This window comes from Stenotrophomonas sp. GD03680 (assembly GCF_029844625.1).
GTDB classification, from domain to species: domain Bacteria; phylum Pseudomonadota; class Gammaproteobacteria; order Xanthomonadales; family Xanthomonadaceae; genus Stenotrophomonas; species Stenotrophomonas maltophilia_P.
This window is the reverse complement of sequence record NZ_JAOCKC010000003.1, coordinates 57,672-401,858: the sequence shown is the minus strand read 5'-3', so window position 1 is coordinate 401,858 and position 344,187 is coordinate 57,672. Positions and strand designations below refer to the sequence as shown.

At 67.3% G+C, this 344,187-nt stretch carries 318 protein-coding genes, 1 tRNA gene, 2 pseudogenes and 2 riboswitches (1 of these 323 cut by a window edge); of the genes and pseudogenes, 175 read left to right on the top strand and 146 right to left on the bottom strand.

All coding sequences use genetic code 11. From position 1 onward, the window contains the following. Positions 1 to 96: 96 nt before the first annotated feature. The 3 genes from N5J29_RS06190 to N5J29_RS06180 form a co-directional block, all read right to left on the bottom strand. A complete protein-coding gene (locus N5J29_RS06190; protein ID WP_053516488.1) occupies positions 97 to 327 on the bottom strand; it encodes a hypothetical protein in 231 nt (76 codons plus the stop codon). 78 nt (positions 328 to 405) lie between these two features. Continuing rightward, positions 406 to 1,710, bottom strand: a complete 1,305-nt coding sequence (locus N5J29_RS06185; RefSeq protein ID WP_053516490.1) for an MFS transporter — start codon at positions 1,708 to 1,710, stop codon at positions 406 to 408. Beyond that, positions 1,707 to 2,507 (bottom strand): exodeoxyribonuclease III, encoded by an 801-nt coding sequence (locus N5J29_RS06180; RefSeq protein ID WP_053516492.1) that lies wholly within the window; start codon positions 2,505 to 2,507, stop codon positions 1,707 to 1,709. Before N5J29_RS06180 ends, N5J29_RS06185 begins: the two co-directional genes overlap by 4 nt. A gap of 163 nt (positions 2,508 to 2,670) precedes the next feature. On the opposite strand from N5J29_RS06180, the gene pyrE reads away from it, so the two are divergent. The 8 genes from pyrE to N5J29_RS06140 all read left to right on the top strand — a co-directional run bounded on the left by pyrE (position 2,671) and on the right by N5J29_RS06140 (position 12,098). Continuing rightward, the gene (gene pyrE, locus N5J29_RS06175) at positions 2,671 to 3,330 is read left to right on the top strand and encodes an orotate phosphoribosyltransferase (protein WP_065174233.1); all 660 of its coding nucleotides are present in this window, start codon (positions 2,671 to 2,673) and stop codon (positions 3,328 to 3,330) included. A 19-nt stretch (positions 3,331 to 3,349) separates the two neighbouring features. Continuing rightward, positions 3,350 to 4,012 (top strand): hypothetical protein, encoded by a 663-nt coding sequence (locus tag N5J29_RS06170; RefSeq protein WP_164151248.1) that lies wholly within the window; start codon positions 3,350 to 3,352, stop codon positions 4,010 to 4,012. A gap of 174 nt (positions 4,013 to 4,186) precedes the next feature. After that, on the top strand, positions 4,187 to 4,279 hold the full coding sequence (locus tag N5J29_RS06165; RefSeq protein WP_053516498.1) for a potassium-transporting ATPase subunit F: 93 nt from the start codon (positions 4,187 to 4,189) through the stop codon (positions 4,277 to 4,279). 12 nt (positions 4,280 to 4,291) lie between these two features. Next, positions 4,292 to 5,998 carry a potassium-transporting ATPase subunit KdpA gene (gene kdpA, locus N5J29_RS06160; RefSeq protein ID WP_065181998.1) on the top strand — a complete coding sequence of 569 codons (1,707 nt, stop codon included), beginning with the start codon at positions 4,292 to 4,294 and terminating at the stop codon, positions 5,996 to 5,998. A 10-nt stretch (positions 5,999 to 6,008) separates the two neighbouring features. Then, complete coding sequence (gene kdpB, locus N5J29_RS06155) at positions 6,009 to 8,066, top strand: potassium-transporting ATPase subunit KdpB (RefSeq protein ID WP_065181999.1); 2,058 nt, start codon at positions 6,009 to 6,011, stop codon at positions 8,064 to 8,066. After that, the gene (gene kdpC / locus N5J29_RS06150) at positions 8,063 to 8,713 is read left to right on the top strand and encodes a potassium-transporting ATPase subunit KdpC (protein ID WP_065182000.1); all 651 of its coding nucleotides are present in this window, start codon (positions 8,063 to 8,065) and stop codon (positions 8,711 to 8,713) included. The genes kdpB and kdpC overlap by 4 nt, the downstream gene beginning before the upstream one ends. Before the next feature lie 36 nt (positions 8,714 to 8,749). Continuing rightward, positions 8,750 to 11,404 (top strand): sensor histidine kinase KdpD, encoded by a 2,655-nt coding sequence (locus N5J29_RS06145; RefSeq protein ID WP_279924215.1) that lies wholly within the window; start codon positions 8,750 to 8,752, stop codon positions 11,402 to 11,404. Beyond that, positions 11,385 to 12,098, top strand: a complete 714-nt coding sequence (locus N5J29_RS06140) for a response regulator transcription factor (RefSeq protein ID WP_053516504.1) — start codon at positions 11,385 to 11,387, stop codon at positions 12,096 to 12,098. The genes N5J29_RS06145 and N5J29_RS06140 overlap by 20 nt, the downstream gene beginning before the upstream one ends. 38 nt (positions 12,099 to 12,136) lie before the next feature. Here N5J29_RS06140 and N5J29_RS06135 read toward each other — a convergent pair whose 3' ends face one another. Genes N5J29_RS06135 through coaBC form a run of 3 tightly spaced genes read right to left on the bottom strand, consistent with a single transcriptional unit; the run spans position 12,137 to position 16,224 of the window. Beyond that, entirely contained in the window at positions 12,137 to 14,479 is a 2,343-nt protein-coding gene (locus N5J29_RS06135; RefSeq protein WP_164151246.1) for a phosphomannomutase/phosphoglucomutase, read from the bottom strand. Between the two features lie 12 nt (positions 14,480 to 14,491). Next, the gene (dut, locus tag N5J29_RS06130) at positions 14,492 to 14,965 is read right to left on the bottom strand and encodes a dUTP diphosphatase (protein ID WP_128987882.1); all 474 of its coding nucleotides are present in this window, start codon (positions 14,963 to 14,965) and stop codon (positions 14,492 to 14,494) included. Then, positions 14,962 to 16,224: a bifunctional phosphopantothenoylcysteine decarboxylase/phosphopantothenate--cysteine ligase CoaBC gene (coaBC, locus tag N5J29_RS06125; protein WP_065182002.1), complete on the bottom strand. Its 1,263-nt coding sequence runs from the start codon at positions 16,222 to 16,224 to the stop codon at positions 14,962 to 14,964. Before coaBC ends, dut begins: the two co-directional genes overlap by 4 nt. 227 nt (positions 16,225 to 16,451) lie before the next feature. Here coaBC and N5J29_RS06120 point away from each other — a divergent pair, with 227 nt between their 5' ends. From N5J29_RS06120 to N5J29_RS06105, 4 genes are all read left to right on the top strand, one after another. Then, positions 16,452 to 17,078 (top strand): response regulator transcription factor, encoded by a 627-nt coding sequence (locus N5J29_RS06120; protein WP_053516509.1) that lies wholly within the window; start codon positions 16,452 to 16,454, stop codon positions 17,076 to 17,078. A 70-nt stretch (positions 17,079 to 17,148) separates the two neighbouring features. After that, entirely contained in the window at positions 17,149 to 17,853 is a 705-nt protein-coding gene (radC, locus tag N5J29_RS06115; protein ID WP_065174506.1) for a DNA repair protein RadC, read from the top strand. 114 nt (positions 17,854 to 17,967) lie between these two features. Next, complete coding sequence (argS, locus tag N5J29_RS06110; protein ID WP_053516518.1) at positions 17,968 to 19,656, top strand: arginine--tRNA ligase; 1,689 nt, start codon at positions 17,968 to 17,970, stop codon at positions 19,654 to 19,656. A gap of 21 nt (positions 19,657 to 19,677) precedes the next feature. Beyond that, a complete protein-coding gene (locus tag N5J29_RS06105; protein WP_111186478.1) occupies positions 19,678 to 20,556 on the top strand; it encodes an SPOR domain-containing protein in 879 nt (292 codons plus the stop codon). A 99-nt stretch (positions 20,557 to 20,655) separates the two neighbouring features. Here the strand turns inward: N5J29_RS06105 and N5J29_RS06100 are convergent, their stop codons facing one another. Beyond that, entirely contained in the window at positions 20,656 to 21,408 is a 753-nt protein-coding gene (locus N5J29_RS06100) for an SDR family NAD(P)-dependent oxidoreductase (protein ID WP_164151244.1), read from the bottom strand. An 88-nt stretch (positions 21,409 to 21,496) separates the two neighbouring features. Further along, a complete protein-coding gene (locus tag N5J29_RS06095; RefSeq protein WP_053516522.1) occupies positions 21,497 to 21,988 on the bottom strand; it encodes a hypothetical protein in 492 nt (163 codons plus the stop codon). A gap of 85 nt (positions 21,989 to 22,073) precedes the next feature. Here N5J29_RS06095 and N5J29_RS06090 point away from each other — a divergent pair, with 85 nt between their 5' ends. Continuing rightward, positions 22,074 to 22,541, top strand: coding sequence for a DUF1456 family protein (locus tag N5J29_RS06090; protein WP_053516523.1), 468 nt, complete (start codon positions 22,074 to 22,076; stop codon positions 22,539 to 22,541). A gap of 54 nt (positions 22,542 to 22,595) precedes the next feature. Here N5J29_RS06090 and N5J29_RS06085 read toward each other — a convergent pair whose 3' ends face one another. Beyond that, complete coding sequence (locus N5J29_RS06085) at positions 22,596 to 23,288, bottom strand: TorF family putative porin (RefSeq protein ID WP_164151242.1); 693 nt, start codon at positions 23,286 to 23,288, stop codon at positions 22,596 to 22,598. Between the two features lie 164 nt (positions 23,289 to 23,452). Between N5J29_RS06085 and N5J29_RS06080 the strand changes: the two genes are divergently transcribed. Then, on the top strand, positions 23,453 to 23,842 hold the full coding sequence (locus N5J29_RS06080; protein WP_065174221.1) for a DUF6165 family protein: 390 nt from the start codon (positions 23,453 to 23,455) through the stop codon (positions 23,840 to 23,842). A 9-nt stretch (positions 23,843 to 23,851) separates the two neighbouring features. On the opposite strand, the gene N5J29_RS06075 is transcribed toward N5J29_RS06080, so the two are convergent. Together N5J29_RS06075 and N5J29_RS06070 are read right to left on the bottom strand one after the other, a co-directional pair. After that, positions 23,852 to 24,523 (bottom strand): response regulator transcription factor, encoded by a 672-nt coding sequence (locus N5J29_RS06075; protein WP_053516559.1) that lies wholly within the window; start codon positions 24,521 to 24,523, stop codon positions 23,852 to 23,854. 186 nt (positions 24,524 to 24,709) lie between these two features. After that, a complete protein-coding gene (locus N5J29_RS06070; protein ID WP_053516527.1) occupies positions 24,710 to 25,282 on the bottom strand; it encodes an Ax21 family protein in 573 nt (190 codons plus the stop codon). A gap of 274 nt (positions 25,283 to 25,556) precedes the next feature. Between N5J29_RS06070 and N5J29_RS06065 the strand changes: the two genes are divergently transcribed. Then, positions 25,557 to 25,916, top strand: a complete 360-nt coding sequence (locus N5J29_RS06065; RefSeq protein WP_053516528.1) for a DUF1428 domain-containing protein — start codon at positions 25,557 to 25,559, stop codon at positions 25,914 to 25,916. 14 nt (positions 25,917 to 25,930) lie between these two features. Here the strand turns inward: N5J29_RS06065 and N5J29_RS06060 are convergent, their stop codons facing one another. Then, positions 25,931 to 26,614, bottom strand: a complete 684-nt coding sequence (locus N5J29_RS06060) for a hypothetical protein (RefSeq protein WP_111186481.1) — start codon at positions 26,612 to 26,614, stop codon at positions 25,931 to 25,933. Between the two features lie 136 nt (positions 26,615 to 26,750). Continuing rightward, complete coding sequence (locus tag N5J29_RS06055) at positions 26,751 to 27,578, bottom strand: histone (RefSeq protein WP_164151240.1); 828 nt, start codon at positions 27,576 to 27,578, stop codon at positions 26,751 to 26,753. Between the two features lie 491 nt (positions 27,579 to 28,069). On the opposite strand from N5J29_RS06055, the gene N5J29_RS06050 reads away from it, so the two are divergent. The 9 genes from N5J29_RS06050 (at position 28,070) to N5J29_RS06010 (ending at position 35,963) form a co-directional block, all read left to right on the top strand. Then, positions 28,070 to 29,503 carry a Do family serine endopeptidase gene (locus N5J29_RS06050; protein WP_164151238.1) on the top strand — a complete coding sequence of 478 codons (1,434 nt, stop codon included), beginning with the start codon at positions 28,070 to 28,072 and terminating at the stop codon, positions 29,501 to 29,503. Positions 29,504 to 29,606: 103 nt separating this feature from the next. Next, positions 29,607 to 29,972 carry a hypothetical protein gene (locus N5J29_RS06045; protein ID WP_053516533.1) on the top strand — a complete coding sequence of 122 codons (366 nt, stop codon included), beginning with the start codon at positions 29,607 to 29,609 and terminating at the stop codon, positions 29,970 to 29,972. Positions 29,973 to 29,981: 9 nt separating this feature from the next. Continuing rightward, complete coding sequence (locus tag N5J29_RS06040; RefSeq protein ID WP_053516534.1) at positions 29,982 to 30,452, top strand: phage holin family protein; 471 nt, start codon at positions 29,982 to 29,984, stop codon at positions 30,450 to 30,452. Next, positions 30,449 to 30,886 (top strand): hypothetical protein, encoded by a 438-nt coding sequence (locus N5J29_RS06035; protein WP_053516536.1) that lies wholly within the window; start codon positions 30,449 to 30,451, stop codon positions 30,884 to 30,886. Before N5J29_RS06040 ends, N5J29_RS06035 begins: the two co-directional genes overlap by 4 nt. Positions 30,887 to 30,953: 67 nt before the next feature. After that, positions 30,954 to 32,063, top strand: a complete 1,110-nt coding sequence (locus N5J29_RS06030; protein WP_164151237.1) for an AI-2E family transporter — start codon at positions 30,954 to 30,956, stop codon at positions 32,061 to 32,063. A 31-nt stretch (positions 32,064 to 32,094) separates the two neighbouring features. Continuing rightward, positions 32,095 to 32,814, top strand: coding sequence for an HAD-IA family hydrolase (locus tag N5J29_RS06025; RefSeq protein ID WP_065174216.1), 720 nt, complete (start codon positions 32,095 to 32,097; stop codon positions 32,812 to 32,814). Between the two features lie 3 nt (positions 32,815 to 32,817). Beyond that, positions 32,818 to 34,185: a leucyl aminopeptidase family protein gene (locus tag N5J29_RS06020; protein ID WP_164151235.1), complete on the top strand. Its 1,368-nt coding sequence runs from the start codon at positions 32,818 to 32,820 to the stop codon at positions 34,183 to 34,185. 141 nt (positions 34,186 to 34,326) lie between these two features. Then, complete coding sequence (locus tag N5J29_RS06015) at positions 34,327 to 35,430, top strand: catalase family peroxidase (protein ID WP_164151233.1); 1,104 nt, start codon at positions 34,327 to 34,329, stop codon at positions 35,428 to 35,430. Beyond that, complete coding sequence (locus N5J29_RS06010; protein WP_164151230.1) at positions 35,427 to 35,963, top strand: cytochrome b; 537 nt, start codon at positions 35,427 to 35,429, stop codon at positions 35,961 to 35,963. The genes N5J29_RS06015 and N5J29_RS06010 overlap by 4 nt, the downstream gene beginning before the upstream one ends. Before the next feature lie 90 nt (positions 35,964 to 36,053). Here the strand turns inward: N5J29_RS06010 and N5J29_RS06005 are convergent, their stop codons facing one another. The 3 genes from N5J29_RS06005 to N5J29_RS05995 are packed head-to-tail and all read right to left on the bottom strand — an operon-like array spanning position 36,054 to position 38,055. Next, positions 36,054 to 36,656 (bottom strand): response regulator transcription factor, encoded by a 603-nt coding sequence (locus tag N5J29_RS06005; protein ID WP_053516542.1) that lies wholly within the window; start codon positions 36,654 to 36,656, stop codon positions 36,054 to 36,056. Then, entirely contained in the window at positions 36,653 to 37,876 is a 1,224-nt protein-coding gene (locus N5J29_RS06000; protein WP_164151229.1) for a sensor histidine kinase, read from the bottom strand. Before N5J29_RS06000 ends, N5J29_RS06005 begins: the two co-directional genes overlap by 4 nt. Continuing rightward, positions 37,873 to 38,055 carry a hypothetical protein gene (locus N5J29_RS05995; protein ID WP_164151227.1) on the bottom strand — a complete coding sequence of 61 codons (183 nt, stop codon included), beginning with the start codon at positions 38,053 to 38,055 and terminating at the stop codon, positions 37,873 to 37,875. Before N5J29_RS05995 ends, N5J29_RS06000 begins: the two co-directional genes overlap by 4 nt. Before the next feature lie 201 nt (positions 38,056 to 38,256). Here N5J29_RS05995 and N5J29_RS05990 point away from each other — a divergent pair, with 201 nt between their 5' ends. From N5J29_RS05990 to N5J29_RS05975, 4 genes are all read left to right on the top strand, one after another. Continuing rightward, positions 38,257 to 39,504 (top strand): efflux RND transporter periplasmic adaptor subunit, encoded by a 1,248-nt coding sequence (locus N5J29_RS05990; protein WP_164151225.1) that lies wholly within the window; start codon positions 38,257 to 38,259, stop codon positions 39,502 to 39,504. A 118-nt stretch (positions 39,505 to 39,622) separates the two neighbouring features. Beyond that, positions 39,623 to 40,312, top strand: a complete 690-nt coding sequence (locus tag N5J29_RS05985) for an ABC transporter ATP-binding protein (protein ID WP_053516547.1) — start codon at positions 39,623 to 39,625, stop codon at positions 40,310 to 40,312. A gap of 14 nt (positions 40,313 to 40,326) precedes the next feature. Then, complete coding sequence (locus N5J29_RS05980) at positions 40,327 to 41,484, top strand: ABC transporter permease (RefSeq protein ID WP_053516548.1); 1,158 nt, start codon at positions 40,327 to 40,329, stop codon at positions 41,482 to 41,484. Positions 41,485 to 41,497: 13 nt separating this feature from the next. After that, positions 41,498 to 42,820: an ABC transporter permease gene (locus tag N5J29_RS05975; RefSeq protein WP_111186489.1), complete on the top strand. Its 1,323-nt coding sequence runs from the start codon at positions 41,498 to 41,500 to the stop codon at positions 42,818 to 42,820. A 72-nt stretch (positions 42,821 to 42,892) separates the two neighbouring features. Here N5J29_RS05975 and rarD read toward each other — a convergent pair whose 3' ends face one another. Both rarD and yedA read right to left on the bottom strand, forming a co-directional pair. Next, positions 42,893 to 43,792: an EamA family transporter RarD gene (rarD, locus tag N5J29_RS05970; protein WP_164151223.1), complete on the bottom strand. Its 900-nt coding sequence runs from the start codon at positions 43,790 to 43,792 to the stop codon at positions 42,893 to 42,895. Beyond that, positions 43,789 to 44,694, bottom strand: a complete 906-nt coding sequence (gene yedA, locus N5J29_RS05965; RefSeq protein ID WP_164151221.1) for a drug/metabolite exporter YedA — start codon at positions 44,692 to 44,694, stop codon at positions 43,789 to 43,791. Before yedA ends, rarD begins: the two co-directional genes overlap by 4 nt. 616 nt (positions 44,695 to 45,310) lie before the next feature. Here yedA and N5J29_RS05960 point away from each other — a divergent pair. The 6 genes from N5J29_RS05960 to N5J29_RS05935 all read left to right on the top strand — a co-directional run bounded on the left by N5J29_RS05960 (position 45,311) and on the right by N5J29_RS05935 (position 50,933). After that, positions 45,311 to 46,255, top strand: a complete 945-nt coding sequence (locus tag N5J29_RS05960) for a HEAT repeat domain-containing protein (RefSeq protein ID WP_239519769.1) — start codon at positions 45,311 to 45,313, stop codon at positions 46,253 to 46,255. Positions 46,256 to 46,263: 8 nt separating this feature from the next. After that, positions 46,264 to 47,190, top strand: coding sequence for a transposase (locus N5J29_RS05955; protein WP_164151219.1), 927 nt, complete (start codon positions 46,264 to 46,266; stop codon positions 47,188 to 47,190). Next, positions 47,177 to 47,893 carry an ABC transporter ATP-binding protein gene (locus N5J29_RS05950; protein WP_164151217.1) on the top strand — a complete coding sequence of 239 codons (717 nt, stop codon included), beginning with the start codon at positions 47,177 to 47,179 and terminating at the stop codon, positions 47,891 to 47,893. The genes N5J29_RS05955 and N5J29_RS05950 overlap by 14 nt, the downstream gene beginning before the upstream one ends. Positions 47,894 to 47,946: 53 nt before the next feature. Further along, positions 47,947 to 49,026, top strand: coding sequence for an ABC transporter permease (locus N5J29_RS05945; RefSeq protein ID WP_239519768.1), 1,080 nt, complete (start codon positions 47,947 to 47,949; stop codon positions 49,024 to 49,026). A 208-nt stretch (positions 49,027 to 49,234) separates the two neighbouring features. Further along, positions 49,235 to 50,569, top strand: coding sequence for an MFS transporter (locus tag N5J29_RS05940; protein WP_065182020.1), 1,335 nt, complete (start codon positions 49,235 to 49,237; stop codon positions 50,567 to 50,569). 13 nt (positions 50,570 to 50,582) lie between these two features. Further along, the gene (locus tag N5J29_RS05935) at positions 50,583 to 50,933 is read left to right on the top strand and encodes a hypothetical protein (protein ID WP_231108646.1); all 351 of its coding nucleotides are present in this window, start codon (positions 50,583 to 50,585) and stop codon (positions 50,931 to 50,933) included. Positions 50,934 to 50,936: 3 nt separating this feature from the next. Here N5J29_RS05935 and N5J29_RS05930 read toward each other — a convergent pair whose 3' ends face one another. The 4 genes from N5J29_RS05930 to N5J29_RS05915 form a co-directional block, all read right to left on the bottom strand. Next, the gene (locus N5J29_RS05930) at positions 50,937 to 52,589 is read right to left on the bottom strand and encodes a M28 family metallopeptidase (protein WP_111186493.1); all 1,653 of its coding nucleotides are present in this window, start codon (positions 52,587 to 52,589) and stop codon (positions 50,937 to 50,939) included. 81 nt (positions 52,590 to 52,670) lie between these two features. Further along, entirely contained in the window at positions 52,671 to 53,603 is a 933-nt protein-coding gene (locus N5J29_RS05925) for an MBL fold metallo-hydrolase (protein ID WP_053520143.1), read from the bottom strand. A gap of 102 nt (positions 53,604 to 53,705) precedes the next feature. Beyond that, entirely contained in the window at positions 53,706 to 53,996 is a 291-nt protein-coding gene (locus N5J29_RS05920) for a hypothetical protein (protein WP_053520144.1), read from the bottom strand. A gap of 128 nt (positions 53,997 to 54,124) precedes the next feature. Beyond that, a complete protein-coding gene (locus tag N5J29_RS05915; RefSeq protein ID WP_164151213.1) occupies positions 54,125 to 55,420 on the bottom strand; it encodes a tryptophan--tRNA ligase in 1,296 nt (431 codons plus the stop codon). A gap of 108 nt (positions 55,421 to 55,528) precedes the next feature. Between N5J29_RS05915 and N5J29_RS05910 the strand changes: the two genes are divergently transcribed. Next, the gene (locus N5J29_RS05910) at positions 55,529 to 56,326 is read left to right on the top strand and encodes a hypothetical protein (RefSeq protein WP_164151211.1); all 798 of its coding nucleotides are present in this window, start codon (positions 55,529 to 55,531) and stop codon (positions 56,324 to 56,326) included. A 72-nt stretch (positions 56,327 to 56,398) separates the two neighbouring features. On the opposite strand, the gene N5J29_RS05905 is transcribed toward N5J29_RS05910, so the two are convergent. The 3 genes from N5J29_RS05905 to rocF form a co-directional block, all read right to left on the bottom strand. Then, positions 56,399 to 56,620: a CsbD family protein gene (locus N5J29_RS05905; RefSeq protein ID WP_019661831.1), complete on the bottom strand. Its 222-nt coding sequence runs from the start codon at positions 56,618 to 56,620 to the stop codon at positions 56,399 to 56,401. A 214-nt stretch (positions 56,621 to 56,834) separates the two neighbouring features. Continuing rightward, a complete protein-coding gene (locus N5J29_RS05900) occupies positions 56,835 to 56,972 on the bottom strand; it encodes an entericidin A/B family lipoprotein (protein ID WP_053520147.1) in 138 nt (45 codons plus the stop codon). Positions 56,973 to 57,130: 158 nt separating this feature from the next. Continuing rightward, complete coding sequence (gene rocF, locus N5J29_RS05895; RefSeq protein ID WP_053520148.1) at positions 57,131 to 58,051, bottom strand: arginase; 921 nt, start codon at positions 58,049 to 58,051, stop codon at positions 57,131 to 57,133. A gap of 788 nt (positions 58,052 to 58,839) precedes the next feature. Here rocF and N5J29_RS05890 point away from each other — a divergent pair. Both N5J29_RS05890 and N5J29_RS05885 read left to right on the top strand, forming a co-directional pair. Continuing rightward, positions 58,840 to 59,244, top strand: coding sequence for a hypothetical protein (locus N5J29_RS05890; protein WP_111186496.1), 405 nt, complete (start codon positions 58,840 to 58,842; stop codon positions 59,242 to 59,244). 122 nt (positions 59,245 to 59,366) lie between these two features. Next, entirely contained in the window at positions 59,367 to 59,759 is a 393-nt protein-coding gene (locus N5J29_RS05885; protein ID WP_053520150.1) for a RidA family protein, read from the top strand. Between the two features lie 42 nt (positions 59,760 to 59,801). Here N5J29_RS05885 and N5J29_RS05880 read toward each other — a convergent pair. Both N5J29_RS05880 and N5J29_RS05875 read right to left on the bottom strand, forming a co-directional pair. Then, positions 59,802 to 60,009: pseudogene (locus N5J29_RS05880) on the bottom strand (hypothetical protein). Positions 60,010 to 60,312: 303 nt separating this feature from the next. Beyond that, on the bottom strand, positions 60,313 to 60,657 hold the full coding sequence (locus N5J29_RS05875; RefSeq protein WP_279924203.1) for a hypothetical protein: 345 nt from the start codon (positions 60,655 to 60,657) through the stop codon (positions 60,313 to 60,315). 1,068 nt (positions 60,658 to 61,725) lie between these two features. Between N5J29_RS05875 and N5J29_RS05870 the strand changes: the two genes are divergently transcribed. After that, positions 61,726 to 62,397 carry a hypothetical protein gene (locus tag N5J29_RS05870; protein WP_279924202.1) on the top strand — a complete coding sequence of 224 codons (672 nt, stop codon included), beginning with the start codon at positions 61,726 to 61,728 and terminating at the stop codon, positions 62,395 to 62,397. A 27-nt stretch (positions 62,398 to 62,424) separates the two neighbouring features. On the opposite strand, the pseudogene N5J29_RS05865 reads toward N5J29_RS05870, so the two are convergent. Together N5J29_RS05865 and N5J29_RS05860 are read right to left on the bottom strand one after the other, a co-directional pair. Continuing rightward, positions 62,425 to 63,418: pseudogene (locus tag N5J29_RS05865) on the bottom strand (phage portal protein). Beyond that, a complete protein-coding gene (locus N5J29_RS05860) occupies positions 63,415 to 65,184 on the bottom strand; it encodes a terminase family protein (protein ID WP_279924201.1) in 1,770 nt (589 codons plus the stop codon). The pseudogene N5J29_RS05865 and the gene N5J29_RS05860 overlap by 4 nt, the downstream one beginning before the upstream one ends. A 157-nt stretch (positions 65,185 to 65,341) precedes the next feature. Here N5J29_RS05860 and N5J29_RS05855 point away from each other — a divergent pair, with 157 nt between their 5' ends. The 26 genes from N5J29_RS05855 to N5J29_RS05730 all read left to right on the top strand — a co-directional run bounded on the left by N5J29_RS05855 (position 65,342) and on the right by N5J29_RS05730 (position 84,733). Next, a complete protein-coding gene (locus tag N5J29_RS05855; protein ID WP_279924199.1) occupies positions 65,342 to 66,223 on the top strand; it encodes a GPO family capsid scaffolding protein in 882 nt (293 codons plus the stop codon). Between the two features lie 54 nt (positions 66,224 to 66,277). Beyond that, complete coding sequence (locus N5J29_RS05850) at positions 66,278 to 67,294, top strand: phage major capsid protein, P2 family (RefSeq protein ID WP_279924197.1); 1,017 nt, start codon at positions 66,278 to 66,280, stop codon at positions 67,292 to 67,294. 4 nt (positions 67,295 to 67,298) lie between these two features. Beyond that, a complete protein-coding gene (gene gpM, locus N5J29_RS05845) occupies positions 67,299 to 68,123 on the top strand; it encodes a phage terminase small subunit (protein ID WP_279924195.1) in 825 nt (274 codons plus the stop codon). A gap of 100 nt (positions 68,124 to 68,223) precedes the next feature. Then, positions 68,224 to 68,688, top strand: a complete 465-nt coding sequence (locus tag N5J29_RS05840; RefSeq protein WP_279924193.1) for a head completion/stabilization protein — start codon at positions 68,224 to 68,226, stop codon at positions 68,686 to 68,688. After that, positions 68,688 to 68,897: a tail protein X gene (locus N5J29_RS05835; RefSeq protein ID WP_046272348.1), complete on the top strand. Its 210-nt coding sequence runs from the start codon at positions 68,688 to 68,690 to the stop codon at positions 68,895 to 68,897. Before N5J29_RS05840 ends, N5J29_RS05835 begins: the two co-directional genes overlap by 1 nt. A gap of 2 nt (positions 68,898 to 68,899) precedes the next feature. Continuing rightward, entirely contained in the window at positions 68,900 to 69,253 is a 354-nt protein-coding gene (locus N5J29_RS05830; RefSeq protein WP_046272347.1) for a putative holin, read from the top strand. Beyond that, entirely contained in the window at positions 69,246 to 69,524 is a 279-nt protein-coding gene (locus tag N5J29_RS05825) for a phage holin family protein (RefSeq protein WP_164151183.1), read from the top strand. Before N5J29_RS05830 ends, N5J29_RS05825 begins: the two co-directional genes overlap by 8 nt. Before the next feature lie 29 nt (positions 69,525 to 69,553). After that, positions 69,554 to 70,192 (top strand): glycoside hydrolase family 19 protein, encoded by a 639-nt coding sequence (locus N5J29_RS05820; RefSeq protein ID WP_279924220.1) that lies wholly within the window; start codon positions 69,554 to 69,556, stop codon positions 70,190 to 70,192. Next, complete coding sequence (locus N5J29_RS05815; RefSeq protein WP_279924189.1) at positions 70,192 to 70,770, top strand: hypothetical protein; 579 nt, start codon at positions 70,192 to 70,194, stop codon at positions 70,768 to 70,770. The genes N5J29_RS05820 and N5J29_RS05815 overlap by 1 nt, the downstream gene beginning before the upstream one ends. Next, a complete protein-coding gene (locus tag N5J29_RS05810) occupies positions 70,767 to 71,180 on the top strand; it encodes a phage tail protein (protein WP_279924187.1) in 414 nt (137 codons plus the stop codon). Before N5J29_RS05815 ends, N5J29_RS05810 begins: the two co-directional genes overlap by 4 nt. After that, complete coding sequence (locus N5J29_RS05805; protein ID WP_197622716.1) at positions 71,168 to 71,620, top strand: phage virion morphogenesis protein; 453 nt, start codon at positions 71,168 to 71,170, stop codon at positions 71,618 to 71,620. Before N5J29_RS05810 ends, N5J29_RS05805 begins: the two co-directional genes overlap by 13 nt. A gap of 60 nt (positions 71,621 to 71,680) precedes the next feature. After that, the gene (locus tag N5J29_RS05800) at positions 71,681 to 72,574 is read left to right on the top strand and encodes a baseplate J/gp47 family protein (protein WP_279924184.1); all 894 of its coding nucleotides are present in this window, start codon (positions 71,681 to 71,683) and stop codon (positions 72,572 to 72,574) included. Then, positions 72,567 to 73,238 carry a phage tail protein I gene (locus tag N5J29_RS05795; RefSeq protein ID WP_279924182.1) on the top strand — a complete coding sequence of 224 codons (672 nt, stop codon included), beginning with the start codon at positions 72,567 to 72,569 and terminating at the stop codon, positions 73,236 to 73,238. The genes N5J29_RS05800 and N5J29_RS05795 overlap by 8 nt, the downstream gene beginning before the upstream one ends. Beyond that, a complete protein-coding gene (locus N5J29_RS05790; protein WP_279924180.1) occupies positions 73,216 to 74,736 on the top strand; it encodes a hypothetical protein in 1,521 nt (506 codons plus the stop codon). Before N5J29_RS05795 ends, N5J29_RS05790 begins: the two co-directional genes overlap by 23 nt. A gap of 5 nt (positions 74,737 to 74,741) precedes the next feature. Beyond that, a complete protein-coding gene (locus N5J29_RS05785) occupies positions 74,742 to 75,470 on the top strand; it encodes a hypothetical protein (RefSeq protein WP_279924178.1) in 729 nt (242 codons plus the stop codon). Between the two features lie 9 nt (positions 75,471 to 75,479). Next, positions 75,480 to 76,940, top strand: a complete 1,461-nt coding sequence (locus N5J29_RS05780; RefSeq protein ID WP_279924176.1) for a phage tail protein — start codon at positions 75,480 to 75,482, stop codon at positions 76,938 to 76,940. A gap of 2 nt (positions 76,941 to 76,942) precedes the next feature. Continuing rightward, entirely contained in the window at positions 76,943 to 77,161 is a 219-nt protein-coding gene (locus N5J29_RS05775) for a hypothetical protein (RefSeq protein WP_279924175.1), read from the top strand. Between the two features lie 60 nt (positions 77,162 to 77,221). Further along, the gene (locus N5J29_RS05770; RefSeq protein ID WP_279924173.1) at positions 77,222 to 77,800 is read left to right on the top strand and encodes a phage baseplate assembly protein V; all 579 of its coding nucleotides are present in this window, start codon (positions 77,222 to 77,224) and stop codon (positions 77,798 to 77,800) included. Then, positions 77,797 to 78,150 carry a GPW/gp25 family protein gene (locus N5J29_RS05765; protein ID WP_279924171.1) on the top strand — a complete coding sequence of 118 codons (354 nt, stop codon included), beginning with the start codon at positions 77,797 to 77,799 and terminating at the stop codon, positions 78,148 to 78,150. The genes N5J29_RS05770 and N5J29_RS05765 overlap by 4 nt, the downstream gene beginning before the upstream one ends. 13 nt (positions 78,151 to 78,163) lie before the next feature. Then, a complete protein-coding gene (locus tag N5J29_RS05760; protein WP_279924169.1) occupies positions 78,164 to 79,327 on the top strand; it encodes a phage tail sheath protein in 1,164 nt (387 codons plus the stop codon). Positions 79,328 to 79,387: 60 nt separating this feature from the next. Beyond that, complete coding sequence (locus N5J29_RS05755; protein ID WP_279924167.1) at positions 79,388 to 79,897, top strand: phage major tail tube protein; 510 nt, start codon at positions 79,388 to 79,390, stop codon at positions 79,895 to 79,897. A 69-nt stretch (positions 79,898 to 79,966) separates the two neighbouring features. After that, positions 79,967 to 80,299 (top strand): phage tail assembly protein, encoded by a 333-nt coding sequence (locus N5J29_RS05750; RefSeq protein WP_279924165.1) that lies wholly within the window; start codon positions 79,967 to 79,969, stop codon positions 80,297 to 80,299. 8 nt (positions 80,300 to 80,307) lie between these two features. Then, on the top strand, positions 80,308 to 80,424 hold the full coding sequence (locus N5J29_RS05745; RefSeq protein ID WP_046272332.1) for a GpE family phage tail protein: 117 nt from the start codon (positions 80,308 to 80,310) through the stop codon (positions 80,422 to 80,424). Positions 80,425 to 80,453: 29 nt separating this feature from the next. Continuing rightward, a complete protein-coding gene (locus N5J29_RS05740) occupies positions 80,454 to 83,315 on the top strand; it encodes a phage tail tape measure protein (protein WP_279924163.1) in 2,862 nt (953 codons plus the stop codon). Positions 83,316 to 83,321: 6 nt separating this feature from the next. Then, on the top strand, positions 83,322 to 83,723 hold the full coding sequence (locus N5J29_RS05735) for a phage tail protein (RefSeq protein ID WP_279924161.1): 402 nt from the start codon (positions 83,322 to 83,324) through the stop codon (positions 83,721 to 83,723). Next, a complete protein-coding gene (locus tag N5J29_RS05730; RefSeq protein WP_279924159.1) occupies positions 83,720 to 84,733 on the top strand; it encodes a phage late control D family protein in 1,014 nt (337 codons plus the stop codon). Before N5J29_RS05735 ends, N5J29_RS05730 begins: the two co-directional genes overlap by 4 nt. Here the strand turns inward: N5J29_RS05730 and N5J29_RS05725 are convergent. From N5J29_RS05725 to N5J29_RS05710, 4 genes are all read right to left on the bottom strand, one after another. Then, a complete protein-coding gene (locus N5J29_RS05725; RefSeq protein ID WP_279924157.1) occupies positions 84,713 to 85,924 on the bottom strand; it encodes a hypothetical protein in 1,212 nt (403 codons plus the stop codon). The genes N5J29_RS05730 and N5J29_RS05725 overlap by 21 nt on opposite strands. Next, a complete protein-coding gene (locus tag N5J29_RS05720; RefSeq protein ID WP_279924155.1) occupies positions 85,905 to 86,945 on the bottom strand; it encodes a nucleoid-associated protein in 1,041 nt (346 codons plus the stop codon). Before N5J29_RS05720 ends, N5J29_RS05725 begins: the two co-directional genes overlap by 20 nt. A 119-nt stretch (positions 86,946 to 87,064) precedes the next feature. Next, on the bottom strand, positions 87,065 to 87,439 hold the full coding sequence (locus N5J29_RS05715; protein ID WP_279924153.1) for a hypothetical protein: 375 nt from the start codon (positions 87,437 to 87,439) through the stop codon (positions 87,065 to 87,067). Between the two features lie 137 nt (positions 87,440 to 87,576). After that, positions 87,577 to 88,014 (bottom strand): helix-turn-helix domain-containing protein, encoded by a 438-nt coding sequence (locus tag N5J29_RS05710; protein WP_279924151.1) that lies wholly within the window; start codon positions 88,012 to 88,014, stop codon positions 87,577 to 87,579. A gap of 95 nt (positions 88,015 to 88,109) precedes the next feature. On the opposite strand from N5J29_RS05710, the gene N5J29_RS05705 reads away from it, so the two are divergent. From N5J29_RS05705 to N5J29_RS05655, 11 genes are all read left to right on the top strand, one after another. After that, positions 88,110 to 88,418, top strand: coding sequence for a DNA-binding protein (locus N5J29_RS05705; protein WP_279924149.1), 309 nt, complete (start codon positions 88,110 to 88,112; stop codon positions 88,416 to 88,418). Continuing rightward, positions 88,418 to 88,789 (top strand): ogr/Delta-like zinc finger family protein, encoded by a 372-nt coding sequence (locus tag N5J29_RS05700; protein WP_279924147.1) that lies wholly within the window; start codon positions 88,418 to 88,420, stop codon positions 88,787 to 88,789. The genes N5J29_RS05705 and N5J29_RS05700 overlap by 1 nt, the downstream gene beginning before the upstream one ends. Before the next feature lie 393 nt (positions 88,790 to 89,182). Next, positions 89,183 to 89,422 (top strand): hypothetical protein, encoded by a 240-nt coding sequence (locus tag N5J29_RS05695; RefSeq protein ID WP_279924145.1) that lies wholly within the window; start codon positions 89,183 to 89,185, stop codon positions 89,420 to 89,422. Next, positions 89,422 to 89,724 (top strand): hypothetical protein, encoded by a 303-nt coding sequence (locus N5J29_RS05690; RefSeq protein WP_279924143.1) that lies wholly within the window; start codon positions 89,422 to 89,424, stop codon positions 89,722 to 89,724. Before N5J29_RS05695 ends, N5J29_RS05690 begins: the two co-directional genes overlap by 1 nt. Next, positions 89,724 to 90,005: a hypothetical protein gene (locus N5J29_RS05685; protein ID WP_197616332.1), complete on the top strand. Its 282-nt coding sequence runs from the start codon at positions 89,724 to 89,726 to the stop codon at positions 90,003 to 90,005. Before N5J29_RS05690 ends, N5J29_RS05685 begins: the two co-directional genes overlap by 1 nt. A 201-nt stretch (positions 90,006 to 90,206) precedes the next feature. Next, on the top strand, positions 90,207 to 92,900 hold the full coding sequence (locus N5J29_RS05680; protein ID WP_279924139.1) for a toprim domain-containing protein: 2,694 nt from the start codon (positions 90,207 to 90,209) through the stop codon (positions 92,898 to 92,900). Between the two features lie 76 nt (positions 92,901 to 92,976). Then, positions 92,977 to 93,402, top strand: a complete 426-nt coding sequence (locus N5J29_RS05675) for a hypothetical protein (RefSeq protein WP_279924138.1) — start codon at positions 92,977 to 92,979, stop codon at positions 93,400 to 93,402. Continuing rightward, entirely contained in the window at positions 93,395 to 93,709 is a 315-nt protein-coding gene (locus N5J29_RS05670; RefSeq protein ID WP_279924137.1) for a hypothetical protein, read from the top strand. Before N5J29_RS05675 ends, N5J29_RS05670 begins: the two co-directional genes overlap by 8 nt. A gap of 366 nt (positions 93,710 to 94,075) precedes the next feature. Continuing rightward, the gene (locus N5J29_RS05665; protein WP_279924136.1) at positions 94,076 to 95,881 is read left to right on the top strand and encodes a DNA cytosine methyltransferase; all 1,806 of its coding nucleotides are present in this window, start codon (positions 94,076 to 94,078) and stop codon (positions 95,879 to 95,881) included. Positions 95,882 to 96,152: 271 nt separating this feature from the next. Next, positions 96,153 to 96,377, top strand: coding sequence for a hypothetical protein (locus N5J29_RS05660; RefSeq protein WP_279924135.1), 225 nt, complete (start codon positions 96,153 to 96,155; stop codon positions 96,375 to 96,377). Continuing rightward, positions 96,377 to 97,555, top strand: coding sequence for an integrase (locus N5J29_RS05655; RefSeq protein WP_279924133.1), 1,179 nt, complete (start codon positions 96,377 to 96,379; stop codon positions 97,553 to 97,555). The genes N5J29_RS05660 and N5J29_RS05655 overlap by 1 nt, the downstream gene beginning before the upstream one ends. Positions 97,556 to 97,656: 101 nt before the next feature. Here N5J29_RS05655 and N5J29_RS05650 read toward each other — a convergent pair. The 4 genes from N5J29_RS05650 to birA form a co-directional block, all read right to left on the bottom strand. Next, positions 97,657 to 97,732, bottom strand: a tRNA-Thr gene (locus N5J29_RS05650). 40 nt (positions 97,733 to 97,772) lie between these two features. After that, on the bottom strand, positions 97,773 to 98,606 hold the full coding sequence (locus N5J29_RS05645) for an SPOR domain-containing protein (protein ID WP_164151210.1): 834 nt from the start codon (positions 98,604 to 98,606) through the stop codon (positions 97,773 to 97,775). Positions 98,607 to 98,615: 9 nt separating this feature from the next. Next, positions 98,616 to 99,347 carry a type III pantothenate kinase gene (locus N5J29_RS05640; RefSeq protein WP_074902219.1) on the bottom strand — a complete coding sequence of 244 codons (732 nt, stop codon included), beginning with the start codon at positions 99,345 to 99,347 and terminating at the stop codon, positions 98,616 to 98,618. Then, positions 99,344 to 100,312, bottom strand: a complete 969-nt coding sequence (gene birA / locus N5J29_RS05635) for a bifunctional biotin--[acetyl-CoA-carboxylase] ligase/biotin operon repressor BirA (protein WP_053520153.1) — start codon at positions 100,310 to 100,312, stop codon at positions 99,344 to 99,346. The genes N5J29_RS05640 and birA overlap by 4 nt, the downstream gene beginning before the upstream one ends. Positions 100,313 to 100,454: 142 nt before the next feature. Here birA and N5J29_RS05630 point away from each other — a divergent pair, with 142 nt between their 5' ends. Both N5J29_RS05630 and N5J29_RS05625 read left to right on the top strand, forming a co-directional pair. Then, positions 100,455 to 100,733, top strand: a complete 279-nt coding sequence (locus N5J29_RS05630) for a hypothetical protein (protein ID WP_053520154.1) — start codon at positions 100,455 to 100,457, stop codon at positions 100,731 to 100,733. Beyond that, complete coding sequence (locus tag N5J29_RS05625) at positions 100,700 to 101,488, top strand: M90 family metallopeptidase (RefSeq protein WP_180876901.1); 789 nt, start codon at positions 100,700 to 100,702, stop codon at positions 101,486 to 101,488. Before N5J29_RS05630 ends, N5J29_RS05625 begins: the two co-directional genes overlap by 34 nt. Positions 101,489 to 101,565: 77 nt before the next feature. Here N5J29_RS05625 and N5J29_RS05620 read toward each other — a convergent pair whose 3' ends face one another. The 5 genes from N5J29_RS05620 to N5J29_RS05600 all read right to left on the bottom strand — a co-directional run bounded on the left by N5J29_RS05620 (position 101,566) and on the right by N5J29_RS05600 (position 106,975). Next, a complete protein-coding gene (locus N5J29_RS05620; RefSeq protein WP_065174201.1) occupies positions 101,566 to 102,990 on the bottom strand; it encodes a sensor histidine kinase in 1,425 nt (474 codons plus the stop codon). Between the two features lie 25 nt (positions 102,991 to 103,015). Then, on the bottom strand, positions 103,016 to 103,699 hold the full coding sequence (locus N5J29_RS05615) for a response regulator transcription factor (protein WP_053520384.1): 684 nt from the start codon (positions 103,697 to 103,699) through the stop codon (positions 103,016 to 103,018). Between the two features lie 73 nt (positions 103,700 to 103,772). Beyond that, entirely contained in the window at positions 103,773 to 104,147 is a 375-nt protein-coding gene (locus N5J29_RS05610; protein WP_053520383.1) for a hypothetical protein, read from the bottom strand. 212 nt (positions 104,148 to 104,359) lie between these two features. Continuing rightward, positions 104,360 to 105,391: a tRNA dihydrouridine(20/20a) synthase DusA gene (gene dusA, locus N5J29_RS05605; RefSeq protein WP_065182031.1), complete on the bottom strand. Its 1,032-nt coding sequence runs from the start codon at positions 105,389 to 105,391 to the stop codon at positions 104,360 to 104,362. 129 nt (positions 105,392 to 105,520) lie between these two features. Continuing rightward, complete coding sequence (locus tag N5J29_RS05600; RefSeq protein WP_053520134.1) at positions 105,521 to 106,975, bottom strand: SulP family inorganic anion transporter; 1,455 nt, start codon at positions 106,973 to 106,975, stop codon at positions 105,521 to 105,523. 208 nt (positions 106,976 to 107,183) lie between these two features. Here N5J29_RS05600 and N5J29_RS05595 point away from each other — a divergent pair, with 208 nt between their 5' ends. Next, a complete protein-coding gene (locus N5J29_RS05595) occupies positions 107,184 to 108,164 on the top strand; it encodes a cation transporter (protein ID WP_053520135.1) in 981 nt (326 codons plus the stop codon). A 110-nt stretch (positions 108,165 to 108,274) separates the two neighbouring features. Beyond that, the gene (locus N5J29_RS05590) at positions 108,275 to 108,700 is read left to right on the top strand and encodes an organic hydroperoxide resistance protein (RefSeq protein WP_065182033.1); all 426 of its coding nucleotides are present in this window, start codon (positions 108,275 to 108,277) and stop codon (positions 108,698 to 108,700) included. 148 nt (positions 108,701 to 108,848) lie between these two features. Here N5J29_RS05590 and mmsB read toward each other — a convergent pair whose 3' ends face one another. Genes mmsB through N5J29_RS05565 form a run of 5 tightly spaced genes read right to left on the bottom strand, consistent with a single transcriptional unit; the run spans position 108,849 to position 114,382 of the window. Continuing rightward, positions 108,849 to 109,739 (bottom strand): 3-hydroxyisobutyrate dehydrogenase, encoded by an 891-nt coding sequence (gene mmsB, locus N5J29_RS05585; protein WP_065174196.1) that lies wholly within the window; start codon positions 109,737 to 109,739, stop codon positions 108,849 to 108,851. Continuing rightward, positions 109,736 to 110,905: an enoyl-CoA hydratase/isomerase family protein gene (locus N5J29_RS05580; RefSeq protein ID WP_065174195.1), complete on the bottom strand. Its 1,170-nt coding sequence runs from the start codon at positions 110,903 to 110,905 to the stop codon at positions 109,736 to 109,738. The genes mmsB and N5J29_RS05580 overlap by 4 nt, the downstream gene beginning before the upstream one ends. After that, positions 110,902 to 111,699: an enoyl-CoA hydratase gene (locus N5J29_RS05575; RefSeq protein ID WP_053520138.1), complete on the bottom strand. Its 798-nt coding sequence runs from the start codon at positions 111,697 to 111,699 to the stop codon at positions 110,902 to 110,904. The genes N5J29_RS05580 and N5J29_RS05575 overlap by 4 nt, the downstream gene beginning before the upstream one ends. Continuing rightward, complete coding sequence (locus N5J29_RS05570) at positions 111,696 to 112,862, bottom strand: acyl-CoA dehydrogenase family protein (RefSeq protein ID WP_065174194.1); 1,167 nt, start codon at positions 112,860 to 112,862, stop codon at positions 111,696 to 111,698. Before N5J29_RS05570 ends, N5J29_RS05575 begins: the two co-directional genes overlap by 4 nt. A 14-nt stretch (positions 112,863 to 112,876) precedes the next feature. Continuing rightward, positions 112,877 to 114,382, bottom strand: a complete 1,506-nt coding sequence (locus N5J29_RS05565; protein ID WP_053520140.1) for a CoA-acylating methylmalonate-semialdehyde dehydrogenase — start codon at positions 114,380 to 114,382, stop codon at positions 112,877 to 112,879. A 112-nt stretch (positions 114,383 to 114,494) separates the two neighbouring features. On the opposite strand from N5J29_RS05565, the gene N5J29_RS05560 reads away from it, so the two are divergent. Beyond that, positions 114,495 to 115,862 (top strand): short-chain fatty acyl-CoA regulator family protein, encoded by a 1,368-nt coding sequence (locus N5J29_RS05560; protein ID WP_053520141.1) that lies wholly within the window; start codon positions 114,495 to 114,497, stop codon positions 115,860 to 115,862. Positions 115,863 to 116,082: 220 nt separating this feature from the next. Here N5J29_RS05560 and N5J29_RS05555 read toward each other — a convergent pair whose 3' ends face one another. Next, entirely contained in the window at positions 116,083 to 117,930 is a 1,848-nt protein-coding gene (locus N5J29_RS05555) for a patatin-like phospholipase family protein (protein WP_065182160.1), read from the bottom strand. A 142-nt stretch (positions 117,931 to 118,072) separates the two neighbouring features. Further along, positions 118,073 to 118,302: riboswitch (cobalamin riboswitch) on the top strand. Positions 118,303 to 118,520: 218 nt separating this feature from the next. Between N5J29_RS05555 and metE the strand changes: the two genes are divergently transcribed. From metE to pncA, 3 genes are all read left to right on the top strand, one after another. Continuing rightward, the gene (gene metE / locus N5J29_RS05550; RefSeq protein WP_164151124.1) at positions 118,521 to 120,818 is read left to right on the top strand and encodes a 5-methyltetrahydropteroyltriglutamate--homocysteine S-methyltransferase; all 2,298 of its coding nucleotides are present in this window, start codon (positions 118,521 to 118,523) and stop codon (positions 120,816 to 120,818) included. A 63-nt stretch (positions 120,819 to 120,881) separates the two neighbouring features. After that, positions 120,882 to 121,553, top strand: coding sequence for an epoxyqueuosine reductase QueH (locus tag N5J29_RS05545; RefSeq protein WP_065174192.1), 672 nt, complete (start codon positions 120,882 to 120,884; stop codon positions 121,551 to 121,553). Between the two features lie 55 nt (positions 121,554 to 121,608). Then, positions 121,609 to 122,235 (top strand): bifunctional nicotinamidase/pyrazinamidase, encoded by a 627-nt coding sequence (pncA, locus tag N5J29_RS05540; protein ID WP_065174191.1) that lies wholly within the window; start codon positions 121,609 to 121,611, stop codon positions 122,233 to 122,235. A 22-nt stretch (positions 122,236 to 122,257) separates the two neighbouring features. Here pncA and purU read toward each other — a convergent pair whose 3' ends face one another. After that, a complete protein-coding gene (gene purU / locus N5J29_RS05535) occupies positions 122,258 to 123,109 on the bottom strand; it encodes a formyltetrahydrofolate deformylase (protein ID WP_053518573.1) in 852 nt (283 codons plus the stop codon). Positions 123,110 to 123,222: 113 nt separating this feature from the next. Here purU and N5J29_RS05530 point away from each other — a divergent pair, with 113 nt between their 5' ends. Then, positions 123,223 to 124,134: a LysR family transcriptional regulator gene (locus N5J29_RS05530; protein ID WP_111186534.1), complete on the top strand. Its 912-nt coding sequence runs from the start codon at positions 123,223 to 123,225 to the stop codon at positions 124,132 to 124,134. Between the two features lie 3 nt (positions 124,135 to 124,137). Here N5J29_RS05530 and N5J29_RS05525 read toward each other — a convergent pair whose 3' ends face one another. The 3 genes from N5J29_RS05525 to N5J29_RS05515 form a co-directional block, all read right to left on the bottom strand. Then, complete coding sequence (locus N5J29_RS05525; RefSeq protein ID WP_080375304.1) at positions 124,138 to 125,238, bottom strand: NADH:flavin oxidoreductase/NADH oxidase; 1,101 nt, start codon at positions 125,236 to 125,238, stop codon at positions 124,138 to 124,140. A 122-nt stretch (positions 125,239 to 125,360) separates the two neighbouring features. Next, on the bottom strand, positions 125,361 to 126,167 hold the full coding sequence (locus N5J29_RS05520; RefSeq protein ID WP_164151123.1) for an NAD-dependent protein deacetylase: 807 nt from the start codon (positions 126,165 to 126,167) through the stop codon (positions 125,361 to 125,363). A gap of 43 nt (positions 126,168 to 126,210) precedes the next feature. After that, the gene (locus N5J29_RS05515; protein ID WP_053518579.1) at positions 126,211 to 126,612 is read right to left on the bottom strand and encodes an acyl-CoA thioesterase; all 402 of its coding nucleotides are present in this window, start codon (positions 126,610 to 126,612) and stop codon (positions 126,211 to 126,213) included. A gap of 91 nt (positions 126,613 to 126,703) precedes the next feature. On the opposite strand from N5J29_RS05515, the gene N5J29_RS05510 reads away from it, so the two are divergent. Further along, on the top strand, positions 126,704 to 127,339 hold the full coding sequence (locus tag N5J29_RS05510; protein WP_164151121.1) for a LysE family translocator: 636 nt from the start codon (positions 126,704 to 126,706) through the stop codon (positions 127,337 to 127,339). Positions 127,340 to 127,483: 144 nt separating this feature from the next. Here N5J29_RS05510 and N5J29_RS05505 read toward each other — a convergent pair whose 3' ends face one another. Then, positions 127,484 to 128,503: a ribonucleotide-diphosphate reductase subunit beta gene (locus N5J29_RS05505; protein ID WP_019661865.1), complete on the bottom strand. Its 1,020-nt coding sequence runs from the start codon at positions 128,501 to 128,503 to the stop codon at positions 127,484 to 127,486. 106 nt (positions 128,504 to 128,609) lie between these two features. Beyond that, positions 128,610 to 131,012 carry a ribonucleoside-diphosphate reductase subunit alpha gene (locus tag N5J29_RS05500; protein WP_053518585.1) on the bottom strand — a complete coding sequence of 801 codons (2,403 nt, stop codon included), beginning with the start codon at positions 131,010 to 131,012 and terminating at the stop codon, positions 128,610 to 128,612. Positions 131,013 to 131,583: 571 nt separating this feature from the next. Between N5J29_RS05500 and N5J29_RS05495 the strand changes: the two genes are divergently transcribed. Continuing rightward, positions 131,584 to 132,393, top strand: a complete 810-nt coding sequence (locus N5J29_RS05495) for a DUF2884 family protein (RefSeq protein ID WP_164151119.1) — start codon at positions 131,584 to 131,586, stop codon at positions 132,391 to 132,393. A 67-nt stretch (positions 132,394 to 132,460) separates the two neighbouring features. On the opposite strand, the gene zapE is transcribed toward N5J29_RS05495, so the two are convergent. Both zapE and N5J29_RS05485 read right to left on the bottom strand, forming a co-directional pair. Beyond that, positions 132,461 to 133,561 carry a cell division protein ZapE gene (gene zapE / locus N5J29_RS05490; RefSeq protein WP_053518589.1) on the bottom strand — a complete coding sequence of 367 codons (1,101 nt, stop codon included), beginning with the start codon at positions 133,559 to 133,561 and terminating at the stop codon, positions 132,461 to 132,463. After that, on the bottom strand, positions 133,558 to 134,229 hold the full coding sequence (locus tag N5J29_RS05485) for a CocE/NonD family hydrolase (RefSeq protein WP_065174186.1): 672 nt from the start codon (positions 134,227 to 134,229) through the stop codon (positions 133,558 to 133,560). The genes zapE and N5J29_RS05485 overlap by 4 nt, the downstream gene beginning before the upstream one ends. 43 nt (positions 134,230 to 134,272) lie before the next feature. On the opposite strand from N5J29_RS05485, the gene N5J29_RS05480 reads away from it, so the two are divergent. Next, a complete protein-coding gene (locus N5J29_RS05480) occupies positions 134,273 to 135,130 on the top strand; it encodes a hypothetical protein (RefSeq protein ID WP_065174185.1) in 858 nt (285 codons plus the stop codon). Positions 135,131 to 135,190: 60 nt separating this feature from the next. Here N5J29_RS05480 and N5J29_RS05475 read toward each other — a convergent pair whose 3' ends face one another. From N5J29_RS05475 to N5J29_RS05465, 3 genes are all read right to left on the bottom strand, one after another. After that, the gene (locus tag N5J29_RS05475; RefSeq protein ID WP_164151117.1) at positions 135,191 to 136,636 is read right to left on the bottom strand and encodes an ExeM/NucH family extracellular endonuclease; all 1,446 of its coding nucleotides are present in this window, start codon (positions 136,634 to 136,636) and stop codon (positions 135,191 to 135,193) included. Between the two features lie 199 nt (positions 136,637 to 136,835). Further along, positions 136,836 to 137,354, bottom strand: coding sequence for a c-type cytochrome (locus N5J29_RS05470; protein WP_053518595.1), 519 nt, complete (start codon positions 137,352 to 137,354; stop codon positions 136,836 to 136,838). 199 nt (positions 137,355 to 137,553) lie between these two features. Then, positions 137,554 to 138,171, bottom strand: coding sequence for a TetR/AcrR family transcriptional regulator (locus N5J29_RS05465; RefSeq protein WP_053518597.1), 618 nt, complete (start codon positions 138,169 to 138,171; stop codon positions 137,554 to 137,556). Between the two features lie 155 nt (positions 138,172 to 138,326). On the opposite strand from N5J29_RS05465, the gene N5J29_RS05460 reads away from it, so the two are divergent. The 3 genes from N5J29_RS05460 to N5J29_RS05450 are packed head-to-tail and all read left to right on the top strand — an operon-like array spanning position 138,327 to position 143,119. Next, positions 138,327 to 139,490, top strand: coding sequence for an isovaleryl-CoA dehydrogenase (locus N5J29_RS05460; protein WP_053518598.1), 1,164 nt, complete (start codon positions 138,327 to 138,329; stop codon positions 139,488 to 139,490). Positions 139,491 to 139,499: 9 nt separating this feature from the next. Continuing rightward, positions 139,500 to 141,110: a carboxyl transferase domain-containing protein gene (locus N5J29_RS05455; protein ID WP_164151115.1), complete on the top strand. Its 1,611-nt coding sequence runs from the start codon at positions 139,500 to 139,502 to the stop codon at positions 141,108 to 141,110. 26 nt (positions 141,111 to 141,136) lie between these two features. Continuing rightward, on the top strand, positions 141,137 to 143,119 hold the full coding sequence (locus N5J29_RS05450) for an acetyl/propionyl/methylcrotonyl-CoA carboxylase subunit alpha (RefSeq protein WP_164151250.1): 1,983 nt from the start codon (positions 141,137 to 141,139) through the stop codon (positions 143,117 to 143,119). Between the two features lie 6 nt (positions 143,120 to 143,125). On the opposite strand, the gene N5J29_RS05445 is transcribed toward N5J29_RS05450, so the two are convergent. Continuing rightward, positions 143,126 to 144,295 (bottom strand): putative peptide maturation dehydrogenase, encoded by a 1,170-nt coding sequence (locus tag N5J29_RS05445; RefSeq protein WP_053518602.1) that lies wholly within the window; start codon positions 144,293 to 144,295, stop codon positions 143,126 to 143,128. A gap of 118 nt (positions 144,296 to 144,413) precedes the next feature. Between N5J29_RS05445 and N5J29_RS05440 the strand changes: the two genes are divergently transcribed. After that, positions 144,414 to 144,698 carry an NHLP-related RiPP peptide gene (locus N5J29_RS05440; protein ID WP_053518604.1) on the top strand — a complete coding sequence of 95 codons (285 nt, stop codon included), beginning with the start codon at positions 144,414 to 144,416 and terminating at the stop codon, positions 144,696 to 144,698. Between the two features lie 7 nt (positions 144,699 to 144,705). Here the strand turns inward: N5J29_RS05440 and N5J29_RS05435 are convergent, their stop codons facing one another. From N5J29_RS05435 to aceB, 4 genes are all read right to left on the bottom strand, one after another. Further along, positions 144,706 to 147,222 carry a putative peptide modification system cyclase gene (locus N5J29_RS05435; protein ID WP_164151113.1) on the bottom strand — a complete coding sequence of 839 codons (2,517 nt, stop codon included), beginning with the start codon at positions 147,220 to 147,222 and terminating at the stop codon, positions 144,706 to 144,708. Positions 147,223 to 147,238: 16 nt separating this feature from the next. Then, positions 147,239 to 148,279 (bottom strand): GGDEF domain-containing protein, encoded by a 1,041-nt coding sequence (locus N5J29_RS05430; RefSeq protein WP_053518607.1) that lies wholly within the window; start codon positions 148,277 to 148,279, stop codon positions 147,239 to 147,241. 357 nt (positions 148,280 to 148,636) lie between these two features. Beyond that, complete coding sequence (aceA, locus tag N5J29_RS05425; RefSeq protein ID WP_053518608.1) at positions 148,637 to 149,929, bottom strand: isocitrate lyase; 1,293 nt, start codon at positions 149,927 to 149,929, stop codon at positions 148,637 to 148,639. A 64-nt stretch (positions 149,930 to 149,993) separates the two neighbouring features. Continuing rightward, positions 149,994 to 151,616, bottom strand: a complete 1,623-nt coding sequence (gene aceB, locus N5J29_RS05420; RefSeq protein WP_053518609.1) for a malate synthase A — start codon at positions 151,614 to 151,616, stop codon at positions 149,994 to 149,996. Positions 151,617 to 151,725: 109 nt separating this feature from the next. Here aceB and N5J29_RS05415 point away from each other — a divergent pair, with 109 nt between their 5' ends. Both N5J29_RS05415 and N5J29_RS05410 read left to right on the top strand, forming a co-directional pair. Next, on the top strand, positions 151,726 to 152,694 hold the full coding sequence (locus N5J29_RS05415) for a LysR family transcriptional regulator (protein ID WP_164151111.1): 969 nt from the start codon (positions 151,726 to 151,728) through the stop codon (positions 152,692 to 152,694). 308 nt (positions 152,695 to 153,002) lie between these two features. Next, the gene (locus tag N5J29_RS05410) at positions 153,003 to 153,911 is read left to right on the top strand and encodes a LysR family transcriptional regulator (protein ID WP_065174180.1); all 909 of its coding nucleotides are present in this window, start codon (positions 153,003 to 153,005) and stop codon (positions 153,909 to 153,911) included. Positions 153,912 to 153,952: 41 nt separating this feature from the next. On the opposite strand, the gene N5J29_RS05405 is transcribed toward N5J29_RS05410, so the two are convergent. Next, positions 153,953 to 155,209 (bottom strand): MFS transporter, encoded by a 1,257-nt coding sequence (locus tag N5J29_RS05405; protein ID WP_065182046.1) that lies wholly within the window; start codon positions 155,207 to 155,209, stop codon positions 153,953 to 153,955. Positions 155,210 to 155,330: 121 nt separating this feature from the next. After that, complete coding sequence (lepB, locus tag N5J29_RS05400; RefSeq protein WP_065174178.1) at positions 155,331 to 155,957, bottom strand: signal peptidase I; 627 nt, start codon at positions 155,955 to 155,957, stop codon at positions 155,331 to 155,333. Between the two features lie 249 nt (positions 155,958 to 156,206). On the opposite strand from lepB, the gene N5J29_RS05395 reads away from it, so the two are divergent. Further along, positions 156,207 to 156,608, top strand: a complete 402-nt coding sequence (locus tag N5J29_RS05395) for a hypothetical protein (protein WP_065174177.1) — start codon at positions 156,207 to 156,209, stop codon at positions 156,606 to 156,608. A 3-nt stretch (positions 156,609 to 156,611) separates the two neighbouring features. Then, complete coding sequence (locus tag N5J29_RS05390) at positions 156,612 to 157,058, top strand: hypothetical protein (protein WP_053518439.1); 447 nt, start codon at positions 156,612 to 156,614, stop codon at positions 157,056 to 157,058. 147 nt (positions 157,059 to 157,205) lie between these two features. On the opposite strand, the gene dcp is transcribed toward N5J29_RS05390, so the two are convergent. From dcp to arfB, 3 genes are all read right to left on the bottom strand, one after another. After that, positions 157,206 to 159,362, bottom strand: coding sequence for a peptidyl-dipeptidase Dcp (gene dcp, locus N5J29_RS05385; protein WP_065174176.1), 2,157 nt, complete (start codon positions 159,360 to 159,362; stop codon positions 157,206 to 157,208). A 111-nt stretch (positions 159,363 to 159,473) separates the two neighbouring features. Then, the gene (locus N5J29_RS05380; RefSeq protein WP_227255266.1) at positions 159,474 to 160,034 is read right to left on the bottom strand and encodes a lysophospholipid acyltransferase family protein; all 561 of its coding nucleotides are present in this window, start codon (positions 160,032 to 160,034) and stop codon (positions 159,474 to 159,476) included. A gap of 46 nt (positions 160,035 to 160,080) precedes the next feature. Further along, positions 160,081 to 160,512 carry an alternative ribosome rescue aminoacyl-tRNA hydrolase ArfB gene (gene arfB, locus N5J29_RS05375; RefSeq protein WP_005420755.1) on the bottom strand — a complete coding sequence of 144 codons (432 nt, stop codon included), beginning with the start codon at positions 160,510 to 160,512 and terminating at the stop codon, positions 160,081 to 160,083. Between the two features lie 134 nt (positions 160,513 to 160,646). Between arfB and N5J29_RS05370 the strand changes: the two genes are divergently transcribed. Beyond that, the gene (locus N5J29_RS05370; RefSeq protein ID WP_065174175.1) at positions 160,647 to 161,174 is read left to right on the top strand and encodes a DUF2059 domain-containing protein; all 528 of its coding nucleotides are present in this window, start codon (positions 160,647 to 160,649) and stop codon (positions 161,172 to 161,174) included. A 33-nt stretch (positions 161,175 to 161,207) separates the two neighbouring features. Here N5J29_RS05370 and N5J29_RS05365 read toward each other — a convergent pair whose 3' ends face one another. The 4 genes from N5J29_RS05365 to N5J29_RS05350 form a co-directional block, all read right to left on the bottom strand. Then, the gene (locus N5J29_RS05365) at positions 161,208 to 161,945 is read right to left on the bottom strand and encodes a pseudouridine synthase (RefSeq protein ID WP_053518434.1); all 738 of its coding nucleotides are present in this window, start codon (positions 161,943 to 161,945) and stop codon (positions 161,208 to 161,210) included. A gap of 87 nt (positions 161,946 to 162,032) precedes the next feature. Then, positions 162,033 to 162,611 carry a class I SAM-dependent methyltransferase gene (locus tag N5J29_RS05360; RefSeq protein WP_053518433.1) on the bottom strand — a complete coding sequence of 193 codons (579 nt, stop codon included), beginning with the start codon at positions 162,609 to 162,611 and terminating at the stop codon, positions 162,033 to 162,035. A 5-nt stretch (positions 162,612 to 162,616) separates the two neighbouring features. After that, complete coding sequence (ubiB, locus tag N5J29_RS05355; RefSeq protein WP_065174173.1) at positions 162,617 to 164,272, bottom strand: ubiquinone biosynthesis regulatory protein kinase UbiB; 1,656 nt, start codon at positions 164,270 to 164,272, stop codon at positions 162,617 to 162,619. Then, entirely contained in the window at positions 164,269 to 164,904 is a 636-nt protein-coding gene (locus N5J29_RS05350; protein WP_053518430.1) for an SCP2 sterol-binding domain-containing protein, read from the bottom strand. Before N5J29_RS05350 ends, ubiB begins: the two co-directional genes overlap by 4 nt. Positions 164,905 to 165,041: 137 nt before the next feature. Between N5J29_RS05350 and ddlA the strand changes: the two genes are divergently transcribed. After that, positions 165,042 to 166,127: a D-alanine--D-alanine ligase gene (gene ddlA / locus N5J29_RS05345; protein ID WP_164151108.1), complete on the top strand. Its 1,086-nt coding sequence runs from the start codon at positions 165,042 to 165,044 to the stop codon at positions 166,125 to 166,127. A gap of 83 nt (positions 166,128 to 166,210) precedes the next feature. Here ddlA and N5J29_RS05340 read toward each other — a convergent pair whose 3' ends face one another. The 3 genes from N5J29_RS05340 to oleC form a co-directional block, all read right to left on the bottom strand. After that, positions 166,211 to 166,366, bottom strand: coding sequence for a DUF1328 domain-containing protein (locus N5J29_RS05340; RefSeq protein ID WP_004153593.1), 156 nt, complete (start codon positions 166,364 to 166,366; stop codon positions 166,211 to 166,213). 121 nt (positions 166,367 to 166,487) lie between these two features. Continuing rightward, positions 166,488 to 167,477, bottom strand: coding sequence for a 2-alkyl-3-oxoalkanoate reductase (gene oleD, locus N5J29_RS05335; RefSeq protein WP_111186525.1), 990 nt, complete (start codon positions 167,475 to 167,477; stop codon positions 166,488 to 166,490). Beyond that, positions 167,474 to 169,132 carry an olefin beta-lactone synthetase gene (gene oleC, locus N5J29_RS05330; RefSeq protein ID WP_164151107.1) on the bottom strand — a complete coding sequence of 553 codons (1,659 nt, stop codon included), beginning with the start codon at positions 169,130 to 169,132 and terminating at the stop codon, positions 167,474 to 167,476. Before oleC ends, oleD begins: the two co-directional genes overlap by 4 nt. Before the next feature lie 104 nt (positions 169,133 to 169,236). Between oleC and N5J29_RS05325 the strand changes: the two genes are divergently transcribed. Further along, positions 169,237 to 169,668, top strand: coding sequence for a YkgJ family cysteine cluster protein (locus N5J29_RS05325; RefSeq protein WP_053518425.1), 432 nt, complete (start codon positions 169,237 to 169,239; stop codon positions 169,666 to 169,668). Positions 169,669 to 169,759: 91 nt separating this feature from the next. Here N5J29_RS05325 and N5J29_RS05320 read toward each other — a convergent pair whose 3' ends face one another. The 4 genes from N5J29_RS05320 to N5J29_RS05305 all read right to left on the bottom strand — a co-directional run bounded on the left by N5J29_RS05320 (position 169,760) and on the right by N5J29_RS05305 (position 175,096). Continuing rightward, positions 169,760 to 170,650, bottom strand: a complete 891-nt coding sequence (locus tag N5J29_RS05320) for an alpha/beta fold hydrolase (RefSeq protein WP_053518424.1) — start codon at positions 170,648 to 170,650, stop codon at positions 169,760 to 169,762. A gap of 61 nt (positions 170,651 to 170,711) precedes the next feature. Further along, positions 170,712 to 171,728: a 3-oxoacyl-ACP synthase III gene (locus tag N5J29_RS05315; protein WP_008264841.1), complete on the bottom strand. Its 1,017-nt coding sequence runs from the start codon at positions 171,726 to 171,728 to the stop codon at positions 170,712 to 170,714. 103 nt (positions 171,729 to 171,831) lie between these two features. Next, the gene (locus tag N5J29_RS05310; RefSeq protein WP_053518422.1) at positions 171,832 to 172,149 is read right to left on the bottom strand and encodes a DUF4156 domain-containing protein; all 318 of its coding nucleotides are present in this window, start codon (positions 172,147 to 172,149) and stop codon (positions 171,832 to 171,834) included. Between the two features lie 97 nt (positions 172,150 to 172,246). Beyond that, positions 172,247 to 175,096 carry a pitrilysin family protein gene (locus tag N5J29_RS05305; protein WP_053518421.1) on the bottom strand — a complete coding sequence of 950 codons (2,850 nt, stop codon included), beginning with the start codon at positions 175,094 to 175,096 and terminating at the stop codon, positions 172,247 to 172,249. Positions 175,097 to 175,511: 415 nt separating this feature from the next. Here N5J29_RS05305 and N5J29_RS05300 point away from each other — a divergent pair, with 415 nt between their 5' ends. Together N5J29_RS05300 and N5J29_RS05295 are read left to right on the top strand one after the other, a co-directional pair. After that, positions 175,512 to 175,988, top strand: coding sequence for a hypothetical protein (locus N5J29_RS05300; protein WP_065182052.1), 477 nt, complete (start codon positions 175,512 to 175,514; stop codon positions 175,986 to 175,988). A 69-nt stretch (positions 175,989 to 176,057) separates the two neighbouring features. Then, positions 176,058 to 176,537, top strand: coding sequence for a tRNA (cytidine(34)-2'-O)-methyltransferase (locus tag N5J29_RS05295; RefSeq protein WP_061479351.1), 480 nt, complete (start codon positions 176,058 to 176,060; stop codon positions 176,535 to 176,537). A gap of 141 nt (positions 176,538 to 176,678) precedes the next feature. Here N5J29_RS05295 and N5J29_RS05290 read toward each other — a convergent pair whose 3' ends face one another. Further along, entirely contained in the window at positions 176,679 to 177,842 is a 1,164-nt protein-coding gene (locus tag N5J29_RS05290) for an acyl-CoA dehydrogenase family protein (RefSeq protein ID WP_053518446.1), read from the bottom strand. Between the two features lie 256 nt (positions 177,843 to 178,098). Here N5J29_RS05290 and N5J29_RS05285 point away from each other — a divergent pair, with 256 nt between their 5' ends. Further along, positions 178,099 to 179,775: an electron transfer flavoprotein-ubiquinone oxidoreductase gene (locus tag N5J29_RS05285; RefSeq protein ID WP_164151105.1), complete on the top strand. Its 1,677-nt coding sequence runs from the start codon at positions 178,099 to 178,101 to the stop codon at positions 179,773 to 179,775. Between the two features lie 65 nt (positions 179,776 to 179,840). After that, the gene (locus tag N5J29_RS05280; protein ID WP_053518416.1) at positions 179,841 to 180,242 is read left to right on the top strand and encodes a c-type cytochrome; all 402 of its coding nucleotides are present in this window, start codon (positions 179,841 to 179,843) and stop codon (positions 180,240 to 180,242) included. On the opposite strand, the gene N5J29_RS05275 is transcribed toward N5J29_RS05280, so the two are convergent. After that, complete coding sequence (locus N5J29_RS05275) at positions 180,236 to 183,838, bottom strand: transporter substrate-binding domain-containing protein (RefSeq protein WP_164151103.1); 3,603 nt, start codon at positions 183,836 to 183,838, stop codon at positions 180,236 to 180,238. The two genes, N5J29_RS05280 and N5J29_RS05275, sit on opposite strands and share 7 nt — an antisense overlap. A gap of 75 nt (positions 183,839 to 183,913) precedes the next feature. Here N5J29_RS05275 and N5J29_RS05270 point away from each other — a divergent pair, with 75 nt between their 5' ends. From N5J29_RS05270 to pnuC, 5 genes are all read left to right on the top strand, one after another. Further along, positions 183,914 to 184,552, top strand: a complete 639-nt coding sequence (locus tag N5J29_RS05270) for a response regulator transcription factor (RefSeq protein ID WP_053518414.1) — start codon at positions 183,914 to 183,916, stop codon at positions 184,550 to 184,552. A 188-nt stretch (positions 184,553 to 184,740) separates the two neighbouring features. Next, positions 184,741 to 185,001, top strand: a complete 261-nt coding sequence (locus tag N5J29_RS05265; RefSeq protein WP_239519761.1) for a glycine zipper 2TM domain-containing protein — start codon at positions 184,741 to 184,743, stop codon at positions 184,999 to 185,001. A gap of 257 nt (positions 185,002 to 185,258) precedes the next feature. Further along, entirely contained in the window at positions 185,259 to 186,383 is a 1,125-nt protein-coding gene (locus N5J29_RS05260) for a phosphotransferase (RefSeq protein ID WP_164151101.1), read from the top strand. Positions 186,384 to 186,426: 43 nt separating this feature from the next. Further along, a riboswitch (TPP riboswitch) is annotated at positions 186,427 to 186,521 on the top strand. Between the two features lie 70 nt (positions 186,522 to 186,591). After that, the gene (locus N5J29_RS05255) at positions 186,592 to 188,781 is read left to right on the top strand and encodes a TonB-dependent siderophore receptor (protein ID WP_164151099.1); all 2,190 of its coding nucleotides are present in this window, start codon (positions 186,592 to 186,594) and stop codon (positions 188,779 to 188,781) included. Between the two features lie 8 nt (positions 188,782 to 188,789). Continuing rightward, positions 188,790 to 189,362, top strand: coding sequence for a nicotinamide riboside transporter PnuC (gene pnuC, locus N5J29_RS05250; protein WP_164151097.1), 573 nt, complete (start codon positions 188,790 to 188,792; stop codon positions 189,360 to 189,362). Positions 189,363 to 189,378: 16 nt separating this feature from the next. Here pnuC and N5J29_RS05245 read toward each other — a convergent pair whose 3' ends face one another. From N5J29_RS05245 to N5J29_RS05220, 6 genes are all read right to left on the bottom strand, one after another. Next, positions 189,379 to 189,798, bottom strand: coding sequence for a hypothetical protein (locus N5J29_RS05245; RefSeq protein WP_164151095.1), 420 nt, complete (start codon positions 189,796 to 189,798; stop codon positions 189,379 to 189,381). A gap of 73 nt (positions 189,799 to 189,871) precedes the next feature. After that, on the bottom strand, positions 189,872 to 190,846 hold the full coding sequence (locus N5J29_RS05240; protein ID WP_074902309.1) for a Dyp-type peroxidase: 975 nt from the start codon (positions 190,844 to 190,846) through the stop codon (positions 189,872 to 189,874). Between the two features lie 220 nt (positions 190,847 to 191,066). Further along, positions 191,067 to 191,642 (bottom strand): Ax21 family protein, encoded by a 576-nt coding sequence (locus N5J29_RS05235; RefSeq protein ID WP_065174160.1) that lies wholly within the window; start codon positions 191,640 to 191,642, stop codon positions 191,067 to 191,069. A 463-nt stretch (positions 191,643 to 192,105) separates the two neighbouring features. After that, positions 192,106 to 192,558 (bottom strand): hypothetical protein, encoded by a 453-nt coding sequence (locus tag N5J29_RS05230; protein ID WP_164151093.1) that lies wholly within the window; start codon positions 192,556 to 192,558, stop codon positions 192,106 to 192,108. Between the two features lie 251 nt (positions 192,559 to 192,809). Further along, complete coding sequence (locus N5J29_RS05225; protein ID WP_197622626.1) at positions 192,810 to 196,049, bottom strand: DEAD/DEAH box helicase; 3,240 nt, start codon at positions 196,047 to 196,049, stop codon at positions 192,810 to 192,812. Between the two features lie 61 nt (positions 196,050 to 196,110). After that, entirely contained in the window at positions 196,111 to 196,890 is a 780-nt protein-coding gene (locus N5J29_RS05220; protein ID WP_164152964.1) for a hypothetical protein, read from the bottom strand. A gap of 230 nt (positions 196,891 to 197,120) precedes the next feature. Between N5J29_RS05220 and N5J29_RS05215 the strand changes: the two genes are divergently transcribed. Next, a complete protein-coding gene (locus N5J29_RS05215; RefSeq protein WP_164152963.1) occupies positions 197,121 to 197,645 on the top strand; it encodes a DUF6622 family protein in 525 nt (174 codons plus the stop codon). Positions 197,646 to 197,679: 34 nt separating this feature from the next. Here N5J29_RS05215 and arsH read toward each other — a convergent pair whose 3' ends face one another. After that, entirely contained in the window at positions 197,680 to 198,420 is a 741-nt protein-coding gene (gene arsH, locus N5J29_RS05210) for an arsenical resistance protein ArsH (RefSeq protein ID WP_164152962.1), read from the bottom strand. Between the two features lie 17 nt (positions 198,421 to 198,437). On the opposite strand from arsH, the gene N5J29_RS05205 reads away from it, so the two are divergent. From N5J29_RS05205 to N5J29_RS05185, 5 genes are all read left to right on the top strand, one after another. After that, the gene (locus N5J29_RS05205) at positions 198,438 to 198,767 is read left to right on the top strand and encodes a metalloregulator ArsR/SmtB family transcription factor (RefSeq protein ID WP_053518034.1); all 330 of its coding nucleotides are present in this window, start codon (positions 198,438 to 198,440) and stop codon (positions 198,765 to 198,767) included. Positions 198,768 to 198,805: 38 nt separating this feature from the next. After that, positions 198,806 to 199,309: an arsenate reductase ArsC gene (locus N5J29_RS05200; protein WP_164152961.1), complete on the top strand. Its 504-nt coding sequence runs from the start codon at positions 198,806 to 198,808 to the stop codon at positions 199,307 to 199,309. Positions 199,310 to 199,323: 14 nt separating this feature from the next. Continuing rightward, positions 199,324 to 200,370 (top strand): ACR3 family arsenite efflux transporter, encoded by a 1,047-nt coding sequence (gene arsB / locus N5J29_RS05195; protein WP_164152966.1) that lies wholly within the window; start codon positions 199,324 to 199,326, stop codon positions 200,368 to 200,370. Positions 200,371 to 200,833: 463 nt separating this feature from the next. Beyond that, positions 200,834 to 201,205, top strand: a complete 372-nt coding sequence (locus N5J29_RS05190) for a hypothetical protein (RefSeq protein ID WP_065174145.1) — start codon at positions 200,834 to 200,836, stop codon at positions 201,203 to 201,205. Between the two features lie 96 nt (positions 201,206 to 201,301). After that, positions 201,302 to 201,781: a nuclear transport factor 2 family protein gene (locus N5J29_RS05185; protein WP_164152960.1), complete on the top strand. Its 480-nt coding sequence runs from the start codon at positions 201,302 to 201,304 to the stop codon at positions 201,779 to 201,781. Between the two features lie 151 nt (positions 201,782 to 201,932). On the opposite strand, the gene N5J29_RS05180 is transcribed toward N5J29_RS05185, so the two are convergent. From N5J29_RS05180 to N5J29_RS05160, 5 genes are all read right to left on the bottom strand, one after another. After that, positions 201,933 to 202,958 carry an NAD(P)H-dependent glycerol-3-phosphate dehydrogenase gene (locus N5J29_RS05180; RefSeq protein WP_164152959.1) on the bottom strand — a complete coding sequence of 342 codons (1,026 nt, stop codon included), beginning with the start codon at positions 202,956 to 202,958 and terminating at the stop codon, positions 201,933 to 201,935. A gap of 19 nt (positions 202,959 to 202,977) precedes the next feature. Continuing rightward, positions 202,978 to 203,496, bottom strand: coding sequence for a protein-export chaperone SecB (gene secB, locus N5J29_RS05175; protein ID WP_004153553.1), 519 nt, complete (start codon positions 203,494 to 203,496; stop codon positions 202,978 to 202,980). Between the two features lie 100 nt (positions 203,497 to 203,596). After that, a complete protein-coding gene (locus N5J29_RS05170) occupies positions 203,597 to 204,034 on the bottom strand; it encodes a rhodanese-like domain-containing protein (protein WP_053518043.1) in 438 nt (145 codons plus the stop codon). Between the two features lie 56 nt (positions 204,035 to 204,090). Continuing rightward, positions 204,091 to 204,516, bottom strand: a complete 426-nt coding sequence (locus tag N5J29_RS05165; protein WP_053518045.1) for a hypothetical protein — start codon at positions 204,514 to 204,516, stop codon at positions 204,091 to 204,093. Positions 204,517 to 204,548: 32 nt separating this feature from the next. Continuing rightward, entirely contained in the window at positions 204,549 to 205,016 is a 468-nt protein-coding gene (locus N5J29_RS05160; RefSeq protein WP_053518047.1) for a YiiD C-terminal domain-containing protein, read from the bottom strand. Positions 205,017 to 205,051: 35 nt separating this feature from the next. Here N5J29_RS05160 and N5J29_RS05155 point away from each other — a divergent pair, with 35 nt between their 5' ends. The 3 genes from N5J29_RS05155 to N5J29_RS05145 all read left to right on the top strand — a co-directional run bounded on the left by N5J29_RS05155 (position 205,052) and on the right by N5J29_RS05145 (position 208,259). Beyond that, positions 205,052 to 205,858, top strand: a complete 807-nt coding sequence (locus N5J29_RS05155; protein WP_065182066.1) for a uroporphyrinogen-III synthase — start codon at positions 205,052 to 205,054, stop codon at positions 205,856 to 205,858. Between the two features lie 104 nt (positions 205,859 to 205,962). Beyond that, entirely contained in the window at positions 205,963 to 206,952 is a 990-nt protein-coding gene (locus N5J29_RS05150; RefSeq protein WP_164152958.1) for a uroporphyrinogen-III C-methyltransferase, read from the top strand. Then, complete coding sequence (locus N5J29_RS05145; protein WP_053518053.1) at positions 206,949 to 208,259, top strand: heme biosynthesis HemY N-terminal domain-containing protein; 1,311 nt, start codon at positions 206,949 to 206,951, stop codon at positions 208,257 to 208,259. The genes N5J29_RS05150 and N5J29_RS05145 overlap by 4 nt, the downstream gene beginning before the upstream one ends. Before the next feature lie 97 nt (positions 208,260 to 208,356). Here N5J29_RS05145 and N5J29_RS05140 read toward each other — a convergent pair whose 3' ends face one another. Further along, complete coding sequence (locus N5J29_RS05140; protein ID WP_111186508.1) at positions 208,357 to 209,652, bottom strand: acetyl-CoA C-acetyltransferase; 1,296 nt, start codon at positions 209,650 to 209,652, stop codon at positions 208,357 to 208,359. A 93-nt stretch (positions 209,653 to 209,745) separates the two neighbouring features. On the opposite strand from N5J29_RS05140, the gene N5J29_RS05135 reads away from it, so the two are divergent. Continuing rightward, complete coding sequence (locus tag N5J29_RS05135) at positions 209,746 to 210,633, top strand: hypothetical protein (RefSeq protein WP_053518057.1); 888 nt, start codon at positions 209,746 to 209,748, stop codon at positions 210,631 to 210,633. Positions 210,634 to 210,784: 151 nt separating this feature from the next. On the opposite strand, the gene N5J29_RS05130 is transcribed toward N5J29_RS05135, so the two are convergent. From N5J29_RS05130 to glnA, 12 genes are all read right to left on the bottom strand, one after another. Then, the gene (locus N5J29_RS05130; RefSeq protein ID WP_065174141.1) at positions 210,785 to 211,405 is read right to left on the bottom strand and encodes a superoxide dismutase family protein; all 621 of its coding nucleotides are present in this window, start codon (positions 211,403 to 211,405) and stop codon (positions 210,785 to 210,787) included. Between the two features lie 32 nt (positions 211,406 to 211,437). Next, entirely contained in the window at positions 211,438 to 212,004 is a 567-nt protein-coding gene (locus N5J29_RS05125) for a superoxide dismutase family protein (RefSeq protein ID WP_053518061.1), read from the bottom strand. 93 nt (positions 212,005 to 212,097) lie between these two features. Beyond that, positions 212,098 to 213,546, bottom strand: a complete 1,449-nt coding sequence (gene ntrC / locus N5J29_RS05120) for a nitrogen regulation protein NR(I) (protein WP_065174140.1) — start codon at positions 213,544 to 213,546, stop codon at positions 212,098 to 212,100. Beyond that, positions 213,539 to 214,600 carry an ATP-binding protein gene (locus tag N5J29_RS05115; protein ID WP_053518064.1) on the bottom strand — a complete coding sequence of 354 codons (1,062 nt, stop codon included), beginning with the start codon at positions 214,598 to 214,600 and terminating at the stop codon, positions 213,539 to 213,541. The genes ntrC and N5J29_RS05115 overlap by 8 nt, the downstream gene beginning before the upstream one ends. 65 nt (positions 214,601 to 214,665) lie before the next feature. Next, the gene (locus N5J29_RS05110) at positions 214,666 to 216,711 is read right to left on the bottom strand and encodes a TonB-dependent receptor (protein ID WP_065182071.1); all 2,046 of its coding nucleotides are present in this window, start codon (positions 216,709 to 216,711) and stop codon (positions 214,666 to 214,668) included. An 82-nt stretch (positions 216,712 to 216,793) separates the two neighbouring features. Continuing rightward, complete coding sequence (locus tag N5J29_RS05105) at positions 216,794 to 217,075, bottom strand: hypothetical protein (protein WP_164152957.1); 282 nt, start codon at positions 217,073 to 217,075, stop codon at positions 216,794 to 216,796. Between the two features lie 144 nt (positions 217,076 to 217,219). Then, positions 217,220 to 218,173, bottom strand: coding sequence for an alpha/beta hydrolase (locus N5J29_RS05100; RefSeq protein ID WP_065182072.1), 954 nt, complete (start codon positions 218,171 to 218,173; stop codon positions 217,220 to 217,222). A gap of 175 nt (positions 218,174 to 218,348) precedes the next feature. Next, on the bottom strand, positions 218,349 to 219,509 hold the full coding sequence (locus tag N5J29_RS05095) for an MltA domain-containing protein (RefSeq protein ID WP_164152956.1): 1,161 nt from the start codon (positions 219,507 to 219,509) through the stop codon (positions 218,349 to 218,351). A gap of 144 nt (positions 219,510 to 219,653) precedes the next feature. Continuing rightward, entirely contained in the window at positions 219,654 to 220,400 is a 747-nt protein-coding gene (locus N5J29_RS05090; protein ID WP_065182073.1) for an N-acetylmuramoyl-L-alanine amidase, read from the bottom strand. Positions 220,401 to 220,537: 137 nt separating this feature from the next. After that, positions 220,538 to 221,965, bottom strand: a complete 1,428-nt coding sequence (gene amt, locus N5J29_RS05085) for an ammonium transporter (RefSeq protein ID WP_053520267.1) — start codon at positions 221,963 to 221,965, stop codon at positions 220,538 to 220,540. A gap of 22 nt (positions 221,966 to 221,987) precedes the next feature. Beyond that, on the bottom strand, positions 221,988 to 222,326 hold the full coding sequence (locus tag N5J29_RS05080; protein WP_004134334.1) for a P-II family nitrogen regulator: 339 nt from the start codon (positions 222,324 to 222,326) through the stop codon (positions 221,988 to 221,990). Between the two features lie 319 nt (positions 222,327 to 222,645). Next, positions 222,646 to 224,055: a type I glutamate--ammonia ligase gene (glnA, locus tag N5J29_RS05075; RefSeq protein ID WP_053520266.1), complete on the bottom strand. Its 1,410-nt coding sequence runs from the start codon at positions 224,053 to 224,055 to the stop codon at positions 222,646 to 222,648. 219 nt (positions 224,056 to 224,274) lie between these two features. On the opposite strand from glnA, the gene N5J29_RS05070 reads away from it, so the two are divergent. Both N5J29_RS05070 and N5J29_RS05065 read left to right on the top strand, forming a co-directional pair. Next, on the top strand, positions 224,275 to 225,069 hold the full coding sequence (locus tag N5J29_RS05070; RefSeq protein ID WP_053520271.1) for an undecaprenyl-diphosphate phosphatase: 795 nt from the start codon (positions 224,275 to 224,277) through the stop codon (positions 225,067 to 225,069). A gap of 73 nt (positions 225,070 to 225,142) precedes the next feature. Then, positions 225,143 to 225,970 (top strand): META and DUF4377 domain-containing protein, encoded by an 828-nt coding sequence (locus N5J29_RS05065; RefSeq protein WP_053520265.1) that lies wholly within the window; start codon positions 225,143 to 225,145, stop codon positions 225,968 to 225,970. Between the two features lie 83 nt (positions 225,971 to 226,053). On the opposite strand, the gene N5J29_RS05060 is transcribed toward N5J29_RS05065, so the two are convergent. The 9 genes from N5J29_RS05060 to N5J29_RS05020 all read right to left on the bottom strand — a co-directional run bounded on the left by N5J29_RS05060 (position 226,054) and on the right by N5J29_RS05020 (position 235,049). Next, positions 226,054 to 226,665, bottom strand: a complete 612-nt coding sequence (locus tag N5J29_RS05060) for a YbhB/YbcL family Raf kinase inhibitor-like protein (RefSeq protein WP_065182075.1) — start codon at positions 226,663 to 226,665, stop codon at positions 226,054 to 226,056. Between the two features lie 10 nt (positions 226,666 to 226,675). Further along, entirely contained in the window at positions 226,676 to 228,745 is a 2,070-nt protein-coding gene (locus N5J29_RS05055; protein WP_164152955.1) for a tetratricopeptide repeat protein, read from the bottom strand. Between the two features lie 56 nt (positions 228,746 to 228,801). After that, the gene (locus tag N5J29_RS05050) at positions 228,802 to 229,836 is read right to left on the bottom strand and encodes an alpha/beta fold hydrolase (RefSeq protein ID WP_080375346.1); all 1,035 of its coding nucleotides are present in this window, start codon (positions 229,834 to 229,836) and stop codon (positions 228,802 to 228,804) included. Positions 229,837 to 229,843: 7 nt separating this feature from the next. Then, complete coding sequence (locus N5J29_RS05045) at positions 229,844 to 230,635, bottom strand: lysophospholipid acyltransferase family protein (RefSeq protein WP_053519975.1); 792 nt, start codon at positions 230,633 to 230,635, stop codon at positions 229,844 to 229,846. Positions 230,636 to 230,755: 120 nt separating this feature from the next. Further along, positions 230,756 to 231,190 (bottom strand): hotdog fold thioesterase, encoded by a 435-nt coding sequence (locus tag N5J29_RS05040; RefSeq protein WP_053519976.1) that lies wholly within the window; start codon positions 231,188 to 231,190, stop codon positions 230,756 to 230,758. 10 nt (positions 231,191 to 231,200) lie between these two features. Continuing rightward, on the bottom strand, positions 231,201 to 233,273 hold the full coding sequence (locus N5J29_RS05035) for a phospholipase D family protein (protein WP_065174132.1): 2,073 nt from the start codon (positions 233,271 to 233,273) through the stop codon (positions 231,201 to 231,203). Beyond that, positions 233,270 to 233,887, bottom strand: a complete 618-nt coding sequence (locus tag N5J29_RS05030) for a YceI family protein (protein ID WP_164152954.1) — start codon at positions 233,885 to 233,887, stop codon at positions 233,270 to 233,272. The genes N5J29_RS05035 and N5J29_RS05030 overlap by 4 nt, the downstream gene beginning before the upstream one ends. Before the next feature lie 4 nt (positions 233,888 to 233,891). Then, positions 233,892 to 234,368: a histidine phosphatase family protein gene (locus N5J29_RS05025; RefSeq protein WP_053519979.1), complete on the bottom strand. Its 477-nt coding sequence runs from the start codon at positions 234,366 to 234,368 to the stop codon at positions 233,892 to 233,894. A gap of 51 nt (positions 234,369 to 234,419) precedes the next feature. Further along, the gene (locus N5J29_RS05020) at positions 234,420 to 235,049 is read right to left on the bottom strand and encodes a ParA family protein (RefSeq protein ID WP_053519980.1); all 630 of its coding nucleotides are present in this window, start codon (positions 235,047 to 235,049) and stop codon (positions 234,420 to 234,422) included. Positions 235,050 to 235,172: 123 nt separating this feature from the next. Here N5J29_RS05020 and N5J29_RS05015 point away from each other — a divergent pair, with 123 nt between their 5' ends. Beyond that, entirely contained in the window at positions 235,173 to 236,657 is a 1,485-nt protein-coding gene (locus tag N5J29_RS05015; protein WP_065182079.1) for an AAA family ATPase, read from the top strand. A 72-nt stretch (positions 236,658 to 236,729) separates the two neighbouring features. Here N5J29_RS05015 and N5J29_RS05010 read toward each other — a convergent pair whose 3' ends face one another. After that, positions 236,730 to 237,368, bottom strand: a complete 639-nt coding sequence (locus N5J29_RS05010; RefSeq protein WP_065182080.1) for a tetratricopeptide repeat protein — start codon at positions 237,366 to 237,368, stop codon at positions 236,730 to 236,732. A 172-nt stretch (positions 237,369 to 237,540) separates the two neighbouring features. On the opposite strand from N5J29_RS05010, the gene N5J29_RS05005 reads away from it, so the two are divergent. Further along, positions 237,541 to 241,227, top strand: a complete 3,687-nt coding sequence (locus N5J29_RS05005; RefSeq protein WP_164152953.1) for an indolepyruvate ferredoxin oxidoreductase family protein — start codon at positions 237,541 to 237,543, stop codon at positions 241,225 to 241,227. Positions 241,228 to 241,266: 39 nt separating this feature from the next. Here N5J29_RS05005 and N5J29_RS05000 read toward each other — a convergent pair whose 3' ends face one another. After that, positions 241,267 to 241,881, bottom strand: coding sequence for a DUF938 domain-containing protein (locus tag N5J29_RS05000; RefSeq protein WP_164152952.1), 615 nt, complete (start codon positions 241,879 to 241,881; stop codon positions 241,267 to 241,269). Positions 241,882 to 242,534: 653 nt separating this feature from the next. Between N5J29_RS05000 and N5J29_RS04995 the strand changes: the two genes are divergently transcribed. From N5J29_RS04995 to N5J29_RS04955, 9 genes are read left to right on the top strand one after another with little or no spacing between them, the layout of a single operon-like run. Continuing rightward, positions 242,535 to 244,166 carry a TldD/PmbA family protein gene (locus N5J29_RS04995; RefSeq protein ID WP_065182083.1) on the top strand — a complete coding sequence of 544 codons (1,632 nt, stop codon included), beginning with the start codon at positions 242,535 to 242,537 and terminating at the stop codon, positions 244,164 to 244,166. 28 nt (positions 244,167 to 244,194) lie between these two features. Then, positions 244,195 to 245,829, top strand: a complete 1,635-nt coding sequence (locus N5J29_RS04990) for a TldD/PmbA family protein (RefSeq protein ID WP_074902370.1) — start codon at positions 244,195 to 244,197, stop codon at positions 245,827 to 245,829. Between the two features lie 21 nt (positions 245,830 to 245,850). Continuing rightward, positions 245,851 to 247,185 (top strand): TldD/PmbA family protein, encoded by a 1,335-nt coding sequence (locus N5J29_RS04985; RefSeq protein ID WP_053515946.1) that lies wholly within the window; start codon positions 245,851 to 245,853, stop codon positions 247,183 to 247,185. Continuing rightward, complete coding sequence (locus N5J29_RS04980; RefSeq protein ID WP_065174125.1) at positions 247,185 to 247,892, top strand: DUF4159 domain-containing protein; 708 nt, start codon at positions 247,185 to 247,187, stop codon at positions 247,890 to 247,892. Before N5J29_RS04985 ends, N5J29_RS04980 begins: the two co-directional genes overlap by 1 nt. A 12-nt stretch (positions 247,893 to 247,904) precedes the next feature. Next, complete coding sequence (locus N5J29_RS04975; RefSeq protein ID WP_053515950.1) at positions 247,905 to 248,888, top strand: MoxR family ATPase; 984 nt, start codon at positions 247,905 to 247,907, stop codon at positions 248,886 to 248,888. A 7-nt stretch (positions 248,889 to 248,895) separates the two neighbouring features. Then, on the top strand, positions 248,896 to 249,789 hold the full coding sequence (locus N5J29_RS04970) for a DUF58 domain-containing protein (RefSeq protein WP_164151542.1): 894 nt from the start codon (positions 248,896 to 248,898) through the stop codon (positions 249,787 to 249,789). Then, positions 249,786 to 250,913, top strand: coding sequence for a BatA domain-containing protein (locus N5J29_RS04965; protein ID WP_164151540.1), 1,128 nt, complete (start codon positions 249,786 to 249,788; stop codon positions 250,911 to 250,913). The genes N5J29_RS04970 and N5J29_RS04965 overlap by 4 nt, the downstream gene beginning before the upstream one ends. Then, positions 250,910 to 253,063: a DUF4175 domain-containing protein gene (locus N5J29_RS04960; RefSeq protein ID WP_164151538.1), complete on the top strand. Its 2,154-nt coding sequence runs from the start codon at positions 250,910 to 250,912 to the stop codon at positions 253,061 to 253,063. Before N5J29_RS04965 ends, N5J29_RS04960 begins: the two co-directional genes overlap by 4 nt. Further along, complete coding sequence (locus N5J29_RS04955) at positions 253,060 to 254,889, top strand: hypothetical protein (RefSeq protein WP_164151535.1); 1,830 nt, start codon at positions 253,060 to 253,062, stop codon at positions 254,887 to 254,889. Before N5J29_RS04960 ends, N5J29_RS04955 begins: the two co-directional genes overlap by 4 nt. Positions 254,890 to 254,907: 18 nt before the next feature. On the opposite strand, the gene N5J29_RS04950 is transcribed toward N5J29_RS04955, so the two are convergent. Further along, positions 254,908 to 255,387, bottom strand: coding sequence for a hypothetical protein (locus N5J29_RS04950; protein ID WP_164151550.1), 480 nt, complete (start codon positions 255,385 to 255,387; stop codon positions 254,908 to 254,910). A 343-nt stretch (positions 255,388 to 255,730) separates the two neighbouring features. Between N5J29_RS04950 and N5J29_RS04945 the strand changes: the two genes are divergently transcribed. The 4 genes from N5J29_RS04945 to N5J29_RS04930 all read left to right on the top strand — a co-directional run bounded on the left by N5J29_RS04945 (position 255,731) and on the right by N5J29_RS04930 (position 261,872). Further along, on the top strand, positions 255,731 to 258,220 hold the full coding sequence (locus N5J29_RS04945) for a DEAD/DEAH box helicase (protein ID WP_065182089.1): 2,490 nt from the start codon (positions 255,731 to 255,733) through the stop codon (positions 258,218 to 258,220). Further along, positions 258,217 to 259,257: a ribonuclease H-like domain-containing protein gene (locus N5J29_RS04940; protein ID WP_164151534.1), complete on the top strand. Its 1,041-nt coding sequence runs from the start codon at positions 258,217 to 258,219 to the stop codon at positions 259,255 to 259,257. Before N5J29_RS04945 ends, N5J29_RS04940 begins: the two co-directional genes overlap by 4 nt. A gap of 132 nt (positions 259,258 to 259,389) precedes the next feature. Beyond that, positions 259,390 to 261,519 (top strand): DUF4132 domain-containing protein, encoded by a 2,130-nt coding sequence (locus N5J29_RS04935; RefSeq protein WP_164151532.1) that lies wholly within the window; start codon positions 259,390 to 259,392, stop codon positions 261,517 to 261,519. A 17-nt stretch (positions 261,520 to 261,536) separates the two neighbouring features. Then, positions 261,537 to 261,872 (top strand): I78 family peptidase inhibitor, encoded by a 336-nt coding sequence (locus N5J29_RS04930; protein WP_164151530.1) that lies wholly within the window; start codon positions 261,537 to 261,539, stop codon positions 261,870 to 261,872. Between the two features lie 86 nt (positions 261,873 to 261,958). On the opposite strand, the gene N5J29_RS04925 is transcribed toward N5J29_RS04930, so the two are convergent. The 3 genes from N5J29_RS04925 to N5J29_RS04915 all read right to left on the bottom strand — a co-directional run bounded on the left by N5J29_RS04925 (position 261,959) and on the right by N5J29_RS04915 (position 264,949). Then, a complete protein-coding gene (locus N5J29_RS04925; protein ID WP_164151528.1) occupies positions 261,959 to 263,932 on the bottom strand; it encodes a M56 family metallopeptidase in 1,974 nt (657 codons plus the stop codon). A gap of 3 nt (positions 263,933 to 263,935) precedes the next feature. After that, entirely contained in the window at positions 263,936 to 264,322 is a 387-nt protein-coding gene (locus N5J29_RS04920) for a BlaI/MecI/CopY family transcriptional regulator (protein ID WP_053515971.1), read from the bottom strand. A 225-nt stretch (positions 264,323 to 264,547) separates the two neighbouring features. Continuing rightward, positions 264,548 to 264,949 carry a hypothetical protein gene (locus N5J29_RS04915; RefSeq protein ID WP_053515972.1) on the bottom strand — a complete coding sequence of 134 codons (402 nt, stop codon included), beginning with the start codon at positions 264,947 to 264,949 and terminating at the stop codon, positions 264,548 to 264,550. A 171-nt stretch (positions 264,950 to 265,120) separates the two neighbouring features. Between N5J29_RS04915 and N5J29_RS04910 the strand changes: the two genes are divergently transcribed. Both N5J29_RS04910 and N5J29_RS04905 read left to right on the top strand, forming a co-directional pair. Beyond that, entirely contained in the window at positions 265,121 to 265,555 is a 435-nt protein-coding gene (locus N5J29_RS04910) for a Rap1a/Tai family immunity protein (RefSeq protein ID WP_164151526.1), read from the top strand. Further along, complete coding sequence (locus tag N5J29_RS04905; RefSeq protein WP_164151525.1) at positions 265,555 to 266,007, top strand: hypothetical protein; 453 nt, start codon at positions 265,555 to 265,557, stop codon at positions 266,005 to 266,007. Before N5J29_RS04910 ends, N5J29_RS04905 begins: the two co-directional genes overlap by 1 nt. Positions 266,008 to 266,016: 9 nt before the next feature. Here the strand turns inward: N5J29_RS04905 and N5J29_RS04900 are convergent, their stop codons facing one another. Then, positions 266,017 to 266,643 (bottom strand): hypothetical protein, encoded by a 627-nt coding sequence (locus tag N5J29_RS04900; protein ID WP_164151523.1) that lies wholly within the window; start codon positions 266,641 to 266,643, stop codon positions 266,017 to 266,019. 256 nt (positions 266,644 to 266,899) lie between these two features. Here N5J29_RS04900 and N5J29_RS04895 point away from each other — a divergent pair, with 256 nt between their 5' ends. Continuing rightward, positions 266,900 to 267,997 carry a serine hydrolase domain-containing protein gene (locus tag N5J29_RS04895; protein ID WP_164151548.1) on the top strand — a complete coding sequence of 366 codons (1,098 nt, stop codon included), beginning with the start codon at positions 266,900 to 266,902 and terminating at the stop codon, positions 267,995 to 267,997. On the opposite strand, the gene N5J29_RS04890 is transcribed toward N5J29_RS04895, so the two are convergent. Both N5J29_RS04890 and N5J29_RS19265 read right to left on the bottom strand, forming a co-directional pair. Next, complete coding sequence (locus tag N5J29_RS04890; protein ID WP_164151521.1) at positions 267,954 to 269,069, bottom strand: SDR family oxidoreductase; 1,116 nt, start codon at positions 269,067 to 269,069, stop codon at positions 267,954 to 267,956. The genes N5J29_RS04895 and N5J29_RS04890 overlap by 44 nt on opposite strands. 34 nt (positions 269,070 to 269,103) lie before the next feature. Continuing rightward, positions 269,104 to 269,337, bottom strand: coding sequence for a hypothetical protein (locus N5J29_RS19265; protein ID WP_065174491.1), 234 nt, complete (start codon positions 269,335 to 269,337; stop codon positions 269,104 to 269,106). Between the two features lie 151 nt (positions 269,338 to 269,488). Here N5J29_RS19265 and N5J29_RS04880 point away from each other — a divergent pair, with 151 nt between their 5' ends. Further along, positions 269,489 to 269,797: a hypothetical protein gene (locus tag N5J29_RS04880; RefSeq protein ID WP_128987665.1), complete on the top strand. Its 309-nt coding sequence runs from the start codon at positions 269,489 to 269,491 to the stop codon at positions 269,795 to 269,797. Here N5J29_RS04880 and N5J29_RS04875 read toward each other — a convergent pair. Further along, positions 269,775 to 270,830, bottom strand: coding sequence for a DNA topoisomerase IB (locus N5J29_RS04875; protein WP_164151519.1), 1,056 nt, complete (start codon positions 270,828 to 270,830; stop codon positions 269,775 to 269,777). The two genes, N5J29_RS04880 and N5J29_RS04875, sit on opposite strands and share 23 nt — an antisense overlap. Before the next feature lie 111 nt (positions 270,831 to 270,941). On the opposite strand from N5J29_RS04875, the gene N5J29_RS04870 reads away from it, so the two are divergent. The 3 genes from N5J29_RS04870 (at position 270,942) to N5J29_RS04860 (ending at position 277,501) form a co-directional block, all read left to right on the top strand. Continuing rightward, the gene (locus N5J29_RS04870; protein ID WP_053515984.1) at positions 270,942 to 271,331 is read left to right on the top strand and encodes an I78 family peptidase inhibitor; all 390 of its coding nucleotides are present in this window, start codon (positions 270,942 to 270,944) and stop codon (positions 271,329 to 271,331) included. Between the two features lie 174 nt (positions 271,332 to 271,505). Continuing rightward, the gene (gltB, locus tag N5J29_RS04865; protein WP_164151517.1) at positions 271,506 to 275,960 is read left to right on the top strand and encodes a glutamate synthase large subunit; all 4,455 of its coding nucleotides are present in this window, start codon (positions 271,506 to 271,508) and stop codon (positions 275,958 to 275,960) included. A 95-nt stretch (positions 275,961 to 276,055) separates the two neighbouring features. Then, positions 276,056 to 277,501, top strand: a complete 1,446-nt coding sequence (locus tag N5J29_RS04860) for an FAD-dependent oxidoreductase (protein WP_164151515.1) — start codon at positions 276,056 to 276,058, stop codon at positions 277,499 to 277,501. Here N5J29_RS04860 and N5J29_RS04855 read toward each other — a convergent pair. Further along, positions 277,487 to 279,847 carry an ATP-binding protein gene (locus N5J29_RS04855; RefSeq protein ID WP_239519779.1) on the bottom strand — a complete coding sequence of 787 codons (2,361 nt, stop codon included), beginning with the start codon at positions 279,845 to 279,847 and terminating at the stop codon, positions 277,487 to 277,489. The two genes, N5J29_RS04860 and N5J29_RS04855, sit on opposite strands and share 15 nt — an antisense overlap. 260 nt (positions 279,848 to 280,107) lie before the next feature. Between N5J29_RS04855 and N5J29_RS04850 the strand changes: the two genes are divergently transcribed. Continuing rightward, positions 280,108 to 280,983 carry a methylglyoxal synthase gene (locus N5J29_RS04850; RefSeq protein WP_164151512.1) on the top strand — a complete coding sequence of 292 codons (876 nt, stop codon included), beginning with the start codon at positions 280,108 to 280,110 and terminating at the stop codon, positions 280,981 to 280,983. Positions 280,984 to 281,074: 91 nt separating this feature from the next. Here N5J29_RS04850 and adhP read toward each other — a convergent pair whose 3' ends face one another. The 3 genes from adhP to N5J29_RS04835 form a co-directional block, all read right to left on the bottom strand. After that, positions 281,075 to 282,103, bottom strand: a complete 1,029-nt coding sequence (adhP, locus tag N5J29_RS04845) for an alcohol dehydrogenase AdhP (protein ID WP_053515992.1) — start codon at positions 282,101 to 282,103, stop codon at positions 281,075 to 281,077. Positions 282,104 to 282,197: 94 nt separating this feature from the next. Continuing rightward, positions 282,198 to 282,836: a bifunctional 4-hydroxy-2-oxoglutarate aldolase/2-dehydro-3-deoxy-phosphogluconate aldolase gene (eda, locus tag N5J29_RS04840; RefSeq protein WP_164151510.1), complete on the bottom strand. Its 639-nt coding sequence runs from the start codon at positions 282,834 to 282,836 to the stop codon at positions 282,198 to 282,200. Then, a complete protein-coding gene (locus N5J29_RS04835; RefSeq protein WP_239519778.1) occupies positions 282,823 to 283,848 on the bottom strand; it encodes a sugar kinase in 1,026 nt (341 codons plus the stop codon). The genes eda and N5J29_RS04835 overlap by 14 nt, the downstream gene beginning before the upstream one ends. A gap of 279 nt (positions 283,849 to 284,127) precedes the next feature. Between N5J29_RS04835 and N5J29_RS04830 the strand changes: the two genes are divergently transcribed. Both N5J29_RS04830 and N5J29_RS04825 read left to right on the top strand, forming a co-directional pair. Beyond that, positions 284,128 to 286,893, top strand: a complete 2,766-nt coding sequence (locus N5J29_RS04830; RefSeq protein WP_065182101.1) for a TonB-dependent receptor — start codon at positions 284,128 to 284,130, stop codon at positions 286,891 to 286,893. Positions 286,894 to 287,030: 137 nt separating this feature from the next. Beyond that, positions 287,031 to 290,831, top strand: a complete 3,801-nt coding sequence (locus N5J29_RS04825) for a LamG-like jellyroll fold domain-containing protein (RefSeq protein WP_164151506.1) — start codon at positions 287,031 to 287,033, stop codon at positions 290,829 to 290,831. Positions 290,832 to 290,850: 19 nt separating this feature from the next. Here N5J29_RS04825 and N5J29_RS04820 read toward each other — a convergent pair whose 3' ends face one another. From N5J29_RS04820 to N5J29_RS04810, 3 genes are read right to left on the bottom strand one after another with little or no spacing between them, the layout of a single operon-like run. Beyond that, a complete protein-coding gene (locus N5J29_RS04820; RefSeq protein ID WP_164151504.1) occupies positions 290,851 to 291,438 on the bottom strand; it encodes a cysteine dioxygenase family protein in 588 nt (195 codons plus the stop codon). A gap of 51 nt (positions 291,439 to 291,489) precedes the next feature. Further along, positions 291,490 to 293,127, bottom strand: coding sequence for a carboxylesterase family protein (locus tag N5J29_RS04815; protein WP_164151502.1), 1,638 nt, complete (start codon positions 293,125 to 293,127; stop codon positions 291,490 to 291,492). Beyond that, entirely contained in the window at positions 293,124 to 294,089 is a 966-nt protein-coding gene (locus tag N5J29_RS04810; RefSeq protein ID WP_164151546.1) for an alpha/beta hydrolase, read from the bottom strand. The genes N5J29_RS04815 and N5J29_RS04810 overlap by 4 nt, the downstream gene beginning before the upstream one ends. A gap of 173 nt (positions 294,090 to 294,262) precedes the next feature. Here N5J29_RS04810 and N5J29_RS04805 point away from each other — a divergent pair, with 173 nt between their 5' ends. The 9 genes from N5J29_RS04805 to N5J29_RS04765 all read left to right on the top strand — a co-directional run bounded on the left by N5J29_RS04805 (position 294,263) and on the right by N5J29_RS04765 (position 303,737). Further along, positions 294,263 to 295,087 (top strand): 2-keto-4-pentenoate hydratase, encoded by an 825-nt coding sequence (locus N5J29_RS04805; protein ID WP_164151500.1) that lies wholly within the window; start codon positions 294,263 to 294,265, stop codon positions 295,085 to 295,087. Between the two features lie 40 nt (positions 295,088 to 295,127). Next, positions 295,128 to 296,132, top strand: a complete 1,005-nt coding sequence (locus N5J29_RS04800; RefSeq protein ID WP_065182105.1) for a TRAP transporter substrate-binding protein — start codon at positions 295,128 to 295,130, stop codon at positions 296,130 to 296,132. A 10-nt stretch (positions 296,133 to 296,142) separates the two neighbouring features. Continuing rightward, entirely contained in the window at positions 296,143 to 296,682 is a 540-nt protein-coding gene (locus N5J29_RS04795; RefSeq protein ID WP_164151498.1) for a TRAP transporter small permease, read from the top strand. A gap of 3 nt (positions 296,683 to 296,685) precedes the next feature. Continuing rightward, positions 296,686 to 297,969, top strand: coding sequence for a TRAP transporter large permease (locus tag N5J29_RS04790; RefSeq protein WP_065174099.1), 1,284 nt, complete (start codon positions 296,686 to 296,688; stop codon positions 297,967 to 297,969). Between the two features lie 16 nt (positions 297,970 to 297,985). After that, the gene (locus tag N5J29_RS04785; protein WP_053516015.1) at positions 297,986 to 299,575 is read left to right on the top strand and encodes a family 43 glycosylhydrolase; all 1,590 of its coding nucleotides are present in this window, start codon (positions 297,986 to 297,988) and stop codon (positions 299,573 to 299,575) included. Positions 299,576 to 299,615: 40 nt separating this feature from the next. Then, on the top strand, positions 299,616 to 300,674 hold the full coding sequence (locus tag N5J29_RS04780; RefSeq protein ID WP_053516017.1) for a LacI family DNA-binding transcriptional regulator: 1,059 nt from the start codon (positions 299,616 to 299,618) through the stop codon (positions 300,672 to 300,674). A gap of 184 nt (positions 300,675 to 300,858) precedes the next feature. Beyond that, the gene (gene kduI, locus N5J29_RS04775) at positions 300,859 to 301,707 is read left to right on the top strand and encodes a 5-dehydro-4-deoxy-D-glucuronate isomerase (protein WP_053516019.1); all 849 of its coding nucleotides are present in this window, start codon (positions 300,859 to 300,861) and stop codon (positions 301,705 to 301,707) included. Positions 301,708 to 301,787: 80 nt separating this feature from the next. Further along, on the top strand, positions 301,788 to 302,543 hold the full coding sequence (gene kduD, locus N5J29_RS04770) for a 2-dehydro-3-deoxy-D-gluconate 5-dehydrogenase KduD (protein ID WP_053516021.1): 756 nt from the start codon (positions 301,788 to 301,790) through the stop codon (positions 302,541 to 302,543). 93 nt (positions 302,544 to 302,636) lie between these two features. Further along, a complete protein-coding gene (locus N5J29_RS04765; RefSeq protein ID WP_164151496.1) occupies positions 302,637 to 303,737 on the top strand; it encodes a GDSL-type esterase/lipase family protein in 1,101 nt (366 codons plus the stop codon). A gap of 47 nt (positions 303,738 to 303,784) precedes the next feature. On the opposite strand, the gene phhA is transcribed toward N5J29_RS04765, so the two are convergent. Beyond that, complete coding sequence (phhA, locus tag N5J29_RS04760; RefSeq protein ID WP_053516024.1) at positions 303,785 to 304,678, bottom strand: phenylalanine 4-monooxygenase; 894 nt, start codon at positions 304,676 to 304,678, stop codon at positions 303,785 to 303,787. Positions 304,679 to 304,803: 125 nt separating this feature from the next. Here phhA and N5J29_RS04755 point away from each other — a divergent pair, with 125 nt between their 5' ends. Next, on the top strand, positions 304,804 to 305,289 hold the full coding sequence (locus tag N5J29_RS04755; protein WP_053516027.1) for an Lrp/AsnC family transcriptional regulator: 486 nt from the start codon (positions 304,804 to 304,806) through the stop codon (positions 305,287 to 305,289). Between the two features lie 24 nt (positions 305,290 to 305,313). On the opposite strand, the gene N5J29_RS04750 is transcribed toward N5J29_RS04755, so the two are convergent. Together N5J29_RS04750 and N5J29_RS04745 are read right to left on the bottom strand one after the other, a co-directional pair. Further along, on the bottom strand, positions 305,314 to 306,306 hold the full coding sequence (locus tag N5J29_RS04750; RefSeq protein WP_164151494.1) for a patatin-like phospholipase family protein: 993 nt from the start codon (positions 306,304 to 306,306) through the stop codon (positions 305,314 to 305,316). A 182-nt stretch (positions 306,307 to 306,488) separates the two neighbouring features. Then, entirely contained in the window at positions 306,489 to 307,511 is a 1,023-nt protein-coding gene (locus N5J29_RS04745; RefSeq protein WP_053516031.1) for a TIGR00266 family protein, read from the bottom strand. Between the two features lie 160 nt (positions 307,512 to 307,671). On the opposite strand from N5J29_RS04745, the gene N5J29_RS04740 reads away from it, so the two are divergent. Then, positions 307,672 to 309,939 carry a TonB-dependent receptor gene (locus N5J29_RS04740; RefSeq protein WP_164151492.1) on the top strand — a complete coding sequence of 756 codons (2,268 nt, stop codon included), beginning with the start codon at positions 307,672 to 307,674 and terminating at the stop codon, positions 309,937 to 309,939. A gap of 106 nt (positions 309,940 to 310,045) precedes the next feature. Here N5J29_RS04740 and N5J29_RS04735 read toward each other — a convergent pair whose 3' ends face one another. Then, complete coding sequence (locus N5J29_RS04735) at positions 310,046 to 310,885, bottom strand: phosphatase PAP2 family protein (RefSeq protein WP_065182115.1); 840 nt, start codon at positions 310,883 to 310,885, stop codon at positions 310,046 to 310,048. A 259-nt stretch (positions 310,886 to 311,144) separates the two neighbouring features. Here N5J29_RS04735 and N5J29_RS04730 point away from each other — a divergent pair, with 259 nt between their 5' ends. Both N5J29_RS04730 and N5J29_RS04725 read left to right on the top strand, forming a co-directional pair. Further along, the gene (locus tag N5J29_RS04730) at positions 311,145 to 312,023 is read left to right on the top strand and encodes a hypothetical protein (protein WP_053516037.1); all 879 of its coding nucleotides are present in this window, start codon (positions 311,145 to 311,147) and stop codon (positions 312,021 to 312,023) included. Positions 312,024 to 312,034: 11 nt separating this feature from the next. Continuing rightward, on the top strand, positions 312,035 to 313,240 hold the full coding sequence (locus N5J29_RS04725) for a DUF4785 domain-containing protein (RefSeq protein WP_164151490.1): 1,206 nt from the start codon (positions 312,035 to 312,037) through the stop codon (positions 313,238 to 313,240). An 88-nt stretch (positions 313,241 to 313,328) separates the two neighbouring features. Here N5J29_RS04725 and N5J29_RS04720 read toward each other — a convergent pair whose 3' ends face one another. Further along, positions 313,329 to 314,171 (bottom strand): ATP-binding cassette domain-containing protein, encoded by an 843-nt coding sequence (locus N5J29_RS04720; protein WP_315973559.1) that lies wholly within the window; start codon positions 314,169 to 314,171, stop codon positions 313,329 to 313,331. Positions 314,172 to 314,301: 130 nt separating this feature from the next. On the opposite strand from N5J29_RS04720, the gene N5J29_RS04715 reads away from it, so the two are divergent. From N5J29_RS04715 to N5J29_RS04700, 4 genes are all read left to right on the top strand, one after another. Then, positions 314,302 to 315,504 (top strand): fatty acid desaturase, encoded by a 1,203-nt coding sequence (locus N5J29_RS04715; RefSeq protein WP_053516042.1) that lies wholly within the window; start codon positions 314,302 to 314,304, stop codon positions 315,502 to 315,504. After that, entirely contained in the window at positions 315,501 to 315,830 is a 330-nt protein-coding gene (locus tag N5J29_RS04710) for an EF-hand domain-containing protein (protein WP_065182118.1), read from the top strand. The genes N5J29_RS04715 and N5J29_RS04710 overlap by 4 nt, the downstream gene beginning before the upstream one ends. Positions 315,831 to 315,849: 19 nt before the next feature. Further along, entirely contained in the window at positions 315,850 to 316,662 is an 813-nt protein-coding gene (mutM, locus tag N5J29_RS04705) for a bifunctional DNA-formamidopyrimidine glycosylase/DNA-(apurinic or apyrimidinic site) lyase (RefSeq protein WP_065174093.1), read from the top strand. Positions 316,663 to 316,767: 105 nt separating this feature from the next. Then, entirely contained in the window at positions 316,768 to 318,372 is a 1,605-nt protein-coding gene (locus tag N5J29_RS04700) for a glucan biosynthesis protein D (RefSeq protein ID WP_164151485.1), read from the top strand. A gap of 221 nt (positions 318,373 to 318,593) precedes the next feature. Here N5J29_RS04700 and N5J29_RS04695 read toward each other — a convergent pair whose 3' ends face one another. Next, a complete protein-coding gene (locus N5J29_RS04695) occupies positions 318,594 to 319,214 on the bottom strand; it encodes a thymidine kinase (RefSeq protein ID WP_053516051.1) in 621 nt (206 codons plus the stop codon). Positions 319,215 to 319,253: 39 nt separating this feature from the next. Further along, complete coding sequence (locus N5J29_RS04690) at positions 319,254 to 320,012, bottom strand: sel1 repeat family protein (protein WP_239519777.1); 759 nt, start codon at positions 320,010 to 320,012, stop codon at positions 319,254 to 319,256. Positions 320,013 to 320,130: 118 nt separating this feature from the next. On the opposite strand from N5J29_RS04690, the gene N5J29_RS04685 reads away from it, so the two are divergent. Further along, complete coding sequence (locus N5J29_RS04685; protein WP_053516100.1) at positions 320,131 to 322,107, top strand: UvrD-helicase domain-containing protein; 1,977 nt, start codon at positions 320,131 to 320,133, stop codon at positions 322,105 to 322,107. 86 nt (positions 322,108 to 322,193) lie between these two features. Beyond that, positions 322,194 to 322,721 carry a GNAT family N-acetyltransferase gene (locus N5J29_RS04680; protein ID WP_053516055.1) on the top strand — a complete coding sequence of 176 codons (528 nt, stop codon included), beginning with the start codon at positions 322,194 to 322,196 and terminating at the stop codon, positions 322,719 to 322,721. Positions 322,722 to 322,769: 48 nt separating this feature from the next. On the opposite strand, the gene N5J29_RS04675 is transcribed toward N5J29_RS04680, so the two are convergent. Continuing rightward, positions 322,770 to 323,420 carry a YceH family protein gene (locus N5J29_RS04675; protein ID WP_053516057.1) on the bottom strand — a complete coding sequence of 217 codons (651 nt, stop codon included), beginning with the start codon at positions 323,418 to 323,420 and terminating at the stop codon, positions 322,770 to 322,772. Positions 323,421 to 323,510: 90 nt separating this feature from the next. Here N5J29_RS04675 and N5J29_RS04670 point away from each other — a divergent pair, with 90 nt between their 5' ends. From N5J29_RS04670 to plsB, 5 genes are all read left to right on the top strand, one after another. Next, the gene (locus tag N5J29_RS04670; RefSeq protein ID WP_204313625.1) at positions 323,511 to 324,437 is read left to right on the top strand and encodes a 5'-nucleotidase, lipoprotein e(P4) family; all 927 of its coding nucleotides are present in this window, start codon (positions 323,511 to 323,513) and stop codon (positions 324,435 to 324,437) included. Next, complete coding sequence (gene pyrF, locus N5J29_RS04665) at positions 324,434 to 325,159, top strand: orotidine-5'-phosphate decarboxylase (protein ID WP_053516059.1); 726 nt, start codon at positions 324,434 to 324,436, stop codon at positions 325,157 to 325,159. Before N5J29_RS04670 ends, pyrF begins: the two co-directional genes overlap by 4 nt. A 219-nt stretch (positions 325,160 to 325,378) precedes the next feature. Further along, a complete protein-coding gene (locus N5J29_RS04660) occupies positions 325,379 to 326,200 on the top strand; it encodes a serine protease (protein WP_065182122.1) in 822 nt (273 codons plus the stop codon). 314 nt (positions 326,201 to 326,514) lie between these two features. Next, complete coding sequence (locus tag N5J29_RS04655; protein ID WP_164151484.1) at positions 326,515 to 327,468, top strand: hypothetical protein; 954 nt, start codon at positions 326,515 to 326,517, stop codon at positions 327,466 to 327,468. Next, positions 327,468 to 330,104, top strand: coding sequence for a glycerol-3-phosphate 1-O-acyltransferase PlsB (gene plsB / locus N5J29_RS04650; RefSeq protein WP_065174083.1), 2,637 nt, complete (start codon positions 327,468 to 327,470; stop codon positions 330,102 to 330,104). Before N5J29_RS04655 ends, plsB begins: the two co-directional genes overlap by 1 nt. 122 nt (positions 330,105 to 330,226) lie before the next feature. On the opposite strand, the gene N5J29_RS04645 is transcribed toward plsB, so the two are convergent. After that, a complete protein-coding gene (locus N5J29_RS04645) occupies positions 330,227 to 330,430 on the bottom strand; it encodes a DUF465 domain-containing protein (protein WP_053516066.1) in 204 nt (67 codons plus the stop codon). A 91-nt stretch (positions 330,431 to 330,521) separates the two neighbouring features. Here N5J29_RS04645 and ttcA point away from each other — a divergent pair, with 91 nt between their 5' ends. The 5 genes from ttcA (at position 330,522) to N5J29_RS04620 (ending at position 336,576) form a co-directional block, all read left to right on the top strand. Beyond that, a complete protein-coding gene (ttcA, locus tag N5J29_RS04640; protein ID WP_181452149.1) occupies positions 330,522 to 331,442 on the top strand; it encodes a tRNA 2-thiocytidine(32) synthetase TtcA in 921 nt (306 codons plus the stop codon). 36 nt (positions 331,443 to 331,478) lie between these two features. After that, on the top strand, positions 331,479 to 332,384 hold the full coding sequence (locus tag N5J29_RS04635; RefSeq protein ID WP_164151482.1) for a recombination-associated protein RdgC: 906 nt from the start codon (positions 331,479 to 331,481) through the stop codon (positions 332,382 to 332,384). A gap of 59 nt (positions 332,385 to 332,443) precedes the next feature. Next, a complete protein-coding gene (locus N5J29_RS04630; protein WP_164151480.1) occupies positions 332,444 to 333,223 on the top strand; it encodes a SprT family zinc-dependent metalloprotease in 780 nt (259 codons plus the stop codon). Positions 333,224 to 333,259: 36 nt separating this feature from the next. Continuing rightward, entirely contained in the window at positions 333,260 to 333,655 is a 396-nt protein-coding gene (locus tag N5J29_RS04625) for a hypothetical protein (RefSeq protein WP_065182124.1), read from the top strand. A 119-nt stretch (positions 333,656 to 333,774) separates the two neighbouring features. Continuing rightward, positions 333,775 to 336,576: a TonB-dependent receptor gene (locus N5J29_RS04620; protein ID WP_065174080.1), complete on the top strand. Its 2,802-nt coding sequence runs from the start codon at positions 333,775 to 333,777 to the stop codon at positions 336,574 to 336,576. A 36-nt stretch (positions 336,577 to 336,612) separates the two neighbouring features. Here N5J29_RS04620 and ligD read toward each other — a convergent pair whose 3' ends face one another. From ligD to N5J29_RS04605, 3 genes are all read right to left on the bottom strand, one after another. Continuing rightward, positions 336,613 to 339,066 (bottom strand): DNA ligase D, encoded by a 2,454-nt coding sequence (gene ligD, locus N5J29_RS04615; RefSeq protein WP_164151477.1) that lies wholly within the window; start codon positions 339,064 to 339,066, stop codon positions 336,613 to 336,615. Between the two features lie 3 nt (positions 339,067 to 339,069). Next, complete coding sequence (locus N5J29_RS04610) at positions 339,070 to 339,990, bottom strand: Ku protein (protein ID WP_053516081.1); 921 nt, start codon at positions 339,988 to 339,990, stop codon at positions 339,070 to 339,072. A gap of 104 nt (positions 339,991 to 340,094) precedes the next feature. After that, the gene (locus N5J29_RS04605) at positions 340,095 to 340,493 is read right to left on the bottom strand and encodes a hypothetical protein (RefSeq protein ID WP_053516083.1); all 399 of its coding nucleotides are present in this window, start codon (positions 340,491 to 340,493) and stop codon (positions 340,095 to 340,097) included. 145 nt (positions 340,494 to 340,638) lie between these two features. Between N5J29_RS04605 and N5J29_RS04600 the strand changes: the two genes are divergently transcribed. Then, the gene (locus tag N5J29_RS04600) at positions 340,639 to 340,983 is read left to right on the top strand and encodes a hypothetical protein (protein WP_164151476.1); all 345 of its coding nucleotides are present in this window, start codon (positions 340,639 to 340,641) and stop codon (positions 340,981 to 340,983) included. A 25-nt stretch (positions 340,984 to 341,008) separates the two neighbouring features. On the opposite strand, the gene N5J29_RS04595 is transcribed toward N5J29_RS04600, so the two are convergent. Further along, positions 341,009 to 343,123 carry a TonB-dependent receptor gene (locus N5J29_RS04595; RefSeq protein ID WP_164151474.1) on the bottom strand — a complete coding sequence of 705 codons (2,115 nt, stop codon included), beginning with the start codon at positions 343,121 to 343,123 and terminating at the stop codon, positions 341,009 to 341,011. 171 nt (positions 343,124 to 343,294) lie between these two features. Here N5J29_RS04595 and N5J29_RS04590 point away from each other — a divergent pair, with 171 nt between their 5' ends. Beyond that, positions 343,295 to 344,187: the 5' portion of an amino acid aminotransferase gene (locus tag N5J29_RS04590; protein ID WP_053516086.1), read on the top strand. The gene runs 310 nt beyond the window's last position; 893 of the gene's 1,203 nt are visible here — the first part of the coding sequence; the start codon lies at positions 343,295 to 343,297; its stop codon lies off the right edge, out of view.

Below are 344,187 nucleotides of genomic sequence, written 5' to 3'. Positions count from 1 at the left end.
CCGGGCCATGCCCGGCGGAGGATGCCGAAGGGGGTAGCGCCGGGCCATGCCCGGCAGGGGGTAGCGCCGGGCCATGCCCGGCGGTGAGGTATCAGATCAATCGAAGCCCTGCCCGGCCGGCAGCGCCTGCAGCGCGATGATGGCCGCAGCGAGCGCATCGACCTCGGTATCGCCAAAACCGGAGCGGACCTCCAGCTCGCTGCTGAACAACCCTTGTTCCAGCAACGCCGCACAGGTCTGTTCGTGGCTCCAGCCACGGGCAACCGCGACCCGCCGGATGCGTTCCAGCAGCAGCGGGTCCAGGTCCCGCAGCACAACATCAGCCATGCTCACTTCCCCGTTCGCAGGGCACCGCCCCCTCGGCGCGTCGGGGGCGATGATCCCGCAGACCGGGCGGGCAGGCAATCAGGCGGCCGGCGGTGGCCCGCGGTCGACGATGCGCGGCCACAGCCAGACCAGCAGCAGCAGGGTCGGCACCACGGTGACCGAGCTGAGGATGAAGAACGTGCTGTAGGAGGTGGCCTCGACGATGTAGCCCGACACACCGCCGACGAACTTGCCGGGCAGGTTGGCCAGCGAGACCAGCAGCGCATACTGGGTCGCGGTGAAGTTGCGGTCCGTCAACGACGACATGAAGGCGACCAGCACGGTGCCTGCAAAGCCCTGGAACAGGTTGTCGGCACTGAGGGCGGCATAGAACGCCCACAGCTTGCCCGGGTTGTGCGCCATCAGCAGAAAGGCCAGATTGGACAGCGCCACGCCCAGTGCCGCCACCAGCAGCATGCGCCGGAAGCCAAACGCGGCCACCGCGATGCCTCCCAGGAAGGCACCGCCGATGCCCATCCACACCCCGAACAGTTTGGAGACCGTGGCGATGTCGGCCTTGTCGAAGCCGGAATCGAGGTAGAACGGCCCCGCCATCACCCCGATCACCTGGTCAGGGAACTTGAACAGGCCGACAAAGGCCAGCAGCACCAGCGCCAATGCCACGCCGTTGCGGCTGAAGAAACTTGTGATCGGCTGGACGAAGGCTTCGGCGACATCGATGCGGCGCTGCACGGCGGTGGCGGGACGCTCCGGTTCGGCGCACAGCAGCGTGGTGATGATCGGCAGCAGCATCAGGGCGGCCATCGCCAGATACGCGATGACCCAGCCTTCAAACTGGGCCAGATACAGCGCGCCGGCACCGGCCAGGATCAGGCCGATCCGGTAACCCAACGTGTAGGTGGCCGCCAGCGCGGCCTGAGCGGTCTGCGGCGCGATCTCGATACGGTAGGCATCCACGGCCGAATCCTGGGTGGCGCCGGCAAAGGACGCCACCAGCACCCACATCACCAGGGGCCAGACGCCCTGTTCGGGGCGCACGAAGGCCAGCGCGATCAGTCCGACCAGCACCATGACCTGCGATACCAGCAGCCAGGAGCGACGACGGCCGAGCCGGCCCAGCAACGGGAAGGCATACCGATCCAGCAGCGGTGCCCACAGGAACTTGAGCAGGTAGAAGAAACTGGCCAGGCTGATCAGGCCGATGCTGCCCAGGTCCAGCCCCACATCGCGCAGGCGCGTGGACAAGGTCTGCGACGCGATCAGCAGGAACGGCAGGCCACTGCCGAAACCCAGCATGGCCATGGTCAGCGCCGACGGTGTACCGAAGGCGCGCTTGATTCCTGCCCAGCCCTTGTAGCTGACCGGCCTGGCCGCCTCGCTCACAGGTCGTAGTCCACGGTGAACGGGGCGTGGTCGGAGAAGCGCTCTTCGCGGTAGATCGAGCAGCCACGCAGTTTGTCGCGCAGGCCCGGCGTGATGAACTGGTAGTCGATGCGCCATCCCACGTTGTTGGCGCGGGCCGCCCCGCGGTTGCTCCACCAGGTGTAGTCCTCCCCGGTGGGATTGAGCAGGCGATACGCATCGGCCCAGCCACGACCGGCCGCCACGTCGGTGGCCTGGCCATGATCAGCGCACAGCGCGTTGAGCCAGTCGCGCTCTTCGGGCAGACAGCCGGAATTCTTCTGGTTGGACTTCCAGTTCCTGATGTCCAGCGCCGACCGCACGATGTTCCAGTCGCCACACAGCACGTAGTCGCGACCGCTGCGCGCCCACTCCTCCAGGATCGGCCGCAGCCACTCCATCACTTCGAACTTGAATCCCTGGCGCAGGTCGCCGGAGCTGCCGGACGGAATGTAGAAGGACACCACGCTGAGGTTGCCGAAGCGCGCCTCGATATAGCGCCCCTCATCGTCGAACGGCGCCCAGCCCAGCGAGGTGATGACCTGGTCCGGTTCCCGCCTGCTGTAGATCGCCACGCCGCTGTAGCCCTTCTTGGTGATGGCATCGCGGTAGAAGCAATGGTGTCCGTCGGGCCGGAACATCGGGTCGGTCAACTGGTCTTCCTGGGCCTTGGTCTCCTGGAGGCACAGGACGTCGGCGTCCTGGGCGCGGAACCAGTCGAGGAAGCCTTTGGTCGCGGCGGAACGGATGCCATTGGCGTTGAAACTGATGATGCGCATGCGGGGGACCTACGACGGGAAACCGGGCAAGCATACCGGTTGGCTGCTGGGCTGCGCAGTCCGGCGGACGCGGCCGGACGGCCCCCCCGGAAGAGCGCCGACGAGCGCGGAAGGCCCGGCTGCATTAGGATTTGTGCTCCAAATGAAGATGAATCGAGTTTTGATGAGCGACCACCGTCACCGTTTCCTGCAGCTGGCCCTGACCGCCGACGCCCTGCGCTTCGGCCAGTTCACCCTCAAGTCCGGCCGGCTGAGCCCCTATTTCTTCAACGCCGGTCGCTTCGACTCCGGCTCGCTGCTGTCCCAGCTCGGCGCCTGTTATGCCGATGCCATCGACGCCAGCGGGGTCAAGTACGACGTGGTGTTCGGCCCGGCCTACAAGGGCATTCCGCTGGCCACGGCAATGGCCTGCGAGCTGGCCCAGCGTGGCCGCGACCTGCCGCTGTCGTTCAACCGCAAGGAAGCCAAGGACCATGGCGAAGGCGGCCAGCTGATCGGCGCCGACATGAATGGCAAGCGCGTGCTGATCGTCGATGACGTGATCACTGCGGGTACTGCGATCCGCGAAGCGCTGGCCATCATCCGCGCGGCAGGCGGCACTCCGGCCGGCATTGTGGTCGCTCTGGATCGCCAGGAGATCGCTTCGGAAGCCGATCGCCGCTCCGCGGCGCAGGCAGTGGCCGAGGAAGCCGGCATCCCGGTGATCGCAGTGGCTTCGCTGGGCGACCTGCTTGATTTCGCCTCGGGAAACCCGGAACTTGTCGGCTACCGGCAGCCGCTGGAAGCCTATCGGGCCCAGTACGGCGTCCGCTCCACACGCTGACCGCCAGGGGGAAGGTCGCATGTCCCGAATTCCTGCTGTTTTCTTCGCCGGCCTGCTGCTGGCCCTGCCGTTCACCGTGGCGGGGCAGTCTCGGGGCGGCGACAAGGTCGAGAAGAAGCTGTACTGCTGGAACGAGGGCCAGGAGCGGATCTGCACCGATGCGCTTCCTGCCGATGCGGTCAACCACGCGCGCGACGAGTTCAATGCCCGCAGTGGGCTGCGCAATGCGCAGGTGCAGCGCGCGCTGACCGACGAAGAACGTGCCGCCGCCAGTACCGCGGCGGCACAGCAGCAGCTGGACCGGATGGCCGAGCAGACCCGCCAGCGCACCGAGCAGGCGATGCTGACCACCTACGGCAGCGAAGACGACCTGCGGCGGGTGTTCGCCGAGCGCCAGGAAGTGCTCGACAACAACCTCAAGACCGCCCAGTACAACGTGGCCAGCCTGCGTGAATCGCTGGTCGCGCTGCTGTCGGCGGCCGGCGACCGCGAGCTGGCGGGCGCCAAGGTGGGCGACCCGCAGGCCGAAGCGATCCGCCAGCGCCACGTACAGCTGCAGTCGCAGCAGCGCCTGCAGTCCGGCTTCCTGCAGCAGCAGCAGGCGTTGAAGGCGGAGATCGAAAGCACCCTGCAGCGCTATCGCGAGCTGAAGGGCCTGGCGCCGGCTGCCCCGGCTGGCTGAAAACGCTCCTGCCGCCGGGCATGGCCCGGCGCTACCCGTGGCCAGGTTACGGCCTGACGCGCGGAATTTATGCAGTCTTTACGCGCCGGCCCGGTCCGCCGGGTAGTGCGTTTACGGGGCGCAGGCCGACCATGACGGCCTGAGGTGGAGGGGTTCCACCAGGACGCAATTCCCATGTCCCCCTGGCTGTCGTTGGTGTGTGGCGTGCTGGTGCTGATCGCCGCCGCCTATCTTCTGTATGTCGTGCTGCGGCCCGAGTCGTTCTGAGCGGAGCCGGCCATGATTGAAATTCTTGTCATTCTTGCTGCCAGCGTCGCGCTGGCATGGCCGCTGGGACTGTACCTGGCGCGCGTGATGCGGGGCACGCCGATGAAGGTCGACGTGCTGTTCCGTTGGATCGAAACGCCGCTGTACAAGGTCTTCGGCGTCGATCCCGCACGCTCGATGTCCTGGCGTGGCTACGTGCTGGCATTCCTGCTCAGCAATGGGGTGGTGGCGGTGCTGACCCTGGCGGTGTTCATGACCCAGGCGTGGTTGCCGCTGAATCCGGACCAGATCCCGAACATGCGCTGGGACACCGCGCTGCACACGATGATCTCGTTCCTGACCAACACCAACCAGCAGCACTATTCGGGCCAGGCGCAGCTGTCCTACCTCTCGCAGATGACCGGGATCACCGGTCTGCAGGTGGTGACCCCGATGATGGGCCTGGCGCTGGCGGTGGCCACACTGCGCGCGCTGTTCGCGCCGGCGCCGCAGTCGGCCACAGGCAGCGCCGGCGATGACCGCCAGGTTGCAGTGGGCAACTACTACACCGACGTGGTGCGCCTGTGCGTGCGCGTCCTGTTGCCGCTGTGCCTGCTGTGGACACTGCTGCTGACCAGCCAGGGCGTGCCGTCGACGCTGGCGGCGGGGCCGCAGGCTACGCCGATCGATGCCTCCGCCGGCATGACGACGCAGAAGCTGCCGCTGGGTCCGGTCGCGGCGATGGTCGCCGCCAAGCAGCTGGGCGCCAACGGCGGCGGCTGGTATGGCCCGAACAGCAGCTTCCCGCTGGAGAATCCGACGCCGGTTTCGAACCTTCTCGAAGTGATCGGCATCCTGCTGGTACCGATGGCGGTGATCTTCATGATCGGGGCATTCACCGGGCGACGTCGCTTCGGCGCGCTGGTGTTCGTCTGCATGCTGGGAATGTCGCTGCTGTCCACCGGCGCCATGGTGTGGAGCGAAGGCCACAGTGCCAGTGCGGCCACGCCCCTGCTGATGGAGGGCAAGGAAGTACGTTTCGGCGCCGACGGCACCGCGTTGTGGGCGGCGGTGACGACGCAGGTGTCCAATGGCTCGGTGAACGGCATGCACGATTCGCTGGCCCCGCTGAGCGGTGGCATTGCCCTGGTCAACATGCTGGTCAGTGCGATCTGGGGTGGCATCGGCTGCGGCCTGCAGCAGTTCATCGTCTACCTGTTGCTGGGCGTGTTCCTGGCGGGGTTGATGACGGGCCGGACGCCGGAACTGTTCGGTCGCAAGCTGGAGACCCCGCAGGTGCGCCTGCTGGCCCTGCTGGTGCTGCTGCAGCCCATCACCCTGCTGGTGTTCACCGCGGTCACTCTGGCCGTGCCCGGCCTGGCCGGCACCTCCAATCCCGGCTTCCACGGCATCAGCCAGGTGTTCTACGAATACGTATCGGCCTACGCCAACAACGGTTCGGGCTTCGAGGGACTGGGTGATGCCACGCCGTGGTGGAACCTGAGCTGTTCGCTGGTGCTGCTGCTGGGTCGCTTTCCGCTGCTGGTGATTCCGCTGGTGGTTGCTGCCCAGCTCGCCGCCAAGCGGCAGGCACCGGAATCAGCGGGCAGCCTGCAGATCGAAACCCCGACGTTCGCCCTGACCCTGGTGTCGGTGATCGTCATCCTGACCGTGCTGCAGTTCATGCCGGCGCTGGTGCTTGGCCCGATCGCCGACCACCTGAGCCTGGGACTGCATTGAGGACACCCCCATGAGTAGCCACACAACCTCAACCCGTAACCCGCTTGCGTCACGCCCTGCCCTGCTCGATGCGGCCGGCCTGCGCCGCGCACTGGTCGACGCCGTACGCAAGCTTTCACCGATGCATCTGGTGCGCAGCCCGGTGATGGCGGTGGTGATGGCCGGCACGATCGTCGCCGCGATCATCACCCTGACCGGCAACGCTCCACTGGGCTTCGGCCTGGCGGTGACCGCGATCCTGCTGGTCACCGTATTGTTCGGCAACTTCGCCGAGGCCGTCGCCGAAGCACGCGGCCGGGGCCAGGCCGCATCGTTGCGCCGTGCCCGCCAGGACCTGGTGGCGCGCCGACTGGCCGCCCCGCAGCCAGGGGCCGCAGAAACGCAGGTGCCGGCCGCCGAACTGCGCCCGGGCGACCACGTCATCGTCAGTGCCGGCGAGCTGGTGCCAGCCGATGGCGAGATCGTGCAGGGCCTGGCCACCATCAACGAAGCGGCGGTAACCGGCGAATCGGCACCGGTGCTGCGCGAAGCGGGTACCGATCGCTCCGGCGTGATCGGCGGTACCAAGGTGCTGTCCGACCAGATCGTCGTGCGTGTGACCGCCGAGCCGGGCCACAGCTTCCTGGACCGGATGATCGCGCTGGTGGAAGGCGCCAACCGGCAGAAGACACCGAACGAGGTTGCCCTGACCCTGCTGCTGGCGGCGATGACGCTGACCTTCCTGGTGGTGGTGGCGACATTGCCGGCCATCGGCGCCCATGTCGGCGTCCAGGTCGATCCACTGCTGCTGATCGCACTGCTGGTCTGCCTGATCCCGACCACCATCGGCGGACTGCTGCCGGCCATCGGCATCGCCGGCATGAACCGCGCCCTGGCGGCCAACGTGCTGGCCAAGTCGGGCAAGGCGGTGGAAGTGGCCGGCGACGTCGATGTGCTGCTGCTGGACAAGACCGGCACCATCACCTACGGCGACCGCCAGGCCAGCCACTTCCATGCGTTGGCGGGAATCGACGCCAGCCAGCTGCGCGACGCCGCCCTGTTGTCCTCGCTGGCCGACCCGACCCCGGAAGGCAAGTCGATCGTGCGCCTGGCACGCGAGCAGGGGTGCACCACCGCCGAGCCGGAGCAGGCCGTCTACCTGGCCTTCAGTGCGCAGACCCGCATGTCCGGCGTTGACCTTGCCCATGGCCGGCAGATCCGCAAGGGTGCGCTGGATGCGATCCGCAACCATGTGCACGCGCAGGGAGGCGTGGTGCCGGCCGAGCTGGGCGGGCGCGTCGAACAGGTCGCCCGCAACGGCGCCACGCCGCTGGTGGTGGCGGAAGGTCGCCATGTGCTGGGCGTGATCGAACTGTCGGACGTGGTCAAGCACGGCATGCGCGAGAAGTTCGCACAGCTGCGGGCGATGGGCATCCGGACGGTAATGATCACCGGTGACAACCCGCTGACCGCGGCCGCCATCGCTGCCGAAGCCGGCGTCGACGACTACATCGCCGAAGCCCGGCCCGAGGACAAGCTGGCACGCATCCGCCAGGAACAGGCCGGGGGCCGTCTGGTGGCGATGGTCGGCGATGGCACCAACGATGCGCCGGCGCTGGCCCAGGCCGACATCGGGCTGGCCATGAACTCCGGCACGCAGGCCGCCAAGGAAGCCGGCAACATGGTCGACCTGGATTCGGATCCGGCCAAGCTGCTGGCGGTGGTGGAAGTAGGCAAGCAGCAGCTGATCACCCGCGGCGCGCTGACCACCTTCTCGCTGGCCAACGATGTCTCCAAGTACTTCGCGATCCTGCCGGCGCTGTTCGCCGCGGCGGTACCCGCGATGGCAGCGCTGAACGTGATGCAGCTGTCCAGTCCGCGCAACGCGGTGCTGGCCGCGCTGATCTTCAACGCCCTGGTGATTCCCGCTCTGATTCCGCTGGCTCTGCGCGGCGTGCGCTTCCGCCCGGCCACGGCCACCGCGCTCCTGCGCCGGAACATGCTGGTGTACGGCCTGGGTGGCGTGCTGCTGCCGTTCGCGGCGATCAAGGCGATCGACCTCCTTCTTGTCCTGGTATCCGGCTCATGAACCGCTCTGCTTCCACTTCTTCTTCCCTTCCGCGCGAAGCCAAGGCCGCATCCCGCATGGCCCGCCTGCAGGACGACGCCAGCTGGCGCCCGGCGATCGGCCTGGGTGTGGCGACCCTGCTGCTGGCCGGTGCGGTCTACGCCGGCATCGCCACCGGTTTTGCCGGCCTGGCGTACCCGATGCAGGCCGAAGGCAGCCTGCTGCGCGATGGCAGCGGCCAAGTGCGTGCGTCGGCGTGGCTGGCGCAGCCGTTCACTGGCGATGGCTACTTCCAGGCGCGGCCATCGGCCGCCAACTATGACCCGATGGCGGCGGCCGGCTCCAACCTGGCACGCAGCAACCCTGCGTTGACCGAGCGCGTCGCCGCAAGCACGGCTGCGGTCGCAGCGCGCGAAGGCGTCGCACCGGACCAGGTGCCGGCGGACCTCGTCACCCAATCCGGCGGCGGGCTCGATCCGCAGCTGACGCCGGCGGCGGCGCAGTTGCAGGTGGCCCGCGTGGCGCGTGCCCGGGGCCTGCCGGTGGAACGTGTGCAGGCGCTGCTGCAGGCCCACACCGAGGGACGCCAATGGGGTCTGTTCGGCCAGCCGCGGGTGAACGTGGTGACGCTGAACTTCGCGCTGGACCACGCAGCCGCCAGGCCGTGATGCGATCGTGCACCCGCTGCGCGCACAATGGCCGCCATGACTGACCTGCGAACCCGCCAGGCCGACGCCCTGGTGGAAGGCCTGCAACGCGAAGCCGGTGGCAAGCTGACGGTATTCCTCGGCGCGGCGCCGGGCGTGGGCAAGACCTACACGATGCTCAACCGCGCGCAGGAACAGCTGCGCCGGGGGGTCGACCTGGTGGTGGGTCTGGTGGAGACGCACGGCCGTGCCGATACCCAGGCGCTGCTGGAAGGACTGCCACGGCTGCGGCTGAAGGACGTGGCCTACCACGGCCACGCCCTGCAGGAAATGGACCTGGATGCCGTGCTGGCGCGGCGCCCGGCGCTGGTGCTGGTCGACGAACTGGCACATCGCAATGCACCGGGCAGCCGCCACGAGCGACGCTGGCAGGATGTCATGGAGCTTCTGGATGCGGGCATCGATGTCTGGACCACGGTCAACATCCAGCACCTGGAAAGCCTCAATGACGTGGTGATGCGCATCACCGGGGTGCGGGTCAGCGAAACCGTGCCGGACGGTGTGCTCGACCGCCTGCACGACATCGTGCTGGTGGACCTGCCGCCACGCGAACTGATCGCCCGCCTGCAGCAGGGCAAGGTGTACGTGCCGGAGCAGGCGGCACAGGCACTGCAGGCGTTCTTCTCGCCGGCCAACCTGACCGCACTGCGCGAGCTGACCATGCAGGAAGCCGCTGATCGTGTCGACAGCAGCCTGCGCGAGACCCGTGCCGCACGCGGCGAGGGCAACCTGCCGCTGCGCCGCGGCGTACTGGTGGCGATCGATGGTGGCGGGCAGAGCGAGTATCTGGTGCGGGTCGCGCGCCGCATTGCCGAACGGCGCGATGCGCCGTGGACGGTGGTGACGGTGCAGGGACGACGCCAGGACGAAGCAACCCGACGCGAGATCGACGCGGCGTTCGCGCTGGCACGTCGCCTGGGCGGCGATGCCGAACTGCTGCATGGCTCCAGCATCGCCGATGCCCTGCTCGACCACGCCGCGCACAACGGTGTCTCGACCCTGGTGCTGGGCCGCACCCGCGAGCGGCCGCTGGCACGGATGTTCAACCGCACCCTGACCCAGCAGCTGATCCAGCGCGGTGCGCACTACGAAATCACCATCATCAGCACGCCGCAGGCACGTGCGCGTTCGCGCCGCGAAGGCCTGTTGCCGCCGGCGCGCGGCATCAACCACGAACCACTGCAGGCCCTGCTCGCCACCGCGCTGGCCTGCCTGGTCGCGTGGCTGGTTGAACGCTGGGTGGGCATGGCCGACCTGTCGATGGTGTTCATCGTGGCGGTCGTGCTGGTCGCAGCCCGCACCCGCGCCAGCGTGGCGGTCATGGCCGCGATCCTGTGCTTCCTCGCCTACAACTTCCTGTTCATCGCACCACGCTTCACCTTCGCCATCGGCGCACGCCAAGGCGTGATCACCGTGTTCCTGTTCCTGGCAGCGGCACTGGTGGCCGGGCGCCTGGCATCACGGCTGCGCATGCAGGTGATCGCCCTGCGGGCCGCCAACCGGCATGCGCGCGCGCGGCAGCAGCTGGGGCGACAGCTGGCCAGCGCTGCCGGCGATGGCGAGGTGGCACTGGCCGGCCGCCATGCGCTGGAGCAGGCGATGGACGTGCCGGCATGGCTGCGGATCGGCGTGGACACCACCGCCGGCGGCCGCACCCTGCCCGGCGACACCGACCTGGCTGCCGCCGACTGGGCACTGCGCCACGGCCAGCCCAGCGGGCGTTTCACCGATACGCTGGCCGGCGCGCAATGGTGGTTCCTGCCCCTGCTTGATGGCGAGGACCGTGCAATCGGCGTGGCCGGCCTGTATCTGCCAGGTGCACGCCTGCTGCCCGAGCAGCGCCAGCTGGCCGAAGCGATGGTGGACGACATTGCCCAGGCGGCATTGCGCACGCGGCTGGTGGCCGAGCTGGAGCGGGCGCACGTCAGCAACGAGACCGAGCGCCTGCGCTCTGCTCTGTTGTCTTCGGTATCGCACGATCTGCGCTCGCCGCTGGCGGCGATGATCGGATCGGCCGACAGCCTGGCCAGCTATGGCACGGCGATGGACGTGGCTGACCGCCGCGCGCTGCTGGACACCATCCTGGTCGAAGGCGAACGGCTGGACCGCTACATCCAGAACCTGCTGGACATGACCCGGCTGGGCCACGAAGGCCTGAAGATCAACCGCGACTGGATCGGGGTGGACGAGTTGATCGGGTCGGCCGCGCGACGGCTGCAGCGCTACCAGCCCAACGTGAGGCTGGAACTGGATATCCCGCCGACCCTGGCGCCGATCTGGGTGCATCCGGCGCTGGTCGAGCAGGCGGTATTCAATGTCATGGAGAATGCGGCCAAGTTCTCCCCCGCCGATGCCGCGGTACAGGTGCAGGCGCGCGAACTGGACGGCCAACTGCGCATCGACGTGATCGATGCCGGTCCCGGCATCCCCGACGAAGAGCGGGCACGCATCTTCGACATGTTCTACAGCGTCGAGCGTGGCGACCGTGGCCGCCATGGTACCGGTCTGGGCCTGACCATCTGCCAGGGAATGATCGGCGCGCATGGCGGCAGCGTGCAGGCGCTGCCGGGACGTGACGGTCGCGGTACCCTGATCCGCATCACCCTGCCCCTGCTCAAGCCAGCCTCCCACGATGAGCCCGACCCCGATTGATGCGAGCGTACCGGCCCCGCGCGTGCTGGTGATCGATGACGAGACCCAGATCCGCCGTTTCCTGGATATCAGCCTGCGGGCGCAGGGCTATCAGGTCAGGCAGGCCGCGACCGGCCAGGAAGGCCTGCAGCTGGCTGCCAGCGAGGATATGGACCTGGTGATCCTGGATATCGGCCTGCCGGACATGGAGGGCCACCAGGTGCTGGAGCAGCTGCGGCAATGGAGCCAGGTCCCGGTCATCATGCTGACCGTACGTGCCGGAGAAGCGGAAAAGGTGCGGGCGCTGGACAACGGTGCCAACGACTATGTGACCAAGCCCTTCGGCACGCAGGAACTGATGGCGCGGGTGCGCGCGCTGTTGCGGACACGCAGCGTGCCGACCGATGGCACGCCTCCGGTATTCGACGACGGCCATCTGCATGTGGACCTGGTGCGCCGGGAAGTGGCGATCGCGGGCGAACCGGTGGCGCTGACCCGCAAGGAGTACGCGCTGCTGTCGCTGCTGCTGCGCAATGCCGGCCGGGTGGTCACCCAGCCGCAGATCCTGCAGGAGATCTGGGGACCCACCCACCAGCACGACACGCACTACCTGCGCATCCTGGTGGGCAAGCTGCGGCACAAGCTGGGCGATTCGGCGCTGGATTCACGCTACCTGTTCACCGAACCTGGCGTCGGATTGCGGTTCAAGGGGTGAGGGTGTGCCGACCAACGGTCGGCACCCACCCGGATCGATCAGAACCCCAGCGGGGTGTCGCCGACGATCGGCTGCAGCTGGCTGCGGAACAGTGCCTGGATGCGCTCCAGCGCCGCCTCGTCGTCGCCCTCGAAGCGCAGCACCAGTACCGGGGTGGTGTTGGAGGCGCGCACCAGTCCCCAGCCGTCGGGGAAATCCACACGCAGGCCGTCGATGGTCGACAGGCGGCCACCTACATACGGGTTGTCCGGCGACTGCGCTGCCGCCACCAGCATCGCCACCAGGGCGTGCGGCGTACCCTCGGACACCGGCACCTTCAGCTCCGGTGTGGCCACCATCTCCGGCAGTCCGGACAGCACCTCATCCGGGGTTTCCTCGCGCTGGGCCAGGATCTCCAGCAGGCGCGCGGCGGCGTACAGCCCGTCATCGAAGCCGAACCAGCGTTCCTTGAAGAAGAAGTGGCCGCTCATCTCGCCCGCCAGCTCGGCATCGGTCTCGCGCATCTTCGCCTTCATCAGCGAGTGCCCGGTCTTCCACATCAGCGGGCTGCCGCCGTTGCGCAGCACGTGGTCGGACAGCTTGCCCGTGCACTTCACGTCGTAGATCACCATCGCCCCGGGATTGCGCATCAGCACATCGGCGGCGAACAGCATCAGCAGGCGGTCGGCGTAGATGATCCTGCCCTCGCCGGTGACCACGCCCAGGCGGTCGCCATCACCGTCGAAGGCCACGCCGAGATCAGCGCCAAAGCGTTTGACCGTCTGTACGAGGTCCTGCAGGTTGTCCGGCTCGCTGGGATCGGGATGATGATTGGGGAAGGTGCCATCAACATCGCAGTAAAGCGGAATCACCTCGGCACCGATCGCTTCCAGCAGCTGCGGGGCCAGCGCACCGGCAACCCCGTTGCCGGCGTCGGCCACCACCTTCAGCGGGCGGTCGAGCTGCACGTCGTCGGCGATCCGCTGGATGTAATCGGCGCCGACATCGCGCTGCTGGTAGTCACCCGGTTCGGCCGCCTGCACAAGGCGACCCTCGACGATGCGCTGGTACAGGCCGGTGATGGCATCGCCGGACAGCGTTTCGCCGCCGATGACGACCTTGAAGCCGTTGTACTCGGGAGGATTGTGGCTGCCGGTCACCGCCACGCAGGTGCCGGTACGCAGGTGGAATGCGGCGTAATAGACGACCGGCGTGGGCGCCAGGCCGATGTCGATGACCGCGCAGCCGGCACGGCGCAGGCCTTCGGCCAGGCCGGCTGCCAGCTCGGGGCCGGACAGGCGCCCGTCACGGCCGATCACCACCTCGCGCAGGCCCTGTTCCAGCGCAGCGGTACCGATGGCCTGGCCGATCAGCGCGGCGGTCTTTGCCGTCAGTTCGCTGCCCACCACACCGCGGATGTCGTAGGCCCGGAAGATGCCCGCTGCCAGCGCTTCCGCCGGGACCGGCGGCGGAGGGGCCACTGTGGTGTCGGCGGCAGCTTCGGCGGCCTGCGGTGGCGCCATCTGCAGGCTCTCGCGCAGCGTCGGGCCCTCATCCATCTCGACGGCGGACGTGCGCCGCGGCAGCGGCAGGTGCTTCGGCAGGCGGTCGCGACCGACCAGCAGCAGCACGGCGATGAAGGCCAGCAGCAGCGCGACGATGCCGCTGGCCAGCGCGCCCAGACCGAGCGGGCCGGGTTCGACGTTGGGCACGGCCGCTGCCAGCCGCAGCGGGGTGCCGGCAATCGGCCTGGCCTGCGCCTCGGCGATCTGCGCCAGGCCGGAATCGCCCTGGGTGACCAGATCGTGCGTGCCCTGGCGCAGGCCGAGGAAACCACTGGCAGGTGCGCGGATCTGATCCAGCGGCGCGGTCAGGCGCAGCAGCGGCTGACGGACGTAGACCACCGCCGCCCCCAAGCTGCCCAGTTGCACCGGCGCAGCCAGGCCGAGGCGGTTGCCTCCCCCATCGCGGACCACCCGCAGGCTCGGCCGGTCCTCGCCCAATGCCTGCTCCAGCAGGGCCAGGCGCGCATAGCCGAAGGTGGCCGGATCGGCGTAGGCAGCGGCCAGGTCGGCGCCCAGCACCTCCACCCGCTCCACGCCGGACCAGCTCTCGCGCAGGGCCAGCGCAGCGGCGGACGCATCGCCGGCCTGCAGCGCCTGCTGCAGGCGCTCGTTCTTCAACTGCTGCTGCAGCTGCTGCAACTGGCCACTGGCGGCCTGTTGCAGGCCCTGCACGGCCTGGTCACGCGCCTCTTCCAGCGCCTTGCCACCTGCCTCCTGGCGCCACTGCTGCACGGCGCTCCAGCCGAACCAGCCGGCCAGCAACACGAGCAGCACTGCCAGCAGCGGTGCGCTGCGCCCCAACGACCGTCCCTGCTGCCTTTCCCCGATGCCGCTCATCAATGTCCCCCGTCAACGCACCCCGGTATGGCCGAATCCACCCGTTCCCCGCACGCTGTCGGTGAAAGTATCCACCACCTGCAGGCTGACGCGGGCAATCGGAACCACCACCAGCTGCGCGATGCGGTCACCCGGCTCGATCGTGAAGGCCTCGCGGCCCCGGTTCCAGACGCTGATCAGCAGCGGACCCTGGTAGTCGGCGTCGATGAGGCCGGTGCCGTTGCCGAGGACGATGCCGTGGCGATGGCCCAGGCCCGAACGCGGCAGGATGACCGCGCACAGGTGCGGATCGGCAATGTGGATGGCCAGGCCACTGGGAACCAGCGCGGTATCGCCCGGCTGCAGGGTCAGCGCGGTGTCCAGCGCTGCGCGCAGGTCCATGCCGGCACTGGCCTCGGTGGCATACGCCGGCAGCGGCCAGTTGTCGCCGAAGCGCGGATCGAGCAGTTTGACCTGCAGCGGTTGCGATGAAATCACCTGGGTCATGCCTGAAGCCTCCGCGCGATCAGCGCCAGCAGTTGTTCGGCCAGCTCGCGCTTGGAGGTCGCCGGGAATACCTGTTCGCCGTCCTGCCAGAAGGCCGTGGCGGCGTTGTTGTCACTTTCGAAGCCACCGCCACTGATGCCGACCTGGTTGGCGATCACCAGATCCAGGCGTTTGTCGACCAGCTTGCCACGCGCGTACTTCTCCACGTCGTGGGTTTCGGCGGCGAAACCGACCACCAGCTTCAGCGACTGCGTCTGCGCGGCCACCTCGGCCAGGATGTCCGGGGTACGCACCAGTTCGATCACCAGTGACTGGCTGTCGGCGGTCTTCTTCAGCTTCTGCGGCGCCACCTGCCGTGGGGTGTAGTCGGACACGGCGGCGGCACCGATATAGATGTCGGCCGGCAGCGATGAGAGTACGGCGTCGCGCATCTGTGCGGCCGAGCGCACATCGACGCGCTGCACGCCGACCGGCGTCGGCAGCTGCACGGGACCACTGACCAGCACCACCTGCGCCCCCATCGTCGCCGCGGCCGCGGCCAGTGCGAAGCCCATCTTGCCGCTGCTGCGGTTGCCGACGTAGCGCACCGGGTCGATGTCCTCGTAGGTGGGTCCGGCGCTGATCAGCACACGCAGTCCCTGCAGCGCGCGGGTTGCCGCGGGCGCGGCAGGCGCCACGGCATTGCCGTTGGCCGCCAGCGCGGCAACGATGTCACCCGGCTCGGCCAGCCGCCCCGGGCCGGACTCACCCTCGGCCAACGGCCCGTCGACCGGTCCGATCACCTGCGCGCCCCGCTGGCGCAGCAGTGCGACGTTGGCCTGCGTGGCCGGATGCAGCCACATGCGATGGTTCATCGCCGGACACACGGTCAGCGGCGCGGTACTGGCCAGGCACAACGTGCTGACCAGGTCGTCGGCGTGACCATGGGCCAGGCGCGCCAGCAGGTCGGCGGTGCCCGGTGCGATCACGATGCGGTCGGCCCAGCGCGCCAGCTCGATGTGGCCCATGGCCTGTTCGGCGGCGCTGTCCCACAACGTAGTGCGGGTCGGCTGCCCGGACAGGGCCTGGAAACTGAGCGGGGTCACGAACTGCTGGGCGCCGGCAGTCATCGCCACCTGCACCAGCGCCCCGGCATCGCGCAGCCGCCGCACCAGTTCCAGGGCCTTGTAAGCCGCAATCCCGCCGCCGACACACAACAGCAGTTTCTGGCCTTCCAGCGCGCCGGCCGGCGCGGGGGATGCGTTGGGGGAGTCAGCCACCTGGAATTCCTGTGCAAACGAGGGCGCTAGCTTACCCGATGGTCGGTAATGTCCCGATGCACAGCGCACATAGCTGGCAGCTATCAGCAGATGGAACTTCCACTACCGCAGTTCCCGGGTTCACCCGCCGATGATTCGGAACTTTCCTATACCCGTGCCCTGGTCGGCTTTGCAGAATCGGTACTGGCCACCTCCGGTGCGCCGCTCCGCTTCCCCGAGGATCCCGCGTGCAACCGCGCATCATCATCGCCGACGACCATCCGGTTGTACTGCATGGCATCCGTATCGTGCTGGAGGCTCACCAGATGCAGGTGGCCGGCAGCGCGGCCGACGGTGCCCAGCTGCTCGACCTGCTGCAGCGTGAAACCTGCCATGCCGTCCTCACCGACCTGTCCATGCCCGGCGTCGGCCCCGACGGCCCTGCGCTGCTGGGCGCACTGCGCGAGCGTCATCCGGGCCTGCCGGTGGTGGTGCTGACCGGAGCGCGCCACCCGGGACTGCTGGACAGGCTGCTGCGCGAAGGCATCGATGGCCTGGTCGACAAATGCGCCGGCTTCGCCGAGCTGCCGATGGCGCTCGCGGCAGCCATGTCCGGCCAGGTCTTCGTCTCACAGCAGCTGCGTCATCACCTGCAGTCGCGCGACCTGCTGTTCCAGCGCACACCGGTCTCGCTCTCCGCGCGCGAGCAGGAAGTCCTGCAGCTGCTCGCCGAGGGCCTGAACATCAACGCCATCGCGGCCCGCTGCGGCCGCAGCCCGAAGACGATCAGCCGGCAGAAGGCCGAGGCCAAGCGCAAGCTGGGACTGCAGAGCAACCAGGAACTGTTCGACTACCTGAAGACCGTGCGCGATTGAGGCATCGGCTGACGGTCATCGGCGGCAAGCGCCGATGGGAGCGCCGGGCGCCGCTGGCGATGATGCAGGCATGCCCATCCATGACTGGCCTGAACAGGAACGTCCCCGCGAGAAGCTGCTGGCGCGGGGCCCCACCATGCTGTCCGACGCGGAGTTGCTGGCGCTGTTCCTCGGCTCCGGGGTCGGCGGCCGCGATGCCGTGCAGACCGCACGCGACCTGCTGCACGCGCACGGTCCGCTACGGGTACTGCTGGACCGGCCTGCCGGCGAGCTGGCACGGCTGCCCGGGCTGGGGCCGGCCCGCAGCTGCACCCTGGCCGCCGGCCTGGAACTGGCCCACCGGTACCTGGCCGCCGAACTGCAGCACGGCGAAGCAGTTGGCGACAATCCCGGGGCGGTGGGGCGCTACCTGCAGCACCGTCTGCGCGGGCAGGCCCGCGAACTGTTCCTGGTGCTGTTCCTGGACAACCGCCATCGGCTGATCGCGTGCGAGGAACTGTTTGCCGGAACCCTCACCGCAGCGGCGGTCTATCCGCGGGAGGTCGTGCGGCGCGCCCTGCAGCTCAATGCCGCCGCCGTGATCATCAGCCACAACCACCCGTCCGGCGACCCGGAGCCATCGCCGGCCGACGCGCGCATCACCGAGGAGCTGCAGCAGGCCCTGGCCCTGGTCGACATCCGCCTGCTCGACCATTTCGTAGTGGGCGAAGGCCGTCCTGTTTCGTTTGCTGAACGTGGCCTGCTGGGCCAGCGCCAGGCCCGCCTGTTCGGCTGAGCCCGGCCCCCCGGCCGACCCCGGGGGGACCGCACAGGCAGGCAACGGTCAGCGTGGCCGCCGGCATCTGCGCTAAAATGGGCGATTCCGCCGCTCATTCTCACAGCAGGCCTCGTGAAAAATCTCCTCCGCGCCCTGATCAGCCAAGGCATCGAAGCCTTGCGCGCCAATGGCACCCTGCCCGCCGACTCCCTGCCGCCGGACTTCGTGGTCGAGCGCCCGAAGACCCGTGACCATGGCGACTTCGCCACCAACGCCGCGATGCTGCTGGCCAAGGCCGCGCGCAGCAACCCGCGCGCACTGGCGCAGGCACTGGTCGAGGCGCTGCCGCGCAGCGAGGACGTCAGCAAGGTCGAGATCGCCGGACCCGGCTTCATCAACTTCCACCTGGCTCCGGCCGCGTACCAGCGCGAAGCCGCCTCGGTCATCAAGGAAGGCCACGACTACGGGCGCAACCTGTCCGGCAACGGCCGCACGGTGGGCGTGGAGTATGTGTCGGCCAACCCGACCGGTCCGCTGCACGTCGGCCATGGCCGCGCTGCGGCGATCGGCGACTGCGTGGCCCGCGTGCTCGACGCCAACGGCTGGAACGCCAAGCGTGAGTTCTATTACAACGACGCCGGCGTGCAGATCGAGAACCTGGCGCTGTCGGTGCAGGCCCGCGTCCAGGGCATCGCCCCCGACCAGGAGGGCTGGCCGGAAGGCGGCTACCGCGGCGAGTACATCGCCGATGTCGCGCGAGCCTACATGGCCGGCGCCAGCGTCGACCTGGAAGGCACCCTCGTGGTCGGCGCCAAGGATCCGCACGACATGCAGGCGATCCGCCGCTTCGCGGTGGCCTACCTGCGCAACGAGCAGAACCTGGACCTGGCCGCGTTCGGCGTCGATTTCGACATCTACTTCCTGGAAAGCTCGCTGTACGCCGATGGCAAGGTCGCGGAAACCGTGGCCAAGCTGCAGGCGTCCGGCCACACCTACGAGGAAGGCGGCGCACTGTGGCTGCGCAGCACCGACTTCGGTGACGACAAGGACCGCGTGATGCGCAAGTCCGACGGCACCTTCACCTACTTCGTGCCGGACGTGGCCTACCACCTGTCCAAATGGCAGCGCGGCTACGAGCGCGCGATCACCGAGCTGGGCGCCGACCACCATGGGTCGCTGGCGCGCGTGCGTGCAGGCCTGCAGGCGCTGGAAGTGGGCATCCCGCAGGGCTGGCCCGAGTATGTGCTGCATCAGATGGTCACCGTCATGCGCGGCGGCGAGGAAGTGAAGCTGTCCAAGCGTGCCGGCAGCTACTTCACCCTGCGCGACCTGATCGAAGAAGCTGGACGCGATGCGACCCGCTGGTTCCTGATCGCGCGCAAGCCCGATTCGCAGCTGACCTTCGACATCGATCTGGCCCGCCAGCAGAGCAACGACAACCCGGTGTTCTACGTGCAGTACGCGCATGCCCGCGTGTGCAGCCTGCTCCGCCAGGCGCAGGAGAAGGGACTGGCCTATGACCAGGGCAGTGGCCTGGGTCAGCTCGTGCGCCTGGCCGATGACGCCTCGCTGCTGCTGATGAACGAGATCTCGCGCTATCCGGAAGTGGTCGAAGCCGCCGGCGTGGCGCTGGAGCCGCATCTGGTGGCGCAGTACCTGCGTGAATTGGCGCATGCCTTCCACACGTGGTATCACGGGACACCGGTGCTGGTGGACGACGCCGACGATCGCAACGCCAAGCTGACGCTGGCCTGCGCGGCGCGTCAGGTGCTGGCCAATGGCCTCGACCTCCTGGGCGTGAGCGCCCCGGAAAAAATGTAAGCATCAGGAGACGCAGTACACATGGCAGCACGACGCGGCAAAAACCAGGCACGACGCAACAGCAGCAGCCAGGGCACCCCGGGATGGGTGTGGCTGGTCGCCGGTGTGGCCATCGCCGCCGTGGTGTTCCTGGCGGCGCCGAATCTGTTCAAGGGCGAGGGCGATGGCTTCCTGCGCGCCGGTCCGCAGCCGAACCCGAACGCGCAGCCGGCGCCGGTCGCTGATGCCGACGGCGATGTCGGCACGCAGCCAGCCGCACAACCGGCCACGCCGAAACCTGCCGAAGCCGAGAAGCCGGCGGCGACCCAGTACGACTTCTACACCCTGCTGCCCGGCAAGGAAGTGGAGATGTCCGATGCCGAACTGGCCGCCAGCACCCGCGCCGAGGAACAGCGCCGGGCCAAGGCCGAAGCGCAGCGCGCGCAGGCGGCGCTGGAAGGCAAACCGGTCCCCGCAACGCCGGCACCGACCGCAACGGCCAGTGTCGCCAGCACGGCACCGGTGACCGCGACCAGCCGTCCGCTGCCTGCCCCGCTGAGCGAACGCCCGGCAACGGCTGCACCGGCCACGACCAGCCCGGCGGCGACCAGCACGGCATCGACCGCGCAGGCCGCCCGCGTGGACGCGGCGCCGACCGCCGCTGCGGCACCGGCCGTGGCCGGCGACAACGCGCGCTACATCCTGCAGGCAGGTGCGTTCGGCGCCTCCGGCGACGCCGAGGCCACCAAGGCCAAGCTGGCGATGATGGGCCTGGCGGCACGGGTGGAGTCGGCGCAGATCAATGGGAAGACCGTGTACCGCGTGCGCATGGGGCCCTACGGCAGCGCCGGTGAGCTGTCCGAAGCCAAGCAGAAGCTGGATGGCACCGGCCTGCAGGCGATGGCGATCAAGGCACAGTGATCGTTCGGGTCTGAACGGAAGAAGCCGGGCATTGCCCGGCTTTCTTTTTTTGGGCCCCGCAGGGCCGACCCACGCCGGGCGGCCCTGAAGGCACGCAGGTCAGCCCTCGCGCGCGACCTGGAAGCCGGCGAACGACTGGCTGACCGGCATCAGTTCCAGGCGGTTGATGTTCAGATGCGGCGGCAGGCTGGCAACCCAGAAGATCTGCTCGGCGATGTCCTCGGCGGTCATCGGGTTGGCGCCGGAATACAGCTTGTCCGACGCGGCCTGGTCACCGTGGGTACGCACCACCGTGAACTCGGTCTCGGCCATGCCCGGCTCGATGGTGGTCACACGCACGCCCGTACCGTGCAGGTCCGAACGCAGGCCCAGCGAGAACTGGCTGACGAACGCCTTGGTACCGCCATACGCGTTGCCGCCCGGGTACGGGTAGACACCGGCAACCGACGAGATGTTGATGATCGCACCCCTGCGTTCGACCAGCTGCGGCAGCAGGCGGTGGGTCAACGTCACCAGGGCGGTGATGTTGGTATCGATCATCGTCGTCCAGTCCTGCAGGCTGGCGCTCTGCGCCGGAGCGGTGCCCTGCGCGAGACCGGCGTTGTTGACCAGCAGGTCGATCTCACCGAATGCGGGGGGCAGCGCCAGCAGCGCCGCTTCCATTGCGATCGGATCGCGGACATCAAACGCCGCTGCGTGCACCACGTCCTTGCCATAGTGCTCGACCAGCGGTTGCAGGCGGTCGCTGCGACGGCCGGTGGCGATCACCTTCCAGCCTGCCTGGGCGAAGCGATGGACGGCGGCGGCGCCAAATCCGGACGTGGCGCCGGTAATCAGGACGGTGCGGGACATCAGGCAACTCCGTGGAGGAACGAGACCCCCATTCTGGCACCGTCGGCAGGACCCTGCCTTGCCTGATCGGTCTTCGCGCCGGGCACACTCAGCGCAGGCGGAACACGCGGGCCTTCGGCAGATCCTCGTCGACCTGCAGGAACCAGCGGCCGGCGATGCCCGGGATCACTTCGATCTGCGGCGCCTGGAGGGCCCTGCGCAGCTTCATCTGTCCCTTCATCACCTGCCATTGCTGTCCGTTGTCGAGGGTGAACACCGTGCCGGGGGCCCAACCGGCCACCTCCCCCACCACGCGTGCGCTGACCGGGCCTTCTTCCAGCCCCAGGTGCATGGCGGCCGGCGCCGGAACATTCGCAGGCAGCGGCGCGCCGGCGGGGGCGGCCGTGACCGCGGAAATGGCAGGCGACGCGGCCTCTGCCTGGCGCAGCACGCGGTTCAACGCCTGCAGCTGGGCCGGGCTCAGCCCCACTTCGGCCAGCTGGGCCGCAGTGAGCCGCTGTTCGACCGGAACAAAGCGGTCCTGGGCATGGGCGGCAACACTGCTGGCCGCCAGCAGGAGGAGAACGAGGTACCGGCGCATCGGAGGAGGTCTCTACGGAACAGCGCTCACGATGCTTCAATCCGGTGACAATCCGGTGACAACGGCCGGACCGCTACAATGGGCCATGATCAACAATGATGTACTGCGCAGCGTGCGCTACTCCCTGGACCTGGGCGACCATCACGTGGTGGCCCTGTGCCAGTTGGCCGACCCGACCTTCGCGGTGGATCTCGAGCAGGCCAGGGCCTGGCTGCGGCGCGAGGATGAAGCCGGCTTCGTGCCGATGGACGACAGTGCGCTGGCGCACTTCCTGGATGGCCTGATCGTACACCTGCGCGGCCGCGACGAGAGCCAGCCGCAGCGCGCCGTGGAAACCCGCGTCGACAACAACCTGGTGCTGAAGAAGCTGCGCGTGGCGTTCCAGCTGCGCGACGTCGATCTGATGGACATCTTCGCCAGCGCCGGCTTCAAGGTATCCAAGTCCGAGATCGGGGCGCTGTTCCGCCAACCCGGGCATGCCAACTACCGACGTTGCCTGGATCAGATGCTGCGCAACTTCCTCAAGGGCCTGAGCCAGCGCCTGCGCGGTTGAGCCGCGCGGTACCGGCCCATGGGTGGCCGATACCGTCGTGGCGGCGCCGGCCCGCTAGAAGCTGCCCTGCAGCGCCAGTTCCCAGCGCCCGCCCGCGTTGCCCGGGAACAGGCGTCTGGCCGCGGTATCGGTGTCATGCACGGTGGCCCGCACTTCCCACGCCGGAGCCAACGTGGCGATGGCGCTGAGCTGCCCGTGCAGGTAATCCGGCCCCTGCGCGGCCGTCAGCCAGTAGTGGCCCACGGCCGCTTCAAGCCGGATGCGCTCTTGCAGCGGCAGGCGCACGCCCAACTGTGCGTAGGTACCGCGATGGCCACCGCCCAGGGCATCGCTGGAATGCGCGACCTGCAGCCAGGTCCGCTGCTTCCAGCCCACCGTGGCAGCGAACTCTGTCCAGTCCAGCGCGCGGGCTGTCCCCGGATACACGTAGCGGGTCAGGTTGGCGTCCAGCGTCCAGTCCGCGGCCGGTGTGCCGGACCAGCCCGCTACCAGATCGAACTCGCTGCGTGCGCCGTTGTCCGGCTTGAACGATACGTTCGAGCCCCACGCGCTGGCATACCACCCGGACGCGAGCGCGAACTTCGCTCCGGCCTGCACCGCCGGGTCGCCGTCACTCTGCGAACTGCCGCGCCAGACGTAGTCACTGGTCAACGTGGCGTTGCCGCTCACCTGTGCCTGTGCGGTGCCGACGCCCAGCAGCCCCGCCAACGCCGCGGCCACCGCCGCGATCATCCCCTTGCTGTTCACTGCACATCATTCCTCATCCAATGGCGGCTCAACCGCCGGGACGGCAGTGTCGATGGCAGGGCCGTAACGGTTCGATGGCGCTACCGTGGCCGGGGCGCAAAATCAGCGTAAAACCACTTGGCAGTGGCGCGGTATGATGGCCGCCTGTTTCCAGGAAACCACCCATGGACGCCATCCTGACGCCGGTATCGATCGGCGAGCTGATCGACAAGATCACCATTCTCGAGATCAAGGCCGAACGCATCGGCGATGCCACCAAGCTGGCCAATGTGCGGACGGAGCTGGACGGCCTGCTGCCGTTGCTGCAGCAGCAGCTGCAGGCACAGCCGGCACTTGCCGCGCTGAAGCAGCAGCTCAAGGCCATCAACGAGCGCATGTGGGACATCCAGGACCAGCTGCGCGATAAGGAAGCGGCACAGGTGTTCGATGATGCCTTCGTCCAGCTGGCGCGCGGCGTGTACGGTACCAATGGCGAGCGCGTGCAGGTCAAGAACGAGATCAACCGCGTTGCAGGTTCGGCACTGGTCGAAGAAAAGCAGTACCAGGGCGAATAAGCCCGGGTTTCAGCCGCATTCGAGCAGGTGGCGGATGCGGAACAGCTCGCCGTCGCTGCGGATGCCGAGCTTCTGGTAGGCGGCTTTTTTCTGCGAGCTGACCGTGCTTGCGGAACGGCCGAAGCGCTGCGCGACTTCGCCGGTGCTGCAGCCTTCCAGCACCAGGCGCAGCACCTCGCGCTCGCGGCGGCTGAGCGGCATCAATGAGGGCATGCGGCGCGCCCGCGAGCGGCTCAACTGCGGGCGCAGTTCCGGCGGCACGAACCGCCCACCCCGGGCCACCACCTCCACAGCCCGCAGCAGCACGCGCGGTGCGGTCGCCTTGGACAGGAAGCCGCGCGCGCCGGCCTGCATGGCCGTCACCACCGTGCTGGCGTTGCAATGGGCTGAAAGCACCAGCACCGGCAACGACGGCCACTGCTGCGACAGCGTGCGCAGCAGTTGCAGGCCAACCCCCTGGTCACCCAGCGGAAGTGCATCGATCACCAGCAGATCGACACAACCGGGCTGCTGATGCAGCAGCGACAGCAGGTCGGCTTCATTGGCGAAGCTGCCACGGACCTGCAGACCGCTGTGCTCACACAACAACACTTCCAGGCCCAGCCGCAGCACCGGATGCGGATCCAGCAGCGCCAGGCGGCGCAGCTTCCCGGTATGCGGGGTGGCGGGGGCGGGCGGCATCAGTCGGATCCGGCGGAAGTGGATGCCCACCGTAGGTCGCGCCCTGCAACGGCGGAATCCAATTCGTTGCAATGCAGCATCGACTGCGCAGCCGCAGTCAGATTTCATTTCGGTTGGGTGGAACGCAACAGGCCCGGCAGATGCCGGGCCTGTCGATGCACGCAGGGCGCAGAGCGCCTGCAGCGATTACCAGCTGAAGCGCGGGCCGACGGTGTATTCCTTGTCACCGTCGCGGTTCATCTTGAGCTCGCCGTTCAGGCCCCAGTTCTGGTTCAGCTTCACCTGACCACCCAGGCGGCCGTACCACTCGCCTTCCGGATTGATGCCGCGCTTCTTCGAGAAGTCTTCGTAACCAACCATGCCGTAGACTTCGGCGTGGGCACCGAACGCGGTGCGGATGCCGGCTTCAGCGCTGTAGCCGTTGAAATCCAGGCCATGCTCCAGGTCACGCTTCTGGTACGCCACGCGTGCCACGAAGTCGGTCGACGGTGCGATTTCCTGGTTGTAGCCGACACCGACCTTCCACTGGTCCAGCTTGAGATTGGTGTGGTCGATTTCCTGGCGGCTGTAGTCACCGAAGGCGTGGAAGTTCGGCAGGAAGCCGTAGGAACCCTTCACGCCCCAGCCGTCGGCCTTGAACGCGTCGATGTCGGTCTTGGCGTAGTTGGCTTCAGCATAGTTGTAGGACAGGTTCTCGGCAGCCGAGGCGGAGAACGGCAGGGCAGCAGCCAGCGCCAGGGCAATCAGCGAATTCTTCATGGGGGTACACCTTTACTTTCTTATGGTGAGCAGCAGCGCGGAAGCGCCGTCGCATCGGGAATGTAAATTCTCCGTTATTCGCCACAACGCACCCTGAAAACAGCAACCTTCGCATTGCTGAATTTTCTGGCTTGATTCAGGCGGTCTCTGGCATACGCGCGGCGCGCGGGTACGTCCTGAATGCTTCGATCGCGGCCGTGTCGATCTGCGGCGCCCTGGTTCGTCGAACAGAAGAAGGCCGCACATGCAGTGCGGTCCATCACGGAGGCAGGCAATGAGTTACATCGATGGTTTCGTTCTGGCGGTTCCCACCGCCAACAAGGAAAAGTTCCTCGCCCATGCGCGAAGCGGCGACGTGGTCTTCATCGAGTACGGGGCGCTGCGCGTGGTCGAGTGCTGGGGCGATGACGTGCCGCATGGCAAGACGACGGACTTCTTCGGCGCAGTGAAAGCGACACCGGAAGAGACGGTGGTGTTTTCCTGGATCGAGTGGCCTGACAAGGCCACCCGTGATGCGGGCATGCAGAAGATGATGGAAGACCCGCGCCTGGACCCCGCGAAGAACCCGATGCCGTTCGACGGTGCGCGGATGATCTATGGCGGTTTCACACCCATCTACGAACTGACCCGCTGACGCCTTCGCGGCGCTCAGCGCGTACCTGCGTCGTCTTCTCCGGCAGTGCCGGCGCCCAGCGCGGCGCCGGCCCCCAGGCCGAGCCCGCCCATGCCGGCGCCCATGCCCATTCCGCCGCCGCCCGCACGGCCGCCCTTGCCTTCGCCTTCAGGGCGGCCTTTGCCGCCCCCGCTGCCGCCCGCGGGCCGGGTCGGGCCCTGCCGTGGAATCTGCAGATCGGCCGGGATCGGCGCCAGATCCAGGGCTTCGCGGACAAAATCGCGCAGCGACACCACCAGCTCATGCGTGTGCACCGGTCGTCCCTGCGCCAGCTCATCGGCGGCGCGCGCGGCCAACCGCACCTGCTCATCGGTACCCAGCAGCAGGATGTCCGACAAGGCCGCTTCGACGGCGTCGCGGATGCGCCGCGCGCGATCCGAACCGGGTTCGACGATGCCCTGCTCATGGGCGCGCTGGCGCAGGTCGCGCAGATGACTGGGGTCGACCCCCAGCTCACCGGTGAACGAACCGCCCAGGGTCTTGTAGGCGGCCATCAGCGTGCGCAGCCGTTCGTTGATCTGCCGGTTCTCGCGCTCGCGGCGCTGCTGCAGGGTCTGCATCACCAGCAGGCGGATACCCACACCCAGCAGCGTGATCAGGACCAGGCCGGCCAACGTGGAAAGCACACCCTGCCAGGAACTGAAATCGATGCCACGCATGATGGGAACTCCAGCGGAGGGACTTCATCTTGCCCCAGGACGACCCCGCAGGCTTCATGCCGGGCCGTTGTCCCCCCCATGAACGCAGAAGGCCCCACCGCCCGGCAGGGCGGAGGGGCCTTCGCCGCTCGCGCGATTACTTGCGCTTGGCGGCCTTGCGCACGGCCTTCTTCGCCGGGGCCTTCTTGGCAGCGGCCTTCTTCAGCGGTGCAGCCTTGCGGGCGACAGCCTTCTTGGTGGTCGCTGCTTTCTTGGCAACCGTCTTGCGGGTGGCAGCGGCCTTCTTGCCGACAACCTTCTTGGCGGCAGCCGTCTTCTTGGTGGCGACCTTGCGGGTAGCGGCAACCTTCTTGCCGACAACCTTCTTCGCGGCCACGGTCTTCTTGCCAGCCACCTTCTTGGCGGCGACCGTCTTCTTGGCCACGGCCTTCTTGGCGGTGGCCACCTTCTTGCCGACAACCTTCTTCGCGGCGGCGGCCTTCTTGGCAACCGTCTTCTTGGTGACGGCTGCCTTCTTGGTCGCAGCCTTCTTCACCGTGGCGACCTTCTTGCCGGCAGCCTTGGTGGCGGCCTTCGTGGTCTTCTTGGCAGCAGCAGCCTTCTTGGCGACAGTCTTGCCGGCAGCGGCCTTCTTCTTGGCCACTTCCTTCTTCAGGGCAGCGGCTTCGGCCTTGGCATTCTTCTTGGCGGCTTCCAGCTTCTGCTTGGCCTTGGCGACCGTCTTGCCGACCGACTTGGCGGCCTTCTCGGCCTTCTTGGCAACGGTCTTCTCGACCTTGGCCACGGCCTTCTTGGCCTTGGCGACGCGGGTGTTGGCGGCCTTGCGGGCGCGCTTGACGGTCTTCTTGACCGACTTCACTGCGTCTTCAGCGGCGTGGGCGATGGTCTCGCCGACGTTGGTGGCGGTTTCTTTCGCGTTCTCGACGGCGTCGGTCACGACCGACACACCATTACCGTTGCTCATGTTGCCCTCCTGGGGGCGTGGATTGTCAAAACGGGGCGATGCTATACCGACAATGACGATCGTGGAACGGGTGGTACGCCTGCAATCGCGTCTGCTGCGACGATAGTAGTGTAGGGGGAGGCTGGTGCTGCTACCGTCGATCCGCAGCAAACCCCTTTTTTTCAGCGCTGCGCCATGGGATTGAGGTGCACGTCGCGGCGACGGGCTGCCTGCACGCCCCTTGCCGGAACGTGCACGCGCGACGTGCCATCGCGCACCTTGGATCGGCGGAACTGCGCAAGTATCAGAGGGTGTCCTGACCACGCCGGCGGACACACCCTATCGGTGTAGCGCCGATGGCCGACCGCACCGCAGGCGGGTCAGCCGTCGTCGGGCGCCGCATCGACGAGGGTCTCTTTCATCGCGCATTTATCCACGCCGCGGCAGATTCATTCAGCTTGTTTTACCGTATGGGCCAACGGCCCCCATCCCACGCCTGCGAACCGACTCCCATGCGACCGCTACCTACCCTTCTCACGCTCGCAATCGCCGCCGCCTTCGGTGGATTCGTCGCCACCGGCATCAACGCCCACCTGGACAACCGCGCCGACGCCGCGCCCTTGCCGGCTGCCCTTCCGGCCACCGCCGCATTGCCGGCTTCGGTCGCCGGCCAGCCGGTGCCTTCGCTGGCACCGATGCTGGAAAAGACCATGCCCGCCGTGGTCAGCGTCAACACCAAGCAGGTGGTACGGGTACGCAACCCCTTCTTCAACGACCCGTTCTTCCGCCGCCTATTCCCGGACATCCCGCAGGAACGGATCAACGAATCGCTGGGTTCGGGCGTCATCATCGACGCGAAGGAAGGCCTGGTACTGACCAACCACCACGTCATCGAGAACGCCGATGACGTGCAGGTGACGCTCGCTGACGGGCGCACGGTCAAGGCGGAATTCCTCGGTTCGGACCGCGACACCGACATCGCCCTGATCCGCATCCCGGCGCAGAACCTCACCGAGATCAAGCTCGGCAACAGCGACCAGCTGCGGGTCGGCGACTTCGTGGTGGCGATCGGCAATCCGTTCGGCTTCAGCCAGACGGTGACCTCGGGCATCGTCTCGGCGGTCGGCCGCAGTGGCATCCGTGGGCTGGGCTACCAGAACTTCATCCAGACCGACGCCTCGATCAACCCGGGCAACTCCGGAGGTGCGCTGGTCGATCTGCAGGGCCAGCTGGTCGGCATCAACACCGCCAGCTTCAACCCGCAGGGCAGCATGGCCGGCAACATCGGCCTGGGCCTGGCCATTCCCACCAACCTGGCGCGCAGCGTGGTCGACCAGCTGGTCAAGCATGGCGTGGTGGTGCGCGGCACCCTGGGCGTGGAAAGCCAGAACCTGAGCGCGCAGATCGCCCAGGGCCTGGGCCTGGGCGAAACCCGCGGCGCGCTGATCACCCGGGTACTGGCCGGTTCGGCCGGTGCGGCGGCCGGGCTGAAGCCGGGCGACGTCGTGGTTGCCGCCAACGGTCAGCGCGTGGACAGCGCCGAAGCCCTGCACAACGTGGAGGGCCTGGCAGCGGTAGGCAGCATACTGGCGCTGGACGTGCGCCGCGAAGGCAAGCCGCTGCAGATCCGGGCGACGCTGAAGGAGCAGGCGCGCGCCGCCAGCGGCGACAGCCTGGACCCGCGCCTGGGCGGCGCGACCTTCGTCGACCTGCCCGAATCGCTGCGCCAGTCCGGCGTACGCGGGGTGCTGGTCAGCGAGGTCAAGCGCGGCAGCCGCGCAGCCAGCAACGGGCTCCAGCAGGGCGACATCATCACCGATGCCACGGTGGGTGAATTCGCCGACCTGGCCAGCTGGCGCGCCAATTTCCAGCAGCGGCCACCGACCCTGGTGCTGCGCATCCTGCGCAACAACGGCCAGCAGCAGGGCCAGTTGGTGATGCGCTGATCGCTCCGCCGTAACACCCCCTATACCCGGCCAGTGCTATTGCTGTACGTCCCTGTCGGCTGAAGCCGATCGTCCGTTCCCCCATCGCAACAGGAGTGATTCGATGAGCCCCACCAATACCGAGAACCTGAAGGAACACCTGGGTGAAGCCGGTTCCCACCTCAAGCAGGCCGCCAGTGCTGCCGGCGGTGCGATCAAGGGCGCGACCGGCGCTGCAACCGACGAACTGCGCATCGGCAAGGCCAACGTCAAGGCCGAGCTGTCCGACACGGCGCTGTCCGGCCTGGCTGCGGCTGAATTCGGCGGCGCTGCCGCCAAGGAACAGGTCGATGCACTGATGGACAAGGGCAAGGATCTGATCGACAGCGCCGCTGAACTGATCCGTGAACGTCCCTTGGCATCGTTCGGTGTTGCCTTCGCCACTGGCTGGATCATCGCCAAGCTGGCTCGCGGCAGCAGCGACAAGTAAGTCCACGGCGTGAGCGAAGACAACACGCAACGCCCCGATCCGGCGGCCACCCCGCCGCTGGACGAGAGCATCCGCCAGGTCGGCGCGGCCGGTCGCGCCGCCGCCGATTCGGCCAAGCACACGCTGCGCTCGCTGCGTCGCCTGGCCTCGTCGGATTTCGCGCTCGCCCGCAGTGCGTTCGGCCGGGCCCTGGCCTGGGCGGGCGTGGCGATCGTGTTCGGGGCCTCGGCCTGGCTGCTGATGGCCGCCACGCTCATCGCCCTGCTGCAGAGCTGGGGCCTGAGTTGGCTGCAGGCGCTTCTGATCACCTCGCTGATCAGCCTCGCAGTAACCGGCTATGCGATCTGGCGGGTGTCCTACTTCTTCCACCACACCGGCATGCATGCTACCCGGCGCCAGCTGTCGCGCCTTGGCCTGTTCGACGAGCCCAGCGAAGACGATCCGGATGCCGGCGTACAGATTCCGGAGGGCAAGCCATGAAGTTCGGCGCATTGCAGCGGCGGGTGAAGCGTTGCGAACAGGTGGTGGCCGTGCGCATGGGTGAAACCCAGGACAACTGGACCGTGCTCAGCGAGGTCTGGCGCCGGGGCTGGTCTCCCCTGCGCATCGTGGTGGTCGGCCTGGCCGGTGGCTTCGTGGCCGGCAAGCTGGAAGTGCCGGGCAAAGTGAACGGTGCGCGCTGGCTGCAGATGATCGGCTCGGTCTCCAGCCTGGTGGCCAGCGGCCAGGCAGCGCTGGCTGCCGCCGTGGCAGCCTACGCCGCCGACACCGCAGACGATGCGGCCGACACTGCCGAAGCCGCCGCCGACCCGGTCGCTCCCGCTGCCGCGGCACCCGCTTCCGCGCCACCTGCCGAGCCTGAGGCGCGCGAACCGCGGCCTGCCGAAGCGGCCACCGAACTGTCCGAACGTTGACGAACAGCATCCGCCGCGTTGACCGCGGCGGACGGATAATAGGCTCCCCTTCCCGGTCGGTACGTCGATGAGCGAGTCCCTCCTGTCCCCGTCACCGGCCGAACCCGCACCGTCTGCTGCCGCCCTTCCGCCGCCCACCCGCCCGCGCGGGCCGATGTCGCTGGTGGTGCTGGCAACGCTGGCGGTGGCCTATACGCTGTGGGGCGCACAGGACATCATCCTGCCGGTACTGCTGGCGATGTTCTTCGCGCTGGTCGGCAACCCGATCCTGCGCCTGCTGCAGAAGCTGTGGATTCCGCGGGCGCTGGGAGCGCTGCTGGTTCTCGGTGCCGGCCTGGGCGTGACCAGCTCGCTGGCCGTGCAGCTGATCGGCCCGGCGATGGAATGGGCGCAGGAAGCGCCACAACAGCTGCGCAAGGTCGCCCGGCAGGTACAGGATCTGACCAAGCCGGTGCAGCAGGCCAATCTGGCGGCCGAGAATTTCGCCCGCGTTGCCGGCGGCGACAGCAATCGCAAGGTGCAGGTGATCCGCACCCAGCTGGACGATCCCTATCGCATGCTGACCCGCGCGCCCCGGCTGGCCGCCTCGGTACTGGCCGTGGTCCTGCTGACGCTGTTCTTCATGATCTATGGGCAAAGCCTGCAGCGCGCGGCGATCGCATTGTTCCCGAACCGCCAGCAACAGCGCTTCACCAGCGACATCCTGCGCTCGATCGAGCGCGAGGTGTCGCGCTATGTGCTGACCATCAGCGTGATCAACACGCTGGTCGGCCTGGTTTTCGCGGGCGTGCTGATGCTGCTGGGGATCGGCCTGCAGGAAGCGCTGCTGTGGGGGACGGTGGCGGCACTGCTGAACTTCGCGCCCTATGTGGGCCCGTTGATCGGAGTAGCGCTGATGCTGCTGATGGGCTTCGTCGAATTCCGCGACCCGCTGCAGGCACTGCTGCCCGCCGCGGCGTATCTGGGCCTGCATACCCTGGAGGGCCAACTGGTGACCCCGATCGTGCTGGGCCGGCGCATGAAGCTCTCCCCGCTGGTCCTGATCCTGGCACTGATGGTGTTCGGCTGGGCCTGGGGCATGATCGGGCTGCTGCTGGCGGTGCCGCTGCTGGTCTGCATCAAGCTGGTGCTGGCCCGGCTGGACGGCATGCAGGGCTGGGCGCGCCTGCTGGAATGAAAGCGCGCGCGGGCAGGCGTAGAATGACCGGGTGAATTTCCCCGTCCTTGCCATCACCCTCGACCTCGACGACACGCTGTGGCCGTTCGCACCGATCGGCGCCCGCATCGACCAAGTGCTGCACGACTGGATGCGTGAACACAGCCCGGCCACCGCCGCGATGTATCCGCTGGCGGCGATGCGCGAACTGCGCGAGCGCTCGTTCCGCGACAACCCGCATCTGCATCATGACCTGAGCGCGCTGCGCCGGCTGACGCTGCGTGAGGCGCTGCAGAACAGCGGCGCCAGCCTGGACCTGCTGGAGCCGGCCTACGAAGCGTTCTATGCCGCGCGCAACCAGGTGGAGTGCTATCCCGATGCCCTCGATGCCCTGGCGCGTATCGCCGCGCGGGTACCGGTGGCCGCACTGAGCAATGGCAATGCGGACCTGCAGCGGATCGGGCTGGCCCATCATTTCGCCTTCCAGCTGGGTGCGCGCGAACATGGCGCGGCGAAGCCGGAGGCGAGCATTTTCCATGCCGCGTGTGCCCGGCTGGGCGTGGCCCCGGCGCAGGTGCTGCATGTCGGTGACCACATCGAGATGGACGTGGCCGGCGCCATCGCCGCCGGCCTGCGCGGCTGCTGGATCAACCGCGACGCCGCCACCTGGACCCATCCGCAGCTGCAGCCAGACCTGCAGTTCGACACCCTCACCGGCCTGGCCGACTGGTTGGACGCCAACCTCGGCGCCACCGCACCCCGGAGCAATTGACGCATGAGCGAGATCACGGGCTTCACCGCCGACACTTCTGCCGCACTGCCGCTGTACGTGCTGGATCGCGAGCAGTTCGCCCGCTGGAACGCCGGACAGCCGGCCGCCATGCAGGCCTGGCTGGCCTCGCAGGGCTTCACCGCCGGCTCGCACAGCATCGCCCTGCTGCCCGGCAGCGAGGGTCTGGCCGGTGCGGTGATGGGCGTGGGCGATCGCGGCGATGCCTACAGCTATGCGCACGCGCCGCACGCCCTGCCCGAAGGCAGCGTGTGGCAGCTCGCCAGTGAGCTGCCGGCCAGCGAGCAGGCACTGCTGCAGCTGGGCTGGGGCCTGGGCAGCTATCGCTTCGACCGCTACCGCAAGCGCAACCGGCACCCGGCGCAGCTGGTTGCCGCACCGACCGGGGAAGTGGCGGATCTGATCGCCGCCAGCCTGCGCGTGCGCGACTGGGTCAACACGCCCACCGAAGACATGGGCCCGCAGCAGCTGGAAGAGGCCGCACGCACGCTGGCAGCGGCGCACGGCGCCGAGGTCGAAGCGATCACCGGTGATGCGCTGCTGGCGCAGAATTTCCCGGCCATCCATGCCGTCGGCCGCGCGTCGCATCGCGCGCCGCGCCTGGTCGTGCTGCGCTGGGGCAAGCCGACGGATCCGGCGCTGGTGCTGGTCGGCAAGGGCGTGTGCTTCGATACCGGTGGGCTGGACATCAAGCCGGCCGATGGCATGCGCAACATGAAGAAGGACATGGGTGGCGCCGCGCACGCGCTGGCCCTGGCAGGACTGGTGATGGCCCAGCAGCTGCCGGTGCGCCTGACCCTGCTGGTGCCGGCGGTGGAGAACGCGATCGGCCCGGATGCGTTCCGTCCGGGCGAAGTCATCGCCACCCGCAAGGGCCTGAGCGTGGAGATCGACAACACCGACGCCGAAGGCCGTGTGATCCTGTGCGACGCGTTGACCTTCGCCGCTGAGCAGAAGCCGGACCTGGTTCTGGACTTCGCGACCCTGACCGGCGCTGCGCGCATCGCGCTGGGCCCGGACCTGCCGGCACTTTTCAGCAACGATGACACCGTCGCCCAGCAGTGGCTGCAGGCCGGAGATGAAACGCGCGACCCGGTCTGGCGCATGCCGCTGTGGCGTCCCTACCTGCGTTACCTGAGCAGCGGCATCGCCGACCTGGCCAATGCCGGTTCGCGCATGGCGGGCTCGGTTACCGCCGCGCTGTACCTGGAGCGCTTCCTTGAGGATGGCCAGCGCTGGGCGCACCTGGATGTGTACGCCTGGAACGATGGCGAACGGCCGGGCCGCCCGGCCGGCGGCGAAGCACTGGCCCTGCGCTCGGCCTGGGCGATGCTGAAGGCACGCTACGCCTGAGCGCAGCCGATGCGCGGGTGGAGCCGGACAGGGGTCCGCTCCACCGAGTTGTGACGAAAAATTGAATTCCGGCCACGGTCGGGTTCTGCGAGGATGTGTCGGTCGACCACCCACACATTCCGTGAAGGCAGGACTCCGACCATGTCGCTCTTCCGCTACACCCGCGCCGGCCAGGGGCCGCGCACACCGCGCAGGCATTCGCCGCTGCCCTGGATCGCGCTGATCGCCCTGATTCTTGGCGGGATCACGCTGGGCTTTGCCTGGCTGGCCGGCTGGGTCGGCCACCGCCTCACCGCGCAACGCTTCACCGACACCATCGAGGCCACCGGCCCGGCCCATCCCGGGTTCCGCCGTGCGCACAGCAAGGGCGTGTGCGTGAGTGGCTGGTTCGCACCCAGTGCACAGGCGCCGACGCTGTCCAGCGCGCGCGTGTTCTCGCAGGCCCGGGTACCGGTGCTGGGCCGCCTGTCGATCGGTGGTGGCGATCCCCATGGGGCCGATGGCAGCGCCCGGGTGCGCAGCATCGCCCTGCAGCTGGTCAGCGACGATGGCCAGGAATGGCGGATGGCGATGAACAGTTTCCCGTTCTTCGCGGTGCCGACGGCTGAGGCCTTCTTCGAACAGACGCAGGCGCAGATCCCGGATCCGGCGACCGGCAAGCCCGACCCGCAGAAGATGGCGGCGGTGCTGGCCAAGTACCCCAGCGCGCGGGCGTTCCAGCAATGGGCACGGACCGCGCCGTGGACCGACAGCTGGGCCAATACCCGCTTCAACAGCGTCAACAGCTTCTGGTTCACCAATGCGCAGGGCCAGCGACGCGCCGTGCGCTGGCAATGGCAGCCCCGCACGCCGGTCGCCGAGCTTGATGCCGACGCCCGCAAGCGCGCCGATGTCGATTTCCTCAGCCAGGACCTGCAGCGCCGGCTGGCGGCCGGCCCGGTGCAATGGGACCTGGTGGTCAGCATCGCCGAACCGGGGGACGCCATTGATGATCCGTCGGTGCCCTGGCCGGACGCGCGGGAAACGGTGGTGGCAGGCGTGCTGAGCCTGGAACGCATGCAGTCGCAGGAACAGGGCGCCTGCGGCGAGCTGAACTTCGACCCGCTGATCCTGCCCAGCGGCATCCGCGGCAGTGATGATCCGATCCTGGCCGCGCGGTCGGCGGTCTATTCGCAGTCGTTCAACCGGCGCGAGCGCGAGCGCGCGGCCGGAGCGGCAGCGCAACCGAAGGAGGCTGCACGATGAGTACCGGCAATGGCCACTTCAACCTGTTGGCGCGGGTACTGCACTGGTCGATGGCGGTGATGATCATCGCCATGCTGTTCATCGGCGTGACCATGGTCGCCTCGCTGCACCTGCGGCCGATGCTGCTCGACCTGCACCGCCCGCTGGGCATCGCGATCGGCGTGCTGGTGCTGCTGCGCCTGTACAACCGCCTGCGCCATCGGCCGCCGCCGCTGCCGGCCGATCTTCCGGTGTGGCAGGTGATGGCGGCAAAGGCATCGCACTGGATGCTGTACGCGCTGATGCTGGCAATGCCGCTGGTGGGCTGGGCAATGCTGTCCGCGGGAGGCTACCCCATCGTGCTGGGGGGCGGACTGCACCTGCCACCGATCGTGCCGCACACACCGGCACTGTATGCAGCGCTTCGCAGCGCGCACAGCCTGCTGGCCTACGTGCTGTTCGCCACGGTGCTGATGCATGTCGGTGCCACCCTCTTCCACCTGTGGGTCCGCCGCGATGGCGTGTTCCAGGCGATGGCGCGCGGGAAGGACTGACGCGACTGCGGCCTGTCGATCGCTCGTGGGCCAGGGAACCCCTCGGGAGCCGCCGGGCATGGCTCGGCTCAAAAGGGTCGAGCCACTCCGCTACAGCCAGCCCTTCTGCCGTGCCAGCCGGTACGCCTCGATCCGGTTGGCCACGCCCAGCTTGCCGATGCACTCGGACAGGTAGTTGCGCACCGTGCCGTGCGACAGTCCCAGCTGCTCGGCGATCTCGCTGGCAGTCCGTCCTTCGCCCGCCAGGCGCAGCACGCGCCGCTCGCGGTCGGTCAGCGGGTCCGCCTGTGACCAGGCATCGAGTGCCAGTTGTGGGTCGATCGCACGCACGCCCTGCTTCACCTTGCGCAGTGCATCGGCCAGGTTCTCCGCTGGCGCGTCCTTGAGCAGATAGCCGAGCACGCCTGCGTCCAGCGCGCGGCGCAGGAAACCGGCGCGCGCGAAGGTGGTCACGATCACCACCTTGATGGGCAGTTCGTGGCGTGCGATGCGCTGGGCCAGTTCCAGCCCTGACAGACCGGGCATCTCGATATCGGTCACCAGGATGTCCGGCTTCAGCTGCTGCAGCATGCGCCAGGCGGCCTCGCCATCGGCGGCGCTGCCCAGCACCTCGATGTCCGCCTCCAGGCTGAGCAATGCGGACAGTGCGCCGCGCACCATGGCCTGGTCTTCCGCCAGCAGGATGCGGATCATGCCGCGCCGTCCTGCGCCACCGGCGCGGGTGCAGCGGGCGGCAACGGGACAGTGGCCGCCGACAGCGGCACGCGCACGCTCAGCACCGTGCCCTCGCCGCGCGGAGACTGCACGGTGACATACCCGCCCAGCGCCGCAGTGCGCTCACGCATGCCGCTCAGTCCATTGCCCTCGGCCTGCATGCCACCCCGGCCATCATCGCGGATCTGCATCACCAGTACTTTTCCTTCCTTCATGAAGTCCACCCGCGCCTGTGTCGCCTGCGCATGGCGGGCAATATTCGTCGCGGCCTCCCGCAGGACCAGCGCCAGGCCACGCTCCACCTCCACCGGCATCGGCGGCGGCGGCGCGTACTGCAGATGCACCTGCTGGCACTCCAGCAGCAGCCGCGCCGAGGCCAGCTCCCCGGCCAGGTCGCTGGCCCGGATGCCGGTGACCGCACTGCGCACCTGCGCCAGCGCTTCGCGGGCGATGGCCTCGGCCTCGCCAATCTCCTGCCGCGCGCGCGCGTCGCCGCGATCGTGCAGTTTGCGTGCCAGCTCCAGTTTCAGGGTGATCAGCGACAGCGTGTGGCCCAGCAGATCGTGCAGGTCGCGACCGATCCGCTCACGCTCGGCGGTCGCCGCCAGGCGACGTACTTCCTCCTGCGACAGCTGCAGGGCCGCCTCCTTCTCCTGGTTGAGCGCCTCGACATTGACGACCAGGCCGACGATGTACGACACCGCCGGAATCCACACCAAGCTCTGCCAGGGATACTCGAACGCGAGCGCGACCACGCAGAACACGATGTTCAGACCGGTCAACTGCAGCAGGTACCGCCACCAGCCACCGCGCCCGCTGACCCGCATCAGTACGCAGCCGAACACGAAGTAGGTCAGCCCGGACGGATACCAGGGCAGCAGGACCAGGGCCATTGCAATCAGACCCAGCGCATAACGGCTTGCGTGGTGGCGGGGCGATACCAGCACCTTGGCGTACAGCAGCAGGAACAGCGGGTAGCTGGCCAAGGTCAGCAGCAGCCAGCGCAGGGTGAACCCATGGCCGAGCAGCGGGGTCAGGAAGATCCACACCGACCACAGCAGATGGATCGCCTCGCTCCAGGGCGACTTGCCGCGCCGCAGCGTGTCGGCAACCGCCGAGTCCGGCGCAGGGCGCAGCAGGGAGGCCAGCCAGCTCGATGACACAGGGGGGTCCAGGCGGGAACGATCGCTGCCGATCATGCCAGTTCAGCCGATCCTGCGCAGGCGCGGGCGCGCCAGCACGGCCCTGCCGGCAGCGTGAGCCGCCCACCAGGCCTGCGCAGGCGCAACAGCCCGCTGATCGCGGTACTCTTGCCGGCGCCGTTACGACGCACCTGCATCTGCTGCAGGCCGGCCAGCGACGGGGCGATCGGAGCCATGGGCGGTACCGGTAGCGGGGACGTTGCCATCCTGCGCCCCCTTGGTCACGTTTCGCAGTTGCCACCGTCAAGGTCATCGGATGACAGCTGTCACTGCCGCCATCCCCGTGCCTGCCGTCATGCTGTGCCGCACGCTCCACTGCCGGAACCGCCGCTGTCGCCCTTCCGGTCACACCCGCCCGAAAGCCTGTGATGGAACGAATGAACGCTTCTGCCGAGCTGTTGAAGGAACTCCGTATCGAACGCAAGTCACCGCCGCCTGCCTCTGGGGGGGGCGGCGGCGGTCGCCGCTGGCTGTGGATCGCCGTGATCGCGGTGGTGCTGCTCCTGGCCGCAGGCGCCTTCGCGCTGTTCGGCCGCACTCCGGCCGTGCAGGTGGAAACCGCACCGGCGGTCGCCATCCAGCAGGGCAGCGCCAGCAGCTCGGTCCTCGATGCCAGTGGTTATGTCGTCGCCCGGCGCATGGCTACGGTGTCGGCCAAGATCACCGGCAAGGTGCGCGAGGTGATGATCGAGGAAGGCATGCGCGTGGAGGCGGGACAGATCATGGCCACCCTCGACCCGATCGATGCCGACGCACAGCGCAGTCTGTATGCCTCGCAGCTGCAGGCCGCACGCAGCCAGGTGGCCGGACTGGAGGCACAGCAGAGGCAGGCGGCGGCAGAGGCCAGCCGGCTGCAGGCGCTGGTCGGGCAGCAGCTGGTCTCGCGTTCGCAGTACGACCAGGCCGTGGCCCAGCGCGACAGCCTGCGCGCGCAGCTGGAAACCGCACAGCGCAACGTGAAGGTGGCCAACGACCAGCTGGCGATCGCCGACCTTGGGGTGGACAACAACATCGTGCGTGCGCCGTTCTCCGGCGTGGTCACGGCCAAGGCGGCACAGCCGGGCGAGATCGTCTCGCCGCTGTCGGCCGGTGGCGGCTTCACCCGCACAGGCATCGGCACCATCGTCGACATGGATTCGCTGGAGATCGAGGTCGAGGTCGGCGAAGCCTTCATTGGCCGCGTGCAACCGAAGATGCCGGTGGAAGCCATCCTCAATGCCTATCCGGAATGGAAGATTCCGGCCGAGGTGATCGCCATCATCCCCACCGCCGACCGGGGCAAGGCGACGGTGAAGGTGCGTGTGGCCCTGAAGCTGAAGGACCCGCGCATCGTGCCGGAGATGGGCGTGCGGGTCAGTTTCCTGGAACAGGCGGCACCGCAGGCTGAAGCCAAGCCGCAGGGCGTGCGTGTGCCGGCAGGCGCGGTGGTCGAGCGCGAGGGTGCATCGGTGGCCTTCGTGCTCGGCGACGAGAACCGCGTGCAGCAGCGCGCGGTCCAGGCTGGCCAGGCCATGGGCAAGGATCGCCAGCTGCTCAAGGGTGTGAATGCCGGCGAGCTGGTGGTGGTCAACCCGCCGGACACCCTGCGCGATGGCACCCGGGTGCAGCAGAAACAAGCGCAGTAGCGGCAGGGCGCCTTCCGGGGCGCGGCCAGCGGCACCGTTCGACGACAACACCGTTCCACGCATGCCCGGCCGGCGGCCGGGGTGCGCCCCTGTTTCCCGCCTACGTGGAGAACCACCCATGTCGACCCTGGTTTCACTGCGCAACATCACCAAGACCTACCAGCGCGGCCCCGAGAAGGTACAGGTGCTGCACGGCATCGACCTGGACATCGCCCGCGGCGACTTCGTCGCGTTGATGGGACCGTCCGGTTCAGGCAAGACCACCCTGCTCAATCTGATCGGTGGCCTGGACAATCCCAGCGGCGGCGAGATCAGCATCGAAGGCGAGCGCATCGACCAGATGAGCGGTGGCCAGCTGTCGACCTGGCGCAGCCACCACGTTGGCTTCGTGTTCCAGTTCTACAACCTGATGCCGATGCTGACCGCGCAGAAGAACGTGGAACTGCCGCTGCTGCTGACCCATCTCAATGCCGCGCAGCGCCGCCGCAACGCCGAGATCGCGCTGACCCTGGTCGGCCTGGCCGACCGCCGCAACCATCGTCCCAACGAGCTGTCCGGCGGCCAGCAGCAGCGCGTGGCGATCGCCCGTGCGATCGTCTCCGACCCGACCTTCCTGATCTGCGACGAACCCACCGGCGATCTCGACCGCCAGTCCGCCGAGGAGATCCTGGGCCTGCTGCAGCAGCTCAACCGCGAACACGGCAAGACCATCATCATGGTCACCCATGACCCGAAGGCCGCCGAGTACGCCACGCACACGGTGCACCTGGACAAGGGCGAGCTGGCCGACGCGCCGCTGGCCCACTGACGGAGGCCACAGCGATGAAATACTTCTCTCTGGTCTGGGCGCAGCTGTTCCGCAGCCGCACCCGGACCCTGCTGACCCTGCTGTCGGTGGTGGCCGCGTTCCTGCTGTTCGGCATGCTCGACTCGGTGCGCGTGGCATTCACCTCCGGTGGCAGCGTGGAAGGGGCCAACCGCCTGGTGGTGGCCTCGCGCCTGTCGATCACCCAGTCGCTGCCGATCCGCCTGGAAACGCAGATCCGCCAGGTGGCGGGCGTGCGCGACGTGGCCTATGGCATGTGGTTCGGCGGCATCTACCAGGATCCGAAGAACTTCTTCCCGAACTTCTCGGTATCGCCCAACTACTTCGACGTCTACCGCGAGCTGCAGATCGACCCGGCGCAGCTGGAAGACTGGAAGAACACCCGCACCGGTGCGATCGTCGGCGAGACCCTGGCCAAGCAGTTCGGCTGGAAAGTCGGCGACACCATCCCGCTGCAGGCGACGATCTTCCCGCGCGGCGGCAGCAACGACTGGCCGCTGGAACTGAAGGGCATCTTCCGTTCCAAGGATCCGGCGCAGGCCTCCAACGAAGAGCGCCAGCTGATGATGAACTGGAAATACTTCGATGAGTCCAACGACTACATCAAGAACCAGGTCAGCTGGTACACGGTGACGCTCGACAACCCCGACCATTCTTCGCGGGTGGCACAGGCCATCGATGCGATTTCCGCCAACTCCGACCACGAAACCAAGACCCAGACCGAATCGGCGTTCCAGCAGGCCTTCGTCAAGCAGTTTGCCGACATCGGCATGATCGTCACCTCGATCATGGGCGCGGTGTTCTTCACCCTGCTGCTGCTGACCGGCAACACCATGGCGCAGGCCGTACGCGAGCGCGTGCCGGAGCTGGCCACGCTGAAGACACTGGGCTTCAAGGACAGCACGGTGCTGATACTGGTGATGATCGAATCGGTGCTGCTGATCGGTCTCGGTGGCCTGATCGGCATGGGCCTGGCGGCACTGATCCTCCCCGCCATCGGACCGAAGAGCATGGGCCTGCTGCCGCCGCACATCCCCACCCCGACCTGGCTGATGGGCTTGGGCCTGATCGTGGTGATTGGCGCGGTCGTCGGCCTGCTGCCGGCGCTGCGCGCCAAGCGCCTGAAGATCGTCGACGCACTGGCCGGCCGCTGAGGAGGACACCGACATGTTCAAGAACAAGCTCAAGAAGTGGTTCGGCAACACGGTGACCGTGCTGGCGCTGGCAATCGGCCTGGCGGTATGGATCGGCCTGCCGTGGGTGGGCGTGCTTGCCGTGGCGGTGCTGGTCGGGCTGTGGCTGGCGCTGACCCGCAGCGGGCGGCTGGCCCTGGCCGCCACCCGCATCGGCATCGCCAGCCTGCCGCAGCGCTGGGGGGCATCCTCGGTGATCGTGGTCGGCATCGCCGGCGTGGTCGGGGTGTTGGTGGCGATGCTGGCGATGGGCGAAGGCTTCCAGGCCACGCTCAGCAACACCGGCGATGACACCACCGCCATCGTGCTGCGCGGTGGTTCGCAGGCGGAAACCAATTCGGTCATCACCCGCGAGCAGGTACCGACCCTGTCCACCCTGCCCGGCATCAGCCGCGATGCGCAGGGACGGCCGCTGCTGTCGCCTGAACTCTCGCAGGTGGTCAACCTGGTCTCCAGGTCCGACGGTACCGACGTCAACGCGCAGTTCCGTGGCGTCGGGCCGCAGGCGTGGGCGGTGCATGACAAGGTCAAGATCATCGAAGGCCGCAAGTTCGCCACCGGCCTGCGCGAGATCGTGGTCGGCCAGGGCGCCAAGGGCCAGTTCCGCGACATGGAGGTCGGCAGGACGCTCACCCTGGGCAACCAGACCTGGACGGTGGTCGGTGTGTTCGCCACCGGTGATGCGCATGACTCCGAACTGTGGACCGACGCCGATACCCTGGCCACCACGTACCAGCGCAGTGCCTGGCAGTCGATCAGCGTGCGTACCGAGGGCAAGCCGGGCTTCGATCAGTTCAAGGCCGCCGTCGCCGCCGATCCGCGCCTGAAGCTGGACGTGGAAACCACCCGTGCGTACTACAGCAAGCAGGGCGGCGGCCTGACCAAGCTGATCGACATCCTCGGCAAGGTGATCGGTACGATCATGGCGGTGGGCGCGGTGTTCGGCGCGCTCAACACCATGTATGCCGCCGTGGCCACGCGTGCGCGCGAAATCGCCACCATGCGCGCGATTGGTTTCCGCGGACTGCCGGTGGTGACCGCGGTGATGCTGGAAACAATGCTGCTGGCCCTGCTCGGCGGCCTGCTGGGCTGCACGGTGGCGTGGCTGCTGTTCAACGGCTACAGCGTGTCCACCATCGGCAGCAACTTCAGCGCGGTGGTGTTCAAGTTCCACGTATCGCCGGAACTGCTGTGGACGGGGCTGAAGTGGGCGCTGGGCATCGGCCTGGTCGGTGGCCTGTTCCCGGCGCTGCGCGCCGCCCGCCTGCCGATCACCACGGCACTGCGCGAAACCTGATGCGTGCGCCGCCAGCGGAGGCGGCGCGGACGCGGGACGGGGCCGGTGCTCCGTCCCGCGTTGCTTTCCGGCTCAGCGCTTTGCCGCCCGCATCGTGCGCAGGTTGTCACCGATGAACAGCAGCAGCCCGGCCCAGATCGCTGCGAAACCGACGGCCTTGGCCATGTCGAACGATTCGTGGAAGAAGAACACGCCGAGCAGCAGCTGCAGGCTCGGTGCGATGTACTGCAGGATGCCCACCAGCGACAGCGCGATGCGCTTCACACCGTAGGCGAAACCGATCAGCGGCACGGCGGTGACCACGCCGCCGAAGATCAGCAGCAGATCGTTGCGCAGGCCCCAGCCGCTGAAGAATCCGCCACCGTGGCCATTCTCGGCCCAGACCGCGAACGCCAGCGCAGGCAGGAACAGATACAGGCTTTCCACGCCCAGCCCGGCTACGGGATCGACCGAGACCAGCTTGCGCAGCAGGCCGTACAGGCCGAACGAACAGGCCAGGCCCAGCGCGATCCACGGCGGCGTGCCAGCGTCGAGAGTCAGCCAGGCCACGCCCACCGCCGCCATGCCCACCGCCCCCCACTGCAGCCGGCGCAGGCGTTCCTTCAGCACCAGCACCCCCAGCAGCACGTTCACCAGCGGGTTGATGAAGTAGCCCAGGCTGGTCTCGATCACGTGGCCGGCATTGACGGCCCAGATGTACAGGCCCCAATTGAACGCGATGGTCAGGCTCGACACCGCCAGGATCGGCAGCGCGCGCGGCTGCGCGGCGATCTTCCGCCACCAGCCCAGTTTCGCACTGAGCAGCAGCCAGGCCACCACCAGCACCGTGCTCCAGATGATGCGATGGGCGATGATCTGGAACGACGGCACTTCATTGAGCAGGTGCCAGTACACCGGCACCAGTCCCCACAGCACGAAGGTGGATGCGGTGACCAGCAGGCCCCGGCGTTGTTCTGTCTCGTCGATGCTCATCGCTTGCGCGTCCTTGCCATTGTCAGTACCACCACGCCCAGCAGGATCACCACCATCGCCAGCACGTCGCGCCAGCCGAAGCGTTCGCTGTTGAGGGCTGCGCCCAGCAGCACCGCGATCACCGGGTTGACGTAGGCGTAACTGCCGGCCAGCGCCTGGCGTACGTTCTGCAGCAGCCACACGTAGGCCGTGAACGCGACGATCGAACCGAACACGCACAGATAGGCCATGGCCAGCAGGCCACCGGTATCGGGCAGTGTGGTGGGCCGCTCACCCACCGCCAGCCCGATCAGCACCAGCAGCACGCCGCCGCAGATCATCTGCCCGGCGGCCGTCATGAACGGGCCAGGCAGGTCCAGGCCGCGCGCCCACACCGAGCCGAAGGCCCAGCCGATCGGCGCGATCAGCAGCAGCACCAGCCCGGTGGGCGTCGCCGTCAGGCTGCTGCCCGCATTCAGCCAGACAACGCCGAGGAAGCCGATGGCGATGCCCAGCCATTCGCCACGGCTGGCGTGCTGGCCGCGCAGCGCCGAGAACAGCGCCATCCACAGGGGCACCGACGCCACCGCCGTGGCCGCCAGGCCCGACGACACATCGCGTTCGGCCAGCACCACCATGCCATTGCCCAGCACCAGCATGGTCACCCCCATGAGCACCAGGTTGCGCCACTGCCGCAACGTCGGCTTCGGCATTTTCCAGAACAGGCGCAGCGCCAGGTACATCAGGCCTCCGGCGATGATGAAGCGGCTGCCGGAGACCATCGTCAGCGGCAGCGCACCGCCGTGCAGGGCCTTGGCGATGCCGAGATAGGTCGAGCCCCAGACCACGTAGACCAGCAGCAGCGCCAACACGACAAGGCCGCCCCGGGGGGCAGCCGCAGACGGAACAGGGGGAGCCGACATGACGCACCAAGGGACCGGGGGAAGGCGGATTCTAGGACGTTCCCCTGACGGAAATCACCCCGGATTTCGACAAGCTGATTTTCACCTACAGAGCGGGCGGGTATCCCCTCACCGTGTCGTTGGCGGAATCTGAGCAACAGCCGCTTTATGGCAGCCCTGATTCGACGTTCTCTGACGTCTGCGGACAGAGCTGATCAATGTGAGACGCACGTCGGTAAATGTCACGCCTCGGTGGCGCACAAACTGCCCTGCCCGCAACGTTGCGGGCAGACCGAATCCAATTCTGGAGAAGCTGATGTTGAAACCACCGCCCTTGACGCAACCCGTCGCCTTGGCTGGAGCACCCCACCTCTGTTCCCCGTTAGAGCCCATCACGATCGCGGTTGCGGTTGTGATTGCTGTTCTTCCTGTGTGAGACCTAGCTGATGAAACTCAAATCTCTGCCGAATCAGACCAGAACCGTCGGGATGTATGGTTCTTGCGCCCTCATCGAAACGACAGGCCCTGCATGCGCCGGGGTTGGCATTGTCGTTGGAATTCTCGTCAACCGAGGCATTCACCCGAGGTGAATAACCACGTGGGCCAGAGACCACTGGCCCACAACAAGGAAGTATGAATGGAACGCGCCGACCTGATGCTGGAACTTGCCGACAGTCCCACAGAACTGCACCGACTGATCTCTCTGCATGCCAGCCGTACTCCTCTCAACACCGTGCTGGAAGAGTCCGGCATCCTGGACCGTGTACGAACTTATTCGTCTCGACTCCAAGACCGCGGTGATGCAGCCGTGAATGAGCGGAACATGCTTTCCATCTGTGAGCAGTTCAGTCCGGACATATTGCAGACCTACCTTCTGGACGAATGTAGACTCCACGCAGAATGTGCTCTCTACGTGAGCCCTGGAAAATTCTTCACCAAGACCCCGCTGCATGGGATGGTTCTCTACAAGGACGATGCAGTCCAGGTTCATTACATGCAGATCCTCCATTCAGAGCCAAGGCCGGCAACTGGGCTGGAAACAGGCATCACAGTAAACGGTGCGGATTCACTTATCCTGTTTGTCAAAGCCAAAGAATGCCAGTATCGGGTATTCGATGTTGAAACCGAAAGCGGCACATCTCCCACTCTGAGCGAGCCCATCTTCCGATCGGCAAGTTCCAGCGAACATATTTTTCTCAAGGGTGGAAGACGAGGCATGCACTTGCTACCGCAGCCGCACGCGCTGACGATGATCGTGTGCCTTTCGAACCTTCCGAGAACCGACGCAACGCAACACTTTTCGCTGAAATCGGGCTCGCTTGTCGGCCTCAGCGCTGCCAATGTCGAAGACTCCCGCCTCCAGGTCCTGACCACAGCCCTTGCCAGCATTCCTGGAACAGGGAATGTCGAAGCGCTGATCAACATCTCACACCATTCCGCCAGCTTTGTTCGCTGGTCTGCTCTCCGTGCGCTTTCCTCCGTGGATGCGGACGCTGCCCTTAAACGCCTGACAGAAATGAAAGAGCAGGACGAAGACGCTGAGATCCGCTGTCTCGCCGCGGAATGCCTTGCCGAAGGATGAATCCAAACATGCCGATTCGCGTAAATGACACGAATTCAACCGCCATCAATCTCAGCGATCTGGTCGAGCATCTGCAACAGGAGCCCTTCGATCCGCGCGACCATGCGTCTATGCTCGACGTCGCGCCGATGCTCAAGCGTCTGAGCAACAATCGCACCTTCCTGTCCGACTTGATCTGCGAAGAACTAAAGGACAATCGCAACATCCAGGCCGGAAATGACTATACGCCACAGGTCTTCATGCTGCATCCGCCACAGCGGGCAGGCCAGAATTACTTCATTCGCGCCTGCTTCTGGCCTGGGTCGCAGGACGACATTCTTGCAGCCAGCGGCGACGGGGCGTTCTTCTATGGCGTGCCACATGACCACAATTTCAATTTTCTGACTGTTGGCTATCAGGGCCCAGGTTACGGAAGTGATTACTTCGAGTACGACTACTCAAGTGTCACAGGCATCCCGGGAGAGAAGGTCGATCTTGTCCACACTGAATCCAGCAGCCTCGCCGAAGGAGAGATTCTCCTGTACCGGGCGTTTACCGATGTCCACAGACAGATTCCTCCGGAGCGCTTCTCCATAAGCATCAACATCATGGAGCACTCGCTACGCAGCGTAACAATGAATCAGTATGAATTCTCACCTGAAGCGACAGCGATCTCCAGCGTCATCAACAGGTCCAGTGCCTCGACCATGTTCATGATTGCTGCTGGATCTTCAGATGGACAGGCTCCAGAAATTCTCATGGACATTTTCAAAAGTCATCCGATGGAGCGGGTGCGAATGGCGGCTCTGGAGGCTCTTATTGCCCACAGTCAATCGGCGCAAGACGCCTTGAATCTGACTGGCCTCGTAAGAGGGTGCTCGAGCAGCTTCATGCGGGGAAGAGCACGACAGATTGCTTCAAGAATTGAAGAAGGAGCCTTCCATGTTGACCGCTAACCGGATATGCATGAGCTACGGCCAAAGGACAATACTGAGCAACGTGGACTTGCAGGTTTCCCCTGGCGATGTTGTCGGCATCATCGGTGTGAACGGCGCGGGAAAGACGACACTGTTCCGGATACTCTGCAACTTGATACCTCCCGACTCCGGAGAGGTCCTGTTCACTGCGAACTCGGCATCCCGTCCACTCTCACACTCCGACATCGGTTATCTCCCGGAGTCCAGAAGCCTCTTCAACGAAGTAACCGTGGGCAGAACCATCAGATTCTGGGCTCGACTCAGGGGGTTGGACAGTGCCGGTGCAACACATGCGTGCCGGCTGTGGTTGGACAGAGTCGGCCTGCTTGATCGGGCCCTGCATCGGGTCTCCAGCCTTTCCAAGGGAAATCTGCAGAAGCTTCAGTTGGCGGCCTGCATGCTGCACGAGCCGCGAATTCTGATTCTGGATGAGCCTTTCTCAGGCCTGGATCCTGCCAACCAGATTGCCGTTGCGAATCTGATAGTGCAGGCTGCGTCAGAGGGCACGGGCGTCGTGCTGTCCGCGCATCACCTCGATCTCCTCGAACGCATCGCGACACGTGTGTTCATTCTGGAGAATCAGCATTTGAAAGCGGTGCCGAGCGGCCCGTCAAATGGTCAGCTTCATCGCCAGTTCTTCGCAGCCGCAGCTTTGCCTCAACACGCGAAGGCGGGCAAATGAGTATGCGGCGCTTCGCAGCGGTCACTCTGTTTGAGTTCCGGAGACACCTTGACGTGCGCGGCGAGCTCGTAGGGCTTCTTCTCCTCGTGGTGATTGCCCTATTGAAACTGGTCAGTGATTCAATAGTCACGAGAGAAGCATCATCCACGGTAACGGTACTTGCAGAGGGTACCTCGTTGGCTGGCATGCGCGAGGGGCGCTTCGTATTTGCTGATCAGATGCCGGAGGGTATCGCCCATCGTTACCCGGTTCTGAACAAGGATGAGAGCGGATATACGTTGCACGTCGCGCGGCCTCCCAGCTGGCTCGACGAGCTCAGCATCACGCTTGGCGTGCTTCAGCACCGGCATGAACTGGCGTCACTCGGGGTCACGGCGATTGAGCTGCAGGCCATCGATAGCAGGCAGCCTATTCGGGTAGTGGGTTTCGACGGCCACCCTCTTCGACAGCAGGGGCCCTTGGCTGCGCTTTCGATTGCGCTCGTGGTGCTGACAACACTCTCCATTCTGGGATGCCTGGGCATGCTCTTCAACGGACTCCTCGGCGAGCGCTTCGGCCATGCTACAGAGATGATTCTAAGTGCAGTCCCTGCATGCTTCTGGCTTGACTGCAAGGTGACGTCCTCAATTCTTCATGGCCTGAAAACCATTGCTGTATATGGCACTTACTCACTCGTCGGCTGGATTCTGTTTCAGGGATCGCTTGGGGATCAGATCCTGCCGACAGCCGGTTTTGCTGCGTTCCTGGCTAGCCTGTTCGCGTTCTGCCTGCTGGGCCTGACGCTATGGAACTGGTTCTTCGCGGCCTGTGCTGCAGTCATCCGAAGTCCTCATTCAGCTTTTCGGAACAGTCTGGCGGCCTTTCCCCTGACGATGATCATCATCGGCCTTGGCGGAATGCGCGCCCCGGAAGGCGGCTTCATGCAGCTGCTATCGCACATCCCTTTCACGTCAATGGCAGCCATGCCGGTGCGCATGCTCTACGTCGACGTACCCACGTGGGAGCTCCTGCTGTCTCTGGGTTGGCTGGCGGTCAGCGCGCTGACTCTACGCTTCTGCGCTGAAAGATCATTTCAGAAGGCGATTGTTGCGCCTGCTGAAACAATTTCTTCTCCGGCTGCCCCGGTTCGGTAAGAATGGGACCTGCGGTCAAGGGCGTGGTCATAGGACGTTTGGGTTATGGTCGATCGGCCCTACCTCTTGGCATCCTATTGGGTCCCGTCTGCTCCGCTATCCGGCGTTGACGTGGGAGGCATTTCCCAGGAGTCTGGTCGGCACGCCTCGCGCCCTGACACCGGTCTTTCCGCGCACGGACGCCATCGCATCGAGGATCCCCGCCCAGATGAGCACCACGCCCCACCCTGCTGTTCCCGCGACCGACGGCGCCGCATTGCGCCGCTCGATCTCCAATACCCTCAAAGGCTCCGCCGGCAACCTGGTGGAGTGGTATGACGTCTACGTGTACTCGGTGTTCGCCGTGTACTTCGAGTCGCAGTTCTTCTCGCCGGAAGACAAGAACTCCACGATGTACGTCTGGGCGATCTTCGCCGCGACCTTCCTGATGCGCCCGATCGGTGCCTGGTTCTTCGGCCGCTTCGCCGACCGCCATGGCCGTCGCCTGGCCCTGACCGTATCGGTCACGCTGATGGCGTTCTGCTCCTTCATCATCGCCATCACCCCCACTGCCGCCAGCATCGGCATCTGGGCGGCGATCATCCTGCTGTTCGCGCGCCTGCTGCAGGGCTTCGCCACCGGTGGCGAGTACGGCGCGAGCGCCACCTACATGTCCGAGGCCGCCATTCCGGGCCGTCGTGGCTTCCTGTCCTCCTTCCACTACGTCACCCTGGTCGGCGGCCATGTGCTGGCCCAGCTGACCCTGTTCCTGATGCTGAACTTCTGGGGCAAGCCGGAGATCTCCGAGTTCGGCTGGCGCATCGCCTTCGGCATCGGTGGCATCGCCGCGGTCGTGGTGTTCTGGCTGCGCCGTGGCATGGATGAGTCGCTGGAAGAATCCTCGATCGAGGCCGCGCGCGAAGGCAAGGCCAAGAAATCCGGTTCGATGTACGAACTGTTCGTGCACCAGTGGCGCCCGCTGCTGCTGTGCTTCCTGATCACCGCCGGCGGCACCATTGCCTTCTACACCTACTCGGTGAACGGCCCGAAGATGATCCAGAGCGCCTTCGCAGGCGACGACCCGATGACCGGCACCCTGATCAACCTGGGCGTGCTGGCCTTCCTGATGGTGCTGCAGCCGGTCGGCGGCTGGCTGTCGGACATCATCGGGCGCAAGAGCCTGCTGGTGTTCTTCGGCGTGGGCGGCGTGCTGTACAGCTGGTACCTGATCACGCAGCTGCCGCACCAGCACGATGCCACCCTCGCCTTCCTCACCCTGGCGCTGGGCTTCGTCATCCTCACCGGCTACACCTCGATCAACGCCGTGGTGAAGGCCGAGCTGTTCCCGACACACGTTCGGGCACTGGGCGTGGGCCTGGGCTACGCGCTGGCCAACTCGCTGTTCGGCGGTACGGCCCCGCTGCTGTACCAGGGCGCGCTGAAGACCGGCCACGTGGACTGGTTCGCCATCTATGTCACTGCCACCATCGCGGTATCGTTGGTGGTCTATGTGTTCTTCCTCACCAACAAGGGCCCGAACTGGCTCGACGGCACCCGCAAGTAAGGATGCCGTGCTGATGGCAGCCACCGGTGCAATGCCGGTGGCTGCCGCAACTCCCGCTACGCCCCTGATGTGGGCCGCCCTGCTGCTGGCGGTGGCAACCACGCTGGGCTGGCTGCTGCGACGCCCGGGCGCGCAGGCGCGCTGGCCACGCACCGGCTTCGGCATCGCCCTTCTGGTCTTCGCCAGCGCGCTGGCAGTGCAGCTGGCAGTGGACCTGGGCAGCGGTCACAGCTCGCTGCGGATGAACCTGCTCGGCCGCTTCAGCGGCCTGCGCACGGTCAGCCTCGGCACCATGATCACCTGCTACCTGGCGGCATTGGCCGCCAGTGCATGGGGTGCCTGGACGCTGCTGCGCAGGCGCTAGCCGTCAGCGGCGTGCCGCCTCGCTCTTGTCGCGGGCAGCGCGGAACTCGGAGTCCTTCTCCCAGGTCGGCCAGCGCCGGCTGTTGGCCAGCTCCGCGCCCAGGTCGTAGACCAGCAGCGTATCGGCGGCATGACCGCTGGGATCCCAGCCCGGCGTCCACGCGTCGCAGGCCTGGTGATAGCAGTCGGCGAAGTACTTCTCGCGCAGCGCGCGCCCGGCGTCCACGCCTCCGTCCAGCTTGTCCAGGCCCGGGCCGATGGTGATCGCCGGTACACCCAGCCGGGCGAAGGCGAAATGGTCGGCGCGGTAGAAGAAACCGGCCTCCAGGTTGGGGTCCGGGCTGTAGCTGCGGCCGCGTGCCTTGGCCACCCGCTCCAGGTCGCCTTCCAGCGATACCCGGCCCTTGCCCCACGAAGCGATGTCACGGGTCGGCCCGTCCGGGCTGAACATCTCGATGTTCAGTACGGCAGCGGTCTTGTCCAGCGGCGCCAGCGGATGCGCAGCGTAGTAGCTGGCCCCCAGCAATCCCTTTTCTTCAGCCGTCAGCGCCACGAAGTAGAGCGTGCGCTGCGGCTGCGGGCCGGCCGCGAACACCCGGCCCAGTTCCAGCACGGTGGCCACGCCGGTGGCGTTGTCGATGGCGCCACGGCGCACGCGGTCGCCCTTCGCATCGGGCTGGCCGATGCCGAAAGCGTCCCAGTGCGCCGAGAAGATCACCGCTTCATCGCCGTGCTCGCCGCCCGGCAGCTTGGCCACGACGTTGCGGGTCACCACCTGTTCGCGCTTGAGGGCGAAATCGACGCTCAGCCGCGCGTTGTCCAGGGCCACCGGACGGAAGTCGGCACGCATCGCCTTGCGCTTCTCCGCCTCGAAATCGAGGCCGGCGTCGGCGAAGATCGCCTCGGCCAGTTCGCGCTGCATCCAGCCGCGCAGCGGTGTGTGCTGGGCCATCGCCTCGGCCTGGCTGCGCTCGATATCGAACAACGGCGAGGTACCCGAGCTCTTCACCGTCGCCCAGCCATAGGCCGCAGGTGCGGTCTCGTGCACGATCAGCACACCTTCGGCGCCGCGGCGCGCAGCCTCCTCGAACTTGTAGGTCCAGCGGCCGTAGTAGGTCACTGCCTTGCCATCGAACGCGCCGGGAGCGTCGGCCTCGAAATCGGCATCATTGATCAGCACCACGGCAATCTTGCCGTGCAGATCAATGTCCTTGTAGTCGTTCCAATGGCGTTCCGGTGCGTCGATGCCATAGCCCACGAACACCAGCGGTGCATCCTTGATCTGCACCCGGGCGCGCGGCTGCAGGCTCTGCAGGGTCACATCCACGCCATTGACCAGGGCGCGGCGGCCCTGCTTCAACGCCAGGCTGGCCGTGGCCGCCCCCTCCAGCTGCGCACGCACCAGCGGCACCGGCTGCACCCAGCTGCCGTCCACGCCGCCGGGTTGCAGGCCATAGCTGCGGAACTGCTCGATCAGGTACTGCACGGTGCGCTCTTCGCCTTCGCTGGCCGGAGCGCGGCCCTCGAATTCGTCCGACGCCAGTACACGCACGTGGCGCGACAGCGCCTGCGGGTCGATACCGCCGCCGGGAAGGTCATTGGCCGCCTGGGCCAGGCCACCCACGAACAGGCAGGACGACAGCAGCAACACGCGCATCGGGTTCACGGCAATACCACGGCAGGATGGGAAGTCACCAGAGTGTAACGTGACAGCAGTGCCGGCCGCAGTCCCGCTCCGTCAGCGGCGCTCGCGATCCAGCCAGCAGGCCAGGCCCTGCGCGTTGAGCTCGATGTCCATGGCCAGCACAGCCACCACCGCCGCGTCATCCAGCACACAGCCATGCTGCTGCGCGCGCTCCAGGTACAGGGCCTGCAGCGCCGCCAGCAGGCAGCGATGGCGGTCGGGCCGCTCGTCGCACTGGCGGCCGATCGCCGCCATCGCATCGATCTGCTCGAACAGGTCGCCGGCCAGCCGCTGCACCTGCTCCACGCGGCCATAGTGGGTGAGGTACATCGACTGCGGATCGTAGTCGAGCATGCGCTGGATCGACGCCTTCATCGCTTCGGGATCGAACTGCACGGGCGAAGAGGTCGGAAAAATGAAGGCGCCCTGCGCGCTGTCCAGTTCGCGGTAGGAGATACCGAAGGTATCGCCGGTGAACCAGCTGCGGCTGCGCGCATCCCATACGCAGTAGTGATGCAGTGCGTGGCCGGGCGTATGCAGCAGGAGCAGTTCGCGTCCGGCAAGATCGAGGCGATGGCCATCCTCGGCCACCACGACGCGGTGTTCGGGAATCGCCTCGATGCGGCCATAGCTGCGTGCGATCTCCTCCGCGCCGTAGACCGCGGTGGCGCCTGCGATCAGCCGGGTCGGATCGATCATGTGCGGCGCACCGCGCGGATGCAGCACGGCCCGGGCATTGGGCAGCTGCTGCATCAACAGGCCCGCACCGCCGGCATGGTCCAGATGCACATGGGTGAGCAGAAGCCAGTCCACCGCGTCGGGCTGCAGGCCGGCATCGGACAGCGCCCGCAGCATCGCCGGCACGGACAGGCCGGTGCCACAGTCCACGAAGGCGCCCCGCCCGTTCTCGACGATCAGGTAGGCCGCATCGAAGTCGGGACGTTGGAAGCCGGTATCGATGGTGTGGATGCTGGGGTCGGCGATCATCGGCACGCACCTGGCGGAATCGGAATCAGGCGTCCATGGTAGGCGCGCAGGCAGGACCGGTTCGATGCGGCTTTGGTCGGAGGCACGCGCTCTGCCCCGGGACTACAACCATCGCGGTCGCAGCAGCAGTGCCAGCACCAGCACCGCCAGGAAAGCGCCGTAGGCATAGAGCACCGCCAGCACCTGCGGCCAGATCGGCCCCGCGTCGGTCTGCACCAGGCCCAGGTGGTGGCCCCACAGCATCGCCACGATGCTCAGAACAAAGGCCAGCAACAGCACCAGGCCATCGAACAGGCGCCGCCGCGTTGTGCGCGGCTGGCGCGGGAACAGCCAGTACAGGCTGCCCAGCACGACGAACCAGGGCAGGAAAAGCAGCAGCGACAACCACGCCATCGCAGACTCCTTCCATAGCGCCGGGCCCGATGCCCGGCTCCACATCCATCGGTAGCGCCGGGCCATGCCCGGCGGGGTGCATCAGGTAGCGCCGCCGGGCATGGGCCCGGCGTTACAGCACCCTCCGCTCAGGCATCTTCGCGCAGCACCGCCAGTGCCGCCAGGACCGCGTCAACCTCCGCCTCCAGCTTGAACAGCTCGCTCTGCAGCGCATCACCCTGCTCGGCCTGCTTGATCACGGCGATCAGCTGGCCGGCATCGCGCGGCGAATCAAAACCAATGCTCTGCATCAGCAGCGTGCCGTCGCCGGCGGTCAGCTTGAAGTAGAAGCGACCATCCTTCTCGCGGTACTGCTTGAACTGCGGCGGCGCCACGCGGGCAGCGCCGGCATCCTCGCTGGCGATGTCGCCGGCGGTGGACAGGTCGCGCAACCCCACGGCGTGCCGCAGCTCATCCAGCAGCGGCATCGCGAAGGTCTCGCGCAGCTGCTGGCCACGACGCTTCAGCAGCGCCTCGATCTTTTCCGGCTCGGCCATCAGCGCGTTGTAACGCTCGCGCAGCGGTGACAGCTCACCGTCGATGCGCTCGAACAACTGCTGCTTGGCATCGCCCCAGCTGATGCCCTCGGCGAATGCCCGGGCGAAAGCAGCGGTCTGCTCCGGCGTGGCGAAGGCCTGGTACATCTGGAACAGCGCCGAACCCTCGGTGTCCTTGGGCTCACCCGGTGCGCGCGAGTCGGTCAGGATCGAGAACACCAGCTTCTTCAGCTCCTCGCGCGGCGCGAACAGCGGAATGGTGTTGTGGTAGCTCTTGCTCATCTTGCGGCCGTCGAGGCCGGCCAGCGTGGCCACCTGCTCATCGATCACCACCTCCGGCAGCGGGAAGTATTCCTTGCCGTAGACGTGATTGAAGCGCTGGGCGAAGTCGCGGGCCATCTCGATGTGCTGGATCTGGTCACGACCGACCGGCACCTGGTTGGCCTTGAAGATCAGGATGTCGGCAGCCATCAGCACCGGGTACATGAACAGCCCGGCGCTGACGCCGGCATCCTCGTCCAGGCCTTCCTCGCGGTTCTTGTCCACCGCTGCCTTGTAGGCATGGGCACGATTGAGGATGCCCTTGCTGGCGATCGCGGTCAGGAACCACATCAGTTCTGTGGTTTCGCGGATGTCGCTCTGGCGGTAGAACCAGACGTGTTCCGGATCCAGGCCGCAGGCCAGCCAGCTGGCTGCGATCTCCAGGGTCGCGCGCTGGGTGCGCTGCGGATCCTGCGCCTTGATCAGGCTGTGCAGGTCGGCCAGGAAGAAGAAGCTCTCGATCCCCGGGGTGCGGCTGGCCGCGATGGCCGGACGGATGGCGCCAACGTAGTTGCCCAGATGGGGGGTGCCGGAGGGGGTGATGCCGGTAAGGACTCGGGTCGTCATGACTGCGTGGGGAAACCTTCGATGAACAGAACCAGTTTACCGTGCCCACGGCCAACCCCGTCAGGGCCTGCGGGTCGTTCATTCACCCGAGCCCACCGGAGTTCCCACATGAAACGCCTGCTGCCCCTGCTGCTGATCCTGCCCCTGGCCGGCTTCCGCCCGGTTCCGCCGCCACCGCCGATGCCGCAGGACGGCCCTGTGCGGATGACCCTGATCGACCGCGACCGCGGCACCGAACTGCGCAGCCATGCAGCCGATGGACAGCGCTGGGTGGCGGGCGAGCGCGGCCATCGCTATGCGGTACGCCTGTACAACGACAGCCCGCGGCGGGTGCTGGTGGTGCTCTCGGTGGATGGCATCAATGCCATCTCCGGCGAAGATGCCGACCCGTCGCAGACCGGCTATGTGCTCAACCCCGGCCAGCGCGCCGACATCACCGGCTGGCGCAAGAGCCAGGATGAAGTGGCGCAGTTCGTCTTCAGCAGCCCCAGTGGCAGCTATGCCAGCCGTACCGGCCGTGCGGACAACATCGGCGTGATCGGCGCGGCGGTGTTCGAGGAGGCCCGTCGCTGGCCGCTCCGACCGGAGCCGCTGCTGCGCCGTGGCGCCCCGGCGCCGGCCGCTGCGGAATCCGCTGCGGACGCCAGCGCCAGCCGCATGGACGGCTACTCAGCGCGGTCGCAGGCACCGTCGCTGGGCACCGGTCACGGCGCGCGCGAACGCTCCTCGGTGCGTGATACCGCATTCGAACGGGCCAGCCGCACGCCGGCGCAGGTCGTGCAGCTGCGTTACGACAGCGCACGCGCGCTGCGCGCACGCGGCATCGTGCTCGACCCGCCTTCGCACCTGCCGCGCGAGCCGCAGGCGTTTCCGAACCGCTACGTGCCGGATCCGCCGACACGTTGAGTCCCTGACAGCACGACGCCCGCACCAGAGGGTGCGGGCGTCGACGTGGGGGAGCCGCTTACCGCCGGCTGCTTACTTGTAGTCCGGGTAGTCCTTGCGCACGCTGTCTTCGAAGTCACGGACTTCCTTCTCGGCGCGATCCTTGGCCCAGCCATACCGTTCCTGCAGGCGGCCGGCCAGATATTCGGCATTGCCCTCGGCCACATCGAAATCGTCGTTGGTCAGATCGCCCCACTTGGCCTGGGCCTTGCCCTTCAGCTGCGACCACTTGCCGGAAATGATGTCTTTGTTCATTGCTGGGAATCCTTGGTTGCAACGGCGTTCTTACCGTGACTGCAGCTTCCCGCATCCGCTGTTGAAAGGCGGTCAACCGCTCATGAAACACATGCTCACGTGCTTGAATGGTTCACTCCATCGCCACACGCGATGGCGACTACGCGGCCATACACACGCACGAAAAAAAGGCCGGGAAGATCCCGGCCTTTTTCTGTTCCACACCGCGTCGGGCTTAGTTGCCCTTGGCGGCATCCTCGACCTTTTCACCGGCCTTCTGCACGTCCTTGCCGGCACCGGCAACGGTGTTGCAGCCGGCCAGCATGGCCACCGAGAACATCGACAACAGCATCAGGGCAACTACGCGCTTCATGGGCTTCTCCTTGGGTTCGCCGCTTCACCGCTACAACGCGGATGGGGTTCTGTCGCTCGGCAGGCAGGGCCGAAGCCACCGCCGCCGCGTGAGGTGCAATCTGGCGGCTGCGGCGTGCAGCGGGCGTGAACGGATCGGCGATCCGTTCAGGGATGCCCTCAATCGCGCATCAGCGTGGATTTGCCGAACAGGCTCTCCACCAGGTCCACGGCCAGTTCGGCGGTGGCGTTCTGCTTGTCCAGCAGCGGATTGAGCTCGACGATATCCAGCGACCCCATGCGCCCGCTGTCGGCGATCATTTCCATCACCAGCTGCGCTTCGCGGTAGTTCACCCCGCCCGGCACCGTGGTGCCGACGCCGGGTGCAATGCTCGGGTCGAGGAAGTCGACATCGAAGCTGACATGCAGATGGGTGCTGTCATCGATCCCGGCCAGCGCGGCCTCCACGGTGCGCTTCATACCGTTCTCGTCGATGTAGCGCATGTCGTAGACGTCGACCTTGTGGGTCTTGATCAGGCGCTTCTCTTCCGGGTCCACCGAGCGGATGCCGATCTGGTGCACCTGGGCGGGCGTGATTGCCGGCGCACTGCCGCCCAGACGGGTCAGTGCCTCCGGCCCCAGCCCGCACAGGCAGGCCACCGGCATGCCGTGGATGTTGCCCGACGGCGTGACATCACTGGTATTGAAGTCCGAGTGTGCATCCAGCCACAGCACGCGCAGGGTCTTGCCCTGCTCGCGGCACCAGCGGGCCACTGCGGTGATCGAGCCGATGCCCAGGCAATGGTCGCCCCCGAGCATGATCGGCATGCGCCCGGCCTGCAGCTCGGCATAGCTGGCCTCCATCAGTGCATGGTTCCAGGCCACCACCTCGTCCAGATGGCGGTAGCCTTCGACCGGCGCGGTCCACGGGTTGCGCGGGCCGTCCAGATTGCCCAGATCACGCACATCCACACCGCGCGCCGCCAGCGCCTCCGGCAGGCCCGCCACGCGCAGCGCTTCCGGCCCCAGCCGCGCGCCCCGATGGCCGGCACCGACATCGGTGGGGACGCCGATCAACGAGACGGAAATGGGATGGGCCATGGGTGCCTCCTGCAACGGAAAAAGAAGCACAGTCTAGCCAGAGCTGTGTGACACGACTCGCGGCGGTGCAGCAGGGCAGACGCGGTCGGCGGTTGCGGAACACCGCACGGCAACACAGTGTCGGAATCGGCACGGCCGGGCGCGTATGGGTGATGTAGCCAGCCCGCACGTGAGCGACGGGCCATGACGACGCATGCGCGGATTGCAGGGCCACCCGGGTTGGGCGGATGGCAGCACTGTGACATCTACCGCAGTGCCGATCCTTCAGCACCATCAGGATCGGCGCTGCACTTGCCGGCCATTGCCGTTAGCATCGTGCTGGCTCGGTCTGCCGCACCGGTTAAGCCAGCTTTACTTCGCGTATGTCGCGTCCATTGCCGCGCGTGGGATCACTGGAATTCCGTCCTTGCAAAGGCCTCGCGCAGGATGTCGCTTTTGCCTTTACATCGCGCGAAACAGGTCAAAAGCGATAATTCATTTTTTCTTTCGAATCGCACGAAGTCATTGGAAAGAATGACTGGCGGGCGGTGTTTGCGCGTGCGCATGATGAATCGCCACCGACAACGGGTGGCCGGGACTTCCAAGCCCGTGTGATTGAAGCTGTATACGCTTTGTCAGTCGGCGCCACCTGTCTCGGGGTGGCGCCGGCTGGCAATCCGTCTGCCGATCTACGGCGGGCGGTGCGTGGGGGCCTTGTGCCCGCCGGCTCATCGATCTCCGGTCTTGGAAGCCACGCATCGTCCGCCACCCTCTGCGGGTGGCGCCTCTGTTCCGCATGAGGATGTCCCATGACCGCACCCCGCTACCCCTATCTGCTTGCCACCCTGGGCGATGCCGCCGAGCACCTGCCCCGCGAACTGGCAGAGCCGTTGGAAGCTGCGCTTTCCGCTGCCGTTGATCTGCCCGAGCCGATCACGCTGGTGGGCTGCCTGCAGCGCATCCGCAGCGGCGATGCCGCCGATGGCCAACCGTGGAAGGGCCCCGTGCCCAGCCCAGGCCAGGGCGTGACCCGTGCGCGTACCGACCGCGCCGCCGCCGGCCTGGTCACGCTGCTGGAGGTATTCCACGCCGCCGAGCGCGTGCGTGTGGATGGCGCCGAGAAGGACGACATCGGCGACGGCGCGCGCGAAGGCCTGCTGCTGGCCTGCCGGGGGCTGGCGGAGTATGTGGAGCTGCAGTTGCACGCGGCATGAGCCGCGCCGCCACGCCCGCCGATTGTTTTGATTTGGCAAATAGTGATGGCGCTTTATAGGCGTTTATCCGGCCAATGCCGAGGACTACCTTGAGGCTCATCGATCCCCTTCTGGAGAATCCCATGAGCAAGCGCAATGCCGTTTTCCCGGCCGGCCGGCAGGACCTGTACACCTCGCAGACCTATTCGGCCGCGATCCAGTCGGGTGACCTGCTGTTCGTGTCCGGCCAGGTGGGCAGCCGCAGCGACGGGACACCCGAGCCCGACTTCGAGGCGCAGGTCCGCCTGGCCTTCGCGAACCTGGAGGCAACCCTGAAGGCCGGTGGTTGCGGGCTTGACGACATCGTCGACGTGACCACCTTCCATACGGACCCGCAGAACCAGTTCGGAACCGTCATGACCGTAAAGAGCGAGGTCTTCCCCGAGAAGCCCTATCCCAACTGGACGGCGGTGGGCGTCAACTGGCTTGCCGGATTCGACTTCGAGATCAAGGTGATCGCCCGCATTCCGGGCTGAGCAAGCCGCGCCCGGGAGATCGTGTGCGCGAGCGCGTGCCGCTCAGGCAGCGGTCGCGAAATCAGGACTCCGCTCGCCGGACAGCGCCCGATAGGGCACGTGCGATATCGCCCAGTGTCTTGGCAGTGAAGGCCGAATCGCCATTGCTTTCAACGATGCAGGCATCGAGATAGGCGGCCATTTCTTCAGGCGTACGAAGATGCGTGGCCACGTCAAATGCTTCGAGTTCACTCTTCCTTTTGACAGCCATGCGTATGCGACTCCGGCGCCTGGCAAACGCGCTGCAATTCGCCACAGGAGAAAGAACGCTGCGGAAGCGAGCGACTGCGGGATGGTGCCGCTTATCCGAATCGAACGGATGACCTACTGTTTACAAGATAGTTGGACTAAGCCCTAGAATCAGAGACTTAGACCATCTAATTTTCCCGGTACTGTGTCGTGGAACGCCTGCCGTTGCTGGGGTCTGAGGCTAATTTTCCCGGTGCCGGATCCAGCTGCAGGCGTGGCCACCGCGATCGATCGACAGCGAGCTGCAGCTGCTGCCGGCGTCGCCCTATCCCATCCACCCGAAAGGCGGTTCGATGTTTGCCTTGGCCAGCCTGTTCGCCTGCACCGCCTCGCGGTACCGGCGGATCTGGTCGACGTCGTCGCGCAGCCGGGCCACGTGCCTGGCCACCCACATCTCAGCGCCGGCACGCCCCTGCTCGTAGCTGCTGCAGCGCCTGGACGGTCCACCTGGCCCATTCCGGTGCCGGTCGAGGGTGGCCACCCAGCAGCCGTCGTCTACGCGCTGGAACATGGCCACCACCCATACCCCCTCGCACACGATGACGGTCGGCAGCTCGCCAGGGCGGCTGGCCGACCGCGTGGTCCATTGGAAGTCAGGCGGCAAGGTCATGCGCGGCAGGATACGCCCGGCGGTCGCACGGGCTGCGACGGATCCGAGGACGCCCAGGTGCCGGCGGAGCGTACGCGGCGAGAGCGTGGACATAGCGGCGAGAGGGTGAGCTGCCCCGTTCCCCGCGCTTTTATGCAATTTAGGTTGTGGCCATCGGAAACAGGTAATTTTTGCAATCGACCATGGCAGATCGAAAAATACCATTGATAAACAACAAGTTATAGAACATTTTCAATAGCAATAGTTGAGTGATGTTTAGGTAACGGGATTGCTCTTTTGGGCTGCAATTTCAGTCTTGAAAAATATCCTTAAGAATCAATGACATTGCATTTCAGCCCTCTAAAAATTGCTTCGGATTGCCTCAGTTTGCAATCGACCATTCCCCAATAGATTCATGCACTTAGAACGCTAAAACCGGGGCGGCACACAGGAATTACTTCTTTCCGGACACCCCCCATTCCCTGAGCCGCCGCCAAGCCCACCAGGGCGCTCCTGAAATGCCCATCCGCGCGCAGGGATCCGCAGGGATCGGCACGTCCTGCCGAACGCCAGCGCCCCCTGCTGCGGCGTGGGCTGGGCGGGGGCGCAGGGGTGCGGAAAAAAAGGGGGGAAAAGACCGCAGGCGTGGCGGGGCGACGACTGCGCGCGCCGGGGGGTGAGGCCTCGCTCGCCGCCCTGGCGCCGCCTCTCGCCCTGCATCTGGCCCGTCGACCGCCCCAGCGGCCCGGCAGTGCCCCCGCAGCCCCGCCGGGCGACCGTGGTGGCCATCGGTTCGCGTCGACCGCACGCGCGCGCACAGGCCGGCATGCACGTGCCGCTTGCACTTCGGCAGGTTGACCGCGACCGTATCGTTGCGGCCATTCGCCCGACCGAAAGGCCGGGCTTCTTGTGTGCGTCGGGCACGAAAAAGGCCGCCCAAGCGGGCGGCCTCCGTGCGTAGTGTTGGCATGGCCTGCGCGGACACAGTGAGGTCCACGGCTACCTAGCGTTATGCTCTGGGGATAGGTTCCTGCGCCATCCAGGCCTCAGAAGCCGTGGGCGCGCGCGTCTTGAACATGGAGAGACAGAATGTCGGAGTGGCTGGACGGGTGCGTAGTGCTTGCGAGCGTGGTCGTGCGCACCACCGTTGAGGGTGGCGCGAAACCGAATGTGACCTGGTTGCAAACCTATGGACAACTCATTGGCGTCGCTATAGGTGCTGTGCTCACTGGAGCCGTAGCACTTCTTCTGGCGATCATGAACAACCGCAGCAGCGACCGCAGGCTGAAGTTTCAGCAGGATCACGATCTGCAGCGCGACCGGCAGCGCATGACGCGGGAGAGGCTTGAGGAGCTGTACGTCCTGGCCGGACACTGGACATTAAGTCTAGAGCTGTATGGTTTTCTAGGGTTGCGCCTTGCACGAGGGCAGCTCACCTACGCTGACTATCTCTTACTTCAACGTGAGCAGGCTAATAACCCGCAGGTCCAGATGTCCCGCATGGACCTGCTGCTAGATGTGTATGGTTCGCAGGAGGTCAGCGAAGCTGTGGCAAAGGTCAGGGATCTACGAGGTGAATTCAACAAGCTACTCACTCGCGTTGAGAACCTTAGCAAGATATCAGGTGATTCCCTGACCCCCTACTTGACCACCAACCCGGTAAATGAGGTTCTCTACACGAAAATAGACGACAGCGTTACCGCCATCGTCCAAGCCGGGCGCAGCCTCCTGGAGACTATTGCCACTCAGATAAAGAGCTAACTGGCAAAGAACTGCCCGCTCACCGAATCACCCCAAGGCCTTGGGGTCGAAGGGATCGAACGCGATGACCTCCTGCCCGAGCCAGTCGTTCACCCGCAGCATGCGGGTCTGCATGGCCGCCAGTTCCGTCTTGCCCCACACCGTGTAGGCATCGCGGATGGACCCAAAGCCACCAGCGTTCTGCGGCACCACCCCCAGCAGCTGCGGCGGGATCCGCAGCGATGCCAGAACGTCATCGCGGGTGACGCTCTTGATGCCGGTGAATTCATCCTTGGCGGCCACCTCGCTGACCGGGATCAGCTGCAGGCCTGCCGTTGGGCGAGTGCAGGAACAGGTTGCGGAAGTTGCCCACGCCACGGGTGCTTTTCAGCGACTCGCGCAGCGCGTCCACGTCGGCGTCATCGATCTGATCGTCGGTCAGGTAGAGGATGAAGCCGGCATGCGAGCCGTTGTTGTAGTACTTCCGGCGAAACAGGGTGGCCGACTCGTTCAGCAGGGCCGACTGCAGCGACGGCATCCACTCCGGCAGGCCGTAGATCTCCTGGTTGACGTCGGCCTCCCTCAGCTGGAACACGCTGCCCGGCTCAAACTCATGCTCATCCTTCCAGCCGCGGACCTGGTAGAAGGTGCCCGGCTCGACGCCGCGCCTCATGTACTTGGCCAGTGCCGGCACCAGCGCCATCGCGTTGCCGATCACCGAGTTTCGGCGCTCCAGGTAGCCCATGCCGAAATGCACCCAATCCATTGCGAACTGCTCAAACGCCTCGCGGCTGAGGATCCTGTTCGGCTTGAAGGAGCGGACCAGCATGTTGGTCTTGAAGCGCAGGCCGGATCCCAGGTAAACGTTGGCGCGGGTTGCCCGCGCCAGGCCGTCCAGCGACACCGGCGGCTCGTAGTAGCGCCCGTTCTGCCAGCAGTGGACGTAGTCGAGGATGCCGCCCGATTCCAGCACCGGTACCGGATCCCCGAAGGTGAAGCTGACCGTGCGGGCGGGAGCCGCAGGTGCGGCGACGTCGTTCATGCGTTGATCTCCAATCGGCTGCGCCGCGCCGATGCGTGCGGGCGCTCAAGCGGTTCGTTGTGCAGGGCATGGAATAGCGCCCACGCCAGATCGGCGTGGCCCGTCTCTTCGCTTCGCCCCGCCGTATAGGTGACCTGCCGCTGACTCTTGGTCAGGGTCTTCTTGATGGCCATGATCGACCGTGTCAGATCGAGCATGCCGGCGTCGTATTCCAGACGCCCATTGCTGATCACGTCGTAAGCCTTCAACACCAGCCTGGCCTTTACCTCGGGCGAGTAGCTGAAAGTGACCAGGTTGGGGAAGAAGGTCTTCACGATCTGTGCCACACCGGTGCCCATGCCGGTGGTGTCGATGCCGATGTAGGTAACCCAGTAGCGCTGGGTGATCTTGCGGATGATCTCGGCCTGCGCGGCGAAGTCGTTGCCCTTGAACTGGAAGCGTTCCAGCACGCGGAATTTGCCGCCTTGCTCGCTGGGTGGCGCCACCACGACCAGGCCAGCACTGTCACCCGTCTCGGCAGGGTCGTAGCCAACCCACACAGGGCGGTCGCCATAGGGACGCTGAGCGAAGGGCCGGTAGTCGCCTGCCCAATCCACATAGCTGTCGACGCCGCATGTCTGCAGCAGGCTCAGGGGAAACACGCTGGCGCTGTCGTCCACGAACCCGCACATCAGCAGGTTCTCGAAGGCATCCGCGCTGTACTCCTCGCGCAGCTCATCAATGTCGAACAGATCGCAGCCCCGGCGTTCGGCATCCAGGATGGTGACGATCTGCCGCCAGAGCTTGTCCTGCCCAAGGTGACCACCCGCCAGTGCATCGTGCGAGGTATCGATCTTGATGCGCTGATCAGCCGGCTTGCCCCGGTTGCGGCGCTCGCCGGTCCAGAAGCTGTATGCCTGGTGGGCCATGGTGGATGGCGTGCTGAAGTAGGTCTTGCGCCACTTCTTATGCATGGCCATGCCGCTGGCCACCTTGTTCAGCTCATCGAACCCGTGCGTCCAGAAGAACTCATCGAAGTAGAAGTTGCCGTGGTAGCCCTGCGCGGTGCGGGCGTTGGTGCCTAGGAAGAACAGCTCTGCGCCGTTGGCCAGGACGATGCTGTCGCCGCCCTTGAGATCCTTGTCCAGCGTCTCGCGCACGAAGGCCTGCATGTAACCACGGAACAGGAACGCCTGCGCCTTGGATGCGCTCAGGAAGATCTGGTTTCGGCCGGTCTTGATCGCATCGATCAGCGCCTCGCGGGCGAAATAGAAGGTAGCTCCGATCTGGCGCGACTTGAGGATCGCGCGGGTGCGCAGATTGCTGGCCTTGTACCAGTCCAGCTGGTAGTCAAAGCACCCATCGACAAACGCGGTCGTGAGCTGCTCGACCTCAGCCTCACTGAACCCGTTTCGGCGCTCCTTCTTCTTCGGGCCTGCATTGCGGTTTGCCACGGCCGGATTCAGATCGGTCTCTGTGCCGCCGCCCTGGTAGCGCTGGATCCGCGCCTGTCGCTCCAGCTGGCGGTGCAGGAGGTCGATCTCCTTGAAGTCGCCGCCGGTCTTGCCCTCTTTCAGGATCAGCTGCACCAGGCGCTGTTCAAGCGCGCCACCGATGCGCTCGACGTTGTCGGCGCGGTCCCACTCGTCACGCGCCTTCCAGCTGTGTATGGTTTTCTCTTTCTCGCCAATCGCCTCTGCGATCTCGGTGACACGCCAGCCCATCCAGTACAGGAATTTGGCCTGTCTGCGGCTGTCGGTTTGGAGTTGGGCGGCGACGTCGTTCACCGCACTAGGGTCGCGTCCAGCGACCGATTCATACAGAAATCAATGACGTAGCGCCGTGTCTTACAACTCGGTTGCGTTGCTGCTGTTTGTCGCTCTGCCGACCATGGACCTGTTGAAGCGCGATCCGCGCACACGGCCAAAATCAGCAGAGGACACCATGTCGGATCCCAAGAAGAAGTACCGCAGCAAGTTCTTCCGCGTCGCCGTGGAAGGCGACACCACCGATGGCCGTGTGATCGAGCGTGGCTGGATCCAGCAGATGGCCGGCAGCTACAACCCGTCGCTGTATGGTGCCCGCATCAACCTGGAGCACATTCGCGGCATCCTGCCGGATAGCCCGTTCAAGGCCTACGGCGATGTGGTGGCGGTGAAGGCCGAAGAGGTCGAAATCGACGGCAAGAAGAAGCTCGCGCTGTTCGCCCAGCTGGAACCGACCGATGCCCTGGTGAGCATGGTCAACAACGACAAGCAGAAGATCTACACCAGCATCGAAGTGTCGCCCAACTTCGCCAAGACCGGCGGTGCCTACTTGGTCGGCCTGGCCGTCACCGACAGCCCGGCCAGCCTGGGCACCGAAAAGCTGTCCTTCGCGGCCAAGCACCCCGAGGCCAAGCTGTTCGATGATCGCAAGCTCAATGCGGAGAACGTGTTCACCGCGTCGTGCGAATCCAGCATCGAGCTGGAAGAAGTCAGCGCTGACGGCGGCGACGCTACCGGCAAGCTGCTCTCGGGACTCGCTGGCCTCATTGATCGCTTCACCGGCAAGACCACGCCGCCGCCGGTACCGGTGACGCCGCCGGCCCCGGAGGGCGCAGCTGATGCGCAGGCGTTCGCTGGCCTGGCCGAGGTGCTGACCGGTATCCACGATGGCATCAAGGCCAACGGTGAGCAGTTCGCCGCGCTGCGCAAGGACCTGGACGAAAGCCGCGCCGAGTTCAGCGCGCTGGAAAAGAAGCTGTCGAGCACCGCTTCGACCACGCAGGCCTTCCGCCCCGTCGTCAACGGCCCGTCCGACAAGTCTGTGGTCACTGACTGCTGACCCGTCGCCGCGCCACCGCACACCGACCACATCCCCGCCTTTCGGAGACCACCCATGCGTAATGAAACTCGCCTGCTGTACACGGCGTTCCTGAGCCAGATCGCTTCCCTCAATGGCGTCGCCGACGCCGGCCAGGTGTTCAACGTCGATCCCACCATCCAGCAGAAGCTGGAAACCCGGATGCAGGAGTCCAGCGAATTCCTCGGCCGGATCAACATCATCGGCGTCAACGAACTCAAGGGTCAGAAGGTTGGCATCGGTGTTTCCAGCACCATCGCCGGCCGCACTGACACCACCGGCAACGGCGAGCGCTCCCCGCGCGACGTCTCCGGCCTGGACAGCCAGACCTACGAGTGCAAGCAGACCGACTTCGACACCGCGATCCGCTACGCGCTGCTGGACGCTTGGGCGAAGTTCCCCGACTTCCAGGCCCGACTGCGCGATGCCATCGTCAAGCGCCAGGCACTGGACCGCCTGATGATCGGCTTCCATGGCACCAGCGCGGCGGCAACCACCGACCGTACCGCCCATCCGAATCTGGAAGACGTCAACATCGGCTGGCTGCAGCAGTACCGCAACAACGCCCCGGCGCGCGTCATGCGTGAAGTGGAAGCTGGCTCGGGCAAGGTGGTGGTGGGCGTCGATGGTGACTACAAGAACCTGGACGCCCTGGTCTACGACGCGGTGAGCAACCTGATCGACCCGTGGCACCGCAAGGATCCGGGCCTGGTCGCGGTGGTTGGCCGTGGCCTGCTGCACGACAAGTACTTCCCGCTGGTCAACGCCGACCAGCCGGCCACCGAGAAGTTGGCCACCGACGTCATCCTGTCCCAGCGCCGTCTGGGCGGCCTGCAGGTGGCAGAGGTTCCGTACATCCCGGACGGCACCCTGCTGATCACCTCGCTGTCCAACCTGTCGATCTACTGGCAGGAAGGTGGCCGCCGCCGCCACGTCGTGGAGAACCCGAAGAAGAACCGGATCGAGAACTACGAGTCGTCCAACGACGCCTACGTGGTCGAGGACTACGGCTTCGGCTGTGTCGTCGAGAACATCGAGATCAAGGAAGCCTGATCCGATGGCCGCCAGTCCCGCCAAGAAGCACCTCAGCCGCGTTCGCGCGGCTGAGGAATCGGCCCGGCGCCAGGGTTCTGCGCCGGTGGACAACGCGTCCGAGTACGAGCTGCACATGATGAAGCTGCAGGACCATCGCCTGCGCCTCAAGCAGATCCAGTCGGGCGAGGCCAAGGGCAAGTTCAAGGCCGAGATCCTGGACGACTACGCGCCCTACCTGCAGGGCGTGCTGCAGGCCGATGCCGGCGGCGACGATGAGGTGGTTGCCACCCTGATGCTCTGGCACATTGATGCCGGTGACTTCGCCGGGGCGCTGCCGCTGGCCGACTACGCCCTGCGCCACAACCTGGCCATGCCCGACCGCTTCGCCCGCACCACCGGCTGCCTGATCGCCGAGGAAGTGGCCGATGCTGCCCTGCGCGCCCAGGTGGCTGGTGCTGACTTCGATGTGGTGGTGCTGGATACCACCACCGCGCTGACCGCCGAGCAGGATATGCCTGACCAGGTCCGCGCGAAGCTCTACCTGGCCGCCGGCCGCAGTGTGATTCGCGCCGACGACGTCGAAGACAACCCGCCGCCCTTCGGCCAGCTGGTCAAGTGCGTGGCCAACCTCAACCGCGCCCTGGAGCTGGATACGGCGTGCGGTGGGAAGAAAGACCTGGAGCGCGCAACTCGCCTCCTGAAGAAACACGCTCCGCCCACGGCCGACGCCCCGCAGCAGAACGCAGCGGATGGCAACGGCGACACCGGCACCGGCCCCACGCCGGACGCCGGAACCGGCAACGCTGGCGACACGCCGGCGGCTGACGGTGCCACCGGGCAGAGCTAACCGAGCGTCCCCGCAACCCCCGCCGGCTCGGGGCCGATCCACAACGACCTCTCTCCCGTTGTGGTGACGCCCCGACCACCGGCGACTATTCCGAGGCCTTATGTCTGCATTCATCGCCCCCGGCAAGAACGCCCCCAGCGACGACATCACGTCGGGCAGCTGGTGGCCGTCCATCTCGCCGTCGCAGGTGCGAGAGGACATGAGGATTGCTGGCGCAGTCACCGAGCCGCGCCTGCGCAACAGCCTGATCAACGCTGTGACCACGGTGAACACGGCGCTCGCGTCCTGGGCGCAGCGCCATATCGCCGATGGCCACGAATCGCTGGCCGACGTGCCTGCCGATGTCATCTCCGGCGTCTCACGCCTGGTGCTGCTGTACCGCCGCGCGGTGGCCACCTATGCCGCCGCCGAGCTGACCGAGCGCTACCGTTCCTATGACGCCACCGACAGCGCCAACCAACGCGCTGACGACCTGACCCCTTCCATCGGCGAGATCCGCCGCGATCACCGCTGGGCCATGCGCGATCTGCAGGGCCTGCCGCGCACCACGGTGGACCTCATCTGATGCTGGTCATCGCAGCCCAAGGCGACACCCTGGACGCCATCTGCTACCGCTACCTGGGCACCACTGCCGCGTGCGTGGAACAAGCGCTGGCACTCAATCCCGGTCTAGCCGCTCTCGGCCCGATCCTGCCCCAAGGCACCTCCGTAGTGCTGCCCGATACCACCACCCCAGCCGCCGCCACGCGCCCGCTGGTCCAGCTCTGGGACTGACGATGACCGAACCAACCTCCACCGGCACCCTCTTCGCGCTGGCCACCAGCGTCGGGCTGGCTTCGCTGCTGCCGGGCGTCAATCCCGACGCCCTGATCGGCGCCTTCGCCGGTGCCACCCTGTTCGTGGTGTCGGCCAAGGATCTGCTGCTCTGGAAGCGGCTGTTCTACCTCGCTGTGAGCGTCGTGCCCGGCTACATGGGCGCCACCGACGTCATGCGCCGCTTCGGCCTGGAGTCGGCCGGGCTGGCGGCCTTCCTGCTGGCGGCCTGCGTGGTGACGATCACCCTGCGGCTGATCGAGGGCAGCGGGAGCATCGACTTCAAGTCCTTCCGCCGCGGAGACCGAAATGGCTGAGATCACCACCTTCCTCGCCCTGCTGGCCAGCCTGGCCATCTGCGGTCGCCTGATCACCTACCGCGCTCACGCAGGCGCTACGCACCGACCAGGCGTCTCAGTGGTGGCGTGGGTGCTGATCGCCTCCACCGGTGGCCAGGCGCTGCAGATCCTGCTGTACGGCCCCCGCGCACACGTCAGCCCCTGGCAGCTGGGCCTGCTGCTGGTGGTGCTGCTGCTGACCTTCCAGTCCAAGGGCAACGTCGCCCGCATTCTGAGGACCGACCCGTGACCCTGACCGACGACCTCCTTGCCCGCGCCATGCAGATGCCGCCGGCGCGCGTGCAGCGCTGGACCCAGCCGCTCAACGCGGCCATGGCCGAATTCGGCATCACCACCCGCCGCCAGATCGCCTACTTCCTCGCCCAGCTCGGCCATGAAAGCGTCAGCCTCACCCGCGTGGAAGAAGGCCTCAGCTACAGCACGGCCGAGCGCGTGGTGGCGGTGTTTCGGCGCTTCGACCTCAACGGCAACCGCAAGATCGAGCCGGAGGAGCTGGCCTTCGCCAAGGGCTTCCTGAACAACCCGCAGAAGCTGGCCAACTTCGTGTACGCCGGGCGCGGCGGCAACGGCAACGAAGCCAGCGGCGACGGCTGGCGCTACCGGGGTCGCGGTCCGATCCAGAACACCCTCAAGGACGGCTACGCCCGCATGGGTGTGCTGCTGGGCCTGCCGCTGGTGCAGAGCCCCGACCTGCTGCTGGATCCGGTCAACGGTGCGCGCGCAGCTGCGGCCTACTGGAAAGACAACGGCCTCAACCGCTGGGCCGATGCCGGCGACGTGCTGGCCCTGAGCCGCGCCATCAACCTGGGCAACCCGCGCTCCAAGGCCAAGCCGGAAGGTCTGGAAGACCGCATCGCCCGCACCAACCGCGCCGTCGCGCTGCTGGGGGCCGCGTGATGGGCCTGAGCATCGATCCGATCCGCCCCTACCTGACCACCGCCCGCTGGGCTGCGGTGATCATCCTGGTGATCGCCTGGGCATGGTTCTGGCACGGCCAGGGCGCTGCCAAGTGGGAAGGCAAGTACAACACCGAGCAGGCGGCCCACCAGGCCGCGCTGAAAGCCCACGCCGCCGTGCTGGCTGGGTTGGCCAAGGCCACGGCCGAAACGGCCGCCAAGGCCCGCGCTGCGGCGCTGGCGCTGGCTCACGACCGTACCGACAACGATGACCGATACGACAAGAAGGTGGACGATGCGAAACATGCCCGTGATGACCTTGCTGCTGCTCTGCGTCGTGGCGACGTGCAGCTGCAGCCGTGGTGGCAGTGTGGTGCTGCGACCGGATCCGACCCCGGTGCGGCTGCAGCCCTTGCCGAAGGCGAAGATGCAGCCGCCGACCTTCGGGCAGCGGACACGGCAGCGACTGTTGAGGACGCCGACCACGCCGACGCCTGGATCAGCTGGCTCCAGGACGAACTGACCAGCACCCGCCGGCAGGCCGTGGCCGCCGGCTGCGCGGTGGAGCCCGAGCCATGAAGAAGCCGGCCTCCCTGCGCGCTGCGATTGAGGCCGCCGTCCCCGAGCTGGCCACCGACAAGGATCGTCTGCTCGCCTTCATCGACAACGGCAGCATCGTCTGCACGTCCGTGGAATCGCGCTCGTTTGAGTGGCGCTACACGATGAACCTGATCATCACCGACTATGCCGGCGACCCGAACCGGCTGTGGCTGGCCCTGCTGGATTGGGTAAGGGTGAACCAGTCCCCGCTGATGGCCGGCCCCAGCCTGCAGGAGCAGATCCGCTTCGAGGTGGACATGCTGGCTGACGACAAGGTGGACCTGGACATCAAGTTGCCGCTCACCGAAAACGTGGTCGTCGCCCCGGATGACCAGGGCACCGACGCCCCTGCCGCCGTCGATGAGCCGCTGCCGTCGTGGATGACCTGACCTCGCTGGAAAGCTGGATAGGGCCGCTGCTGCAGCGACTTGAACCGGCAGGCCGCGCCCGACTCGCCCGCCGCATCGCGCAGGATCTGCAGCGCGCCCAAAGCGAGCGCATCGGGCAGCAGCGCGCTCCGGACGGCAGCCAGTACGCCCGCCGCAAGAACCAGAAGCGGCAGAAGGGCGGGCGGATCCGCCGGCGCAAGATGTTTGCCCGGCTCCGACAGTCCAAGCACCTCAAGGCACGCGGAAACGCCAGCGAAGCCTCGGTGTTCTTCATCCGCCGCGCCGCCGCCATTGCCCGCGTGCATCAGGAAGGTCTGGTCGACCAGGTGCGACGCGGCGGGCCGCGCGTGCGCTACGAGCGTCGCGAGCTGCTGGGCTTCGCCGATGGCGACAAGCAGCGGGTGGTCGACACCCTGCTCAATCACCTGGCCGGGTTGTAGCGCACACCGGTACAGCGCCAGCTTCTGTCGCGCGCGCGTGGGGCTGGCGACCATGACGGCATGACAACTTTCTCCGCCGTCGACCTGTCCCGCCTGCCCGCACCGAGCGCGGTCGAAGTCATCGACTACGAGGTTCTGCTCGGGCAGTGGTTGGACATGTATCGCGCACAGGATCCCAGCTACAGCGCGGTGGTGGAGTCCGACCCGGTCTACAAGCTCGCCCAGGTCGGTGCCTACCGCGAGATGCTGCTGCGTCAGCGCGTGAACGAAGGCATCAAATCCGTCCTGCTGGCCTATGCAGAGGATTCCATGCTCGACCACCTCGGTGCCTACTACGGCGTCGAGCGCCGCGTGGTTACTGAGGCCAACCCCGCCCTGGGCACGCCGGCAGTGATGGAGCTGGATGGCGAATTCCGCCGCCGGATCCAGATGGCGCCCGAGGGCTTCTCTGTCGCTGGCCCCGCTGGCGCCTACATCTTCCACGCCCTTGCCGCTGACCCTCGCGTGCTGGACGCCTCGGCCGACAGCCCCCAGCCCGGCCACGTTTCTGTCTACGTGCTATCACGCGAGGGCGATGGCACCGCGCCCGATGATCTGCTGGCCAAGGTGGCCACGGCAGTCAACCACGTCGACGTGCGCCCGCTCACTGACTTTGTGTCCGTGATGAGCGCGGCAATCATCGAATACGAGATCGAGGCAGTGCTCGACATCTCCCCCGGCCCGGATCCGGCCGTGGTGCTGAAAGCCGCTCAGGACGAAGCGGCCGCCTACGCCGAGAAGAACTCGCGCATGGCATCCATGGTCAGCCGCTCGGCACTGGACCGTGCGCTGCATCAGGAGGGTGTGGTCGACGTCACCCTGATCAGCCCCGCCCAGAACATCGCGGTCGGCGTAGGCGAGGCCAGCCGCTGCACCGGCATCCGCATCACCCACCGAACGGTGGGCAATGTCTAGCCTGCTGCCGCCGAACGCCGCCCCGCAGGAGGTGGCGGTCGCCAAGACCATGGCCCGTGTGTCGGACGTTCCGGCACCCTTCGATAGCGCGCTCGATCCCATGCGCGCGCCCGAGGCAATGCTGCCCTGGCTCGCTTGGTCGTTCAGCGTGGACACCTGGGGGCCGGACTGGCCGGTCTACGTGCGTCGCCGCACTGTGCAGCAGGCCATCAAGATCCATCGCCGCAAGGGCACCGTAGGCGCGTTGCTCGATGCGATCGATGCCATCGGTGTGCCCGTGCAGATTGAGGAATGGCACCAACGGGTACCGCAAGGCACTCCGTACACCTTCCGGGTGTTGGTCGATTCGGTGGCGACGCCTTTCACGCAGACCGACATGGCGCGACTGCTGGTCGCCATCGACGCCAACAAGAACCTGCGCTCGCACATGACTGAACTGGTGCCGGGCGGCAGTAGCTACAGCCTGGCCCACAGCGCCGCCGTTTCAATGCAGGGCATCGAGCGCGAGATTGCACCGAAGTATCAAGACATCTCGCTCCTGCTGGTCGCCTTGGACGAAGGCGAAGCCGAAGTAGAGCTCGCCGCAGATCGGCTGAATCTGCACCTCCACACCACTCTTCCCCAGCAGCAACGGACCGCCAATGAGCCTGCAGAACAAGGTTGACCGATTCATCAACGACAGCGACATCGCCCACGAAATCATCCACGGCAAGCGCAGCGCCGTGGTGGACACTGAGGGCGGCCCGGTTCCCACGCTCGCCAACGCCATCGGCTCGGTGTCCAACCTCGGTGAGCGCTTGGTCGCCCTTGAAGATGGCCAGTCTGCCGGGCGGATCGTAAAAGCCACCTGGTCCGAACTGGCTGCCGTGCCCACCACCGATGGCGGCGGACGCGGTGCAAGCGTTCTGGCTGACAGCGGCACCCACGTCGATCCCGTCTCCGGCGCCCAGGTACCCAACGCCGGTGAGTACACCGAGCACGCCGGCGGCTGGCAGTGGGCGCGTGCTGACGGCTTGGCGGCGAAGGCGGACAAGGAAGCTGTCGCAGCGGTTGCCGGCGTCAAATCGGCAGCTCCTGCGGCGGGCAACTATTTGGAGGTGGATCTGGACGCGATGGGCAACGTCGCCCGCGCCGTCCACGCCGATGGCACCTACGAGTACCTGCGCACCAAGGTGGGTACGCTGACCATGGGGCGGGACGCCAACGGTATGGCTCTTGTGGATGGCCATGCCCGCTGGCACGGGGTGTACGAGGAATGGTCACAGCCGCTTGCCGGTCGCTTCGCCGACGCACTGGAAGTGCACATCGATGCGCAGTTCCACGTGGGGTACGTGCGATTCAGCGATGGAACCGAGTGGCGCGTGGGTACGGTCGACCCATCGCCCAGCGTGGGCAGTGCATCTCTGCAGGAGGCAATCTCGCTGCCTGATGCCACCTACCCCAACCGCAACGGCGGCTTCACCTGCACCGGTCTGGATTTGATCACTACGGGCAAGTTCCGCGGCTGCTGGGTTGTCGGCAACGACGGTAGGCAGCGCGAGGGGTCCAACGACTTCTACTGTTCGGTGCTGATTCTGAGTCCCGACATGCGGCGGGTGGTGCGCGAGTTCATGTGCAACACGCCGACGTTTCCTGGGATCAAGTCCATCCAAGGTGTCGCGTGGGATCCCACGGACGACACGATCTGGTTTGTCGACAAGACCAACAAGACGCTCCGCCACATCGACACCGCAGGGGCCAAGCTGGCCGATGAGATCGTGGTCAGCCACACGGCCAACGGACTGGCCTATGACGCGGCAACCGATGCGCTGTGGTCGCCCGACGAAGGCACCACCACTCTCTACATCCTGTCCTGCGCCACCGGTCAGGTCGTGCGCACCCTGGACGGCGTGGCGACCGATGCTGACCACGTGCACCTGGTGCCCTCGCGCGGCGAAGTCTGGATCACACGCGGCAGCAATGGTGCCGATGGCCAGCTGGTGATCTACGACCAGGCCATGACGCGCAAGCACGCCATCACGCTCCCCGGCTCTCAAGCAATCGAGGGCGGCCACTACGACACCGCCACCGGCATCTTCACCAACGTCAACGACGGCGCGTTCCATGAGAGCGCCAATCCGCCGCTGGCCCTGGCCAACAAGCACCACATCAAGGGCATCTGACCGCTATGACCATCATCAAACGATTCGCCGCACCGGCCGCTTTCCCCGACACCCTGATCCTGGACATCGAGCCGCAGGTGGCCTATCCGGCAGGCAACCTGCTGGGCGCTTATCGCTTCAAGCGGAGCGCCAAGGCCAGCGCCGCACCGAAGGCTGGCAGCTGGGGTGCCTTCGATGTGTCTGGCGCTGGTGATGAACCCAAGTGGGATGCCGCCTCAGTGGTCTGCACGGGTCAGATCCTGGCCGTCACCGGGCAGGGCTTGCCCAACACGGGCAACCTCACCTTCGCTGCGGTGGTTCGCCAGGCGTACCCGGATGGCTCGCCCACCACGGGCACGCAGTTCTTCATCGGCCGCACTGGCGCAGCCGCACAGACGATTGGCCTCATCCGTGGATCCGGCGGCACCCTGGCGTTCACCTGCGGCGGGGTGAACGTCGGTATCCCGGCCGATGGCGGTGACCGCTTCGAGCTGTTCCTCGGCACCTACAATCGCGCGACCGGCGCAACGTCCATCTACCGACCGCGCACCAAGACCAGCGCTGCCAGTACCGTGACCGCCGAACTGCCCAGCGGCGGCACCGTCCGCCTGTCCGGGCCTGCGTCGAGCAGCTACGCCGGCCACACACAGCAGGTTTGGAACTGCTGCTACAACCGCCTGCTGACCACGGCGGAGATGGATGACCTGTACGCCAGCCTCCAGGCGTCCCTGGCCGTCGGCGGCGTCGAGATCTGAGGACAGACCATGGCTCAGTACAGCACCCGCCACACCGACTACGGCCTGCGCCGGCTCAATGCTGCGCGGCTTGGCGGTGCAGAAATGCGCTTGGCCGAGATCGCCTTCGGTGACGGCAACGGCAATCCCATCGATCCGGACGCCTTCGACGGGTCGGCCATCGGCCTGGTCCGTGAGCGCTACCGGACCAGCATCAACCGGATCTACCAGGATCCCGAGAATCCCCTGGTGTACTACGCCGAGGGCATCGTTCCGCCGACCGCTGGTGGCTTCGTGCTGCGTGAGATGGCCGTGTTCGACGCTGACGGCGGCATGGTGGCCATGGCCAACATGCCCGACGTCTACCAGCCACTGGCCAGCGACGGGGCCATCGGCGACGGCCTGTACCGCATGGCATTTGCGGTGGGCAATGCCGGCAACGTGCAGATCAAGCTGGACCCCAACACCGTGATGGCCTCGCGGCAGTGGGTCATCAGCTCGGTGAACTCGGCAACGGTGCTGCCGGGCGGCACGACTGGCCAGATCGCACGTAAGCGAAGTAATGCCGATGGCGACATCGAATGGGGCGACGCGGGCGAAGTGAACGTTCTGGTCAACACCATCGAAGAGCGCCAGACGCTCGCCGCAGGCCAGACACGCATCGTGCTGGCCATCACTACCACGCTGGGGTTGGCGATCTACATCAATGGCCAGCGCATCTCGCGTGGTGGCGCGGCTGATGAATGGCTGCCCGACCCCGATGACGGAACCCAGCTGACGCTGGGCCAAGCCTATGCGGCGGGGACCCGTGTGATCGCGGCTCAGAACGAGCCGGCAGGCAACGCCGGTGCCCCGCTGCAGCGGGGGGAGAATCTGGCCGACGTGGCCGACAAGGCCCAAGGTCGAAAGAACCTCGGCGTCGTCAGCGCCGAGGAAACCCGGCAGATGGCGCCTGCCGGCATGATCGGAACGTTCGCCGGCAGCCACGCGCCCACGGGCTGGCTCAAGGCCAACGGTGCCCAGGTGGCCAAGGATGCCTACCCTGCCCTCTACGCGGCGGTGGGCGACCTCTACACGCCCCCCGGCCAGTCACCGTCCGCCGGCAGCTTCTTCCTGCCCGATCTTCGCGGCCTGTTCCCCCGCTTCTGGGATGACGGCCGGGGTAACGACGCAGGACGCTCGCTCGGCAGCAACCAGGGCGACCAGCTGGCTGCGCACGCCCACAGCGGCCGCACTGCAGATGCCGGCGACCACGCACACGACTCGGCGTTCGGTGAGGGCAACAAGCACATCGCAGCTGCACCCTACGGCATGAGCGAACACCGCCCAGGCGGCCGCAACGCTGGTTCCAGCGGCGGCATCGACTACGACAACTACGCCTGGCAAACCTCCACCGATGGCAGGCACGCGCACGACTTCACCACGGGCGTTTCCGGCGGCAATGAAACCCGCCCGAAGAACGTCGCCCTGCTGGCCTGCATCAAGTACTGACCATGGCCACCAAGACGGTCTACCTTGTCGATACGGCCGGCCTGCTGGCCGGCACCGCCCAGGCCGATGAGTCGCCCCTGCAACCAGGCACCTGGCTGCTGCCGGCCGGCGCAGTGGAGACCCCGCCGCCGGCAGAGTTCCCCGCAGGCCGCTGGCCTCGCTGGATCGGCAGCGGTTGGGTGCTGGCCACCGCACCACCCTCGCGCATCAAGGGGCTGTAGCGACGACCGCTACACCCCGCACGCAGTGCGGCCTCCCGCGCGCACGAGCAGCATGGGCATATGGACCTTGCCCGCCTGATCTCCAACCTCATTCGCACCGGCACCGTCGTGTCGGTCGACATCGACGCTGGGCTGTGCCGCGTCGCATCCGGCGATCTGACAACCAACTGGATCCAGTGGCTGACCCTGCGCGCAGGCACCACGGTCACCTGGTCGGCACCCACGCCGGGCGAGCAGGTGATCCTGCTCTCGCCTGAAGGCGACACGGCCAATGCCATCGCGCTGTGCGGCCTGTACTCGGAGCAGGTGCCTGCCCCTGCCGCCAGCGGTGCCGTCAGCCTGCTGCGCTTTGCCGATGGCGCGCAGCTGCGCTACGACGCAGACACGCACGCACTGGAAGCCCTGCTGCCGTCTGGCGGCACCTTCACTGTCACCGCCGACGGCGGCAGCACCATCAACGGCCCCCTGACCGTAAACGGCGAGACCACCCTCAACGGCAACACGGCCGTGGTGGGCAATGCCTCTGTAAGCGGGACCGCCACCGCTGACGTCGACGTGGTCGGCGCCGGCATCAGCCTCAAGGGACACGTGCACCTCGGCGTACAGCGTGGCAACGGCCTGACGGATCCGCCGCAGTGAGGGGCATGTCCGCCACCACCGGCCGTGCCATCGAAGGTGCCGAGCACCTGGCGCAGTCCATCAACGACGTGCTGACCACACCGCTCAACACCCGCGTGATGCGCCGCGACTATGGCTCGCTGATGCCCGAGCTGGTCGACCAGCCGTTTACCGGCCAGACCCGGACCCTGCTTTTTGGTGCGGTGGCCACGGCGCTGATGCGCTGGGAGCCGCGGATCCGCATCAGCAAGCTCTCGATCTCGCAGGGGAATGCCCCCGGCGCGTTTGTCCTGGACGTGGAGGGCACCCGGACCGACGTCACCCAGGGCAGTGGCTACACCCGCCTGACCATCCCCCTCCGCTTCCGCTAACTGGAGATATCCCATGGACTACCATCACGGCGTCCGCGTCGTCGAAGTGAATACCGGCGTCCGCGCCATCCGCACCGTGGCCACCGCCGTGATCGGCCTGGTGGCCACGGGCGATGCCGCCGACGTGGCGCTGTTCCCTCTGAACAAGCCGGTGCTGATCACCGATATCGATGGCGCCATCACCAAGGCCGGCGCCACTGGCACGCTCAAGGCCTCGCTGGAGGCCATCGCCGATCAGACCAAGCCGGTGCTGGTGGTCGTGCGCGTCAAGGAAGAAGACAACGACGGCGAGCAGTCCATCGCCGCCATCGGCGCCAAGACCAACGGCGAGTACTCTGGCCTGCAGGCGCTGCTGGCCGCCGAGGCGCAGGTGGGCGTGAAGCCACGCATCATCGGCGCACCGGGCCTGGATACACAGGTGGTTGCCGCAGCGCTGGCGGTCGTCGCCCAGCGCCTGCGCGCGATGGCCTACATCAGCGCCGGTACCGCCAAGACCGTCACCGAGGCCACTGCCTACCGCGAGGAATTCGGTGCGCGCGAGCTGATGATCATCTGGCCGGATTTCACCGCCCTGGACAGCACCACCGGCCAGATCGGCATGGCCTACGCCGTCGCCCGCGCCCTGGGCCTGCGTGCCCTGATCGACAAGGAACAGGGCTGGCACAAGAACATTTCCAATGTCGCGGTCAACGGCGTCACCGGCATCTCGCGCGACGTCTTCTTCGATCTGCAGGATCCGGCCAGCGATGCCGGCGTTCTCAATGCCGGCGACGTCACCACCCTGATCCAGATGAACGGCTACCGCTTCTGGGGATCGCGTACCTGCAGCGACGATGTGCTGTTCGCTTTCGAGACCGCCACGCGCACCGCGCAGATCCTCAAGGACACCATCGCCGATGCGATGGCGATCTATGTCGACAAGCCGATGCACGCCTCGCTGATCAAGGACATCATCGAGAGCATCAATGCCAAGTTCCGGGAGCTGAAAGGCAGCGGCTACATCATCGATGCCAAGGCCTGGTACGACCCGGACGCCAACACGCAGACCACGCTGAATTCCGGCGCGCTCACCATCGACTACGACTTCACCCCGGTCCCGCCGCTGGAAAACCTGATGCTGCGCCAGCGCATCACTGACAAGTACCTGGCCAGCTTCGCCTCGGCCATCGCCAACTGATCCCCCCTGCCTGCGGCGGTCAGTTCCTGGCCGCCTTGGCTCCGCATCGGAGAAAACCCCATGGGCCTGCCCCGCAAACTGAAAGGCTTCAACACGTTCACCGCCGGCGAAAGCTTCCTCGGCGAAGCCAAGACCATCACGCTGCCCGAGCTGAAACGCATCATGGAGGCCTACCGTGGCGGCGGCATGAGCGGCCCGGTGAAGATCGACCTCGGCCAGGATGAGATCCAGATCAAGGTGGTCTACGGCGGCCTGATGCGCCCGATCCTGCGCCAGTACGCCGAGACCAGCCACGACGGCGTGCAGATCCGCTTTGCCGGCGGCTACCAGCGCGACGACAACGGCCAGGTCGACGCAGTCGAGGTGGTCATCCGCGGCCGCCACGAAGGCATCGAGTTCGGCGATTCCGAGGCCGGCTCGGACACCGAGTTCACCGTCACCACGGCCTGCAGCTACTACAAGCTGACCTGGAACGGCGAGGTGCTGATCGAGATTGACCTGGTGAACATGGTCGAGAACATCGGCGGCATCGATCGCCTGCTGGCACTGCGCAACGCCATCGGCGCGTAACCCAATCCCACCCCGCGACGGGCGCCACGCGCCCGCTCGCTTTTCCCTGCATCCCCGAAGGAGAGATCCATGACCGGCACCACCATCCCCAACGTCCAGAAGGCCGCGCGTAAGGCCACCATCACCCTGGAAGAGCCGCTGCAGCGCGGCGACTCGCAGATCACCTCCGTGGAGGTCCGCCGCCCCGGTGCCGGTGAGCTGCGCGGCCTTAAGCTGGTGGAGGTGCTGAACATGGATGTCACCGCGCTGGCCACTCTGCTGCCGCGCATCACCAACCCGACGTTGACCAGCGGCGACGTCGCCGCGCTGGATGCGGCCGATCTGCTGCAGTTCGGCATGGAGACGGCCGCTTTTTTCATGACGCGGGAACAGGCGACTGCCCAGGGCTACCCGACCGCGTAGAAGACGCCATGGCCGACGTGGCCACCATCTTCCACTGGCCACCAACGGAAATGGACCGCTGGTCGGTGGAGGAACTGATGGAGTGGCGCGAACGCGCCCGGAAACGCAGCGGCGCCCCCGATTGAGGGCGCCGTTCTCACATACGGAGTCCTAGATGAGCGAGAACATGCGGCTGCGCGTCCTGCTGGACGCGATTGACAGGGCCACCGGGCCGATGCGTCGCGTCCTGGGCGGCAGCCGGACCCTTACCGAATCGCTGCGCTCGCAGCGCGAGGCACTGCGCGGCCTCAATGCGCAGCAGCGCGACGTGTCCGCCTTCCGTGAGCTGGCGGAGAAGTCCAAGGCATCGGCGGCGGCGTTGAAGGACCAGCGCGCCAAGGTCCGGCAGCTGGCGGCGGAAATGCGCGGCGCAGAGCAGCCCAGCGAAGAGTTGGCGCAGAAGTTCGCCGCCGCCACGCGCGCCGCCGGGCGGATGAAATACGAGGTCAGCCGCAACGCCGAGCGGCTGCAGGCGCTGCGCACCCGGCTTGCTGCTGTCGGCATCAGCACCAGCGAGCTGGGCAACCATGAGCGTCGCCTGCGCACCGACATCGTCCGGGCCAACGAAGCCATCGAGCAGCAGCAGAGACGGCTTACGGCGCTCAATGCGCAACAGAAGCGGTCACAGGCGCTGCAGAGCGGTGGCCTGAAGGCCACGGCGCTGGGCGCGGGCATGACCATCGGTGGCCGCAAGGCGCTGGACGCGGCCATCCTGCCTGTGGGTGAGGCAGTCGGGTTTGAATCGGCCATGGCCGACGTGCGCAAGGTGGTCGACTTCGACGCCCCGCGCCAGTTCGCTCAGATGGGTCTGGACATCGAGGATCTGTCCCGCCGCCTGCCGATGGTGCCCAACGAGATCGCCAAGATCGTCGCCGCTGCCGGTCAGGCCTCGATCCCGCGCAAGGAGCTGCTGCAGTTCGCAGAAGACGCCACCAAGCTGGGTGTCGCCTTCGACACCACCGCCGAGGATGCTGGCCAGACCATGGCAACCTGGCGCACCGCCTTCCGCATGGGCCAGGCCGAGGTGGTCACCCTGGCCGACAAGATCAACTACCTGGGCAACACCGGCCCGGCCAGCGTCCAGAAGATCAGCGACGTGGTGAACCGCATTGGCGCGCTGGGAGAAGTGGCTGGCCTGCAGAGCGGCCCGCTGGCCGCCCTGGGCGCGACGGTGGCGGGCATGGGCATCGAGTCCGAAGTGTCGGCCACCGGCATCAAGAACATGCTGCTCACCCTCTCCTCGGGCGAGGCGGCCACCAAGCGCCAGCTCGCCGCGTTCGACAAGCTGGGCCTCAGCTCCACCAAGATGGCCCAAGCCATGCAGAAGGATGCCGGCGGCGCGATCCTCGATGTGCTGGAGCGGTTGAAGAAGCTGCCGGCGACGTCGCAGGCGGCCACCATGACCACGCTGTTCGGGCGCGAGTCCATCGGCGCGATCGCGCCGCTGCTGACCAACCTGGACCTGCTCAAGACCAACTTCGACAAGGTCACCGACACCCAGCAGTACGCCGGATCCATGGAGAAGGAATACGCCGCGCGCGTGGCCACCTCCGAGAACGCCATGCAGCTGGCGAAGAACACCATGCTGGTGATGGCCGGCACGCTCGGCCGTACCCTGCTGCCCGACATCAAGGCCGCCTCCGAGGCGGTGGGCCGCGTGGTGGGCGGCTTCATCGCCTGGACGCGCGAGAACCCGCAGCTGGCGCGCGCGCTCACCGTGAGCGCGGTGGCAGGTGCTGCGCTGGTTACGGCGCTGGGCGCGCTGCTGACCGTGGGCGGTCTGGCATCGATGGCGCTGGGCCAGATCAGCGGCGCGGTGGCCCTGCTGTCCGGTGGCGGCGGTGTCGGTGCCCTGATCGCACGCTTCGGCACGCTGGCCACCCAGGTGCTGCCCACCCTGCTCAACGTCGGACGCGCCCTGATGGTGGTGCTGGGTGGTATCAGCTTGCCGGTGCTGGCCATCGCCGCGGCTGTTGCGGTGGTGGCTGCGGTGGTGTGGAAGTACTGGGGGCCGATCAAGGCCTTCATGATCGGCGTCTGGCAGGGCCTGCAGGACGCCTTCGCGCCTGTGCTGGCCGAGCTACGCACCGCGCTGGCTCCGCTGGCACCGCTGTGGGATCAGCTTTCCTCGGCCATCGGCAAGGTGTGGGATTGGGTCAAACAGCTGTTCGCCCCGTTTGAGGCCACCACCGAGCAGCTGGAGGGGGCCACCAGCGCCGGTCGCACGTTCGGCCAGTTCCTGGGCGTGGCCCTCACCGTGCAGCTGCGCATGGCCGTCAAGGCCATCGGCTGGCTGGTCACCGCTTCCACCACCATGCAGGAGGTCGTCATGCGCGTGGTCGGTGGGCTGGGCCAGTACCTGGGTGGCGCCTGGTCGATAATCGTGGGTCTGTTCACCGGCAACGGTCAGCGCATCACCCAAGGCCTGCAGAGCATGTGGACCGGCATCAACACCCTGCTGGCCAGCTGGCCGTCGAAGATGATGCAGGCCGGCATGGACATGGTGATGGGCCTGGTCAACGGCATCCGGTCGAAGATCTCCGCCGCGACCTCGGCCGTGTCCGGGGTGGGCCGGGGGGTGATCGATCAGTTCAAGGGCATGCTCGGGATCCACAGCCCCTCCCGCGTGTTCGCCGAGCTGGGCGGCTTCACCATGCAGGGCTTGGCCAACGGCCTGCAGGCCGGCCAGAACGGCCCGCTCGCTGCCCTGCAGGGCATCACTCGCCGCATCCAACAGGTGGGCGCTGGCGCGGCGCTGGCGGCGCTTGCCGGGCCGGTGGGGGCGGTGGACAGCCGCCCGCCCGTGTCGGCCAGCCAGGGCGCGTCTGCGGCCCCCATCGGAAAGATCGAGATCCACGTCCATACGCAGACCGGCCAGGACGCAGCGGACATAGCCCGGGCCGTCCGCGCCGAGTTTGAAGCCCTGCAGCGACAGCAACAGGCCCGCGCGCGCTCTGCGCTGGGCGATAGGGAGTAACCGCCGATGATGATGTGCCTTGGAACCTTCGTTTTCTCCCTGCGTGACGGCGCCTACGAGCAGCTGGTACGCAACCTGTCCTGGCGTCACGCCCGCACCGAGCGCGTGGGCGCTCGGGCGGCGTCGCAGTTCGTAGGCGTGGGTGAGGACACCGTCGAACTGAGCGGCCTGATCGCACCGCCGCTGACCGGCGAGTTTTCCTCGCTGGTCACCCTGCAGGAGATGGCCGACACGGGCCAGCCTTGGGCGCTGGTGGGGGGCGACGGCACTGTGCTGGGGGCATACACCATCGCCATCCTCAAGCAGACGCACAGCGTCTTCTTCCCAGATGGCACACCGCGCAAGGTCGAGTTCCAGCTCAACTTGGAGCGGGTGCCCGATGAGGCCATGGCCGAGGATCAAGCATGAGCAGCCGCACCGGCTACCCGGTTCCCGCCTGGCGCGTCACCCTCGACGGCAAGGATCTGACCGACCGCATTGCCCCCCGCCTGATCGAGCTGACCCTCAAGGAATGCCGCAGCGGCGAGGCGGACCAGCTGGATCTGCGGATCCACGACCATGACGGCCGCATGGCGCTGCCTCGCAAGGGCGTCACGCTAACCGTGGCGCTGGGCTGGCGCGATGCCGGCCTGATCGACAAAGGATCCTTCGTGGTCGATGAGGTCGAGCACAGCGGCCCGCCCGACGTCATCACGATCCGCGCCCGCAGCGCCGAGCTGACCAAGACGATGCGCACGCGGCGGGATCGCAGCTGGCACGACACCACGGTCGGTGCGGTGATCGGTGCCATTGCCGGCGAGCACAGCCTGCGCGCGCGCGTGGCGCCCGATCTGGCCGGCCTGGCACTGGACCACCTGGACCAATCCAACGAGAGCGACGTGGCGCTGCTGACGCGGCTGGGCAAGCGCTTCGACGCGGTGGCCACGATCAAGGCCGGCAACCTGGTGTTTTCCCCCATCGACAGCGGCACCACGCCCGACGGCATCGAGTTGCCCCGTGCCTCGATCACCCGCGCCGATGGCGACAGCCACCGTTTCAGCGAGGCCGAGCGCGACACCTACAGCGGTGTGCGCGCGTACTGGAACGACAAGAAGGGCGCCCGCCGCAAGGCAGTGCTGGTGGGCACGTCGACCAACGCCAAGAACCTGCGCGAGACCTACGACAGCGAGAAGACCGCGCGGGAGCATGCCGACGCCGAATGGAAGCGCGTGCAGCGCGGCGCGGCCAAGATGGATTACTCGCTCGCCCTGGGGCGAGCGGATCTGTACCCGGAGCAGCGGATCGACGTGTCCGGGTTCAAGACCGAGATCGACGGGCGCACCTGGTTGATCGCCGAGACGACCCACAGCATCACCGGCAGCAGCGGCTTCACCACCACGCTAGTGCTGGAAACATCGTCACAGACCACCAGGGAATAGGAGGGCTTGAGTTTCTCTGCTAAAGGCACGAACTGCTGCGGAAACTGCGCCAGACGTTAGGCCGTCAACGGCCATGTACGCCACGCTTAGGAAGACCGTTATAACGGCAACGCGAACGAAGATCAGAACATCAAGCTGGTGTTCGACGCGAACATGCAGCTCGCGAAATGCCTGACGGTGCGGTGCGGAGACCGTCTCTGGCTGAGAAGCGAGGTCGGCCTCCCGCAGAGCTATCTCACGCCCGATGGCTTTCACGGAATTCTTCTGATTCGCTATCAACATCCACATTAGTGCGACAAATATGGAAATTCCTATCAGCACAGAAATACTCTTAAAGGGAGCGTCGTAACTGATAGACGCCCCCGCAACCAGAAGCGCCGCCGGCAGAGCCAATAGCTGATTCTGGATATCTGAGAACGACTTATTCAATCTCAAGGAGTCATCCAAATTTTGCTTTGAGATCTCTTTGGCGACGCTGGCAGCCGTAAACTTAGACAACAACAGTGAGTACGATGCGCGAACATTCCGCGCATAGTTTGAGAACCCAAGAACAAGCTGCTTGATTGTCAGCTCACCCGAGCCGGCTGCCAGATCAGCAAGCGCGTCTCTGGCTATGGCGTACTTCTCAGCACGATGAAAATCACTATCGATGTACTCAGCCGTAAATGCATCCAACTCTGGAAGAGCGCGAAGATCGTCGATACCGTAATCGAGCGTTACTTTAAAGCGAGCGTCGGGCCGAACGATGAAATGAAGGCAGAGCCCACCGTGAGTTGGGTAGTCCGCCAAACCTTCAAGCATGTTGCAGAGTTTGACTACGTGAAAGTACGCGACTACCGATTCAGGTGCCTCTTCCCTTAACCCGTGATATGTGTACTCAATATCGTCCAAGGTGAAGTGGGGTGGAACGCCGGTTAAATTGGCCTTCTGCGAAACCAGCATTCGATCGAGGCCGCTGTAGACAGCACCTCGTTCCGAGACGAAGTCAATTCGCCTTGAGGACTCATCTGACTCCAAGAGAAAGTTGCCATCAACAGCATTCAGGCAGCGCAGAGCCTCAGCAAAATCGTACCGGGCGGGAAGCCGACCGAAAGAGACCAACTTGTCTAGCGGGTGCTGCCGCACATCCTCCAGCTCCTTACGGAGCCAGAGCACTGCGTCATGCGAATTTTCAAGCTCCCGGGGTTGCATTTGCCTTTACTTCTGCCTTGAGCGAGTCGCTAGGATTGTGAATTAGCAGTGCATTCTGATTTTCATCGAAGGTGACGCGCTTCTCAGCAACGTCCTCAATATCGAATGATACCGAGATAGTGCCCATCTTCCCCTGAACCCGTTTCAATGACTTGTACACCGATTGGTCCGGCTTGAAACCATGGCTGAATTGGAACTTGTGCGCTTCCTTTCCAGTTGTTACAAAGTCGACGAACTTCTCAGGCTCAATGTCATCTACAGCAACTGCGATTGCGGCAAGAACCACCTCTTCCTTACTTTTGGCAAAGCATTCGTGCAACTTGCCTCTGACTTCCTTCCAGCGCTCCTGCCGATCTTCGTCAGACAAGCCCTCGATCTGGAGGACATAAGTCTGCGCCGCTTCAATGACTTGCTTTGTGTGATGGCGGCCACTTGTGTAGTCGTCGCACGCTAGAGCCTTGCGGAAGTACGCAGTCACTTCATCGGCGCCGCGACCTTTAATGAACGTTAGATACGGTACCGTCCCTGCGTCCCACCGGCTGAGATTCACCTTGGCCGCTTCGTGAAGCTTGTCGGTATCGATGACCAGGGTGGGGGTAAGGTCAAGGTTGTCATCGTCGATGCCAGCCCCCTCTCTGAGCTTGAGCATGGTGACAAGCAAGAACTTCTCGCCACCTACTTCATAGCTCACGATGAAAGCATGACCACCGGTCGAGAGTGGCGCTCCCTCCATCTCACCCATGATGATGGTTACTGCTTTCTTCGAGAATTCTTCGAAATCCAACTCACCTGAGCGATGTTCCTTCACTCTCACCGGGAATCGATGAAGATCTTCATTCTCACCGAAGGTGCCCGTGCTGTTCCCCTTCCTACTAAACAGGTGCAACGTTTGGGCGCAGACGCTTGTCAGCGTATCGTCGGCTGGCAAGAGACCCTCGCGCCAGTGGACTGACACACTACCCTCTCCCGACGTGTGTTGCTGCTTTTTCAGATGATGAATTACTGCCGCTTTGATTTCCATTCTTCCCCCTGTAGTCCTTAACCCGCCTATAGGCAGGCGGAGCTTATCGCATGTGAGGGATTGTGTGGGAAGCTACGACCGTCAGAATTCCGCCGAACGCTTCCGTTGCGTGAGTCGAGTTAACGCCGTGACCTGTGGCGGATGTCCAGACACTTCTTCCGACCGCGTTGCTGATTAAACCCGCCAACGTTTCTGCAGCCTGCCGCGATCAGGCTCATTCCTGCCCGCACTGCGACTGGGGTCAGATACTTGGCAGCAGTCCCGCCAGCGAGGAACAGCAGCGCATGCAGCGCGTGCGTGCTGGGCGTAGACCCTCCTGTCGGCAGCGCCAGCCATGCCTGCCAGATGGCGATGGTCAGCAGCGCCGTCGCCAGCGGCGCACTGCCTGCGCGTCGCCGGTCGTCGTCTTTGGCCTGCTGCCGATCCGCCGCGATGGGGCACGTCATCTCGACGTGCCCCGTGAACACCTGCCCGATGGTTGCACCCTCGAACACCGTGGTACTGCCGCACCGGCAACCTGCCGGCATTCCTTCATCCGTACTGCCACACCGCATAGTCCTTCACACTCCAATTGCGCAGTCATGCGCCCCCTGTTGGAGGGAAGTAAACCGGGTCCAGCTCGGAATAAAAGTTAGCGGGCAGGCTTCTTTGTTCTGCCGCTGCCCTTCACAACCAGCTTCTGATCTCGCAGATCCACATCGCCGCTGAACTGCTGGCCGATGGTGGCGTCGTTGAACTGCGTGCGCGGGGCTGCACCCAAGGTGCTGGCGTGGGACACACCGCCGGTCAATGCCGTCATCGCGGCGGCGCGGGCGGGAGCCGGGGCAGCGCGCCAGGCGTCGAGCAGTTCGGCATCAGCGGGGGCGAGGCGTTCGTGCTTGCCGACCAATACATATGCAACATCTATGCCCAAATCGTGGGCCAGTGCCAGGTAGGCAGCGCTCGCGCCAACCTCGTCCTTTTCGTAGTGGATCTGCGTGCGCTTGGTAACGCCACAAGCCATGCCCATGGCCTCTTGGCTCAGGCGCAGTCGATTCCTTTCTTCCTTCAGCCGGTCGCCCACACTCACGCTCAAATCTCCTTGACAGGTGAATGATCTTTCACCAACATTGGTGAAAGATGTTTCACTAATACAGCATTCAGCTTTTACACAGGGGAAACGGAATGGCGGCACAACGGACTGGTGTACAGAAGCTGCGCACGCCGGAGGAAGCCCGACAGTTCCTTCGCGACAACGGCATCACCGTCGTGGAGTTTGCGAGGCAGAACGGCCTGGACCGCCATGCGGTCAACGATGCGCTTCGCGGCGTCGGCAAAGGCAACTTCGGCAAGTCTCACCAGGCGGCCATTGCACTCGGCATCAAGCGCGATCCGGATTCTTGCACAAAACCCGCCAATTCCCGACAGAAACCCACACCGGGTGCCAAGTCGGGCAAAGCCGGTACCGCCAAGTCGGGGAGCAAGAAACGGTAATGAGCGCTTCGACCAGCAGCCGCGCAACGTTCTCCTGTGAAGCCTGCGATACGCCGTTGCTCAAACGCACCAGCCGTCTGCAGCACCGCCATCTGCGTTCGGATGTGTGGGTGTGTCAGAACCCGCTGTGCGGCGCGACCTACGCCGGCAATTCCGAACTGACCAGCATCGCCAGCCCGAGCGGCATGCCCGACGCGCCGGCATCTGAGTTGCCGCCGACGCCTAGCTACACCAGGGCGCTGCTGCAGATGCAGTGGAAGCTGGAACATGGATCCAGGCAGCTGGACATGCTCGATGCAATCGAGTTTGTCGAGGCCTCTCGGATCGATGCCGGCGGCGAAGCGCGACCGCACCAGGCGGCTTCGCCCTAACGCCCTACCACACCCTTTCCCACCTGCTGGTCTGTCGGCTATGCCGACGGCGATGGACTGCTGCGCATGAACGTTCTGGCATCGAAAACAATTTCCCACACTTTCCCTCATTTCCCCTTGACTTCCATGGGGAGGGAGAGCAGAGTTCGCCGCAAGGAGCTTAGAAACTCCGAGGATACAGCGGCACCCGCGCCCGACAGCATCGCGGTTTTTTTGCGCCTGCATTTCGTGCGCTCCGACGACTTTCTGCGTCGGGAGGCGACAGCTATACAACACCCGCAAGGGGAAGGCTGTCGGCCGGTCTGTATCCCGGTTTCTAACCTCCCGACATCCTCGTTGGGGCGCGTAGAAACGTCTCTTCGAGGCCAATCCTCGGATACAGGAGACGTCTCCATGTCGGATGACACCCCTTCCACGCCCGGCCCCAGCTCCGCGCGTCAGATCTCGCTCGTTTTCGGCTTCATCGCCGACACCCTTGAATGGCCCCATGCCGACTACCAGGCGCTGATTGTGCGTCTGGAAGCCACCGGCAAGCCTGCGCTGTTCATCACCCTCGATGACGTCCTGTCGGCCTACACGGCCCAGCAGAAGGCGCGCAGCGGCAATGCCGCCGGCCAGAAGGGGACGCACTGATGGCCGCTACGCCCCCGCCCCTGCCGGTCGCGCTTCGACCTGTGATCGAACTGGCAACGCCGGTTCCGGGCATCGCCCTGCGCTGCTCCTTCGACCAGAAGCACATGCTGTACGTCGCGCTGGTACACCTCGCCAGCAATGCAGCGCTGACCGTATCAGCGCACACCAGCAGCACCATCCGCGTTGCGGCGACTCACAGCCTGCAGTGCGGCTCGATGGTGTACCTGCTGGCTGCCGGCGAAGCCGAGCGATTCCTCACCTGGCTCCGCAACGGCGGCAGCACCCCGAACGGAGTGAACTGATGGACAAGGACAATCGCGGCCCTCTGCCGCCTCCCGCCCGCAACCCGGCCCCGCCGCTGCCACCGGGCCTGACTGCCAAGGGCGAGTACAGCCAGGTCGTCACCGGCGACGACTACGACCGCCTCTGGCGAATCGCCTATGCGGTGGAGCTGCTGGCGGCACTGCCGGCGGAGGCGGCCAAGGTGCTGGGCATCACGGCGGACCACACCCATGCCGTCGCCGAGTACATCTCCGAAGACCTGCGCGGGATCCTCTCCCGCTCCAAGCCGGCGGACGAATAGAACACACGGCCCAGGGCGGCGCACCACCGCTGCCTTGGGCCGGCAGGAGAGAACCATGCACCACCTGGCACCGCCGCCCCGCTTCTTCTAGACCGACCGCACCACACATCCCCAGCGGCGCACCACCGCCGCCGGGGATGCCAGGAGAGAACCATGCACTACCACCACGCCGCTGCTGCGGCTCGACAGGGCTGATTCGGCATGCAGGAAGAGATCCGCCAGCAGGTTCTGTCGCGCATCGAGCGCGACTACGGCCTCAAGCACCGCAATGGCACGCCCTACATGCGCGGGGGCAAGTGCCCCCACTGCAGCAAGAAGGAGCTGTACACCAGCTACGAAAAGCCATGGGTACTACGCTGCGGCCGACAGGCCAAGTGCGGGCAGGAAGTGCGTGTGCGTGACCTGTACGACGATCTGTTCGACGACTATTCCAAGGCCAATCCGCAGACCGCCGCAGCGCCGAATGCCGCCGCTGATGCCTACCTGGCCACCGGCCGAGGCTTCAACGTCAAGGCGCTGAAAGGCCTGTACACGCAGGAGGATTACTACGACCGTGCCAAGCGAGAAGGCACCGCCACCGTTCGATTCCCCCTGGTCAAAGGCGGCTGGTGGGAGCGGCTGATCGACCGGCCGCACCGGTTCGGGAAGATGAAGGCACGCTTCGCCCCCGGCGAGAGCTACGCCGGTGTGTGGTGGGGTGCCGCCGCGATGGACCAGCTGCGTACCGCGCGCCAGGTGTGGATTGTGGAGGGGATCTTTGACGCCATCGCGCTGCTGCAGCGCGGTGTCTGCGCCGTCGCGGCTATGTCCAGCAATGCCTACCCCGAGCTGTCGCTCAAGGAACTGCGCGACGCTCGGCCCAACGACCTGCCCACCCTGGTGTGGGGCTTGGACAACGAGCCGAGCGCCCGCGCGTACACCATCAAGCACGTCCGCCGCGCGGAGAAGCTCGGCTTCACATGCAAGGCGGCGCAGATCGAACAGCCGGGCGACAGGAAGACCGACTGGAATGACCTGCACCTGCGCGCCCAGGCGGCGGAGGACGGCGATGCGGTCTGGCAGGCGGACGTGGATCTGGCCCTGCACAACGGCGCGTTGCTGCTGGCCAAGACGGCAATGGAAAAGGGCTTGATCATCTACGGGCGCGAGCAGCGCACGCAGTTCCACATGGACCACCGCAACCGGCTCTACTGGTTTGAGTTCGACCCGGTGCGGTTTGACAAGGCGTGCCGCGAGCAGGCCACCCGCAAGGAAGACGCCGAGGAAGACCTGGACGAAGAGACGTTGGAGAAGATCCGCCGCGGCTGCTGCAACGTGCGGGAGATCGCCAACTGCTTCCCCAAGGCTCTGTACTACCAGCGCAACGAAGTCACCGACGACGCCTGGTACTACTTCCGCGTGGAGTTCCCTCACGACGGTGCAGCAGCCACCGGCACATTCACGTCGTCGCAGGCACTCAACGCGCCGTCGTTCCGCGACCGCCTTGGCCATATTGCGCGTGGTGCCATCTTCGACGGCACCGCCGGCCAGCTGCTGCAGATCATGAAGATCCAGTTGGACAACATCAAAGAGGTCCACACGGTCGATTTCGTGGGCTACACCCCCGATCACCAGGCGTACATCTTTGGCGACCTGGCTGTGCGCCACGGCGAGATTGCCCAGGCCAACGCCGAGGACTACTTCGACTTCAAGAAGCTGCGCATCAAGACCACCCAGCGCTCCATCCGCATGGACATTCAGCGCGACCACGAAAGCTACCGCAAGGAATGGCTGCAGTGGATGTGGACCTGCTTTGGCACCAACGGCATGGTCGCCCTGGTGTTCTGGTTTGGCTCGCTGTTCGCCAATCAGATCCGCAGCACGCACAAGTCCTTCCCGTTCTTGGAGGCTACCGGTGAGGCCGGTGCCGGCAAGACCACGCTGCTGACCTTCCTGTGGAAGCTGCTTGCGCGCAGCGATTACGAGGGCTTTGACCCGGCCAAGTCATCCAAGGCCGGCCGCGCCCGCGCCATGGGCCAGACCTCGGGTATGCCGGTGGTACTGCTGGAAGGTGACCGCGACACGCCGGATGGCGCGCACTCCAAGTCGTTTGAGTGGGATGAATTGAAGGACTACTACGGCGGCGGCACCCTCGCCACCCGTGGTGTGCGCAACGGCGGCAACGAGACCTACGAGCCGCCCTTCAGGGGAACGATTGTCATCAGCCAGAACGCGGCCGTGAGTGCCAGCGAGGCGATCATGACCCGTATCGTCAAGCTGCACTTCCGTAAGCCACACGCCACCACAGAGAGCCGCCAGGCGGCAGACAACCTCAACGCCCTGCAGGTCGAGGATCTGAGCTACTTCCTGATCAAAGCCTTGCGCGCCGAGGCACAGGTGTTGGAAAAGTTCGGCGAGCGCGTGCGCTTCTACGAGGCGAAGCTGCGCGAGAACAAGGATCTGCGCATGGAGCGCCTGATCAAGAACCACTCCCAGATGCTGGCGCTGCTCGATGGCCTGCGCCTGGTGGTGGACATCCCCAAGGAGATGGTCGAGGAAACGCGGCAGAAGCTGGTGAGAATGGCCTTGGAGCGCCAGTCGGCGATCAGCGCGGACCATCCCCTGGTCAATGAGTTCTGGGAAACCTACGAGTACCTGGAAAGCACCGGTAACGGCGAACGGCCGGTCCTCAACCACTCGCGGGATCCGCAGCGCATTGCCATCAACCTCAACGAGTTCGTGGCCAAGGCGGCGTACCACAGCCAGCCGGTCCCGGATCTCAAAAAGCTGCGCGACTTCCTGCGTGATTCGCGGCGCTACAAGCTGTTGGACGCCAATCTCACGGTCAACAGCTGCATCAAGACCAACACGGCCGGAGCAGGCGTAGCCGTTCGCTGTTGGGTGTTCCAGAAGTAAGCAAGAAAGCGGCCCGGCGGGCAGAGCACCACCTCTTACCCCAAGGCCATCCACCAACGAAGTTCAGGAGAGAACCATGCACGACATGATCGGCAACACCGACCACACCAGGGCAAATACGCAGGTTTCCGGCACCGGACCAGGGGCGAAGGCTATCACGGGTGACGGACTGTGTGGATTTGCCCCCGCCCCCGCCAAGGGCTGCAGCGCAACCCTGACGATGCACATCACCCACAACCAGGTAATCGTCACCGCCCAGCTGGATATGGGTGGCCACAAGACCGCACAGCGCGTGCTCGAGCGCCGCCGGGGCAGCAAGGCCGGTTGGGTGCTGACCGGGGGATCCGAGGTGTTCGCTGTCGATGGGGACTGGATCTCCACCGAGCTGGCCGCCCTGGCCGACCGCCTGCCCTTCCCGTTTGCCGTGGCCAACATGCTGCCGAGCGCCAAGGCCAGCCACAGCGCCGTGGCCGCTGCCGCTCAGGAGGTGGCCCATGGGTAAGCCCAACGCCCATCGTGGCCCGCAGCGGGGCGCCCAGGCCGTCTCGCGCGTCGTTTACGGCCCGCATCGTAGCGGAAAGACCACCCACGGAAAGGCCATCGCCGATCACCTGGGCCTGGAACATGTTCGGGATCTGGATGACGTCCAGTTCAGTGGTGACCGGCTGCAGCGTCGCGGCCACCTGTACCTGGCCGTCGACCAGGGCTACGCGCAGCGAGCCGCCGATTTGATCGGGAGCGAGCTGCTGCCCATCGGCAGAGCGCTGGCCATGATCGGTGCCGGCAGAAAGGGGGTGGCCCGTGCTTGAGCTGATCCTTCTCTGTCTCGCCCCGGCCGCCGGCGGCGCTGCCCTGCACAAGCTGTGGATCACCCGCCCGGCTCGCCAACGCCGCAGCGGCACGGCCGTGGGCCAGATCCCGCAGCAGATCCGCCGCCGCGTTCAGATGGCTGTCCGCCGGGGTGGAACGCGTGGATAAGCACACCTACCACGACAGGAATCGCAGCTGCCCAGACTGCAATTACATGGGCGACCTCAGCTTCGTAGAAGTACCACCGAGCATCCGCACATACAGCGCCAACGGTGAGACCTACTCCGACCACTTCGGCGCCACGCGGGACTACGAGTGCCGCAACTGCGGGGCCGCCTTCACGCTTACCGATTGGGAGGATGCCCGTGGCTGAGGTATTTGAGATTCGCCACGCTGGCCTGTTCGCTGGCTTGGGCGCGGGTGCGCGTGGCTTCAATCAGGCACGCCCGGACATCGGGGCCGCGCGAGCCACGTTCCGCTGCATTGGTGGTATCGATGTCGACCCTGCTGCGGTAGCAGACTTCGGGCACCTGGCTGGCGTGCCCGGCACGGTTCTGGATCTGTTCTCGTTGCAGCAGTACCGCGCTTTCTGGGGCTGCAACCCGCCTCCGGGCTGGCGCGAGGCGGGCACGGCCGACGTGCACCGCGCATTCGGCCATGAGCAGCCTCACGTTGTGTTCCTGTCTGCCCCTTGCAAGGGTTTCTCCGGCCTTATGTCGGAGAGCAAGAGCAAGACCGCCAAGTACCAGGCGCTGAACGAGCTGACCCTGCGCGGGATCTGGCTCACACTGGAGGCCTACAAGGACGATCCGGTCGAGGTGCTGCTGTTTGAGAACGTGCCGCGCATCGCTACGCGTGGCCGACACTTGCTGGACCAGATCACGGCGCTGCTCCGCGCCTACGGGTATGTGGTGAGCGAAACCACGCACGACTGCGGTGAGCTGGGCGGCCTGGCACAGAGCCGGAAGCGCTTCCTGCTTGTTGCACGCCATGCCGAGAAGGTTCCGCCGTTCTTGTACGAGCCTGCCAAGCGCCCGCTGCAGGCCGTGGGGACGATCCTCAGCCGTATGCCCCTCGCCGGCGACGTGGAAAGCGCCGGCCCTATGCACCGCGTACCGTCTCTGCAGTGGAAGACCTGGGTACGCCTGGCGTTCGTCGAGGCGGGCAGCGACTGGCGCAGCTTGAACCGCCTCGCGGTGGAGGAAGGTGTGCTGCGCGACTACCTGATCGTGCCTGAGAGCCGCGATGGCTTCCTTGGCATCCGCAGCTGGGAAGATCCCAGCGGCACCGTGGCAGGGAAGAGTGGGCCTACCAACGGCGCTTTCAGCGTTGCAGATCCGCGTGCTGCCGCAAACGCCGCTCAGTACCAGCAGTACGGCGTCATGCAGATGAACGACACCGCCGGCGCGGTCATCGGTGTGAAGTCTCCTGGACAGGGCACGTTCTCCGTCGCAGATCCGAGGCACGATTGGTCTGACAGTGCCCATTCCAGCAAGTACCGCATCGTTCCCTTCGATCGGTCTGCAGGAACGGTGACAGGATCGGATCGCGTTGGTAGCGGTGCGGCTTGCGTTGCAGACCCACGCTCGCATGGTGGCTTCCGAGGCGCTGGCAAGTATCCGATTGCCTCCTTTGACTCCCCGTCGCGGACGGTCATTGCTCGTAGCGACACTGGTCACGGTGCCTACGCCGTCGCAGATCCTCGCCCGGCGAATCAGCGCCAGCAGGGAGACGCGTACCTGACCAATGGGCACTACGGCGTCGTGGCCTGGAACGCCAACAGCGGGGCTGTCAGCGCCGCCGCTGGCCATGACAACGGAAAGTGGTCAGTGGCCGACCCGCGCCTGCCTGACGCTCGCAAGAACCTGGTGTGCGTCATCCGCAGCACGGACAACACCTGGCACCGGCCGTTCACCACCTTGGAGCTGGCCGCGCTGCAGTCGCTGGTCGACCCGGAAGAGAAGTTGGAACTCGACGGCCTGAGCGACCAGGCATGGCGCGAGCGGATCGGCAACGCGGTGCCGCCGGCAGCTGCTCGCGCCATCGCGGAAGAGATCGGCCGCACTCTGCTGCTGGCATGGACCGGGCAGACCTTTGCCCTGTCGAGTACGCCGATCTGGGTGCGTGACGTTGCCATCGCCATGGCCCTGCCCGGGGAGGTGCGCCAGTGACCCAGCAGCAGAAAGATCCACCGCGTGCACTGCCGGCATGCCCCAACGGCCACCCTGCCAGGTACATCGTGGACTGCCGGCGGATTGAGGCGCGGGGTGGCCACTTCATCGAATGCCGTTGTAGCCGAACGACGAAGCATCCGTCGTTCGACCTGGCATGGGCCAACTGGCACAAGCAGCACAGCCTGCATCCCGCTGCCGTCGTTACGGATGAGGAGCGGCCGAACAACGTGGTGCAGATGCCGCTGTTCGCTGGATCGAGGGGATAGCTGTGGCGCAGATCCTGCACTTCACCGATCTACAACGGATCTGCGCCCCTGACGGCCCGCCCCCCTCCCCGGCAACGGTGGAGCGGTGGGCGGGGAATCAAGGGATTCTGTATAAGTACGACCGTCGCGGCCGCATCTGGACTACTACAGACGCGGTCAACGTCGCCCTGGGCTTGCCGGCAGCATCGGCACAGCCCCCTGAAATGGCACTGCTGGACTTGGTCTGATGACACGCGGTAGGAAAAGGAAATTCAACCCGGAGATCCCTGGTCACATCGACCAGGGATCGTTGCCGCGCGGCCTGTATTGGGAGGATGGCCGTTGGTATGTGCTGGATCCCCATCCCGAGGGTGTCGGTCGCATCAAGACCACGGTGGCCAACGGGAAGGTCAGACTGTCGGACCTCCACGCCATCATGGAAGGCCGCGGCGGTGGCAGCGTGCGCGGCTCGCTCGATCACCTGACGGAGATCTTCAAGAAGGCAAGCGAGTACCTGGACCTGTCTGCCAAGTCACAGCAGGGCTACGACTACTGCGCTGCGAAAGCCTGTGGTTATGTGCTTCGCGACGGCCGCAAACTTGGCCAGCAGCGCATCGAGCATCTGTCGGTGCCGGTGCTGCAGCGCGTTGTCGAAACGATGGCCACAGGTCGACCGGCCATCGGCAAGGTGCCGGCGATCATCCCGACGCCGGCAGCTGCCAATCGCGTGGCCAGCTACCTGCGGCGGCTGTTCGCCTGGGGCATCCGTCACGGTCACTGTGCCGCCAACCCCGCTGACGGAATTCGCAAGGTTCGGGAGAAGCGTGATGCACGCATGCCGGACCATGATTCGTTTGAGGCGGTGCTGCGCTACGCCCGAGCGCGTGCGGCACTCAAGGCCCACACCGCCGGCAGCTGCCCGCCCTATCTGCCTGCCGTCATGGTGCTGGCGTATGCCGTGCGACTGCGCGGCATCGAGGTGGACACGCTCACCGACGCCAACCTGCTACGCGAAGGCATCCGCAGCAATCGCCGCAAGGGTTCCCGCGATAACGTCACGAAGTGGACGAAGGAGTTGCGCGACGCCGTCAGGTGGCTGCAGGCGTACAGGCAAGAGCGGATGGCCGCCCATGGCCGGCCCACGCCGATCAACCCGGAACAGCGGCGCCTGATCGTCACAGAGTCGGGAACACCCCTGAGCAAGTCGGCTCTGGACAGCGCCTGGCAGCGGTTGATTCGGCGCGCCATGGCCGACGGCATCATCGACCAGGAGAGCCGCTTCGCACTTCACGGTCTGAAACATCGAGGCATCACCGACAGCGAGGACAAGGCATCCGGTGGCCACGTGACCGAGGCCATGCGGCAGCTGTACGACCACTCTGTGCCGGTGGTCAAAGCAGCCGTGAAACCAAAGAAAGACCGTTAATTTTCCCGGTAATTTTCCCGGTAGAAGCAAAAAGGCCAGCGCAGTGCGCTGGCCTTCTTCATTGAAACCCCTTGATTCAAGGCGTTTCGGCGATTCTTCTGTGGTGCCGCTTATCCGAATCGAACGGATGACCTACTGTTTACAAGACAGTTGCTCTACCAACTGAGCTAAAGCGGCATGGGTGACGCACCGGCGGCAGCGCCGCAGTCGGGGGATTCTAGCGCAGTCGCGCGCATTCCAGCGACTGTTGCCGGGCGGCGCCGCTGCGCTGCTGTACCTGCGCAGGCTGTGCGGTGCCGGCCAGCTGCCCGTCCAGCCACCACTGGCCGGCATCACCGCTGGCTACCAGGCGCGGCTGGAAGCCGGCGGCCTGCACCGCAGCGATACGCCGCTCGGCGCCTTCGCGGTTGCGGTACTGGCCCAGCGCCACGGCGTTGGCGTCCTCACCCTGGCTGATGATGTAGTAGTCGCCCAGGCCCGCAGCGACGATGCGCTTGACCGTGGCCTGCGCCTCTTCGCGGCTGGCGGCGGCCGGCAGCAGCACGCGGTAGCGGGCACTGCCGCTGGCGGCCGGCTGCTCGCGCAGGCGCGCCTGGCTGAGCAGTGCGCCGGCCCGGCCCTGCGCTGCGCTGGCGGCGGCACGATCGGCGAACGGACCCAACGCGATGCAGCGCGGCGGCTCGCTGGCGGCAGGCGCCTGCGCGACCGGCGGTGCGACCGGCGCCGGCGCTGGCGTCGGGCTGGAGGTTGCTTCCGCAGCCGGCGCCTTGGCCGGCTCGGCTTGCGGCGTGGCCGGCGCGACAGGGGCAGGAGTGGACGCCACGGCGGTCGCCGCTGCGGGGTCGCGCTCCACCAGTGCTGGCGCCGGTGCCTCCGACGATGCCTGCGCGGCCACCGCCGCATCGGTGCCGCCGGGCACCCAGCGCAGTTCCGCCACGCCGGCGGGCCGCGGTGGCGGCGCAGGCTTCTGCGGCGCATCGCGCAGCAGCCACCAGCAGGCAACGCCAAGATTGAGGATGGCCAGAACGACGATCAGGGCACGGGTGAGCATGCGCGGATACTAGCCTGCGGGCTGGTGCACCGCCCAGCGGGCGAGGCCATCCAGCACCAGCGAGGGGTGATAGTCGGCGCCGTCCAGCAGTGGCATCAGCGCGGGCGCGCCGCCACCGTGCACCAGCAGCGACGGCATCACACCCAGCAGTGCCTGCGCCTGCTGCGCGCTGCGCTCGACCAGCGCCACCGCGGCACCATCGCAACCGGAGGCGAGTGCATCGGCGGTGTCATTGGCAAACTCGCTGTAATCGCCGCCACTGGCGGGCAGCTGCACGGCGCGCGCGTGCAGTGCTTCGCGCATGGTGGTGGGTGATGCGGCGATGCGGCCGCCGTGATGCTGGCCACGGGCATCGAGCAGGTCGATGGTCAGCGCCGTGCCCACGCCCACCACCAGCACCGGGCGCTGCGCCTTGGCGGCGGCCAGCAGGGCAAGGAAGCGATCCACGCCGAACTTCTCCGGGCGCGCGTAGGCGATGCGCACGCCTGCGCATTCGGCGCTGGTGCGCACCACATGCACCTGGTCGAAGCGCCGCTGCAGCTGGTCCAGCATGGCGCTGGTCAGCGAAGGTGCGGCCACGCTGGCGACGAACGCCGTCGCGCCGCTGGGCAGGCTGTGCGGCGGCTGCCCGGCCATGCCTTCGGCGCCATGCGCCCAGGCCTGTACGTCGCCCGCGCGATCCCCCTGCAACGGCGCGAACTTGAAGCGCGAATTGCCAAGATCGAACAACCAGTCGCTCATGCCGCCCTCACCGTGACTTCGCCGGCATGCAGGCGGCGCTCGCAGCCGTCGATGCTCACGCGCAGCGCGCCGTCATCGGCCAGGCCCAGTGCGGTGCCGTGCTGCCACTGCCCCTCCAGCTCGACGCGTACCTCGCGGCCGGCCAGCATGTCGAAGGCGGCGTAGCGCGGCAGGAACGGGGCCAGCCCTTCGCGGTCGAATTCCTCCAGCGCCGGCAGCAGCCGTGCAAGCACGGCGGCGACAACGATGTTGCGGTCGACCGGCGCGCCGGCCAGTGTGTCCAGATCCACCCAGGGCTGGGTGATCTGCTCGGCGAACGAGGGCGGCATGTGCGTGTTGATGCCGATGCCGATCACCGCGCGAGCCGGACCGGCGTATTCGCCGCCGCCCTCGGCGAGCAGGCCGACCAGCTTGCGACGGCCATCGACGATCAGATCATTCGGCCACTTCAGCTGCGCCTGGGTGAAACCCAGATCGTGCAGCGCTTCGGCCACGGCGATGCCGGCAACCAGGCTCAGCCCCGCCAGCCGGCCAAGGCCCCCGGAGAACAGGCGCAGTACCGACAGATAGACATGGGCCGCCAGCGGCGAGGCCCAGGTGCGGCCGCGCCGCCCCCGTCCGCCGGTCTGGCGTTCGGCCAGCAGGACGCTGACCCCGCGCTGGGGCGCGCTGCACCGCAGCAATTCGGCATTGGTGGAATCCACCGTCCAGGCCACCTGCAGGTCATGCAGCAGGGACAGGGCATCGGCCGGCAGGGCGGCACGGATGGTCGCCGGGTCCAGCAGCTCGACCGGGCGGGTCAGGCCGTAACCCTCGCCGGCACGGCCCTCGATATCGACACCTGCGGCCCTAAGCCCTTGAATGCGCTTCCAAATTGCCGCCCGGGTCTGGCCCAGCTCACGGGCCAGGGCGTCGCCGGACAGGCGACCGGCAGCGAGTTTGGCCAGCAATTGGCGATCGTCCACGGCAGCTTCCACGAAGTCAGGACGGAATTATGCGGGAAAGCCGCCAGCGACGCCCGCCACGGGGCCGGCGGCGGGCTTCCAATCCGGTGCCGGGTTCGGGCTAGAATCGGGAACTCACCTTCCCTTAACGTGGATGTCGTCAATGCGCCGTTATGCCCATTGCCTGATCCTGCTGACGATGCCCTTCGCGGCGTCGGCCACAGCAGCACTGGATGACAGCCGCGGCGCCTGTGTGTCCTCCAACGGCGATGCCGCCTCGCAGCGCGCACCGACGGCATCGACCACCACGGCCAAGCCTGCTCCGGCACGCCCGGCGGCCAGCAGCGCCACCAGCACCGGCGGTGGCGGCAGCGATGAGGACATGCTGCAGCGGCTGCGTGCGCCGAAGTGGCACAGCTACCTGCCTGGAATGTTCCGCTGATCAAGTCGTTGCTGCAGTGGCTGCGGCCCGCACCGCGGCCGATCGAAGACGCATACTGGGATGAGGCCTGCCGCCGTGCGGCATGGCTGCAGGGGCTTTCCGACGAACGACGCGCCCGGCTGCGCACGCTGGCGGCGCGCTTCCTGCATGAGAAGACCATCACCCCGATCGGCAACCTGCAGCTGCAGGCCGCCGACGGCGTGCTGCTGGCGGCCCTGTGCTGCCTGCCACTGCTCGAGTTCGGCGAGGTGGGGCTGCAGGGCTGGTCGCAGCTGATCGTGTACCCCGACGCATTCCGCGTGCATCGCAGCCACATGGATGCGGCGGGCGTGCTGCACGAATGGGACGACGAGCTGATCGGCGAATCGTGGGACAGCGGGCCGTTGATCCTGTCCTGGGCCGACGTGCAGGCCGATCTGGCCGCACCGCACGAGGGCTACTGCGTGGCCGTGCACGAGATGGTGCACAAGCTCGATGCGCTTGACGGCGCGATGGACGGCACACCGCCGCTGCCGCGTGCGTGGCAGCGTGAGTGGGCTGCTGTCTTCCAGCAGTCCTACGATGCGTTCTGCGCGCAGGTGGATGCCGGCCAGGAGACGCTGATCGACCCGTATGCCGCCGAAGCACCGGAGGAGTTCTTCGCGGTCGCCAGCGAGTACCACTTCTCCGCCCCGGACGTGCTGGCCGAAGCGCTGCCCGATGTTGCCGCACATCTGCGGCGCTTCTATGGTGAACCGCCGGCGCGGGGTGGCTGAGCCATGTCATCGGTTCGCCGGGCGTGGCCCGGCGCTGCCTGCATTCGCGTTGACCGGTGGATCGAAGCAGGCCCGCCCTACGGGCCCGGCGGCAGACGCACTTCGAAGCGGGCGCCTTCCAGTTCGCTGGAACGGCCGACCGCCAGTTCGCCGCGGTAATCCTTGATCAGGTCCTGCACGATCGACAGGCCGATGCCGTGGCCCTGCACGCGTTCGTCGCCACGTACGCCACGCTGCAGCACCTTGCCGATATCGTCCGGCGCGATGCCCGGGCCGTCGTCGTCCACGGCCAGCAGCAGGCCGGCGCGGCGTGCATTCGGTGCCGGCAGGGGCTGCGCGGTCAGCAGGACACGGCGCTTGGCCCACTTGAAGGCGTTTTCCAGCAGATTGCCCAGCAGTTCCTGCAGGTCACCCGGCTCGCCATGGAAGCGCGCGGCCGGATCGATGTCGAACTCGCACAGCACGCCCTTGGCCGCATAGACCTTTTCCAGGCCCCGCACGATCTCTTCGGCGTTGGACTCGATCGGCAACGGTGCGGAGAACAGCTTGTGGCCCGACGACGCAGCGCGCGCCAGCTGATAGGACACCAGGTTGTTCATGCGTTGCAGCTGCACGTCCAGCTCTTCGCGCAGCGCGCCATCACCGGCACCGCTGTCCATCTGCGTGCGCAGCACCGCGATCGGCGTTTTCAGGCTGTGCGCAAGATCCGCCAGGGTGTTGCGCTGGCGTTCGAGGTTCTCGCGCTCACTCTCGATGAAGGCATTGATGCTGTCGGTCAGCGGTTCCAGCTCGCGCGGGTGGCGCTCGCTCATGCGCTCGGTCTCGCCGCGCTGCACCTTGGTCAGCTCGGTGATCACGCGACGCAGCGGACGCAGGCTCCACTGCAGGATGACCGTCTGCAGCAGCAGCAGGATCAGGCCGATGCCACCCAGGTAGAACCAGACACGGCTGCGGAACACCCGCAGCTGCGCACCGAGCGCGCGCGAGTCTTCCATCACGTAGATGGTGTACGGGAACTCGGTGGCGGGATCGGCATCGGCGTCCCACACCAGGCCCAGGCCGTAGCGGTACACCGAGCCCTGGCTGCCGTCGATCTGGATCATCGGCAGCGGGCCTTCGAACACCTCCTGGCGTGGCGCAAGCAGTCCGCCGCCGACGGTGGGCAGCATTGGGCCTTCGGCCGACATCGAATTGCCCTTGCCGTCCGGCATCACCACCTGCAGGTAGAGACCGCTGCCGGGCACGTCGAAGCGCGGGTCCGGTGGCTGCTCGCGGATGTACAGCGAACGATCGCGGGTGAAGTCGATGCCGGCCGCATAGGCGGTGGCGTAGTTCTTCAGGCGCTCACGCAGGTTGGCCTTCGCCGTATCGGCGAAGGCGGCGTCGAGCGCGTAACCAGCCAGGGCCAGGAACGCGACCAGGCCCACGGACGCGGCGAACAGCTGGCGCGCCTGCAGAGAGCGCGGCCGCCAGCGTCGGAAGAACCACAGACGGCCGGACATCGTGCAATCGCCAGGGTGAGCCGGCTCAGCCCTCGTTGCGCGGGATCGCGAAACGGTAGCCGCGGCCGCGCACGGTCTCGATCGGCTTCAGCTCGCCGTCCGGGTCCAGCTTCTTGCGCAGGCGGCCGATGAACACTTCCAGCACGTTCGAGTCGCGGTCGAAGTCCTGCTGGTAGATGTGCTCGGTGAGGTCGGCCTTGGAGACCAGTTCACCGGCATGCATCATCAGGTACTCCAGCACCTTGTACTCGTAGCTGGTCAGGTCGACATTGCTGCCGGAGACGCTGACCGTCTGCGCGGCGAGATCCAGTGCGACCGGGCCGCATTCCAGCGTCGGCTTGCTCCAGCCGGCGGCGCGGCGCAGCAGCGCGTTGACGCGGGCCAGCAGCTCTTCGACGTGGAACGGCTTGACCAGGTAATCGTCGGCGCCCTGCTTCAGGCCCTCGACCTTGTCCTGCCAGCTCGACCGCGCGGTCAGGATCAGCACCGGGAACTTCTTGCCCTCGTCACGCAGCGCCTTGATCAGCTCCATGCCCGACATCTTGGGCAGGCCGAGGTCGATGATGCCGACGTCGAACGGGACTTCGCGCCCCATGTAGAGGCCTTCCTCGCCGTCCTGCGCAGCATCGACGGCAAAGCCTTCGCGCTTGAGCCGGGCTGCCAGGGTCTCACGCAGCGGGGCTTCGTCTTCGACCAGAAGGATACGCATGAACTCTCCCTAGTGTCCTGGGTGTGGCCCGGAGGCCAGTGGGGTACGGGTTGATAGCGACAACTATCCCTGTTCAGGGGTTATCGCCGCGTAGTGAAGACATATCCGACCGCGGCGTGCGCGGCTGTGAACGCGACGGGGCGGGGTCGTCCATGTAGCGGACCCGGCCCCGGTCGTCCATGTACTTGACCCGATTGATGTCACGACCATCGAACGGCACCCGTTCGGCGCCCAGGATGTGGCCACCGGTGGTGCGCTGCACGCGGCGCACGGCATCGGACAGCGAGCGCTCGTCGCCACGGCCACCCCGCTCGCTCCGCTCCATCATCTCCGCCCGGCCGTGTTCCGCACGCGGGGGCTGCTGTGCCATTGCCGACGACAGCGGCGCAGCCGCCAGCACCACGCAGGTGGCCAGGGCAATGCGGCAATGGAGGGGAGCGGAAGACATCGATGCGATCCTAGCCGAGCACGGCGATTCGTTCAAAAGTCGTAAATCCGGGAACCGGGTGCGGGACCCGGTCTTTACAATTCCTTTGCAAATTCTTGGTTTGGGGCAGTGAATCCGATCTGAACTTTTCCGGGCGAACCGCAGGCTTGTTCATCTAAGTGAACATTCGGGACGAATCGGCCGGCGTTGTCAAGTCAGGAATGTGACGGACGTCACGCAGCGGCACGGTCAGCGTCGCGCTCGGTGACGGCAAGGGCCTGTTCGACCAATGTCCAGTCGGCGCCTGGACGGTGCGCACCCTCGCTCAATACCTGGCGGAACGCGCGCCCACCGGGCTGCCCATGGAACAGGCCGAGCAGGTGACGGGTGATGTGCTTCAGGGCCATGCCCTCGCCCAGACGGGCCTCGACATACGGGCGCAGCGCGCGCAGCAGGTCCGCGCGCGACCGCAGCGGCGTACCGGTGTGCAGCGCTTCCAGCTGATGCAGCAGATAGGGATCGTGGTACGCGGCCCGGCCCAGCATCACGCCATCGACATGGCCGGCCTGGGCCTGCACGGCTTCCATGCTGGCCAGGCCACCGTTGAGCACCACCGGCAGCGCAGGCCGCTCCTGCTTCAGGCGGTAGGCCCAGTCGTACTTCAGCGGCGGAACCTCACGGTTCTCCTTGGGCGACAGGCCCTTCAGCCAGGCATTGCGCGCGTGCACCACCACCATTGCTGCACCGGCAGCGACCTGGCGATCGACGAAGCTGGCGAACGCCTCGTACTCGTTGTCCTCATCCACGCCCAGACGGCACTTCACGGTCACCGGGATGTCGACCGCATCGACCATCGCGGCCACGCATTCGGCCACCAGCACCGGCTCGCGCATCAGGCAGGCACCGAAGCGGCCGGCCTGCACGCGATCGGACGGGCAGCCGCAGTTGAGGTTGACCTCGTCGTAGCCCCAGTCCGCGGCGATGCGCGCGGCCTGCGCCAGCAGGGCCGGATCGCTGCCACCCAGCTGCAGGGCCAGCGGCTGTTCGCTGCGGTCGAAGCCGAGCAGGCGCTCGCGGTCACCATGGATGACCGCGTTGGCGTGCACCATCTCCGTGTACAGCCGCGCCCCGGGAGCCAGCACGCGGTGGAACACGCGGCAATGGCGGTCCGTCCAGTCCATCATCGGGGCGACGGACAGGCGCAGGGAATCGGCGTAACGGGCGGTGGCGGACGTCATCGGAGCGTTGATCGTGGAGACTGGCATTGCCAGTGAGATCAATAGTTTACACCGGGTGGCTGAATGCGCCCGGTCAGCCGCGCGGCGAGCGCCGGTTGGGCCCGGTTCCGGCTGGCGGCCGGGCATGGCCCGGCGCCACCAGCATGCCCTACGCGATCAGTGCCCGCCGCGTGCGCCACCCACCTGCTCGATCAGCGTCTGGCTGGCTGCATTGAGCCCCACCACCGTTACCTCTGCTCCGTGCGCGGCCAACTTTTCCTGCGCGCGCTCCAGCGCGGCCACGGCGGTCAGATCCCACAGGTGGGCATCGCGCAGATCAATCTGCACCTTCGGCGCCACATGCTGATAGTCGAACGCTGCGCCCAACTGCCCCGCCGAGGCAAAGAACACCTGCCCGCGCACGCGGTAGACCTGCGTCTCATGGGCATCGTCGCGCTGCACCTCCAGCAAGCGGCCTACTTTGCGCGCGAAGAACAACGCCGACAGCAGCACGCCGCTGAGCACGCCCTTGGCCAGGTCGTGGGTGGCCACGGTGACCACCACGGTCAGCAACATCACGGCCGAGGAACTGCGCGGGTGCGTGCGCAGGTCGCGCAGCGAGCGCCAGCTGAAGGTGCCGATGCTGACCATGATCATCACCGCCACCAGGGCGGCCATCGGGATCTGCCGCACCAGGTCGCTGCCGTACACCACCAGTACCAGCAGCAGCACGCCAGCCACCAGGCACGACAGGCGGCCACGGCCACCGGAGGTCACGTTGATGACCGACTGGCCGATCATCGCGCAGCCGGCCATGCCGCCGAGAAAGCCGGTTACCGTATTCGCCACGCCCTGGCCGATGCATTCGCGATTGCGCTCGCTGGGTGTCTCGGTGATGTCCTCGACGATCTGCAGGGTCATCATCGATTCGAGCAGGCCGACCACGGCCAGCGTGGCCGACACCGGCAGCAGGATGCGCAGCGTCTCCCAGCTGAGCGGGACATCGGGCAGCAGGAAATGCGGCAGGCTGTCGGGCAGCTGGCCCATGTCGCCAACACTGCGCACGTCGATACCGAAGCCGATCACCACCGCGGTGAGCATCACGATGGCCACCAGCGGCGAGGGCACGGCGCGGGTGAGGCGCGGCAGCAGATAGATGATGACCAGCGCCGCCGCGCACAGCACGTAGACCGTAGGACCGCGGCCGATCAGTTCCGGCATCTGCGCCAGGAAGATCAGGATCGCCAGCGCATTGACGAAGCCGGTGATGACCGAGCGCGAGACGAAGCGCATCAGCGAGCCCAGTTTGAACACGCCTGCCAGCACCTGCAGCAAGCCGGCCAGGATGCTGGCGGCGAACAGGTACTGCAGGCCGTGATCCTTCACCAGGTCGACCATCACCAGCGCCATCGCGCCAGTGGCAGCAGAGATCATGCCAGGGCGGCCACCCGCGATGGCGGTGATGACGGCGATGGAGAAGGCGGCGTACAGGCCGACCTTGGGGTCGACGCCGGCAATGAGCGAGAACGCGATGGCCTCGGGAATCAGGGCCAGGGCGACGACGATGCCGGACAACAGGTCGCCACGGACGTTGCCGAGCCATTGCTGGCGCAGGGGATAGGACGTTTGCATGGGAAAGCTCCGCGCGCAGGCGGGCGTGGCCGCATGGCGCTGCAGTGGAAAGACACGGGTTCCTGAGCCGGGCGGGCCGGCTGCCGATGTGCGGCAAGGGTCAGGGTGGCGTGATCACTGCAGGCGGGTGTCGGTACGTGGGAGGGGAGCAGTCTACGGGAAGCGGCTGCATGAAGGTAGCGCGGTCGGCCGCCAGACGCAGCGGAGCATGGCTCCGCTCTACAATCGGGTCATGGCTACCGATCGCCCCCACTTCTTCGACCCCACCACCGAACAGGGGGTGCTGCGCCTGTCGATTGCCGGTGCGTTGCTGCTGGCGCTGACTGCTGTGGTGTTCGGCCTGCTGGCCAATTCCTCGCTCATCATCTTCGATGGCATCTACGGGCTGATCGATGTGGTGATGACCTGGCTGTCGCTGCTGGTCGCGCGCCTGATCGCGCTGTCGACCAACACCGATGCGCTGCAGTCGCGCCTCAACCAGCGCTTCACCATGGGCTTCTGGCACCTGGAACCGATCGTGCTGGGCGTGAGCGGCACGCTGATGATCGGTGCGGCGCTGTATGCACTGGTCAATGCCGTGGACGCGCTGATGTCCGGCGGCCGCCACATCGCGCTGGGGCCGGCGATGATCTTCGCCGCGCTGTCCCTGCTGGCCGAGGCAGCGCTGGGCGTGTTCGTGCTGCGCGCCAACCGCCGCATCGGTTCGGAGTTCATCGCGCTGGACGCGAAGAACTGGATGATCGCGGCCAGCATGTCGGCCTGTTATCTGGTCGCCTTCCTGGGCGGCGCGCTGGTGCGTGGCACCGCGTGGGACTGGATCGGGCCGTACATCGACCCGGCCATCCTCGCCTTCGTCTGCGTACTGGTGATGATCGCGCCGCTGGGCACGGTGCGGCGGGCATTGGCCGGCATCCTGCTGGTGACTCCGCCGGAGCTGCAGGCCCACGTGGACGCAGTGGCGCGCACGATCGTCGCCAGGCATGGCTTCGTCGAACACCGAAGCTATGTGGCGCAGGTGGGACGTGGCGAGCAGATCGAGCTGTTCTTCGTGGTCCCGGCCGATGATCCGCCGCGGCCCCTGCGGGAGTGGGACCAACTGCGTGACGAGATCGGCGATGCACTGGGCGAAGCCTCGCCGGACCGGTGGCTGACGATCATGTTCACCACCGATCGGGAATGGACGATCTAGACAGGCAGGACGATCGGTCAAATTTCTCAGACGGTCTGTCACCCATCGTCCTTGGAAAGCGGGCAAAGTAGGCTTCAACGCACTACCACCCACTGACCAGGAGCATCCCGATGTCCATCGAAAAGGTTCTGTACACCGCCCAGGCGACCTCCACCGGCGGCCGCGAAGGCCGTTCCGTCTCCTCCGACAACGTGCTCGACATCCAGCTGTCGACCCCGCGCGAGCTGGGCGGCGCGGGCGGCCCGGGCACCAACCCGGAGCAGCTGTTCGCCGCCGGCTACTCGGCCTGCTTCCTGGGCGCGCTGAAGTTCGTGGCCGGCCAGGCCAAGGTCGCGCTGCCGGCTGACACCACCGTGACCGGCAAGGTGGGCATCGGCCAGATCCCGACCGGCTTCGGCATCGAGGCCGAGCTGACCATCAACGTGCCGGGCGTGCCGCGCGAGCAGGTTGAAGCGCTTGTGCAGAAGGCGCACGTCGTGTGCCCGTACTCGAATGCCACCCGCGGCAACATCGACGTGACGCTGATCGTCGCCTGATGGAGGCGGGGTCGGATCCCTTTGCAACGGCAAAGGGCTCTGACCCCGGGGCTCCAAGCGCAAAAAAATGGGCGGATGCCGGTCGAAACCAGGCATCCGCCCATCCCACCCCGGGTGGGCCCCGGCACGCGGCCAGGGACGCATTCGCTTACTTCTCGCTGGTGATGAGCTGTACGACGCTGGAGAAATCCAGCTTGCCGCGCCCGGCCTGATGATTCATCGAATACAGGTTGCGGGCCACTTCACCCAGCGGGATCGAGGCGCCGACACTCATCGCCGCTTCCACTGCCAGGCCCATGTCCTTGAGCATCAGGTCGCTGCCGAAGCCGCCGCTGTAGCCACGCGAGGCCGGCGCATTCTCCAGCACGCCCGGCCACGGATTGCACACTTCGGTGGCCCAGCTGCGGCCGGTGCTCACCGCCATCATCTGCGACAGCACCTTCGGGTCCAGACCGTGCGCCACGCCCAGTGCGATGGCCTCGCCGGTGACGGCCATGATCACGCCCAGCGCCATGTTGTTGCACAGCTTGGCCACCTGGCCGGCACCACTGGCGCCAACGTGGAAGATGTTCCTGCCCATCGCCTGCAGCACCGGGCGCGCACGCTCCAGTGCATCCTCCTCACCACCGACGATGAAGGTGAGGGTGCCGGCCTGGGCACCGGCCGTGCCGCCGGAAACCGGCGCATCGATCATCTGCAGGCCGCGTGCGGCCGCCGCTTCGGACACCTTGCGGGCGCTGGCCGGAGCGATCGTGCTGCAGTCGATGACCAGCGCCCCGGCCGGAATCGCGGCGAGAATGCCGTCATCGCCGAGGTACAGGCCTTCGACGTGGCGACTGGCCGGCAGCATCGAGATCACCACCTCGGCGTCGGCCAGGGTGTCACGTGCTGAGGACGCGGCACCGGCACCGGCGTCGACGGCGGCCTGCACGGCGGCCGGCACCAGATCGAACACGCGCACGGTGTGGCCGTTCTTGACCAGATTGGCGGCCATCGGGCCACCCATGTTGCCCAACCCAATGAATGCAATGCGGCTCATGCCAGGCTCCTTTCAGCGGCAGGGGTACCCAGGTCGGCCAGCGGATGCGCGGCATCGGCCCAGGGCGAAGCGAAGAACGTATCGGCCCACAGGGCGCTGGCTTCGGCCAGCGTGGCCGGGTTCCACGACGGCGTGCGGTCCTTGTCGATCAGCAGCGCACGGATGCCTTCGGCGAAATCGCCGTGGGCGGCGCAGTGCAGGGCGACGATGTACTCCAGGCGGTAGACCGCAGCCAGGTCCTGGCCCGCACTGCGGCGCTGCAGCTCGAACGCCAGCCGCGCCGAACCGGGCGCGCCGGCCGCGAGGGTCTTCTGGGCGGCCTGCAGCCAGGCATCCTCGGTCTGCAGGTGGGCGATGCCTTCGACGATGGCATCGAGGTCATCGCCGTCGCACAGTGCGTCGACCTTCGCCGCGTTGGCCAGCAGCGGACCGGTCGCGGCATCGCTGGCATACGATTGCAGCAGGTGGCCCAGGCGCTCGTGGTTGCTCGCGGCGTCGCGCGACCAGGCCACCTGCAGCAGTGCATCGAACACATCGCTGCGGCGCGCTTCGGCCACGTGCACGTCGGCCAGGCCGGCATAGATCGCATCGCCCGGGTTGAGCAGTGCACCGGTCAAGGCCAGGAACAGGCCACCCTTGCCCGGCACGCGCGGCAGCAGCCAGCTGCCACCCACGTCCGGGAACAGACCGACGGTGATCTCCGGGAACGCGAGCTTGGAGCGCTCGCTGACCACGCGGTGGCTGGCACCGGACATCAGGCCGATGCCCCCTCCCATGACGATGCCATGGCCCCAGCACAGGATCGGCTTGGCATAGGTGTGGATGAGGTAATCCACGCGGTACTCGACGTCGAAGAACTCGGCCGCGTAGTCGTTGTCGCGGATATCGCTGCGGCCGGCCTCGCGGAATGCACGCATGCTCTGGTACAGGCTGTGCAGGTCACCGCCGGCGCAGAACGCCTTTTCACCGGCGCCCTGCAGCACCACCATCGCAATGCCGTCGTCGTCGGCCCAGGCATTGAGCTGCTTCAGCAGCAGGTGCGCCATCGGCAGCGAGAAGCCATTGAGCGTGCGCGGCGCGTTCAGCGTGGCGATGCCGATGCGCGCGCCATTGCCGGCCACGCGCTCTTCGAACAGGACCGGCGCTTCGTCGGCGACCGTGGTCATGCGTTCTTCCACTGCGCGGCGCGCTTTTCCAGGAAGGCGTTCACGCCCTCGACCTGGTCGGCGGTATCGAACAGATCGACGAAGGCCTCGCGTTCGGCCACCAGCGCCGAGGCGTGGGTGCCGGTGCGGGTGGACTGCACCAGCGTCTTGCAGGCCGCGATGCTGGTCGGGCTCTGCTTGCCGGCCTTCTTCGCCCATTCCAGCGCCAGCGCCTTGGACTCGCCCTTGCCGACCTTCTCCTCGGCCAGGCCGATGCGCAGCGCGGTCTCGGCATTGATGCGCTCGCCCAGCAGGATCATGCGCTTGGCCCAGCCCTCGCCCACCAGCCGTGGCAGGTTCTGGGTACCACCGGCGCACGGCAGCAGGCCGACGGTGGCCTCCGGCAGCGCGACCTGGGCGTGGTCTTCGATGATGCGCAGGTCGCAGGCCAGCGCGCATTCCAGCCCGCCGCCCATCGCATAGCCGTTGATTGCGGCGATCGACACGCCGCGGAAGCCGGACAGCGCCTCGAAGGCTTCGCCGAAGCGGCGTGCGGCCTCGCGCGCGGCGGCCTTGTCGCCGGAGGCGAACTGGTTCAGATCTGCGCCGGCGGAGAAGAACTTCTCGCCGTCACCGGTGATCACCAGCGCGTAGATGTCGCGGTCCGCATTGAGCGCAGCCACCAGGTCGCGCAGCGCGGACAGGCTGTGCACGGTCCAGGTATGCGCCGGCGGGTTGTGCAGGGTGACCACGGCGGTGTGGCCATCGGCCTCGACCTTCAGGCCCACGTGCTCCTGGGTACGCCAATCCTTCATCGCAGTTCCTCTTCGGTGTTGAGCAGGTGACGGGCAACGATCACCCGCATGATCTCGTTGGTCCCTTCCAGGATCTGGTGCACGCGGCAGTCACGCAGCAGGCGTTCGATCGGGTATTCGCGGATGTAGCCGTAGCCGCCGTGGATCTGCAGCGCTTCGTTGCAGACAGTGAAACCGGCATCGGTGGCGAAGCGCTTGGCCATTGCGCACCACACGTTGGCGTCGCTGGCGCCGGCATCGAGCTTGCGCGCGGCGGTATGCACCATCTGCCGGGCGGCCACCAGCTGGGTGACCATGTCGGCCAGCTTGAACTGCAGTGCCTGGAACTCGGCCAGCGCCTTGCCGAACTGGCGACGCTCGCCCATGTAGCGGCGTGCGGCGTCCAGCGCGCCCTGCGCGGCACCCAGCGAACAGGCGGCGATGTTGATGCGGCCGCCATCGAGTCCCTTCATCGCCAGCTTGAAGCCACCGCCTTCCTCTCCCAGAAGGTGGCTGACCGGCACGCGGACGTTCTCGAAGGTGATGCCACGGGTGGGCTGGCTGTTCCAGCCCATCTTCTCTTCCTTGCGGCCGAAGCTGATGCCCGGCAGGTCCGACGGCACCGCGATGGCGCTGACGCCGCCGGCACCGGCACCGCCGGTGCGCGCCATCACCACCAGCAGTTCGGTGGCGCCGGCGCCGGAGATGAAGGCCTTGGCGCCGTTCAGCACGAAGTGGTCGCCATCGCGCACGGCGGTGGTTTTCAGCGAGGCGGCATCGGAACCGGCGCCCGGTTCGGTCAGGCAGTACGAGGCCAGCTTGATGCCCGCCGCCAGATCGTTGCCCCACGCGTCGCGCAGTGCCGGCTGACCCCATTTGGACACCATCCACGAGGCCATGTTGTGGATGCTGATGTAGGCCGCCGTCGAGGGGTCGACACTGGCGAGCTCCTCGATGACGACGGCGGCGTCCAGCCGGCTCAGGCCGCTGCCGCCCACTTCCGGGTCCATGTACAGACCGCAGAAGCCCAGTTCACCGGCCTTGGCGATCGCCTCGCGCGGAAAGATGCCCTCCGCATCCCATCGCGCGGCGTGCGGCGCCAGTTCGGCCAGTGCGAAGTCGCGGGCGGCCTCGCGGTAGGCCTGCTGCGCTTCTTCCAGTTCCGTCGTCATCGAGTGGCTCATGGCTGCTCCTGCCGTTACTTCAGGCTGATCGTGGTGTTGACGCCGTGGCTCAGCGTCTCGTCATCGAACCAGCGCGCGGTGACGGTCTTGGTCTGGGTGTAGAACAGCACCACCTGCTTGCCGTACGGGCCCAGGTCACCCAGCTTGGAGGCGCGCGAACCGGTGAAGGAGAACAGCGGCACCGGCACCGGGATCGGCACGTTGATGCCGACCTGGCCGACGTCGATGTCTTCCTGGAACCTGCGCGCGGCGGCGCCGGACTGGGTGAACAGTGCGGTGCCGTTGCCGTTCGGGTTGCTGTTGACCATCGCGATGGCGTCTTCCAGCGTTTCCGCTTCCAGGATCACCAGCACCGGCCCGAAGATTTCTTCCTGGTAGATACGCATGTCGGTGGTGACACCGGCAAAGATGGTCGGGCCGACGAAGTTGCCCTTCTCGAAGCCATCGACCTGCGGATTGCGGCCATCGAGCACCAGCTGCGCGCCCTGCTCCACGCCCGAGGCGATCAGGCCTTCCACGCGCTCGCGCGCGCTGCAGGAAATCACCGGGCCGACATCGGTACCGGACACGGTGCCACCGCTGACCTTCAGGGTCTTGGCCTTGGCCACCAGATCCTGCACCCAGCCGCGCGCTTCACCCACCAGCACCAGCGTAGAGGCCGCCATGCAGCGCTGGCCGGCGGCACCGAAGGCGGCACCGACCATCGCATTGAGGGTCTGCTCCTTGTTGGCATCCGGCAGCACCACGGCGTGGTTCTTGGCGCCCATCATGCACTGCACGCGCTTGCCGGCCAGCGACGCACGGTTGTACACGTGGGTACCCACGCGGGTGGAACCCACGAAGGAGACCGCCTTGATGTCCGGGTGGTCGCAGATCGCGTTGACTACCTCCTCGCCACCGTGGACGACATTCAGCACGCCCTTCGGAATGCCGGCCTCCAGCGCCAGTTCAACCAGGCGCATGGTGACCATCGGGTCCTGCTCGGACGGCTTGAGGATGAAGGTGTTGCCGGTGGCGATGGCCATCGGGAACATCCACAGCGGAATCATCGCCGGGAAGTTGAACGGGGTGATGCCGGCGCACACGCCCAGCGGCTGCATGATCGTGTAGGTATCCACGCCATTGGCCACGTTGTTGGCCAGCTCGCCCAGCTGCAGGTTGCCGATGGCGGCGGCGTGCTCGACCACTTCCAGGCCGCGGAACACATCGCCTTCGGCATCCGGCAGGGTCTTGCCCTGTTCGGCGGTGAGGATGTGCGCCAGCTCGCTCATGTTCTCGCGGATCAGCTGCTGGTACTTCAGGAAGATGCGCGCACGGGTGCCGATCGGGGTCTTGCGCCAGGTCTTGAACGCTTCCTTGGCGGCGGCCACGGCAGCGTCCACTTCAGCGGTGGTGGCGAACGGGACCTGGGCCAGCACGTCCTGGGTGGCCGGGTTGATCACGTCCTGCCAGTGGGAGGTCGCCGATTCGACGAACTGGCCATCGATCAGCATGCGGATACGGGGCGCTGCAACAGTCATGACGACATCCAGGGGTGCGAAAGATGCTTGGCATTATTCACAGCCGCCGCCTCGATTTCCGGCCTGAATCCGCTTAATCTGGCCAACACCCCCCACGATTCCTGTTAATTCTGTGAATCTGCCATCCTCACAGCGCCAGCTGGGCCTGCGCCTGCTGCGCCTGCGCGAGCAGCGCGGCTACAGCCAGATCGACCTGGCCCGCGCCCTGGGCCTGTCTGCCAGCTACCTGAACCAGATCGAGCGCAACAAGCGCCCGTTGACGCCCGCCGTGCAGAAGAAGCTGGGGGAGGTGTTGGGCGACGTTTCCGCCCTGTTCGACGAGGATGAACCCGCGGCATTGCAGGAATCATTGGCCGAAACCCTGCGGGACCTGGGGCTGGCCGACGTCAGTGCCACCGAGCTGCGGGCACTGGCCGGCAACCTGCCGCAGGTGAGCCGGGCGCTGCTGGACCTGCATCGCCGCCACCTGGCGTTGCGGGAACATGCCGCCGCACTGGAGTTCCAGCTGGGCGAACCCGGTGCCGGCAGCACCCTGCCGGCGGGCGACCAGGTGCGCGAGTTCTTCAACCGCATGCACAACCACATCCCGGAGCTGGATGAGCTGGCCGAGCGGTTGTTCGCCGAATGGGGACTCTCGCCGGGGCACGTCGCCCCGCGCCTGCGCCAGTTGCTGGCCGATCGCCACGGCGTGCTGGTGGAAGTGACTGCCTTGCAGGCCGGGCGCGAGAAGCGCCACTACGATGCCGGTGCCCGCCGGCTGTGGCTGCCGGACTACCTGGAGCCGGGCCAGCAGGCCTTCCAGATGGCCGCCGAACTTGCACTGCACGGCTACCTGCCGCAGATCGATGCGGTGATTGCCCGCGCCGGATTCAGCGACGAGGCGCGCATCGCGCAGGCGCGCATCGGCCTGTCGAACTATTTCGCCGGGGCCCTGGTAATGCCCTACCTGCGCTTCCTGCGTGCGGCCGAAGCCAGCAGCTACGACATCGAGCTGCTGGCGCACCAGTTCGGTGTCGGCTTCGAAGCAGTCTGCCACCGGCTGAGCACGCTGGCCCGCCGCAGCGCGCCCGGCCTGCCGTTCTTCTTCATCCGTGTGGACCGCGCCGGCAACGTCTCCAAGCGTCACTCGGCCACCGACTTCCACTTCTCGCAGGTGGGTGGCTCATGCCCGCTGTGGATCGTCTACGAGGCGTTCAACCAGCCCGGCCGCATCCTGACCCAGACCGCGCGCATGCCCGATGGGCGGCGCCACTTCTGGCTGGCCCGGCAGGTCAGCAGCGGCCCGGTTGGTCACGGCCAACCACGCAAGACCTTCGCAGTAGCGCTGGGCTGCGACCTGCAGCATGCCGAGCGGCTGGTGTATTCGCTGGGGCTGGATGTGCAGAGCCCGGGCAATTCGGTGTCGATCGGCCCGGGTTGCCGGGTGTGCCCGCGCGAGGACTGCATGCAGCGCGCGTTCGCGCAGCTGCCGGGGCGATAGGGCTGGTTCGGCAGGGCTGCGCCCTGCACCTGCACAGGCCGAAGCAACGGCAACGGCAAACGCTGGCATTCCGTGGCGCTCACGCTGTCAGAACGACGCATTGCCCTGGTGGGTGTCGACCTTGGTCGACACGAACCCTGGCGATGAGCCACCGCAGGGATCAGATCGTGCCGACCAAGGTCGGCACCCGCCGGAACAGTTCAATCGGCTGCGGCAGCGGTCAGTAGATCGGCGTCACCTTCATCTGCGGCAGCGGCCGTGGTGCGCCGTCGGTGAGGTCCGGGCCGAGATCCTCCCAGCTGCGGCCCTGCTCCACCATCAGCCCCCACAACTGCTGTGACGCCAGCCGCTTGTCCTCCGAGCCCAGCTTGTACGACGGTGGCGACGGCACGCCGGCAGCCACCATCGTGTACGCCGCCCGATAGGCCAGCACCTGCTGCGCGGGATCGTCAGTACGCGCCACTTCCAGCGTGTAACGCTGGTAGGCCGAGGCCAGGTTGCGCCAGCGGATCCAGTAGTGATTCTCGAAGGAGAACGCGCAGAAGCGCGCACCGGCCAGGCTGCCCTTGTCGGCGATGCGGGTCAGCACCTCCTGCGGCATGTCCAGGTTCATGCCGCCCTCATCACCCTGCAGGGTCACGTGCACGATGCGGTCGCGATAGCCCGGAGCACGCGCCTGCAGCAGGTCGCGCCAGTTCTGCATGGTTGCCACCACCGCGAACAGGAAACGGCCGAGCTCGCCGGCGGCCACCGGTGCGGCGATGGACTGGTAGGTGCGTTGCCAGCCATGACGGTTTTCGCTGGGCAGGAACACCGATCGCTCCAGCGCCTGCCGTGCATTGCCGCCGGAACCGACCTCCTCCGCATGCTGTGGATAGACCAGGTTGATGGCGAAGGTCGGCCAGCGCGGAAGCGCCGCGTCGAACAGATGGATCGGGAAGTTGCTGCTGATGCCCCCATCGGAGAACCAGCAGATCCGGAAGGCGGTGATCACCGGGCCGCAGGCCTGGCCGGCACTGGTCAGCCCCTCCATGCTGTCGGCCACGTTGTGTTCCGGATCGGAGGCGGTCGCTCCAGGCTCGCAGCGGCGCTCGCGGCGCGAGGGCTCATGCAGCGGCACTGCGCTGATCAGCAACGGGAAACTCAGGCTCATCCGCGTTGCCACCAGTACCGGCAGCTGCGGCCCCTGCGGCAGGCGGTAATAGAGTCGTCCATCCACGCCCAGCGGCGGACCCGCATGGTTGACCAGCCACTGCACCACGCTGGCCGGGAACAGCTGGTCGAACTCTTCGCGCAGGAACCAGAACTGCGCGCCGCCCAGCGGCAGCGTGCGGGGTTCGTTGTGCGATACGCAGGTGGTGATCATCTGCAGGGTGATGGCATGCGGGCTGTCCGGCTCGTCGGCATAGCGCGGCGCATCGTGCAGGTCGGCAAAGGTAAGCGGCACATCGGCCGGCTTGCCTGACAGCTGCTGCAGGCAGCCGTGCAGCCATTCCGTCAACGCCGGCCGGCGCGCGTCGCTGCCGAGGCCGCTGCACAGGCCCAGCAGATTGCGTCGTGCCACCCGCGCGACCCGCAGCGCGGCCCCGGCCACGCCAGCGCCGTAGGCGCACAGCAGGGACGGCAGCAACGTTGCCGCCACTCCACTCCAGCCGCCACCCCACGCGCCCAGCGCGAGCAGCAATGCCAGCGACACCAGCACTTCCAGCGGCGCGATCTGGAACACGGCGATGGCCAGGCACAGCAGCTTGCGGGGCCAGCCTGCATTGCCGGTCAGCACCACCAGCAGCCGATAGGCTGCACGCGCGCCGCGCGCCGGCTGGAACAGACCGTAGATGAACCCGCGCCGCGACAGCTGCGCCGACACCGCCGACAATCCACCGTACCCGGCATCGCCGGGCAGCGGCTCGCCCGCCTGCTGGCGGCGATCACCATAGGCCGCCGCCGCAGCCACCGCGGCGGCGATGGCGCCTGCCGAGGTGCCACCGATGCTCTTGAAGCGATACTCGCGCGCCAGCGCCAGTACCGCATTGGGGTACACGATGCCGCTGGTGATGCCACCTTTCATGACCAGATCGCAGTACTTCGCCGCCACACGTCACCTCCCGTCCGTCGGTTGCCAGTATCGCAAGCCGGCCTCTCACTGCCTGAGAAAGGCGCCACATCCCGGTGGTGTGATGCCAGGCCTTGACCATTGCTGCCAACCGGCCTACCTTGTGCACGCCGAAGGTATTCATCTCTTCATACGAATGAAGGGATGAATTTAAACGGGAATCCGGTGAAGGCGCTTCGCGCGCCCATTCCGGAGCTGCCCCGCAGCGGTGAATGGAAACGAATCCTGCCAACAGCACTGGGCTCGCGCCTGGGAAGCGGCAGGTAGTAGGTGGGCTGCGGCCCGCGTCCAACAGCCCGAATACCGGCCCCGGCCGGGGGACACGACCGTCCCCTGACTCGACCTGGAATCTCCGCGGGGAGGTTGCCGGGGCCGTCGTCGTCCTGCGCCTGCAGGGTGCGCGGCCACGTGCGTCCTTTTCACGGCATCCGGTTCGCCCGCGGGGGCGAAGGTCGCTGGCAAGACGCCCGTGGGCCGGCAACGGCACGCGTCGTCCTGCGGTTCCTTCGTTCCTCAATGCCGACATGCAATGAGGACACGCTGCAATGACCACTGTTACCAACCTGGGCTTTCCCCGCATCGGCGCCAAGCGCGAACTGAAGCGGGCGCTCGAACGCCACTGGGCCGGCGAGGACGACGCCGCCACCCTGCAGGCCACCGCCGCGGCGCTGCGTGCCCGGCACTGGCAGCTGCAGATCGAGGCCGGCGTCGATGTACCGCCGAGCAACGACTTCAGCCTGTACGACCAGGTGCTCGACACCGCATGGCTGTTCGATGCCATTCCCGAACGCTACCGCGAACTGGCCGCGCACGATCCACTGGCCGCCTACTTCGCCACGGCCCGTGGCCTGCAGCGCGATGGCATCGACCTGCGCGCGCTGGAGATGACCAAGTGGTTCGACACCAACTATCACTATCTGGTGCCGGAACTGCACGCGGGCCAGGCCTTCGCCCTGCGCGGTGACAAGCCGCTGGCCGAGTTCAACGAGGCCAGGGCGCTGGGCATCCACACCCGTCCGGTGCTGCTGGGGCCGGTGAGCTTCCTGCTGCTGTCCAAGACCACCGACGGCAGCGCCGCACTGGACCTGCTGGATGCCCTGCTGCCGGCCTATGTGCAGCTGCTCGGCCAGCTGGCCGACGCCGGTGCCGACTGGGTGCAGCTGGATGAGCCGCTGCTGGTGCAGGATCTCGACGCCGATGCGCAGGCAGCCTATGAGCGCGCCTATGCCCGGTTGGCCACGGCACGGCGTCCGAAACTGCTGGTCGCGACCTATTTCGGTGCGCTCGAGGACAACCTGGCGTTGGCCACCGGCCTGCCGGTGGACGGACTGCACGTGGACCTGGTGCGCGCGCCGGAGCAGCTGGACGCCGTGTTGAAGGCGCTGCCGGCCGAGCGCGTGCTGTCGGCCGGCCTGGTCAACGGCCGCAACATCTGGCGCACCCATCTGGACAACGCACTGATCCTGGCCCGGTTTGCCCAGGTGGACCGCGGCGCCGACCGGCTCTGGCTGGCACCGTCCTGTTCCCTGCTGCACACGCCCGTGGATCTTGCGCTGGAAAAGAAGCTGGATGACGAACTGAAGGGCTGGCTGGCGTTCTCCCGGCAGAAGCTGCAGGAACTGCGCCTGCTGGCCGACGCGCTCGATGGCAGGGCGGATGCGGAAGCGGGCCTGGCTGCCAACCGCGCTGCGCTGGAGGGGCGTCGTCGCTCGCCACGCGTGCACAACCCGGCCGTGGCCGCACGCCTGGCCGCGCTGACCGTGGCCGATGCGCAGCGGCACACCGCCTACCCGCAGCGCCGCATCGCACAGCATGCGGCGCTGCAGCTGCCGCTGCTGCCCACCACCACGATCGGTTCCTTCCCGCAGACGCTGGAGGTGCGCGAGGCACGCGCCCGGCACAAGTCCGGCAAGCTGGGCCTGGCCGAGTACGAGGCCTTCCTGGAACAGCAGACCGCGCATGCGGTACGCGTGCAGGAAGCGCTGGGCCTGGACGTGCTGGTCCACGGCGAGTTCGAGCGCAACGACATGGTCGAGTACTTCGGCGAGCAGCTGGAAGGCTTCGCCTTTACCGGCAACGGCTGGGTGCAGAGCTATGGCTCGCGCTGCGTCAAGCCACCGGTGATCTTCGGCGACGTCAGCCGCCCGCAGCCGATGACGGTGCGCTGGTCCAGTTACGCGCAATCGCTCACCGACAAGCCGATGAAGGGGATGCTGACCGGTCCGGTGACGGTACTGCAGTGGTCGTTCGTGCGCGACGACCAGGAACGCGATGTGACCTGCCGGCAGATCGCGCTGGCCCTGCGGGACGAAGTGCAGGACCTGGAAGCAGCCGGCATCGGCGTGATCCAGGTGGACGAGCCGGCCATCCGCGAGGGGTTGCCGTTGCGCCGCGCCCACTGGCGCGCCTACCTGGACTGGGCGGTGGAATCGTTCCGCATCAGTACCAGCGGCGTGCGCGATGCCACCCAGATCCACACCCACATGTGCTATTCGGAGTTCAACGACATCATCCACTCGGTGGCGGCAATGGACGCGGACGTGATCTCGATCGAGACCTCGCGCTCGCGCATGGAACTGCTGGATGCCTTCGTGAAGTTCAACTATCCCAACGAGATCGGCCCGGGCGTGTATGACATCCACTCCCCCCGCGTGCCGGACAAGGCGGAGATGGTGGACCTGCTGCGCAAGGCGCTGGCCGTGCTGAAGCCGGAGCAGCTGTGGGTCAACCCGGACTGCGGGCTGAAGACCCGTGGCTGGCCAGAAACCCGCGCTGCACTGCAGGCACTGGTTGCCGCCGCAGTGGAACTGCGTGCCGAGCACACCGACGCCCGCGTCGCCTGACCTGTCTCTCCACCCCGATGCACGGGCCGCCGCCGTTGCCGGCGGTCCGTGCGGTACCTGATGATGACCGAGCTCCAACGCCCCACCCTGTCCCTGCCCGCCGACGGCAAGCGCCTGCTGCTGCATTCGTGCTGTGCGCCCTGCTCCGGCGAAGTGATGGAGGCGATCACCGCCTCCGGGATCGACTACGCGATCTTCTTCTACAACCCCAACATCCATCCGGTGAAGGAATACGAGCTTCGCAAGCAGGAGAACATCCGCTTCGCCGAGCAGCATGGCATCCCCTTCATCGACTGCGACTACGACACCGACAACTGGTTCAGCCGCGCGCGCGGCATGGAGAACGAACCCGAGCGCGGCATCCGCTGCACGATGTGCTTTGACATGCGCTTCGAGCGCACGGCGCTGTACGCGCATGAGCACGGCTACGACACCATCAGCTCGTCGCTGGGCATCTCGCGCTGGAAGAACATGGCGCAGATCAATGACTGCGGCATCCGCGCCGCGGCGCGCTACGAGGGCCTGCAGTACTGGGATTACAACTGGCGCAAGGGCGGTGGTGCCAGCCGCATGATCGAGATCAGCAAGCGCGAGCGGTTCTACCAGCAGGAGTACTGTGGCTGCGTGTACTCGCTGCGCGATGCCAACCGGCACCGACGGGAGACCGGCCGCGAGCGGATCCGGATCGGGCTGCTGTATTACGGCCAGGACAACGAAACGCCGCAGGGCGATTGACGTGTGGCGAGGGGGCGGCCACGCTGGTCGCCTCTTCCGCCGCGCTGGAACGTCCATGCCCACCCTGCCCGCCACTGTCGCCCTGCTGGTGATCGATCTGCAGCCGGACTTCATGCCCGGTGGCGCGCTGGCCTGTGACCGCGGCGATGCGCTGGTCGCGCCGATCGCGCAGCTGCTGGCGCAGCGCCGCTACCGCACCGTGGTGGCCACCCAGGACTGGCATCCCGCGGACCATGCGTCGTTCGCCAGCCAGCACCCCGGCCATCGTCCGTTCGAAACGATCCTGCTGCATGCGCAACCGCAGACCCTGTGGCCGGACCACTGCGTGCAGGGCAGCGCCGGTGCCGCCCTGCATCCGCAGGTGGACTGGAACATGGCCGACCTGATCCTGCGCAAGGGCACCCGCCAGCAGGTGGATTCCTACAGCGCCTTCCGCGAGAACCACGGCCCCGATGGCGGGCGCCCCGCCACCGGCCTGGCCGGCTGGCTGCATGAGCGCGGCATCGACGAGGTGCACGTCTGTGGCCTGGCCCGCGACTACTGCGTGCTGTGGAGCGCGCAGGACGCAGCCACGTCCGGCTTCAGGGTGAAATTCCTCTGGGACCTGACCCGGCCGGTGACCGAGGCCAACGACGGGATGGTGCGCGAAGCACTGGGCACTGCGGGGATCGGGATCCTCTGACGCACGTCCGGCCGGGCAGGTATCAGCGGAACACCACCGTGCGGTGCCCGTTGAGCAGGATGCGGTGCTCCACATGGCGGCGCACGGCACGCGCCAGCACCTGCGATTCGGTATCGCTGCCCAGGCGTACCAGGTCGCGCGGCGTCATCGCATGATCGACCCGGGCCACGTCCTGTTCGATGATCGGACCTTCGTCCAGATCCTCGGTGACATAGTGCGCGGTGGCGCCGATGATCTTGACCCCGCGCGCGTGCGCCTGGTGATAGGGCTGCGCGCCCTTGAAGCTGGGCAGGAAGCTGTGATGGATGTTGATCGCCCGGCCGGCCAGCGCGCGGCACAGGGTGGGTGAAAGAATCTGCATGTAGCGCGCCAGCACCACCAGGTCGATACGCTCGTGTTCGACCAGATCGATGATCTGCTGCTCCTGCACCGCACGCGTATCCGCGTTCACCGGCAGATGGTGGAACGGCACGCCGTAGGACGCAGCCAGCGGTGCGAAATCGGCATGGTTGGACACCACTGCCGCGATATCCACTTTCAGCTGCCCGCTGTGCGCGCGGAACAGCAGGTCATTCAGGCAGTGGCCCTGCTTGCTGACCAGCACCAGCAGGCGCGCACGACGCCGACCGTCCTGCAGCTGCCAGTCCATGCCGAACTCGCGGGCCAGTGCCGCCATGGACGCATGTACCGTGTCCAGGGGCAGGCTGGCGTCGCGGTCGAAATGCACGCGCAGGAAGAACCGGCCGCTTTCCTCGTCGCCGAACTGCTGGGCGTCGAGGATGTTGCAGCCATGATCGAACAACAGGCCCGACACGCGGTAGACGATGCCGGTACGGTCGGGGCAGGACAGGGTGAGGATGGAATCGGGTCGCATCCTGCAAGTGTAGGGCAGCACCCCGCCCGCGTGATCCATTGTCACCGATGCAACGAACCGCTTCGGACAGTTCCAAGTGATCGTGGCCGTCTTTCGTGGCACGCTGGCGGGTCATGAACCTGTTGCAGCTGATCCGCAGCTTCACCCGCACCGCAGACACCGGCAGCATTGCCGCTGCGGCCCGCAGCCTTGGCATCAGCGCCACCGCCGTCGGCCAGAACATCCATCGCCTGGAGGCACACCTGGGCGTGCGCCTGCTGAACCGCAGCACGCGCCAGCTGGCGCTGAGCGAGGCCGGTGCGCTGTACCTGGCGCAGGTGCGCCACATCGAAACCGATCTGGCGCGGGCGCAGGCCCTGGTCACCAGCGGTGACATCGAGCCGGCCGGGCCATTGCGCATCGCCAGCAGCCGCGCGTTCGGCCGCCACGTGCTGGCGCCCCTGCTGCCTTCACTGCAGCAACGCTATCCGCAGCTGCAGCTGGAACTGCGGCTGTCCGACCGGGCCGTGCAGCATGGTCCGGAGGCGGTCGATGCCAGCATCCGCATCGATGCGCAGCTGGAGGACGGCGTCGTGGCGCGGCCGCTGGCACGCATTCCCTTCGTCTTCTGCGCCTCGCCTGCCTACCTGCAGGCGCATGGCTGGCCACAGGAGCCGTCCGATCTGCGCGGCCATCGGGGTGTGCTGCATCGTTTCCCCACCGATGGGCGGCCTCTGCGCTGGGGCCTGCGCAAGGGCGACCAGCGCGCGGATGCGCCGCTGCCGCCCGGCATGGTGTGCGATGACATCGACGCGCTGGCCGAACTGGCCGCGGCCGGTGCCGGCATCACCCGGCTGGCGGCCTTCGTGGCCGATCCCTTTCTGCGCGATGGCCGGTTGCAGGCGGTGTTCGGCGCGGACAGCGCATGGCGCCCGGAACCGATGGAGGTCTATTTCTGCGTCAGCGACCGCCGCGACTTCACCGCCAGGATCCGTGCGCTGTTCGATCACCTGCAGGCCGGCCTGCCGCCGGCCTGGCGGGCATGACCTTCAGCGCGGGGTGAACACGCCGCGTGCCTCACGCGGCTCGCAGCGCAGGTACTGCGCGGCCGGCACCACACTGTCGCCCAGCGCGGCTGCCGCGTGCCAGGGCCAGCGCGGGTCGTAGAGGATGCCGCGGGCCAGGGCGATGGCATCGGCGTGGCGATGACGCAGGATCGATTCGGCCTGCTCCGGTTCGGTGATCATCCCCACCGCGATGACCGGCATGCGCACCTTGGCCTTGATCGCGGCCGCGAACGGCACCTGGTAGCCCGGCCCGACGCTGATCTTCTGGCGCTCATCCAGGCCGCCGCTGGAGACGTGCAGGAAATCGCAGCCACGCGCGTCCAGCACCTGGGACAGCGCTTCGCTCTGCAGCAGATCCCAGCCACCGTCGACCCAGTCGCTGGCGGAGATGCGCACGCCGACGGCCACCTTGTCGGACACTGCCGCGCGCACGGCATCGAATACCTCTACCAGCAGGCGCAGGCGATTGGGCAGCGAACCCCCGTAGCCATCGGTGCGCCGGTTGCTCAGCGGTGACAGGAACTGGTGCAGCAGATAGCCGTGCGCGGCATGCACTTCGATCAGTTCGAAGCCCAGGCGTTCGGCGCGCACCGCGCTGGCGGCGAAGGCAGCAACGATTCCCGCGATGCCCGCCTCATCCAGTTCCTGCGGCGCGGGATCGGCAGCATGGAACGGCAGCGCTGACGGCGCCACCGTGGTCCAGCCACGTGCATCATCGGCCGGCAGCTGGCCACCGCCGTCCCAGGGACGCTGTACCGAGGCCTTGCGGCCGGCATGGCCCAGCTGGATGCCCAGCGGCATCGGCGACCAGCGCCGCACGCTGGCCAGCACGTGTGCCAGCGCAGCTTCGGTACCGTCATCCCACAGGCCGAGGTCGGCCCAGCTGATGCGTCCACGCGGCTCAACCGCCGTCGCTTCCAGGATCAGCAGGCCGGCACCGGATTGCGCCAGGTTGCCCAGATGCATGGCATGCCAATCGCTGGCGCGCCCGTCTTCGGCGGAATACTGGCACATCGGCGCGATGACGATGCGGTTGGACAGGGTCAGGCGGCCGAAGGTGATCGGCGAGAACAGCTGGCTCACGAGGGGTGCAGGGACGGGCAGAGGGGGGTGCGTATTGCACCGCTGCAAGGGCGGCGAATCAACCATGTGGATGGATCGCTGTTTCGCGGTGGCGCTGCATGCTCGCCGGGCATCGCCTGGCGCTACCCGATGACGAACCCGGCCAGCGCTTCAGCGCAATCGCGCTCGTCCTTGAACTGCAGCAGGTCGTCGGCACGGGTGCGGCCACGGTTCACGGCAGCCACCGGCAATCCGGCCTTTGCTGCGGCCTGCACGAAACGGAAGCCGGAATAGACCATCAGCGAGGACCCCACCACCAGCACGGCATCGGCCTGCTGCAGGTGCTCATGCACTGCCGCCACGCGTTCACGCGGCACGTTCTCGCCGAAGAACACCACGTCCGGCTTCAGCAGGCCGCCACAGGACGGACAGTCGGGCACCACGAAGGAGGAAAAATCGGTCTCCAGATCAGCGTCGCCGTCGGGGGCGATGCCGGCCTCGAGCGTGTCCCAGCCGGGATTGGCGTCCAGCAGGCGCTGCTGGAACGCCTGGCGACCGCTGCGGCGCTCGCAGCCCATGCAGCGCACCAGGTCCAGCCGCCCATGCAGGTCGATCACGTTCTGGCTGCCGGCGCGCTGGTGCAGGCCATCCACGTTCTGGGTCAGCAGCAACTGTACCTTGCCTTGCTTCTCCAGCGCGGCCAGCGCCTGGTGGGTGCCGTTGGGCTGGACCAGGCCGAAGCGCGGCCAGCCCAGCAGGCTGCGTGCCCAGTAGCGCTGGCGGGTGGCGGCCTCGCCCATGAATGCCTGGTAGGTGACCGGCGGCGTGCGTTTCCATTGGCCATCGGTATCCCGGTAATCGGGGATTCCCGAGGCCGTGCTGCAGCCAGCGCCGGTAAGCACGAACAGGCGCTGGGCGCGGTCGATGAAGTCGGTCAGCGGCGGGGTCATGCCACCCAGATGGGGGCAGCACGGCGCCCCCACAAGCGCCGGCTCAGGGCGCCGGCAGCGGCGGTACCGCGATCGGCTGGCCCGCCTCGTCCAGCGCGATCATCACGAAGTGGCCGCGCGTGCAGAGCCTGCGCTCGCCGCTGTGCAGGTCTTCGGCAATCAGTTCCACCTCGACCTTCATCGAGCTGCGGCCGACCTCGACGATGCGGCCAATCGTTTCCACCATCTGGCCGATGCGGATCGGCAGCTTGAAGTCGACCTGGTCGCTGCGCGCGGTGACCACGGTGCGGCGCGAGTAGCGGGCGGCGGCGAGGAAGGCGGCCTTGTCCATCCACGCCAGCGCCTGGCCACCAAACAGCGTGCCCATGTGGTTGGTATGGTTGGGAAAGACGATTTCGGCCATGCGCACTTCGATCGGTGGCACGGTTTCAGGGATCGGGGTCATGGGTAGGGCTTCGGTGTGGGGTGCGGCAATGTTAAGCCAGGCCCCGTACAGGCAGCGCTACACTGCGCCACGCCCACTGCCAGGACTGCCCATGCCCGCGACCTCCGATCTGCTGGCGTTCGCCCTCATCTCGCTGGGCATGGTGCTCACGCCCGGGCCGAACATGATCTACCTGGTCTCGCGCTCGATCTGCCAGGGCCGCCGCGCCGGCCTGGTCTCGCTGGGTGGGGTGGTGCTGGGTTTCGTGTTCTACATGCTGTGCGCGGCGCTGGGCATCACCGCCCTGCTGATGACGGTGCCGTTCGCCTACGACGCGCTGCGCATCGGGGGGGCGTTGTACCTGCTGTACCTGGCCTGGCAGGCGCTCAAACCCGGTGGCCGCTCGCCGTTCGCGGTGCGCGACCTGCCGCCGGACAGCCCACGCAGATTGTTTGCGATGGGCTTTCTGACCAATCTGCTGAACCCGAAGATCGCGGTGATGTACCTGTCCCTGCTGCCGCAGTTCCTGCATCCGGACGGACACGGCAGCGTTCTGATGCAGTCGCTGGTCCTGGGTGCTACCCAGATCGTGGTGAGCCTGAGCGTGAACGCGGTGATCGTGGTGCTGGCCGGCAGCATCGCTGCATTTCTCGCCGCGCGCCCCACTTGGCAGGCGGCACAGCGCTGGTTGATGGGCACGGTCCTGGCCGGGCTGGCGGTGCGCATGGCGGTGGAAGGGCGGCGGTAGCGCCGGGCCATGCCCGGCGGGTACCGTCCGGGGCTGCGCGCAGCGTCGACCGCGCTGCGCGCTCGCCGGGCATGGCCCGGCGCTACCCACAAAAAACCCCGGCGTTGACCGGGGTTTTCGCTGCGACAGGCCCGACCGGACGGGTCAGAAGTTCATGTCGAAGGCAACTTCGCCCTGCACGCCGACCTGGTAGGCCGAAACGCGGCGTTCGAAGAAGTTGGTCAGCTCCTGCACGTCCTGCAGTTCCATGAACGGCAGCGGGTTGCGCACGTTGTACTTCTTTTCCATGCCCAGCTTGGCGAAGTGCTGGTCGGCGCAGTGCTGCAGGTACTGGCGCATGTCGCGCGTGGAGATGCCCGCCACGCCGCCGGACAGCACGTCCTCGGCGAACTGCACCTCGCACTCGATCGCTTCGGCCAGCATGTCGTACACCTGCTGCTTCATCTCCTCATCGAACAGGTCCGGCTCTTCCTCGCGGACCACGCGCACCGACTCGAACGCGAACTCCATGTGGGCGCTTTCGTCGCGGAACACCCAGTTGGTGCCCGAGGCCAGGCCCGGCAGCAGGCCGCGCGAACGGAAGTAGTACACGTAGGCGAACGCAGCAAAGAAGAACAGGCCTTCGATGCAGGCGGCGAAGCAGATCTGGTTGAGCAGGAACTGGCGGCGCTGTTCGCGGGTCTCGATGCGGGTCAGGTCCTGGATCGAGTCGATCCACTTGAAGCAGAAATCGGCCTTCTTCTTGATCGAGTCGATGTTCTCCACCGCCGAGAACGCCTTGGCGCGCTCTTCCGGGTCCGGCAGGTAGTTGTCGAGCAGGGTCAGGTAGAACTGCACGTGCAGCGCTTCTTCATACAGCTGGCGCGACAGGTACATGCGCGCTTCCGGCGCATTGAGGTGCTGGTACAGGTTCAGCACCAGGTTGTTGGACACGATCGAATCGCCGGTGGCGAAGAACGCGACAAGGCGATGGATCAGGTGGCGCTCACCCGGCGACATCTTGCTGTGCAGGTCGGTGATGTCGATCTGGAAATTGATCTCTTCCACCGTCCAGGTGTTCTTGATCGCATTCCGGTACATGTCATAGAACTGCGGGTAGCGCATCGGGCGCAACGTCAGTTCAAAACCGGGATCGAGCAGCATCTGCTTGGGCTTGTCGGCCATGGGTGTTTCCTTGTCTTCTCGGGTCAAAACGCCGGGCATGGCCCGGCGCTACCTTGTCATTGCGCAGCCGGGCCGAGCCCGGCTCCATCTACGGCACAGCGCGCGATTACTGGCAGGCCTCGCAGGCTTCCGGGTTCTCCAGCGAGCAGGCGATGGCTTCGTCCGGGCTGAACACCTTGGCCGGGGCCGCGTTGCTGACCGTGGTCTTGGCGATCTTGGTGGCCGGACGCGAGCGCAGGTAGTAGGTGGTCTTGATGCCCTGCTTCCACGCGTACATGTACATGGACGACATCGCGCCGATGTTCGGGCTTTCCATGAACAGGTTGAGCGAGGCCGACTGGTCGATGAAGGCGCCACGCTCGGCGGCCATGTCGATCAGCGAACGCATCGGCAGTTCCCACGCGGTGCGGTAGACCTCGCGCAGGGTTTCCGGAATCTGCGTCAGGCCGGCGATGGAACCTTCGGCCAGCTTGATGGCATCGCGCATGTCGGCGGTCCACAGGCCCAGCTTCTTCAGCTCGTTCACCAGGTAGCGGTTGACCTGCAGGAAGTCACCGGACAGGGTTTCGCGCTTGAACAGGTTGGACACCTGCGGCTCGACGCACTCGTAGCAGCCGGCGATGGAGGCGATGGTCGCGGTCGGGGCGATCGCGATCATCAGCGAGTTGCGCAGGCCGTGCTCCTTGATGCGGGCACGCAGGGCATCCCAGCGCGCGGTGTCTTCCGGCACCACGTTCCAGGCGTCGAACTGCAGTTCGCCACTGGCGGCACGGGTGTCGTTGAACGACGGGTGCTTGCCGCGTTCCTGGGCCAGCTCGGTCGAGGTTTCCAGCGCGTGGAAGTAGATCGTCTCGGCGATCTTCTTCGACAGGGCACGGGCTTCGGCGCTGTCGAACGGCAGGCGCTTGCGGAAGAACACGTCCTGCAGGCCCATGCAGCCCAGGCCGACCGGGCGCCAGCGCAGGTTGGCGCGGCGGGCGGTTTCGATCGGGTAGAAGTTCAGGTCGATGACACGGTCGAGCTGGCGCACGGCCAGGCGCACGGTCTCGGCCAGCTTCTCGAAGTCGAACTCGTTGTGCTCGTCGAAGTGGTTGCCCAGGTTGATCGAACCCAGGTTGCACACCGCGGTTTCATCGTTGGAGGTGACCTCCAGGATTTCCGTGCACAGGTTGGACAGGTGGATCACGTTGCCCGGACGCAGGGTCTGGTTGCTGGCGCGGTTGCACTTGTCCTTGAAGGTCATCCAGCCGTTGCCGGTCTCGGCCAGCGTACGCATCATGCGGGCGTACAGCTTGCGGGCGGAGATGGTGCGGTTGGCCTTGCCCTGGGCTTCGGCCTGCAGGTAGGCCTGCTCGAAGGCTTCGCCGAACAGATCGGTGAACTCCGGCACGACGCGCGGATCGAACAGCGACCATTCCTGGTCGGCCTCGACGCGCTTCATGAACAGGTCCGGCACCCAGTTGGCCAGGTTCAGGTTGTGGGTACGGCGGGCTTCATCACCGGTGTTGTCACGCAGCTCGAGGAAATCCTCGATGTCGGCGTGCCAGGTTTCCAGGTACACGCAGGCCGCGCCCTTGCGCTTGCCGCCCTGGTTCACCGCCGCCACGGACGAGTCCATGGTCTTCAGCCACGGCACGATGCCGTTGGAATGGCCGTTGGTGGACTTGATGAGCGAACCACGCGAACGCACGCGGGTGTAGCTGACGCCGATGCCGCCGGAGAACTTCGACAGCTGGGCGATGTCGCCGTACTTGGAGTAGATCGACTCCAGCGAGTCCTGCGGCGAATCGAGCAGGAAGCACGAGGACAGCTGCTCGTGGGTGGTGCCGGAATTGAACAGGGTCGGGCTGGACGGCAGGTAGTCCAGGTTGCCCATGCGCTTGTACAGCGCCAGGGTCTCGGACACGTCCTCGCTCAGCGCGCTGGCGATGCGCAGGAAGAACTGCTGCGGGGTCTCGATCACCTTGCGGGTGTGCGGATGGCGCAGCAGGTAGCGGTCGTACAGGGTACGCAGGCCGAAGTAATCGAAGTTCAGGTCCAGCGAGATGTCGATCGCATCGTTGAGCTTGCGCGCGTTGGTCTGCACGAAGTTCAGCAGGCGGTCGTTGATCAGGCCGACTTCATGGCCACGGCTGACCGACTGCGAGAAGGCATAGATTTCCTGGCCCGACACTTCCTTGGCGATGTAGTTGGCCAGCAGGCGCGCGGCCAGACGGCCGTACTCGGGTTCTTCACCGATCAGCAGGGCGGCGGTGCGGATGGACAGCTCGTCCAGCTCGCGGGTGGTGGCGCCGTTGTACAGGCCGGAAATGGTGCGGGTGGCCACGCGCATCGGATCGACGGCGTGCAGGCCTTCGGAGGAACGCTGCACCGCACGCACGATCTTGTTCAGGTCCACCAGTTCGGTCGTGCCATTGCGCTTGGTCACACTCATCGCGTTGGCCGTCGGCGGCGACGTCAACAGGAACTCGCTTTCCTTTTCGATGGTGGCGCTGGTTTCGGTGGTCACGGCGTGTGTCCTCTTGGCGTGATGGGGTGGTTGCAGGTGCATCGGTGGCGCGGCCCAGGACATGACGGTCCAGGATGGCAGCTGGGCGTCGCAGGAGGTGAGACCTGCGCCTGCCGCTGCCGTGACGGTCGCCGACGGGTATCGCTGTGGACGGGGGTGCCGCGTGGCTCCCGCCTCTGCGCCTTCCCCGTTGTCCTTGCGACGTGGGGTCGCTGCGACCGATGGCCACAAGATAGTGGGGGTGGTGGGGTCCGTCAACGCCAAATGTAGTGAAATTCGGCAATCCCTTGCGCCGCAAGGATCGTGCCATCGGCGCCCGGATCAGACGCTTTGGACCTGCCGGAACGGGCCGCGCAGTCAAGACCGGAACGCGTCATTCCGGCAGTACAACGGCGTGCGGAAACAGAACAATGACAGCTTCACATGACAGTAACGGAATGACCAAGGCACAACCCTGTGGATAGAAGGTGGGCAGCCGGTGGGAATCCGGTGGACGGCGTGACTTCCGGCCGATGACGGACAGGCCGGAGAGGCGGACCCTGGGCTCTGGCGACTGGAAAAGGAATGTCCAATGGACCTGCGACTGCCTGCCCTGGCAATGCTGTCGGCGCTGTGCATCATGCCGGCGCAGGCGGCCGACGCGCCGAAGCTGCACGCGGACCAGTGTGGCATCCGCACGGACTATGACGTGCTGGTGGACAGCGGCGGCATCTGGCTGCGACACGGCCCGCAGGCGCCGCACGAGGTGGTGTTCCACGATGGTGTGCTGAGCCTGGATGACACGATCGTGCCGGTCAGCGACGCCGATGCCGCCCGCCTGCGCCAGCTGGAGGCCGGCGCGCGCCGGTTGATGCCCGCCGCCACGGCATTGGCGCGCGATGTCAGCCAGCTGAGCTTCGACGCGCTCGATGGCGTCTACGAGAGCCTGACCGGCACCGCCAACAGCCGCAAGGTCAGGCGCCTGCGGCGGCAGGCGGATGACTGGATCGAGGGGACGCTCGGAAAGGGCTACTGGGAACAGGCGACCTTCGGTCCCGGATTCGAGGCGAAGGTGCAGGACATGGCCGAGACGCTGTCCGGCTCGATCGCCCGCAGCGTGCTCTGGCAGGTCTTCACCGGCCGCAGCGACGCCATGGAGGAACGCGCCGAGCGCCTGGATGCCGAGCTGGACCGGCGCCTGGAAGCCGGTGCCCAGCGCGTGGAGGCCAGCGCCATGGCGTTGTGCCCGCTGGTGCGTGCGCTGGCCGATACCCACGATGCGCTGGAAGTGCGTTACCAGGGCCAGCCGCTGCGGCTGCTGGAGCGCAGCGACGACGGCCTGCAGCTGTCGACCGGGCCGGAGGAGCGGCCGCAGGGCAACGCACTGGCGCCCAGCCGGTAACCTCGAGCTGCCGCTGCAGCGCCTGCGCGCGGCTGCCTTTCCGGCAGATCGTGCAGCTCCCGGGCCCTCACGCCCGGTGCGGGGTACCCAGGTATTCAGCGCTCTGCATCTCGATCAGGCGCGAGGCGGTGCGCTCGAACGCGCCCTGCAGGCGCTGGCCGGTGTACAGCTCGACCGGCGAGGTGCTGGCGGTGCAGACCAGGTTGACGTGGCGGTCGTACAGTTCGTCGATCAGGTTGACGAAGCGGCGCGCGGCGTCCTCGTTCAGGCGATCGAAGGCGGGAATGCCGCCCAGCAGCACCGTATTGAACTCGTGTGCGATCTCGATGTAGTCCGATGGGCCGCGCGGGCCTTCGCACAGGGCGGCGAAGTCGAACCAGGCGATGCTCTTGCCCCGGCCGCGGACCGGAATCTTGCGGCCTTCGATCTCGATGTTGCCGGCCTTGGCGGGCTGACCACCACTCAGTTCGTTCCAGCGCGTGGCGAGCCAGTCGTCGCTATCGGCGGCCAGCGGCGCGCGGTACACCGGCGAGCGGGTCAGCGCGCGCATCCGGTAATCCTCCGTGCCTTCGGCGTACAGCTCGACGCAGAAGCGCTGCAGCAGGCTGATGGCGGGCAGGAAGCTCTCGCGCTGCAGGCCATTGAGATACAGGTTCTCCACCGCCGTATTGGAGGTGGTGACCAGGGTCACGCCCTCGGCGAACAGGCGTTCGAGCAGGCGCGCCAGCAGCATGGCGTCGCCGATGTCGGTGACGAAGAATTCGTCCAGCACCAGCACGCGCAGGTTGCTGCGCCATTCCTGGGCGATCTTCGCCAACGGGTCGCTCTGGCCCTGGTGCTCGCGCAGGCGCTCGTGGACGCTGCGCATGAAACGATGGAAGTGGGTGCGGTACTTCTGCTTGATTGGCAGCCCGTCGTAGAACAGATCCACCAGGAAGGTCTTGCCGCGGCCGACACCCCCCCAGAAATACAGCCCCTTGACCGGCTCGGGCTTCTTCCAGAACGAGGACAACCGGTCCAGCCAGCCGTCGTCGGCGTTGTCCAGCAGGCCCACGTGGATGCGGTCCAGCTCGGCCAGCGCCGCGTGCTGGGCGGGGTCGTCCTGCCAGTCACCCCGGGCAACCCCGGCCGCATACCGCTGCGACGGGGTCAACTCGACTGCACTCATGCCGCTGCGCCCAGCCAGTGCTTGACGCCGTGGGTCAACGCACCGCGCAGGTCGATCAGCTTGCGATGGAAGAAGTGGCTGGTGTCGGGCATCCGCACCAGCTCATGCGGAGCCTGCAGCGCGTCCAGCCACTGATAGACCGCCTGCGGGTCGACGATCTCGTCCTGCTCGCCCTGGATCACCAGCCAGCGGGCCGGTGGCTGCACGCCGTCGAAATCCCAGCGGCCGGCCGGCGGCGCGATCGAGATCAGCGCCTCTGGCTGCAGCGTGGCGGCGGCCTTCAGCGAAACGAACGCACCAAAGCTGAAGCCGGCCAGCCACAGGCGGTCGTCGGGGCGCTGGCTGCGCACCCAGGCGGTCACGGCCTTCAGGTCATCCTGCTCGCCCACGCCGCCATCGAAGGTGCCCGCCGAACCACCGACGCTGCGGAAGTTGAAGCGCACCGTGGCGATGCCCAGCTCGCGCAGGGTGCTGGCGGTCATGGTGACCACCTTGTTGTGCAGGGTGCCGCCCTCGGTGGACAGCGGATGGCAGACGATGGCCACGATCGGCTGCACCGGCACATCGGCCTTGGGCAGGTCGACGACCACTTCCAGCGGGCCGGCCGGGCCGTCCAGTTCGAGGCAGGCGGTTTCGCCGGGGGCGACGGGGAACGAAGGCTTGTGCATGGCACCATGATACCGTCCCCCGCCCCTGCCCTGTGCCCGCCCCATGCTCTACCTGTCTTTGGCCGTGATCTGCAGCGTGCTGGTTTCGGTGTTGTTGAAGGTGGCCGGACGCCGCCAACTGGATGTTGCGCAGATGGTCACCTGGAACTACCTGGTGGCCGCGACCCTGACCGCCGTGGTGCTGCAGCCGCCGCTGGACGCACTGCGCACACCACACGCGCCGTGGGCTGCGCTGCTGGCGCTGGCGGTGGTGCTGCCCTCGATCTTCCTGGTGCTGGGCCGCGCGGTGGCGGTGGCCGGCATCGTCCGCAGCGACGTGGCGCAGCGGCTGTCGCTGCTGCTGTCACTGGCGGCGGCGTTCCTGTTCTTCGGCCAGACCGCCACGCCGTGGAAGCTGGCCGGGCTCGGCCTGGGCCTGCTGGCGATGGTGGCCATCAGCCTGCGCCCGCGCGGCCCGGCGGTGGCGTCCTCGCCGGGTGGCTGGGGCTGGCTGCTGGGCGTGTGGGGCGGCTTCGCGGTGGTGGACGTGCTGCTCAAGCAGGTGGCGCTGTCCGGCACGCCGTCGATGGCGGCGGTGCTGGCCAGCTTCAGCGTGGCCTTCGTGCTGATGCTGGCATTGCAGCTGTGGCGGCACTTCAGCGGTCGCAGCCGGTTGGCCTGGCACAACCTCGGCGCGGGTGCGCTGCTGGGCCTGCTCAACGGCGGCAACATCCTGTTCTATGTGCACGCGCACCAGGCGATGCCGGACAGCCCGGCCACGGTGTTCGCCGGCATGAACATCGGCGTGGTGGTACTGGGCGCGCTGGTGGGCGTGTTTGCCTTTGGCGAACCGACCACGAAGTGGAACCGGGCCGGCCTGGCGCTGGCAGTGCTGGCGATCGGATTGATCGCCTGGGGGTGAGTACGGCCCGGGGGTCGGATCCCATTCCGTTGGAATGGGATCCGACCCCGGCGTTGGGCATTACTTGTCGAAGCCCAGCAGCAGCGGGTCGTGGTCGGAGCTGCGCCATGGGCCGGGCACATTGCGCCCCTGGTAGCCGCTGGCGTCCTGCTCGTCGGCATTGCTGTGCCATTCGGCGGCGCCCGCCAGGCGGCGGGCCATGGACGGACTCAGCAGGGCGTGGTCGAGGCGGCCGCTGTAGCCGTTGTAGACGTAGCTGTAGGGATGTTCGACCTTGGCCACCTTGAAGGCGTCCTGCCAGCCCAGCGTGTGCAGCGTGCGGATCGGATCCTCCATCGCATAGGCGTTGAAATCGCCCAGCATCACCACATCCTTCACCTTCAGGCGCGCGGCTTCGGCCTGTACCCACTGGTTGAGCTGGCGGGCCGATTCGACGCGCGTCGCATTCCAGCAGCCCTGGCCATCGTTGCGGTCGGCGTCGGCACCGCTGGCGTCGCGGCACCCCTTGGACTTGAAGTGGTTGGCGACCACCATGAACGGCGCGCCCTTGCCCTGGAAAGCCTGTGCCAGCGGTGCGCGGCTGTGCTCGGCAAACGGGCCGTCAAGCTTGGTCAACGGCGGGCCCAATGTTTTGAACGCACCGCGCTTGTAGATGATGCCGACGCGGATGGGATTGGTGCCGGGGCCTTCGCCCGGATCGACCGCCACCCATGCGTCGTCCGGCCCGGCGTGCGGTCGGTCATTGAGCGCGGCCAGCAGTTCGGCAATGGCCGACTGCGGTCCGTAGCCATCGTTCTCCAGCTCCATCAGGGCGGCGATGTGGGTATCGAGCGCATTGATGGTGGCGACCAGCTTGGCCACCTGGGCCTTGTGCTCCTCCAGCGTGCGGGCACCGCGTAGCGTCGGGAAGCCGCCACCCTGGCCGTCGCCATTGAAGTAGTTTTCCAGGTTGAACGCCGCGATACGCAGGCTGCCAGGCACGTCCGGCACCGCCGGCCGCTGCAGTGCGGGCAGGCTCAGCGTGCCTTCGACCCGCAGCTGGGGGCGGCCCTGCGCGTCCACGCGGACAGTGCCTTCCACATTGCGCAGCAGCATGCCGGTGCGCAGCACCGGGTTGCCCGGCAGGTAGGCCACGCTGCCCGGATCACGCACGTCGCTGCCATCGTCCAGGACCAGGCGGCGGCGCAGGTTGTCAGCCATCACCTGTTCGATGCCGGCGGTGCCTGGCGCGGCCACTTCGGTCGGCTGCCACAGGCGACCGCCGAAGGCGACCGTCAGCTGGCCGGAGCGTTCCAGAGCGTCGGTGCCGGCCAGGGTCAGCGGCGCAGCGATGCGCACACGCTGGCCGTCCAGCGCGCGCCAGTCGGCCGGCGCGGTGGCCAGTACAACGGTGGAGTTGCGCGGGGTGGACGTCGCCGGGGCCGGCATGGCCTGCGGCTGGGCCTGGGCAAAGGCAGGTGCCGGCAGCAGCAGGGACAGGGCGAGAACAAGGGAACGGCGGCGCATCGACGGGCGACTCCACGGAAGGGAGGCACAGACTAACCCCGAAATACGAACGCCCGACTGCAGCCCGGCGATCGGCCCGGGTGGGCAAAGCCCCGGGGGCCGTCGACGACGGGATGGCAGCGCCGGGCCCATGTCCGGCAGCCGCCCGCGCAGGTGGCGCAGAGGCTGCCGAGGGCAGGCCCGGCGCTGCGGAAAGGTCCTACTTCAGGTTGCCCAGCATCCAGTCCACGGTGGCGTGGATCTGTTCCTCGGTCAGCGCCGGGTTGCCGCCCTTGGGAGGCATGATGCCGCCGTCCGGGCCGGTGTAGCCCTCGATGGCGTGCTTGTAGAGCGTGTCCTTGCCCTGCGTGATGCGCTGGTCCCAGTGCGCGCGGTCCAGGGTCGGCGCCTGGCCCACCCCGGTGGTGTGGCAGGCGGTGCACAGGTTGTCGAAGATGACCTTGCCATCGGTGGTGCCGCCGTAGGCCACCTGCGAGGCGGCCTTGGCCAGCGCGGCCGCCTTGGCGGCTGCCTGCGCGGCCGCACCGGTACTGCCGGCGTACACCGCTCCGGTCGGCGCGATGCGCTGTTCGGTGCGTTTGGCCGCAGTGGGCGACACCTCGGGCGGAATCCGGGTGTGCAGGAAGGCGGCAAGGAAGATCAGACCCAGAGTGATGGCCATCAACAGCGCGATCACCATGGAGAAGCGTTTCAGGAACTCCAGATCGTAATTCCGCACTCTTCGTTACCCCTGGCTGGTAGTCGTTGGACCACGGCTGAGCGACTGCGTGATGGGCCGAGTATAGAACGCACCCTGCGCGCGACAACAGGCGTCAATGCTGGTGCGGCGCAACATGCCGGGGGCTGGGGTCAGATCCCTTTTGCGCCGCAAAAGGGATCTGACCCCAGCAACACAAGCCACCGGGCATGGCCCGGCGCTACCGATTTACCGGTGCGCCGATGGCACGCAGGCAGAAGCTGCAGATGGCGTCGACCAGCGCATCCTCGTCGCGATGCGCTTCACGGCTGGGCGCAGTCGGGCCAACCATCGCTTCGGTGAAGGCGCCGACCAGGCACGCGGCCGCCACATGCGCATCCTGCGCAGGCAGTTCGCCGGCGGCCACGCCTTCCTCCACCAGGCGCAGGAACACATCACCGAAGGCACGGCGGCCGCGCATGCGCTCGGCTTCCACGTCCGGATCGACCGGTTCGACGATGAAGGCGTGGGCCAGCCCCGGACCCGCCAGGGCGCGGCGCACGAAGGCGGCGATGGCCAGCCGCAGGCGCTCGCTGGCCGCCTCCGGGCCGCTGGCGATGCGTTCCATGATCGCCACTTCATGGGCCACCGCCGCGTTGAGCACCTCCACGAACAGGTCGGCCTTGGAGGGGAAATGACGGTATATCAGGCCGGTGGAGACCCCCGCCTGGGTTGCCACGGCGGTCACCGGGGCGTTTCGCCAGCCGCCGGTGGCGACCCGTTCACGGGTTGCCAGCAGGATCCGCTCGCGGGCCCCGGCCAGGCGTTCTTCCATCAGTGCAGAGCGTTTGTAGGCCATGTTTTGATTCTGGTTTCAATTTTTGAATTTGTGTTCACTTCTTTCCCGAACCCCGTTACGCTGGGGCCTCGCCCGTGCCGGCGCGGTCCTGGAAACCATCGCCGGCAAGCCCTGGGTGCGTCCATCCCCCACTTTGCCGCCGTGGAGCCGCTGTAATGCACGTGCCATCCCTGAACTTCGATCTCGGTGAAGAGATCGACCTGCTGCGCCAGAGCGTGGCCCATTTTGCCGCCGCCGAGATCGCGCCGCTGGCGGCCGAGGCCGATGCGACCAACCAGTTCCCGCAGGCACTGTGGCCGAAACTGGGCGAACAGGGCCTGCTCGGCCTTACCGTCGAGGAAGAATACGGCGGTACCGGCATGGGCTACCTGGCCCACGTGGTGGCGATGGAAGAGGTCTCGCGCGCCTCCGGCGGCATCGGCCTGTCCTATGGCGCGCACTCCAACCTGTGCGTGAACCAGCTGCGCAAGAACGGCAGCGAGGCGCAGAAGCAGCGCTTCCTGCCCGACCTGTGCAGCGGCGCCAAGGTGGGCGCACTGGCGATGAGCGAACCCGGCGCCGGTTCGGACGTGGTATCGATGAAGCTGCGCGCCGACAAGCGTGGCGATCGCTATGTCCTCAACGGCAACAAGATGTGGATCACCAACGGCCCGGACGCCGATGTGCTGGTGGTCTATGCCAAAACCGACATGGACGCCGGCGCCAGGGGCATCACCGCCTTCCTGGTTGAAAAGGGCATGCCGGGTTTCTCCACCGCGCAGAAGCTGGACAAGCTGGGCATGCGCTCCTCGCCGACCTGCGAGCTGGTGTTCCAGGACTGCGAGATTCCCGAAGAGAACGTGCTCGGCAGCGTCGGCGGTGGCGTGCGCGTGCTGATGTCCGGCCTGGACTACGAGCGCGTGGTGCTGTCCGGCGGCCCGCTGGGGCTGATGGCTGCGGCCATGGACGTGGTGATGCCGTACGTGCACGAACGCCACCAGTTCGGCGAAGCGATCGGCAGCTTCCAGCTGATCCAGGCCAAGATCGCCGACATGTACGTGGGCCTGGGCGCCTGCCGCGCCTACGTGTACGCCGTGGCACGCGCCTGCGACCAGGGCCGTACCACCCGCCAGGACGCGGCCGGTGCGATCCTGTACGCCGCCGAGAAGGCCACCTGGCTGACCGGGCAGGCGATCCAGATCCTCGGTGGCAACGGCTACATCAACGAGTACCCGACCGGCCGCCTGTGGCGCGACGCCAAGCTGTACGAGATCGGTGCGGGCACGTCGGAGATCCGCCGCATGCTGATCGGCCGTGAATTGTTCCAGCGCACCCTGTAAGGCCACCCCATGACCGTCCTGAACAGCCAGCTGCAACCGGGCAGCGACACGTTTGAAAGCAACCGCGCGGCGATGCAGGCCGTGGTCGACGATCTGCACGCCACCCTCGCCCGCACTGCCCTGGGCGGCAGCGAGGCGGCACGCGCCAAGCACACCGCGCGCGGCAAGCTGCTGGTACGCGACCGCATCGACGCCCTGCTCGATGCCGGCAGTGCATTCCTCGAAATCGCGCCGCTGGCTGCTCATGGCATGTACGACGACGCTGTGCCGGCAGCCGGCGTGGTCGCCGGCATCGGCCGGGTCAGCGGCGTGGAGTGCGTGATCGTGGCCAACGATGCCACGGTCAAGGGCGGCACCTATTACCCGATGACGGTGAAGAAGCACCTGCGTGCACAGGAGATCGCCGAGCAGAACCACCTGCCGTGCATCTATCTGGTCGACTCCGGTGGCGCCTTCCTGCCGCTGCAGGACGAGGTGTTCCCCGATCGCGACCACTTCGGCCGCATCTTCTACAACCAGGCCAACCTGTCCGCGCAGGGCATCCCGCAGATCGCCTGCGTCATGGGCAGCTGCACCGCCGGTGGGGCCTACGTGCCGGCGATGAGCGATGAAACGGTGATCGTGCGCGAGCAGGGCACCATCTTCCTCGGCGGCCCGCCGCTGGTGAAGGCGGCCACCGGTGAAGTGGTAACGGCCGAGGAACTGGGCGGCGCGGACGTGCACACGCGCATTTCCGGCGTGGCCGACCACATGGCCGACAACGACCTGCAGGCGCTGGCACGGGTCCGCGCGATCATCGCCCAGCTGAACTGGCGCAAGCCGGAACCGGCGATGGCGATGCAGCCGCCGGAGGAACCGTTGCTGCCGGCGCACGAACTGTACGGCGTGATCCCGGCCGACACGCGCAAGCCCTACGACGTGCGCGAGGTGATCGCACGCCTGGTCGATGGCTCGCGCTTCGATGAATTCAAGCCGCGCTATGGCGCCACCCTGGTCACCGGCTTCGCCCATCTGAACGGCTACCCGATCGGCATCATCGCCAACAACGGCATCCTGTTCTCCGAGTCCGCCCTGAAGGGCGCGCACTTCATCGAGCTGTGCACCCAGCGCGGCATCCCGCTGCTGTTCCTGCAGAACATCACCGGCTTCATGGTCGGGCGCAAGTACGAACAGGGCGGTATCGCCAAGGACGGTGCCAAGCTGGTGATGGCGGTCGCCTGCGCGAAGGTGCCCAAGTTCACCGTGGTGATCGGCGGCTCGTTCGGCGCCGGCAACTACGGCATGTGTGGGCGGGCCTATTCGCCGAATTTCCTGTGGATGTGGCCCAACGCACGCATCGGCGTGATGGGTGGCGAACAGGCCGCCAGCGTGCTGGCCACGGTGCGTCGCGATGGCATCGAAGCCAAGGGCGGGCAATGGCCCGCCGAGGAAGAGGACGCGTTCAAGGCGCCGATCCGCGAGCAGTTCGAGCAGCAGGGCCACCCGTACTACGCCAGCGCGCGCCTGTGGGACGACGGTGTGATCGATCCGGCCGATACCCGCCGGGTGTTGGCCCTGGCGCTGTCGGCCAGCCTCAACGCCGCCCCGCAGCAGACGCGCTTCGGCGTGTTCCGCATGTAACCCGCGCCATGACCGAGCCTGTCGCCATGTTCACCAAAGTCCTGATCGCCAACCGTGGCGAAATCGCCTGCCGCGTCATCACCACCTGCCGCCGCCTCGGCGTCGCCACCGTGGCGGTGTATTCCGATGCGGACCGCAATGCCCGCCACGTGCGCCTGGCCGACGAGGCCATCCACATCGGGCCGGCCGCCGCACGCGAGAGCTATCTGCGCGGCGAGGCCCTGCTCGACGCCGCACGCCGGAGCGGCGCGCAGGCGATCCATCCCGGATACGGCTTCCTGTCCGAGAACGCCGACTTCGCCGATGCCTGCGCCGCCGCCGGCATCACCTTCATCGGGCCGCCGGCCAGCGCGATCCGCGCGATGGGTGACAAGAGCGCGGCCAAGGCCTTGATGGCCAAAGCCGGCGTGCCGCTGACGCCGGGTTATCACGGTGACCAGCAGGCGCCGGACTTCCTGCGCGCGCAGGCCGATACGATCGGCTATCCGGTGCTGATCAAGGCCAGCGCCGGCGGTGGCGGCAAGGGCATGCGCAAGGTCGAACGCAGCGAGGACTTCATCGATGCGCTGGCCAGCTGCCAGCGCGAGGCCGCCTCGGCGTTCGGCAACGACCACGTGCTGGTCGAGAAGTATGTCGAGCGCCCGCGCCATATCGAGATCCAGGTGTTCGGCGACAGCCACGGTGATGCGGTCTACCTGTTCGAGCGTGACTGCTCGGTGCAACGCCGGCACCAGAAAGTGCTGGAAGAGGCCCCGGCACCGGGCATGAGTGCCGAGCGCCGCGCGGCGATGGGCCAGGCGGCGGTCGACGCTGCACGCGCCGTGGGCTACGTCGGCGCGGGCACGGTGGAGTTCATCGCCGGCCCGGACGGTGATTTCTACTTCATGGAAATGAACACCCGCCTGCAGGTCGAGCACCCGGTCACCGAGTTCATCACCGGTACCGACCTGGTGGAATGGCAGCTGCGCGTGGCCTGCGGCCAGCCACTGCCGCTGCGCCAGGACCAGCTGGCCATCCAAGGCCACGCGATCGAAGCACGGCTGTACGCCGAAGATGCCGACCGCGGCTTCCTGCCGTCCACCGGTACCCTGCGCCGCCTGCGCCTGCCGGCTGCTTCGGCCAACGTGCGCGTGGATACCGGCGTGGAGGAAGGCGACGCCATCACGCCGTATTACGACCCGATGATCGCCAAGCTGATCGTCTGGGATGTGGACCGCGACAGCGCATTGCACCGCATGAGCCAGGCGCTGGCTGACTGCCAGGTGGTGGGCGTGACCACCAATGCCGGTTTCCTGCGCCGGCTGGTCCACACCGATTCATTCGCGCACGCCCGGCTGGATACCGCACTGATCGAACGCGAGCAGGCCGCCCTGAGTGCCGTCGGTGACAGCGACGATGCACTGTGGCAGCTGGCCGCGGTCGCCGCGGTTGCCAGCACGGCCGACGCCGGCAGCGACCCGCGCGATCCCCATTCGCCCTGGCGCGCACAGGATGGCTGGCGCCTGGGTGCGCCAGCGCCCCGCGTGCTGCCGCTGCAGCAGGGAGAGCGCCGGCACGTGCTGAAGGTGTGGGCACAGGCCGATGGCTGGCGTGTGCAATGTGATGATGCGGCCCCGCAGTCGGTGCTCGGTCGCCTCGACAGCCAGCACCTGACGGTGCAACTGGACGGCCGTCGCTGGTCACTGCAGCTGCTGCGCGAGGGTGACCAGCTGTATCTGTTCGGCGCCGATGGCCAGCACCGCTTCACCCTGCACGACCCGGTCGGCGAGTCGGAGCATGCGGTGGCCGATGCAGGCAGCCTGCTGGCGCCGATGCCCGGCAGGATCGTGGCCACGCTGGTCGAGGCCGGTGCCCAGGTCAAGCGCGGCACGCCGCTGGTGGTACTCGAGGCGATGAAGATGGAGCACACCCTGCATGCACCGGCCGACGGCACAGTGAAGGGTTACCGGGCGAAGGCCGGCGACCAGGTCGGGGACGGCGCGGTGCTGGTCGACTTCGAAGCGGCCTGAGCCACGCTACGGCGTGATCCTGGCGGGCCAGACACGGCCCGCCGGGTCCATCTCCGAGGTCTGCATCGTTGCCGCGCGCCAGCCGAAGCCGCATACCGCCAGCGCGCCTTCCGCCATCGGCTGCAGGGCAAGCGCGCGCGCGGCCTCGGCCTCGTTGATGGCCGCCGTGACGAACGCGCCCAGGCCCTGTGCGGTGGCCGCGCTGTAGAACGCCTGCGAGATGTGCCCGGCGTCGAGCATGACCGCACGGTAGGCCTTGGCGTGGTTGCGGTACTTCCAGAAGGTGCGCTCGAAGCGGCACACCAGTACCAGCAGCACGTGGGCATCGGCGAACCAGTGCTGGCCCGCCAGCAGGCGCAGGCGGAACCCTGCGGGATCGTCGGGCTGCACCGGCAGCGGGGCCAGTTCATGCGCGACTGCGTGGTAATGGTAGAGCCCCGGCGCCAGGCCCTGCACGTCGCGGACCATCAGATAGGCTTCCAGCGGATGCAGGCTGCCGGCCGAGGGCACGTTCTTCTTCAGGAACCGCACGTCCGGATCGGTTTCCACCTGTGCCTGCGCCATCAGCACCTGCTGCAGCAGCCGTGCCAGCAACGGCAGCGGCAGCGCGCGGGTCGCATCGAAATTCCGGCAGGTGGCACGCGCCTGCAGCAGTTCCTGCATCGGATCATCATCGCAGCGGGGCAGCGCAAGCGCGCCGGGCTGGCGTGGCGGCGCCTCCGGCGGCGGATTGCCGAAGCTGCGGACCAGGTCGCGCGCGGTCACCAGCTGCTGACGCTGCATGTCCGCGCTGCTGTCCACGCCATCCCAGCAGGATTGCTGGTAGTGCAGCGCCGACAGCGGCCACCAGTGGCTGTCGCGCACGCGCTGCTCGGCCGCACAGGCCTCGGCATGGGCCGGATCGTCGCTCACCAGCAGTCCCTGCTGCAGCAGCGCCAGTACGCGGCGGCGGCAGGCCGCATCCTCCGGCATCGGCTGCCAATGCTCGGCGCTGCAGGCCAACAGCCAGGCGCAGCTGTCGGCATCGATCTCGCATGCCGAAGGCAGGTGGGCGGTACGCACCTGCAGCCGCTGCTCGAAGGTCACCCCGGTGCCGCCGGCCATCAGGTCGGCCAATGCAAAGGCCGGGCGTTCGACCGGCTCGACGAACAGTGTCCGGCAACGGCGGAATCTCATCGGCGTGCAATCGAAAGGCCTGCGGGGGCGCCGATCATAGCGCGATGCACGTGCCTGCCATCAACTTCGCACGATCGCCGCCGATACTTCCATTTTCCCAGCCCGTCGGTTGCACGCCATGTCTTCTTCACCGCTTCCCACCCACGTCGTCCAGCAGCTGCTGGAACGCCTGTCCAGCGACGATGACTTCCGCAAGGCTTTCGCCGCTGATCCGGGCCAGGCACTGCTCGATCTGGGCGCCGATGAAGACTGCGTGCGCGCCTGCCATACGCCGCTGGCCACGCTGGGCAGCAAGGCCGAGTTCGCCAAGGCCGCTCCGCGCCTGCGGGAGCTGCTGGACGCGCGTGCCTCGTTCACCGTGCCGTTCCTGTTCGAGGATGGCCTGCCCGGCCTGGATCGATAGACCGGCCTCAGGGCGCGGCCACCGTGCCCTTGTCAGGCATCACTGCGGCGGCGCGGCCTGCCGCCAGCCGCTGCACGTCCATCGCGTTCAGTGGCAACAGAGCGTAGTCACCGGTGTCTTCAGCAAATGCCAGGCCGGCGTGGCGCTGCAGCCACGCCGCCTGCCGTGCGACCGCGGCCTGGTCGCCGCGCGCGGTCACCAGATCCAGCTGCAGCACCCGCCACTGGAACAGGTTCGCCGACGGCTGCTGCGCCAGCAGGTCCTGCGCCTGGTCCAGGTCACCCTGGTCGAAGGCCATGCGGGCACGCAGCAGGTTCCAGAGCTCGCGCAGACGCGGATCCGCGTCGCGCTCGGGCAGGGCCTGCAGCGGGTCCCTGCGCTGCATCACCACCGAGGCGTGGCCTGCGCGCGCGGCATGATAGGCCGCCGCCAGGGCGATGAATGCATTGCGGCGCGCTGGCGCAGGATGGCGACGGTCGACCGCGGCCAGCGCCCGGTCCAGCACACGCAGGTATTCCTGCGCCGTCACGTGGTCGCCTTCCTGTTCGCGCCAGGCCAGTGCCTGCAGCGCGTAGATGTCGCACAGCCCACCGACCGTCGTGCACTGGGCAGCCACCTGCCGCATGTCGGTGGCTGCCTCGTGCGCGCGCTCCTGCATGGCCAGCACCGCCGCGCGCAGCATGCGCGTCCCCGGCCCCGATACGGGCATCGCCGCAAAGCCGGCATTGGCGGCCTCGAAATCACCAGCCAGCGCGGCGATCACCGGCTCCATGCCATCGCCATTCCAGCCCGGATGAAGGCGTGCGCCACGCAGCGCCGCTTCGGCTGCGGCGACTTCGCCACGGGCCAGCTGCACCCGCGCCACGAACACCAGCACCAGCGCACGCCGAGAATGCTGGCGGGCCAGCAGCGGCTGTGTTGCGGCCAGGGCGCCGTCATAGTCGCCCTGGGTGTACAGGATCTTGGCGTAGTTCATCCAACCGGCCGGGTCGTCCGGGTACAGCTCGGTCAGCAGGCGCCACTTGTCGGCGATGCGCATGGGCGGTGCACCTGCGAAATCCGCTGCCCACGCGTCCAGGTACAGCTGGTCGCGTGCGGTCAGGTGGGCACGCTGGCTGACCGCCTTTCGGTACAGCACGGCGGCCTGCTCCAGGTTGCCCTTGGCGTGCTGGATGGTCATCTGCCCCACATAGGCAAAGGCGAATGCGGGATCGAGCCGGGTGGCCTGCTCGTAGAACATCAGTGCGTCGTCGTAGCGGGCGGCCGCCGTGGCATCGACGCCCTTGGCGTAGGCATGCAGGGCATCGAGATTGGCCGTCGCCACGGTGGGCAGTGGTCGCTGATCGCGACCGACATCACGCAACGCTTCGCCCAGGTCGGCGCGCAGCGCTGCCACCACGTGGTCGGTGGAGGTCAGGATCGATTCCAGGCCTCGACCATCGGCGTAGCGCGTATAGACGGTCTGGCCGCTGTGCGGATCGACCACTTCGACACTGACCCGCACCTTGCCGTTGAGCTCGAGCACGCTCGGTACCAGCACCGCGCGTGCGCCGTCGCGCAGGGCCACCTCGATGGCCAGGCCTCGGTCGAGCCGTGCCTGTGGCGAGCGCTGCATCAGCTGCAGGGTGTCGCGCACCTTCAACTCGCTGAGGATGTTGACGAAGCGTGACTGACCCAGGCTGATGTACAGCGCCTGCTCCAGGCTGCTGTCCAGCTGCGGATAGGCGGTGGTGTTCTGCACCGCGGCCAGGATCACCCAGTCCCGTTCGGCGAAGGCGATGGCCGGCGCCGGGCGCAGCAGCATCCACAGCAGCACGCCCAGCGTCACCGCCAGCGCGGCCTCGGTGACCACAGCCGCGGGACGCCGCCACAAGGGTAGATCGCGCCATGCCTTCTCGCCCGAACGCGGTCGACGCAGCGGCGCACTGCCACGCAGGCCGATCTCGAACACATCCTGGCGCTCGGTGATGCCCTTGAAGCGCCAGCGCCCATGGTGCTTCCAGCGCAGCGCCTCGCTGGCCCAGGGCAGCGTGGAGGTAGCGCGCCGTGCCATCTGCTCGGCGGTGGCCGACAGCAACACCTGGCCCGGCCAGGCCAGCTGCATCAGCCGCGCCGCCATCGGCTTGGCCAGGCCCTCCACCTCCACCGGCTTGGCGCCATGGGCCATTGCTTCGGCACTGTTGTTCCACAACAGCACGTCACCGACATGCAGGCCCGCACGCGCGCGCAGCACGATGCCGCGCTCACGCCCCAGCGCCTCCACCGCAGTCTGGTAGGCCAGGGCAAAACCGACGCCATCGATGGTGCGCTCGAACAGTACGAACAGGCCGTCGGAACGGTCGATCAGCTGCCCGTTCCAGCGCTGCTGCAGACCCAGCACCAGACGGTCATGCTGCTGGAACAGCTCGGCCGCCGCCACATCACCGATCCGCTCAACCAGCTGCAGCGAATCGCACAGGTCGGTGAACAGCAGCGCGCGCAGCTGCTGGTTGTGTGGCGCCGACGTTCCTTTGTCGCCCTTCATCACCGGTGTCTCCGCTCTAGTGCCCGTCCGGCGCGTCCACCCAGCGCAGGCAGTTGCCGCCATCGCGCTTGGCCTGGTACAGCGCTCGGTCCGCACGCGCATACCACTCGCTCCAGTCCGCATCCGGCGCCAGCAGGCTGGCGCCGATGCTCACCAGGCTCACATGGGGCGTGCCATGGCTGCGTTCGAGTAGACCATGCACCGCGCTGAGGATGAACTCGGCGGCATGCTGCACGATTTCGTGGGTGCCGCGCCGCAGGATGAGGCAGAACTCATCGCCGCCCAGGCGGCAGGCCAGGTCGTGTTCGCCGGCCATCGAGCGCAGGATGTTGCCCATGCTCTGCAGCACCCGGTCGCCGGCCTGGTGACCGTGCCGGTCGTTGATCTGCTTGAAGCGATCACAATCGATCAGCAGCAGGCCCTGCGGTGCGCCCTGCCCATCGGCCCGGCACTCCTGCAGGTACAGGGTCAGCCCGCGGCGGTTGTGCAGCCCGGTCAGTTCGTCGGTACGCACCAGCTCACGGGTGTGCGTGAGCTGGTGGGTGGTGATGTACAGATTGTCGAGCGCCGTTTCCAGATCGTGGTTGCGGCGCCGCAGCTGGCTGATCAGGGCCTGCTCGTTGGTCAGCACGCGCATGATCGTACGGCGCAGGAAGTAGGCCACCAGCCCTGGATCGGCATCGACCAGACGCTGGAAATCGGCCGGCCCCAGTTCCAGCACCTGGCAATCGACCAGCGCACGTGCACCGGCACTGCGCAGGTGATCGCCGACCAGCAGGCCCAGCTCGCCGAAGAACTCCTGGTGGCCGAGGACCTTGATCACCAGATCCTCGCCGAAATCCAGTTCGATCCGGCCTTCCAGGATCACATACATGCGCTCGCCACGATGGCCGCGCTGGAACAGCCACTGCCCGGCTTCGAGCCGGCGCGGCCGGCCGAATCTGGCGAACAATGCGACCTCGGCATCGGACAGCAGCGCATGCACGATCTCGGCCATCGCCACATGGGCGATACCGGTCGTTGCATCAGTGTTCTCGGCCGCACCCCTGCCGGTCATTCCCTGCACCCGCCGCCAGCGTCCCCTGGTGAGCCGCGGAGCATAGCACCGCTTTAAAGTGTGCGCTCTATCTCATTTTTACGAATCGACAGCCGGTAGGTGCGTGGAGACCGGGGGCTGCACCTTGGGAGCACGACTGTCCGTAAAAATTCCTGCCGGATCAAGCTGATGCCCGTCTTCACAGGGTTTGGGCCAAGTTGCGTGGCGAGGCGTGCGCCCGATTGACGCGGATGCCATGCGGGACCGGGCCGAGGGGATACAACAACGCCGGCAGGTCCCCCGACCGGCCGGCGTTGTCTGGCCCTTCCCTGGCCACCCTGAGCGGTGTCGGCAGCCGATCGCACGGCCACCGTTGGATCAGGCCGCGCGTTCGCTGTGGAACTGCTCTTCTTCGGTCGAACCGGTCAGCGCGGTGGTGGAGGACTGTCCCTGCTGGATCGCCTGGGTGACCGCGTCGAAGTAACCGGTGCCGACCTCGCGCTGGTGCTTGACCGCGGTGAAGCCGCGTTCGGCCGCTTCGAACTCCGCCTCCTGCAGCTCGACGAAGGCGCTCATCTGCCGGCGCGCGTAACCGTGGGCCAGGTTGAACATGCCGTAGTTCAGCGCGTGGAAACCGGCCAGGGTGATGAACTGGAACTTGTAGCCATAGCTGCCCAGCTCCTTCTGGAACTTGGCGATGGTGGCGTCGTCCAGGTTCTTCTTCCAGTTGAAGCTCGGCGAGCAGTTGTAGGCCAGCAGCTTGCCGGGGAACTTCGCATGGATGGCTTCGGCGAACCTGCGCGCGAACTCCAGGTCCGGCTTGCCGGTCTCGCACCACACCAGATCGGCATACGGTGCATAGGCCAGGCCGCGGCTGATGGCCTGTTCCAGGCCGTTGCGGGTCTTGTAGAAGCCTTCGACGGTGCGCTCGCCGGTGGTGAACGGCTTATCGTTGCCGTCGATGTCACTGGTCAACAGGTCGGCCGCTTCAGCGTCGGTGCGCGCCACCAGCAGGGTCGGCACACCCAGCACATCCGCCGCCAGCCGCGCGGCGTTGAGTTTCTCGATGGCCTCGCGGGTCGGCACCAGCACCTTGCCGCCCATGTGGCCGCACTTCTTCACCGATGCCAGCTGGTCCTCGAAATGCACGCCCGCGGCGCCGGCTTCGATCATCGCCTTCATCAGTTCAAAGGCATTGAGCACGCCACCGAAGCCGGCCTCGGCATCAGCCACGATCGGCTGCAGGAAATCGATGTCGTCCTTGCCTTCAGCGTGATGCAGCTGGTCGGCGCGCAGCAGCGTGTTGTTGATGCGCTTGACCACCGCCGGCACCGAATCGGCCGGATACAGCGACTGGTCCGGATACATCTGCCCGGCCAGGTTGGCATCGGCCGCCACCTGCCAGCCGGACAGGTAGATGGCCTTCAGGCCGGCCTTGACCTGCTGCATGGCCTGGTTGCCGGTCAGTGCGCCCAGCGCGTTGACGAACTCGCGCTCGTGCAGCGACTTCCACAGCTTCTCCGCGCCCAGCCGGGCCAGCGAATGCTCGATATGGACAGTGCCGCGCAGGCGCACCACGTCGGCGGCGCTGTAGTTGCGCTGGATGCCTTCCCAGCGCGGGTTGGTATCCCAGTCGTGCTGGATCTGTTCGGCAGTGGGCAGGGTGCTCATGTCTATCTCCAGTTCAGTGGTGCGTGCAGCGGGAAGGGAAGCGGCGTGGAAACGGGCGCGGGGATCAGTCGATGCGCGCGTAGGCCGGCAGGGTCAGGAAGTCGGTCAGTTCATCGTTGCGGCTCAGTTCGCCAAGCAGGGCGATGGCTTCGCCGATGCGCGCGCCGCCGGGCAGCGCCGTGGTATCACCCAGGCGTGCGGGCAACTGCGCCAGGGTGGTGTCGAGCAGTGCCAAGTCGATGGCAGTGCCGTCGTCCAGCTGCTGGCCCGGGGTATGCAGCCACTGCCACAACTGGCTGCGGCTGATCTCGGCGGTTGCCGCGTCTTCCATCAGGTGATGGATGGGCACGCAACCGTTGCCGTCCAGCCACGCGGCCAGGTAGCGCACGCAGACTTCGACATTGCCCTCGAAGCCGGCGCGGGTGATGGTGCCCGGCGGACGCGCGATCAGTTCGTCGCGGCCCACGCGCACGTCCTGACGCAGGACGTGGTGCTGGTTGGGCGCAGGCATGTGCTCGTCGAAGATCGCCATCGCCACCGGAATCAACGCCGGATGCGCGACCCAGGTGCCGTCATGGCCTGCACTCACCTCGCGCAGCTTGTCGGCACGCACACGCGCCATCGCCTGCTCGTTGGCAGCGGCGTCGTTGTTGATCGGAATCTGCGCCGCCATGCCGCCCATCGCATGTGCCCCCCGGCGGTGGCACGTCTGGATCAGCAGTTCCGAATACGCCTTCAGGAACGGCTGGGTCATGGTCACCTGGCCGCGCTCGGGCAGCACGCGGTCGGCGTGGCGGCGGAAGGTCTTCAGGTAAGAGAAGATGTAGTCCCAGCGCCCGCAGTTCAGGCCGACGATGCGGTCGCGCAGCGCGTGCAGGATCTCGTCCATCTCGAACACCGCCGGCAGCGTTTCGATCAGCACGGTCACCTTGATCTGCCCGTGCGGCAGGCCCAGCATGCCTTCGATGTGCGACAGCGCGGTCTCCCACAGGGCCGCCTCTTCCATGCTCTGCAGCTTGGGCAGGTAGAAGTACGGGCCACGATCCTTGCGCTGCAGCGTGCGGGCGTTGTGGAAGGCGAACACCGCCGCGTCGAACAGCCCACCGGCCAGGAACTGGCCATCGATGCGGACGTGCTTCTCGTCCAGATGCCAGCCACGCGGGCGCACGATCAGCACGGCCTGCTCGTCGTACGGGCGCAGGGTGTAGTGCTTGCCATTGGCCGCGGTGTACTCCAGGTCACCACGCACCGCAGCGGCCAGCGACTGCTGCCCGGCCAGCAGGTTGCGCCAGGTCGGCGAGGTCGAATCCTCGAAGTCGGCCATGAACACCTTGGCGCCGGAGTTCAGCGCGTTGATGACCATCTTCGGATCGGTCGGGCCGGTGATCTCGACGCGGCGGTCCTGCAGCGCGGCCGGCAGCGGTGCGACGGTCCAGTCGCCGCTGCGGATCGCGGCGGTGTCCTCACGGAAGTCCGGCAGGCCGCCGCGGTCGAAGAACGCCTGGCGCTCACGGCGAGCCTGCAGCCGCGCCTGCCGACCCGGCTCCACCGCCCGGTGCAGCGACACCAGCAGGGCCAGCAGCGGCGCCGGCAGCAGGGTGTCCTGGCCGGCCACCCGGGTCGCCAGGGCGATGCCGGGCGTGGCCTTGGCGGCGGGGGAGGGAACAGCGGAAGCGACGGCGGACATGGGACGACTCCAGCAGTGGGGAACGTCTCCACCGTGCCGCTGGCGCTCAGTATTTGGCAAAACAGTTTTTGCAATGCTTTACATAAATTGTGCTAATACTCGTTACGCCATGACCACGCGCAGCTCGCCAAGTCCTCGTTTTTCCTACAAATCCGACCGCCTGAAGCCCTTGCGTGCGTTCTGCCAGACCGTGCGTCTGGGTTCAGTCTCACGGGCGGCTGAGGCGCTTTTCGTCAGCCAGCCGGCCATCAGCCTGCAATTGCAGGCGCTGGAGCGGGAGCTGGGCGTACCGCTGTTCGAGCGCAGCGGCCGCCGCCTGGTGCCCAGCCGCGAGGGCCAGCTGCTGTACGAAATGGCACAACCGCTGGTGGAGAGCCTGGACGGGCTGGAGGCGCGCTTCCGCGACAAGGTGCGCGGGCTGGATGCGGGCGAGCTGAACATCGCGGCCAACAGTTCGACCATCCTGTACCTGCTGCCGAAGATCGTCGAGCGCTTCCGCATGCATCACCCGGACGTGCGCCTGACCCTGCACAACGCGATCAGCGCGGACGGCACCGACCTGCTGCGCGAGGACGCCGCTGACCTTGCCATCGGCTCGATGACCGACGTGCCCGCCGACCTCAGCTACGCCCCGGCCTATCGTTTCGAGCAGGTGCTGATCGCGCCGCATGACCATCCGCTGGCCCGGGGCGCGGAGCTGGAGCTGGCCGACATCGCCCGCTATCCGCTGGTGCTGCCGCCGAAGCGGCAGATCACCTACCGTCTGGTCGACCAGGTGTTCCAGCGCCATCGCATCGCGTACACCGTCGCCCTCGAGGTGGGCGGCTGGGAAGTAATCAAGCAGTACGTGGCGATGGGCATGGGTATTTCCATCGTGCCGGCGCTGTGCCTGAACGAGGCCGACCACGAGCGGCTGGCGGCGCGGTCGATGAAGCGCTGGTTCCCGGAGCGCAGCTATGGCGTGATCGTGCGCCGCGGCAAGGCGCTGTCGGCGCAGGCACGAGCGTTCATCGAGCTGATCCAGCCGGAACTGTTCAGCCCGCGCGATTACGACCAGAGCGGGCACTCCGAGCGGTGAGGGGGTTCTGGTTTGCAGGGCTGCCGCCCTGCACCTGCCGAAGCCTCAAGCCGAAGCAACGGCAACAGCTGGCTATGTGTGGGACGGCGGGATGGGTCCGGTTGCGGGGGGCGCCGTAAACCCGTCCATGGGGGCTTGGTCGCGGCATCCATGCCGCTCACACCCCCGCAACCGGACCCACCCCGCCTTCGACAGTTTCCCTCTGCTGTTTAGTGCCAGCTGCTGTTGGCGGGTGCCGACCGTTGGTCGGCACGGGGTCGGATCCAACCTCTGATTCATTTCCGGCCGGCGATGAATAGACTGGGCGCATGTCCATCGAACTGCGCCACCTGCGCTATTTCCTTGCCGTTGCCGAGACCCTGCACTTCGGCCAGGCGGCCGAGCGGCTGGGCATGTCGCAGCCGCCGCTCAGCCAGCAGATCCGCCAGCTGGAGGACCTGATCGGGGCGCGCCTGTTCGTGCGCAGCCATCGCCGCGTGCAGCTGACGCCTGCCGGCGAACTGCTGCAGGAGCGCGCGCGGGCCATCGTGCAGCAGGTGGAGACGGCAATGGACGAGGTGCAGCGCACACAGCGCGGCGAACAGGGTGAGCTGCATATCGGGCTGACCCGGGCCACACCGCTGTCGCCGCAGATTCCGCGCTCGATCCTGCGCTACCGCCAGCAGTATCCGCAGGTGCGGCTGCAGCTGAGCGAGATGAACACGCTGCAGCAGATCGACGCCCTGCTCGACGGTTCACTGGACGTGGGCATCATCCGCAAGCGCGCGCTGCCGCCGGAACTGGTTGCGCACAGCCTGTTCGTCGATCCGCTGGCGTTGATCGTGCATGCCGACCACCCTGCCCTGCGCCGGCTCCCGGAACAGGGAACGCTGTCGCTGCGTGCGTTCGCGCAGGAACCGTTCGTGGCCTTTCGACGCAGTGCCGGCGCCGGCATCCATGACCACATGATCGCGCTGTGCGCGGCTGCCGGATTCACTCCACGCATCGTGCAGGAAGCCGGTGAGGCGTCCACGCTGATCAGCCTGGCGGCGGCTGGCCTGGGTGCGGCGATCCTGCCGTCCTCGTGCGACCACATCCGGGTGGAAGGCGCGCGCTTTGTCGCGCTGGCCGATGCCGGCGCGCACTCGGAGGTGCAGCTGGCATGGCGCCGTGAGGGAGTGACGCCGCTGATCCGCAACTTCGCCGGCCTGCTGCGCGGCGCATTCGCCGAAGAGTGAAGCGCCGCGCTGCGCGCTCGCCGGGCATGGCCCGGCGAGCATCAGGCCGTCACCGGCTGCGGGGCGCGCTGCTGCAACGCCCAGACGATGCCACCGCCAAGCAGGGTCAGCACTGCCGCGAACGCGCACACCCCCAGCCAGTCCCACGCGGCGTAGGCAAGCCCGCCCACACCGCCCAGCACGCTCGACCCCAGGTAGTAGGCGAACAGATACAGTGCCGAGGCTTCCGCGCGCATCATGCCCGCCCGGCTGCCGACCCAGCTGCTGGCGACCGAATGACCGCCGAAGAAGCCGAAGGTCACCAGCGCGATGCCCAGCGCCATCGTGGTCAGCCACGGCATCGCCAGCAGCGCGATGCCGGCACCGATAAGCACGAAGGAGATCGACAGGACGCGCCCACGGCCGTACCGCGTGGCCTGTTGGCCCATCCATGCCGAGCTGAACGTACCGACCAGGTAGACGCTGAAGATCAGCCCGACCACGGTCTGGCTGAGGTGGTACGGCGGCGCCAGCAGGTGATAGCCGAGGTAGTTGTAGAGGGTGACGAATACGCCCATCAACACGAAGGAGGTGGCGAACAGCCACGGCAGGCCAGGATCGGCGAACAACGTGCGCCAGCGCGACGGCAGCTGGCGCAGGCCGCCGCGACGGGCCTGGAAATGCCGCGATGGTGGCAGCTGCAGCCACAGCAGCACGGTGCTGGCCACGGCGATGATCGAGACCACGCCGATGCCCCAGCGCCACCCCCAATGGTCGGCGATGATGCCGGCGAGCAGGCGCCCGCTCATGCCACCGATCGCGTTGCCGCCGATGTACAGGCCCATCGCCAGGCCCAGTGCGCGGCTGTCCATTTCTTCGACCAGATAGGTCATCGCCACCGCCGGCACGCCACTCAGGGCCAGGCCCAGCAGGGTGCGCAGCACCAGCAGCGTGGTCCAGTCATCGACCAGGGCGGTACTCAGCGAGAGGATGGCCGAGGCCAGCAGGGCGACGATCATCAACGGCCTGCGGCCCACGGCGTCGGACAGCAGCCCGGCCAGCAGCATCGCCACGGCCAGCGTGCCGGTGGTCAGTGACAGCGACATCGCGCTGCCGGCGGCGGAGACGCCGAAGTGGCGGCTGAACTCGGGCAGCAACGGCTGCACCGTGTACAGCAGGCCAAAGGTGGAGAAGCCGGCCAGGAACAGCGCGACCGCCGTGCGGCGGAACGCTGGCGTGCCCTGCTGGATGCGCGTTTCGGGGCTGGAATCGGCAGGAGGGAAGCGACGTTCGGGGGCCGCGGCGGTTTCGCCAGTCATGGGATCGATGGGCCGTAGGGGCGGCCGGGGTGGAGGGAACGGGCCCCAGAGTAGGCCCGTCCATCCAGTCGATCCATAACCTGAAAAGTCAGGATTGATATCCCTGACGTATCGATTCAACTCACAGGTGCTGCCACTGGAAGCCATCGCCGCGGCGGTAGTAGACGGCCACCGCGCGCCCGTAGACTTTGTCGGCGTCGACAAAGCCGAAGAAGCGGCCATCGAAACTGTTGCCGCGATGATCCCCCAGCACCAGCAGCTTGCCGGCCGGTACCACCAGGTCCGCAATGTCGGGACCACCGCCCATGTCCAGGTCCAGGCGGGCACGGCGGCTGCCGAAGGCCTCCACGTCCTGCAGGTCGGCCATCTGCAGCGGGTGGCCGTTGATGCTCAGGTGGCCCTCGTGCAGTTGCACGTGGTCGCCGGCCACGGCGGCGACCCGCTTGATCAGGCGGGTGCCGTCGGCAGGCGAATCGAATACCGCCACCTCGCCGCGCTGCGGCTGGCCGGTGGACAGCAGGGACGTGTTGGTGAACGGCAGGCGCAGGCCATAGGCACGCATGTCCACCACCACCCGGTCACCGGGCTGCAGGGTCGGCTGCATCGAGCCACTGGGCACCACGTAATGATTGGCGAGGGTGTCGCGGGCGGCGGCGAGCAGGCCCAGCATGAGCAGCAGCGGCAGCGCCTCCTTCTTCAGCCAGGCGAGAGCGCGTTGCGGGAACGGCGGTCGGGCAACAGCATCCATGTCAGGTTCCGATGGGGTGGCAGGGTCTTCAGACCCCATCCGGGTGCAAGAGGTTCCCGGTCGCGCCGGGCCATGCCCGGCCGAGTGTTGGAACGGCCGCGCCATGTGCTCTCCGGGCATGGCCCGGCGCTGCCGATGCAGGGTTACGCAGGTTTTACGCCCGGGCCCGGCGCCCGGCATCGCACCTTTACGGGCACTGCGCGCATCGTCTGCCCACCGCGCCGAACGGCGCTTTCCGCAAGGTGTTGTATGACCCTCCTGGTGATCCGCCACGCCTCTTCATCGGCACCGCGTCCGCAGCTGCCGGCGCAGTTGTCCGGCCACCGCGTGCTGTGCAGCGACTGCGCCAGCCTGTCCGAAGTGCGCCAGTGCCTGTGCCAGCCGCAGGCGCGCTCGGCCGACTGGGTACTGCTGGACGTGGGCGTGGCCGACGAGGCGCAATGGCAGGCCGAGGGCAGCGCGCTGCAGGCCGCCCTGGAGCGGCTGCCGGCGCAGTACATCGAACTGCAGAGCGCCCGCGAACCCGGCCTGGACGCGCGCCTGCGCCTGCAGCATGGGCCGGCCGCGGTGGTGGTCGACCAGCGCAGCCAGCAGGCCGGTTATCCGCTGTCGCTGGCCATCGTCGGCCGCCGCCTGGCGCAGGAGGGGTGAGCCATGTCGATCTTCATCATCCGCGGCCCGGAAGCGGCCGGCACATTGATCCGTACCGCACTGCCGCTGCCGGCACCGGTACTGAAGTCGCTGGTACACCGTGCGATCGATGCCGGCACCAGCGTGGCCATCCGTGCCTGCGGTTCGGAACAGGAACTGCTGGATGCCCTGCGCGTGGCCGATCACAGCCGCGGCGAAGTGACATTGCTCGATCCCGGCGCGTGTGCCGGCAGCCTGCGTCTGCAGCGCCTGCTGCCCTATCTGCACAACGCCTACGTGGAGGTGCATGACGACGGCGCGGTGGCTGAGCCCTGTCTGCCGGCCGGCATCGGCCAGCGCCTGGGCATCGCCGCCGGCTATGGCGCGCAGAGCTACGTGCTGGCGCTGGATATCGCGCTGGATCACCTGGGCCTTGCCGAACAGGCGAACCGGGTGCACGTGGGGACGTAACGCTGTTTGTAGAGCCGAGCCCATGCTCGGCTGATGTTTCCAGGAAACATCAGCCGAGCATGGGCTCGGCTCTACAGAAGAACGTCGAGCATGGCTCGACGCTACAGAAAGAAAAACGGCGGGGTCGCCCCCGCCGTTTTCGCTTTCTTACTTCAGCCCGCGGAACTTCAGCAGCGGTTCCACCGACGGGTCCTTGCCGCGGAAATCGCGGTACAGGGTCGACAGCTCCACGCTGTTGCCGCGCGAGAGGATCTTGTCGCGGAATTGCTGGCCATTGGCCGCGGTCAGGCCGCCGTTCTCGGTGAACCACTGGAAGGCGTCATGGTCGAGCACCTCCGCCCAGAAGTAGGCGTAGTAGCCGGCCGAGTAGCCACCGCCCCAGATGTGGTCGAAGTAGGTAGTGCGGTAGCGCGGCGGAACCTGCGGCAGATCGACCTTGAACTTCTTCAGCGCGCTGGCTTCGAAGGCTCCGACATCCTGCAGCGGCGCGTCGGCCTTCTGCGTGTGCCAGGCCAGGTCCAGCAGCGCAGCCGACAGGTACTCGGTGGTGGCGTAGCCCTGGTTGAAGCTGCGCGCCTTGAGGATCTTGTCGACCAGTTCCTGCGGCATCGGCTCGCCGGTCTTGTAGTTCTTGGCGTAGTTGGCGAACACCTTCGGATCCAGCGCCCAGTGCTCGTTGAACTGCGACGGGAACTCGACGAAATCGCGCGAGGTGGCCGTGCCGGCGATCGAGGGGTACTTCACGTTCGAGAACATGCCGTGCAGGGCGTGGCCGAACTCGTGGAACAGGGTGGTGACGTCGTCGAAGCTCAACAGCGCCGGCTGGCCTTCGGCCGGCTTGGTGAAGTTGCAGACGTTGTAGACCACCGGCTTGGCGCCGGTCAGGCCATCCTGCTCGACGAACACGTCCATCCACGCGCCGCCGGACTTGCTGTCACGCTTGAAGTAGTCGGTGTAGAACAGGGCCAGCGAGGTGCCGTCCTTGTCGAACACTTCATACACCTTCATGTCCGGGTGGTAGGTCGGAATGTCGGTACGTGGCTTGAAGGTGATGCCGTACAGCTGGGTGGCGGCGTAGAAGACGCCGTTCTGCAGCACGTTGTCCAGCTCGAAGTAGGGCTTGATCTGCGACTCATCCAGATCGTACTTGGCCTTGCGTACCTGCTCGGCGTAGAAGTCCCAGTCCGAGGCCGCAACCTGGAAACCGCCCTTCTGCGCGTCGATCACCTTCTGGATCTCGCCGGCTTCGGCACGTGCCTTGGCGGTGGCAGCCGGCACGGTGTCGGTCAGCAGCTTCAGCGCGGCGGCCGGGGTCTTGGCCATCTGGTCGCCCAGCTGGTAGTCGGCGAAGGTGTCGAAACCCAGCAGCTTGGCCTTCTGCGCACGCAGCTGGGCCAGGCGCTGCACGGTCTGGCGGGTATCGTTGGCATCACCGCGCTCGGCGCGGGTTTCCGAGGCCTTGAGCACGGCGGCGCGCTGGTCGCGGTCGCTCAGCGAACCAAGCACCGGCTGCTGGGTGGTGTTCTGCAGCGGCAGCAGGAACTTGCCGTCAAGCTTGCGCGCCTTCGCATCGGCAGCTGCGGTGTTGATCGCGTTCTCATCCAGGCCGGCCAGCTTGGCCTTGTCGTCCACGATGACGGCAGCGGCTGCGGTGGCGGCGACCAGGCGGGTATGGAACTGGGTGGAAAGCGTGGTCTCTTCCACGTTGAGCTTGCGCAGGCTGGCCTTGTCGGCGTCGGACAGCTGCGCACCGGCACGCACCAGGCCGTCGTAGTAATGCTCGACCAGGCGCTTCTGCACCGGGTCCAGGCCCAGCGTGTCACGCTGGTCGTACAGCGACTTCACGCGTGCGAACAGCTTCGGGTCGAGGCTGATCTCGTCCTGGTGCGCGGCCAGTTTCGGCGCGACTTCTTCCTGGATCTTCTGGCGCGCATCGTTGGTATCGGCCTGCACCAGGCCGAAGAAGATGCGCGACACGCGGGTCAGGGTCTCACCGCTGCGCTCCATCGCCACGATGGTGTTGTCGAAGGTGGCCGGCTCGCTGTTGTCGGCGATCTTGCGCACGTCGGCCAGGTGCTGGCGCATGCCTTCCTCGAACGCCGGCAGGTAGTCGCTGTCCTTGATCTTGTCGAACGGCGGCGCCTGGAACGGCAGCGTGCTGGCGCTCAGCAGCGGGTTGGTGGAGGCATCGGCCGGCTGCTGGGCCGGGGTATTCTGGGCTGCGGACACGGGGGTGGACTCCTTGCCGGAACAGGCCGCCAGCGCCAGGCTGATGGCGGCGGCCAGGACTACGGTACGCGACATGTAAAACGCTCCTTGGGCAGACGGGATGGGATGCCGGCCGTCCACCCTACTCCTGTCGTGCTCGCCCGGCATGTGCCGGACGTGGCCTCTGGACCTTCACTGGCGGCCGGCTCAGACCGTGCCGCGGGTCTTGCCGATCCAGGGCCGGTAGAACTCGCGGATGGCGGCCATGTCGGCCACGTCATCGCCGGTGGGATGGAACAGCGGACCGACGCCGATGACCTTCTCCGGATAATGGAAATAGGCGGTCAGGATCGGCACGTCGGCCATCCGCGCGATCTTCAGGAATCCGGCCTTCCATTCCTTGACCGCCTTGCGGGTGCCTTCCGGGGTGATCGCGAACCACATCCTGTCGTTGTTGCGGATCAGGTCCACGGCCTGGCCGACGGTTCCCTGCGGCGAGCTGCGGTCCAGCGGGATCACGCCCAGCCGGTGCAGCAGCGGGCCCAGCGGCCACCAGAACAGCGACGCCTTGCCCAGCACCTTGACCTTCATGCCCAGTGCGATCTTGGCCGCCATGCCCCAGAACCCGTCCCAGTTGGACGAGTGCGGGGCGATGATGAAGACCAGCTTCGGGATGTCCGGCAGGGTGCCGACCACCTTCCAGCCGCCCATGCGCAGGGTGCAGCGCGCCAGCCAGCGCAGGAACGGGTTGGATCTGACCTGCGGCATGTTCGGCGGGATGGCCGGCAGCAACGGAGTCGGGTTGTTCAAGCAATCACTCCCAGTCACGTGAGGAGCGCCCGCGCTTGATCTGCGCGCGCCCGCGTTTGGCGTCCAGACGACGCAGTTTCGACCCGAGGGTCGGCTTGGTGGCCTTGCGCGGTTTGGGCACGCTCAACCCGGCCTGGATGAAGGCCGCCAGCCGCTCGCGCGCATCCTCGCGATTGCGATCCTGGGTCCGGAAGCGTTGCGCGTCGATGACCAGCACGCCTTCGCCGGTCATCCGCCGGTCACGCCGCGCCAGCAGGCGCGCGCGCAACGGTTCGGGCAACGAGGGCGAGTTGGCCACGTCGAAACGCAGTTCCACCGCGGTGGACACCTTGTTGACGTTCTGGCCACCGGCACCACTGGCACGCACGAAACGCTCGACGATCTCGCCGTCGGGGATTTCAAGCTGCGCGCTGATGGTGACCGGTCCACTGCCCATCCGCGCATTGTAACGGCAGCCACGTGGCGGAGTGCGGCATCGCGCGCCGTATGCCGCCGATCAGGCACCGAACACGCCGCCTTCGCCTTGCCAGCGGGTATGCTGGCCGTCCCATGTACCGCAGGAAGCTTCGCATGATCCGCTCCGCATCCACCCTGCCCGCCCTGCTACGCCGTGCTGCCCTTCTGCTGGCGCTTGCCGTGGCCAGCGCCCCGGTCCTGGCCGCCGCGCCGACCGACGGCGACATCAACCGCCTGCTGTCGGCCTCCCGCGCGCAGAGCATGATCGACACCATGCTGCCGCAGATCGAGGCGATGCAGCAGCAGCAGTTCCAGCAGGTCGCGTCGCAGCGCCAGCTCAATGCCCAGCAGCAGGAGCAGCTCAAGCGCATCCAGGCACGGACCAGCCAGACCCTGCGCCAGGCCCTGTCATGGCAGCAGCTGCGGCCGATGTACGTGGATCTCTACAAGAAGACCTTCAGCAAGGAAGACGTGCTGGCGATGGCCGAGTTCTACGAGAGCCCGGCGGGCCAGAGTCTGCTCGACAAGACCCCGGCGCTGATGCAGAACGTGATGGTGGCCATCCAGTCGCGCATGCAGCCGCTGTTCGCCGACCTGCAGAAGGATCTGGAAGCGATCGTCAACGAGCCCGAAAAGAAGTGAGGCGGTAGCGCCGGGCCATGCCCGGCGCTGCCTTCACTCCACCCGCCAACCGAACAGGTCCAGTGCCTTCTGGAATTCCCGGTCCAGCGGCGCCCGCACATCCACCGTGCCGCCCTCGGGATGGGGAAAACGCAGGCGCTCGGCGTGCAGCAGCATGCGGTGCACCCCCTGCATGCGGAAGATGCGGTTGTGGCGGCCGTCGCCGTGGCTGGTATCGCCGATCATGTGGTGCGAAAGATGCTTGAGATGCCGGCGGATCTGCCGGAACCGTCCGGTCTGCGGCTGGCAGCGCAGCAGCGCATAGCGCGAACGGGCGAACTCGCCGACCGGCACCGGCAGCTCGCCGGTAGCCAGGCACTGGAAGTCGGTGATGGCAGGCTTCTTGACCGGTTTTCCGGGGCCGCCGTCGAGGTCGTGGTCGACCCGCCAAGACGCCTCGGCCGGCCAGCCGCGGCAGATGGTCAGGTAGTCCTTGGCCACCTCGCCGCCCATCAGGGCCTTGCCCAGCGCACTGGCGGTGTCACGGTCGAAAGCCAGCAGCAGGCAGCCACTGGTGGCACGATCCAGCCGATGCACCAGAAAGATCGGGCGCCCGAGCTGCTCACGCAGGCGATCGGCCAGGAAATCATCTTCGCCACGGGCCAGCTTGCTGTCATGGACCATCAGCCCGGCCGGCTTGTCGACCACCGCCAGGCGTTCATCCAGGTGCAGGAGCCGAAGGGGGGCGGTGTCGGTCTCGACCGCGGCGAGGGTATCGGGTTCGGTGCTCACCGCGCGATTATACGGGCGGCCTGTATGGGGTCAGATCCCTTTTCCTGCGGAAAAGGGATCTGACCCCGGGTTTGTGCCGCGAGGCAGTCAAACGTTGCGCAGTGCCAGCAGTTCACCGTTGCCCACCGGCACCAGGCTGACGCTGACATCAGGATCGGCCACCAGTGCTGCACGCAGCGGCTCCATCTGTTCGGCGTGGGAGATCGCGTTGTCCACCACCAGCAGGCCACCGGGCCGCAGCACGCGGCGCAGGTGCGGCCACCAGCCAGCGTACTGCTCGCGATCCGAATCGAGGAACAGCAGGTCGATGCTGGCATCGGCCGCCTGCGCCAGCCACGCCCCGGCGTCAGCGTGCACCAAGGTGATATGCGCCTGCAGGCCGCTGCGGGCGAAGGTCGCGCCGGCCAGGGCCACCTTGTCGGCAGCGTACTCCAGCGTGGTCACATGGCCGTCGATGGCAGCGGCAGCCTCGGCCAGCCACAGGGTGGAATAGCCGTTGGAGGTGCCGATCTCCAGCACGCGCCGCGCCTGTCCGAAACGTACCAGCAGCGACAGCAGCGCACCGGTATCCGGCGTGATGTTGAGCATGCGCCGGGCCCGCTCGCTTTCGCGCGCATCGTTGTCGGCGCCAAAGCGCGCCAGTTCGTCCTTGAGCGCCTGCAGCACGCCGGCTACTTCCACCACGCCCGGGCCAATGCGGCCACACCCACCGCGCCCGACAGCCAGCTCCACATCGGCAGGTCGCCCCAGTACCAGCCGGGCGGCTGCAGCACGTACATCAAGGCGGCAATGGCAAGCAGGCCGACGCCGGTGATGGCACCGACCGCATGCTTCTGCAGGCGCTGCACGCTGGCATCGAGCGATACCAGATCGCGCGAGCGCATCGCCAGCTCGTGACGTCCCTCCACCTGCTGGGTCAGCCAGGCATGCACCAGGCGTGGCATGTCCGGTGCGTGGGTCATGATTTCCGGCAGGCGCTTGCCGAGCTCGCGCATCACCCTGCGCGGGCTGTAGCGCTCGCGCAGGATCTTCGCCAGTACCGGCTTGGCCACCGCCCAGATATCGATCTGCGGGTCGAGCTGGCGACCGACGCCTTCGATGTTCAACAGGGTCTTCTGCAGCAGGATCAGCTGCGGCTGCAGCGTCAGCTGGTAGCGCTGCGCCACGCGGAACAGCTTCATCAGCACTTCCGCCAGCGAGATCTGCGACAGCGGGCGGGTGAAGTACGGCTCGCACACCGACCGCACCGCCGCTTCCAGGTCGTCGATGCGCACGTGGTCCGGCATCCAGCGCGCCTGCACGTGCAGCTCGGCGATGCGGCGGTAGTCGCGGTTGAAGATGGCCATGAAGTTCTCGGCCAGGTAGTACTGATCTTCCTGCGACAGCTGGCCCATGATGCCGAAGTCCAGCGCGATGAAGCGCGGATCGCTGCGGCGTGCCGGATCGGGGTCGACCCAGATGTTGCCGGCATGCGCATCGGCGTGGAAGAAGTTGTCGCGGAACACCTGGGTGTAGAACACCCGCACGCCCTTGGCGGCCAGCGCCTTGCGATCGATCCCGGCGGCGTCCAGTGCCACGATGTCATCGGAGGGAATGCCCCACACGCGCTCCAGGGTCAGCGCGCGCTCGGCCGTGTGGCTCCAGATCACTTCCGGCACGTACAGGTCGTCGGAGTTCTCCCAGAAGCGGCGCAGCACGCTGGCGTTGGCGCCTTCGCGCTGCAGGTCCAGCTCGGCGGCCAGGGTGTTCTCCACTTCCGCCACGACTTCGCGCGGGCGGATCTTGTCGGCACGCGGGTGGGTGCGCTCAACCAGCGCGGCCAGTGAATTGAGCAGGGCGATATCGGCGTCGATCTGCTTCTCGATGCCCGGGCGCAGCACCTTGACCACCACCTGGCGGCCATCGGCCAGCGTGGCCGCATGGACCTGCGCGATCGAGGCCGACGCCAGCGGTTCGGTATCGAAGCTGGCAAAGGCTTCGCTGACCGGCAGGCCCAGCGCGTCCTCGACGATGCGGCGCGCGGTGTCGCCGTCGAACGGCTTGACCCGGTCCTGCAGCAGGGTCAGTTCGTTGGCCACGTCCGGCGGCACCAGGTCGCGACGGGTCGACAGGATCTGCCCGAACTTGACGAAGATCGGACCCAGGTCCTGCAGCGCCAGGCGCAGGCGTGCGCCACGCGATTGCGCGGCGATGTCGGCAGAGGCCCGCGGAACGAAGGGTTTGGCCAGGCGCAGCCAGCGTTCGGCCGGCGTGTCCTGCAGCAGGTCATCCAGGCGGTAGCGCAGGATCACCCGGCCGATGCGGCTGGCCCGCAGCACCGCCTTCATGCCGCACCCCGCAGGCGCTGCACGCGTGCACCCAGGCGCTCGACATCATCGCGCAGCACATCCACATCGTCGTGGAACGCGTCCAGCTCGGCGCGCGGCACCACGTCGCGCGATTCCTCGGTAATGAATTCGGCTGCACTGTGCGCCAGATCGATCACGCCCTGGCGGGCGTGCTGCAGCGCGCCGCGCAGTGTGTTGGCCACCTGTACGCCCAGCACCTCGCCGAACACGCTGACGAACGGCTGCTGCCAGTCCGGGTCGAAGCCCTTGGCCAGCTGCTGCAGGCGGCGCGCCAGCTCGGCATCGCCGGCCACGCGCACGCGTCCCTTGCCGGTGCTGTCGGCGCGCCGGGCATTGGCCAGCAGCGGCAGCTGGGCCAGCACCCCCGACAGGCTGCTGCGTACGGCCAGATCGGCTTCCTGCGCATCCACCGGCCCCACCCGCAGCTGGTCACCGTCAACGCTGATGCGCATGGCCAGCGCAGGAGCCTCCAGGGTCAGATCGATATGGCGGCCATCCAGACCGGCCAACGCGTGGCGGGTATCCGGATCCAGCGCCAGGGCGCGGTTCAGGGCGATCTGCAGGGCACGGCCGGCGACCGGCTTGAGGGACTTGAGCAGGGAAAGAGCCATGGCCCCATTCTACCTTCGTGAGTGCCGGGCTTGGGCCGGGCAGCGCGGATGGGTGCGGGTTCATCTCCGCCTCACCTGCCGGGCGAAGGAAGGTCCATGCTGTGGGGCCACGCAACGTCCAGGACATCGCATTGCCCATGAGCAGGACCCGGGTCGGCATCATTTTCGGTGGTACGTCCTCCGAGCACGAAGTCTCGCTGCAGTCGGCGAAGAACATCCTCGACGCACTCGACCACGAGCGCTTCGAGCCGGTGCTGATCGGCATCGACAAGCAGGGCCGATGGCATCTGAGCCAGGCCGGGAGCTTCCTGCTCAACGCCGATGATCCGGCGCGCATCGCGCTGCACCGGTCCGGCGTCGCGCTGTCGGTGCACCCGGGCGCCGGACAGGCGCAGCTGCAGCCCGCCGATCCGGCTGCCGTGCTCGGCCAGATCGACGTTGTCCTGCCGATCGTGCATGGTCCGCTGGGTGAGGATGGCGCGCTGCAGGGCCTGCTGCGCATGGCCAACCTGCCCTTCGTCGGTTCACCGGTGCTGGGCTCGGCCGTGGCCATGGACAAGGACGTGACCAAGCGCCTGCTGCGCGATGCCGGCCTGCAGGTGGCGCCCTGGCAGTGCATCCGTCGCCACCAGGCTGCGAACATCGATGTCGACGGCGTCATCGCCCAGCTCGGTCTGCCGCTGTTCGTGAAGCCGGCCAACCAGGGTTCGTCGGTGGGGGTGAGCAAGGTCAAGGACGCTGCCGGCTTCGCGGCCGCGCTGGAACGGGCGCTGCGCTACGACCACAAGGTTCTGGTGGAAGCGGCCGTGGCCGGCCGCGAGATCGAATGTGCGGTGCTCGGCAACGAGCAGCCGCAGGCCAGCGTGTGTGGCGAAGTGGTGGTGCACGACGAGTTCTATGCCTACGACACCAAGTACCTCAACGAGAATGGCGCCGACGTTGTGGTCCCGGCCGACATCGATGATGCCACCCAGCAGCGGATCAGGCAGATCGCCCTGCAGGCGTATCAGACGCTGGAGTGCGCCGGCATGGCCAGAGTGGATGTGTTCCTGACCGGCGATGGCCGCGTCGTCATCAACGAGGTCAACACGCTGCCGGGCTTCACCCGCATCAGCATGTACCCGAAGCTGTGGGGCGCCAGTGGCGTGGATTACACCACGCTGATCACGCGCCTGATCGAACTGGCGCTGGAACGGCACGAAGCCGATCAGAGGCTGCTGTAGGCCAGGCAGTACCCGGTACTACAGCAAACAACCGCTTCCGCCGGAGCAGTACCGGCCATCGACCGGCACTGCTCCGGGGCTCACTAGCCGCGCTTGCGGAACATCGAGATCACCGCCAGGACCAGGAACACCACGAACAGGATCCAGGCAATGTTGCTGGCCGCGCCGGCGATGCCGGAGAAACCGAGCACGGCGGCGATGATGGCGATGACGAAGAAAATGACGGCGTAATGCAGCATGGCGCTCCTCGCAGATATTCGGCCGTGGGTGGCGTGGGGTCCATCCTCCCGGTCCGGCGGTGTGCAACCGGTGATGGCCGGTTCTGCGCGCGATGAAGTCTTCAGCGCCGTGAGGCTGCCGTCATGACGACGCGGCCTGCAGCCGACGCAGCCCTTCCTCGATGCTGACCTGCGGCACATAGCCGAAATCACGGCGCGCCGGCTCCATGCTGTACCAGTGCGGCGTGCACAGCTGCTCGGCGAGGAAACGCGTCAACGGCGGCTCGCCGCGCAACCGCAGCAGCGGCCACAGGCGCTCGCAGATCGCACCGATCCGGTAGGCGGTCCTGAAGCTGATTGCCTTCTCCACAGGGGGGGCGCCCACGGCCTGCAGCAACTTGTTGACCAGCTCGCGCATCGGCAGTGGCTCGCCATTGGAGATGAAGTAGGCCTTGCCGGCGCAGGCCGCCGCCGGGCCCAGCGCCTCGAATGCCAGGAAGTGCGCCAGCGCGGCGTTGTCGATGTAGGTGGTGTCGACCTTGTTGCTGCCATCACCGACCAGGCGCAGCCGGCCCTGCCGTGCGCGCTCGGCCAGGCGCGGCACCAGCTGCTGGTCACCCGGCCCCCAGATCAGGCGCGGGCGCAGCGCCACCGTGGCCAGCGTCGCGTCGTTGGCGGCCAGCACCCGTTGTTCGGCGATCGCCTTGGTCGCCGCGTACGGCGCCTGGAAATCCTCGCCGTAGGGCACCTCGTCCGCGCCCAGTCCTTCCACCGGGTGGGTGGCACGATGGGTCACGCTCGGTGTGGAGGTATAGACCAGCCTGCCGATGCCATGCGCACGGCAGGCAGCGATGACATTGTCAGTGCCGACCACATTGGCCTGGTGGTAGCTGTCGTAACTGCCCCAGGCGCCGGCCTTGGCACCGTTGTGGAACACCGCATCGACACCGGCCACCGCATGCAGCACGGCCTGCGGGTCCGCCAGGTCGCCACGGATCTGGCCCACTCCCAGCGCCTGCAGCGCCGGGTAGTGGCTGCGGTTGAATGCCAGCACCTGGTGGCCGCGCTCGACCAGCCCGCGGCACAGCGCCTGGCCAAGGAAACCACCACCACCGGTGACCAGGATCTTCATGCGCGCTTCTCCAGTTCGGCGCTGGCCCAGACGGCGAGCTTCTCGCGGCCGATCTTGGCGTTGTGACGGATATCGACGGGAAACGCCGGATGCACCAGGAAGTGCTGCAGCCCGGCCTCGGGCAGGCGTGCGCCGGCAAGGGCGCGCAGCGCTTCATGCAGCGCCGGGCTGTCGGACTGTCCACGCTGCAGTTCCACGCACAGGACCGGCACCTGCGCGCCCGCGGGACCCACGCCGACCAGCGCGGTGCGTGCCACGCCCTGCACCGTGTTGAACACCGGCTCGACCTGTTCGGTGTAGAGCGGGCCGTGCGGGGTTTCCACGCGCTGGGTCTTGCGTCCGCAGAACCACAAACGGCCCTGCGCGTCGAAATAGCCGACATCGCCCATGCGATGCACGATGCGGGTACTGCCATCGGCCAGCGTTTCGGCAATCTTCGCCGCAGCGGTGGCCTGCGGACGATTGAAATAGCTGTCGGTGGCGGTGGGGCCGGCCACGGTGATCTCGCCCACCTCGCCGGTGGCCAGCACGCGTACCTGCGACCAGTCGGCCAGCGGTGCATCGTCGATGGCGATGATGCGCACTTCGTTCGGGGCCACCACGTTGCCCACGCAGGTACCCGCACCGCCCTCGGTGGCCGCACGGGTGCGCTCCAGTTCATGGCCTTCCACCACCGCCACCGGCAGGCATTCGGTGGCACCGTACGGCGTCCAGAACTGCGCGCCGGCCGGCAGCAGGCCACGGATGGTGGCGACCACATCCGGCGGAACCGGGGCACCGGCCGAGGTCACCCGGGTCACCGACGGCAGCGGCCGGCCATGGCGGGCCAGGACCCGCATCAGCGCAGGCGAGCCGAACAGCTGGGTCACGCCGAAGCGTTGGATCGCATCATGCAGGCGTGCCGGATCGGCCTGCGCGGGCCGCGTGGGGTCCATGTCCGGGATCACCGAGGTCAACCCCAATGCGGGATCGAACAGGGCGAAGGGCGGGAAGGTCGGCAGGTCCACCCCGCCGGCCTCCATGCCGAAGGCGCTGCCCAGCAGCTCGATCTGGCCGACGAAATGGCGATGGCGGTAGACCACGCCCTTGGGCACGCCCGTGGAGCCGCTGGTGAACAGGATCGCGGCCATGTCCTCGCCATCGGTGGCCGCCAGCATCGGCCCGGCCTGCGCGCCCGCGCGCTCCAGCGCGGCCAGGGTGGTCCCGCCCCAGGCCAGCCGCCGTCCCACCGTGACCAGGCGGGTCGCCGACGGCGCCCAGCGCAGCCCCAGCCGTGCCACGTGGGCCAGCGGGATGCCGATGAAGGCCTCCGGCTGGGCTTCGTCCAGGCACTGCTTCAGCGCGCGCCGGTCGATGCCGGGATCGACCAGCACCGGCACCGCACCCAGCTTGAACAGGGCGAACATCAGCAGGAAGAACTCCGGCGAGGGCCGCACCATCACCACCGTGCGCACGCCGCGCCCAATCCCGTAGCCGGCCAGGCCGGCGGCCATGGCGTCGCTGCGGGCATCCAGCTGCCGATAGTCCAGGGTCACATCGTAGGCCGCCATGCCGTTGCCGGCGCCGCGGCGGCCGGGGCAGCGGATGGCGATCTGGTCGGGGCGTTCACGGGCCAGTTCAGGCAACCGCGCAGCAATGTTGCAGGGTCGGTTCATCCGTTCATTGTCGCCGCTTACGGAATTTCTTGCGCGGCGGCTCACTTCGTGGAAAATCCGCAGCCTCGTTCCCGATTCCGACTGCCGCCCGAGGCGGCTTGCCCATGCAACACCCCTGCATGACCTGCGGCGCCTGCTGCACCCAGTACCGCGTGGCCTTCCACTGGATGGAATCGGACGAGGTCACCCCGGGCGGCGTGCCCCACCAGCTGACCGAAGTGCTCGACCCGCATCGCCTGTGCATGCGCGGCACCCACTCCAAACCGGTGCGCTGCGTGGCACTGGATGCGCAGATCGGCGTGTATTCGCGCTGCACGATCCACCCCAACCGGCCCAGCGTGTGCCGCGAAGTGGATGCCTCATGGGAGTACGGCAAGGCCAGCCCGCAGTGCGACAAGGCCCGCATCGCCTACGGCCTGGACCCGCTGACGCTGGCCGACTGGCGCTGGCGCGACGAGGCGGACAACGACGACGATCATCCGGACGACAACGGCAGCAGCCCGTCGTCTCCGCCGCAGGCGCCGATCGCGGCGTGACGGTCGGGGTCGGGCCCGTTTCCGGCACGGAAGGGCTCTGACCCCTGTACGACAGCGCCGGGCATGGCCCGGCGCTACCGAGGGGATCCGATCAGATCGGGTTCGCGTCCAGGAAGGCGCGGATCTCCGGCACCAGCACCTCGTGCTTGTCTTCCAGCACGTAGTGGCCCGCGTCCTTGAAGGCATGCACCTGGGCCTGCGGCAGCGCCGCCTGGAAGCCCTGCAGGAAATGGTGGTCGAACACGAAGTCGCGCAGGCCCCAGCCTATGAAGGCCGGGCGATCGGCAAACGACGGCAGCGCCTTGCCTGCACGCTCCAGCAGCGACCACGCCTTGTCGGCCGGGCCCAGCGGAATGTCCTGCATGAAGCGGATGGTGCTGATGCGGTTGGCATAGCTGTTGTACGGCGATACATACGCGCGACGCACGTCGGCGGGCATCTTCCGCTCAACGCCCAGCCACGATGCGCCGGCGGAGAAGGCATTGAAGGTGCGGATGATCCACTCGCCGATCTTCCAGTGCCGTCCGAGCGCGATCTGCCACGGCATCTTCTTCGCTGCCGGCATCGGGAACGCGGCGGTGTTGAGCACCACCAGCCGCTTGACCTGCGCGTGGTGCGACAGCGCCCAGCCAAAGCCGATCATGCCGCCCCAGTCGTGCACGGCCAGGGTCACCGGGCCGGTGATGCCCAGGTGCCTGAGCAGCGCATCCAGGTCATCCACGCGCGATTGCAGCGTGTACGCATAGCCACGGTCATCGGGCTTGTCCGACAGGCCCATGCCGATGTGGTCGGGCACGATGCAACGGTACTTGTCCGACAGGCCGGCCACCAGCGTGCGCCAGTAATAGCTCCACGACGGATTGCCGTGCACCATCACCACCACCTCACCGTCGCGCGGGCCCTCGTCGAGATAGTTCATCGACAGGCCGGGGCGGACCTCGAAGCGCTGGGGATGGGCGGGGTAACCGGGAAGCTTGGACATCGGGTCGCACCTGTAAAAAGGGCCGGTAGTACCGGCCCCAGGATTCAACGCAGGGGTCTGTTTACCAGACCACTTCGGCCATCGAGCAGTTCAGGCCCGAGCCGATGCCCAGAAGCGCGATGCGATCACCCTTCTTCAGCTTGCCCAGCTGCTTGAGCTTGCTCAGCACGATCGGTACCGACGCCGGGCCGATGTTGCCGTGCTCGCCGAAGATGGTCATGACCTTCTTCGGGTCGATGCCGAAGTTCTTGATGAACGCTGCGGTGTGCGGCTGGCTGACCTGGTGGATGACGAACTGGTCCAGTTCTTCCACCGCCCAGCCCAGCGCGATCTTGGCCGCAGTGAACGTCTTCTGCGCCAGCTTGATGCCTTCGATCAGCAGCAGGCGGGTGTCGGTCACCATGCGGTCCAGGTTGCCCAGGCACAGCTGGTTCCATTCGGTCGCCGAACGGGTGACGCCGCCCTTGTAGCGCGGGGCATCCGGCACCAGTTCCGAGCGCGCCATCACCATGGCGGCAGCGCCCGAACCGGTGGTCAGCGCCGCCAGTTCGTTGCGGAAATCGTCGGCGGTGACGTCCGGCGCGGTCATGCGCTCCAGCGTCTTCTCGTACACCAGGTTGGCGGTTTCGCCATCCACCACCAGCGCATAGTCGATGTCACCGCGCTCGATCATGCGCGCCGCGATGTCCATGCCGTTGATGAAGGCCAGGCAGGCATTTGCGACATCGAACGTCATGCATTCGTCGCTGACACCCAGATTGCCCGAGACGATGGAGGCCGTGGACGGCTCCAGGTAGTCGCGGCTGACCGAGGTATTGACCAGCAGGCCGACCTGGGTGGCTTCGATGCCGGCATCTTCCAGTGCCTTGCGACCGGCCATGGTGGCCGCGTCCGAGGCCAGCACGCCGTTGTCCCACAGGCGGCGGGCGTGGATGCCGGCGATATCGCCGAGCACGTCGGTGCGGATGCCCAGCCGGTCCAGCGTCGGCTGCAGGCGTTCGTTGATTTCCTTCGTCGTCAGCGTATGAGGCGCATCGACGTGTGCCAGGCCGGCGATCGAGACATTCTTGAAGAGCATCGAGGTTAGCGCCAAGGCTCAGGCAAAAGGGGGCGCTATTCTATAACCCCCCGGGCCTTCACCGCATCTTTACGAATTCAGGCTTGCCCGTATGGTGAAGGATTCAGCGCGGCGGGCACTGGAAGGCGGCAAAGCGCTGGCTGCCATCGGCCGGCGGTGCGGCGGCCTGTACGGCATTGGCGCCGGCGCTGGGGGCCTCGTTGCGGGCCAGCGTTTCCAGTTCTTCCTGCACGCGCAGCGGGTTGCGGTTGTAGAAGCCGACCTTGCTCTTCACGGTGACCACCACCTCGCCCTTGGTGATGCAGCCGGTCGGCGCCGGCCCGGCCGGCAGCACGCGGACGGTCTTCCCGGCCGGTTCGATCGGCACCCAGGTACAGGCGGTGACGGTGAGCAGCAGGGAGGAAAGCAGCAGAACGCGCATGGGCAGATCCTGGAAGGGTATGAGGGGGATTCTGCCTGAACCGCCTGAATCGAGGGTAGCCGGGAGGCCTGCCCGCCGTGGCGGGCAGGCCTGTCCCTTACTTCTTGACCGGCTTGCCTTCGGCATCCAGCACGGTCACCTCGCCCAGGTTCAGCGCGCGCACGGCCGCCTCGGTCTGCTTGAGGTCGCCCACCACTACCCAGGTCAGCGCCTGCGGCTTGATCTCGGCCGCAGCCTGCTGCACCTGGGCCGGCGTCATCGCCTCGATCTCGGCCTTGCGACGCAGCACATAGTCATCCGGCCGCTTGAACTGCACGATGCTGCTGATGGTCGCGGCGACCGCACTGGCGGTCTCATAGGCGCCCGGCAGGCTCAGCGTCTGGATGTTGCGGATGCGGTTGACCTCGGCAGCGGTGGCCGGCTTGCTGCCCGTGCTGAACTCGACGATTTCCTTCTGCATCTCGGCCAGCGCCGGGCCGGTCTTGTCGATCTGCACGGGGGCACTGGCCGCCCACGGCCGCTGTCCGACCGAGTTCGGCGCACTGCTGCGCGCACCATAGGACCAGTGCTTGTCCTCGCGCAGGTTCATGTTCAGCCGCGAGGTGAAGTCACCGCCGATCACACCGTTGGCGATATCGAAGCGGGTCGAGCTGGCGTCACTGGACGGCGGCACCACCTGGCCGGCGAACAGGTTTGCCTGCACCGCACCCGGCTGATCGATCAGGAACACGCGCGGGCCCTTCGGCAGCGCCACATCGGTGGCCGCCTTCACCTGCGGCGCATCGCCCGTGGCCTTCCAGTCGCCCAGCTGCTTGTCCAGCAGGGGCACGATCTCGGCCAGCGTGGTATCGCCAACCACGATCAGGGTGCCGTCCTGCGGGCGCAGCCAGTCGCGGTGGAAGTCGACCAGATCCTCGCGGGTGAGGCTGCTGATGGCCGCTTCATCGCCGCTGCCAGTGAACGGAATGGCGTACGGATGGCCTTTGCCGTACAGCAGCGGCGGCAGCACGCGCATGGCCACCGCGTTCGGGTTGACCTTCTCCTGCTGGATGCCGGCGATCCAGGTGGCCTTGACCCGGTCGATCTCGGCCTGTTCGAAGCGCGGCTCGCGCAGCAGATCGCGGTACAGGGCCAGCGATGGCACCAGGTTCTCCTTCAGTGCCGACAGGTCCACGGTCACCGAATCCAGGCCGGCACCGGCGTCCAGGCTGGCACCCAGCGCATCGGCGGCATCGGCGAAGGCCAGCGAGCCGAGCTTGCCGGCGCCTTCGGTCATCAGGTTCATGGTGAAGTTGGCGGTGCCCGGCTTGCGGCCCTGGTCGGCGGTGAATCCACCCGGGAACTGGTAGCTGAACTGCACCACCGGAATCTCGTGGCGCTCGGCCAGCACCACCTGGGTGCCGTTCTTCAGCGTGGCGCGCTGCAGGGCGGGGAACTTCAGCTGCGGGAATTCACGGGTCTGCGGCACGCCGGCCTTGCGGTCCACCTGCTCCGGCAGGGTGCTGTACTTCGGGTCCACGGCCGGCACGTTGAACGGCTTCGGCGCCTGTGAGGGATCTTCCTTCAGCGCCACGCGCTCGCCCGGTTCGACCACCAGCGTGTGGCTGCCGACGTCCAGCCACTGTGCGCCCAGGCGCTTCAGGTCGGCCGCGGTCGCCTTGTCGATGTTGGCCAGCGACGTGCGGAAGCAGCCCGGGTCGCCGGTGTAGACCGCGCATTCGGCCAGTGCGTCGGCCTTGCCACCGAAACCACCGATGCGCTCGATGCCGCGGATGAACGCTGCGCGCGAGCCGGTCTTGGCACGCGCCAGCTCGTCGGCCGTGGGGCCCTCCTTGATCAACCGGTCCAGTTCTTCGTCGATGATCTTCTCGACCTTGGCCGGATCCTGGCCCTGCTTCACCGTGGCCATGACGATGAAGTTGGAACCCAGCTGCGAGGCGTAGGCGCCGGCGCTGATGTTGTCCACCAGCTTGTCCTGGTGCTGCAGTCGCTGGCTCAGGCGCGAGGACTTGGCGCCGCCGAGCACATAGGCCAGCAGCTGCAGCTGGTCGACGTCGGTGGTGCCGACCTGCGGCACGTTCCAGGCGCGGTAGATGCGCGACTGCGGCACCTTGTCGGTCATCGTCTCGCGGGTGTCGGCCGGGCGCTTGGCCACGTCGACCTTCGGCTGCGCCATGCTCGGACCGGCCGGGATGCTGCCGAAGTAACGGGCCACCTTCTCCTTGGCGGTGGCCACGTCGATATCGCCCGCCAGCACCAGCACCGCGTTGTTCGGGCCATACCAGGTGCGGAACCAGGTCTTGACGTCATCCAGCGAGGCCGCGTTGAGGTCGTTCATCGAGCCGATCACGCTGTGGTGATACGGGTGGCCGGCCGGGTACATCGCACGGTTGAGCTTCTCCCAGGCCTGGCCGTAGGGCTGGTTCTCGCCCTGGCGCTTCTCGTTCTGCACCACGCCACGCTGCTCGTCCAGCGCCGCCTGGTCGATCGCACCGAGCAGATGGCCCATGCGGTCCGACTCCATCCACAACGCCATGTCCAGCGCGGTGGTCGGCACGTTCTCGAAGTAATTGGTGCGATCGGTATTGGTGGTGCCGTTCTGGCCGGTGGCACCCACCTGCTTGAACGGTTCGAAATACTCGCCGTCGTGGTTTTCGCTGCTCTGGAACATCAGGTGTTCGAACAGGTGGGCGAAACCGGTGCGGCCCGCAGGCTCGTCCTTGCTGCCGACGTGATACCAGACGTTGACCGCCACGATCGGCGCCTTGCGATCGGTATGCACGATCACGCGCAGCCCGTTGGGCAGGGTGAACTGCTCGAACGGAATATCGACCTTGGCCGGCGTGACCGTCTTGGCCGCCAGTGCAGGAGTGGGCGCGAGCGTGCCCAGGGCAGTGCTGAGGGCAACAGCGAGCAGTGCAGCACGCGGGCGCAGGGCGAGAGACATTTCCGGATCCTTGGTCACGTTGGTGAAGCCCGATCCTAGCGCGCCCATCCGGGGCCCGGAATCCGCCAGCAGTCACTGGGGGTGTTTGCCCCCGTAGCCGTTCAGGGCCTTGTCGGCGGCCCCCGACAGCAGTCACGTCTCCCCCGCCCCTGCGTCCGGACAGTGTCCGCGCCCCCTCGGATGGACAGGTGTCCGCCCCGCGGACACTTTCAGGCGGAATAAAAACCCTTTCAAATCAATGATTAAAAGTTGGCACGGGGTTTGCTTGGTACTTCCTGCGCCAAGAAGGGCTTCAGACAAAAGCTGACTGAAGACTGAACAAATGCAAGAAATCGAAAATTTCCCTTGCATCCCCCGAATTGGTGTTCTACCTTACTACCACACCACCGCTCAACAACACTAAACAGGCCCCGTCATGAACGCCAAGACCATTGCCATCGCCATCGCCCTGATCGCCGGCACCGCGGTTGTTTCGTCGGTGCAGGCCTCCGAATCCATCAAGACCCTGGCCACCGTGCAGGTTCGCCCGGCCGCCGACCAGCTGGCCCAGCAGGCCTGGGAACAGGCCAGCGGCATTCCGACCCTGGCCACCGTGGAAGTGCGCCCCAGCGCCGACCAGCTGGCCGAACGCGACGGCTTCACCGCCGCCCCCGTCGCCGCCGCCCTGCCGATCACCACCCTGGCCGCGGTGGAAGTGCGCCCGAGCCTGGAACAGCGCGTCGCCCTGGCCGCCGAACTGGAAGCACAGCGCTACGCCGCCACCCTGGCCGCCGCCGCCACCAGCGTCGCCAACCAGGTGATCGTCAACCTGCCGACCCTGCAGGTGCGTCCGAGCGCGGCCGACCTGCAGGCCCTGGCCACCGAAACCGCCCAGGTCCTGCTGCGCCCGTAAGCGGTGCCGCCCTGCCCCGCGCAGGGCGCGCGCCGTAAAGCAGGCCGCCGTCGCAGGTACACTGCGCCGATGAATGCCGCACCCCAGTTCCACGTGATCCTGTTCCAACCGGAAATCCCGCCCAACACGGGCAATGTGATCCGGCTCTGCGCCAACACCGGCGCGCAGCTGCACCTGGTCGAGCCACTCGGCTTCGCACTGGAAGACAAGCAGCTCAAGCGCGCCGGCCTGGACTACCACGAGTACTCGCGCCTGCAGGTGCATCCGGATCTGGACACCGCGCTGGCGCGGATCGCACCGAATCGGTTGTTCGCACTCAGTACCCGCGCCAGCGTGCGCTACGACAGCGTGGCCTTTGAAGAGGGCGACGCCTTCCTGTTCGGCCCGGAAAGCCGCGGCCTGCCGCAGGACGTGCTCGATGCACTGCCGGATGGCCGCCGCCTGCGCCTGCCGATGCGGCCGGACAACCGCAGCCTCAATCTTTCCAACACCGTTGCCGTGGTGATGTATGAAGCCTGGCGGCAGCACGGGTTTGCCGGCGGCGCGTGAGAGGAAGCAGCCGAGCATGGGCTCGGCTCTACACGTACGTGTGACCTGCTTATGGTGGGTGCGGACCTTGGTCCGCACCGATGCCCGGATGCGCGCCGAAGAAATGTGCCGACCAAGGTTGGCACCCACCGGAACCCGCTGTCAGAACGCGTTGATGCCGGTCAGTTCGCGGCCGATCACCAGCTGGTGCACGGTCTCGGTGCCTTCATAGGTGATCACCGATTCCAGGTTCAGCGCGTGCCGGATCGCCACGTGTTCGGTGGTGATGCCAGCCCCACCGAGCAGATCGCGACACTCGCGGGCGATGTCGATGGCCATGCGGCAGTTGTTCCACTTGGCCAGGCTGACCTGCTGCGGCTGCAGCTGGCCGGCTTCCTTCAGCCGGCCCAGTTGCAGGGCCAGCAGCTGGGCGGTGGTGATGCGGCGGGCCATTTCCGCCAGCTTGATCTGCGCGCTCTGGGTGGCGGCCAGCGGGCGGCCGAACAGCACGCGCTCCTTGGCGTAGCCCAGCGCTTCATCCAGGCAGGCGATGGCCGCGCCGATCGGGCCCCAGCTGATCCCGTAACGCGCCTGGGTCAGGCACCCGAGCGGCCCCTTCAGGCCCTTCACGTTCGGCAGGCGGTGGCTGTCGGGCACGCGCACATCGTCGAAGAACAGCGCGCCGGTCAACGAGGCGCGCAGGCTCATCTTGTGCTTGATTTCCTGCGTGGTGAAACCGGCCATGCCCTTCTCCAGCACGAAGCCCTGGATGCCGTCCTCGGTCTGTGCCCAGACGATGGCCAGGTCGGCCACCGGGCCGCTGGTGATCCACATCTTGCTGCCGCTGATGCGCCAGTCGCTGCCGTCGCGTACCGCTCGGGTCTTCATGCTGGCCGGGTCGGAACCCCCATGCGCCTCGGTCAGGCCGAAGCAGCCGATCAGCTCGCCGCGCGCCATCGCCGGCAGCCACTGCTGGCGCTGTTCCTCGCTGCCATAGGCGTAGATCGGGTACATGCACAGCGAGCTTTGCACCGAGACGAAGCTGCGCAGGCCCGAATCGCCGCGCTCCAGCTCCTGGCAGATCAGGCCATAGCTGACCGCGCCGAGGCCACCGCCACCGTATTCGGCCGGCAGTGTCGCGCCCAGCAGGCCCAGCGATGCGATCTCCGGTACCAGTTCGGCCGGGAAGCGCGCCTGGTCGAAGGCATCGCCGATGATCGGCAGCACGCGCTCGTTGGTGAAACGCGCCACGCTGTCCTGTACTGCGCGCTCTTCCTCGCTGAGCAGGGAACGGACATCGAACAGGTCGTACGGATCCAGGGCCATGGCACTCACACGCAGTCGGGACCGGGCCATTGTCGGTCATCCGGGAAGCGCGTGCCGACCAAGGTCGGCTCCCATCCGGCTGCAGGCGTACGCTGCACTGCAGCAATCACGACGTGAACATCGGCGATCTAGCTCGATCACGCGCGTCCCGGTACCCTGACACATTCAAACAACCGTTTCGCCGTGGCTGCACGCGCGATTTCCAGGCAACCGCCGGTGGCCCTGCTACCGGCACTACCCACGAGTCATGCAATCGATGAGCGCTGAAGCCAACGCCCTGCCCCCGCGTGAAGTAATGGAGTTCGACGTGGTGATCGTCGGTGCCGGCCCAGCCGGGCTGGCCACCGCGATCCGCCTGCGCCAGCGTGCGATCGAAGCCGGCCGCGAACTGTCGGTGTGCGTGCTGGAGAAGGGCTCCGAGCCCGGTGCACATGTTCTGTCCGGTGCGGTGATGGACCCGCGCGCCCTGACCGAACTGTTCCCGGACTGGGCCGAACGCGGCGCACCGCTGAAGCAGAAGGTCACCCGCGACGAGTTCCTGTTCCTCAGCGAGACCGGGTCGCGCAGCACGCCCAATGCGCTGCTGCCGGAGTGCTTCCACAACGAAGGCAACTACATCATCAGCCTGGGCGAAGTGACCCGCTGGCTGGCGCAGCAGGCCGAGGCGCTGGAGGTTGCGATCTTCCCCGGCTTCGCCGCCGCCGAGGTGCTGTACGGCGACAACGGCGAAGTGATCGGCGTGGCCACCGGCGACATGGGCATCGAGAAGGACGGCAGCATCGGCCCGGCCTTCGAGCGCGGCATGGCACTGCACGCCAAGTACACGGTCTTCGCCGAAGGCGCGCGCGGCCACCTCGGCCGCCAGCTGATCGCCCGCTACAAGCTGGACGAAGGCAAGGACCCGCAGGCCTACGGCATCGGCATCAAGGAACTGTGGCAGATCGACCCGGCCAGGCATGAGCCGGGGCTGGTGGTGCATGCGGCCGGCTGGCCGCTGGACAGCGACACCTACGGCGGCGCGTTCCTGTACCACGCCGACGGCGGCAAGGTCGCCATCGGCTACGTGGTCGGCCTGGACTACAAGAACCCCTGGCTGAGCCCGTTCGAGGAATTCCAGCGCTTCAAGACCCATCCGGATATCCGCAAGCATCTGGAAGGCGGTACCCGCATCGGCTACGGCGCGCGTGCGATCACCGCCGGCGGCCTGCTGTCGCTGCCGAAGACGGTGTTCCCCGGTGGCGCGCTGGTCGGTTGCGAGGCCGGTTATCTCAACGCCAGCCGCATCAAGGGCAGCCACGCCGCGATCAAGACCGGCATGCTGTGCGCCGACGCCGCGTTCGACGCGCTGGCCGCCAACCGCCAGCACGATGAACTGAGCGCCTATCCGCAGGCCTTCGAAGCCAGCTGGCTGTTCACCGAACTGCAGCAGGCCAAGAACTTCAAGCAGTGGTTCAAGAAGGGCCAGACCGTGGCCACGCTGATGACCGGCGTGGAGCAGTGGCTGCTGCCCAAACTGGGCGTGCGCAATCCGCCGTGGACGCTGCACCGTACGCAGCCGGACCACGCCTGCCTGGAGCCGGCGGCCCAGCACACCCGCATCAGCTACCCGAAGCCGGACGGGGTGCTGACCTTCGATCGTCTCAGTTCGGTGTTCCTGAGCAGCACCAACCACGACGAGAACCAGCCCAGCCACCTGACCCTGAAGGACCCGAGCATTCCGGTGAAGGTGAACCTGGCCGAGTACGCCGGCCCGGAAGCGCGCTACTGCCCGGCCGGCGTGTACGAGTTCGTTGGCGAAGCCGACAACGCACGCCTGCAGATCAACGCGCAGAACTGCGTGCACTGCAAGACCTGCGACATCAAGGATCCCACCCAGAACATCGTCTGGGTGACCCCGCAGGGCGGCGGCGGCCCGAACTACTCGGGCATGTGACCGCAGCGGGCTGCGACCGCGTGTCGCAGCCCGGCCCGCGGCGGCCACGGCTATCCTCTCCGCCCATGCGTGCCTTCCGTCTGCTCCCTGCCCTCGTCCTGCTGCTGGCGTGCAGCGGCTGCCAGCGCACGGCCACGCCACCGGCCACACCTGAGCAGGCGCGACAACAGGCGATGCAGCGCGCATTCGAACTGTGTGCGGGCTGCCACACGGTGCAGGCCGGTGGCATCCACCGGTTCGGCCCCAACCTGCACGGTGTGATCGGACGCCGCGCTGGCAGCCTGCCCGACTATGGCTATTCGCAGGGCATGCGCCGGGCCGACATCGTCTGGACCGCGCAGACCTTGGATGCCTTCCTGCAGTCACCAACGCAGCAGGTGCCCGGCACGCGCATGTACAACGCGTTTCCCAGCGCCGAACGACGTGCGCTGGTGATCGCTTACCTGCAGCAGCAGTCCGCTCAGTGAGACAGCCCCTGCAGCTGCTGCTGCAGGCGTGACAGGAACGCCTGGACCTCGGCGAACAACGGCGCGCTGTCCACTTCTCCGGCGTCTTCCAGGCGTTCGACCAGGGCATTGGCCTGCGTTGCCAGCGCGTGCGCGCCCACCGCCCCGAGCCCGCCGGCCTGGCGATGCAGGTGCAGGGCGGCGGCCTCGCGGTCGCCGGCCTGCACCGCACGCTGCACGGCCGCGATATCCACCTCGCTGGCCTGCAGCAGGGTGGCGGCCAGCTGCACGGCGACCGCATGCGAACCGAAGCGCCGCTGCAGGCCCGCCAGGTCCAGCGATGCGTCGCCCTCCACCGCTGCGGACGACTCGGCGGTCGCCTCCGGTGCCACGGACGCCTGCGGCAGCCATCGCATCAACGCCGCGCGCAGCGTAGCCAGCGACAACGGCTTGGCCAGCACCTCATCCATGCCGGCCTCGCGGCAACGTCGCGCGTCGTCGTCCAGCACGCTGGCCGTCAATGCCAGTACCGGCATGCGCGCCTGGCCCTGGCGGCCTTCGCGCTCGCGCAGCAGGCGGGTGAACGCAAAGCCATCGAGAACCGGCATGCGGCAATCGGTGATCACCAGGTCGAAGCGTTCCGACGCCAACCGGTCCAGCGCCTGCTGGCCATCACTCACCAGCACGTGCGGAAGGCCCAGCTGCTGCAGCCGCCAGGCCATCATCGCCTGGTTGGTCGGATGATCCTCGATCACCAGCACGCGGCTCTGGCGCAGCGCGGTCGGCAGCAGCGCCGCCTGCTCGTGCTCGCTCGCCAGCACGGCGACGTCCTCGATGCCGGCTTCCACCAGCGACAGACGGACCTCCGCGCGGGTGCCCTCGCCGAGCGTGCTCTGCAGCGTCAACGTGCCGTCCATCATCTGCACCAGCCGCTGGCAGATGCTCAGGCCCAGGCCGGTTCCGCCATGGTCGCGCTGGATGTACGCACCGGCCTGGGTGAACGGCGCGAACAGGTGCTGCAGCTGTTCCGGCGCAATGCCCATGCCGGTATCGATGACGCTCAGGCACAACGGCTGGCTGCCATCGGCGGTGGTCGGCCCGAGCACCTCCAGCCGCAGCCACACATCGCCCTGCGCGGTGAACTTGATGGCATTGCTGAGCAGGTTGAAGACGATCTGCCGCAGGCGCACGCCATCCACTTCATGCGCCGCAGCCAGCTGCGGATCGATCTGCACGTGCAGGGCCAGGCCACGCGCGCTGGCCTGCGCCGACATCAGCCGGCACACGCCTTCCAGCAGGGTCCGCAGTGACAATGGCACCGGTTCCAGGCGCAGCGCACCGGCTTCGATGCGCGAGTAGTCGAGGATGTCATCGAGGATCTGCCGCAGCATCTGCGCAGAATCCTCGATCACGGCAAGGATGCGCTGCTGTTCTGCATCCAGCGGCGAGTGCGCCAGCACTTCCAGCATGCCCAGTACACCGCTCATCGGCGTGCGGATCTCATGACTCATCGTGGCCAGGAAGCGTGATTTGGCCTCGGCCGCCTGTTCCGCCTCGATCTTGGCCGCCGCCAGCGCATCGGCCTGTGCGCGTGCCTGGGTCACGTCCACCCAGTAGCCGCTCCAGGTGACGGCACCGGCCTCGGTGACGTAAGGGTGAGCCTGGCTGCGTACCCAGCGCGCGGGCGTGCCGTCATCACCCGGCAGCAGGCGGAACTCGAAGGCCAGCGGCGCGAACTGGCGGGCCGCCTGGTCGATGGCCTGCAGCACGGCCTGGCGGTCGGTGTCCTCGATCCGCGCCAGCAGCGCCTGCGCATCCTGCTCGGCACGCTGCCGCGGAATGCCGAACAGTGCCTGCAGGTCGCCGGCGATGAAGGGGAAGGCCAGGCTGCCGTCCGCGTCGCGACGTGCCTGGTAGACCACCGCAGGCAGATTGTCGGTGACCTCGGCCAGGCGCTGCTCCAGATGGCGGCGACCGGCCACCTCCCGGCGCAGCCGCCAGTGACCGACGCCATGCACCACCGCCCCGGTCAGCAGCACCAGCAGCAGCGGAAGGCCCCAATGCAGCACGGTGTCCCAGTCCACGCCACTGCGATACTCCACGGCCAGCCAGTCGCCCCGCAGCGCCTCATGCTCCCGCGGTGACATCTGCAGCAGCAGGCGGTCGAAGGTGGTCGCCAGGGCGGCATGGCGACGGTCGACAGCCAGCGCCAGCTGGTCGCCGAATCCGGCCGGCGCAAGGATCTGCAGACGGCCCGGGAAGCGGTTGCGCAACAGGTGATCGACCAGGACCAGGTTGCCCACGTAGGCATCGGCCTCGCCATTGGCCAATCGCTGCAACGCCTGCTCGCCACTGCGCGCGGGAATGATCTTTGCCCGTGGCGCCTGCTGCAGCACGTAGCCGCGCAGGCGTTCCGGGTCGGACAGCAGCACGCGCTTGCCCTGCAGATCGGCCAGCCCCAGGATCGCCGGGCTGTCGCGCGTGCCGACGATCACGCTCGGCACGCTGATGAAGGGCTGGCTGAACACCCAGTCCGGCCCCAGGTAGCGCGAATCGGTGGGAATGCCCATCACCGCCTGCACCTCACCCTGCAGCGCCTTCTCGCGCACCTCGAACCAGTCGTGGCTGGTTTCCACCTCCAGGTTAGCGCCGACCTGGATCAGCCGCCGCAGGTACTCGCTGGTCAGGCCGCTGGGCTGGCCGTCGTCGTCGGTGAACGAAAGCGGCGCGGCATTGGGCGCGAAGGTGATCTTCAACGGCTGCTGCAGCACGCGCTTTTCGGCCTGGCTCAGGGCCAGCTGCGCCGACGCGGACCATTCCGGAGGCCGCAGCCAGCGCTGGGCCAGCGCGTCCCGCTGCGCCTGGCTGGTGGCAGCCAGCGCAAGATCCAATGCCTCGGCCAGCGGTTGCTTGCTGTTGGGGACGCCGAAGTGCGCCCGCTCCGGCGGCAGATCGCTGGGCCGCAGCAGCACCACTCCCTTCAGCTGATGGGCCGCGATCAGCTCGGTGGCGACATAGGCATTACCGATATAGACGTCGGCCTTGTCGTCTCTGACCATCTGCAACGCCGCCAAAGTGCCATTTGCGACAAGTTGTCGAGCGCGTGGAAATCGTGCACGCACCTGCGGTGCGGTCAGGAAATCCTGCTCGATCACGACGCGCAGTCCGTCAAGATCCGGCATCTCCGAAGCACGCAGGTCTCCAGGTCGTCCGACCACCGCCAGCGGCGCTTCGACATAGGCCGAGGTGTAGACCATGCAACGGGTTCGGTCGGCACTCAGGCCGATGTTCATGACCACATCGATCTCGCCCCGGCATGCCGCGTCCAGCACGGATGTCCAGTCCGGATAGCGGCGTGCCTCGACTTTCACGCCCAAACGACGAGCCAAAAGCGACAAGTAGTCCGGTCCCAGGCCGACCTGCTGGCCTTCGTGGATCGACTCGAAAGGGGGCCAACCGCTGTCATACTGCCCGACGACGATGCGAGGGTGCGCGGTCAGGTATTCGCGTTGCAGGGGACTCAACGGCAATGGGCCGGGCGCGAGTTGCGCCCAAGCGACGGCAGGACCCAACATGGCCAGCAGCAGGACCCGCCCGCGAACAGCCCAGCTACGCATCGGCGTTGATCTCCTAGAATCCTGCCAGGAGCCGCGATGGTCGCGGCCCGGCGTGCCCGGTGGTCATACTAGAGCATGAGCTTGCGCATCATCATCGCAGACGACCACCCCGTGGTCCGTATCGGAACCCGCGCCGTCATCGAGTCCAGCGGCGTTGGCCAGGTCGTCGGTGAAGCCGACAGTGCCCAGGCGCTGATGGCGCTGCTGACCAGCCAGCCATGCGACCTGCTGGTCACCGACTATTCGATGCCCGGCAGTCCCCAGGCCGATGGCTTCGCCATGATCGGCATGATCCGGCGCCGCCATCCCGACCTCAAGGTGCTGATGCTCAGCGTTTCCAGCAACCTGGCGATCCTGCGCATGGTGCTCGACAGCGGCGTGCTCGGCCTGGTCGACAAGAGTTCGTCGATGGACGAGCTGCCGCAGGCGATCCAGGCGGTGAACCGCGGCCAGCTCTATATCAGCCGCAGCCTGCGCGAGCGGGTCGAGGCCGCCGGCAGCTGGCGCATGCGCGAAGGCGACGGCAAACCGCTGTCGCCGCGCGAACTGGAGGTGCTGAGGTTGCTCGGCACCGGCATGACGGTGAAGGAGATCTCGGTGCAGCTGCACAAGAGCGTCAGCACCATCAGCCGGCAGAAGGGCGATGCGATGCTGAAGCTGGGCCTGAAAGGCGATGCGGAGCTGTTCGACTATCTGCGTGACGGCAAAATCTGAATCCTGTCCATCCGGCCATTGAACTTTCAGGCAGGCTTCATGCCGCCTGACGCTAGATGAATACGCACGCCGCCCAGTGGCCCACGCAATGTTCCGGCAATCTCCGGGCGCCAGCGTGGTCACTACGGCAGCCAGGGCGCCCGCGCCCTCCCTGCCCACCGTGGCATGCCCCTACAGGAGAACCGAACATGCTCAGTACTTCCGCTCTCAGCTTCCGTGGCGTGGCGATGGCCCTGGCCCTGCTGGCCGGTGTCGCCGTGGTCAGCGACGCCAGCGCCATGTCGAGGAAGGACAAGCGCACCGTCGTCGGTGCGGTGGTGGGCGGCGTCGCCGGCCACCTGATCTCCAATGGCGATCCGGCCGCCACCGTCGGCGGTGCCGTGGCCGGCGGCGCGATCGGCAACCTGACCACCCCGGACCACCCCGGACCGCCACGACCGTCGTTATGACCGCCGCTACGACCGCGGCTACCAGCGCGGCTACGACCGGGGCTATGGCTATCGGGACCGCGGTCATGACCGCCGCTGGCGCGACAGCGACCGCCGCTACTACCACGACCGCGGTCGCCACCGCGGCTGGTAACCCTCGCCGGCACTGCCCGGCATCACCGGCAAACGGGCGGGTCGATGACCCGCCCGTTTGCGTCCGGGCCGTCCATGGCGTTGAATGCGCAGCCCTGGATGACTCCTTTGCCCCCGGCCCCCGCATGACCTCCACCGCCCACCGCGTGCAGGGCCTCAACAACGATGAGGTCGCTGCCGACTGGCCCGCGATCGATGCAGCCGAGGTTGCCTGGCTGGCCCGCCGTTATCCGGTGCTGGACGCGGACAGCGCCCTGCGTTGGCACAGCCCCCGGCCGTTGTCGGCCGCCGCGCTGGTCGAGGGTACCCGCGGCCGGGTGTTCATCAAGCGCCACCACCGCAGCGTGCGCAGTGCCGCCTGCCTGCAGGAGGAACACCGCTTCATCGCCCATCTGGACGCTGCCGGCGTGCCGGTGGTGAAGGTTCTGCCCACCGCCGGAGGCGACAGCGCCATCGAGCATGGGCCTTGGACCTATGAACTGCATTCACCGGGGGTGGGTGACGATCTGTACCGCGACGCCGCCTCCTGGACGCTGCTGACGGACATCGCACGGGCGCGTTCTGCCGGACGCATGCTGGCCCGGCTGCATCAGGCCGCCGCCAGCTACCACGCCCCGCAGCGCAGCACGCATGTCCTGGTGGCACGCGACGAGCTGATCCGCGCCGCCGACCCCATCGGCGCGCTGGAAGCGGGTCTTCCCGACCGCCCGGGACTGGCGCGCTACCTGGCACGGATTCCGTGGCAGGCGCAGCTGCGCCGCGACGTCCTGCCCTGGCATGCCGGCCTGGCCGCGCGCCTGCCCGCCGAGCCGCCGCTGTGGGCGCACAACGACTGGCATGTCTCAAACCTGCTGTGGCGCGGCGACGACGTCAGCACCGTGCTGGATTTCGGCCTCGCCTCACCCACCAGCGCGCTGTTCGACCTGGCCACCGCGATCGAGCGCAATGCCGTGGCCTGGCTGGAGCTGGAGCGGGGCCATGAGGCGGTGCGCATCGACATCGCGCTGGCGCTGCTCGACGGCTACCGCGAAGTGCTGCCGTTGTCGGCCACCCGCCTGCACCTGCTGGCGGACCTGCTGCCGATGGTCCACTTCGACTTCGCACTGTCCGAAGTGGAGTACTTCGAAGGCATCACCGGCTCGACGGCGAACGCCGATGTCGCCTGGTATCCCTTCATGCTGGGCCATGCCGCGTGGTTCGCCAGCGCACCCGGCCAGGCCCTGCTGCAGGCGCTGCATGCCGCCGCCTGAAGGGCATCGGCTCGCAAATCCCTGCCATCTGTAGTGAAATAGCGGCCTGAAGCGGGGGTGCCTGGATCTGCAGGCTGAGAGAGTCCCTTGGAACCTGATCCGGTTTGCACCGGCGTAGGGAGCTTTGAGCCGCAACCACACCCCCGTTCCGGGCCGGTGCACCTGCGCGCCGTCGCTTCGTCTCCCCTGTTGTCCGAAGACGAATCGAATGAACCGCTGCCTGCGTCCCACCCTGCTCGCTCTCGCCCTCTGTGCCGCGCTGCCACTGCATGCCAGCGAGGCTGGAGCCTCCCCCGACCTGGCAGCCGACAGCGGCGAACGTTCGCCCACCGAGCTGGCAGCGGTCCGCGTGCAGGCCGGCAGGCCGGCGGCCGACAGCGCGCGGGTCAGTGCATTCGGCGCCGGCTCCTGGAAGGACACCCCGGCCTCGGTGAACGTGCTCGAACGCGACTACCTCGACCGTCGACAGGTGCGCTCGTTGTCCGAACTGGCCAGCAACGACGCCTCGCTCGGTGATGCCTACGCGCCGGTGGGCTACTACCAGAACGTCGCCATCCGCGGCTTCGCGCTCGATGCCGCCACCGGCTACCGCTTCAACGGCCTGGCCATCGCCGGCGAACAGCGGCTGGCGCTGGAGAACGTGCAGGCGGTGGAGATCCTGAAGGGTGAAGCCGGCCTCGCCGCGGGGGTGATGGCACCCGGCGGCATCATCAACTACATCGGCAAGCGCCCGGCCGAAGTGCGCACGGCTACCCTTGGCACCGATTCGGAAGGCTCGCGCTATGCCGCCGTCGATGTCGGCCACTGGATCACGCCGCGTTTCGGCATCCGCCTCAATGCCGCCTGGGAGGGCAGCGAGTCCTACGTCGAGCACGCCGACGGCCGCCGCAACTTCTATTCGCTTGCAGCGGACTGGCTGATCGGTGAGCGCGGCAAGCTGGAAGTGGACGCCAACTACCAGACCAGTTCGCAGCGCTCGGTGTCCGGTTACCAGCTGCTGGGCGCACGGGAGCTGCCTCGTGGCGTCGACCGCGAGCACCTGCTGGGCTATCAGCCGTGGCAGCGCCCGGTGGAGATCGCCAGCACCAACATCACCGCCGTACACACCTACGACTTCAACGAGCGCTGGCAGTCGCGGCTGTCGGTGGGCCACAGCCGCTCGGTGATCGACGACAATGTCGCCTTCGCCTATGGCTGCTACTACGCCGACGCATGCGCTGACGGCAGCGTGCCCGGCAACTACTTCGCCCCCAACGGCGACTACGACATCTACGACTACCGCAGTCCGGACGATACGCGCCGCAACCAGCAGGCACGTGCCGAGCTGCGTGGCCGCTTCGACACTGGCAGCGTCGGCCACCAGCTGACGGTCGGCGCCGACACGTTCCGCCGCACGGTGGACAGGCGACCGAGCGTCAACGAGTACGTAGGCAGCAGCAACATCCACGACACGCAGGTGCCGGTGTACGAGCCCTCGCCGCTGATGCCCGGCCCGTCCGCACGGCGCCTGGACAGCCGCCAGACCGCCGTGTTCGCGCTGGACCGCATACAGTTCGGCGATGACTGGCAGTGGCTGGCTGGTGGCCGCTTCGTCCGCCTGGACGAGCGCGCGTACGACAAGCGCGGCACGCCGCAGCGGCACAGCCGGCTGTCGCGCTTCCTGCCGCAGACCGCGCTGGTATGGAAGGCCACCGACCAGCTCAATGCGTACGCCAGTTATGTGCGCGGCATTGCGCTGGGCCAGGAGGCACCGTTCTGGACCTCCAACGCCGATGCCTTCCTGCCGGCGGTGCAGTCACGGCAGCTGGAAGCCGGCGTCAAGTACGTGCCAGCTGCCTCGCTCACCCTGGGCGCCGCGCTGTTCCGCATCTCGCAGCCCTACCAGTACGCCATGCCGGATGACAGCGATGCCGGTTACACCTTCGTCGAGCGCGGCACGCAGACCCATACCGGCCTGGAGCTGACCGCCAACGGCCAGCTGACCGATGCGCTGCAGATCGTCGCCAGCGCCAGCGTGCTGCAGGCGCGTGCACGCGATACCGGCACGCCGGGCCAGGAAGGCCATCAGCTGGTGAACGTGCCGAAGGTGCGTGCCAGTGTGCATCTGGCCTACGCACTGCCGTTCGTGCAGGGCCTGGATGTCACCGGTGGCTGGCGCTATGCCGCCGCCAATGTGGCCCGTGCCGACGGCGGCGTACGCGCGCCGGACTATTCGGTGTTCGATGCCGGCCTGCGCTTCCGCCACCGCGTGCATGAGCGCGCCGTGACCTGGAACCTGTCGGTGGACAACGTGTTCAACCGCTTCTACTGGCGCGACACCGGCAGCAGCGGCGGTGACTACTACCTGTTCCCCGGCGCACCGCGACAGGCACGCCTGTCGGTGACGTTCGCGCTGTGAGCGGCGCCGTGCTCGAGTGGACCGCCGCGCTGTGCAGCGTGCTGGGCGTATGGCTGATGGCGCGCCGGCGGCTGGCAGCGTGGCCGGTCGGCCTGCTGTCGGTGGCGCTGTACGGCCTGGTGTTCGCCGAGGCCAGGCTGTACTCCGACACGCTGCTGCAGGTCGCCTTCGCCGGCTTCCTGGTCTATGGCTGGATCAACTGGCGCCAGCACGCCGCCGATGAGGGCAGCATCCGCATTGTGCCGCTGGCACGCAGAAAACTGCTGCGTGACCTGATCATCGGCCTGTGCGGTGGCGTGGCGCTGGGCACGGTCATGCACACCTTCACCGATGCCGCGCTGCCATGGCTGGACGCGATGCTGACCGCCCTGAGCCTGGTCGGCCAGTGGTGGCAGGCGCGCCGCCATGTGGCGTGCTGGTGGGTGTGGATCGGGGTGGACGTGGTCTATGTGGGCGCGTACCTGTTCAAGTCGCTGCACGTCACGGCCGCGCTGTATGTGTTCTTCCTGGGGCTGGCGGTATTCGGCCTGCGCGCCTGGAGTGCGGCGGCGCGGGAGCGCGAGCTGCTGCCGGCGCGGTAGTGCCGCGCGGTACACCTCACTTCGGCTGCAGCACCAGCCCCAACCGCAACGGCTGGCGCATGTCGGCCGGTGGCGCCGACGACAGCGGCGCCGACTGCAGCGTCGCGCCCAGATCCGCGTCCGCCTGCGCATCGCCGAGACTGTCGAATTCCAGTTTCGCGATGCGGCCATCGGCTGCGATCCAGAGGCTGACCGGCAGCGGCGTGGGCACCTGTGGGTGCGCCTGCAGCCAGGCCAGCACGCGCTGCACCTTCGGGTCCTGCTCCTGCTGCAGGCGCTGCTGCAGCTCACTGCCTGCCGTGGCGGCGTAGGCCATCCAGTGCGGTGGAGCCTCATCGGCCGAGACGGCCCCGGCGCCGCCCAGCGCCAGAAGGCCGATCAGCGATGCCAGCGGTCGCCACCAGCGGCGACGGTCGGCGCGAAGTACGGATTCCATGGCAGCACCCTCATGCAGTCGTCCAGCGCTCCATCGTCGGCGGCGCGGATGACAGGCAGATGGCGGGCAGGCATTACCCGCCCAGGTCGGCCAGCACCTTGCGCGAAGGCGCGAAGAAGGTCACGCCGGTCATCGCGGTAGAGAAGTCCAGGATGCGGTCATGCAGCGGCGCAGGGTTGCCGATGAACATGCGCTCGAGCATCTTCTCAATCACCCACAGGCGGCGCGTGTAGCCGATGAAGTACGTACCGTACTCACCGCGCCCCGGATTGGCGAAGGGCATGTTGTCGCGCAGGATGTCGTGCTCGCCGTCGGCGTCCTCGATGGTGCACAGCGTCTTGTGCGACTTCTGCGCGTCGGCCGGCGCATCGTCCAGCTCGGTGTTGTCGTGCTTGGTGCGGCCGATGATCGCCTCCTGCACCTCGGTCTTCTGCGCGCGCCATGCGTCGAGGTTGTGCAGGTACTTCTGCACCACCACGTAGCTACCGCCGGCATGGGCCGGATCCTCGTCACCGACGATCGTGGCTTCCGGCAGCGACAAGCCTTCCGGATTGGCCGTGCCGTCCACGAAATCGAGCAGGTCGCGGCCGTCGAAATAGCGGAAGCCGGCCACCTCATCGACCGTCTCCACCGCATCGCCGAACGCCATCAGCAGGTTGCGCTCGAACGCCACGATCAGGTCCATCGTGCGTGCCCGGATGTGGTACAGCAGATCGCCCGGGGTGGACACCGCGGTGTGGGTGGCGCCCTTGATCTCGCGGAACGGATGCAGTTCGCGCGGCGGCGTGCTGCCAACCAGCGGCTGCCACACACGGTGGCCGATCGCCACATTGCAGGTGAAGGTCCGTTCGATCTCGCGGATGGCCGTGTTCTTGATCAGGTCATCGGTGCTGGCCAGCACGTCGCGTACCTTCGCGATCGAGTCCGCATCATCCTTCACCTTCAGCACCAGGAAGGCGGCCGAGTGGGTCAGCGGCGCAGTGATCTGCTGCGGCTCGTTGTCGAGCGTGTGATTGAGGGCGGTGATCGGTGCGGGCTGGGAATTCACGGCAGTTCCTGCGGGCTTGAGGCGGGCGCATCGCGCATGGTGCAGCGATGTGCGGGCGATCATAGCGGAACGGCTTCCGCTGCGACGGAGCGGTTCTCAGTCGCGCGCCTGCCGCTTGGGGCGCAGAAAAGTGAAGCCCGGCGCTAGGCCGGGCTTCGATGGCGTGCGGGAGAGAGAGAGAGTCACACGCCAGTTACACGCACTAACGACAGAGCGTTTCTTACCAGGTGAAGCGCGGGCCGACGAACCACTCGCGGTCGCCTGCCTTGGCCAGCTTCACTTCGCCACTCAGGCCCCAGTTCTGGTTGAACTTGGCGGTGGCACCGACACGGCCGTAGAACTCGCCGTCCGGGTTGTAGCCGTGCTTCTTGCTGAAATCTTCGTAGCCGGCCAGCGCGTAGCCTTCCAGGTACGGGTTGAACGCGGTGCGCACGCCCACTTCAGTGGAGTAGCCATTGAAGTCCAGGCCGCGCTTCTCGTCGTACTTCTGATAGGCCACGCGGGCCACCAGGTCGGTGTTCGGTGCGATGCCGTAGTTGTAGCCGACACCCAGGCGCCACTGGTCGACGTCATTCTTGAAGCGGTCGGTTTCCTGCGCGCTGTAGTCGCCGAAGATGTGGAAGTTCGGGTGGACGGCCACCGAGCCCTTCACGCCCCAGCCATCGGCGTCGCCGCCCTTGGCATCGGTGTTCACGTAGCCGCCTTCAACGTAGTTGTACGACAGGCCATCGGCAGCCGATGCAGCGAACGGCAGGGCAGCCAGCAGACCCAGGGCAAGCAGCGAATTCTTGTTCATCGGGACACACCTTTAATTATTTTGGTTTCGTCGACCGCCTCCCGGGAGGGGGAGAGAGGAGAGGCGGTCGACAGGTGTGAATTATCCGTTTGTTGGCGAAATCAGCCCTGAATATTGAACTGACCGGTACATGAATGAAGTTGCTGTTCAGGGAACTCTGGAGCTGGTCGACAGTAGCCATGCCCCCATAGTTCGTGCCGATTGCACAAACTATGGGAGCAATCACCTACACAGACTATAGGGACAAATGCGATCTTGGATCAGAGTCCTCTGCTCGCTGGTCCCAAGCTCGCCCAACTTGGCGGGGCCTGACGGCGAGGCTTGACGGTCACGCGCCGAGCGTACGCCATCGGTGATCGGATGGCCGAGTCACCAAAGCTACCTGAAAAGTGACGCCCTCAGCCGGGTGGACGCCGGACGAGTAGTATCGATCGGCCCAAAAGGGGGCTAGTCGGTGGCTGCGCTAGTAGCGCCCGTCGAGCAAGCGGCCACCGTCGTTTTCGTATTCCTCAGATTCATTGCCGGTGGCATCAGCCGCTTGTGAGGCGGCTTCTTGCGCTTGCAGATCGGCGTACTTCTGGCGATCTTCGACGAAGGCTTCGCATCCTTCGATGAAGGACTGAGAGGTGCCGCCACACTCCAGCGCATCAGAGACGTCGTTTGCCTGAGCCCACGCAAAGCCGGCTTCATGACCTGAGCAATCCAGCGTGCAAGTGTAGTTTCCGCTGTCTTCTATGGCGTAAGGATCAACATTGCTGAGATCAGCCCCAGCGCCGTCCCTGTCGGCTCCGTATTCTTCGTACGTCGCTTGCCTTGCATCTTCTGCTGCGGCAGCGGCAGCTTCTGCGTTAGCTTCGTAGTCGTTGTAGTCGCCACGGCGCCCGCAGGCGGCGAGAAGCACAGAGGCGGCAAGCATTACTTGAAGTCGCTTCACACTGGCCCCCGTTTAGCTGCCAATGAACGAAACCAGAAAGAGGAGCGTGGATCGAGAGTACGCCGTACTGAGCTACGCTTAAGGCCGCGCCGTCAGATCGACGTCCAAGGCAGTGAGAACAGGCTAACTGTCAAAGCACCGCCCTGCAGTCAGGGCGAGCTGTTGGGTTAGATCGGCAAGAGGGACGTCGCCACAATAGAGAGACGCGAGCAGCCCTGCTTCACTACTCATGGCTACCTCAGCACTTCGTACACTTGGTGGGCCGACCGCACTCGAGCCAATGTCTCAGCCCACTTTTCCGGGTGTATTGGGGCAAGTACCATCGGCCTGACTTCGGTCCAGAGCTCATGAATCCCGCGACGGACCATAGAGAGATTTTTTACATAAGAGAGCGCAAGAAGTTCAACTTCTGCGTAACCCTCCTTGACACAAGCAGACAGCTTTGAAGCACTAGCCGGAGACTCGCCGTCGTCGGCAGCTGTCCTCCGCTTCGCTCTAATTAACTGCTCCGGAAGACCAAAGATGAATGCCAGATCGGGAACTACCCTCAAGACAAATATTCGCGAGCACTTGCACTTGCCAGCACTACTAGCTCCGATGGCCTGTGAAACCTCCATCTCTATAAGTGACTTGCCCTCCATCCACATGAGCAACAACTCTTGAAGCCGGGGTATAGCCCACTGACCTCTCTCTTGGTCCGAGCTAAGTCGCGCAAAGTCTTTTTCAAAGAGCCCCTCAAGATTCCCCTTCCTCACTAGCTGCGGAACCAATGAGGGGTCTTCTGCAAGCCAGCCAAAGACCCATTCGACCCACTCTTTCACATTCGCGAACTCATCTGGGCAGCTCCTCTGCATATGGCTTTCCAAGCCCCTGATGACAACGGGCTCAACTCCCGTTGAAGCCGCCAACTTGTCTATCCAGTCTGGATTTTGCTCAGCACCGAATTCGTCCCTGAACCTAGCTACCGCCTGGGAGCTCAAGTCCACCCAATCTTGGATCCCCCGGGCCCTTGATGAGAAGGCCCCCATCGTTCTTCCAAGGTACTCGCGAACAGCGGATCTAGAGGACTCGCGATCAAAGGAAATTGGGAGTCTTCGAAGCATGTATCGGGCAGTTTCATCCAACTCGACTGTAGATTCATGCATCCGGTCAAGCACTCGAACAAGCGGATCCTCAACTGCCAAACATTGGTCGCTCTGAGAGAAGACCTGCCTTAGCTGATTCCAATAACGGCTGATAGTGTTGGACTGACCGTCGAAACGCATAACCCTACCGGGGACAACTAGGACGAAGCCGAATGAATTTTCCCCCGCCCGCCCGGCCCTTCCTGCTGCGTTCAGTAGCTCATGGGCCTCCAGGGTCCCCATTCGCTCAGAGTCCGCGTCGAATCTCTGATCACTGGAGATGATGACGACTTGGCTTGGCAGGTTCATCCCCTGTGCCAGGGTTGACGTCGCTACGACAACATCAACGCCATCTGGCCGCCTGTAGAGTGATTCGTGAAGGGCCCTCTCCTGCGGAAGTAGGAGGCCATGATGCGTAAGGGCCAGACTTCTCAGATCGAAGCCTTCGCCAACGTCAGCATACAGAGCACTACGATCGCCCAGCTCGGTGAGTGCCGCGTCAAAGCTCTGCCGCTCAGATTGATTCAATACAATTGCTCGTGCTGGGAGAGCATCTGAAACCTTCTTTGCGATGCTGGCTGCCCATGGGATGGTTTGGGTAAAGACCAGGGTCTTCAGAGTGTCGCTTGCAGAGCGTGTAGCCGCACCGATGGCAACTTCTGCCGCAACTTCAGTAGAGTTAGGGGTAAGGTACCAGTCCGACGTGCGTGTACCAGCTGCACCCAACTTGACATTTCTGTCTAACAGCGGAACGAGGAGGTAATCACTTATATTATTGGTCATCCACGTCTGCTGGAGCCCCATAAAGCCGTAGGGCTTGACCTGCAGTTGGCGCTTTACCGAGGCAGGAGGTGCCGCCGTTGTTCTGGCCTCTGCTGCTGCGGCTAGTATAGCTTGGCTCGATGCGACCTCCGTAGCTTGGTAAAGCACGACACCACGTACCTGCCGAGTGGGCTTCCAGTTCAAATCCAGTGCAAGGCATGACCTGCTAGTTAGGCTCTCAACCCATGCCGCCACTTCTGAAGCATTGCTGACCATTGCGGACATCAACAGAAGATCTGCAGTAGGGGCCGCAAGCGTGAAGTTCAGTAGACATACCATCGCATCGATGGATCTCCTGTCACGGCCGACTCCCGAAGAGTGGATAAGGTGGAACTCGTCGAACACCAGAAGACCAACTTCAGCGAACGCAGCGGACTCGTATCCGAGTAATGCCAAGCAGCGCTCAGGAGTCATCACGGAAATTTCGGGAAGCCCTTCGTCGGCGATGTCTTCAACAGAATCCGAACTCCGTTCCCTCTGAATTTGTCCAGATGGGAAGACCGACCCCAAAGAACGGGCGACCTGATCTACCAGCGCAAGCGTCGGCGCGAGGAATACTACCTTTCGGCTCGCCAGCAGCGCACTTGCGATCTTTAGCTCAGATAGCGTGGATTTGCCTGCGCCAGTTGGAAAGCTGACTACGGATGAAACTCCATTGTCGAGATAGCCTCTACGAACTGCCTGCAGGTGGTTCTTCCAAAGATAGGGCCTACTTCCTGCAATCAAACCCATCTTTTCTCGCCACCGGTCCCCCGGAACTCCTGACGGCGGATTGATCGATACGAGCGAGGATGCTCGGAGCTCTTTTCCGGCCCCCAACAGCAAAGTTGCTAGATGAAATGGCCCTGGGTAAGTGCTTTGTGAGGCTACGGATCCATTGGAGAAATTAGACAAATCTGTAGTTCGAATGGATAGCTCGGCCACACGTGCAAAAACTTCATCGCTGCTCCTGGCAAGATCAGGTCTTCCCATTAGCTCGTTCGAAAGAAGTCTGACCCCGTCCAATATCATGACGTAGAGAGCGGTGGCGCCCAGGCCAATTCTAGGTGAAGGGCTCTCCATCCACCCTCTTGTGGAGTTGCTCATGCTGGCCACTGTCGCAAGGTCACCTCTGATGAGGCGTCGAAGCGCGTCGATGAGCACCGAACTTACACTGTCGGAGCCCTCTGGTGGAACCATCGTCTTGGTCATCTCCACTGCGTCCGCATGAGCCTGCGCAATGAGAAAAAGCAGCGAAGAGGAGATGCCCGCCGGTATAGCATCTAGCCTAAGCTCCGAACTGGTAGACGCTTCCGCAGAGAGCGCCTCGGCTTGAAAAACCACATGATGCGCGGTCCCGGCCACAAACGCAGCGGATCTCCTAGTGTCAGACTCTGGAGCCAAGGAGACCAAGGACTCTTGTACGAACGCAAGCCTTCGCATCTCGTCAATTAGGCTTTCGATGCCGTGGTCAGCCTCTTCACCACTACGGAGCCTAATTCGCGCGGCAACGATCTTTGTGTACGCCGCGGTTAGCTCCTTCGCCAAGTCTCGAGACTCTAGCCCTTGAAGGCTGGGGGCGGAGGCTATTAGATCCAACGTCTCTCGATCAAACACTCTTAACCCCTGAATCAAGACTGGCGATGACTTTTCCGGCTAGCTCTTCCATCCAACCCCGCAGGTCGGCGACATGAAAGATGTCTCCTCTGCGTCGGCTCATGTCGCCTTTGACAGCTTCGTCATAGTCCATGAAGAGTGAGCTCAATCCCCGCGGAGATGCATGATAGTCTCCAACCGTAATCGATGCCTTGAACACTCTGGCTTCTCTCCAAATGATGTTCTTTACTGCATCGGTGGCGTTTGGATAGCCAGAACTCTTGAGTAGGGAAACCACTTCCGCAGCAACCATGTTCTGACGGGATCCAGACTCCAGCTCGCGAAACTCTGGCCACACCTCATCTCGAATCACTTCTCGAGGATGCTCTGTCGCCTTGTCTTCGAAGATTACGACATGGCTAATTCCGTTCTCATCTGCCTCAACTTGCAGGCCGTCCAGCCCTTTGTGGGCGAGAATCATATGTGGTGTTCGGATAGCTGAGTTTGCATTGAGTCGATGAGCACATATCCAGGACATGACTTGGAAGAACCAGCCATCGCGGTGGTAGGGGCTTTCTGCGCTTGCAGTGACGAGTTTAACGGCCTCCGACCTGGCGATATCGTCTGCTTCCACTTGTGGAATTCCGGCAGCCTTCAGTATTTCTGCCAAATGATCAGCTTGACCTAAGGCGACTATGGCGATCTGAACTGCCAAGAGGTCTGCATCCGGAACCGACCACGCATTGCCCTCGCAGAGCGAAGGCACCGTATATGGTGTCGTCTCAATCGCCATCTCCAGCCGCCCCTATTCAGCTTCGCGTTTGAACGTTCTTCACCAGACGTATACCACACGCTCACAGTGATACCGGCCCCCGTGGCGATCTCGCGATTGCGCGCCTCACCCTACCCGTCATGTCCCTTCAGGCGGCTGACACCTGTCACTGGTTCGGAAAGGCTCCGGCGCGAATAGTAGGCGTCACCGCCCCGCACCACTGCGCCGGCACTCACCCAAGGGGACCTGTCATGAGCCTGTTCCAGCAACTCCTTTCGCATACTCCGATCTGGGTCTGGGTGCTGATGGTGTTTCTCATCACCCGGGGCATCGCGGCCATGAAGCCCGGCGAAACCTCGTTGCCTACGCTGGCGATCGTGCCGGCGGTGTTCGCGGCATGGGGGGTGTGGTCCATCAGCCACCGCTACGGCGCATCGTGGTCGGCCTGGGGCGAGTGGCTGGTCGGCGTCGGCGCAGGAACGGGCCTGGGTTGGCTGTTGCTGCGCCGGGCGCGTGTAGCCATGAACAGTGCGACGGGACGGCTGTGGCGCAGCGCGGATTACAGCCTGCTGCCGCTGCTGCTGATCACATTCCTGGTGAAGTATGGCTTCGAAACGGCGCTCGCAGTGTCGCCCGCGCTGAGCGCCAACGCAGCTTTCAGCGCTGCTTACCTGCTGCTGTCCGGTGGTTTCACCGGCATCTTCATCGGCCGCTACTGCCGGTATCTGTCGGCGGCTCGCCTTGAGGGGAGCACTCGGATGGGGGCTGCGGGCTGAGGCTGGCGTACCCGGGAGGCGGCGCACGGCGCCGTCACCCGGTGCCGGCTGCGGTCGTCGCCCCTGCGGCCTGCGCCAGCACTGCCGCTGCAGCGTCGCCCTTGCGCTCGCTGTAGCGATCCACCAGGTAGTCCGCCCGGCCCCGCGTCAACAGGGTGAACTTCACCAGTTCCTCCATGACATCCACCACCCGGTCGTAGTATGGCGAGGGCTTCATTCGTCCGTCCTCATCGAACTCCTGCCAGGCCTTGGCCACCGAAGACTGATTGGGGATGGTCAGCATGCGCATCCAGCGCCCCAACACCCTCAGGGTGTTGACGGTGTTGAACGATTGGGAGCCGCCACTCACCTGCATCACGGCCAACGTTCTGCCCTGCGTGGGCCGCACGCTGCCGTCCTCCAGCGGCAGCCAGTCGATCTGGTTCTTGAACACGCCGGTGACGGTACCGTGCCGTTCCGGGCTGACCCACACCTGCCCCTCAGACCACTGCGACCACGCGCGCAGCCGCTGCACTTCGGGATGGCTCCTGTCCACGCTGTCCACCATCGGAAGCGCATGCGGATCGAACACCCGGGTTTCGCAACCCAGATACTGCAGGAGCCGCTCGGCTTCCAGGGCCAGCTTGCGGCTGAACGACTGCGGCCTCAGCGAACCGTAGAGCAGCAGGATGCGGGGCGGTCCCAGATTCCCCGCGGCGAGCAGGCTGGGGTCGGGCTGGGGCAGCGAGGCTTCCCTCAGATTCGGCAGCTGGGTACTTGCGATCGTCTTATTCATTCGACTATTCTAGAAATATGGAAACGTCAAATGCAATCGTCGCGCTCACCGCGTTGGGCCACGCCACCCGCCTGGCGGCCTTCCGCCTGCTGGTGGAAGCCGGTCCAGCGGGGCGCGTGGCCGGTGACATCGCGGCGGCCCTGCAGGTGCCACCGGCCACACTCAGCTTCCACCTGAAGGAGCTGGTACAGGCCGGCCTGGTGGAGAACGAGAGCCAGGGCCGCAATGTCTGTTACCGCGCCAACTTCGCCGCCATGACCGGCTTGATCGAGTACCTCACGCACAACTGCTGCGCGGGTTCGCCGAGCGAGGAGTGCGGGCCCACTGCGCCCGCATGCAAGTGCTGAAGTCCGATCCAACCTCCTGCCATCACAACGACTGCACCATGACACACAACGTCCTGTTCCTCTGTACCGGCAACAGCGCCCGCAGCGTCCTTGCCGAGGCCACGCTGCGAGCCTGGGGCGCTGAACGTTTCAATGCATTCAGCGCAGGCAGCCACCCCACCGGCCAGGTCAACCCATTCGCACTCGCACAGCTGCAGGCCGAAGGAATCACCATCGATGGGCTGCGCAGCAAATCGTGGGATGAGTTCGTGGATGCTGCGCCCATGGACCTGGTGATCACCGTGTGCGATTCGGCTGCGGCAGACGCCTGCCCGGTGGTGTTTGGCGACTTCATTCGCAGCCACTGGGGCCAGCCGGATCCGGCCGCAGTTGCAGGCAGCGATGCCGAGAAAGCAGCCGCGTTTGCACGCGCGCATGCCATTGTGAAATCGCGGCTGCGTGCGTTGATCGATCTGCCCGGATCGTTGTGGTCCGACCGCGAGGCAATGCAGAACGCTCTGGATCAGATCGGCCGGTTGCAGCCGACCGACAGCACACCGTGACGGCGCCCGCGCGCATGCGCCTGTTCGAGCGCTACCTCACCCTGTGGGTCGCGCTGTGCATCGCGGCCGGTACCCTGCTGGGACACCTCCTGCCCGGCGCCTTTGCGGCACTGGCGTCCGCCGAAGTGGCCAAGGTCAACCTGCCGGTCGCGGCACTGATCTGGCTGATGATCATCCCGATGCTGCTGAAGGTCGACTACGGCGCAATGCGCCAGTTGCAGCAGCACTGGAAAGGCATCGGCGTAACGTTGTTCATCAACTGGGCGGTCAAGCCCTTTTCGATGGCACTGCTGGGCTGGGTATTCCTGCGTCACCTCTTCGCGGAATGGCTGCCGGCCGGCCAGATCGACAGCTATATCGCCGGCCTGATCCTGCTGGCAGCCGCGCCCTGCACCGCGATGGTGTTCGTGTGGAGCAACCTGTGCCGCGGCGATGCGAACTTCACGTTGAGCCAGGTCGCGCTGAACGACGCGATCATGGTGGTGGCCTATGCGCCGGTGGTCGCATTGCTGCTCGGCATGTCCGCGATCACTTTTCCGTGGGACACCCTGCTGCTGTCAGTGGGTTTGTACATCCTGGCACCTGTCGGTGTTGCCAGCCTGCTGCGGCGCTGGATGCTTTCGCGCAGCGGCGAGGCCGGTCTGCAGCTGGCGCTGACCCGACTCGGCCCGGTTTCGCTGTCGGCCCTTCTACTGACACTGGTGCTGCTGTTCGGCTTTCAAGGTCAGCAGATCGTCGAGCAGCCGCTGGTCATCGCGCTGATCGCCGTGCCCATCCTGATCCAGGTCTATTTCACTTCGGGCCTGGCCTATCTGCTCAACCGTCGTCTGGGCGTCGCCCATTGCGTGGCCGGCCCGTCGGCGCTGATCGGCGCGAGCAACTTCTTCGAGCTGGCGGTCGCAACCGCCGTCGGGCTCTTCGGTGTGCATTCGGGCGCCGCACTGGCCACCGTTGTCGGTGTGCTGATCGAGGTGCCGGTGATGTTGTCGGTCGTTCGTATCGTGAACCGTACTGAAGGCTGGTACGAGAGGCATGGTGCGGGTGACCGCGGGCGGTCGTAGAGGGCCGATGCCTGCTTCTGGCCCGCGCTGTCGCAATCGTCCAAGTTTCGCGGCGCCCTGATGCACTCAACCACGACTCGTGTCGCAAATTCCCCGAACGCGTGAGGCCCTTGCGCCATCAACGTCTGCGACTGCTTAACCGCGTGCGAGGATGCTGAAAGCGTCGAGCATCGTGGGTTGAATACAACTCGGCTCATTGGCGTTGCGCAGTGACACAGGTACAGATGCGGTGCCACCCCAAAAGGTGGCCGGGTTCGAAATCCCGGATTGATGCTGAGTGTTTGCGCTTGCCAGCCGACGTCACCTTGCGTGGCGTCGGCTGGCAATCCGTCTGCCGGTCATGGCGGGCGGTGCGTGGGGACCTTCGGGTCCACCGGTTTGGCATCTACCGGATTTCGAACCATGTACCGCCCGCCACCTTTATCCGTGGCGGCTACCGTCTGTCCTGCACGGAGCCTCATCAATGACCACACCCGAGTTTCCCCCTCCGCATTCCGACAGCGCGCCGGCCAACGACGCCGATGCGACCCCCCAACAGTCCCCGTCCGACCCCAACACCTTCATCGCCACGCTGAAACGGATCGGCAGCGGCGCAGCCGCCGATGGCCTGCCCTGGCCGGAACGCCATCCGCTGCCTGGCCGTCAGCTGGCGCTGGCCGATGCCGACTGCGCGCACGCCGGCCTGCGGGTGGCGCTGGAGATGCTGCTGGCCGCCGAGCGTGTCCGGCAGAACGGGCCGGAGGAGCAGTACGTGGGCGATCGCGTGATGGAAGGACTGGTGATGGCCTGCCTGTCACTGTCAGTGCAGGCCGGCACCTTGCTGCGTCCGGGCTGACAGGGAGGTTTCGCGCACCCTCGGCCGCGTGATCCGGGGCCGGCCCGTGTGGTTATTCTTGCGGCCAGGCTTCCGCCACCGCCCGGGACTCTTCGCATGCGCCGACCCTTCCATGCCGCGATCCTTCTTGCCACCGTGCTGCTGGCCGGTCCTGCCCTCGCGCAGCACGCCAGCAGCGCACCGCCGCCCGCTGAACGCCTGCCCGACGTGGCACTGCCTGCGGCACTGGATCGCGTGCTGCGCGACTACGAGCGGGCGTGGAGCGCGGGCGATGACAAGGCACTGGCGGCGCTGTTCGCCGAAGACGGATTCATCCTGCAAAGCCACCAGCCGCCGGTGCGCGGGCGCGACGCGATCGCGGCCGCCTACGCCGGACAGGGTGGAAGCCCGCTGCGCCTGCGTGCGCTGGCGTACGCGGTGGACAGGAGCACGGCCTACATCATTGGTGCCTACACGTTTGGAGGCAACGTCGGCGATACCGGAAAGTTCACGCTGACGCTGAAGCGCGCGGGCGATGGACCCTGGCTGATCTTCTCGGACATGGACAACGGCAACGCGCCGCCACGGGCGCGGTGATCGGGCGTTGCAGTGGATCCACGCCATGCGTGGATATGCTGCACGCGTGATGCCAAGCAAGCTTGGCACCCACCAAAGCCTGTGTCCGGTCCGGCACCCGCATGGGTACTCCCTTGATGAAAAAACCCCGGCGCATGGCCGGGGTTTTCGGTTACTTGAACAGCGTGTCCGGATATTCCGGTTTCTGTTCGCGCGCCAGCAATGCGCGCAGGCCCTCTGCCGGGGTCTGCTCGCCGTGCAGTACGGCGCGTACGCCATCGGAGATGGGCAGGTCGATGCCGTGTCGGCGTGCCTGACGCATCACCTCATCGGCCGTCTGCACCGATTCGACCACCTGCCCGATCTCGCGCACGGCATCCTGCAGCGTCTGCCCGCGGCCCAGGGCCAGGCCCAGGCGGCGGTTGCGCGACAGGTCGCCGGTGCAGGTCAGCACCAGATCGCCCAGGCCCGCCAGACCCATCAGGGTTTCCGGCTTGGCACCGATTGCCGCGGCCAGCCGCAGCATCTCGTTGAGGCCGCGGGTGATCAGGCCGGCACGGGCGTTGAGGCCCAACTGCATGCCATCGGCAACGCCGGTGGCCACGGCCAGCACGTTCTTCATCGCGCCCCCCAGCTCGGCACCGACCATGTCGTCGCCGGTGTAGGCACGGAACGCCGGGCCATGCATCGCTTCGGCCACGGTCTGCGCGAACGCCGGCACGTCGCCGTGCACGGTGATCGCGGTGGGCAGGCCCTGGGTGACTTCCTTGGCGAACGACGGCCCGGTGACGACAGCCAGCGGCACGTCGTCGCCGAGGATCTCGCGCGCGACTTCATGCAGGAAACGGCCGGAGCCGGGCTCGAAACCCTTGGTCGCCCAGGCCACGCCGGCACCGGCCGGACGCAGCGGCGCCAGCGCGCGCACGGTCTCGTTGAACGCGTGCGACGGGGTCACCACCAGGATCCAGGCGGCACCGTGCACCGCCGACGCCAGGTCGGTGGTGGCATGCAGGCTGTCCGGCAGCGGGATGCCCGGCAGGTAGCGCGGATTCTCGTGGCGCTGGTCGATGGCCTCGACCACGGCGGCATCACGCCCCCACAGCACGGTCGGATGACCGTGCCGGGCGAGCAGGCTGGCCAGCGCGGTTCCCCAGGAACCGGCGCCCAGCACGGCGATCTTGTCAGCGGTAGTGCTCATCCGTGACGTCGCGACGGATTCAGGCGTTGCCGGCCGGCTCGGAGTCAGCCAGCGACGGTGCGTCGCCCTGCTCCTGGCGCTGGCGCAGGGTTTCTGCGTACAGGCCTTCGAAGTTGATCGGCTGCAGGAAGAACGGCGGGAAGCCGCCGGCCTGGATCAGATCGCTGACCAGCTGGCGCACGTACGGGAACAGGATGTTCGGGCACTGGGTGCCGAGCAGCACGTCGATCGACTGCGGGTCCAGGCCGACCAGGCCGAACACGCCGGCCTGCTTCACTTCGGCCACGTAGGCGGTGCGCTCACCGGCCTGGCAGGTCAGGGTGACGGCCAGCACGACCTCGAACGCGTTCTCACCCAGGCGCTGCACCTGCTGGTTCAGATTCAGCTGCAGCTCCGGCTGCACCTGGTCATTGAAGATGGTCGGTGCGTTCGGCGACTCGAAGGAGACGTCCTTGACGTAGATCTTCTCGACGGTGAAAGCGGGGCCGGTAGCGGCATCGACCGGCGCAGCGGCGCCGTTGGTGATCTCTTCGGACATTTCCAGTAACTCCAGGTGAATGCAATGAAAACTAGGGTCGAATTACTGCGATGGGGGCGGCATCAGGCCCATACAAGGCCGGATCCGCCACCTGCGGCAATCAGTTGCGGCCCTTGACCAGCGGCAGTTCGGCCTGCTGCCAGGCGGGAATGCCGCCCTCGAGCACGAAGACCTTTTCGAAACCGGCCTTCTTCAGCGCCTTGGCGGCGGTTTCCGATGCGTTGCCGTTGCGGCACACCAGAACCACCGGCGCCTGCTTGGCGCTGGCCACGAGCTTGTGCTCCGGGCCGAACGCGCTGGCCTGCGCATTGCGGCTGCCGGCGATGTGGCCCTTTTCGAAGTCACCGCTGGCGGACAGGTCCACCACCACCGTGCCGCCCGCATTCATCAGCTGGGTCAGTTCGGCGGGCTTGATGCCCTTGAAGCCCCGGAACAGGCGGCGGATTTCGGTGACGATGAGGGCCACGGTCAGGCCGACGAGGGCCGCGGACAGCATCGGGTTTCGGCCTGCAAAGGCCAGCAACTCTTCGTAATTCACTCAGGTCACGGGTCGATAAGCGGGCGCCGATTGTCGCACAAGCCGGACGCGGCCCGTCACTGCCCCTGCCACAGATCCGGCAGGCCACCGGCCTGCCACCAGCGCTTGGCCTCGGCATCCCAGCGCCACCGCTCGGTCACCACCACGGTGCGCTCGGCCTGGGTGTTCTGGTTGATGACGCCGATTTCCACCCGGCGCTCGACCTGGCCATCAGGCAGCGAGGCGCTGCTGCGCTCTCGGTAGGAGGACACCCGCAGCTGTGCATAACGGTTGAGCTCGAACTCGGTGGGCGGCTTTTCCTTGCGCAGCACCGGATCCAGGTAGCCGATGGCGTCGTCCATGCTGCCCCAGCGGATCGTCGCCCCGTAGGCGATCTGGGTCTCTTCCAGCATCTTGCGCTGCTTGCGGCTCAGCTCGTCGGCACCGGCCATGGCGCTGACCAGCAGCAGGGAACACAACAGGATCTGGATGAGGCGGCGCATCAGGGGTTTCCGCAGGGCGTCAGCCTGCCATCCTACCCTTTGGCGAAGGCAACGAAGCGACCGCTGAACTCGGCAGCGGCCCGGCCGTCGGCGGCCGGCTGGGTAGCGATGATGCTGATGCGGGCCTTGCGACGCTGGCGGAAGGTGGCCAGGAAGGTGTCCCAGGCACCGCTTTCGGCCGCCTCGGCCTGCGCGTGCAGGTCTTCGTAGACCGGTGCCAGGTAGCGCAGGTTGCTGTCGGCCACGTAGACCTCGGCGTCGTGGCCGGCCAGGCGCAGGCGCAGGCTGACCAGCGCCCAGCCGGACAGGGTCAGCACCGAGGCCAGGCTGCCGCCGAAGGCGTTGCCCTTGTCGTTGACGTTCGCCGTCAGCGGCGCGGTGATGCGCAGCACGCCATCGGCATAGCCGTCCAGGCGGATCTGCATGGCACGGACCGCAGGCATGCAGTCCAGCACCTCCTGCAGGGAGGCCAACGAGGAGCTCAGGGCATCAACGGACATCGGAGCAGCAACCACGACAACGGCGGGCCCGCATAATGCAGGCAATGGATGACCATACGATACCCACTGGCAGCGCGTGCCGCGGCGCGGGCTGGACGCTGATCTCGCTGCGTCCGCAGGGCCAGCATGCGGCGCTGCGCCGCGCCGTTGCTGGGCTCGGCGGGCAGCTGGTGGCGTTGTCGCCGTGGCGGCTGCAACGCTTGCAGGGCCCTGCCGTGGTGCGCCAGCTGCAACGCGCGCTGAACTGCGATCGGGTGGTGTTCACCAGCCCCGCAGCCGTCACGGCGGCTGCCGCGCTGCTGCCGCTGCGCCCGGCGCAGCACAGCCCGTGGCTGACGGTCGGCGAGGGCACCGCACGCGCGTTGCAGGCGCACGGCATCAGCGAGGTCCACGCGCCGCAGCGGATGGACAGCGAGGGGTTGCTGGCCCTGCCGGTACTGGCGGCGGTACAGGGCCTGCGGATCGGGCTGGTCACCGCGCCCGGTGGCCGGGGCCTGATTGCCGCCCGGCTGCAGGCGGCGGGTGCCAGCATCGAACGTGCCGATGTCTATCGGCGCCAACCACTGCGCCTGTCGCCTCGCGCCCTGTCACGGCTGGGAGAGTGTTCTGCGCCCTGGCTGATGGCGGTCAGCAGCGGTGAAGCCCTGCAACGTGTGTGGGAGCAGCTGTCGCCGCAGTGGCAGCAGCGGCTGCAGGCCCATGCCACCGCGCTGGTCGCCAGCGAACGGCTGGGCGTGCAGGCGCAGGCGCTGGGCCTGCGGGTGGTACGCAGCGCGGGGCCGACCACCCCGCAGTTGATCGCCGCTGCACACACCACGCTCACCGGGCCGGCAGCGACCTGAACAGGGACGTGGGTCACGCTTGCCGCTGTCGTCGGCAACAGGGATGCTGTGCCTGACGCTGCCTGCCGGAACCCTTCCGGCGACGCCGCCGACAAGGAAGCCTGATGAACGACACCGCCCCCGTTTCCCCACCCCGCCGCTCCCTGCGCTGGCTGCTGCTGCCGCTGGCGGTGGTGGCCGTGCTCGGGGCAGGAGGCTATGCCGGTTGGCGTTTCTGGCAGCAGCAACAGCATGAGCAGGAAGCACAGTCGCGGACGATGGCGGTGCAGTTGCAGGGCCTGGAGGCCACGCTGGATGCGCTGCGTCGCGACCAGCGCGCAACCAGCCAACGCCTGCAGGACGCGGCCGCAACCAACCGCGTGCTGCGCGACGAGATGCTGGGCCTGTCGCAGCGCAGCGCGCTGCTGGAGGAAAACCTCGCCAAGCTCGCCGACAGCGCCAACCAGGGCCGGCAGGCCGTGCAGCGCGACGAGGCCGAACTGCTGCTGACCCAGGCCGCACAGCGCTTGAACTACGCCGACGATGTCGAAGGTGCCCGCCGTCTTTATGCACAGGCCGCGACCGCGCTGGCCGCGCTGCCCGACAGCGAGGGCCTGAACCTGCGCCAGGCGCTGGTACAGGAGCGCGATGCCCTCGATGCGTTGGGTGCCGGACCCCGCGTTCAGGCGCTGCAGCGACTGGATGCGTTGGCCGGCGCCCTGCAGGGGCTGCCGACCCAAGTGGCCAGTACGCCGGCCGGCGACCAGACGCGAGCGTGGTGGCAGGCCGCTCTGGCGCCCTTCGTCGATATCAGCCCGAGCCGCCAGAACGGTCCGCTGACCGCCGCCGAACGGCGCAACGCCGACGATGCGCTGCAACTGGAACTGACCCTGGCCCGGGCGGCGATCGAGCGCGGCGACCGTGCCGGCCGTGACGCCGCGCTGTCGCGCGTGGAGCAGTGGGCACAGCGGCGCTGGCCGGATTCACCGGCCCTGCGCGCGCAGCGTGCTGAACTGCAGGCCTTGCGCGAGCTTCCCTTGCAGACCAGCAACACCGTCCTAGGCAGCACCCTGCAACAGCTGCGCACCCAGACCGACCGGAGGCTACCCGAATGAAACCCCTGCAATCCCTGGTCGTGCTGTTGCTGGCCGTGGCCATTGGTGTGGTCGCCGCGCAATGGCTCGGCACCGACGATCTCAACCGCTACGGCGAAGTGATTCTGCGCTATGGCGGCTACGACTATCACAGCAACCTGCCGAAGGTGGCGCTGCTGACGGTGATTGCAGTGCTGGTGCTGTGGCTGCTGTGGAGCCTGATCGCCGCACCGTTCCGTGCGTGGGGCCGCTACCGCCGCAAGCAGGGCCGGGTGCGCCTGATCGATGGCCTGCAGGCTTACGAGCACGGCCAGTGGCAGCGCGCGGAAAAGCTGCTCGACGGCGCCGCCAAGGATCCGGAAGTGAGCGCGGTGGCGCTGGCCAATGCCGTGCGCAGTGCACAGGCACGTGCTGACGCCAGCGCAGGTGAGGCGCTGCTGCAGCGGCTGGGTGAATCCGATGCCACCCTGCAGGCGCTGCTGCGCGCCGAGCAGCTGCTGGCGCGCGACCTGCCGGTGGACGCGATCAACGTGCTGGATGTGGCCGCGATCCAGCCGCTTCCGCCGCGTGGCCTGTGGCTGCGCACCGAGGCACTGGCCCGCGCCGGTCGTGCGCACGAAGCGTATGGACAGCTGGGCGCCCTGCGTCAGAGCAAGGTGCTGCCGGCCGAATCCAACAGCGAACTGGAAGCGCGCCTGGCCGCGCAGGCGCTGCTGGAAGCGGCCGACGTCAATGCGTTGGCCGCGCAGTGGGAAGCCACGCCGAAAGCGCTGCGGCCGACCCCCGACGTGGTGGGCGCCTATGCCAGCCGCGCGGTGGCGCTGAACTGGGACGAGCCGGCGCTGCTGGCGCTGGAGCACGCCCTGGACCAGCGTTGGGACGACGAACTGGTGGCCCTGTATGGCCGCCTGCCGGCCGAACGCCTCGCCACCCGCCAGGCCAACCTGCAGCGCTGGCGCAACGTGCATGACGATTCGGCGGCGCTGCGCCTGGCACAGGGCCGCGTCGCCCTGGCCCAGCAGCAATGGGACGCTGCCGATACGTTCCTGCACGAAGCGATCGCCAGCGGCGCCGGTGCCCCGGCCTGGGAAGCGCTGGGTGAGCTGTTCGCCCAGCGGGGTGAACATGCCCTGGCTGCACAGTGCCTGGCCAACGCGCTGCGCCTGCAGCGCGGCGAGGACAGTGTGGCGCTGGTGCGCACGGCAGGGGCCGGTGCCGATGAAGTGCCGCCGCGCGCCACCGTGGAAGATCTGCCGACGGTGCCGCAACCGCCGGTGTACAACGCCAACGAAGAGCGCGACGAGTTCGGCAACCCCCGTCTTCCCTGATCGGCGCAGTGCCGGCGAAGGGTCGGCACCCCACCGGGTCCGCAACGAAAAAGCCGCCCATCCGGGCGGCTTTTCCATGTGCAGCCTTCTGCAGCGATCAGCGCTCGACGATCGCCACCACGCCCATGCCGCCTGCCGTGCAGATCGACACCAGCGCGCGGCCGCCGCCGCGTTCGGCCAGCTGCTTTGCGGCCGTGGCGATCACACGCGCACCGGTAGCGGCAAACGGGTGACCGGTAGCCAGCGACGAGCCCAGCAGATTGATCTTGTCCGGATCGATGCGGCCCAGCGGTGCCTCCAGGCCCAGCCGGTTGCGGCAGTAATCCTCGCTCTCCCACGCGCGCAGGGTGCACAGCACCTGTGCGGCAAACGCTTCGTGGATTTCGTAGATGTCGAAGTCCTGCAGGGTCAGGCCATTGCGCTTGAGCATCTCGGGCACGGCCACGGTCGGTGCCATCAGCAGGCCTTCGCCGTGCACGAAATCGACGGCCGAGACATGCGCATCGCGCAGGTAGGCCTGCGGCTCGTGCCCGTGGGCGCGGGCCCATTCCTCGCTGGCCAGCAGCACCGCCGCGGCACCATCGGTGAGCGGCGTGGAGTTGGCGGCGGTCAGGGTGCCGCGGCCGGACACCTTGTCGAACGCAGGCTTCAGCGTGGCCAGCTTTTCCAGCGAGGTATCCGGGCGCAGGATGTTGTCGCGCTCCACGCCGCGGAACGGCGCGATCAGGTCGTTGAAAAAGCCGCGCTCATAGGCGGCGGCCAGCTTCTTGTGCGAGGACACCGCCCACTCGTCCTGCGAGTCACGCGAGATGTTCCATTCCTTGGCCATGTCCTCGCAATGATCGCCCATGCTCTTGCCGGTGCGCGGTTCGGCCACACCCGGGAACTCGGGCTTGAGTTCGGAGAACTTGAAGCCGGAGGTCAGCGCGCGGATCTTGTCGCCGGTGCTCTTGGCGCGGTTGGCGGCCAGCAGGCGTGCACGCAGCTTCTTGCCGTACACGATCGGCACGTCGGAAGTGGTGTCCGACCCGCCGCCGATGCCCGATTCGATCTGGCCCAGGGCAATCTTGTTGGCGACGGTGATGATGCTGTCCAGCGACGTGCCGCAGGCGCGCTGCAGGGTGATGCCCGGGGTGAGCGGCGACAGCCCAGAGGACAGCGTGGCTTCGCGGCCCAGGTTCCAGTCGCTGGAGTGCTTGATTACCGCACCCATCGCCACTTCACCCAGCTGCTGGCCGTGCAGGCCGAAGCGTTCGACCAGCGCACCCAGCGTGCGTACCGACATGCCGAGGTTGCCGACATCCGAATACGCGGTGTTCTGGCGGCAGAACGGAATGCGGACGCCACCGAGAATGGCGACGGGACGAGCGTTGGGCATGGAGATACCTGGCATGGATGAGGGTGTCTGCAACATGGCCTGCACGACAGAGCAGGCATAATGGGGCCAAGTGTAGCTGCCGCCCTGTGATGGGCCAACCGTGGAACCATGAGCAAACCCGACCCCGCGATGAATGCCCTTGGCGTGCTGGCCCTGGAACTGGCCGGCGGCGAGATCCCCCGCCAGGCGGTACTCAGCGCAGACCAGGCCGGTGAACTGGCCGAGCGCGTAGGCCGCGACCTGTCCAAGCTGGTACCGGCCGTGGCCGAGCTGGACCTGGTCCTGGCCGCCGCCCATTTCGACCCGGCCGAAGTGCTGCGCCCGGGCTGGCCGATCCATCGCCGTCTGGAAGAACTGCAGATGCGCGCGCCGGGCCGCAACCAGGGCCCGCGGCTGCTGGCCTTCGGTACCGATGCCAATGGCGATGTGCCGCTGCCGTTCCAGGCCGATTCGACGCTGGTGGGTGGCGGCCTGCGTGTGCTGCCGTTCCTGCTGACCGGCAGTGATGTGGCGACCACCCGTGCGGTGGCCGATGCGTTGGAAGAGGTGCTGCTGGCCAATGGCATGGCCCATGCCGATACCGCGCTGATGGCGCAGAACAGTTTCGGTGCCCGCATCGAGCATGCGCGCTATTTCACCGTGAACGACCTGGCCGCGATGATGTCGATGCAGTACGACAACCAGGGCCTGGCCGCGCTGTGGCCGTTGATCGAGACCGCGATCATGGCGCCGGGGGAGGATGAATGGCTTGAGGCCGCACCGGAGCCGTTGCTGCGCTACAGCCATGGCGAGGCGCGCATGGCGTTGTTCGATCCGGCCGGCTGGTGCGCCCACTACAGTCATGACAGTGGCGACTGCGATCGCCTGCAGGGCATCTATGAGCAGTTCCTGATGCGCCAGCGGCAGATGGCGGCAGTGCTGGAAGCACACGGTGTGCCGGTGCTGTTCGTGCATTGCGAGGCGGGACAGGACGCGCGCGAGTTGCTGGCGCGCTGAAAAGGAAACGGCGGCCGCGTGTTGTAGAGCCGAGCCCATGCTCGGCTCAGGCCGCCGGAAAAGCAGCCGAGCCTGGGCTCGGCTCTACAGAAAGGGATGCAAAGAAAAACGCCGGCCTGCGCCGGCGTTTTCCAATCCAGCGGGGCCGGCCTTACGGGGCCTTCTGGATCACTGCGCAGGCCAGGCGCGCACCGGCGTTGCCGGTCGGCTGGCTGGTGTAGTCATCCGGATCGGCGTGGACGATCAGGCCACGGCCGATGATGTCGAAATCATCGCCCTTGCCGATGTTCACGTTGCTCGACACCGGGCCATCAATGGTGGCCACGCCCTTGTCGTCGGCCTTGATGTTGGGCATGTCGCCACCGTGGTGCGGATCACTGGCCACGCTGCCATGGTCCTGCTTGCCCGGGTTGAAATGACCGCCGGCGCTGGTGCCGTCCGGCGCACTGCAGTCGCCCTTCTCGTGGATGTGGAAACCGTGTTCGCTGCCGGGCTTCAGGCCACTGATCTGGCCCGTGACGTGCACTTTGCCGTCAACCCGCTTGAAGGTGACGCTGCCCTTGGTCTCGTTGCCCTGGGTGGGTGCCAGCTCGGCCGTGGCCGAGGCATCGGCGGTGGACGCCGGTTCTGCAGCGGGCGCCGGTTCGGTGGTTGCGCTCTCGGCCGGCGCGGCCGGCGGCGTCTCGGTCTGCGGGGTGTCGGCCGGCTTGCCGCAGGCCGCCAGGCCCAGGGCGGCGATGGCCGCGAACAGCGAAGTATGGATCAGACGCATGGATGCTCTCCTTGGAAGATGGCCGGCGGCGATCAGCGCGTCACGCGGATCACGCCGCAGGCGATGCGAACGCCGGCATTGCCGGCAGGCTGGCTGCGATAGTCATCGGCATTGGCATGCACGACCAATGCGCGTCCTGCGATATCGGTGGCGGCGCCTCCGCCCAGAGTAACGCCCTTGAGGTGGATGTCGACGTTGGCGCGGCCCTGGGCATCGGCACGCAGGTTGTCGATGTCGCCCAGGTGATGCGTGCCGGCACCGGCGCGACCGTGCGCGACGCCGCCGGGATTGAAGTGATTGCCCGCACTGCTGGCATCCACAGCGCTGCAATCACCACGCTCGTGGATATGGAAGCCTGCCTGCTGCATCGGCTGCAGGCCACCGACCAGGCCGGTGATATGTACGCCTGCCGGTTCGACCTTCAGCACCAGCCGGCCACTGACGATGCTGGCCGACGCCGGGGCCAGATTCGCCTCGGCCTGCTGTGCGGTACTGGTCACGACCGGCGGCGGTGGCGTGGGCTGCGGCTTCGGCGTACTGCCACACGCGGACAGCAGCGCGGCGGCGGACAGCGGAAGAAGGGCAGGTAACAGGCGCATCGAAGACTCCTTGCAGGTGACACTACGGACGGCATCGTCCATGAGGGATCAACGGTTCGGCAAGCGGATGCGAGGATCGCGTGCAGGGACCGTTCAATGGGGGCCGCGGCGGCGGCCTGCGCCCAGCTTGCGGGTCAGCGTGTTGCGGCCCAGGCCCAGCCGCGCCGCTGCTTCCGCGCGGCGACCGTGGGTGATCTGCAGGGCAGCGTCCAGCAGGGCGTGATCGACGCGTTCGCGCACCTGCGCATGCAGCCCTTCCACGCCCTCCGCCAGTTGCCGCCGCGCCCACTCCGACAGCAGCGCCTCCCACTGCCCCGGGTCGGTGCCGCCGGTGCTGCTGCGCCGGGTGCGTGCCCGGTTGAGCGCGGTATCCACGTCGGCCACGCCGATGGTGTCGGCGGCGGCCAGTGCGGCCATCCGCCAGCACACGTTCTCCAGTTCGCGCACATTGCCCGGCCAGTCGTGCTCGCGCAGCGCCTGCAAGGCAGCGGCGGTCAAGCGCTTGGTCGGCGTATCCAGCCGGCGTGCGGCCGCCGCCAGGAAGGTGGTGGCCAGCTGCGCGATGTCCTCGCGGCGCTCACGCAGCGGCGGCAGCTGCAGGCGCACCACGTCCAGGCGATGCAGCAGGTCGGCGCGGAACAGCCCCTGCGCCACCCGTCCTTCCAGGTCCTGGTGGGTCGCTGCGATCACGCGCACATCGACACGGATCAGTTCGCGACCGCCGACACGGAAGAACTCGCCCTGCGCCAGCACGCGCAGCAGGCGCGTCTGCAGCGGCAGGGGCATGTCGCCGATTTCATCGAGGAACAGGGTGCCACCGTCGGCCTGCTCGAAGCGGCCGATGTGCCGGCGCTGTGCGCCGGTGAATGCACCGGCTTCATGGCCGAACAGTTCACTCTCCAGCAGCTCGGCGGGAATGGCGGCGGTGTTCAATGCCACGAACGGGCCCTGCGCACGCGGCGATTCGCGGTGCAGCGCGTTGGCCACCAGCTCCTTGCCGGTGCCGGTTTCACCGGTGATGAGCACCGCCAGCGGCGCCTGCGCGAGCCGGCCGATGGCGCGGAACAGCGCGCGCATCGGCGGCGTATCGCCAACCAGCTGCGGCGACGGGTCGGCGGAGGCCTCCGTGGCCGGTACCGGCGCGGCCAGTGCCGGCGCGACCGCCGGCAGCACGCGCTGGGCCAGCGCCACGGCATCATCCAGATCGAACGGCTTGGACAGGAATTCGTGCGCGCCGCCGCGGAAGGCGCCCGCCGTGCTGGCGACATCGGTGTAGGCCGACATCACCACCACCGGCAGCTGTGGCAAGGCAGCCTTGAGCTTGTCGAGCAACACCAGGCCGTCATCGCCGGGCATGCGCACATCGGTGAACAACAGTGCCGGCGGAGAGCCCTCGGCCAGCGCCTGCAGGGCGGCGGCGGCGCTGTCGAAATCATCGACCCGGTAGCCCGCCTCGCGCAGCGCGGTGCACAGCACGAAGCGCACGGCGCGGTCATCGTCGACCACCCATATCCGCTGGGGTGAAGGGGACGCGTCAGACATCGCGCGGGGCCTCCTCGGCCGGAACGGTGCCGCTGCCGATCGGCAGCAGCAGGGTGAATACGGTATGGCCGGGCCGCGAGCGGTAGGTCAGCGTGCCGCGATGCTCGCGCGCGACCTGCTGGGCCAGCGCCAGGCCCAGGCCGGTGCCTTCGGCGCGACCACTGACCAGGGGCAGGAACAGGTGTTCGGCCAGCTCCTCGGGTACGCCGCGACCGTCATCGGCGATCTCCAGCCGCAGCGCCAGCGTATGCAGCCGCTCGGCAACCCGCGCACCATGCTCCACGCGCGTGCGCAGGGTGATGGTGCCCGCGCCGGCCTGGATCGCATTGCGCACCAGGTTCCACACTGCCTGGGTAAGGCGGTCGGCGTCGCCATCCAGCTCGGGAATGCTGGGGTCGTAGTCGCGTTGCAGGCGCACCGCCCAGCCCGCTTCGTTCTCGGCCAGGCGCAGCACGCGCTCCAGTGCTGCATGGATGTTCAAGGCGGCATGCGGTGCGGCCGGCGCCGGCGACAGCAGCTGGTCAAGCAACCCGTTGAGGCGTTCGATCTCCGAACCGATCAGTTCGATCAGTTCGCGCTCGCTGGCATCGCGCTGTGCGGCACGGCGCGCCAGCAGCTGCGCCGCGCCTTTCAGGCCAGCCAGCGGGTTGCGCAGTTCGTGGGCCAGGCCCTTCAGCGCCGCGCTGAGTGCGCTCGGCAAGGCCTGGGTGGGGTCAAGCCCGGGGAACTCATCGACCGGATGCGCCTCCAGCAGCCAGCCGCCATCATCCCGGCGGCTCATCCAGCCTTCGGCGAAGCGGGGTGCCTCTCCCGGTACCGCCAGTGCCAGCCGGTGCAGGCGCAGGCTGTCACGCTCGTCGCGGGCCAGGAAGTGGGCCAGCGCCTCTCCCTGCACCTCCAGCGCCGCCAGGGGCTGGCCCAGCAGGCGACGGCCGCTGACGCCCAGCCAGCGGCCGAAGGCCGGATTGCAGCCGGTGATGCGGCCGTCGGCAGCGGCCCAGGCCAAGGGGGTACCCAGGGCATCGAGGGACGGTGGCGGCGCGGGGTCGGACATTGCACCAATGTAGTGCAAAAGCGTGGCAGATGCGTTCCTTCCGCAGCCCGAAGCGCCCCGCCGGGCTACAGCTTCATGCTGAGGCCGACGAAGACGGTGCGGCCGGGGGCAGGCGAGAACATCGGCCGGGCACTGTCCCAGAAGAAGCTGTCGTACCACGCGTAGGCGTACTCGCGTCCGGTGACGTTCTTCAGCTGCAGGTCCACGCTCCAGCGCGGATTGATCCGGTACGCGGCAGTAAGGTCGAGCACGGCGAAGCCGCCGAACCTGCCGGCCACGTTGCGCTCTTCCAGGTAGTAGTCGCCCTGCGCGCGCGCCTGCAGGCCCAGCCGCAGTGCCTGGCTGGCCTGGTAGTCCACGCCCAGGTTGCTGATGTGGCGCGGGGTGGCGGCCACTTCGCGGCCCTGCAGGGACACGCCGGGGGCGCGGTTGTCGCGGGTGATCTTCGCTTCCTGGTACGCATGCGAGGCCCACACCGTCCAGTCGTCGCCCACCTGCAGGCTCAACTGCGCGTCCACGCCACGGCGCCGGGTCTTGCCCAGGGTGACGGTGGTGCCGGTGGCCGGCATGTTGGACACCTCGTTCTCCGCATCCTGCTGCCATATCGCGAGGCGGGCCTGGGCGCCGTCAAAGGGCTGGAACTTCAGGCCCAGCTCCATGCCGGTGTTGGTGGAAGGACGCATCGGCGTCTGCCCGGGCGTGAGATAGGCCGGCGCGGTGGCGCCGGTCAGCACCTGGAACGTGCGGCCCCAGTTCGCGTAGACGTGGGTGGTGTCGCCCAGGCTGTGGATGACGCTCAGCTTGGGCTGGCCGATGGTGCCGTAGTCCTGCAGCCGCCCGCGGGTGCCATCCATCAACCGCGTGCGACCATTGAAGCGGTCCACGCGATAGGCCGGCACGATCTTCCAGGCGGCGGCTGGCTGATAGATGGCCTGCAGATAAGCGCCCACGTTGTCGAAGCTGTGGCGGTCGTCGTTCTGCACGCGGGCCGGCGGGCGGGTGAAATCGGTGGGTTCGGCGTAGGCATACCGCTCGCGGATGTAACCGTTGTCCTGCTGCTCGTAGTTCAACCCGCCCTCCACCGTCAGCGTGGCTGCGGGCTGCCAGGTAAGCGTGGTGAGCAGACCGGCCTGGCGCTCGTCCCACAGCCGCCGCTGGCGCGGCAGGTTGCCGGTGGGCAGGTCGCTGAAGGTCACGCGCCGATCGTCCTGGTAACGGTTGTAGTACAGCCGGGTGCCGAGAACGAGCGCGTCGGACAGCTTCAGGTCCAGATGCGCGGCGAACTGGCGCATGTCGCGGTCGTCGCCGTCATGGGCGTTGCGCAGGTCGCTGCCACGGCGGTGCGTGCGCAGTTCCTCGGCCGTCATGAAGCCGGGCTCGTCCGCCTCGTGGTGATAGGCGCGCGCGGTCAGGCCCACGCGCAGGCCATCGTCCAGTGAACCGTAGAACCACTTGCCACCCAGCGAATACTTCCTGGAGGTGTCGTGCTCGCGATAACCGTCGCTGGCCTGGGTGCCGATGAAGTAGTTCTGCGCGAAGCCGTTGGATTCGCGGCCCACCGCCAGCTGCGCATCGCGCGTGTTGTAGCTGCCATAGGCCAGCCGTGCATCGGTGTAACTGCCGCCCTGGCGGGTGCCGAAGTTCACGTTGCCGCCGATGTTGTGCAGCCCATAACGCGGATCGTTGGTCCCGCGCACCACCTCGATGTAGCTGATTTCCAGCGGGAACAGCATGTCGATGAAGCGCTGGTTGCCGCTGTTGACGTTGCTCGGGATGCCATCGATCAGGGTCTTGATGGCATTGAGGTAACCCTCGCCATTGAAGGCGCGGAAGCTGACCTTGCCCGACTCGGCACCCTGGCGTGTTTCGGTCAGCTGGATGCCGGGCATCTGCCCCAGCAGTTCCCAGCTGTGGGACACGGTGCGGTCTTCAATCTGGTCTGCGCCCAGAACGTCGACGGAGGTGAGTACCTGGTGCGCGCTGAGGGCGCCTTCCCGGTGCTGGTGGACATCGACCTTGCCCAGGGTGAGCGCCGCGTCGGCTGACTGCGCCAATGCGTCAGGGGCAAGGGGAGCCGCCGCCAGGGCGGCCAGCAGCGTGGGGGTCTTCATGGGGAAGGAGATGGAGTTCCAAAAATGAAACTTTATAACATTTCAGTTCTGGCAGCCATCGGGGACGCCGGTTTGCCGGGCGTCAGGCAGACGGATAGCCGGTCGCTTCCCTGGCCTCCTTCCACGCGATTTCAAATTCGCGCGCGCTGATCTCGTCGTCGGAATCGAAATCCAGGAACGAGACGGGCTGGTCAGCCAGCATGAAACGGTCATCGCTCTGGCCGTTTTCATCGGCCCATACCAGCTTGGAGCCGTAGATCTCCACCTGGCGGACGATCCTGTCGCCCCGTGCTTCCATCAGCACGTTGCCCTTGCCGAGGCCCGATTCGGCCCAGTGCTTGTAGTACTTCTTTGCGTTCTTCATTGCCGGAGTCCTGGCTGTGGAGGCAGCCGGAGAGTTCAGAGGGCGGCATTATCGCCCAGCGGGCACCGCAGGGGCCTGGCGATGACCTGCCATGCGCCCGTCGATCACGGCAGAAGGCCCCGGCTCACCGCCGGGGCCCTGCACTCACTTCTGCTGCAGGAAGGCCAGCAGGTCCTGGTTGACCTTGTCCTTGTGGGTTTCGGTCAGGCCATGCGGCGCACCCGGGTAGACGATCAGGCGGGCGCCCTTGATCAGCTTGGCCGACATGCGGCCGGCAACGTCGATCGGCACGATCTGATCGTCATCACCGTGGATCACCAGCGTCGGCACGTCGAACTTCTTCAGGTCCTGGCGGAAATCGGTTGCCGAGAATGCGGCGATCGAATCGTAGGTGTTCTTGTGCCCGCCCAGCATGCCCTGCGCCCACCAGGCGTCGATCATGGCCTGCGAAACCTTCGCGCCGGGGCGGTTGAAGCCATAGAACGGGCCGGAGGGAATGTCGCGGTACAGCTGCGAGCGGTTTTCCAGCTGCGCCTTGCGCAGGCCATCGAACACTTCGATCGGTACGCCGCCGGGGTTGTCGGCGGTCTTGAGCATGAGCGGCGGCACCGAGCTGATCAGCACGGCCTTCTTCACCCGGCCGGTACCATGGCGGCCGATGTAGCGCGCCACTTCGCCCCCCCCGGTGGAGAAGCCCACCAGCGTCACGTCATGCAGATCCAGCGTGTTGATCACCGTGGCCAGGTCATCGGCATAGTGGTCCATGTCGTTGCCTTCCCACGGCTGGCTGGAGCGTCCATGACCGCGGCGGTCATGCGCGATCACGCGGTAGCCATGGTCGGCCAGGAAGATCATCTGCGATTCCCAGCTGTCCGAGTCCAGCGGCCAGCCGTGGCTGAAGGTGACCACCGGGCCATCCTTCGGACCCCAGTCCTTGTAGTAGAGCTGCACGCCATCGGCGGTGGTGAGGGTGCTGGCGGTACGGGCGACGGCGGTGACGGCGGTGGAGGGCGCCGCTTGCGCAGCCTGGGCGGACAGGCCGGCCTGCAGGGACAGAGCCAGGGCAGTGGCGGCCAGGGTGCGGGTGACGGTGTTCATGGTGGAATCTCCTGCGAAGTGAGTGGGTTTCGACAGGTCCACTTTGCGCCCCTTTCCAGGACTGTTTGCTACGCAAAGTCCTTAAAATTTGACCGTTCGTCCGCCAATCCCCATGGCCCGCGACCGCTACCGCGCGGGCATCGCCGCGGCCCGGTCAGCGGTCAGCGGTCAGCGGTCAGCGGGCCGGCAATGCCGCACCCTTCGGCCACAGCATCCACAGGCTGCCCTGCTGCTTCATGTCGCCGGCCAGCTTCCCAGCGGCATCACCGGTGCCCCAGTACAGGTCGGCGCGGACTTCGCCGGCAATGGCGCCACCGGTATCCTGCGCGGCCACCGGGCGTACCAGCGGCGTACCGTCCGGACGGGTGGTCGACAGCCACAGCAGGCTGCCCAGCGGTACCACGGTGCGATCCACGGCAACGCTGTAGCCGGCAGTCAGCGGTACGTTCAACGAACCGCGCGGGCCTTCCGGGCTGTCGGCGCTGCGCACGAAGAACACGTAGCTGGGATTGCTGCGCAGCAGCTCCGGAACACGCGCGGGATTGGCCTTCGCCCACGTGCGGATGGCGTCCATGGTGACGTCTTCCTTGCGCAGCTCGCCCTGCTCCACCAGCCAGCGGCCGATCGCGCGATAGGGATGGCCGTTCTGCTCGGCGTAGGCCAGCCGCACCTGCGTGCCATCGGCCAGGCGAACCCGGCCCGAGCCCTGGATCTGCAGCAGCTGCAGGTCCATCGGATCGGTCAGCCAGGCCAGTACCGGCGCCTTGGCACCCTTGCCGGCGATGGTGCCTGCGTCGTCATAGGGCTTGAGTACCTTGCCGTCCAGGCGGCCGCGCAGGCGCTTGCCCTTCAGTTCGGGGTAGACGCTGTCCAGCTGCACCACGATCAGATCATCGGGGGTGCCATAGACCGGCACTGTTGCCGTGTCCGTGCGGCTGAGGCTGCCGGGGTAGATCGGCTCGTAGTAGCCGGTGATCAGGCCTTCGGCCTGCTGGCCACCCGCACGCAGCGCATAGACGTCCAGATCACGCTGCAGGAACTGGCGGATGGCGGCCGGGTCCTTGTCTGAAACCGCAGCGGCTGTGGCGCAGGGTCTGGCCCAGACCGCATCGTTCTTCAGGCGGGTGCAGCTGCTGCGCCAGGCGACGAAGCCGGCCTGCAGGTCGCTGTCCGAGACTGGTGGCAGCGCACTCCATTCAACCCTGGCGTAGGTGGCCGCAGCGGGCGTGGCAGCGGCAGGCGTGCCTGGGCGGGTGCCGGTGGTGGAACACGCGGCGAGCAGGGCTGCACCGAGCAGGAGGAGCAGCGCGCGCGGCAACGACTTAACAGTGATCATGGTCGCAATGTAGTGGGGCGGGTGCTGGCCCGGCAACCTCATGCAGGTGAAGCGCGGGCCCATGGCCGGCGGAAAGCGGATCCCGCGCTGTGCGCTCGCCGGGCACGGCCCGGCGCTACCGGCATTCCGACCCGGCGCTGCCGGTCACGGCGTCTGCAGCAGCAGCGAGTACAGGATGCGCGCGTCTTCCGCATCCAGCGTCTTCGGCAGATCATCGCTGCCACGGAATCGACGGTGGAACGCGGCCACCGCCGCGTCCCGATCCTCCAGCGGGTAACCGAAGCGGGCCAGCGCATTCCAGGCATCGAAGCCTTCCGGTGCGGGACCATCGCTGGCGCGCGGCCACACGCCGAAGCCGGCCTCTGCCAGCTGCTGCCACGGGAAGAAACGGCTGGGATCCTGCTTGCGCGTCGGCGCCAGGTCGGCGTGGCCGATGACCTGTCGCGGCGGAATGTCCAGGCGCGCGGTGAGGTCGCGCAGCAGCACGATCAACGATTCGATCTGCGCCGCGCTGAAGGGTGTGCGGCCGTTGTTGTCCAGCTCGATGCCGATGGACGCCGAGTTGAGGTCGGTGATGGTGCCCCATCGGCCCGTGCCGGCATGCCAGGCACGACGTTGATCGCTCACCAGCTGGTAGCGATGGCCATCGGCGCCGATCAGGTAATGCGCGCTGACCCGGCCGCCACTGTTGGCGGTGCGCAGCGTGCGCAGGCTCTGCTGCACCGAATCCTGTTCGGTGTGGTGGATGACGATGATGACCGGACCCCGCGCGTTGTGGTTCGGCGAGGGCACCCAGGTCGCGAGCGGATTGCGCGGCTCCGGCGGAGCGGACGCACAGGCGGCCAGCAGCAGGCAGGCCGAGAGCAGCAGGGACGTGCGGATCGGGTGCATGCCCCTGATTGTGCGCGATCGGGATGGATCGTGCATGGAGGCGCACGCGGCGCGTGGCCGGTGCCCTGACGGACGCAGCCGGGCATGGCCCGGCTGCACAGCGTGCGGGCGGCCCTTCCGGACCGCCCGCCCCTGCATCAGGCCTCGTACGCGGATTCGCCGTGCGAGGTGACGTCCAGGCCGGTACGTTCGGCCTCTTCGGTCACGCGCAGGCCGACCACCACCTTCACCAGCAGCAGGATGACCGCGGTCACCACGGCGGACCAGACCACCGTCAGGCCGACGCTGACCACCTGCACCCACACCTGGTGGCCGATATCCAGATCGGCCTTGGTGCCGCCCAGCGACTGCGCACTGAACACACCGGTGAGGATCGCGCCGACGATGCCGCCGACGCCGTGCACGCCGAACACGTCGGCCGTGTCATCCACCTTCAGCAGGCGCTTGAGACCGGTGACGCCCCACACGCAGACGGTGCCGGCGACAAAACCAATGACGATGGCACCCAGCGGCCCGACCGTGCCGCACGCGGGCGTGATGCCGACCAGGCCGGCCACCGCGCCGGAGGCCGCACCCAGCGCCGACGGCTTGCCCTTGCCGATGGCTTCCACCAGCGTCCAGCCCAGCACTGCGGCGGCGGTGGCCAGCACGGTGTTGAGGAAGGCCAGCGATGCCACGGTATCGGCCGCGGCGGCGGAGCCGGCGTTGAAGCCGAACCAGCCCACCCACAGCAGCATCGCGCCGATGTAGGTGAACGGTACGTTGTGCGGCTTCAGCGCGGTCTGGCCGTAGCCAAGGCGCTTGCCGACGAACCACGCGGCGACCAGGCCGGCAACGCCGGCGTTGATGTGCACCACGGTACCGCCAGCGAAGTCGATCGCGCCCAGCTCACCCAGGTAGCCACCGCCCCAGACGATATGCGCCATCGGGATGTAGCTGAAGGTGAACCACAATGCCGAGAACAGCAGCACCGCACGGAACTTGATGCGCTCGGCGAAGGCACCGACGATCAGCGCGGTGGTGATGCCGGCGAAAGTCGACTGGAAGGCGACGAACAGATAATCCGGCAGGCCCGCGATCGGCGTGTTGCCGACCGAGTCGGGCGTGAAGCCCTTCAGGAACGCGAACTCGGTGAATGAACCGAAGAACGGATTGCCGGCGCTGAACACCGCGCTGTAGCCGTAGGACACCCACAGCAGCAGCACCAGCGAGAACACCACCAGGATCTGGCTCAGCACGGACAGCACGTTCTTCGAACGCACCAGGCCGCCGTAGAACAGGGCCAGGCCCGGCACCACCATCAACAGCACCAGCAGGGTGGAGGTCAGCATCCAGGCGACGTCGCCGTGATCGAAGGCCGGGGCCGCAGCCTCGGCAGCCGCGGGAGCGGCGGCGGCCGGTGCCTGCAGCGGCTCGACCGCTACCGGTTCACTGCTCAACGGTGTCACCTGGGCCTGGGCGTGGGCGTTGCCCGGCCAGACGCCCGCGGCCAGCGCGCTGAGCAGCATCAGCAGGCACACGAGATGGAACCGGGCTTGCCACCCGGTAAGAAGGCGCATCTTCATTGGGGGAGTCTCCGGAAGGGGGTTACAGCGCGTCTGCACCGATTTCGCCGGTGCGGATGCGGATGACCTGTTCGACGGCGGTGACGAAGATCTTGCCGTCACCGATCTTGCCGGTACCTGCCGACGATTGGATCGCCTCGATCACCGCATCGGCGCGCTCGTCGGTGACCACCGTTTCGATCTTGATCTTGGGCAGGAAATCGACGACGTACTCTGCGCCGCGGTACAGCTCGGTATGGCCCTTCTGGCGGCCGAAGCCTTTCACTTCGGTCACGGTGATGCCCGACACGCCAGCATCGGAGAGGGCCTCGCGGACCTCGTCGAGCTTGAACGGTCGGATGATGGCGGAGATCAGTTTCATGCGCATGTCCCGATGGTGGATGGGGCCAGCGCGCCAACGCGCGATGGCATCAGGCAACCACGGGCCATCACATCGATGGCCGTGGCTGTTGCACCGGACACGAACGGGGCCGGGACGGTCGTGCCTCTCTCCTTGCACGACCGACGCGGGAGGGAGGGCGGCCCATGTCGCGTATCCGGTCTCTCTTGCCCCTGGATCAACGGACCCACGGTCCGCTCTACCACGGTGGGCCGGAGCCCACCCTGCGGCTCCCCAGCCGCAAAGATCGGAGGCGATGGCGGCGGGTGGGAGGGGGAAGCCCGCCGCCATCGCCGCCCGGTCAACTGGCGTAGTACAGCTGGTATTCCAGCGGGTGGGTCGCCGCGCGGAACTTGGTCACTTCCTGCATCTTCAGCGCGATGTAGCCGTCGATGAAGTCATCGCTCATCACGCCGCCGGCCTTCAGGAACTCACGGTCCTTGTCCAGCGCTTCCAGCGCCTGGTCCAGCGAGGAGCAGACCTGCGGAATCAGCTTCTCTTCTTCCGGCGGCAGGTCGTACAGGTCCTTGTCACTCGGTGCGCCCGGGTCGATCTGGTTCTTGATGCCGTCCAGGCCGGCCATCATCAGCGCGGTGAAGGTCAGGTAGCCGGACTGGATCGGATCGGGGAAGCGCATTTCGATGCGGCGTGCCTTCGGGTTGGAGACCCACGGAATGCGGCACGACGCCGAACGGTTGCGCGCCGAATAGGCCAGCATCACCGGTGCTTCGAAGCCCGGCACCAGGCGCTTGTAGCTGTTGGTGCCCGAGTTGGCGAAGGCATTGATGGCGCGGGCATGCTTGAAGATGCCGCCGATGTACCACAGCGCCAGCTGGCTCAGGCCGCCGTAACCGTCGCCGGAGAACAGGTTGGCGCCGCCCTTGGACAGCGACTGGTGCACGTGCATGCCGCTGCCGTTGTCGCCGACGATCGGCTTGGGCATGAAGGTGACGGTCTTGCCGTTGCGGTGCGCGACGTTCTTGATGACGTACTTCATGCGCAGCAGCTCATCGGCCTTCTGCACCAGGGTGCTGAACTTGGTGCCGATCTCGCACTGGCCGGCGGTGGCCACCTCGTGGTGCTGCACTTCCACTTCGATGCCGACCTGTTCCAGCGTCTTGCACATTTCCGCACGCAGGTCGTGCAGGGTGTCGGTCGGCGGCACCGGGAAGTAGCCGCCCTTCACGCCCGGGCGGTAGCCGCTGTTGGCGCCGTCGTACTTCGCGCCGCTGTTCCAGGCGGCTTCTTCCGAGTCGACCTTGAAGAAGGTGTTGCCCATTTCATTGGCGAAACGGACCGAGTCGAAGATGAAGAATTCCGGCTCCGGGCCGAAGAACGCCGATTCGGCGATACCCGAGGACTTCAGGTAGGCCTCGGCACGCTTGGCGATGCCGCGCGGGCAGCGGCCGTAGGCCTGCATGGTGGCCGGATCGAGGATGTCGCAGCTGATCACCAGAGTGGGATCGGCGTAGAACGGATCGACATAGGCGCTGGACGGATCCGGCAGCAGGACCATGTCCGATTCGTTGATGCCCTTCCAGCCGGCGATCGAGCTGCCATCGAACATCTTGCCTTCTTCGAACAGCGACGCTTCGACGATGCTGACCGGGAAGGTGACATGCTGTTCGACACCGCGCATGTCGACAAAGCGCAGATCGACGAACTCGATCTGGTTGTCCTTGATCAGCTTCTCAACGTTTTCCACGGACATCGGTACGACCTCGGATGGGAATGAATGCCTGCTGAGGTACAGCAATGACCGTGCCAACTTTTTGCGCCCTGCAAGTCCTTGATTTCACACAGCGTGCACTGAGTCAGTGCGGCACAGCCTGCACCAAAGGGGTGCGCAGGCACGCGGATGCACCCCTTTGGTGCGGCATGGATGGTCTATCCTCTCGACCTTCTTCCGCCGCACGCGCCCGCACTGTCCATGTCCGACCTGCTCTCCGCCCTGCTGCTGGGCATCCTCGAAGGCTTGACCGAATTCCTGCCGATCTCCAGTACCGGCCACCTGCTGATCGCCCAGCATTGGCTGGGCGCACGTTCGGATTTCTTCAACATCATCATCCAGGCCGGCGCGATCCTGGCCGTGGTGCTGGTGTTCCGCCAGCGCCTGTGGAGTCTGGCCACCGGCCTGGGACAGCGCGAGAACCGCGACTACGTGTTCAAGCTGGGCGCGGCATTCCTGGTCACCGCCGTGGTCGGGCTGCCGGTGCGCCTGCTCGGCTGGGAACTTCCGGAAACGGTCAGCCCGATCGCCTGGGCGCTGATCATCGGCGGCATCTGGATGCTGCTGGTGGAGCTGTATACCGCGCGCCTGCCCGACCGCGACCAGGTTACCTGGACGGTGGCGATCGGTGTCGGTCTGGCACAGGTGGTGGCCGGCGTGTTCCCCGGCACCTCGCGCTCGGCGTCGGCCATCTTCCTGGCCATGCTGCTGGGCCTGAGCCGTCGCGCAGCCGCCGCCGAGTTCGTGTTCCTGGTCGGCATTCCCACCATGTTCGCCGCCAGCGCCTATGCGTTCCTCGAGCTGGCCAAGAAGGGACAACTGGCCAGCGAGAACTGGGCCGATGTCGGCGTGGCGTTCGTTGCCGCCGTCATCACCGGCTTCATCGTAGTGAAGTGGCTGCTGGGCTACATCAAATCGCACCGCTTCACCGCGTTCGCCCTGTACCGCATCGCGCTGGGTGCCGCACTGCTGCTGTGGTTGCCGTCCGGCACCTGAACAGCGGCGGGGAACGGCAACCCCGTTGCCGGCCCCGCCCCGTTTCCCCCTCGGTTCCCCAAGGAGAATCACCATGAACCGCAAGCTCACCCTGCTCCTCCCGCTGGCCCTGCTGGCCGCCTGCAGCCAGACCCCGGCCCCGGCCGGAACCGGCGGCGACGACGTGGCCCCGGCGGCGACCAAGGCGGCAGACCAGCAGACGCTGGCGCACCTGGACGCGCAGCGCCTGCAGAGCCAGCACTGGCGGCTGCAGAAGGCCACGGCCGCCGACGGCAAGCGCATCGACGCGCTGTTCGCCCGTGAAGACAAGCCGGTCACCCTGGACTTCGTCGATGGCCGCCTGTCGGTCAGCAATACCTGCAACCGCATGAGTGGCGGTTACACCCTGGCCGACGGAAAGCTGAGTGTCAGCGCGATGGCCTCGACGATGATGGCCTGCGCGGACAAGTCGCTGATGGCGCTGGACGAGGCCGTATCCAGCCGCCTGCAGGGCGAACTGAAGGCGGAGCAGGATGCCGCCGGCACGCTGACCCTGACCAGCGCACAGGGCGACACGCTGGTCTTCGCTCCGGAACCCACCGCTGAAACCCGCTATGGCGGCGCCGGCGAAACCGTGTTCCTGGAAGTGGCCGCCCGGACCGAGAAGTGCTCGCACCCGCTGATCCCGGACTACCAGTGCCTGCAGGTCCGCGAGGTGAAGTATGACGACAAGGGCCTCAAGCAGGGCGAGCCGGGCAAGTTCGAGAACTTCTACGGCAACATCGAGGGCTACACCCACGAAGACGGCGTGCGCAACGTCGTGCGGGTGAAGCGCTACGAGGTGAAGAACCCGCCGGCCGATGCGCCGTCGCAGGCGTATGTGCTGGACATGGTGGTCGAGTCGGCCGTCGAGAAGAAGTAAGCATGCAGAAGGGCGGCCGCAGGGCCGCCCTTCTTCATTGCCGCCGGGCGTACTGCCCGGCGCTGCAGAAACACGCTGCGCGGTCAGGCCAGCGCCGGATTCAACGTGTAGGTGCCGTGCAGCGCCGCCTCGGCCAGCACATGGCCATGCATGGCGCGATGGACATCCGCGGCGGTGAAGCGCTCCGGCAACGCCAGCGCGGCCACGTCCAGCGCGAACACACGGAAGAAGTAGCGGTGCAGCCGCTCGTCGTTGAACGGCGGGTACGGGCCGTCGTAGCCCAGGTAATCACCGGCCATGTCCGGATTGCCGGCGAACCAGCCGGTGAAGTCGTTCAGGCCCTGCCGGCTGCCGGCCGGACCGGCCGGTGCGGCCTTGCCCTTGACCACGAAGCCATCGCTGCAGCTGCCCGCGGCGATCTCGTGCACGCTGGCAGGGATGTCGGCCATCACCCAGTGCACGAAGTCGCAGCGCGGCTGGTCGCGTGGCACCGTCATATCACTGCGGCCGACGGTGTCCGGCACGGTCGGCACATCCGGGTCCACGCAGATCAGCACGAACGAGCGGGTGCCCTCGGGCACATCGCTCCAGGCCAGGTGGGGATTGCGGTCCGGCGCGAAACCGGCGGTGTCGCCGGCGGCGAATTCGCGGTCGATCGGTGCGCCGTTGGTCAGGCTGTGGCTGCTCAGTTTCATCGGACGGTCCTCACTCTTCCGGGTAGCCCAGGCGCACCGCGATCGGTGTCAGCTGGGCGAAAGCGGCGCTCATCACGTCGCGGTAGTGGCGCCAGTGGCCCGGCGGGAAGCGCGGCACGCCAAGCTGGGCTGCCACGGGCATGGGGCGCTCGAACAGGCGTCCCAGCAGCTCGGCCATCGCCTGCGCATCATTGCCGATGTGATCGATCCGCAGCAGCACATGCGGGTACAGATCTTCCTCGTTCAGGGTCGCGACCTGGGCCAGCGCACGCGCCAGCCATTCGCCGGCCTCGGCCAGCGAGGTCATCGCCAGCGGCGCGGCAGCGCCATAGGCCACCCAGTCCAGCAGCATGTCGCGCGGATCACGCAGGACGATCAGCAGGCGGCCCTGCGGCAGCTGCGGGCGCAGGGCCCACAGCAGCGCGTTGTCCCACCACAGCAGCCAGTCGATGATCGTGTCGCCCTGCACGCCGCGCGCCGGCAGCTGCTCCCGCCAGCGCTGCACCAGCCGCTCCGGCGTCAGCACGCCGGACGCCAGGTCCTGCAGCGTGTGGTAGTTCTGGAACGCGTCATCCGGCGGGTTGCTGGTGTAGCGATCACTGCGCAGCACCGGGCTGGCAGCGGCCAGGCCGGTCGCCACGCGCTCCACACCCGAACCCGGTGCGCCCCACAGGAAAATCGGCGCCGACGTGTTGGATTCGTCGACACTGCCCTTGTCCGGCCAGCTCGGCGGTGCCTTCGCCTGCGGCGGCAGCGGCAGGCGCTGCGGCGCCTGGTCGGCCTGCAGCGCCAGCCAGGTTGCCAGGGCAGCATCCGGTTGCCCGGCGCGATCCTGGATCTCGCCCAGCCAGGTGCGCAGGTCAGCGCGATGGCCCTCCGCGGCCTGTTCGATCAGCGCCTGCACGCGGGCGACGGCAGCAGCGGGGTCGCGCTGCAGCAGGCCCTCGACAAGGCGGGACTCGGCGCTGACACGGCCCGGCTCGAGGCTGACGATGCGTTCTGCGATGCCTTCAGCCTGTGCGTGCTCACCCGCCATGTCGTGCAGCCGCAGACGCGCCTCCAGGGCGGGCACATGGCCAGGCATCGCTTCGATCCAGCGCTCGACCACGGCAACCGCCGCATCGCTGCCCACCTCTTCCACCGACAGGCGTGCCAGCCACAGGTCATGCAGCTGCGGGTTGTTTTCCAGCGCCGCATCCAGGCGTGCGCGCGCTTCTTCCTCGCGGCCCAGCCGCTGCCACGACATCAGCAGCAGCTGCAGCATCTGCCGGTCTGCCGGCTGCGATTCCAGCAGCGGCAGCAGGTGCTCCAGCGCCTGCAAGGGCTGCCCGCTGCGCAGCGCCAGCTCACCGGCCAATCGCCGCAGCGATGCGTGGTCCATGCTTGGCTGCTGCAGCGCCACCTGCATGGCCTCGGCGGCGGCCTCGAGATTGCCCTGCCGCAACGCCAGCTGCACGACCAGCCCGTGCAGGGACGACAGCGACGGGTTGAGCTCCAGCACGCGGCGGAAGGCCTGCTCGGCGAATGCCAGCATGTCCTTGCCCAGATAGGCAAAGCCCAGTGCATACAGCACGCGCGGATCATTCGGCTGGGCCTGGTTGGCCTGCGACAGCAGCACCAGCGCGCGATCAGGATCGTCACGGCGCAGGGCGATCATGCCGTCGATGTGCAGCAGATCGGGGTGATCCGGTTCGACGCGCGCGGCCAGGGTCGACAGGCGCTGGGCTTCGTCGAAGTCATTGCGGCCGATCGCCAGGTGCGCCTGCATCAGGTAGGCGGAAAAGGCGTTCGGATTGAGATCGGTGGTACGCAGCAGCGCCTCGTCGGCGCCCTGGTATTCGCGCAGCGCCAACAGCAGGCCGGCATGCTGCAGATGCAGCTGGGCATCGTCGGGGGCCAGCCGCAGCGCCTGCTGCAGGGCGTCCATTGCGTCGCTGGGCTTGCCCTGCTGCTGCAGCGCAAGCGCCAGCCAGCGGTGGGCCGCGGCCAGGCCGGGTTCGTCACGGGTCCACGCCTGGGCCAGCTGCACGGCCTGGCCGGCCTCGTTCTGGCGCAACGCTTGGATGATCTGGTCTTGCATGGCGGTCCGGTTCAAGGGCAAACCCGCATTGTAGCGGCCTGCGCGCCGGTCCCGGTTCAGGCCTGCAGAACCCGCCGCAGGCGCTGTGCCACCCAGCGCTCGGAGAAGCCGTCACCACGCCAGTTTTCCAGGAAACCGCAGTGACCGCCCCAGCACGCCGTTTCCAGATGCGCCTGGCGTGGCAGCTGCCAGTCGCGGAATGTGGAATACGGGATCACCGGATCATCCTGTGCCATCAGGATGTCGGCCGGCACCTGCAGCCCGGACAGGCGATCACCGGCAATCGAGTAGCCGTCGAAATACGCCTGCAGCGAACCGAAGGTGGTATGGCGCTCGACCAGCCATGCGGTCAGCGCGCGGATGTCCAGCTTCAGCACGCGATCGTCGCAGTCACTCAACTCGGGGAACAGGTCGCGCTTGCGGCGCAGCGAGACGGTCCACTTGCGGCGGAAATACCAGTCGTACATCGCCGGGCCGTTCTCGATGCTCTCCATGGTCAACGCCGGGTCCAGCACCGGGCACACCGAGGCCACCCGCAGCAGCGGCACGCCGGCTGCCGGCGCACGCAGGGCCAGGCGCAGCACGAAGTTGCCTCCCAGCGAGTAGCCAGCGGCGACCAGCGGCAGGTGCGGCCAGCGCTGGGCGACGTCGCCCGCGGCATGCACCACTTCGTCGATCAGGTTGGAATGGAAGATGCCGGGGTTGAGGTGATGGGTGTTGCCATGGTCACGGAAGTTCAGCCGCACCACGTCGAAGCCCTGCTCGAGCATGCGCGCGGCGGCCATGCGCATGTAGCTGGACTCGGCGCTGCCTTCCCAGCCATGCAGCAGCAGTGCGATGCCACGCGGCTCGCGCCCCTCGACGTGGCTGTGCCAGCCCTGCAGGCGCACGCCCTCGCCACCATCGAGGATCATTTCCTCGCTGACTGCGCCGGTGGCGGCCAGCAGCAGCAGGCCGCGCTGCAGGCGCATGCGGCTGGAACTGAGCATCGACTGCAGGTGGGGATTGCGCAGCCAGCGCGGCGGCTGGTAATCGGCCGCAGTCAGCATCGACGCGGATGCGTCGACAGGCGGTGGCGGGACCAGGGCCACCACGGCCTCACTCCCCGCTCATGGCCGCCACGATGCGCGCGCGCGAGGTCTCCGCGATGCGCCGACGGCCTTCCAGGTCCTGGGCACCGATCGGTGCCAGGAAGTGCACTTCCGCACGTCGCGCCGGCTCACCGAGCAGGCGCAGGAAATTGGCGAAGAAACTCTCGCCCGGGCCGAAGGCCACGATCGTCTGCGCGTCGCCCTTCGTTCCGTACACCAGCGCCACCGGCTGCACCGGCACACCGGTCTCGACTGCCGCCTGGAAGATCCGGGCGTGGAACGGGCCCACTTCGTGGCCCCCGCGGGTGCGCCCCTCCGGGAACACGCCCACGGCCTTGCCTTCACGCAGGCGATCGGCCATCACCTGCATCACCCCACCGAGCGACTCGGTGTTGCCACGCTGGTGGAAGATGGTCTGGCCGCGCGCGGCCAGCCAGCCGACCACCGGCCAGCCGGCGATCTCGCGCTTGGCGACGAAGCCCATCATGCGCTGGCTGTGCAGGATGCTGATGTCGACCCAGCTGACGTGGTTGGCGACGAACAGCACCGCGCCGGGCAGCGGCTGGCCGAAGCGCACCAGGCGGAAACCGAAGATCCACATCAGGCCGCCCTGCCACGCGTTCACCACTTTGGCACCGAGACGGTCCTGGCCCACGCGCAGGTTCGCCCACGGCGCGAGCATGCCCAGCAGGGTGAGCGGCAGGAACACGAGGATGTGGACCAACAGCAGCGGTACGCGGTACAGGTAACGGCACACACGCGCCACGCCGCCGCGGGGGGCCGGAGTGGGGGAAGTCATCCGCGCACGATACCGGAGGGCTGCCATCGCTGCCAGCTGGTTCAGGCCATAAATCCGCTTGATCGGGGCAATCGGCGGGGAACGCTGGGTTCCGCCGCTGTCGCGGGCCTGGCCAGGGGCTCAGCCGTGGCCGGCAGCCACCACGGCCAGGGTCAGCCGCGAGATGCACACCAGCCGGCCCTGCTCGTCCTCGATGCGGATCTCCCACAGCTGCGTGCTGCGACCCACGTGCAGCGCGCGTGCGGTACCGGTGACGGTGCCCGAACGCACCGCGCGCACATGGTTGGCGTTGATCTCCAGGCCCACGCAGATCTGCTTGCCGGCCTCCACGCACAGATTCCCCGCGCTGCTGCCCAGGGTCTCGGCCAGCACCACCGATGCGCCGCCATGCAGAATTCCGTAGGGCTGGCGGGTGCGCTCGTCCACCGGCATGGTGGCCTGCAGCCAGTCTTCACCGGCAGCGCTGAAGACGATGCCCAGCGACGCGATGGCCGTGTTGCGGCTGAGCGCGTTGAGCTGCTCGAGGGATACGGCTTCGCGGAACACCTGGGTCATGCGGGCACCTTCAGAGGATGGGGACGAGGCCGGCGCCGAACGCGGTCAGCATGCGCACCAGCAGCCACTTCGGTCCGACGTTGACTTCGGGGAAGTCGCCCACGGCAACGTAGCACTGGTGGAAGTCCGGGCTCTGCCGGGGCAGCGGCTGCGGGCAGTCCGGACCCGGCTTGAACTCGTAGTCGGTGGCGTAGCGCCACGGCCAGAAATCGAGGATCGGCAGGGCCTCGGAGGCCTTGCCGACGCTGTAGTTGAGCCCGGACAGCACCGGCGGCTTGGCGCGTGGCGCGACCGTCCAGGAGTTCTGCGGGTGGATGTCGCGCAGGATGCTCTGCGCCAGCTGCTCGGCGAACACCGGATCGTCGATGATCACCGCACCTTCGGTGTTGTAGTTCTCGCTGCGCGGATCGAAGTTGTGGGTGCCGACCACGCCGATGCGGCGGTCGACCACCAGCGACTTCGCGTGCAACCCCATGCGCGCACCCTTGCGGGTCACAGGCAGCGGCTTGTTGACCGCCTTGCTGCCCAGGAACGAAGGCCGCGTCTCGGTGCGCAGCAGACGCGTTTCCACTTCACTGCCGGCGGCGCGGCGGCGCGCCCGCGCATTCTCGTAGGCGCTGCCGGTGCGGGGGCGGAAAACCGCCGGCGCTTCGTCGGCGCCACTCGTGGTGGCGGTGGCGTCGGTGGCGGTGGACGTGCCGCCGCTGCGGGCATTGCTGCCGGCAGCGCTGCCGCCGATCAACGGATTGCGTCCGCCACTGTCCTGGCCCGGCGGCGCCTCGATCGGGTCCGGCAGCAGGTTGCGGTAGTCGACCGGCGCATCGAGCGGGAACGGCTTGTATTCGAAGATGTTGAAGCCCAGCTCACGCATGTTGCGCCGCTTGTACTTGTACGACAGCGCGTAGACGATCGGGTTGTCGGTGGCCGCCAGGCTGTTGGTGGACACCAGCACGCGCGGCGGCTGCGGACGCTTGCGCAGATCGCGGAACAATGTCTGCGCGGGTTTGGACAGCACCAGGTACGGCGTCTGCAGGATCACTTCGTGCTGCGCGCTGGCGATCAGTGCGTCGAGCTGTGGCTCGGTGACGTGCTGGCTGGCCAGCGGCGCATCGACCTTTTCGCGCCGATGCTTTCGCGGCAGGTCGGCGACGTAGCGCACCGACGCCACCGGCAACGCGGTGTCGACGAAGGAGCGGGTGACGAAGTCCATGTCGTTGGCCTCCGCGCTGACCCGCTGCACCCGCTCGGGACGGCGGAAGGTGGCGGGCGGCAGGGCCGGCACGCCCTCGCGCAGCAGCGTGCGTCCGACGTCGTTCAGGCGTTCGGCCGGCACGCTGCGGCGGGCGCGCCAGAACGCATCGAAGTTGGCCGCCATCTCGCGCACTTCCGGGCCGGCGATCAATACGTCGCGATCGCGGAAGTTGTACTCGCGGTCCCAGTCGTAATAGTCGTCCTGGTAGTTGCGGCCGCCAACCACGCCGATTGCGTCATCAATCACCAGCAGCTTGTTGTGCATGCGCTGGTTGAAGCGGCGGAAACAGCACAGCACGCTGCCGGCATAGTCGAAGTAGTTCAGCCGCGCCTTGCCGAAGGTGGGGTTGTACACCCGCAGCTGGAAGTTCTCGTGGGCGCCGGACAGGGCGCCGAGAATCTGCAGGTCGGAGATGGCCGAGAGCTGGTCGATCAGCAGCCGCACCTTCACTCCCCGCTTCGAGGCGGCGAGCAGTTCATCGATGACCAGCCGGGCACTGTCGTCCTTGTCAAAGATATAGGTCTGCAGATCGATGCTGCGGGTGGCACTGCGCAACAGGTTCAGGCGCGCGACCAGTGCGCCCTCCCCCTCGTCCAGCAGGGTGGCGTAATGACGGGGACGGGTTTCGGTGGACTCGCTGAATGCGCGGCCGGCGAGCGCGCGCAGCGGCGACTCCTGCGCGCAGCGGTCGGCACGCTGGCAGTCGACCTCGGTGGAGCGCGCCTGCACGGCAATCGCTTCGGCACGGTCGCGCTCGGCGTGCGACAGCGACGCACAGCCACTGCCAAGCAACACCGTTGCCAGCGCCAGCACCCGCAGCAGCAGATTCACGGTTTCGGCGCCTCGCTCAGGCGCGCTCGCAATACGAAGGTCACTCGGTCACTCAAGGCAAGCTGCCAGCTGTCCATGCCATACCGGCCTCGTTGCACGGTACCGCGGCTGACGACGTCGCAATCATAGCCGGGTCGGGCGCACTGCGCCTTCTCGACCCGCAGCGATTCAGGATGGCTGACCCCGCGCAGGGTCAGACGGCCTTCGATGTCGCCGCCTTCGGCCACCGTGTCGGGCCAGTAGGGCAGCGAATCGAACTCCACCATGGGGTGCCGCCCGGCGTCGAAGAACTCCTCGCCCCGCATCCAGCCGGTGTAGCGGGCCTTGCCGGGAATCTCCACCGAACGGGTGAACATCTTCAGGTGCACCTGGTGGCGGCCGTCGGAGAGCACCTCGATGCGCCCCTCGAACTGCGGGAACACCCCCTCGATGCGCTGCCCGAAGCGGGTGCGTACTTCGAAGCCGATGCGCGAATGCTGGCTGTCGAGCAGCAGCACGCGGGGGCCATCGGCGCGCACCGGAGGCAACGTGGTTGGCTGGGGCACGCCCGCCCAGGCCGGGGCGAGTGCCAGCAGCAGGGGCAACAGGCAGCGGCCGGGCCACCGCAGGCTCATCGGCTCACGGCCACCAGAAGGCGTTCAGGCTGGCCACGCCCGGCTCGATCGCCGCTTCGCGCGGGAAGCCGAGCACCGCGATGCCGGCCGGCGGCATGCCGCGGTAATCGCTGCTGCTGCCTTCGGTCATCAGGGCCACCAGCCGTTCCAGGCCGGGGTTGTGGCCCACGACCAGCACGCGGTCGAGATCGCGGCGTTCATCCACCAGTGCCGCCAGGGTGCCCGGGGTGGCTTCGTAGATGCGGTCTTCCAGGCGCTTTTCGACATAGCCGATGGCCGCCATCACCGCTTCCAGGGTTTCGCGGGTCCGCCGCGAAGGCGAGCACAGCACGCAATCCGGCAGCAGCTTGTTCTCCTTCAGCCAGCGGCCGGCGGCTTCGGCTTCGGCAAGCCCGACCGGCGACAGGGGCCGGTCGAGGTCGGCCTGGCCCGGGGTGGCCGGTTCGGCGTGGGCATGGCGCAGCAGGATCAGTTCACGCATCGCGGATATCCATGGAATCGGGGAGTGGAGCAAGGGCCCAGGCGTGAACGGTCACAGCTTCAGCCAGGACAGCAGAGGTTCCCAGTCGGCCTGGTGCTCGCGCACCTGGGCGGAGCGATAGTCGAACAGGCTGCGGCCCAGGCCGGTCATGACCACGTAGCTCTGGCTGTCGCGCAGCTGTGCGACCACCGGGTACGGCCATTCGGCCAGCATCTGCAGCGCCTGCTGCGAGGTCTGGGTCCAGGGCTTGGTGCGGTTGAGCACCAGCCCCACCGGCAGCTTGCGGCTGTGCACGCGCGGCACCTGGGCCAGGCTGTTGAGGAAGCCGACGATGGCTTCGATGTCCAGCGCCGAGGGCAGCACCGGCACCACCACTGCATCGGCGGCATCAAGGAAATGGGGGATATCGTCGGCCAACGCGCCGGCAGGCGCATCGATGATGACGGTCTCGGTGCCATCGGGCAGCTTCTGCGCCCATTGCTTCTTCCGGTACACGTCGATCGGCAGCACCGCGCTTTCCAGGCCGGCGCGACGCTGTGCCCAGCGGGTGCTGGAGCCCTGCGGGTCGGCATCGGCGATCACCGTGGCCTTGCCCTGCAATGCCGCGTACGCGGCCAGGTGGGTGGCGACGGTGGTCTTGCCCACCCCGCCCTTGGAACCGGCCACCAGGATCGTCTTCATGCCAGCCTCGCTTCCGGGTACGTGCCCCGAGCGTACACCGGCGATGGTGACGGGAGGTAGAGCCGCGCTGAACCTGTCGGCATCGGCTTTGCTATGGTGGCGCCCCCGAAGGATCGAACCCGCATGAGCGAACTGCAGGACCTGAGCGCGCTGATCCGCGCCAATACCCCCCTGATCGTGGTGGAGACCCAGGACGAGGGCCGCATCGTCGAGTTGTTCCGGCAGACACTGATGCATGTATGGCGGGCCCTGCACCGCTGGTCGATCACCGAGGGCCTGCGCCGCATCGATCTGGACAGCGAGGATGCGCCGGTCGGACCGCCCGATGCCAGCGCGGCGCTGCAGATGATCCGCCAGGCCGACCAGCGCGGGGTGTACCTGCTGCTCGATTTCCATCCCTATCTGGGCTATGCCAGCCACCAGCGCGCGTTGCGCGACCTGATCCAGCGCCGCCACAGCGAACCCCATGTGCTGGTGCTGATCGGTGCCAAGGTCGAACTGCCGGCCGAGCTGGAAGCCCTGGCGGTGCGCTTCAACCCGCGCCTGCCCGACGCCAATGCGCTGCTGAAGATGCTGCGCGAAGAGGCCGATGCCTATGCACGCGAGCACGGCGGCCGCCGCGTGGAGGTCGACAGCGAGGCGGTGAAGAAGATCCTGAAGAACCTGCAGGGCCTGAGCCTGGTCGACGCCCGGCGCATCGCCCGGCAGCTCATCTACGCCGACGGTGCGCTGCGCGACGACGACCTGCCGCAGCTGGCGCGGCTGAAGTTCGAGCTGCTCAACCGCAGCGGCCACCTGTTCTTCGAGCATGACAGCGCGCGCTTCGGCGACGTGGCCGGCGCCAACCGGCTCAAGCGCTGGATCAACCAGCGCCGTGTCGCGTTCATCGCCGGCTCGGCACCGGCAGGGCTGGATCCACCGCGCGGCATGCTGTTGCTGGGCGTGCAGGGCTGCGGCAAGTCGATGCTGGCCAAGGCCACCGCCGCCGGGTTCGGCGTACCGCTGCTGCGCCTGGACGTGGGCGCGCTGTACAACAAGTACCACGGCGAGACCGAGTCCAACCTGCGCCAGGCCCTGGCCTCGGCCGAGCAGCTGGCGCCCTGCGTGCTGTGGATGGACGAGATCGAGAAGGGCCTGGCCAGTGGTGGCGACGACGGTGGGGTATCGCGCCGCGTGCTTGGCTACCTGCTGACCTGGATGGCCGAACGCAAGGCGCCGGTGTTCATCGTCGCTACCGCCAACCAGGTGCATGAGCTGCCCGCGGAGCTGCTGCGCAAGGGACGCTTCGACGAGATCTTCTTCGTCGACCTGCCCTCGCCCGAGGTGCGGGTGGAACTGCTGCGCCTGCACCTGGGGCGACGCCAGCTCACTGCGGACGACTTCGCGCTGCCGGCGCTTGCCGCAGCGTCCAACGGGTTCTCCGGTGCGGAGATCGAGCAGGCCATCGTGGCCGGGCTGTATGCGGCCCATGCCGAGAACAGGCCGCTGGATACCGAAACGCTGATGGGCGAGATCCGGGCGACACGGCCCTTGTCGGTGCTGATGGCCGAGCAGGTGGCGGCGTTGCGCGAGTGGGCGTCCGGTCGCACGGTGTCTGCGGACGACTGAGCGGTCTGCCACCCGCGCCGCAGGCTGTTGCCCTCTGCAGGTGCCGGGTGCACCCCGGCACCACGCCTGCCCTCAGGGCCAGGCCGGCGGCGCGGCAGCCCAGGCCTGCTGTACTTCGGCCAGCGACGCGCGCTCGTCCTCGCGCCACTGCGGCAGCAGCTGCGCGTAGCGGCTGCTGTCGCTCCACTGCGACGGTTCGGTGCGCACGGCAGCGGCGTACCACTGCACTGCCTGCTCCTTCTGCCCCAGGCGCCACAGTGCCAACGCGTAGCTTGGCGGCAACCAGCTCGGCTTGCTGAGCGTACTGCCGGCGGCGGCCTGCCACTGCTCCAGCGCGGCCTCCGGCTGCCCCTGCCGCAGCAGGTCCCAACCATAGTTCCAGCGTACGCCGCGACCGACGCTGCTCTGCACCGGGGCATCCTTCAATGCTTCGCGGTACAGCTGCTCGCCAAGTTCGGTACGGCCCTGCGCGATCGCCACCGAGGCCAGCTGCACGGTCGCTTCCACCACGCGCCGGCCACGCTCGCGCTGCTTGAGCAGCTGCGCCACCAGGGCATCGCCCTGCGACTGCTGCACGACCACCATCGGCGCAGCCGCGGCATCGTTGTCGAAATAGAACTCCTGTGGCGCCGGCAATACCGGCGCCGCCCACGCGGAGGCCGCCCCCGAGACCAGCAGGATGCCGGTCAGGATCTTTACTGCCACTGACATTCCTTCTTCCCCCGGGCTGCGACCGCAGCCCCTCTCTCTCCTCCTGATCCTAACCGCAGCATGGCCGCCGGCGCGAGTGCCGGGGCCTGCGCGGCCTCACTGCTACAATTCGCGCCTTCCCCGTCGCGTGCCTGCACGCGGCCGGTGCCAGCCGATCCTGACCGGGCCAGCCATGACCAGTACCGCGCAACTCACCTCGCCCTCTTCCGCCGACCTGATCGACCGTGATTACACGCTCGATCACAAGTACACCCGCAACGAGGGACGGATCTACCTGAGCGGGGTGCAGGCGCTGGTGCGGCTGCCGCTGATGCAGCGGCTGCGGGATGCCGCCGAAGGCATCGACAGCGCGGGGTTCATCAGCGGCTACCGCGGCAGCCCCCTGGGCGGCTTCGATCTGGAGCTGTGGCGCGCCCGCACGCACCTGGAGGCCGCGCGGGTGAAGTTCACCCCGGGCCTGAACGAGGACCTGGGCGCCACCATGGTCTGGGGCACCCAGCAGACCAACCTGTTCCCCGGCGCCAACGTACAGGGCGTGTTCGGCATGTGGTACGGCAAGGGCCCGGGCGTGGACCGCTGCGGCGACGTCTTCAAGCACGCCAATGCGGCAGGCACGTCCCGTCATGGCGGCGTGCTGGCGCTGGCGGCCGATGACCATGCCTGCCGCAGCTCCACCCTGCCGCACGGCAGCGAGGATGAATTCGTCAGCGCGATGATGCCGGTGCTGAATCCGGCGGGCGTGCAGGACATTCTCGACATGGGCCTGCTCGGCTGGGCGATGAGCCGGTATACCGGGCGCTGGGTCGGCTTCAAGACCATCGCCGAGACGGTGGAATCGTCGGCATCGGTCGACGTGGATCCGCTGGCGCGTCGCATCGTGCTGCCGGACGACTTCCCGATGCCGGCCGGCGGCCTCAACATCCGTTGGCCGGACCCGCCGCTGGACCAGGAGATGCGCCTGCACCGCTATGCCGTGAAGGCCGCGCAGGCCTTCGCCCGCGCCAACGGCATCGACCGGGTGGTGATGGACGCGCCGCGTGCACGGCTGGGCATCGTCACCACCGGCAAGAGCTACCTGGATGTGCTGCAGGCACTGGAGTACCTGGGCCTGGACGAGGCCGCCTGCGCCGACATCGGCATCCGCGTCTACAAGGTCGGCATGACCTGGCCGCTGGAGCCGGAAGGCATCGCCCGCTTCGCGCAGGGCCTGGACGACATCATCGTGGTGGAGGAGAAGCGCGCCTTCATCGAGCGGCAGATGAAGGAGCAGTTCTTCAACTGGCCGGCCAGCTGGGGCCCGCGCCCGTCCATCGTCGGCAAGTACGACGAAGCCGGTGAATGGATCCTGCCGTCCACCGGCGAGCTGACCCCGGCCACCATCGCCGGCGTGATCGGCCGGCGCATCCAGCGGTTCTTCAACAACGAGTCGATCGAACAGCGCCTGCAGTGGATGCAGCAGAAGGAGGCCGAGCTCGCGTTGCCGCGCGCCAGCTTCCCGCGCGTACCGCACTACTGCTCGGGCTGCCCGCACAACACCTCCACCACGGTGCCGGACGGTTCACGTGCGTTGGCCGGCATCGGTTGCCATTACATGGTGACCTGGATGGACCGCAGCACCGACACGTTCACCCACATGGGTGGCGAAGGCGTGACCTGGGCAGGGCAGGCGCCGTTCACCGATACCCCGCACGTGTTCCAGAATCTAGGCGACGGCACCTATTTCCACAGCGGCTCGCTGGCGATCCGCCAGGCGATCGCGGCCGGCGTCAACATCACCTACAAGATCCTCTACAACGATGCGGTGGCGATGACCGGTGGCCAGCCGGTGGATGGCCCGCTCAGCGTGCCGGATATCGCCCGGCAGATGCGCGCCGAAGGCATCCACACCATCGTGGTGCTGTCCGACGACATCGCCAAGTGGACCCGCCAGCGCGAGCATTTCCCCAGTGACGTCGAGTTCCACGACCGCAGCGCGCTGGACGAGGTGCAGAAGCGCCTGCGCGAGGTGAAGGGGGTCTCGATCCTGATCTACGAACAGACCTGCGCCACCGAGAAGCGGCGGCGCCGCAAGCGCGGCAAGCTGGAAGATCCGGCCAAGCGCGTGATGATCAACTCGCTGGTCTGCGAGGGCTGCGGCGACTGTGGCAAGAAGAGCTTCTGCGTATCGGTGCTGCCGAAGGAAACCGAGTTCGGGCGCAAGCGCGAGATCGACCAGTCCAACTGCAACAAGGACTACTCGTGCGTGAATGGCTTCTGCCCGAGTTTCGTCACGGTGCATGGCGGGAAGCCGCGAAAGGGCAACCGGCGCGATGCATCGTCCCTGCTGGACAACCTGCCGGCGCCGACGGTGCGCGGCAGCCTGGAGCAGCCCTGGAACATCCTCATCACCGGCGTGGGCGGTACCGGCGTGGTCACCATCGGCGCGTTGCTGGGCATGGCCGGCCACCTGGAGGGCAAGGGCGCCACGGTGCTCGACCAGACCGGCCTGGCGCAGAAGGGCGGCGCGGTGACCACCCACATCCGCATCGCACGCCGGCCGGAGGACATCCACGCCGTGCGCATCGCCGCCGGTGAGGCCGACCTCGTACTGGGCTGCGACATGGTGGTGGTCAACGATTACTGGGCACTGTCGAAGGTGCGCGCAGGCCGCTCGCAGGTCGTGCTCAACACCTACGAAGCGATGCCGGGCACGTTCACCACCCGTCCCGACATGCAGTTCCCGGCGGCCGACATCATCGCCGGCGTGCGCGTGGCGCTGGGCGACGATGAGCCGCTGCTGCTCGATGCCACCCAGCTGGCCACGGCGCTGCTGGGCGATGCGATCGCCGCGAACCTGTTCATCCTCGGCTACGCCTGGCAGCAGGGCCTGGTGCCGCTGTCGTTCGAATCGCTGATGCGTGCCATCGAGCTCAACGGCGCGGCGGTGGCGATGAACCAGCAGGCCTTCGCCTGGGGCCGGCTGGCGGCGATCGATCCGCAGGCCGTGCAGGAGGCCGCCGGCCTGGTGCGCAACCGCCATACCGATACCGAATCCACGCCCGGCCCGCTGCATCCGCTGCCACCGGGCGAATGGGAAGGCAACGAGTGGGGTGCCACCGCTGCGCCACGCAACACCGGCGACGAACGCGAACTGCGTGGCCTGCCCTCGCATGGCGGCGAGGTTGCCTTCCTGCCGCTGGACGACGCGCGCCTGTCGCGCTCGCTGGATGAAATGATCGAACGCCGCGCCGCGTTCCTGGTCGACTACCAGGACGCCGCCTACGCCGATCGCTACCGCAGCGTGGTCGAACGCGTGCGCGCCGCCGAACGCGAGCGCATCGGCGGCTCGACCGCGCTGACCGAGACCGTGGCCCGCTATCTGTTCAAGCTGATGGCCTACAAGGACGAATACGAAGTCGCCCGCCTGTACACCAGCGGTGATTTCCAGCGCCGGCTGCAGCAGCAGTTCGAGGGTGACTACCAGCTGCGCTTCCATCTGGCGCCGCCGCTGTTCGCGAAGAAGGATGAACAGGGCCGGCTGCAGAAGAAGGAGTACGGCGCGTGGATGTTCAAGGCGTTCGGCCTGCTGGCGAAGCTGAAGTTCCTGCGGGGCGGTGCCTTCGATGTGTTCGGCCGCACTGCCGAGCGCCGCATGGAGCGCAAGCTGATCGGCAACTACGAAGCCACCGTGCAGCTGCTGCTGGACGGGCTGGATGACGGTCGCCTGGCGTTGGCCGTGGAGATCGCCAGCATCCCCGAGCACATCCGCGGCTTCGGCCACGTCAAGGAAGCGCATGTGGAGAGCGCCAAGGCGCGGGAAGCTGCGCTGCTGGCGCAGTGGCGCAACCCGAAGGCGCTGCATATCGTGCAGGTGGCTTGAGCCGGAGGAGCACCGGCCACCGTCAGCCGCGGCGGTTGCCTAGCCCAACCGCCACACCAACAGGCGGTTGTTGGCCGGCATCCCCACATCGCGCAGGCGGGTGAAGCCGCTTTCCGCGGCCAGCGCCTGCACGGCCTCCGCATCGCGGACGCCGCTGCGCGGATCCCGCGCCTTCAGCCACTCATCGAACCGCGCATTGCTGTCACTGGTGTAGCGGCCGCCGTAGTTGAAGGGGCCATACACCGCCAGCAGTGCGCCATGTCGCAGCACCGACGGCAACGCGGCAAACAGCGCCTGCACGTGCTCCCAGCTCATGATGTGCAGCGTATTGGCACTGAATGCGGCGTCGAACAGACTGCCCTCGGGCACCGGCAGCCCTGCTGCCGGTGGCAGTTCAACCTGCAGCGCCACCGGCGGCAGCAGGTTCAGCAGTGCCGCCTCGGCGCGCCACGCCTCGATACCCGGCAGATGGTCCGGGTGATCACTGGGCTGCCAGCGCAGCCAGGGCCAGCGTTCGGCGAAGAACACGGCGTGCTGGCCGGTGCCGCTGCCGATCTCCAGTACCCGGTGGCGGTCGCCCATCCACGGATCGAGCGCGGCAGCGATCGGTTCGCGGTTGCGTTCGCAGGCTTCTGAATACGGCTTGCTCGACATCGGGATGGCATCCGGACGGGGTCGGGCCATTGTGCACGAGGGAGGGTGTCCGGCAGGGCTGCGCCCTGCACCCACCTAAGCAACATCAACGTCAAACGCGGGCATTCCGTGGGATGGCGGGGCACTGTGGGTTTGCGGGGGCGCCGTGAACCCGTCCATGGGGGCTTGGTCGCCGCATCCATGCGGCTCACACCCCGCAAACCCACAGCGCCCCGCCTTCGACAGTTGGCCGCGATCTGTCGGAAATACTCTTGGGGTCAGATCCGTTTTCCGCAGGAGAACGGATCTGACCCCGGAATGTGATTCGATATCCAACAGCTTTCATCCACGCATGGCGTGGATCTGCTGGCCACCGGCCAACTGTCGAAGGCGGGGTGGGTCCGGTTGCGGGGGCGTGAGCGCCATGGATGGCGCGACCGAGGCTACAGGGACGTATTCACGCCGTCCCCCGCAACCGGACCCACCCCGCCATCACACGGAATGCCCGCTTTTGACGTTGACGTTGATTCCAGCAGGTGCAGGGCGGCAAGCCCTGCCGCGCCCCACCCATGACTGCAGTCACTTGTGCTGATTGCCCTCCGCTGGCGAAAGTCGAGCAGTTGACGTGATCGGCTTGGCCCGTTGCCGGCCGCACGCGAGAGAGAGAGAGCGCTGTGCAACGACGTGAGTTCCTGGCTTTATCCGGTCTGGGCATGGCCGGCCTGCTGCTGCCGCACGCGCGGTTGATCGCCGCCGAGCAGCTGCTCGAACCGGGCGACATGGCCCGCAGGAAGGTGCTGGCCGAGGCCGCGCTGGCCGCTGCCAAGCGGGCCGGGGCGACCTACTGTGACGTGCGCATCGGCCGCTACCTCAACCAGGCCGTGATCACCCGCGAGGCGCGGGTGCAGAACGTCACCAACAGCGAGTCGTCCGGCATCGGCATCCGGGTCATCGTCAACGGCGCATGGGGCTTCGCCGCCACCCGCGAGCAGACCCCCGCCGCGGTCCTGGCCGCCGTCGGGCAGGCCGCTGCCATCGCGCGCGCCAACGCCCCCCTGCAGAGCCGGCCGGTGCAGCTGGCACCGGTCACCGGCGTCGGCGATGTGAGCTGGAAGACCCCGATCCGCAAGAACGCGATGGCGGTGCCGATCCAGGACAAGGTCGACCTGCTGCTGAGCCTGAATGCGGCGGCGATGAACGCCGGTGCCGACTACATCAATTCCACCCTGTTCCTGGTCAACGAACAGAAGTACTTCGCCTCCAGCGACGGCTCGTTCATCGACCAGGACATCCATCGCATCTGGCTGCCCTTCACAGCCACCGCCATCGACAAGGCCACCGGCAAGTTCCGCACCCGCGCCGGTCTGTCCTCGCCGATGGGCATGGGCTACGAGTTCCTCGATGGCGACGCGCGCGGCAAGGTGCAGCTGCCCGGCGGCATCACCGCCTACCGCGACTCCTACGATCCGGTTGAAGATGCGATCGCAGCGGCGCGGCATGCGCGCGAGAAGCTGAAGGCGCCGTCGGTGAAGCCCGGCAAGTACGATCTGGTACTGGATCCCTCCAACCTGTTCCTGACCATCCACGAGAACGTCGGCCATCCGTTGGAGCTGGACCGCGTGCTGGGCTACGAGGCCAACTACGCCGGCACCAGCTTCGCCACCCTGGACAAGCGCGATGCTGGCTTCCGCTGGGGCAGCGACATCGTCAACTTCTTTGCCGACAAGACCCAGCCGGGCAGCCTCGGTGCGGTCGGCTATGACGACGAGGGCGTCAAGACGCTGCGCTGGGACCTGGTCCGCGACGGCATCCTGGTCGATTACCAGGCCACGCGCGATGAGGCACACATCCTCGGCCGCGATGCGTCGCATGGCTGCAGCTACGCCGATTCCTGGTCCAGCGTGCAGTTCCAGCGCATGGCCAATGTCTCACTGGCGCCGGGCAAGCAGCCACTGAGCGTGGAGGACATGATCAAGGACGTGGAGAACGGCATCTACATCCACGGCCGTGGTTCCTATTCCATCGACCAGCAGCGCTACAACGCGCAGTTCGGCGGCCAGCTGTACTACCAGATCAAGGACGGAAAGATCGCCGGCATGGTCGAGGACGCGGCCTACCAGATCCGCACGCCGGAGTTCTGGAACGCCTGTACGGCCATCTGCGACGAACGCGACTTCCGCCTTGGCGGCTCGTTCTTCGACGGCAAGGGCCAGCCGGGCCAGGTCTCGGCGGTGTCGCACGGTTCGTCCACCACCCGCTTCAACGGCATCAACATCATCAACACCGCGCGCAGTCTCGGCGCTTGAGCCACCCCATCGTTCATGGAGAGCAGCCTTGCACAGACGTGACTTCCTGGCCCTGACCGGGCTTACCGCGGGCGGCCTGATCGTGCCGTCCTTCTTCGGCAAAGTGATCGCCGCCGAGCAGCTGCAGTCCAGCCTTGACCCCGCGCTGAAGAAGCGCCTGGCCGACGCTGCCCTGCAGGCCGCCCGCAGTGCCGGCGCCACCTACTGCGACGTGCGCATCGGCCGCTATCTGCGGCAGTTCGTGATCACCCGCGAAGACAAGGTGCAGAACGTGGTGAACACCGAGTCCACCGGTGTGGGCATCCGCGTGATCGTCAACGGTGCATGGGGCTTCGCCGCCACCAACGCATTGGGTACCGCCGACGTGGCCAGGGCCGCCCAGCAGGCCGCGGCCATCGCCAAGGCCAACGCAGGCGTGCAGAGCGCGCCGGTGCAGCTGGCCAGCACGCCCGGCGTGGGCGAGGTCAGCTGGCGCACGCCGATCCGCAAGAATGCGATGGAGGTGCCGATCAAGGAAAAGGTCGACCTGCTGCTGGACGTCAATGCCGCAGCGATCGGCGCCGGTGCCAGCTTCGTCAATTCGATGCTGTTCCTGGTCAATGAACAGAAGTACTTCGCGTCCACCGATGGCTCCTACATCGACCAGGACGTGCACCGCATCTGGGCACCGATGACCGTCACCGCCATCGACAAGACCAGTGGCAAGTTCCGCACCCGCGAAGGCCTGTCTGCGCCGATGGGCCTGGGCTACGAGTATCTGGACGGCGCCGCCGCCGGCAAGGTCGTCAGCCCCAACGGCGTGGTCAACTACAGCTCCTCCTACGACATGAAGGAGGACGCCATCGCGGCCGCCAAGCAGGCGCAGGAGAAACTGAAGGCGCCGTCGGTGAAGCCGGGCAAGTACGACCTGGTACTGGACCCGTCGCACACCTGGCTGACCATCCACGAGTCGATCGGCCATCCGCTGGAGCTGGACCGCGTGCTCGGCTACGAGGCCAACTACGCCGGCACCAGCTTCGCCACCCTGGACAAGCGCGAGCAGCGCTTCCAGTACGGCAGCGAGCTGGTGAACGTGTTCGCCGACAAGACCCAGCCGGGCAGCCTCGGCGCGGTCGCGTACGACGATGAAGGCGTGAAGTGCAAGCGCTGGGACCTGATCAGCAACGGCAAGCTGGTCGACTACCAGACCATCCGCGACCAGGCCCACATCCTCGGCAAGACCGAGTCCGATGGCTGCTGCTATGCCGACTCGTGGTCCAGCGTGCAGTTCCAGCGCATGGCCAACGTGTCGATGGCACCGGGAAAGACGCCGCTGAGCGTGCCGGACCTGATCAAGGACGTGGAGAACGGCATCTACATCATCGGCGACGGTTCGTTCTCGATCGACCAGCAGCGCTACAACGCCCAGTTCGGCGGCCAGCTGTTCTACGAGATCAAGAACGGCCAGATCACCCGCATGCTGGAGGACGTGGCCTACCAGATCCGCACGCCGGAGTTCTGGAACGCCTGCACCGCCGTGGCCGACGAACGCGATTACCGCCTGGGCGGCTCGTTCTTCGACGGCAAGGGCCAGCCGGGCCAGGTCTCGGCGGTTTCGCACGGCTCGTCGACCGCACGCTTCAACGGCATCAACGTCATCAACACCGCACGCAGCCTCGGCTGACCGGTCAGGAGCCCTTACACCATGAGTATCTTCACCGAAGCCCAGGCCAAGGCCATCCTCGACAAGGTCATCGCCCTGTCCAAGGCCGATGAATGCACCGCCGTGCTGGCGGGATCGATCGCCGGCAACATCCGTTTCGCCCTGAACAACGTCTCCACCAGCGGCATTGTGGACAACACCGAGCTTGCCGTTACCGTGGCCTTCGGCAAGCGCGTGGGCACCGCCTCGATCAACGAGTTCGACGACGCCGCACTGGAACGCGTGGTGCGCCGCGCCGAGGATCTGGCCCGCCTGGCACCGGAGAACCCGGAGTTCATGCCCGCCATCGGCAAGCAGACCTACCGGCCGAGCCCGACCTTCAGCGAGTCCACCGCCGCCATCGATCCGGCGTTCCGCGCCAAGGTGGCCGCCGATTCGATCGCGCCCTGCCGGGGCAACGGACTGATTGCCGCCGGCTTCCTTGAAGATGGCCAGGGCTTCTACGCCACTGCCAACAGCAACGGCAACTTCGGTTACCAGCGCACCACCAACTTCGACTACACCTGCACCGTGCGTACCGAGGACGGCCGCGGATCGGGCTGGGTCGGCCGCAACCTGAAGGACGCGGCGGACTTCAAGGCCGACCAGGATGTCCGCATCGCCATGCGCAAGGCCACCGAATCGGCCGAAGCCAAGGCGCTGGAGCCGGGCAAGTACACGGTCATCCTGGAGCCGGCCGCGGCCGCAGGCCTGATCAGCTTCATGATGAATTTCTTCAGTGCGCGCTCGGCCGACGAAGGCCGCAGCTTCCTGTCGAAGAAGGGCGGCGGCAACAAGCTCGGTGAGCAGGTCTACGACCCGCGCGTGAACATGTATGCCGATCCGTGGCACCCGGAAGCGCCGGTGCTGCCGTGGGACAACGAGGGCATGCCGCGCGAGCGCCTGGCCATCATCGAGAACGGCAAGGTGGCCAACCTGGACTACTCGCGCTTCTGGGCGCAGAAGCAGGGCAAGACCGCCAAGGCCACGCCGGGCAACCTGCTGATGAGCGGTGGCGAGAAGAGCACCGCCGAGCTGGTGCGTGGCACCCAGAAGGGCATCCTGGTCACCCGCACCTGGTACATCCGCATGGTCGATCCGCAGACCGTGCTGCTGACCGGCCTGACCCGTGACGGCACCTTCTACATCGAGAACGGCCAGATCAAGCACCCGGTGAAGAACTTCCGCTTCAACGAATCGCCGGTGATCATGCTCAACAACATCGAAGAGCTGGGCAAGCCGGTGCGCGTGGCCGGCGACGAGTCGAGCTTCGTGATGATGATCCCGCCGATGAAGCTGCGCGATTTCACCTTCACCTCGTTGTCCGACGCCGTCTGATGGATCGCCGGGCCTGCCTGCGCTGGTTGGCTGCTGCCGCTTCGGCGGCCGCGCTTCCGGCCTGGGCACAGGCAGGCCCGCGCAGTTCGCGCTACGACTTCTGGTTCACCCGCCTGCAGTACGACTCGGGCGACTGGGACGTGGACGCGCGCATGCCGTCCAACCTGATCACTTCGCTGATCGACTACACCTCGCTGCGCGTGGACCCGCAGGAACACGTGGTGGCACTGGCCGACCCACGCATGCTGGAAGCCCCCTTCTGCTACCTGGCCGGGCACACGCTGGTGGAATTCAACGCCGCCGAGCGGCAGAACTTCGTGCGCTACGTGCGCAACGGGGGCTTCGTCTTCGTCGATGACTGCAACCATGACATCGATGGCCTGTTCGCAACCTCCTTCGAGGCGCAGATGGGCCGCCTGTTCGGGCCCAGGGCGCTGCAGAAGCTGCCCAACAGCCACGCGCTGTACCGCAGCTTCTTCCGCTTCCCCGATGGACCACCGGCCACCAGCTTCGAGCTGAACGGCTGGGGCGACGATCTGGTGCACGACTATCTGAAGGGCATCGAGGTCGATGGCCGCCTGGGCGTGCTGTACAGCAACAAGGATTATGGCTGCGAGTGGGATTACGACTGGCGCAACAAGCGCTTCCTGGCCGAGGACAACACGCGCTTCGGCGTCAACATCGTGATGTACGCATTGAACAATTGAGTGAGAGCCCCCATGACCCGCCCTGATCTCGATTCCCTGCTGCCGCGCCTGCACGATCTGCGCGCCGCCCTGGCCCGTGCCGTGGTCGGCCAGCACACGGTGGTCGAGCAGCTGCTGATCGGACTGCTGGCCGGCGGCCACTGCCTGCTGGAAGGCGCGCCCGGCCTGGGCAAGACCCTGCTGGTGCGTTCGCTGGGGCAGGCGCTGGAGCTGCAGTTCCGACGCGTGCAGTTCACGCCGGACCTGATGCCCAGCGACATTCTGGGTACCGAGCTGCTGGAGGAAGACCACGGCACCGGCCATCGTCATTTCCGCTTCCAGCAGGGGCCGGTCTTCACCAATCTGCTGCTGGCGGATGAGCTCAACCGCACGCCACCCAAGACCCAGGCCGCGCTGCTGGAAGCCATGCAGGAACGCACCGTCAGCTATGCCGGCACCACCTATGCGCTGCCCGCGCCGTTCTTCGTGCTGGCCACGCAGAATCCGATCGAACAGGCCGGTACCTATCCGCTGCCGGAGGCCCAGCTGGACCGCTTCCTGCTGCACGTCCTGGTCGATTACCCGAGCGAGGCCGAGGAGCGCCAGATCCTGGAACAGACCACCGGCGGTGCCGGCGAGGCGGTGCCGAAGGTGATGGACGCCGCCGCGGTCATCGCCCTGCAGGCGGCAGTGCGCCAGGTGCACGTCAGCCCCGATGTGCTGGCCTGGATCACGCGGCTGGTGCGTGCCAGCCGACCCGGGCCGGAAGCGCCCGCGGCGATCAACCAGTGGGTGAAGTGGGGTGCGGGACCACGCGCCGGACAGTCGCTGGTGCTCGCGGCCAAGGCGCGCGCGTTGCTGCAGGGCCGCTTCGCCGCCACCCGCGAGGACGTGCAGGCCCTGGCTGCACCGGTGATGCGCCACCGCCTGCTGCTGTCGTTCGCCGCCGAAGCCGAACAGAAGCGCGCCGACGACGTGGTCGCCGCCCTGCTGCACGCCGTGCCGTTCCCGGGGTGATCCACGCGTGAGTGCTGGCACGCTGGTCCTGCCTCCCGAACTGCGAGCGCGCCTGCGCGCACTGCGGTTGCGGCCACGTCTGGCCAGCGGCGCGAGCGGCATCGGCCAGCACGCGAGCCGCAGTCGTGGCGCCGGCCTGGAATTCGCCCAGTACCGCGCCTACGAGCCCGGCGATGAACTGCGCCAGATCGACTGGAAACTGTACGCGCGCTCGGACCGCTTCTTCGTGCGCGAGTCGGAGCGCGAAAGCCCGATCACGGTATGGCTGCTGCTCGATGCCACCGCATCGGCCGGCCAGTCCGACCGTGGCGCGCCGGCACGCAGCCGCCTGGATCACATGCGCATGCTGGCCGCCTGTGTCTGCGAGCTGGCACTGCAGCAGGGCGATCATTTCGGCCTGCTGACCGTCACCGGCGACGGCCTGCAGCTGGTAGCCGCAGCGCAGGGCGCACGCCAGCGCGACCGCGTGCACCTGCAACTGCATGCCCTGCAGCCACGAGGCGGCTGGCCCGCCCGTGACACGCTGCGCCCGCTGTGGGAGCGCGTTCGCCCGGGCGACCTGCTGCTGGCCATCGGCGATGGCTTTGATGACGCCGGCATCGTGCTGCTGGAGCAGCTGGCCAGTGCACGCCGCGAGGTACTGCTGCTGCAGGTGCTGACCGCCGACGAGCGCGACTTCCCGTTCGATGCCGGCCATCGGTTCCGCGACCCTGAAACCGGCGAGGAACTGCTCGGCGATGGCGCGGCGATCCGCGCCGACTACCTGCAGCGTTTCACCGCTGCACACACAGCACTGCACCTGCGGCTGCAGGCCAGTGGCATCGCCAGTGCCACCGGCTGGCTCGATCAACCGGTGGACCAGCCGCTGCAGGCGCTGTTCGGCCGCGGGGGCGGCGCGTGAGCCTGCTGTTTCCGCTCGGGCTGGCCGCACTGGCGGCGTGGCTGCTGCCGCTGCTGATCCATCTCGCGCGTCGCCATCCCTACACGCCGCTGGACTTCGCCGCGCTGCGCTGGCTGCGTGCACGGATCCGCCCGCGCCAGCGCGTCCGCTTCGATGACTGGCCGCTGCTGCTGGTGCGGTTGCTGCTGCTTGCCGCGCTGGCCGTGCTGCTGGCGCGGCCGGCATTGACCGGACCGGCGCCGGCTACCGGCGCATGGACGGTCGTCGCACCCGGTCTGGATGCGACCGCGCTGCATGCCGGCGCTCCTGCCGACGACGACAACTGGCGCTGGCTTGCGCCCGGATTCCCCACCATCGACCAGCCACCACCAGCCACGGATGTGGCCCTGCCCAGCCTGCTGCGCGAACTGGATGCGCAGCTGCCGACCGGCACCGCGCTGACCGTGCACGTGCCTGATCCGCTGCCCGGCCTCGACGGCATGCGCCTGCAGCTCTCGCGGGCGGTGCAATGGCAGACACATCCCCGTGCGACCGCCGCAACGGCCGCGCCCACCCCGCTGCCGCAACTGCGCATGCACGCTGATGCCCCGGCCGCGGCACAGCGCTGGCTGGCTGCGCTGCAGCGCGCATGGGGCACCCGATCACCCGCGCCCGTCCTGCCTGCGGATGCGCTGCCCGCTCCGGGCGAAGTCGGTGTCTGGAGCCGCGCCGATGCGCTGCCCGCTCACTGGCAGGCATGGCTGCAGGCCGGTGGCAGCGTGCTGACCGCCGCCCGGCCGGCAGCGGATGCACGCGCGCTGCTGCGCGACGCCGAGGGCGCGACGCTGCTGTGGCAGCAGCGCGTTGGCCACGGCCGCCTGCTGTTCCTGCCCGGCGAATGGAACGCCGCAGGCAATGCCGCGCTGCGCGATGCCCGCCTGCCGCACACCCTGCTGCAGGCGTTGCAACCCGCGCCACCTCCGCGCTCAGGCGATGCGCAGGATCACGCACCGCGCCAGGTCGCCCTGCCGGCTGCCACGCCTGCCGTGCGTGAGCCCACCGCCTGGCTGCTGCTGGCCATCGTGCTGTTGTTCGCACTGGAGCGCTGGATGGCCAGCAACGCGCGGCGGAGGCTACCGGCATGACGATGCTGCAACGCGCCTGGCAGCGCGCACGGCGCCGCAGCGGCGCCATCACTCTGCTGCTGGGACTGCCGTGGGCGCTGGCCGCGACCACGCTTGCACTGCGCCTGGGCGGTTTCGATATCGCCTGCATCGTTGCTACCGCCACTCTGCTCGCCTGCACGGTGCTGGCCACGGTCCGTGCCCGCCGCCTGGACCGCCACTGGGTGCAGCGCCGGCTTGACGGCAGCGGAGCCAGCGAAGACAGCGCCGACCTGCTGTTCGCCGATCCTGCCGCACTCAATCCGCTGCAGCAGCGCCAGCGCGACCATGTGCAGGCCGCGCTCGAACGCGCCATGCCGGAACTGCGTCCGCGCTGGCCGCGCGGCGCGTTGCTGCTGTGCTGGGTCGGGGGGATCGCCGTCGCACTGCTTGCGTTGGGCTGGCCACGGTCCGGTCCGTCCATGCCGGGCGTGTCCTCGTCGCGCCCCGCTGCCCCGGCAGTTGCGGGCCCGTTGCAGCTGCAGTCCACCCGCCTGCGCATCGAGGCTCCGGCCTATACGGGTCAACCACCCCGTAACCAGAACGCACTCGATGCCAAGGTCGCCGCCGACAGCCGCCTGTCCTGGTCGCTGCGCTTTGATCGTGCGCCCCGCAGCGCATGGCTGCAGTTCCACGATGGCCGGCGCGTGCCGCTGAGCGAGCGCGACGGCCACTGGCAGGCGCAGGATGTGGCCCGTGCACCGGTGCTGTACCGCGTGGTCAGCGAACCGGCACTGGCCACGACACGCCTGTACCGCCTGGACGTGGTGGCGGACCGTGCCCCGACCGTACGCGTGCTGGAGCCCGCTGCCAGCCTGGTACTGGGCACGCCCGGGCAGCGCCAGTGGGCACTGCGCTTCGAGGCCAGCGACGATCACGGCGTGGCCACGCAGGCCCGCCTGTCGATCACCCTCACCCAGGGCAGCGGCGAGAACATCACCTTCGTCCAGCGCAGCGTGACGCTCACCGGCAGTGGCGAAGCAACGGCGCGACGGTTCGCTCACACGCTGGATCTGGGCGCACTGGGAGCGCAGCCCGGCAACGATGTGATCGCCCAACTGGAAGTGCGCGACAACCATGCCCCGACACCCCAGACCGGCCGCAGCAGCAGCGTGATCCTGCGCCTGCCCAGCAGCGAGGCGGTGCTGGGCGCCGAGCTGGAAGGCCGCATCAAGAAGACCCTGCCGGCCTACTTCCGCAGCCAACGGCAGATCATCCTCGATGCGGAGGCGCTGATCCGCCAGCGGCGCAGCCTGGCCGCCGATGACTTCGTCAAGCGCAGCGACGCCATCGGCGTCGACCAGCGCATCCTGCGCCTGCGCTACGGCCAGTTCCTTGGCGAAGAGAGCGAAGGCGCACCGAAGCCGCCGCCAACCAGCGACCTGCCGACCAGTGACACCCCTCCCGTAGACGATCACGACGACGATCACGACCATGATCACGACCACGCGGCGCATGGCCACGACCACGGCGGCAACGCAGGCAACGCCGAGACGCCACCGGTGTTCGGCAGCGCCACGGACGTGCTGACCGAGTATGGCCACACGCACGACCACGCCGAGGCGGCGACCCTGCTCGATCCGCAGACCCGCGCGACGTTGAAAGCGGCACTCGACCAGATGTGGGCCTCCGAAGGCGAGCTGCGCCAGGGGCGCCCGGAGCAGGCGCTGCCCTACGCCTACAAGGCACTGGGATTCATCAAGCAGGTCCAGCAGGCCGAACGCATCTACCTGGCCCGCGTCGGCCCGGAACTGCCGCCCATCGATGAGGGCCGGCGCCTGGGCGGTGACCGCGCCGGGCTGGCCAGCCGACAGCTGCCACTGACGGCACGCACGGCACCGGACCCGGCCATCGTCGAGGCCTGGCAGCGACTGGGCGACGGCGACGGCACGCCGGATCTGGACGCGCTGGCGGGCTGGCAGCAGCGCAATGCGACCTACCTGCCCGATGCGCTCGACCTGGCGGCCGCCATCGAACAGCTGCGCATCGAGCCAGGCTGTGCCGACTGCCGGCAGCGCCTGCGGTCACAGCTGTGGAGGGCGCTGCAGCGCCCCGTGCCGCAGGCCACACGCCGCAGCGCGGCCGATGCGATGGGGCAGCGATACCTGGATGCACTGGAGGCGCAGCCATGAACCTGTCGGCACCGGCTCTGTGGATCGCGCTTGTCCTGGTGCTGATCGTACTCGTCGCCAGCGCGCGCCAGCTGCGCGCACCGGTGCGACCGCGTGGCCCGCTGTTGGCCGTGCTCGGCCTGCAGGTCATCGCCGCTGCACTGCTGTACGCATGCCTGCTGCCGCCCGCACGGCAGCAGCCCGCTGCGGGCCTGGTGGTGCTGGGTGCCGATGCCGGAAGGGCCAGCGCGCAGCCGGCAAGCGAGGGACCGCTCCTCCTGTTGCCCGAAGCCACCCAGGTGCCGGGCGCGAAGCGTGTGCCGGACCTGGCGACGGCGCTGCGCCAGCATCCCTCGACGCGGCTGACCCTGGTCGGCGCCGGCCTGGAGGCACGCGACCGCGACGCCACGCTGCCCGCGCAGGTCCATTGGCAGGCACCGCCCGTCCCTCGCGGCTGGACCGCGCTGCAGCTGCCCGCGGATGTCGCCCCTGGCGCGCGCTTCGACGTGCAGGCGCAGGCCCGCGGCGTCCCCCGCGCACAGGCTGAGCTGCTGGACCCGGCTGACACGGTCATCGACCGCGCCCCGCTGACCGAGGACGGACGGGTACGACTGAGTGGCGTGGCCCGTGCCGAAGGCCGCAGCGTGTTCCGCCTGCGCCTGCTGGATGGCGAAGGCCATGTTGTCGATACCGTTCCGGTACCCCAGCAGACCCTGCCGGCCACGCGGGTCCGCCTGCAGATCCGCGCCGGCACGCCGGGACCCGAACTGAAGTACCTGCGACGCTGGGCCACCGATGCCGGCATCGACGTGCAGATGCAGGCCGACACCGGCGCCGGCCTCAGCATCAGCGAAGGTCAGGTCGGTCTGGACGCGGCATCGTTGGCGCGCACCGACCTGCTGCTGCTGGACGAGCGCAGCCTGGCCACGCTGGGGAGTGGCCAGCTCGCAGCGGTGCGCCAGGCGATGCACGAGGGCCTGGGTGTGCTGGTACGCAGTGCCGGCGTGCCATCGGCCGGAGCGCGGCAACGCCTGCGCGAGCTCGGCCTGCCCGTGCAGGGCGATGGCGCCAGCCGCAGCATCACGCTGCCCGGCGATGGTGACAGCGCGATGCTGGCAGCCCGACGCGGTCCGCTGGCGTCCGGCACGCTGCCCACCCGCGATGGCGAAGAGGCTGATCGTGATTCGCATGCCGCCGCGCTGCCCACCTTGGAACAGCTTGCGCTGCAGGTGCCTGCCACCACCGCACTGCTGCACGACCGCAGCGGCGCTGCCATCGGAGGCTGGCGCGATGCCGGCAAGGGCCGCATCGGCCTGCTGCCGCTGACCGACACGTGGCGCTGGTTGCTGGCCGGCCGCGACGATCGCCATGGCGAGCTGTGGAGCGATGTGGTCGGCACCCTGGCGCGCGCGCAGGGCGGCAGCACCGCGCCGTGGTCGCCGCAGCCGATTGCGTGGGCCGGGGAACGACAGGCCCTGTGCGATGTGCAGGCGCCGTTGGAGGTGTTCGATGCACGGGGCGCGTCGGTGGCACTGATCGTGGACGGCGGCACCGGCAGCGCACGCTGTGCCGGCTGGTGGCCACGCGAGGCCGGTTGGCACCGGCTCCAGCAGGGCGAACGCTCCTACTGGCGCTATGTGTTCGACAGGACGGATGCGGCGGCGCTGCACCGGCAGGGAATGATCGATGCGACGGCGCAGGCCCTGGCCACCTCGGCACCGGTCAAGGCACAGGCGACGCAGCCCGTGCCGGGATCACGCTGGCCATGGTGGCTGGCCTTCGTGCTGTGTGCGTCGCTGCTGTGGTGGCTGGAACGGCGGCCGCCCGGCGTTGCCCGTACGGCATAGCTTCCCCCCATCCTTCGCTCACTTCAGCGGCGGTCCACCACCGCAACCCTCCTGCTGCGCACAGAACTGCAGCGCGCGACGCTGCTGTTCCGCGCTCAGTTCCGGCGGTGGCCGTGCGATGGCGGACTGGATCTGATCCGGCCCCCCGGTGATCTTGTTCAAGCCCTTGCCCGCCGCCAGCAAGCCCTTGACCACGCCCATCATCACGTAGCCGCCGGCCATGCTTACCTGCTCGGGCGTCGGCGGTTCACTCCAGTTGCGGCTGAAGCGGTTGTTCTCGATTTTCACCGGGTTCCTGAAGCGGTACAGATCCAGTGGCTGATCGTCTTCAGGCTTCAGCGCGCGCACTTCGCCGAGGGTGGTGACGTTGCCCTGCACGGGCGTGCCTTCGGGGGTCACGACAGGCTCCGGCGGTGCGGCGACGGTCTGCCCGGGTTCGGGCACCACCGATACGGGTGATGGCGCCTGCTGCGCCTGCGCGGTACCGGCCAGCACCAGGCCGGCCAGAAGTGCTCCCTGCGTTGCTCGTCGTGCCACCCCTACCGCCCCTGTTGGTTGCATCCTTCGCCTGAGGATACGGATGGCGGCTTCAGATTTCGTTGGTACGGCGCGCGCTGTTCAGCCCGCGCTGAAGTGGACTGCACGTCCGCGCCCGCGAGGTGCACCTGTCATTTGTTCGAGGCGGGCCAGCCCGTTGTTCCGGCGCACGCGGCAGGCGTTTCACTGGATTCGACGTCCGGCTGCCGCCCGCGCACTGAACGGTTCACTCCGTCCCGCTGCGGGGTCTCACATCCTGAGACCCATCTGTGGTGCCATGTGCCCCCCTGGAATCCGTGCACCCATGGCCTACGAACTCGCCAAGCGCACCGCCGACGCGGAGCAGCAACTCGCGACCCGCGACGGTCTGCCCGCCCGCGACGGTGCCCTGCTCAGCGCGCGCCTGCAGCGCCGCTACCACGACCGCATCACCGGCAGCTTTGCCATCCCCGGCCGCGAGGGCCGCTATGCGCCCATTCCGGAATCGGTACCGCCGGCCCTTGCCGCCGCATTGAAAGCACGTGGCATCGAACAGCTGTACAGCCACCAGGCCGAGGCCTGGGAGGCCAGCCAGCGCGGCGAGCATGTGGCCATCGTCACCCCGACCGCCAGCGGCAAGTCGCTGTGCTACACCCTGCCGGTGGTCAGTGCGGCCATGCAGGACAACGCCAAGGCGCTGTACCTGTTCCCCACCAAGGCGCTGGCGCAGGACCAGGTGGCCGAACTGCTGGAGCTCAACCGCGCCGGCGATCTCGGGGTGAAGGCGTTCACCTTCGATGGCGACACGCCCGGGGATGCGCGGCAGGCGATCCGCCTGCATGGCGACATTGTGGTATCCAATCCCGACATGCTGCACCAGGCGATCCTGCCGCATCACACCAAGTGGGCGCAGTTCTTCGAGAACCTGCGCTACATCGTCATCGACGAAGTGCATACCTACCGCGGCGTGTTCGGCAGCCATGTCACCAACGTACTGCGCCGGCTCAAGCGCATCTGTGCGTTCTATGGCGTGCAACCCCAGTTCATCCTGTGCTCGGCCACCATCGGCAATCCGCAGGCCCATGCCGAGGCCCTGATCGAAGCACCGGTCACCGCCATCACCGAGTCCGGTGCGCCCAGCGGACCGAAGCAGGTGCTGTTGTGGAACCCGCCGGTCATCAACCCGGACCTGGGCCTGCGTGCATCGGCGCGTTCGCAGAGCAACCGCATCGCCCGCATCGCGATCAAGTCCGGCCTCAAGACCCTGGTGTTCGCGCAGACGCGGCTGATGGTCGAAGTCCTCACCAAGTACCTGAAGGACATCTTCGACCACGATCCGCGCAAGCCACCGCGCATACGCGCCTATCGCGGCGGTTACCTGCCCACCGAGCGTCGCGAGACCGAACGCGCCATGCGCGCGGGCAGCATCGATGGCATCGTCAGCACCTCGGCGCTGGAACTGGGCGTGGATATCGGCAGTCTGGACGTGGTGATCCTCAACGGCTATCCGGGCAGCGTGGCCGCCACCTGGCAGCGTTTCGGCCGCGCTGGACGCCGCCAGCAGCCCGCGCTGGGCGTGATGGTGGCCAGTTCGCAGCCACTGGACCAGTACGTGGTACGCCATCCGGACTTCTTCGCCGAAGCCTCGCCCGAACATGCGCGCATCGCCCCGGACCAGCCACTGATCCTGTTCGACCACATCCGCTGCGCGGCATTCGAGCTGCCGTTCCGGGTCGGCGATGGCTTCGGCCCGATCGATCCGGAAGTGTTCCTGGAAGCCCTGGCCGAGACCGACGTGGTCCATCGCGAAGGCGAGCGCTGGGAGTGGATCGCCGACAGCTATCCGGCCAACGCGGTGAGCCTGCGCGCGGTGGCCGACGGCAACTTCGTGGTGGTCGACCGCAGCGACGGCCGCCAGCAGATCATCGCCGAGGTCGATTACTCCGCCGCCGCGCTGACCCTGTACGAGGGCGCCATCCACATGGTGCAGTCCACGCCGTACCAGGTGGAGACGCTGGACTGGGAGGGGCGCAAGGCCTACGTCACCCGCACCCACGTGGACTACTACACCGACAGCATCGACTTCACCAAGCTCAAGGTGCTGGATCGTTTCGACGGCGGCGTGGCCGGGCGCGGCGATTCGCACCACGGCGAAGTGCACGTGGTGCGCCGCGTGGCCGGCTACAAGAAGATCCGGTACTACACCCACGAGAACATCGGCTACGGCCCGGTCAACCTGCCCGACCAGGAACTGCACACCACCGCAGTGTGGTGGCAGCTCCCGCAGGCGCTGTTGCTGCGTGCGTTCGCCAGCCGGCAGGACGCGCTGGATGGCTTCCTGGGCGCCGCCTACGCGCTGCACATCGTCGCTACGGTGGCGGTGATGGCCGACGCACGCGATCTGCAGAAGTCGGTCGGCAATGGCGACGGTGCATGGTTCGCGGTCGCCGACCAGAGCGGCCGCGGCCAGCTGCGCGGCAGCGATGGCGATCCGGGCGCGGTCGAGCTGCTGCAGGTGTTCGTGCCGACCGTATACCTGTACGACAACTTCCCGGGTGGCGTCGGCCTGAGCGAACCCCTGTGGCAGCGCCAGGCGGAGCTGGTGCAGCGCGCGCGCGAACTCGTGCAGCGCTGCGACTGCACGGCGGGCTGTCCGGCCTGCGTCGGCCCGGTACTCGCGGCGCAGGAGGAGGACGAGACCTCGCCTCGCGCACTGGCATTGCGCGTGCTGGACCTGTTCGATGCCGACGCCTGCCAGCACGTGCCCGATGCGGTGCCCGCCACCCGTGGCGCCGTGGAGCTGCTGGCACCGTGAGCCTGAGCCTGGACAAGCTGCGTCTGCTGCGGAAGCAGGCGGGCGACCCGAAGGCCGGGCCGCCGGCTGTCACGGCGGCGGCGCCCGCAGCGGTCGTCCCGGCAGCGGCCAATGATGCACGGCAGCCACCAGCCGAACGCTCGGTATTCGCCTGGGTTGAACAGGAGATCCGCCACAAGCCGACCGGCCCGGCCGTCATGACACCCGCCCCCACCACGCCACCGTTGCGGCAGCCCCACGTCGGCAGCCTGCATCGCCTGCTGGGATTGCGCACACGCGGCAGCGCAGCGCCCCTGCACGCGACCGCACAGGACCGGCGGCTGCCCGGCGAGGAGATCGCGCCAGGCCTGTTACTGATCGAATCCCTGCAGCCGCAGCCGGTTCCGAAGGTTCCCCTGTCGCTGGCGTTCGCCCGGCGCGAGAACGAGCACGTGGCCGCGCGCGACCTGCTGTTCTTCGATACCGAGACCACCGGGCTGGCCGGCGGCACCGGTACCCGCGCCTTCATGATCGGTGCTGCCGACTGGTACACCTGCCCGCAGCGCGGCGAAGGCCTGCGCATCCGCCAGCTGCTGATATCGACGATGGCTGCCGAAGAGGCGATGCTGGCCACCTTCGCCGGCTGGCTGCAACCCTCCACGGTGTTCTGCAGCTACAACGGCCGCAGCTACGATGCGCCCCTGCTGAAGGCGCGCTACCGGCTGGCGCGCCAGCGCGACCCGATCAGTGCCCTGGATCATGTCGACCTGCTGTATCCGACCCGCCGCCGCTATCGCGGCACCTGGGAGAACTGCAGGCTGTCCACCATCGAGCGCCAGCTGCTGCGCGTGATCCGCGAAGACGATCTGCCGGGATCGGAGGCACCGGGCGCGTGGCTGCGGTTCCTGCGCGGCGGCGACGCGGTGAACCTGCGCCGGGTCGCCGATCACAATCACCAGGACGTGGTGACCCTGGCCCTGCTGCTGCAGCGGCTGGTCCGCGAGGAAGCACAGGAGCGCGAACTGCTCGCCCTGCAGGCGCCACCCGGCATGGCCTGAGCCGGGTCCTGTGTGTTCGCGGACGGTGTGACTTTATGACTGAATGCGATGGGGTTGGCAGAATGATGCCCTGCCGCTGGACCCCCAGGCGGCCCCGCCGGAGACTGGCGCGGCTCACGACACGGAGGTTCCATGAGCACCCAGGTCCCGGGCTCCCAGCTGCGCTCCCTTGCTGGCCTGCTGGCCGGCACGGAGGCGGCCGGTACGCTGGCCGGATTCCATGGCGAGGACCAGGCGGCGCTGCTGGCCCGGCTGGATGACGGGCAACTGGCCAGCCTGCTGCCGATGGCCCTGGGGTGCGACGGGCTGCCGCCCACCGATAGCGCCCGCCAGTGGGCGCACCGCATTCTCGACGCCGACGCGCAGCGGCAGCCCCGTCTTACCGTTGCGATCTGCGCCGCTGCACTGCTGCGCTTGTCCCGGCGCAGCACCGGTACACGGTCGGGCGCGCTTCGTCCGGTCGACGGCGTGGCCCTGCTTGCGCGCTGCACCGAGCCCGGCCACGAGCGGCTGCAGGCGCCCGCGCTGGCATTGCTGCAGCACTGCGGCCTTCACGCCGTGGCAAGCGTCGAAGCCGGCAGCGATGCACTGTCGCTGCTGGCATTGGCGCGCTGTGCCGGTGCCGACGGCAGCGGAACGCTGGCCTCGCTGCTGGACGCCTGCAGCGCGCACCCACTGCTGCGTGATGAACTGCGCCTGGTGGCGCACTGGCCGTTGCAGGACCTGTTGCGCCATGCCCGCATCGCCGAGCTGTATCCCACCGAGGCCGACATCGATCCGGCACCCGCCGATCTGCAGCCACTGAGCGAACACGACACCTACCTGCAGTTCGCCGAGCACGCATTGCAGCAGGCAGCGCAGCGCCTGCAGGCGATCCACAGTGGCCAGGCGCCCTACATCGCTGACCGTGCCTTCAGCATCGCCGAAGCCGGTGTGCTCTGGCGTGCCACGCGCGCGGCACTGGAATGCGATGCGCCCTGGCTGCGGCCCTTGCTGGCGCAGGTGCTGCCACCGGTGTGCGTTGCCCCGACCGCCGCCCGGACCCTGCCCTCGCAATCGGTGGCTGTGGCGCTGGCCAAGGCGGTCACTGCGATGCCCACCCCCGAGGCCATTGCCGCGCTGGCGCTGGCGCGGTCGCAGGTGCGCCATGCCGGCATCGCGCGGAAGCTGGACCGCCATCTGGCCGCCGCCGAACGCCGCCTCGCACAGCGCCCGCAACTGCTGCTGCGCCTGCCGGTCATTGCCGCCGGCAGGCGCTCACTGGCCAGCCTGGCCCGTGCCCTGGAGGCCACGTTCGTGCTGGGCGGCGAGTGGGCACTGCAGGACTGGCGCGACGCGTGCCGGCAACCAGCATTGGCCACCCTGCTGCAGGGCCTGGTCTGGCAGCTCGCCGATGCGCGCGGGCACTGGATCGATGCGATGCCGGTGAACGGCGCAGAGGCGTTCGCCGATGCGCATGGCATCGTGGTCGCGTTGCAGGGTCGCAACCGCCTGCGCCTGTGGCATCCCGCCCGCAGCCAACCCCATCTGCGCGCCGCCTGGCGCGCGCGGCTGATCGAGCAGCGCTGCCGGCAACCGCTCCGTCAGGTGTTCCGCGAACACTATCTGGACGCCCGCGGCGAACCCGCCGATACCGCTGCATTCAATGGGCTGACGCTGTCGGTGGCGACCTTGGCCGGGCTGGCCCGTCGGCAAGGCTGGCACGGCGATGACAGCGGCCAGCTGATGTTGGCCAAAGGCCCGTGGCGGATCGGCTGGCAGCTGTCAGCACCGCTGTCGCATGGCCTTGCCGGTGAGATCCGCAGCGGCCGCGTGCAGTTCCAGCGGCAGCATCGCGACGCGTGGCAACCGGTGCAGGCGCGCGAGCTGCCCGCAGTGGTGGCGTCCGAACTGCTGCGCGAACTCGACCTGCTGGCCAGTACCTGCGCATGCGGTGGCGAGGGCATGCCACTGCCGCCGGCCCGCATGGTCCGCTTGCGCGGGCGAACCCTGGAGCATCTGCTGGCCGCTCATCCGCAGCGTGACCTGATGACCTTCCAGCGCCGCCATGTGCAGGTCGGCCACTACAGGCTGCACCTGGCCACCGCCCGCGCCAGCCTTGCCGGGCAGACGCTGGCCTTGCCGGACCTGCCGGCGCGGCCACGCCGCTGGCTGCCTTACGACGACGCCGTGCTGGCGCAGCTGCTGGGCCGCGTCGAACAGCTCGCCGAACGGGTATTGACGCCCCCTGAAGCCCCGATCGATGAGACTGTCGGCTCCTGATGCGTGGAGGATCCGCGATGCGTTCCAGTCTCTGGTTGATGCTCGGTTGTACCCTGCCGCTGGCCGCCTGCAGCCATGCGGGCGGCAGTGCAGGCAGTGGCAGCAGCAGCGATCCTGCACCCCGGCCTCCGCATGTCGCAGGGAGCCCGCAGCGATGCAACCCGGAAAAGCTGGAGGGGCTGGCAGGCAGGACCGCCGACGAGGCCACGGTGAAGCAGGTGGTTGAAGCCAGTGGTGTACGCACGGCGCGGGTGGTGAAGCCCGGCATGGCCGTGACCATGGATTTCCGCGAGGACCGGGTCACCATCGAGGTCGACGCGCAGAACCGGATCGTGCGCGCCAACTGCGGTTGAGCCGCTAACGCCGGGCTGGGCCCGGCGGTTTCCATCCGCATGCACGTCGCTGGGCACGCCGGGCATGGCCCGGCGCTACCGCCGCTTCACAGCTGCTGGGCCTTGCCATTGGCCAGCGCACGGGCGATCACCTGCTGCGCCTGTCGCGAGGCCTGCTCGTGCAGGCGTGCCTGGCGTTCGCCGAGCGCGGCCTGCTGGCTGCCCAGCGCCGCCTGGCGGCTGGCCAGCGCGGCCTGCTCTCCGGCCAGCCGACCCATCTCGCTGCTCCGCCCCGACTGGCGTTCGTCATCACGAGCAGCCTGAAGGGCGCGCCGCGCTTCAGCGGCGGCCTGCCGCGCGAGCGCTGCATCGTCGACCGAGTCACGCGCGGCCCTGGCCGCTTCGGCCGCCGCTTCACGATTGATGTCATGGGCAGCCATCGCACTGCGCGCAGTGCGCATCGCATCCTGCGCGATCTGGCGTGCATGTTCGCTCTGCAACCGGCCCAGTTCACCCTGCCGACGGCCGAGCTCGCCCTGCTGGCGACCCAGCACGCTCTGCTGGCGTCCCAGTTCGCCCTGCTGACGGCCCAGTTCCGCCGCGCCGGCATAGGCACGTTGCAGTGACTGCACCAGCATCGGATCACGCACCACGTAGCGCTTGTCACCCTGGCGGAACCACAGTGCAGGTCCCTTGCCGAGCTGCCTGCGGGCCTGCGCCACGTCATCGATGCCGCCATTGGCGAAGGTCGAATCCCCATCCACCAGCACGTAGGCCTGGCGCGGCGACTCGCCCAGATCCAACGTCCCGTAGGTAGTGATGGAGGTGCCGGTAGAGGTCATGCCGTCATGGTCCTCGTCCACGTCGGTCCCATCGTCGAAGGCCCCCACATCGGCATCATCGGGTCCGGTCACATCGTCCGGCCCGGTCACGTCAGCCGGCGGCGCGGGTGGAACCGGCACGGCCGGCAGGTGCGCCGACGCTGCCGGCGCCGGCGGTGCCTTCGGAGCCGGCGGCGGCGACAGGGGCTTCGGGGCCGCCGGCGGTGCGGGAGGCGCCGGCGGCACCGGCGCTGCGACCAGTCGCATGGGTGCCACACCCACCACCAGCACCACGGCCGTCAGGGCAACCGCGAGCACGCGCGGGCAGGCTTTGCGCGGCTGCAGCGAAAGCAGCCGGCGCTTGAGGCTGGTCGTGTCCGGCGCGGCACTGGCCACCCCCAGGTGCGGCTGCGGTGCAACGCCCAGCTGCAGCAGCAGACGCCCGTACGCGTGGCGACTGGCCCCATGCTGGCCCACCACCGCCTCATCCACCGCTTCTTCCCGGGCCTGGGCGTACTCACGCACAGACAGCCGCAGCAGCGGGTGGAAGAAGAACAGGTGCTGCGCCAGTGCCGGCAACAATCCCCACTGCAGGTCACGGCGCTGCAGGTGCTGCAGTTCATGGGTCAATGCCAGGTCCAGCGCGTCGCCCTGCAGTGCAGTGGCGCCGGCCGGCAGCAGCAGCACCGGGCGCAGCGGCCCGACCAGCTGCGGCGCATCGATCTGTGCGCTCATCCACAGGCGCGGCGGGCGGCGAAGTCCATGCGCGTCGGCGGCCAGGTGCAGCGCCTGCACCAGCGCCGCGTCCTCGCAGGGATACGCGGCGGCCAGCAGCGCGCGGCAACGCCGCCACTCCGCCAGGGTGCGCCAGGCCATCAGCAGGACACCGGAGGCCCACAGCGCGGCCAGTGCAAGCGCCCACCACGCTGTTGCGGGCGTCGCCACGACCTCTGCCGGCATCGTGGCCAGCAGCTGCGCGGAGCCTTCCGCAGACAGCGGATAGACCACATCGGCGGCGATATCGGTAGCGGTCATCGCCACCGACGGCGACGCGGGCAACCAGGGCAGCTGCACCGGCTGGCTCCACACCAGGCCGAGCACGGCCTGCAACGAAACCAGCCACCACAACCGGCAACGCGTGGCGGCCGACAGCGACGGCATCAGCCGGCACACGGCATACACCAGCGCCACCAGCAGCACGGTCTGCAGGCTGGTCCAGCCCAGCCGTTCCAGCATCGGGATCAGCATCGTGGTGTCCATGACTCAGCCCTCGTGGCGACGCGATTGGAGCTGGGCGACCAGCGCTTCCAGCTCGGCCAGCTCGTTGTCGCTGACCTGCTGGCGCTGCGAAAGATAGGCCACGAACGGCGACACCGAGCCCTGCAGGGTGTTGTCGACGAACTGGGCCACCGCACCCTGCAGCACGCTGTCAGGGCCACGGGTGGCCTGGTAGCGGTACAGGCCTTCGTGCTGCCGTCGCTGCAGGTACCCCTTGGTGCGCAGCCGCTCCATCATCGTCAGCACGGTGGAACGGGCCAGCCCGCGCGCCTCGCCATAGCCGCTGGCGACCTCGCCGACACTGGCCGGCGCATGTTCATCGATGTACTGCAGCAGGGCCAGCTCCTGGTCCCCGATGGTTTTGCCGCGCATGACAGGCTCCCTTGACTACACGTGTCGTCACTGTCGGCGTGACGACACCTGTAGTCAACCCCCCGGAAGTCATGGGCCGACGAACGGTAGGGGGCAAGCGCAGCCTATGCAGCCGACGCGGCAACTGCTGGGCTGGGAACCGGCGAGGCCAGCACTGAGTCCTTGGTCGATCCCACCCTGCAAACACAACTTGTGCCGAGCATCAAGGCCCAGGCTCAGCATATTTCAGGCCTTGGAGTAGCTCGCAAGAAGTAACTCTGCATCGCGAGCGAGCCCCTCCTCGACCTCCACATCCGCTGCAAAATCGGACAACGCACGAAACTCCGCCGCGCTTCTGATTCTTCCACGCTTCAGAATTTCGCGAACCTTGGCCAACTTCCTATCCACAAAAAACTCAAAACTGAAACCATAAGTGGAGATCAGGTAGTCCTTCGCAGCCCGCCTCGAACTCTCAGGAAGATCGTTCAGGCCCTCAGCAATATCCTTTGCCAACTCGTAAAGCTTCGGACTGCGCGAAAAATGCGCAACCGTCTTCCTCCGCAACTCAACAACATGAGGAACATCACCCGGAGACGACAACATTGCAATCCCGTCCTGACACCACTTCTCCAGAACTTCCAGATCCATTGTCACTCCCCAGAATCAGCTAAAGCATGCCGCTGCGAACCAGCGGGACGACAGGCGCATGTGACCTGCATGACTTATCGTACGCCCGGAAACGCTCCCCTCCACTTACCGATCCGATAGAGTTGGCCCTGGCGACGAGCCTTCTCTTCTCCATCTTCAGGAATCGCATGCATGCGTACTCCGGTTGGCCGCTGGCTGCGGCGGCCTTCAACAGCCTCCTTCCTTGCGGCGTGCCTGTCCGCCGCTCTGCCCGCGCATGCGGCAGACGCAGGCAATGCACTTTCCAGTGGTCGCGCACTGCTGGAGCGAATCACAGGCAACGAGGAGGGGCGTGAGTGCAGCGACGCACTGTGCCGCGCTCGCGCGGTGTCCTGGGCCCAGGGTTACATCGCGGCAGTCGCCGACAGCAGCGCCGGGCAATGGTGTGGACGAGCCACGGTCCTGCCCCATGAGCTTGTGGATCGCGTGTACAGCCACCTGAAGGCGCTTCCGCGCGCCCGCCTCGAGGAAGACGCATCGACGCTGACTCGGGAAGCGCTGGTTCACTCTTTCCCGTGTTCCCATGCGGCTCCATCGAGCAACAGCAGACCTGCCCAGGAGCGATGATGCCCCGATCCTTGATCAGTGCGTTCGCATTGCTTGTGCTGCACATTCCCGCCTCACATGCGTGGGAGTGCGAGACGGATCCTGCGAAGTTCAGGTTCACATCGGACTCGCCTTCCACGTTCAACCTGGGTGAGCGGGACGAAGTGGACAGGGCCTACGCCGCCCTGGCGAAGCACCTGCAACCGCTGCAGGGCTATCGGGCACCGCGGATCTTCTATTCAAAGGGCTTCAGCGCGATCCGGGAACATGACTGCAAGGCCGGAAAGTGCACCGCCATGGAGGTGCTGGAAGGCCTCCAGGAATGCGGCGCAGGCGGAATGAGCAGGCAGGATGCCTGTTACCCGTTGGCAGTCGTGCATGAAGGCAGGCTCTATTGCCTTCTGTACCCTGGCCAGAAGGACTTCGATCCTTCCAGGCCGTTTACACCCTATGTGCCCTTCAACAATAGCTGATGCGCGGGATCAGTCCCGCAGATCCTGCAGCTGATCGCGTGGGAAGAAGTCCGGATCGTCCTGTCCATTCAGCATCGCCTCGACCCGTTCGTCGAACTCGTGGGCCGCGGCATCGGAGGCGTCGGGCCCCAGGAATGCGGAGTGTCCGTTTCCAGCGAGGCCAAGCGCGGCGACCGTTCTCCGTTCGCCGTCCTCGCCCCACAGATAGTCGTGGACAACGACCAGGCCGGCATCGTCCGTGGCCAGGAACTCGGCTGCGCTGCGCCCCAGGGCCAGAAAGAACAGGATGTCGTAGAGACTCTCCGAATAGGTCAACGACCCGGCAACGAAGTGTCTTCCCTGATGGTCATAGGCCGCAATCCTGATGTTCTCCGCCTCTGCCGATCCCAGCACGAACTCCAGTGCCGCGCGGTTGTCCCGATGGCGCGCCAACATCGCGTTGCAGTCTGAAATGAGTGTCTGCAGACCCGGCGCATCCGGGTCGGAAAGATCCCCGCCTCCGGGAAGACTCCACTGCCCGCCGATGGAGCGCCAGTCCGACCAGCGGGACACGTCCGGCGGTGCTGCCGCAAGCCACCGCGCAAGATCTGCGCGTGACATGCTCAATCTGAGAAAAGCCGAGTACGGTTCGGACATCGCCGCCCTTCCTCCTGGGCATGGGTCTGCGTTGCGTGCAGCGGACAGACTGTAGCAAGTCCGGCAGCAGGCATCCTCCGTTCGCTGTCAGTATCGGCATCAACGCAGTCAGGGTGGACTGCCGGCCCCGTTGGAATGTCCTCCCTCCCGGAAAGTCGCAACGGCAGCATCTAAACCCTCCTGCTGCCTGCTGCATCCCATCCGCACATCCCGCCGGGAATAACCCATGTTCCGCCCATCGCTCCCCTTTCTGCTCCTGCTGCTTGCTGCTCTGCCCCTCTCGCCGGCGTCAGCCAGCCCGGAGCCGGCGAACGAACAGGCTCGCCGCCTGATCCGCCAGACATTGCAGGACGAGCGCATTCCAGGCCTGCAGATCGCAGTGGTCAAGGACGGCCAGGTCGTGCTGTCCGAAGCGTTCGGCTTGGCCAACGTGGAAAACGGCGTGCCCGCCACACGCAGCACGCGATTCCCGTTGAACTCCGCCACCAAGGCCTTTACCGGCGTCGCCGCCGCACAGCTGGCACAGCAGGGCCGGCTGGATCTGGAAGCACCGCTGTCGCGCTATCTGGATGCACTTCCGGCCGCTTGGCAGACCGTGCGCGTACGTCAACTGCTGGCCCACACCTCCGGCCTGCCGGACATCCTTGACGCGCGCGGGCTGCTGGGCGGAGGCACCGAGGCACAGGCCTGGCAGGCCGTGACCGCACAGCCGATGGATGCAGCACCTGGCCAGCGTTTCGCCTACAACCAGACCAACTATCTGCTCCTGGCGCGGATCATCGCGCGGCAGTCGGGCATGCCCTACGACCGCTTCCTGGCCAGCCGGCAGTTCGGCGCCGCTGGCATGGAACGCACCACCTTCGGCGACAGTTACGACCTGATCCCCGACGCCGCCACGATGTACAGCCTGGCCCCGCGCGCGACCGAAGCCGCCGATACGCCGCCCCGGCTGTCGCACTGGTTCTACGACGTGCCGCCCAGCCTGTGGTCCGGCGGCGGCATCCTTACCACCGCCGATGACACCGCGCGCTGGCTGGTCGCCCTGCTGGACGGGCGACTGCTGCACGAGGACGGGCGCACACGGATGTGGACCGCCGAGCCGCTGGCCGATGGCAGGGCGGGCCCGTGGTCTGCCGGCTGGCCGGTACTGCAGGGCGCGCCGGACCGCCAGGTCGCCGGCATCGGTGGCGCGCGCTCGGCCTTCATCGTCTACCCTGACCGCGGCATCGCCGTGGTGGTGCTCACCAACCTGGTCGGCGCCAACCCGCAGCGCTTCATTCCGCGCATCGCCGATCTGTATGCGCCCCCGGTCAGCCCCGCGGGCCGCCCATCACCGGCAGGATCACCCCGCTGATGTAGCTGGCGCAGGCCGGTGACGCCAGGAACACATAGGCCGGAGACAGCTCCTCCGGCTGTGCCGGGCGCCCCATGTCACTGTCCTTGCCGAACTCGGCCACGTCGGGGGCCTGCTTGTCCGCAGGATTGAGCGGCGTCCACACCGGGCCGGGGGCCACGCAGTTGACCCGGATGCCACGCGGCAGCAGCTGGCTGGCCAAGGCTTTGGTGAAAGCGTGGATCGCCCCCTTGGTCGCCGAATAGTCGATCAGCGCCTTGCTGCCGAAGAGGCCGGTTTCCGAGCCCGTGTTGATGATGCTGGCGCCCTCGCCCAGGTATGGCAGCACGGCCCGTGCCATCTGCACGTAGCCGCCGATATTGGTCTGCAGCGTCTCCTGCAGATGCTCGTCCTCCAGGTCCTCCAGGCGCTCGCAGTGCAGCTGGAACGCGGCGTTGTTGACCAGGATGTCGACGCCCCCGAAGGCCTTGGCGACCTGCTTCACCGCCTTGTTGCAGAAACGCGGATCGCGCACGTCGCCCGCAATCACCACGCAGCGTCCGCCCTCGCTCTCCACATGCTGGCGGGTGATCTCGGCATCCTCGGCCTCATCAAGGTGCAGCACCGCCACGTCCGCCCCCTCGCGCGCGAACAGGACAGCGACGGCGCGTCCGATCCCGGAATCGCCGCCGGTGACGATCGCGCGCATGCCCTGCAGCTTGCCACTGCCGACGTAGTCCGGTGCCAGGAAGCGCGGGGCCAGGTCCAGTTCGTGCTCATGTCCCGGCTTGGCCAGGTGCTGGGCGGGCAGGGTCTCCGGCTGGCGTCGCGTGCCCGCCTGGGTCGCCTTCTTCCTGGTCGCCTTCTTCGCCGCACGCGCATCCTTGGCCTTTTCCTGGTCCTGCAGGCGTCGCTGCCGGGCCGCAACCCGTGCGGCACGTGGATCACCGGCGGCGGCCTTGCGGGTTGCCGTCTTCACCACGCGGGGGCGTTCGGCCGCTGCTGCGGCGCTGCCCTCGGCAGCTGCCTTCGTACCCTTGCGTACTTTGGGCGACGCCTTGCGGCGGGCGGGAACCTTCTTGCTCGTAGCCATGCGGTCTCCTTCAGGTGTGGGGAATCGGGTGGGTTCAGGCGCGATCGGCCACGCCCTGCACGCCGGCATGGCCAGCGCAGTGCGCACAGCAGAAGATCTGCCCGTTGCCTTCGACGCCGTGACCGATCACGGCGCAGTTGCAGTGCGCACAGCGTGGCGCGAAGGCGTGGATCGCGCATTCGAACGAGTCGAACGTGCCGCTGCGCCCGCCCTGCTGCAGGGTGAAACTCTTGTCGTAGTCGTTGCCGCATACATCACAGGTGGCCATGTCATACCTCCGTGGCGTGCCAGTACATGCAGTGTGGCCATCGCCGCTGTCGGCGACGGTGAATGCACCGTGTCCCGCATGTGCACGCCGTTCATGCCGCCACCACGCCGCGCGCGGCACGCTGGCATCCTCATCACCATGGAGCAGGATCATGATCCGCGCATTCAGCGTAGCCGCACTGACCTTTGCCGTCGCCGCATGCAGCAGCACGCCAATCGCACAGGTTCAACCGATCGACGGCGTGATTTCCGGCCAGTGCCACAGCGACATGGTGCGCGGCGCCGTCGGTCTGGCAGCGTCGGCGGCCACCGTTGAACGTGCACGCGTGGACAGCGACAGCCTGCACGTGCAGGTGCTGCGCCACGACGGTCCGCGTGTTCCGCCCGCCAGCGAAGGCGGTGATCGCCTGACCATCGAGAAGGGACGCACCAACAACATCACCGCGATCTACTGCGGCTGAGCCGGCGTGCCCGCCGCAGTACGCGCAACGTGGCCTGTTCCCACTGCCGCGGGCCGCGCAGGCCCGCCAGCGCGGTGAGTTCGCCGCGCTCCCAGCCGGCGAACACGCAGGGATCGATGTATGCCCTGCGGCACACCGCAGGGGTGTTGCCCAGACGCGCGGCAACCTGGCAGACCACCTCGCGCTGTGCTGCGGCCAGTGCGCGCTGGCTGGCAGGCTCGGGCAGCGCGGTGGCAGCCAGTGCCTGCACCGCCGCCACCGTGCCGCCCCAGGTACGGAAATCCTTGGCGGTGAAGTCCTCACCCATCACGTCGCGCAGGTACTCGTTCACTGCGCCGGAATCGACCGGCTGCACCTGGCCATCATCGTCGCGGTACTGGAACAACGACTGCCCCGGCAGCTGCTGCAACCGTCGCACCATCTGGCCCAGGCGGCGGTCGCCCACCGTCACCTCCTGCAGTTGGCCGGACTTGCCCCGGAACCGCATGCGTACCCGCCCGCCGCGAAGCAGCTCGAGGTGGCGGTTGCGCAGGGTGGTCAGCCCGAACGAGCGGTTCTCGCGGGCATAGGTCTCATTGCCGATCCGTACCAGCGTATCGGCCAGCAGCGCCACCACCACGGCCAGCACCTTGGTCCGCGGAAATCCGGACTGCCGCAGGTCGCGTGCCAGCCGCCGCCGCAGCGTGGGCAGTGCCTCGCCGAACGCAATGATCCGATCGAACTTGCCGGCATCGCGCACCTTCGCCCAGTCGGCGTGATAACGGTACTGCTTGCGGCCACGCGCATCGCGGCCGGTCGCCTGCAGGTGGCCGTTGGCATACGCACAGATCCATACCGCGGTGTAAGCCGGGGGAATGGCCAATGCGCGGATACGCTGCAGCGTGGCCGCATCGCGCACTGCGTGGCCGTCAGCATCACGGTAACGGAAGCCTTTGCCTGCACGCAGCCGGGTGAAGCCCGGTTGGGTGTCATCAACGTAGCGCAGGCCGGCCGCGCGCGCCGCCGCGCGCTCGGGTGTGGGGGACGTGGGCATGCCAGCAGTGTGGCGATCGACATGACGCGGCCGCGTCAATAACGCAAGACAAACACGTGAGGATGGGTTCGCGGCTATGCTCCGGCTTTCACAGTCCCTTCCGGAGTCATGATGTCGTTCCCGATTCGCGCCCGTTCGCTCTCCGCCCTGCTGCTGCCGGCCGTGCTGGCCTTGTCCGCCTGCCAGGCGCCGGCGCTGGATGAACAGGATTCGGCCACGGCCCACGCCCAGCAGGCCGCCGAAGCCGCCAAGGCACCGGCCGATGAAGCCGGCAAGGCCACCGAGGCACCGCCGGTGGGCACCTGCGACGCCAGCCAGGTACAGAGCCTGGTCGGCCAGGCCTACACCGATGCGCTGGGCAAGCAGGCCCAGGAAGATGCCGGTGCTCAGCAGGTGCGCGTGCTGCACCCCAATGACGCGACCACGATGGAGTTCCTGGGCGACCGGCTGAACATCGAAGTGGACGCCAAGGACGTGGTCAGCGGCGTCCGCTGCGGCTGATCCCGGCCCGCGCCGGCGGATCACCGCCGGCGCTTTCCGTTGCACCTGCAACCGTGTATTGCGGCGTTGCAGCAACCTGTGCTTTATTCGAGGCATCCGGTGGCCTCACGATGCGCTCCAGGGATTGGGCGGGCTTGAGTGTCCCCGCTCATTTCATTCCGCATCGAGGTAGAGATGGCCCCCCGCAACCGCCAAGGGCTTTACGACCCGCGCTCCGAGCGCGATGCCTGTGGATTCGGCATGGTCGCGCAGCTCGACGACCAGCCGTCGCGCCTGCTGGTGGATACCGCCATCGCCGCGCTTTCGCGGATGACCCATCGCGGCGGCGTCGCCGCTGACGGGCTCACCGGTGATGGCTGCGGGCTGCTGCTGCGTCGCCCCGATGCATTCCTGAAACTGCTGGCCAGCGAAGCGTGCATCACCGTGGCCACCCGCTTCGCGGCGGGCCTGGTGTTCCTTCCGCACGACGCCGACGCCGCGCAGGCCTGCCGGACGCAGCTGCAGGTGCAACTTGAAGCGGTAGGCTGCCGCGTGGCGGGCTGGCGCGAGGTTCCCATCGACGACAGTGTCTGCGGCCAGCTCGCGCGCGATACGCTGCCGCGCATCGAGCAGGTGTTCGTCGATGCCGGTGTCGGCCAGGACGGCACCGGCTTCGCCCTGGCGCTGTACCTCGCACGCCGTCGCAGCGAACAGCAGCTGCGCGACCATGGCGATTTCTACGTCACCACGCTCACCCCGGATGCGATCAGCTACAAGGGCATGGTCCTGCCGGACAAGCTCAGCCGCTTCTATCCGGACCTGCAGCGGCGCGAGCTGGCCTCCAGCGCGATCGTGTTCCACCAGCGCTTCTCCACCAACACGCTGCCGCGCTGGCCGCTGGCGCATCCGTTCCGCCTGCTCGCGCACAACGGCGAGATCAACACCATCGAGGGCAACCGTCGCTGGGCGCAGGCGCGCAGCAAGGTGTGGAAGACACCGCGCTTCGACATCGCCGAGTTCGATCCGGTGATCTCCATGCATGGCTCGGACTCGCAGAGCCTGGACAACATGCTGGAACTGATGGTCGCCGGCGGCATGGAATTGATCCAGGCGCTGCGCATCCTGGTGCCACCGGCGACGCAGTCGCTGGAGTTCAAGGATCCGGACCTGGCCGCGTTCTACGAGTTCCATGGCCTCAACAGCGAGCCCTGGGACGGCCCGGCCGGCATCGTCGCCTGCGACAGCCGCTATGCGGTGTGTACGCTGGACCGCAACGGCCTGCGCCCGGCGCGCTGGATGCTGACCGCCGACCGCCACTTCCTGGTCGCCTCCGAAGCGGGCGTGTGGGAAGTGCCGACCGAGCGCGTGGTACGCAAGGGCAAGCTCGGCCCCGGTGAAATGGTGGCCATCGACCTCAAGCGCGGCGACCTGCTCGATTCGGACGCGGTGGACCGCATCAACCGTGGCCGCGCACCGTACAAGCAGTGGCTGCAGCAGGGCGTGACCTACCTGCAGACCGAACTGATCGATCCTTCGCTGGTGGAGGAGCCCTTCGACGAGGGCACCCTGCGCAGTTACCACAAGCTGTACCAGCTCAGCAGCGAGGAGGTGGAGCAGGTGCTGCGGCCGCTGGCCGAGACCGAGCAGGAAGCCACCGGCTCGATGGGCGATGACACGCCGATGGCGGTACTGAGCCAGCGCAGCCGGCCGCTGTACGACTACTTCCGGCAGGCATTCGCGCAGGTCACCAATCCGCCGATCGATCCGCTGCGCGAAGACTGCGCCATGTCCCTGTCCACCCAGCTCGGCAAGGAGACCAACATCTTCCATGCTGGCCCGGAGACGGTGAACCACGTCATCCTCAACTCGCCGGTACTCAGCCAACGCAAGCTGCGCCAGCTGCTGAAGATGGACCAGTACCTGCAGGCCAACCGCCTGCTCGACCTGTCCTACAGCGAGGAAGAAGGGCTGCGCAACGGCATCGAGCGCATCTGTGCGGAGGCCGAACGCGCCGCACGCGAAGGCATGGTGATGCTGCTGCTGTCCGACCGCTATCCGGTGGCCGGGCGACCGATGGTGCACGCCCTGCTGGCCACCAGTGCGGTGCATCATCACCTCTCGCGGCTGGGGCTGCGCTGCGACGTCAACCTGATCGTCGAGACCGGCACTGCGCGCGACCCGCACCATATGGCCTGCCTGCTCGGCTTCGGGGCCACTGCGGTGTACCCGTATCTTGCCTACCAGACCCTGTTCGACCTCGGCCGGCGCGGCATCCTCAAGCTCAGCAAGGGCGGTGAGCAGTCGCAGATCGGCCGCCGCTACCGCAAGGGCGTCTACAAGGGCCTGTCGAAGATCATCTCGAAGATGGGCATCTGTACCGTGGCCAGCTACCGCGGCGCGCAGCTGTTCGAGATCATCGGCCTGGAGCCGGAAGTGGTCGCGCTGTGCTTCCCCGACACCGCCTCGCGCATCGGCGGCGCCGGCTTCGCGCGGCTGGATGCCGATGCGCGCGAACTGTGCGCGCAGGCCTGGGATGCACAGCAGGATGTCGATGTCGGCGGCCTGCTGAAGTACGTGCACGGCGGCGAGTACCACATGTACAACCCGGACGTGGTCACCACCCTGCAGCGCGCGGCGCGCAGTGGTGATGCCCGCGCCTGGCAGCAGTACTGCGATGCCGTGCATGCCCGGCCGCCATCGGCGTTGCGTGACCTGCTGCAACTGGTGCCGGCGCCGACACCCACGCCGCTGGACGAGGTGGCGCCGGCCAGCGAACTGTTCCCGCGCTTCGACACCGCCGCGATCAGCCTCGGCGCGCTGTCGCCGGAAGCGCATGAGGCACTGGCCATCGCGATGAACCGCCTCGGCGGCCGCAGCAATTCCGGCGAAGGTGGCGAAGATCCGGCCCGCTACGGCACCCCACGGCGCAGCAAGATCAAGCAGGTGGCGTCGGGTCGCTTCGGTGTCACCGCCGAGTATCTGGTCAATGCCGAGGTGCTGCAGATCAAGGTCGCGCAGGGCGCCAAGCCCGGCGAAGGCGGCCAGCTGCCGGGGCACAAGGTCAACGAGCTGATCGCCCGCCTGCGCTACGCGCGGCCGGGCATCGGCCTGATCTCGCCGCCACCGCACCACGACATCTATTCCATCGAGGACCTGGCGCAGCTCATCTACGATCTCAAGCAGGTCAACCCGACCGCGCTGGTATCGGTGAAGCTGGTCAGCCATGCCGGCGTCGGCACCATCGCCGCCGGCGTGGTCAAGGCCGGCGCGGACCTGATCACCATCTCCGGCCACGACGGCGGCACCGGTGCCTCGCCGGTCAGCTCGATCCGCTACGCCGGTGTGCCGTGGGAGCTGGGCGTCGCCGAAGCGCACCAGGCGCTGCTGGCCAACGACCTGCGCGGGCGCACCCTGCTGCAGACCGATGGTGGCCTGAAGACCGGCCTGGACGTGGTCAAGGCCGCGCTGCTGGGTGCGGACAGCTTCGGCTTCGGCACCGCGCCGATGATCGTGCTGGGCTGCAAGTACCTGCGCATCTGCCACCTCAACAACTGCGCCACCGGCGTGGCCACCCAGGACGAACGCCTGCGCGAGAACCACTTCACCGGCCAGCCCGAGCGCGTGGAGAATTTCTTCCGCCTGCTGGCCGAGGAAGTGCGTGGCTGGCTGTCGTACCTGGGCGCGCGTTCGCTGGAGGAGATCGTCGGCCGCACCGACCTGCTGCGGCAGATCGAGGCCGCACCGCGCGACGGCGTGCGCGTGGACCTGTCGCGCCTGCTGGCAGATGCGCGCTACGAAGGCAGCCACTGCGCGGCGCAGCGGCTGTACGAATCGCCGGACAGCCTGGCCACGCAGATGGATGGCCTGCTGGCGGACGCGATCGAACAGCGCAGGGGGGGCGAACATCGCTTCCTGATCCACAACACCGACCGCAGCATCGGCACCCGCCTGGCCGGCGCGGTGGCGCGCGCGCACGGCAACCAGGGCATGGCCGACGCCCCCCTGGAGCTGCGCTTCCGTGGCAGCGCCGGACAGAGCTTCGGCGCCTTCAATGTCGGCGGCCTGCATCTGGAAGTGGAGGGCGAAGCCAACGACTACGTCGGCAAAGGCATGGCCGGCGGCCGCCTGGTGGTACGTCCGCCGCGCGGCGCGCGGTTCGAGGCGCGCAGCACTGCGATCATCGGCAACACCTGCCTGTATGGCGCCACCGGTGGCGAGCTGTTCGCCGCCGGACGTGCCGGCGAGCGCTTCGCGGTCCGCAATTCCGGTGCGCTCGCGGTCGTGGAAGGCGCCGGCGATCATTGCTGCGAGTACATGACCGACGGCGTGGTGCTGGTGCTGGGCAAGGTCGGCCTGAACTTCGGTGCCGGCTTCACCGGGGGGCTGGCCTACGTGCTGGATGTGGACCGCGACTTCGTGGACCGTTACAACCACGAGCTGATCGACATCCATCGCGTATCCGCCGAAGGCTTCGAGAACTACCGCCAGCACCTGCACCGCCTGATCGGCCGCCATCGCGAACTGACCGGCAGCATCTGGGCGCAGCAGATCCTGGACGAGTTCCGCGATTACATCGGCAAGTTCTGGCTGGTCAAACCGAAGGCCGCCAGCATCGAATCGCTGACCGAGACCCTTCGACGCGCGGCGTAAGCGCCTCCGGCGCGCCGCCCGCAACCGGCGCGCGCCTGCTCCCTCACCGCAGTAGTGCCGGCCTCTGGCCGGCCATCGAAATCACAGAGCCCGCCATGAGCCGCAAGCACGCCTTCCAGTTCCTCGATCTGCCCCGCACCATGCCGCAGCGCATTCCGGTTGAACTGCGCACCTCCGGCGACTGGGGCGAGCTGTACGGAAAGTTCGGCAAGGAGGATGCGCAGTACCAGGCCGGGCGCTGCCTGGACTGCGGCAACCCCTACTGCAGCTGGAAATGCCCGGTACACAACGCCATTCCACAGTGGCTGCAGCTGGTGCAGGAGAACCGCATCCACGAGGCCGCCACGCTGTGCCACAGCACCAACCCGCTGCCGGAAGTGTGCGGCCGGGTCTGCCCGCAGGATCGCCTGTGCGAAGGCAGCTGCACCCTGGAGGAATTCGGTGCGGTGACCATCGGTGCGGTGGAGAAGTACATCGTCGATACCGCACTCGCCAGTGGCTGGCGTCCGGACCTGGGTGCCGTGCAGCCCACCGGCCACAGCGTGGCGGTGATCGGTGCCGGTCCGGCGGGTCTGGCCTGTGCCGATCGCCTGGCCCGGGCCGGCGTCACCGCCGTGGTGTACGACCGCTACGAGCAGATCGGCGGCCTGCTGCAGTTCGGCATCCCCAGCTTCAAGCTGGACAAGGACGTCATCCATCGTCGCCGCGAGGTGCTCGAAGGGATGGGCGTGCAGTTTCGCCTGGGCGTGGAGATCGGCCGCGACATCAGCGTGCAGCAGCTGCTGGACAGCCACGACGCGGTGTTCGTCGGCACCGGGGCCTACCGCTACACCGACGGCGGCCTGCCGGGCCAGGACCTGAAGGGGGTGCTGCCGGCCCTGCCGTTCCTGGTGCAGAACAGCCGCATCGTCGGCGGCGATGACCCGCAGGGTCGACCGATCGCCGGCTGGGAGGACCAGATCGCCCTGCCCGACCTCAACGGCAAGCGCGTGGTCGTGCTCGGCGGCGGCGACACCGGCATGGACTGCGTGCGCAGCGCGGTGCGGCTCGGCGCAGCCAAGGTCACCTGCGCGTACCGTCGCGACGAGGCCAACATGCCCGGCAGCGCGCGTGAAGTCGCCAATGCGCGCGAGGAAGGCGTGCGCTTCCTGTTCAACCGGCAGCCGCTGTCGATCGAGGCCGGCGCCGACGACGAAGCGATCGGCGTGACCGTGGTTGAAACCCGGTTGGGTGAGGCCGACGCCCAAGGACGCCGCAACGCGGTGCCGATCGAGGGCAGCGAGTCGCTGCTGGAGGCGGACGTGGTCATCATCGCCTTCGGTTTCGCGCCGAGCGTTCCGGCCTGGCTGGCCGAACACGGTGTGCAGGGCCAGGCGAACGGTCGCATCGTTGCCGGCGGCAAGGACCGGCTGCCCTTCCAGACCGCGCATCCGCGCCTGTTCGCCGGCGGTGATGCGGTACGCGGCGCCGACCTGGTGGTAACCGCTGTGGCTGAAGGCCGCGACGCCGCTGCCAGCATCGTCCGTCTACTGTCCAACTGAGCCGGGTTCCATTGCCGGCAGTACGTCGGCCAGCGTCGCGCGCAACCCCTGGGTGTCGACCGGCTTGGCCAGGAACCGGTCGATGCCGGCGGCACGACAGGCCTCGCGCGTGCTCTCCAGCACGCTGGCCGTCAGCGCGATGATCGGCACCCGTGCACGCGAAGGACAGGGGTCTTCGCGGATCGCACGCGCCAGCGCGAACCCGTCCATGCCGGGCATGTGGCAATCGGTAACGACAACATCGAAGCCCTGCGCCCGCCATGCCGCCAGCGCCTGCAGGCCATCGGCGGTGGCGTGCACCTGCAGGCCCAGCTCGCGCAGCCGCTGCACCAGCAGTTGCAGGTTGGTCGGGTGGTCCTCGGCCACCAGCACCCGTGCCGCAGGCAGTCGCGCGACCACCTCGGCCGTGGCCGGCACCGCCTCCAGTGGCGCCAGGCAGCTGGCGAACTCCAGGTCGAACCAGATGCGCGTGCCCTTGCCCGGCGAGCTTTGCAGCTGCAGCTCGCCGCCCATCGAGGCCACCAGGTCCCGGCAGATGGCCAGGCCCAGGCCGCTGCCGCCGAACCGGCGCCCCGTCGACGGCTCGGCCTGGGTGTAATCGGCGAACACGGCCTGCTGCCGCTCGGGACTGATGCCTACGCCACTGTCGCTCACCTGCAGGCGCAGGCATTGTCCTGCCGCCTGCGTCCGCAGCACCCGCAGCCGCAGTTCCACACCGCCGTGCAGGGTGAACTTCAGTGCGTTGCCCACCAGGTTGAACAGGACCTGGCGCACGCGCAGGCCATCGGCCAGCAGCCACCGCTGCAGCGCAGGATCAAGCACGCACCGCAGGTGCAACGCACGGCTGGCCGCCATCGGTGCCAGCAGCTGCTGCACGGCCGTGGCCAGCGCACCCATGTCGGTGGCACGCAGCTGCAACGGCAGCGCCTGCAACCGATGACTGTCGAGCACATCATCGAGAATCTGCCGCAGCATCTGCGCGGCCACATCGACGGTGGACAGGACCTGCCGCTGGCACGGGTCCAGGGGGCTGTCCGCCAGGCATTCGAGCATGCCCAGCAGCGTGCTCATCGGTGTGCGGATCTGGTGGCTCATGGTGGCCAGGAAGTGCGTCTTCGCCGCTGCAGTCTCTTCGGCCTGATGGCGTGCCCCGGCCAGGGCACGGGTGCGTGCCTGCGCCTGGCTGACGTCCATCCAGTAGCCACTCCACTCGATGTCGTCGCTCTCGCCCGGCAACGGCCTGCCATGCGAACGGATCCAGCGCCAGCCATGGGGACCCAGCGTGCGGAAGGTGATGTCGATCGGCGCACGGGCCCGCGCTGCGGCTTCCAGATGATCCAGCACCGGCTTGCGATCGTCGACATGCACCGCCGCCATGAGCCGGCGATGGTCCAGCCGCACACTGTCCAGACTCATGCCGAACAGCGACTGCACGTCGCCGGCGACCAGCGGCAGGCTGTAGTCGCCCTCGCCGCTGCGGCGCGCCCGGTAGACCACCGCAGGCAGGTTGGCGGTCACTTCCTGCAGTCGCTGTTCCAGCGCGCGGCGCTGGCTGCTTTCGCGATGCAGCCTCCAGTAGCCGAAGGCATACACCAGGATCAGCGCCAGCGCGACCAGCAGCACCGGCACCAGCCAGCGCAACGGCGACCGCGCGGGCGGCGCGCGTGCTCCGCTGGGCGCCCACGCCGCGCGGAGCGCGGCCCGCTGCGCGTCGTCCAGTTCGTGCAGCACGGTGTCGAAGGCGGCGACGGTGGCCGCACAGGCCGGCGCAGCCGCCAGTACCCAGGCATCATCGAAGCCGGCCGGCGCGGCGATCACCAGGGCATCGCTGCCGGGCCTGCGCAATGCGGCTTCCACTTCGCCCAACGTGGCAACCACCGCGTCCACCTGGCCGATGGCCAGCAGCTGCAGCGCATGATCGAGCGCGTCGACCTGCAGCAGCCATGCGCCCGGCGCCTGCTCACGCAGGTGGGCCGCCAGTGGCACCGTGTCGAGGCTGGCGACGCGGCGGCCGCGCAGACCGCCCAGTCCCTGCAGTGGCGTGTCGTTGCGACGGCGCACGATCACCTGTGACAGCTGCAGGTAGGGCCTGCTCACGACCCAGCCGTCGGGCACCTGCTCGCGCGGCCATCCCAGCACGGCCTGGGTACCGGCCGGCAGCGCGCCGGCCGCGCCGGCCGCGGCGGGAAGCGGATGTGGACGCAGCGCGATCTGCTCGCCCAGCCGCCGCAGGTAGTCGGCAACCAGGCCGCCGGGCTGGCCCTGCGCGCTGAAGGACAGTGGCGGGCGGTCACTGGGCCAGGCCACGACCAGGGGCATGTCGCACCCGTCGGCACGCGTGATCATGGGCCACAGCAACAGGGCAGGCAGCACGATGCGGGATCGCAGCCACGGGCAGGAGCGTGCAATGGATGCGGCCGCAGGGCCGGCGGCATTCACGATGGGCATCCTCGAATCGCAGGCGGAGACGACGGCCGCGCAGCGGTACCGCTCTGCCTGCCACGCTAGCGACGCACCGCACAGCAACAATGAGGAAAGTTGCAAAGCGCGCAGAATTGGCCATTCGCGACATAAACTGCCGCTTCTACCAGCCCACGGAGCGTTCGATGCGTATCGGCCTGGCCGCCAACCGGCTCCACCACCAGGATGCGCGCGCCGCCCTGTTCCGCTGGCTGCGTGCCTGCGAACCGGGCCTGCGCGAACTGGGCATAACGCTGCACGCTGTCGGCCGCACCCATGATGCGATCGGGCGCCACGGCTTCCTCGACGGCTATGCCGGCCTCCATCGCTATCCCTACGGCCGCGAGGGCGGGCTGATGAAGCTGGTCGCCGAGGTGGTCGGCATGGGCCCGCAGCGCACGCTCGACGGTGCCATCTACCTGATCGATCCGGTCGATCCGTCCTCGGTGTTTCCCGAAGCGACCGCGCTCAAGCGGCAGTGCGTGATCCACGGCAAACCTTTCATTTCCACGGTAGCCACCGCACGCGACTGGATCGAGGTGGAGCGCGTGCACGCCGGCCTGCAGGCCGACGCCGGTGCCGACGATCTGCACGCCTTCGGTACCCAGACCCTGGCACTGATCGCGCATGATGCGATGAAGCCGGCGATGCTCGCCTTCGCCGACGAGCACTTCGACGTGCTGGCACGCTTCGGCGAGCGGGTGGCGACCGGGACCACCGGTCAGCGCCTCAACGAGCTGGCATGGAGCCGCGGCTGGCCCAGCGACACGCCCTGGGTGACGCGCTACCAGAGCGGACCGATGGGCGGCGATGCGCAGATCGCCGACCGCGTACTGGAGGGCCGTTGCCAGCGCGCCATCTTCTTCGAGGACCCGCACGTGGCACGCCAGCACGAGGCAGACATCCAGCTGCTGGAACGCGCGGTGACCACGGTGACCGACCAGGCGGTGTGCATCACGGCTCCAATGGTGGCGGCGCGCTGGGCGACGGCTGCCGCCCGGCGCGCTGGGTCACAGCGCTGACCACCTGCGCAGCTACGCCGGGCGCGCATCGATCGGCATGACCGCCGCACCCGTGGGAGAGGGTGCCGGCCGCGGCGGCCATGCACGGGTGTCAGGCGGCCATGTCCAGTACCACGCGCCCGTCGATGGTGCCCGCGCGCATGCGGGCGAACACCTCGTTGATGTTTTCCAGGCGGTCGGTGCTGACCGTGGCCGCCACCTTGCCCTCGGCGGCGAACTGCAGCGACTCCTGCAGATCCAGCCGCGTGCCGACGATCGAACCGCGCACCGTCACACCATTGAGGACCATGCCGAAGATGTCCAGCGGGAAGTTGCCCGGTGGCAGTCCGTTGAGCGAGACCGTGCCGCCCCGCCGGACCATGCCCAGCGCCTGCTCGAAGGCCTTGGGCGATACCGCGGTGACCAGCGCCCCGTGTGCGCCACCGATCTCCTTCTTCAGGAATGCTGCCGGATCGGTCGTGCGCGCGTTGACCGTGACCTGCGCGCCCAGCCGCCGCGCGAGTGCCAGCTTGCTGTCCTCCACGTCGATGGCAGCCACGTTCAGGCCCATCGCACGCGCGTACTGCACCGCCATGTGGCCCAGGCCACCGATGCCGGAGATCGCCACCCAGTCACCGGGCTTCGTGTCCGTCACCTTCAGGCCCTTGTAGACCGTCACGCCGGCGCACAGCACCGGCGCGATCTCGACGAAGCCCACCTCCTTCGGAAGCAGGCCGACATAGTTGGCATCGGCCAGTGCGAACTCGGCGAAGCCGCCGTTGACCGAGTAGCCGGTGTTGCGCTGCGTCTCGCACAGCGTTTCCCAGCCGCCCAGGCAGTGTTCGCAATGGCCACACGCCGAGTACAACCAGGGGATGCCGACCCTGTCGCCTTCCTTGACATGCCCGACCCCGCCGCCCACGGCCACGATGTGCCCCACGCCCTCGTGGCCGGGGATGAACGGCGGGTCCGGTTTCACCGGCCAGTCGCCCTCGGCGGCGTGCAGGTCGGTGTGGCAGACACCGCAGGCTTCGATCCTGACCAGCACCTCGCCCGCCCCCGGGCGTGGTACCGGAACTTCCTCGATGACCAGTGGGCTGCCGAACTCGCGAACGACAGCGGCCTTCATGGTTCTGTTCATGGGTTTTCCTCCGTCGTGCGCTTGCAGACAGAGTGACGCCGGCACGAGGCCGGCGCTTTGATCCCGATCAAATCCTGGAAGATTGCCTGCCGGTTCAGCCCGCCAGCACGGACGCCTCGCGTGCCAGGCGTTCGATCGCGCCCCAGTCGCGGGTCTGCAGCAAGGCCGCCGTGGTCAGCCATGAACCGCCCACGCACAGCACGTTCGGCAGGTGCAGGAACTGCGCCGCGGTCTGGGCGCTGATGCCACCGGTCGGGCAGAAGCGCACGTCGGCGAAGGGGCCGTGCCAGGCCGCCAGCAGTGCCGCGCCGCCGGCCTGCACCGCGGGGAAGAACTTGAAGGTATCCAGGCCATGCTCGAGGCCAAGGATCAGCTCGGACCCCGTGGCCACGCCCGGCAGATACGGCAGGTCGGCATCGCGCGCGGCCGCGTACAGCGTCGGCGTTGCGCCCGGCGACACCGCGAAGCGCGCACCTGCGGCCCTGGCCGCCTCCATCTGCGAAGGCGTCAGCACCGTTCCGGCCCCCACCACCGCGTCGGGTACGGCCTCGACCATTGCCCGGATGGCATCCATCGCACGGGGTGTGCGCAGGGTGACCTCGATCACCGGCAGACCGCCCCGGAACAGCGCCTGCGCCACCTGCACGGCATCGTCGACATCGTCGGGGGTGAACACCGGAATCACCGGTGCCAGTTTCAGTACCGCGCGAACGCGCGGATCAGCGCCGGACATCGAATCGCTCCTCGCCCATCTGGGCCAGCACGTCAGCTTCGCTGACAGGATTGAAATCGCCGGGGATGGAATGCTTCAGTCCGCCGGCAGCCAGGCCGAAACGCACGGTGGCGTCGGCATCGAAGCCTGACAGGATGCCATGCAGGATGCCTGCCGCGAAGGCATCGCCGCCGCCGATGCGATCGATGATGCCGGTCAGCTGCCGCACGGGCGCCTGCGCACGCACGCCCTCGCGGCCCAGCAGCAGGGCGCCCAGCACATGATGGTCCACGCTCAGCGCCTGCCGTTGCGTGCATGCCAGCCATTGCAGCCGCGGGAACGCGGCGAATGCCGCCGCTGCGGCAGCGTCCACGCGCTCCACGGTGCCGGCCTGGGTAAAGCGCTGGCCCAGGATCACTTCGATATCGCGGTAGTCGGCGAACACGATGTCAGCCTGGTCGAACAGGGCATGCAGGATCGCCTGCGCGTCGCCGCCCCAGCGCTGCCACAGCGTGGGCCGGAAATTGCCGTCGAAGGAAACGCGCACGCCACTGGCACGCGCAGCGCATGCCGCCGCCAGCGTCGCCTCGGCCACCTGCGGCCCCAGCGCAGGGCTGACGCCGGACAGGTGCAGCCAGTCCGCGCCCTGCAGCAGCGCCGGCCAGTCATGATCGGCTGCAGTGCTGCGCGCGAAGGCCGAATCGGCCCGGTCGTACACCACCTCGCTGGCACGTTGCACCGCGCCGGTGGTGAGGAAGTACAGGCCCATGCGACCGTCCGCCACCTCGCGCACCGCCCGCGTATCGACGCCATGGCGGCGCAGTTCACCCAGTGCGTGCGCCCCCAGGGCATTGCCGGGCACCGTGCTGACCATGGCCACGTCATGTCCGAATCGGGACAGCGAGACACCCACGTTTGCTTCCGCCCCGCCCACGTGCACCTGCAGCTGCGGCGACTGCAGCAGCAGCTCGCGACCGGGCGCGCCGAGCCGCAGCAGCAGTTCCCCGAAACATACGATACGCCCCATCTCCACTCCTCCCCGCTTGCCGCCAGCATGTGAAACTGCACGGCGTGAATGTGTACCACGCGTCGGCGCGGCGTTTGGCCATCGGTGTCATTCTAGCCTTCCGATGCGCCCCACGCACCCGTAGGAACTGACGGAAGCATTGTCCTGCAAGCCTCTTGGAGACATTTCAGATCTGTTGCGGTGCAAGATGCCGGATCCGGGACGTGCTGCTAACGTCCGCTCTGACCAGCGGTGTCATCACGCTGAAACAGCCGCAGCACCAGACCTTTGGGAGAGGGGAAAGGCATGCAGTCTCGGAACCACCAAAAAAAGACACCGGTTACCTTGCTCGCTATGGCCGTCGGACTGGCCCTGGCGGCCAATGCGACCGCCCAGCAGCAGAGCAGCGCCGCCGGCGCCACGGACCTGGATACGGTCACCGTCACCGGCTACCGCGCCAGCGTGGAGAAGGCGCTGGACATCAAGCGTGGCGAGGCCGGCGTGGTCGACGCCATCGTCGCCGAGGACATCGGCAAGTTCCCGGATCTGAACCTGGCCGAGTCGTTGCAGCGCATCCCGGGTGTGGTCATCACCCGCGAGGCCGGCGAGGGCCGCAACATCTCGGTGCGCGGCCTCGGCCCGGATTTCACCCGCGTGCGCATCAACGGCATGGAGGCGCTGACCACCGTCGGCGCCGGTGATCAGAGCGGTGGTACCAACCGCGGCCGTGGCTTCGACTTCAATGTCTTCGCCTCCGACCTGTTCTCGCAGCTGGTGGTGCGCAAGACCGCTTCGGCCGATGTCGAAGAAGGCTCGCTGGGCGCCACCGTCGATCTGCGCACGGCGAGGCCGTTCGACTATGACGGCTTCACCTTCGCCGCCAGCGGCCAGGCCGGCTACAACGCGATGGCGGAGAAGGCCGACCCGCGCATGGCCGCGCTGGTGTCGAACATCTTCGCCGACGGTACGTTCGGCGCCCTGCTGTCGGTGGCCTACTCCGAGCGCCAGGCGCTGGAGGAGGGCTCCAACACGGGCCGCTGGGCCAACGGCCCGAGCAACGGCAACTTCAGTGCCTCGTCCCCGTTCACCGCCGCGCGCAGTGCCGACGTCTACCACCCGCGCTTCCCGCGCTACGTGCAGATGGAACATGAGCAGAAGCGCCTGGGCGTGACCGGTACGCTGCAGTGGAAGCCCAGCGACGCGACCGAGATCTCGCTGGACGCGCTGTACTCGAAAATCGATGCCACCCGCGACGAGCACTACATCGAGGCGATTTCCTTCAGCCGCGGTGCCAACACCAGCCAGCCACGCCTGGCCGGCAAGCCGTCGATGATCGTCAGGAACGGCGTCATCGAGAACAACGCGCTGGTCTACGGCGAGTTCGACAACGTCGACATCCGCAGCGAGAACCGCCACGACGAGTGGAGCACCGAGTTCAAGCAGATCAGCCTCAACGGCCAGCACCGCTTCAGCGACGACTTCACCCTGTCCGGCAAGCTGGGGGTCTCGCGGTCCCGGCATGAGAACCCGGTGCAGACCACCATCATCATGGACAAGTACGACGTCGACGGCTACAGCTACGACTACCGGGGCAACAACCGCTCGCCGATCCTCAACTACGGCATCGATCCCACCGATCCCAACGGCTGGGAACTGGCGGAGATCCGCCTGCGACCGCAGTACGTGGACAATGATTTCGATACCGGCCAGATCGACTTCAACTGGAACATCAGCCCCGGCTTCCGCCTCAAGGGTGGCGTGCTGGCCAAGGATTACACGTTCAAGACCACCGAACTGCGCCGTGGCAGCGAGCTGGCCGTGCCCACCTTCGCCGATGGCAGCAGGATCGTTCCGGTGGACATGACCACGCAGGCCGGCCTGAAGGGCATCAGCGGCAATCCCTCGAACTGGGTGGTGCCGGACCTGGACGCCGTCGCCGATCAGTTCGACATCTACAGCAACAGCGGCATCTACGCCGTCGCACCGCGCGCCAACAACGTGCGCAGCGTGGAAGAGAAGGATCGCGGTGCCTACCTGATGGGTGAGTTCTCCACCGAGATCGGCTCGCTGCCGCTGTCCGGCAACGTCGGCGTACGCTATGTGCGCACCAAGCAGTCCTCCACCGGGCTGTCGACGCTGGCCAGTGGCACCACGTCCACCACCGCCACCCGCACCTACGACGACACCCTGCCCTCGTTCAACCTGGTTGCCGAAGTCACCCCCGATTTCCTGATCCGCCTGGGTGCGGCCAAGGTGATGACCCGACCCGGCCTGGGCAGCCTGACGCCGGGTGCCACTGTGGCCGTGGCCGGTGGCGCACGCACCATCTCCAGCGGCAACCCCAACCTGGATCCGACCCGCGCGACCAATGTCGATCTGAGTTTCGAGTGGTACTTCGCCGAAGGCGCCATGGCCGGCCTTGGCCTGTTCTACAAGGACATCGAAACCTCCGTACAGACGCTGCGCGAGAATCGGCCGTACACCGACAGCGGCCTGCCTGCCGAACTGCTGATCGGCACCGGCGCATCGCCGACCGATGAGTTCACCTTCACCCGTCCGGTCAACACCCCGGGTGGCGAGCTGTTCGGCGCAGAAGCGAACTACACCCAGCCCTTCACCTTCCTGCCGGGCAAGTGGGCCAACCTCGGTCTGCAGCTAAACTACACCTGGGTGGATTCGAAGATCCAGTACATCAACTCGGCCGGTCAGCCGGTGATGAAGAACGATCTGCTGGGCCTGTCCAACACCTCGTGGAACGCGACCCTGTTCTACGAAGGCACCACCTTCTCCGGGCGCATCTCGGCCACCAACCGCGATGACTACCTGACCCAGGTGCCGGGCCAGGAAACCGGCTTCAATCTGGACGGTTACCACGGCATGACCGGTACCACGGTCATCGATGCGTCGATCCGTTACCGGATCAGTGACCAGCTGGAACTGAGCCTGGAAGGCGTGAACCTGACCAACGAAGCGTCCGATGAGTGGGTGTATTCGCCCGCGACCGGCCGCCTGCCGTTGCAGTACACCGAGACCGGCCGTCAGTTCCTGCTCGGCGTGCGCTACAAGTTCTGAGCAGCGCCGGCGATGCGCCGACCGGTGCATCGCCGTTCGCCACGACCGCTGCTGCGCCGCAAGGTGCCGTGGCGGCGTGGCCTTGCTACGGTCCGGCGGCCCTACGCCGGCTGTCGCCCGTTGAAAGGAAACATCTGATGCCGCATCGCTCGACCCTGTCCCGCTGCCTGCTGCTGGCAGTGGCCCTGGCTGCTGGCCCTGCGACAGCTGCCGATGGCCCAACCCTGCTGTTCCACGTCGACGCCAACCAGGGCCTGCAGGCCACCGTGGCGCACGGCGAGGCGATACCGAACTTCCGCGACAGGGTGGCGGTGGTCGATGACGGTGTACGCGGCAAGGCCATCCAATGGCAGGACGATGGCGTCCTGGCGTGGGATGCGCCGGGCAACATCCTGGCCCAGCGCGGCACCCTGGCCTTCGATTGGCGTGCGCGGTACGCGGTGGGCGAAGCCCCGTTCGTGATCTTCCGCGTCGGCTATGCCGATCACAGCAGTTGGGACATGGCGTGGCTGCGCATCGACTGGAACGGCCACGGTTTCGATGCGTTCGTCACCGATGCCAATCTTGCCCGCACCCGCGTCTCGTTCCGCATGGACACGCCGCCACGCGCGGACCAGTGGCTGCATCTGGCCTTCGCCTGGGACGAGGACCAGGGTGTACGCCTGTTCATCGATGGACGCGAAGTGGCCCGCGCGCAGACCACCGGCGACTACGATGCCGCGCTGGACCAGCTTGGCCTGGCCGGTCGGGTGATGGCACCGTACCAGGTACAGAGCCGTTACAACTTCCTGCGCGGCAGCGATTTCCAGCACATCCGCATCTACGACCGCATGCTCGATGCGCCGGCCGTGGCGGCGCTGGCCCGTGGCGTTACGCCCACCACCGCCGAGGTTCCCGAGGCAGGCCTGCGTGCCTGGCGCCATCGCTTCGGCTGGGACGGCGCCGCACCACCGGCGCTGACCGCGCCGACCACCCGCATCCGCAAGGTCGAATTCGCCGACACCCGCGATCTGAAGGCGTGGATGTGGAAGGCCACCGACGGCATCGCCGAGACCACATGGCCCGGCGTCTACAACCGCTCGCGGCTGCCCGGACGCAACGACTACTTCCAGCTGCCGGACTGGAACACCTACGTGGAGGGTGGAAAGCACCTGGACCTGACGCTGCCGGACGGCGAGACGGTCAACCGCATCGAGATCCGCGGCGCGGCCTTCGGCACGCTGGCACATGGCAGCGACGCCGCGCACGCCACCCGCACCCTGTTCACCCGCCCGCGCGGCGTGGTGCGCAGCGTCGATCCGATCCCGTCCCTCGGCGGCGGCGTGCTGCGCTTCAGCAACGTCCAGCAGGAAACGCCGATCCAGGAAATCTGGGCCTATGCCGTGAGCGAGGGCAGCGAGCCGGACGGCACGGTCAAGCAGACCTACACGATCGACAGCCAGGCGCTGCCGGACTACACCAATCTGGATGCCCTGCGCCGCTACATCGACGGTCGCTATCCCGAGGCCGAACGCAGCACGGTGATGGCGCTGCCCAAGGGGGCCGGCTCACGCCGCCGCGATGCCGGTACCCTGCCCGCGCAGCCGCGCCCGATCGTGCACGTGCTCATTCCTTCCGGGGTAGGCGATGCGCCGCCCGACCAGCCGCTGATCCGCAGCTGGGCCTACAGCTGGGAGAACATGCACGACGGCCTGGACGGCGTTGCCATCGATCTTCCCGCGCTGGATCTGGCGGCCACGCATGAAGGCCTGATTCCGCTCAACATCCGCATCAAGGACCCGATCTGGCCGGCGCGCGACATGATCGACGTGTCGGTCTCGGTGCAGCCGGGACAGAAGCGCACCCTGTGGCTGGACCTGCGCGACCGCATCCTCACCCCTGACAGCCTGTGGTTGAGCATCGCCTCGGCCGCGCCCGGCTTCGATGCCCGGGCGCTCGATGGCGCGCAGATCCGGCTGGTGTTCAAGCCGCGCGCCGAAGCGCTGAAGGAGCACGTGGCCGACCGCTTCAACCAGGTGCGCGACAACTGGGGATTCCTGGTGGAGGAGCACACCACCTCCAAGCGACAGCGCCTCTATGCGCGCGTCTACGCCGACCTGAGCGACCTGCTGCGGGTCGATCCGGACCACGCACTGGGGCGGCAGTACTGGAACTACATCAGCTACAACAGCCAGGGCCGGCCGCCCTACTCCGCACCGGTGGTGCCCGCCGGTGTGCCGGCCTGGGCCTTCCACCAGGTGCAGGACCTCGCACAGGTGCGTCGCTTCGTCGACTGGTGGATCGACCATCGCCAGGTGCCCTACGGCGACTTCGGCGGCGGCATCTCCGATGATTCCGATCTCACCCAGCAGTGGCCGGGCCTGGCGCTGATGGGCGTGCAGCCGGACCGCCTCAATGCCTCGCTCACCGCCCTGTCCGATGCGGTGTATCGCAATGGCATGTTCAGCAACGGCCTGAGCACCATCGAAACCGATGAGCTGCATGCCTACGAAGAGGGCATCAACACCAACAGCGCGATGCTGTACCTCAACTGGGGCGATCCGCTGACGCTGGAACGGCTGATGGAGACGGTCAAGGCATTCGACGAGCGGATCATCCTGCCCAATCCGCAGGGACACCTGCTGTTCTCCAGCAACTGGTTCGGCGGCAACAGGATCTACCGCGAACCGAACTGGCAATGGCAGAAGCCGTATTCGTTCCCGGTGCTGCACCCTGCGTTCCTGCTGGGCCAGTACAACGCCGATCCGACCGGGCGCCGGCTGGTGACCGGCCTGGCCGACAGCTACCTCGCCCATGCCGGCACGGACGCGAAGGGACGCTTCACCCTGCCCAACGAGATCCACTGGGCCACCGGCGCCACCCGCGGCGGCGAACTCAACGACGGGTCCGGCAGCGGCGACACGCTGCACACCTTCTGGGCCGCCTGGCGCTGGACCGACGATGCGAAGTACCTGCAGGCGCTGGACTATCGCGTGGCACGCGGGGGACCGGGCGCGCTGGCCAATCTCGGCGAGAACATCGTCGAGGTGCTGGGACGCCAGCAGGACTGGTATCCGCAGCTGACTGCCGAAGCCGACGCCGGAAAGACCGGTTTCGCCAGCCTGATGGCCTGGCAGGCCAGTGGTGACCTGAAGTACATCGATGCACTGCATGCCGAAGGACTGCAGGCCAAGGTGCTGCGGGCCTACATGAACACCGAGGGCCACTGGTGGTCCGATCGCGTGGAAGCACCCAGCGAGTTCCTGCAGCGCGCCCGGCTGGGGGGCATCGCGCTCAAGCGCAACCAGAGCTGGCCCGGGCATACGGTCAGCTGGCGCTTCGATCGCGACGGTGCCGCCGAACAGGTTGCACTGCTGGTGCATGCGCCCTCGCGCGAGCGCTTCACCATCACCAGCCACAATCTGGGTAACCGCACCATCAGTGCCGACATGACCGGCTGGAACGTTGCCAGCGGCACGTGGCGCATCCGTGCCGGCGTGGATGCCGATGGAGATGGACGCATCGATGGCACGCCGACGGAGCGCACGGTGCGGCTGGAAACCAGCCGCGCGGTGCCGATGCAGTTCCGTCCCGGGCGCACGGAACTGTTCGAGTTCGAGCGCGTCGTCGCCGGCAGCCCGGTGGAAACACGCGCCGACCTGGGCGTCGGCCGCGGTGATGTGCAGGTGGACGGCCAGCGTGTGCGGGTGACCGTGCACAGCCTGGGCCACGTGGCCACCGGCGCGGGCGTGGCGATCCTGGAAGACACCACGGGCCGTGAGATCGCGCGTGCCGATGTGCCCGCGATGGCGGCACCCGATGACCTGGAACCGAAGACCACCCACGTGACACTGATGATCCCCGCAGGTCATCAGGGTGGCCTGCGCGTGCGCGTCGCCCTCGCTGACGGTGGCGAGGAAGTGACCCTGCTCAACAACGTCGTGGACGTGCCGCGCTGAACGCGGCGGCCGGCGCGGGCTATGCCGCGTCGGTCTCCATACGCTTCACCCGTCGCTGGTACCAGTCATCGCCCAGCGGCTCGAACACCGCGCTGCGCTCCATCACGCCCTGGTAGACGTGCAGCGACACGGCCACGTCGGCATCGCTGGCATTGCGCAGCGTGTGGTATTCATGCGGGGGAATCAGGCTGCCGGCGCTGCCGCGCTGGCCGTACAGCGTCGGCTGCGCGGCAAAGCGGTGGCGAGTGCCCTTCCGCTCCAGCAGCGCATACGGCGTGACCAGCAGTTCGCCCTGCCAGACGCCTTCCACGCACCACATCGCATCGTGATCGTGCAGCGGCGTACCCTGCCCCGGGCCCCAACACATGGCGATGACGCTGTACCCCAGGGTCCGGCTGCGGTGCAGTTCACGACGTGCGTAGTGACCACGCACCGGTCGCCGTACACACGGCGGCAGCTGTATCGAAGGATCGGTGATGGCATCACGCAGCACGCGCTGCAGGCCCTCGGTGATCGCGTGCGGATCCGCCAGTGCTACCGCACCGTCAATGGCGGCAAGCAGGCGCTCCCGGCCGGTGAACGGCAGTGGCGTGAACGTGTCTCCCATGACCCGACTCTAGCCGAGCGGAGTTAACAGAATGTTTGTGCTGCGGTGTCATCACTGCGTGCCACGCTGCACGAAAGGCACTTTTCCGTAGAGCGCGCGCTCGCCTGCGCGCGGATCGTCAACCGCGCGACTGGTGCGATCGAACAGCATTGTCCGCCGTTGCGGCAGCGTATAAGGGGCCCATTGCGACAATCCGGCGTGATTGGGGTCGCCGCTGCGGGCGAAGGCGATCAAGGCCTCGCTCATGGTCGCCGCGAGCGCACGCGCATCATCGCCCCCCCCGGTGCACGCGCCCGGCAGCCCTGCGTTGTCGAAGACCAGCGGGATGTCCAGCGTATGGAAAGCACGCAGGCGCCCCTCCTCCACCGGCGACCCCCAATCCAGCTGGTACGCCCAGGTCGGTGCTGCGCCCGCGGGCTGGCGCGCCCGCGCTTCCAGTTCCTCCACCGCTCCACGCCAGCTGCGGCCAGCCGTGGTTGCAGCAAAAAACACTTCAGAGGGCGTGTAGTGCGGATACAGGCGGCGATACTCGGCGATCACGGTCTCCGGCCGCAGATCGACGAACTGCTGTCGTTCGAGCTGTGCCGGCAGTGTTTCCCAGGTCAGGGCGAAGTTGGCGGGATCGTTGCCGAGGAACGCGCGGGTCTCGTCGCGGGTGTTGCCGATCACCATCGGAATCGCCGCCGACTGCTGCGGCGCCTGTGGCCAGAACGGATGCACCGGCAGCACCACATCGTCCAGCACCGGGCCGAAGTACAGCGACGTGCTTTCCACGCGCGAGGGATCACGCGCACGGGTGGCTTCCAGCAGCACGTCGACCGGCAGGTCCAGCAGGGCCTGCACATCACGTGCAGCGACGGCCTGCATCGCGATCGCAGCCCGCTGCGCGGCCGCGCGCGGTCCGGCAGCGGTGACCTGCTGGCCACTCATCGTCCACGCGCGCTGGAACAGCCCTCGGGCCGCAGGCATCGCCATCAGCGTGGCGATCTTGGCGCCCCCGCCGGACTGCCCGAACACCGTGATGTTCGCCGCGTCGCCACCGAAGACCGCCGCGTGCTGCCGCACCCACTGCAGCGCCTGTACCAGGTCGAGCTGGCCGACGTTGCCCGAGGCGGCGTAGCGCGGATCGCCCAACGCCCCCAGGTAGAGATAGCCAAACGTGTTGACGCGATGATTGAGGGTGACCACCACCACATCGCCGCGGCGGCACAGCGCAGCGCCGTCGTACAGCGGATCACTGCCGGACCCGTTGTTGAATCCACCGCCGTGAACGTACACCAGCACCGGCCTGCGTCCACCGTCGCCGAGCGCGGGCGTCCACACATTGAGGAACAGGCAGTCCTCGCTGCCGGGCCCTTCACTGCCGCCCTGCGGTGCGGCCGGACCGTACTCCAGTGCATCGGCGATGCCGCGCCAGGCAGCTTCATGCCGTGGCGGCTGGAAGCGGTGGCGAGCGGTATCGGCACCATAGCGAAGCCCACGGAACACCAGTACCCCGTGCTCGCGCTGGCCACGCACACGTCCGCCACGGACCCGGGCCAATGGCAGGCGGTCGTCGCGGACACCCGGCACGCTGGCCAGCGTTGGCAATGCGGTGAAGGCAGCCGTAGCGGACGCGGTGGCCAGCGCCCAGCGGGCGCTGTCGCGCAGGAACCGCCGACGCTGCAGGTCGGCCGGCGCATCGTTCATCGCGCGTCCTCCGCAGGGCCCAGCCAGCGTTGTGCGAGCAGCGGCCAGAGTGCCAGCGTCGACCGCGCGGGGATGTCCATGCCAAAGCCGTGGCCGCCATGGGCGAAGACGTGCAGTTCGTGCTCGACACCCGCACCCGCCAGTGCCTGCGCCATGAGTTCACTGTTGCGCACCGACACCACGGCGTCGTCGGCGGCGTGGACCAGCAGCGTCGGCGGCATGTCGCCACGTACGCGCTGCTGCATCGAATAGTCTGCCTGCAGCGAGGTCCCCGGATGCTCACCCAGCAGGCGGGCGCGCGAGCCGCTGTGCGCATGCGCGCCCATGTCGATCACCGGGTAGACCAGCACGGCACGGCTCGGGCGGGCGCTCAGCCGGTCGAGGTCATCCCGTGCGGGATGGACGGCGATGTCGAAGCCGGTGGCCAGCCGCGCCGCGACGTGGCCGCCCGCCGAGAAGCCCATCACCGCCACGTCGTTCGCGTCCAGTCCGCGCCGTCGCGCCTGGTCGCGCACCACCCGCAGCGCGCGCTGCGCGTCGGCGAGCGCGGCCTGGCGGTCGCGCCCCGGCTGCGGCAGGCGGTAGCGCAGGACGAACAGGGTGTAGCCGGCGCCGTCCACCCAGAACGGAACCAGCGCGCTGCCCTCCTTGTCGATCACCACCCGCTGGTAGCCGCCGCCGGGGATCACCAGCAGGGCCCGGCCGTTCGGCCGGGCGGGTGTGTACACCTGCAGAGAGGGCGCGTCGATCTGGTCGGCGTAGCGGTCCGGGCGTGCAGGGTCCGCACTGCGCTCGACCACCCGCGTCGGACGTGCGGGGCCGGGTTCGCCCGGCACTGCGCCTGCCGGCCACAACGGCAGCTGCTCGCCGGGCAACGCCTGGGCCACACGCTCGCCTTCGCGCAACGACGTGTCGACCGCGCAGGCGGGCGCCGCCGGCAGCAGCAGGGACAGGCACAGCAACACGATGGGCAGACGCATGACTGACGGGGCTCCAACAGGACAGGACAGGGCGCTGGCGGCGTCGGCAAAGACGGCGTGATGCGCTGCCGCTTGCGTGATGACACCGGTTTACCATATACACGTCCTGCAGACGCTGTCGATAGGCAGCGCAACAACGCCAGAGGGAGACGTTCTTGAGCAACGAACACGGCACACATGGGCACACGCCGCCGGCCGATGCGGCCGCGATTGCCCAGGCCTTCACCACCGCACGCCTTGCGGGCCAGGCACTGGAGGCGTTCCCGGGCGACATCCCGGCGGACCTGGTCGCGGCCTACCAGGTCCAGGACCTGGCCATCGCCCGCTGGAACCAGCCGGTGGTCGGCTGGAAGGTCGGCTACATCGCTGCCGAACGCCGCGATGCGTCCGGGGACGAACGGCTGCTGGGCCCGATCTTCAAGCCTCAGCTCAAAAATGCTACCGGTGGAACAACGGATGTTCCGGTGTTCGTCGGCGGTTTCGCCGCGATCGAGGCCGAGTACGTGCTGGAACTGCTGGAGGATGCCCCCGGCGACCAGCTGCACTGGTCGCCGGAACAGGCTGAAGCGTTGCCGGCCCGCCTGTACCTGGGTGTCGAAGTTGCCAGCAGCCCGCTGGCAACGATCAACGAGCTGGGCCCGCGCGTGGTGGTATCCGACTTCGGCAACAACAACGGCCTCGTGCTGGGGCCGGAGATCGGCAACTGGACGTCCCTCGATGAGTCGGCGCTGCGCGCCGAGACCCTGATCGAGGGTGAGGTGGTCGGGGTCGGCGGCGCGAGCCGCCTGCCCGGTGGCCTGCGCGCGGCATACGCGTTCGCGTTGTCCCGTTCCGCGCTTCGCGGCCGGCCCCTGCGGCGTGGCGACCTGATCGCCACCGGCAATGCGACCGGCATCCACGACATCCAGGCAGGACAAACGGCGCTGGTGCGCTTCGCCGGCTTCGGCGAGATTGCCTGCAGGGCCGTGCCGGCCGGGTAAGCCGCGGCACGAACCAGTGAACACGCGCGGGAGGGCGCAGATGATCACACGACGACATTTCCTGGCCGGTGGCGCCACTGCACTTGCCACTCCCCTGCTCGCCGCCTGTGGCCGCGGGCCGGGCCCTGACGCAGCCGGCGGCCAACTGCTGACGGCGACCGATGTGCACGTGGCCGATTACCCCACCGTGACAGCGGTGAAGTGGATCGGCGAGACCCTGCAGCGTGAGACCCAGGGACGCCTGCGTCTGCGCCAGTACCACTCGGGCCAGCTCGGCCGCGAGTCCGAAGCGATCGACATGGCCCGCTTCGGCGCCATCGACATCACCCGTGTCTATGCGGGCGCGCTGAACAACGCGTTTCCGCTGACCCAGGCGCTGTGCCTGCCCTACGTGTTCGAATCGGTGGCGCATCAGCGGGCAGCGCTTGATGGCGGCGTGGCCGATGCCGTGCTGCGCGGCTTCGAACGCCGCGACCTGGTCGGCCTGGCCATCTACGATTCCGGTGCGCGCTGCTTCTACAACACCCGGCATCCGATCACGCAGCCCGGTGACCTGCACGGACTGAAGCTGCGCGTCGCATCATCGGACATCTTCATCCAGCTGATGCGGCTGCTCGGCGCCAACCCGACGCCGATGTCGCTGGGCGATACGTTCTCCGGCATGGAGACGCACATGATCGACGGTGCCGAGAACAACATGCGCAGCTTCCACTCCAGCCGTCACTTCGAGGCTGCGCACTACTGGTCGCAGAGCGATCACTCGTATGCACCGGACGTGCTGCTGATGTCACGCGCCAGTTTCGAGCGGCTGCAGCCGGATGACCGCCAGCTGCTGCTGGAGACCGCACGTGCGTCGGTGAAGGTGATGCGCGACCAGTGGGATGCCTCCGAGGATGCGGCACGACGCGCGGTGCTGGCGTACGGCGTGAAGGCCAACGAGGTCGACATGCCGGCGTTCCGCGCCGCCGCGCAGCCCCTGCTGCAGCAGTACCTGCAGCATGCGGAAATCGCCGCGCTGGTCGATCGCATCCGCGGTGCAGCCTGAGGACACAGCCATGACCGAAACGACGACGTTCTCCCCACCCGGCCCCGGGCAGCGCCTGCTGGACCGCATCGCCGACATTGCCATCTACACCGCCGTGGCGGCCCTGCTGGGGCTGGTGGTGGTGCAGGGCTGGCAGGTCTTCGCGCGCTATGTGATCAACGATTCCCCGAGCTGGACCGAACCGGTGACCCTGCTGCTGCTCAGCACCGCGATGAGCCTGGGCGCGGCGTGTGGCGTGCACACCAACCGCCACTTCGGCTTCTTCCTGCTGCATGCCTACATGGCGCCGGCGCTGCGCCGCGCTGTGGACGTGCTGGTGCAACTGGTGGTGGCCGTGCTGGGCGCGTTCATCGCAGTGTGGTCGGCCGAGCTTCTTCTCGACGGCCTGGACATCAAGACCGCCGGTGCCGAGCTTCCGCAGAGCATCAACTACCTGCCGCTGGCGCTGGGCGGCGTGCTGATGGTGGTGTTCGCGCTGAACCGTGCGTGGAAGGCCACGCAGTCCACGCCGGCAGACGCTGCCGCCGATGACGCTGAAGGAGATCGTTGATCCATGGGTATCGCCATTCTGTTCTCGGTGTTCGCGGTGTTCCTGCTGCTGGGCGTGCCGGTGGCCTACGCGCTGGCTGCGGCCGCCCTTGCCACCCTGCTCTACCTGGACATCCCGTCCATCGTTCTGGTCCAGCAGATTTCGGCAGGCACCGGGTCCGCATCGCTGATCGCCATTCCACTGTTCATCTTCGCTGGCGAGATCATGATGCGCGGCGGCATCTCCGAGCGCCTGATCGCGCTGGCGTCCTCGCTGGTGGGGCGCCTGCGTGGTGGCCTGGGCCAGGTTTCGATCCTGTCTTCGCTGTTCTTCGGCGGCGTCTCCGGCTCGGCCATCGCGGATGTCTCGGCGGTGGGTGGCACGATGATTCCGCAGATGGTCAAGCGCGGCTATGACCGCGATTTCGCCGTCAATGTCAGCATCACCGCCGCCCTGGTCGCGCTGCTGGTTCCGCCCTCGCACAACCTGATCCTGTTCTCGGCCGCAGCCGGTGGCGGCCTCTCGATCGCCGATCTGTTCGCGGCGGGTATCGTTCCGGCATTGCTGATGACGCTGGCATTGATGATCACCGGCTACGTCGTCGCGCGCCGCCGCGGCTATGGCGTGGAGGTGTTCCCGGGCTGGCGCGCGGTGCTGCTGCGGATGATCTCCGCTCTGCCCGGCCTCGGTCTGGTCGCGCTGATCTTCGTCGGCATCCGCGCTGGCATCTTCACTGCGGTGGAAAGCGCGGCGATCGCCGTGGTGTACGCACTGCTGGTGACCACGGTGCTGTACCGGCAACTGCGCTGGCGCGAGTTCTTCGCCACGGTCGTCCACGCCGCACGCAGCACCGGCGTGATCCTGTTCGTGATCGCCACCGCTGCGGTATTCGGCTGGCTGCTGGCCTACCTGCAGGTGCCGGCGGCGGCGGTGGATTTCCTGCAGTCCTTCGCGCACAGCCAGTTCATGGTGCTGCTGATGATCGTGGTGATGCTGTTGCTGCTGGGAACCTTCATGGACCTGGCACCGATGATCCTGATCTGCACGCCGATCTTCCTGCCGGTGGCGCGCGCGTACGGCATCGATCCGATCCACTTCGGGCTGGTGCTGGTGCTGACCGGCGGCCTGGGCCTGGTGACACCGCCGGTGGGCTCGGTGCTGTTCATCGGTACCGCCATCGGCAAGATCAGCGTGGGCCAGAGCATGCGTACCATCTGGCCGTTCTGGTTCGCTGCGCTGGGCGTGCTGCTGGTGGTCACCTTCTTCCCTGCCCTGTCGCTGTGGCTGCCGGCCACGCTGCGCAGCTGAGCCGGAGACCGCTGCCATGCACCGTCCGCTTCGCCGCATCCCTGCCGTGGCCCTGGCCAGCCTGCTGCTGGCCGCGCTTCCGGCGCTGGCCTCCGGCCCGGCCTCACCGACCTGGGCACGTGGGCTGGAGAACCAGCGCCAGGCCGATCTCGGCGACGGCACCTACCTGAACCCGGTGCTGGCCGGCGACCGCCCCGATCCGTCGGTCCTGAAGGACGGACAGGACTACTACCTGACCCTGTCCTCCTTCGACGCCTATCCCGGCCTGCCGATCTGGCATTCGCGGGACCTGGTCAACTGGCAGCCGCTGGGTCATGCCATCACCCGCAACGTGGGTGCGATCTGGGCACCGGACATCGTCAAGCACCAGGGTCGCTACTTCATCTACTTCCCGGCCCGGACCGGCGAACACCGCAGCAACTTCGTGGTGTGGGCCGATGACATCCGCGGGCCGTGGAGCGATCCGATCGACATCGGCCTGGGCGGCTACATCGACCCCGGCCATGCGGTGGGCGAGGACGGCAAGCGCTACCTGTTCCTCAGTGGAGGCGACTATGTGCAGCTGGCCGATGACGGGCTGAGCGTGGTCGGCACACCGAAGCATGTCTACGACGGCTGGCGCTATCCGCAGAGCTGGGATGTGGAAGCCTATGCGCAGGAAGGACCGAAGATCCACTTCCGCGAGGGCTGGTACTACATGACCACCGCCGTGGGAGGCACCGCCGGCCCACCCACCGGGCACATGGTGATCACTGCGCGCTCGCGCTCCATCCATGGGCCCTGGCAGAACGCACCGAACAATCCGATCACGCGCACGCAGTCGGCGTCCGAGCCGTGGTGGTCACGAGGCCACGCGACAGTGATCGAAGGCACCGACGGTCGCTGGTGGATGATGTACCACGGGTATGAGAACGGCTTCTGGACCCTGGGCCGGCAGACCCTGCTGGACCCGATCGAGTGGACGGACGATGGCTGGTTCGTTGCCAGGGGCGGTGACCTCGGCCAACCGCTGCGCAAGCCTTCCGGAAGCGCCCTGGCACCGCACGGCATGGCGCTTTCGGATGATTTCCGCGGCGGCAGGCTCGGGCCACAGTGGGCGTTCTTCAACCCGGGCAGTGACGAGTACCGGCGCCTGCGCTTCAGCGGCGATGGGCTGGTGATGCAGGGCAAGGGCAGTGCGCCGCGCGATGCGTCTCCGCTGACCACCATCGCCGGCGATCCGGCCTACCAGTTCGAGGTGGAGCTGGAGGTCGCGCCGGGCGCAGTCGGGGGCGCGCTGCTGTTCTACAGCGACCGTCTTTATGTAGGCGTGGGCAGCAACGGCGAGCAGTTCATCATGCACCGCTACGGCGAGGAACGCCCTGCCCGGCTTGCGCCCAGCGAGCGCGGCGGGCGGCTCTGGCTGCGCGTCACCAACAACCGCCATATCGTCACCTTCCATACCAGCAGCGACGGCCGGACCTGGCAGAAGTACCCGGTTCAGATGGAAACCTCGGGTTACCATCACAATGTGGCTGGTAAGTTTCTCGCCCTGAAGCCGGCGCTGTACGCTGCCGGTGACGGTGCGGTGACCTTCCGCAGCTTCCGCTACCGCGCGCTGGACTGAGTGCGCGGCCGGAAATCCCCCGACTTACCTGGTCCATTACATGTCAGTGCGCAACAAGAATGATGCCGCCACGCCGGCATTGGCCAAAGGCAAGGCAGCCACGATCAACGACATCGCGCGACTGTCCGGAGTGTCCAAGAAAACGGTTTCAAGGATCATCAACAACTCACCGCTGGTGCGCAAGGACACGCGCGACAAGGTAGAGGCCCTGATGCGCGAGGTGGGCTATACGCCCGATCCGCTGGCGCGCGGCCTGGCCTTCCGTCGATCCTTCCTGATCGGCATGGTCTACGACAACCCCACCGCCCAGTACATCGTGGACATGCAGTACGGTGCACTCGACGCGCTGCGCGGTTCCAGCTTCGAGCTGGTCGTGCACCCCTGCGACAGCCGCAGCCCGGGCTACATCGACGGCGTGCGCCGCTTCGTGCAGCAGCAGAAGCTGCATGGGGTGATCCTGGTACCGCGTGCCTCCGAGGACCAGGCGCTGGCGGACATGCTGGATGAGATCGGCTGCCGCTTCACCCGCGTGGCCGCGCTGCCGCTGGACGAGAGTTCGCAGATGGTGGTCACCCACGATCGTGACGGCGCCGCCGAAGCGGCCGACTACCTGCTCTCGCTGGGCCACCGCGACATCGCCCTGGTGACCGGGCCCAGTGCCTATCGTTCGGCGCACGAGCGTACCGCCGGCTTCATCGATGCGCTGTCGCAGCGTGGCATCGAGCTGCCCAAGGACCGCATCATCGAGGCGGGCTACACCTTTGAATCGGGCGTGGCCGCCGCCGAGAAGCTGCTGCTGGGCAAGCGCCGGCCGACCGCGATCTTCACCGGGAACGATGAAATGGCGGCGGGCATCTACAAGGTGGCGCTGCGTGCAGGCATCAACATCCCGCGCCAGCTGTCCATCATCGGCTACGACGACAGCCCGCTGGCCTCGCGCCTTTGGCCGTCGCTGACCTCGGTACGGCGCCATACCCGCGATACCGGCCGCACCGCTGCGGCGATGCTGATCCAGCCCGACGGCCAGCCGGCGCTGCAGATCGCCAGCGTGCGCCCGCACCTGATCGTGCGCGACTCCTGCCAGCCGCCGGAGGACTGATCCGGCGGGGATCAGTCCGGTAGCCCGCAGGCCTGCCTGCGACTCCGTTGAAGCCGCCCCACCTTGCCGCGACCGTTGAGCGCTATCGTGCGGCGCAAAATGACACCGGTTACCAACGTCGCTAGAATCCCCCTGAACCGTGCCGGGGCCGAATGATCGGCCCGCCCCCTGCTCTGGAGATGCCATGTACTGCAAGACCCACTACGCCACCCATCCCGACGCCATCAAGGGCGCCAGCAACGACCAGCTGCGCGAGCTGTACCTGCTCGACGGCCTGTTCAACCCCGGCCAGGTGACGCTGAAGTACACCCACTACGAGCGCTTCGTACTCGGTGGCGCGGCGCCCCTGGATGCGCCGCTGGCGCTGCCGGTGCAGACCGAACCGGCGTCGGCCGCCGGCCATCCGTTCCTGGAGCGTCGCGAGCTGGGCGTGATCAACGTCGGCAGCGGTACCGGTACGGTCACCGTCGACGGCACCGTCTACACGCTGGGCCCGAAGGATGGCCTGTACGTGGCGATGGGCAGCAAAGACGTCGTGTTCGCCTCGCAGGACGCCGCCAACCCCGCTCAGTTCTACCTGGCCTCGACCCCGGCCCATGCGCGCTTTGAAACCAAGCAGCTGTCGATCAAGGACGCGGTAGCGCTGGACCGCGGCGCGCTGGAGACCAGCAACGAGCGCACCATCTACCAGTACATCGTGCCGGCCACCTGCCAGTCCTCGCAGCTGCTGCTGGGCCTGACCGTGCTCAAGCCCGGCAGCGTGTGGAACACCATGCCGCCGCACCTGCATGACCGCCGCAGCGAGGTCTATTTCTACTTCGACCTGGGCGACAACGACCGCGTGTACCACTTCATGGGCGAACCGGACGCGCAGCGCCACATCGTCATCCAGAACAACGAAGCCGTGGTATCGCCGCCGTGGTCGATCCACATGGGTGCCGGTACCAGCAACTACGCCTTCATCTGGGCGATGGGCGGCGAGAACCTGGATTACACCGACATGCACGTGCTGGACATCTGCCAGCTCAAGTAAGTCCTGCCTGGCCGCCGCGCACGCGTGCCGGTGGCCGTTCGCCTGCATCACGCACACCTCTACCAAGGAACGCACACGCAATGGCCAATCCCTTCAGCCTGGAAGGCAAAGTCGCTCTGGTAACCGGTGGTAATACCGGTCTGGGCCAAGGTATCGCGGTTGCGCTGGCCACCGCCGGCGCCGATGTCGCCGTGGCCGGCATCGCGCCGCCCACCGAAACCATCGAGAAGATCACCGCGCTCGGCCGACGCTGCCTGGCGGTGGAAGCCAACCTGATCAGCATCGAGCCGGTCGAGCGCGTGGTGCGCGAAACCATCGAGGGACTGGGTGGCCTGGATATCCTGGTCAACAATGCCGGCCTGATCCGCCGCGCCGACGCGGTGGAGTTCAGCGAACAGGACTGGGATGACGTGATGAACGTCAACATCAAGTCGGCGTTCTTCATCTCGCAGGCGGCGGGCCGTCATTTCATCGCCCAGGGCAGCGGCAAGATCATCAACATCGCCTCGATGCTGTCATTCCAGGGCGGCATCCGGGTGCCGTCGTACACCGCCAGCAAGAGTGGCATCGCCGGCATCACCCGCCTGCTGGCCAACGAATGGGCCGGCAAGGGCGTCAACATCAACGCGATCGCGCCGGGCTACATGGCCACGGACAACACGGCGGCCCTACGTGCCGACGCCGACCGCAACAAGGCGATCCTGGATCGCATTCCGGCCGGCCGTTGGGGCACACCGGAGGATCTGGCCGGCGCGGCGGTGTTCCTGGCATCCAGCGCATCGGATTACATCAACGGCGCCGTGCTGCCGGTCGATGGTGGCTGGTTGGCGCGCTGAGGCACACCGGTCTGTAGAGCCGAGCCCATGCTCGGCTGTCGCGCTCTGATCGAAAAACAGCCGAGCATGGCTCGGCTCTACAGGAGTGCCGCGATGCGAAGGCTGTTGCTGTTGTTGCTGCTGTCGTGCACCACCGCGCAGGCGGCGCCGGTGCGGGTGTTCATCGCCGGTGACTCCACCGCGGCCGAGTACGGTCCCGAGCGCGCGCCGCAGGCGGGCTGGGGCCAGGCCCTGCAGAGCTACCTCGATCCGGCGCGGTTCGAAGTGCGCAACCACGCCCGGGGAGGCCGCAGCACGCGCAGCTTCATCGATGAAGGCCGCCTGGATGCGATCGCCAGCGAGCTGCGCCGCGGCGATGTGCTGCTGATCCAGTTCGGCCATAACGACGCCAAGTTCGAAGATCCCACGCGCTATACCGATCCGGACAGCGACTATCCGCGCCTGCTGATGCGTTACGTGCAGGTGGCGCGCGACAAGGGCGCCACGCCGGTGCTGGTCACGCCGGTGGCGCGGCTGCTGTATGACTTCGGTTCGCTGCTGGACACACATGCGCGTTACACGCGGGCGATGCAGCAGCTGGCCGCGCGCGAGCACGTTGCCCTGATCGAACTCAACGACCGCAGCACGCGCTGGATACGCGCGCTGGGCGAGCAGGGTGCACGCCCCTACTTCCTGTTCGTGCCCGAGCAGGGCAAGGCCGACGGCACCCACTTCAGCGTGGCCGGCGCCAACGCCGTCGCCTGCCTGGTGCTGCGCGAGTGGAGGGTGCTGCAGCCGGGGCTGGAAGATGCACTCGTGCGCGACATCGACTGTGACGTGAGCGCGGCGGCGGGGCAGGGCGGGCAACCGGCGCAGCCCTCGCGCGTGGTCCATGAGCATGACATCGCCATCCTCCAGCCCGGCCCGCATGGTGGCGCCGGGCCGACCACGGCCTATCCGTTCTTCGCCGGAGAGAAGGACCTGCCGTTCGTGCTGCGCAAGCGCGTGCTGCACAAGGGTGCAGGCATCGGCCTGCATCCGCAGCACAAGGACGAGATCTACTACATCGTCAGCGGACGGGGCAGCTACGTGCTGGACGGCACGCAGTACGACGTCAGCGCAGGCAATGCCCTGCTGACGCGCAAAGGCAGTTTGCATGCACTGCAGCAGGTGGGTGACGAGGATCTGGTGCTGCTGCTGGCATACCCGCGCTGACCCGCGGAGCCGGGCGTGGAGCCGGCCCTACGGATGCCCCTGCCGCATCACACGTCGCCGCCGTCGGCCCAGCCTTCGCCGGTTCCCTTCTGGAACACACGGTCGTCGGCCTGCACGTCACCGGCCGGCAGGTGCTGCTGCTCGGCCAGCGAGGCATAGATCGGGGTGAAGTCCGGCGACGTCGCCTGCATCAGCTGCTCGAAGCTGTCGATGACGAAGTAGGTCTTCTGGAAGGTATCGATGCGGTAGCGCGTGCGCATGATGCGCTGCAGGTCGAAGCCGATGCGGTTGGGCGCGGCCGATTCCAGCGAGTACAGCGATTCGCCCTTTGACGAGACGATACCGGCGCCGTAGATGCGCAGGCCATCCGGGGTATCGATCAGGCCGAACTCCACCGTGTACCAGTACAGGCGCGTGAGGTTCTGCAGCGCCTCCGGGCCGATGGCGTGGGCTTTGACACCGCCACGGCCGTAGGCCTCCATGTAATCGGCAAACACCGGATTCATCAGCAGCGGCACATGGCCGAACAGATCGTGGAACAGGTCCGGCTCGGCGATGTAGTCGATCTGGTCGGGGCGACGGATCCACCACGTGACCGGGAAGCGGCGGTTGGCCAGGTGGTCGAAGAAGTCCAGCTCCGGCAGCAGCCCCTCCACGCCCACCAGCGTCCAGCCGGTGGCTGCGCCGAGTACTTCATTCAGCTGGTCGAAGCGCGGAATCATGTGCGCGCTCATGCCCATCTCGTCCTGCGCGTCCAGGAACTCCCGGCACGCTCGGCCAACCAGCAGCTCGCGCTGGCGCTGGTACAGCGTGCTCCACGTCGCATGGTCATCGGCGCTGTAGGTATCCCACGGCTGCTCGACGAGCGCGGTGGTGTACACCGGCACGTAGCCCTTGTCGGTCTGCTGGTGTTCGACGCGGCGGGGCTGGGCGGGATCCATGGGACGCTCCTTGAAGGGATGTCCACGATGCTAGGGCAGGGCGGGCGCAACAGGGTTGCAAAAGTTGCGCGGAATAACCTTGCTGGCGCAATATCCTTGCGTACTCACCATGTTGCGGGGCAACAATGGCCGGAGAAGTCCAGTTCGATCGCACGGATATACGCCTGCTGGCCGAAATCCAGCGGGATGGTCGCGCCACCAATGCCGAGCTCGCGGCCCGGGTGAACCTCTCCCCCTCCGCCTGCCTGCGCCGCCTGCAGCGGCTGGAGAGCGAGGGTGTGATCGTCGGCTATGGCGCGCGCCTGGAACCCCGGCAGCTGCGGCTGGGCCTGCAGGCGTTCGTGCGGGTGCAACTGGAAAAGCACGACCAGGCGGCCATCGCGCATTTCGTGGACAGCGTGCAGGGCTGGGATGAAGTGGTGGCCTGCCATGCGCTCACCGGCGACATGGATTACCTGCTGCACGTCTACGTGCGCGACCTCGAGCACTTCTCGCGCTTCCTGCTGGACCGCCTGCTCAATGCCGGTGGCGTGGCCGATGCCAATTCCAGCTTCGTGCTGCGCACGGTGAAGGGCTTCCAGGCGTTGCCACTGTCGCAGCTGGAACCCTGAGCACCGCTCAGCGCGGGCGAGGGCTCAGCACTTGTCCTTGCGCCCCATCAGCCTGCCCAGCCGCGAGGTCTCCTCGCACTTCGGCGCGGCTACCGGCGGCGGTGCCAGCGCGGCGGCGCGCGCCTTCTGCATCTGCTGGATCTTCGCGCGGATCTGCGGCATCGCGGCCATCGCCGCCTTTTCTCCCTCCAGGATCGCGGTCCCGCGCTGGCTGAAATCAGCCGCACCGATATCCAGCACGCGCGGGCGGATCACGATGTCGGCGCGGGCCAGTTCCTGCTCGCCCAGGCGCTGGCCCATGATCGCGATCGACTGGTTGACGATGCCGAGCATGTCAGTCGGTGCCTTGCCACTGGCCTTGCTGGAGATGTCCACGGCGATCACGAAGTCGGCACCGAGCTGGCGCGCGGCATCGACCGGCACCGGGCTGACCACGCCGCCATCGACGTAGTTGCGTCCGCCGATCTTCACCGGCTCGAACACGCCGGGGATGCTGCTGGACGCACGGACGGCCTGGCCCACATTGCCGCGCACGAAGATCGCGCGTTCGCCGGTTTCGAGCTGGGTGGCGACGGCGGCGAACGGCTTCTTCAGGCGCTCTGCCGGACGGTTGGCGACCTGCTCGTTGACGTAGTCCTGCAGCTTCTGGCCCTGCACCAGCCCGCCGGAGAACAGGCGCACGTCGCGGATGCTGGCTTCATCCAGCGCGACGGCCCGGCTCTGCATCTGGAACGCATCCATGCCGCTGGCGTACAACGCGCCGACCACACTGCCGGCGCTGGTGCCGGACACCACCACCGGCTCGAAGCCATTGGCCTCGAGCATCTTGATCACACCGATGTGGGCAAAGCCCTTGGCCGCGCCGCCGCCCAGCGCGATGCCGATCTTCACCGGCTTGGCCTGCGGCACCACGGTCGGCGCCGGCGGCGGCGCCGGACGCACCGGATCGCCACCGCAACCGGCCAGCAGGCCAAGCAGGGCAACGGACAGCAGCACGCGGGGACGGAACAGGCTCATCGGCAATGCGCTCGCGGCGCCGGATTCAGGGAAGGGCGCCAGCATACCGAAGCCACGGCGGGCCGGGCAGGGCAGGACGACGCCCTATTCATGGACCGCCATGGATAGCGCCGGGCATGGCCTGGCGGGCAGTTCAGGGCCGCTGCGCTCGCCGGGCATGGCCCGGCGCTACCCGCGGGCGATCAGAACCGGTTGTCGCCGTCGAGGATGCGGCCGATGCCGCCCAGCACCGAGCCTTCGCCGCGGTTCTGCCCACCTCCCTGCGGCGCGGCCATCCACATCCGGCCGGCCAGGCGCGAGAACGGCAGCGATTGCAGCCAGACCTTGCCCGGTCCGGTCAGGGTTGCCAGGAACACGCCCTCGCCACCGAACACCATGCTCTTGATGCCACTGACCCGGCGCACGTCCATGTCCACCGTCGGGTGGTAGGCGACCACGCAGCCGGTATCGACGTCCAGGCGCTCGCCGGCGGCCAGTTCGCGCTCGACCACACAGCCTCCGGCGTGGATGAACACCCAGCCATCGCCTTCCAGCTTCTGCATGATGAAGCCTTCGCCGCCGAACAGGCCGGTCATGATCTTGCGCTGGAACTGCACGCCGATCTGCACGCCGCGCGCCCCCGCCAGGAAGCTGTCCTTCTGGCAGACCAGGCGGCCACCGTGCTGGTCCAGCTTCATGGCCAGCACGGTGCCGGGGTAGGGCGCGGCGAACGCGACCTTGGCCTTGCCCTGCCCGGTATGCGTATAGAGCGTGGCGAACAGGCTCTCGCCGGTCAGCACGCGTTTGCCGGCCGACATCAGCTTGTCCATGATGCCGCCGCCCTGGCCGCTGTGCGTGCCGTCGCCGAACACCGTATCCATCTGCACCGAGGCGTCCTTGAACATCAGCGCGCCGGCTTCGGCGATGGCGCTCTCGCCGGGATCCAGCTCGATCTCCACGAACTGCATCTCATGGCCGACGATGCGGAAGTCGATGTCGTCGGCCCGGCCCCGCGCAGGCCCGCCCGGCACGGGTGGCGGCGTGTTGGGCATGCCCGGGGCGGGCGCCTGCAGCTCGGGCACCTCGGCGATGGCGGTCCAGCCGCTCATGCCCTGGCACCAGGCCAGCGCGCGGGGGTTGGCCTGCGCGTAGCGGCGCGCGGCTTCGTCATCGAGCGGCCCGATGCGGTCGGCCTGGGCGGAGGAATGGAAGTACCACTGGGTCATGGCGGTGCGCCGGGTCGGGGTGGGAAAGCCCGAGTCTAGCGACCCTCCCTGGTGGCCCGCGACCGCGCCATGAACAGCGGCCATTTGCGGCGCAGGTGCTGTATTGCAACAATTATCTGGTAGCGCCGTTTTACCACCCCTCCAAACACAGCCTACCGCCATGTCCCCGACCCGCACTTCCCGCGGCCGTATTCCGGTCGCGCGCCCCCTCGTTGCCGCTCTCTCCGCCCTGCTGCCGCTGGTTGCAGCCGCCCAGGAAACCCCCGCCGCCAAGGATCCGGTCGCGCTCGATACCCTGCAGGTGACGGCCCAGCGCCGCGTCGAGAATGCCAAGGACGTGCCGGTCGCGATCACCGCGATCCAGGGCGAGAAGCTCGATGTGCTCGGCTCGGCCGGCGACGACATCCGCTTCCTGGCCGCGCGCGTACCCAGCCTCAACATCGAATCGTCCTATGGCCGTGCCTTCCCGCGCTTCTACATGCGCGGCCTCGGCAACACCGACTTCGACCTCAATGCCTCGCAGCCGGTCTCGCTGGTGTACGACGACGTGGTGCAGGAAAGCCCGCTGCTGAAGGGCTTCCCGTTGTTCGACCTGGCCAACGTGGAAGTGCTGCGTGGGCCGCAGGGCACCCTGTTCGGCCGCAACACGCCGGCCGGCGTGGTCAAGTTCGATTCGGCGCGTCCGTCGCAGGATGCCGATGGCTACGTCCGCGTCGGCTACGGCAGCTACAACAGCTGGAACGTGCAGGGCGCCTACGGCGGCCCGCTGACCGACCGCTGGTCGGCACGCGTTTCGGCGATCTACCAGCGCCGTGACGACTGGGTCGACAACACCCGCGTCGGCGCGCCCAACAGTGGTTTTGAAGGCTATGACGAGGCCGCCGGCCGCGTGCAGTTCCTGTATGAGGGCGACGATTTCGAGGCCCTGTTCAACCTGCACAAGCGCAAGCTCAACGGCACCGCCCGCCTGTTCCGCGCCAACATCATCCAGAAGGGCAGCAACGCGCTGGTCGAGAACTTCGACCGCGACAAGGTGGCCAACGACGGCGTGAACTTCTCCGACCTGGAAACCTGGGGCGGCAGCGCGCGCCTGCAGTGGAACCTCGGCTCGGTGACCCTGCACTCCATCACCGGCTACGAGACTGCCGAATCGCTCAACCGCGGCGATATCGACGGTGGCTACGGTGCTTCGTTCCTCGGCGCCGGCAATTATGGCCCGGGCTTCATTCCGTTCCCGTCCGAATCGGCCGATGGCCTGCCGCACCACCGCCAGTGGACCCAGGAATTCCGCGTGGAATCCAATGAGTGGGGCCGCTTCGACTGGCAGGCCGGTGTCTTCTACTTCGATGAAGACGTCACCATCGACAGCTTCAACTACGACTCGCTGACGCCGGGCAATCCGCAGACCGGCCATGCCGTGCAGAGCCAGCGCAACAAGGCGTGGGCGGTGTTCGCATCGGGCGACTTCGATGTCACCGACCGCTTCAAGCTGCGCGCCGGCGTGCGCTACACGCAGGACAAGAAGGACTTCACCGCGCGCGTGCTGCAGGCCGTGCAGGGCGGCACCCCGGTGAGCGGGCCGTACCTGGCCAACACCGACGTCGATGACGTCAGCTGGGATGTCAGCGGTGTGTACAAGCTGACCGACAACGTCAATGCGTATGCACGCGTGGCCAAGGGCTTCCGCGCGCCGTCGATCCAGGGCCGTCTGGCCTTCGGTGGCGTGTCGCAGGCCGATTCCGAGAAGGTGATCTCGTACGAAGCCGGCATCAAGGCCGACCTGTTCGATCGCCGCGCCCGCCTGGGCTTCAGCGTGTTCCGCTACGACGTCGACGGCCAGCAGCTGATCGCGGTCGGCGGCAGCAACAATACCGCCACCCTGCTCAACGCCGACAAGACCATCGGCCAGGGTGTGGAGCTGGACCTGGAAGCCTACCTGGCCGACAACGTCCTGCTGACCCTGGGCAGCAGCTACAACGACACCGAGATCAAGGACGAAAACCTGGCCGTGGCGATCTGCGGCGGTGGCTGCACCATCACCGATCCGACCACGGTGATCAACGGCGGTACCTACGCCCTGGTCAACGGCAATCCGCTGCCGCAGGCGCCGAAGTGGATCCACAACATGACCCTGCGCGTGGGCTTCCCGCTCACCGATGGCAGCGAGCTGTACGCCTACACCGACTGGGCCTACCGCAGCCCGGTGAACTTCTTCATCTACGAGTCGCCGGAGTTCCGCAGCCGCAGTTCGCTGGAAGGCGGCCTGCGCCTGGGCTACAACTGGGAGTACGGCCAGTACGACGTGGCGGTGTTCGGCCGCAACCTCACCAACCAGACCCGCGTGGTCGGTGCGATCGACTTCAACAACCTGACCGGCTTCCTCAACGAGCCGCGGACCTGGGGCGTGGAGTTCACCGCTAAGTTCTGATGCGGTCGCTGTACCGAGGCAATGCAGAAGGGCCGGCGCAATGCCGGCCCTTCTGCGTTCGGTGTCCGCCGGGCATGGCCCGGCGCCACCTCTGCGCCGCGAGCGCTTACAGCGCGCTCTGCGGGCGTACCTTCAGCACTGCCTCTTCGGCGGTGCAGTTGCGGCTGGAATGCAGGCCGGCCTTGCGCGCGGCGGCGATCTCGCTGCGTGCCGCCAGCAGGTCGCGCTGGAACGCAGCATTGTCATGCAGCCGGGCAACGGCGGCAGCCCCCATGAAACGGCCTTCGAGGATGTCGCTCTGCCAGTGCACGTTGCACACCAGGCGGCTCTCGCCATAGTTGCGGCCACGGGCCTGGATGGCATCGGCACGATCCGGCGCGATCTCCGACAGGATCAGGGCCCATGCCCAGCCGATCGAGGTGTGGCCGGACGGATAGGAACCGTTGCTGCGCAGCCCCGCTTCATCATCCGGCGTGCAGGTCGGCTCGCCATTGACCATGAACGGGCGCGGGCGCTGGTAGTGGTTCTTGGCGACCTTGGTGGCAGCACTGGCGTCGATCCGGCTGCGCTCCAGCAGGCGGTACAGCGCGGGCGTCTTCACCGCGTCCACATCGATGTCGACCGCGCAGGAAAACTGGTTGGCACCTTCCGGAAAGCCCAGTTCGGCATCCAGTGTGGCCTGGGCGAAGCGTGGGCTGCCGCGCAGTGCACGCGCTTCGCGGCTGACCTGTTCATCCAGGGCGAAGCCCGCCGAGCCCGCGGCCGGTGGCGCCGGAACCAGGGCCAGGCTGGCCGGTACGGCGCGCGCGTCCAGATAGCCCACGGCCTTGGTGGTGACGTTGGCTTCGACGGCGGTCGGCCGGGCAGCAGACGCGGCACAGCCGGCCAGCGCCAGCACGATGGCCAGGCCAAGCAGGGGACGGGCAGGGCGGAAGATCACAGACATGGTCAGGCTCAGCAGAGGAAACACCACGCCATGATCGCAGCCCGCAGCCGGCGTCGCAGTGGCCGTCGGTCATACGGCCAGACCCGGCATGGTCATCAAAACGGGGCAAAAGCGTCATCGCGCTCCGCCATTCTCCCGAATCCGGGCGCAGCGCACGGACTTTCACGCGCCGGGGCATCGAGCATCGGCGCAACGATGGCACGCGTGCCATTCCATTCCAGCCGGGTCGGGGGGATCCGCTGACAGAGGGAGAGAAGCGATGCGCAGCACCGCAACAGGAAGTACCGTCCTGGTCCTGCTCGCCACCATGGCCGTCACGCCGGCCACCGCCGCCGATGTGGTCGGCGTGGCCTTCGTGCACGGCACCGGCGCGCAGACCAACGCCACCCAGGACTACTGGCAACCGGCGATCATCGACACCGTCCGCCAGGGGCTGCCGAACAGCAGCAACTATGTGGTCATCAACTGCGATTTCACGCAGTACATGTGGAAGCCGGAAGCCGCCGGCTGCCTGGCCGACCAGCTCACCGGATTCATCAACAGCCGCGGCATCACCCAGCTGGTGGTCATCACCCATTCCAACGGCGGCAACGTGATGCGCTGGATCCTCTCCAACCCGACCTACGACAGCCGCTACCCGAACATCATACGCACGGTGCGCAAGGTCAACGCGCTGGCACCCTCATCGGCGGGTACGCCGCTGGCCGATGCCGTGCTCAACGGCAACACCTTCGAAACCTCCCTGGGCTGGCTGCTCGGTTACAAGAACGATGCCGTGCGCCAGCAGCAGGTCGCCAGCATGGCCACTTACAACGCGCAGAACCTGTACGGGACGGCCGGTCGGCCGGCACTGCCCAAGCCGTTCCGCGCGGTGGTCGGCAGCGATGTCGAATCGGCCGTGTGGGACAGCAACAGCTACTGCGGCGGCTACGCGGCCAACGTCGGCCTGGAGTTCACCCAGAACTGGCTGTCCTCGTGCTCGGACGGTTTCCTGGAGTGCAGCAGCCAGAAGGCGGCGGGCAGTACCTGGTTCACCGACACCGCGCGCACGCAGGGCTCCGAGCCGTTGAGCCACAACCAGAGCCGCCGCGAGTGCTTCGGCCTGGGCGCCATCCTGCGCAACGACCTGGCCCAGTGAGGACGACGACGATGACGATGAATTCCCTTCCGCTGACCATCGCCGTGCTGGCAGCCCTGGCCACGGCCTCCGTCACGGTGCACGCTGCGCAGCCGCTGCGCGCCCTCCCCGGCGACCAGGTGGTGGCCGCGCTGGTGGCCGCACCGCTGCCGCCTGACGGCAGCGAACACGCGCCCCTGGCGTTTGCCTGGGCACTGGACCCGGCGCAGACCCTGCAGGCCTCCACGCCCTACGCCTCGGTCAGCCGCAGCTACTGGCAGCAGGTCGATGGCGCGCAGCTGCAACGTGGCCTGGAGCTGCCGCTGACCGCCCCCGATGCGGTGATCCAGCTGAGCCCGGCAGCCGGTGCGCGCGCGGTTCCGGCGCAGTCACTGCAGGTCCGGGATCCGGCCGGCCGCAGCAGCGTCGCCCGCGCCGTCGACGCGCGCCAGCTGCAGGACGCCGGCATGCCCGTGGGCGAAGGCAGCAGCATGCTGCGCACCGGCACGGGCAGTGCTGCGGGAAATTACCGCCTGCAGAGCGCGCAGGCGCAGGGCCGCTACGTCGTACAGGTGCTTGAACCCAACAGCCCGTTGCGGCTGGAGGTGCAGGCCAGCCAGGCGCAGGTCCTGGCCGGCGGCAGCATACAGCTGCGGGCACGCCTGCTTGAAGACGGAGCCAGTCCCGCCCAGTTGCAGGCGCGTCGCGGGGGACTGGGCGGCGAAGCCTTGCTGGTCGCACCCGATGGCCGCAGCTGGCCGCAGCGGTTGCTGCGTACGACCGACGGCAGCCTGCACGCGCAGGTACGGATTCCCGCCGAGGCCAGCAACACGCAGGGCCTGTGGGAACTGCAGGTGTTCGCCCAGGCCGATGGCGTACTGCGCGACGGCAAGGTCGCCTTCGCCGTAGCCCGGCCGACCGCCCGCTTCGTCGGGCAGGCCACACCGGACCAGGCCAGCCGGCGCGTGGCGCTGCCGGTGCAGGTCGCCGCCGCCGGGCGCTACGAAGCGCGCGGCACCCTGCACGCCACGGGCCCGGATGGCCAACTGCGTCCGGTCGCGCAGGCGCACGCCGCCGCATGGTTCGACGGTCCCGGTCGCGGCCAGCTGTTGCTGCCGTTCGACCAGGCAGCGCTGCCGGCCGGCTTCGGTGCCCCCTTCGAACTGCGCGAGCTGCAGTTGCATGACCAGAGCCGGATGGCACCGATCGAGTCACGCGCAGTCGCGTTGCGGTTCTGAGGCATGACGTGGCGGGCCGGAATGCCGGCCCGCTACCCTGCGCCGCCTGCAGCGCCACGCCGACGCCGGCACTGCGCAGGCGTACTGCTCACCCCGCGTACGCCGTCAGCCGGCCGTCCTGTTCGACCACCCGGATCGGCCCGCCGAACACCGCCGACAGAGGCTCGTCGCACAGCAGCGTGGCCCGACTGCCGTCGGCCAGCACGCGGCCGTCGCGCAGCAGCACCACCCGCTCGATCTCGGGAATGACCTCTTCAATGTGATGGGTCACCAGCACCAGGGTGATGCCCTGCTGCGCCAGTGCCCGCATGGTCGCGATCAGCTGCTGGCGGGCGACGAGATCCAGGCCGGTGGAGGGTTCGTCCAGCAGCAGCGCCTGCGGCCGGTTCACCAACGCGCGCGCGATCAGCACCCGGCGCGTCTCGCCGGCAGAGAGCTCTGCATAGGCGCGCTCGCGCAGGGCCAGCGCACCGGTCATCGCCAGTGTCTCGCCGGCGCGGGCACGCATCTCGGCGGTCACCTCGCGAAAAGCCGGCACCACGCAGCTGGCGAAGAAACCGGACAGCACGGCCTGCTCGACGGTCAGCCCCGGCATCTCGGACAGCGTGCTGCTGAGGTCACCGGTGACGATGCCCAGCTGCGAGCGCAGCCGGTCCACCTGCCAGCGGTTCTGGCCCAGTACCTTCACCGCGACCGCGCCGTCGCCCTGCGCCAGCGGGTAGAGCTCGCGGGTGATCAGCTTGATGAAGGTCGATTTGCCGCAGCCATTCGGGCCGAGCAGGGCGGTGTGCTGGCCCTGCGCGATGCGCAGGCTCAGCCCATGCAGGACCTTCACCTGGCCGCGCATCACGCTGGCGCGGTCCAGTTCGATCAACGGCGGCCGCTCCCCGGCGGACGGGACGGCGACAACGGCGCGGGCGCGCGGATCCAGGCTCGACAACTCAGGTCCCCAACTGTGAACGGTGCCACGGAAGCGGTGCTGGCGCACCGCGGTCAGAGGTGCAGTTTGCAACGCAAGCGGCCATGATGTCTGCCATCCCCGTGCGATCCGGAGAGCCTCCATGTCCGATGCCCTGATATCCCTGTTGACCGGTGGCGTGCTCGGCCTGGGAGGGTGGGCCATGCTGGCGGTGCTGCTGGTCTTCACCCAGATCACCATCTTCTCGGTGACGCTCTACCTGCATCGCAGCCAGGCCCATCGCGGCGTCGATTTCCATCCGGCACTGGCCCACGTGTTCCGCTTCTGGCTGTGGCTGACCACCTCGATGATCACCCGCGAGTGGGTGGCCATCCATCGCAAGCACCACGCCAAGGTGGAGACCGAGGACGACCCGCACAGCCCGGTCACGCGCGGCATCGGCACGGTGTTCTGGCGGGGAGTGGAGCTGTATCGGGAAGCACGCGGCATGCGCGCGGATATCGAGCAGTACGGACGCGGCACGCCCGACGATGCCATCGAGCGCCACCTGTATACCCCGCATGCCACCCTCGGCCCGGTGCTGCTGCTGGCCATCAACAGCGTACTGTTCGGCCTGCCGGGCGTGGCGCTGTGGGCGATCCAGATGGCGTGGATTCCGTTCTGGGCGGCCGGCGTGGTCAATGGCCTGGGGCACTGGTGGGGTTACCGCAACTACGAATCGGCCGACACCTCCACCAACCTGACACCGTGGGGCGTCTGGATCGGTGGCGAGGAACTGCACAACAACCACCATGCCTTCCCCAGTTCGGCACGCTTTGCCATGCGGCGCTGGGAAGTCGACATCGGCTGGTGCGCGATCCGCCTGCTGCAGGCCCTGCGCCTGGCCAGGGTGCTGCGCGTCGCACCGGCGATGGATGTGCGCCCGAACATCGCCGTGCCCGACGCCGAAACCCTGAAGGCACTGCTTTCGCATCGCTTCCAGGCGATGACCGATTACCAGCGCAACGTCTTCATGCCGGCCCTGCGCGAGGAGGCCGCCCAGGCGGGCGCCAAGCTGCGTCGGCTGCTGCCGCGGCGGCTGCGCCGTGGCCTGGTCAACGATGGGCGCTGGCTGAAGCCGGACAACCGTGCCCAGCTCAGCGAATGGGTGGCGCAACGCCCGCGCATCCGTGTGCTGGTCGAATACCGCGCGCGGCTGGCTGCGCTGCTGGAGGCGCGCGGGCACGATGCCGCCGAGCGCCTGCGACACCTGCAGGCGTGGTGCCGCGAGGCCGAGGGGAGCGGAATCGCGGCGCTGCAGGCCTATGCCGAACGGCTGAAGGGCTACACGCTGGTGGGCGCATGAGGGCAGGGGCGCTGCTGCTGGCCGCGCTGCTGCCGGCCGCCGCCCCGGCCCAGGTCAGTGACACCCGCAGCTACCTGCAGAAGATGGACAGCGACGGCGACGGCCGGGTCAGCGAGACCGAGTACGTGCAGTGGATGCTGTATGCCTTCGACCGCATGGACCGCAATGGCGATGGCGTGCTGACTGCCGATGAACTGCCCGGTGGCAAGGGCAGGGCGATCACCCGCGAGCAGCAGCGGCAGGTCATCGTGCAACGCTTCCACAAGCAGGATGCCAACGGTGACGGGTTTCTCGACGCTCGTGAGCTGTCCGCGCCCCCGCGTTGAGCGGGCGTAGAATCGGGGCATGCCTGAACTGCCCGAAGTCGAAACCACCCGCCGCGGCCTGGCCCCGCATCTGCAGGACCGCCGCGTCCACGGCGTGATCCTGCGCCGCGCCGACCTGCGCTGGCCGATTCCGCCGGAGATTGCGCAGCTGCTGCCGGGACAGCGCATCGAAGGCATCCGTCGGCGCGCGAAGTACCTGCTGCTGGACACGGCCATCGGCAGCGCCGTACTGCATCTGGGCATGTCCGGCAGCCTGCGTGTACTGCCCGGAGATACCCCACTGCGGCCACATGACCACGTGGATATCAGCCTGGACAACGGGCGCCTGCTGCGCTTCAACGATCCGCGCCGCTTCGGCAGCCTGCTCTGGCAACCGGCCGGGCAGGTCCATCCGCTGCTGCAGGGGCTGGGGCCTGAACCGCTGGACGAGGCCTTCCATGGCGATTACCTGTTCGCCCGCAGCCGCGGCCGCAGCGCCCCGGTCAAGACCTTCCTCATGGACCAGGCGGTGGTCGTGGGCGTCGGTAACATCTACGCCGCCGAGAGCCTGTTCAAGGCCGGCATCAGCCCGCTGCGCGAGGCCGGCAAGGTCTCACGCGAGCGCTACCAGCGGCTGGCCACCGCGGTGAAGGAAACGCTGGGCTACGCGATCACCCGCGGTGGCACCACACTGCGTGATTTCATCAGCCCCGATGGCGCACCCGGCTACTTCGAGCAGGAACTGCTGGTCTATGGCCGCGACGGGCTGCCCTGTCCGACCTGCGGACGCCTGCTCAAGCACGCCATGATCGGCCAGCGTGCCAGCGTGTGGTGCAGCCACTGCCAGCGCTGAGGCGGTCCAGCCAGCGGCAGCTGAATGGGAGGTTGCGCTCTCCGCTGCCCGTTAACGTTTGTCTGCCTATGATGGCCGACCCTTCCCTGTGCCTGACGCGCCTGCATGCAACGACGCGACTTCATCCGCAACGCCTCCCTGGCCCTGGCAGCCTTCGGCCTGCCGTCCCTGCCCGCCTGCGCCGCCAGCAGGAACGGCCAGGTCGGCCTGCGCCGCCTCGGCCAGCCGCAGCCGTTCAGCTTCGCCACCCTGAAGGGGCAGGCACGCGCACTGGCACAGGCCCCCTACCAGAGCCACAAGCGGGTGCTGCCGGGCCGGCTTGAAGCGCTGGACTGGGACCAGTACCAGTCCATCAGCTATCGCCAGGACCACGCGCTGTGGGCCGACCAGCCGGGCAAGTTCCAGGCCAAGTTCTTCCACCTGGGCCTGTACTTCCATTCGCCGGTGCGCATGTTCGACGTGGTCGACGGCCAGGCGCAGGAACTGGCGTATGACGGTGCAGCGTTCAACTACGGCAAGAGCGGGATCCGCAACGGCGAACTGCCGGCGGACCTGGGCTTCGCCGGGTTCCGCCTGAACACCCGCAAGGATACCGACCGCGATTTCGCCGCGTTCCTTGGCGCCAGCTACTTCCGCGCGGTCGGCAAGGAAGGCCAGTACGGGCAGTCCGCACGCGGCCTGGCGATCGATACCGGCATGGGCAGGCCGGAGGAGTTTCCCGACTTCATCGCCTATTACCTCGAGCAGCCTGCCGCCGATTCGGACACCATCATCGTCTATGCGTTGCTGGACTCGCCCAGCGTAGCCGGCGCCTACCGCTTCGCCATCACCAACGGCGATGTGCTGCTGATGGACATCGACAGTGCGCTCTATCCGCGCAAGGCGATCCAGCGCCTGGGCATCGCGCCGTGCACCAGCATGTACCAGGTGGGTGAGAACGACCGCCGCATGGACTGGGACTGGCGCCCGGAGATCCACGATACCGATGGCCTGTCGATGTGGACCGGGGCCGGTGAGTGGATCTGGCGGCCGCTGTGCAACCCGCGCAACCTGCGCTTCAACATGTTCGTCGACCGCAATCCGCGTGGCTTCGGCCTTCTGCAGCGCGACCGCAACTTCGATCACTACCAGGACGACGGCGTCTTCTATGAGAAGCGCCCCTGCCTGTGGATCGAGCCGAAGGGCGAATGGGGCGAGGGCTCGGTGCAGCTGGTGGAGATCCCCACGGTCGATGAGACCTTCGACAACATCGTCGCCTTCTGGAATCCGAAGGAGAAGCCGCAGCCGGGACAGGAGCTGCTGGTCGGCTACCGCCTGTACTGGGGCGCCGAGCCGCCGGCACGGCCACCGCTGGCGCATTGCGTGGCCAGCCGCACGGGGCTGGGTGGTGTGGTCGGCAAGAAACGCGAGTACTTCTCGTGGCGCTTCGCCGTGGACTTCGAAGGCGGCGAACTGGCAAAGCTGATCGACAAGGCCGAGGTCGAGGCAGTGGTGGAAACCAGCCGGGGGCGTGTCGAGATCGTATCGGCGCGTCCGCTGCGCGAGATCGACGGTTACCGCGCGATGTTCGACCTGGTGCCGCCGGAGGGCAGCACCGAACAGATCGACATCCGCCTGTACCTGCGCAGCGGTGGCAAGCCGCTGACCGAAACCTGGCTGTACCAGTACACCCCGCCGCCGGCCGGTGCACCGGAGCGGACGCTGTACTGAGTGGGTGTCGGTTTGCAGGGCTTGCAGCCCCCCATCCGCAGACGCCGGAGCAACATCAGAAGCTGGCTCCCTGTGGATAGGCAATTTCCCGGGATGAGTTGGACATGCCGATGGGGTCAGATCCGTTTTCCCGAAGGAAAACGGATCTGACCCCACAGTTTCACTCGACGTTGACGTTGCTTGAAGCTTCCGCAGGTGAGCGCAGCCCTGCCAAACACCGCCTACAGCGGCAAGGGTGCCTGCATCGGCTCGATGCGGCCTTCACCGCGGGTGATCTTCTTGAACTCGGCCCGGCTCACCGACACATAGCGGTCGTTGCCGCCGATCTCCACCTGCGGGCCGTCCTGCACGGCATGCCCATGCTCATCCACGCGGACGGTCATGATCGCCTTCTTGCCGCTGTGGCAGATGGTCTTGATCTCCTGCATCTCGTCGGCCCATGCCAGCAGGTACTGGCTGCCTTCGAACAGTTCACCGCGGAAATCGGTGCGCAACCCGTAGCACAGCACCGGGATGCGCAGCTGGTCGACCACTTCGCTGAGCTGCCAGACCTGCGCGCGGGTCAGGAACTGTGCTTCGTCCACCAGCAGGCAGCCCATCGGCCCGTTCGATGCCAGGTCCTGTTCGGCCCAGCGCTGCAGGTCGGTGTCGCGGTCGAACGCCATGCCTTCGGCGCGCAGCCCGATGCGCGAGGCCACTACGCCTGCGCCCGCGCGATCATCCAGGCGCGGGGTCAGGATCGCCACCCGCATGCCGCGCTCGCGGTAATTGTGCGCGCTCTGCAGCAGGGTGGTGGTCTTGCCGGCGTTCATCGCCGAGTAGTAGAAGTAGAGCTTGGCCATCGGCCAATTGTACGCATCCGCTGCGCAGCCGGCCGCAGGCTACTTCGCTGCCGGTGGCACGTTCGGCAGCTGCTCCAGTTCGCCCACTTCGACGGAGGCATCCAGTGGGCGGGCCCAGAACGCATCCTGGTTGCACCAGTACCGCTGGGGATCCCACCAGGCCTTGTCGTAGACCAGCTGCGCCGGCACCTGAGGGGTAACCAGGCCGGGCATAGCGTCGGGCCCCGAACGCGACGCCACCATCAGCCCGGGCGAGATATGGCCCGTACGCGAGCCGGTGATCTGGCCAAGGCCCTGGCGCAGCTTCCTCTCCATGCGCGGCTTGGCCTGGGCATCGCCGAAGCGTGCATACACGGCCTGGCCCCGGTGCACGGCCTGTGCGCGTTCGGTCTCGTCCAGCTGCTCCCAGTAGAGTTCGCGCTGGCGCAGGAAATCGTGGTACATCCGCTCGGCGGCCAGATCCATCCAGACATAGGCCAACGGCCGGTCGACGGCGGTCCCGACGCCCTGCCAGTACATCCGTGCCACCATCGACTGCGAGAACTTGTCGGCATACAGCGCGGCAGTGCGGAAGCTGCGCAGCGCCTGCGCGTACTTGCCCTCGCGATACAGCCCCAGGGCATGACCCCGCCATCGCAGGTCAGGATGGGCCTCAAAGAAGCCGTTGGTGAGTACATCGCGGGGAATGGGCTTGGCCGGTTGCAACCTGCACTCCAGCGCCGGCGCGGCGGCCACCGCCAAGCCTGGCGCAGCCATCGCGAGTATGACCAGGCAGAACAAGCGCGTGTGCGTGTTCATGACATCACTCCATTGATGCGTCTGCCCACTGATAGCACCGGACGGCGCCCATCGCAAGCCGGGCCGGGCGATGGCGACTCTGTGGTGGTGCCCGGCCGCCCGGTACAATCCGCCCATCATGCACGGTCTCAATCCTCCCCAAGCCGCCGCCGTCCTGCACATCGAAGGCCCGTTGCTGGTGCTGGCCGGTGCCGGCAGCGGCAAGACGCGCGTGATCGTGGAGAAGATCGCCCACCTGATCGGCTGCGGCCGCTACCCGGCCCGCCGCATCGCCGCGATCACCTTCACCAACAAGTCGGCCAAGGAGATGCGCGAACGTGTGGCCAAGCGTCTGCGCGAGCAGGACGCCGACGAGGTGACCATCTGCACCTTCCACGCCCTGGGCCTGAAGTTCCTGCAGATCGAGCATGCGGCGGTGGGCCTGAAGCGCGGCTTCTCGATCTTCGATGCCGACGACGCCGCCGCGCAGATCAAGGACCTGATGCATGGCGCCAAGCCCGACGATATCGAGGACATGAAGAACCTGGTGTCGCGGGCGAAGAATGCCGGTCTCTCGCCCGAGCAGGCGATGGCTGCCGCGCGCAGCAACCGCGAGAAGGAAGCAGCCAGCGTCTACGAGCGCTACCAGCTGCGCCTGACCGCTTTCAACGCGGTCGACTTCGACGACCTGATCCGCCTGCCGGTGCAGATCCTGGAGGAGAACCCGGAGATCGCCCTGGCCTGGCGCGAACGCATCGGCTACCTGCTGGTGGACGAATGCCAGGACACCAACGACGCGCAGTACCGCCTGCTCAAGCAGCTGGCCGGGGACAAGGGCAACTTCACCTGCGTGGGTGACGATGACCAGTCCATCTACGCCTGGCGTGGCGCCAACCCCGAGAACCTGCAGCAGATGGGGCGCGACTACCCCACGCTGGAGATCATCAAGCTGGAGCAGAACTACCGCTGCTCCAACCGCGTGCTGCGCGCGGCCAATGCGTTGATCGCCAACAACCCGCACGAGCACCTGAAGAAGCTGTGGAGCGATCAGGCCGACGGTGAGCGCATCCGCGTATGGGAATGCCGCAACAGCGAGCACGAGGCAGAGAAGGTGGCCGCCGAGATCGCCTTCGTGGCGCAGTCGCGCAACGTGCCGTGGAGTGACTTCTGCATCCTGTTCCGCGGCAACTTCCAGTCGCGGCCGCTGGAGAAGGCGATGCAGCTGCTGCGTATTCCCTATCACCTGACCGGCGGCACCATGTTCCTGGAGCGCCAGGAAGTGAAGGACACGCTGGCCTGGCTGCGGCTGCTGGTGAACCCGGACGACGACACCGCATTCATGCGTGCCGTGCAGGCGCCCAAGCGCGACGTGGGTGCCGGAACGCTGGCCAGGCTGGCCGAACTGGCATCGGAAAAAGACATGCCGATGGCCCAGGCGGCCGAGGCGATCGGCGCGCTGTCGCAGCTGCCGCCGCGCGCTGCCAACAGCCTGGCGCGTTTCACCGACATCCTGCGCGACCTGCGCGCACAGATGCGGCAGGTCAGCTCCGGTGACATGATCCGCAAGGTCGCCAAGGAATCGGGCCTGCTCAGCGAGCTGCGCCAGCAGGCCAAGGAAGAGGCCAGCTACCAGCGCCGCGCCAACAACATCGAGGAACTTGCGCAGTGGTTTGAAGGCGGTCCGCGCGGTGCCACCGCCGCCGATCTGGCCGGCCAGCTGGCACTGTTGTCGCGCAGCGACAAGGATGAGGGCGGCAACCAGGTGCGGATGATGACCCTGCATGCCTCCAAGGGCCTGGAGTTCCCGTATGTCTTCATCGTCGGCTGCGAGGACGGCGTGCTGCCGCATCAGGTCAGCCTCGACGAAGGCAACCTGCAGGAGGAGCGGCGGCTGCTGTACGTGGGTATCACCCGCGCCAAGATCCAGCTGTGGATGAGCTACAGCAAGCTCACCCGCAAGTTCGGCGAGCATGTGCGGCTCAAGCCCAGCCGCTTCTTCGACGAGATCCCGGCCGAGGAGATCCAGCGCGACGGCGCCGATCCGGTGGCCGATGCCGCGCGCAAGAAGGAGCGGGCAACGGCGGGACTGGCGGCGATCGAGGCCCTGTTCGACTGACCGGGGTCGGATCCCTTCCCGCAGGGAAGGGCTCTGACCCCAGCACATCGCCCTACAATCGGGCCTCTCCACCCACAGGTCTGCGCATGCATCCCATCGAAAGCGAACGCCTGCGGCTCCGCCGCATCGAGCCAGATCGTGATGCGGCGCCGATGCTGGCGCTGCTCAACGATCCTGGTTTCGTGCGCTTCATTGGTGACCGCAACGTGCACAGCGAAGCGCAGGCCCGCGAGTACATCGCCCTGCGCGTGCTGCACAGCTATGCGTTGAACGGGTTCGGCATGTATGCCATCGAGCGTCTGTCCGATGGCGCCTGGCTGGGCAATGCCGGGCTGGTCCGGCGCGACGGCCTGCCGGGACCGGACATCGGCTATGCACTGTTGTCGGAGTACACGGGGCACGGCTACGCAGGAGAAGCAGCGCGGGCGGTCTTCACCCACGCGCGCGGCGCCCTTGGCTTGCAGGACCTCTATGGCATCACCGACCTGGACAACGTCGTGTCCGGGAAAATCCTGCTGGGCCTGGGCATGTGCGAACAGGGGGTCATCCAGCTGCCGGGCATCGCCACGCCCAGCCGTCTGTATGCCACGCCGGGAGCGGCGCCGGTCGGCTAGTCCGCCTGTACCGCATCGACAGCGTTGGGCCAGGCCCGGCGGGCCGCCTCAGCCGCGCAGGTCCGCCAGCTGCGCCTGCAGTTCGGCCACTGCCGCTTCCAGCTGGGCCACCCGTTCAGCCAGGCCCGGGTCGGCCGGCTCGCTGCCACCGGCACCGCCTGCGTACCGTGCCGCCAGTGCCGCCGCGTCCACCTCGCCGCACAGCAGGTGCATATAGCGGTCCTCGCGCTGGCCGCTGGCGCGCGGCAGCACGATGAGCAGCGCGCGCTGCTGCAGGCGCTCGATGGCGTGGCGGGCTTCGTCGGTGTCGGCGAAGCGGTACAGGCGCTCGCTGCGCGTGACCAGCTCGCCCAGTGTCTGCGGCCCGCGCAGCAGCAGCATCGCCAGCAGCACGGTCTGCTGCCGGGTCAGGTCCAGCGCGGCCTGCAGGCGATGCTCGTAGCGGTCTGCACGCGAGGAGAAGTGCTGGCGCGCCAGGCCCATCGACTCCAGCTGGCGCAGCGCGTGCTGGACACTGCCGGCGTCGACGTTCATCACCGGCTCGCGCGCGGTCTTCTGGTTGGCGGCCGACTGGGCGGCGTTGACCGTCAGCGGGTAGGTGTCCGGCGTGGTCGCCTCCTTCTCCACCAGGCAGCCCAGCAGGCGGGCCTGCACGGGATCGAGCAGGGGACGGTCGGGGGTCTGGATGGCATCGGTCATGGCGGCCTCCGGGAAGGCATCGGGTCAACCGCCAAGCATAGCCGTCCCGATGGCGCCTTTGCCGGTAAAATGAGCCGATATCTGTTGCCGGTGAATGCCATGCGTCGTCCTGTTTCCCTGTCCCTCACCCTGCTCGCCACGGCGCTGCTGGGTCTGTCCGCCTGCAAGCGCGTCGAGACCCCGGCCACCGACGCGGCCGCTCCGGTGGCCCCGGCTGCCAAGACCGGGGCGGCCGGCGAAGCGACCGCCAACGACAACCTCAACGCGGTGCTGTGGATGCAGCGCGCGCAGGAGTACCGCGCGATCACCGAGCAGACCTACCGTGCCGCCGCCGACCGCCTGGACGGCGCGCTGAAGGAAGCCCACTGGGACGCGCTGGTGCCGGAAGAGCGCGGCAACGAAGCCAAGGGCCTGAAGCCCGCGGTGGTGCTGGACGTGGACGAAACCGTGCTGGACAACTCGCCCTACCAGGCGCGCCTGGTGCGCGATGGCAAGGAATACGACGAGCTGAGCTGGGACCAGTGGGTCGCGGAGAAGAAGGCCAAGGCGATTCCCGGCGTAGTCGATTTCGCCAAGGCGGCCAATGCCCGCGGCGTGACCCTTCTGTACATCTCCAACCGCGCCGTGCACCTGAAGGAAGCGACCCTGGCCAACCTGCGCGAGCAGGGCCTGCCGGTCGCCGATGACAGCGTGTTCCTGGGCCTGGGCACCGTGGTCGAAGGCTGCGAGCAGGCCGGCAGCGAGAAGAACTGCCGCCGGCGCCTGGCCGGGCAGAAGTACCGCGTGCTGATGCAGTTCGGCGACCAGCTGGGCGACTTCGTGGAAGTGACCGCCAACACCAATGAAGGGCGTGACGCACTGCTGCAGCAATACCACGACTGGTTCGGCGAGCGCTGGTGGATGCTGCCGAACCCGACCTACGGCGGCTTCGAGCCGGCGCAGTTCAACAATGACTACAGCCAGTCGCGCCAGGCACGCCATGATGCCAAGCGCGCTGCCCTGGACTACGCGCCGTGAGCCGCGCACCGCTGCCGCTGCGCGACGATGAGCGCCTGATCTTCGCGCTGGATGTCCCTGACCGCGTACAGGCACTGGAGTGGGTCGACCGCCTCGGCGAGAGCGTGGCTTTCTACAAGATCGGCATGGAACTGCTGGCGTCCGGTGACTACTTCCAGGTGCTGGATGAGCTGGCGCGCCGCGACAAGCGCGTGTTCGTCGATCTGAAGTTCTTCGACATCCCCGCTACCGCGGCGGCGGTGATCCGGCGGCTGTCGCAGTGGCCGGTCAGTTACGCCACCATCCACGGCTGGCATCCGGCAATGATGGAAGCCTGCGCCGCGGCCAGCACCGGCGACATGCGCCTGCTGGCGGTCACCGTGCTGACCTCGATGGGGCGTCCGGACCTGGCGCAGATGGGGATCGACCGCGAGCCGGTGGACGTGGTGGTCGAGCGCGCGCTGGCCGCGCAGGCCGCCGGTATCGACGGAGTGATCGCATCAGGCCAGGAAGCCGCGCCGATCCGTGCCGCGACCGGTGCCGGCTTCTCGATCGTCTGCCCGGGCATCCGCCCCGGGGGTCCGGTCGGCGACGACCAGAAGCGTACCGTCGGCGTCGCCCAGGCGTTTGCCGATGGCGCCGACGCCATCGTGGTCGGTCGACCGATCCGCCTGGCGGCCGATCCGCAGGCAGCGGCGCGGTCGATCCAGCAGGAAATCGCGTCGGCTTTGGCTGCACGCTGAGTCCCGCACCAACAGCGATCACGGTGACATCATGAACGCCATCGCGCTGCATGCGGGATGGCGTTCGCAATTGTGGCTCCCGTAATGACGCGACCGTCCCCACACCGATGAACTGTGAGCCCGCTCGCAGTGCGCGGGGGTGGTCGCCCTTCCAATCGATGCACCGGCGTGGACCGCGGCTTCGCCGGTTCCAATCATCGATAGAGGGAGTACAAGGATATGTATCGCAGCACCTCTTTGCTGTTCGGTGGCCTGCTGGCCGCTGCCATCTTTCCTGCCACCGCAGCAGCACCGGCGACCGGGTCGCCCCACATCATCGGCGGCGCCCCGGCCGTGCCCGGCGAGTATCCGTTCATGGTCAGCCTGCAGGGCCTGGAGCTGGGGGACAGTGACTTCGACCGCCACGTCTGCGGCGGCACGGTGATCTCGCCGTCCTGGATCCTGACCGCCGCGCACTGCGTACAGGGCAACTCGCCCGCGCGGCTGGCGGTGCTGGCCGGCAGCACCACGCTGGCCACCGCGCCATCGCCTCGAGCGTCCAACATCAGGGCGATCCACGTGCACCCGGCCTTCAACAGCGGCAACACCCTGGAGCACGACGTGGCCCTGATCCACCTCAGCGCGCCGCTGGCCGACGTGCAGCCGGTTGCCCTGCGCCTGCGTCCGGACGCCAGCTATCTCAAGCCGGGTCGTGATTTCACCGTGATCGGCTGGGGTGACACCGGCATCGATGACGACGTGATCTACCCGACCGAGCTGCAGGCGGTGCGGACGCCCTTCGTGCCCTTCACGCAATGCCAGCAGGCATACGCCGGCGAGCTGGCCCGCGGCAAGGTGATCTGTGCCGGTCGCGAGGGCATCGACAGCTGCCAGGGGGATTCGGGCGGGCCCCTGCTGTTGCGCCTGCGGGAGGGCTGGACCCAGTTCGGCATCGTCAGCTGGGGCGAAGGCTGTGCCCTGGCTGGCTACCCGGGGGTTTATGCCCGAATCGCCGAAAAACATGCCGTGGATTTCATCGAATCCGTGTGGCAACGCGATTGATTCAATAAAATCAATAAGTTGAATAACATTACATCATGTGTTGCCTTAAGTTGTGCGGCGGCGTAGGATCGCGCCATCCGGTCTTCGGACCGGACCTGCGCCACAACACTGTCCTCCGGCCTCGAGCCGGCTTGAGGAGCCTGTGATCCCCGTGATCCGGGCTCTTTTTTTATCCCGGTGGCGGCGCTGGGGTCAGATCCCTTCTGCCGCAGCAGAGGGGATCTGACCCCCTTGGCTGGAAACCGTGACGTCCCGGCTTGCCGCTGTCACCTTGCAGGCCGCAAGATGCGGACCGGTCCGGGGAGTCCGAAGGCATGAGCACGGTAGTGCGAACGAAGTCTGCACGAGGGTGGGGGCTGGCGGCCATGGTGCTGCTGGCCGTGGCCGCGTGCCGCGAGCCAGGCAGTGATCCGGCCCGACCGGCAGCCGAACCGGTGGCCGCCGTGCAGGCGATGTCGCAGCGTCTGGCCGAGGACGATCTGCTCGGCTATGCGAAGCTGTCGGTGCCCCCCAGCCAGTACCAGCGGCTGCAGCAGGCCTGGGCGGACGGACACAGCCAATGGCCGCTGACCGAACTGCCGCTGGGTGACCAGCTGCTGCCGATGCTGGCCGCCCTGCGCAGGCCCGGCGCCAGTGCCGAACTGCAGCGCAGTTTCGACCGCCAGCTGGCCGGGCAGTCCGGCGCGGTGCGCCAGGCCGCGCAGTCGATGGGCAACTTCGGGGTGCAGTACCTGCGCCATCAGAAGGGATACACGCCCAGCCAGCAGGCCCACTACATCGCCCTGGTGGAGGCCCTGTCCGGCTGGGCGCAGGGCGCACCGATCAGCGATCGCGCACGGGCGCGCAGCAGCATCGCCGCGCTCGTCGGCGCCGCCACCCAGGTCGGCTTCGAGGATGATGCCGGCCTGCAGGCCGCGGGGATGGAAGGCAGCCTGCAGCAGCTCGCGCCGTTCATCCACACGCTCAAGGCCGTGCTGGCCAGCTACGGGCTGGGGGTGGACGAAGCCCTGCGCAGCATCCGCGGCGAAGTGCTGTCACTGGAGGGCGACAACGCGCTGGTCCGCCTGCAGTACGACCTGGCCGGGCGCGAGCTGACCCTGCAGCTGCCGCTGAGCCGGCGCGAAGGTCACTGGTACCTGACCCGCACTCTGGCCGATACCGACGCGATACTGCGCCAGGCCGACGCGGCCCGTGCGGCAGCCGCGCCCGCCCCGGCCGAACCCGCCGATGCAGGCGAAGAAGCGGCAATGCCGCCGCCTAAGCCATAATGGCGCCGATGTCGAAACAGAACCCGCTGCCGTTCCCCGGCGAAGAATCCCAGTCGACGCCCGCCGAAACGGCGCTGGCGTCCCCCTCGACCAGTACCGGCCCGAATCCGGTGCCGCCGCCCGTGCACGCCCGTCCTCCTGGCCGCCGCCCGCTGTGGGCACGGCTGCTCGGCCGCCTGGTCGAGCCGTGGCTGTCGCTGAAGATCGAACCTGAGGATCCGGGCCAGTACAACGATGGCCGTCCGGTGATGTACGTGCTGGAAGACTACGGGCTGTCCAATGCGCTGATCCTGGACAAGGCGTGCCGCCAGGCGGGCCTGCCTTCACCGCTGGTGCCGCTGGCCGGCGACCCGACCGGTCGCAAACGCGCCTACCTGGCACTGTCGCGGCGCAGTTCCAGCAACTCGCTGATTCCGGAACAGCGTGGCGCCAAGACCCATTCCGATTCGCTGGCCAAAGTCCTGCAGGCGCATCGCGTGCATGAGGATCTGGACGTGCACCTGGTGCCCGTGTCGATCTTCGTCGGCCGCGCGCCGGACAAGCAGAGCGGGTGGTTTGCCGTACTGTTCTCGGAGAACTGGGCGCTGGTCGGCCGTTTCCGCCGCCTGCTGGCGGTCCTGCTCAACGGCCGCAGCACCATCGTCCGCTTCGCTCCGCCGATTTCGCTGCGCTCCACCGTCAACGAGGGCCTGGAGCCCGAGCGCACGGTGCGCAAGCTGCAACGCGTGCTGCGCACCCATTTCCGCCGTATCCGCGAATCGGTGATCGGCCCGGACCTTTCCACCCGCCGCCTGCTGGTGGACCAGGTACTGGCCGCCGAGCCGGTACGCGAAGCGATCGCCGCGCAGGCCAAGCGCGACAATTCCAAGCCGGCCGATGCCTGGAAGAAGGCGCATGCCTACGCCTGGGAAATCGCTGCGGACTATTCCAGCCCGGTGGTGCGCTCGGCCAGCTTCATGCTCAGCCATGTCTGGAACCGGATCTATGCCGGTGTGCTGGTTCACCATCTGGACAAGTTCAAGGCGGCCGCGCCGGGCCATGAAGTGGTGTACGTGCCCAGCCACCGCAGCCACATGGACTATCTGCTGCTGTCCTACCTGCTGTACGACCGCGGCATCGTGCCGCCACACATCGTGGCTGGCATCAACCTCAACCTGCCGGTGGTCGGCACGCTGCTGCGCAAGGGCGGCGCGTTCTTCATCCGCCGCTCGATCCGCGGCAACGCGCTGTACTCGGCGGTGCTCAGCGAGTACGTCGCGCAGCTGGTGGCCGGTGGCTATTCCATCGAGTACTTCGTCGAGGGCGGCCGTTCGCGTACCGGCCGCCTGCTGCAGCCCAAGGGCGGCATGATCTCGATGACCCTGCGTGCCTTCCTGCGCCAGCCGCGCAAGCCGGTGCTGTTCCAGCCTGTCTACATCGGCTACGAGAAGCTGATGGAAGGCGGCAGCTACCTGGACGAACTCTCCGGCCGACCGAAGGAAAAGGAATCGATCTGGCAGCTGCTGTGGGGCATCCCCAAGGTGCTGAAGCAGAACTACGGGCAGGTGGTGGTCAACTTCGGCGAGCCGATCGCGCTGAACGACGTGCTGGCCGAGAAGGCGCCGGAGTGGAAGGGTGAGGCGGTGCCGGAAGACGAGAAGCCGGCATGGCTGTCGACCACTGTCGATACACTGGCCGAGCGCATCCAGGAACGCATCAATGGTGCGGCGGACGTCAACCCGATCAATCTGCTGGCATTGGCCCTGCTGTCCACGCCCAAGCATGCAATGGGCGAGGCGGACCTGATCGCGCAGATCGAACTGTGCAAGACCCTGCTGGTCGAGATGCCGTATTCGGACCGGGTGACGGTGACTCCGCATTCGCCGGAGCGGATCATCGCCCACGCCGAGGAGATCAACGTCCTCACCCGCATCAAGCACCCGCTGGGCGACGTGCTCAGTGTGAGCGGCGACACCGCGGTGCTGCTGAGCTACTTCCGCAACAACGTGCTGCACCTGTTCACCGCCTCCTCGTGGGTGGCGTGCTGTTTCCAGAACAACCGCCGCATGAGCCGCACCGGCCTGGTCCAGCTGGGCCGCACCGTCTACCCGTTCCTGCAGGCCGAGCTGTTTCTGCCGTGGACCGAGGACGAGTTCGCCCAGCGCATCGACCAGACCATCGACGTGTTCGTGCGTGAGGGACTGCTGCAGAACGTCAACGAGGACGATGGCGGCATTCTTGCCCGCAACACCGGGCAGACCGACGAAGTGTTCCGCCTGCGTGCGATCGGCCACTCCCTGCAGCAGGCCTTCGAGCGCTACTACATCGCCATTTCGGTGCTGGTGAAGAACGGGCCGGGCACGCTCGGCGCCGCCGAACTGGAAAGCCTGTGCCAGCAGGCCGCACAGCGCCTGAGCCTGCTCTACGCGCCGGCGGCACCGGAGTTCTTCGACAAGGCCCTGTTCCGCAGCTTCATCCAGAAGCTGCGCGAACTGCGCCTGGTATGGCCCGACGAGAACAGCAAGCTGCTGTTCGACCAGCGCCTGGATGCCTGGGCCAAGGACGCCAAGTTCATCCTCGGTCGCGAACTGCGCCACACCATCGAGCGGGTCAGCCCGGAAGCCGCACGCCCGGACGAGCCTGCGCCGCAGGATTGAAGGTCGCGCCGGGTCCTACGGTAGGTGTGGACCTTGGTCCACACACCTTCCAGTCGTGCCAACCAAGGTTGGCACCTACCAGGGCAGAGGCCAACCAAGGTGGGCACCCACCTGAGCCCGGCTCACGCCGGCTCGTCGGGAATCTGCAGGCTTTCCAGCCGGGTGATGCAGTCCTTCAGCTGCAGCTTGCGCCGCTTCAGGCGTTTGGACTCGAGCTCGTCCTCGCCATTGGCCGCCATGCGGGTGATCTGTTCATCCAGCAGGCGGTGCTCGGCGCGCAGGGCGGCGAGGCGTTCGGCGATCTCGGCGGGGCTGTAGGTGTCCACAGCCTCCGAGCATACACAGCGATGATGACCACCGGGAGAGGGCCGGACCGTTCCCCGGCCGGGGCCGCTCCAAGCCGGTAGAATGGCAGGCATGAGTGCCGTGATCTCCCTTCCCGATCCCCTGCCGCGCGCGCCCCGCGATCCGCGCGTGGCCGAGCGCGAGCAGCACAAGCTGGCCAAGCGCCTGCGCCGCCAGGTGGGCGAGGCGATCGCCGACTTCGGCATGATCGAGGCCGGCGACAGGATCATGGTCTGCCTGTCCGGCGGCAAGGACAGCTATACCCTGCTGGACATGCTGGTGCAGCTGCAGAAGAAGGCACCGGTGCCGTTCGAACTGGTGGCGGTGAACCTGGACCAGAAGCAGCCGGGCTTCCCCGAGCATGTGCTGCCGGAGTACCTGGCCGGGCTCGGCGTGCCGTACCACATCATCGAGCAGGACACCTATTCGGTGGTCAGCCGGGTGATTCCGGAAGGCAAGACGATGTGTTCGCTGTGCTCGCGCCTGCGCCGCGGCGCGCTGTACCACCATGCCGAGACCCATGGCTTCACCAAGATCGCGCTCGGCCACCACCGCGACGACATGGTGGCCACGTTCTTCATGAACCTGTTCCACCACGCCAAGCTGTCGGGCATGCCGCCGAAGCTGCGCAGCGATGACGGCCGGCACGTGGTGATCCGGCCGCTGGCCTACGTGCGCGAAAGCGACATCGTCGCGTACGCGCAGGCACGCCGGTTCCCGATCATCCCCTGCAACCTGTGCGGCAGCCAGGAAAACCTGCAGCGCCGCCAGGTCGGCCTGATGCTCAAGCAGTGGGACAGGGACCACCCCGGCCGCATCGAGCAGATCGCGCGCGCCATGGGCCAGGTCCGGCCCTCGCAGCTGGCCGACACGTCCCTGTTCGACTTCATGGCGCTGGGCCGTCGCGATGACGCACCGCTGCCCGATGCCCATGCCTGGCTGGCCGGTACCCCGGTCGACGCCGACGCAGATCCCGAGACGCCCACCGCATAAGGTCGGTCGCCCTTTCTCTTTGCCATCCGGAAATCCATGTTCTTTCGCAACCTGACGTTCTTCCGTTTCCCGACCGCCACTGATTTTTCTGAAATCGATACGCTGCTGCCGCACGCCGTGCTCAAGCCGGTCGGCGCGCTGGAGATGAATTCGCGCGGCTTCATTTCACCGTTCGGCCGCGAGGAGAAGGAACAGCTCTCGCATCGCATCGCCGAGCACCTGTGGCTGACGGTTGGCGGCGAGGACAAGATCCTGCCGGCAGCCGTGGTCAACGACCTGCTCGAGCGCAAGCTGGAGGAGATCGAGGAGAAGGAAGGCCGGCGCCCCGGCGGCCGCGAGCGCAAGCGCATGAAGGACGACCTGCTGCATGAACTGCTGCCGCGCGCCTTCGTGAAGTCCTCGCGCAACGACGCCTTCATCGACCTGCAGCACGGCTACGTCGCGGTGGATACGTCCAGCCGCAAGACCGGCGAGTACTTCATGTCCGACATCCGTGGCCTGCTCGGCAGCTTCCCGGCAATGCCGCTGAACGCCGAAGTCGCGCCGCGTTCGATCCTGACCGGCTGGATCGCCGGCGAACCGCTGCCGACCGGGCTCAGCCTGGGCGAGGAGTGCGAGATGAAGGATCCGGTGGAGGGCGGTGCGGTGGTCAAGTGCCAGCACCAGGAACTGCGCTGCGACGAGATCGACAAGCACCTGGACGCCGGCAAGCAGGTGACCAAGCTGGCGCTGATCTTCGAAGACAACCTGTCCTTCGTCATCGGCGACGACCTGATCGTGCGCAAGCTGAAGTTCCTCGACGGCGCCCTGGACCAGCTCGAGCATGCCGACGAGGAGGGCCGGCGCGCCGAGTTCGACGCACGGTTCGCCCTGCAGAGCGCCGAGATCCGCCGCTTGTTCCTGCTGCTGGAAGAGGCGTTCAAGCTCAGCAAGGCTGACTGAACAGGCACCGCGTGGGCCGCCGGTCATCCAGCGGCCCGAAGCGGCGCTATGCTGGCTGCATGAGCCGCCTGCTGCGCCGCCTGATCTCGCCCACGCCGCCCGCCACCGTGCAGCGCGATACCGTTCGCCTGCGCCTGGAGGATGCCGAGATCGACGTGCTGCGCGTACGCGATCCGCGCGCGCGCCGCATCAAGCTCAGCGTCGACGAACGCGGCGCGCGCCTGACCCTGCCGCCGCGCGCCAGCCTGGTGATGGGCGAACGTTTCCTGGAGCAGCATCGCGACTGGTTGGCACTGCAGCTGCGCCAGTACCAGGGCCAGGGCCTGCCCGCACCGCTGCAGCCCGGCGTGGACGGAGTGCTGCCCCTGCGCGGGGAGCTGCTGCCGCTGCGCTGGCAGGAAGGCCGCTACGCACGCCTGGACATCGACGAGCACGGCGCCTGCCTGCAGTGGCCGACCCGTGCCGGTGACGCGGCCCTGCGCCGTCTGCTGCGCGAGTTCTTCGAGGCGCAGACCCGCGCCGACGTGGGCCGCTGGCTGCCGCGCTACCTGCCCGGCCTGCCACGGGCACCCAGCCGCCTGCGCTTGAAGGTGATGTCCTCGCAGTGGGGTTCGCTGGCTCCCGATGGCAGCATGGCCCTGGATCTTGCGCTGGTCCTGGGGCGTCCGCAGGCATTCGAGTATGTGCTGGTGCATGAGCTCTGCCACCTCATCCAGCCCAACCACTCGCCGGCGTTCTGGCAGGAGGTCGAGCAACGGTTCCCGGCCTGGCGTGAGCAGCGCGACTACTTCCAGCAGGAAGGGCGACGCCTGAAGGCGATGCTGAGGCAGCTGCTGTAAGCCATCACCCTGCCGGTCCGGCCGTACAATGCGGCCATGCCCGGCATGCTCAAGACTGTCTTTCTTTCCATCGTCGCCCTGGCTGGCGCGCTGCTCGCGCTTGCCCTGGTCACCAGTGCCGGTGGCTGGCTGCCTGCACTGCTCGGCCTGCATCCCGGCAGCGAAGCGCAGCTGGGCTGGGACCTGGCGTTCACCGTGCTCGGCGGCATCGCCGCGATCGCCTTCGCCACCTACTACGCGCCCTGCTGGCCGCGCGCGCACGGCACCTCGATCTGGTCGCTGCTGGTGCTGGGCGCAGGCTACGGCCTGTGGACGCTCGGCGCGGATTTCCCACGCTGGTTCGTCATCGGCCTGCTGGTATCACTGCCGGTGCAGCTGCTGCTGGGATGGGGGTTCGGACGCCGGCCCTCACGCAGCGCAACACGGGCTTAACAATCTCCCCCTAGGCTCGGTGCCCGCCGAACGTCGGCAACGCGGCGCAGGGGCCTGTACCCACGGAACCCGGGAACAGGCGCGGCGTAAGACACCACAGGGAACCGGGGAATCATCCGATGCGTTACCAGACCCGGGAGGCCGCCGCCGCGGCCCCCCAAGCGAAGCTGTTGTCCCGCGCCGTACATGCGGTGCTGATCGGCGGCCTGGCCGTGCTGCCCGTCGAAGCGATGGCCGAGGAGGCGATCGATGGCGATACCCGCCAACAGCTGCAGCAGCTGGACACGGTCACCGTGACCGGCAGCTATGCACGGAGCCTGGAGCGCGCCGTCGACCTGAAGCGCGCCAACATCGGCTTCTCCGACTCGATCGTCGCCACCGACGTGGCCGATTTTCCCGAGCAGAATCTCGCCGAAGCGCTGCAGCGCATGCCGGGTGTCACCATCGAACGCAACAAGGGCCTGGGCAGCAGGGTCAGCGTGCGCGGCCTGCCCAGCGAGTTCACCCTGGTCTCGATCAACAACCTGGCGACGGCCTCCGGCAGTGGCGGACGCGACGTGCAGTTCGACATCTTCGCCTCGGACGTGGTGCAGACGGTGACCGTGCAGAAGTCGCCGACCGCCGCCGATGAGGAAGGCGGCATCGCCGGCTCGGTCTACATCGAAACGGCCAAGCCATTCGACTTCCCCGAGCCGAGGTTCAGTGCGTCGGCCGAAGCTTCGCACAACTCGATCAACGGCAAGATCGATCCGAAGATCTCCTTCCTCGCCAGTGACACCTGGGGCAACTGGGGCGGCCTGGTGTCGTTCTCCAAGGCCAAGCGCACCAACCGCACCGACTCCAACTCAGGCATCAACTTCCGTCCCATGGGCCGCTTCCTGGAGGCGTCGGGTACGCGCGGTTCGCAGGCCGCCGCGGTGCTGGCGCGCGATGCCGGCATCGTCGTCAGCAACCGGATGGACAAGGATGAAACCAGCCGGATTGTCTTCCAGGACAAGGTCGGCGACCGCGTCTACCTCAACGAGCAGGACCAGTGGGGCGCCACCGCCTCGCTGCAGTTCAAGCCCAGCGACACGTTCTCGCTCAGCTTCGACGCCATGCTCGGCGGCTACGACACGCACGAGGACGAGTACGATGCCGCAGCGTACTCGGCCTCCAGCCGCAGCACGCTGGACACCATCCACGATTACGACCGTGACACGCTGTCGGCCTACGGCATCACCGTGCTGAAGGACGTGTCCTACACCGCCACCCAGCACGAAATCCTGAGCAAGGAACGCAACGCCAATACCGACTACCGTCAGTTCAGCAGCACGCTGGACTGGAAGGTGGGTAACTGGAACATCGACGCGCTGGTCGGCTACTCCGGCGCGCGCAAGGACTCGGACTACGCCAACCTCAAGCACGTGGCCTACGCGCCGTCGCGCACGCGCTGGACCCGCAACGGCGGCGAGACCGTGCCGAGCACAACCGGCGGCTTCGACATGTACAACGCCGCAGACAAGTACCTGTTCGAAGCGTACGAAACCGAGCTGGAGAAGGTGAAGGATGACAAGTACGCCGCGCAGCTCGACCTGAGGCGGCAGATGAACCTGGCCTTCTTCCCGGCACTGAGCGGCGTGCAGTTCGGCGCGCGCTACACCGACAAGACCAAGGAACGCGCGTTCGGCAGCGGCAAGATCCAGGGCCCGGCCGCCGGCAGCGCCGCGTGGGTCAATACGCGCACGCTGGCCGACAGCAACCCGGTGTGGATCAGCCAGCTGGCACCGGGTGGTGCGTATCGCCCGAGCGACCTGGACTGGCAGCAGGTTTCCAACGCCTATGCGCGCGCTACGTTCCGCTACCCGGGCTATGAAACCCCGATCGATCCGGGCCAGTACTACGAGGTGACGGAGAAGACCCTGGCGCTGTATGCCATGGCCGATCTCTACTTCGATATCGGACAGGTACCGGTGTACGCCAACCTCGGCGTGCGTTCGATCGACACCGACGTCGATTCGTCAGGCTTCCATCCGGTGCAGAACGCCGATGGCAGCAACGGCTACACGCCGACGCCGATTTCGAGCAGCGGCGACTACAGCAGGATCCTGCCCAGCTTCAACATGACCGCCGAGATCGCCGACGGCCTGGTGCTGCGCGGTGCTGCCTCGGAAACGCTGATGCGTCCATCACTGACCGACATCGCCTACCGACGCACCGTCAGCTGGAGCAGCTTCCGCTTCATGGATGGCAACCCGGCACTGAAGCCGACCACCGCCAGGCAGTGGGAAGTGGGCCTGGAAAAGTACCTGCAGAACGGTGGCCTGCTGGCCGCGTCGTACTTCTCCAAGAAGATCGACGGCGTAGTGCGGCAGTCGTTGACCGGTATCGTGCCGAACGTGGAGAAGCTCAACGCCAACGGTTCGCTGGACGGCTACTACGACTTCGAGGTCTACCAGCCGGTCAACGCCGCCGGTTCCTACAAGGTCACCGGCGTGGAGCTGGTCGCGCAGCTGCCGCTGTCGATGCTGCACCCGGCGCTGGAAGGCTGGGGCATCAATGCCAACTACACCCAGCTCGACAATTCGCTGACCGGTGCATCCGACCTGGATATCCCGACGCCGCCGGAAGGCCTGGCCGAGAAGGCGTACAACTTCACCCTGTACTACGAGAACGATCGCTTCAGCGCGCGCGCCTCGTACAACTACAAGGACAAGTACGTCGAGTACATCCATCTGAACATGTATCCGGTTTACCGCGATGCCTATGGCCAGCTCGATGCCTCTATCGGGTTCCGCCTCACCGACACCTGGAAGCTGAACCTGGAGGCGATCAATCTGCTCGACGAGAAGACCACCGGCTACACCATCGACAAGGCCTTCCCGACCCAGTACGAGTTCTCCGGCCGTCGCATCACCTTCGGCATCCGCGCGGACTTCTGAGCCCGCCGCTGCAGGGCCGTGGCCAATGCCCCGGCCCTACAGATCGAGCGGCGGCAGGGTCTGCTTCACCGCATCGATGCCCTGCCACGGATCGGCCTTCAGGCGCTTGGCCCGCGCCAGCGCCTTGTCGAGCGGGAAGGCGTCGGCCGCCTTGATCCGCGCAAGCTCTTCCCAGCGCAGCGGCACCGCCACGCCCGCACTTTCGCGGGCGCGCAGCGACCAGGAGCAGACGCTGGTCGCGCCACGCGTATTGCGCAACCAATCGATGAAGATCACACCGCCGCGCTTGGCCTTGCTCATCGTTGCCACATAGCGTTCGGGCGCCTGCTGTGCCATCGCCTGCGCGAAGGCCTCGCAGAATGCCTTGGCCTGTTCCCAGTCGGCGGCGGGCTGCAGGGGGACCACCACATGCACGCCCTTGCCGCCGGACAGCCGCACGAAACTGCGCAGGCCGATCTCCTGCAACCGGTCGCGCACGTCGCGCGCGCCGGCCTTGACCTCGTTCCAGCCGACGCCCTCACCGGGGTCCAGATCGAATACCAGCCGGTCTGGATGTTCGGGATCGGCAACCGTGGCGCCCCAGGGATGCAGCTCGAGCGTGTTCATCTGCACCAGCTGCAGCAGGCCGCGTACATCGTCGATGTAGACGTAGTCCTCGCGACCGCTCTTCTGCTGCAGGGGGACCGCATGCACGGCGTCGCCCAGGCCCGGGCCGTGGTGCTTCTGGAAGAAGCAGGCCTTGCCCGCGCCATCAGGGCAGCGCAGCAGCGAAAGGGGCCTGCCCACGATCCCGGGCAGGATCCAGCGCGCCATCTGCCGGTAGTAGTCGGCCACGTCGCCCTTGCGGATCTTCTTCTTCGCGAAGACCACACGCTCAGGGTGACTGATGGCAACCGCGTCGTCGCTGCTCGTGGTCTTTGCAGGCATCGCCAGATCCTCGCCGCTCTTGTCGCTGCGCAGCCGCTTGAAGCTGGCCTGTCGCAGCAGCCCCTCCTTGCCCCAGCCACGGAAGGCCACTTCGGCCACCCTCACTGGCTTCACCCAGTGCACGCTGGCGGCGCGGAACGGGACGTGCGCGGGCAGCGCCACCGCAGCGTCCTCCACCGCCAACGGCTTCAGCGTCCGCGCCAGCGCGCGCAGGCTGTCATCGTCGAAGCCGGTGCCGACGCGACCCACGTAGCGCAGGCCGTCCTTGTCGGGAGTTGCCAGCAGCAACGATCCGAACCCCACGCGCGAGCCCTTCGGCGCGGTATGGCCGACGATCAGGAACTCATCGGTGTCCTCATGCTTGACCTTTACCCAGCTGCGCGCACGCACGTTGACGTAGGGCGCGTCCACCTGCTTGCTGACGATGCCCTCATACCCGGCCTTGCCACTGGCGGCGAAGACCTGCGGCCCATGGCCGAGCACGTGATCGCTGAACGCCAGCGTTCCGGGCGTGTCACCGATCAACGCCTTGAGCAGCGTCTTGCGCTCAAGCAGCGGTGCCGCGCTGATGTCCACTCCCGCCACGCCGGGCAGGTCGAAGAGAAGGTAGCGTAGCGGCGCCTTCGAGCTGCCATCGATGACCCGCTGCAGGGCGGCGAAATCGCTGCGCCCCTTCTCGTCGAGCACTACCAGTTCACCGTCCAGGCGCGCGTCATCAACCGGCAGCGCCTGCACGGCCTGCACGACTTCAGGGAAGTCCCCGGTCCAGTCCAGCCCGTTGCGCGAGCGGAGCTTCACTTCACCGCCGTGCAGATCGGCCAGCAGGCGATAGCCATCCCACTTGATCTCGTGCAGCCAGCGATCGCCATCGGGCGCGGCATCGCGGTGGTCGGTCAGTTGTGGTTTGAATGCACGCGGATACGGGCGGTCGCGGGCGCCCTGCAGTTTCAGCGCGCGCGCGTGCCAGCGCGACTCCGCCTTGCGTGTCTTCCTGCCCGTCATCTTCTTCGCGCTCCCGGGGTGTTCATGCAATGGCGCGTGCAGCAGGTCGTCGGCCTCTGCGTCGCGGGCCTCGCTGTCTTCGCGCTTGATCAGCAGCCACTGCACCTGGCGTCCCTTCATCTCGGTCCGCACCAGTTTCCATCCCCCGGCCAGCCGCTGGCCATGCAGGACGAAATCGATATTGCCCGCTGCCAGCGCCTGCAGTGGATCACCCGCGCATGCCCAGGTGCCGTGGTCGAAGACCTCCACGTGACCGGCACCGTAGTGGCCCTCGGGAATATCGCCCTGGAAGCCGGCATAGGACAGGGGATGATCTTCCACTTCCACCGCCAGCCGCTTCTCGCCAACGCGCAGCGATGGCCCTTTGGGCACCGCCCAGCTCTTGAGCACGCCGTCCATCTCGAGGCGGAAATCGAAATGGCGCGAACTGGCGTGGTGCAGCTGGATGACGAAGATCGGCCGCCGCTTCGGATCACCCGGCGCCGGCTGGTCGTCCGGTTCCGGCGTCTGCCCGTTGCCGCCGCCGAGCCGACGCTTGCGCCGGTACTGATGCAGCGACATGGATCACCCCGCCTTGCGCCGTGGCGCTGCCTTCTTCGCTGCCTTCTTCGCGGTCTTCCTGCCTGTCTTGCCGGCCGCCTTCTTCGCCGGCGCCTTGCGCGCGGTCGTCTTGCTCGCGGGGGTTCGCTTGTTCGCATCCAGGCTCTTCTGCAACAGGGCCATGAAATCGACCACGTTGGTGGTGGCGTCCTCGCGCGGTGCAGGCTCTTCGTCCACCCGGGTGGTGCCCCCCTTGGCCTTGATCCGTTTGTTGAGCACCTGCTGCAGGCGCTCGCGGAACTCGTCGTGATACTGCGACGGATCCCAGTCACCAGCCATCGACTCGATCAGCTGCTCGGCCATCGCCGTTTCCTTGCCGGTGATGCGGTACTCGGACAGGGTGCCGGTGGGCAGCTTGAGGTCCTCCGGATCGACAAGCTCCTGCGGATAGCGGAGGATCATCAGCACCAGGGCGTGCTCGTGCGGCATCACCGCGCACAGATACTCGCGGGTACGCACGACCACCCGTGCAATGCCGACCTTGCCGGTGCTGCGCAGCGTCTCGCGTAGCAGTACATAGCCCTTCTCGGCCTTCTTGCCCGGCACCAGCAGATAGGGCTTTTCGTAGTAGCGCGGATCGATCTGCGCCGCGTCCACGAAGGTCTCCACCTCCACGGTCTCATGGCTTTCGGGCGCCGCCGATCGGATGTCGCCTTCCTCCAGCACGACATAGCTGCCCTTGTCGTACTCGTAGGCCTTGACGATGTCCTTCCACGGAACTTCCTCACCGGTATCGGCGTTGACCCGTTCGAAACGAATCGGTTTGCGGTCGCGCGAATCGAGCATGCGGAACTGCAGATCGACCTTGCGTTCGCCGGACATCAGCGACACCGGCACGTTGAGCAGGCCGAAGGAGAGTGTTCCGGTCCAGATCGGGCGGGCCATGCGCGCACCTGTGCTTGAGCAGGACCGTCAGCTTCCGGTGCCGGGTGTAAACCACCCGTGTCGATGCCGTGCACGCCGGGTCGGCGCGCAGCGTCCCGGCCAGGTCACTGCAGCAGGGGTCTTACCGCCGCTGCCGGAATATGATCCAGCGCGCGCCATGCGTCTTCCACCACCGGCCGCGCCTGCGACCAGCCCAGTCGCGACTGCCCTCGCATCTGTTCCCAATGCTCGGCCAGCTCCTCGCAGGTATCGGCCGCATCCCCACGCGGCCAGTCCGCCGCATGTGTGGTCAGTGCGAAGGCATACACCGGGCACAGGTCACGCCAGTTGCGATGACCGTGACCACGGCGTTCCTCGTAATCGCTGAGCATGTACTGGAGGTAATCCTGGGCGACGGCCTGCGGATCTTCGTGGCGACGCGTCCGGCGCTGCGCGGTGCGCTGGCCGAGCGGATCGAGCAGGGCGTTGAACACGGACGGGGCGGGGCGTTCCAGGCGGGGCATGACCGGCTCCTGCAGCGGGTCGGGTGGGCAGGAATACCGGCGGCAGCGTTATCCAGCCGTGACAGAGATGTTCATGACGCAGGGTTCGCGGTGCCTTTACCTCGGTGGAGGTGTAGTGGTCCTCCCCATGCGCAGGTACCTGATCATGAGCCGAGAGACCTCCCGAGACCCGCTCCGCGAGAACCGTGCGCCAATTCCCGGCGAGCAGCGCGGCAAGCACGACAACGATGATGCCGACTTCCGTGGCACGGGCGCGCCCTTCTTCGACACCGCACAGTCCGGCGAGCATCTGCCGGTGAAGCGCGAGGCTGAACAGGCCGCGCTGGACCGCAAGGACGGCGGCGACCGCCATCGGGGAGGGCAGGAGAGCCCGCTCAAGCGACGCGAACGCAAGCAGCACGCCAGCGACAACCAGGACGAGGCGCTGGAGGAAACGTTCCCGGCCAGCGACCCGACGTCACCGTTCGTGCCGGCCAAGGCGCCCGACTGACGTCCCGCAGGCGCCGCCGGTCAGGTCAGCGCCATGACCACTGCAGGCCGACACTGGCGCGGCGGCCCGGGCCGGGCTCGTAGTAGCGGCCATTGCCATCGTTGACGATGACCGAGCCGATGTAGGCCTGGTCAAGCACGTTCTCCAGCCGGGCGAAGGCCCGCAGCTCACCTCCGGGCAGCCGCCACTGGCGGCCCCCTTCCAGATGCAGCAGGGCGTAACCCGGCGCGCGTTCGTCGGCGAGGTCGTTCACCACGGTATCGCTGCTCGCGGTGGCCTCCACCGCCCACTGCCAGTCCGCGGGCGTCCACTGCAGGCGGGCGAAGGCCTGCTGGCGCGGAACACCCGGCAGGCGGCTGCCGGCATCCACGCGGGTATCGGGCACGCGGCAGCCGCTGCCGGCACAGGTCAGATAGGGCGACCGCACCTGTGCCTGCAGCCAGGTCCAGGCCAGCTGCAGTTCCAGCTGCTCGGCCAGCGGCTGCCGGTACTGCAGTTCGATGCCCTGGCGCCGTGTACGGCCGATGTTGCGGTAGGTGCTGCGGCCACCGATATTGCTGGCAACGGCCAGCTCGTCGTCGGTATCTGCGCGGAACAGGCTTGCATCCAGCTGCATTCCATCCTGTGCATGCCATTTGCTGCCGATCTCCAGCGTGCGGCTGCGCGCCGCCGCCAGATCCAGCGCCAGCCCGGCCTGGCCGTCGGCGCGATAGCCCAGTTCATTGAAGGTCGGTGTCTCGAACCCACGGCCCACAGCGGCATGCAGGCGCCACTGCGGGTGGGCTTCAAAGCTGATCCCGGCCACGGGTGTGGTGGCCCGGTAGCGGCGGTGGCCGCTGTCGTCCGGGTTACGGTCGGTGATGTAGCGGTCGTCCGATTCGAAGCGCACGGCACTGTGCCGCACGCCGGCCAGCAGCGACCAGCGCGGACTCCACTGCCACCAGGCCTGGGCGAACTGGTCCACGTTCTGCACGATGTCGATCTGGTCGCGGCGCAGGCGCCCGCGCACGCCCAGCGTGCTGCCGACGAAGTTCTCGTAGCCGGTGCGCTGCTGGCGCTGGCGGTCCGCACTGAGCCCGGCGACCAGGTCCAGCGGTCGGCCGGCCACCTCGCCCTGCCAGCTCCAGCGCGCGTCCAGGCCGCCATAGCTACTGTCCAGGTCGATCACACCGCCGGCATGCAACGGGTTGGCCTGGGCCGTCGGCGGGATCGCCAGATACTGGGTGACCGAGCGCTGGCCGGCATAGCCCATCAGCTGCCACCGCTGCGCGCCGGCCTCGCGGCTCCAGCGCAGGCCGGCCTGCTGCTGGCGCACTGATTTGCGGGTGTTGTACTGATGAGCGACGGCGGTGGCCTGGCGCGGGTCGGCCGCGACCTGCGCGCGGGTCAGACCCAGCGGATCCTGCGCATCGGGCGCATCCAGCGCGTTGAGCAGCAGCTCCAGCCGCCCGCCTGCCAGTTCGGCGCCGACGCGGGCGTTGAGCGATTCGCGCCGGGCACGGCTGTGGTCGCGCCAGCCATCGGTACGGAAGTGGTTGGCCGCGATGTTGTAGTCCAGCACCTGACCCGCGCCGCGCAGCTGCGCACCCACGCTCAGGGTCGTGTCCGCGCCCGCGCTGAGCCGCAGCCGCCACGGGTCGCCCGCCCGGCCCTGCGCGCTCCACACCTGCAGCACGCCACCGGAGGAATTGCCGTACAGCGCCGAGAACGGTCCACGCAGCACCTCCACGCGTTCGGCACCCAGCAGGCTGGCGTGCGACAGCTGGCCCTGCCCATCGGGCATGGTTGCCGGCACACCGTCGATCAGCACGCGTACCCCGCGTACGCCGAACGTCGAGCGGGCGCCAAAGCCCCGGATCGACAGCTGGGTGTCCTGCGCGAAGTTCTGCCGGTCGCGGGCCAGCAGGCCCGGCACCCCGCCCAATGCTTCGGACAGCTGCGCCCCGGTGCCGGCGCGGTCAGCATCGATCCAGACCGTGTCCTGGCTGGCGGGCAGGGCGAACGGATCGATCCCCTGCACACGGGCTGCCTGCACCTGCACCGGGGGCAGGGCGGTCGTGGACGGCTCCGCCATCGCGACCAGCGGCGACAGCAGCAGGGCAGACAGGGGCAGGCGATTGCGGCGTGCGGGAGGATTCATGATTCAGCTTGATGGATCGGTCGGCAACGCACGCCATGGTACGGGGCCGCGGATGACGATGGTGGCGGCCAGCCCCGGCAGGCTTTGTTACGATGGGGCGTTTTCGGCCGAAATGCCGCAAGCCGCGTGGCGCAATTCCTCCCCCTTTCCGTCTACCGAACGAGTACCGCCGTGTCCTTCTTTGCAAACGTGGAACTGGTCCCAGGCGACCCGATCCTGGGCCTGACCGAGGCATACAACGCCGACAGCCGCCCGACCAAGGTCAACCTGGGTGTGGGCATCTACTACGACGAGAGTGGCCGCATTCCGCTGCTGCGCGCTGTCAAGCAGATCGAGCAGCAGCTCGCCGCCGAAGCCAAACCGCGCGGCTACCTGCCGATCGACGGCCTTCCGGCGTACACGCAGGCGACGCGTGAGCTGGTGTTCGGCAAGGATTCGCCGCTGCTGGCCGCAGGCCGCGTCACCACCGCACAGACCGTCGGTGGCAGCGGTGCGCTGCGCGTCGGCGCCGACGTGCTCAAGAAGCTGCTGCCGCACGCCACCGTCGCGCTGAGCAACCCGAGCTGGGAAAACCACCGCGCGGTGTTCAGTGCCGCCGGCTTCGAGGTGGTGGATTACACCTATTTCGATCCCGCGACCCACGGTGTCGACTTCGACGGCATGCTGGCCGACCTGCAGAAGCTGCAGCCGGGCAGCGTGGTGCTGCTGCACGCCTGCTGCCACAACCCGACCGGTGCCGACCTCACGGTCACGCAGTGGACGCAGGTCGCACAGCTGCTGAAGGACCGCCAGCTGTTCCCCTTCATCGACATGGCCTACCAGGGCTTCGACAAGGGCATCGAGCAGGATGGCGCCGCCGTGCGCATCATCGCCGAAGCCGGCATCGACAGCTTCATCGTCGCCAACTCGTACTCCAAGTCGTTCTCGCTGTACGGCGAGCGCGTGGGTGCACTGTCGATGGTGGCGCCGACCGCCGCTGACGCCAAGGCCGTGCAGTCGCAGGTCAAGCGCGTGATCCGCACCATCTACTCCAGCCCCTCCACCCACGGTGCAGCGCTGGTGGC

Bases quoted from the DNA above. Each gene is read 5' to 3' on its own strand.
- N5J29_RS06190 (WP_053516488.1), bottom strand. From the start codon at position 327: ATGGCTGATGTTGTGCTGCGGGACCTGGACCCGCTGCTGCTGGAACGC.
- N5J29_RS06180 (WP_053516492.1), bottom strand. From the start codon at position 2,507: ATGCGCATCATCAGTTTCAACGCCAATGGCATCCGTTCCGCCGCGACC.
- pyrE (WP_065174233.1), top strand. From the start codon at position 2,671: ATGAGCGACCACCGTCACCGTTTCCTGCAGCTGGCCCTGACCGCCGAC.
- N5J29_RS06170 (WP_164151248.1), top strand. From the start codon at position 3,350: ATGTCCCGAATTCCTGCTGTTTTCTTCGCCGGCCTGCTGCTGGCCCTG.
- N5J29_RS06165 (WP_053516498.1), top strand. From the start codon at position 4,187: ATGTCCCCCTGGCTGTCGTTGGTGTGTGGCGTGCTGGTGCTGATCGCC.
- kdpA (WP_065181998.1), top strand. From the start codon at position 4,292: ATGATTGAAATTCTTGTCATTCTTGCTGCCAGCGTCGCGCTGGCATGG.
- kdpB (WP_065181999.1), top strand. From the start codon at position 6,009: ATGAGTAGCCACACAACCTCAACCCGTAACCCGCTTGCGTCACGCCCT.
- kdpC (WP_065182000.1), top strand. From the start codon at position 8,063: ATGAACCGCTCTGCTTCCACTTCTTCTTCCCTTCCGCGCGAAGCCAAG.
- N5J29_RS06145 (WP_279924215.1), top strand. From the start codon at position 8,750: ATGACTGACCTGCGAACCCGCCAGGCCGACGCCCTGGTGGAAGGCCTG.
- N5J29_RS06140 (WP_053516504.1), top strand. From the start codon at position 11,385: ATGAGCCCGACCCCGATTGATGCGAGCGTACCGGCCCCGCGCGTGCTG.
- N5J29_RS06135 (WP_164151246.1), bottom strand. From the start codon at position 14,479: ATGAGCGGCATCGGGGAAAGGCAGCAGGGACGGTCGTTGGGGCGCAGC.
- dut (WP_128987882.1), bottom strand. From the start codon at position 14,965: ATGACCCAGGTGATTTCATCGCAACCGCTGCAGGTCAAACTGCTCGAT.
- radC (WP_065174506.1), top strand. From the start codon at position 17,149: ATGCCCATCCATGACTGGCCTGAACAGGAACGTCCCCGCGAGAAGCTG.
- N5J29_RS06105 (WP_111186478.1), top strand. From the start codon at position 19,678: ATGGCAGCACGACGCGGCAAAAACCAGGCACGACGCAACAGCAGCAGC.
- N5J29_RS06100 (WP_164151244.1), bottom strand. From the start codon at position 21,408: ATGTCCCGCACCGTCCTGATTACCGGCGCCACGTCCGGATTTGGCGCC.
- N5J29_RS06095 (WP_053516522.1), bottom strand. From the start codon at position 21,988: ATGCGCCGGTACCTCGTTCTCCTCCTGCTGGCGGCCAGCAGTGTTGCC.
- N5J29_RS06090 (WP_053516523.1), top strand. From the start codon at position 22,074: ATGATCAACAATGATGTACTGCGCAGCGTGCGCTACTCCCTGGACCTG.
- N5J29_RS06080 (WP_065174221.1), top strand. From the start codon at position 23,453: ATGGACGCCATCCTGACGCCGGTATCGATCGGCGAGCTGATCGACAAG.
- N5J29_RS06075 (WP_053516559.1), bottom strand. From the start codon at position 24,523: ATGCCGCCCGCCCCCGCCACCCCGCATACCGGGAAGCTGCGCCGCCTG.
- N5J29_RS06070 (WP_053516527.1), bottom strand. From the start codon at position 25,282: ATGAAGAATTCGCTGATTGCCCTGGCGCTGGCTGCTGCCCTGCCGTTC.
- N5J29_RS06065 (WP_053516528.1), top strand. From the start codon at position 25,557: ATGAGTTACATCGATGGTTTCGTTCTGGCGGTTCCCACCGCCAACAAG.
- N5J29_RS06060 (WP_111186481.1), bottom strand. From the start codon at position 26,614: ATGCGTGGCATCGATTTCAGTTCCTGGCAGGGTGTGCTTTCCACGTTG.
- N5J29_RS06055 (WP_164151240.1), bottom strand. From the start codon at position 27,578: ATGAGCAACGGTAATGGTGTGTCGGTCGTGACCGACGCCGTCGAGAAC.
- N5J29_RS06050 (WP_164151238.1), top strand. From the start codon at position 28,070: ATGCGACCGCTACCTACCCTTCTCACGCTCGCAATCGCCGCCGCCTTC.
- N5J29_RS06045 (WP_053516533.1), top strand. From the start codon at position 29,607: ATGAGCCCCACCAATACCGAGAACCTGAAGGAACACCTGGGTGAAGCC.
- N5J29_RS06035 (WP_053516536.1), top strand. From the start codon at position 30,449: ATGAAGTTCGGCGCATTGCAGCGGCGGGTGAAGCGTTGCGAACAGGTG.
- N5J29_RS06030 (WP_164151237.1), top strand. From the start codon at position 30,954: ATGAGCGAGTCCCTCCTGTCCCCGTCACCGGCCGAACCCGCACCGTCT.
- N5J29_RS06020 (WP_164151235.1), top strand. From the start codon at position 32,818: ATGAGCGAGATCACGGGCTTCACCGCCGACACTTCTGCCGCACTGCCG.
- N5J29_RS06015 (WP_164151233.1), top strand. From the start codon at position 34,327: ATGTCGCTCTTCCGCTACACCCGCGCCGGCCAGGGGCCGCGCACACCG.
- N5J29_RS06010 (WP_164151230.1), top strand. From the start codon at position 35,427: ATGAGTACCGGCAATGGCCACTTCAACCTGTTGGCGCGGGTACTGCAC.
- N5J29_RS06005 (WP_053516542.1), bottom strand. From the start codon at position 36,656: ATGATCCGCATCCTGCTGGCGGAAGACCAGGCCATGGTGCGCGGCGCA.
- N5J29_RS06000 (WP_164151229.1), bottom strand. From the start codon at position 37,876: ATGATCGGCAGCGATCGTTCCCGCCTGGACCCCCCTGTGTCATCGAGC.
- N5J29_RS05995 (WP_164151227.1), bottom strand. From the start codon at position 38,055: ATGGCTCCGATCGCCCCGTCGCTGGCCGGCCTGCAGCAGATGCAGGTG.
- N5J29_RS05990 (WP_164151225.1), top strand. From the start codon at position 38,257: ATGAACGCTTCTGCCGAGCTGTTGAAGGAACTCCGTATCGAACGCAAG.
- N5J29_RS05985 (WP_053516547.1), top strand. From the start codon at position 39,623: ATGTCGACCCTGGTTTCACTGCGCAACATCACCAAGACCTACCAGCGC.
- N5J29_RS05980 (WP_053516548.1), top strand. From the start codon at position 40,327: ATGAAATACTTCTCTCTGGTCTGGGCGCAGCTGTTCCGCAGCCGCACC.
- N5J29_RS05975 (WP_111186489.1), top strand. From the start codon at position 41,498: ATGTTCAAGAACAAGCTCAAGAAGTGGTTCGGCAACACGGTGACCGTG.
- rarD (WP_164151223.1), bottom strand. From the start codon at position 43,792: ATGAGCATCGACGAGACAGAACAACGCCGGGGCCTGCTGGTCACCGCA.
- yedA (WP_164151221.1), bottom strand. From the start codon at position 44,694: ATGTCGGCTCCCCCTGTTCCGTCTGCGGCTGCCCCCCGGGGCGGCCTT.
- N5J29_RS05960 (WP_239519769.1), top strand. From the start codon at position 45,311: ATGGAACGCGCCGACCTGATGCTGGAACTTGCCGACAGTCCCACAGAA.
- N5J29_RS05955 (WP_164151219.1), top strand. From the start codon at position 46,264: ATGCCGATTCGCGTAAATGACACGAATTCAACCGCCATCAATCTCAGC.
- N5J29_RS05950 (WP_164151217.1), top strand. From the start codon at position 47,177: ATGTTGACCGCTAACCGGATATGCATGAGCTACGGCCAAAGGACAATA.
- N5J29_RS05940 (WP_065182020.1), top strand. From the start codon at position 49,235: ATGAGCACCACGCCCCACCCTGCTGTTCCCGCGACCGACGGCGCCGCA.
- N5J29_RS05935 (WP_231108646.1), top strand. From the start codon at position 50,583: ATGGCAGCCACCGGTGCAATGCCGGTGGCTGCCGCAACTCCCGCTACG.
- N5J29_RS05930 (WP_111186493.1), bottom strand. From the start codon at position 52,589: ATGCGCGTGTTGCTGCTGTCGTCCTGCCTGTTCGTGGGTGGCCTGGCC.
- N5J29_RS05925 (WP_053520143.1), bottom strand. From the start codon at position 53,603: ATGATCGCCGACCCCAGCATCCACACCATCGATACCGGCTTCCAACGT.
- N5J29_RS05920 (WP_053520144.1), bottom strand. From the start codon at position 53,996: ATGGCGTGGTTGTCGCTGCTGCTTTTCCTGCCCTGGTTCGTCGTGCTG.
- N5J29_RS05915 (WP_164151213.1), bottom strand. From the start codon at position 55,420: ATGACGACCCGAGTCCTTACCGGCATCACCCCCTCCGGCACCCCCCAT.
- N5J29_RS05910 (WP_164151211.1), top strand. From the start codon at position 55,529: ATGAAACGCCTGCTGCCCCTGCTGCTGATCCTGCCCCTGGCCGGCTTC.
- N5J29_RS05905 (WP_019661831.1), bottom strand. From the start codon at position 56,620: ATGAACAAAGACATCATTTCCGGCAAGTGGTCGCAGCTGAAGGGCAAG.
- N5J29_RS05900 (WP_053520147.1), bottom strand. From the start codon at position 56,972: ATGAAGCGCGTAGTTGCCCTGATGCTGTTGTCGATGTTCTCGGTGGCC.
- rocF (WP_053520148.1), bottom strand. From the start codon at position 58,051: ATGGCCCATCCCATTTCCGTCTCGTTGATCGGCGTCCCCACCGATGTC.
- N5J29_RS05890 (WP_111186496.1), top strand. From the start codon at position 58,840: ATGACCGCACCCCGCTACCCCTATCTGCTTGCCACCCTGGGCGATGCC.
- N5J29_RS05885 (WP_053520150.1), top strand. From the start codon at position 59,367: ATGAGCAAGCGCAATGCCGTTTTCCCGGCCGGCCGGCAGGACCTGTAC.
- N5J29_RS05875 (WP_279924203.1), bottom strand. From the start codon at position 60,657: ATGACCTTGCCGCCTGACTTCCAATGGACCACGCGGTCGGCCAGCCGC.
- N5J29_RS05870 (WP_279924202.1), top strand. From the start codon at position 61,726: ATGTCGGAGTGGCTGGACGGGTGCGTAGTGCTTGCGAGCGTGGTCGTG.
- N5J29_RS05855 (WP_279924199.1), top strand. From the start codon at position 65,342: ATGTCGGATCCCAAGAAGAAGTACCGCAGCAAGTTCTTCCGCGTCGCC.
- N5J29_RS05850 (WP_279924197.1), top strand. From the start codon at position 66,278: ATGCGTAATGAAACTCGCCTGCTGTACACGGCGTTCCTGAGCCAGATC.
- gpM (WP_279924195.1), top strand. From the start codon at position 67,299: ATGGCCGCCAGTCCCGCCAAGAAGCACCTCAGCCGCGTTCGCGCGGCT.
- N5J29_RS05840 (WP_279924193.1), top strand. From the start codon at position 68,224: ATGTCTGCATTCATCGCCCCCGGCAAGAACGCCCCCAGCGACGACATC.
- N5J29_RS05835 (WP_046272348.1), top strand. From the start codon at position 68,688: ATGCTGGTCATCGCAGCCCAAGGCGACACCCTGGACGCCATCTGCTAC.
- N5J29_RS05830 (WP_046272347.1), top strand. From the start codon at position 68,900: ATGACCGAACCAACCTCCACCGGCACCCTCTTCGCGCTGGCCACCAGC.
- N5J29_RS05825 (WP_164151183.1), top strand. From the start codon at position 69,246: ATGGCTGAGATCACCACCTTCCTCGCCCTGCTGGCCAGCCTGGCCATC.
- N5J29_RS05820 (WP_279924220.1), top strand. From the start codon at position 69,554: ATGCAGATGCCGCCGGCGCGCGTGCAGCGCTGGACCCAGCCGCTCAAC.
- N5J29_RS05815 (WP_279924189.1), top strand. From the start codon at position 70,192: ATGGGCCTGAGCATCGATCCGATCCGCCCCTACCTGACCACCGCCCGC.
- N5J29_RS05810 (WP_279924187.1), top strand. From the start codon at position 70,767: ATGAAGAAGCCGGCCTCCCTGCGCGCTGCGATTGAGGCCGCCGTCCCC.
- N5J29_RS05800 (WP_279924184.1), top strand. From the start codon at position 71,681: ATGACAACTTTCTCCGCCGTCGACCTGTCCCGCCTGCCCGCACCGAGC.
- N5J29_RS05795 (WP_279924182.1), top strand. From the start codon at position 72,567: ATGTCTAGCCTGCTGCCGCCGAACGCCGCCCCGCAGGAGGTGGCGGTC.
- N5J29_RS05790 (WP_279924180.1), top strand. From the start codon at position 73,216: ATGAGCCTGCAGAACAAGGTTGACCGATTCATCAACGACAGCGACATC.
- N5J29_RS05785 (WP_279924178.1), top strand. From the start codon at position 74,742: ATGACCATCATCAAACGATTCGCCGCACCGGCCGCTTTCCCCGACACC.
- N5J29_RS05780 (WP_279924176.1), top strand. From the start codon at position 75,480: ATGGCTCAGTACAGCACCCGCCACACCGACTACGGCCTGCGCCGGCTC.
- N5J29_RS05775 (WP_279924175.1), top strand. From the start codon at position 76,943: ATGGCCACCAAGACGGTCTACCTTGTCGATACGGCCGGCCTGCTGGCC.
- N5J29_RS05770 (WP_279924173.1), top strand. From the start codon at position 77,222: ATGGACCTTGCCCGCCTGATCTCCAACCTCATTCGCACCGGCACCGTC.
- N5J29_RS05760 (WP_279924169.1), top strand. From the start codon at position 78,164: ATGGACTACCATCACGGCGTCCGCGTCGTCGAAGTGAATACCGGCGTC.
- N5J29_RS05755 (WP_279924167.1), top strand. From the start codon at position 79,388: ATGGGCCTGCCCCGCAAACTGAAAGGCTTCAACACGTTCACCGCCGGC.
- N5J29_RS05750 (WP_279924165.1), top strand. From the start codon at position 79,967: ATGACCGGCACCACCATCCCCAACGTCCAGAAGGCCGCGCGTAAGGCC.
- N5J29_RS05745 (WP_046272332.1), top strand. From the start codon at position 80,308: ATGGCCGACGTGGCCACCATCTTCCACTGGCCACCAACGGAAATGGAC.
- N5J29_RS05740 (WP_279924163.1), top strand. From the start codon at position 80,454: ATGAGCGAGAACATGCGGCTGCGCGTCCTGCTGGACGCGATTGACAGG.
- N5J29_RS05735 (WP_279924161.1), top strand. From the start codon at position 83,322: ATGATGATGTGCCTTGGAACCTTCGTTTTCTCCCTGCGTGACGGCGCC.
- N5J29_RS05730 (WP_279924159.1), top strand. From the start codon at position 83,720: ATGAGCAGCCGCACCGGCTACCCGGTTCCCGCCTGGCGCGTCACCCTC.
- N5J29_RS05725 (WP_279924157.1), bottom strand. From the start codon at position 85,924: ATGCAACCCCGGGAGCTTGAAAATTCGCATGACGCAGTGCTCTGGCTC.
- N5J29_RS05720 (WP_279924155.1), bottom strand. From the start codon at position 86,945: ATGGAAATCAAAGCGGCAGTAATTCATCATCTGAAAAAGCAGCAACAC.
- N5J29_RS05705 (WP_279924149.1), top strand. From the start codon at position 88,110: ATGGCGGCACAACGGACTGGTGTACAGAAGCTGCGCACGCCGGAGGAA.
- N5J29_RS05700 (WP_279924147.1), top strand. From the start codon at position 88,418: ATGAGCGCTTCGACCAGCAGCCGCGCAACGTTCTCCTGTGAAGCCTGC.
- N5J29_RS05695 (WP_279924145.1), top strand. From the start codon at position 89,183: ATGTCGGATGACACCCCTTCCACGCCCGGCCCCAGCTCCGCGCGTCAG.
- N5J29_RS05690 (WP_279924143.1), top strand. From the start codon at position 89,422: ATGGCCGCTACGCCCCCGCCCCTGCCGGTCGCGCTTCGACCTGTGATC.
- N5J29_RS05685 (WP_197616332.1), top strand. From the start codon at position 89,724: ATGGACAAGGACAATCGCGGCCCTCTGCCGCCTCCCGCCCGCAACCCG.
- N5J29_RS05680 (WP_279924139.1), top strand. From the start codon at position 90,207: ATGCAGGAAGAGATCCGCCAGCAGGTTCTGTCGCGCATCGAGCGCGAC.
- N5J29_RS05675 (WP_279924138.1), top strand. From the start codon at position 92,977: ATGCACGACATGATCGGCAACACCGACCACACCAGGGCAAATACGCAG.
- N5J29_RS05670 (WP_279924137.1), top strand. From the start codon at position 93,395: ATGGGTAAGCCCAACGCCCATCGTGGCCCGCAGCGGGGCGCCCAGGCC.
- N5J29_RS05655 (WP_279924133.1), top strand. From the start codon at position 96,377: ATGACACGCGGTAGGAAAAGGAAATTCAACCCGGAGATCCCTGGTCAC.
- N5J29_RS05645 (WP_164151210.1), bottom strand. From the start codon at position 98,606: ATGCTCACCCGTGCCCTGATCGTCGTTCTGGCCATCCTCAATCTTGGC.
- N5J29_RS05640 (WP_074902219.1), bottom strand. From the start codon at position 99,347: ATGAGCGACTGGTTGTTCGATCTTGGCAATTCGCGCTTCAAGTTCGCG.
- N5J29_RS05630 (WP_053520154.1), top strand. From the start codon at position 100,455: ATGCGCCGTTATGCCCATTGCCTGATCCTGCTGACGATGCCCTTCGCG.
- N5J29_RS05620 (WP_065174201.1), bottom strand. From the start codon at position 102,990: ATGTCCGGCCGTCTGTGGTTCTTCCGACGCTGGCGGCCGCGCTCTCTG.
- N5J29_RS05615 (WP_053520384.1), bottom strand. From the start codon at position 103,699: ATGCGTATCCTTCTGGTCGAAGACGAAGCCCCGCTGCGTGAGACCCTG.
- N5J29_RS05610 (WP_053520383.1), bottom strand. From the start codon at position 104,147: ATGTCTTCCGCTCCCCTCCATTGCCGCATTGCCCTGGCCACCTGCGTG.
- dusA (WP_065182031.1), bottom strand. From the start codon at position 105,391: ATGCCAGTCTCCACGATCAACGCTCCGATGACGTCCGCCACCGCCCGT.
- N5J29_RS05600 (WP_053520134.1), bottom strand. From the start codon at position 106,975: ATGCAAACGTCCTATCCCCTGCGCCAGCAATGGCTCGGCAACGTCCGT.
- N5J29_RS05595 (WP_053520135.1), top strand. From the start codon at position 107,184: ATGGCTCCGCTCTACAATCGGGTCATGGCTACCGATCGCCCCCACTTC.
- N5J29_RS05590 (WP_065182033.1), top strand. From the start codon at position 108,275: ATGTCCATCGAAAAGGTTCTGTACACCGCCCAGGCGACCTCCACCGGC.
- mmsB (WP_065174196.1), bottom strand. From the start codon at position 109,739: ATGAGCCGCATTGCATTCATTGGGTTGGGCAACATGGGTGGCCCGATG.
- N5J29_RS05580 (WP_065174195.1), bottom strand. From the start codon at position 110,905: ATGACCACGGTCGCCGACGAAGCGCCGGTCCTGTTCGAAGAGCGCGTG.
- N5J29_RS05575 (WP_053520138.1), bottom strand. From the start codon at position 111,699: ATGAAGGATTGGCGTACCCAGGAGCACGTGGGCCTGAAGGTCGAGGCC.
- N5J29_RS05570 (WP_065174194.1), bottom strand. From the start codon at position 112,862: ATGAGCCACTCGATGACGACGGAACTGGAAGAAGCGCAGCAGGCCTAC.
- N5J29_RS05565 (WP_053520140.1), bottom strand. From the start codon at position 114,382: ATGACTGTTGCAGCGCCCCGTATCCGCATGCTGATCGATGGCCAGTTC.
- N5J29_RS05555 (WP_065182160.1), bottom strand. From the start codon at position 117,930: ATGAAAGGTGGCATCACCAGCGGCATCGTGTACCCCAATGCGGTACTG.
- metE (WP_164151124.1), top strand. From the start codon at position 118,521: ATGACCACTGTTACCAACCTGGGCTTTCCCCGCATCGGCGCCAAGCGC.
- N5J29_RS05545 (WP_065174192.1), top strand. From the start codon at position 120,882: ATGACCGAGCTCCAACGCCCCACCCTGTCCCTGCCCGCCGACGGCAAG.
- pncA (WP_065174191.1), top strand. From the start codon at position 121,609: ATGCCCACCCTGCCCGCCACTGTCGCCCTGCTGGTGATCGATCTGCAG.
- purU (WP_053518573.1), bottom strand. From the start codon at position 123,109: ATGCGACCCGATTCCATCCTCACCCTGTCCTGCCCCGACCGTACCGGC.
- N5J29_RS05530 (WP_111186534.1), top strand. From the start codon at position 123,223: ATGAACCTGTTGCAGCTGATCCGCAGCTTCACCCGCACCGCAGACACC.
- N5J29_RS05520 (WP_164151123.1), bottom strand. From the start codon at position 126,167: ATGACCCCGCCGCTGACCGACTTCATCGACCGCGCCCAGCGCCTGTTC.
- N5J29_RS05515 (WP_053518579.1), bottom strand. From the start codon at position 126,612: ATGACCCCGATCCCTGAAACCGTGCCACCGATCGAAGTGCGCATGGCC.
- N5J29_RS05510 (WP_164151121.1), top strand. From the start codon at position 126,704: ATGCCCGCGACCTCCGATCTGCTGGCGTTCGCCCTCATCTCGCTGGGC.
- N5J29_RS05505 (WP_019661865.1), bottom strand. From the start codon at position 128,503: ATGGCCGACAAGCCCAAGCAGATGCTGCTCGATCCCGGTTTTGAACTG.
- N5J29_RS05495 (WP_164151119.1), top strand. From the start codon at position 131,584: ATGGACCTGCGACTGCCTGCCCTGGCAATGCTGTCGGCGCTGTGCATC.
- zapE (WP_053518589.1), bottom strand. From the start codon at position 133,561: ATGAGTGCAGTCGAGTTGACCCCGTCGCAGCGGTATGCGGCCGGGGTT.
- N5J29_RS05485 (WP_065174186.1), bottom strand. From the start codon at position 134,229: ATGCACAAGCCTTCGTTCCCCGTCGCCCCCGGCGAAACCGCCTGCCTC.
- N5J29_RS05480 (WP_065174185.1), top strand. From the start codon at position 134,273: ATGCTCTACCTGTCTTTGGCCGTGATCTGCAGCGTGCTGGTTTCGGTG.
- N5J29_RS05475 (WP_164151117.1), bottom strand. From the start codon at position 136,636: ATGCGCCGCCGTTCCCTTGTTCTCGCCCTGTCCCTGCTGCTGCCGGCA.
- N5J29_RS05465 (WP_053518597.1), bottom strand. From the start codon at position 138,171: ATGGCCTACAAACGCTCTGCACTGATGGAAGAACGCCTGGCCGGGGCC.
- N5J29_RS05460 (WP_053518598.1), top strand. From the start codon at position 138,327: ATGCACGTGCCATCCCTGAACTTCGATCTCGGTGAAGAGATCGACCTG.
- N5J29_RS05455 (WP_164151115.1), top strand. From the start codon at position 139,500: ATGACCGTCCTGAACAGCCAGCTGCAACCGGGCAGCGACACGTTTGAA.
- N5J29_RS05450 (WP_164151250.1), top strand. From the start codon at position 141,137: ATGTTCACCAAAGTCCTGATCGCCAACCGTGGCGAAATCGCCTGCCGC.
- N5J29_RS05445 (WP_053518602.1), bottom strand. From the start codon at position 144,295: ATGAGATTCCGCCGTTGCCGGACACTGTTCGTCGAGCCGGTCGAACGC.
- N5J29_RS05440 (WP_053518604.1), top strand. From the start codon at position 144,414: ATGTCTTCTTCACCGCTTCCCACCCACGTCGTCCAGCAGCTGCTGGAA.
- N5J29_RS05435 (WP_164151113.1), bottom strand. From the start codon at position 147,222: ATGAAGGGCGACAAAGGAACGTCGGCGCCACACAACCAGCAGCTGCGC.
- N5J29_RS05430 (WP_053518607.1), bottom strand. From the start codon at position 148,279: ATGACCGGCAGGGGTGCGGCCGAGAACACTGATGCAACGACCGGTATC.
- aceA (WP_053518608.1), bottom strand. From the start codon at position 149,929: ATGAGCACCCTGCCCACTGCCGAACAGATCCAGCACGACTGGGATACC.
- aceB (WP_053518609.1), bottom strand. From the start codon at position 151,616: ATGTCCGCCGTCGCTTCCGCTGTTCCCTCCCCCGCCGCCAAGGCCACG.
- N5J29_RS05415 (WP_164151111.1), top strand. From the start codon at position 151,726: ATGACCACGCGCAGCTCGCCAAGTCCTCGTTTTTCCTACAAATCCGAC.
- N5J29_RS05410 (WP_065174180.1), top strand. From the start codon at position 153,003: ATGTCCATCGAACTGCGCCACCTGCGCTATTTCCTTGCCGTTGCCGAG.
- N5J29_RS05405 (WP_065182046.1), bottom strand. From the start codon at position 155,209: ATGACTGGCGAAACCGCCGCGGCCCCCGAACGTCGCTTCCCTCCTGCC.
- lepB (WP_065174178.1), bottom strand. From the start codon at position 155,957: ATGGATGCTGTTGCCCGACCGCCGTTCCCGCAACGCGCTCTCGCCTGG.
- N5J29_RS05395 (WP_065174177.1), top strand. From the start codon at position 156,207: ATGACCCTCCTGGTGATCCGCCACGCCTCTTCATCGGCACCGCGTCCG.
- N5J29_RS05390 (WP_053518439.1), top strand. From the start codon at position 156,612: ATGTCGATCTTCATCATCCGCGGCCCGGAAGCGGCCGGCACATTGATC.
- dcp (WP_065174176.1), bottom strand. From the start codon at position 159,362: ATGTCGCGTACCGTAGTCCTGGCCGCCGCCATCAGCCTGGCGCTGGCG.
- N5J29_RS05380 (WP_227255266.1), bottom strand. From the start codon at position 160,034: ATGCCGCAGGTCAGATCCAACCCGTTCCTGCGCTGGCTGGCGCGCTGC.
- arfB (WP_005420755.1), bottom strand. From the start codon at position 160,512: ATGGGCAGTGGACCGGTCACCATCAGCGCGCAGCTTGAAATCCCCGAC.
- N5J29_RS05370 (WP_065174175.1), top strand. From the start codon at position 160,647: ATGATCCGCTCCGCATCCACCCTGCCCGCCCTGCTACGCCGTGCTGCC.
- ubiB (WP_065174173.1), bottom strand. From the start codon at position 164,272: ATGAAGGCGGTGCTGCGGGCCAGCCGCATCGGCCGGGTGATCCTGCGC.
- N5J29_RS05350 (WP_053518430.1), bottom strand. From the start codon at position 164,904: ATGGCTCTTTCCCTGCTCAAGTCCCTCAAGCCGGTCGCCGGCCGTGCC.
- ddlA (WP_164151108.1), top strand. From the start codon at position 165,042: ATGAGCAGGACCCGGGTCGGCATCATTTTCGGTGGTACGTCCTCCGAG.
- N5J29_RS05340 (WP_004153593.1), bottom strand. From the start codon at position 166,366: ATGCTGCATTACGCCGTCATTTTCTTCGTCATCGCCATCATCGCCGCC.
- oleD (WP_111186525.1), bottom strand. From the start codon at position 167,477: ATGAAGATCCTGGTCACCGGTGGTGGTGGTTTCCTTGGCCAGGCGCTG.
- oleC (WP_164151107.1), bottom strand. From the start codon at position 169,132: ATGAACCGACCCTGCAACATTGCTGCGCGGTTGCCTGAACTGGCCCGT.
- N5J29_RS05325 (WP_053518425.1), top strand. From the start codon at position 169,237: ATGCAACACCCCTGCATGACCTGCGGCGCCTGCTGCACCCAGTACCGC.
- N5J29_RS05320 (WP_053518424.1), bottom strand. From the start codon at position 170,650: ATGTCCAAGCTTCCCGGTTACCCCGCCCATCCCCAGCGCTTCGAGGTC.
- N5J29_RS05315 (WP_008264841.1), bottom strand. From the start codon at position 171,728: ATGCTCTTCAAGAATGTCTCGATCGCCGGCCTGGCACACGTCGATGCG.
- N5J29_RS05310 (WP_053518422.1), bottom strand. From the start codon at position 172,149: ATGCGCGTTCTGCTGCTTTCCTCCCTGCTGCTCACCGTCACCGCCTGT.
- N5J29_RS05305 (WP_053518421.1), bottom strand. From the start codon at position 175,096: ATGTCTCTCGCCCTGCGCCCGCGTGCTGCACTGCTCGCTGTTGCCCTC.
- N5J29_RS05300 (WP_065182052.1), top strand. From the start codon at position 175,512: ATGAACGCCAAGACCATTGCCATCGCCATCGCCCTGATCGCCGGCACC.
- N5J29_RS05295 (WP_061479351.1), top strand. From the start codon at position 176,058: ATGAATGCCGCACCCCAGTTCCACGTGATCCTGTTCCAACCGGAAATC.
- N5J29_RS05290 (WP_053518446.1), bottom strand. From the start codon at position 177,842: ATGGCCCTGGATCCGTACGACCTGTTCGATGTCCGTTCCCTGCTCAGC.
- N5J29_RS05285 (WP_164151105.1), top strand. From the start codon at position 178,099: ATGAGCGCTGAAGCCAACGCCCTGCCCCCGCGTGAAGTAATGGAGTTC.
- N5J29_RS05280 (WP_053518416.1), top strand. From the start codon at position 179,841: ATGCGTGCCTTCCGTCTGCTCCCTGCCCTCGTCCTGCTGCTGGCGTGC.
- N5J29_RS05275 (WP_164151103.1), bottom strand. From the start codon at position 183,838: ATGCGTAGCTGGGCTGTTCGCGGGCGGGTCCTGCTGCTGGCCATGTTG.
- N5J29_RS05270 (WP_053518414.1), top strand. From the start codon at position 183,914: ATGAGCTTGCGCATCATCATCGCAGACGACCACCCCGTGGTCCGTATC.
- N5J29_RS05265 (WP_239519761.1), top strand. From the start codon at position 184,741: ATGCTCAGTACTTCCGCTCTCAGCTTCCGTGGCGTGGCGATGGCCCTG.
- N5J29_RS05260 (WP_164151101.1), top strand. From the start codon at position 185,259: ATGACCTCCACCGCCCACCGCGTGCAGGGCCTCAACAACGATGAGGTC.
- N5J29_RS05255 (WP_164151099.1), top strand. From the start codon at position 186,592: ATGAACCGCTGCCTGCGTCCCACCCTGCTCGCTCTCGCCCTCTGTGCC.
- N5J29_RS05245 (WP_164151095.1), bottom strand. From the start codon at position 189,798: ATGGAATCCGTACTTCGCGCCGACCGTCGCCGCTGGTGGCGACCGCTG.
- N5J29_RS05235 (WP_065174160.1), bottom strand. From the start codon at position 191,642: ATGAACAAGAATTCGCTGCTTGCCCTGGGTCTGCTGGCTGCCCTGCCG.
- N5J29_RS05230 (WP_164151093.1), bottom strand. From the start codon at position 192,558: ATGCTTGCCGCCTCTGTGCTTCTCGCCGCCTGCGGGCGCCGTGGCGAC.
- N5J29_RS05220 (WP_164152964.1), bottom strand. From the start codon at position 196,890: ATGGCGATTGAGACGACACCATATACGGTGCCTTCGCTCTGCGAGGGC.
- N5J29_RS05215 (WP_164152963.1), top strand. From the start codon at position 197,121: ATGAGCCTGTTCCAGCAACTCCTTTCGCATACTCCGATCTGGGTCTGG.
- arsH (WP_164152962.1), bottom strand. From the start codon at position 198,420: ATGAATAAGACGATCGCAAGTACCCAGCTGCCGAATCTGAGGGAAGCC.
- N5J29_RS05205 (WP_053518034.1), top strand. From the start codon at position 198,438: ATGGAAACGTCAAATGCAATCGTCGCGCTCACCGCGTTGGGCCACGCC.
- N5J29_RS05200 (WP_164152961.1), top strand. From the start codon at position 198,806: ATGACACACAACGTCCTGTTCCTCTGTACCGGCAACAGCGCCCGCAGC.
- arsB (WP_164152966.1), top strand. From the start codon at position 199,324: ATGCGCCTGTTCGAGCGCTACCTCACCCTGTGGGTCGCGCTGTGCATC.
- N5J29_RS05190 (WP_065174145.1), top strand. From the start codon at position 200,834: ATGACCACACCCGAGTTTCCCCCTCCGCATTCCGACAGCGCGCCGGCC.
- N5J29_RS05185 (WP_164152960.1), top strand. From the start codon at position 201,302: ATGCGCCGACCCTTCCATGCCGCGATCCTTCTTGCCACCGTGCTGCTG.
- N5J29_RS05180 (WP_164152959.1), bottom strand. From the start codon at position 202,958: ATGAGCACTACCGCTGACAAGATCGCCGTGCTGGGCGCCGGTTCCTGG.
- secB (WP_004153553.1), bottom strand. From the start codon at position 203,496: ATGTCCGAAGAGATCACCAACGGCGCCGCTGCGCCGGTCGATGCCGCT.
- N5J29_RS05165 (WP_053518045.1), bottom strand. From the start codon at position 204,516: ATGCGCCGCCTCATCCAGATCCTGTTGTGTTCCCTGCTGCTGGTCAGC.
- N5J29_RS05160 (WP_053518047.1), bottom strand. From the start codon at position 205,016: ATGTCCGTTGATGCCCTGAGCTCCTCGTTGGCCTCCCTGCAGGAGGTG.
- N5J29_RS05155 (WP_065182066.1), top strand. From the start codon at position 205,052: ATGCAGGCAATGGATGACCATACGATACCCACTGGCAGCGCGTGCCGC.
- N5J29_RS05150 (WP_164152958.1), top strand. From the start codon at position 205,963: ATGAACGACACCGCCCCCGTTTCCCCACCCCGCCGCTCCCTGCGCTGG.
- N5J29_RS05145 (WP_053518053.1), top strand. From the start codon at position 206,949: ATGAAACCCCTGCAATCCCTGGTCGTGCTGTTGCTGGCCGTGGCCATT.
- N5J29_RS05140 (WP_111186508.1), bottom strand. From the start codon at position 209,652: ATGCCAGGTATCTCCATGCCCAACGCTCGTCCCGTCGCCATTCTCGGT.
- N5J29_RS05135 (WP_053518057.1), top strand. From the start codon at position 209,746: ATGAGCAAACCCGACCCCGCGATGAATGCCCTTGGCGTGCTGGCCCTG.
- N5J29_RS05130 (WP_065174141.1), bottom strand. From the start codon at position 211,405: ATGCGTCTGATCCATACTTCGCTGTTCGCGGCCATCGCCGCCCTGGGC.
- N5J29_RS05125 (WP_053518061.1), bottom strand. From the start codon at position 212,004: ATGCGCCTGTTACCTGCCCTTCTTCCGCTGTCCGCCGCCGCGCTGCTG.
- ntrC (WP_065174140.1), bottom strand. From the start codon at position 213,546: ATGTCTGACGCGTCCCCTTCACCCCAGCGGATATGGGTGGTCGACGAT.
- N5J29_RS05115 (WP_053518064.1), bottom strand. From the start codon at position 214,600: ATGTCCGACCCCGCGCCGCCACCGTCCCTCGATGCCCTGGGTACCCCC.
- N5J29_RS05110 (WP_065182071.1), bottom strand. From the start codon at position 216,711: ATGAAGACCCCCACGCTGCTGGCCGCCCTGGCGGCGGCTCCCCTTGCC.
- N5J29_RS05105 (WP_164152957.1), bottom strand. From the start codon at position 217,075: ATGAAGAACGCAAAGAAGTACTACAAGCACTGGGCCGAATCGGGCCTC.
- N5J29_RS05100 (WP_065182072.1), bottom strand. From the start codon at position 218,173: ATGAACACCGTCACCCGCACCCTGGCCGCCACTGCCCTGGCTCTGTCC.
- N5J29_RS05095 (WP_164152956.1), bottom strand. From the start codon at position 219,509: ATGATCACTGTTAAGTCGTTGCCGCGCGCGCTGCTCCTCCTGCTCGGT.
- N5J29_RS05090 (WP_065182073.1), bottom strand. From the start codon at position 220,400: ATGCACCCGATCCGCACGTCCCTGCTGCTCTCGGCCTGCCTGCTGCTG.
- amt (WP_053520267.1), bottom strand. From the start codon at position 221,965: ATGAAGATGCGCCTTCTTACCGGGTGGCAAGCCCGGTTCCATCTCGTG.
- N5J29_RS05080 (WP_004134334.1), bottom strand. From the start codon at position 222,326: ATGAAACTGATCTCCGCCATCATCCGACCGTTCAAGCTCGACGAGGTC.
- glnA (WP_053520266.1), bottom strand. From the start codon at position 224,055: ATGTCCGTGGAAAACGTTGAGAAGCTGATCAAGGACAACCAGATCGAG.
- N5J29_RS05070 (WP_053520271.1), top strand. From the start codon at position 224,275: ATGTCCGACCTGCTCTCCGCCCTGCTGCTGGGCATCCTCGAAGGCTTG.
- N5J29_RS05065 (WP_053520265.1), top strand. From the start codon at position 225,143: ATGAACCGCAAGCTCACCCTGCTCCTCCCGCTGGCCCTGCTGGCCGCC.
- N5J29_RS05060 (WP_065182075.1), bottom strand. From the start codon at position 226,665: ATGAAACTGAGCAGCCACAGCCTGACCAACGGCGCACCGATCGACCGC.
- N5J29_RS05055 (WP_164152955.1), bottom strand. From the start codon at position 228,745: ATGCAAGACCAGATCATCCAAGCGTTGCGCCAGAACGAGGCCGGCCAG.
- N5J29_RS05045 (WP_053519975.1), bottom strand. From the start codon at position 230,635: ATGACTTCCCCCACTCCGGCCCCCCGCGGCGGCGTGGCGCGTGTGTGC.
- N5J29_RS05040 (WP_053519976.1), bottom strand. From the start codon at position 231,190: ATGACCCAGGTGTTCCGCGAAGCCGTATCCCTCGAGCAGCTCAACGCG.
- N5J29_RS05030 (WP_164152954.1), bottom strand. From the start codon at position 233,887: ATGAGCCTGCGGTGGCCCGGCCGCTGCCTGTTGCCCCTGCTGCTGGCA.
- N5J29_RS05025 (WP_053519979.1), bottom strand. From the start codon at position 234,368: ATGCGTGAACTGATCCTGCTGCGCCATGCCCACGCCGAACCGGCCACC.
- N5J29_RS05020 (WP_053519980.1), bottom strand. From the start codon at position 235,049: ATGAAGACGATCCTGGTGGCCGGTTCCAAGGGCGGGGTGGGCAAGACC.
- N5J29_RS05015 (WP_065182079.1), top strand. From the start codon at position 235,173: ATGAGCGAACTGCAGGACCTGAGCGCGCTGATCCGCGCCAATACCCCC.
- N5J29_RS05010 (WP_065182080.1), bottom strand. From the start codon at position 237,368: ATGTCAGTGGCAGTAAAGATCCTGACCGGCATCCTGCTGGTCTCGGGG.
- N5J29_RS05005 (WP_164152953.1), top strand. From the start codon at position 237,541: ATGACCAGTACCGCGCAACTCACCTCGCCCTCTTCCGCCGACCTGATC.
- N5J29_RS05000 (WP_164152952.1), bottom strand. From the start codon at position 241,881: ATGTCGAGCAAGCCGTATTCAGAAGCCTGCGAACGCAACCGCGAACCG.
- N5J29_RS04985 (WP_053515946.1), top strand. From the start codon at position 245,851: ATGAGTATCTTCACCGAAGCCCAGGCCAAGGCCATCCTCGACAAGGTC.
- N5J29_RS04980 (WP_065174125.1), top strand. From the start codon at position 247,185: ATGGATCGCCGGGCCTGCCTGCGCTGGTTGGCTGCTGCCGCTTCGGCG.
- N5J29_RS04975 (WP_053515950.1), top strand. From the start codon at position 247,905: ATGACCCGCCCTGATCTCGATTCCCTGCTGCCGCGCCTGCACGATCTG.
- N5J29_RS04960 (WP_164151538.1), top strand. From the start codon at position 250,910: ATGACGATGCTGCAACGCGCCTGGCAGCGCGCACGGCGCCGCAGCGGC.
- N5J29_RS04955 (WP_164151535.1), top strand. From the start codon at position 253,060: ATGAACCTGTCGGCACCGGCTCTGTGGATCGCGCTTGTCCTGGTGCTG.
- N5J29_RS04945 (WP_065182089.1), top strand. From the start codon at position 255,731: ATGGCCTACGAACTCGCCAAGCGCACCGCCGACGCGGAGCAGCAACTC.
- N5J29_RS04935 (WP_164151532.1), top strand. From the start codon at position 259,390: ATGAGCACCCAGGTCCCGGGCTCCCAGCTGCGCTCCCTTGCTGGCCTG.
- N5J29_RS04930 (WP_164151530.1), top strand. From the start codon at position 261,537: ATGCGTTCCAGTCTCTGGTTGATGCTCGGTTGTACCCTGCCGCTGGCC.
- N5J29_RS04925 (WP_164151528.1), bottom strand. From the start codon at position 263,932: ATGGACACCACGATGCTGATCCCGATGCTGGAACGGCTGGGCTGGACC.
- N5J29_RS04920 (WP_053515971.1), bottom strand. From the start codon at position 264,322: ATGCGCGGCAAAACCATCGGGGACCAGGAGCTGGCCCTGCTGCAGTAC.
- N5J29_RS04915 (WP_053515972.1), bottom strand. From the start codon at position 264,949: ATGGATCTGGAAGTTCTGGAGAAGTGGTGTCAGGACGGGATTGCAATG.
- N5J29_RS04910 (WP_164151526.1), top strand. From the start codon at position 265,121: ATGCGTACTCCGGTTGGCCGCTGGCTGCGGCGGCCTTCAACAGCCTCC.
- N5J29_RS04905 (WP_164151525.1), top strand. From the start codon at position 265,555: ATGCCCCGATCCTTGATCAGTGCGTTCGCATTGCTTGTGCTGCACATT.
- N5J29_RS04900 (WP_164151523.1), bottom strand. From the start codon at position 266,643: ATGTCCGAACCGTACTCGGCTTTTCTCAGATTGAGCATGTCACGCGCA.
- N5J29_RS04890 (WP_164151521.1), bottom strand. From the start codon at position 269,069: ATGGCTACGAGCAAGAAGGTTCCCGCCCGCCGCAAGGCGTCGCCCAAA.
- N5J29_RS19265 (WP_065174491.1), bottom strand. From the start codon at position 269,337: ATGGCCACCTGTGATGTATGCGGCAACGACTACGACAAGAGTTTCACC.
- N5J29_RS04880 (WP_128987665.1), top strand. From the start codon at position 269,489: ATGATCCGCGCATTCAGCGTAGCCGCACTGACCTTTGCCGTCGCCGCA.
- N5J29_RS04875 (WP_164151519.1), bottom strand. From the start codon at position 270,830: ATGCCCACGTCCCCCACACCCGAGCGCGCGGCGGCGCGCGCGGCCGGC.
- N5J29_RS04870 (WP_053515984.1), top strand. From the start codon at position 270,942: ATGTCGTTCCCGATTCGCGCCCGTTCGCTCTCCGCCCTGCTGCTGCCG.
- gltB (WP_164151517.1), top strand. From the start codon at position 271,506: ATGGCCCCCCGCAACCGCCAAGGGCTTTACGACCCGCGCTCCGAGCGC.
- N5J29_RS04860 (WP_164151515.1), top strand. From the start codon at position 276,056: ATGAGCCGCAAGCACGCCTTCCAGTTCCTCGATCTGCCCCGCACCATG.
- N5J29_RS04855 (WP_239519779.1), bottom strand. From the start codon at position 279,847: ATGATCACGCGTGCCGACGGGTGCGACATGCCCCTGGTCGTGGCCTGG.
- N5J29_RS04850 (WP_164151512.1), top strand. From the start codon at position 280,108: ATGCGTATCGGCCTGGCCGCCAACCGGCTCCACCACCAGGATGCGCGC.
- adhP (WP_053515992.1), bottom strand. From the start codon at position 282,103: ATGAACAGAACCATGAAGGCCGCTGTCGTTCGCGAGTTCGGCAGCCCA.
- eda (WP_164151510.1), bottom strand. From the start codon at position 282,836: ATGTCCGGCGCTGATCCGCGCGTTCGCGCGGTACTGAAACTGGCACCG.
- N5J29_RS04830 (WP_065182101.1), top strand. From the start codon at position 284,128: ATGCAGTCTCGGAACCACCAAAAAAAGACACCGGTTACCTTGCTCGCT.
- N5J29_RS04825 (WP_164151506.1), top strand. From the start codon at position 287,031: ATGCCGCATCGCTCGACCCTGTCCCGCTGCCTGCTGCTGGCAGTGGCC.
- N5J29_RS04820 (WP_164151504.1), bottom strand. From the start codon at position 291,438: ATGGGAGACACGTTCACGCCACTGCCGTTCACCGGCCGGGAGCGCCTG.
- N5J29_RS04815 (WP_164151502.1), bottom strand. From the start codon at position 293,127: ATGAACGATGCGCCGGCCGACCTGCAGCGTCGGCGGTTCCTGCGCGAC.
- N5J29_RS04800 (WP_065182105.1), top strand. From the start codon at position 295,128: ATGATCACACGACGACATTTCCTGGCCGGTGGCGCCACTGCACTTGCC.
- N5J29_RS04795 (WP_164151498.1), top strand. From the start codon at position 296,143: ATGACCGAAACGACGACGTTCTCCCCACCCGGCCCCGGGCAGCGCCTG.
- N5J29_RS04790 (WP_065174099.1), top strand. From the start codon at position 296,686: ATGGGTATCGCCATTCTGTTCTCGGTGTTCGCGGTGTTCCTGCTGCTG.
- N5J29_RS04785 (WP_053516015.1), top strand. From the start codon at position 297,986: ATGCACCGTCCGCTTCGCCGCATCCCTGCCGTGGCCCTGGCCAGCCTG.
- N5J29_RS04780 (WP_053516017.1), top strand. From the start codon at position 299,616: ATGTCAGTGCGCAACAAGAATGATGCCGCCACGCCGGCATTGGCCAAA.
- kduI (WP_053516019.1), top strand. From the start codon at position 300,859: ATGTACTGCAAGACCCACTACGCCACCCATCCCGACGCCATCAAGGGC.
- kduD (WP_053516021.1), top strand. From the start codon at position 301,788: ATGGCCAATCCCTTCAGCCTGGAAGGCAAAGTCGCTCTGGTAACCGGT.
- N5J29_RS04765 (WP_164151496.1), top strand. From the start codon at position 302,637: ATGCGAAGGCTGTTGCTGTTGTTGCTGCTGTCGTGCACCACCGCGCAG.
- phhA (WP_053516024.1), bottom strand. From the start codon at position 304,678: ATGGATCCCGCCCAGCCCCGCCGCGTCGAACACCAGCAGACCGACAAG.
- N5J29_RS04755 (WP_053516027.1), top strand. From the start codon at position 304,804: ATGGCCGGAGAAGTCCAGTTCGATCGCACGGATATACGCCTGCTGGCC.
- N5J29_RS04750 (WP_164151494.1), bottom strand. From the start codon at position 306,306: ATGAGCCTGTTCCGTCCCCGCGTGCTGCTGTCCGTTGCCCTGCTTGGC.
- N5J29_RS04745 (WP_053516031.1), bottom strand. From the start codon at position 307,511: ATGACCCAGTGGTACTTCCATTCCTCCGCCCAGGCCGACCGCATCGGG.
- N5J29_RS04740 (WP_164151492.1), top strand. From the start codon at position 307,672: ATGTCCCCGACCCGCACTTCCCGCGGCCGTATTCCGGTCGCGCGCCCC.
- N5J29_RS04735 (WP_065182115.1), bottom strand. From the start codon at position 310,885: ATGTCTGTGATCTTCCGCCCTGCCCGTCCCCTGCTTGGCCTGGCCATC.
- N5J29_RS04730 (WP_053516037.1), top strand. From the start codon at position 311,145: ATGCGCAGCACCGCAACAGGAAGTACCGTCCTGGTCCTGCTCGCCACC.
- N5J29_RS04725 (WP_164151490.1), top strand. From the start codon at position 312,035: ATGACGATGAATTCCCTTCCGCTGACCATCGCCGTGCTGGCAGCCCTG.
- N5J29_RS04715 (WP_053516042.1), top strand. From the start codon at position 314,302: ATGTCCGATGCCCTGATATCCCTGTTGACCGGTGGCGTGCTCGGCCTG.
- N5J29_RS04710 (WP_065182118.1), top strand. From the start codon at position 315,501: ATGAGGGCAGGGGCGCTGCTGCTGGCCGCGCTGCTGCCGGCCGCCGCC.
- mutM (WP_065174093.1), top strand. From the start codon at position 315,850: ATGCCTGAACTGCCCGAAGTCGAAACCACCCGCCGCGGCCTGGCCCCG.
- N5J29_RS04700 (WP_164151485.1), top strand. From the start codon at position 316,768: ATGCAACGACGCGACTTCATCCGCAACGCCTCCCTGGCCCTGGCAGCC.
- N5J29_RS04695 (WP_053516051.1), bottom strand. From the start codon at position 319,214: ATGGCCAAGCTCTACTTCTACTACTCGGCGATGAACGCCGGCAAGACC.
- N5J29_RS04690 (WP_239519777.1), bottom strand. From the start codon at position 320,012: ATGAACACGCACACGCGCTTGTTCTGCCTGGTCATACTCGCGATGGCT.
- N5J29_RS04685 (WP_053516100.1), top strand. From the start codon at position 320,131: ATGCACGGTCTCAATCCTCCCCAAGCCGCCGCCGTCCTGCACATCGAA.
- N5J29_RS04680 (WP_053516055.1), top strand. From the start codon at position 322,194: ATGCATCCCATCGAAAGCGAACGCCTGCGGCTCCGCCGCATCGAGCCA.
- N5J29_RS04675 (WP_053516057.1), bottom strand. From the start codon at position 323,420: ATGACCGATGCCATCCAGACCCCCGACCGTCCCCTGCTCGATCCCGTG.
- N5J29_RS04660 (WP_065182122.1), top strand. From the start codon at position 325,379: ATGTATCGCAGCACCTCTTTGCTGTTCGGTGGCCTGCTGGCCGCTGCC.
- N5J29_RS04655 (WP_164151484.1), top strand. From the start codon at position 326,515: ATGAGCACGGTAGTGCGAACGAAGTCTGCACGAGGGTGGGGGCTGGCG.
- plsB (WP_065174083.1), top strand. From the start codon at position 327,468: ATGGCGCCGATGTCGAAACAGAACCCGCTGCCGTTCCCCGGCGAAGAA.
- ttcA (WP_181452149.1), top strand. From the start codon at position 330,522: ATGAGTGCCGTGATCTCCCTTCCCGATCCCCTGCCGCGCGCGCCCCGC.
- N5J29_RS04635 (WP_164151482.1), top strand. From the start codon at position 331,479: ATGTTCTTTCGCAACCTGACGTTCTTCCGTTTCCCGACCGCCACTGAT.
- N5J29_RS04630 (WP_164151480.1), top strand. From the start codon at position 332,444: ATGAGCCGCCTGCTGCGCCGCCTGATCTCGCCCACGCCGCCCGCCACC.
- N5J29_RS04625 (WP_065182124.1), top strand. From the start codon at position 333,260: ATGCCCGGCATGCTCAAGACTGTCTTTCTTTCCATCGTCGCCCTGGCT.
- N5J29_RS04620 (WP_065174080.1), top strand. From the start codon at position 333,775: ATGCGTTACCAGACCCGGGAGGCCGCCGCCGCGGCCCCCCAAGCGAAG.
- ligD (WP_164151477.1), bottom strand. From the start codon at position 339,066: ATGTCGCTGCATCAGTACCGGCGCAAGCGTCGGCTCGGCGGCGGCAAC.
- N5J29_RS04610 (WP_053516081.1), bottom strand. From the start codon at position 339,990: ATGGCCCGCCCGATCTGGACCGGAACACTCTCCTTCGGCCTGCTCAAC.
- N5J29_RS04605 (WP_053516083.1), bottom strand. From the start codon at position 340,493: ATGCCCCGCCTGGAACGCCCCGCCCCGTCCGTGTTCAACGCCCTGCTC.
- N5J29_RS04600 (WP_164151476.1), top strand. From the start codon at position 340,639: ATGAGCCGAGAGACCTCCCGAGACCCGCTCCGCGAGAACCGTGCGCCA.
- N5J29_RS04595 (WP_164151474.1), bottom strand. From the start codon at position 343,123: ATGAATCCTCCCGCACGCCGCAATCGCCTGCCCCTGTCTGCCCTGCTG.